The organism is Bartonella sp. DGB1 (assembly GCF_041345015.1).
Classification (GTDB): domain Bacteria; phylum Pseudomonadota; class Alphaproteobacteria; order Rhizobiales; family Rhizobiaceae; genus DGB1.
In genome coordinates this window covers 288358-749730 of record NZ_CP166769.1, presented here as the reverse complement: position 1 = coordinate 749730, position 461373 = coordinate 288358, and the positions used below count along the sequence as shown (strand labels likewise).

Annotated in this window: 461 protein-coding genes, 7 tRNA genes, 3 other RNA genes and 15 pseudogenes (2 of these 486 cut by a window edge); 188 read left to right on the top strand and 298 right to left on the bottom strand. The window is 31.0% G+C overall.

Features of this window, described 5'->3' with window-relative positions:
- The 10 genes and pseudogenes from sufD to AB6T46_RS03740 form a co-directional block, all read left to right on the top strand.
- Positions 1 to 104, top strand: the end of a protein-coding gene (sufD, locus tag AB6T46_RS03785; RefSeq protein WP_370930833.1) for a Fe-S cluster assembly protein SufD. The gene continues 1162 nt to the left of window position 1, outside the view; the window shows 104 of its 1266 coding nt (coding positions 1163-1266); its start codon lies off the left edge, out of view; it ends in the stop codon at positions 102 to 104.
- Positions 105 to 120: 16 nt separating this feature from the next.
- Positions 121 to 1335: an aminotransferase class V-fold PLP-dependent enzyme gene (locus tag AB6T46_RS03780; RefSeq protein ID WP_370930832.1), complete on the top strand. Its 1215-nt coding sequence runs from the start codon at positions 121 to 123 to the stop codon at positions 1333 to 1335.
- Between the two features lie 26 nt (positions 1336 to 1361).
- Positions 1362 to 1688: pseudogene (locus AB6T46_RS03775) on the top strand (SUF system Fe-S cluster assembly protein); the annotation flags it as partial.
- 90 nt (positions 1689 to 1778) lie between these two features.
- Positions 1779 to 2624 (top strand): septal ring lytic transglycosylase RlpA family protein, encoded by an 846-nt coding sequence (locus AB6T46_RS03770; RefSeq protein WP_370930831.1) that lies wholly within the window; start codon positions 1779 to 1781, stop codon positions 2622 to 2624.
- A gap of 9 nt (positions 2625 to 2633) precedes the next feature.
- The gene (gene tmk / locus AB6T46_RS03765; RefSeq protein WP_370930830.1) at positions 2634 to 3281 is read left to right on the top strand and encodes a dTMP kinase; all 648 of its coding nucleotides are present in this window, start codon (positions 2634 to 2636) and stop codon (positions 3279 to 3281) included.
- The gene (locus tag AB6T46_RS03760; RefSeq protein ID WP_370930829.1) at positions 3260 to 4318 is read left to right on the top strand and encodes a hypothetical protein; all 1059 of its coding nucleotides are present in this window, start codon (positions 3260 to 3262) and stop codon (positions 4316 to 4318) included. Before tmk ends, AB6T46_RS03760 begins: the two co-directional genes overlap by 22 nt.
- Positions 4319 to 4335: 17 nt before the next feature.
- Positions 4336 to 5886: a methionine--tRNA ligase gene (gene metG / locus AB6T46_RS03755; protein ID WP_370930828.1), complete on the top strand. Its 1551-nt coding sequence runs from the start codon at positions 4336 to 4338 to the stop codon at positions 5884 to 5886.
- Positions 5876 to 6649: a TatD family hydrolase gene (locus AB6T46_RS03750; RefSeq protein ID WP_370930827.1), complete on the top strand. Its 774-nt coding sequence runs from the start codon at positions 5876 to 5878 to the stop codon at positions 6647 to 6649. Before metG ends, AB6T46_RS03750 begins: the two co-directional genes overlap by 11 nt.
- A 12-nt stretch (positions 6650 to 6661) precedes the next feature.
- Positions 6662 to 7486: an MBL fold metallo-hydrolase gene (locus AB6T46_RS03745; RefSeq protein ID WP_370930826.1), complete on the top strand. Its 825-nt coding sequence runs from the start codon at positions 6662 to 6664 to the stop codon at positions 7484 to 7486.
- 1619 nt (positions 7487 to 9105) lie between these two features.
- Positions 9106 to 9306, top strand: coding sequence for a hypothetical protein (locus tag AB6T46_RS03740; protein WP_370930825.1), 201 nt, complete (start codon positions 9106 to 9108; stop codon positions 9304 to 9306).
- An 827-nt stretch (positions 9307 to 10133) separates the two neighbouring features.
- On the opposite strand, the gene AB6T46_RS03735 is transcribed toward AB6T46_RS03740, so the two are convergent.
- Both AB6T46_RS03735 and AB6T46_RS03730 read right to left on the bottom strand, forming a co-directional pair.
- Complete coding sequence (locus AB6T46_RS03735; protein WP_370930824.1) at positions 10134 to 11009, bottom strand: hypothetical protein; 876 nt, start codon at positions 11007 to 11009, stop codon at positions 10134 to 10136.
- A 126-nt stretch (positions 11010 to 11135) separates the two neighbouring features.
- Complete coding sequence (locus AB6T46_RS03730; protein ID WP_370930823.1) at positions 11136 to 11474, bottom strand: zinc ribbon domain-containing protein YjdM; 339 nt, start codon at positions 11472 to 11474, stop codon at positions 11136 to 11138.
- Between the two features lie 473 nt (positions 11475 to 11947).
- On the opposite strand from AB6T46_RS03730, the gene AB6T46_RS03725 reads away from it, so the two are divergent.
- Positions 11948 to 12121, top strand: a complete 174-nt coding sequence (locus AB6T46_RS03725; protein ID WP_370930822.1) for a hypothetical protein — start codon at positions 11948 to 11950, stop codon at positions 12119 to 12121.
- 609 nt (positions 12122 to 12730) lie between these two features.
- Here AB6T46_RS03725 and hflX read toward each other — a convergent pair.
- From hflX to AB6T46_RS03685, 8 genes are all read right to left on the bottom strand, one after another.
- On the bottom strand, positions 12731 to 14065 hold the full coding sequence (gene hflX, locus AB6T46_RS03720) for a GTPase HflX (protein ID WP_370932045.1): 1335 nt from the start codon (positions 14063 to 14065) through the stop codon (positions 12731 to 12733).
- A 40-nt stretch (positions 14066 to 14105) separates the two neighbouring features.
- Positions 14106 to 14345, bottom strand: a complete 240-nt coding sequence (gene hfq, locus AB6T46_RS03715; RefSeq protein ID WP_370930821.1) for an RNA chaperone Hfq — start codon at positions 14343 to 14345, stop codon at positions 14106 to 14108.
- Positions 14346 to 14452: 107 nt separating this feature from the next.
- A complete protein-coding gene (locus tag AB6T46_RS03710) occupies positions 14453 to 15052 on the bottom strand; it encodes a disulfide bond formation protein B (RefSeq protein ID WP_370930820.1) in 600 nt (199 codons plus the stop codon).
- 9 nt (positions 15053 to 15061) lie between these two features.
- Positions 15062 to 15214, bottom strand: a complete 153-nt coding sequence (locus AB6T46_RS03705; RefSeq protein WP_370930819.1) for a DUF5993 family protein — start codon at positions 15212 to 15214, stop codon at positions 15062 to 15064.
- Between the two features lie 36 nt (positions 15215 to 15250).
- Entirely contained in the window at positions 15251 to 16312 is a 1062-nt protein-coding gene (locus AB6T46_RS03700; protein WP_370930818.1) for a TIGR04086 family membrane protein, read from the bottom strand.
- 141 nt (positions 16313 to 16453) lie between these two features.
- Positions 16454 to 16969 carry a 2-amino-4-hydroxy-6-hydroxymethyldihydropteridine diphosphokinase gene (gene folK, locus AB6T46_RS03695; RefSeq protein ID WP_370930817.1) on the bottom strand — a complete coding sequence of 172 codons (516 nt, stop codon included), beginning with the start codon at positions 16967 to 16969 and terminating at the stop codon, positions 16454 to 16456.
- The gene (gene folP / locus AB6T46_RS03690; protein WP_370930816.1) at positions 16953 to 17807 is read right to left on the bottom strand and encodes a dihydropteroate synthase; all 855 of its coding nucleotides are present in this window, start codon (positions 17805 to 17807) and stop codon (positions 16953 to 16955) included. The genes folK and folP overlap by 17 nt, the downstream gene beginning before the upstream one ends.
- A gap of 6 nt (positions 17808 to 17813) precedes the next feature.
- The gene (locus AB6T46_RS03685; protein ID WP_370930815.1) at positions 17814 to 18125 is read right to left on the bottom strand and encodes a 2Fe-2S iron-sulfur cluster-binding protein; all 312 of its coding nucleotides are present in this window, start codon (positions 18123 to 18125) and stop codon (positions 17814 to 17816) included.
- A gap of 204 nt (positions 18126 to 18329) precedes the next feature.
- Between AB6T46_RS03685 and AB6T46_RS03680 the strand changes: the two genes are divergently transcribed.
- The 3 genes from AB6T46_RS03680 to mazG all read left to right on the top strand — a co-directional run bounded on the left by AB6T46_RS03680 (position 18330) and on the right by mazG (position 25798).
- The gene (locus AB6T46_RS03680) at positions 18330 to 22346 is read left to right on the top strand and encodes a hypothetical protein (RefSeq protein WP_370930814.1); all 4017 of its coding nucleotides are present in this window, start codon (positions 18330 to 18332) and stop codon (positions 22344 to 22346) included.
- A gap of 346 nt (positions 22347 to 22692) precedes the next feature.
- A complete protein-coding gene (locus tag AB6T46_RS03675) occupies positions 22693 to 24978 on the top strand; it encodes an NADP-dependent malic enzyme (protein ID WP_370930813.1) in 2286 nt (761 codons plus the stop codon).
- Between the two features lie 4 nt (positions 24979 to 24982).
- Positions 24983 to 25798, top strand: coding sequence for a nucleoside triphosphate pyrophosphohydrolase (gene mazG / locus AB6T46_RS03670; protein WP_370930812.1), 816 nt, complete (start codon positions 24983 to 24985; stop codon positions 25796 to 25798).
- 6 nt (positions 25799 to 25804) lie between these two features.
- Here the strand turns inward: mazG and AB6T46_RS03665 are convergent, their stop codons facing one another.
- From AB6T46_RS03665 to AB6T46_RS03560, 22 genes are all read right to left on the bottom strand, one after another.
- A complete protein-coding gene (locus tag AB6T46_RS03665) occupies positions 25805 to 26176 on the bottom strand; it encodes a HesB/IscA family protein (protein ID WP_370930811.1) in 372 nt (123 codons plus the stop codon).
- A gap of 1 nt (position 26177) precedes the next feature.
- Positions 26178 to 26549 carry a response regulator gene (locus AB6T46_RS03660; RefSeq protein WP_370930810.1) on the bottom strand — a complete coding sequence of 124 codons (372 nt, stop codon included), beginning with the start codon at positions 26547 to 26549 and terminating at the stop codon, positions 26178 to 26180.
- Between the two features lie 138 nt (positions 26550 to 26687).
- A complete protein-coding gene (dnaE, locus tag AB6T46_RS03655) occupies positions 26688 to 30119 on the bottom strand; it encodes a DNA polymerase III subunit alpha (protein ID WP_370930809.1) in 3432 nt (1143 codons plus the stop codon).
- Between the two features lie 20 nt (positions 30120 to 30139).
- Complete coding sequence (locus AB6T46_RS03650; protein ID WP_370930808.1) at positions 30140 to 30835, bottom strand: ABC transporter ATP-binding protein; 696 nt, start codon at positions 30833 to 30835, stop codon at positions 30140 to 30142.
- On the bottom strand, positions 30835 to 32106 hold the full coding sequence (locus AB6T46_RS03645; RefSeq protein ID WP_370930807.1) for a lipoprotein-releasing ABC transporter permease subunit: 1272 nt from the start codon (positions 32104 to 32106) through the stop codon (positions 30835 to 30837). Before AB6T46_RS03645 ends, AB6T46_RS03650 begins: the two co-directional genes overlap by 1 nt.
- A gap of 6 nt (positions 32107 to 32112) precedes the next feature.
- The gene (proS, locus tag AB6T46_RS03640; protein ID WP_370930806.1) at positions 32113 to 33438 is read right to left on the bottom strand and encodes a proline--tRNA ligase; all 1326 of its coding nucleotides are present in this window, start codon (positions 33436 to 33438) and stop codon (positions 32113 to 32115) included.
- Positions 33439 to 33527: 89 nt separating this feature from the next.
- A complete protein-coding gene (locus AB6T46_RS03635) occupies positions 33528 to 35207 on the bottom strand; it encodes a ribonuclease J (RefSeq protein WP_370930805.1) in 1680 nt (559 codons plus the stop codon).
- A 21-nt stretch (positions 35208 to 35228) separates the two neighbouring features.
- Positions 35229 to 36017 (bottom strand): biotin--[acetyl-CoA-carboxylase] ligase, encoded by a 789-nt coding sequence (locus AB6T46_RS03630; RefSeq protein WP_370930804.1) that lies wholly within the window; start codon positions 36015 to 36017, stop codon positions 35229 to 35231.
- A 2-nt stretch (positions 36018 to 36019) separates the two neighbouring features.
- Positions 36020 to 37480, bottom strand: coding sequence for an NADH-quinone oxidoreductase subunit NuoN (gene nuoN / locus AB6T46_RS03625; RefSeq protein ID WP_370930803.1), 1461 nt, complete (start codon positions 37478 to 37480; stop codon positions 36020 to 36022).
- Positions 37481 to 37485: 5 nt separating this feature from the next.
- Positions 37486 to 39042 (bottom strand): NuoM family protein, encoded by a 1557-nt coding sequence (locus AB6T46_RS03620; protein ID WP_370930802.1) that lies wholly within the window; start codon positions 39040 to 39042, stop codon positions 37486 to 37488.
- Positions 39042 to 41003, bottom strand: a complete 1962-nt coding sequence (gene nuoL, locus AB6T46_RS03615; RefSeq protein ID WP_370930801.1) for an NADH-quinone oxidoreductase subunit L — start codon at positions 41001 to 41003, stop codon at positions 39042 to 39044. The genes AB6T46_RS03620 and nuoL overlap by 1 nt, the downstream gene beginning before the upstream one ends.
- 6 nt (positions 41004 to 41009) lie before the next feature.
- Positions 41010 to 41318, bottom strand: a complete 309-nt coding sequence (gene nuoK / locus AB6T46_RS03610) for an NADH-quinone oxidoreductase subunit NuoK (RefSeq protein WP_370930800.1) — start codon at positions 41316 to 41318, stop codon at positions 41010 to 41012.
- Positions 41315 to 41938, bottom strand: coding sequence for an NADH-quinone oxidoreductase subunit J (locus tag AB6T46_RS03605; RefSeq protein WP_370930799.1), 624 nt, complete (start codon positions 41936 to 41938; stop codon positions 41315 to 41317). Before AB6T46_RS03605 ends, nuoK begins: the two co-directional genes overlap by 4 nt.
- 47 nt (positions 41939 to 41985) lie before the next feature.
- A complete protein-coding gene (gene nuoI, locus AB6T46_RS03600; protein WP_370930798.1) occupies positions 41986 to 42477 on the bottom strand; it encodes an NADH-quinone oxidoreductase subunit NuoI in 492 nt (163 codons plus the stop codon).
- Positions 42477 to 43526 carry an NADH-quinone oxidoreductase subunit NuoH gene (nuoH, locus tag AB6T46_RS03595; protein WP_370930797.1) on the bottom strand — a complete coding sequence of 350 codons (1050 nt, stop codon included), beginning with the start codon at positions 43524 to 43526 and terminating at the stop codon, positions 42477 to 42479. The genes nuoI and nuoH overlap by 1 nt, the downstream gene beginning before the upstream one ends.
- 11 nt (positions 43527 to 43537) lie before the next feature.
- On the bottom strand, positions 43538 to 45619 hold the full coding sequence (gene nuoG, locus AB6T46_RS03590) for an NADH-quinone oxidoreductase subunit NuoG (protein WP_370930796.1): 2082 nt from the start codon (positions 45617 to 45619) through the stop codon (positions 43538 to 43540).
- Between the two features lie 37 nt (positions 45620 to 45656).
- Positions 45657 to 46931 carry an NADH-quinone oxidoreductase subunit NuoF gene (nuoF, locus tag AB6T46_RS03585; protein WP_370930795.1) on the bottom strand — a complete coding sequence of 425 codons (1275 nt, stop codon included), beginning with the start codon at positions 46929 to 46931 and terminating at the stop codon, positions 45657 to 45659.
- Positions 46931 to 47584 (bottom strand): NADH-quinone oxidoreductase subunit NuoE, encoded by a 654-nt coding sequence (nuoE, locus tag AB6T46_RS03580; RefSeq protein WP_370930794.1) that lies wholly within the window; start codon positions 47582 to 47584, stop codon positions 46931 to 46933. The genes nuoF and nuoE overlap by 1 nt, the downstream gene beginning before the upstream one ends.
- The gene (locus AB6T46_RS03575; protein ID WP_370930793.1) at positions 47584 to 48774 is read right to left on the bottom strand and encodes an NADH-quinone oxidoreductase subunit D; all 1191 of its coding nucleotides are present in this window, start codon (positions 48772 to 48774) and stop codon (positions 47584 to 47586) included. The genes nuoE and AB6T46_RS03575 overlap by 1 nt, the downstream gene beginning before the upstream one ends.
- 506 nt (positions 48775 to 49280) lie before the next feature.
- The gene (locus tag AB6T46_RS03570) at positions 49281 to 49919 is read right to left on the bottom strand and encodes an NADH-quinone oxidoreductase subunit C (protein ID WP_370930792.1); all 639 of its coding nucleotides are present in this window, start codon (positions 49917 to 49919) and stop codon (positions 49281 to 49283) included.
- 4 nt (positions 49920 to 49923) lie between these two features.
- Positions 49924 to 50451 (bottom strand): NADH-quinone oxidoreductase subunit B family protein, encoded by a 528-nt coding sequence (locus AB6T46_RS03565; protein ID WP_370932044.1) that lies wholly within the window; start codon positions 50449 to 50451, stop codon positions 49924 to 49926.
- Positions 50452 to 50510: 59 nt separating this feature from the next.
- Positions 50511 to 50876, bottom strand: coding sequence for an NADH-quinone oxidoreductase subunit A (locus tag AB6T46_RS03560; RefSeq protein ID WP_370932028.1), 366 nt, complete (start codon positions 50874 to 50876; stop codon positions 50511 to 50513).
- Between the two features lie 234 nt (positions 50877 to 51110).
- On the opposite strand from AB6T46_RS03560, the gene gpt reads away from it, so the two are divergent.
- Both gpt and AB6T46_RS03550 read left to right on the top strand, forming a co-directional pair.
- Entirely contained in the window at positions 51111 to 51602 is a 492-nt protein-coding gene (gpt, locus tag AB6T46_RS03555; RefSeq protein WP_370932027.1) for a xanthine phosphoribosyltransferase, read from the top strand.
- A 57-nt stretch (positions 51603 to 51659) separates the two neighbouring features.
- Positions 51660 to 52139, top strand: a complete 480-nt coding sequence (locus tag AB6T46_RS03550) for an NUDIX hydrolase (RefSeq protein ID WP_370932026.1) — start codon at positions 51660 to 51662, stop codon at positions 52137 to 52139.
- A 228-nt stretch (positions 52140 to 52367) separates the two neighbouring features.
- Here the strand turns inward: AB6T46_RS03550 and guaA are convergent, their stop codons facing one another.
- On the bottom strand, positions 52368 to 53927 hold the full coding sequence (guaA, locus tag AB6T46_RS03545; RefSeq protein ID WP_370932025.1) for a glutamine-hydrolyzing GMP synthase: 1560 nt from the start codon (positions 53925 to 53927) through the stop codon (positions 52368 to 52370).
- Positions 53928 to 54034: 107 nt separating this feature from the next.
- Between guaA and AB6T46_RS03540 the strand changes: the two genes are divergently transcribed.
- Positions 54035 to 54742: a phosphatase PAP2 family protein gene (locus AB6T46_RS03540; RefSeq protein WP_370932024.1), complete on the top strand. Its 708-nt coding sequence runs from the start codon at positions 54035 to 54037 to the stop codon at positions 54740 to 54742.
- Here the strand turns inward: AB6T46_RS03540 and AB6T46_RS03535 are convergent.
- From AB6T46_RS03535 to AB6T46_RS03525, 3 genes are all read right to left on the bottom strand, one after another.
- Entirely contained in the window at positions 54728 to 56011 is a 1284-nt protein-coding gene (locus AB6T46_RS03535; RefSeq protein WP_370932023.1) for an RsmB/NOP family class I SAM-dependent RNA methyltransferase, read from the bottom strand. The genes AB6T46_RS03540 and AB6T46_RS03535 overlap by 15 nt on opposite strands.
- Positions 56012 to 56273: 262 nt before the next feature.
- Complete coding sequence (guaB, locus tag AB6T46_RS03530; RefSeq protein WP_370932022.1) at positions 56274 to 57758, bottom strand: IMP dehydrogenase; 1485 nt, start codon at positions 57756 to 57758, stop codon at positions 56274 to 56276.
- Positions 57759 to 57818: 60 nt separating this feature from the next.
- Complete coding sequence (locus AB6T46_RS03525) at positions 57819 to 59213, bottom strand: helix-turn-helix domain-containing protein (protein ID WP_370932021.1); 1395 nt, start codon at positions 59211 to 59213, stop codon at positions 57819 to 57821.
- A 116-nt stretch (positions 59214 to 59329) separates the two neighbouring features.
- Here AB6T46_RS03525 and AB6T46_RS03520 point away from each other — a divergent pair, with 116 nt between their 5' ends.
- The 5 genes from AB6T46_RS03520 (at position 59330) to AB6T46_RS03500 (ending at position 65321) form a co-directional block, all read left to right on the top strand.
- Complete coding sequence (locus AB6T46_RS03520; protein ID WP_370932020.1) at positions 59330 to 61150, top strand: M3 family oligoendopeptidase; 1821 nt, start codon at positions 59330 to 59332, stop codon at positions 61148 to 61150.
- A gap of 77 nt (positions 61151 to 61227) precedes the next feature.
- Positions 61228 to 61605: a hypothetical protein gene (locus AB6T46_RS03515; protein ID WP_370932019.1), complete on the top strand. Its 378-nt coding sequence runs from the start codon at positions 61228 to 61230 to the stop codon at positions 61603 to 61605.
- 75 nt (positions 61606 to 61680) lie between these two features.
- A complete protein-coding gene (gene hemH / locus AB6T46_RS03510) occupies positions 61681 to 62721 on the top strand; it encodes a ferrochelatase (RefSeq protein ID WP_370932018.1) in 1041 nt (346 codons plus the stop codon).
- Positions 62722 to 62826: 105 nt separating this feature from the next.
- Positions 62827 to 63879, top strand: coding sequence for a lytic murein transglycosylase (locus tag AB6T46_RS03505; RefSeq protein ID WP_370932017.1), 1053 nt, complete (start codon positions 62827 to 62829; stop codon positions 63877 to 63879).
- Positions 63880 to 63902: 23 nt separating this feature from the next.
- Positions 63903 to 65321: a hypothetical protein gene (locus tag AB6T46_RS03500; protein ID WP_370932016.1), complete on the top strand. Its 1419-nt coding sequence runs from the start codon at positions 63903 to 63905 to the stop codon at positions 65319 to 65321.
- A gap of 9 nt (positions 65322 to 65330) precedes the next feature.
- Here AB6T46_RS03500 and AB6T46_RS03495 read toward each other — a convergent pair whose 3' ends face one another.
- Complete coding sequence (locus tag AB6T46_RS03495) at positions 65331 to 66164, bottom strand: tetratricopeptide repeat protein (RefSeq protein ID WP_370932015.1); 834 nt, start codon at positions 66162 to 66164, stop codon at positions 65331 to 65333.
- Positions 66165 to 66295: 131 nt separating this feature from the next.
- Positions 66296 to 66508, bottom strand: coding sequence for a 30S ribosomal protein S21 (gene rpsU / locus AB6T46_RS03490; RefSeq protein ID WP_370932014.1), 213 nt, complete (start codon positions 66506 to 66508; stop codon positions 66296 to 66298).
- A 184-nt stretch (positions 66509 to 66692) separates the two neighbouring features.
- On the opposite strand from rpsU, the pseudogene murJ reads away from it, so the two are divergent.
- The 3 genes and pseudogenes from murJ to AB6T46_RS03475 all read left to right on the top strand — a co-directional run bounded on the left by murJ (position 66693) and on the right by AB6T46_RS03475 (position 69930).
- Positions 66693 to 68252: pseudogene (murJ, locus tag AB6T46_RS03485) on the top strand (murein biosynthesis integral membrane protein MurJ).
- Positions 68253 to 68295: 43 nt separating this feature from the next.
- On the top strand, positions 68296 to 69345 hold the full coding sequence (gene trpS, locus AB6T46_RS03480) for a tryptophan--tRNA ligase (protein ID WP_370932013.1): 1050 nt from the start codon (positions 68296 to 68298) through the stop codon (positions 69343 to 69345).
- 11 nt (positions 69346 to 69356) lie between these two features.
- Positions 69357 to 69930, top strand: a pseudogene (locus AB6T46_RS03475) (NifU family protein).
- 573 nt (positions 69931 to 70503) lie between these two features.
- Here the strand turns inward: AB6T46_RS03475 and AB6T46_RS03470 are convergent.
- A complete protein-coding gene (locus tag AB6T46_RS03470; RefSeq protein WP_370932043.1) occupies positions 70504 to 71844 on the bottom strand; it encodes a dihydroorotase in 1341 nt (446 codons plus the stop codon).
- Between the two features lie 45 nt (positions 71845 to 71889).
- On the opposite strand from AB6T46_RS03470, the gene AB6T46_RS03465 reads away from it, so the two are divergent.
- Together AB6T46_RS03465 and AB6T46_RS03460 are read left to right on the top strand one after the other, a co-directional pair.
- Entirely contained in the window at positions 71890 to 72756 is an 867-nt protein-coding gene (locus tag AB6T46_RS03465; RefSeq protein ID WP_370932012.1) for a folate-binding protein YgfZ, read from the top strand.
- Positions 72753 to 73325, top strand: a complete 573-nt coding sequence (locus AB6T46_RS03460) for a YfbR-like 5'-deoxynucleotidase (RefSeq protein WP_370932011.1) — start codon at positions 72753 to 72755, stop codon at positions 73323 to 73325. Before AB6T46_RS03465 ends, AB6T46_RS03460 begins: the two co-directional genes overlap by 4 nt.
- A gap of 32 nt (positions 73326 to 73357) precedes the next feature.
- Here AB6T46_RS03460 and panB read toward each other — a convergent pair.
- Positions 73358 to 74174: pseudogene (gene panB, locus AB6T46_RS03455) on the bottom strand (3-methyl-2-oxobutanoate hydroxymethyltransferase).
- A gap of 126 nt (positions 74175 to 74300) precedes the next feature.
- Positions 74301 to 75034, bottom strand: a pseudogene (gene panC / locus AB6T46_RS03450) (pantoate--beta-alanine ligase).
- A gap of 295 nt (positions 75035 to 75329) precedes the next feature.
- On the opposite strand from panC, the gene AB6T46_RS03445 reads away from it, so the two are divergent.
- From AB6T46_RS03445 to AB6T46_RS03425, 5 genes are all read left to right on the top strand, one after another.
- Positions 75330 to 76835, top strand: a complete 1506-nt coding sequence (locus AB6T46_RS03445) for a transglycosylase domain-containing protein (RefSeq protein WP_370932010.1) — start codon at positions 75330 to 75332, stop codon at positions 76833 to 76835.
- 20 nt (positions 76836 to 76855) lie between these two features.
- A complete protein-coding gene (locus tag AB6T46_RS03440) occupies positions 76856 to 77332 on the top strand; it encodes a penicillin-binding transpeptidase domain-containing protein (RefSeq protein ID WP_370932009.1) in 477 nt (158 codons plus the stop codon).
- 3 nt (positions 77333 to 77335) lie between these two features.
- Positions 77336 to 77935 carry a DUF1214 domain-containing protein gene (locus tag AB6T46_RS03435; RefSeq protein WP_370932008.1) on the top strand — a complete coding sequence of 200 codons (600 nt, stop codon included), beginning with the start codon at positions 77336 to 77338 and terminating at the stop codon, positions 77933 to 77935.
- Complete coding sequence (locus AB6T46_RS03430) at positions 77932 to 78330, top strand: hypothetical protein (RefSeq protein WP_370932007.1); 399 nt, start codon at positions 77932 to 77934, stop codon at positions 78328 to 78330. Before AB6T46_RS03435 ends, AB6T46_RS03430 begins: the two co-directional genes overlap by 4 nt.
- Positions 78331 to 78788: 458 nt before the next feature.
- Positions 78789 to 79202, top strand: a complete 414-nt coding sequence (locus AB6T46_RS03425; RefSeq protein WP_370932006.1) for a SufE family protein — start codon at positions 78789 to 78791, stop codon at positions 79200 to 79202.
- Between the two features lie 8 nt (positions 79203 to 79210).
- Here the strand turns inward: AB6T46_RS03425 and AB6T46_RS03420 are convergent, their stop codons facing one another.
- Both AB6T46_RS03420 and AB6T46_RS03415 read right to left on the bottom strand, forming a co-directional pair.
- Positions 79211 to 79279: a hypothetical protein gene (locus tag AB6T46_RS03420; RefSeq protein ID WP_370932042.1), complete on the bottom strand. Its 69-nt coding sequence runs from the start codon at positions 79277 to 79279 to the stop codon at positions 79211 to 79213.
- Positions 79273 to 79611: a MucR family transcriptional regulator gene (locus AB6T46_RS03415; RefSeq protein WP_370932005.1), complete on the bottom strand. Its 339-nt coding sequence runs from the start codon at positions 79609 to 79611 to the stop codon at positions 79273 to 79275. Before AB6T46_RS03415 ends, AB6T46_RS03420 begins: the two co-directional genes overlap by 7 nt.
- Before the next feature lie 169 nt (positions 79612 to 79780).
- Here AB6T46_RS03415 and AB6T46_RS03410 point away from each other — a divergent pair.
- The 3 genes and pseudogenes from AB6T46_RS03410 (at position 79781) to AB6T46_RS03400 (ending at position 84120) form a co-directional block, all read left to right on the top strand.
- Positions 79781 to 81312 (top strand): annotated as a pseudogene (locus tag AB6T46_RS03410) (S9 family peptidase).
- A gap of 57 nt (positions 81313 to 81369) precedes the next feature.
- Positions 81370 to 81921: a prolyl oligopeptidase family serine peptidase gene (locus AB6T46_RS03405; protein WP_370932041.1), complete on the top strand. Its 552-nt coding sequence runs from the start codon at positions 81370 to 81372 to the stop codon at positions 81919 to 81921.
- A gap of 54 nt (positions 81922 to 81975) precedes the next feature.
- Positions 81976 to 84120 carry a S9 family peptidase gene (locus tag AB6T46_RS03400; RefSeq protein ID WP_370932004.1) on the top strand — a complete coding sequence of 715 codons (2145 nt, stop codon included), beginning with the start codon at positions 81976 to 81978 and terminating at the stop codon, positions 84118 to 84120.
- A gap of 135 nt (positions 84121 to 84255) precedes the next feature.
- On the opposite strand, the pseudogene AB6T46_RS03395 reads toward AB6T46_RS03400, so the two are convergent.
- A pseudogene (locus AB6T46_RS03395) lies at positions 84256 to 84856 on the bottom strand (superoxide dismutase).
- Between the two features lie 175 nt (positions 84857 to 85031).
- On the opposite strand from AB6T46_RS03395, the gene AB6T46_RS03390 reads away from it, so the two are divergent.
- Together AB6T46_RS03390 and AB6T46_RS03385 are read left to right on the top strand one after the other, a co-directional pair.
- Complete coding sequence (locus AB6T46_RS03390; RefSeq protein ID WP_370932003.1) at positions 85032 to 85676, top strand: L,D-transpeptidase; 645 nt, start codon at positions 85032 to 85034, stop codon at positions 85674 to 85676.
- 349 nt (positions 85677 to 86025) lie between these two features.
- Positions 86026 to 87012 carry a CorA family divalent cation transporter gene (locus tag AB6T46_RS03385; RefSeq protein ID WP_370932002.1) on the top strand — a complete coding sequence of 329 codons (987 nt, stop codon included), beginning with the start codon at positions 86026 to 86028 and terminating at the stop codon, positions 87010 to 87012.
- A gap of 106 nt (positions 87013 to 87118) precedes the next feature.
- Here the strand turns inward: AB6T46_RS03385 and AB6T46_RS03380 are convergent.
- A tRNA-Gln gene (locus AB6T46_RS03380) sits at positions 87119 to 87193 on the bottom strand.
- 239 nt (positions 87194 to 87432) lie between these two features.
- Between AB6T46_RS03380 and AB6T46_RS03375 the strand changes: the two genes are divergently transcribed.
- A complete protein-coding gene (locus AB6T46_RS03375) occupies positions 87433 to 90258 on the top strand; it encodes a ribonucleoside-diphosphate reductase subunit alpha (RefSeq protein WP_370932001.1) in 2826 nt (941 codons plus the stop codon).
- Positions 90259 to 90793: 535 nt separating this feature from the next.
- Positions 90794 to 91864, top strand: a complete 1071-nt coding sequence (locus AB6T46_RS03370) for a ribonucleotide-diphosphate reductase subunit beta (protein WP_370932000.1) — start codon at positions 90794 to 90796, stop codon at positions 91862 to 91864.
- Positions 91865 to 91959: 95 nt separating this feature from the next.
- On the opposite strand, the gene AB6T46_RS03365 is transcribed toward AB6T46_RS03370, so the two are convergent.
- The 5 genes from AB6T46_RS03365 to AB6T46_RS03345 form a co-directional block, all read right to left on the bottom strand.
- Positions 91960 to 92763, bottom strand: a complete 804-nt coding sequence (locus AB6T46_RS03365) for a hypothetical protein (RefSeq protein WP_370931999.1) — start codon at positions 92761 to 92763, stop codon at positions 91960 to 91962.
- 422 nt (positions 92764 to 93185) lie between these two features.
- Positions 93186 to 95852: a pyruvate, phosphate dikinase gene (gene ppdK, locus AB6T46_RS03360; RefSeq protein ID WP_370931998.1), complete on the bottom strand. Its 2667-nt coding sequence runs from the start codon at positions 95850 to 95852 to the stop codon at positions 93186 to 93188.
- Between the two features lie 114 nt (positions 95853 to 95966).
- Entirely contained in the window at positions 95967 to 96641 is a 675-nt protein-coding gene (locus AB6T46_RS03355; protein ID WP_370931997.1) for a DsbA family protein, read from the bottom strand.
- Between the two features lie 62 nt (positions 96642 to 96703).
- Positions 96704 to 97075 (bottom strand): DciA family protein, encoded by a 372-nt coding sequence (locus AB6T46_RS03350; protein ID WP_370931996.1) that lies wholly within the window; start codon positions 97073 to 97075, stop codon positions 96704 to 96706.
- A gap of 27 nt (positions 97076 to 97102) precedes the next feature.
- On the bottom strand, positions 97103 to 98236 hold the full coding sequence (locus tag AB6T46_RS03345; RefSeq protein ID WP_370931995.1) for a site-specific DNA-methyltransferase: 1134 nt from the start codon (positions 98234 to 98236) through the stop codon (positions 97103 to 97105).
- Positions 98237 to 98327: 91 nt separating this feature from the next.
- Here AB6T46_RS03345 and AB6T46_RS03340 point away from each other — a divergent pair, with 91 nt between their 5' ends.
- The 3 genes from AB6T46_RS03340 to AB6T46_RS03330 are packed head-to-tail and all read left to right on the top strand — an operon-like array spanning position 98328 to position 103207.
- Positions 98328 to 99017, top strand: coding sequence for an HAD family hydrolase (locus AB6T46_RS03340; RefSeq protein ID WP_370931994.1), 690 nt, complete (start codon positions 98328 to 98330; stop codon positions 99015 to 99017).
- A gap of 25 nt (positions 99018 to 99042) precedes the next feature.
- Entirely contained in the window at positions 99043 to 100308 is a 1266-nt protein-coding gene (locus AB6T46_RS03335) for a M16 family metallopeptidase (RefSeq protein WP_370931993.1), read from the top strand.
- A 52-nt stretch (positions 100309 to 100360) separates the two neighbouring features.
- Positions 100361 to 103207, top strand: a complete 2847-nt coding sequence (locus AB6T46_RS03330) for an EAL domain-containing protein (protein ID WP_370931992.1) — start codon at positions 100361 to 100363, stop codon at positions 103205 to 103207.
- A gap of 66 nt (positions 103208 to 103273) precedes the next feature.
- Here the strand turns inward: AB6T46_RS03330 and AB6T46_RS03325 are convergent, their stop codons facing one another.
- The 3 genes from AB6T46_RS03325 to ispH are packed head-to-tail and all read right to left on the bottom strand — an operon-like array spanning position 103274 to position 105361.
- The gene (locus AB6T46_RS03325; protein WP_370931991.1) at positions 103274 to 103894 is read right to left on the bottom strand and encodes a YqgE/AlgH family protein; all 621 of its coding nucleotides are present in this window, start codon (positions 103892 to 103894) and stop codon (positions 103274 to 103276) included.
- 13 nt (positions 103895 to 103907) lie between these two features.
- A complete protein-coding gene (gene rnhA / locus AB6T46_RS03320; protein ID WP_370931990.1) occupies positions 103908 to 104354 on the bottom strand; it encodes a ribonuclease HI in 447 nt (148 codons plus the stop codon).
- Between the two features lie 14 nt (positions 104355 to 104368).
- Positions 104369 to 105361: a 4-hydroxy-3-methylbut-2-enyl diphosphate reductase gene (gene ispH / locus AB6T46_RS03315; RefSeq protein WP_370931989.1), complete on the bottom strand. Its 993-nt coding sequence runs from the start codon at positions 105359 to 105361 to the stop codon at positions 104369 to 104371.
- Positions 105362 to 105510: 149 nt separating this feature from the next.
- Between ispH and aroC the strand changes: the two genes are divergently transcribed.
- The 8 genes from aroC to AB6T46_RS03275 all read left to right on the top strand — a co-directional run bounded on the left by aroC (position 105511) and on the right by AB6T46_RS03275 (position 112670).
- Positions 105511 to 106593, top strand: a complete 1083-nt coding sequence (aroC, locus tag AB6T46_RS03310; protein ID WP_370931988.1) for a chorismate synthase — start codon at positions 105511 to 105513, stop codon at positions 106591 to 106593.
- 14 nt (positions 106594 to 106607) lie between these two features.
- Positions 106608 to 107228, top strand: a complete 621-nt coding sequence (gene ribB / locus AB6T46_RS03305) for a 3,4-dihydroxy-2-butanone-4-phosphate synthase (protein WP_370931987.1) — start codon at positions 106608 to 106610, stop codon at positions 107226 to 107228.
- A gap of 12 nt (positions 107229 to 107240) precedes the next feature.
- Positions 107241 to 107510 (top strand): exodeoxyribonuclease VII small subunit, encoded by a 270-nt coding sequence (locus tag AB6T46_RS03300; RefSeq protein ID WP_370931986.1) that lies wholly within the window; start codon positions 107241 to 107243, stop codon positions 107508 to 107510.
- A gap of 24 nt (positions 107511 to 107534) precedes the next feature.
- Positions 107535 to 109454 (top strand): 1-deoxy-D-xylulose-5-phosphate synthase, encoded by a 1920-nt coding sequence (gene dxs, locus AB6T46_RS03295; protein WP_370931985.1) that lies wholly within the window; start codon positions 107535 to 107537, stop codon positions 109452 to 109454.
- 4 nt (positions 109455 to 109458) lie between these two features.
- On the top strand, positions 109459 to 110205 hold the full coding sequence (locus tag AB6T46_RS03290) for a TlyA family RNA methyltransferase (protein WP_370931984.1): 747 nt from the start codon (positions 109459 to 109461) through the stop codon (positions 110203 to 110205).
- On the top strand, positions 110192 to 111319 hold the full coding sequence (locus tag AB6T46_RS03285) for an RNA methyltransferase (protein ID WP_370931983.1): 1128 nt from the start codon (positions 110192 to 110194) through the stop codon (positions 111317 to 111319). The genes AB6T46_RS03290 and AB6T46_RS03285 overlap by 14 nt, the downstream gene beginning before the upstream one ends.
- A gap of 53 nt (positions 111320 to 111372) precedes the next feature.
- The gene (locus tag AB6T46_RS03280) at positions 111373 to 112287 is read left to right on the top strand and encodes a heme o synthase (RefSeq protein WP_370931982.1); all 915 of its coding nucleotides are present in this window, start codon (positions 111373 to 111375) and stop codon (positions 112285 to 112287) included.
- A gap of 155 nt (positions 112288 to 112442) precedes the next feature.
- The gene (locus tag AB6T46_RS03275) at positions 112443 to 112670 is read left to right on the top strand and encodes a hypothetical protein (protein ID WP_370931981.1); all 228 of its coding nucleotides are present in this window, start codon (positions 112443 to 112445) and stop codon (positions 112668 to 112670) included.
- A 523-nt stretch (positions 112671 to 113193) separates the two neighbouring features.
- Here the strand turns inward: AB6T46_RS03275 and AB6T46_RS03270 are convergent.
- The 5 genes and pseudogenes from AB6T46_RS03270 to AB6T46_RS03250 all read right to left on the bottom strand — a co-directional run.
- A pseudogene (locus AB6T46_RS03270) lies at positions 113194 to 113434 on the bottom strand (MerR family transcriptional regulator); the annotation flags it as partial.
- Positions 113435 to 113458: 24 nt separating this feature from the next.
- Positions 113459 to 113761: an integration host factor subunit alpha gene (locus tag AB6T46_RS03265; RefSeq protein WP_370931980.1), complete on the bottom strand. Its 303-nt coding sequence runs from the start codon at positions 113759 to 113761 to the stop codon at positions 113459 to 113461.
- 12 nt (positions 113762 to 113773) lie between these two features.
- Positions 113774 to 114745, bottom strand: coding sequence for a beta-ketoacyl-ACP synthase III (locus tag AB6T46_RS03260; RefSeq protein ID WP_370931979.1), 972 nt, complete (start codon positions 114743 to 114745; stop codon positions 113774 to 113776).
- A 2-nt stretch (positions 114746 to 114747) separates the two neighbouring features.
- The gene (plsX, locus tag AB6T46_RS03255; protein WP_370931978.1) at positions 114748 to 115812 is read right to left on the bottom strand and encodes a phosphate acyltransferase PlsX; all 1065 of its coding nucleotides are present in this window, start codon (positions 115810 to 115812) and stop codon (positions 114748 to 114750) included.
- Between the two features lie 9 nt (positions 115813 to 115821).
- Entirely contained in the window at positions 115822 to 116385 is a 564-nt protein-coding gene (locus AB6T46_RS03250; RefSeq protein ID WP_370931977.1) for a DUF177 domain-containing protein, read from the bottom strand.
- Positions 116386 to 116516: 131 nt separating this feature from the next.
- Between AB6T46_RS03250 and AB6T46_RS03245 the strand changes: the two genes are divergently transcribed.
- A complete protein-coding gene (locus AB6T46_RS03245; protein WP_370931976.1) occupies positions 116517 to 116990 on the top strand; it encodes an outer membrane protein assembly factor BamE in 474 nt (157 codons plus the stop codon).
- Positions 116991 to 117138: 148 nt separating this feature from the next.
- Here the strand turns inward: AB6T46_RS03245 and nusB are convergent, their stop codons facing one another.
- The 6 genes from nusB to AB6T46_RS03215 all read right to left on the bottom strand — a co-directional run bounded on the left by nusB (position 117139) and on the right by AB6T46_RS03215 (position 122767).
- Entirely contained in the window at positions 117139 to 117624 is a 486-nt protein-coding gene (gene nusB, locus AB6T46_RS03240) for a transcription antitermination factor NusB (protein ID WP_370931975.1), read from the bottom strand.
- A 2-nt stretch (positions 117625 to 117626) separates the two neighbouring features.
- A complete protein-coding gene (gene ribH / locus AB6T46_RS03235) occupies positions 117627 to 118091 on the bottom strand; it encodes a 6,7-dimethyl-8-ribityllumazine synthase (RefSeq protein ID WP_370931974.1) in 465 nt (154 codons plus the stop codon).
- A complete protein-coding gene (locus tag AB6T46_RS03230; RefSeq protein ID WP_370931973.1) occupies positions 118091 to 118702 on the bottom strand; it encodes a riboflavin synthase in 612 nt (203 codons plus the stop codon). The genes ribH and AB6T46_RS03230 overlap by 1 nt, the downstream gene beginning before the upstream one ends.
- 2 nt (positions 118703 to 118704) lie before the next feature.
- Positions 118705 to 119808: a bifunctional diaminohydroxyphosphoribosylaminopyrimidine deaminase/5-amino-6-(5-phosphoribosylamino)uracil reductase RibD gene (gene ribD / locus AB6T46_RS03225; protein WP_370931972.1), complete on the bottom strand. Its 1104-nt coding sequence runs from the start codon at positions 119806 to 119808 to the stop codon at positions 118705 to 118707.
- Positions 119809 to 120247: 439 nt separating this feature from the next.
- Entirely contained in the window at positions 120248 to 121540 is a 1293-nt protein-coding gene (glyA, locus tag AB6T46_RS03220) for a serine hydroxymethyltransferase (RefSeq protein ID WP_370931971.1), read from the bottom strand.
- A 3-nt stretch (positions 121541 to 121543) separates the two neighbouring features.
- Positions 121544 to 122767 carry a L,D-transpeptidase family protein gene (locus AB6T46_RS03215; RefSeq protein WP_370931970.1) on the bottom strand — a complete coding sequence of 408 codons (1224 nt, stop codon included), beginning with the start codon at positions 122765 to 122767 and terminating at the stop codon, positions 121544 to 121546.
- A 112-nt stretch (positions 122768 to 122879) separates the two neighbouring features.
- Between AB6T46_RS03215 and hemB the strand changes: the two genes are divergently transcribed.
- The 6 genes from hemB to AB6T46_RS03185 all read left to right on the top strand — a co-directional run bounded on the left by hemB (position 122880) and on the right by AB6T46_RS03185 (position 127837).
- Positions 122880 to 123881 carry a porphobilinogen synthase gene (hemB, locus tag AB6T46_RS03210; protein ID WP_370931969.1) on the top strand — a complete coding sequence of 334 codons (1002 nt, stop codon included), beginning with the start codon at positions 122880 to 122882 and terminating at the stop codon, positions 123879 to 123881.
- A gap of 55 nt (positions 123882 to 123936) precedes the next feature.
- Complete coding sequence (gene queC / locus AB6T46_RS03205) at positions 123937 to 124665, top strand: 7-cyano-7-deazaguanine synthase QueC (protein ID WP_370931968.1); 729 nt, start codon at positions 123937 to 123939, stop codon at positions 124663 to 124665.
- The gene (locus AB6T46_RS03200) at positions 124658 to 125014 is read left to right on the top strand and encodes a 6-pyruvoyl tetrahydropterin synthase family protein (RefSeq protein WP_370931967.1); all 357 of its coding nucleotides are present in this window, start codon (positions 124658 to 124660) and stop codon (positions 125012 to 125014) included. The genes queC and AB6T46_RS03200 overlap by 8 nt, the downstream gene beginning before the upstream one ends.
- 272 nt (positions 125015 to 125286) lie before the next feature.
- Entirely contained in the window at positions 125287 to 126015 is a 729-nt protein-coding gene (gene queE, locus AB6T46_RS03195) for a 7-carboxy-7-deazaguanine synthase QueE (RefSeq protein WP_370931966.1), read from the top strand.
- Positions 126016 to 126022: 7 nt separating this feature from the next.
- Entirely contained in the window at positions 126023 to 126484 is a 462-nt protein-coding gene (gene queF / locus AB6T46_RS03190) for a preQ(1) synthase (RefSeq protein ID WP_370931965.1), read from the top strand.
- A 285-nt stretch (positions 126485 to 126769) separates the two neighbouring features.
- Positions 126770 to 127837 carry a hypothetical protein gene (locus tag AB6T46_RS03185; RefSeq protein WP_370931964.1) on the top strand — a complete coding sequence of 356 codons (1068 nt, stop codon included), beginning with the start codon at positions 126770 to 126772 and terminating at the stop codon, positions 127835 to 127837.
- A gap of 193 nt (positions 127838 to 128030) precedes the next feature.
- On the opposite strand, the gene parC is transcribed toward AB6T46_RS03185, so the two are convergent.
- A complete protein-coding gene (gene parC, locus AB6T46_RS03180) occupies positions 128031 to 130247 on the bottom strand; it encodes a DNA topoisomerase IV subunit A (protein ID WP_370931963.1) in 2217 nt (738 codons plus the stop codon).
- Positions 130248 to 130413: 166 nt separating this feature from the next.
- On the opposite strand from parC, the gene AB6T46_RS03175 reads away from it, so the two are divergent.
- The gene (locus AB6T46_RS03175; protein ID WP_370931962.1) at positions 130414 to 131193 is read left to right on the top strand and encodes an NAD kinase; all 780 of its coding nucleotides are present in this window, start codon (positions 130414 to 130416) and stop codon (positions 131191 to 131193) included.
- Between the two features lie 231 nt (positions 131194 to 131424).
- On the opposite strand, the gene AB6T46_RS03170 is transcribed toward AB6T46_RS03175, so the two are convergent.
- From AB6T46_RS03170 to AB6T46_RS03155, 4 genes are all read right to left on the bottom strand, one after another.
- Positions 131425 to 131499, bottom strand: a tRNA-Val gene (locus tag AB6T46_RS03170).
- A 72-nt stretch (positions 131500 to 131571) separates the two neighbouring features.
- The gene (gene cpdR / locus AB6T46_RS03165; RefSeq protein WP_370931961.1) at positions 131572 to 131934 is read right to left on the bottom strand and encodes a cell cycle two-component system response regulator CpdR; all 363 of its coding nucleotides are present in this window, start codon (positions 131932 to 131934) and stop codon (positions 131572 to 131574) included.
- 99 nt (positions 131935 to 132033) lie between these two features.
- The gene (locus AB6T46_RS03160; RefSeq protein WP_370931960.1) at positions 132034 to 132978 is read right to left on the bottom strand and encodes an alpha/beta hydrolase; all 945 of its coding nucleotides are present in this window, start codon (positions 132976 to 132978) and stop codon (positions 132034 to 132036) included.
- A gap of 295 nt (positions 132979 to 133273) precedes the next feature.
- A tRNA-Val gene (locus tag AB6T46_RS03155) sits at positions 133274 to 133349 on the bottom strand.
- A gap of 177 nt (positions 133350 to 133526) precedes the next feature.
- On the opposite strand from AB6T46_RS03155, the gene AB6T46_RS03150 reads away from it, so the two are divergent.
- The 3 genes from AB6T46_RS03150 to AB6T46_RS03140 all read left to right on the top strand — a co-directional run bounded on the left by AB6T46_RS03150 (position 133527) and on the right by AB6T46_RS03140 (position 134778).
- Positions 133527 to 133603 (top strand) — tRNA-Asp (locus tag AB6T46_RS03150).
- A gap of 205 nt (positions 133604 to 133808) precedes the next feature.
- Entirely contained in the window at positions 133809 to 134261 is a 453-nt protein-coding gene (locus AB6T46_RS03145) for a hypothetical protein (protein ID WP_370931959.1), read from the top strand.
- A 121-nt stretch (positions 134262 to 134382) separates the two neighbouring features.
- A complete protein-coding gene (locus tag AB6T46_RS03140) occupies positions 134383 to 134778 on the top strand; it encodes a hypothetical protein (RefSeq protein WP_370931958.1) in 396 nt (131 codons plus the stop codon).
- A 228-nt stretch (positions 134779 to 135006) separates the two neighbouring features.
- On the opposite strand, the gene AB6T46_RS03135 is transcribed toward AB6T46_RS03140, so the two are convergent.
- Positions 135007 to 136179, bottom strand: a complete 1173-nt coding sequence (locus tag AB6T46_RS03135) for an aspartate aminotransferase family protein (protein WP_370931957.1) — start codon at positions 136177 to 136179, stop codon at positions 135007 to 135009.
- A 60-nt stretch (positions 136180 to 136239) separates the two neighbouring features.
- Complete coding sequence (aspS, locus tag AB6T46_RS03130; RefSeq protein ID WP_370931956.1) at positions 136240 to 138030, bottom strand: aspartate--tRNA ligase; 1791 nt, start codon at positions 138028 to 138030, stop codon at positions 136240 to 136242.
- A gap of 119 nt (positions 138031 to 138149) precedes the next feature.
- Between aspS and rnd the strand changes: the two genes are divergently transcribed.
- Positions 138150 to 139307: a ribonuclease D gene (rnd, locus tag AB6T46_RS03125; protein ID WP_370931955.1), complete on the top strand. Its 1158-nt coding sequence runs from the start codon at positions 138150 to 138152 to the stop codon at positions 139305 to 139307.
- On the opposite strand, the gene AB6T46_RS03120 is transcribed toward rnd, so the two are convergent.
- Entirely contained in the window at positions 139294 to 140814 is a 1521-nt protein-coding gene (locus AB6T46_RS03120) for an exopolyphosphatase (protein WP_370931954.1), read from the bottom strand. The two genes, rnd and AB6T46_RS03120, sit on opposite strands and share 14 nt — an antisense overlap.
- A 38-nt stretch (positions 140815 to 140852) precedes the next feature.
- Entirely contained in the window at positions 140853 to 142862 is a 2010-nt protein-coding gene (gene ppk1, locus AB6T46_RS03115) for a polyphosphate kinase 1 (RefSeq protein WP_370931953.1), read from the bottom strand.
- 121 nt (positions 142863 to 142983) lie between these two features.
- Between ppk1 and AB6T46_RS03110 the strand changes: the two genes are divergently transcribed.
- Together AB6T46_RS03110 and AB6T46_RS03105 are read left to right on the top strand one after the other, a co-directional pair.
- On the top strand, positions 142984 to 143226 hold the full coding sequence (locus AB6T46_RS03110; protein ID WP_370931952.1) for a zinc-finger domain-containing protein: 243 nt from the start codon (positions 142984 to 142986) through the stop codon (positions 143224 to 143226).
- 5 nt (positions 143227 to 143231) lie between these two features.
- Positions 143232 to 144434, top strand: a complete 1203-nt coding sequence (locus AB6T46_RS03105) for an FAD-dependent monooxygenase (RefSeq protein WP_370931951.1) — start codon at positions 143232 to 143234, stop codon at positions 144432 to 144434.
- A 335-nt stretch (positions 144435 to 144769) separates the two neighbouring features.
- Here the strand turns inward: AB6T46_RS03105 and AB6T46_RS03100 are convergent, their stop codons facing one another.
- From AB6T46_RS03100 to AB6T46_RS03085, 4 genes are read right to left on the bottom strand one after another with little or no spacing between them, the layout of a single operon-like run.
- Positions 144770 to 145522 carry an amino acid ABC transporter ATP-binding protein gene (locus AB6T46_RS03100; RefSeq protein WP_370931950.1) on the bottom strand — a complete coding sequence of 251 codons (753 nt, stop codon included), beginning with the start codon at positions 145520 to 145522 and terminating at the stop codon, positions 144770 to 144772.
- Positions 145523 to 145543: 21 nt separating this feature from the next.
- Positions 145544 to 146677, bottom strand: a complete 1134-nt coding sequence (locus tag AB6T46_RS03095) for an amino acid ABC transporter permease (protein WP_370931949.1) — start codon at positions 146675 to 146677, stop codon at positions 145544 to 145546.
- Between the two features lie 2 nt (positions 146678 to 146679).
- The gene (locus tag AB6T46_RS03090) at positions 146680 to 147771 is read right to left on the bottom strand and encodes an ABC transporter permease subunit (protein ID WP_370931948.1); all 1092 of its coding nucleotides are present in this window, start codon (positions 147769 to 147771) and stop codon (positions 146680 to 146682) included.
- Between the two features lie 45 nt (positions 147772 to 147816).
- Positions 147817 to 148854, bottom strand: coding sequence for an amino acid ABC transporter substrate-binding protein (locus AB6T46_RS03085; protein ID WP_370931947.1), 1038 nt, complete (start codon positions 148852 to 148854; stop codon positions 147817 to 147819).
- A 246-nt stretch (positions 148855 to 149100) separates the two neighbouring features.
- On the opposite strand from AB6T46_RS03085, the gene accB reads away from it, so the two are divergent.
- The 3 genes from accB (at position 149101) to AB6T46_RS03070 (ending at position 151104) form a co-directional block, all read left to right on the top strand.
- Complete coding sequence (gene accB, locus AB6T46_RS03080; RefSeq protein ID WP_370931946.1) at positions 149101 to 149574, top strand: acetyl-CoA carboxylase biotin carboxyl carrier protein; 474 nt, start codon at positions 149101 to 149103, stop codon at positions 149572 to 149574.
- 9 nt (positions 149575 to 149583) lie between these two features.
- Complete coding sequence (accC, locus tag AB6T46_RS03075) at positions 149584 to 150933, top strand: acetyl-CoA carboxylase biotin carboxylase subunit (protein WP_370931945.1); 1350 nt, start codon at positions 149584 to 149586, stop codon at positions 150931 to 150933.
- 95 nt (positions 150934 to 151028) lie between these two features.
- Positions 151029 to 151104: transfer RNA gene (locus AB6T46_RS03070), tRNA-Thr, on the top strand.
- 122 nt (positions 151105 to 151226) lie between these two features.
- On the opposite strand, the gene AB6T46_RS03065 is transcribed toward AB6T46_RS03070, so the two are convergent.
- The 25 genes from AB6T46_RS03065 to AB6T46_RS02945 all read right to left on the bottom strand — a co-directional run bounded on the left by AB6T46_RS03065 (position 151227) and on the right by AB6T46_RS02945 (position 171674).
- Positions 151227 to 151439 (bottom strand): hypothetical protein, encoded by a 213-nt coding sequence (locus tag AB6T46_RS03065; RefSeq protein ID WP_370931944.1) that lies wholly within the window; start codon positions 151437 to 151439, stop codon positions 151227 to 151229.
- Positions 151440 to 151451: 12 nt separating this feature from the next.
- Complete coding sequence (locus AB6T46_RS03060) at positions 151452 to 151586, bottom strand: hypothetical protein (RefSeq protein WP_370931708.1); 135 nt, start codon at positions 151584 to 151586, stop codon at positions 151452 to 151454.
- Complete coding sequence (locus AB6T46_RS03055; protein ID WP_370931943.1) at positions 151570 to 151797, bottom strand: hypothetical protein; 228 nt, start codon at positions 151795 to 151797, stop codon at positions 151570 to 151572. The genes AB6T46_RS03060 and AB6T46_RS03055 overlap by 17 nt, the downstream gene beginning before the upstream one ends.
- 108 nt (positions 151798 to 151905) lie before the next feature.
- Positions 151906 to 152181 (bottom strand): hypothetical protein, encoded by a 276-nt coding sequence (locus AB6T46_RS03050; RefSeq protein ID WP_370931942.1) that lies wholly within the window; start codon positions 152179 to 152181, stop codon positions 151906 to 151908.
- A gap of 1 nt (position 152182) precedes the next feature.
- Positions 152183 to 152962, bottom strand: a complete 780-nt coding sequence (locus tag AB6T46_RS03045) for a phage antirepressor KilAC domain-containing protein (protein ID WP_370931941.1) — start codon at positions 152960 to 152962, stop codon at positions 152183 to 152185.
- Positions 152963 to 153514: 552 nt separating this feature from the next.
- The gene (locus AB6T46_RS03040; protein WP_370931940.1) at positions 153515 to 154213 is read right to left on the bottom strand and encodes a hypothetical protein; all 699 of its coding nucleotides are present in this window, start codon (positions 154211 to 154213) and stop codon (positions 153515 to 153517) included.
- 89 nt (positions 154214 to 154302) lie between these two features.
- Positions 154303 to 154980: a lysozyme gene (locus AB6T46_RS03035; protein WP_370931042.1), complete on the bottom strand. Its 678-nt coding sequence runs from the start codon at positions 154978 to 154980 to the stop codon at positions 154303 to 154305.
- Positions 154981 to 155045: 65 nt separating this feature from the next.
- Positions 155046 to 155528, bottom strand: coding sequence for a hypothetical protein (locus AB6T46_RS03030; RefSeq protein ID WP_370931939.1), 483 nt, complete (start codon positions 155526 to 155528; stop codon positions 155046 to 155048).
- Positions 155529 to 155603: 75 nt separating this feature from the next.
- Complete coding sequence (locus AB6T46_RS03025) at positions 155604 to 156449, bottom strand: phage tail protein (RefSeq protein WP_370931938.1); 846 nt, start codon at positions 156447 to 156449, stop codon at positions 155604 to 155606.
- A 227-nt stretch (positions 156450 to 156676) separates the two neighbouring features.
- A complete protein-coding gene (locus tag AB6T46_RS03020; RefSeq protein WP_370931937.1) occupies positions 156677 to 158962 on the bottom strand; it encodes a phage tail protein in 2286 nt (761 codons plus the stop codon).
- 12 nt (positions 158963 to 158974) lie between these two features.
- A complete protein-coding gene (locus AB6T46_RS03015; protein ID WP_370931936.1) occupies positions 158975 to 159604 on the bottom strand; it encodes a hypothetical protein in 630 nt (209 codons plus the stop codon).
- The gene (locus tag AB6T46_RS03010; protein ID WP_370931935.1) at positions 159601 to 160206 is read right to left on the bottom strand and encodes a hypothetical protein; all 606 of its coding nucleotides are present in this window, start codon (positions 160204 to 160206) and stop codon (positions 159601 to 159603) included. Before AB6T46_RS03010 ends, AB6T46_RS03015 begins: the two co-directional genes overlap by 4 nt.
- Before the next feature lie 10 nt (positions 160207 to 160216).
- Positions 160217 to 163111: a tape measure protein gene (locus AB6T46_RS03005; protein WP_370931934.1), complete on the bottom strand. Its 2895-nt coding sequence runs from the start codon at positions 163109 to 163111 to the stop codon at positions 160217 to 160219.
- A 37-nt stretch (positions 163112 to 163148) separates the two neighbouring features.
- On the bottom strand, positions 163149 to 163643 hold the full coding sequence (locus tag AB6T46_RS03000) for a gene transfer agent family protein (RefSeq protein ID WP_370931933.1): 495 nt from the start codon (positions 163641 to 163643) through the stop codon (positions 163149 to 163151).
- A 4-nt stretch (positions 163644 to 163647) separates the two neighbouring features.
- Positions 163648 to 164313: a phage tail tube protein gene (locus AB6T46_RS02995; RefSeq protein ID WP_370931932.1), complete on the bottom strand. Its 666-nt coding sequence runs from the start codon at positions 164311 to 164313 to the stop codon at positions 163648 to 163650.
- Positions 164298 to 164699, bottom strand: a complete 402-nt coding sequence (locus AB6T46_RS02990) for a hypothetical protein (protein ID WP_370931931.1) — start codon at positions 164697 to 164699, stop codon at positions 164298 to 164300. Before AB6T46_RS02990 ends, AB6T46_RS02995 begins: the two co-directional genes overlap by 16 nt.
- Positions 164699 to 165163 (bottom strand): HK97-gp10 family putative phage morphogenesis protein, encoded by a 465-nt coding sequence (locus tag AB6T46_RS02985; protein ID WP_370930986.1) that lies wholly within the window; start codon positions 165161 to 165163, stop codon positions 164699 to 164701. Before AB6T46_RS02985 ends, AB6T46_RS02990 begins: the two co-directional genes overlap by 1 nt.
- On the bottom strand, positions 165150 to 165515 hold the full coding sequence (locus AB6T46_RS02980) for a hypothetical protein (RefSeq protein ID WP_370931930.1): 366 nt from the start codon (positions 165513 to 165515) through the stop codon (positions 165150 to 165152). The genes AB6T46_RS02985 and AB6T46_RS02980 overlap by 14 nt, the downstream gene beginning before the upstream one ends.
- A 153-nt stretch (positions 165516 to 165668) precedes the next feature.
- Complete coding sequence (locus AB6T46_RS02975) at positions 165669 to 166103, bottom strand: hypothetical protein (protein WP_370931929.1); 435 nt, start codon at positions 166101 to 166103, stop codon at positions 165669 to 165671.
- Positions 166104 to 166189: 86 nt separating this feature from the next.
- Complete coding sequence (locus AB6T46_RS02970) at positions 166190 to 167929, bottom strand: phage major capsid protein (RefSeq protein ID WP_370931928.1); 1740 nt, start codon at positions 167927 to 167929, stop codon at positions 166190 to 166192.
- Positions 167910 to 169097: a phage portal protein gene (locus AB6T46_RS02965; RefSeq protein WP_370931059.1), complete on the bottom strand. Its 1188-nt coding sequence runs from the start codon at positions 169095 to 169097 to the stop codon at positions 167910 to 167912. Before AB6T46_RS02965 ends, AB6T46_RS02970 begins: the two co-directional genes overlap by 20 nt.
- Position 169098: 1 nt before the next feature.
- Complete coding sequence (locus AB6T46_RS02960) at positions 169099 to 169869, bottom strand: terminase TerL endonuclease subunit (RefSeq protein WP_370931927.1); 771 nt, start codon at positions 169867 to 169869, stop codon at positions 169099 to 169101.
- Positions 169870 to 170166: 297 nt separating this feature from the next.
- On the bottom strand, positions 170167 to 170832 hold the full coding sequence (locus AB6T46_RS02955) for a terminase large subunit domain-containing protein (RefSeq protein ID WP_370931926.1): 666 nt from the start codon (positions 170830 to 170832) through the stop codon (positions 170167 to 170169).
- On the bottom strand, positions 170822 to 171277 hold the full coding sequence (locus AB6T46_RS02950) for a hypothetical protein (protein WP_370931062.1): 456 nt from the start codon (positions 171275 to 171277) through the stop codon (positions 170822 to 170824). Before AB6T46_RS02950 ends, AB6T46_RS02955 begins: the two co-directional genes overlap by 11 nt.
- Positions 171278 to 171374: 97 nt before the next feature.
- On the bottom strand, positions 171375 to 171674 hold the full coding sequence (locus AB6T46_RS02945) for an HNH endonuclease (RefSeq protein WP_370930993.1): 300 nt from the start codon (positions 171672 to 171674) through the stop codon (positions 171375 to 171377).
- A gap of 211 nt (positions 171675 to 171885) precedes the next feature.
- On the opposite strand from AB6T46_RS02945, the gene AB6T46_RS02940 reads away from it, so the two are divergent.
- A complete protein-coding gene (locus AB6T46_RS02940; protein WP_370931925.1) occupies positions 171886 to 172770 on the top strand; it encodes an outer membrane protein in 885 nt (294 codons plus the stop codon).
- A 255-nt stretch (positions 172771 to 173025) separates the two neighbouring features.
- Here the strand turns inward: AB6T46_RS02940 and AB6T46_RS02935 are convergent, their stop codons facing one another.
- The 11 genes from AB6T46_RS02935 to AB6T46_RS02885 form a co-directional block, all read right to left on the bottom strand.
- Positions 173026 to 173403 carry a hypothetical protein gene (locus AB6T46_RS02935; protein WP_370931924.1) on the bottom strand — a complete coding sequence of 126 codons (378 nt, stop codon included), beginning with the start codon at positions 173401 to 173403 and terminating at the stop codon, positions 173026 to 173028.
- 3 nt (positions 173404 to 173406) lie between these two features.
- Complete coding sequence (locus tag AB6T46_RS02930; RefSeq protein WP_370931923.1) at positions 173407 to 173889, bottom strand: Panacea domain-containing protein; 483 nt, start codon at positions 173887 to 173889, stop codon at positions 173407 to 173409.
- Positions 173890 to 173925: 36 nt separating this feature from the next.
- A complete protein-coding gene (locus AB6T46_RS02925; protein WP_370931922.1) occupies positions 173926 to 174810 on the bottom strand; it encodes a bifunctional DNA primase/polymerase in 885 nt (294 codons plus the stop codon).
- A complete protein-coding gene (locus AB6T46_RS02920; protein WP_370931921.1) occupies positions 174797 to 175402 on the bottom strand; it encodes a hypothetical protein in 606 nt (201 codons plus the stop codon). The genes AB6T46_RS02925 and AB6T46_RS02920 overlap by 14 nt, the downstream gene beginning before the upstream one ends.
- The gene (locus tag AB6T46_RS02915) at positions 175389 to 176207 is read right to left on the bottom strand and encodes a DUF1376 domain-containing protein (RefSeq protein ID WP_370931920.1); all 819 of its coding nucleotides are present in this window, start codon (positions 176205 to 176207) and stop codon (positions 175389 to 175391) included. The genes AB6T46_RS02920 and AB6T46_RS02915 overlap by 14 nt, the downstream gene beginning before the upstream one ends.
- Positions 176200 to 176526 carry a DUF1376 domain-containing protein gene (locus tag AB6T46_RS02910; protein ID WP_370931919.1) on the bottom strand — a complete coding sequence of 109 codons (327 nt, stop codon included), beginning with the start codon at positions 176524 to 176526 and terminating at the stop codon, positions 176200 to 176202. The genes AB6T46_RS02915 and AB6T46_RS02910 overlap by 8 nt, the downstream gene beginning before the upstream one ends.
- Before the next feature lie 48 nt (positions 176527 to 176574).
- Positions 176575 to 176805 carry a helix-turn-helix domain-containing protein gene (locus tag AB6T46_RS02905; RefSeq protein ID WP_370931067.1) on the bottom strand — a complete coding sequence of 77 codons (231 nt, stop codon included), beginning with the start codon at positions 176803 to 176805 and terminating at the stop codon, positions 176575 to 176577.
- A 165-nt stretch (positions 176806 to 176970) separates the two neighbouring features.
- A complete protein-coding gene (locus AB6T46_RS02900; RefSeq protein WP_370931918.1) occupies positions 176971 to 177216 on the bottom strand; it encodes a hypothetical protein in 246 nt (81 codons plus the stop codon).
- Positions 177217 to 177244: 28 nt separating this feature from the next.
- Complete coding sequence (locus AB6T46_RS02895) at positions 177245 to 177739, bottom strand: hypothetical protein (RefSeq protein WP_370931068.1); 495 nt, start codon at positions 177737 to 177739, stop codon at positions 177245 to 177247.
- Positions 177740 to 177753: 14 nt separating this feature from the next.
- Positions 177754 to 178089 carry a hypothetical protein gene (locus AB6T46_RS02890; protein ID WP_370931005.1) on the bottom strand — a complete coding sequence of 112 codons (336 nt, stop codon included), beginning with the start codon at positions 178087 to 178089 and terminating at the stop codon, positions 177754 to 177756.
- 18 nt (positions 178090 to 178107) lie between these two features.
- The gene (locus tag AB6T46_RS02885; protein ID WP_370931917.1) at positions 178108 to 178338 is read right to left on the bottom strand and encodes a helix-turn-helix domain-containing protein; all 231 of its coding nucleotides are present in this window, start codon (positions 178336 to 178338) and stop codon (positions 178108 to 178110) included.
- An 86-nt stretch (positions 178339 to 178424) separates the two neighbouring features.
- Between AB6T46_RS02885 and AB6T46_RS02880 the strand changes: the two genes are divergently transcribed.
- The 16 genes and pseudogenes from AB6T46_RS02880 (at position 178425) to AB6T46_RS02805 (ending at position 184763) form a co-directional block, all read left to right on the top strand.
- Positions 178425 to 178772, top strand: coding sequence for an XRE family transcriptional regulator (locus tag AB6T46_RS02880; RefSeq protein WP_370931916.1), 348 nt, complete (start codon positions 178425 to 178427; stop codon positions 178770 to 178772).
- 226 nt (positions 178773 to 178998) lie between these two features.
- Positions 178999 to 179124 (top strand): hypothetical protein, encoded by a 126-nt coding sequence (locus AB6T46_RS02875; protein ID WP_370931915.1) that lies wholly within the window; start codon positions 178999 to 179001, stop codon positions 179122 to 179124.
- Between the two features lie 380 nt (positions 179125 to 179504).
- Entirely contained in the window at positions 179505 to 179900 is a 396-nt protein-coding gene (locus AB6T46_RS02870) for a hypothetical protein (protein ID WP_370931914.1), read from the top strand.
- Positions 179901 to 179909: 9 nt separating this feature from the next.
- On the top strand, positions 179910 to 180650 hold the full coding sequence (locus tag AB6T46_RS02865; protein ID WP_370931913.1) for a recombinase RecT: 741 nt from the start codon (positions 179910 to 179912) through the stop codon (positions 180648 to 180650).
- Positions 180637 to 181255 (top strand): annotated as a pseudogene (locus AB6T46_RS02860) (lambda exonuclease family protein). The gene AB6T46_RS02865 and the pseudogene AB6T46_RS02860 overlap by 14 nt, the downstream one beginning before the upstream one ends.
- On the top strand, positions 181255 to 181449 hold the full coding sequence (locus AB6T46_RS02855) for a hypothetical protein (RefSeq protein ID WP_370931011.1): 195 nt from the start codon (positions 181255 to 181257) through the stop codon (positions 181447 to 181449). The pseudogene AB6T46_RS02860 and the gene AB6T46_RS02855 overlap by 1 nt, the downstream one beginning before the upstream one ends.
- Positions 181450 to 181460: 11 nt before the next feature.
- Positions 181461 to 181718 (top strand): DUF2312 domain-containing protein, encoded by a 258-nt coding sequence (locus tag AB6T46_RS02850; protein ID WP_370931912.1) that lies wholly within the window; start codon positions 181461 to 181463, stop codon positions 181716 to 181718.
- A 51-nt stretch (positions 181719 to 181769) separates the two neighbouring features.
- Complete coding sequence (locus AB6T46_RS02845; RefSeq protein WP_370931911.1) at positions 181770 to 182426, top strand: DUF2786 domain-containing protein; 657 nt, start codon at positions 181770 to 181772, stop codon at positions 182424 to 182426.
- 11 nt (positions 182427 to 182437) lie between these two features.
- Positions 182438 to 182800, top strand: a complete 363-nt coding sequence (locus AB6T46_RS02840) for a single-stranded DNA-binding protein (RefSeq protein ID WP_370931910.1) — start codon at positions 182438 to 182440, stop codon at positions 182798 to 182800.
- The gene (locus AB6T46_RS02835) at positions 182793 to 183008 is read left to right on the top strand and encodes a helix-turn-helix transcriptional regulator (RefSeq protein ID WP_370931013.1); all 216 of its coding nucleotides are present in this window, start codon (positions 182793 to 182795) and stop codon (positions 183006 to 183008) included. The genes AB6T46_RS02840 and AB6T46_RS02835 overlap by 8 nt, the downstream gene beginning before the upstream one ends.
- 31 nt (positions 183009 to 183039) lie before the next feature.
- On the top strand, positions 183040 to 183189 hold the full coding sequence (locus AB6T46_RS02830) for an antA/AntB antirepressor family protein (protein ID WP_370931909.1): 150 nt from the start codon (positions 183040 to 183042) through the stop codon (positions 183187 to 183189).
- A pseudogene (locus tag AB6T46_RS02825) lies at positions 183173 to 183256 on the top strand (hypothetical protein); the annotation flags it as partial. The gene AB6T46_RS02830 and the pseudogene AB6T46_RS02825, both read left to right, overlap by 17 nt.
- A 39-nt stretch (positions 183257 to 183295) precedes the next feature.
- On the top strand, positions 183296 to 183793 hold the full coding sequence (locus tag AB6T46_RS02820) for a phage antirepressor KilAC domain-containing protein (protein ID WP_370931908.1): 498 nt from the start codon (positions 183296 to 183298) through the stop codon (positions 183791 to 183793).
- Positions 183794 to 183822: 29 nt separating this feature from the next.
- Complete coding sequence (locus AB6T46_RS02815) at positions 183823 to 184200, top strand: hypothetical protein (protein WP_370931015.1); 378 nt, start codon at positions 183823 to 183825, stop codon at positions 184198 to 184200.
- Positions 184197 to 184532: a hypothetical protein gene (locus AB6T46_RS02810; protein WP_370931081.1), complete on the top strand. Its 336-nt coding sequence runs from the start codon at positions 184197 to 184199 to the stop codon at positions 184530 to 184532. Before AB6T46_RS02815 ends, AB6T46_RS02810 begins: the two co-directional genes overlap by 4 nt.
- A gap of 12 nt (positions 184533 to 184544) precedes the next feature.
- Positions 184545 to 184763, top strand: coding sequence for a hypothetical protein (locus AB6T46_RS02805; RefSeq protein ID WP_370931082.1), 219 nt, complete (start codon positions 184545 to 184547; stop codon positions 184761 to 184763).
- 185 nt (positions 184764 to 184948) lie between these two features.
- Here AB6T46_RS02805 and AB6T46_RS02800 read toward each other — a convergent pair whose 3' ends face one another.
- Entirely contained in the window at positions 184949 to 185131 is a 183-nt protein-coding gene (locus tag AB6T46_RS02800) for a hypothetical protein (RefSeq protein ID WP_370931907.1), read from the bottom strand.
- Positions 185132 to 185637: 506 nt separating this feature from the next.
- Here AB6T46_RS02800 and AB6T46_RS02795 point away from each other — a divergent pair.
- The 4 genes from AB6T46_RS02795 (at position 185638) to AB6T46_RS02780 (ending at position 186958) form a co-directional block, all read left to right on the top strand.
- Positions 185638 to 186276, top strand: coding sequence for a Rha family transcriptional regulator (locus AB6T46_RS02795; RefSeq protein ID WP_370932040.1), 639 nt, complete (start codon positions 185638 to 185640; stop codon positions 186274 to 186276).
- A 111-nt stretch (positions 186277 to 186387) separates the two neighbouring features.
- Complete coding sequence (locus AB6T46_RS02790; protein WP_370931906.1) at positions 186388 to 186615, top strand: hypothetical protein; 228 nt, start codon at positions 186388 to 186390, stop codon at positions 186613 to 186615.
- Complete coding sequence (locus AB6T46_RS02785) at positions 186599 to 186733, top strand: hypothetical protein (RefSeq protein WP_370931708.1); 135 nt, start codon at positions 186599 to 186601, stop codon at positions 186731 to 186733. Before AB6T46_RS02790 ends, AB6T46_RS02785 begins: the two co-directional genes overlap by 17 nt.
- A gap of 12 nt (positions 186734 to 186745) precedes the next feature.
- Positions 186746 to 186958, top strand: coding sequence for a hypothetical protein (locus AB6T46_RS02780; protein WP_370931087.1), 213 nt, complete (start codon positions 186746 to 186748; stop codon positions 186956 to 186958).
- 122 nt (positions 186959 to 187080) lie between these two features.
- Here AB6T46_RS02780 and AB6T46_RS02775 read toward each other — a convergent pair.
- Positions 187081 to 187166, bottom strand: a tRNA-Leu gene (locus AB6T46_RS02775).
- Positions 187167 to 187347: 181 nt separating this feature from the next.
- Between AB6T46_RS02775 and secD the strand changes: the two genes are divergently transcribed.
- Positions 187348 to 189843: a protein translocase subunit SecD gene (gene secD / locus AB6T46_RS02770; RefSeq protein WP_370931905.1), complete on the top strand. Its 2496-nt coding sequence runs from the start codon at positions 187348 to 187350 to the stop codon at positions 189841 to 189843.
- Positions 189844 to 190026: 183 nt separating this feature from the next.
- Positions 190027 to 190962 carry a YbhN family protein gene (locus AB6T46_RS02765; protein WP_370931904.1) on the top strand — a complete coding sequence of 312 codons (936 nt, stop codon included), beginning with the start codon at positions 190027 to 190029 and terminating at the stop codon, positions 190960 to 190962.
- 6 nt (positions 190963 to 190968) lie between these two features.
- Here AB6T46_RS02765 and AB6T46_RS02760 read toward each other — a convergent pair whose 3' ends face one another.
- From AB6T46_RS02760 to AB6T46_RS02690, 15 genes are all read right to left on the bottom strand, one after another.
- Positions 190969 to 191967: a dihydroneopterin aldolase gene (locus AB6T46_RS02760; RefSeq protein WP_370931903.1), complete on the bottom strand. Its 999-nt coding sequence runs from the start codon at positions 191965 to 191967 to the stop codon at positions 190969 to 190971.
- A gap of 2 nt (positions 191968 to 191969) precedes the next feature.
- Positions 191970 to 193517, bottom strand: a complete 1548-nt coding sequence (locus AB6T46_RS02755; RefSeq protein ID WP_370931902.1) for a TerC family protein — start codon at positions 193515 to 193517, stop codon at positions 191970 to 191972.
- A 437-nt stretch (positions 193518 to 193954) separates the two neighbouring features.
- Positions 193955 to 194182 (bottom strand): hypothetical protein, encoded by a 228-nt coding sequence (locus AB6T46_RS02750; RefSeq protein ID WP_370931901.1) that lies wholly within the window; start codon positions 194180 to 194182, stop codon positions 193955 to 193957.
- Positions 194179 to 194415 (bottom strand): hypothetical protein, encoded by a 237-nt coding sequence (locus AB6T46_RS02745; protein ID WP_370931900.1) that lies wholly within the window; start codon positions 194413 to 194415, stop codon positions 194179 to 194181. Before AB6T46_RS02745 ends, AB6T46_RS02750 begins: the two co-directional genes overlap by 4 nt.
- A gap of 28 nt (positions 194416 to 194443) precedes the next feature.
- Complete coding sequence (locus tag AB6T46_RS02740; RefSeq protein ID WP_370931899.1) at positions 194444 to 195205, bottom strand: hypothetical protein; 762 nt, start codon at positions 195203 to 195205, stop codon at positions 194444 to 194446.
- Between the two features lie 11 nt (positions 195206 to 195216).
- Complete coding sequence (locus AB6T46_RS02735; RefSeq protein ID WP_370931898.1) at positions 195217 to 196209, bottom strand: phage tail protein; 993 nt, start codon at positions 196207 to 196209, stop codon at positions 195217 to 195219.
- Positions 196193 to 196354: a hypothetical protein gene (locus AB6T46_RS02730; protein ID WP_370931897.1), complete on the bottom strand. Its 162-nt coding sequence runs from the start codon at positions 196352 to 196354 to the stop codon at positions 196193 to 196195. The genes AB6T46_RS02735 and AB6T46_RS02730 overlap by 17 nt, the downstream gene beginning before the upstream one ends.
- The gene (locus AB6T46_RS02725) at positions 196344 to 196775 is read right to left on the bottom strand and encodes a hypothetical protein (protein ID WP_370931896.1); all 432 of its coding nucleotides are present in this window, start codon (positions 196773 to 196775) and stop codon (positions 196344 to 196346) included. Before AB6T46_RS02725 ends, AB6T46_RS02730 begins: the two co-directional genes overlap by 11 nt.
- The gene (locus AB6T46_RS02720; RefSeq protein WP_370931895.1) at positions 196772 to 198238 is read right to left on the bottom strand and encodes a hypothetical protein; all 1467 of its coding nucleotides are present in this window, start codon (positions 198236 to 198238) and stop codon (positions 196772 to 196774) included. Before AB6T46_RS02720 ends, AB6T46_RS02725 begins: the two co-directional genes overlap by 4 nt.
- 7 nt (positions 198239 to 198245) lie before the next feature.
- Positions 198246 to 198953, bottom strand: a complete 708-nt coding sequence (locus AB6T46_RS02715) for a hypothetical protein (protein WP_370931894.1) — start codon at positions 198951 to 198953, stop codon at positions 198246 to 198248.
- 25 nt (positions 198954 to 198978) lie between these two features.
- Entirely contained in the window at positions 198979 to 200709 is a 1731-nt protein-coding gene (locus tag AB6T46_RS02710; RefSeq protein WP_370931893.1) for a phage portal protein, read from the bottom strand.
- A 117-nt stretch (positions 200710 to 200826) separates the two neighbouring features.
- Positions 200827 to 201915, bottom strand: a complete 1089-nt coding sequence (locus tag AB6T46_RS02705; RefSeq protein ID WP_370931892.1) for a N4-gp56 family major capsid protein — start codon at positions 201913 to 201915, stop codon at positions 200827 to 200829.
- Between the two features lie 17 nt (positions 201916 to 201932).
- Entirely contained in the window at positions 201933 to 202496 is a 564-nt protein-coding gene (locus AB6T46_RS02700; RefSeq protein ID WP_370931891.1) for a hypothetical protein, read from the bottom strand.
- Positions 202497 to 202508: 12 nt separating this feature from the next.
- The gene (locus AB6T46_RS02695) at positions 202509 to 203849 is read right to left on the bottom strand and encodes a PBSX family phage terminase large subunit (RefSeq protein ID WP_370931890.1); all 1341 of its coding nucleotides are present in this window, start codon (positions 203847 to 203849) and stop codon (positions 202509 to 202511) included.
- Positions 203850 to 203870: 21 nt separating this feature from the next.
- Positions 203871 to 204284, bottom strand: a complete 414-nt coding sequence (locus AB6T46_RS02690) for a helix-turn-helix domain-containing protein (protein ID WP_370931889.1) — start codon at positions 204282 to 204284, stop codon at positions 203871 to 203873.
- A gap of 221 nt (positions 204285 to 204505) precedes the next feature.
- Here AB6T46_RS02690 and AB6T46_RS02685 point away from each other — a divergent pair, with 221 nt between their 5' ends.
- Genes AB6T46_RS02685 through AB6T46_RS02675 form a run of 3 tightly spaced genes read left to right on the top strand, consistent with a single transcriptional unit; the run spans position 204506 to position 207812 of the window.
- Positions 204506 to 205519: a thiamine ABC transporter substrate binding subunit gene (locus AB6T46_RS02685; protein ID WP_370931888.1), complete on the top strand. Its 1014-nt coding sequence runs from the start codon at positions 204506 to 204508 to the stop codon at positions 205517 to 205519.
- Positions 205495 to 207096 (top strand): hypothetical protein, encoded by a 1602-nt coding sequence (locus AB6T46_RS02680; protein WP_370931887.1) that lies wholly within the window; start codon positions 205495 to 205497, stop codon positions 207094 to 207096. Before AB6T46_RS02685 ends, AB6T46_RS02680 begins: the two co-directional genes overlap by 25 nt.
- Positions 207096 to 207812, top strand: a complete 717-nt coding sequence (locus tag AB6T46_RS02675) for an ATP-binding cassette domain-containing protein (RefSeq protein ID WP_370931886.1) — start codon at positions 207096 to 207098, stop codon at positions 207810 to 207812. The genes AB6T46_RS02680 and AB6T46_RS02675 overlap by 1 nt, the downstream gene beginning before the upstream one ends.
- 1252 nt (positions 207813 to 209064) lie before the next feature.
- On the opposite strand, the gene AB6T46_RS02670 is transcribed toward AB6T46_RS02675, so the two are convergent.
- The 4 genes from AB6T46_RS02670 to AB6T46_RS02655 are packed head-to-tail and all read right to left on the bottom strand — an operon-like array spanning position 209065 to position 213959.
- Positions 209065 to 210279 (bottom strand): PLP-dependent aminotransferase family protein, encoded by a 1215-nt coding sequence (locus tag AB6T46_RS02670; RefSeq protein WP_370931885.1) that lies wholly within the window; start codon positions 210277 to 210279, stop codon positions 209065 to 209067.
- A gap of 17 nt (positions 210280 to 210296) precedes the next feature.
- Positions 210297 to 211277, bottom strand: coding sequence for a ketol-acid reductoisomerase (gene ilvC / locus AB6T46_RS02665; protein ID WP_370931884.1), 981 nt, complete (start codon positions 211275 to 211277; stop codon positions 210297 to 210299).
- Between the two features lie 9 nt (positions 211278 to 211286).
- Entirely contained in the window at positions 211287 to 213197 is a 1911-nt protein-coding gene (locus tag AB6T46_RS02660) for a potassium transporter Kup (protein WP_370931883.1), read from the bottom strand.
- Between the two features lie 15 nt (positions 213198 to 213212).
- Positions 213213 to 213959, bottom strand: coding sequence for a pyridoxine 5'-phosphate synthase (locus tag AB6T46_RS02655; protein WP_370931882.1), 747 nt, complete (start codon positions 213957 to 213959; stop codon positions 213213 to 213215).
- A gap of 116 nt (positions 213960 to 214075) precedes the next feature.
- Between AB6T46_RS02655 and dctA the strand changes: the two genes are divergently transcribed.
- Positions 214076 to 215380 (top strand): C4-dicarboxylate transporter DctA, encoded by a 1305-nt coding sequence (dctA, locus tag AB6T46_RS02650; RefSeq protein ID WP_370931881.1) that lies wholly within the window; start codon positions 214076 to 214078, stop codon positions 215378 to 215380.
- Between the two features lie 97 nt (positions 215381 to 215477).
- Positions 215478 to 215738, top strand: a complete 261-nt coding sequence (locus AB6T46_RS02645) for a DUF2312 domain-containing protein (RefSeq protein ID WP_370931880.1) — start codon at positions 215478 to 215480, stop codon at positions 215736 to 215738.
- Between the two features lie 165 nt (positions 215739 to 215903).
- Here AB6T46_RS02645 and AB6T46_RS02640 read toward each other — a convergent pair whose 3' ends face one another.
- The 7 genes from AB6T46_RS02640 to rpmF form a co-directional block, all read right to left on the bottom strand.
- The gene (locus AB6T46_RS02640) at positions 215904 to 216203 is read right to left on the bottom strand and encodes a glycine zipper 2TM domain-containing protein (protein WP_370931879.1); all 300 of its coding nucleotides are present in this window, start codon (positions 216201 to 216203) and stop codon (positions 215904 to 215906) included.
- A gap of 73 nt (positions 216204 to 216276) precedes the next feature.
- Complete coding sequence (locus tag AB6T46_RS02635) at positions 216277 to 216909, bottom strand: thiamine diphosphokinase (RefSeq protein ID WP_370931878.1); 633 nt, start codon at positions 216907 to 216909, stop codon at positions 216277 to 216279.
- Positions 216910 to 216965: 56 nt separating this feature from the next.
- The gene (locus tag AB6T46_RS02630; RefSeq protein WP_370931877.1) at positions 216966 to 217877 is read right to left on the bottom strand and encodes an RNA polymerase factor sigma-32; all 912 of its coding nucleotides are present in this window, start codon (positions 217875 to 217877) and stop codon (positions 216966 to 216968) included.
- 1047 nt (positions 217878 to 218924) lie between these two features.
- Positions 218925 to 219452 (bottom strand): CarD family transcriptional regulator, encoded by a 528-nt coding sequence (locus AB6T46_RS02625; RefSeq protein ID WP_370931876.1) that lies wholly within the window; start codon positions 219450 to 219452, stop codon positions 218925 to 218927.
- Between the two features lie 116 nt (positions 219453 to 219568).
- Positions 219569 to 219907 (bottom strand): ferredoxin FdxA, encoded by a 339-nt coding sequence (fdxA, locus tag AB6T46_RS02620; RefSeq protein WP_370931875.1) that lies wholly within the window; start codon positions 219905 to 219907, stop codon positions 219569 to 219571.
- A 40-nt stretch (positions 219908 to 219947) separates the two neighbouring features.
- Positions 219948 to 221285 (bottom strand): hypothetical protein, encoded by a 1338-nt coding sequence (locus tag AB6T46_RS02615; protein WP_370931874.1) that lies wholly within the window; start codon positions 221283 to 221285, stop codon positions 219948 to 219950.
- Between the two features lie 101 nt (positions 221286 to 221386).
- A complete protein-coding gene (gene rpmF / locus AB6T46_RS02610; protein ID WP_370931873.1) occupies positions 221387 to 221566 on the bottom strand; it encodes a 50S ribosomal protein L32 in 180 nt (59 codons plus the stop codon).
- Positions 221567 to 221750: 184 nt separating this feature from the next.
- On the opposite strand from rpmF, the gene AB6T46_RS02605 reads away from it, so the two are divergent.
- Positions 221751 to 222650, top strand: a complete 900-nt coding sequence (locus AB6T46_RS02605) for a polyprenyl synthetase family protein (RefSeq protein ID WP_370931872.1) — start codon at positions 221751 to 221753, stop codon at positions 222648 to 222650.
- A gap of 12 nt (positions 222651 to 222662) precedes the next feature.
- On the opposite strand, the gene ispG is transcribed toward AB6T46_RS02605, so the two are convergent.
- The 5 genes from ispG to AB6T46_RS02580 all read right to left on the bottom strand — a co-directional run bounded on the left by ispG (position 222663) and on the right by AB6T46_RS02580 (position 226561).
- The gene (gene ispG, locus AB6T46_RS02600; protein WP_370931871.1) at positions 222663 to 223934 is read right to left on the bottom strand and encodes a flavodoxin-dependent (E)-4-hydroxy-3-methylbut-2-enyl-diphosphate synthase; all 1272 of its coding nucleotides are present in this window, start codon (positions 223932 to 223934) and stop codon (positions 222663 to 222665) included.
- Between the two features lie 13 nt (positions 223935 to 223947).
- Positions 223948 to 224850: a tRNA (adenosine(37)-N6)-dimethylallyltransferase MiaA gene (miaA, locus tag AB6T46_RS02595; protein ID WP_370931870.1), complete on the bottom strand. Its 903-nt coding sequence runs from the start codon at positions 224848 to 224850 to the stop codon at positions 223948 to 223950.
- 7 nt (positions 224851 to 224857) lie between these two features.
- Entirely contained in the window at positions 224858 to 225358 is a 501-nt protein-coding gene (locus AB6T46_RS02590; RefSeq protein ID WP_370931869.1) for a dihydrofolate reductase, read from the bottom strand.
- Entirely contained in the window at positions 225358 to 226152 is a 795-nt protein-coding gene (locus AB6T46_RS02585; RefSeq protein ID WP_370931868.1) for a thymidylate synthase, read from the bottom strand. Before AB6T46_RS02585 ends, AB6T46_RS02590 begins: the two co-directional genes overlap by 1 nt.
- Before the next feature lie 61 nt (positions 226153 to 226213).
- Positions 226214 to 226561 (bottom strand): DUF2853 family protein, encoded by a 348-nt coding sequence (locus AB6T46_RS02580; protein WP_370931867.1) that lies wholly within the window; start codon positions 226559 to 226561, stop codon positions 226214 to 226216.
- A gap of 71 nt (positions 226562 to 226632) precedes the next feature.
- Between AB6T46_RS02580 and ssrA the strand changes: the two genes are divergently transcribed.
- From ssrA to putA, 7 genes are all read left to right on the top strand, one after another.
- Positions 226633 to 226986: a transfer-messenger RNA gene (ssrA, locus tag AB6T46_RS02575) on the top strand.
- Between the two features lie 103 nt (positions 226987 to 227089).
- The gene (locus AB6T46_RS02570) at positions 227090 to 227617 is read left to right on the top strand and encodes an SspB family protein (protein WP_370931866.1); all 528 of its coding nucleotides are present in this window, start codon (positions 227090 to 227092) and stop codon (positions 227615 to 227617) included.
- Between the two features lie 23 nt (positions 227618 to 227640).
- Positions 227641 to 229908, top strand: coding sequence for an ATP-dependent helicase (locus AB6T46_RS02565; protein ID WP_370931865.1), 2268 nt, complete (start codon positions 227641 to 227643; stop codon positions 229906 to 229908).
- An 85-nt stretch (positions 229909 to 229993) separates the two neighbouring features.
- Entirely contained in the window at positions 229994 to 230569 is a 576-nt protein-coding gene (locus AB6T46_RS02560; RefSeq protein WP_370931864.1) for an SCO family protein, read from the top strand.
- Positions 230556 to 231431, top strand: coding sequence for a 50S ribosomal protein L11 methyltransferase (locus AB6T46_RS02555; protein WP_370931863.1), 876 nt, complete (start codon positions 230556 to 230558; stop codon positions 231429 to 231431). The genes AB6T46_RS02560 and AB6T46_RS02555 overlap by 14 nt, the downstream gene beginning before the upstream one ends.
- An 8-nt stretch (positions 231432 to 231439) precedes the next feature.
- Positions 231440 to 233239 (top strand): aminopeptidase P family protein, encoded by a 1800-nt coding sequence (locus AB6T46_RS02550; RefSeq protein WP_370931862.1) that lies wholly within the window; start codon positions 231440 to 231442, stop codon positions 233237 to 233239.
- A 32-nt stretch (positions 233240 to 233271) separates the two neighbouring features.
- Positions 233272 to 237039, top strand: coding sequence for a trifunctional transcriptional regulator/proline dehydrogenase/L-glutamate gamma-semialdehyde dehydrogenase (putA, locus tag AB6T46_RS02545; RefSeq protein ID WP_370931861.1), 3768 nt, complete (start codon positions 233272 to 233274; stop codon positions 237037 to 237039).
- 857 nt (positions 237040 to 237896) lie between these two features.
- Here the strand turns inward: putA and ligA are convergent.
- The 20 genes and pseudogenes from ligA to AB6T46_RS02445 all read right to left on the bottom strand — a co-directional run bounded on the left by ligA (position 237897) and on the right by AB6T46_RS02445 (position 262139).
- On the bottom strand, positions 237897 to 240020 hold the full coding sequence (ligA, locus tag AB6T46_RS02540) for an NAD-dependent DNA ligase LigA (protein WP_370931860.1): 2124 nt from the start codon (positions 240018 to 240020) through the stop codon (positions 237897 to 237899).
- 407 nt (positions 240021 to 240427) lie between these two features.
- Complete coding sequence (gene recN / locus AB6T46_RS02535) at positions 240428 to 242119, bottom strand: DNA repair protein RecN (RefSeq protein ID WP_370931859.1); 1692 nt, start codon at positions 242117 to 242119, stop codon at positions 240428 to 240430.
- Positions 242120 to 242146: 27 nt separating this feature from the next.
- Positions 242147 to 242914: an outer membrane protein assembly factor BamD gene (locus tag AB6T46_RS02530; RefSeq protein ID WP_370931858.1), complete on the bottom strand. Its 768-nt coding sequence runs from the start codon at positions 242912 to 242914 to the stop codon at positions 242147 to 242149.
- An 879-nt stretch (positions 242915 to 243793) separates the two neighbouring features.
- Positions 243794 to 244763: pseudogene (gene ftsZ, locus AB6T46_RS02525) on the bottom strand (cell division protein FtsZ); the annotation flags it as partial.
- A gap of 30 nt (positions 244764 to 244793) precedes the next feature.
- A complete protein-coding gene (gene ftsA, locus AB6T46_RS02520; RefSeq protein WP_370931857.1) occupies positions 244794 to 246113 on the bottom strand; it encodes a cell division protein FtsA in 1320 nt (439 codons plus the stop codon).
- A gap of 9 nt (positions 246114 to 246122) precedes the next feature.
- On the bottom strand, positions 246123 to 247034 hold the full coding sequence (locus AB6T46_RS02515; protein ID WP_370931856.1) for a cell division protein FtsQ/DivIB: 912 nt from the start codon (positions 247032 to 247034) through the stop codon (positions 246123 to 246125).
- Positions 247022 to 247942 carry a D-alanine--D-alanine ligase gene (locus AB6T46_RS02510; RefSeq protein ID WP_370931855.1) on the bottom strand — a complete coding sequence of 307 codons (921 nt, stop codon included), beginning with the start codon at positions 247940 to 247942 and terminating at the stop codon, positions 247022 to 247024. Before AB6T46_RS02510 ends, AB6T46_RS02515 begins: the two co-directional genes overlap by 13 nt.
- Before the next feature lie 96 nt (positions 247943 to 248038).
- Complete coding sequence (gene murB / locus AB6T46_RS02505) at positions 248039 to 248977, bottom strand: UDP-N-acetylmuramate dehydrogenase (RefSeq protein ID WP_370931854.1); 939 nt, start codon at positions 248975 to 248977, stop codon at positions 248039 to 248041.
- On the bottom strand, positions 248974 to 250383 hold the full coding sequence (gene murC / locus AB6T46_RS02500; protein WP_370931853.1) for a UDP-N-acetylmuramate--L-alanine ligase: 1410 nt from the start codon (positions 250381 to 250383) through the stop codon (positions 248974 to 248976). The genes murB and murC overlap by 4 nt, the downstream gene beginning before the upstream one ends.
- On the bottom strand, positions 250380 to 251510 hold the full coding sequence (gene murG, locus AB6T46_RS02495; protein ID WP_370931852.1) for an undecaprenyldiphospho-muramoylpentapeptide beta-N-acetylglucosaminyltransferase: 1131 nt from the start codon (positions 251508 to 251510) through the stop codon (positions 250380 to 250382). The genes murC and murG overlap by 4 nt, the downstream gene beginning before the upstream one ends.
- Before the next feature lie 15 nt (positions 251511 to 251525).
- Positions 251526 to 252647 (bottom strand): FtsW/RodA/SpoVE family cell cycle protein, encoded by a 1122-nt coding sequence (locus AB6T46_RS02490; protein WP_370931851.1) that lies wholly within the window; start codon positions 252645 to 252647, stop codon positions 251526 to 251528.
- A gap of 25 nt (positions 252648 to 252672) precedes the next feature.
- Entirely contained in the window at positions 252673 to 254040 is a 1368-nt protein-coding gene (murD, locus tag AB6T46_RS02485) for a UDP-N-acetylmuramoyl-L-alanine--D-glutamate ligase (RefSeq protein WP_370931850.1), read from the bottom strand.
- Positions 254041 to 254042: 2 nt separating this feature from the next.
- Positions 254043 to 255110, bottom strand: coding sequence for a phospho-N-acetylmuramoyl-pentapeptide-transferase (gene mraY / locus AB6T46_RS02480; protein WP_370931849.1), 1068 nt, complete (start codon positions 255108 to 255110; stop codon positions 254043 to 254045).
- A 15-nt stretch (positions 255111 to 255125) separates the two neighbouring features.
- Complete coding sequence (gene murF / locus AB6T46_RS02475) at positions 255126 to 256547, bottom strand: UDP-N-acetylmuramoyl-tripeptide--D-alanyl-D-alanine ligase (protein WP_370931848.1); 1422 nt, start codon at positions 256545 to 256547, stop codon at positions 255126 to 255128.
- Between the two features lie 9 nt (positions 256548 to 256556).
- A complete protein-coding gene (locus tag AB6T46_RS02470) occupies positions 256557 to 258008 on the bottom strand; it encodes a UDP-N-acetylmuramoyl-L-alanyl-D-glutamate--2,6-diaminopimelate ligase (protein WP_370931847.1) in 1452 nt (483 codons plus the stop codon).
- Entirely contained in the window at positions 258005 to 259696 is a 1692-nt protein-coding gene (locus tag AB6T46_RS02465) for a peptidoglycan D,D-transpeptidase FtsI family protein (RefSeq protein ID WP_370931846.1), read from the bottom strand. Before AB6T46_RS02465 ends, AB6T46_RS02470 begins: the two co-directional genes overlap by 4 nt.
- Before the next feature lie 8 nt (positions 259697 to 259704).
- On the bottom strand, positions 259705 to 260004 hold the full coding sequence (locus AB6T46_RS02460; RefSeq protein ID WP_370931845.1) for a hypothetical protein: 300 nt from the start codon (positions 260002 to 260004) through the stop codon (positions 259705 to 259707).
- Positions 260005 to 260006: 2 nt separating this feature from the next.
- Positions 260007 to 261008 (bottom strand): 16S rRNA (cytosine(1402)-N(4))-methyltransferase RsmH, encoded by a 1002-nt coding sequence (gene rsmH / locus AB6T46_RS02455; protein WP_370931844.1) that lies wholly within the window; start codon positions 261006 to 261008, stop codon positions 260007 to 260009.
- An 85-nt stretch (positions 261009 to 261093) separates the two neighbouring features.
- Positions 261094 to 261469, bottom strand: an RNA gene (rnpB, locus tag AB6T46_RS02450) — RNase P RNA component class A.
- Positions 261470 to 261632: 163 nt separating this feature from the next.
- A complete protein-coding gene (locus tag AB6T46_RS02445) occupies positions 261633 to 262139 on the bottom strand; it encodes a lytic transglycosylase domain-containing protein (RefSeq protein ID WP_370931843.1) in 507 nt (168 codons plus the stop codon).
- Positions 262140 to 262459: 320 nt separating this feature from the next.
- Here AB6T46_RS02445 and AB6T46_RS02440 point away from each other — a divergent pair, with 320 nt between their 5' ends.
- Positions 262460 to 263953 carry an aldehyde dehydrogenase gene (locus AB6T46_RS02440; protein WP_370931842.1) on the top strand — a complete coding sequence of 498 codons (1494 nt, stop codon included), beginning with the start codon at positions 262460 to 262462 and terminating at the stop codon, positions 263951 to 263953.
- Between the two features lie 720 nt (positions 263954 to 264673).
- Here AB6T46_RS02440 and ettA read toward each other — a convergent pair.
- Entirely contained in the window at positions 264674 to 266323 is a 1650-nt protein-coding gene (gene ettA, locus AB6T46_RS02435; RefSeq protein WP_370931841.1) for an energy-dependent translational throttle protein EttA, read from the bottom strand.
- 88 nt (positions 266324 to 266411) lie between these two features.
- On the opposite strand from ettA, the gene AB6T46_RS02430 reads away from it, so the two are divergent.
- A complete protein-coding gene (locus AB6T46_RS02430) occupies positions 266412 to 266825 on the top strand; it encodes a hypothetical protein (protein WP_370931840.1) in 414 nt (137 codons plus the stop codon).
- Here AB6T46_RS02430 and AB6T46_RS02425 read toward each other — a convergent pair.
- The 5 genes from AB6T46_RS02425 to dnaG form a co-directional block, all read right to left on the bottom strand.
- The gene (locus tag AB6T46_RS02425) at positions 266818 to 267855 is read right to left on the bottom strand and encodes a DUF475 domain-containing protein (protein ID WP_370931839.1); all 1038 of its coding nucleotides are present in this window, start codon (positions 267853 to 267855) and stop codon (positions 266818 to 266820) included. The genes AB6T46_RS02430 and AB6T46_RS02425 overlap by 8 nt on opposite strands.
- A gap of 442 nt (positions 267856 to 268297) precedes the next feature.
- Positions 268298 to 268373, bottom strand: a tRNA-Ile gene (locus AB6T46_RS02420).
- A 106-nt stretch (positions 268374 to 268479) separates the two neighbouring features.
- Entirely contained in the window at positions 268480 to 269937 is a 1458-nt protein-coding gene (locus AB6T46_RS02415) for an alanine/glycine:cation symporter family protein (protein WP_370932039.1), read from the bottom strand.
- A 51-nt stretch (positions 269938 to 269988) separates the two neighbouring features.
- A complete protein-coding gene (rpoD, locus tag AB6T46_RS02410; RefSeq protein ID WP_370931838.1) occupies positions 269989 to 271929 on the bottom strand; it encodes an RNA polymerase sigma factor RpoD in 1941 nt (646 codons plus the stop codon).
- A gap of 193 nt (positions 271930 to 272122) precedes the next feature.
- Positions 272123 to 273958 (bottom strand): DNA primase, encoded by a 1836-nt coding sequence (gene dnaG, locus AB6T46_RS02405; protein WP_370931836.1) that lies wholly within the window; start codon positions 273956 to 273958, stop codon positions 272123 to 272125.
- A 106-nt stretch (positions 273959 to 274064) separates the two neighbouring features.
- Here dnaG and AB6T46_RS02400 point away from each other — a divergent pair, with 106 nt between their 5' ends.
- A complete protein-coding gene (locus tag AB6T46_RS02400; protein WP_370931834.1) occupies positions 274065 to 275282 on the top strand; it encodes a mechanosensitive ion channel family protein in 1218 nt (405 codons plus the stop codon).
- 91 nt (positions 275283 to 275373) lie between these two features.
- Positions 275374 to 276621, top strand: a complete 1248-nt coding sequence (gene carA / locus AB6T46_RS02395) for a glutamine-hydrolyzing carbamoyl-phosphate synthase small subunit (RefSeq protein WP_370931833.1) — start codon at positions 275374 to 275376, stop codon at positions 276619 to 276621.
- Here the strand turns inward: carA and AB6T46_RS02390 are convergent.
- Both AB6T46_RS02390 and AB6T46_RS02385 read right to left on the bottom strand, forming a co-directional pair.
- A complete protein-coding gene (locus AB6T46_RS02390; RefSeq protein ID WP_370931832.1) occupies positions 276614 to 277846 on the bottom strand; it encodes an MFS transporter in 1233 nt (410 codons plus the stop codon). The two genes, carA and AB6T46_RS02390, sit on opposite strands and share 8 nt — an antisense overlap.
- A 346-nt stretch (positions 277847 to 278192) precedes the next feature.
- A complete protein-coding gene (locus AB6T46_RS02385) occupies positions 278193 to 279380 on the bottom strand; it encodes an MFS transporter (protein ID WP_370931831.1) in 1188 nt (395 codons plus the stop codon).
- A 209-nt stretch (positions 279381 to 279589) separates the two neighbouring features.
- Here AB6T46_RS02385 and carB point away from each other — a divergent pair, with 209 nt between their 5' ends.
- Positions 279590 to 283078, top strand: a complete 3489-nt coding sequence (gene carB / locus AB6T46_RS02380) for a carbamoyl-phosphate synthase large subunit (protein ID WP_370931830.1) — start codon at positions 279590 to 279592, stop codon at positions 283076 to 283078.
- Positions 283079 to 283567: 489 nt separating this feature from the next.
- Here the strand turns inward: carB and AB6T46_RS02375 are convergent, their stop codons facing one another.
- The 11 genes from AB6T46_RS02375 to AB6T46_RS02325 form a co-directional block, all read right to left on the bottom strand.
- Entirely contained in the window at positions 283568 to 284086 is a 519-nt protein-coding gene (locus tag AB6T46_RS02375) for an RNA pyrophosphohydrolase (protein WP_370931829.1), read from the bottom strand.
- A 54-nt stretch (positions 284087 to 284140) separates the two neighbouring features.
- Positions 284141 to 285457, bottom strand: a complete 1317-nt coding sequence (locus AB6T46_RS02370) for a S41 family peptidase (protein ID WP_370931828.1) — start codon at positions 285455 to 285457, stop codon at positions 284141 to 284143.
- A 12-nt stretch (positions 285458 to 285469) separates the two neighbouring features.
- Positions 285470 to 286621, bottom strand: a complete 1152-nt coding sequence (locus tag AB6T46_RS02365) for a murein hydrolase activator EnvC (RefSeq protein WP_370931827.1) — start codon at positions 286619 to 286621, stop codon at positions 285470 to 285472.
- Positions 286622 to 286673: 52 nt separating this feature from the next.
- Complete coding sequence (rlmH, locus tag AB6T46_RS02360) at positions 286674 to 287156, bottom strand: 23S rRNA (pseudouridine(1915)-N(3))-methyltransferase RlmH (protein WP_370931825.1); 483 nt, start codon at positions 287154 to 287156, stop codon at positions 286674 to 286676.
- A gap of 27 nt (positions 287157 to 287183) precedes the next feature.
- Positions 287184 to 287570, bottom strand: coding sequence for a ribosome silencing factor (rsfS, locus tag AB6T46_RS02355; RefSeq protein ID WP_370931824.1), 387 nt, complete (start codon positions 287568 to 287570; stop codon positions 287184 to 287186).
- A complete protein-coding gene (locus AB6T46_RS02350; RefSeq protein ID WP_370931823.1) occupies positions 287560 to 288204 on the bottom strand; it encodes a nicotinate-nucleotide adenylyltransferase in 645 nt (214 codons plus the stop codon). The genes rsfS and AB6T46_RS02350 overlap by 11 nt, the downstream gene beginning before the upstream one ends.
- Before the next feature lie 14 nt (positions 288205 to 288218).
- Positions 288219 to 289232: a GTPase ObgE gene (gene obgE / locus AB6T46_RS02345; protein WP_370931821.1), complete on the bottom strand. Its 1014-nt coding sequence runs from the start codon at positions 289230 to 289232 to the stop codon at positions 288219 to 288221.
- 12 nt (positions 289233 to 289244) lie between these two features.
- Complete coding sequence (locus AB6T46_RS02340) at positions 289245 to 289988, bottom strand: RlmE family RNA methyltransferase (protein WP_370931820.1); 744 nt, start codon at positions 289986 to 289988, stop codon at positions 289245 to 289247.
- Between the two features lie 379 nt (positions 289989 to 290367).
- Positions 290368 to 290865: a lysozyme gene (locus AB6T46_RS02335; RefSeq protein WP_370931819.1), complete on the bottom strand. Its 498-nt coding sequence runs from the start codon at positions 290863 to 290865 to the stop codon at positions 290368 to 290370.
- A 26-nt stretch (positions 290866 to 290891) separates the two neighbouring features.
- Positions 290892 to 291302: a single-stranded DNA-binding protein gene (locus AB6T46_RS02330; RefSeq protein ID WP_370931818.1), complete on the bottom strand. Its 411-nt coding sequence runs from the start codon at positions 291300 to 291302 to the stop codon at positions 290892 to 290894.
- Positions 291286 to 291786 (bottom strand): hypothetical protein, encoded by a 501-nt coding sequence (locus tag AB6T46_RS02325; RefSeq protein ID WP_370931817.1) that lies wholly within the window; start codon positions 291784 to 291786, stop codon positions 291286 to 291288. The genes AB6T46_RS02330 and AB6T46_RS02325 overlap by 17 nt, the downstream gene beginning before the upstream one ends.
- Positions 291787 to 292154: 368 nt before the next feature.
- On the opposite strand from AB6T46_RS02325, the gene AB6T46_RS02320 reads away from it, so the two are divergent.
- Positions 292155 to 292526, top strand: a complete 372-nt coding sequence (locus AB6T46_RS02320; RefSeq protein ID WP_370931816.1) for an XRE family transcriptional regulator — start codon at positions 292155 to 292157, stop codon at positions 292524 to 292526.
- A 274-nt stretch (positions 292527 to 292800) separates the two neighbouring features.
- Entirely contained in the window at positions 292801 to 293151 is a 351-nt protein-coding gene (locus AB6T46_RS02315) for a beta-lactamase hydrolase domain-containing protein (protein ID WP_370931814.1), read from the top strand.
- 118 nt (positions 293152 to 293269) lie between these two features.
- Here the strand turns inward: AB6T46_RS02315 and AB6T46_RS02310 are convergent, their stop codons facing one another.
- Both AB6T46_RS02310 and AB6T46_RS02305 read right to left on the bottom strand, forming a co-directional pair.
- Entirely contained in the window at positions 293270 to 294277 is a 1008-nt protein-coding gene (locus AB6T46_RS02310; RefSeq protein ID WP_370931813.1) for a bifunctional riboflavin kinase/FAD synthetase, read from the bottom strand.
- 5 nt (positions 294278 to 294282) lie between these two features.
- Positions 294283 to 295107, bottom strand: a complete 825-nt coding sequence (locus AB6T46_RS02305) for a TIGR01459 family HAD-type hydrolase (protein WP_370931812.1) — start codon at positions 295105 to 295107, stop codon at positions 294283 to 294285.
- Between the two features lie 139 nt (positions 295108 to 295246).
- On the opposite strand from AB6T46_RS02305, the gene AB6T46_RS02300 reads away from it, so the two are divergent.
- The 8 genes from AB6T46_RS02300 (at position 295247) to ppa (ending at position 303258) form a co-directional block, all read left to right on the top strand.
- Positions 295247 to 296572, top strand: coding sequence for an NAD(P)H-dependent oxidoreductase (locus AB6T46_RS02300; RefSeq protein WP_370931811.1), 1326 nt, complete (start codon positions 295247 to 295249; stop codon positions 296570 to 296572).
- An 11-nt stretch (positions 296573 to 296583) separates the two neighbouring features.
- Positions 296584 to 297336 carry a gamma-glutamyl-gamma-aminobutyrate hydrolase family protein gene (locus AB6T46_RS02295; RefSeq protein WP_370931810.1) on the top strand — a complete coding sequence of 251 codons (753 nt, stop codon included), beginning with the start codon at positions 296584 to 296586 and terminating at the stop codon, positions 297334 to 297336.
- Positions 297311 to 298090 (top strand): creatininase family protein, encoded by a 780-nt coding sequence (locus AB6T46_RS02290; RefSeq protein WP_370931809.1) that lies wholly within the window; start codon positions 297311 to 297313, stop codon positions 298088 to 298090. Before AB6T46_RS02295 ends, AB6T46_RS02290 begins: the two co-directional genes overlap by 26 nt.
- 12 nt (positions 298091 to 298102) lie before the next feature.
- Positions 298103 to 298288, top strand: coding sequence for a Trm112 family protein (locus AB6T46_RS02285; protein ID WP_370931807.1), 186 nt, complete (start codon positions 298103 to 298105; stop codon positions 298286 to 298288).
- 85 nt (positions 298289 to 298373) lie between these two features.
- Positions 298374 to 299399: an aspartate-semialdehyde dehydrogenase gene (locus AB6T46_RS02280; protein WP_370931806.1), complete on the top strand. Its 1026-nt coding sequence runs from the start codon at positions 298374 to 298376 to the stop codon at positions 299397 to 299399.
- 26 nt (positions 299400 to 299425) lie between these two features.
- Positions 299426 to 300799 (top strand): magnesium transporter, encoded by a 1374-nt coding sequence (gene mgtE, locus AB6T46_RS02275; RefSeq protein WP_370931805.1) that lies wholly within the window; start codon positions 299426 to 299428, stop codon positions 300797 to 300799.
- Between the two features lie 86 nt (positions 300800 to 300885).
- The gene (gene typA / locus AB6T46_RS02270; protein WP_370931804.1) at positions 300886 to 302703 is read left to right on the top strand and encodes a translational GTPase TypA; all 1818 of its coding nucleotides are present in this window, start codon (positions 300886 to 300888) and stop codon (positions 302701 to 302703) included.
- Positions 302704 to 302730: 27 nt separating this feature from the next.
- Positions 302731 to 303258 (top strand): inorganic diphosphatase, encoded by a 528-nt coding sequence (ppa, locus tag AB6T46_RS02265; RefSeq protein ID WP_370931803.1) that lies wholly within the window; start codon positions 302731 to 302733, stop codon positions 303256 to 303258.
- Between the two features lie 26 nt (positions 303259 to 303284).
- Here ppa and AB6T46_RS02260 read toward each other — a convergent pair whose 3' ends face one another.
- The 6 genes from AB6T46_RS02260 to AB6T46_RS02235 are packed head-to-tail and all read right to left on the bottom strand — an operon-like array spanning position 303285 to position 307428.
- Positions 303285 to 303617 carry a DUF167 domain-containing protein gene (locus AB6T46_RS02260; protein ID WP_370931802.1) on the bottom strand — a complete coding sequence of 111 codons (333 nt, stop codon included), beginning with the start codon at positions 303615 to 303617 and terminating at the stop codon, positions 303285 to 303287.
- A gap of 9 nt (positions 303618 to 303626) precedes the next feature.
- Positions 303627 to 303908, bottom strand: coding sequence for a YggT family protein (locus AB6T46_RS02255; RefSeq protein ID WP_370931801.1), 282 nt, complete (start codon positions 303906 to 303908; stop codon positions 303627 to 303629).
- A 33-nt stretch (positions 303909 to 303941) separates the two neighbouring features.
- Positions 303942 to 304988 carry a sulfite exporter TauE/SafE family protein gene (locus AB6T46_RS02250; protein ID WP_370931800.1) on the bottom strand — a complete coding sequence of 349 codons (1047 nt, stop codon included), beginning with the start codon at positions 304986 to 304988 and terminating at the stop codon, positions 303942 to 303944.
- A 38-nt stretch (positions 304989 to 305026) separates the two neighbouring features.
- Positions 305027 to 305782 (bottom strand): outer membrane protein, encoded by a 756-nt coding sequence (locus tag AB6T46_RS02245; protein WP_370931799.1) that lies wholly within the window; start codon positions 305780 to 305782, stop codon positions 305027 to 305029.
- Between the two features lie 8 nt (positions 305783 to 305790).
- On the bottom strand, positions 305791 to 306288 hold the full coding sequence (locus AB6T46_RS02240) for a hypothetical protein (protein WP_370931798.1): 498 nt from the start codon (positions 306286 to 306288) through the stop codon (positions 305791 to 305793).
- A gap of 39 nt (positions 306289 to 306327) precedes the next feature.
- Entirely contained in the window at positions 306328 to 307428 is a 1101-nt protein-coding gene (locus AB6T46_RS02235; protein WP_370931797.1) for a 2'-deoxycytidine 5'-triphosphate deaminase, read from the bottom strand.
- Positions 307429 to 307565: 137 nt separating this feature from the next.
- Between AB6T46_RS02235 and mutL the strand changes: the two genes are divergently transcribed.
- The gene (gene mutL / locus AB6T46_RS02230) at positions 307566 to 309410 is read left to right on the top strand and encodes a DNA mismatch repair endonuclease MutL (protein WP_370931796.1); all 1845 of its coding nucleotides are present in this window, start codon (positions 307566 to 307568) and stop codon (positions 309408 to 309410) included.
- Here the strand turns inward: mutL and AB6T46_RS02225 are convergent.
- The 4 genes from AB6T46_RS02225 to AB6T46_RS02210 form a co-directional block, all read right to left on the bottom strand.
- A complete protein-coding gene (locus tag AB6T46_RS02225) occupies positions 309407 to 309628 on the bottom strand; it encodes a DUF4170 domain-containing protein (protein ID WP_370931795.1) in 222 nt (73 codons plus the stop codon). The two genes, mutL and AB6T46_RS02225, sit on opposite strands and share 4 nt — an antisense overlap.
- Positions 309629 to 309636: 8 nt before the next feature.
- A complete protein-coding gene (locus AB6T46_RS02220) occupies positions 309637 to 310443 on the bottom strand; it encodes an inositol monophosphatase (protein ID WP_370931794.1) in 807 nt (268 codons plus the stop codon).
- An 80-nt stretch (positions 310444 to 310523) separates the two neighbouring features.
- On the bottom strand, positions 310524 to 311081 hold the full coding sequence (gene rsmD / locus AB6T46_RS02215; protein ID WP_370931793.1) for a 16S rRNA (guanine(966)-N(2))-methyltransferase RsmD: 558 nt from the start codon (positions 311079 to 311081) through the stop codon (positions 310524 to 310526).
- A complete protein-coding gene (locus AB6T46_RS02210) occupies positions 311081 to 312760 on the bottom strand; it encodes a pseudouridine synthase (protein WP_370931792.1) in 1680 nt (559 codons plus the stop codon). The genes rsmD and AB6T46_RS02210 overlap by 1 nt, the downstream gene beginning before the upstream one ends.
- Before the next feature lie 45 nt (positions 312761 to 312805).
- Between AB6T46_RS02210 and AB6T46_RS02205 the strand changes: the two genes are divergently transcribed.
- A complete protein-coding gene (locus AB6T46_RS02205) occupies positions 312806 to 313264 on the top strand; it encodes a nucleoside deaminase (RefSeq protein ID WP_370931791.1) in 459 nt (152 codons plus the stop codon).
- On the opposite strand, the gene ileS is transcribed toward AB6T46_RS02205, so the two are convergent.
- The 23 genes from ileS to AB6T46_RS02090 form a co-directional block, all read right to left on the bottom strand.
- Positions 313261 to 316197 (bottom strand): isoleucine--tRNA ligase, encoded by a 2937-nt coding sequence (gene ileS / locus AB6T46_RS02200; protein WP_370931790.1) that lies wholly within the window; start codon positions 316195 to 316197, stop codon positions 313261 to 313263. The genes AB6T46_RS02205 and ileS overlap by 4 nt on opposite strands.
- 109 nt (positions 316198 to 316306) lie before the next feature.
- Entirely contained in the window at positions 316307 to 316891 is a 585-nt protein-coding gene (locus AB6T46_RS02195) for an outer membrane protein (protein WP_370931789.1), read from the bottom strand.
- A 143-nt stretch (positions 316892 to 317034) separates the two neighbouring features.
- Positions 317035 to 317973, bottom strand: a complete 939-nt coding sequence (locus AB6T46_RS02190) for an outer membrane protein (protein WP_370931788.1) — start codon at positions 317971 to 317973, stop codon at positions 317035 to 317037.
- Between the two features lie 468 nt (positions 317974 to 318441).
- Positions 318442 to 319158 (bottom strand): outer membrane protein, encoded by a 717-nt coding sequence (locus AB6T46_RS02185; protein WP_370931787.1) that lies wholly within the window; start codon positions 319156 to 319158, stop codon positions 318442 to 318444.
- A 170-nt stretch (positions 319159 to 319328) separates the two neighbouring features.
- Entirely contained in the window at positions 319329 to 319907 is a 579-nt protein-coding gene (locus AB6T46_RS02180; protein ID WP_370931786.1) for an outer membrane protein, read from the bottom strand.
- A 636-nt stretch (positions 319908 to 320543) separates the two neighbouring features.
- Positions 320544 to 321257 (bottom strand): GIY-YIG nuclease family protein, encoded by a 714-nt coding sequence (locus AB6T46_RS02175; RefSeq protein ID WP_370931785.1) that lies wholly within the window; start codon positions 321255 to 321257, stop codon positions 320544 to 320546.
- A gap of 191 nt (positions 321258 to 321448) precedes the next feature.
- A complete protein-coding gene (locus AB6T46_RS02170; protein WP_370931784.1) occupies positions 321449 to 322303 on the bottom strand; it encodes an outer membrane protein in 855 nt (284 codons plus the stop codon).
- Positions 322304 to 322430: 127 nt separating this feature from the next.
- A complete protein-coding gene (locus AB6T46_RS02165) occupies positions 322431 to 323192 on the bottom strand; it encodes an outer membrane protein (RefSeq protein ID WP_370931783.1) in 762 nt (253 codons plus the stop codon).
- Positions 323193 to 323366: 174 nt separating this feature from the next.
- A complete protein-coding gene (locus AB6T46_RS02160; RefSeq protein WP_370931782.1) occupies positions 323367 to 324137 on the bottom strand; it encodes an outer membrane protein in 771 nt (256 codons plus the stop codon).
- A 474-nt stretch (positions 324138 to 324611) separates the two neighbouring features.
- Positions 324612 to 325550, bottom strand: a complete 939-nt coding sequence (locus tag AB6T46_RS02155) for an outer membrane protein (RefSeq protein WP_370931781.1) — start codon at positions 325548 to 325550, stop codon at positions 324612 to 324614.
- A 103-nt stretch (positions 325551 to 325653) separates the two neighbouring features.
- Entirely contained in the window at positions 325654 to 326616 is a 963-nt protein-coding gene (locus AB6T46_RS02150; protein ID WP_370931780.1) for an outer membrane protein, read from the bottom strand.
- Between the two features lie 226 nt (positions 326617 to 326842).
- Entirely contained in the window at positions 326843 to 327640 is a 798-nt protein-coding gene (locus AB6T46_RS02145) for an outer membrane protein (RefSeq protein ID WP_370931778.1), read from the bottom strand.
- Between the two features lie 231 nt (positions 327641 to 327871).
- Complete coding sequence (locus tag AB6T46_RS02140) at positions 327872 to 328498, bottom strand: ribonuclease D (protein WP_370931777.1); 627 nt, start codon at positions 328496 to 328498, stop codon at positions 327872 to 327874.
- Positions 328499 to 328531: 33 nt separating this feature from the next.
- Positions 328532 to 329914, bottom strand: coding sequence for a M20/M25/M40 family metallo-hydrolase (locus AB6T46_RS02135; protein WP_370931776.1), 1383 nt, complete (start codon positions 329912 to 329914; stop codon positions 328532 to 328534).
- Positions 329915 to 329935: 21 nt separating this feature from the next.
- The gene (gene mutM / locus AB6T46_RS02130; RefSeq protein WP_370931775.1) at positions 329936 to 330784 is read right to left on the bottom strand and encodes a bifunctional DNA-formamidopyrimidine glycosylase/DNA-(apurinic or apyrimidinic site) lyase; all 849 of its coding nucleotides are present in this window, start codon (positions 330782 to 330784) and stop codon (positions 329936 to 329938) included.
- A 47-nt stretch (positions 330785 to 330831) separates the two neighbouring features.
- Complete coding sequence (locus tag AB6T46_RS02125; protein WP_370931774.1) at positions 330832 to 332079, bottom strand: aminopeptidase; 1248 nt, start codon at positions 332077 to 332079, stop codon at positions 330832 to 330834.
- A 67-nt stretch (positions 332080 to 332146) separates the two neighbouring features.
- Positions 332147 to 332866 (bottom strand): phosphate signaling complex protein PhoU, encoded by a 720-nt coding sequence (phoU, locus tag AB6T46_RS02120; RefSeq protein ID WP_370931773.1) that lies wholly within the window; start codon positions 332864 to 332866, stop codon positions 332147 to 332149.
- A 29-nt stretch (positions 332867 to 332895) separates the two neighbouring features.
- Complete coding sequence (gene pstB / locus AB6T46_RS02115) at positions 332896 to 333678, bottom strand: phosphate ABC transporter ATP-binding protein PstB (RefSeq protein WP_370931772.1); 783 nt, start codon at positions 333676 to 333678, stop codon at positions 332896 to 332898.
- A 24-nt stretch (positions 333679 to 333702) separates the two neighbouring features.
- Positions 333703 to 335001, bottom strand: a complete 1299-nt coding sequence (gene pstA / locus AB6T46_RS02110) for a phosphate ABC transporter permease PstA (protein ID WP_370931771.1) — start codon at positions 334999 to 335001, stop codon at positions 333703 to 333705.
- Positions 334998 to 336464 carry a phosphate ABC transporter permease subunit PstC gene (gene pstC, locus AB6T46_RS02105; protein ID WP_370931770.1) on the bottom strand — a complete coding sequence of 489 codons (1467 nt, stop codon included), beginning with the start codon at positions 336462 to 336464 and terminating at the stop codon, positions 334998 to 335000. Before pstC ends, pstA begins: the two co-directional genes overlap by 4 nt.
- Positions 336465 to 336508: 44 nt before the next feature.
- Positions 336509 to 337552: a substrate-binding domain-containing protein gene (locus AB6T46_RS02100; RefSeq protein WP_370932038.1), complete on the bottom strand. Its 1044-nt coding sequence runs from the start codon at positions 337550 to 337552 to the stop codon at positions 336509 to 336511.
- A 119-nt stretch (positions 337553 to 337671) separates the two neighbouring features.
- Positions 337672 to 338619 (bottom strand): glutathione synthase, encoded by a 948-nt coding sequence (gene gshB / locus AB6T46_RS02095; RefSeq protein ID WP_370931768.1) that lies wholly within the window; start codon positions 338617 to 338619, stop codon positions 337672 to 337674.
- A gap of 48 nt (positions 338620 to 338667) precedes the next feature.
- Entirely contained in the window at positions 338668 to 339087 is a 420-nt protein-coding gene (locus tag AB6T46_RS02090) for a cytochrome c family protein (protein ID WP_370931767.1), read from the bottom strand.
- A 152-nt stretch (positions 339088 to 339239) separates the two neighbouring features.
- Between AB6T46_RS02090 and ffs the strand changes: the two genes are divergently transcribed.
- From ffs to AB6T46_RS01970, 24 genes and pseudogenes are all read left to right on the top strand, one after another.
- Positions 339240 to 339336, top strand: an RNA gene (gene ffs, locus AB6T46_RS02085) — signal recognition particle sRNA small type.
- A 29-nt stretch (positions 339337 to 339365) separates the two neighbouring features.
- Positions 339366 to 341090, top strand: a complete 1725-nt coding sequence (locus AB6T46_RS02080) for a DNA polymerase III subunit gamma/tau (protein WP_370931766.1) — start codon at positions 339366 to 339368, stop codon at positions 341088 to 341090.
- 26 nt (positions 341091 to 341116) lie between these two features.
- The gene (locus AB6T46_RS02075) at positions 341117 to 341431 is read left to right on the top strand and encodes a YbaB/EbfC family nucleoid-associated protein (protein WP_370931765.1); all 315 of its coding nucleotides are present in this window, start codon (positions 341117 to 341119) and stop codon (positions 341429 to 341431) included.
- 141 nt (positions 341432 to 341572) lie between these two features.
- Positions 341573 to 342178, top strand: coding sequence for a recombination mediator RecR (gene recR / locus AB6T46_RS02070; RefSeq protein WP_370931764.1), 606 nt, complete (start codon positions 341573 to 341575; stop codon positions 342176 to 342178).
- A gap of 7 nt (positions 342179 to 342185) precedes the next feature.
- Entirely contained in the window at positions 342186 to 342848 is a 663-nt protein-coding gene (tsaB, locus tag AB6T46_RS02065) for a tRNA (adenosine(37)-N6)-threonylcarbamoyltransferase complex dimerization subunit type 1 TsaB (RefSeq protein WP_370931763.1), read from the top strand.
- A 22-nt stretch (positions 342849 to 342870) separates the two neighbouring features.
- Positions 342871 to 343359, top strand: coding sequence for a ribosomal protein S18-alanine N-acetyltransferase (gene rimI / locus AB6T46_RS02060; RefSeq protein WP_370931762.1), 489 nt, complete (start codon positions 342871 to 342873; stop codon positions 343357 to 343359).
- Between the two features lie 7 nt (positions 343360 to 343366).
- A complete protein-coding gene (miaB, locus tag AB6T46_RS02055) occupies positions 343367 to 344764 on the top strand; it encodes a tRNA (N6-isopentenyl adenosine(37)-C2)-methylthiotransferase MiaB (protein WP_370931761.1) in 1398 nt (465 codons plus the stop codon).
- A complete protein-coding gene (locus AB6T46_RS02050) occupies positions 344757 to 345773 on the top strand; it encodes a PhoH family protein (RefSeq protein ID WP_370931760.1) in 1017 nt (338 codons plus the stop codon). Before miaB ends, AB6T46_RS02050 begins: the two co-directional genes overlap by 8 nt.
- A gap of 3 nt (positions 345774 to 345776) precedes the next feature.
- A complete protein-coding gene (gene ybeY / locus AB6T46_RS02045; RefSeq protein WP_370931759.1) occupies positions 345777 to 346250 on the top strand; it encodes an rRNA maturation RNase YbeY in 474 nt (157 codons plus the stop codon).
- Positions 346251 to 346285: 35 nt separating this feature from the next.
- Positions 346286 to 347239, top strand: a complete 954-nt coding sequence (locus AB6T46_RS02040) for a hemolysin family protein (RefSeq protein ID WP_370931758.1) — start codon at positions 346286 to 346288, stop codon at positions 347237 to 347239.
- Between the two features lie 67 nt (positions 347240 to 347306).
- Entirely contained in the window at positions 347307 to 348857 is a 1551-nt protein-coding gene (gene lnt / locus AB6T46_RS02035) for an apolipoprotein N-acyltransferase (protein ID WP_370931757.1), read from the top strand.
- Positions 348858 to 348872: 15 nt separating this feature from the next.
- The gene (locus tag AB6T46_RS02030; protein ID WP_370931756.1) at positions 348873 to 349304 is read left to right on the top strand and encodes a helix-turn-helix domain-containing protein; all 432 of its coding nucleotides are present in this window, start codon (positions 348873 to 348875) and stop codon (positions 349302 to 349304) included.
- Between the two features lie 101 nt (positions 349305 to 349405).
- Positions 349406 to 350671, top strand: coding sequence for a methionine adenosyltransferase (metK, locus tag AB6T46_RS02025; protein ID WP_370931755.1), 1266 nt, complete (start codon positions 349406 to 349408; stop codon positions 350669 to 350671).
- A 21-nt stretch (positions 350672 to 350692) separates the two neighbouring features.
- On the top strand, positions 350693 to 351391 hold the full coding sequence (locus tag AB6T46_RS02020; protein WP_370931754.1) for a tRNA (guanosine(46)-N(7))-methyltransferase TrmB: 699 nt from the start codon (positions 350693 to 350695) through the stop codon (positions 351389 to 351391).
- 117 nt (positions 351392 to 351508) lie between these two features.
- Entirely contained in the window at positions 351509 to 352102 is a 594-nt protein-coding gene (rimP, locus tag AB6T46_RS02015) for a ribosome maturation factor RimP (RefSeq protein ID WP_370931753.1), read from the top strand.
- 29 nt (positions 352103 to 352131) lie between these two features.
- Positions 352132 to 353682, top strand: coding sequence for a transcription termination factor NusA (nusA, locus tag AB6T46_RS02010; protein WP_370931752.1), 1551 nt, complete (start codon positions 352132 to 352134; stop codon positions 353680 to 353682).
- Positions 353683 to 353692: 10 nt separating this feature from the next.
- Positions 353693 to 354322, top strand: coding sequence for an RNA-binding protein (locus AB6T46_RS02005; protein ID WP_370931751.1), 630 nt, complete (start codon positions 353693 to 353695; stop codon positions 354320 to 354322).
- Entirely contained in the window at positions 354322 to 356928 is a 2607-nt protein-coding gene (gene infB, locus AB6T46_RS02000) for a translation initiation factor IF-2 (protein ID WP_370931750.1), read from the top strand. Before AB6T46_RS02005 ends, infB begins: the two co-directional genes overlap by 1 nt.
- An 11-nt stretch (positions 356929 to 356939) precedes the next feature.
- Positions 356940 to 357335, top strand: a complete 396-nt coding sequence (gene rbfA / locus AB6T46_RS01995) for a 30S ribosome-binding factor RbfA (RefSeq protein WP_370931749.1) — start codon at positions 356940 to 356942, stop codon at positions 357333 to 357335.
- A gap of 70 nt (positions 357336 to 357405) precedes the next feature.
- Positions 357406 to 358338 (top strand): tRNA pseudouridine(55) synthase TruB, encoded by a 933-nt coding sequence (gene truB / locus AB6T46_RS01990; protein WP_370931748.1) that lies wholly within the window; start codon positions 357406 to 357408, stop codon positions 358336 to 358338.
- A 93-nt stretch (positions 358339 to 358431) separates the two neighbouring features.
- The gene (rpsO, locus tag AB6T46_RS01985; protein WP_370931747.1) at positions 358432 to 358701 is read left to right on the top strand and encodes a 30S ribosomal protein S15; all 270 of its coding nucleotides are present in this window, start codon (positions 358432 to 358434) and stop codon (positions 358699 to 358701) included.
- Between the two features lie 113 nt (positions 358702 to 358814).
- A complete protein-coding gene (pnp, locus tag AB6T46_RS01980) occupies positions 358815 to 360956 on the top strand; it encodes a polyribonucleotide nucleotidyltransferase (RefSeq protein WP_370931746.1) in 2142 nt (713 codons plus the stop codon).
- 237 nt (positions 360957 to 361193) lie between these two features.
- Positions 361194 to 361772: pseudogene (locus AB6T46_RS01975) on the top strand (replication initiator protein A).
- Positions 361747 to 361941: a hypothetical protein gene (locus AB6T46_RS01970; protein WP_370932069.1), complete on the top strand. Its 195-nt coding sequence runs from the start codon at positions 361747 to 361749 to the stop codon at positions 361939 to 361941. Before AB6T46_RS01975 ends, AB6T46_RS01970 begins: the two are co-directional and overlap by 26 nt.
- A gap of 161 nt (positions 361942 to 362102) precedes the next feature.
- On the opposite strand, the gene AB6T46_RS01965 is transcribed toward AB6T46_RS01970, so the two are convergent.
- Both AB6T46_RS01965 and AB6T46_RS01960 read right to left on the bottom strand, forming a co-directional pair.
- Positions 362103 to 362285, bottom strand: a complete 183-nt coding sequence (locus AB6T46_RS01965; protein ID WP_370931745.1) for a hypothetical protein — start codon at positions 362283 to 362285, stop codon at positions 362103 to 362105.
- On the bottom strand, positions 362285 to 362467 hold the full coding sequence (locus AB6T46_RS01960) for a hypothetical protein (protein WP_370931744.1): 183 nt from the start codon (positions 362465 to 362467) through the stop codon (positions 362285 to 362287). The genes AB6T46_RS01965 and AB6T46_RS01960 overlap by 1 nt, the downstream gene beginning before the upstream one ends.
- Positions 362468 to 363472: 1005 nt before the next feature.
- On the opposite strand from AB6T46_RS01960, the gene AB6T46_RS01955 reads away from it, so the two are divergent.
- The 3 genes from AB6T46_RS01955 to AB6T46_RS01945 all read left to right on the top strand — a co-directional run bounded on the left by AB6T46_RS01955 (position 363473) and on the right by AB6T46_RS01945 (position 366535).
- On the top strand, positions 363473 to 364612 hold the full coding sequence (locus tag AB6T46_RS01955; RefSeq protein ID WP_370931742.1) for a tyrosine-type recombinase/integrase: 1140 nt from the start codon (positions 363473 to 363475) through the stop codon (positions 364610 to 364612).
- A gap of 89 nt (positions 364613 to 364701) precedes the next feature.
- On the top strand, positions 364702 to 365358 hold the full coding sequence (locus AB6T46_RS01950) for a hypothetical protein (RefSeq protein WP_370931741.1): 657 nt from the start codon (positions 364702 to 364704) through the stop codon (positions 365356 to 365358).
- Positions 365348 to 366535 (top strand): ImmA/IrrE family metallo-endopeptidase, encoded by a 1188-nt coding sequence (locus AB6T46_RS01945; protein ID WP_370931740.1) that lies wholly within the window; start codon positions 365348 to 365350, stop codon positions 366533 to 366535. Before AB6T46_RS01950 ends, AB6T46_RS01945 begins: the two co-directional genes overlap by 11 nt.
- 62 nt (positions 366536 to 366597) lie before the next feature.
- Here AB6T46_RS01945 and AB6T46_RS01940 read toward each other — a convergent pair whose 3' ends face one another.
- The gene (locus tag AB6T46_RS01940; RefSeq protein ID WP_370932037.1) at positions 366598 to 367323 is read right to left on the bottom strand and encodes a Rha family transcriptional regulator; all 726 of its coding nucleotides are present in this window, start codon (positions 367321 to 367323) and stop codon (positions 366598 to 366600) included.
- 589 nt (positions 367324 to 367912) lie between these two features.
- Positions 367913 to 368590, bottom strand: coding sequence for a lysozyme (locus AB6T46_RS01935; protein WP_370931042.1), 678 nt, complete (start codon positions 368588 to 368590; stop codon positions 367913 to 367915).
- 144 nt (positions 368591 to 368734) lie between these two features.
- On the opposite strand from AB6T46_RS01935, the gene AB6T46_RS01930 reads away from it, so the two are divergent.
- Positions 368735 to 369013: a type II toxin-antitoxin system RelE/ParE family toxin gene (locus AB6T46_RS01930; RefSeq protein ID WP_370931739.1), complete on the top strand. Its 279-nt coding sequence runs from the start codon at positions 368735 to 368737 to the stop codon at positions 369011 to 369013.
- Positions 369014 to 369031: 18 nt separating this feature from the next.
- Complete coding sequence (locus AB6T46_RS01925; protein WP_370931738.1) at positions 369032 to 369346, top strand: HigA family addiction module antitoxin; 315 nt, start codon at positions 369032 to 369034, stop codon at positions 369344 to 369346.
- 9 nt (positions 369347 to 369355) lie between these two features.
- Here AB6T46_RS01925 and AB6T46_RS01920 read toward each other — a convergent pair whose 3' ends face one another.
- The 20 genes from AB6T46_RS01920 to AB6T46_RS01825 all read right to left on the bottom strand — a co-directional run bounded on the left by AB6T46_RS01920 (position 369356) and on the right by AB6T46_RS01825 (position 385356).
- On the bottom strand, positions 369356 to 372727 hold the full coding sequence (locus AB6T46_RS01920; RefSeq protein WP_370931737.1) for a tail fiber protein: 3372 nt from the start codon (positions 372725 to 372727) through the stop codon (positions 369356 to 369358).
- 12 nt (positions 372728 to 372739) lie between these two features.
- Complete coding sequence (locus AB6T46_RS01915; RefSeq protein WP_370931736.1) at positions 372740 to 373369, bottom strand: hypothetical protein; 630 nt, start codon at positions 373367 to 373369, stop codon at positions 372740 to 372742.
- Positions 373366 to 373971, bottom strand: a complete 606-nt coding sequence (locus AB6T46_RS01910; protein ID WP_370931048.1) for a hypothetical protein — start codon at positions 373969 to 373971, stop codon at positions 373366 to 373368. Before AB6T46_RS01910 ends, AB6T46_RS01915 begins: the two co-directional genes overlap by 4 nt.
- 12 nt (positions 373972 to 373983) lie before the next feature.
- Positions 373984 to 374856, bottom strand: coding sequence for a hypothetical protein (locus tag AB6T46_RS01905; RefSeq protein ID WP_370931735.1), 873 nt, complete (start codon positions 374854 to 374856; stop codon positions 373984 to 373986).
- Positions 374810 to 375226, bottom strand: a complete 417-nt coding sequence (locus AB6T46_RS01900) for a hypothetical protein (RefSeq protein WP_370931734.1) — start codon at positions 375224 to 375226, stop codon at positions 374810 to 374812. The genes AB6T46_RS01905 and AB6T46_RS01900 overlap by 47 nt, the downstream gene beginning before the upstream one ends.
- 95 nt (positions 375227 to 375321) lie before the next feature.
- Complete coding sequence (locus AB6T46_RS01895) at positions 375322 to 375732, bottom strand: hypothetical protein (protein ID WP_370931733.1); 411 nt, start codon at positions 375730 to 375732, stop codon at positions 375322 to 375324.
- 86 nt (positions 375733 to 375818) lie between these two features.
- Positions 375819 to 376865 (bottom strand): tape measure protein, encoded by a 1047-nt coding sequence (locus AB6T46_RS01890; RefSeq protein WP_370931732.1) that lies wholly within the window; start codon positions 376863 to 376865, stop codon positions 375819 to 375821.
- 192 nt (positions 376866 to 377057) lie between these two features.
- On the bottom strand, positions 377058 to 377396 hold the full coding sequence (locus AB6T46_RS01885; protein ID WP_370931731.1) for a gene transfer agent family protein: 339 nt from the start codon (positions 377394 to 377396) through the stop codon (positions 377058 to 377060).
- Positions 377396 to 378004, bottom strand: coding sequence for a phage tail tube protein (locus tag AB6T46_RS01880; RefSeq protein ID WP_370931053.1), 609 nt, complete (start codon positions 378002 to 378004; stop codon positions 377396 to 377398). Before AB6T46_RS01880 ends, AB6T46_RS01885 begins: the two co-directional genes overlap by 1 nt.
- Positions 377989 to 378390 carry a DUF3168 domain-containing protein gene (locus AB6T46_RS01875; protein ID WP_370931054.1) on the bottom strand — a complete coding sequence of 134 codons (402 nt, stop codon included), beginning with the start codon at positions 378388 to 378390 and terminating at the stop codon, positions 377989 to 377991. Before AB6T46_RS01875 ends, AB6T46_RS01880 begins: the two co-directional genes overlap by 16 nt.
- Complete coding sequence (locus AB6T46_RS01870; RefSeq protein WP_370931730.1) at positions 378390 to 378854, bottom strand: HK97-gp10 family putative phage morphogenesis protein; 465 nt, start codon at positions 378852 to 378854, stop codon at positions 378390 to 378392. Before AB6T46_RS01870 ends, AB6T46_RS01875 begins: the two co-directional genes overlap by 1 nt.
- A complete protein-coding gene (locus AB6T46_RS01865; RefSeq protein WP_370931729.1) occupies positions 378841 to 379206 on the bottom strand; it encodes a hypothetical protein in 366 nt (121 codons plus the stop codon). The genes AB6T46_RS01870 and AB6T46_RS01865 overlap by 14 nt, the downstream gene beginning before the upstream one ends.
- A 4-nt stretch (positions 379207 to 379210) precedes the next feature.
- Positions 379211 to 379795, bottom strand: coding sequence for a hypothetical protein (locus tag AB6T46_RS01860; protein ID WP_370931057.1), 585 nt, complete (start codon positions 379793 to 379795; stop codon positions 379211 to 379213).
- A gap of 71 nt (positions 379796 to 379866) precedes the next feature.
- On the bottom strand, positions 379867 to 380805 hold the full coding sequence (locus AB6T46_RS01855) for a phage major capsid protein (RefSeq protein WP_370932036.1): 939 nt from the start codon (positions 380803 to 380805) through the stop codon (positions 379867 to 379869).
- A gap of 98 nt (positions 380806 to 380903) precedes the next feature.
- Positions 380904 to 381617: an HK97 family phage prohead protease gene (locus AB6T46_RS01850; RefSeq protein WP_370931728.1), complete on the bottom strand. Its 714-nt coding sequence runs from the start codon at positions 381615 to 381617 to the stop codon at positions 380904 to 380906.
- Positions 381598 to 382287 carry a phage portal protein gene (locus tag AB6T46_RS01845; protein WP_370931727.1) on the bottom strand — a complete coding sequence of 230 codons (690 nt, stop codon included), beginning with the start codon at positions 382285 to 382287 and terminating at the stop codon, positions 381598 to 381600. The genes AB6T46_RS01850 and AB6T46_RS01845 overlap by 20 nt, the downstream gene beginning before the upstream one ends.
- A 174-nt stretch (positions 382288 to 382461) precedes the next feature.
- Positions 382462 to 382788, bottom strand: a complete 327-nt coding sequence (locus AB6T46_RS01840) for a phage portal protein (protein ID WP_370931726.1) — start codon at positions 382786 to 382788, stop codon at positions 382462 to 382464.
- Between the two features lie 11 nt (positions 382789 to 382799).
- Positions 382800 to 384515, bottom strand: a complete 1716-nt coding sequence (locus AB6T46_RS01835) for a terminase large subunit domain-containing protein (protein ID WP_370931725.1) — start codon at positions 384513 to 384515, stop codon at positions 382800 to 382802.
- Complete coding sequence (locus tag AB6T46_RS01830) at positions 384505 to 384960, bottom strand: hypothetical protein (RefSeq protein WP_370931062.1); 456 nt, start codon at positions 384958 to 384960, stop codon at positions 384505 to 384507. The genes AB6T46_RS01835 and AB6T46_RS01830 overlap by 11 nt, the downstream gene beginning before the upstream one ends.
- Before the next feature lie 96 nt (positions 384961 to 385056).
- A complete protein-coding gene (locus AB6T46_RS01825) occupies positions 385057 to 385356 on the bottom strand; it encodes an HNH endonuclease (protein ID WP_370930997.1) in 300 nt (99 codons plus the stop codon).
- Positions 385357 to 385543: 187 nt separating this feature from the next.
- Between AB6T46_RS01825 and AB6T46_RS01820 the strand changes: the two genes are divergently transcribed.
- Positions 385544 to 386398, top strand: a complete 855-nt coding sequence (locus AB6T46_RS01820; RefSeq protein ID WP_370931724.1) for an outer membrane protein — start codon at positions 385544 to 385546, stop codon at positions 386396 to 386398.
- Positions 386399 to 386616: 218 nt separating this feature from the next.
- Here AB6T46_RS01820 and AB6T46_RS01815 read toward each other — a convergent pair whose 3' ends face one another.
- The 8 genes from AB6T46_RS01815 to AB6T46_RS01780 form a co-directional block, all read right to left on the bottom strand.
- Positions 386617 to 387255 carry a Rha family transcriptional regulator gene (locus AB6T46_RS01815; RefSeq protein WP_370932035.1) on the bottom strand — a complete coding sequence of 213 codons (639 nt, stop codon included), beginning with the start codon at positions 387253 to 387255 and terminating at the stop codon, positions 386617 to 386619.
- Positions 387256 to 387627: 372 nt separating this feature from the next.
- A complete protein-coding gene (locus AB6T46_RS01810; protein ID WP_370931723.1) occupies positions 387628 to 388239 on the bottom strand; it encodes a hypothetical protein in 612 nt (203 codons plus the stop codon).
- Positions 388226 to 389062, bottom strand: coding sequence for a DUF1376 domain-containing protein (locus AB6T46_RS01805; protein ID WP_370931066.1), 837 nt, complete (start codon positions 389060 to 389062; stop codon positions 388226 to 388228). The genes AB6T46_RS01810 and AB6T46_RS01805 overlap by 14 nt, the downstream gene beginning before the upstream one ends.
- Positions 389063 to 389109: 47 nt before the next feature.
- Positions 389110 to 389343 (bottom strand): helix-turn-helix domain-containing protein, encoded by a 234-nt coding sequence (locus tag AB6T46_RS01800; RefSeq protein ID WP_370931722.1) that lies wholly within the window; start codon positions 389341 to 389343, stop codon positions 389110 to 389112.
- Between the two features lie 165 nt (positions 389344 to 389508).
- Positions 389509 to 389754: a hypothetical protein gene (locus AB6T46_RS01795; RefSeq protein ID WP_370931003.1), complete on the bottom strand. Its 246-nt coding sequence runs from the start codon at positions 389752 to 389754 to the stop codon at positions 389509 to 389511.
- Between the two features lie 28 nt (positions 389755 to 389782).
- On the bottom strand, positions 389783 to 390277 hold the full coding sequence (locus AB6T46_RS01790) for a hypothetical protein (RefSeq protein WP_370931068.1): 495 nt from the start codon (positions 390275 to 390277) through the stop codon (positions 389783 to 389785).
- A 14-nt stretch (positions 390278 to 390291) separates the two neighbouring features.
- The gene (locus AB6T46_RS01785) at positions 390292 to 390627 is read right to left on the bottom strand and encodes a hypothetical protein (RefSeq protein ID WP_370931721.1); all 336 of its coding nucleotides are present in this window, start codon (positions 390625 to 390627) and stop codon (positions 390292 to 390294) included.
- 39 nt (positions 390628 to 390666) lie between these two features.
- Positions 390667 to 390876 carry a helix-turn-helix domain-containing protein gene (locus AB6T46_RS01780; protein WP_370931720.1) on the bottom strand — a complete coding sequence of 70 codons (210 nt, stop codon included), beginning with the start codon at positions 390874 to 390876 and terminating at the stop codon, positions 390667 to 390669.
- A gap of 99 nt (positions 390877 to 390975) precedes the next feature.
- On the opposite strand from AB6T46_RS01780, the gene AB6T46_RS01775 reads away from it, so the two are divergent.
- The 20 genes and pseudogenes from AB6T46_RS01775 (at position 390976) to AB6T46_RS01680 (ending at position 401644) form a co-directional block, all read left to right on the top strand.
- On the top strand, positions 390976 to 391581 hold the full coding sequence (locus AB6T46_RS01775; RefSeq protein WP_370931719.1) for a S24 family peptidase: 606 nt from the start codon (positions 390976 to 390978) through the stop codon (positions 391579 to 391581).
- Between the two features lie 187 nt (positions 391582 to 391768).
- Complete coding sequence (locus AB6T46_RS01770; RefSeq protein WP_370931718.1) at positions 391769 to 391894, top strand: hypothetical protein; 126 nt, start codon at positions 391769 to 391771, stop codon at positions 391892 to 391894.
- 380 nt (positions 391895 to 392274) lie between these two features.
- On the top strand, positions 392275 to 392670 hold the full coding sequence (locus AB6T46_RS01765; RefSeq protein WP_370931717.1) for a hypothetical protein: 396 nt from the start codon (positions 392275 to 392277) through the stop codon (positions 392668 to 392670).
- Positions 392671 to 392679: 9 nt separating this feature from the next.
- Complete coding sequence (locus AB6T46_RS01760; protein WP_370931716.1) at positions 392680 to 393420, top strand: recombinase RecT; 741 nt, start codon at positions 392680 to 392682, stop codon at positions 393418 to 393420.
- On the top strand, positions 393407 to 394027 hold the full coding sequence (locus AB6T46_RS01755; protein ID WP_370931076.1) for a lambda exonuclease family protein: 621 nt from the start codon (positions 393407 to 393409) through the stop codon (positions 394025 to 394027). The genes AB6T46_RS01760 and AB6T46_RS01755 overlap by 14 nt, the downstream gene beginning before the upstream one ends.
- Positions 394027 to 394221 carry a hypothetical protein gene (locus AB6T46_RS01750; RefSeq protein WP_370931011.1) on the top strand — a complete coding sequence of 65 codons (195 nt, stop codon included), beginning with the start codon at positions 394027 to 394029 and terminating at the stop codon, positions 394219 to 394221. Before AB6T46_RS01755 ends, AB6T46_RS01750 begins: the two co-directional genes overlap by 1 nt.
- Positions 394222 to 394230: 9 nt before the next feature.
- Positions 394231 to 394593: a single-stranded DNA-binding protein gene (locus tag AB6T46_RS01745; RefSeq protein WP_370931012.1), complete on the top strand. Its 363-nt coding sequence runs from the start codon at positions 394231 to 394233 to the stop codon at positions 394591 to 394593.
- Positions 394586 to 394801 carry a helix-turn-helix transcriptional regulator gene (locus AB6T46_RS01740; RefSeq protein ID WP_370931013.1) on the top strand — a complete coding sequence of 72 codons (216 nt, stop codon included), beginning with the start codon at positions 394586 to 394588 and terminating at the stop codon, positions 394799 to 394801. Before AB6T46_RS01745 ends, AB6T46_RS01740 begins: the two co-directional genes overlap by 8 nt.
- Positions 394802 to 394832: 31 nt before the next feature.
- Positions 394833 to 395585, top strand: coding sequence for an antA/AntB antirepressor family protein (locus AB6T46_RS01735; protein ID WP_370931014.1), 753 nt, complete (start codon positions 394833 to 394835; stop codon positions 395583 to 395585).
- A gap of 28 nt (positions 395586 to 395613) precedes the next feature.
- Positions 395614 to 395994, top strand: coding sequence for a hypothetical protein (locus AB6T46_RS01730; RefSeq protein ID WP_370931715.1), 381 nt, complete (start codon positions 395614 to 395616; stop codon positions 395992 to 395994).
- Positions 395987 to 396322, top strand: a complete 336-nt coding sequence (locus AB6T46_RS01725; protein WP_370931714.1) for a hypothetical protein — start codon at positions 395987 to 395989, stop codon at positions 396320 to 396322. The genes AB6T46_RS01730 and AB6T46_RS01725 overlap by 8 nt, the downstream gene beginning before the upstream one ends.
- The gene (locus AB6T46_RS01720; protein ID WP_370931713.1) at positions 396323 to 396667 is read left to right on the top strand and encodes a hypothetical protein; all 345 of its coding nucleotides are present in this window, start codon (positions 396323 to 396325) and stop codon (positions 396665 to 396667) included.
- Position 396668: 1 nt separating this feature from the next.
- Entirely contained in the window at positions 396669 to 397010 is a 342-nt protein-coding gene (locus AB6T46_RS01715) for a hypothetical protein (RefSeq protein WP_370931712.1), read from the top strand.
- A complete protein-coding gene (locus AB6T46_RS01710) occupies positions 396991 to 397281 on the top strand; it encodes a hypothetical protein (RefSeq protein ID WP_370931711.1) in 291 nt (96 codons plus the stop codon). The genes AB6T46_RS01715 and AB6T46_RS01710 overlap by 20 nt, the downstream gene beginning before the upstream one ends.
- Positions 397282 to 397328: 47 nt before the next feature.
- Complete coding sequence (locus AB6T46_RS01705) at positions 397329 to 397592, top strand: hypothetical protein (protein ID WP_370931710.1); 264 nt, start codon at positions 397329 to 397331, stop codon at positions 397590 to 397592.
- Positions 397593 to 397746: 154 nt separating this feature from the next.
- Positions 397747 to 397974, top strand: coding sequence for a hypothetical protein (locus tag AB6T46_RS01700; RefSeq protein ID WP_370931709.1), 228 nt, complete (start codon positions 397747 to 397749; stop codon positions 397972 to 397974).
- Positions 397958 to 398092 carry a hypothetical protein gene (locus AB6T46_RS01695; protein ID WP_370931708.1) on the top strand — a complete coding sequence of 45 codons (135 nt, stop codon included), beginning with the start codon at positions 397958 to 397960 and terminating at the stop codon, positions 398090 to 398092. Before AB6T46_RS01700 ends, AB6T46_RS01695 begins: the two co-directional genes overlap by 17 nt.
- A gap of 12 nt (positions 398093 to 398104) precedes the next feature.
- On the top strand, positions 398105 to 398317 hold the full coding sequence (locus AB6T46_RS01690; RefSeq protein WP_370931087.1) for a hypothetical protein: 213 nt from the start codon (positions 398105 to 398107) through the stop codon (positions 398315 to 398317).
- Between the two features lie 233 nt (positions 398318 to 398550).
- A pseudogene (locus tag AB6T46_RS01685) lies at positions 398551 to 398808 on the top strand (replication initiator protein A); the annotation flags it as partial.
- 1546 nt (positions 398809 to 400354) lie between these two features.
- A complete protein-coding gene (locus AB6T46_RS01680) occupies positions 400355 to 401644 on the top strand; it encodes a DUF2087 domain-containing protein (RefSeq protein WP_370931707.1) in 1290 nt (429 codons plus the stop codon).
- Positions 401645 to 402446: 802 nt separating this feature from the next.
- On the opposite strand, the gene fabI is transcribed toward AB6T46_RS01680, so the two are convergent.
- The 6 genes from fabI to coaA all read right to left on the bottom strand — a co-directional run bounded on the left by fabI (position 402447) and on the right by coaA (position 408156).
- Positions 402447 to 403259, bottom strand: coding sequence for an enoyl-ACP reductase FabI (gene fabI, locus AB6T46_RS01675; RefSeq protein WP_370931706.1), 813 nt, complete (start codon positions 403257 to 403259; stop codon positions 402447 to 402449).
- Between the two features lie 19 nt (positions 403260 to 403278).
- Positions 403279 to 404505 carry a beta-ketoacyl-ACP synthase I gene (gene fabB, locus AB6T46_RS01670; protein ID WP_370931705.1) on the bottom strand — a complete coding sequence of 409 codons (1227 nt, stop codon included), beginning with the start codon at positions 404503 to 404505 and terminating at the stop codon, positions 403279 to 403281.
- 29 nt (positions 404506 to 404534) lie between these two features.
- Complete coding sequence (gene fabA, locus AB6T46_RS01665; RefSeq protein ID WP_370931704.1) at positions 404535 to 405041, bottom strand: 3-hydroxyacyl-[acyl-carrier-protein] dehydratase FabA; 507 nt, start codon at positions 405039 to 405041, stop codon at positions 404535 to 404537.
- 160 nt (positions 405042 to 405201) lie between these two features.
- Positions 405202 to 405750 carry an SH3 domain-containing protein gene (locus tag AB6T46_RS01660; protein WP_370931703.1) on the bottom strand — a complete coding sequence of 183 codons (549 nt, stop codon included), beginning with the start codon at positions 405748 to 405750 and terminating at the stop codon, positions 405202 to 405204.
- 71 nt (positions 405751 to 405821) lie between these two features.
- On the bottom strand, positions 405822 to 407207 hold the full coding sequence (locus AB6T46_RS01655; RefSeq protein ID WP_370931702.1) for a M17 family metallopeptidase: 1386 nt from the start codon (positions 407205 to 407207) through the stop codon (positions 405822 to 405824).
- 1 nt (position 407208) lies between these two features.
- A complete protein-coding gene (gene coaA, locus AB6T46_RS01650; protein ID WP_370931701.1) occupies positions 407209 to 408156 on the bottom strand; it encodes a type I pantothenate kinase in 948 nt (315 codons plus the stop codon).
- Positions 408157 to 408302: 146 nt separating this feature from the next.
- On the opposite strand from coaA, the gene hslV reads away from it, so the two are divergent.
- Both hslV and hslU read left to right on the top strand, forming a co-directional pair.
- Positions 408303 to 408857, top strand: coding sequence for an ATP-dependent protease subunit HslV (gene hslV, locus AB6T46_RS01645; protein ID WP_370931700.1), 555 nt, complete (start codon positions 408303 to 408305; stop codon positions 408855 to 408857).
- Between the two features lie 21 nt (positions 408858 to 408878).
- The gene (hslU, locus tag AB6T46_RS01640; protein WP_370931699.1) at positions 408879 to 410183 is read left to right on the top strand and encodes an ATP-dependent protease ATPase subunit HslU; all 1305 of its coding nucleotides are present in this window, start codon (positions 408879 to 408881) and stop codon (positions 410181 to 410183) included.
- 388 nt (positions 410184 to 410571) lie between these two features.
- Here hslU and cyoD read toward each other — a convergent pair whose 3' ends face one another.
- The 10 genes from cyoD to acnA form a co-directional block, all read right to left on the bottom strand.
- Positions 410572 to 410973 carry a cytochrome o ubiquinol oxidase subunit IV gene (gene cyoD, locus AB6T46_RS01635; RefSeq protein ID WP_370931698.1) on the bottom strand — a complete coding sequence of 134 codons (402 nt, stop codon included), beginning with the start codon at positions 410971 to 410973 and terminating at the stop codon, positions 410572 to 410574.
- The gene (gene cyoC / locus AB6T46_RS01630) at positions 410973 to 411599 is read right to left on the bottom strand and encodes a cytochrome o ubiquinol oxidase subunit III (RefSeq protein WP_370931697.1); all 627 of its coding nucleotides are present in this window, start codon (positions 411597 to 411599) and stop codon (positions 410973 to 410975) included. Before cyoC ends, cyoD begins: the two co-directional genes overlap by 1 nt.
- Complete coding sequence (locus AB6T46_RS01625; RefSeq protein WP_370931696.1) at positions 411596 to 413605, bottom strand: cbb3-type cytochrome c oxidase subunit I; 2010 nt, start codon at positions 413603 to 413605, stop codon at positions 411596 to 411598. The genes cyoC and AB6T46_RS01625 overlap by 4 nt, the downstream gene beginning before the upstream one ends.
- A 14-nt stretch (positions 413606 to 413619) precedes the next feature.
- The gene (gene cyoA, locus AB6T46_RS01620) at positions 413620 to 414627 is read right to left on the bottom strand and encodes a ubiquinol oxidase subunit II (RefSeq protein WP_370931695.1); all 1008 of its coding nucleotides are present in this window, start codon (positions 414625 to 414627) and stop codon (positions 413620 to 413622) included.
- 123 nt (positions 414628 to 414750) lie between these two features.
- Positions 414751 to 415191 (bottom strand): type II 3-dehydroquinate dehydratase, encoded by a 441-nt coding sequence (aroQ, locus tag AB6T46_RS01615; protein WP_370931694.1) that lies wholly within the window; start codon positions 415189 to 415191, stop codon positions 414751 to 414753.
- A 23-nt stretch (positions 415192 to 415214) separates the two neighbouring features.
- Complete coding sequence (gene recF, locus AB6T46_RS01610; RefSeq protein ID WP_370931693.1) at positions 415215 to 416315, bottom strand: DNA replication/repair protein RecF; 1101 nt, start codon at positions 416313 to 416315, stop codon at positions 415215 to 415217.
- Between the two features lie 16 nt (positions 416316 to 416331).
- Positions 416332 to 417450, bottom strand: a complete 1119-nt coding sequence (dnaN, locus tag AB6T46_RS01605) for a DNA polymerase III subunit beta (RefSeq protein ID WP_370931692.1) — start codon at positions 417448 to 417450, stop codon at positions 416332 to 416334.
- 96 nt (positions 417451 to 417546) lie between these two features.
- Positions 417547 to 419058, bottom strand: coding sequence for a chromosomal replication initiator protein DnaA (dnaA, locus tag AB6T46_RS01600; RefSeq protein WP_370931691.1), 1512 nt, complete (start codon positions 419056 to 419058; stop codon positions 417547 to 417549).
- 466 nt (positions 419059 to 419524) lie between these two features.
- Complete coding sequence (rpsT, locus tag AB6T46_RS01595) at positions 419525 to 419791, bottom strand: 30S ribosomal protein S20 (RefSeq protein WP_370931690.1); 267 nt, start codon at positions 419789 to 419791, stop codon at positions 419525 to 419527.
- Between the two features lie 273 nt (positions 419792 to 420064).
- Complete coding sequence (gene acnA / locus AB6T46_RS01590; RefSeq protein ID WP_370931689.1) at positions 420065 to 422758, bottom strand: aconitate hydratase AcnA; 2694 nt, start codon at positions 422756 to 422758, stop codon at positions 420065 to 420067.
- Positions 422759 to 422959: 201 nt separating this feature from the next.
- Between acnA and ccmA the strand changes: the two genes are divergently transcribed.
- The 4 genes from ccmA (at position 422960) to AB6T46_RS01570 (ending at position 425684) form a co-directional block, all read left to right on the top strand.
- Positions 422960 to 423586, top strand: coding sequence for a heme ABC exporter ATP-binding protein CcmA (gene ccmA, locus AB6T46_RS01585; protein WP_370931688.1), 627 nt, complete (start codon positions 422960 to 422962; stop codon positions 423584 to 423586).
- Positions 423558 to 424223: a heme exporter protein CcmB gene (locus AB6T46_RS01580; protein ID WP_370931687.1), complete on the top strand. Its 666-nt coding sequence runs from the start codon at positions 423558 to 423560 to the stop codon at positions 424221 to 424223. The genes ccmA and AB6T46_RS01580 overlap by 29 nt, the downstream gene beginning before the upstream one ends.
- Complete coding sequence (gene ccmC / locus AB6T46_RS01575) at positions 424224 to 424979, top strand: heme ABC transporter permease CcmC (RefSeq protein ID WP_370931686.1); 756 nt, start codon at positions 424224 to 424226, stop codon at positions 424977 to 424979.
- A gap of 123 nt (positions 424980 to 425102) precedes the next feature.
- The gene (locus AB6T46_RS01570) at positions 425103 to 425684 is read left to right on the top strand and encodes a redoxin family protein (RefSeq protein WP_370931685.1); all 582 of its coding nucleotides are present in this window, start codon (positions 425103 to 425105) and stop codon (positions 425682 to 425684) included.
- Here AB6T46_RS01570 and AB6T46_RS01565 read toward each other — a convergent pair.
- Positions 425620 to 426126: a GcrA family cell cycle regulator gene (locus AB6T46_RS01565; protein ID WP_370931684.1), complete on the bottom strand. Its 507-nt coding sequence runs from the start codon at positions 426124 to 426126 to the stop codon at positions 425620 to 425622. The genes AB6T46_RS01570 and AB6T46_RS01565 overlap by 65 nt on opposite strands.
- Positions 426127 to 426298: 172 nt before the next feature.
- Here AB6T46_RS01565 and AB6T46_RS01560 point away from each other — a divergent pair, with 172 nt between their 5' ends.
- The gene (locus AB6T46_RS01560) at positions 426299 to 427222 is read left to right on the top strand and encodes an Hsp33 family molecular chaperone HslO (RefSeq protein WP_370931683.1); all 924 of its coding nucleotides are present in this window, start codon (positions 426299 to 426301) and stop codon (positions 427220 to 427222) included.
- 11 nt (positions 427223 to 427233) lie between these two features.
- Here the strand turns inward: AB6T46_RS01560 and AB6T46_RS01555 are convergent, their stop codons facing one another.
- Together AB6T46_RS01555 and AB6T46_RS01550 are read right to left on the bottom strand one after the other, a co-directional pair.
- Positions 427234 to 427827 carry a Smr/MutS family protein gene (locus AB6T46_RS01555; protein WP_370931682.1) on the bottom strand — a complete coding sequence of 198 codons (594 nt, stop codon included), beginning with the start codon at positions 427825 to 427827 and terminating at the stop codon, positions 427234 to 427236.
- Positions 427827 to 428522 carry a Tim44/TimA family putative adaptor protein gene (locus AB6T46_RS01550; protein WP_370931681.1) on the bottom strand — a complete coding sequence of 232 codons (696 nt, stop codon included), beginning with the start codon at positions 428520 to 428522 and terminating at the stop codon, positions 427827 to 427829. Before AB6T46_RS01550 ends, AB6T46_RS01555 begins: the two co-directional genes overlap by 1 nt.
- Positions 428523 to 428623: 101 nt before the next feature.
- Between AB6T46_RS01550 and AB6T46_RS01545 the strand changes: the two genes are divergently transcribed.
- The 3 genes from AB6T46_RS01545 (at position 428624) to mutS (ending at position 432401) form a co-directional block, all read left to right on the top strand.
- Positions 428624 to 429040 (top strand): FxsA family protein, encoded by a 417-nt coding sequence (locus tag AB6T46_RS01545; protein ID WP_370931680.1) that lies wholly within the window; start codon positions 428624 to 428626, stop codon positions 429038 to 429040.
- Between the two features lie 61 nt (positions 429041 to 429101).
- Entirely contained in the window at positions 429102 to 429593 is a 492-nt protein-coding gene (secB, locus tag AB6T46_RS01540; RefSeq protein WP_370931679.1) for a protein-export chaperone SecB, read from the top strand.
- A 63-nt stretch (positions 429594 to 429656) separates the two neighbouring features.
- A complete protein-coding gene (gene mutS / locus AB6T46_RS01535) occupies positions 429657 to 432401 on the top strand; it encodes a DNA mismatch repair protein MutS (RefSeq protein ID WP_370931678.1) in 2745 nt (914 codons plus the stop codon).
- Between the two features lie 903 nt (positions 432402 to 433304).
- Here the strand turns inward: mutS and AB6T46_RS01530 are convergent.
- From AB6T46_RS01530 to bioB, 3 genes are all read right to left on the bottom strand, one after another.
- The gene (locus AB6T46_RS01530) at positions 433305 to 433658 is read right to left on the bottom strand and encodes a hypothetical protein (protein WP_370931677.1); all 354 of its coding nucleotides are present in this window, start codon (positions 433656 to 433658) and stop codon (positions 433305 to 433307) included.
- 335 nt (positions 433659 to 433993) lie between these two features.
- Positions 433994 to 434326 (bottom strand): hypothetical protein, encoded by a 333-nt coding sequence (locus AB6T46_RS01525; RefSeq protein ID WP_370931676.1) that lies wholly within the window; start codon positions 434324 to 434326, stop codon positions 433994 to 433996.
- 382 nt (positions 434327 to 434708) lie between these two features.
- Positions 434709 to 435659 carry a biotin synthase BioB gene (bioB, locus tag AB6T46_RS01520; RefSeq protein ID WP_370931675.1) on the bottom strand — a complete coding sequence of 317 codons (951 nt, stop codon included), beginning with the start codon at positions 435657 to 435659 and terminating at the stop codon, positions 434709 to 434711.
- A gap of 29 nt (positions 435660 to 435688) precedes the next feature.
- Here bioB and AB6T46_RS01515 point away from each other — a divergent pair, with 29 nt between their 5' ends.
- From AB6T46_RS01515 to mctP, 7 genes are read left to right on the top strand one after another with little or no spacing between them, the layout of a single operon-like run.
- Positions 435689 to 436837, top strand: coding sequence for an aminotransferase class I/II-fold pyridoxal phosphate-dependent enzyme (locus AB6T46_RS01515; RefSeq protein ID WP_370931674.1), 1149 nt, complete (start codon positions 435689 to 435691; stop codon positions 436835 to 436837).
- Positions 436837 to 437469, top strand: coding sequence for a hypothetical protein (locus AB6T46_RS01510; protein ID WP_370931673.1), 633 nt, complete (start codon positions 436837 to 436839; stop codon positions 437467 to 437469). Before AB6T46_RS01515 ends, AB6T46_RS01510 begins: the two co-directional genes overlap by 1 nt.
- Positions 437462 to 438193 (top strand): methyltransferase domain-containing protein, encoded by a 732-nt coding sequence (locus AB6T46_RS01505; protein ID WP_370931672.1) that lies wholly within the window; start codon positions 437462 to 437464, stop codon positions 438191 to 438193. The genes AB6T46_RS01510 and AB6T46_RS01505 overlap by 8 nt, the downstream gene beginning before the upstream one ends.
- A 1-nt stretch (position 438194) precedes the next feature.
- A complete protein-coding gene (gene bioD / locus AB6T46_RS01500) occupies positions 438195 to 438806 on the top strand; it encodes a dethiobiotin synthase (protein WP_370931671.1) in 612 nt (203 codons plus the stop codon).
- 2 nt (positions 438807 to 438808) lie between these two features.
- Positions 438809 to 440098: an adenosylmethionine--8-amino-7-oxononanoate transaminase gene (gene bioA / locus AB6T46_RS01495; RefSeq protein WP_370931670.1), complete on the top strand. Its 1290-nt coding sequence runs from the start codon at positions 438809 to 438811 to the stop codon at positions 440096 to 440098.
- A 19-nt stretch (positions 440099 to 440117) separates the two neighbouring features.
- Entirely contained in the window at positions 440118 to 440297 is a 180-nt protein-coding gene (locus AB6T46_RS01490) for a DUF3311 domain-containing protein (protein WP_370931669.1), read from the top strand.
- Positions 440298 to 441749 (top strand): monocarboxylate uptake permease MctP, encoded by a 1452-nt coding sequence (gene mctP / locus AB6T46_RS01485; RefSeq protein ID WP_370931668.1) that lies wholly within the window; start codon positions 440298 to 440300, stop codon positions 441747 to 441749.
- A gap of 275 nt (positions 441750 to 442024) precedes the next feature.
- Here the strand turns inward: mctP and oppF are convergent.
- The 20 genes and pseudogenes from oppF to AB6T46_RS01385 all read right to left on the bottom strand — a co-directional run bounded on the left by oppF (position 442025) and on the right by AB6T46_RS01385 (position 456837).
- Positions 442025 to 443054: pseudogene (oppF, locus tag AB6T46_RS01480) on the bottom strand (murein tripeptide/oligopeptide ABC transporter ATP binding protein OppF).
- Between the two features lie 84 nt (positions 443055 to 443138).
- Positions 443139 to 443858: an oligopeptide/dipeptide ABC transporter ATP-binding protein gene (locus AB6T46_RS01475; protein WP_370931667.1), complete on the bottom strand. Its 720-nt coding sequence runs from the start codon at positions 443856 to 443858 to the stop codon at positions 443139 to 443141.
- A gap of 27 nt (positions 443859 to 443885) precedes the next feature.
- The gene (locus AB6T46_RS01470) at positions 443886 to 444074 is read right to left on the bottom strand and encodes a hypothetical protein (protein WP_370931666.1); all 189 of its coding nucleotides are present in this window, start codon (positions 444072 to 444074) and stop codon (positions 443886 to 443888) included.
- Between the two features lie 8 nt (positions 444075 to 444082).
- Positions 444083 to 444991: an ABC transporter permease subunit gene (locus tag AB6T46_RS01465; RefSeq protein WP_370931665.1), complete on the bottom strand. Its 909-nt coding sequence runs from the start codon at positions 444989 to 444991 to the stop codon at positions 444083 to 444085.
- Between the two features lie 9 nt (positions 444992 to 445000).
- Entirely contained in the window at positions 445001 to 445654 is a 654-nt protein-coding gene (locus AB6T46_RS01460; protein ID WP_370931664.1) for an ABC transporter permease subunit, read from the bottom strand.
- Positions 445627 to 445923 (bottom strand): hypothetical protein, encoded by a 297-nt coding sequence (locus AB6T46_RS01455; protein ID WP_370931663.1) that lies wholly within the window; start codon positions 445921 to 445923, stop codon positions 445627 to 445629. The genes AB6T46_RS01460 and AB6T46_RS01455 overlap by 28 nt, the downstream gene beginning before the upstream one ends.
- A 221-nt stretch (positions 445924 to 446144) precedes the next feature.
- A complete protein-coding gene (locus tag AB6T46_RS01450; protein ID WP_370931662.1) occupies positions 446145 to 447128 on the bottom strand; it encodes an ABC transporter substrate-binding protein in 984 nt (327 codons plus the stop codon).
- 14 nt (positions 447129 to 447142) lie between these two features.
- A complete protein-coding gene (locus tag AB6T46_RS01445) occupies positions 447143 to 447631 on the bottom strand; it encodes an ABC transporter substrate-binding protein (protein ID WP_370931661.1) in 489 nt (162 codons plus the stop codon).
- Positions 447632 to 448227: 596 nt separating this feature from the next.
- Positions 448228 to 448662, bottom strand: coding sequence for a hypothetical protein (locus tag AB6T46_RS01440; protein ID WP_370931660.1), 435 nt, complete (start codon positions 448660 to 448662; stop codon positions 448228 to 448230).
- A complete protein-coding gene (locus tag AB6T46_RS01435) occupies positions 448655 to 449695 on the bottom strand; it encodes a peptide ABC transporter substrate-binding protein (RefSeq protein ID WP_370931659.1) in 1041 nt (346 codons plus the stop codon). Before AB6T46_RS01435 ends, AB6T46_RS01440 begins: the two co-directional genes overlap by 8 nt.
- Positions 449667 to 449837: a hypothetical protein gene (locus tag AB6T46_RS01430; RefSeq protein WP_370931658.1), complete on the bottom strand. Its 171-nt coding sequence runs from the start codon at positions 449835 to 449837 to the stop codon at positions 449667 to 449669. The genes AB6T46_RS01435 and AB6T46_RS01430 overlap by 29 nt, the downstream gene beginning before the upstream one ends.
- A 41-nt stretch (positions 449838 to 449878) precedes the next feature.
- Positions 449879 to 450055: a hypothetical protein gene (locus AB6T46_RS01425; RefSeq protein WP_370931657.1), complete on the bottom strand. Its 177-nt coding sequence runs from the start codon at positions 450053 to 450055 to the stop codon at positions 449879 to 449881.
- Positions 450056 to 450063: 8 nt separating this feature from the next.
- On the bottom strand, positions 450064 to 450630 hold the full coding sequence (locus tag AB6T46_RS01420; protein WP_370931656.1) for an ABC transporter substrate-binding protein: 567 nt from the start codon (positions 450628 to 450630) through the stop codon (positions 450064 to 450066).
- Between the two features lie 11 nt (positions 450631 to 450641).
- A complete protein-coding gene (locus tag AB6T46_RS01415; RefSeq protein ID WP_370931655.1) occupies positions 450642 to 451499 on the bottom strand; it encodes a peptide ABC transporter substrate-binding protein in 858 nt (285 codons plus the stop codon).
- Between the two features lie 203 nt (positions 451500 to 451702).
- Positions 451703 to 452611, bottom strand: a complete 909-nt coding sequence (locus tag AB6T46_RS01410; protein ID WP_370932034.1) for an ABC transporter substrate-binding protein — start codon at positions 452609 to 452611, stop codon at positions 451703 to 451705.
- A 34-nt stretch (positions 452612 to 452645) separates the two neighbouring features.
- Positions 452646 to 453086 carry an ABC transporter substrate-binding protein gene (locus AB6T46_RS01405; protein ID WP_370931654.1) on the bottom strand — a complete coding sequence of 147 codons (441 nt, stop codon included), beginning with the start codon at positions 453084 to 453086 and terminating at the stop codon, positions 452646 to 452648.
- 441 nt (positions 453087 to 453527) lie between these two features.
- Complete coding sequence (locus tag AB6T46_RS01400; RefSeq protein WP_370931653.1) at positions 453528 to 453662, bottom strand: hypothetical protein; 135 nt, start codon at positions 453660 to 453662, stop codon at positions 453528 to 453530.
- Positions 453663 to 453673: 11 nt separating this feature from the next.
- The gene (locus tag AB6T46_RS01395) at positions 453674 to 455149 is read right to left on the bottom strand and encodes a peptide ABC transporter substrate-binding protein (protein ID WP_370931652.1); all 1476 of its coding nucleotides are present in this window, start codon (positions 455147 to 455149) and stop codon (positions 453674 to 453676) included.
- A gap of 84 nt (positions 455150 to 455233) precedes the next feature.
- The gene (locus tag AB6T46_RS01390; RefSeq protein WP_370931651.1) at positions 455234 to 455638 is read right to left on the bottom strand and encodes a hypothetical protein; all 405 of its coding nucleotides are present in this window, start codon (positions 455636 to 455638) and stop codon (positions 455234 to 455236) included.
- 20 nt (positions 455639 to 455658) lie between these two features.
- Positions 455659 to 456837 carry a peptide ABC transporter substrate-binding protein gene (locus tag AB6T46_RS01385; protein ID WP_370931650.1) on the bottom strand — a complete coding sequence of 393 codons (1179 nt, stop codon included), beginning with the start codon at positions 456835 to 456837 and terminating at the stop codon, positions 455659 to 455661.
- Between the two features lie 151 nt (positions 456838 to 456988).
- On the opposite strand from AB6T46_RS01385, the pseudogene AB6T46_RS01380 reads away from it, so the two are divergent.
- Positions 456989 to 457763: pseudogene (locus AB6T46_RS01380) on the top strand (ABC transporter ATP-binding protein).
- Between the two features lie 33 nt (positions 457764 to 457796).
- Here AB6T46_RS01380 and AB6T46_RS01375 read toward each other — a convergent pair.
- From AB6T46_RS01375 to AB6T46_RS01360, 4 genes are all read right to left on the bottom strand, one after another.
- Positions 457797 to 459080: an L-fuconate dehydratase gene (locus AB6T46_RS01375; RefSeq protein ID WP_370931642.1), complete on the bottom strand. Its 1284-nt coding sequence runs from the start codon at positions 459078 to 459080 to the stop codon at positions 457797 to 457799.
- A 27-nt stretch (positions 459081 to 459107) separates the two neighbouring features.
- The gene (locus AB6T46_RS01370) at positions 459108 to 459956 is read right to left on the bottom strand and encodes a fumarylacetoacetate hydrolase family protein (RefSeq protein ID WP_370931649.1); all 849 of its coding nucleotides are present in this window, start codon (positions 459954 to 459956) and stop codon (positions 459108 to 459110) included.
- 38 nt (positions 459957 to 459994) lie between these two features.
- Complete coding sequence (locus AB6T46_RS01365; protein WP_370931641.1) at positions 459995 to 460735, bottom strand: SDR family oxidoreductase; 741 nt, start codon at positions 460733 to 460735, stop codon at positions 459995 to 459997.
- 78 nt (positions 460736 to 460813) lie between these two features.
- On the bottom strand, positions 460814 to 461373 hold the end of the coding sequence (locus AB6T46_RS01360; protein ID WP_370931640.1) for a Na+/H+ antiporter. The gene runs 1093 nt beyond the window's last position; only the last 560 of its 1653 coding nucleotides appear in the window; its start codon lies beyond the right edge, outside the window; it ends in the stop codon at positions 460814 to 460816.

Here is a 461373-nt window from a genome sequence, read left to right as displayed (position 1 = left end):
TTGTAAAAGCTTTTATAGCAGAATTATTAGAAGACCTTAAACAAGAAGAGCAAATAGAAATTTTGCTTAATTATACTGATAAATGGTTATTAAATAACCTTTAAGGAATATATGTGATCTATGTATGATATCAATAAAATTCGTCAAGACTTTCCTATTTTATCTCGTAGAGTGAATGATGTTCCCTTAGTATATTTGGATTCTGGAGCATCTGCACAAAAGCCTAAAATAGTTTTACAAAAGATAGAAGATATTTATAAAAATCATTATGCTAATATCCATCGTGGATTACATTTTTTATCTAATGAAGCTACCCTTTTATATGAGGAAGCACGTACTAAAGTGCAAAAATTTCTAAATGCTCAACGGGATCATGAAATAATTTTTACTAAAAATGCTACTGAGGCTATTAATTTAGTATCTTATAGCTGGGGTTTTGATAATTTAACTAGAGATGATGAAATTATTCTTACCGTTATGGAGCATCATGCTAACATTATTCCATGGCATTTTTTAAGAGAAAAATTAGGGGTTAAATTAATTTTTGCAAATGTTGACGAAAATGGTAATTTACTCTTAGATGATATTAAAAAATTAGTTACTAATAAAACCAAATTAATAGCTTTCACACATATGTCTAATGTTTTAGGTACTATCACTCCTGTGAAAGATATTTGTGCTTATGCTAAATCTAAAAATATTGCTACTTTAGTTGATGGCAGCCAAGCAGTAGTACATATGTCAGTTGATGTAACTGAAATTAATTGTGATTGGTATGTTTTTACAGGGCATAAATTATATGGTCCTACGGGGATTGGAGTATTATATGCCAAAGAAGATAAACTAAAACAAATGCGCCCCTTTTTGGGCGGTGGTGATATGGTAGATATCGTATCACAAACGCATGTAACTTATAATAAACTTCCACATAAGTTTGAAGCTGGAACTCCTCCTTTTGTAGAGGCTATAGCTTTAGCTACAGCAATTGATTATCTGTCAGAACTTAGCTATGACGCTATTATGAAACATGAAACAGAAATTACTAATTATGCTTATAATAAATTATCACAATTAGAAAATATTAATTTTTTAGGTAGAGCAACCAATAAAGGCTCTATTATTGCTTTTAATATCAATAATATCCACGCACAAGATCTTGCCATGTTTTTAGATAAATATGGCGTTGCTATTCGAGCGGGTAATCATTGTGCACAACCATTATTGTCATTTTTTAATATATCCTCAGTCTGTAGAGCTTCTTTTGGATTATATACTAATCATAATGACATAGATCATTTTGTTAACTCTTTAAATAAAATAAAAGGTTTTTTTTAATGTCAGATACACCTATATCTAATAATAGTTTAATTCCTGCGACTGAATTAGAACGTTTAACTACGGAAATAATAGCAGCCATAAAAACCGTATATGATCCTGAAATTCCTGCTGACATATATGAGTTAGGTCTCATATATAAAATAGATATTGAAGATGATCGTAGTGTTAAAATTGAAATGACTCTTACTGCGCCTGGTTGCCCTGTTGCAGGAGAAATGCCAATTTGGGTAGAAAATGCTGTTAGCGCAGTAGAAGGTGTATCATTTGTAGAAGTTATACTTACTTTTGATCCACCTTGGACCCCTGATAGATTGTCCGAGGAAGCACAATTAGCAGTTGGAATCTATTAATTTATTAAATTACTCTAGAAAAATAATAAAAAATTCATATTTTATTGTTATATTAAAATAATTTTATTATTATAAATAACAGGTTTTTTTATGCGAGATAAATTATTCTATATTACATCAATAATAACTTTATCAGTTAGTTTAAGCTCATGCGGTATTACAGACTTCAACTCTAAGGTTAGTGATGCTAAGGAGTATTTTCCTGAATCCAAATATGGTGTAGCAGCTTCTCCACGTGTGATATCTGATAAAATATCCATACCCCGTGGAGGTGGACGTGAACATGTAGGAAAATCTTACAAAATAAAAGATAGATGGTATCATCCACAAGCAAAACCAGCAAAACAACAAGTTGGTTTAGCTTCTTGGTATGGTGACGCATTTCACGGAAGATTAACAGCGAATGGCGAAATTTATGACAAAAAACATTTAACTGCAGCTCATCCTACTATGCCCTTGCCTAGTTATGTAAAAGTTACAAATTTAGAAAATGGTTCACATATCACTGTAAGAGTTAATGATAGAGGACCATATACTTCTGGTAGAATTATTGATCTATCTAAAGAAGCTGCAAAAATGTTAGGATTTATTGATAAAGGTATAGCAAAAGTAAAAATAGAATATTTAGGAAAGGCTCCTCTAGAAGGAGATGATAAACCTGCGTTAGTTGCGTCTTATAACTCTAAAGCTAAATTACCTTATAGTCACACTATGTTAGCATCTAATAAATCTGTAAACAATAATCAAAAGGATATTGTTATACCGAGACAAAGTCCGCGTTCTTATAATACTGAAAGCCATCAACTTGCTTATTCAGTTCCTAAACCAACTATTAGTCCTATGCTAGCAAAAAATCTTACAGAAAATACTAAAATTAGCCCTAATAACATTAGAAAAATAACTTTTGTAGCTAAATTAAAAGATAATAAGTCTTAAGGAGATATTATGGCTGGTTTTTTTATTAGTCTAGAAGGTGGTGATGGCGTTGGAAAAAGCACTATAGCTAAATTATTATTTGAATATTTCAATGAAAATAATTACCCTTGTACATTAACCAGAGAACCAGGTGGAACTATTGGTGCAGAAGCAATAAGAGATTTTATATTACAAGAAAAAACTCACAATTATGGAAAAATGGCAGAAATATTATTATTTTCAGCCGCAAGAATAGATCACATAGAGGAACTTATCAAGCCAAGATTATCAGATGGAGAGATAGTAATCTGTGATAGATTTACAGATTCTACTTTAGTATATCAGTCAGATGATAATATAAGCGAAACTTTTATAGAAAATATTAACGACATTACTACTGATGGCATTGTACCAGATATTACATTTTTATTAGATATACCAGCTGAATTAGCCTATGAACGGCGAAAAAATCGTTATGGTTCTAAAGATCAATTTGAAAATCAATCTTTAGAAATCCATGAAAATAGAAGAGAGAAATATCTCAATTTAGCAGAAAAATATAATAAAAGGATTTATGTTATTGACGCTACAGAAGAAACTGATAAAATACTTGAAACAATTAAAGCAATTTGTAATCTTTGGTTAAAAAAACATAAATGGTCACTGCCACAAACATAAAATTATTTGATAATATTTGTAATATTCCGAGTCCTTTCGAAGGGCCACATGTTATTGGACATGAAAAAATAAAAAATTGCTTATTAAAATATCTCAATAAAGAACAATTTAGTGCAGCATTTTTATTTGAAGGTATCAAAGGTATCGGTAAAATGAAACTTGCTCTTGAATTCTCTTGGAATCTATTAAACAATAACTTGCAAGAAAATTGGCAAAATATAGATTTTAATAGTAATTTATATAAACAAATATATGCAAATATTTACCCAAACTTGTTATATGTGACTAGGCAATATAATATTAAACAAGAAAATTTTCAGCAAGCTATTTTAATTCAAGATATTCGCAATATAAAAAAATTTTTATATAAAACATCTTCAAATAATAACTGGCGTATAATAATAATTGATAGTATCAATGATCTTAATTATGCAGCTGAAAATGCATTATTAAAAATTTTAGAAGAACCTCCTGAAAAAACTTTATTTATTCTAATATGTCATGAAAGGGCAGGAGCTTTAGACACTACTCGCTCACGATGCCATACTTTTAGATTTTTACCTCTAACTAACAACGACATTTATCTAATATTACAACAATTACAATTACAAACTTTTTTTGATTATCCTACCAATATACAGCAAAAACTTTTATCTATAGCGAATGGTAGTGTTAGAGATATAATAATATTTTCTAATGATGACAATCTTAAAATTTTGGAAACTATTGACGATATATTTTCCTCATCTAAATTAAATTTTAATAAAATAATGCTATTAATTAATAAATTATTTGAAGAAAATAATTTATTAAAATACAATTTAGCCATAAATTATCTAAAATATATTTTAAACATTAGAGCAAAAAAATATATACAAATTAATAACCTTACTCAAGCAGATTTAATTAGTAAACTTTGGTTTAAATTGCAACAAAATATTCTTAATACTAATATTTATAATTTAGATAAAAAACAAACAATTTTATTAACTATTGAAGAAATACATAACTGCTTTTATAATATAAAAAATTACTAACCTATGTAGGATCTATTATGTCAGAACATTATTATATTACTACCCCTATTTTTTATCCAAATGGTAGACCTCATATAGGTCATGCTTATAATGTTATTGTATCTGATGTATTAGCACGTTTCCATCGTTTGTTAGGCTATAAAGTTTTATTTACAACCGGAACAGATGATCACGGTTTAAAAATGCAACGAACAGCAGAAAAAGAGGGGATATCACCCCAAGAATTAGCCGACAAAAATTCTAAAGTATTCTCAGATATGATGAATATATTGAATGTTAGTTATGATATTTTTGTTAGGACAACTAACCATAATCATAAAAAATCTTGCCAACATTTATGGCAAACAATGCTGGATAATGATGATATTTATCTTTCTGGTTATAAAGGGTGGTATTCTGTTACTCAGGAAGCCTATTTTGATGAAAAAGAAACAACTATAGATGAGCATGGAATAAGAAGAGAGCCGCTCGGCTCTATAGTTGAATGGAATGAAGAAGAAAGCTATTTTTTTAGACTATCTAAATATCAGCAACCATTGCTAGACTTTTATGAAGCTAATCCTTCGTTTGTTTCACCTCCAGAGAGGATGAATGAAGTTATAACATTTGTAAAAAGCGGTCTAAAAGATTTTTCAATTTCACGCACATCGTTTGAGTGGGGCATACCAGTTCCAAATGATAATAAACATGTTATGTACGTGTGGGTAGATGCATTAACTAACTATATAAGTAATCTGGATTACCCAAATAAACAAAGCGAATTATGGAAATTTTGGCCTGCCACAACTCATATGATTGGAAAAGATATTTTACGTTTCCACGCTATATATTGGCCAGCGTTTTTATTATCGGCCGGTTTAGCTGCTCCTAAAAATATCTTTGCTCATGGTTTCTTATTAAATAAAGATAAAAAAATGTCAAAATCTTTAGGTAATATAATAGATCCATTTGAATTAGTTAAACTTTACGGCTTGGATCAATTTCGTTATTTTTTACTACGAGAAATTTCGTTAGGTCAAGATGGAAATTACAATCATGAAGCTATGGTTAATCGCATTAATTCTGATTTAGCCAATGATTTAGGAAATTTAGCTCAACGATCATTATCTATGATTGCTAAAAATTGTAATTCACGCATACCCTCAAATAAAAATTTAGATGAAGAGGAAAAACAGCTGTTATCTCATGCGCAAAATAGTTACAAACTGATAGTTAAAGCTATGCAAGATAACCAACCTAATAATGCCTTATCAGAGATATTTAATATTATTTCCACCACAAATAAATATTTTGCTAATCAAAAACCTTGGGAATTAAAGAAAACTAATTATCAGAAATTTGAAAATATTTTATATATTACATTAGAATTATTAAGAAGAATAGCAATATTACTTATTGCTTTCATACCTGAATCAGCCAACAAATTATTAGATCTTTTAGCTATAGAGCCAGAAGAACGGAATTTTAAATATATAGATATACCCTTAAAACCAGGTACAATATTACCTGAACCAAAAGCTATATTTCCACGTTTCATAAATGAGAAGGTAGATAATAATGCTGATTGATAGTCATTGTCATCTAGATTTTGCACAATTTAATGAAGATATCGAAGAGGTGATAAAACGTGCAAAGGATAAGAAAATAAGTAAAATGATTAATATTTGCTGTAAAGTTAAAAAAATTAAGCAAATATTTAACCTCATTGATAAATATCCGCAATTATATTGCTCTGTAGGAACGCATCCTTGTTCAGCGCAGGAAGAAATAGACATAGAAGAGGAAGAAATAATAAAATTAGCTCAGCATCCTAAAGTTGTGGCGTTAGGCGAAGTGGGATTGGATTATTATCATGATCTTTCTTATATTGAGGAACAAAAGATTGTTTTTAACAGATATATTAATTTATCGCGTAAATTAAATCTTCCCTTAATAATTCATTCACGCAATTGTGATGAAGATATGATTGATATTTTACAAGATTCTTATAAAAAAGAAGCTTTTAATTTTGTATTACATTCTTTTTCTTCAGGTGAGAAACTAGCGGAAGCCGCTTTATCTTTAGGTGGATATTTTTCTTTTTCTGGAATAATAACCTTTAAAAATGCTCAAGCTGTCAGAGATATAGCTAAAGAAATACCGATTAATAGAATATTAGTTGAAACGGATGCGCCTTACTTAGCTCCTGTACCATACAGAGGTAAAAGAAATGAACCGGCTTTTGTAACTGAAACAGCGATGACACTTGCTAATATTTTTGGGTTAACCTATTTAGAGTTCTGCAATATTACTACTAATAATAATTATACAATTTTTCCCAAATTACGCTAATTTAGGTGATTAATGATAAAAGATAAATTAAAAATTACAATTTTAGGTTGTGGATCTTCGATGGGGGTACCACGTCCTAATGGTGTTTGGGGCGAATGTGATCCAAACAACAAGTTTAATCGCCGCACACGTTGTAGTTTATTAGTCCAACGGATAAATAAATCTGGTGAACAAACTAATGTAGTTATTGATACTGGACCTGATTTACGTTCACAATTAATTACAGCACAAGTAAAATCATTGGATGCCGTATTATATACTCACATGCATGCAGATCATATTCATGGAATTGATGACCTACGTGTTTTTGCGTTAAATAAAAGAAAAGTAAACGAAAAATTATATGTATATGGTCATAAAGCAACGATAGCTTCTCTAAAAAGATCTTTTCGTTATTGCTTTCATTCACAAGATGAACATTTTTATCCATCATTATTAACTGCAATAGAAATTACAGCAAAAGATCAAATTATTATTAGTGGTGCAGGGGGGGATCTAATATTTGATCCTGTATTACAACTACATGGCTCAATATATTCCTTTGGCTTTAAATTTAACAATATTGGCTATTCTATTGATTTAAACGACTTTGCATCTATAACTAAAGATAAATTCAAAAATTTAAACTTATTAATTATTGAAGCATTACAAATAGAACCACACATTAGTCATTTATCATTAGATGATGCTTTAAATTGGATAAAATATTTTAATCCGCATAACGCTATTCTTACCGCTATGTCAAATAATCTAGATTATAATAAAATTAACAATAAGTTACCAGGAAACGTAAAATTAGCGCATGACGGTCTTACCTTAGAATTATGCATAGATTAATTTAGTGGTAGGCTAATGAATTACTACCACAAAATATATAGTCTTGCTAACTTATTACATAGCTAACTACTATCTTTACAAAATCTTTAAAAATATTAAATCCAATTTATTGAATGTTAAAAATATGAACAAAAATAGAGATAATAAAGAAAAAGATAAATACAAAAACGCCTAGTAAAAAATTTTGTAATTTTCTAACAAGCCTAACATATAAAACCTGTTTAAAATTTCTCTAAATTTCATCGCTATATGACCTCGACAAGTTAAATAACAATTAATTTTAAAAATCCTCTTATAAACTATATAGCTACCAGGTAATAAAAGCATTACTAAGAGCCTGTTATGAGAGCTAAATAAATATCTTTTATAAGTGCAAGAGTAGCAACCAGAGCATAACCAATCTGACACTATAACCAAAACATTTGATCCATAATTTTAATTCTATTTGCAAAGCAATAGTTACTCATTGGTGCATACTTATATCTTACAGACTTACTCCATAAATATATTAGAATAACTATTTTTCTCTAGGTGGAGTTAAAGTTATATAATCATTTAAAATTATTTTATATTTAACACTATAAAAATAAGTATAAAAATCAACTTTATATAATTCTGTATATACAATTAAACAAAGGAAAAATACAATAATTTCCTAAATAAAACCTTTTTTCATAATAAACCTTTAATGCGCTAAAATAAGAATTAATATAGCTATAATTAAAAAATCCCAAAATGATAACCTCATTAATACCGCCTCAATGGATTTTTAGCATTTCACACAAAAGATTCACGAATATATAATATAGTATATAATATATAAAAAATTTTCTAGGATTAATTTATGAATAGGATATTTTTAATAGAAAAACCACACCTTTCTATTAAAATTGTTGCATAATATATATTATGGAACTTTTTTAATAAAAAGAGAATTTATAGCTAGATGGTGCGCCTTACTTAAGCTAAGCTGATTATTTGACTCTTAGGATTATTAAATAAGAATTCTATCTCTAAACTTAATTCTAATTTTAAACTTAATTTCTATAAAAAATTTTTTGGAAAACTTAACTGATCTTACAAGCAATGAGTTAAATTTTCTAAGCTTTAATTATAAAATTATCCTTTTTAGATTTTTTGCTTATAGTTAAATTATTGTTTTCTCTAATGAATTTTTATTGATTAATAAATTAACAATTTAAATAAAATAATTGCTATATACAGCCAATCCATGAAAATTACCGCTTTCTTTAAAAATATTATATTTATTTTAAATATGGTAAATTTCTTGGAATAATTTAATAAAAAGATCAAAATATTGACATTTTTATTAAATTTAATATAATTTGGTAATTAATCGATATATTATTATATATGTTATAAGATAATTCCTCACATCATTCGTTTGAAATAATCTAATATTTTACTTTCTAATCTGTTTTTAATAATTTAAATAACTTGATATAGATTAATTAATCTCTTTATTATTATAATGATGTAATGCCTATACATATTATATAATTAAACTAAATATTTGACGTTTAATTTAAAACTTGCTTATCTTAAATTTCCTGGACAGCGATCCCCATAATTAACGTTTTTTATAATGAAATATTATCATGCATAAACTTTTATCTATTATTTGTTTATTTCTAATTTTTACTTTACCTTCTTGTATGTCAGTAGCCGACAATGATTATTGTATCGGTTGGCAACCTATATATATTACTGAGCAAGATATTAATTATATTAGTGATCATCTAGCGAAACAATTGTTAACACATAATGAGTACGGAAAAATAATATGTAATTGGAATTAATTTTATATCTGCTTAATCTTTAAAAGACAATTCAATTGAAACTAAGCTCTGCACCCCTTTAATTATATCCACGGTTAAAAAAATCTAGATTTTATATTGCAGCGTTCGAGATTCTGGATAATTTTGTGTGCTAATGAAAAATAGCTGTTATTTTATATATTTGTTTACCCCTAATTTTATGAAATATTTTGACTTAACTCATATAATTAATAGGAGTTAAGTCAAGCCTTTAAAAAATTTACTAACGAAAGGCTATAAAAATATCTATTCCTAGTAGTTTAATATCTACTGACAGATCTTTGCTTTAACAATTTACTTTAACTAATTAGAGCATTAACCATCATTTAGCTAATAAAAAATATCAAGACAATATGCTATATTGGCGTGACATAAACAAAATGCTTACAACTTTTTATCTAGAGAACAAAAGCAGTGTTTAAAAGCTGCAGGAATTAATGCTAATGCTTTTATTAGTCCTCGCAGTTCTATTTATTGAATTTCGCGGGTGCTTCTCCAGTGACACAGAGATACCCTGCTCCATTTACCCTAATATGGTGATAGTATTTATAATGTTTTAACTCTTATATTAATTTTCAAAATAGATCAGAAAAAATTCTAATTTAATAAAACAAGATAAATAAATCACTGCGCAAAATACTTTAATTAAGACTCAGCAAAACTAACTTTACAAGAATTACGTATTAAAAAGTATTACTCATACATCATATTAACTCTAAAGGTACTAGGGTCTATAGATTCAACGCGTTATAGATTTGTTAGTGAGGGATATAGGTTATTTATCTGATATTTGGAATTATTCAACAAAGTTAAACAAAATATTTAAAAAAGACAGAGTTTATTACTACCATATATATAAAAATAAACATTAGGCTGTTTATGGTTCCACAAGCTATTGAAGTAGCAGACTTTCCTGTTTTTAAATAATATGTTTCTAAGACAACAATATTAGCTGCAGGAGGAAGTAAAGCTAAGAAATATAGTGCATAAATATAATTACTAATCTGCGGATATGCGATATTATATATAACATAAACCATTATTGAAATTATAACGAATAAACAAAATATGTGTAATAACGCATAGAAAAACTCATCTTTTAATTGATTTAAAGTAATTTTAGACTGTGATAACCACATTCCTAATATACCCATACCCATAAGGCTCATTAAAAATGCTGATAAATTATAAAAAGATAATAAATAATGCTCTATAATGCTATTGATAGGTATAAAAATGATGCCTATTGCAATAGCTATAATTGAGGGCATAAATAAAATTTTCTTCCAATTCAAAGAGTTAGTAGAAAAAATAAGCGAAGTTAAACTAATTCCAATAATAGAATTACCAATATAAGCGGCCAAAGCGATTAACGCAGCTGTTTCACCAAAAAATGCATGACTTAGAGGCACCCCCAACCAACCTAAATTATAATAACAAAAAGTTATGTTCTTTATTGGATCATTAGTAAAAATTCTAGAAATAGCAAACATAACCAATGTTATAATAACAGCAATTATAATTATAACACTCATATTATAAAAATTAGTAGAAATGTTATATATAATCACAAAAGGTATTATTACATTCGTTAATAAAACTGATGCTTGATTTTTTATATCTAACTTTAATTTACCTAGAATAAAACCAAATAATAAATATAAGAAAGGTAATACAATCAACATATTCACCATATTAAATAAGCATCTTAACTATTCTCGTAACAATAAGAACCAAGATAAGATCTATACCTAAATTTAAATAATTTAACAAAGGTCAGTTTAGTTAAATAACAGAAGGTGATAAATATATTATTCTATTATTTTTTTTACAAATTCTGATTTTAGGCCCATTTGTCCAATACCAGGAATTTTACAATCTATATCATGATCAGAATCTACCAAACGTATATTTTTAACTTTAGTCCCAACTTTAACTACAGATGAAGACCCTTTAATTTTAAGATCTTTTATTACTATAACATTATCACCGTCATTTAAGATGTTACCATTCGCATCTTTTATAAAATTAACTTCCTTTTCTTCAACTTTTTCTACCCATTCGTATGCACATTCTGGGCAAATTAATAATAAATTATTTTCATATACATATGCAGAATTACATTCTGGGCATGGCGGTAATTGTTTCATAATAAACTTTCTAAAATTAATAAACTTCCACTATATAACATAAAATATCAAATATTATCAATTAATAAAGCAGAGCGATATCCAATAAATAATAAATTAAGTAATTTAATTATTACGATTAAGATTAATAAATATTGTTAGCTTATACGCTTTCTCACATCTAAGTTTATAACATATATTAAATATAAAATTATGCAAAAAATAAATTTGATATTCTTAAACATGACGTAATTAGTTAATTCTACTAAAATTTATTGAAATAATGCTTCATAAATACCAAACAAAATTTATAGATGCTTGCTGAATTTACAATATTTAAGTTTTCACGAACCCGCAGACACAAGATGCTTAATGATATAAATGTGATAATATCCAAAGATAAATCATGCTGACAATATGTAACAAAATATTACATATTGTCAGCACTAATTATTTGATATATCATTAACATAAGAAAAATTATGGAGCTTATTATGAAAAAATTAAAATGTTTAATTCTAGCCTTCTCCTTATTCACACTAATAACACCTGGGGTTCAGGCTATCCAATTATACACTGATGTAGGTGATGCTTGGGATAAAAGACCAAGATGCGAGATATATCTTATATTAGGACAACTAGAAGCTTATTACGCATGTATGAGCTAATAATTTAGCTGCTTAACTTTTAATATGACAGCAAAGTGCTGCAAGATGATATTCTATTTTTTGCAACACTTTGTGGATTATTTGACAAGCCATGATTGCTATATCTAATTTTCAATATAGCAATCTTTAGTATTTCCAGATACATAAACGCCCCTTGATATTATAAATTGTTTCCTTACCAAAAGTTTTGGAAAAGAAAAAAATAAATAACCAAAAGCTATAAACGAATATCATAGCTACCTAATCTGACAATACTGACAAATAGTAAATACAACATGTAAAATACTATTTATAGAGGAGTTAAAACCTTAGATACTCTTTAGAATTACCAAAATATTATCTTTTGTATAGGTTTTACCATTAATTTCATCAGCTCTTAATTAAGAGGCCACTATAAAATAGACACTAATTGAAAAGGAAAGATTTAGAAGCTTTTTAAATACGTTTATATATTAAAATTGCGGTAATATGACAAATTTTTTATTGTTGCGATATTGTTGGCTTTATTATCTATATTTTAATTAAAAATTTGTTTTTTTTAAAACTATCTTTATAGACGTTAATTTTAGTAAATATATTATATCAGTCATCTAGCAAATTTTTATATAGTCAGCCACTGTTTAAATACAGATTTTTGTTATCCTTATTCTTTTCTTTATCATTTAACATTTTAGACAATAGCTCGTATTTTTCTTTATGCATTGTAAAAATTACAGTGATATTATTTTTTGACTTATCGCTAATTTCTTCTTTTATTTTACTAGCATAGGTGTGAATAAAAGCAAAAATCTTTCCATTATTAACATCTAAAGTAATTTTATATGTTTCTAATTCCCCTGATATTTCATTTTCAAGATAATTTAATAACTTATCTATTCCATTACCAGTTTCTGCTGAAATTAAAAAAGTTGGATATTCTAAATTAGAACTATTAGATAAATTTTTACATGACTCCTCTTCAGAGGAAGATAATAAATCACTCTTATTCCATACCTCGATAAGATTATGATTTTTTAGTGACTTAGGTTTTAATTCTTCTAAGATGGAATATACATCTTTTGCCTGCAGTGCATTATCAGGGTCTGAAATATCACGTACATGCAAAATAATGTCCGCCTCTACTACCTCCTCTAATGTTGCTCTAAAAGCAATTATTAATTGTGGAGGTAAGTTAGAGATAAAACCAACGGTATCTGATAATATAGCTTTAGTTCCGTGAGGCAACTGAATTTCTCGTAAAGCAGGAGACAAAGTTGCAAATAACATATCTTTAGCTATTACCTTAGAATTAGACAATAAATTGAATAAAGTAGATTTACCAGCATTAGTATAACCAACTAAAGAGATAATTGGATAATTCGATTTTTTTCTATATTTTCTATGTAGTTCTCGATGTTTAACAACTTGCTGTAATTCTTTTTTTAATTTTATTATACGCTTTTGTATTAGTCTTCTATCTGTCTCTATCTGTGTTTCGCCAGGACCACCTAAAAAGCCAGCCCCACCTCTTTGACGCTCTAAATGTGTCCAGCTACGTACTAATCGACTTTTTTGATAATTAAGATGCGCCAATTCTACCTGTAGAGTAGACTCTTTAGTATTAGCCCTACGACCAAATATTTCAAGAATAAGCCCAGTCCTATCAATAACTTTACATTTCCAAGCTTTTTCTAAATTACGCTGCTGTATCGGCGTAAGAGAAAAATCTACTATAACAAGATCAACATCTAACTCTAATATTTTTTGTTCAATTTCGTCAATTTTACCTATTCCAAATAAAGTAGCTGATTTTATTTGCGAAACAGAAAAAACTTGACTAAAAACTACATTTAAATCAATTGCCCTAGCCAAGCCTAAAGCTTCTTCTAATAAAGCCTCACTAGATCTTATTATTCTGGATGAGGAAGCAATCTGATTATCTTTTGGTACTGGAACCAATACCATAGCTACGGTAGGCAATTCATTAGACAAATTATATTACCCTTTAAGTTACTTTAGCTTCAAGGTCCAGATTAAAATTAGAATCTGGCATAATAGTAGATATAGCATGCTTATAAACTAATTGTTTATGTTTATCACGAGTTAACATAACACAATGAGTATCAAAGGCAGAGATAAGCCCTGTCAATTTTACTCCATTAACTAAAAAAATAGTTAAAGAGATTTTATTTTGTTGCAATGATGTTAGAAATTCCTCTTGTAAAACATTTGAACGTACTATCATTTTTATTAATCCTTATTGCGTTCATTAATATTATGGAACTATAATAACTTTGAAAAATCTTTTTTTCAAGCCTTATTAATTTTATATTAAATAAGGCTTGAAATTAATTAAGCTAGAATTTTTACTAAAAAATTCTTACCAACTGAACTAAATAATTCATAATGTTTACTGTCAGGAGGACAAAGACCTAATTTACACTGAAATATAGTGAAAACAAAATTTAATAATACTACTAGAAAGAATATAGATGCAACTACGGCCCCTACTCTTAACATTCTTTTAGAAATATGTCTTCTATCCTCAAAACAAGGTAACATCATAACTAAACATATAGCTATCATTGCAATAACTGCTAGAACAAAACTCCAAGTATAATAATGCCAATTGTTAATAAAGACCTGACCAAAGCCATCATCATTAACATGCAGTGCTATTTGTCGTAAAGCAGTACCAGCGGCCGCTAAGGCACCTAAAATGCTCATTGCATAATGAGATAAACTTATGCCATAACGTATATTCATTAACAGCCCGACGCCTATTAAAGCGAAACCAGCTCTTTGCAATAAACACAATGGACAAGGAAGCTCTCCTCGTACGAACTGCAAATAAAAAGCAACAATTAATATAAATACTACGCTTGCCAAACCTAATATATTAAATAAAAATTGTATATCAATTTTATGGGAATCTTTTTTTTCTCTTACCATAATATTATCCTAAAAATTCAAATTCAAAGACGAGGTTGCATGAAAACAATAAACCACTACAACGGTTAATAATGAGAGCCACCATAACACATAACTTACTTTAGGTGGCCAAAACATAGTAGAAACCACTGTAAAGAAAATCGACATAAAAACTAAATACATCTTAAATATCCTTTTAAATATCCTTTTAAATATCCTTTATTTATTCTTATCTTTATTTATAGATCTCATTCTTTTCGTATCATTGAGATAACAACAATACCGACAATTAAACTGAGCTCCTAAAAAGCCAAATAAAATAGACAATAAACCACCAATTATTAAACCGATAATAAATCGCCATAATGAAGAAGCGTCATTCATATCATAAGAATCAGAATTATCTTCTCCTATACCCCAACTATTAAGTGAATAATTATATTTTGGAGAAAAAGTTGCTTTTTCCCCATTATTTTTAATAGTTTTGGTAGTATCTTCTATTTTTTCTTCTAAAAATTGTAACACTGTTTTATAAGCGTCCGCCGCTTTTGTAACTGCATCTTTTGCTTTATCAGAATTAAAACCATTTTTAACTAAAATATCAATAACTTTTTCCTGATCAAAAGATTGAAGATTATTTAAAGTGAGTTTAGATTGCTGCAAGTTATTAATCAGATAATCAATGATTTTTTTCTTTTGTGCAGGATAAATATAAATATCACTCCAAGCTTGGTTAATAGTTTGTTGAGTCTGATTAACCAAACTCTCTAATTTATCTGGTTGTAAAAAATGTAAATTAATATTACCTAAAAGTTTATTAATATCTTTATATAACTCATTGATAATATCATTAAATTTACCATCAATAAGTTGAGGTATATCTGATTTTTCTTTATTCTCAGTTAAACTACTTTGCATCATAAAATAAGGTGAATTATTTCCATTATTTGACACTCTATTAAAAAAATAATAAATCGACAATATAGCAATTATTGACAAAATAGCCCAAGTTAAAAATCCATGTAACGCTCCACTATAATTAGCGAAATGACCTGAAATCCAACCTCCTACGGCCATAGCAATAATAATTACTAAAATCATAGTCCAAGTTATAAAAAAAGCAGGTCTATTATTTGAATTAGATTCCATAATACCCCCTATTTCCCAACCAAGCAAATAAAGAAACATAGATATAATCAAAGTTAAAATAATAGCAGATATTACACCAACAAAAATAGAGGACCAACAAATTTTATGTTTTTGCTCAAAATAATTAATCATTATAAAATACCTTTACCAAAATATATCTATATATATATTGCTTAGCAACGCATGATATTCAAGAGAAAAAACAAAAAAAACAATCACTTAGCTGTGTATGCTAAATTAAAATATTATAAATAGTTAAAGTAAAATATTAACTTATAACTTAGTAAATTTTTGCCCTAGACAAAAATTATACCAAAATTTTATATTTTTACCTTTAACTACTAATTCAGGAGATATTTCCATTAATGGAGCTAAAACGAATATTCTCTCAGTTATGTGAGGATGTGGCAATGTTAAATTAGGGCTATTCCAACTCAGATCATTTTCCCAACATACTATATCAATATCTATACAACGCTCACCCCATTTTTCTACTCGAATTCTTCCTATTTGCTGTTCTATATCCAATAAAATATTTAATAAATTTTCAGGCAATAAATTAGTGCTGATTTTTACACAAATATTTAAAAAATCAGGCTGATTAATTTTTCCCCATGCTTTTGTTTTATATAAAGAAGATATTTTTAGTAATTTAATATTTTTATTATCTTTAATTAACGCTAAAGCTTTGTCAAAATTTTGTTTAACATTCCCTATATTCCCCCCTAGACTTAACCACACGAAATTAAATTTATTATTTAATTTTTCCATATTAATAAATATTACCATCTTTAAAAGCTTTCGCTAATAATAAAGATTCCATTGTAATTAAAACATTATGCACTCTAACTATATTAGCTCCTTGCAAATACAATAAGCCTGATGCCATTGCGGTAAGATTATCTCGAGAAGCAAAATCCTGACTTTTACATAAAGCACCTAAAAATCTTTTTCTAGATACTCCTATCAATAAAGGATAGCCCCACTGTTTAAATTCAGTAAAATTTTTCATTAAACTAAAATTCTCTGCTTCATTCTTACCAAAACCAAATCCTGGATCTAATATTATCTTATCTTTAGCAATATGATATTTTTGAGCGATCTCTAAAGATTTATTAAAAAATCTATTAACTCTCTGCATTACATCTATATCATCATCTTGCTCATGCCAACTGTTGTGCATCACAATAATAGCTGCATTTTTTTCTTTCACTACTTCTGCTAATTCTAATGTTAACCCTTTTACACTATTAATAATATGAGCCCCGGCATCAATTGCAAATCTTGCAGTTTGGGCATTGTAAGTATCTACAGAGATAATTACGTTAGTTTTTTTACTTAAAATTTTAATCACAGGTAAAATACGACGTATTTCTTCATTATAATCTATTGGAATAGCGCCCGGACGTGTCGACTCACCACCAATATCAACTATCCCTGCCCCTTGTTGCTCAAATAACAACGCCTGATGTAATGCCTCTTCATTTGTTTGGTATTTTCCTCCATCAGAAAAAGAATCAGGCGTTAAATTTAAAATAGCCATTATTATCGGATCTTCAGTTATCACCAATTCACGAGAATGAGCTAATTTACAAATAAATTTTTTTTTATCAATTGAATAAGACATACATCTTTAAGGTATAATAACCTCTATCCCATTTAAATTTTCATTAACAATTATTTGACATGCTAACCTAGAATAAGGAATATTAGCATCTACAAATGCTAACATTAATTCTTCTTCTGGCTCTGGTTTAGGTAATAAATGTTGCCATTTTTCTTTTATATGCACATGACAAGTAGCACAAGCTGCAGCTCCGCCACAAATAGCATCAATGCCTTTAATATCATTCGCAACAGCAATTTCCATTAAAGACAACCCTTTAGGAGAATTTATTATTGTTTTTTCTTGCGTATTAGCATTAATAAAAGCTATTCTTATCATAATATCCTACATTATTTCCTAATTACTAATTTTTAATTAAAAAATTCTGTTTATTTATACAATAAAAGGGCTTTTTTTCCTAAGAAAATAATTGTAAAATAGAATATTATGGGGAGTAATGGTTTATACATAGCCAATCACGTTCGTTATGTTAACATTTTTTTACTAATAAAAAGTTAACACAAATTTATAAAGGCAATATTTATGACCAAAGTTAGTCAAGCAAAAAAAATGGATTTTATTGGTAAAGAAGATTTAGAAAAAATGCTCTCAGCACAATTACACGAAAATTTATCTTCTTCTAAAAAAACTGATAATTCTGTTAATGAGCTAAGAACACTTGATTTTACTTGTGATAACAACATTACTGAAAAATCCACTAATTTCGTAGAAGATGAACTTCCATCTGATCATAAATCATTTTTGCCTGAATTTGTACCAGCGAATGATACTAAAATGTTAGTTGATGTTGATAATAATTATGCAAAAGATAGGTCATATAACTGGCGTACAAATATAGCATCTGGGTTCTGGATCCTTGGAGGAACTATATTAAGCTATCGTGCTTTTCCTGAGGCTTTTTCCTCAATGAATAACTTTTTTACTTTTTTATCCAGTTCTACAGGCTTAATCACTACACTAAGTATCTTTATTCCTGCATTTTTATTCCAAGGTATTGCTAGAATCTCCAGACAAGCTAAACAAATGGAAAAAATTGCTCAAGTGATGGATACAACCGCGCAAAGGTTAAATCAACCGGAGTTAGTTGCTAGTGAATGTATTTCTAATCTTAATAAAAATATTCGTCGTGAAATCTTAGGTAATGAAGCTCGTATGCGTTCATTATTAAATGATCTGGTACAAGAAAGACGATTAGTAATCAATCAAGCGCAAAGAGTTCATTCATCTATTGAACGAGTCCAAAAAAATCTGCAAAATGATTTAGATCAAAATGGAGAATATTTATCAAAAGATTTGAAAAAAATTTACTACAATATACAAGAAGCAATAACAGAATCCAGAAACAATATGGCGCAAGACCTACGCCTAGCTATGGATACCATGCTTCAACAAGTAAATCAAAAGTTATTTGATTTTTCAAGTAAACTATCTGAGTCAGGAAATCAAGTCTCAGAACAAATAGAACATCATATAACAAAAGTAACCTTTGATAATTTACAAAAATTTACCGATAAAACAAGTGAGTTTGTTCAGCAATTTTCTGAATTGGGTGAAGAAAATATTAATAAACTCAGCACTAAAGCTGATGCAATATATTCTGGTATAGAACAACAAACAGATCAACTTATTTCTAAATTAGAATCTAAAACCAGCAATATGCAAGAACATATCGGCGATATCTATTCACAAATAAATTCTTATGACACTCAATTAATAGATAATTTTGAAAATATAAATGAACGTTTCAATACGGCTCTCAATGCTGGTCAAGAGAAATTCTCTAATTTAATAGAACATAGCGTTGGTGATTTATTTGGAAGAAATTACCAAAAATTACAAGATCAACTACAAGTTGAAAGTAATAATTTACAAGATCGCATGTCTGATATAAAAGAAATCATAAGTCTTGGTGAAGAAACTTTTAATAACATGCTCTCTCGTCAGACCGCAGTACTAGAGCAAGCTCTCCAAGGTAGTGATGATGAGATAAAAAATAAACTATCTGAATATATTGTTTCACTTGAAGATAAAACCCATCATTTACGTGATAATTGGCTAAAAGAAAGTGACAAATTAGCTAATGTTATTGAAGATCGTTTAGAGAAACTATCATCATCATTGGAAACTACTAGCGATAAATTACATAATGTATTTAGCTCACAAATAGAGTTAGTAGAAAAAAATTCTGATATCTTACAATCTACTTATGAATTACAAGAAGCTTTAATAGATCAAGGACAAGCAGCAATTGCAAGTACTTTTGATCGCAATAAAGAAACTTTCAATAATTCCGTTCAAGAACAAGTAAAAAATCTTAATGATCAACTAGAACTGGCCCATTCTACTTTAGAAGATAAATTCTCTACTATAAAAAATGATCTGCATGATATTTCTAGTATAATGTCAGAAACAATAGAAAAAAATATGTCTGACACAGTACAGAATTTAATTAGTGGAGCAGAAAAAACTGCAGATATTTTAGAAAATATAGATAATAAAGTTACAAGAAATTTAGATGAAAATTTAAATAAGTTAAATTCTAACGTAAATGCAATATCATACCAGTTAACTAACGATATGAAGCAACAAACAAATAACATATTAGATAATTTTCAAGAAATTGGTCACAAGTTACGCGGTGAATTAGTTGATATTGAAAATAATTTCACTGGTATATCTGAAAGAATGGTTAATAATATAACTGAAAGCTCATCAAAAGTAGAACGCTTGAATCAAAATCTAGTTTCCAATCTAAATTTTGCTCAAGAAAACTTTTCTCAAGCAGGAGATAATTTAGAGCAACATATTAATACTATATTTAGTAAAGGACACAATAGCCTAACTCAACAACTTTCCCAAGTTCAAACAGCTTATGGTGAATTAGAACAAAATATTGAAGCCTTATCAAATAAAACAAGCGTTAGATTAGAACAGGATTTATCTTCTATCAATGAATTATTGTTACATCGCTCACAAGAGATAACCCAAACAATAAAAGACACAGGTCGCCCTTTAGCTAATTTAGTTAATAACTTAAATAATGATATAGCTAGCTCTATAAATGAGCATATGATTAAACACATCAATAATGAGAATGATGCCCTTATGGCAGCTTTCAAACGTAGAGCACAAGAAACTATCAATGTTGTAAATGAGATGAATCAAAATATAACAAATGATAGTTCTGCTGTTATAGATTCTCTATCCACTTCTACACAAGAGTTAAATCAAAAACTTGATAATGTGTTAAATAATATTACTATAGTAGAAAGCTCAATTAAAGATACTACACAATCTCTGGTAGATCATACTCAGGAGGCCTGCAGTATATTCAATAAGGGCGTTAATTATCTTAACGAAGAATTTTCAAAACTAGGTATATCTGCAGAAGCTGCTTTAGAAAGAATGGCTTTATTCACTCAAGGATTTAATAAGCAATCTCGCTTCTTTGAACAATCATTAAATAATTTTGAATTAAAACATAATAATTTAAATACCAACTTAGAAGAAAGAGAAAAATCTTTAGCTATGCTATCTAATAATTTAGTTTCTCAAACTGAGATGATAGAAAAAGCGCTATCTTCATTTGATTTACTATCAAGAACATTATTACAAAAAGAAAATTCTATTTTACATTTATCCGATCGTATGCGTGGCATGATAGCGACAGAAATAAAAAAAGCGCTGTCTGAATTTTACGAGGCTGGAGCACAAATACGTCAATATCAATCACAAAAATTCTCTAACAACATATCCCCTGATGTGAAACATGAGAATGATAAAATGTTGCATAAAGCCATCCAGCAACAGAAACAATCTTTAGATCATTTAGCTAATTTATCTAGCAATTTTTATAATAAAAACTCAATTGAAGATACTAAAATTGATAACCAAAATGAACAATTATTTATTGCTCCTTCTACCAGCACACGCACCACTTTAAGTGGCAGTCAAACGAACAAAGATAATAAAGTAGTTTTTAGTGCTCCTATGGTAGACAGAAAACCAACTACGGAATTTAAAACTCCTATGTTTTTAAATGATCTAAAAGAAAATTTCACTAGCAATAAAAATAATTTTATGAAAGATCAACCATCTAACAAAAGCAGTGGCTGGGTTTCTAATTTATTAGCTCGTGCATCACAAGTAGAAGAAAGTAACCTAAATAAACATAACTCCCCTACTAATGAGTCCCTCTCCGAGAATATCTCTTTAGTTGATCTATCTAGTAAAATTATTAGCCTATCTGATTCTAAATCTCTTTCAAGATTATGGCGTTATTATTATAGCGGTAATAAAGATGTTTTCAGCGATAAAATTTATTCTTTAGACGCACAGGATTTATTGAAAAAAATCAGACATTCTTATAATAATAATCATAAATTTGCGAAAACTGTTAAACAATATTTACAAGAATTTGAAAGTTTACTAGACAATATAAAAAGTAAAGGTAGTTCTTTCGAAAGATTAGAAAAATATTTAATCTCTGATAGCGGAAAAGTATATAGTATGTTAGCCATTGCTTGTAACCATTTATAAGTTTTTAAAAGCTAATTAACTATTATAAAAATATGATATCTTGCAATGAATTAGCTAAATTTGCGAGATATCTATGGATAAAAGTAACCAGCTCTCCCTTGCTGATAAACCTAAAATACCAACAAATATTCTCTTTATGTTAGAATAAGGTAAATTTATGTTAAAATAATGTAAATAATTCTTTTAAAAACTTAGAAAATATTTGATAGTGTCCAGTAAAAAAATATATAGCATGTTAGCTATTGCCGATAATCCTTTATAAGTTTTTGAAAAGCTAATTAACTACTATAAAAATATGAAAAAATATGATATCTTGCAATGAATTAGCTAAATTTGTGAGATATCTATGAATAAAAAAAACGACCAAAAAAATCTTTCTCCTTTAGAAGAAGCAGCATTATTTTTTCACCAACATCCTACTCCTGGAAAGTTAGAAATTACCCCTACTAAACCGTTAGGTAATCAACGTGATATGGCTTTAGCGTATTCTCCAGGCGTTGCAACTCCATGTTTAGCTATCTATAATAACCCAAAAGACGCTTATAAATATACTACGCGTGGTAATCTCATTGCGGTAGTATCTAATGGTAGTGCTGTATTAGGTCTAGGTAATATTGGTCCGCTTGCCTCTAAACCAGTTATGGAAGGTAAAGCGGTTTTATTTAAGAAATTTGCTAATATTGATGTTTTTGATATAGAAATAGATGCACCAGATGTTCAAAGCATGGTTAGTACTATCTCTGCTTTAGAACCTACTTTTGGCGGTATAAATCTAGAAGATATTAAAGCACCTGAATGTTTTGAAGTTGAATCACTATTAAGAAAAAAATTAAAAATTCCTGTGTTTCACGATGATCAACACGGAACAGCAATAATTGTAGCCGCAGCGGTATTAAATTCTCTAAAATTATCTGGTAAAAAATTAGAAGATATTAAAATCGTTGGTTCTGGAGCCGGAGCCGCAGCTTTAGCATGTTTAAATCTTTTAGTATCTCTAGGCGCTAAAAAATCTAATATCTGGATTACCGATATTGGAGGTGTAGTTACAACTAATCGTGTTGATTTAGATCCTTGGAAAGCTGCATATGCACAAGATAGCACAGCTCGTACTTTAGCAGATATCATTGATAATGCTGATGTTTTTTTAGGTTTATCAGCAGGTGGAGTATTAAAAGCAGAATTATTGCCTAAAATGGCAAATATGCCGCTTATTTTAGCTTTAGCTAACCCTACCCCAGAAATTATGCCAGAAGAAGCTCGCGCAGTACGGCCTGATGCAATTATTTGTACTGGTAGATCAGATTATCCTAACCAAGTTAATAACGTTTTATGTTTTCCTTTCATTTTTAGAGGTGCTCTTGATGTTGAAGCAACCGAAATAAATGAAGCAATGAAAATAGCAGCTGTAGAAGCTATAGCTAAAATTGCTAGTGAAGAATCTAGTGATATTTTTGCTCAAAGTTACGGTTTTGAAGATAAAGTATTTGGATCAGAATATTTAATTCCTGTACCATTTGATCCACGTCTTATTTTACGTATTGCTCCAGCAGTTGCTAAAGCAGCTATGGATACGGGCGTTGCTATGCGACCTATAGAAAATTTTGATATCTATATTGAAAAATTACAACGTTTTCTATCAAAATCAGGTTTAGTTTTAAAACCTTTGCTAACCTCAGCAAAATTATCTGATTCTAAAAGAGTTATTTATGCTGATGGAGAAGATCAACGTATTTTAAGAGCAACACAAGCTGTTATTGATGAAAATATTGCTATTCCTACATTAATAGGTCGACCACAAGTAATTGAAAATCGCATAAATCGTTTAGGCTTAAGAATTCGTCCATATATTGATTTTGATATTATTAATCCTGAAGACGATCCTCGTTATAAAGACTATGTAACATTATTATTAAAATTAGTTGGCCGTAAAGGGGTTACACCAGAAGCAGCACGAGTTCTAACTAGAACATCGACCACAGTTATAGCGGCTCTAGCAGTTATGCGTGGTGAAGCGGATTCTATGGTTTGTGGTTTAAGTGGACGCTTTGAACGACATCTAGAATATATTAAAGATATTGTGGGGCTTAAAGATGGTGTAGACACTCTTGCAGCATTAAGTTTACTTATCACACCTCATAATACTTTATTTTTAACCGATACCCAAGTTAATCTTGATCCGCAAAAGAAAACCTTAGTAGAAATAACATCTTTAGCTATTGAAGAAGTCAAAAAATTTGGTATAACTCCTCGTATAGCTTTGTTATCACATTCTGATTTTGGATCTAAGAACTCTGACAGTGCGTTAAAAATGAGATATGCCAGAGATGAATTAAATGACTTATTTCCTGATTTAGAAATTGATGGAGAAATGCAAGGTCATACAGCTTTATCATCTCAGTTGCGTGCGAGAATTTTACCAGAATCAAAATTAATAGGCGATGCTAATTTACTAATATTCCCTAATTTGGATGCAGCTAATATAACTTTCTCTGTGCTAAAAAGTGTTACTAATGCTGTTCATGTTGGTCCTATTATCTTAGGTACAGCAAAACCGGTTCACATTTTAACACCTTCCGTAACAGTACATGATATAGTTAATATTTCTGCTCTATTAAGCGTAAAAACTATGTAGTAAAATGAAAAAGATTAAATATTCACCTGCTCTATTAGAAAAATTACAAAATCAAATAGAGCGGTTGCTTGATCCTAAAACAGGATCTACTTGGTGTCTAAAACAAGACTTTAAATCTTTATCTAGCTATACTATTGAAGAAGCTTATGAATTATTCCAAGCTATTGCAACTAATGATATAGAAAATATAAAAGAAGAGCTTGGTGATTTATTATTTCATATTTTATATTATAGCTATTTATCAGAACAGCAAAATCTGTTTAACTTTGATGATATTGTTAAAGACATATCAGAAAAATTAACTAGGCGAAACCCGCATATTTTTAACAAAAATAGTTTAGCCTTAGAAAATGATTTAAATAAATATTCTTGGCAAGAAATAAAAAATCAAGAAAAGTTAGAAAAAAACCTTGATAAGACAGATATTTTTATAGACATATCTAATAAATTATCTCCTATTCAACAAGCTAAAAAATTACAAAATAAAGCTAAAGAATTTAATATCGACTGGAATTCAGTAGATCCTATTATAAATAAAGTAAAAGAAGAATTAATAGAATTAACTCAAGCAATTGAAACTGATAACATTCAAGACATAGAAAATGAATTAGGCGATATATTTTTTATACTGATAAAATTATCTCAATATTTATCAATAGATCCCGAGCACGCTTTAAATAAAGCTAACAATAAATTTAGATATAGACTAAATTATATTAATTCAGCACTTAAAAACTCTAATAAAAATTTTGATACGGCAACTTTAGCTGAATTAGAGGAATTATGGTGCAAAGCAAAAACATCACTATCCAGCTCCTAATAATTATTAATTATTATCTTGAGTTAATTTAGTTGGATCTGCTGGTACTAACTCTACAGATTCACCACAACCACAAGCTGATATTTGATTAGGATTTTTAAAGGTAAATCCTGATCTTAAATCTGTTTCTTCATATCCTATTTCTGTGCCTAATAAAAATAAAGTTGCTTGTGAGTCTATATATAATATTCCATCCTCAAATATAATTTTATCATCTGTGTTTATTTCTTGTTCAATCAAACTAAATACATATTCTTTGCCTGCACAGCCGCCTTTTTTAATAGATAATCTCAAACCTAACACCGGCGGATTATCTTTTATTAATTCTCTTATTCTATTTTTAGCTGCTTCGGTTATAGTTACAATATTTTTCATCATTTTATAAATCACCTAGATAAGATTTTATTTTAGTTAAAAAAGGCTCTATAGAGATTGGCTTAGAAATATAATCCTCACAACCACCTTGTAACATTTTTTCTTCATCTCCCCTCATTGCAAAAGCTGTAACTGCAATTATAGGAATATGCTTTATTTGTTCTTCTTGCTTCACTAACTTCATTGCTTCTAAACCAGATATTTCTGGTAATTGTATATCCATTAGAATTAAATTTGGCATATGTTTATTAACAATTTCTACAATATTTACCCCATCTTTTACTTTTATTGTTTCATAACCACAAGATTCCAATAGATCACAGAATAATTTCATATTAAGTTCATTATCTTCTACTACCATAACTTTTTTTTTCATCTATGTTCTCCAGGATCATTTTATTATACTCAATTTCTAAATATAATTTAATTGGTATAGCTTATTATAATTATAAAATAGTAAAATGCATAATTATTGATTCTTTTCATATAATTATAATAACGGATATATACAAGCTTAATCTATAGTAACTGTTTCCACACCTGCTAAAGTGGATATATTGTCGAGCTCATCTAGATTAACCTCTACTTTTTTCTGAGTATCAATGATTACCTCTTTCCATTCTCTATTTTTTTTAATGACAAAAATAAGATTCGTTTTAGCATTATTAGTGACTGGAATTTTTTTCGTAATCTCAGTTATAGATTCTGTATTATTCAAAGTAATTATTAAGTTTTTAGCAAAAATATTATTTAATGGTACAATGCTTTCTATTCTTAAATCTACTGTATCTGTTTCATTATTTCGACTAATTTTCACGTCAAAAATAAGACTATTTCCTACATATAGATACTGTCTGTTATTTTCCAACAATTCAGAAAATAAAGTAGCTTCATATTGTCCTGAACAATCAGAAAAAACAACTATAGCCATTTTATTTCCGTTTTTAGTTTTTCGTTCAGTTTTTGAAATTATTGTACCAGCTATTTTGGCTCTACTTAAATTATTTTCTAATAATTTTTCTGTAACTATAACATTATTATCTTGTAATAATTTTTGATAACTTTGTAATGGATGAGAAGATAGATAAAAACCTAAGATTTGAAATTCTTTTTGTAATTTTTCCGATAAATTCCATTTAGTAAATTTTGGAAAAATTATTTCATCTTTACTATTTTCATCTAAAGTAAATAAAGATCCCTGCCCATTAGTTTTTGCCTGTAATAATCTTAGCGCATACATTTGCATAGATTCTAGCCCTGCAAATAACTGCTCTCTTTCTATATTAAAGCAATCTAACGCACCGCTAAAGATCAAACTTTCATAAACGCGCTTATTAATAAATTGTGGATCTATTCTAGCACAAAAATCATTAATATCAGCAAATTCAGTATTTCCTCTAACTTCAACAATATGTTTAGCGGCTTCTTCACCTACTCCTTTTAAAGCAGATAAAGCATAAATAATTTTATTATCCTTTACAGAAAAATAAGCTGAAGATGTCTGAACTGAAGGAAAAATTACTTCTATTTTAAGACGCTTAGCTTCTTTCAAATAGTCATTAACTTTATCAGCATTGGACATATCATAAGTTAAAGAAGTTGCTAGAAACTCTGCAGGAAAATGAGCTTTTAAATAAGCCGTCTGATAAGAAATATAAGCATATGCAGCGGCATGAGATTTATTAAATCCATAATCAGCAAATTTTGCTAATAAATCAAAAATATCATTAGCTTGTTGTTCATTTAAATTATTTTTTTTAGCACCCTCTACAAATCTGGCTCTCTGCTGTTCCATTTCAGTATGAATTTTTTTACCCATAGCTCTACGTAATAGATCAGCCTCACCTAAAGAATAGCCTGCTAATATCTGCGCTATTTGCATAACTTGTTCTTGATAAACAATAACGCCTTGTGTCTCAGCCAATAAATGATCAATAAGAGGATGAATAGAAGTAATTTTTTTAATCTTATTCTTGCGGTCATTATATATAGGAATATTTTCCATAGGACCAGGACGATATAAAGCAACTAAAGCAATTATATCCTCGATACAATCAGGCTTCATTCCAATGAGAGCCTTACGCATTCCTGCACTTTCAATTTGAAATATTCCTGTTGTTTCTCCTCTTGATAATAATTCATAAGTTAATTTATCATCTAATGGTAAACTATCTAAATTTATATTTATTCCTCTTTGAGCGACTAAAGAAACCGTATTTTGTAAAACAGTCAGTGTTTTTAAACCTAAAAAGTCAAATTTTACTAATCCAGCCTGTTCTACAAACTTCATATTAAATTGTGTCACATTCATCTCAGAGCGTGGATCACTATATAAAGGAACTAATTTAGCTAAAGGTCTATCACCTATGACAATACCTGCTGCATGTACAGATGCATGCCTAGGTAGCCCTTCTAATTTTGTAGCTATTTCTAATAATTTATTTACTTGTTCATCTTCATCGCGTTCCTTACGCAACGCTGGTTCATCCATGATTGCCTGTGCCAATGAAATAGGATTAGCTGGATTTTGAGGAATTAACTTACTTAATCTATCTACTTGTCCATAAGGTACACCTAATACCCTTCCAACATCGCGTATAGCAGCCCTAGCTTGTAAGCTTCCAAAAGTAATAATCTGGGCTACATGATCATCTCCATATTTATTTTGTACATATCTGATTACTTCTCCTCTACGATCTTGACAAAAATCTATATCAAAATCAGGCATAGAAATACGATCAGGATTCAAAAATCTTTCAAACAGTAAAGAAAAACGTAATGGATCAATATTAGTTATAGTCAAAGCATATGCTACTAAAGACCCCGCTCCAGAACCACGTCCTGGTCCAACGGGGATAGAATTTTGTTTAGCCCATTTAATAAAATCAGCAACTATTAAAAAATAACCAGGAAATTGCATTTTTATTATAATAGATAATTCATAATCTAATCTATCTTCATAATCCTGTTTACTATAACCTTTAGCAGGTCCTATATCTATTAATCTTTTTGCTAATCCTTCTTTAGCTTGTTTAGTTAATTCATCAGCCTCTGCAACTAATATATCTCTTTTATCATCTTGAGAACTAATAAATCGCGGTAATAATGGTGGTCTGGATTCTACATAAATATGACATCTATAAGCTATCTCTATTGTATTCTCTAAAGCTTCTGGTATATCTTTAAATAATTCACACATTTCCTCACTGGATTTAAAGTAATTATCTAAAGTGGCTCTTCTTCTATCATCACTATCTATTGTAGTTCCATCCGCAATAGCTAAAAGCGCATCATGAGCTACATAATCTGCAGGTGATAGAAAATATATATTATTAGTTGCTACTAAGGGCAAATGATATTTATCAGCTAAAGTAATAAGTTGATTTTCTATATCTTGATTGTAACCTTGATATCTTTGTAACTCGATATATAAAGACTTAGGAAAATTTTCTATTAATATATTTAATAATTTGTCTGCTATTTCAAATTTCTTATTTCTACAACAATTATTTATTATTCCTTCATCACCACCAGTTAATAAAATAAGACCTTGATTATATTTATCTAACCACTCAAGATTAAGAGCTACTTTACCTTGTTCTATCGTAGGATCTTTATGAATATATATCAAACTAGCTAATTGTAGTAAATTTTCATAACCTTGTTTATTTTGTGCTAATAATATAATATCTCCTTCATATAAAGAATTATTATCATAATAGAAGCTGCTAAATTGACAAGCTATAATCGGCTGCACGCCTGCTTTTATAGCTTTCTGAGAAAATTCAAAACTACCAAATAAATTATTAATATCCGTTACAGCAACTGCTGGAATATTATCCGCACGACATTTATTAATAATTTGATCAATTTTTAAGGTACTAGCTAATAACGAATATGATGAATGGACTCTAAGAGGTATAAAAGATACATCATGTTTTTTCATTATATTGTCCATTAAATATTTTAACTATTTAGAGATATTTCTAATATTTTACCATTTTTTAAAGTTATAAGTCTATCCATTTTAGCGGCTAACTCATAATTATGAGTAGCAACAATTGCAGACATACCAGATTGTTTTACAAAATTATATAATACCTTAAACACGTGATTAGATGTCTCTGGATCTAAATTTCCAGTTGGTTCATCAGCAAGTAACAACAATGGCATATTAGCTACAGCTCTTCCTATTGCTACCCGCTGTTGTTCTCCTCCAGATAATTGTGAGGGATAATGATCCATTCGTTGAGCTAAACCCATATAGTCCAATATTTTAATCGCTCTTTCTTTGGCTACAATATTTGCTTTACCTGCTATTAATTGTGGTAATATAATATTTTCTAATGCTGTAAATTCCGGTAACAAATAATGAAACTGATATACAAATCCTATTAGATCACGGCGAATTATGGTTAATTCATCATCGGTTAAAGATGCAGCAGATCTACCAAAAATCAACATATCACCACTGTTAGGTTTTTCCAGTAAACCTAACAAATGTAATAAAGTAGATTTACCTGTGCCTGATGGAGCAATTAAACCAACCATTTCACCCCTAAACAAACTAAAATCAACATTATCCAACACCGTTAAAGAACGGTAACTATCTTGGTAGGATCGACTTAGTTGTTTAATTTCAATTATTTTTTCAGCAACCATCATTCATACCTTAAAGCTTTAACTGGATCTAATTTAGATGCTTTCCTTGCAGGAAAAATAGTAGCTAAGAAAGATAAAGATATTGACATAATAATTACAAATAGCACTTCTTTCCAGTTTAACACAGCTGGTAATTTATCTAGAAAATATAAATTTGAGTTAAATATATCTACATTGAATAACCAAGAAATAAATTGCTGCAGATATTCAATATTTAAACAAGTTACTATAGCCAAAATAACACCGCAAAATGTTCCTACTACTCCTATAGTTAAACCAACTAATAAAAAAATCCTTAAAATAGATGTTCTAGTAGCGCCCATAGTGCGTAAAATAGCAATATCGGCACCTTTATCTTTAACTAACATCACTAAACTAGAAATAATATTTAAAGCAGCAACCAAAATAATAAGCGACAATATAATAAACATCACATTCCTCTCTATTTCTAAAGCCGAAAAAAATGTTTGATTACGGTCTCTCCAGTCGAATAATAACTCTTTACGTTTCGTTATATCTTGTATAGATTTCAAATAAGCATTTACATTATCTGGTGAATCTACAAATACCTCTATTGAAGAAATATTATTTTTGTAATTAAAAAATAACTGCGCTTCTTTTAAAGGCATAAATATGAATAAACTATCAAATTCTGACATTCCTACCTGATAAATAGCAGCAATACGATAAGATTTCTGTCTAGGAGTCATACCAAAAGGGGTAAAATCACCTTTTGGTGAAATAAGGCTAATTTGATCTCCTATCCCTACCCCTAATTGCTTAGCTAAACCTAATCCTATAGCTATATTATTAGGTTTCGATAAATCAGCTAAATTTCCATATAAAATATTAGAAGAAACTGCAGTTAATTTTTTTAGGTCATTAATCTCCATACCTTTAACTAGAGCGCCACCCGTATAACCACTACGACTATTTACTAATATTTGACCTTCAACGACTGCATTACTACTAATTACACCCGGTAATTTATTAATTTCTTTAATATAATTTTTATAAGAATTATTATCAAAATTATCTAGTGATTGAACAATAATATGACCATTTACACCTAAGATACGATTTAATAATTCAGTACGAAAACCATTCATAACTGACATAACAACAATTAATGCCCATACACCTATAACAATACCTAGAAAAGAGATAATAGATATAATTGATGCAAAAGCATTTTTACGTTTTGGAAGTAGATAACGTAAAGCTACTTTAAATTCGAATGGTAAAAAAAATATATTTTTTAAATTTGCCATAAGATCCTACAAATTTTCTAAATAATTTAATAAATTTTCAAAAGTTAAAATTTCTTTTTTACCAGTTTTACGTTCTTTAATTTCTATTTCTGCGTTTTGCGCTCTCTTAGGACCTATGATAATTTGTAAAGGCAAACCTATTAGATCCATCGTAGCAAATTTTGCTCCAGCTGTTTCCAACTTATCATCTAATAATACATCATACTTATGTTTTTTCAATAAGTTATATATTTTTTCTGATAATTCAGTACAAGTTTCATCACTAGGCTTTACATTGATGATACCAATATCAAAAGGAGCTATACTTTTAGGCCAAATAATTCCATATTCATCGTGAGAAGCTTCAATAATAGCTGCCACTAACCTTGATACGCCAATTCCATATGAGCCCATAACAACAGGGCTTTCTTTACCATCTGCTGTCATAATATTGGCTTTCATAGGCGCAGAATATTTATCGCCAAAATGGAAGATATGTCCAACTTCTATACCTCTTGCAGATAATCGACTATTTTCTGGTACTTTTTCCCATTCTTCGTCAACAAACATTTCTTCAGTAGCAGCATAAGGCTTTGTCCAACGATCTACGAGATTATTTAATTCTTCTACATTATTAAAATCAAAATCTTCACTAGGGCTTTGCATAGATAAAAATATTTTATCGCAATAAACTTTACTTTCACCAGTATCAGCTAGAATAATAAATTCATGACTTAAATCTCCTCCAACAGGTCCAGTATCTGCTTTCATTGGAATAGCTTTTACACCAAGACGCTCGAAAATACGTAAATAAGATGCAAATATACGAGCATATGACAAGCGAGAAGATTCATAATCAATATCGAAAGAATAACCATCTTTCATTAAAAATTCACGTCCCCGCATTACTCCAAATCTAGGACGTATTTCATCTCTAAATTTCCACTGTATTTGATATAAATTCAAAGGTAAATCTTTATATGACTTAACATGACTACGAAAAATATCGGTTACAATTTCTTCATTAGTAGGACCATATAGCATATCTCTGCCATGACGATCGCTAATTCTTAGCATTTCTTTGCCATAATCTTCATATCTACCACTTTCTTGCCACAGGGCTGCAGGTTGAATCGTGGGCATAAGTATTTCTAAACTACCGGCTCTTATTTGTTCTTCATTAATAATTGTGCTAATTTTATCCAATATTTTTTTACCTAGAGGTAACCAAGAATATATTCCTGATACTTCTTGCATTATCATTCCAGCACGCAACATTAAACGATGCGAGGTAATTTCAGCTTCCTTAGGGATTTCTTTTAATATAGGTAAAAAATAATTAGATAAACGCATAACGACCCCTTTTAATTATATAAACAATCACCCTAAACCAATTTAGATTTTCTTTCAACAAGCTAACTATGTTTCCCTCAAAAAAGCTATCAATCTTCATGATATACAAATACACTTGTTATTGGTTTTTTACCCCATTCCCTAAAAGCAACGGCTCTTACAGCACGTCTTATTGCTTCTTTTACTAACTCAGTATTTTTTCTGCGCGAATGAGGAATACTAGTCACCACACCTTTTATTTCTACTTGAAATAAATTACCAAAGTTTTTACCCGTAGAATTTTTAATTGGCACACCAACCTCAACTATTTGCGGCTCAATTTTAAAATCACCTTGATTATTAAGAATTACAGTCACAGAAATATGCCCATTATAGCTTAAACGCTTACGTTCTGTAATACCTAATTCAGCCTCTGTTCCTATCAATTTACCATCTTTATATAAACGACCTACTTCAACTTCCTCTATTACCTCTACATTATTAGGGGCTAATTTTAATATTTGTCCATTACGAATTTCGACAACATTTTTTATACCTTTAGATTTAGCGAATTTAGCATGTGCTCTAAGATGTAAAGGTTCACCATGAACAGGAACTAAAATATTCGGCTTAACCCAACCATAAATTGTTGCTAAATCATCTTGAGCAGGATGTCCTGATACATGAATTAAATTATCTTCAGCATCGATAATATTCACTCCTAAATCAACTAAATTATTTTGAACTGCTATAATAGCTTTCTCGTTACCAGGGATAGCGCGTGAAGAAAAAATAACCGTATCTCCTTTTGTCATACTAATAAAACGCATCTCTTCTTTAGCAATACGAGCTAACGCCGCTCTAGTTTCTCCCTGAGAACCAGTAATAATTACAACTATCTTATCTCTATCGATCGTACTATATTCCTCTTCAGATAGAAATATATTATCTATATCAGATAAATAACCTAGCTCTTTCGCTATAGAGACTGAAGTTTTTATAGAAGAACCAACTAATAATACTCGGCGGCCTACTGCCTCTGCCGCTTTAGTAATAGAATATATTCTGCCAATGTTAGAAGAAAAAACAGCTATGAAAACACGACCCTTTATTTTATTCAATAATTTAACAATATTTTCATTAACAGTCTTTTCTGAAGGAGTAGAACCTTTAACCATAGCATTCGTGGAATCACAAATTAATGCTAATATTCCTTCATCACCTAATTGCTTTAAACGTGTTTCATCGGTTAATTTACCAATAGCTGGACTGATATCTATCTTCCAATCCCCTGTATGTATAACTCTTCCTAATGGAGTAGTTATACATAATGTCATCGGCTCAGGTATAGAGTGAGTAACAGAAACGCCTTCAATCTCAAAATTTCCTAATTTTAACATATCACCAGCCTGAAAAATATTAACTGGTATTTTAACATCATTACCGTCTCTTTTACATTTCACTTCTAACAAACCAATAGTAAAAGGAGAAGCATAAACAGGTATTTCCAACATCGACCATAGATAAGCAACCGCGCCATAATGATCCTCGTGCGCATGAGTCAAAATAATAGCTTTTATATTTGCTTTTTCCTGTAATAAAAAATCAATATTAGGAAAAATTAAATCTGCACCAGGAGTATTAAAATCTGCAAAACCAACCCCAAAATCAATTATTATCCATTCCTTATTTTTTTTATTACCATAACCATATAAAGCTAAATTCATACCTATTTCACCCACGCCACCTAAAGGTAGAAATACTAATTCGGCTTTATTATCTTTAATCATCTAACATCCTCAATATTATGGTCACTTACGAACAGGTGACCAATCTAAATTACCTGATTTATATATTATAACGTTTTTATTTTTATCTATTAATATAGGTAAAAAATCTTGATTAATTCCCTTAAATAATAAACTATCTCCATTTAATAAAATTTTTTCACCTACAGCAAATGCATATTCTTGCCATTTAACTCTTAACCACTCTAAATCATGTTCTAAGTTAAATTTATCAAAATAATACGCCCATTGTTCAGCTAAAACGATAAAAAATTCATTCATATGAATATTAATATTATATAGATCATTTAAACAACTAACAAGATAAGGCATTTTTTCTGGAAAACTACCAATATTAACACCTATACCTAAAGCTACCTTATAACCAATATCATCTGTACGAGTTTCTAATAAGATACCTGAAATTTTTTTACCATCAATAAGTACATCATTAGGATATTTTAACTTAATATCGCCAAAATTAGCGATGTTATTTTTACTCAAGATTAGTTTAATGGTATCCACTAAAGCAATACCAGCCACAAAACCCAACAAGGATATTTTATCAATTGCAACATTCGTTGATAAAGCTAAAGTAACAGATAAATTATTACCACTATCATGCCACTGATTACCAAAACGCCCTCTACCAGAGGTTTGTTTATCTGCTACAACCCATAAAGGAAGTTTACTTTTTAGATCATATTGCTCAAACGCTAAATCCATAGTTGAACTAGTTTGATCAACATATAATAAAGAATAGCCTAATTGTAATATTTTATCAGTGTTACTTAGCATGCTGCTATTACTCATTATCAGAAGCTGAGTCCAGTAGCTGCATATTCAGCTATTAGATAAAAATATCCTCCATAAATTATATAACTAGTTAGTAATAACGCAGAACTATATAAGATAAGCTTACTAGATAAACACATAGGAGCTATAACATTAACCTCTGGATCAGCCCAAATAATTTTAATAAAACGCAAATAATAAAATGCTGCAATTACTGAAGCAAAAATACCAATTAACGCTAAAAGCCAATAACCTTTATCTATCGCAGCAACAAAACTATAAAATTTAGCAAAAAACCCAGCAAAAGGTGGAAGACCTGCTAAAGAAAACATTAAAATAGTAATAGCTAAAGCAGGCACTGGATTTTTTCTACCGTAACCACTTAAATCAGATAATTTTAAATTTATTCCATTGTTGGGTCGGATAGAAGAAATAAAAGCAAAACAACCGATAATACTAACTAAATATATAGATAAATAAACTAATACTGCTGTTGTACCCATAAGATTAGCTACAACTACGGCGACTAAAATATAACCTACATGCCCGATAGACGAATAAGCTATAATTCTTTTAATATCTGTCTGTTTTATTGCTCCTAAAGCTCCTATAAACATAGAAACTATAGCCATAAAAATTATTAATTGTGACCAAATATGAGTTAAACTACCGAAAGAAACTATAGAAATTTTTAATAATATAGCTAAAGCAGCAACCTTAGACGAACTAGCAATAAAAGCAGTTATAGCGACAGGAGCTCCTTGATATACATCCGGAGTCCACATGTGGAAAGGCACAGCAGATATTTTAAAAGCTAAACCAGCAAAAATAAACACTAAAGCAACACTTAGTAATAAATTAGGATGAATCGCTGAAATATGAGAAATTGTAACAAAATCTATTGAGCCAATATAACCATATAACAAAGAAATACCATAAAGCAAAAAGCCAGAGGAAAGCGAGCCCAAAGTGAAATACTTAAGACCAGCTTCACTAGAATTAATAGAGGAACGATTAAAAGAAACCAAAACATATAAAGCCAACGATTGAAGCTCTAACCCTAAATAAAAGGCCAGAAAATTACCAGAGGAAACCATTAGCAACATTCCTAATGTTGCTAACAATAATAATATTAAATATTCAAATTTGTAGAATTTATCACCTTGTTTATAATCAATAAAAGAAAATAAAATAGCAAAAAAACTACCGATTAAAATTAATATTGAAATAAAATTAGTAAAATTATTCTTAATTAAACCATAAGAAGCTATATTACCATTAATATTAAAAGCTTCACCTATGTTAGGTAAGAAAATTAATAAATAAAAGATAACAGCTAATAAAATAAGAGATAAAACTCCAATAATTTTAAAATTATTTTTACCTAAAAAAACTCCAACTAGCAGTAATAATAAAGAACCAACGGCTAATATTAATTCAGGTGATATTAAAATAAGATTAGATAACATATTGTGAGACATAAATTTTACCTTACCCGTGATATATTTACATTGGATAAATATTTAGGATTAATATAATCAGAATAATTAGAGATAGCTATTTTATCAGAAGCTATAAAAGATTGTTCCTGTAACGAATAAACTTTATTACCAATTTCAAACGACATAAGTTTAAAAATCGGACTAGGGTAAATCCCGAAAAATAAAATAACAGCAACAAAACTATAGGAGATAAATTTTTCTTTTACTGTGAGATCTACATATTCTAAACTATCAATATTTGAACTTCTAAATATTAACCCTCTATAAAACCATAATGCATAACTAGCAGATAAAAACACGCCCATAGTTGCCAAAATAGATAAGATAAATGAATATTTATATATAGATACAAATATTAAAAACTCTCCTACAAAGCCAGCTGTTACCGGCAAACCAATATTTGCCATAATTAAAATTAATAACACACTAGAATATTTAGGCATTTTTTTTGCTAAATTCGAAAACGAAAGTATATCACTCGATTGAAATCTTTCATATAATATACCAATAAGATAAAAAATAGCTAATGCAATCAAACCATGCGCTAACATTTGAAAGATAGCACCTTCTATACCGTAAATATTTCCAGAAAAGAGACCTAACACAATATATGACATATGCGCTATCAGAGAATAACACATAAGTTTTTTAGCATCTGTTTGACATAGAGCGATTATAAAACCGTAAAAAACGCCTATTATTGAAATAATATAAATAAAAAATTTATATTGACTAACCGCTAAAGGAAATAAAGGTAAAATAATGAATAATATTCCATAGCCACCTAATAAAAATAATATACCCGCTATAGCCATAGTCATTTCTTTAGGTGCTTCGATAATAGCATTTCTTAACCAACTATGCAGCGGGAAAATAGGTAATTTTATAGCGAAAGCAATAAAGAACAACCAAAATAACGACAATTGCAGCAAAGGCGGTATATCATATATCAATAATTCATTAATATTTAAACTAGAACTATAACTATATAATATCATCATACCTACCAGCATTAACAATGAACCGCATAAAGTATAAAGAAAAAACTTAAAACTAGCATAAAAACGATTATTACCACCCCACAAAAACATAATAAAAAATACGGGGATCAAACTAGCCTCAAAAAAGATATAAAATAATAATAGATTCCTTGATAAAAACACTCCTAATAAAGCAAATTCTAACAATAACAGACAAATAAAATATGCATAACATGAGTGATTATTGCTAGTAGATAATATTAAAAAAGGAAAAATAAAACTAATATATAAAATAAATATCAATGAGATATTATCTATTGCTAAATAGTAAGAAATACCTTCAGCAAACCAAAATAACTTGGTTGATGAACTATCAGCTAATTGTTCAGGAGTAAAACAATAATAAAATAACAATGCGAAAATAAAAATTATTATACTAGCTCCTAAAGCCACATAATAAGCAAGCTTTCGAGAATTTAAAATTTTACCACAAAATAAGACTAACAAGCTAGCGATAAAAGGTGAAAAAAGAAATAAAGAAATTAGATAATTATTAAACATTATTTTATATTCCCTAAAATCAACCAACCAATAAATAGTGTTATAGAAATTACCATAACAAATGCATAATGATAAATATAGCCTCTTTGCCACTCACTTACTTTATTAGTAAATTTAATCACTAATAAAGAGATATTTTTAGGTCCCCAAAAATTTATTTTTTTATCAATATTTTGTAGAAAAAAACTTAATTTAACTATCGAATTTACAAATAAACATCTATATAAACAATCAAAATACCAACCATTTAATAGAATTTTATAAATAACATTAAACTTATCAGTAATTATATTCACCAATTGAGGATATATTATATAGATTATAAATGAGCTTATAAACCCTAACCAAACTGATAAAGCTACTAATATTTCTACCCAGAATAAATTACTCACTTCAGGAACCGAAGCCGTTACATTAGTTAAACTATCGCCCCAAAAGATTGTCGATAAGTGACCGATAAAATAAGGTTGAAAAATCATACCAACAAATAAAGTAGCTAGTGTTAAGATAAATAAAACTATTTTCATTAAAAAATCACAATCATGTAATTTTTTCTCTTTTCCAGATACCAATTTCTTACGACCATGAAAAGTTAAAAACATTAATCTCCATGAGTAAAAACTAGTAAAAAATGTTGCTAAGATCAATAACAATCCTGCGATAAAAGCTATACTATTATCAACTAAAAATACGGACATAATAATAGAATCTTTTGATAAAAATCCAGATAATCCATAATGCGTACCAGGTATACCAACTCCAACAGAAGATAAAGTAGCAATTAACATACAAATATAAGTAAAAGGTAAAATCTTATATAAAGCTCCCATTTTACGAATATCTTGCTGCCCTGATAATGCATGGATAACAGATCCAGCCCCTAAAAATAATAAGGCTTTAAAAAATGCATGAGTAAATAAATGGAACATACCCGCGCTAAAAGCCCCTACTCCTAATGCTGCAAACATATAACCTAACTGTGAGCAAGTAGAATAGGCAATAATACGTTTAATATCATTTTGCACAATAGCAATAGTAGCAGCAAAAATAGCAGTAACGGATCCGATAAATAAAATAAATATTAATATATTAGGAGATAGCGAAAATACCGGAGCTAACCTTGCTACCATAAAAACACCAGCTACCACCATTGTAGCGGCATGTAAAAGTGCAGAAACAGGCGTAGGACCTTCCATAGCATCTGGTAACCACACATGTAAAAATAACTGCGCAGATTTACCCATAGCTCCTAAAAATAAACAGAAACAAACAATATCTATCATCAATTGTTTTGAAATAGCTAAATTGAAAATACTATAACTAGATAAATGACTATCGAAATAACTACTGGATTTGATAAAAATATCATCAAAATTCACAGTAGAAAATATAACAAATATACCTATAATACCTAATAAAAAACCAAAATCCCCTATTCTATTAACAACGAAAGCTTTAAAAGCAGCTAAAGTTGCTGCCTCTTTTTCATACCAATAACCAATCAATAAATAAGAAACTAAACCTACTGCCTCCCAACCAAAAAATAACTGCAATAGATTATTAGCAGTAACTAACATAAGCATAGAAAAAGTAAATAAGGAAAGATAAGCGAAAAATCTTTCAACACTAGCATCTTTATTCATATAGCTAATAGAATAAATATGTACTAAAGCAGAAATAACATTAACGACAACAAGCATTAATACACTTAAATTATCAAAACGCAAGCTCCAGTCAAATGATAAACTACCAGACGTAACCCAAGGCAACAAAGTAAATATAGTACCCGAATTACCTCTAATATTCGTCATAAAAAACAGCCATATAGATAAAAAAGCTGCTAATACTACTAACCCAGAGGAAACAATTCCAGCAAGGCTACCCCCTAACCTTTTACCAAGAATACCAGAGAATAAAAATCCTAAAAAAGGTAAAAAAACTATAGAATTATATAGGAGCATTTTGTCTTAACCTTTCATAGAATTTATATCATCTATATCAATGGATCCTTTATTACGATAATATAACACTGTAATAGAAAGACCTATAGCTATTTCAGCAGCAGCAACCGCTAAAATAAATAAAGTAAAAATTTGCCCTAATAAATCTTGTAAATTAGCTGAGAAAGCCACAAAATTTAAATTTACTGATAATAATATTATTTCGATAGACATTAAAATAGTCAGAATATTTTTACGATTCATAAAAATACCTAAAATACCTATGATAAATAATATCGAAGAAACTATAAGATAATGAGTAATGGTAATTATCATTGTTCACCCAATCCTTTTCCTGTTTCAACCTTTTTAATTTCTATAGAGTCACTTATAGTACGATTCACTTGCGCTGATACAGATTGTCTTTTTACTAACTTATGTTGTATGGTTAAGGAAATAGCAGATATCATAGCAACTAATAAAATTAGACCAACTAATTCAAAGTAAAAAATATAATCTGTATATAAGATATTTCCTAATGCTTCCGTGTTAGTTAATTCACTATCTAGTAAAGGAGAAAAAGAATTAACTACATTTGTAGGAAATGAAGTCTGAAAAAACAAAAATGATAATTCTAAAAAAGTTATAATAGCAACCATAAAACCTAACAACAGAGAATTTTTAGAATATTTTTTAACTTTTATATAATCAATGTCTATCATCATAACTATAAATAAAAATAATATAGCTATAGCCCCTACATAAATGATTAATAATATCATTGCTAAAAATTCTGCTCCTGTTAATAGAAATAAAATAGACGCATTAACAAAGCAAAGAATCAAAAATAATACTGCATGAACAGGATTTTTCACCGTTACTACTAATGCTGCACTTAACAACAAAATAAATGCAGCACAATAAAAAAATAAACCAGCTAATCCTGTAATTAACATTTTTACCCTTTCTACTAAAATAGTAAATATAGTTAGTTTAAAATAAATTAACGATAAGGTGAATCTAATTTAATATTTCTAGCAATTTCTCTTTCCCACCTATCACCATTATCGAGCAATTTTTCTTTATTATAATATAATTCTTCTCTAGTTTCAGTTGCAAATTCAAAATTAGGCCCTTCAACAATTGCATCCACAGGACAAGCTTCTTGACAAAAACCGCAATAAATACATTTCACCATATCTATATCATAACGTGTTGTACGACGAGTTTCATCATTCTTTCTTGGCGCTGCCTCAATAGTAATAGCTTGTGCAGGACAAATGGCTTCACATAATTTACAAGCAATGCATCTTTCTTCACCATTAGGATATCTACGTAAAGCATGTTCCCCTCTAAACCTTGGACTAACTTCACCTTTTTCATATGGATAATTAATAGTAGCTTTAGGAGCAAAAAATTGGCGTAACGCTAAACATATTGCTGAAATAAATTCTAATAGTAATAGTGATTTTGCTACATTAAATAATTTTTTCATTATAACCCACTCAAACTGATTAATTTTAATATTAATGCTAATATCATTAACATAGCCATAGATAAAGGTAAAAATATTTTCCAACCTAATCTCATAAGTTGATCACTGCGATAACGTGGAACAAAAGCTTTTACTAAAGCAAACATAAAAAATAAAAATAACGTCTTTAAAATAAACCAAATAATTCCAGGAACCCAATTAAGCCAAAATACATCAATTGGTGGCAACCAGCCACCTAAGAATAAAATTGTTGTTAAAGAACACATTAAAACAATGGCTACATATTCCCCTAAAAAAAACAACATATATGGAATAGAAGAATATTCAACCATATGCCCTGCAACTAACTCAGACTCAGCCTCTACCAAATCAAACGGCGGTCTATTCGTCTCAGCTAAACTAGAAATAAAAAACATAATAAATAAAGGGAATAGAACAAACCAATGCCAATCTAAAAATGAGTTAGGTAAACCAAAATATGTTCCTATACCATTAGTTTGCGCTAAAACTATATCAGTTAAATTCAAAGAACCAACTAATAATAAAACTGAAACTATTATAAAGCCTATAGAGACTTCATATGATATCATTTGTGCAACAGAACGTAAAGATGCTAAAAATGGATATTTTGAATTAGAAGCCCAACCGCCCATTAAAACTCCATAAATTTCTAAGGAAATTATTGCAAATACATATAAAATACCAACATTTATATCAGCAATCATCCAACCAGCACTAACAGGAATAACCGCCCAAGCTGATAAAGCTAAACCCGCCGTTACTATAGGTGCTAATAAAAAAACCCATTTATTAGCTGCTGAAGGAATTATAGGTTCTTTTAACGCAAATTTCAATAAATCCGCAAAAGACTGTAACAAACCAAAAGGACCAACAACATTAGGACCACGACGCAATTGAACTGCAGCCCAAACTTTTCTATCTAAATAAAGCAAATAAGCTATTATTAACAATAGTAATATAATTAATAATAAAGACTGAAAAATAATATATAATATAGGTAAAATATTATTAGTAAAAAATGCTATCATTAGACCACCTATTAACTTTTAACCAATTTATTTGTAACAGAGTTAGCCAAAGCAGAAGATTCTGCCATGATAACAGAAGCACGAGATATAAAATTACTAGTATAAAAATTCTTTATAACAGTAGTAAAATTATCTTTTTTTAACTTAACTGGCATCGAAGATAATTCTAATAATTTATCTATATCGCTAAATATTATTTCATCAATTTGCGCTAAATGCGGATATTTTATATATAAAGCATCACGTAAAGAATTAATATTATCAAAAGGTAGTTCTACGCCAATAAATTTAGCTAAAGAACAAATTATTGACCAATCTTCACGAGCATCACCAGGAGGAAAATTAGCTCTATTAGTCATTTGCACTCTACCTTCTGTATTAACATAGGTAGCAGATTTTTCAGTATAACTTGCAGCTGGTAAAATAACATCTGCTGCATGTGCACCTTTATCTCCATGCGTACCAATGTAGACAATAAAACCGCTTTTATTAGTTAAATCAACTTCATCTGCTCCAAGTAAAAATAACAAATCCATATTTCTAACTAAAGTCAATGCAGATACAATTGGATTTTTAGGAACAAATCCTATATCTAATGCTCCAACTCTAGCTGCAGCAGTATGTAAGATATTATATCCATTCCAATCTTCTCGCAAAGCATTAACCTTACTTGCTAATAATGCTACTTTTGCTAATATTTCAACACCATTTTTACCAACTAAGGCGCCTGCTCCTACAATTATGAGAGGATTTTTCGCTTTATCTAAAATATCAAAAAAATCTATTTTACCATCTATTAAACTTAATAAACTATCTGTACCTGCACCTAAATATTGATAAGGATAACGTAAATCCACCTGTTTGCCTATGAGTCCAATAGGAATATGATTACGACGTTGATTTACCAATATACGAGCATTTAAAATAGCTGCTTCCTCTCTAGGATTACAGCCAACAAGTAATATAGCATCTGCTTTATCTATACCAGATATTTTACTATTAAATATATAACTTTCTCTTCCATAAGCAGGATTAAATTGAGCACCATCTTGCCTACACTCCATATTTTCTGAGCCTAATTTTTCAAGCAATGACTTAAGCGCAAAAATTTCTTCTACAGCAGCTAGATCACCCGCTATAGCTCCTATATTATTAGCATTGGTTTTTTTTACCACATCAGCGATAGTAGAAAAAGCTTCATCCCAGCTGACTGGAGTTAAAACGCCATCTTTTCTTACATAAGGACGATCTAAACGCTGCAACTTTAAACCATCATAAGAGAAACGACTTTTATCAGAAATCCATTCTTCGTTAATATTTTCATTAACTCTTGGTAAAATTCGTAATACTTCTTTACCTCTAGTATCAATTCTTATATTGCAACCTAAAGCATCCATCACATCTATAGATTCAGTTTTAGTCAATTCCCAAGGACGCGCAACAAAGGAATAAGGTCTAGAAGTAAGTGCTCCAACTGGACATAAATCAATGACATTTCCTTGTAATTCAGATGTTAATGCCGCCTCTAAATAAGTTGTTATTTCTGCATCTTCTCCACGCCCAGTTAAACCTAGTTCAGATATACCAGCAACCTCAGTAGTAAAACGTACACACCTAGTACAATGAATACAACGATTCATAACTGTCTTTATCAAAGGACTAATATATTTATCAGTAACAGCTCGCTTATCTTCACAATAGCGTGAATTATCACGACCATATATCATAGCTTGATCTTGTAAATCACATTCACCGGCTTGATCACAGATAGGACAATCTAACGGATGATTGATAAGTAAAAATTCCATCACACCGGCACGAGCTTTTTTAACCATAGGGCTAGAGGTAAAAACCTCTGGAGGCTCGCCGTTAGGACCAGGACGTAAGTCTGTTACCGCCAAAGCACAAGAAGCCTGCGGTTTTGGAGGTCCGCCTTTAACTTCAACTAAACACATACGACAATTACCAGCTATAGATAAACGTTCATGAAAACAAAAACGTGGTATTTCTACTCCGGCAGCTTCAGCAGCTTGTAATAAAGTATAATGAGATGGGACTTCTATTTCTTTATTATCAATTTTAATTTTTATCATCATTTTTCCTAGCAATTATCTGCTATATAGCCATAACTTATATTGCATTATAGGTATATTGTTCAATTCTTGCCTCAATTTCAGGGCGAAAATTCCTTATTAAAGCTTGCACAGGCCAAGCTGCCGCATCTCCTAAGGCACAAATTGTATGACCTTCTATTTGCTTACTAAGATCAAACAATAAATCAATATCTTTTACCTTTGCTTCGCCTTTAACCATTTTAGCTAAAAGACGCATCATCCAACCGGTGCCTTCGCGACAAGGTGTACATTGACCACAACTTTCATGTTTAAAAAAGGCTGATATTCTCCATATAGCTTTAATAATATCAGTTGTTTTATCCATAACTATAACTCCTCCTGTTCCAAAAGAAGAATTTTTCTCTCGCATACCGTCAAAATCCATTATCGCATCGTAAATATTTTCACCCTTTATTAGAGGACACGAAGCACCACCAGGTATTACGGCTAATAAATTATCCCAACCACCACGAATACCACCCGCATGTTTTTCAATTAACTCCTTAAAAGTTATTCCTAAAGATTCCTCAACAGTACAAGGTGTATTCACATGACCAGATATCATAAATAATTTTGTACCAACGTTATTAGGGCGACCAATAGAAGCAAACCAATCCGCCCCCCTACGTAAAATTGTAGGTGTTACTGCTATTGATTCTACATTATTAACCGTAGTAGGACAACCATATAAACCAACATTAGCAGGAAATGGAGGCTTCATGCGCGGTTGACCTTTTTTACCTTCTAAACTTTCTAACAAAGCCGTTTCTTCACCACATATGTAAGCACCAGCGCCATGATGGACAATTATATCACAAGGATGACCATGAATAGTATCTTTACCTAATAATTTTGCATCATAACATTCGTCTACAGCACGTTGTAAAGCTTCTCGTTCACGGATATATTCGCCTCTAACATAAATAAAAACTTTATGAGCACCCATAGCAAAACTAGCGATAACACAACCCTCTATAAGACTATGAGGCTCGTGCCGTAATATTTCGCGATCTTTACAAGTACCGGGCTCTGATTCATCTGCATTAACCACTAAATAATGCGGACGCCCATCGTTAACTTTAGGCATGAATGACCATTTTAAACCGGTAGAAAATCCAGCACCACCTCTACCCCGCAAACCAGATTTTTTAACCTCTTCAATAATCCAATCACGACCTTTTTCTAAGATTGCTTTAGTATTATCCCAACGCCCACGTGACATTGCGCCTTTTAAAGAAAGATCATGAAAACCATATAAATTTGTAAAAATACGATCTTTATCCAACAACATTACTTTTTATCCTTATTGGATTTAACTACTGCAAGATTAGAAGGGTCACCAACAAGCGATGTCAAACCGCTAATAGGTTCTGAACTTCTACGAGATATTTGTGAACCTGGAGTTATTTTATCTCCTTCTCCAGCTTCAAACATATCAATAATTTTTTCAAAAGTCTCCGGTGTCAAATCTTCATAAGTATCTTTGAATATCATTACCATAGGAGCATTTACACAAGCGCCTTGACATTCCACCTCTTCCCATGAAAGCTTGCCATCTGAAGTTGTTTCAAGTGGATTATTATTTATCCGACGTTTGCAGATTTTTATAAGCTCTTCAGCTCCACGTAACATACATGGTGTTGTACCACATACTTGTATATGAGCTAATTTACCTACTGGATGCAAATGAAATTGAGTATAAAAAGTCGCTATTTCTAGAACTCTTATGTAAGCCATAGATAATAAATTAGCAACATATTCTATCGCGGCTCTGGTAACCCACCCCTCCTGCTCCTGAGCTCTCATTAATAAAGGAATAACAGCTGATTGTTGTCTGCCCATAGGATAGCGTTTTATTAATAATTTTGCCCAATTTTCATTATCTTTAGTAAAAGAAAAATGATCTGGTTGAATATTTTCATCAGCAAGACGACGAACTGTCATTATCTATCTATCTCCCCAAAAACAACATCTATTGAACCTAAGATAGCAGAAACATCTGGTAACATATGACCTCTACACAAATGATCCATAGCCTGTAAATGCGCATAACTAGGAGCTCTTAATTTAACCCGATAAGGTCGATTACTACCATCTGAGACCAAGAATACACCAAACTCACCTTTAGGCGCTTCTACAGCAACATAAACTTCACCCGCCGGAACATGAAAACCTTCACTGAATAATTTAAAATGCTGAATTAACGCATCCATAGAATTTTTCATATCTTGACGCTTAGGTGGTACAATTTTACGATCATCACTAATATGTTTGCCATATCTTTCTCGTCCTAACAACAATTCAACACATTGCAAAATTAAACTTGCTGATTGTCGCATTTCTTCCATACGAATTAAATAACGATCATAACAATCGCCATTCTTTCCTACTGGAATATCAAAATCCAACTCAGCATAACATTCATACGGCTGTGATTTACGTAAATCCCACGCCGCTCCAGCACTTCTTATCATAACACCAGAAAAGCCACGACCCCAAGCTTCATCTAAACTAACAGAACCTATATCGACATTTCTTTGTTTAAAGATACGGTTATTAGTTAACAAACTATCTAAGTCTTTTACTCGCTTTAAAAAAGGATCAACAAATTTTGCTATATCTTCAATTAATTTTTCTGGTAAATCCTGATGTACGCCTCCCGGACGAAAATAATTAGCATGCAACCTTGCGCCAGAAGCCATTTCATAAAAAACCATTAATTTTTCACGCTGCTCAAAACCCCATAACGGAGGAGTTAATGCTCCAACATCTAAAGCCTGAGTGGTAATATTTAATAAATGATTTAAAATACGACCTATCTCAGAAAATAAAACCCTTATAACTTGAGCTCTTTTAGGTACTTCCAAATTTAGTAATTTTTCAATTGCCAATACAAAAGCATGCTCTTGATTCATTGGAGCTACATAATCTAAACGATCAAGATAAGGAGCAGACTGAAAATAAGTTTTTGTCTCCATCAACTTTTCAGTACCACGGTGCAATAAACCAATATGCGGATCTACTTTCTCAACTAATTCACCATCTAATTCTAATACCATACGCAACACACCATGCGCAGCAGGATGCTGTGGACCAAAATTTATATTAAAATTTCTTACATTAACCTCAGCCACGGACACACTCCAATATTTTATTATTTTCAACTAATATCATATCACCACTAGCAAAATATGTTGTCTTTTCGCGAGAATCTGGAACAAAATTTATATTAAAATTCCTTACATTAAACTTAGTCACGAACATACCCCAGTATTTTATTACTTTCAACTAATATCATATCACTATCAATAAAATATGTTGACTCTTCATGCGAATGTGGAACAAAATTTATATTAAAATTCCTCACATTAACCCTAGTCACGAACATACCCCAGTATTTTACCACTTTCAACTAATATCATATCACTATCAATAAAATATGTTGACTCTTCACGTAGATGTAGAACAAAATTTATATTAAAATTCCTCACATTCACCCTAGTCACGAACACACTCCAACATTTTATTATCTCTAACTAATATCATATCATCACTAATAAAATGGGTTACCTCTATAGCGAAAAAAGGATAAATACTTAATACGGTGTTTACACTAGCTAAAATAATTTATATAGGCTCATTATTTTACCTCAATCTTAGCTGAAGAAGCTTCATCAGTTTCTCGTAACGGCAAATCCATAGATTCCCAAGGAGACATATTATCAAACTGACGCATTTCCTGACGCAGAACTACAGGCTCATAAACAATCTTACCCTCTTCATAATCATAGCGACATTCAACAAAACCCGTTACAGGGAAATCTTTTCTAAGCGGATGACCTTGAAAACCATAATCACTTAAAATACGACGTAAATCAGGATGACCAGAGAATAAAATTCCATACATATCATATGCCTCGCGTTCATACCATTCTGCACCTGGATAAATAGCACAAGCTGAAGCTACCGGAACAGTCTCATCAGTGGTTAACTTTATTCTAATGCGAGTATTTTTATAGGGAGACAAAAGATGATAACAAAGATCAAACCTTTCTTTACGGTCAGGATAATCTACTCCACATATATCTAATAAAGATACAAATTTTAAATTTTTATTATCACGTAAAAAAGATAAAACCTTTAAGATGTGATCTTTATTAACAGTGACTGTAAGCTCACCAAAAACCAAACTATAATCACAACATATATTATTAGAAAATTGAGTTTGTAATATGTTAATAATTTCTTTTAATTTTAATATATTGTCTTCATGTAACATATTATTACCGTTCTATTGATCCTGTTCTACGTATTTTTCTTTGTAGAAGCAAAACTCCATATAAAAGAGCCTCAGCTGAAGGAGGACAACCTGGAACATATATATCAACTGGAACAATACGATCACAGCCCCTTACTACAGAGTAAGAATAATGGTAATATCCTCCTCCATTAGCACAAGAACCCATGGAGATAACATAACGTGGTTCTGGCATTTGATCATATACTTTCCGTAAAGCAGGCGCCATTTTATTAGTTAATGTACCAGCAACCACCATAACATCAGACTGCCTAGGTGAGGCTCTAGGAGCATAACCAAAGCGCTCATTATCATAATGAGGCATAGAACAATGAATCATCTCTACCGCGCAGCAAGCCAAGCCAAAACTCATCCACATAAGTGAACCACTTCTTGCCCAAGTAATTAAAGCCTCGGCCGAGGTTACTATAAATCCTTTATCAGATATTTCTGCATTAATAGCTTTAAAAAAATCATCATCAACACTTACAGGACAACCTGTACGCGGATGCAATAAACCACCACTGCAAGAAGATGATAAATCCGTATAATTATCATTTGATGAGTTATTTTTTAATCCCACTCCAATGCTCCTTTTTTCCACTCATAAATAAAGCCAACTAGCAAGATAACAAAAAAAACTAACATTGACCAAAAACCAAGCCAACCTATATTGGAAAAAGAAACAGCCCAAGGAAATAAAAAGGCAATTTCAAGGTCAAAGATTATGAATAAAATAGCTATTAAATAAAATCGTATATTAAATTTGATCCTTGCGTTATTAAACGGCGGAAATCCACATTCATATGGAGAATTTTTTTCCTGATCAGGTTTACGATAAGCTACTAAATAAGGTACTATCATTAACGCTAATATAATAATGAATGATAAGATCATAAAAATAATAACCGGCAAATATGAAGTTAAAATATTAACCATTATAAAGACCTTTAATAAACAGCAATTTTTATTATATCAGCAAATATAAATTATTTTTAACTCTAGCATATTGCAATCTTAAACGCAAAGATTTAACCTATTTTTTTCTATATTATCTGTTTAAATCTTCTCCAAATTACGTTATTATTAACATTTTAAAATTATTAAAGTAAAATTCAATTGAAATAAGTCGTATTAATAAATAATATTAAATTTTAATAAATGGATAATAAAATGATTGATAAAAGTTATCATGTGTCTTGGGATCAGTTTCACCGAGATTCTCGCGCCTTAGCATGGAGAATCTCCAGCTTGAAAAAAAATTGGGCCGCCGTTGTCTCAATTGCTAGAGGTGGATTAGTACCTGCGGCTATAGTTTGCCGCGAATTAGGCATAAGAGTTATTGAAAATATTAGTATTGCCTCTTATCATGATGAGACGATACAAGGAGATCTAGAAATATTAAAAGATGTAAATGATGACATCAAAAAAACTAAAGGAGAGAATGTCCTAGTTATTGATGATTTATCAGACACAGGTAACACCTTAAAGTTAATCAAAGAAATATTACCACTAGCACATTTTGCTACAGTTTACGCAAAACCAGCAGGAAAAAATACAGTAGATACTTTTATAACCGAAGTTAGCCAAGATACTTGGATTTATTTTCCATGGGATCTAGGATTCAGCTATCAAGAACCAATCGAAAAAACCTACAAAGAATAATATATTATTCAATATTTTTATAACGATTAATCCCATTGACCTACTAAGGATAGCTATATGGATAAACTATATAAAAATATAATTAGCTCAAAATATATTTCAGTAGAAAATGAATATTTTCTACAAGTAGGGGCTATTGCTTATAAATACATCAACAATAAATATGAAATTTTATTAGTTACAAGTAAAACTAGTAAAAGGTGGATAATACCTAAAGGCTGGCCTCAAAAAAATAAAAATCTCTCAGAGTCAGCCTTACAAGAGACAATAGAAGAAGCTGGAGCGACAGGAAACATAACACAAATACCAGTCGGACATTATTATTATGAAAAATTATCCCGCAGCAAACAAAAATCTAAAAAAATACGATTAGATGTCTTTGGCTTAGAAGTTACAGAAATCTACCAAGACTGGCAAGAACGATATCAACGTTGTCGACAATGGTTCACTGCAGACGAAGCAGTCTTAATAATTGAACAACCAGAATTAGCTCAACTTGTCTCAGACTTTTTTAATGATTTAGAAAAAACAAAATAATAATATAAATATATTACCCCTATTTAATAATACTAATTGATTTAACAATAATAACATATAGTTACGATTAGATATCTTAACTCTTAAAAATTATAATACACAAAAACTAAAAAAGCCCCATCAACGTTACCGATCATGGTTAACTATAGATGGAGCGATTATTAATAATTGAACAAACAAAATTAATTCAACTTATTTTAGACCTTCATAGATTTTGAAAATAATATATTATTCCCATTCAATAGTACTAGGTGGTTTAGAAGTAATGTCATATACAATACGATTAATACCACGCACTTCGTTGATAATCCTGGTAGATATTTCTGCTAAAATATTCATATCGAAATTATAAAAATCTGCTGTCATACCATCAATAGAAGTCACAGCTCGCAAAGCACATACATATTCGTAGGTACGCCCGTCCCCCATAACACCAACTGTCTGTACAGGTAATAACACTGCAAAAGCTTGCCATATTTTATTATACAGACCCCTCTTTTTAATTTCATCTATATAAACAGCATCAGCTTCTCTTAATATATGTAACTTTTCTTCAGTTATTTCTCCAGGGCAACGTATAGCTAAACCAGGACCAGGAAACGGATGTCGCTCAATAAACCATTCAGGAAGTCCTAATTCTTTTCCTAACAACCTAACCTCATCTTTAAATAATTCGCGCAAGGGTTCCACTAACTTCATATTCATACGTTCAGGTAGACCGCCTACATTATGGTGACTTTTAATAGTTAAATTATTTCCACCTAAATTAGAAACACTCTCAATTACATCTGGATATAAAGTACCTTGAGCTAAAAATTTAACGTCACCTATTTTTTTAGCTTCTTCCTCAAATACTTCAATAAATATTTTACCTATTATTTTTCGTTTTTTTTCAGGATCAGTTACTCCTGCTAAAGCTGCTAAAAATTTATCTTTTGCATCAATCATGATAACTTTTAGAGAAGAAAATTTATCAAACATTTCAACCACTTCTTGCGCTTCATTTTTACGCATAAGACCGTGATCTACTAAAATACAAGTTAAATTTTCTCCTATTGCCTCATGTATTAAAGCTGCAGTAACAGAAGAATCTACTCCTCCAGATAAGCCACAAATCACCTTTTCATTACCAACATCCTGTTTAATTTTTTGTATTACATGTTGTCGATAAGCTGTCATTGTCCACTGCGGAGAAAAATTTGCTATTTTATAAAGAAAATTTTTAATTAACGCTCCACCATCAGGAGTATGAACGACCTCAGGATGGAATTGAACTCCATACCAAGGTTTGAATTTATGTGCAATTACAGCAAAAGGAGCACCGTCAGATTTTGCTAAAACCTCAAAATCTACCGGAAGACTAGATACATAGTCGCCGTGACTCATCCAAACAGGATAAGATTCATTTTCATACCACACATCATCAAATAAAGGATTTGTTTTACAGATATTTATTAATGATCGCCCAAATTCACGATGATCTCCTTTTCGTATCTGTCCACCTAATTGATAGCATAACACTTGCTCACCGTAGCATATTCCTAAAATAGGTATATTGGCATCTAAAATAATTTGTGGTATCCTAGGAGAATTAATATCTAAAGTTGAATGAGGACTACCGGACAAAATAACTGCCTTAGGATTTATACACTTAAAAGCTTCTTCTGCTTTTTGATAAGGTATAATTTCACAATATACCTGTAGTTCTCTAACTCTACGTGCAATCAACTGGGTTACCTGACTACCAAAATCAATAATAAGTAGAGTTGCCTTTTCTTCTTTTCGCATATCTATATAACCTTTAGCAATTAAAATATTATTTTTATATTAAAGCTTTTTTGTAAAAAAAGTAACAAAATTTTATATTATTCGTAATTATTTTATAGGAACAATTAATGAAATTATTAAACGACAAATTTTCACCACAATTAATTATTATTTTAACCATTTTATTTGGTTATAGCATTATTGCACATTTTTACCCTTATTTAGATATATGGTTATCTCAACAATTTTTTCATGAAGATTTACAAAATTTTTATTTAAAAGATAATATAATATTAATCATTTTAAGGCTTATCAATTATTTTTCTCCAATATTAATTGTAGGCTATTGTGTTATAGTAATTTTCCTACATTATAATACAAAAATACCTATTAACACAATCAAATCATACTTGATAAATTATAAATTAGCTTATTTCATCTTAAGCTTTTATCTAATTATCACTATATCCTTAATAAAAGTCTTAAAATTATATTTTGCAAGATCAAGACCAAGAGATATTACTTTATTTGGTGGTGATTACCCTTTCCAAGCCGCTTGGGAGAAAGCTAATTATGCTATTATTGAGAGCCATTCTTTTCCTTCTGCTGAAAGCGCAATAGCTATGTCTATGATCTTAATACCATGGTGCATGCCCAAATCACAATTACGAACTATATTATTGTTTGTTTTTTCTCTATGGATAGCCTTTGTCTCTTTTAACCGTGTCTTATTTGGAGCTCATTTCTTATCTGACATTGTAACATCTTGGGCAATAATTTTATTTTTTATTGTAGTATGGAGCAAAATTTTCAATAAAATATTAGCCCTGCGATAAAATAGAAATAAAAAAACCATCACTTAATGTACGGTTAGGGGTAAATAATGCCCCTTCCGGCGTAAATAAAGGACAGATATTTTCTGGTGCTAATAATTTATCCCATAATATTCTTAAATCTAAAGGTTTAAAATTAGGATGATGTTTTAAAAAATTTTGTATTTGTAAATTATTTTCTTCTTCTAAAATGGAACAAGTAATATATACTAAAAATGATTGTTCCTTTTTTAAATAAATAGGAGCTTCCCACAGGATCTGCTGTTGTTTTTCTCTTATTTCATTCAAATATCTTTCAGACAATTTCCATTTTAACTCAGGATGTCTGCGCCACACACCAGAACCACTACATGGAACATCAAGTAAAATAATATCCATTTTATTTTGTAATTTTACTAAATTATCTTTATTTTGTAAAATTTGGATATTTCTACTGCCAGCTCGCTTAACTCTTTCATAAATGGGTGCTAAACGATTCTTATCTACATCATAAGCATAAATTTGACCTTGATTTTTCATCAAAGCAGACAAAGCTAATGATTTACCTCCTGCACCAGCACAATAATCTAAAAGCTGGATATTATTCCTAAGCGGTAATAATTTTGTAACTAATTGAGAACCTAAATCTTGTATTTCGAACCAACCCTTTATATAACCTTGTTCCTTAGTAACATTAGGATGTCTGTTGGAACCAATTACCGAAGGAAAACGAATTAACTCTTCACAGAACTCTAATTCTGTCGCATTTTTTAACATCGCCATAACCTTCTTTTTATCTGCCTTTAGTGTATTAACTCGCAGATCTAAAGGAGGACGCTGTGATAATGCAAAAGCTTCTATTACCCATTCATCATTAAAGACTCTTTTAAACGGCTCCATAAGCCAATCAGGAATATTAGCAAATTCCTCTAATGGAGCATTTTCTGCAAATCTTCTATCCCACGTATCAATATTATCATCATCTAACTGATAGAGTAAAAATTTATCATTTTTAATCTCTTCTATCAAAGCTTTAGCTGTTTTATCAGATGCCAATAAATAAGCACCAAATGCTAAAGTTGTAGGAGTCTCTATCTCGCCCATAAAATAAGTTATAAGTCTTTTATACCGGAAAGCATCATAGACTATGTTACCAATTGCGCTTCTATCATTTACTCCAGCAAAACGATTAGCTAAACCCCAATTAGATAATGCTTTCGATATAGGTAATTTCTGCTGCTCAATAAGTTTTAATACATCTACAGCTGCACTAATTCGTCCTGCTAATTTCATAATTCTACCTTTTAATTTATTAAAGGAACTTATAACATAAGTAAACGTTGTTTTTAAAACTAACTAATAAGGAGAAAATAGATGACCTTTAAAAAACATAAAAAAAAATCCAAATCTAAACATAAGTTTAAAAAACCTGATGTAAATTATAACTACCGTAGCACTACATTTATTAGTGATTTATGGTAAGTATCTCCTTATATATTCCTCAATATTTTCTTCTTAATAAGCTAGGTTAAACTAATCATTTAACCTAGTTTTGTTATACTGAATAATTAGGACTTTCTCTAGTTATAGATATGTCATGTATATGGCTTTCTTTTAATCCAGCATTGGTTATACGTATAAATTTAGCTCTATCATAAAAATCTAGTAAATTCTTAGACCCAGTATAACCCATAGACGCCTTTAACCCGCCAGCTAATTGATGTAATACTCCTGATACAGGACCTTTATAAGCAACTTGCCCCTCTACACCTTCGGGTACTAATTTTAATTCATCTCGTACTTCACCTTGAAAATACCTATCTGCAGAACCACGTGCCATAGCCCCAACAGAGCCCATGCCTCTATAAGCCTTATAAGCGCGCCCCTGATACATATATACCTCACCAGGACTTTCATCAGTACCAGCTAACACAGAACCAATCATAATAGCTTGTGCGCCAGCAGCCATTGCTTTAGCAAAATCACCAGAAGATTTAATACCACCATCAGCTATGACAGCTATATTTTTAGATCTAGCAACAGAAACTACATCCATTATAGCGCTTAACTGCGGCACTCCTACACCTGCAACGATACGTGTAGTACAAATAGATCCGGGACCAATACCTACTTTAATCGCATCTGCCCCTGCTTCAATTAAAGCGTGAGCTGCTTCAGCTGTCGCTATATTACCAGCCATTATACATATATTCTCATTAGCCATTTGTTTAATAGTTTTAACCGCTTCTAAGACCCTTTGTGAATGTCCATGAGCGGTATCTACTACCAATAAATCCACACCTTCCTGCATCAGCGCTTCAGCTCTTGCTATACCGTCAGATCCAACATTAATAGCAGCCCCTACTCTTAATCTGCCTTGTGCATCTTTAGTAGCTAAAGGATTTAATTGAGCTTGCTCAATATCTTTCACAGTTATTAATCCAGCAAAATTACCGTTATTATCAGTTATTAATAATTTTTCAATTCGATGCTGTTGCAATAGTTCTTTAGCTTTTTCTGGTGATACATCTGAACGAGCAGTAACTAAATTTTTACAGGTCATCAATTGTGATATAGGCAAAGTTTCATCCACTATAAACCGCACATCACGATTAGTTAAAATTCCTACTAAACGACCTATTTCTGAGCCTTGTTGCGGCTGTTCTACCACTGGTATACCAGTAATACCGTGTTTTTTCATTAATTGTCGTGCCTGACCTAATGTCATATCTGGTGTAGCAGTTATCGGATTTAAAACCATACCGGATTCAAATCTTTTTACTCTACGCACTTCATGTGCTTGTTGTTTTATTGATAGATTACGATGAATAACGCCTATACCACCCATTTGAGCCACAGCAATAGCTAAAGACGACTCAGTCACAGTATCCATAGCAGCAGATAAGATAGGTAATTTTAATTCAATATTTTTGCCAATAAAAGTAGTAATATCAACCTGTGTGGGTAATATTTCAGAATGAGCTGGCTCCAAGAGCACATCATCAAAAGTAAGAGCAAGATGTTCGCTAATTTTCGCCATGAGCAAAACTCCAAGTTTAGCTTAAAATTTTAGTATTGGCTATTACTCTTAACATATTATTTAGGAATTTGCAAAGCCTTTACCTAAAGGTAACATATTATAAAAAGATAATTTACGGTAAATTGTAGAACGGCTTATATTCAAACTTTTTGCAGTAGCGGAAATACTATTATTCTTTTCTTTCAATACTGCTGCTAAAATAGATTGTTCTATCTCTGCTAAAGTTCTAATTTTTCGACTTTTTGGATAAAAAATAGATATATTAGATGTGTTGTTTTCTGGATTAACATAATTCATAATATAACTATGATCTACGAATAAATCAGGAAAATCATCTATACCTAAAATACTATCTTTTGTTATCAACACTGCACGTAAAATAGCTTGATATAGTTGTTTAACATTTTTTTCCCATTCTTCATATTGCAGTAACTGCAATATATTATCATTGATATGAGTTATATGTAAAAATTCTGTCTGCTGAGTAATTTTATTTAAAATAAAGTTACTCAAACCTATTATTTCTTTTCTTTTCTGTCTTAAAGGTAAAAAATAAATATAATCAGATGCTAAATAAGCAATAATAATAGATATATAAGGAGAATTTTTAAACTTATTTTTTAACTTCTTTTTACTTGAAGTTATAAGTCTAAAATCAAAAATTTTATGTAGTCTCTCTATTACAAAGATAAAATAACGTAAATGTAACAAAGTTAATTCATCTAAATCACTTACATATAAGCTACCACCTTTAGTTTTTTCTAGCGCTTCAGATAATACATTGGTAAATTCATTATTTTCCCAATTTTTTTTCGCTTCTTCAAGGATAATCTCTATATTATTAAATGATTTAGCTGATAATATAGTAAATTTCTTATCTGCTCTAGAGCTTTCACAATGAATTATATTAGCACAAAATCTTTTACCGGTACCAGATTCTCCTTCTAATAGTAAATTAGAGTTATGATCGCTAACTTTTTTCAACTGTGGTAAAATAGGATCTACAACTTCTTCTCCTTCATAAAAATCTGAAAAATACACACATTTATCTAAAGAAAATGCTTTTTCCTTATTTATTAAAGATTTATTGTACATTAATAATCTATTTATAGAGATTTTTAATCTCAATAAATTATCATCATATAAAATAATTTCATCTATTTTTAATTTTAAGCTAATATCATCAGGAACTTTAGTTAATGATAATATTAAAAAATACAATTCAGGCAAGGAGTTAGATAATATTTTTAAAGCTTCCTCTAAGGAATTTTCTATAGCCGTTTCTCCCAAAATAACTATTATATTTTGGTTGGTGATACCACTAGTTAAAAATTCTAAACTGTCATTAATAGTGTTAAAAGTAATGACTTGATAACCAATTCGCTTCAGGTAACTACTAAACCTATAATTATACTGTGGATTTTTTTCAATAATAATAACAATAGTTCCTGCCATAGCCCAGTCTCATTATATTAACGCAACGTCAATATAATGAGTTGTCATGAAAAATAGTTGCAATATATGTAAAAAATGTTCAGAATACTAGCATAAAATGAAAAAAGAGTAAGCAAATGAATCAAACATTAACAAAAACTGCGAAGAATGACATTTTCCCTAAATGGGATTTAACAGATTTTTATGCATCTCCTACTGATCCTAAATTTTTACAAGATTTTACCAAACTTGAAGAAGAAGTAAAGAAATTCGTAGCCAAATGGGAAGGCAATCTACAAACCTCGACCGAATATACAGATGACAAGTCTTTAGGACATGCAGTACAAGAATATGAAACTATAGTGGAGCTTGCATATAAAATAAGCTCCTATGTATATTTAAATTATGCTCTAAATGTTTCTGACCCCGAAAGATCAAGACTATTAAGTGATACACAAAGTAAAATCACTAAAATATTCACATCGTTAATATTTTTTGAGCTTGAATTAAATAAATTAAATGAGGAAAATTTAAAAACAGCAGAAAAAGATAAATTATTTAAAAAATATTTACCGTGGATTAATAAAATACGCAAAAATAAACCTCATCAATTAAATGATGATCTAGAAAGGTTATTTTCTGAAACATCCCTAACTGGATATGCCGCTTGGAACCGTTTATATAACGACACCTTAAGTAAATCACGTTATTTAGTTGATAATGAAGAGTTAACTTTAGAACAAACTCTTGACCTGCTACAAAATAAAGAAGAAAATAAACGAAAAGCAGCCTTTTATGCTCTAAAAGAATCTTTTGAAAAAGATTTACCTATCTATAGTTTAATTACTAATGTTTTAGCTCAAGAGAAAGAAATATCTGATAGATGGCATAAATTCGAGGATGTAGCTAGCAGCCGTCATTTAGAAAATAGCATTGATCCTGAAATGGTCGAGGCGTTAGTTAATACCGTAAAAGCAAATTATCCAGCTATTTCTCATCGATATTATGCTATAAAAGCTAAATTACTAGGCAAAGAAAAACTAAATGCATGGGATAGAAATGCTCCACTAGGAGATGCTAAAAATGAATATATTAGCTGGAAGGAAGCTGAGAAAATCGTATTAGAAGCCTATGAGCAATTTTCTCCTAAATTAGCTGAGTTAGGTAAAAAATTCTTTGGTAATGGCTGGATAGATGCAGAATCTACTCCAGGTAAAAAATCAGGTGCTTTTGCTCATAGTACAGTACCTTCGGTTCATCCTTATTTACTATTAAATTATTTAGGTTCTAGTAGGGATGTTATGACTTTAGCACATGAGTTAGGTCATGGTGTGCATCAATTACTTGCTGCTCCGCAAGGTGTGTTAATGGCTTCCACTCCTTTAACATTAGCTGAAACAGCATCTGTATTTGGTGAAATGCTTACTTTCCAATCTTTACTGAATAAACAGACAGATCTAAAACAACGGCAAATTTTCTTAGCTAAAAAGGTGGAAGATATGATTAATACCGTTGTTAGACAAATTAGCTTTTATTTATTCGAAAGAGAAGTTCATGAAACAAGAAGATCAGAAGGTGAGCTTAGTAACGAAAAAATAGGACAAATTTGGCTAAAAACACAAAAAGAATCTTTAGGAGAGGCAATTGAAATAACAGAAGATTATGCAAATTTCTGGACATATATTGGTCATTTCATACATTCACCATTTTATGTCTATGCATATGCATTTGGCGACGGTTTAGTAAATTCTTTATATTCTGCATATCAGCAAGGTCAAGAAAATTTCAAAGAAAATTACTTTAAATTACTTGAAGCTGGTGGCAGTAAAAGTCACGAAGAATTATTAGACATGTTTGGTTTTGATGCTAGTAAAGCTAGTTTTTGGGAAAAAGGACTATCTACAATTATAAATATGATTGATGAGATAGAAGAAATTGAAAATAAAATAAATAGATAATTTATTTTATTACTCTATATAGCATATAAATAAAATTAAATTTTAATTTATATGCTATATTTAATATGAGGTCACTAATGAAGATTTTTCGTTTTATCACTATTGGACTATATGCTTTATTACTAACTGGCTGTAATAATGGCTTGAGTATTTTTTCTCCTGAACAACAATTCTACAGTTCTAAAACTAATGAGATTGAAGGCACCTGGAAAGATGCCAGCGGGATATTATCGAAATTTAAAAATGGTACTTTTGAAACAAAAACAACTGATACTAACGAAAAATTAGCTGAAGGTACATACTATATAGATAGCAACCAAGTAGTACAGCTTAATTTACGTTCTCTAGTAAGAGGTACTGTTTCTAAAGTTCAATGTAATTTAGTATCTTTCAATAAAACCCTAACTTGCACACCCGAGAATGGTAAATCTTTCTCATTACGTAAAATAAATTAGCCTATTAATTTATATTCCTTTACAGAATTTATTAATTTTGTTAGGATCCCGTTACATAATATTATTAGGTCTTTTATGAATAAAATCTCTTTTAATACCCCAATTAAAAAAATTGGGGTTCTTCTTGTTAATTTAGGAACTCCTGATCAATTAGATATTAAATCTATACGCAGTTATCTTACTGAATTTCTATCTGATAAAAGAGTGATAGATTTGCCAAGGTTAATCTGGTATCCAATTTTATACGGAATAATTTTACGTAAAAGACCAACAAAAACTCTTAAATCTTATCAAGCTATTTGGGATAAGACATATAATGAATCCCCTCTTCGCCTTATTACTAAGCAACAGACTTTACTAATAGAACAAAATATAAAACAACAATTAAAACTTGCCAAACTAAATACAGAACAACTTATTATTGAATGGGCAATGCGGTATGGTACGCCTAAAATAGAAGAAAAATTAGATATTTTAGTGAACGCAGGCTGTGAAAAAATATTATGTTTTCCTGTTTATCCGCAATATTGTGCTGCGACCACCGCAACCGTATGTGATAAAGTTTTTGACTTTTTAAAACAACAACGACATATTCCTGCAATAAGAACCGTACCAGCTTATTATGACCACCCTTTATATATAAAAGCTTTAGCAGATTCTATCTTAGAGCATTTAACAAACTACCCTCATAGAATAGATAAATTATTGGTATCTTTTCATGGAATACCTAAAAGATACAGCAAATTAGGTGATCCGTATGAAAAACAATGTCTAGAAACTACAAAAAAATTAGCAAAATATCTTAATTGGAAAGAAGATAAAATTGATATTTGCTTTCAATCTCAATTTGGTAAAGAAGAATGGTTACAACCATACACTGAAAAACATATAAAAAAATTAGCTCAATCAAAAATAGAATCTATTGCTATAATCAGTCCTGGTTTTGTAGCGGATTGTTTAGAAACATTACACGAAATAAACATAGAATATAAAAAATTATTTCAAGATAATGGTGGTAAAAATTTCACTTACATTAAATGTTTAAATGATAGTGAACAAAATATTCAACTGTTAACTGATATAATTTTAAATGAATTACAAGGATGGCTAAAATAATTACCTATAAGTTGAACTAATTAAATTATTTTTCATTATCAAACTTGTTATTAAAACATTATAGCCAAAATATATTAATAATTACAAAATTCTACTAGGTTAGTCATGGTGAAAATTTTCAATTTCTTGAGTTATAGTATAATAAAACATAGCTTTTTGTTTGTTTTTATATTAATAGGATCACATTCTTTAGCCTCGGCTAAAAAACCACTTAACGCAGATGCTGTTAAAGAATGGATTATAAATTTTAAACCGGTAGCGCTATCTAAAGGAATTACAGAAAAAACTTTTTCTGAAGCTTTTGATAATATATCATCCCCGGATTTTTCAGTTTTACCTAAAGCACGTTATCAACCTGAATTCATTATGACATTAGTCCATTACCTTAGCCGTCGTATTTCAGCTAATATTATTAAGGAAGGACAAGAAAAAAGTAACCAATATGCTGATATATTAGAAAAAATTAATAAAAATACTGGTGTAGATAAAAATATATTATTAGCAATATGGGCGGCTGAAAGTTCCTATGGAAGAGCTTTAAAAAATCCTATGGCCGTTAGAGATATTTTTAATTCTTTATCAGTATTAGCTTACGCGGATGATCGTAGAAGTCAATATGCTCAAAAACAATTGATTGCGGCACTGAAAATTTTACAAAGCGGTAAAGTAAAAAGAAAAGACTTAGTTGGCTCCTGGGCTGGCGCTATGGGGCATACTCAATTTATTCCTACTAGTTATCTAGCTTTTGCTAAAGATATTAATGGTAACTCCTGGCCTAATATATGGCATTCTATCCCTGATGCCTTAGCCTCTTCAGCAAATCTTTTAAAAACTAATGGTTGGATTAAAAATCAAAAATGGGGTTATGAAGTTCTTTATCCTTACCAAGATATAAAAAAATTTGATAATAAAAATATGTCTTTTGCAGAATGGCAAAAGCTTGGAATAATACGTGCTGATAAAAAAAATTACCCAAATTTAACAAATACTGCTCGTTTGCTATTCCCAGATGGGGTAGACGGTCCTATCTTTCTTGTTACTAAGAATTTTTCTGTTTTAAAAACCTATAACAATGCTAATCGATATGCTTTGCTTATAGGTATTTTAGCAGATAGAATTTCTGGAGAGCTAGGACTCAGCAAAAAATGGGTACCATAGTTTATCTTTTGTAAGAGGATACTATGAAATATAACAAAATAAAATCGCCTTTACTATTACTTTCATCTATTTGCTTTTTAACTATGCCTATATCTGTCAATGCAACGGGCTTAATGGATTTAATCTATAACACCCCTAAAAAAGATAAGGTCAACACAGCTATAGAGCAAGAAAAACAATTACAAAAATTTAACTCTTTTCCTGAAAATGAAGCCATAATAACAGAAGAAAACAATGGATTATTAAAAGAAAATACAATAAAAGCAACTAATAAAAACCAATTATCTATTCTATTACTAGGAGATATGCTAACGACTCCTATAAAAAATGGACTTAGCCGCACTATTGATTTTAAAGAAAATCCTATTGAGTTAATTGAGGCCTCCAATTATAACGCGCAGCTGCTAAATTTTTCAGCTAAAAATATCATTAATGACGTAAATAATATATTAGATTATAATAACCCTAATTTTGTTATTATAGCTATAGGTTATGCAGATGTAATAAAATTAGATAGAGAATTAGCAACTATATCCTTATTTAATAACAGCTGGCAAAAAGATTACGAACAACAACTGATAACTTTAATAACACCTTTATTAAAACGTAATATAGATTTTGCTCTAGTAGGAACTTTGCCACACCCCTCAAAAAATGCTAATAGGATTGCTAAAATAATTAATGAGATAACACAAAAAATAGCCAAAAAATATAATATTACTTTTATAAATATGTGGAATAATTTTGCTAACGACTATGGACAATTTAGCGAAGTTGGTTTTACTAAAGAAGGCAAGTTAACAAAACTACGTTATAAAAATAATGCAGATTTTACCACAGAAGGAGAAGATAAACTAGCCTATTATATTTCTGAAGAAATAACAAATAAGTTTTTTAATAAAAATAAACAAAAAGATAACTCTTTGACTAATACTCACAACAATCAAATAATTACCGCTAAAACTACTAATGCAGGTCTATGGGAAACTAATAAAAGCAACTTAACAAGTCCAATAAAGACCAAACAAAAAGATAACTTAACCCAAATAGCTCCTTTTGGACGAGTAGACAACAGTTATATCACAAGGAATGCAACCAAACTTGCAGAATCCGATACGTCAATTCCAAAAATCACTCCCTCTGTGCTAGATGAAAATAAACAGCATATTCAAAAAATTGACTTTTTAAACGGCTCCGAAAATAATCTGAGCACATCTGAACAAAATAAGCTTAAATTACGAGAAGTTAAACCAGAAAGCGATGATTATAACAAATACGATAATGAAAGCGACCAGCAAATAGAAGATCAAAGAATAAAAACAAATAATAGAAACCAAACAACCGATAAAGAAACAAAGATAGAAAAAACTTCAATCAAAGAAACACAAAAAAGATTTAAAAAAGATCTATCAACTTTACCAATGAACGGTTTATATTATTAATTTCAAAGATTAAAAATATATTTTATGTTTAAAATATTTATCTGCAACTTTGTTACATTTAAAATTAAAGTTTGAGCATAATGCGTTTAATCTTTCAATATGTTTATCAATATCTTCTATCTTATCATCTAATTGTTTTGCGGCTTTATAAGCTTCCAAAGCATCTACATAACATCCATCACGCTCATAAATATCCCCTAATCTATACCAAGCTATAGCAAAATTATTGTCGATATTTAACGCAATACTAAAGTCTTTTTTAGCTTTTTCTAAATCGTTAATAGCTAAGTAACTTAGTCCTCTATCAACATACATTTGTGGTAATTTAGGATTGTTTGATAAAGCTGCAAAAAAAGCATCTATAGATTCTTTATGCCTATTCAACTTTTGTAAAACAATAGCTTTACCATAAAAAGCTCTATAATTTTTTGTTAGCCCTGTAGCTTTATTAAAAAAATATAAAGCCTCTTTGAAGTTTTCCTCTGCTAAAGCTATATTTCCTAAACCGATATAAGCAATAGCATTATTAGGCTGTAAAGTTAAAACATGATTATAATCAGCAGCGGCTTTATCTAGATATCCTTTATTTAAAAATAAAGTACCACGATTAATATAAGCATCTATAAAATTACTATCAAGTTGAATAGCCTGGCTAAAATCTTTTAAAGCACTATTATAATCACTATCTTGCGCAAAAGCTATTCCACGAATATTATAAGCTTCCACTGACTTAGGATTATCCAATATAGTCTGTGTCATCGAGGAAATATTTTCAAAATTGTTATTTTTACATGAAATAAATAAAAGACAAACAAGTGGTAAAACTACACTTTTTTTAAACATAATACCTCGACACCGCATTGCACAAATCAAATATTAACTTTAAGTGATTAATATCCTAATTATAAGCAATTAATATCCTAAAATATGAATAACAAAAAGCGCCTATAAAAAGCGCTTTCTGTTATAACAAATTAATATCCTAAACCATCATCATGTTGAGCTTTTTTCCGTGCTAGTTTACGAGCTCTACGAATAGACTCAGCTTTTTCTCTTGCACGACGCTCTGATGGCTTTTCATAATGAGAACGCATTTTCATTTCACGGAATATTCCTTCCCGTTGCATTTTCTTTTTCAAAGCTCTCAGCGCTTGATCAACATTATTATTACGGACTAATACTTGCACTTGTATCACATACTTTCTAATTAAGTTAACATAGACTTACCATGTGTAATCTGGTAAATACATACATTATTAACTTAAAAAACACAATTTGTCTAGTGAATAATCTAATTTTTGTTTTAAATTGATATAGGATATATATATTTATACACAATATTAAAAATATATTTATATAATTGGATCTATTATGAATTTATTTCGCAAATTTTTCACTGTTTCTTCTGGCACTTTTTTAAGCCGTTTGTTAGGATTTATAAGAGAAATACTAATAGCCACCGCTTTAGGTACTGGAGTGGTTGCCGATGCTTTCAATGCAGCATTTAGATTTCCTAATACTTTCAGAAGATTATTTGCAGAAGGAGCTTTTAGTTCTGCTTTCATTCCATTATTTTCGAAAGAGCTAGAAAGTAATGGTTTAACAGGAGCTAAGAAATTTTCTAGTGAGATATTTAGCATATTATTCACTATCTTATTATTGTTAACTATTTTAATAGAATTATCAATGCCTCTTTTAGTTACTTATATTATCGCCCCTGGTTTTAGTAATGAGCCGTTAAAATATTCTTTAACTTATCGCCTATCATTAATAATGTTTCCTTATTTAGCTTGTATGTCGTTAGCTGCAATGATGGCCGGCATGCTGAATGCATTACATAAATATTTTGCTGCTGCTATAGCTCCTGTTTTTTTGAATATTATTTTAATAGTTATTTTAATAATTGTACGAATTAATGATTACGATAATTTAACTCTTGGTATATGGCTAGCTTGGGGAGTTTTCTTATCAGGAATTTGTCAATTAAGCATAGTTATTTCGCTGTAAAAAAAGCCGGCGTCACTTTTCAAATCAAGAAACCTCAACTTACCTCAAATGTTAAAAAATTATTATGGTTAGCCTTACCAGCAGCCATTACTGGAGGAATTACCCAAATAAATTTACTTATCAGTACTAATATCGCCTCATCTCAAGCCGGAGCAGTTTCCTCACTAGTTTATGCAGATCGTCTTTACCAATTACCCTTAGGTATAGTAGGTATAGCTGTAGCAACAGTATTATTACCTGAATTATCTCGTGCCTTAAAAAATAAATTAAATAATACCAGCCTACATATTCAAAATAGGTCTTTAGAATTTACTTTATTACTTACCTTACCTGCAGCTTTTGGATTTTTGTTATTATCCTATCCTATTGTACAATTAGTCTATCAAAGAGGAGAATTTACTCCTGAAGCAACTTATATTGTAAGTAATATTTTAACTATCTATGGCTTTGGTCTACCTGCTTTTGTTTTGATAAAAACTTTTATTCCAAGTTTTTTTTTCTCGAGAAGATACTAAGACTCCAATGATATTTGCGATTATGTCAATGTTAACCAATTTAACATTATGTTTATTGTTATTTCCTAAATATTCTGTTGAAGGAATTGCTGTAGCAGAAATAACCGCGGGCTGGTTAAATGCAAGCTTATTATTTATCACCTTAGTCATTAGGAAACAATGGAAGCCTGATTTCAACTTACTAAAAAATATTATCTGTATAATTATAAGCTGTTTATTAATGAGTACATTCATCATACTAGCCTTAAATTATTGGGGTTATATTTTTTACGAAGATTTCTCATTTTGGCAGAAATTCTTGATAATTGTTAGTATTATATCAGCCGCTATAATAATTTATTTTAGTTTTATAATAGCTTTTAGTGGAATAGGTCTGAGAATATTAAAAGGCTATTTACAAAAAAAATAAAATACCAATAATAATAACAACGAATCATAATTTAGGTGCATTAATGACAAACTCAAATTCTATTGTCTTTTCAGGGGTACAACCTACTGGTAATTTACATTTAGGCAATTATCTCGGAGCAATAAAAAATTGGATTAACCTTCAACATCAATATAATTGTCTTTTTTGTATAGTAGATATGCATGCACTAACTGTATTACCAGATCCAACCTCTTTATTAAAATCCACACGAGAAGTTACAGCCAGTTTTATTGCTTCCGGAATAGATCATAAAAAACATATTATTTTTAATCAGAGTCAAGTTCCACAACATGCAGAATTAGCTTGGGTCTTCAATTGTATTGCTCGTATAGGTTGGATGTCTAGAATGACACAATTCAAAGATAAGGCCGGTAAAGATAAAGAAAAATCTTCAATAGGGCTATTTTCATATCCTATTTTAATGGCAGCTGATATTCTACTTTATAAAGCAACCCATGTTCCTGTAGGTAGTGATCAAAAACAACACATTGAACTTACTAGAGATATAGCGCAAAAATTCAATGGCGACTATAGACAACGCATCATAGATTTACAGTTAGCTATCAATGACTTAGGTGATTTCTTTCCAAATGTACATCCAATTATTAGTCAAGATACTATGCGGATTATGTCCTTAAAAGATGGAAATAAAAAAATGTCCAAATCAGATAATTCTGATCTATCTCGAATTAATTTAACGGACTCACCTGATCAAATAGCCCAAAAAATTCGCAAAGCAAAAACAGATTCTGATTTATTGCCTGAGGATGAAGAACATTTAAATAACAGACCCGAAGCTAATAATTTGTTGAATATTTATGCGGCATTAGCTAATATAACTAAACAACAAGCCATTCAACAATTTGCTAATCTAGAATTTTCTTATTTAAAAAAAGAATTAATTGAAGTAACAATAAATAAAATTGCCCCTATAACTAATGAATTAAAGAAGCTTAATGACGAACCAGATTACATTGATGGTATTTTAAAGGCAGGAGCTGAAAAAGCTAAACAAAGAGCCGAGGTTACAATGTCAAAAATTCGTGATATAGTTGGATTTTTGAAAAGTTAATAGGAATTATTATGTTTATTCAAATAGAAACTACCCCCAACCCACAAACCTTAAAATTTTTACCAGGCCGTATAGTTTTATTAGAAGGTAATGCTGAATTTAACGATATAGAAATAGCGTCAAAAAGCTCTCCTTTAGCTACCCGCTTATTAAGCATAGATGGTGTAAAATATGTCTTTTTTGGTCATGACTTTATTTCAGTAAGTCGTGAGGATGATTATGAATGGGATCATTTAAAACCCATTATACTCGGCACTATCATGGAACATTTTTCTAATAATGAACCAGTTTTAAAAAATAATCATGACGATGCAAAAAAAAAATGCAACGCAAGAATTTTTTGATGAAAAAGATACAGAAACCGTAGAAACTATAAAAGAATTATTAGATTTACGTATTCGCCCAGCGGTTGCCCATGATGGAGGTGATATAATATTTAAAGGTTTCAAAGATGGAGTAGTTTATCTACATATGCGTGGAGCTTGTGCAGGTTGCCCATCATCTACCGCTACATTAAAATATGGAATAGAAAATTTATTAAAACATTTTCTACCTGACGTAAAATCAGTAGAATCAATAGAGTAATGAATAATTTAATAATTAATCTGTTCTGCTAAGTTACTAACTAGTAAAGAAGCCGCTCAAACTATACGATTATCTTATAAGAAGTAACCGCCCTACCCTTTAACAGGTTTACTAAAATACGAAAACTTCACCACTAACATTAATAATTACAACTTATTAAATTTCACCATTCACCTAGGTTAGTAGCTTACAAAGAACCTTACAAACTACACAGTTACCCCGTAAAAAAACGCTCTCTTTTTACGAAAATTACTAAGGTAAGTAAGCTACTCCTCTAAATATATAGTAATTATACCTTATTAAATTTCACCATTTACCTAGGTTAATAGCTTACAAAGAACCTTACAAACTACACAGTTACCCCGTAAAAAAGCACCCCCTTTTACAAAAATTATTAAGGTAAGTAAGCTACTCCACTAAATATATAGTAATTACACTTATTAAATTTCACCATTTACCTAGGTTAATAGCTTACAAAGAACCTTACAAACTGCACAATTACCCCGTAAAAAAGCGCTTTCTTTTTACGAAAATTACTAAGGTAAGTAAGCTACTCCACTAAATATATAGTAATTATACCTTATTAAATTGCACCATTTCTCCTAAATTAGTCGCTTGTAAAGAACCTTCCCAAACTACACAGTGCCCCCTTAAAAAGGTACCAACAACCCACCCTTTAACGATTTTTCCATCATAAGGAGTCCAACCTGCTTTAGAGCCTATTTGTTGATTTGTTATTTTTTCTGTTCTATTCATATCTATAATAGCAAGATCAGCATCATATCCTACTGCTATACGTCCTTTAGATTTAATAGAAAAAACTTTACTAGGATTATAAGAAGTAAGATCAACTAAATGTGGCAAAGTTAATCTACCTGCATTTACATGATCCAACATGATAGGTAAAATTGTTTGAACTCCAGTCATTCCTGATGGTGAATCCGGATATATTTTCTGTTTTTCTTCTATAGTATGCGGCGCATGATCAGAGCCAATAACATCAATAATACTTTGTTCTACCCCATACCATAAAGAATCCTGATGACTTTTATCTCTTATTGGTGGATTCATTTGTATCAATGTACCTAATTTTTTATAATCTTCTGAACATAGGCTTAAATGATGAGGAGTTACTTCACAAGTTACTAAATCTTTATAATATTTTAAAAATTCTATTTCAGCAGATGTAGAAACATGTAAAATGTGAATGTTAGCATTATTTTTCTTAGCCAAGTCTACTAAATTTTTAGTAGACTGAAGGGCTACTAATTCATCTCTCCAAATTGGATGAGTGGAAGGATCGCCGATTTTCCTTAAATATTCTCTTTCTCTTAACCTTGATTCTAATTCTGAATGAAAAGCTACCCTTCTTTTAGTTTTCGATAAAATTTTATCTAAAACTTCTTGATCTTCTAATAATAAAGAACCTGTAGAAGAACCAACAAAAATTTTTATACCTGCAACTGCGGGAAGATTTTCTAATTTTTCAATCTCTTCTACATTTTCCTTACACCCCCCAACCCAGAAAGCAAAGTCACAATGCATCCTATGATGAGCTCTTCTCACTTTATCAGCTACAGCTTCAGCAGTTATAGTCAAAGGATTAGTATTTGGCATTTCAAAAACAGTAGTTACCCCACCTAAGACAGCAGATAGAGAGCCTGTCTCTAAATCTTCTTTATGTTCTAAACCTGGCTCTCTAAAATGAACTTGACTATCAATAACCCCTGGTAAAATATGTAAATTACTACAATCTATATCTTTTACAGCTTTTGCCTGAGATAAATCTCCTATATACCATATTTTACCATTTAAAATACCAAGGTCGTTTTTATTCACTCCACTATGGTTAACTATAGTACCATTACGCAAAATAACGTCAAAAACGCTGTCATTTAGAGTTTCTCCTTGAATTTTTAATAAGAGTTGTTTACCAATATAAGTACTAAGGAAGAAGACATGTTAGAAAAATATCAACTCACCAATTTAAACCAACGTACTTTAATAAAAATAACCGGTATAGATAGTGAATCATTCCTTCAGAGCTTAATAACTATTGATACCACAAAAATAAAGATTAACCAACTTTATCCTGCGGCCTTATTATCACCACAAGGAAAAATTGCTTATAGTTTTTTAATAACACGTTCTAGTGAAGGTTATATAATTGATATCAATGATATATTAGCAGAAAATTTCGCTAAAAAATTATTAATCTACAAATTACACTCTAAAATAAATATAGAAATTAAAAAAATTGAACAAATTTATTGTTTAATATGCCCTAACACACACCATATACCAACCGATGAAAATATATTATTAGATAAACGCTTTACAAAGAATAACGTTTATCGATGCTATAAAAAATTAACTATAGATACACAATTATTATTAACTTATAATGACTGGCAAAAATTTCGTATTTTATCTGGAATACCGGTAATTTTGCAAGATTATCAACCGTTAGAATTATTTTCGCATGATATTAACTTAGATCAATTAGATGCTATAGACTTTAACAAAGGGTGCTACGTAGGACAAGAAGTTGTAGCACGCATGCAATATAAAAGTGAACTTAAAAAACGATTATTGATTTTACATACTAACAACGATTTTTCACCAGGAAATTATGATATCCTAGTCGATAACAAAATTATAGGAAAAACAACAATATATCTAAAAAATTTATCCTTAGCAATTATAAGAATAGATAAATTATCACAAGCCTATTTAGAACAAAAAAAAATAACTATAAATGATAAAGAAGTTAAATTAACTTTACCTCCTTATGCAACTTTTAATATAAATGAGCCTAACAAATGAAAAAGACTATAAGAGTATGGCAACGTATGTTATCTGGAAGAAGGTTAGACCTAATCTTACCATCTGCTTTAGATATAGAAATAAATGATATTGCTAGAGGACTATCGAGACTCGCAAGATGGAATGGACAAACTAAAGGAAAATATCCATTTTCAGTAGCACAACATTCATTATTAGTTTTATATATATTTAAACAAATCTACCTAAAATCTACTAAACAAGATCAATTATATGCCCTCCTACATGATGCATCTGAATATGTTATTGGTGACATGATCTCACCTTTTAAGCAAGTAATTGGTGATAATTACAAAAAAACCGAAAAAAATTTAGAGCAAGCAATTTATCAATCATTTGGTTTAAATATTATCATCGACCGTAAAATTAAAAAATATATAAAAATGGCTGATATAACTGCTGCTTTTTATGAAGCTATTTTTTTAGCAGGATTTGAAAAAAGCGATGCTTTTAAATATTTTGGCACGCCTTTATTAGACCATATCCCTATGCAATATTTTGATAACAAAGATAATACAACTATAGAGCAAGAATTTTTAGCCCGCTTTTGAAGAATTATACCCTTAAATACTATACTTAAATACTATAGGGGGTAAATTTCCTTTTCTGAAGGAAATTTACGATTTTTCACATCATTAGCAAAATCATTAAGAGCTTGTTCAATTATTTTAGTTAAATTTGTATATTCTCTTACAAAAAACGTGGAGGTTTATTATTAAGTCCTAACATATCTTCTAAAACCAATATTTGACCATCACAAGCTAACGATGCACCTATTCCAATCGATGGAATATTGATTGATTGTGTGATTTTTCTCGCAATAGGCTCTATCATTGCTTCTAAAACCACAGCAAAAGCTCCAGCCTTCTCCACCGCTTTTGCATCTTCTAATAATAACGCTTGAGATTCCTCTGTTTTTCCTTGAACTCTATAGCCACCTAAACTATTCACTGATTGCGGTAACAGACCGATATGAGCCATAACCGGTATACCTCTTTTAGTTAAAAAATCTATCGTATCTGCTATATATATGTTCCACCTTCTATTTTTACAGCCGCGGCGCCAGTTTCTTTTATTATTTTTACAGCATTTACATAAGCCTGTTGTGGGCTTTCTTCATATGAACCAAATGGCATATCTACTACTATAAGTGCTTTTCGCGTACTATTAACCACTGATTTAGCATGTAAAATCATCATATCTAACGTAATAGCTAGTGTATTATTATAACCATGTTCTACCATAGCTACGCTATCACCAACTAATATTATATCGCAGAATTTATCAGCTAATCTAGCCATAACAGCATTATATGCAGTAAGACATACTAAAGGCTCTTGTTCTTTACGTTCTAATATTTGAACAATATTATTACGTTTTACCATAGGTATGGTGCTCATTAATTTAATACTCCAATATTAACTGATCTAACAAGCGGGTCTGCCCTATCTTTACCGCTAGTAAAATTACAGCTGTTCGCTCTATAATTTCATTTACTTTTTGTAAATTATCAGCATATCTTATATCTAAAAATCATCTATTATAATTTGTTTTTCTGTATTTAGAATAGATTTTATTTTTTCTAATAATATCCTCTTATTATTTTCCCCTGCTTTAAATAAATTATTAGCTTGCTGTAAAGAATTAGGAATAATTTTAGCTGTGTTCCTTTCTTGCTCTGAAAGAAACACATTTCTTGATGATGCAGCAACTCCATCAGCTTCGCGGTGAATTTCTACCCCTACAATTTCTACATCAATATTTAAATCTTTTACCATTTTACGAATGATGACTAATTGCTGAAAATCCTTTTCACCAAAAAAGGCTTTTGTAGGTTTGCAAATATTAAATAATTTATTAACTATAGTTGTTACACCCACAAAATGATTTGGCCTGCTAGCACCTATTAATATATGTGATAATGACGGTACCTCTACTATTGTATCATTATCATCCAACCATATTTCTTTTACTTCTGGAGCAAAAACAAAATTTACTCCTCCAGCCTGTTGTAACAATTGCATATCTTGTTTCTAATCCTTGGATAGCTTTCATAATCTTCTCCTATGGAGAATTGTTTAGGGTTAACAAAGATTGATACCACTACTATATCACAATGTTTCTTTGCTTGTTCAACTAGCTTTAAGTGCCCTTGATGCAATGCGCCCATGGTCGGCACCAGCCCGATGGTTTTCTTTTCAAACCTCAAAACGTCTAATTTATTTTTAATATCTGCAATTGTTTTTATAAGTTCCAACATTTTATCCTTATTAATAATATTGAAAATCAGTTATATAACTGATTTTCAATAAATTAACAATTATTATATATTACTATAGCTATTTTTTATTTTTTTACCATATATCTTTATTCATAACAGATAAGACATCATTAGATATAGTTTAGGTATGCTATATGTTTCGTTTGAATAAACACCCGAAGAAAAAAAAGTCAAAAGAAAAATTTTCTTTTCTTAAACTTAATACTAAGATACGCAACTTTTTTGCTCATATAAAAGAAAATTTAGTATTTTTCAAACTTTTATAAAAAAAATTATGTTATTTTTTGAAAAAATAACTCCTAGAGGTATAACTAAATCCATCTTAACCTTATTAAGTAATCTATTAAATTTATTAATTGTTGGCTTATTTATCTTTTTAGCTTTTGCCTTCTCAGCTTTTAATATATTAAAAAATCCTTTAAATAGTGATAAAGAGATTTCTGCAAGATTTTTAGACATTCATGGTAATTATATCGGACAAAGAGGAAAAAATTGGGGTAAAGATATTACCATCGATGAATTACCTGATTATTTTATTAAAGCCATTTTAGCTACTGAAGACAGAAGATTTTTTTATCATTGGGGCATAGATATAATAGGTATTCTACGTGCTATGGTACAAAATAGTAAAGCTGAAAATGTTGTACAAGGAGGATCTACTCTTACGCAGCAATTAGCAAAAAATCTTTATCTTAGCAATAAGAGAACCATTTCCAGAAAAATAAACGAAGCCTTTATAGCGTTATGGTTAGAAGCTAATTTAAGCAAAAAGGAAATAATAACAAAATATCTAAATAATGTATATATGGGAGCTGGAGCTTACGGAGTGCAAAATGCTGCCCACGTTTACTTTAACAAAGATGTTAGATATATATCATTAAGTGAAGCAGCAATGTTAGCTGGTTTATTTAAAGCTCCAAGTAATTATGCCCCTAATAGACATTTGCAAACGGCGCGACAAAGAGCTAATACCGTATTAAATAATCTAGTAGATAAAGGTTTTATGAGCGAAAGTGAAGTAATGTTTGCGAAACAAAATCCTGCGGATTTTAAACCAAATATTAAACAAAAAACCCCGGGGTACTTTTTAGATTGGGCATATAATGAATTAAAGAAAATTTATAACGAAAATCCATTTAATGAAAAACACGTTATAGTATATACTACCTTTAACCCGATGATCCAATCTGTAGCAGAAGATTCTGTAGAAAAAATCTTAAAAGAATATGGTAAAGGCTATAAAATAGGTCAAGCTGCTGCTACTGTTATAATTAACCGTGAAGGAGCTGTGAATGCTATAGTTGGTGGTAAAGATTATGAAATAAGCCAATTTAATCGAGCAACTGTAGCACAACGTCAAGCGGGCTCATCTTTTAAAGTATATAGTTATACCACTTTATTTGAACGTACTAATTTAACCCTACAAAGCTATGTCACAGATGAACCATTCTCCTGGGGAGGCTGGTCACCAAGAAATATTAGCCGTAGATATTACGGTAGAATTTCAATAGCAGATGCTATTGCTTATTCTTACAATACTATTCCACCCAAATTAATTTATCAATATTTCCGTTCTACTGCACCTGTAATTGAAACAGCTAAAGCACTCGGAGTTACTTCAAAATTAGATACAAATAGAGCAATGATACTTGGTACCTCAGGAATGACTGTGTTTGAGCAAACAGTAGCTTATCACACATTAGCAAATGGTGGCAAAGCAGGAACAATTCACGGTATTAAAATGATAAAAACTGAGGAGAATGAAAAATATTATGGATAAAACCACAAAATAACCCTAATGTGAAACAAGTTATAAAACCTTCTACGGCTATATTAATGAATAAAGCATTAGCACAAGTAGTTGAAAGAGGCTCAGGACGAAGAGCACAATTACCAATGACCCAAGCAGCCGGTAAAACAGGCACTTCACAAGCCTATAGAGATGCTTGGTTTATTGGTTATACTGGTAATTATACAGCTGGAGTATGGGTAGGTAATGACAATTTCAAACCTATGAACCGTGTAACAGGAGGCCGTATCCCTGCTATGATATGGCAGCATATGATGAATGTTATCCATGAAAAAATAGATTTAATGCCAATATTTGGTCTAGAAGATATACCTTTTAAGCCTAATATTAGTATAGATCAAAAAAAATCAGAAGAAACTAAACTAATAACTATAAATTCATTAAATGATGCAATGATACCTATTTTAAACCAACTTATTATTTTCGTGAAAAACGAACCAATTAAATTAACCGAGAGTAAAAATTAAGTCATGTTACGCAATATTTTCTCTATTGTTATTATTATCTTATTATCTGTTCTTTTAGCTATTATAAGCGCTAATTATACAGTAAAGAACTTTAGCGGGTTTAATAAAAGAATAGAAGATATTTGGATAAATTCGCCTTATGCTTCTAGTAAACAAGCAGATCCCTATGAAAAAGCTTATTCTATTCATAATGCAATTATAACTTTAGGTAAAGCTGAGGGGCTATCTTTTTGGACAAAAACTGATAGTAACCGAAAATTATTGCAAGCAAATTGTGACTATAAGTTAACAATATTTAACCTTCCAGCAGATTTTTTTACTATATACGCTACAAATAACCAATTAGCACCATTAAAAAATACAAATAATTTCCCTTACTTTTTATTATCTAAGCAACTAGTAAAAAACCAAGATAATAATGCAATTATTTATGTATCTAAGCAACCATACAGTGGAAATTGGTTATCAATAAATAGCAATTCTAATTATATGCTAGTTATAAACTTATATAACACTCCTTTAGTAACACCATCAGGAGTAAGAAAAGTCAAAATGCCTAAAATAGAAAAATTATCTTGCAATATTAATAAAGGTAAACAATGAAAAAAATTCTATATTTATCAATAATAGGATTATTGTCTTTTATAATAGCCTATATTGTAGAGATTTTACTTATTCCATATTTTGCTCAAAATAATCTTTGGAACTCAGTTAAACAAACCGCACCTGAAGCCATATTTTTTAAGCTTCCAGAAAATAATCCTATTATGAGGACTAATGATCCTGCATTTGAGGTATTAACATGCAGATTCAATCTTAATAATGCTCCTATTAAAATCCAAACTAAAAATAGTGATGCTTTCTGGACTATAGCGATTTTTAATAAAAATGGAGAAAGATTTTTTAGTAGTAATAAATCATTGAATACTAAAGAAAATTTAAATTATATTTTAGCTAATCCAGTACAAATTGCAGAACTAAATCAACAAAAAAACTAATAAAAATAATCTTATAATATCTACTGATGTTAATGAAGGATTTATATTATTGCGTATATTAAAATTAAATGACAATTGGCAAGAAGAAATTAATTCTTTTATAACTTCTGCTATATGCGAACAATATTTACCCACACTAATTAAGTAAGTTAATTATTACTTATCATAGACTGCAAAAAAAACAAATTTATTAAAAAGTAACTTATCATTATTATTGAAAATAAAAATATCCCACTAACTAATGGTTTCCTTATGACAGCTTTTAGTATCCGTAAAAAAAAGCTTAATAATCTTTTCGGTTTATCAGTTTTATTATTTTTTTTTACTTTACTTTTTTTTTTACTACAATTTATTTTTTTTTTGCACACATAATTAAAATGCTCCATCATAATAAATATTGCATAGCTTGAGAAAATTTAATAAACCATAATGAAGCTAATAACAAACGAGATATAACAATGCAGCAAGATATTAACACTATTCTCGAAGATTTTTCTTTTTTAACGGATTGGCAAGAAAAATATCAATATATCATTGACCTCGGTACAAGATTACCACCCTATCCTGAAAATTGTAAAAATGATGCTCATAAAATATCCGGCTGTATTAGTCAAGTATGGTTAACTTATACTAAAACAACAGTAAATAATGAAAATATCTTTAGCTTTTTAATAGATTCAGATTCACATATGGTGAAAGGTTTATTAGCTATAGTTGTCTCTATCTACAACGGCAAAACTATATCTGAAATCAAAAATATTGATATAAAAGATATATTTAAACAATTGCAATTATCAGAAAATATAACTCCGCAAAGATCAAACGGAGTTATATCAGTTATAAAAAATATTCACAATATAGTAGGTTTATAATAATTATCTCATTTTTTACCTAACTTATTTTCTTTAGCTAGCTCAGATCTTACACTAGAGTAGCTTGGGGCTACCATAGGATAATCTGGATGTAAATTCCACTTACTACGATATATTGTTCCGGTGTCATATTATAATGACTCATTAAATGTCTACGCAATGATTTAAACTTTTTACCATCTTCTAAACAAATAAGATATTCATCTGTTATTGAATCTTTAGGGTCTATACAAGGAACATTACAATTCACTGTAAGTATAGAATTTGTCGTATCATCAGATAACTGTAGTAATTTTTTATATATTTCTTCTACAAGTACAGTTAATTGTTCCGGAGCCACAGAAGCACGTGAAACATAAGCCGCTATAATTTGTGATGTGCTAATAAGGATGTTATTTTTGGATACCATGTCATACTCTCTATAGTTCTTCGTTGTGTTACTAATACTCTAAATTATTTATTTTTGTAAAAAATTATCAAGTTTTCAACTAAAATCCTAAAAAAATAGAAATAGTACTTGCTAATTTGTATAAATATATTACCGTATATTATTATAAATAATATAATCAGGAAAAACAATGATAAAATCTTTAACTATGTTGGCGATAACAATGAATCCTATATTTCCTAATTTAACACCTCCAGTAGCAGAAAAAAAACCTATTATTTTAACTAACCATAATATTAATAGAACTGATAATTATCACTGGCTTAGAGCTGATAATTGGCAAGAGGTTCTAAGAAAACCTGAAGAATTACCCGCGCACATTCGTACATATCTGGAAGCAGAAAATAAATATGCCGAAGATATGACAAAATCCACTGAAGAACTACAAAAACAATTATTTGAAGAATTAAAAGGTAGAATAAAAGAACAAGATACCTCAGTACCGGTTAAATATAAAAATTATCTGTATGGAAAGGGTTTTGAATTAGGAAAACAATATCCTTATTATTTCCGCACCGACCTAGATGGAAAAAATCAAATTATTTATTTAGATGGTAATATCGAAGGCGAAGGACAAAAATTCTTTAATTTAGGTCAATCATCTGTATCTCCTAATCATAACTATTTAGCTTGGACATATGATAATAACGGAAGTGAAAATTATACCTTAAATTTAGAAAATTTGATAACTTAAAAGATCTTAACTATCAAATAGAGCGAACTGCTGGTTATGCTATTTGGGATACCAATTCTAAAGGTATATTTTATGCAAAAAAAGATGATAACCAAAGATCATCACATTTGTATTACCATAAATTAAATAGTGATTCTAAAGATGATCAACTAATTTTTCATCAACAAATTCCAGGCTATTTTATGTCTGCTTCAGGATCAAAAAATAAAGACTTTATCTTTATAACAACTGGCAATTATCAATCTTCTGAAACTTGGATAGTACCGGCAGATGCGCCATTAACAAAACCAAAATTAGTAAGACCAAAAGAAGATAACATAAAATATTCTCTTATCTCTGGGGGCGATAGATTCTTTATCTATACTAACATAAATAATTCCCCTGATTTTAAAGTAATGGTTACACCTATAGATAAATTAGAAGAAAAATATTGGAAAGATTATATTCCATATGAAGAAGGTCGTTATATAGAAGATATAGATGTAACTGCTAATTATTTTGTCTGGCAAGAAAAACGCAATGGATTATCGCAAATAATTGTCAAAGATCGTAAGACAGACGAAGAACATAAAATATCTTTTGATGAAGAAGCTTATAGTCTGAATTTAATTGGCAGCTCTGAATATGATAGTGAAGTGATTCGCTTTACTTATTCTTCTATGACCACACCTATGCAATTGTTTGAATATAATTTAAGAACCCGTGAACGTAAATTATTAAAACAAGTTGAAATACCATCAGGACATGATCCTAAACAATATGTTACCCGCCGTTTGCAAGCACCTGCACAAGACGGAGAAATGATACCTATTTCGATAGTTTATCATAAAGATACCCCTCTAGACGGCAGTGCTCCAATGTTATTATATGGATATGGAGCTTATGGACATCCTCAAGTAGCTGGCTTTAATAGTAACGTATTTTCTTTAGTTGATCGTGGGTTTATATATGCATTAGCACATATATAGAGAGGAGGAAAAGATAAAGGTACTAGCTGGTATGAAAATGGTAAATTAGATAAAAAAATAAATAGTTTTACGGATTTTATAACAGTAGGTCGTTATTTAGTAGAACAAAATTTTACTAATCATAATTTATTAGTAGCTTATGGTGGTTCTGCTGGCGGTTTATTAATGGGCGCGGTTGCTAATATGGCACCGCAAGATTATGCTGCTATTGTTGCCTCTGTTCCTTTTGTTGATACATTAAATACCATCCTGGATGATACATTACCTCTGACACCACCTGAATGGACAGAATGGGGTAATCCTATTACCGACATAAAAGCATATAATTATATTGCTTCTTATTCACCTTATGATCAAATAAAGAAACAAGATTACCCTGCAATTTTAGCTTTAGCTGGATTAACAGATCCTAGAGTAACATATTGGGAACCTGCAAAATGGGTAGCTAAATTACGTGAATATAAAACAGATAACAACCCTCTATTGCTTAAAACTAATATGGGAGCTGGACATGGCGGAGGATCTGGTAGATTTACATATCTTGAAGAAACTGCCTATATATATTCTTTCATGTTAGCAGTAATACAAAATAAATTACAAAATAAATAACAAAATAAAAAGGTGGTTATACCACCTTTTTATTTAATCGAAAGAGAGGCGCTTATGAAAATATCTCTACTTACTTTAATATTAGCCGTTCCATATATTTTTCCTCATTCTTTACAACCACCGATCGCTGAAAAACATCGTACCACTTCTACTTATCATAACATAACGTTAACCGATGATTATGCTTGGCTGAAAGCTAAAAATTGGAATGAAATCTTAATAGATCCAAATAAACTACCTGCTAATATTCAAACTCATCTAGAAGCAGAAAATTTATATACACAAAATATGCTCGCGAACACCGAAAAATTACAAACAATTATAACAGAGGAAATTCGAAACCGTATTAAAGGAGATGATACCTCTGTACCACAGCCTTATAAAAATTATCGTTATGGAGTTGGATCAGTTGGTGGTAAAAATTATAACTATTATTTCCGCACCGACCTAGATGGAAAAAATCAAATTACTTATTTAGATGGTAATAAAGAAAGTGAAAATAAAAAGTTTTTTCAAATCTCTGGCTTGTCAGTAGCGCCTAACCAAGATTATACCCTTTGGGCATATGATGATGTTGGTAGCGAAAGTTATCGCCTAAAAATTAGAAAATTCTCTGATTTACAAGATTTACCTGATACAATAGAACATACCTCTGGCTATGCAGTATGGGACGCAAAGTCTGAAGGATTTTTTTATAGTAAAAGAGAGCAAAGTAAATTGCCAAATGATGTTTTTTATCACAAATTAGGAGAAAATCCTAGTTCTGACAAAAGTATTTTTATAAATCAGGATAAAAAACTTTCCTTAAGTACTTATACCTCTAAACTTAATGATTTTATCTTTATCATAACTAGAAATTTTAACAGCAATGACCTTTATCTTATACCCGCAGACAAACCACTAACTCCACCTAGACTTATCCGCCCACGAGAAAAAAATATCAAATATTTTTTTATATCTGGTAAAGATGTCTTTTATATTTACACAAATATTGATAATGCACGTGATTATAAAATAATGGTCACCCCTATCGATAAACCTGAACCAGAAAATTGGAAAGATTATATTCCACATGTTGAAGGTAGAATGTTAGAAGATATGGATGTAACAAAAGATTTTGTAATTCTACAAGAGCGTAGAAATGGCTTACAAAACCTTGTTGTGAAAGATAGAAAAACCAACAAAGAACATATTATAAAATTTGATGAAGAAGCCTATAGTCTTTCTTTAATAGAAGGTCGTGATTATGATTCTGATGTTATAAGATTTACCTATTCTTCTTTAACCACCCCAACACAATTATTTGAATATAATCTAAAAACAAAAGAAAGAAAATTATTAAAACAAGTTGAAATACCCTCAGGACATAATCCTGAAAACTATGTAACAAAAAGAATTTACGCTGATACAAAGGACGGTCAAAAGCTACCTATTTCTATAGTATATCACAAAGATACTCCTATAGACGGTAGTGCTCCTTTATTATTATATGGCTATGGAACTTATGGTATCATAAGTGAGGTTAACTTTGGAAGTTCTATTCTTTCTTTATTAGATCGCGGCTTTATCTATGCTATCGCTCATATACGTGGTGGTAAAGAAATGGGAACAGCTTGGCACGATAATGCAAAATTAGATAAAAAGAAAAATAGCTTTGATGATTTTATTACCGCTGGTCGTTTCCTCGTTAAAGAAAAATATACTAATCATAAACTACTAATGGCCTATGGCGGCTCTGCAGGAGGTCTTCTCATGGGAGTGGTTGCTAATATGGCACCACAAGATTATGCTGCTATTGTTGCCTCTGTACCTTTAGTAGATAGTCTTAACTCTATGCTAGATGTAAATTTACCACTTACCCAAATAGGATGGACAGAATGGGGTAATCCATTACACGACCCAAAAGCTTTTGATTATATAAGATCTTATTCACCCTATGATCAAATTAAATCACAAAATTATCCTGCGATTTTAGCTATGGGTAGTTTAAGAGACCCAAGAGTACCATATTGGGAGCCTGCAAAATGGGTAGCTAAACTAAGAGAATATAATACTGGCAAACAACCGATATTACTTTTGACTAATATGTCCGGTGGTCATCAAGGTTCTTCTGCTAAAATACAAGCTCATAAGGACCGAGCTCTTATATATAGCTTTTTGATAGCCATAGCTATCAAAAATAAAGAATTGAAGCAATAATAAATTACAATAAAATCAACCGCAATTATTACAATTGCGGTTGATTTATTTCTAATATAAGTTTTTATAACCATAGCAATTTAAAAATTATCTCTTACTAACAAAACCTATATATAAGCAAATCATTAAATAAACTTACGTAGCTTGCTCATAAAGTTCTAAAACATAATCCCAATTGATTAAATTATCTACAAATGTTTCTAAATATTGCGCTCTATTATTACGACAATCAATATAGTAAGAATGTTCCCATACATCTACACCTAATATTGGTTTAGCACCCCAGATCAAAGGATTTTCAGCATTAAGGGTTTTGCTTATTTCTAATTTTCCTTCCTTAACTGCGACCCACGCCCAACCTGAACCAAATTGCCCTGTCGCCGCGGCTAAAAAATCTTTTTTGAATTTATCATATCCACCAAGATCTTCATCAAAAGCTTTAGCTAATTTTCCAGGAAGTTTATTACCTCCTCCATTTTTTTTAAGCCATTTCCAAAATTCAGCATGATTATAATGTTGCGCTACATTATTAAATAAAGGAATATTTGTTTTGTATGATTCTTGAATTACCTCTTCCACGGGTTTATTTTCCAAGCCTGATCCTACTAATAATTTATTCGCATTATTAACGTAAGCTAGATGATGTTTTATCATGGTGGTATTCAAGAGTTTCGGCTGACATATATGGTTCCAACGCATCGTAACTATATGGTAAATCAGGTAATTTAAAACTCATTTTAATCTCCTATCATAATTATATATTTATCTTAATCTTTTCCATATCAAAAATCTAGTTCATTTCTAAAATAAAATATCCTTTTTGCATCAAGATGGAACAATTGTAATAACTAACCATTTTAAGGATAGTTTGTTCCTCAATAGTTTAGCAGATTTTAATTTTATGGTGTCTTATGAAAAAATTACAATTAAAATATTTTTTACAACTCTCTATATTAGGTCTAAGTATTTTTATCACAGCTTGCTCTCCTAATTTACCTAATAACCTTTTCTCTAATAACCAATTTGATCTTATTTATTCAGAAAAAAAAGAAAAGGATTGGGTAATACCTCCTACTCCCTATAAAAAAATTCCGTCTGAATTTTTACGTAAAAAAGTAATAAATCACACTAAAGAAAAACCCGGAACTATTGTAATAGATACAAATAATCACTTTTTATATTATATCGAAAATGAACAAACCGCTATACGCTATGGTATTGGGGTTGGAAAAGCAGGTTTTACTTGGTCAGGAAAAGGTTATGTAGGAATGAAAAAACAATGGCCTACCTGGACCCCTACCGCAGCCATGGTAAAAAGAGATCCTTATCTTAATGGAATAATGAAAACTTACCCACCAGGCCTTAACAATCCATTAGGTCCAAGAGCTATCTACATATATAATGAAAAAGGAGATACATTATATAGAATACATGGTTCTCCAGAATGGTGGTCTATCGGTAAAAATGTCTCTTCAGGATGTATAAGATTACTAAATCAAGATATTATCGACTTATACGACAGAGTAAAAAAAGGAGCGAAAATAATTGTATATTAGTTAGCTCTTATTATCTTTTATTATGCTGATATTTAAGCTATTTTAGCTAATAATATCCACCACAAGGACGTTAAAGAATATATATATATATTCTTGTAGGGTAAGCATGGAATATGATCGATATTCAAGGGCTTCTAACCTACTAAAATTATCATAGCGATTATATTAATAGCTATTCAAATCTTAACTAATAATTCTCTTTAACTATCTATAGAGTGAACACTCTATAGATAGTTATTCCTCCTATAAATATCATTTTTATGAATAATAATAAATTTTTCTAAAGCTTATAACAATTGTGCAACATATAAACAAAAATAACGTTTAAATAAAAAGTAGAGCATATAAAATGATTTATTGTTATAAAAAATTAACATCATCTTTACAGAAAATAAATCTTTGTGACCATGGCGAAGATACTCTATGGGTTGACCTATTATATCCGACTCCAGAAGAGCGTAAACAAATAGAAGAATTATATAATATTTCTATTCCTAACTTAACCCATATTTTATCAATAGAAGAATCCAGCAGATTATACGTAGAAAAAGATATAATATATCTCACTTTAATGCATCTATATTGTGACGAAAAAAGAAATTTTAAAATTACTCCTGTTACCTTCATTCATAAAGAAAATAAATTAATAACAATAAGATATTTAGATTCCCTAACCTTAGATTCTTTTATTAATAAATTAATAAAAGGTGAGAACGGATTAATAAAAGAAGATACTGATAATAGCCTATTAATGATTATTTTTATTAATCAATTTGTCGAACAATTAGCGGATTTAATTGAAACCAATTCCTTACATATAGATAATATTAATTCATTCTTATTCTATGAAAATAGACACGAAGCAACTCCAATGACCCCTAAAGAATTCCGGGCGATTTTACAACAAATTGGTCGTGAAGGTTCATTAATATCACGTGCTAGAGAAAATTTATCACGAATAAAAAGATTTCTTATTTATGCAGCGAACCATTTAGACAATAATAAAAATCATGAAAGCTTTCAAAGTAATACCAAAAAAATAACACGGGACATAGAATCACTTGAAAGTTACGCTAATTATCTAAGTAATAAAGTAAATTTTCTATTAGATACAGTAGTGGGCTTAATTTCCACTGATCAAAATGCTATTATAAAAATATTCTCTGTTGTCGCTGTTGCATTCATGCCCCCTACCCTTATAGCATCTATATATGGTATGAATTTTGCATATATGCCAGAATTAAATTCCATTTGGGGCTATCCTATAACTATAATAGCTATGTTATTATCGGCTTTAGGTCCATTATGGTATTTCAAAAAAAAGGGCTGGTTATAAATTTCCTAGATAAAGCTATCTAAACAAATAATTTATAATTCTAAATACTAATTACAAGAAAAGCTCAAAAGCTTATCGTAAAATACAAACAAAATTAATGGAAAAATGGCTGGGGTACCTGGGTTCGAACCAGGGAATGTCGGTATCAAAAACCGATGCCTTACCACTTGGCTATACCCCAACAACATATGGACTTTATAACTAAATAATAAAATAATTTCAAGCCAAATTTATCTTACTAACAATATTATTAAAAAATATTTTTTAAAATTTATTGTTTAAATTATTTTTTAAAACTTGAAAAAAAATGGTATATAAATACTATATAGAAATAAATCATTGGATATAATTTTGATATTTAGATTTAATATATCCATAAATTAATTACCCATAAACGTTAATATTGAAAAGGTGACAATAATGGCTGAGGTTAAACTAAATAACCTATCAAATTCGGTAACTACTGATAAACTTGATCAGTTAAATAATCAAATATCAGCCTTCAAAGTTATCAGAAGAAATAAATCTTTAACTGATTTTGATTCTAAAAAAATAACCCTAGCTCTCACCAAAGCCTTTTTAGCTGTTGAAGGAGAAAATCTATCTGGATCTCAAAAACTTTTCGATATTACTCAAGATTTAACAGATCAAATTATGAATTCCCTTATGCGTCGTCCACATGCAAATGGAATTTTACATATAGAAGAAATACAAGATCTAGTTGAATTAATATTGATGCGCAATGAGTATCATCAGGTAGCTCGTGCTTATGTATTATACCGCGAACAACGTGCAAAAGACCGTAAAGATAAACACGATACAAAATCATATAAAATCAATGTAAAAAATGCTGATGGAACTCTAACCCCATGGGATGAACTTCGTTTTTTAACTTTAATTAATGAAGCATGTTGGGGATTAGACTTTGTGTCTTCTCAAGATATTCTCACTGAATCAAGAAAAAATTTATACGATGGTATTACAGCTGATGAATTATCTCTTGCACCCATTTTAGCAGCAAGAACTTTAATTGAAGTAGAACCTAATTATAGTTTTGTATGTGCTAGATTATTATTAGATAAACTACGTCAGGAAGCTTTATCTTTAGTAACGGGTAAAAATGAACAATCAACCCATTCGCAAATGCAACAAAGATATATCACTTATTTTCCAGAATTTATAGCAATGGGAATCAAAGAAGGTATACTTTCACCAGAACTAGCAACATTCAATCTTGATATTATCTCAAATGCACTTAAAGCTGATCGTGACCTCCAATTCCAATATCTAGGCTTACAAACATTATACGATAGATATTTTTTACATAGTGATGGAAAAAGATATGAACTACCTCAAGCTTTCTTTATGCGAATCGCTATGGGATTAAGTATAAAAGAAAAAAATAGAGAAGAAAAAGCTATAGAATTTTATAATCTATTATCTTCATTTGATTTTATGTCATCTACCCCAACCTTATTTAATGCAGGAACTCTTAGACCACAGCTATCTTCATGCTTTTTAACTACTATATCTGATGACTTAGATGATATTTTCAAATGTATAAAAGATAATGCACTTTTATCTAAATATGCAGGTGGATTAGGAAATGACTGGACTCCTGTACGCGGTTTAGGAGCACATATCAAAGGAACTAATGGTAAAAGTCAAGGTGTAGTACCTTTTCTAAAAGTAGCTAATGACACTGCTGTAGCGGTAAACCAAGGTGGAAAACGTAAAGGCGCAGTATGTGCTTATCTTGAAACTTGGCATATTGATATTGAGTCTTTCTTAGATCTTCGAAAAAATACCGGAGATGATCGTCGTAGAACTCACGATATGAATACGGCTAACTGGATTCCTGATTTATTTATGGAAAGAATGATCAATAATGAAGAATGGACCTTATTTTCTCCTGATGAGGTTCCTGATTTACATGATTTATATGGTTTAAAATTCAAGAAAGCCTATATAGAATATGAACAAAAAGCTGATAGAGGCGAAATAAAATTATATAAAAAAATTAAAGCTATTGATCTTTGGCGTAAAATGTTAACTATGCTTTTTGAAACTGGACACCCATGGATGACTTTTAAAGATCCATGTAATCTCCGTTCGCCACAGCAGCATGTTGGAGTAGTTCATTCGTCTAATCTTTGTACAGAAATTACTCTTAATTCTAATAAAGATGAAGTAGCCGTCTGTAATTTGGGCTCTATTAATTTAGTTAATCATATTACTGAAAAAGGTCTAGATCATGACCATCTAAAAAATACCGTTAAAACTGCAATGCGGATGCTAGATAATGTTATAGACATTAACTTTTATACTATTCCAGAAACTCGCAAATCGAATGAAGCTCATAGACCAGTAGGATTAGGTTTAATGGGCTTCCAAGATGCCTTACATATTTTACGTATACCTTACGCAGATGAAAAAGCAGTAGAATTTGCAGATGAAAGTATGGAAGCTATCAGTTATTATGCTATCTCAGCTTCTTGTGATTTAGCCGATGAAAGAGGTGCATATAAGAGCTTTCCAGGATCGTTATGGTCGCAAGGAATTTTACCAATTGATTCTATAGATTTATTAGCTGAAAATCGTGAAACTCTAGTAATAGATCGTTCAGCTAGGTTCGATTGGAATATTTTACGTGAAAGAGCAAAAAAAGCTATTAGAAATTCTAATCTGATGGCGATTGCGCCAACCGCTACTATATCAAATATTTGTGGTGTATCTCAGTCTATTGAACCATCTTACCAAAATTTATTTGTTAAATCTAATATGTCCGGTGATTTTACTATTGTTAATTCCTATTTAGTTAGAGATCTAAAAAAATTAAATTTATGGGATAAAGCCATGGTTTCAGATCTTAAATATTACGATGGCTCACTAGGACAAATTGAAAGAATTCCTGACGAACTCAAAAAACTATATGCTACTGCTTTTGAAGTAGATTATAGCTGGTTACTTGAATGTGCTGTTAGACGACAAAAATGGATAGATCAAGGGCAATCTTTAAATCTTTACATCAAAAATCCATCAGGAAAATTGTTAGATGCTTTATATAGAAGTGCTTGGCAAAAAGGTTTAAAAACAACATATTACTTACGTTCTATGTCTGCAACTCATGTAGAAAAATCTACCCTTAAAGGTACAGATGGTAGATTAAACGCAGTGTCTATAAATAATAGTACAACTTATACTAGCTGTTCTATTGATGATCAGGATTGCGAAGCCTGTCAATAATATTATAAAGATTCTGATTCGATTAATCATTATCTATTAAATTTTTTAAATACCTTAATTATATATGCATCTCCTCAGGGTAACTATATAATTAAGGTTATTTTTTTATCATTAAGATTATTTGCATTGATAAATATTATATAGTCATAAGCTTTTGACGATATCATAGTTATTAACTTCATGGTTCAGTCGTATCTTAAAAATATATAAATTCACCCTCACCTAATTATTTAAATAAATATCTGTAGAAAACTGACATTTTATAGATAAAAATATTTATAAAAGATTCTCTTTAAAAACCCTTACATTACTTGTCTTCCGACTATAAATACCTCACAAAAAAATTTATTGCGAAATAGACTGCTAGAACCTAAATTATACATATATATCAACAAGATAGCGACTTATTATCTAGCAAATGTGTCACCTATGATAATATCAAGCAGCCTTTCATGAACAATATTATACGCTTGCCTTTTGTTGAATTATTGATGTATATTTTATAAAATAACTTCATTTATATAAGGTATATAAAATGTTAAACGAATCTGTAAATACCACTGGTTTGGGTCAAATTGACTCTTCTGGTGGCCGGGTTACCGTTGATGAAAAACGGATGATAAATGCTAGGGCAGACGTTAATCAGTTACTGCCTTTAAAATATCATTGGGCTTGGGAAAAATATCTAGCTGGTTGTAATAATCACTGGATGCCCACTGAAGTATCTATGCAAGCAGATCTAGCTTTATGGAAATCAAAAGACGGATTAACCGAGTCTGAAAGACATATGATAAAAAGAAACTTAGGTTTTTTTGCAGCTTCAGAATCATTAGTAGCTAATAATATCGTACTGGCTATATATCGCCATTTAAGCAACCCTGAATGCCGACAATATTTATTAAGACAAGCATTTGAAGAAGCTGTTCACACCCATACCTTTCAATATATCGTTGAAAGTTTAGGGCTAGATGAAGGTGAATTATTCAATATGTATCGAGAAGTATCATCAATTACCCGTAAAGCCAATTGGGCATTAAAATATACTCAAAGTCTTAATGACCCAGACTTTAAAACTGGTACATTTGAAACTGATCAAGCCTTCTTACGTGATCTTGTAGCATTTTATGTCATATTTGAAGGCATTTGGTTTTATACTGGATTCGTTCAAATCTTATCATTAGGACGACGTTCTAAAATGGTTGGTATAGCAGAGCAATATCAATATATTTTACGAGATGAATCCATCCATTTGAACTTTGGTATTGATGTTATCAATCAAATTAAAATAGAAAACCCTCATCTATGGACTGCAGAATTTCAACAAGAAGTACAAAAAATGTTGCGCGAAGCAACAGAGCTAGAAATAGAATATGGTAAAGATACTATGGCGAAAGGCTTATTAGGTCTAAACATAGAATTATGTGAAAAATATTTACAATTTATTGCCAATCGTCGTTGTGGACAATTAGGATTAGATCCTGTATTCGATGAAGTTGAGAATCCTTTCCCTTGGATGTCTGAAACTATGGATCTTAAAAAAGAAAAGAATTTCTTTGAAACAAGAGTAATAGAATACCAAAATGGTGGTGCTCTTAGTTGGGATTAAATATACATAACAGAGAAATCTGAATTACCTAATCCATTATACTAATGATACCTCTAGTGAAATATATAAAACTATAATTCACTAGAGATATTAATTTAGAATTGATTAACGATAAAGTTGCTATCTTTTTTATGTAACGGTAAAAAAATAATTTGATTATCTAATTCTTGTAAAAGTTTTTTCACTATGTAAAGATTTAAACCAAAATCTGGTTCACCTCTACTATATTTTGACCGCATATCTAAAAAACTTGTATCACCTTCATCTATAATCCTTATAATTATATCGCTAATATTAGAAAAAATTGGATAGTTAATATTAGCTTGTATAAAAACAAGCTTTTGCCCCTTAATATTTATTGATTTAGTGAAGCTTTTTATTTTTTTATCATCTAAATAATCTACAATTAACCTAGTTAAATCTTTAGAAGATAACATGTAACGACGCCCTGTTACATTATAGGAAGAATAATCTTTATCTTTACCATCTATGAAATTATTCAATATGATTAATTTATTTCCTGGATCTTTATATATTTCCTCAATAAATTCTGGTGAATCCATTAAATTAGTAGATATATCAGCGCCAGATTTACGAGACTTATCAACCATATATATGACTAAAATTAACATTAATAAAGAAAATATAAAGCCAAACAAGGCTCTTTTTCCTGCTATATCTCCTCTCTTCCAGAAAGCAGCAAATGATAATATGGATAAAAAAATAGCAAGAACTGATAAAATAACGGTAATTGATAAAAAAAGATATATAATTTTTCCATTCAATATATTTGCTATATACAATAGCAGAATAGTTAATAAGAACAAAAAAGCAAAAGAGGCTAAACGCCAAGACCATACCGCAAAAGGTGATATTTTACGAATATATTTATATCGCATAATTTTACTTTCATAACTATTAAACTCAATACATCTATATATAAGTTAACTTTGTTAAATGTCTGTAATCATAGCTATAAATATTATTATGATAATTCTAACAATTACATAAAATAAACCAGCAAAATACAATAAATACTAACTATCTATATAATTAAATAAATTACTTAGCAGCGATATTAATTATAATCTATATTTACAATTACAACCGTTAAACTCAATCTAGCATTAAGTTAGATTCAGTAAATGTATGGAATCATAGCTATAAATATTGTTATGATTCCGACAATTACATAGAATAGACCAACAAGATTCAACTAAATATTAACTACCAATATAACTAAATAAATTAATTATAAATCTCACATTACCACTTAAGCAATAGTTGAAAAGATAGTTAAGTACCTAATATCATCAATTAATCAGCTATCTTTTAATATGTATGCTTGTGCTGCTGCTAAACGAGCTATTGGTACCCTATATGGAGAACAAGATACATAATCTAATCCTATTTTTTCAAATAAAGATATTGAATCACTATCCCCACCATGTTCACCACAAACACCAACTTTTAAATCTTTCTTTGTTTCTCTACCTCTATCAGTACCTATTTTAACTAATTCACCAACACCTTCTATATCAATAGAACTAAACGGATCTTGCTTTAATATTTTCTGATCAATGTAAGTGGATAAAAATGGTGTTGAATCGTCCCTAGAAATACCCAAAGTCGTTTGCGTTAAATCATTCGTTCCAAATGAAAAGAAATCAGCTTCTTCAGCAATTGATCTTGCACATAAAGCTGCGCGTGGCAATTCAATCATCGTACCTATTATATAGTCAAATTTTATATTTTTTTCTTTCATGACTTGCAAAGCAGTTTGTTCAATGATTGATCTAACAAAAGCTAATTCTTCTTTTAAGGCGACTAAAGGAACCATAATTTCTGGTACCACAGGTAACTTATTACTAAGAGCTATTTCTGCTACAGCTTCAAAAATAGCTCTTGCTTGCATCTCAGCTATTTCTGGATAAGTAATCGATAATCTGCAACCCCTTAAGCCTAACATAGGATTAAATTCATGTAAATTTTCTGCTAATATTTTAAGCTTTTCTTTTGAAACACCCATAGCAGTAGATACTTGCTGCATTTCTTCATCAGTTTTCGGTAAAAATTCATGTAAAGGTGGATCTAATAATCTAATAGTAACCGGTAATCCTTCCATTATAGAAAATAATTCTATAAAATCCTGACGCTGCATAGGTAACAATTTTGCTAAAGCTATTTTACGCTCTTTCTCCGTTTCTGCCAATATCATTTCTCTAACAGCGATAATTCTTTCACCATTAAAAAACATATGTTCAGTACGACATAATCCTATGCCTTCCGCTCCAAAACTACGAGCGGTCCGCGCATCTTCTGGTGTTTCTGCGTTGGCTCTTACATTCATACGACGAATTTCATCTGCCCAAGACATAAGCTTAGCAAAATCTCCAGAAAGTTCTGGTTGCAACATACGTACTTTACCTTTTAAAACTTCACCTGTAGAGCCATCAATAGTTATAATATCGCCTTTACTTAATGACACATCGCCTACTACAAGACTTTGAGTTTTATAATTAATCTTAATACTACCTGCTCCAGATATACACGGCTTGCCCATACCTCTAGCTACCACAGCAGCATGACTAGTCATCCCTCCACGAGTAGTTAAAATTCCTTCAGATACATTCATACCGTTAATATCTTCTGGACTAGTCTCTATTCTTGCTAAAATAACTTTACGTCCTTCTGCTACAACTTTTTCTGCTTCCTCAGAAGAAAAAACAAGTTCACCTACAGCTGAACCAGGCGAAGCAGGCAAACCTTTTGCTATAATTTCTTTATCAGCTTTTGGATCAATTGTTGGATGTAATAATTGATCCAAAGATCTAGGGTCAATTCTTAAAATTGCCTCACGTGGTGTTAATATACCTTCTTCTACTAGATTTACCGCTATTTTTAATGCAGCTTTGGCTGTTCGTTTGCCATTTCGGGCTTGTAACATCCATAATTTACCATTTTCGACAGTAAATTCTAAATCTTGCATATCACGATAATGTTTTTCTAAAGTACTACAAATATTAGTGAAATATTTAAAAACATCTGGAAATAATTTTTCCAATGATGGCTTAGCACATCCAGCTTCTATACGAGCTTCTTCAGAAATATTTTGCGGGGTACGAATACCTGCTACGACATCTTCTCCTTGAGCATTTAATAGAAACTCTCCGTATAACTTATTTTCTCCAGTTGATGGATTTCGAGTAAATGCAACTCCTGTAGCACAATTATTACCCATATTTCCAAATACCATAGCTTGAACATTAACCGCTGTTCCCCAAGTTTCCGGTATGTTATTTAATCTTCTATAAGTTATAGCTCTTGGTCTCATCCAGCTAGAAAAAACAGCCCCAATAGCGCCCCAAAGTTGTTGTTGTGGATCTTGAGGAAATTCTCTGCCTAATTGTTCCTTAACTATTTCTTTATAATTATTTACCAAGGTTTTTAAATCATCTGCATCTAAGTCAGTATCTTGTTCTATAGCTTTACTTAACTTAAGATCGTCCAATGCTTCTTCAAACATATGATGCTCAATGTCCAACACTACATTGGAATACATTTGAATAAAACGACGATAGCTATCATAAGCAAAACGCTCATTTTGTGTTTCTTTAGCAAGTGCTTGAACAGTTTTATCATTCAATCCTAAATTTAATACTGTATCCATCATACCTGGCATTGAAGCTCTAGCACCAGAACGCACAGAAAGTAATAATGGCTTATCTTCAGATCCAAATTTTCTATGCATCTGTTTTGCTAATCGATCAAGCGCTATTTCTACTTGCTCAAATAATTCTTTTGGGTATTGATTTTGATTAGCGTAATAATGACTACATACTTCTGTAGTGATTGTAAATCCAGGCGGAACGGGCAGACCTAAATTACTCATTTCGGCTAAATTAGCCCCCTTACCGCCTAATAAATTTTTATCCTTAGCAGATCCTTCAGCAGAACCATCACCAAAATTATATACCCATTTTACCATAAGTATATTCTCCTATTTACAAGTTTATATTGCTACAAAGAATCTCTGCAATTGCGTTCATATTAAATAATTTTTTTATAAAAATCAATCTATCTAATATGTTAACTCAACGAATTAATGTCTAACTTTAGCCAGATGAGCATCTATTATTTCAGAGATTTCTGCAAAATTTAAAGCCCCTTTATATAAATCACCATTAATAACAAAAGTCGGAGCTGCATCAATTTTAAATTGTTCATAGGCAACTGTTAAACCATTTTTTAATTTATCTAAAATGTCTTTATTATCAAAACAAGAGAGAGTTTTCTGTTTATCTAAACCATATTTTGCGGCCACTCTAAAAATATAGTCTCTTGCTTGCTCAGGTCCTGCAGTCAACCATTGTTGTTGATTAGTGAAAAAAGTATCAATAACAGAAAAATAATCTTTAGGAGCTGCACAACGTGCTACCATAGATGCGGCAGTAGAAAAAGGATCAAGAGGAAATTCCCTAAAAATTAACTTTACCTTGCCTGTATCTATATATTTTTTTTGTATTTGAGGATAAACAGACAAGAAAAAAACTCCACAATAGGAGCAAGTTAAAGAGCCATATTCTATTATAGTAACAGGAGCATTAACCTGCCCTTTAACCATATCTGGTAAAATATTTGGTTGATTAATTAATTTATCCATATTCACTGTAGAATGAGGTTTAGTATAAGCTAAAACATTTATAGGAGAGTAAATACCCAATAAACCTAATGCTACTATTAAGCAACCAACTATTTTACCTATTTTAATTTTCACAATATATCCTTTCTTCTTTCACCACATGCTCGGTTAAACAACATAATTCATAACACTGGTTTTCATATTAACGTCAATCCAGTGCGATTACTTTTACGCAACTTATCCTCTGATATTTTTTTAAATTTTATTTTGCCTATAGCTGCATAGCCAAGAAACATATTAACCCTATCACAAATCTCTACCGTCATATGCTGTAAATGTAGTTCTGCTAAAGAGGTACAATTAATTAATAAGGTTGCGCCACCTATTTCTTTTTTCTTTGACCATCTTATTTTAGAAGGATAGCTCCATTTAGCATAATCACCTACCACAGAATGCCAACTAGAAACAAAGTCGAAACCAAATCCTACTTTATCAATCAAAATGCCGTCAATGATAGGTCTAGCGATATCAGTTATATTAGATACGTACTTTTGTTTTTTTAACGCCATCTGCCTGATATCTCTAGATAAATTAAGTTAATCTAAGCCCTGCATTTTATTTTTAACCATTTGCCGTAAATTGTCAATAGGAAGTAATTTATTTTCATCATAATAATGCCAATATAACCAACCGTTACAACTTTCAGTATTTTGTGCTTTTCTACCTGAAATGTGAATAGAAAGAGCTTCTTGATTATAAAATAAAGTTCCATCAGCTCTTACTATTGCTGTAATTTTAGCTTTTTTATCATATAATACTGTTCCTGCATGAATCAGACCTGCCTCTAGCAAACTTAAAAATGATATTCTTGGTTGTTGTTTTTTACTAGGTACTATAGATAAAGAAATATTTTCTAGTTTTTTTACATTATCTATTCTTTTTTGTGCAACTTTTATATATTTTTCTTCGCGCTCTACTCCAATAAAATGTCTGCCTAATTTTTTTGCTACAGCACCAGTAGTTCCTGAACCAAAAAAAGGATCCAAAATTACATCGCCCGTCTTACTAGAAGAGAGTAGGATCCTAGATAATAATGCCTCTGGTTTTTGGGTTGGATGAGCTTTAATGCCATTATCATCTTTTAATCTTTCATTACCAGTACATAACGGAAATAACCAATCAGAACGCATTTGCTTATCTTCATTAGCGGCTTTTAATGTTTCATAGTTAAAAGTATATTTTTTAGCATTTTTATTTACAGAAGCCCAAATTAAAGTTTCATGTGCATTTTGAAAACGTTTACCTCTAAAGTTAGGCATCGGGTTAGACTTACGCCATATAATATCATTTAATATCCAAAAACCTAAATCTTGCATTATAGCGCCTAATCTGAAGATATTATGATAAGAACCAATAACCCATATAGTTCCATCATTTTTCAACAAGCGCCTACATGACATTAACCACGCTCTAGTGAAAGCATCATAAGCTTCAAAACTTTCAAATTGATCCCATTGATCATTCACTGCATCAACTACAGTTTGATCAGGTCGACATAAATTACCTTGTAATTGTAGATTATACGGAGGATCCGCAAAAATTACATCAACTGACTTAGCAGGTAACATATTTAAAATAGAGATACAATCGCCTTGTAATATTTTATCTTTATAAGTATCTACCGCGGGAGATAAATAACTATTATCGATAGTTTTTGTAACCTTTAACATTTCATCTCCATATCAATTAAAACTATAATTGCTTATTTTATCTAAATAGAGTAAATAACAAGTTAAAGTTTTTTATATAAGGTGAATATTCATGCAAAATCTGCAACTTATCATTTTTGACCTGGATGGAGTAGTAATAGATTCAGAATATTTAATTGCTAGCCAGCAAAATATGATTTTAAATAAGGCAGGTCACAAAATGAATATTGATGAATTCATTAAAAAATATGTCAATATAACTTGGAAAGAAATTCTTAAGGATATCGAACAACAATCACCCTTACCTATTTCAGCTAAATTAATTGATATTTGGGAAAATATAGAACAAACTTTAATTAAAGATATAGCTTTAATGGATGGTTTTTTAAAAGCTGCAAATGATATTTGCTTACCTAAAGCTTTAACTACTAACCGTTCAAATAAGTGGATAAAACAAATATGCAATAAATTTAAACTAGAACATATTTTTAATCAAAATATTTTCTCAGCTCCTGAAGTAGAAACGCAAAACATTAAAATTACTCCTGATAGATTTTTATCTATTGCTGAAAAAACTAAGGCAAAACCTCAAAACACAATAATAATTGAAGATAGTGTAATAGGTGTAAAAGCAGCCGTGGCTGCTGGAATGAGAGTTATTGGTTTTACAGGAGGTAAACATAGTTATTTAGGACATTCTAGCCTATTAATGGAAGCAGGCGCCGAAACCAGCATATCACATTTTAAAGATTTACCAGCGGTTGTTAAAGCTATGGATTATTGGACCAATAACTTAGCTTGAAATAAATATAATTTTTGAGGAAAAAATGCCAGTAAATACCAGCATACTTGATAATGGAATAACTATAACAACACAAAATATGAAACATATGTCTAGTACAACGCTAGGAATCTGGGTTAAAAATGGTTCTAGAAATGAGCAACTACGCCAGCATGGTTTATCACATTTGCTTGAACATATGGCCTTTAAAGGTACTAATAATTTTTCAGCAAAAGAAATAGCCGAAACAATAGAAAATGTAGGTGGAGAAATTAATGCTTCTACCGGCGTAGAAATGACATCATATTATACCAAATTATTAAAAGATGACACTTATCTTGGTTTAGATATACTTACGGATATTTTAACTAATCCTATATTTAAAGAAGAAGATTTAATAAAAGAAAAAAATATAATAATGCAAGAAATAGGTGCAGCTTTTGACACACCTGATGATATCTTATTCGATTATTTTATGGCAACAGCTTATCCTAATCAATCATTAGGAAGATCCATCTTAGGTACAAAAGAAACTATATCACATTTTACCCCTCTTGACATTCATGATTATATGAATCAGAATTATCATTCTCAATGTTTAACATTATGCGCGGTTGGCAATATTGATCACACTGAATTTACTGATAAAGCGGCTCAAAAATTATCTAATTACCGCTCTCCAAATGCTAAACCATATTGGGAAACAGCTAATTATGTAGGTGGTAGCTTTATTGAAAGAAGATCATTAATTGATACCCAATTTATTTTAGGTTTTAAAGGATTTTCCTCATACAGTGACGAATTTTATCTTAGCCAAATATTATCAATAATTTTAGGTGGAGGTATGTCTTCTAGATTATTCCAAGAAGTAAGAGAAAATCTAGGGCTATGTTATTCTATCTATAGTTTTAACTTTGGTTATTCAGATAGTGGTTTATTTGGAATATATAGTGCTACCTCTGGTAGTGATATAGAATTACTAACTGAAACTATTATAAAAGAACTTAAAAAAATCTCTGAGCAAATAACTGAAGAAGAACTCCATAGAGCAAAAACACAATATAAAGCACAATTAATAATGTCTCAGGAACATACGGAATCACGCTGTGGACAAATTGCAAGACAGATATTATTAAATGGACATAGTTTACCGAATGCTATTCTATTAGAAAAAATTAACAATATTACAACTGAAGATTTAAAAAATATAGCTATAAAATTATTTACCTCCGCACAACCAACCTTAACTATAATTGGAGAGCCAACTAAATTAATTTTAGCAGAAGAAATATTTAATAAAATTAAAACATAAACGATACATTATAATATATATTACCTATACTCTACTTTAATAAGGCATTAAAATGAAAAAATTACTCTTATCACTAGTTAAAAATTTGACTATTTTTTTTGTCTTTCTATTAATAAATAGTAACGTTAGTTTAGCTAATACACAGCCAATAATTGTAAATAAGCAAAATTTATTCATGGATCTAAGCAAACAAATAAAAATACATAATAATGCTGGAGCAACATTAAAAATTTTAACGAAAGCTGATCGTAATGGAATTATTAAAAGACTAGAGATAGAAAGTTTATCAACTAATCCTTCTGGTAATTGGGTAGAATTTTCATTAGAAAATAACAGCAATGAAACAATAGAACGACTTTTAATCGCTCCCTATTATAATTTAAATTCAAGAGGAATATTTAATTCATCATTAGATACAAAACATATAAGAGTTATTACACCTAGTGAAGGAAATATATTACCAAATATAAATAATAATAATGCTGATATTTTTCAAATAACAATACCCGCCAATAGTATTATTACCTTTGTAGGAGAATTAAATAATAATCAGTTACCAATTTTATCTTTATGGGAAGAAAATAGCTATAATAACCAAGAAAAAAAACTAATAAGCTATAATAGTATTTTATTAGGCATTAGTATTTTATTAATCTTATTTACAAGTATGCTAGCCATAGTAAAAAAACGCTATATATTTGTTGCTACAGCTATAACTGCTTGGTCAATGTTATTTTATTTATGTGTTGACCGATATATTTTCATTAACTCATTACCTGCCGCTTTAGCTTATTTACCTAGTTTAAGAAGCTTAGCAGAATTTGCTTTAATTATTAGTGTTGCTAATTTTCTAATAGCCAATTTAAATATTTATTCTCCTGAAATAAAATTAAACCAATTTAAGAAAAAAATAACTGTTTCATTCTTAATAGCTAGTATTTTAATCTTTATCACTCCTAATTTAATGGCAACAATAACCAGCTTATTATTTGTTATAGTACCTGTTATAGGATTAATTACTCTTATCAAATATAATAAATGCGGACATGAATATATTAAATTAATTCTACCTGCTTGGATAATTTTAACAACTTCAGGATTATTTTATATTTTAACTGCTAGTGGAATCTTAAATTTAACTGACTCTCAATTATTACTAAATTTATTATTAGTAGTATCAATAAATTTAATGTGTTTTGTTACCATTTATCAAGCATTATATAACGAGCAATTTTCTGAAAAAATTCTTTCTAAAAACGAACAATTAGCTCTAGCTTTGCAAGGTTCTGGCGATATTTTGTGGGATTTTGATATTCAAGCTAACAATATACGCTATTCTTCACAACTAAAAAATATTATGGGAAATATAGATTACCCTTTAATTAAACAAAAATGGTTAGATTCATTACATCCACAAGATAGATTAAATTTTTTAAGCCAACTAGATACAATAACTGAAAATAATGGTGGAGCAATAGAATTAGCCTTAAGATTACAAAATCTAGAACAAAATTATCATTGGTTTTGGTTAAAAGCACGCCCGTTAACCGATAATACCGGCAAAATAATTCGCTGTTTAGGAACCTTAATAGATATAAATATCTTTAAACATAGAGAAATAGAATTATTAGATGCACCTCTATATGATAGTGGCAGTAAACTACCAAAGATAGCATTGATTACCGAAAGGCTGCAAAGTTTTTTAACTTTTTCACCATTATTGAATGATGAAAAATTAGCGTTTTTTATAGTAGAATTCACATCAATATCTGCTTATCAAAGATTATCCCCCATGGATTTATCTTTAATAGATGATTATCTAAAAAAACTATCCTATCAATTACAGGATAAATTTTCTTCTTTATTCTTAGGACGTTTATCCAGCTCGCAATTTTCCTTCGCTTTATGGGGCAAAGATCAAGATAATATTTTATTAATTGAAAAAATTATCAATACAATTGAAAATGAACATAATATTGCTCTTCACTCCAGCACAAAGTTATTTGCCGGGGCTTATTATGGTAAAAATTTAAATAATGCAGAAAAAATCATTCAGCAAGCAACAGCAAACTTATATGAGCAAAAACAAAAAAATATCAAATTATCAGATGCAATTAATTATATAAAATCGGATAAACATGTAATTAATAATATTTCTATGGAAAAGCAGGAGCAAAACATAGAAATATTGTCTAATGATATACAAATATTAGCTACTCCAATTAAATATTGTAAAACTGGTAAATTGGCTGCAATAAAATTGTTACCAACACAAAATAACACCGGAATGATTTATGCTCATAATCTGAGTATAGATCAACAGCCTCATATCCCTATTATCATGGATAAAATATATGAAGAAGTTAAAAAAATTATTCAATTAACAAATAATAATCCTATTCAAGAATCTTTGATGATATCTTTACCTATCTTACACATAGATATGTTATCGACTGATTATATAAATAAAATAATTGCTAAATTAAATAATAAGATTGATAAAAAAATATCTTTATTATTAGAAATGGATGAAACTTTATTCTTACAACATGAGATAGCCTGTACTACTATTATGCCACAGTTAAAACAATTAGGCGTTATCTTCTCATGGGATAATTTTGGCTCTGAACTTACACCATTACGTTATTTTATTTCTTTACCAATTGATATAATTCAATTATCACACAATCTTAAATATTCTACTAATGTTCGTTTACGCAGTTTTCATCATTCGTTAGTGGAATTAGCATATGATTTTGGTATAAAAATCATCTATAAAGATGTTGATTATATAGAAATGTTAAATGAATTAGAACATCCAGACGATAATTATGTAATGGGTAAAATATTTGGCAAGTTCAGTAAGGCTGAAAATTATCTGTTAGCAGAAAAAATATAATTTATGATTATAAATTTATAGGTCAGAAAATATAACTTAATAAAATAAACATATTTTATTGATATTTTATGCATAACCTGAATTTACAATAAAATGCAATGGATCAATTCCCATATTTTTCATAGCATTATTATATTTGTTATCATAATCCTTCGAAAATAATAATTCTAATTCAGGTTCTTGTATAAGCCAACAATTGGCTTTAATTTCTTGCTCTAATTGCCCTGCATACCAAGCAGTATATCCAATTATATTTATATATTCTTTTGGTCCATTTCCGCTAGCTATAGCTTGATAAACATCTATATGTGAAGTCAAACAAACATTATTTGTAACAGAAATTGTATTGCTAAATTTACTATCTACAGAATGTAAAGTAAAAAATGCTTTCTCTTCCACAGGGCCACCCTGCAGGAAAGGTGTATCAAAAGCCTCTTTTGAATAATTTTTACCATAACCTAAATTATAAAAACTATGGTTAGCAAATTTATTGCTACACATTACATCAGATAAATTTAACAAAGACGGTTTATTAACTATTAATCCTAAAGCTCCAGTATCATTGTGAGAACAAATATAAATTATCGTTCGAGAAAAATATCCTTTATCTAACACTGAAGTGGCTATCAATATTTTTCCTATATAAGATTGATCAATTAATTTATTTTTTTTCCCCGATTGACTCATTTTATATCCATAACTACTTATTTTTAAAATTTACAATAGCTTTTCTGGCTAACTCGTCAGCTTTTTCATTATATAAATTTCCATTATGACCTTTTACCCAATACCAAGATATTTTATGTTTACTTGATATATCATCTAACTGCTGCCATAAATCTTTGTTTTTTACTTCTTTCTTTGAAGCCGTTTTCCAGCCGTTAGTTTTCCAATTATTTATCCATTCCATAACTCCTTTACGCAAGTAAGTAGAGTCTGTATATAATTCCACCGTACAAGGTTTTTTTAAGTTATTTAATGCTTCTATGGCTGCCATTAGCTCCATTCGATTATTAGTTGTATTATCCTCCGCGCCACTAATATATTTTTGATGTTCTCCCCACAATAACACTGCGCCCCACCCTCCAATACCAGGGTTACCAGAACATGCTCCATCACTATAAATGGTCACTATTTGTTTTGTCATAAATTTTATCCTTATTATGCGCCTTTAACAAATTGCATGTCTTGTGGAGTTAGCTGGATATCTCTGAGAGATTTATTAACTAAAAAACTTTCTGTTTCAATTACATTTTGTACTAAATCGATATTTATTTTATATCTTTTTGCAAAACAGTCAATAATTTCTTTTACTATAATTTCCGGTGCAGAAGCCCCCGCTGACAATCCTAAAATATTTAACTTTGATAAATTATTCCAGTCTATTTCATCAGCTGTTTGTACCAACATTGCTTGTTTAGCCCCTCCTTTTATAGCTACCTCTACTAATCTTTGAGAATTAGATGAATTAGGAGCACCTACAATCAAAAATAAATCGCACCCCGCAGCATTTTGATATACTATTTGTTGTCTGTTAGTGGTTGCATAACATATAGATTCAACTGCCGGAGGAAAAATATTACTAAATTTCTTCTTCAAGGCTTTTAAAATTTCTGCCGTATCCTCAACTGATAAAGTAGTCTGGCTAACAAACCCTAAATCTTTATTAGCGGGTGGAATAAAATTATTTACATCTTCAATAGTTTCTATTAAAGACACACTTCCTTCTGGTATCTGTCCCATAGTACCAATTACTTCTGGATGTCCTGCATGTCCAATAAGCAACACATGTCTGCCTAACCTATAATGTTTCAATGCTTGTTTATGTACTTTAGATACTAAAGGACAAGTAGCATCCAAATATAATAATTCCAATTCTTCTGCATTTTTGTAAGTTTCTTTTGGAACTCCATGAGCAGAAAAAATTACCGGTCGATCTCTATGATAAGGAGGAATTTCGTTCAATTCTTCAATAAAAATAGCCCCTTTATCTCTTAAACCTTGAACAACATATTGATTATGCACTATCTCATGTTTTACATATACGGGTTTTCCATATTTTTTAATTGCTAATACCACAATTTCTATTGCTCGTTCTACACCAGCACAAAAGCCCCTAGGAGCGCATAAACGAATAGTTAGTTGTTTTGTCATTCAATTGTCCTTTAACTAATAATTTATTATATAACATATTCTATTCTATTAGGATAAAGATTATATCTCTTAATTATAAATTTTTTTTAGTGTTTATAAAGCATAATTGTGATAAAAGAAAATTTTAAATAGAACTAAAGGCAAAAGTAATGTCACACAATAGCTTTGGACATTTATTTCGCGTCACTACATGGGGTGAAAGCCATTCACAAGCTATAGGTTGTGTTATCGATGGTTGCCCCCCTAATATAAATTTTACTATTGCTGATATCCAAAAATATCTTGATGAACGTCGTCCAGGTCAATCTATTTATACCACTCAACGAGCAGAACCAGATGAAATAAATATATTATCTGGTGTCATAAGTAAAAATAATATTTTTACTACTTTAGGTAGTCCAATATCTTTAATGATAAAAAATTACGATCAAAGACCAAAAGATTATGAAAATATAGCTGATAATTATCGACCTGGTCATGCCGATTATAGTTATTATAAAAAATATAATATCCATGATACTAATGGTGGTGGCCGATCCTCTGCCCGTGAAACAGCTATGCGAGTAGCGGCAGGTGCAATAGCGAGAAAAATACTGCCACAAGTAAAAATTAAAGCTGCAGTAACACAAATAGGTGAAATAAAAATTAATCGCAATAACTGGAATTGGAATTTTATTAAAAAAAATCCCTTATTTTTACCTGATCCTGAAGCTGTAGAACCAGCTATTAATTACTTAAATGAAATAATTGCTGCAGGAACATCCGTAGGTGGTATAATCGAAATAGTAGCTGAAAATGTTCCTATAGGTTTAGGTGCACCTGTTTACGGAAAATTAGATCAAGATCTTTCTGCTATGATTATGTCTATTAATGCAGTAAAAGCTGTCGAGATAGGAGATGGTTTTTTATCTGCACAACTACAAGGTCATGAACATAATGACTTAATGACAGTAAAAGATAATAAAGAAGCATTTTTGTCTAATCACTCAGGTGGAATAATTGGAGGTATCTCAACGGGTGAAGATATAAGAATTAGGTTTGCAGTTAAACCAACCTCTTCTATATCTATAGCTCAATCTACTATCGATAAAATTTTAACAAACACTACTATTAATATCAAAGGTAGACATGATCCTTGTATAGCTATCAGAGCTGTAGCAGTTGGTAAAGCTATGGTAGCATGTGTTCTAGCCGATCATTTTTTACGTCATCGTGGACAAATAGGATTATAAATTAAAGGTCAGCAATGCAAAATCTAAATAATAAAATCGAACAAGCATTAAAATTGTTTAAAACAGGCGGAATGTTAGTTGTAACAGACGACATGGATCGAGAAAATGAAGGGGATCTTATAGTTGCCGCAGAATTTTGTACCATAGAACAAATGGCGTTAATGATACGTTATACTTCAGGTATAATATGCACGCCCCTTTTACAGTCTATAGCCAATAGATTAAATTTACCACCTATGATACAAAATAATAATTCTTTACATAACACTGCTTTTACTATTTCAGTCGATAGCGCTAAAAATGTAACTACTGGTATCTCTGCTAGTGATCGTGTGAATACTGTTAAATTATTAGCTGACCCAAATTCTAAGATAGATGACTTTGTTCGTCCTGGTCATATATTTCCTTTAGTTGCAAAAGATGGTGGTGTATTAGAACGTAGAGGTCATACAGAAGCGGCTGTAGATTTATGTAGATTAACCAATTTATCGCCAGTAGCGGTGATAGGAGAATTGATGAATGACGATGGAAGTGTTATGATAGGCGACCAATTAATTAATTTTACTAAACAATATAATTTCTTGACTATTACGATTGACGAACTAGTACAATATAGAAAATCTTGCTTGAAATAAAAAGGTGACCTAATGGAACAAAATACCAATCAACTAGATATAGATCTAGCTACACCAATCAATGAACTTACATTTGAAAAAGCCTTATCATTATTAGAAATCATTGTTACAACTTTAGAAAAAGGCGATGTACCTCTTAATAGAGCTTTAGAAATCTATGAAAAAGGAGAAGCTTTAAAAAACCATTGTAGTAATTTATTAAAATCAGTAGAAGCCAAAGTAGAAAAAATTACCATTAACAATAATAAAACTATAATTGAGGATTTTGATCCACTTGCCTAAAATAATAGTTCTTGGAGATATAATGTGGTTGCCAGTTTGACCCCCTTACTAGATAAAATTAAAAATCCTCAGCAATTAAGAGAATTGCCTGAAGATAAACTACAACAATTGGCAGATGAATTACGTCAAGAAACCATTTCTATAGTTTCTCAAACTGGCGGGCACTTAGGTCCAGGATTAGGTGTAGTAGAACTAACCGTTGCATTACATTATATCTTTAACACACCTGAAGATCGTATTATTTGGGATGTAGGACATCAAGCATATCCTCATAAAATACTCACTGAGAGACGTGAAAAAATGCTTACCATAAGGCAAGAAGGCGGTATATCAGGATTTACTAAACGTAAAGAAAGTATTTATGACCCATTTGGAGCCGGTCATAGTTCCACATCTATCTCCGCTGGTTTAGGTATGGCTACTGCTTTTCAATTAGCTGAAAATAAAAATAAAGTTATAGCAGTTATAGGAGATGGAGCTTTATCAGCTGGTATGGCCTATGAAGCTATGAATAATGCTGGTTCTATGGATGCTAATTTAATAGTTATTTTAAACGATAACGATATGTCCATAGCACCCCCTACAGGAGCAATGAGTGCTTATCTAGCTAAATTAGTTTCTGCCCCTAAATATAGAAATTTTCGAAACTTTTTAAAATCTTTAGTCGAAAAATTACCTAAATCTATTAAAGATAAAGCTAGAAAGACTGAAGAATATGCTAGAGGATTTTTTACCGGGGGTACCTTATTTGAAGAATTAGGTTTTTATTATATAGGTCCAATTGATGGGCATAATCTTAAACATTTATTACCGATATTAAAGAATGTAAGTAATTATAATCATTCACCCGTTCTCATCCATGTAGTAACAGAAAAAGGTAAAGGCTACAAGCCTGCTGAAGCAGCAAACGATAAATATCATGGTGTTAGTAAATTTAATATCAATACTGGTAAACAAGAAACCGGTACTAGTCAGAATTTAAGCTATACTAATATATTTTCTAACGCTTTAATCAGAGAAGCAGAAAAAGATAATAAAGTTGTAGCTATAACTGCAGCTATGCCCGATGGAACTGGTTTAACAAAATTTGCAAAAAAATTTCCAAAACATTTTTTTGATGTTGGTATAGCCGAACAACATGCAGTAACTTTTGCTGGAGGTCTCGCCTGCGAAGGCTATAAACCAGTGGTAGCAATTTATTCTACTTTTTTGCAGCGTGCTTATGATCAGATAATACATGATATTGCTATACAAAATTTACCTGTCCGCTTTGCTATAGATAGAGCTGGAATAGTAGGAGCTGACGGAGCAACACATGCAGGAAGTTTTGATAATGTTTTTTTAGCTACGCTTCCTAATTTCACTATCATGGCTGCATCAAGTGGAGAAGAGCTAAATGATATGGTTCACACAGCTATAGCTTTTGATGAAGGTCCAATATCATTTAGGTATCCAAGGAAATCTTCAACCTTACTATCTGTACCAGAACCGAAATTATTAGAAATAGGTAAAGGAAATTTAATAAAATCAGGTGAAGAAATAGCCTTATTATCTCTAGGTACTTGCCTTGATGATTGTTTAATAGCAGCCTCTATACTAGATAAGTTAGGTTATTCGACAACTGTAGTTGATGCACGATTTGCTAAACCATTAGATAAATTACTTATATGTGATTTAGCCCGCAATCATAAACTACTAATAACAGTAGAAGAAGGAAGTATAGGTGGTTTTGGATCTCATGTATTACAATTATTAGCAGATGAAAATTTATTAGACAAAATAAAAATTCGTAGTATACATTATATCGATAATTATCCAGAACAAGGTGATATAAATATCATTCACGCAAAAATGGGGTTAGGTGTTAATAATATAGTTAATAAAGCTATTCTTGCCTTAGAACAAAAACTACCCTCTCCTGAAAAATTGAATGAATTACGTTAAAATTATGAATAAAATACGTTTAGATCAATGGCTAGTAAATAAAAATTATTTCTCTAGTCGAGCCAAAGCACAAGAAGCTATTGCAAATGGTCATGTCAAATCTGATAAAATGGTTGATCTCAAATCTTCATTAAAAGTAGATGATACTTTTACTGTAACTGTAAATAATGAAATGCAACGTTACGTTTCCCGTGCAGCATATAAATTATTAGCAGCGATAAAATTATTTAATCCTAAAATTCAAGATGGCAGCTTTCTAGATATTGGAGCTTCCACAGGTGGATTTACGCAAATTTTATTAGAATATGGAGCTAAACAGGTAACGGCTATAGATGTTGGTCATGATCAATTTTCTCCTTTACTAATAAATGATCCGCGAGTTACTTTACATGAAGGTGTTAATGCTCGTTTTTTAAATACAACTCATTTGAACGACAATGTCGATGGAGTTGTAGCTGATGTAAGCTTTATATCTTTAAAATTGGCATTACCACCAGCCTTAAATTTTGTCAAAAATGGTGGTTTTGCAATTTTACTAGTTAAACCACAATTTGAATCAGAGAAAAAATTCCTTAATAAACAAGGAGTAATAACTTGTGAAAAAACTGCACAAGCTATTGCTGAAGAATTAAAAAATTGGTTATCAAATTTACCATATTGGCAAAATGTAAAATTAGAAAAATGTCCATTAAAAGGTAAGAACGGCAATCAAGAATTTATCTTATTTGGAATCAAAAATGCAACAAAATAACATGCAAGCTAAAGAATTACTCCAACCGTCACAAACGACTCCTATTTGTCAGCATTTTGGTATCTGTGGAGGATGTCGTTTCCAAGATTGGGCTAAAGATAAATATGAAGAATATAAATTATCTTTATTGAAACAAAAATTTACAGAAAAAAATATTAATATAAAAATTGATAAATTAATAGAAGGGCAGCTACATGCCAGAAGAAGAGTAACCTTCCACGCTCATAATCAGAATAATAATTTTATCTTTGGTTTTTTTAAAAAAAAATCACATGAACTGTTCGAAATAAAAGAATGTCCTATAAGCGTTCCTGCAATTGAAAATAATATAAAAATCTTACGGCAAATAGCTGCTTTATTCTCTGCTAATAAACCAATAGATATAACAGTAATACAAGCTGAAAATGGTTTAGATGTTACTATCTCTAAGGTGCAAAATCTAACTGATCAAAAACGATTTCAATTAGTAAAATTTGCTGAGATGAGTGATATATTACGTATTACAGTCAATCAAGAACTAATTATAAAAAAGGAAAATATTTATATCAAAGTCAATAATGATCTAATAACTTTCCCTCCAGGTGTATTTTTGCAAGCTACTTATGTTAGTCAGCAACAAATGATAGAAATTACTATTGATTGGTTAAGAAAACAAAAAAATATTGTTGATCTTTTTAGTGGTATAGGTACTTTCAGTTTACCTATGTCTTATTTTTCTTCTATTGATGCATTTGATAGTGATGAAAATGCTTTAAAAAGTCTACAAATTGCAGCGAATAATATTAAGGGTATAAAAAAAATATCAACCTCAGTAAGAGATTTATTTAAACGTCCTTTAGTAATAAAAGAATTGCAACCATATGATGGCCTAATAATAGACCCACCTAGAGCTGGTTCTATAGAACAAATAGTTGAAATTGCTAAAAGTAATATACCTAAATTAGTAGTAATATCATGTAACTACCTCACTTTAGTAAGAGATATAGAAATTTTACTTAAAGGTGGTTATAAAATAGAAAAAACAATAGCCATAGATCAATTTTTATATAGTGAACATTTAGAAGTAATGATATTATTATCAAAAGAAAAGAAAAAGAAAAAATGGACACTGTAGCTATATCATATAAAAATAGATAATACTTAGCTCTTACCGCAGGAATTAATAATATGTCGAGAAAAAAATCCTCTCATCAATTGTTTCTCAGCCAAAAACGCCAAATTTTTTCTGATTACATTTGCTTACTTAAACCAAGAGTAATGTCTTTAGTAGTTTTTACCGCTATTAGTGGCTTATTGGTTGCACCTCATAATCTATCAATATTGCAAGCAATAATTTCAATTTTATCTATCACTATCGGCGCAGGAGCTTCTGGTGCATTAAACATGTGGTATGAGGCAGATAGAGATAAACTAATGAAACGCACTTGTAAACGTCCTTTACCTATGGGTAGAATTAGCAGAACCGGTGCACTGTTATTTGGAAGTATTTTAGCAATCTTATCGGTTTTCTCATTAGGATATTTTTTAAACTATTTAGCAGCACTATTATTAGCTTTCACTATCTTCTTTTACGTAGTAATTTACACCATTTGGCTTAAACCTAGAACACCACAAAATATAGTTATCGGAGGTGCAGCAGGAGCTTTTCCACCATTAGTTGCTTGGGTATCGGCTACTGGTGATATTAGTATAATGCCTATCTTATTATTTTTAATTATATTTCTATGGACGCCTCCACATTTTTGGGCTTTATCTTTATATACGGTACAAGATTATGATAAAGCTAATATACCAATGCTACCTAATGTAAAAGGAATAAATTATACGAAAAAATATATATTAATTTATTCTATTTTAATGTCTATAACTGCTATTATGCCTGCTATCATAGCAGATGCTAAAATATATTATGCTATAGCGAGCTTTATATTAGGAATAATTTTTATTATAAAAGCAATCTATCTTTATCAAGAAAAAAATCCTAACAAAATAACTTTACAGGCAAAATCTTTATTTAAATATTCTCTTATATATTTATTTTTAATATTTTTGATATTATTATTCGACCATTATTTAAAATAAACATTTTACTTTACCAACTCACTCTACAATATTTTTATATTCTGTTGATTGCTTAAATATATAAGGCTGGTGATATTAATATATCACCAGCCTTATTATTTTAATCATATTTTTATAAAATTACGCCACATTTTTTTGCTTTAGCTTTACGTATAATGCGAGATTATGATAAAGCTAATATACCAATGTTACCTAATGTAAAAGGAATAAATTATATAAAAGAATATATATTAATTTATTCTATTTTAATGTCTATAACTGCTATTATGCCTGCTATCATAGCAGATGCTAAAATATATTATGCTATAGCGAGCTTTATATTAGGAATAATTTTTATTATAAAAGCAATCCATCTTTATCCAAAAGAAATACCAACAAAGTAACCTTACAGGTAAAATCTTTATTTTAATATTCTCTTAGGTATTTATTTTTTGAACATTGCTTGAACTAATTATTTAACTTTACTTACTTGCTCTAGAATATTTTTACATTCTATTAATTCTTGCAAGATTTCATTTAACTTGTCTTTAGATTCATTATTTATAACGTTATAAAAGGATAATTGATTAGGATCAGCAAAAAAGTCTTTTGATTTATCTTCTTGTCGTTCTAATTCTGCTATAGCTAGCATAGTATCTTTTTTTAAAAACTGGAAAAAACTACTAGCACCAAATTTATTTTTTTTAACTTGCTTATTCTCACTAAGACCCAAATCTAGTTGTGGTTCAGACATTTCATGATCTGCGAATAAAGAATTTTCTAATTCTGATAAATTATCATTTTCATCATTCAATTGAGCCGAAAATTTTACCGCTAAATTATCAAAATCTTTCATTATAGGCTCTATAATAGGCTCTAACATTTCAGGTTCTGATATTGGTGTTTCAAATATCGCATAATCCCCTTTATCATTTAATAATTTTTGTACACCTTTAATAGTATAACCCTCATTATATAAAAAACGTTTTATTGTCTTTAATAATAAGACATCATTCTCTCGGTAATATCGCCTTCCACCCGCTCTTTTCATTGGTTTAACTTGTGGAAATTTACTTTCCCAAAAACGCAATACATGCTGTGGAATACAAAGCTCCTCTGCCACTTCACTAATTGTTTTAAAAACTTGAGACCCTTTTTCACGTATCATGAATATTTCTCATTTCAATATAGTTTATCTTTTTAATAATTGTTTATCTATTGAATCTATCAACATACACGATGCTTTAAACATTAATACACGTCGTGGAAAAATTAAAGCACTTTCTCCTGTTTTAGGATTTCTTCCTTCTCTTACCTTTTTATCTCTTACATAGAATGTAGCAAATGATGGTAATTTAACTTTTTCCCCTTTTGCAGCTGCTTCTGCAATTTCATCAAATATATCTCCTACGATATTATTTGTTTCTGTTATAGATAAGCCAATTGCTTTATGAATTGCATTTACTAAATCAGCTTTTTTTATAGTTTTCTTCATTTTCCCTCTTTATTACATTTTTAATAATACTGCTCCCCAAGTAAAACCCCCACCCATTGCTTCTAACAATATTAAATCACCTTTTTTAACTTTTCCACTTTTAACTCCTTCATACCAAGCCATAGGAATAGAAGCAGCAGAAGTATTGCCATATTTTTGCACAGTCATTACTACCTTATCCATTTCAATATTTAATTTTTTGGCAGAAGCTTCTATAATGCGTTTATTAGCTTGATGAGGTATAAACCAATCCAAATCAGATAATTCATATTCTGTAGCAGCAAAACAATCATAAATTACATCAGTTATCATTCCTACAGCATGCTTAAATACTTCTCGTCCTTGCATGCGAACATGTCCAACCGTTTGAGTAGTTGACACGCCGCCATCTACATATAATTTATCTACATGTGCTCCATCAGACCGTAATCTTGAAATAATTATACCTGAATCATTATCAGAATTTTTATTATCTTCTGCTTCCAATACTACAGCACCAGCTCCATCACCAAATAAAACGCATGTATTGCGATCATTCCAATTTAACAAACGTGAAAAAGTCTCACTACCAATAACTAAAGCTTTTCTAGCCATACCATTTCTTAAATACATATCTGCAGTAGTAATAGCATAAATAAAACCAGAGCAAACAGCTTGTATATCAAAAGCAAAACCTTTAGTAATCCCTAAAGCTTGCTGCACCTCGACGGCTACCGCAGGAAAAATATGATCAGCAGTAGTAGTAGCTACTATAATTAGATCAATATCACTAGGTTGTAACTGTGCCATCTCTAATGCTTCTTTAGCAGCAGCAGCAGCTAAAGATAAGGTTGTTTCTCCTTCAGATGCGATATAACGTTGTGTAATACCTGTACGTTGCTGTATCCATTCATCAGTTGTATCTACCATATGCTCTAAATCAATATTTGTGAGGATATTTTTAGGTAACGATATTCCTAGTCCTTTAACTACAGACTTTAACATTTTTAATCCTGTTCACTTTCCTTATTGATATTATTATCTATATTAATATTGTCAACTTGTAATAATTCTTGTTCAATTTTTAGTAATAAATTATGCTCTACTATTTTATAAGTCTTCACTATTGCAGAACAAAAACCCATAGCTGAAGTTCCGCCATGGCTTTTAACTACTATACCATTTAAACCTAGTAAAAGCCCCCCGTTAAGCCTATCAGGATCTAAAACCATTTTTAAATTTCTAAAAATATTATAACTGAATAAATAACCAATTTTATTCCAGAAAGAAGATTTTATCTGATTTTTTAAAATTTTAGATATTTGTTTAGCTGTGCCCTCAGCTGTTTTCAATGCTATATTACCGCTATAACCTTCAGTGACTACTACTTGTGCTTTTCCTGTACCTATGTCACTCCCCTCAATAAAGCCTATATACTCAAAGTTATTCCATTTTTTATTTTGTAAAATCATTCCTGCATTTTTTATTTCATCTATACCTTTTACTTCCTCTACACCTATATTCAACAGCCCTACTTTAGGAGTTTCACCTACATAAAGGCTATTATACATACATGCACCCATGATAGCTAAATTTACTAAATGTTTATCAGTTGCCCCTATAGATGCACCAATATCTAATACTATTGCCTGCCCAGTTAAAGTTGGCCAAATTCCTGCTATACCAGGTCTATCTACATTAGCTAGCATACGGAGAATAATTTTAGACATAGCCATTAAAACACCAGTATTACCTGCAGATACACAAGCATCAGCCTTTTTTTCTTTAACAGCCATAATAGCTTGCCACATCGATGATATATTTCTTCCTCTCCTAATGGCTTGAGCAGGTTTTTCATTCATAGAAATATATGTTTCACTAGCAAAAAATTTATATTTACCCTTAAGTTCAGGGTAACTGTCTAAAATATCTTTAACTTTATCTTCTATTCCATAAAATAAATAAAATATATCAGGATATATTTTTATAGCGGCAGCAGCTCCAGCTATTGTAATCTTTTCTCCATGGTCTCCACCCATTAAATCAATTGCTAATGTAATTTTTCTAGTCATTCAAATAACCTATTTTTTTAATTTTAATTTAGACAAAGCAATAAAATTTTTTTCGCCAATAGAGGGCTCATGATACTCTGTTTTTTGCATTGGATAACTATAATCTCCATTAGTTTCACAACTTTTAGGAAAGGCTGGTATATTTAATTGAAAAAATTCTTCCGCTAAATTACCAAGATTTATTTCTGATCCTATGAAAGTTTCTATATCATATTCATCTTCCATATCAACGATAATTTCCTCAATTTTATTATTCGTAACAATTTTTTTAGCAGAAAGCTTCTCTGGTGTAAAAAATACTTTTATTTCCTCTTGGTAATTTTGAATAATTGTGGATAAACTAACAACGCATAATTGCTCAAAAGTAACTTTTATCATTCCTTGAACTTTATAACCCATGGTATTATGCGGTATTACTTTAAAATCAAACTCAAAATTTTGAATATAGTTTACACCATGTTTGTTAGCTAACATAGCCTTTTGTGGTTCATCTGCTACAAAAGTTATCCTTCTACCTTGAGGAGGTAAATTTATTATTGAAACAAAAACATTTAAATTATCTGTTACTGACATAAATTATCCTATAATTAAATATATTATTTAATAACCCCTTATTAAATGATAGGCAACCTAATTTAATAAATTACTAGCAAAAATTACAGTTATCTGCTACAAATTAATAAATCATAAGCTAAGAGGCTAAAATGTTAAAAAGAAAAAACACTTACAAAATATTTCTTTCATTAGGTATATTTCTTGCATTAAGCGCTTGTGCAGATACAACTATATCTCCAGACAAAATAAAAGATGAAGGATATATTTTTAACGAAAATTCTTTAAAATCTGTTCCAATTGGAGCAAGTAAACAACAAGTAATAGCTGCTTTTGGTACACCTTCTGCTATAACCGAAATCGCCGGCGAAGTATTTTATTATATCTCACAACAACGTTATCAAGCAGCATTATTTCTAAGCCCTAAAATTATCAATAGAAAAATTTTAGTTGTTTATTTTGATAAAAATCAAAAAGTAAAACAAGTAGCGCAATATGGACTTAAAGATCAAAAATTATTTGACTTTGTAACACAAACAACCCCCACACTTACAACTAATAAGAATTTTATTTTAAACTTGCTAGGAGACTCAACTTTTACTCCAGATTTAGTGCCGGGTAATTAGTCGATAATATGTTGCGCAGACAATAAAATTTATTACCTATAAATAGGTAAAATATTAATAGAATCCATTGCGTATACTCACTAACATACGCAATAGATTTAATTATCTATTTTATGATATTTTTAACTTAAACTGTAGAGTTAATTATTTATTTCCTGATACTCTTACCTAATGTATCTAACACAGAATTAGTAACTTTAGGTTCCTCATCATCAAAAAAAGCTCTTGCTATATCCACATATTGAGAAATAATTATTGCTAAACTTAAGTCACGCTCATATATTATTTCCCATGCTGCAACTCTAAAAATAGCACGCAAAGTCATATCTAACCTAGATAAAGACCATTTCTCATCTAATATATTATTCAAGATAGGATCAATAGTTTTTTGGTGTTCAACTACGCCCAATACTAACTTACGAAACCAGGCTACATCAGCTTGTTCATAAGAAATATTATCAACTATTTTTCCCAAATGAAAATTTTCATATTCTTTAATTATCGCGTAAATGCCAGTTCCAGACAAATCCATTTGATATAAAGCTTGCACTGCTGCTAATCTAGCTTGAAAACGTCGCTGAGCGAAATTGCGGAATGATTTACCTTTAGAAGATTTTGGAGTTTTAGCTAACATAATTAATCATTAACCTTTACATCGAATAATTTATTACGTAGTAACATCATTTCTACAGCTACGCGCGCAGCCCAATAACCTTTGTTATTTTCCTTAGCAGGATCAGCACGATCAATAGCCTGCTGATGATTTTCAACTGTTAAAATACCATTACCAATAGCTAAGCCCAAGTTAACAGTTAGATCCATAATCGCACGAGCAGATTCATTAGCTACGATATCAAAATGGTAAGTTTCTCCTCTAATAACGCAACCTAAAGCTATATAAGCGCCATAACCTTTATCTGCCATTTCCGCAAAACTTATTGCAGCGGGTATTTCTAAAGCTCCAGCCACACTTATAACATCATAAGCTATGTTTTTTGAATTCAAATATTCACAAGCTGCTTGTTTTAATAAATTTGAAATATCGGTATAATAAGGTGCGTCAATAATTAATATTTTTGCTCCTACTAGCTCATCATACATTAATTTAACCTTTTAAAATGATTTAATAATAAGTTGTTAGTAATTTTAGTTAATTGATCAATTTCTATGTTAACTATATCGCCTAATTTACATTCACCCAAATTCGTAATCTGCTGTGTATGCTGAATCAATAAGACGTCAATTATATTACCTGATACACTATTAATAGTCAAAGATACCCCATTAATAGTTATTGATCCTTTAGATATTATCATGGACATCCAAGCTTCAGGAAGTTCTATATGTAACCTTAATGCATCACCTTCATTATGTAATTGTACAATTTTTGCACAAGTATCAATATGTCCACTAACTATATGGCCGCCTAATTCATCACCTATCTTTAAAGCTCTTTCTAAATTAATAGAATAACCTATCTGCCAATCAATAACATTTGTACAAACTAAAGTTTCCTGCCAGACTTCAACCTCAAACCAATTCTCTAATTCTGATTTATTAACTACTGTCAAACAAATACCATTGCAAGCTATAGAAGCACCTATTTTTATTTCCGCCACTTTATAATTAGTAAGAATTCGCAAAAGCAAACCGCTATTTAATTTAATTTTCTGTAATAATTTTCCTTTATCTGTCACTATTCCCGTAAACATATTTAAACCTTTCTTAACCATTCATACCAATTATCATCTCCATAATAAGCGCTATTATCTAATGTAAAACTTTTTGGTAGATTATTTAATATATCATTTATTCTAATGCAATTAATACTATTAATATAAGTTTCACGCTGTGATTCTATATGAATAAATTTATCTACTAAATTCGCAGATAAAAAACTATTAGCTAGTTTCTTACCTCCTTCGACTAACAAAGAAGATATTTTTTCATTAGCTAAAAAATCTAACATATAATCTAAATCTAGCTGTCCATTTACAAATTTTCCCCGAATTATTCTGCAACCCATATTTTCTAATGCGACTAATTTATCTTTAGGAGCCGTTATATCACAAAAAATCCAAGTAGGAATTTGGCGCAAATTTTGAAGTATATTACTAGATAAGGATAATCTTAAATTTCTATCAATAACTAACCTTATAGGAGAAAATTGCTCCAACCCCTCTAGCCTACAAGTTAAGCTTGGGTTATCTAACAAAAGCGTATTCGTAGATACTAAAATTGCTTGTTGACGAGAACGTAACATCTGACTTTGACGCCAAGCAATTTTTCCTGTTATTAATAATCTTTCATCATTACAGCCAATAACTGCATCTTTATAACTTGCTAATTTTAAAATAACATAAGGACGTTTCTTTATCTTTAATGTCAAATAATCAGCTATCTGTTTGTTAATCTCCTCAGCTAATATATTAATATCTACTGATATACCTGCATTTTGTAATAATTTAACACTACGTCCACATACACGGGTATCTGGATCTTGTAAACCAATCACAACTCTAGCTATTTGCGCTTTAATAATTGCATTAACACATGGAGGAGTTTGCCCATAATGAGAACAAGGCTCCAAGGTTACATATAGAGTAGCTCCCGCAGCTTTCGTTCCAGCTTCTATTAGTAACTGAGTTTCAGCATGCGGTCTTCCGCTTATTGCGGTCACCGCACTCGCAATAATTTCTTTATTTTTTACAAGTAAAGCACCCACAGCAGGATTGTCACAAGTTTTTCCTAGGTTTCGCCTAGCAAAACGTATGGCAGACGCCATATATCTTTGGTCTAAAATAAATTGATTATCCATAACCATATTATAATAATACAAAGATAAAAATTAATAATAGTTCCATTCACCACCTGTAAAATTTTCTTTATTTTTCACGAACAAAGCACTACAGCGAGGTTATCATAAATTGCACCCAGGTTTTACGCTTAAAAAAGCGTACCTAGAACCATATATAACTTTATTCTAAAATAAATGGGTTATCTATAACACTATATTATATTACTGCAAAGATAAAAATTAATAATAATTATATTCTCCACTTTGCAATAATTTGTTATTTTTTGCGAATATGTACCCACGATAAGATTGCAACAAATTTTGACTAAGTCACACCCAGAAAGACACATCACGGATACATATATCTTTACTCTACAATATATTGATTATCTATAACGCTATTATCCTACTGCAAAGATAAAAGTTAACGATAATTCAATAAAGTGTTAGTTATGCAATATTAATACTCAGGATAAAGTGGAAAATCCTTTAATAGTTGTAAAACTTTTTCTTTAACTTTATGTTCTACTAAACTATTATCGCCACCCTCACCAACTTTTTGCAAGCCGTCTAAAATTTCACTAACAAAATTAGCTATTTCAATAAATTCTTTTTCTTTAAAACCACGAGTAGTTCCAGCTGGTGTTCCTAAGCGTATTCCAGATGTAATAAAAGGTGAAGCCTGATCAAAAGGCACGCCATTCTTATTACAAATTAAATTCGCTCTTCCTAATGAACGTTCACTAGTGAGACCTTTTAAATTTTTAGAACGTAAATCTACCACAAGCAAATGATTATCAGTTCCATTTGAAACGATATCATATCCATTATTCTGTAAAGTTGTAGCTACAGCCTTTGCATTTTTTACTATTTGATGAGCATAAATTTTAAAATCTTCTTGCAAAGCTTCCTTAAAAGCTACTGCTTTTGCAGCAATCACATGCATCAATGGTCCACCTTGTAGACCTGGAAAGACTGCCATATCAATTTTTTTAGCAATATCAGCATCATTGCTTAAGATCATTCCACCGCGTGGACCCCGTAAAGATTTATGCGTCGTAGTTGTAACCACATGAGCACATTCAATAGGCGAAGGATGAGCTCCACCAGCAACCAAGCCGGCTATATGCGACATATCTACCATTAAATAAGCGCCTACCTCATCCGCTATTTCTCTAAAAGCCTTCCAATCCCAAATTTTAGAATAAGAAGTACCTCCTGCAATAATAACTTTAGGTTTATGTTCATGTGCAAGACGAGATACCTCCTCCATATCAATGATCTGAGTATCTTTTCTTACTCCATAAGAAACAGCATTGAACCATTTACCAGATAGATTTACCGGTGAACCATGAGTCAAATGCCCCCCTGAATTTAACTCTAGCCCCATGAAAGTATCATTAGGTTGTAACAGAGCTAAAAAAACGGCTTGATTCATTTGGCTACCTGAATTAGGCTGAACATTAGCAAAATTACAACCAAATAGCTTCTTTGCTCTCTCAATCGCTAAAGATTCTATCTTATCTACATATTCGCATCCACCATAATAACGTTTACCAGGATAACCCTCAGCATATTTATTAGTTAAAATAGAACCTTGAGCTTGCAATACAGCTTTAGAAACAATATTTTCTGAAGCTATTAATTCTATATCATTTCGCTGCCGAGACAATTCTTGTCCAACAAAAGTGAAAATTTCAGGATCGGCACTATGTAAGTCCTGATTAAAAAAATTGTCACGATAGTTACTCATTTATCACCTCTCATCTGATTCTAAAATTTCTTTTTTATCTCTATTATAAATATCATCTCTAAAATTCACTTGACCATTCGAATTAACCCAAGCCGTAATATAAGTAAAATACAATCTTACTTCATCTTGTAACTTGATTATAGTGGTTTTTTTACTCTCTATAGTTTTTTCAATTTTCTCACTATTCCAACCAGAAGTATTTTTTAATAACCATTTATTCAATAATTGTATATTTAAAATTCTAATACAGCCAGAAGTATCAAACAAAGAATCTTGAACAAAAGTAGCTTGATCTGGTGTATCATGCATATAGACTTCATATTGATTAGCAAAATTAATTTTAGTAGTTGCCATCGCGTTATTATCGCCTGGATCTTGTTTGTAAATATAACCATTAGGCTCATCACTATTCCAATTTAATAACTCTTGTGCAACTTTTCGACCATGGATATTATAAATGGTGATATTATTATCAATTAAATAACTAGGATATTTTCTTACTAAAGGTACTAAGTCTTTTCTCACAATATTCTGCGGTACTGTCCAAGTAGGATTTAAGATTATCTCTGCTATTTTTGCTTCTAGAATAGGAGTTTTACGATCTATCTTACCAACAACGCCAATAAATTCATCTATTTTTACATTATTTTCTACAGATTGTAATTTAGCATCAGGTATATTTACCAAAACATATCTTTTGTTCTTAGAAGTTCTATTGTTTAACTCTTTTATTCTTTTATAATTTAACTTTAATTGCTGCAAACGATAACTAGCAGGAATAATTAATGAATTCCAAGTTTGTTGATCCACAATTTTAGTAGGCTTTAAACCATGCCGTCTTTGATAATTTAGTAAAGCTAATTCTAAATGTGTATCGAAAGTCTCACCTGCAGAAAATCTATCTTCTAGATCCCCTAATAAAAAGAGCTGATATTTTAATTTAGCAACTTCAGATCCTTTTGCATTCAACCCCATATTTATAGCACTTTTATTTAAACGCGTCCAACCGCCTTTAAGCACTATTTCTTCATAACGATTTATAACTTTGCGTATATCTTGTAAAGATTGCTTAGATACTAAAGGGCTATTATCAATAACAAAATAATCAATTTTTGAGTTTACCCACTCAACCCCTACCATTGAAGTATTTGGTATATTCTGCTTACAAGCAATCCCTATAGAAGCTAAGGACAAAACTAAAATAACTGAAAAAAATTTATTAATCATATTGTAAAACTGTTAAATAGTTTGTAATCAAATAATATCATTGCCATAGTAAAACAGTTATCCTATAATTACAAGTAAATATACAGTTTTAAACATTACATATACAGAAAATATGATTGATAATATTACCCAAGGTCGCAGACTACGCAGATTACGACAAAATTCATGGATAAGAGAAATAATACAAGAAACAAGACTTCATGTATCAGATCTTATTGCGCCTATATTTTTATGTACAGGAACTAATATCAGAGAGCCTATAGATAGTATGCCAAATATCTACCGTCTTTCTATTGATATGGCCTTAGAAGAGTTACAATGTCTATATGCTCTAGGTATAAAAGCTGTCGCTGTTTTTGCACAAGAACCGATCTCAGCTAAATGTGAGCAAGGTCTATATGTTTTAAACCCTGATAATTTGACTAATAATTTTTGCAGACAAGCTAAGAAACTTAATCTTGATATTGGTATAATAGTTGATGTTGCTTTAGATCCCTATACTATACATGGTCACGATGGAATAGTTAAAAATGGGGTTATTTTGAATGACGAAACAATAGAAATATTATGTAAAGGTGCTATTGTTGCAGCTCAAGCTGGTGCTGACATTATTGCTCCATCTGATATGATGGATGGCCGTATAGCAGCTATTAGAAAAAGCCTAAATAATAATAATTTTTCTGATATCCCGATCTTATCTTATGCTGCTAAATTTGCATCTAACTTCTATGGACCGTATAGAGATGCTATCGGCACTAAAAATTTACTTAATGGAGATAAAAAAACATATTATCTCAATCCTGCAAATGCTAATGAAGCTATTCGAGAAGCCATGCAAGACCAACATGAAGGAGCCGACATGCTAATGGTTAAACCAGGGTTACCTTATCTAGATATTATAAAATCATTAGCAGAAAATATCAATCTACCCATCTTAGCTTATCAAGTATCCGGGGAATATACTATGATTAAATTAGCCATAGATAATGGCTATCTAAACAAAGATACAACAATTTTAGAAAGTCTGTTAGCCTTCAAACGAGCAGGTTGCAGTGCTATTTTTACTTATTTTGCAAAAGAAGCAGCTATATTATTGCAAAAAAATAAATATTAATATAAAATAAATCAAGCGGTCGCAGCCTACCCGTAAAAAACAAGGATATAAAATTATGAAAACTTTTGTCATCTGCTCTGGCGGGCTAGATTCAGTTTCTCTTGCATATAAAATAGCTCATGAACAAAATCTAGTTGGGCTAATTTCTTTTGATTATGGACAAAAACACTCAAAAGAGCTCCATTATGCTAAAATATGCGCTGATAATTTAAAAGTACCACATATACTCTTAGATATTAGCCACGCCGGCAAACAATTATCAGGGTCAGCTTTAACTGATAATATAGCCGTGCCAGATGGTTATTACACCCAAGAAAATATGAAAGTTACCGTAGTACCAAATAGAAATGCAATAATGCTAGCCTTTGCATTTGGTATTGCTAGCGCTAATAAAGCAGATGCTGTTGCTCTAGCAGTACATGGAGGAGATCATTTTATATATCCAGATTGCCGTCCAGAATTTATAGAGTCTTTTGCCAAAATGCAGCAATTAGCTCTTGCAGGCTATAGCGACATAAAATTATTAGCTCCTTATGTACATCTTACTAAATATGATATAGTAGCTGATGGAAACAAATATAATACTCCTTTTATAAATACTTGGTCATGCTACAAAGGCGGAGACAATCATTGTGGCAGATGTGGTACATGCGTAGAAAGACAAGAGGCTTTTTATTTAGCTAATGTAATTGACCCTACATTTTACGAAGATAAAAATTACTGGAGAGAAAATTACAAAAATTTTATTAATAACAAACTATTAAATGAGGATATAAATGTATAAAATAACTAAAGAATTTCATTTTTCAGCCTCGCACCAGTTATTAAACTTACCAAGCGACCATTCTTGCGCAAGGTTACATGGACATAATTATATCGTAATGATAGAATTAACTAGTGAAACACTAAATCAATTTGGATTTGTAAGAGATTATCAAGAATTGTCATTACTAAAAAATTATATTGATAATTTTTTAGATCATCGTCATCTAAATGAGGTATTTAATAATGATTCTGTTACTGCAGAATTTTTAGCAAAATATCTGTATGATTGGTGTAAGCCACATTTCCCAGAAGTTAGCGCTATTAAGGTGAGTGAAACACCAAAAACATGGGCAGAATATAGACCTTAACACGATAGAATCTAAATATTAAATAAGTTACCCATACTGACAAGTCAGATAAATATGAATAAATCTTAATAAATTTTTTATAGCAACACTCTTAATAAAAGCTTAAAGTTTCTTACAGCAAATATCTATATGATAAGTATAAACCATATTTTTATAAATTATAAAATTAATTGAGCAAAACAGCGGCAATAGATATATTATAAATTTTGATAAAATAATCTCAACATCATAGTAAAGAAATTAACGAGCTTAACAAAATAAAGTATAGCGGAATGAAAAAAGAAATAATACGCGTTAGTGAAATTTTTGGACCAACTATACAAGGTGAAGGTGCCTTGATAGGCATGCCTACAGTATTTGTGCGTACAGGGGGATGTGATTATAGATGCAGTTGGTGTGATAGCTTACATGCGGTAGATTCTATATACCGCAATGAATGGTTAGCTATGGAAGCTGCAGATATTCTAGATGAAATAATAAAATTATCTAATAATAAAGCTTTATTAGTTTCACTTTCAGGAGGCAATCCAGCTATACAGCCCTTTGAAAAACTTATTTCTATGGGGAAAAAACTAGGTTATAGTTTTGCAATGGAAACACAAGGTAGTATAGCACAAAATTGGTTTTCTTTATTAGATTACCTAATATTAAGCCCAAAGCCGCCTTCTAGTAACATGGCATTTAATCTTAATTATTTAACTAAATCAATAAAATCAGTAAATAATAACACTAAAGTTATCTTAAAGTTTGTAGTTTTTAATGAGACTGATTATAAATTTGCTAAAGAAATAGCTAATATTTTTCCTTTTCTACCTATTTATCTTCAACCTGGTAATCATACACCTCCACAAAATAACCAGGAAGATGCTGATATAGATCTTGATGGTATTTTAGACAGAACAAGATGGCTAATAGAACATACTATCTTAGACAAATGGTATAACGTTAAAATATTACCACAATTACATACCTTAATTTGGGGTAATAAAAGAGGAGTATAATTTAAAAATGGATCATAATATTTATAAAAATTTAACACAATTAGGAAGTAAAGCAGATATCCCTAATAACCCCGAAACGGCTATCTTGGAAAAAGTAAGTAATCCACAAAATGATATTCAATATTGTGTACGTTTTACCGCTCCAGAATTTACTTCTCTCTGCCCAATAACCGGTCAACCCGACTTTGCACATTTAGTAATAGATTATGTTCCTAATCAATGGCTAGTTGAAAGTAAATCTTTAAAATTATATCTTACCTCTTTTCGTAATCATGGAGCATTTCATGAAGATTGTACTATAACTATAGCACGCAAATTAGTAACATTACTAAGCCCCCATTGGCTTAGAATAGGTGGCTATTGGTATCCAAGAGGTGGAATACCTATTGATGTGTTTTGGCAAACAGATAAAGCACCTGAACATATCTGGATTCCTGAACAACAAGTACCAGCTTATAGAGGTAGATAATCAACGTATTAATTAGAAAGAGGTTAGCTGAAAGTAAACCTATAAAATTACCACTTACCTCTTTTAATAATCATGAAGGTTATATTATAACTATAGCACGAAAATTAGTAATATTATTAAATACCGTTAATTTATAATAAATAGATATTAGTATGCAAGGAAACAGACTCAGCATCTTTTTTAGGTAATTCGTACATATTTTAATATTAGAACATCTAACTATCCTAGCTTATAGAAAGTTTAGGTACATATCATAAATTTTAATAAAAATTTTAAGAGGTTACAATGAGTTTTAAAAGTATTTTAGGAGTATTAAGTGTTTTTTTAATATTGGGCTTTAGCAATATACAAGCTCAAGTTAAAGATACAGAAAAAAAATATGTAATCACTAACGAATGTATAACACGAGATGAGGTACGACTTTGCCGAATTAAAGCTTTAAAAGATATAGGTGATTACATTGATGAAGGTGACCTTGGAGGTTTTATTCAATCTGAAAAAAATTTATCGCATACAGGTAATAGTTGGGTACATGATAATGCTAAAATTTATGGCAACGCTAAGGTTTATGAGAATGCCCAAGTCTATAAGTATGCCAAAATTTTTAACGATGCTAAAATTTATGGTGATGCTAAAATTTATGATTATGTTGAAATTGCTAACGATGCTGAAATTTCAGGAAATGCTAAAGTTTCTGGGATGGCTACAATTTCTGGCAAAGCTAAAATTTATGATTATGCTAAGGTTTCTGGGATGGCTACAATTTCTGACACGGCTAAAATTTATGATTATGCTGAAATTTATGGAAGAGCTAAAGTTTCAGGCAATGCCAGAGTTCATGAAGTAGCAAGTGTATTTGGTGAGGCTGAAATCTCGGAGGGGGCTAATATCTCGGGACGGTCTATAGTAAAAGATAATGCTAAGGTTTATGGTAATGCTAAGCTTTTTTTGGCTATGGTTTTTGATAATGCTATGGTTTATGGTAATGCTGAAGTTTATGGGGAGGCTATTATTTATGGTAGAGCCAAAGTTTATGGGGAAGCTAAAGTTCATAACCAATCTAAGATTTATGGCGATGCCAGGATTTATGGAAAAGCTATTGTTTCTGATAAAGCTAAGGTTTTTGGAAACGCTAAAGTTTATGATAATGCCAGGATAAAATGGGCGAATGTCTATGATGACGCTCAAGTATATGATAACGCTAATGTTTCTAATAGAGCTAAAATTTTTGGAAATGCCAAGGTTTTTGATAGAACTAAGGTTTCAGGAAATGCCAAGGTGAGCGGAGATGCTGAAATTTCTGACGGTACAGAGGTAAAAGATAATACTGAAATATATAGCAAAGCTAAATAATAATTAGTAATAGATATCTAAATAGAAATTAACGTAATGAAATCGAATAAAGATCGTATAGTCGCATATTATCTTAAATCGTCTAGTTACCTTAATTATTCAAATATATAACCATTAGTAAAAATCCAACATCATAGCTATCGCATATTATGTGTGATAGCTATTTCTTTCTATATAAAAATCAGTTATATAATTAAGAAAATTTACCGCTTTTAGGAAAGCCTCTTGGTAATTCTTTTCCTACAGCTGCTCTATTAGAAATCCATTGCGTTAATTCAGATAATTGCCTTACATGTAATCGTTGAGCCGAATCACGCCAAGTTAAGCCATCATTAGCATAAAATATAGTAATATCATTTAATATTGCGTCTTTATATTTTTGCAAACGTACGCCTTTCCCTTTTTGTAACTCTGGTAATTGATCCATAGAAAAAATAAGCATACGCCTATTACTACCTATTACTGCGATAGTATCACCCTTAATTATTTTACAACAAGCTAATTTATCTTGATCTGCTAATAACATTACTTGTTTTCCCTTACGGGTTGTTGCTAATAAATCTGATAAATTAATGACAAAACCATATCCTTTCTCAGAAGCTAATATATATTTACTATTTTCTTCTGCAATAAAAGCTGCGATAACTTGCTGCTCTGATTCTAAGTCAATCAATAATCTTAATGGTTCACCGTGTCCACGTCCTGTTGGCAATTCATGAACATTTAAGGTATAAAATTTACCACTATCAGCTGCTATCACTAATTTATCTGTTGTTTTAGCATGTATGTGAATATGTAAATTATCACTATCTTTAAAAGATAAATTCTCAAGATCAGTTAAATGAGTTTTTAAACTTCTTATCCAGCCTTTTTTGGATATTATTACAGTAACATCTTCTTTTTCTATCATAGATTGCTGAATATCAGCTATATTATGATTAGGAGCTTTTTCAAGTTGAGTTCTTCTTTTTCCTATTTCAGTTTTATATGAAAATAATTCTTTTACTTGCTGTATCTCTTTAGCTATATTTAACCATTGTATTTTATCAGAATTTATTAAATCATCTAACGTGGATTTTTCACAATTTAATTGATCAAATTCTTTTTTTATTTGATCTTCTTCTAATTTTCTTAATGATCTTAATCGCATATTTAAGATAGACTCTGTCTGTAAATCAGTCAAAGAAAATTTATTTTGCAACATATATTTAGGATCATCTTCTTCACGAATAATGCGAATAATTTCATCTATATTAAGATAAGCTATTAAATATCCTGCTAATATTTCTAATCTTTGTCTAATTTCTTGCAATCTAAAATTAGATCTTCTAATTAATACTTCTTTTCTATGCTCTAACCATTGTAACAATATTTTATTAAGGGGTAGAACATTAGGTATTTTTCCGTAAGATAAAACATTCATGTTTAGCAATATTTTAGCTTCCAAATCTGTTAATTTGAATAAAGATTCCATTAATATATCTGGATTAACATGTCTATTTTTTGGTTCTAATATTAATCTAATATCTTCTGCTGATTCATCGCGTACATCATTCAGCAATGGTATTTTTTTAGCTAATAATAATTCTGCTATTTTTTCAACTAACTTAGATTTTTGTACTTGCCAAGGAATTTCAGTTACTACAATTTGATAAGTACCCCTGCCCGTATCTTCTGTATGCCATTTACTTCTTAATCTAAACGATCCCCTACCAGTTTTATAAGCTTCTAAAATAGAAGATGATGGTTCTATTAAAATACCACCTGTAGGAAAATCTGGACCTTTTACAAACTCAAGTAATTGTTCTATTTCTGCTGTTGGATTTTCAATCAAATATAAAGCAGCACCACATAGTTCATCAACATTATGAGGAGGAATTGAAGTCGCCATACCAACTGCGATACCAGAAGCGCCGTTAGCTAAGATATTAGGAAAAGCTGCTGGTAATACTTTTGGTTCTTTATCTTCCTCATTATAAGTTAAACGAAAATCAACAGCATCCTCAGTAATATGCTGCAAAATAAGCGTTGCTGTATTTGTCATACGAGCTTCAGTATAACGCATGGCCGCAGCATTATCACCGTCAATATTGCCGAAATTTCCTTGTCCATCAATTAATGGATATCGCATTGAAAAATCTTGCGCTAATCTCACTAAAGCATCATAAATTGATGCGTCCCCATGTGGATGGAATTTACCCATCACATCACCGACAATACGTGAAGATTTAGCATAATTATGGTCAGGAAATAACTTAAGTAATCTCATAGCATATAAGATACGTCTATGAACAGGCTTCATTCCATCTCTGACATCTGGTAAAGCTCTATCCATAATAGTAGAAAGAGAATAAGCTAAATATCTTTCAGATAACGCATTTTTAAGGTCTATTTTTTTTATATTGTTCATTTTAATGCCATTAATTACTTTCTAACTCTATATTTTTAAAGCAACTTATCCAAAAACGCAAGACTTACAATTTTATTATAAAATATGTGTAAGCAACAAATATGTAAGTTATACATTTCTATTTTTATGCTATATATAAAATATAATATAAAATAAGAGTAAACCTATGTCATTCAACCCTGAATCTATATGTTTTATCGCCTCTAAAGCTCCTAATGCACAAGAAGCTCTACAAATTTTGTCACGAAGATATGGACAAAGAAAAGCTGACAATGCAGAAGTTATAGTCGTAATCGGCGGTGATGGAACCATGCTAAGAGCACTGCATAAATTTATGAATAGTGATAAAAAACTATATGGTATGAATCGTGGTTCTGTAGGTTTCTTAATGAATGAATATCACCTAGACAAGCTACCACAAAGGATAGAATGCGCAACGCTTGAAGTTATACATCCTTTACATATGTTAGCTAAAAGCACAAAAGAAGGAATAGTTGAATCTTTAGGTATAAATGAAGTATCTCTCTTTAGACAATCATACCAAGCAGCAAAAATACAAATTAGCGTTGATAATAAAATTCGTATTCCGGAACTTGTCTGCGATGGTATTTTAGTTGCTACCCCTTTAGGTTCAACTGCATATAATTTATCTGCTCAAGGTCCTATTTTACCTCTTATTTCTCCTTTAATTGCCTTAACACCTGTTAGCCCTTTTCGACCAAGAAGATGGCACGGCGCATTATTATCTAATGAAAAATTAATAGAGTTTAAAATTCTAGAGCCAAACCGAAGACCTGTTAATGCAGCTGCTGATAATAGAGGGGTAAAAACCGTAGAAAAAGTAACTATTAGAAAATCACAAAATGATTTTGTAAATTTACTTTTTGATAGTGATCACTCTTGGGATGAAAGAATATTAACAGAACAATTTGACATATCAAGATAGATTATTGATATATTTTATATCCAGCTAACATTTATTATCTAACAATATTTAAACTAAAAGTAACTATATTTACCAATAAACTTAGTCAATTAAAGTTATATAATGATAATTTCAGACCTAATGCTTATTGTGTGATTTATTATAGCTTTGTTATTGTGAAAAAGATTTATTAAAAAACTAAGCAATAGTATAACCATTATAATAAGACTGATTATTATAATCCATTAACGGTGGTGGGCGTGACAGGGATTGAACCTGTGACCCCTACGATGTCAACGTAGTGCTCTCCCACTGAGCTACACGCCCGCTAAACCTTTGTATTATGTTTCAATTATATCGTCAATCAATTTTTTACGAAAATTCTGATTCTTAACAATATCATGCTACTAAAAGCAATTTATCTACTTCTTTAACTAAACTTTTTAAATGAAAAGGTTTTGATAAAACTTGCGCGTTAGACAAAGGAACATTATCTGGATTAAGAGCTACCGCCGCAAAACCAGTTATAAACATTACTTTAAGATCAGGATCCATATCTGTTGCTCTTCGAGCTAGTTCTATACCGTCCATTTCAGGCATCATTATATCAGTTAATAATAATGAGAACGGCTCACTCTGCAAACATTCATAAGCACTGACTCCATTATCAAACCCCACCACTTCATATCCAGCATTTTCTAATGCCTTTATTAAAAATCGGCGTAAATCACTGTCATCTTCAGCTAATAGAATCTTCTTCATATTATGACTCTTTGATTATTTAAGCTTAACTATTTTTATATTAATTAAAATACCAATATTTTTACGATAAATTATATTTTCTGTCTATAAAAAAGATACTTATACTAGCTTTTTTATAGATGGATTAAAAAAATCCTTAGTAAGTTTTATATCTTCTAAACTCGAACCGGGCACAAAATTTTCAAATATGGTCAAAAATTCTCCTATAATATCTTTATTTTCCTGAAATAAATCATGTTTAGCATCTTTTATAGAAATATGACTACTGGCTCTAATTTTACGAGATAATTGCTCTATGGCCTGGTTCTCAACTGCTTTATCTTCTCCACAAGTTATAAATAACACGGGGATTTTTACTTGATTTAATATAAATCTAATATTTTTAATCGATAAAAACATTTTAACGAAGGACATAAAAGATAAAATATTATATTTTTTAAGACTAATATCCTTATTTATTGCCATATTTTTTTGATATATCTTTTCACAATTAGTGAATATATTATTATTGAACTCTAATTTATTAGTATATTTATCTCTAAATGTCTTATATAAATTTAATAAATTACTAATACCCTTATATGGTTTTATCCAAGGCGCTATTAAAATAATCCGCTCAATATGATTATTAAGCTCAGGAAAATATTCCAACACCAGCTTTGCCCCTACACCATGAGCAATTATATAGGTAGCACCCAAACCTTTATCAAAAACAATGCGCTTTAAAAAAGACTTAAATATATATATGTAATCTTTGTATTTGAATGGTAAAATCTTTAACTTTTTAATTTCTATATCATTAATAGCAATAGGACAATAATCTAAAATTACTACATAATATCCACGCTGAGCTAAATTTTTCATTATGTTAAAATAATATTCTATTTTATCATTATAATCTGGTACTAAAAAAATAGTCCCACGGGTTGTAGTAAAATTTTTAGGTTCTGCAATCGCGTAACGTAAGGATAAATCATCAGTTAATGCGAATAAATATATAGATATATTTTTATGCCTTGTTTTTTGCCAATTATAATATTGCATAATTACCCTAATCATTAGATATTTATTAATCATATAGTTAGGTTACTGTTAAAAAAAACATTACAAGGTAAAATAAATTAATGTAAATTAAAAATATAATCTTATACCATATAACTATATTAATTATGTTATTCTAAGACAATCTTAATGCTGGTATTAGAATAACATATTTATAATTAATCTAAGGGTAATGAATCAATAACAATTAAAATATTTCTATTAAACATGGCTATTAAACAAAGAGATGAAAAATATACCTAAGAGTAGGATAAAAACATTAAATTTACAAATTTAATGGTGGGCGATAAGAGACTCGAACTCCTGACATCCTCGGTGTAAACGAGGCGCTCTACCAGCTGAGCTAATCGCCCATCAACTGATGATGTAACTTATCTTATTATAAAAAAAAATACAATATCTATTTTACTTTATTAACAAAAAGACACCTAAATTATTTTATTTTCCCCAACCTTATGATAACAGTTAAAATTAATATTGACAAAATAATAATAAAATATTAGAAGAGCAATATCAACTAGTTTGATTATGCGAGTGTAGCTCAGATGGTTAGAGTGCCGGCCTGTCACGCCGGAGGTCGCGGGTTCGATCCCCGTCACTCGCGCCACTTTATAAGTGGCCGAAATAAGAAACCTTTTCCTATTTTTTTCATTTACTATGAACTAAGAAAGTTTATATTAATTATCATTATTATACTCTTGCTTATTTCAGATATAGCTATATTTATTGCTTATATTGCAACTTTTTTACAGTTAATTAGTTATTAATAAATTAATCATTACAAATAGATTAACTTTATAAGGTATAGGAAAATGAATAAACTTTTTAAATTAAATAATTTCAAGAAGACAGCTGTTCTTTTAGGATCTTTAGGAATTTTAATGACTGTTACAGCTTGTCACGATGACAAAAACGCAGAAAACAACAAATTACAAAATACAGAACAAACAGAACTCAAAAATTCTGACAATAAAGAAACTTTAGGACAAAAAATAGATAACGCCACTGATACTATAAAAGATAAAGCGCAAGAATTAAAGCAAAAAACCAAAGAAGCTTGGCATGACACCTTTAACGACGCTAAAGAAAAGACTCAAGATGTAAAAGATAAAGCTAAGGATGCCACTCAAGACGTAAAAGATAAGACTAAGGACGCCACTCAAGATACTAAAGATTATTTACAAAATAAAGCCGACGATGTACATCAACATCTAAACGATGAGGATCGTAAAAAAAATGACGAAGTAAATAATTATAACAATTAATCTGTATAAAACTTATTTATAAATAATAATTATGTGATAAATTAATATAATATTATTACATAATTATTATATTTAAGTTATTATTAGATAATGTAATAAAATTTAATGTTATAGGAAAAAAATGCGCAAATTTAAATTTTTAGCTACATTCTTGGTTGTTACCCTCTTTTTTAAATTTGCTACTATGGCGCAAGCGCAAACAGCGTATAAAATTGAAACTGGTTTTTCTAATGAAAAATGTTCAACCTTAATTAATAACCTACATAAAAATTATAATACTCTATCATTAGCATTTTACATGTATATAGCAGCTTTCTTTACCGGAATGAACATCATGCAACTAACTCTTAAGGATAGTTTTCGCAATTTAGATGACCTTGAAAAAGACCCACAAAAATATATAACCGTCATAATAAAAGAATGCAATAAACAACCTAATACACAATTGCGAAGTATTTTATTAAAAGCTTACAACAGCCTTCCTGTAATAAATCTCTCAAAAGAACCTACATCGTAACAGTGACAAACTGCTAACAAATTATATGTTAATTTAACGGCTTTGATATACTTCTATAAATAGATAAAATACATTAATTCTGTCTATGAGTAATAATTGACTGCTGGCTCTAATATACCAGAGCTTAATTAGCAAAATAAATCACTAACAAACATATACCAATGAATAATTAACTAACAAGCACCATCTATAAGATAACTCCTAATAAACAGTTAGAAATTATATTAATTAATAACTTTGAAATATCTCATCTAAAGAAGATAAAATAAGCTGAATCTGTTCCTGAGTAATAATTAATGGCGGCAATAATCTAACTATATTATCTCCAGCAGTAATAGCAAGGATAAATTTATCTTGTAATTTTTGCACTAATTCCAAATTAGAAAAAACCGGTTTCAAACCTAGCATTAACCCTTTTCCACGAATATCACTAATTAGATGAGGGTATTTATTTTGCAAATCCTTTAATCCAGTCATTAACTCAGATGCGCGCTGCTGAACAGACTCTAAAAAACCATTTTGCTGCATAAGATCTAAAGTCTTTAGGGCAACCGCCATAGCTAAAGCATTTCCACCGAAAGTGCTACCATGACTACCAGCTACCATAGAGTTAGCTACAATATTAGTTGCCAAACAAGCCCCTACAGGGAACCCACTACCCATAGCTTTAGCTATAGTCATAATATCAGGAGCAACATTAGACCATTCATAGGCAAACATTTTACCAGTTCTGCCAAAGCCACATTGTATTTCATCGTAAATTAACAATAAACCATATTTATCACAAGTTTCTCTTAAAAATCTTAAAAACTCTTCCTCTACAGGGAAAACACCTCCTTCTCCCTGAATAGGTTCAATTAATATAGCTGCTGTTTTTTCACTTATAGAAGCTAATACATCCTCTTTATTACCTAAATCCACATGTTTAAAGCCCTTAAGGATAGGCTCAAAACCATCGGTATATTTTGGATTACCACCAGCGGATATAGTAGCTAAAGTCCTACCATGAAACGAATTAACAAAAGTTATAATTTCATATCTATTCACATTACCTAATTGAGCATGATATTTTCTCGCTGTTTTTATTGCACATTCAACAGCCTCTGCTCCAGAATTAGCAAAAAACACTTTATCAGCGAAACTAATATCACACAATTTTTGCGCTAATTCTTCTTGTAAAGGATTTACAAAAATATTCGATATATGCCACACCTTATGCGCTTGTTCAATTAAAGCTTCTATTAAAACAGGGTTTGCATGACCAAAAGCATTAACTCCTACACCAGCAAAACAATCTAGATATTTATCACCATCTTGTGTTTCTAACCAAACACCCTCACCTTTAACGAAAGACAATCCACGACGCTGATAAACATTATAAAGAGCAGAATTATTAGACATTTACAAACCCATATTTTTAGAAAATTAATTAAAAACCATTACATCTAATTAATAAACTTATTAATTTTCTGTGACGGGTGACAAAGGCCTTATATTCAACTCCCTTAATTGAGTAGGTGTAGCTACTGAAGGAGCCCCCATTAATAAATCAACGGCTTGCTGACTCATAGGGAATAGAGCTATTTCGCGTAAATTTTTCACACCAGCTAATAACATCACAATCCTATCAATTCCTGCCGCTATACCACCATGAGGAGGAGCTCCGTAATGGAATGCCCTATATAAAGCACCAAAACTTTTTTCTACTTCCGCTTTATTAATACCCATCTTCTCAAAAACTGCAACCATTACCTCTGGTATATGATTACGAATACTTCCTGAAGCAATTTCATAACCATTACAGACAAGATCATACTGTAGTGATTTAATTGATAAAGGATCTTGATCTTGAAGAGCTTGTACCCCACCCTGTGGCATAGAAAAAGGGTTATGACCAAAATCTAATTTATCTTCATCTTCATTCCATTCATAAAATGGAAAATCTGTAATCCAAGCTAATTCAAATAAATTTTCATCTATTAGATTTAATTCTTCGCCAATCTTTGTTCTAGCTTTTCCAGCAAAATTATAGAATTTTTTTGGATCTCCAGCCACAAAGAAACAAGCATCTCCATCACCTAAATTTAACTGTTTAGCAATAGCGGCAGTTCTTTCTTCTCCAATATTTTTAGCAATTGGACCAGCGGCATCTAATTTCCCATTTTCAAGACGCCAGAAGATATAACCAAGCCCTGGTTCGCCCTCTTTTTGCGCCCATGAATTCATCCTATCACAAAAAGCACGGCTACCGCCCTTTTTAGCAGGAATAGCCCATACAGCCGCTTTTTCATTAGTCGCCAATATATTTGCAAATATTTTAAATCCAGAATCTTTAAAATGTTCGCTAACTGATTCCATAATAATAGGGTTACGTAAATCAGGCTTATCTGAACCATATTTAGAAATAGCTTCATCATAAGTAAGGCGTTTAAATGGCTGAGAAACCTTTTTACCATTTGCAAATTCTTCAAACAAACTAGCCATAACTGGCTCTATTTTTTGAAGAACATCTTCCTGCTCTACAAAACTCATTTCTACATCTAATTGGTAAAATTCACCCGGGAATCTATCCGCTCTTGGATCCTCATCGCGAAAACACGGAGCTATTTGAAAATATTTATCAAATCCAGCCATCATTATTAATTGTTTATATTGTTGAGGTGCTTGAGGTAATGCATAAAATTTACCTGGATGAATACGGCTAGGAACTAAGAAGTCTCTTGCTCCTTCAGGTGATGAAGAAGTAAGTATAGGTGTAGCAAATTCATTAAAGCCTAATTCTTGCATACGCTTACGGATAGATGCAATAACAGCCAAACGTAGCATAATATTTTTATGCAATGTTTCTCTTCTAAGATCTAAGAATCTATAAGCCAAGCGGATATTTTCTGGATATTCAGGCTCACCGAAAACGGGTAATGGTAGCTCATCAGCTTTAGACAAGACTTCTATGTTATCCACAAAAATCTCAATATCACCGGTTACCAGCTGTGGATTTTTTGTTTCATCTGATCGTTCTGTAACAGTACCATCAATACAGATCACCCATTCATTACGTAGGCTTTCAGCAACGTTAAACGCATTAGAGTCAGGGTTAATAACTAATTGAATGAGCCCATAATGATCTCTAAGATCAACAAATAATAGCCCTCCATGGTCACGAACTCGATGTACCCACCCGGAAAGTCTTACTTGAACTGAAGTATCTGTTATTCTAAGATCTCCACATGTATGACTACGATAACGATGCATAAATAAATCCTTTTTTTAAAATGTGCTGACGAATATCTATATCCATGTTAAACTTAGTTTTGAATATTTTTACAAATTACACTTATATTAACATTTTTTAAACTATAACAGAGAATAATATGCCTTTAATAAACACTAACCCACAACTTATTGAAAGTCTTAAAAGTATAGAACACACGGATTTTGTAACAATTGACACTGAATTTATTAGAGAAAAAACTTTTTGGGCAAAATTATGTCTTATACAAATTGCAACTAGAGATAAAGTTATACTTATTGATCCATTAGCTGAAAATATAAATTTACAGCCCTTTTTTGACTTAATGCAAAATAAGAAAATTTTAAAAATATTTCATTCTGCTCGACAAGATATAGAAATAATTTATCATCTATCAAAAATTATACCGGAGCCTATATATGACACTCAAATTGCTGCAATGATTTGTGGTTATAATGACTCTATTTCTTATGAAAAATTAGTGTCAGATATCTGTAAGAAAAATCTTAGTAAAGCTTCACGTTTTAGTAATTGGGAAAATAGACCCTTATCTGCGCAACAACTTGAATATGCTGAATATGATGTAACATATTTAGTGGATATATATTTATATCTGAAAAATAAAATAGAACAACAAAATCGGCAAACATGGGGAGATGATGAATTAGCTATTTTAACAGATAAAAATACTTACGATTCATCGCCAGAATTAGCATGGCATAAAATTAAATATAACTTTAAAAAAAGCAAAGAAAAATCAATATTACAAAATTTAGCTTTTTGGAGAGAATGTCTAGCACAAACTAATAATGTACCACGTTCACATATTTTAAAAGATGAGATACTTATAGATATAGCTCAACAACAACCAAAAACAATTAATAGTCTATTTAAACTGCGACGTTTTCCTCTTAATAGCCTACAGAAAAAACTTTATGCAGAAGATATTATAAATTGCGTAAAAAATTCTACTGATCAGATTATAGATGATCTACCAAAAATTAAAAAATATAAAAATTTTCCCTCTGAACTACAAGGCAAGTTAGAAATATTAAAATTGTTACTCAAAATAATAGGAGAGCAAGAAAAAGTCGCACCTAGATTAATCGCTTCTGTAGCAGACCTAGAAAAATTTATTTTAGCAAAAGATAAAAGTGAATCAAAATTATTCCAAGGGTGGAGAAAAAAAATCTTCGGCGCAAAAGCTACTAAATTACTCAATGGACAATTGGCCCTAAAAATTAATAATAATAAAATAGAATTTTTTACGAATAACTAATTTTACATTCTATATTTTTGCTTATTAATTGTTTTAAAGAAGCTAATCTTTTATCTAAATTTTCACCCATTAAATCTAAGTATTTTTGCGGAATAACCAAAGTTACTTGCTTATCATCATTTTCCCAAACAAGCTCTGAGATAATACCAGTATTAAAAGCTGATAGCAAAGTTGCAGTACTTAGTAAAATACCTAAAATTTTAGCTTTTTTATGATTCTCTTGAGATAATAAACTATTCACTAACTCATTATTTTTAAATTCTTTCATTGATAATTGATTACCATAATATACAGCACAAGCAATGAATAATCTTGCAGTATGAGTTGCACCTGCAATACCACCATATACTATCATATCAAACGCTTGAACTCCTTTATAATCAACCTCGGCTCTCCAACCAATATCTAATAAATAACAAGCTGCTTCGCGGTATCTTTTTTCTATATGATTTTCCTTAATATCTAAAGCTATGAAAGATTGTTCTGTCCATTTTATTAATTCACTAATATGTGATAAAGAGCGAGAGTAAGACTTTGACATTTCAGAAGCAAAAGACAATAATGGATCCTGCTCTTGAATTTTAGTAGGCAATAGCTGATATAAACACCCCTCTCTTATACCATAAGAAGAAATTAAGATTTTTTGTGGACGTAATATGCTTAATAATTCGCCCAACACAATTGCTCCATAAGCCAATAAATAACGACGATTTTTAGCAATATTTTCTATACCTTTAAGATGATCTACATCACCTTTAGCTATTCTTTGTAAAAATCTTCTTATTTCTTCTAAATTTATAATATAACCGTGTAAAATTTTTAAAGGATAATTTTTAGCACTCATATGTAACTTAGCAATAGAACGCCAAATGCCTCCTATAGCATAAAAATTTTTAAAATCTTTAGATAGAAATTTTTGTAAAAAATTACTATTAGATAAACAATCTTTTACTAAATCTCGAGCATTCGATAATCTTCCATTAGCTTTATCATGCAATCTTAATCCACCTAAAGGAAAACTAGTAGCTAATTCTATATCTCCTTTTTCGATATAAGACAATTCTAAACTACCACCACCTAGATCCGCAACTAAACCTTGCGGCTGAAAAAATCCAGATTTTATTCCTAATGCAGCATAATGTGCCTCTTGTTCTCCAGATAAGATAGTTATAGATATTTTTAGGATTGTTTCAGCCTTATTAATAAATTCTTTTCCATTCAAAGCATCTCTAACAGCTGCAGTAGCAAAAGCATAAATTTTATTTACACCTATTTTATCCATTAAAAAACGAAAACGTTTAAATGCTTTATATGATAATTCTACCCCTTGTTGATTTAATAGCCCAGTTAATTCTATTCCACTACCTAAAGCACAAGAAATTTTTTCATTAAATAATACTTGCGGTAAACGTACAATATTATCATAAACAACCCACCTTACTGAATTTGAACCAATATCAATCACAGCCACTGAATTTAGTCCTAATTGTTTTTTTAAAAGTGACATAATTTACCTTTAGTATTTAAGTTATTCATTATTTGCTTTTAAATATCATTATTTGTTATGATTTTATACGGATTTAAAAAATAATTTTGTGTATTAAAACATTCGTCTTGGTTCTTTTTTTCCAAAAGTCTACTAGTTCCATCTGATAGAATTTCATAACTCTGTTGATTATCTAATAAGTTAGCTAACATTATTTGTTCTAAGATTTTTTTATGAACTTTTTTATCTTCTATCGGCACTAACAGTTCTACTCTTCTATTTAAGTTACGTGGCATTAAATCAGCAGAACCAATATAAATAATAGCTTTAGAAGAAGGTAATTCCTCGCCATTAGCAAAACAATAAATTCTACTATGCTCTAAAAATCTTCCTACTATAGATTTAACTTTGATATTTTCTGACAATCCTTTTACATTTGGTCTTAAACAACAAATTCCTCTTATTATTAGCTTTATCTTTACGCCAGCACTGCTTGCTTTATATAAATTCTCAATAATTTCCTCATCAATTAAAGCATTCATTTTCATCCAGATAGCCGCCTTTTTACCAGCTTTAGCGGCTTTTATTTCTTTTTGAATGAAATATAAAATTTTTTCTCTTAAATTTATTGGTGCTAAAGCTATATGTTGTAAATTTTGTGGAGCTATATGACTAGTTATATAATTAAAAGCTAAAGATACTTCATATGTGATAGTAGGATTGCAGGTAAATAATGATAAATCTGTATAAGTTCTTGCAGTGACTGGATGATAATTCCCTGTACCAACATGAACATAAGAACGTAAAGTTTCCCCTTCCTTTCTGACTATTAAAGATAATTTAGCATGTATTTTTAATTCTAAAAAACCAAAAATAACTTGTACACCAGCTTCCTCTAAATCTTTTGCCCACTTTAAATTTGCTTCCTCATCAAATCTAGCTTTTAATTCTACTAAGGCTGTAACCGCTTTTCCTGCGCGGGCTGCTTCAATTAAAGCTTTTATAATTGGACTATCAGCAGAAGTACGGTAAAGAGTTTGTTTAATGGTTACTACATCTGGATCGCTAGCTGCATGAGATAAAAAATCCACCACTAAATCAAACGTCTCATAAGGGTGGTGTATTAATCTATCCCTTTTTTGAATAGCTTTAAAACAATCGTTATTATATTTTTTTAAATAAGCAGGAAAAATAGAATTTAATGGAGGAAATTTCAAATCTTCTCTAGGAAGATCTACTAACTGAATAACATCCTCTAATTTTAACATAGATGATATTAATGATAATTTTTCACTATCAATATCTAAAGCTTTTATAATAGTTTGTTTAAATAAGTCATCAACATGCTGTAAAACTTCAACTCTGACAATTTTACCGTACCGCCTTTTTTTTACAGCATTTTTTACTTTATCAATAAAATTAATTGATTCTTCATCTATTTCTAAATAACTATCGCGCAATATTCTTATATGACAAGAACTCAATACACTATAATGCGGCAACAATTTTGGTAAAAAATAAGTTATTATATCATCAACTAAAATAAAATTATAACCTTCATGCTCATCGCCTAACAAAATCAACCGAGATAATTTACGAGGAAAGCGTAATAAGATAAGTTTTTTTTGATCAGATTCATTGTGTTTAACTAAAGCTACAAGAGATAAAACAGAATTAGGAATAAAAGGAAGTTTTTCATTTATACTTATAGCTATAGGGGTCAGTGTAGGAAAAATATTAAGATTAAAAAAATTATCTAACCAATTTAAATTTTTTTTAGTTAATTGCTTTATAGATAAAATATTTATACCATTTTTAGAAAGCTCATCTTTTAATTTATCCCATGACTTAGTTTGTCTACATTGAATATCAACAATATCTTTAGTTATTATTTCCTTATCTGGCATACCGGCTAAACGAACCATAAAGAATTCATCTAAATTGCTAGCTGACAAAGATAAGAATTTAACTCTCTCTAGCAGTGGATGATTTTTTCGACTAGATTCATTTAAAACCCTACGATTAAATTCTAATAATGAAAATTCTCTATTAATCAAATGCTGTTGCATATTTTATCCGTTAGTTATCTAAATGAATTTAGCATAAAGTGTTAGTTAATATGTATTATTCTTTTAATATTAAACAAAAAATGGTAAATTATGCTAGTTATATATTGTCAAGGTACAAGAAATGAAGCTAAAGCAAGTTCCATATTATCATAATAATATTGGCTATAAATCTATTCATATAGCAAATAAAAAATTCATGTGCATAGGAGCTTTACCTCCTTTTGATCACCCTCATGTTTACCTCATTATGGATGAGACTAATCAAAAAATCTGCCCATATTGCTCCACCAAATATCATTACAACTCAGCTTTAACTGATAATAATACTTTGCCAGCAGGTATGACTTGGTCAAAGAATAATTAGATATTATGGACGTAATACCATCACTAACTACTAATAAACATATTGTAATATCAGGAGCTGGAATAGCTGGTTTAACCACAGCAATCCTATTAAGTGAATTAGACACGACTATAGATATATATGAACAAGCTAAAAATTTATCACCTATAGGAGCAGGCATTCAATTACCTCCTAATAGTATGAAAATTTTAAGTTATATAGGACTAGAAAATCAAATTAAACAAAATGCTATCAGAGCTAACCAGCTTAAAATATATGATGCTATTAACGGAAAAAATTATATAAATTTACCGTTATCTAACAAAAATGATTATTATCTTATTGATAGAGCAACTTTACAAACAATATTATTAAATAAGGTACGTAGCTTACCTAATGTTAATTTATTCTTTGGTCAAAAGATAAATAACTTTAAGATAGATAATTCAAAAATACACATTAATATAAATAATAAAATAATAAAACCAGATTTATTATTAGCATGTGATGGTGTATGGTCTAACGCACGAAAATTTTTTTTACCAAACGAAGAGGCTTATTTCACCGGTGATAATGTATGGCGAGCTTATTCAAAAAATCAACAATTTATTCATAAAGATTTAACAGATAATATCTCATGCAATGATATTGTAATTGCTTTAGCGAAAAAACAACATCTAATTTTATATCCTACTAACAAAAATAAAGATATTAACTTAGTGCTTGTAGTGAAAGATAAAATATCCTCTGCAAAACAATGGAATATCACCAGCAAAGCTAAAGATTTTCTATCACATATCAATGATTGGCATAAAGATTTTAAAAAAATATTTACCGATAACTTAGAATGGAAAAAATACCCCTTATATATTATGAAAAATGCTAATTATTATGGCAGATATAATTGTCTTCTATTAGGTGATGCAGCCCACACTATTTATCCTTTTGCAGCACAAGGTGCCGCAATGGCGTTAGAAGATGCATGTTACCTTTTTACAAGCTTTAAAAAATTTGGTATCAATCAAATAGCTATCGACCATTTTATAAAAGCCCGCTTACCACGCATTAATAAAATCCAAAATAGAAGCTTATTTAATAAAAAAATATATAATGCTAATTTCTTATTAAAATTAGGACGCAATATAGCTTTTAAATATAGAAAGCCTCAATCATTCATTAATGATCTCAATTGGATCTATGATTATGATGCAACTAAGTTAAGTGACTAATCATAAATTAATAATAAAATATATCTAATAAGAATTTCTACCTAAAATTAAAATTTAATATAATTTTTAATAAGATGAGCTATTACTTATTAATAACCTCAACTAGCTCTATAATTATGACATCACCAAATTAAATAACTAATTTTTTGGATCTATGATTATGATGCAACTAAGTTAAGTGACTAATCATAAATTAATAATAAAATATATCTAATAAGAATTTATACCTAAAATTAGAATTTAATATAATTTTTAGTAAGTTCAGCTATTACTTATTAATAACCTCAACTAGCTCTATAATTATGACATCACTAAATTAAATAACTAGTTATAGATTATAATAATTGCCCTAAAAAACTTTTTGTTCTTTCATGTTGCGGATCATCAAAAAAGCTTTTAGCGTCTGCTACTTCAATTATCTGACCCTGATCCATAAAAATTACCTTATCAGCCAGCTGCCGCGCAAATTCCATTTCATGTGTTACACAAATCATAGTCATACCATCTTTTGCTAACTCTAATATAGTATCCAAAACCTCTTTAACCATTTCTGGATCTAGAGCTGAGGTAGGTTCATCAAATAACATCATTTTAGGATTCATACATAATGCTCTAGCTATAGCAACCCTTTGTTGTTGTCCACCAGATAATTCAGCAGGATATTTATCCGCTTGATCCAGAATATGAACCCTATCTAAATATTCATAAGCTATTTTTTTAGCTTGTTTTTTAGTTAATTTTTTTACCCAAATAGGTGCTAAAGTACAATTTTGCAAGATAGTTAAATGAGGAAATAAATTAAAACTTTGGAATACCATACCGATATCTTTACGTACCAACTCTACATTTTTTAACTTATCATCTAATTTAATTCCATTAACTATAATTTCACCTTCTTGAAAATTTTCTAATCGATTAATACATCTAATCAAAGTAGATTTACCTGATCCTGAGGGTCCAATTATTACAATTTTTTCTCCTTCTTGCACATTAAGATTAATATCTCTTAAGACATGGTAATCACCATACCATTTATTAACTTTACACATCTGCACAGAAAAATTATTTTTAGTCGTAGAGTTATACATAAATTACTCCAATTTTAACAGTTATTTAAATTTACGTTCTAAATATTTAGAGTATCTAGACATAGAAAAGCAAATAACCCAAAATATTATTCCAAGAAATATTAATCCAGTTGTTGGCGTTACAGGCGTTAACCACTCTGGTAATAATGCTAATCTTCTTACTATACCAATAAAATCAAACATAGAAATAACATATACTAAGCTTGTATCTTTAAAAATTCCAATAATAGTATTAACTATAGCTGGCAAACTACGTCTTATAGCCTGCGGTAAAATTATTAATAAATAGATTAACAATTTTGTCATACCTAAAGCTTTGCCAACCTCATATTGTCCTTTTTCAATAGATGCTATACCCCCTCTTATAACCTCTGCTATATATACAGAAGAAAATAAAATAATAGCTATTAAAGCACGTAAAAATTTATTAGAATCAAAATAACCCGGCAGTAATAACGGTAATAAAAATATAACAGCAAATAAAATAGCTATTAAAGGAAATGATCGAATAACTTCAATAAAAAAGGTTGCTAAGACAGAAAAAAACTTATTAGTCGATAATCTCATAAGTGCTAAAATTGAACCTAAAGGTAGTGAAAAACTAATAGCCATATAAGCAATAACAAAAGTTAAAAACAGACCTCCTAATTTATCCATATCTACAATAGTTAAACCAAAGTAACCTCCGTGAACCAAAAAATAACCCACTATTGGTAAAAATATAAAAGCAAAAATAGCATTGAGAATTTTAAAAGGTGCTTTTAAAATAAGTAATGGTAGAATAACTACAACAAACATAACAGCTAATAAATTAAGTCGCCATATTTCTGAAATTGGATAATCGCCATAAATAAAACTAGTAATATTATTAATTACGAAAGGCCAACAAGCACCGCTCCAACCATTTTCTTGAATTCCACCTTGATTTATAGTAGCACAAGCAAGTCTATTATCTCCATTCCACACAGCATCAAAAATCAACCATTGAGATAAATTTTTAATTAATACAAAAATAATAATAAAGCAAAATATCGTAACTATAGTATCAAAAGTTGAAGCAAATAAAGAATTGCCTATTTTTTTTATTATATTTTTATCTTTTGCTAAAGCGCGAGAATCTATTAATTTATCTCTTACAAAATGGTCTTTGCTCATCACTATCTCCTTTTTTGTAAGTATAAATTTTTATTAAAATAATTCATAATAAAAGAGACGAATAAACTCAAACTACCATATACAATAAACCATAATAAAACAATTTCAACAGCTTTACTAGTTTGATTTAATATCGTGCTAGTTACGGCTACAAAATCAGGAAATCCAATTGCTACAGCTAAAGAAGTATTTTTTATTAAACTAATATAGCTATTAGTTAATGGAGGTATAATTATTCTCAATGCTATCGGCATAGTAATTTTTTGTTTAATCTGCCAAAAACTCATTCCTAGAGACTTACTTGCTTCAATAATTCCTTTATCTACAGATAATATACCTGCCCTTATAATTTCTGCACAAAAAGAAGCACTATATAAAGAAATACCAAGCACAAGTGCTAAAAATTCAGGTGTCCATTTTCCTCCTCCTAAAATATTAAACGCAGACGGTCTAGGATATTCTACGGGCATTATTAGATAAAAAGCGGCGATTAACAAAATGACACCAAAAAAACTTAATATATAAAAAATCTTTATATATTTCACGGTTATTCTAGGAACAATAAAATAATATACTGCAATTAATGCTGCTAATAATAACGGCAAAAACAAACTAAAGTAAGCTATTTGAGGAAAATGTAAACCACGTTTATTTAAAAATAATATACCACCTAAATTATAACTTTGCCGCACGTCCGGCAATAAAAATAAAATTAAAAAATAAAAAATTAAAATAATCAGTAATAATGGAATATTTCTAAAAATTTCCACATATAATCCGCATAATCTAGCTAGCAACCAATTTTTAGATATTCTTCCCAATCCAATAAAAAATCCTACAAAACTAGAAATAACGATACAAATAATAGATACATATAAACTATTAACTAAACCAACTAATATAGCCCACCAATAAGTATTATCAGGAGTGTAAGCTAGGACGGACTGACCTATATCAAAGCCAGCCCGCATATCTAAGAAAGAAAAATACGGTAATATTTTTAAGATTGATACAAATATAAAACAAATAATTGCTATTAGAATTATCCACGTTATAAAACCAAAACTCTTAAAATATTTTAAAATCTTATCCAAAGATCCGCTCCTATTATACGTTAGTTAGTATTAAATATTTAAATACTAACGTACAGGAATACCGTACATTAATCCACCCTTGGTCCATAATTCATTAAGACCGCGCGGTACATTTAAAACGCTATCTTTTCCTAAATTACGCTCAAATATTTCTCCATAATTACCAACGCCACTGATGACATAAATTATCCAATCTTTTGATAAATTTAAATCTTTACCTAAATCACTAGATTTTTCTACCCCTAAGAAACGACGAATACTAGGATTAGACGAATTTTTCATTTCTACAACATTATCCTTAGTTATACCAAATTCTTCAGCATTAACTATTACATTATGTACCCATTTTACTATATTGGTCCATTTAGGATCATCATCACGTACCATTACAGCTAACGGCTCTTTTGATATTATATCAGGTAAAACTTTATGATCATCTGGAGCAGATAATTGCAATCTAATACCGTATAAAGAAGAGTTATCCGTAGTATACACATCACAACGCCCTGCATCGTAAGCAGCATTTATCTCACTAAATTTATCAAATACTAATGGTTCATAAGATATTTTATTAGCCGTAAAATAATCAGATAAGTTTAATTCTGAGGTGGTTCCTGCTTGTACACAAACAGTTGCCCCATCTAGATCCGTTGCTTTAGTTACTCCTGGATTTTTTTTAACATTTACCATAAACCCTTGCCCATCATAATAATTTATGGCTGGAAATTCAAAAGACATGCCCACATCTCTTGAAAAGGTCCAAGTAGAGTTACGCGCTAACATATCTATTTGTTTAGAAGACAACGCTGGATATTTCTCCTTAGGTGTTAAAGCTACAAAACGAACTTTATCAGGATCATTAAAGATAGCAGATGCCACTGCACGACAATAATCCACATCTATCCCTTGCCATCTGGATTGTTGATCAGGAATACTAAACCCCGCTACACCCGAACTTACGCCACACAACAAATAACCTCTAGCTTTAACATTTTCTAAGGTACCTGCATTAACATTAGCAGAATACAAAGTTAGTAACAAAAAGATAGCACTAACGATAATATTATTTCGCTTTTTATACATCATTATTCTCCCTTATATCTTACTTTAATATTTAAATAACTTTAAACAAATTGCAAGTAAGATTTTTTTCAGTAAAAAAAATAAATATTTCATACACAATATATTTCTAAATAACTTATTATGATATTTGACAATTAACTATAGTCAATATATAGACCATTCTAGATATATATTTTTAATGGTAAAAAAAATAATATCTTGTTATAATGCCACAAATGGTGAGTTTATAGTAGGAGTCTCAGCCCAATGAGTAGAAAAACCTCAGAAATTGATAAAAATTTAATTCGTGAATTAGCAGAAATTTTAAATGATACTAATCTTTCAGATATAGAAGTAGAAAATAATAATACTCGTATAAGAGTTTCTCGTACTCCTGCCCCCATAGCAGCTACAGCTTATCATATGCCTCAAAATCCTGTGCTCCCTGCTCAGCCAGCTCCAGCAGTTGCTACATCAAATAACCAAGATATTGACAATAGTAAAAATAATAATGCGGTAAAATCACCTATGGTAGGTACCGCCTATTTAGCACCTGCTCCAGGAAAACCGCCATTCATTTCTGTAGGACAAAAAGTTAAAAAAGGCGATCCTTTACTAATCATTGAAGCAATGAAAACGATGAATCAAATTTCTGCCCCTAATGATGGTACTGTAAAAGCAGTATTAGTTGAAGATGCCCAACCAGTAGAATTTGGCGAAGCTTTAGTAATAATAGAATAGGTTTTTCTCATGATAAAAAAGCTACTTATTGCAAATAGAGGCGAAATAGCCTTACGCATTTTACGAGCTTGTAAAGAATTAAACATAAAAACTGTTGCTGTACATTCTACTGCAGATTCTCAAGCAATGCATGTACGTTTAGCAGATGAAAGTGTATGTATAGGCCCTCCTGCTGCACGTGATAGTTACTTAAATATTTCTCAAATTATTGCAGCATGCGAAATTACTCACGCTGATGCTGTGCACCCTGGTTATGGATTTTTATCAGAAAACGCTCATTTTGCTGACATTTTAGAAGCACATAAAATTACTTTCGTAGGTCCTACAGCCGATCATATAAGGATCATGGGTGATAAAATTGAGGCTAAAAAAACAGTTAAAAAATTAGGGATACCAACTGTACCTGGTTCTGACGGCGCAGTAACAGATCCAGATGAAGCATTGAAAATAGCTGAAACTATTGGATATCCTGTAATTATTAAAGCTGCTGCAGGCGGTGGTGGACGGGGTATGAAAGTTGCCCACTGTAAAGAAGAGTTAAATATTGCACTATCTACCGCACAAACTGAAGCAAGTGCCGCTTTCGGAGATGGTTCAGTATATATAGAAAAATATCTTAATAAGCCTCGCCATATTGAAATTCAAGTCATAGGTGACGGAAAAGGAAATGCCGTACATTTAGGTGAAAGAGACTGCTCTTTACAAAGACGTCATCAAAAAGTATGGGAAGAAGCAACATCACCTGCTTTAACTGAAGAAGAAAGAAAAAAAATAGGTAAAATAGTAGCCGAATCTTGCGCAAAGTTAAAATATAAAGGCGCAGGAACAATAGAATTCTTATATGAAAATGGTGAATTTTATTTCATTGAAATGAATACTAGGCTTCAAGTTGAACATCCTATTACGGAAGCAATTACCGGTATAGATTTAGTTCACGAACAACTACGTATAGCAAATGGTGATGGATTATCAGTAACCCAAGAAAATATTAATTTTTGTGGACACGCAATAGAATGCAGAATTAATGCAGAAGATCCACGCAACTTTTTACCCTCTCCAGGTACAATAACACATTTTCATCCGCCAGGAGGTTTAGGAGTTAGAGTAGATTCAGCCGCATATTCAGGTTATAATATACCTCCTTATTACGATAGTATGATCGGTAAGTTAATAATATATGGTAGAAATCGTAAAGAATGTTTAATGCGTTTAAATAGAGCCTTAAATGAGTTTGTAATTGACGGTGTAAAAACAACTTTACCGTTATTTCGCGAACTAATAAAAGAAGATGATATTCAAACCGGTAACTATAACATTCACTGGTTAGAAAATTATCTTAAAAACTCTGAAACAGAATAACCTCTAAATTACCACTTTAACTAGTTAAAATTGTGGAAAAAATAAAATTAAAATTCATATTGTTACAATGATATGATAAATAAAGTAACAATGTTGCCCTTGTAGCTCAGTTGGTAGAGCACCTGACTTGTAATCAGGGGGTCGGGAGTTCGAGTCTCTCCGGGGGCACCATTAATTTTATAAAAACCTAGGAATATCAACGATTTACAGAGGATTTAAGCTTGTGATATTACCTTTTTACCCACCCTTTTAAACTCAATGTACTTGAAAGCATACGAACGAATCTGTAAAACTTATCCCCTAGTAAATAATTTTTTTACCCATTCAAAGATGTTATCTATAGCTGTTAAAAATCTTTGACCTTCTATAACAATGACAAATATTGTAATGATAATCCATTTTAACCAACGTGATAAAGTTTTAAATGTAGAGTAAGCAGTAGCTAATTCTCTTAGCATCTGCTTTTCTTGTGTCGTTAATGGTGTTCTTTTCTTTTTATCTATCATTTTATAACCTTATCACCACTTGCAAACTTTAGCACCAGTTTCGTTATGTCTTAATAATTGTCTAGCTAACTGTGGGCTAATAACATCTAAATCTTTATATTCTAAATAAATAGGAGCAAATAAAATACAATTATCTGGTCTCGTCATTACCGCGCACCCACTTACGCAAAGAGTCACGGATATTAGCATCAGATTTCTTATTAATGTCATTTTCTACCTTTTGACGTATACCAATAGATTTTAATGTTTCTTTATCTTGCTTATTTTGTTGGTCTTGCTGTCCTAATTTAAATGCTTTAGCTAAGGCAACAAAAAAAGCGGTTATAACCGCTCCAGCAATATATAAATATTTTTTCATGCTTTGCTCCAATGCGGTTTTATCACAATGAATCATAACCTAAGGATTTTAAAATTAACAGAGTCTGTAGACGCTAAAAAGCCCCACCATAAAGCGGGGCTCTAATGTTTAAGCTACCCTAGGTAAAAAAGGCTGTAGTTCTTTAGATAAAGGTGTACCATCGTCTAGACAAGCAAATCTAACCGCTTCACAATAAAGTTTTCTAAAAGCATCCTCAATATTAGTTATAGGAGCTTTGGAAAGATTTTCTCGTACAAATTTAAAAGAGCTTAAAGCCTCGTTCCACTCATCAACATCTTGGTCACAATCACGATAGAATAATTGATTTAATGCTAAATAAGCTTCAAATAATACTTCTATTTGAGTTTTATTACATTTATACATATTATGCTACCTCCGCTGATTGGAAAGATTCAGATAACTTAACCATACCTTTACTAGTAATCTTTGCTTGTGATGTAGTAAATTCAGAGCCATCTGCTCTAGTTACAGTCGTAGTTGAACAATCCATCAAACCAGATTTTAAAACATTTTGATAAGGGATAAAGTTTTTACTGCCACCCCTCCTATAAATCCAACCAGAACTCTGTAAGTATCTAAATAAATCTTTAGGACGCATCTCTAAAACTTTAGCAGCATCAGTTATACACCATAAACCATCAGAACGTGTTAAATGCTCTAAAGCCTTAACTTTGGGTTCTTGTTCTTTAACTATCTCTTGTAATTTTATAACCTTATTAACATTATCTAATAATAATGTTTTTAAATTGTCTGGATTATTTAATACTTCATCAATATTAGTAGTCTTAGGTTGTTGTTCTAATTCTAACCAGCGGTCAACAATCTTTGCTCTTAGTGTTGTGCTATAACCAGATACTAGAATTAAACACTCGCGTTTAGGTAGGTGATAGCATTTTTGTTGCTTTTTGTACTTATCAAAATAGATGCCCTCAAATTTGAGGAGATCTTTTTCAGCATACAAATCCTCTAACATTTTCTTGATATCACGCATAACATTATCATGTCTTTTATTACACAACTTAGCAATCTCACGACTAGACATAGTTAACACTGATGTTGCTACATCTTTGTCTTGAGCCTGTTTTAATTGAGAGTTCTTTTTAGCTTTTTGGGCATTGTTTATATAATTGATTAAACCGTCCATGGCTTTTCTCCTAACTGTATTAAAGTTTTTGATTAAACACCATATAATGGTGTCGGGTGCTCAAAAACACGGCAGTTAGTCCGTCGTTATGCCTTCCCCTTACAGGTATTGTATAGCATAACCACACCCGACATAAAACGTATGCTTAAACAGCATAGTAATAAATCGAATTATTTGGAAACGGTAAATAAATTTCGGTTATTTATCCGCTAACTGTTTAGTGTTTTTGAGGCACTGTAGGATTAGGCTATAATATTTTTTAGCCTTTGTCAAATGGTTTTTTGTATTTTACTGTTGATGATTCGTTAGCTGTTCTACCTTTGCTTACCAGAATTGGGAAGCAAACATTTACTAAAATTTTGAAAAAGATATAAAAAACTTTTCCCCGAAATTGGGGAAAACTAAACTTTAATGCTCGCCAAAACGTGCGACCGTTAATACAATCCTGTTTTTAATTATTTTTCTTAGAGAAGGAAATAGCTATCACAATAACATGTGATAGCTATAACTTTGGTTTGACTATGTAAATTAACTTATCCAGACCATACAATATTATCTACGACCACTTATATTAGTTGCTCTCTTAATGTTAGAAGCATCTATATAACCAAAAATCTTATTATCACCAGCAACTTGAAGATTACCATTAATCAAAACATTACCGCTAATTTCAGCATTCCCACAAACCATTGCCATCTGCATAAGTATAGGACCATCATGAATCTTAGCATTGTTAAAAACTTCAACATCATCCAAAATTATAGCGTAATCAGAAATATGAGCGTTGTCATAAACTAGAGCATTCCCATAAACTTCCGCCGAATCTACTTTAGCATTACCGAAAACTTTAGCATTACCAGAAATTATAGCACCACCATAAATTTCAGCATTGTCAAAAATTGCAGCATAGTCAAGAATTGTAGCTTCACCATAAATTTTAGCATTACCGAAAACTTTAGCATCGTCAAAAATTGCACCACTACCGTAAACTATAGCCGCATCAGCTACCCAACTATCACCTTTATGGGATAAATTATTTTCAGATTGAATAAAACCTCCAAGGTCCCCTTTCTTAATGTAATCACCTATGTCTCTTAAAGCCTTAATACGACAAACTTTTACTTCATTCTCTGTTATGCACTCACTAGTAATTTCGTATTTTTTCTCTGTATCTTTAGCCTGAACTTGTATATTGCTAAAGACAAATACTACAAAAACACTCAATGCTCTTAAAATACTTTTAAACTTCATCTGCTTCTCCTTACAAATATTAATTTAGAAAATTATAACATATATCTAAATTTTTCTATAGGCAACAATATCCTTACCTACATCCACTCTTACCCCCTCATCCGCTTAATTACCGCGAACAAAGTTAATCCAATACCAAGCAAGGTTAGGATGGCAAAGAGATAACGTAAGATGGTAAAATTTTCTGATTGTGGCTGTATTTCTCTAGCTATCTCGGTAAAAGTTGCACCTAAAGCACCTATAGAGGTAACTGCAACGGCTTTACCTTCTTTTGTTTTGCTTATCTGCTCTTGTTCGTCTCTATCACAATCTACACATTGAGAGGATACTCTTGAACCTTTAGCCCATAAACCGACCTCCGCTGACCTACGATTAACTAATCCTTGTGATATTTTACCACCGCTATAAGTCCAACGCATTAGCTCTTGCGGGACAGCATCATAGTTACCCTTATTAAGCTTCTTTAATAACTTAGAACCTTTAAAAGCAGTAACACCAATATTAAAAGCAAAAGAAACTAAGCAAGCAAATTGATTATCTGTTAAATCAACTTTTACATATTTTGAAACAGCCTCTTCAAATCTAGCTAAATCCTTTAATAAAAGATTTTCTGCTTGATTACGGCTAATCTGTTGTCCTATCTTTACATCTTTTCCTGTATGACCGTAACCTATAGTTAACACACCAGCAACATCACGATAAGCCTCTAAACGTAGACCTTCCCATTGTTTAATACAAGAAAGACCATATTTACTTATTTTTCGCATGTTTACTCCATAAAATAAAAAAATAGCATGGAGTAAATAAGCTTAACAGAGTCTGTAGACTATATTTATAGAGAATGTTCTTTAAAACTAGATAAGTTATAATCCGTTAAATTATCTGGCTGTAGTAGGTGCATAACTAATATTTTAGGCTTAGTATCAAACTCAGCAGATTGATGGGTAGCAAACATAGTAACAATATCTTCATCAGATATAAACGTTATCCCTGACCATTCATTTGTTAACTCGTACCCTTTAGCAAATATCTTATTCTTTAAAAAGATTTTATCTGTTAAATCTATTCCTAAAAATTCTTTCTTGTCAGATAATTTAAAGATAGTCTTAATTGACTCATTCGGTAAGTCGTTAGCTAAACCTAAGATTATTTTAAATAAATTACCGTCATGAACCTTATATTTACGTATTAAATAATCACCACTAAAAACATCTACAAATTTATCTTCTTTTTCTGTAGGTTTAAAATGCATAATTTTGCTCTGAAAATTAAGATTAATTTCATCACTTAATCTGCCTTGTTTTATTAAACTCATAATTTATCCTTTCATAAAAAATAATAAAGATTATTACCAACTAAAGAATAAATTAACAGGGTCTATAGACCCTAATTACCTAACTTTTATATGATAAGCTACAGCATAGTTTTTAGGTCTGGTTTCACTACCGCCAGTATATTCTGAACGAGTTGCTCTTTCATTACCGTCACCATATAAAGGGGAACCATAGGCAAGAGACCAAGGCTTAGCATAATTACCTGTCTCATATATATTATAATGCCTATGGCTTTTTAATTCATCTGTTTGATAACTTCCTATCTTTCTATCCTTACCATCAACGTCTAAGCCTCTACCACCATCTAGACCTCGTAAAAAGCTACCGCGTAAATCAGGTAATTTAAAATAATCTACATCTCTTATCCAAGGAATAGCCCTAATTTGGAATTTACTAAAAACTTCTCTTATCTGCGAAAGTTTCGGCTCTTTACCATCATTATTTTTCCAATATCTTACAGAACCTCTTACCTTTCTATATTCCTCTTCCCAATAGATATAATTAGATACTAATCTAGTAAATACTTCTAGCAAATCTGTCTCAACAACATTTTTATCTTTATTATTATTTATTAATTTTTGTGATAAGCCACTCATTGAGCTGACATTATTATTTATTGTACTATCACTATTTCTTTCATCTTTTTGTTTAAATAACTCTATGTTTGCTAATAATAACGATAAATATTTTTTTATCTCTTCATCTAACTCCTCATTAGCTGGATTGGTTAAAAACTCTTGGCATATATTTTCATTTAACCTATTTAACTCAGATTGTTTATTATCCCACCAATCATCACCTATAAGTTTATATAATTCTGGATAATCTTTTTTCGGTAATGATCTACCGTTACAATACATCCAACCGCTAATGTCGTTTGTATGAACAAAGGCACTGATCATACCTATAGGAGTGGATACAACTTCATCATTAAAAGTTAATTCTTTAGTTTCAGTAAAAGTTAAATTATTTTCTGTCTTGCCTACAATAGTCTTTAATTCAAAAGCATTTGCTTTATTATCTGTTTTAGGAGATAAATTAAAGTAAGCTGTCCCAACACCATTTGCAAATACTACTTTATCACTATTTAAAATAGCATAATTACCACGTTGTTCAGAGACAACTAACTCTATTGAAGGTGTAAATTGATATCTTTATTACATTTATCACTATTTAAGGTAGCACCTAAACCAACACGCACTTCTGCTTTATCTTTAATGTAAGTTGCTTCAGCACGAAAGTAACCTTTAGCATCAACATTACCAAGACTTAAATCAATAGAATTAATCTTTCTAGCTAAGACAGTTAAACCATCGTTAGTCTGTTCTAACTTATTAATTAAACTATCTTGCACTTGGCTGATTGTGCCATCTAACTCAGCTTTATTATTATCAACCTTAGCACTTAAAGATTTAGTAGCATTAGTAACTACTACTATCTTTTGCTCATATTTTGCACCTTGGTCTGCTAACTTTTGGGTAAAATGCTTTGCACCTTGTTCAATTAAATTATTAACTTCTTGTATATCTTCTTTTTGCTTTTTAGCAAGGTCGGCCGTAATAAAATCTTTAATATCTTTTTGTAATAAATCTTTTGATATTGGTCTAATTTGTTGGGTAGTAATTTCTTCCCAATGTGACCAAATAAATTCTTTAGTTTTTTTATATTTACCATATTTAGCTCTAACCGCATATTTAGTTAAAGGCTGTAAAGCGTTAGGACTAATAAATATTTCTCCCTGACGTGGTCTGTCTGACCTACCAGAATGAATAGTTTTTTTACTGGCAGATTCTCTTATTTCAAATTCAACAAAATCAACATCTAAAACATCTTTATCCCATTTAATACGAATACCATTGCGAACATCAACACCTCGGGTATCTTTTAAAACCTCCGCAAATACCATAAAATCACTGATAGATTGTTTTATTATTACATGTTCAATATCTGGTGTATAATCTAACGGCTTTAAATCATCTGCATGCGGAAGATAATGATTAGGGTCAACCTCAATCATACGAAGTTCAACCGTTAAATCAGCTTTATGTAAAACATAAATAATACGAAATAATTTCTTTTGATAGTTAAAATATTCAGAAGTCCAGCTTATCACATCATTAGGCTCTAAATGCCAATATCTACTTGGTAACGAAATTTCATGAGCTGAGGATTTTTTACTTTCATCGATAAAAGAACGTAACAATCTTTTAATTTGGTAACCACTATGAACAGCTTTATAAGTGATATTAGCACCACCTTTACGTTTATAAGATAGTTCGCTTTCACCCTCTTCTTTATCTATTGTGATAGTTAATTCTTTCTTAGACCAATTTTCTTTAGGCTCTGAATAACTCGCGACAACTTCTCGTATATTTTGCGTAGTATCATTAAAAGGACTAAATATTAATTTACCATCAGCTAATAAGTCACCATCAGTAATATGTAAAATAGGCTCATCTGGAGCACCGACAAATATTTTAAATTTACCAAAACTTTCTGAAAAACTACCAGCACAAGCAAGTAATAATTCTGTTATCGCATCTCCTACTGGTTCACAAGTGTTAATTTCTAAACCAGAACTATATTGTGGTTCTATAGTACCATCTTCTAATACAATCGGCTGTCGACATTTTTCAATATATTTAATCCAATCTTCCGTTATTAACTCTGTTGCTTGTGGGTCATTCACACCAAATAATATCTCATCGCCAACCTTAAACCCTCGTAAAATATTATATATTTGTACTGCTGGTAAATTATCACCGTCACCACCCCAACTCTTAGGGTCAGCCCAACGTTGCGAACCATTACCGCCGACACTACTATCTTTAGAAGGGTCATAAAGTTTAGCGCCTTCAATTTCAAATCTGAAGATAGGAAAATTATTGCTCTTTGATGATATTTGCGAAGTCATAATAACATAAGCAACATCTTTAACTATATTTGTATCTTTCCAGTCCTTACCTGCAACTGATTGTAAATATTTATCGCTTGCTGTTTGCGTACCATTAAAAAATTTTACCCAATGACGCTGACTATTAGTTCCACTGCTCTCGCTAGTATCATCTGTACCTTCAATATAAAATACTCTTCCTTTATGACTATCATAAGGGTCAGAATTAGTAGAACTATCAAGAATAAATTTAACATCATCTGCCCAAAATGCCTTTATTCCCTTTATCGGGTGGTCAGCTAAAGCTATTACTTGAACTAAATATTCATTATATTTACCTGTAGTAGTGGCATAAATAACTGAACCTGTTACCATGGTGCGACCAACTACAAGCGTACGTGGAACTTCACCAGTACCGCCAAGAGTAGAACTAACTGATGGAGTGCTACGACGCGAAACTCCCCACCTTATTGCCTCTGCTGTAAGGTTAATAGCCAGACTAGTTAGAAATGAAATTAACATATTAGAATTCTCCTATATCCAATGTTCACCATTCCACCAAATGTCCCATCTGTAACGAAGAGCTTTGTCTCCCACCCCACCCCAAGAGAGTTTTTTCTCGCCAATGGTTTTTGTATGAGAAAAACTATAATCATTCTGTTGTCTTTTAAGTTGGTCTGCTTTGCTTCTTTTCTTAATTCCAGCGAACGCAAGCTGATAAGCTTGACTATTTAAACTAATAGAAATTGAACTTTTATTATCTGAGCTTACCTCTTCTTGGCTAGCAATAATTATACCTGTTAAAGATAAGGTAAAATCTTTATACAATAAGCCGGTAGCAGGATTTAAAAAACCAATATAAGCGGTTAGCTTTTCGTTCTTAATTGCTTGGGAGGTAAACAAACGCCGTAAATTAATATCTTGGGTTTTAATATTTAAATTATAATTTTTAAAACCTAATAAATTATCGCTAGGCACATCTTCATTAAAAAAAATATCACCCACCCCTTGACACTTATAACTTTTGCCATATATCTTAATTTCAATGTTGTCTGTACCAGACCAAAAACATCTCTCTTCCTTACCTTCAATAACTATAAAATTAGCCATTATTATTATGTTTGCTGATAATAATGCTTTTAATTCCTCAATATCTGGCATCATATTTCCACCCCTGAAAAAGTTAGCTTACCTATCTTGTGACTCGTCTTATTAATTTTTACGCTTTTAGGGTCAATTTTCATTAAAACATAAGGATTATGTAAAAAAATCTTAGATACATCACTTTTACCAACACCAAAAGATAAAGCTGGCTCAAAGAAAATTTTATTATCTTCTATCTCTAAAATTTGATGTAACGTTACTTTATCTTGCCAAATTACATTAAAATAAAAAGGTAATAGTAAATCTTTAGCATCTAAAATAATATTTTTTAGATTAACCACCTGTTTAATAGGCAAACTTTCAGGTAAGTTATTAGATAAATCAGGGGCATAAGCTTTAAAATAAAAGCCTTGGCTAATAAGTAAATTTATTAAAGATTTTGCATGTTCAAATTCTGCTAAAGTTAATATTCTGGAGTTAATAGAAATATTCCATTTAGGAGTAATATTATTATATTGAACTGTCTTACCAGATTTATCACTTATAACATCTTTCACTAAGTTAAGCGTTAAAGAGGAGACATAAAAATAACTTTGTATATAATCATCTATACCCGCTATCGGTTTAGCTTCTGGAATATTCAGAATATCTATTATTTTCATAATATCCACCCTAAACTTTATAATATTTGTTGCGTTGTTGTAGGTTCATAAAGTTATTTACACCCTCCTTAAATCGCCGATTATCTACGATATCTTCAACACTCTCCATAACAACATTTTTTATTTGCTCAACTAAACCAGTATCATCATTTTCTACATTAATGCTAAAATTAAAGATATTAGAAGATTTTTGCGATTGATTAAAATGCTGTACCTTAGGTAATTGCGGTAAACCACCTTTAGCTAAAGCTTCTAAATTTGATAAACCAATAGCTTTAACGGCATGTTGTGGAAATACATATTCACCAGCATGAACTAAACCTTTAACTTGATATTTATGCCCATCACCTGTATAACCGCCCTCACTAAATCCAGCGGCGCTTTTTAAAGCACCAATTATTGCTCCACCCCAACCACTACCTGCACTACTATTACCTAAAGCATTAAAAAATAAATCTAAACTCTTATCCATTAATCTAGAAGCTAAATTACCTAAAACATTAGCCGCAGCATGACCGAAAGCCTCAAAAGCCTTCTTACCCTCAAAAATATTTCTGATTAATTCTTTAGTTTGACTATTAACATCACTTAAAATATTTTTAAGCTCTTTAAATCTATCATTCTTTCCTCCCTTAAGCTGTGCATTTTCTGCTTTACCCGCATATATTTTATCTATATTTTCTTTAGCTTCTTGTTTCTTTTCTTCTTTGTCTTTCTTATCTAAACCTAATGCTTCTATCGAAGCGTATTCTTGGCGCAGTCTTTTTTGTTTTTCTAATTCTAAAGTTATTTGTTCTTGAGTTAATTTACCTTGCTTTAGTAAATCATTTTCTTGTTCAACTAACGCAATTTCTTCTTTAAGTTTTTGCTGTATTTTATCAAAACCCTCAAGAGCTTCATTTCTAACAATTTTTTTTGCTAGCTCATCTAATTTCTCTTTTCTATCCTTATCCAAAGTTATAAGTTGTTTAGTTGCATCTGACACTAATTTATTATAAATAGTCTGTTGTTTGGTTTCTTCTTTCTTCAAACTTAAAGATTTTTCTTGTGCTTTTATAAACTCATCAAATGCTTCTTTAGAAGGGTTCATTTTATTGGAATTTATTAGATTATTTAAATCCTCTATTTGAGCTGTTTGTTTCATCTTTTTTAGTTTTTGTATATTTTCAAATGTTTCATTGAAATCAGCTAGAACTTTTTCCTTTGCCTCCTTCGAATACGAGTTAATACCTTTAGTAACTGTTATAAATTCTTGCCTAAGGGCTTCATCAATAGGTCTTATTCCATCTATAGCTTCTTGTATTAATTTTGTACCGCCTAGTAACTGATACCTGTTTTTTGCAAGAAATTCATCTAAAAAAACTGTTTCTATCTTACCACCGGCTTTCCTAAATTCCTCACGCTGTTTAATCAATTTTAAACATAAAGCTAAATAGTCTTGTAATGACGTTCTTACACTATCTGGAACCCCCTGAAGCTTGGAAAAAGCATCAGCTTCTTTTTTTAATTCACTATATAATCCGATACCATTTTCAACCGTCTTACCATATTCTAAAAGTTTTTTCCCGGCTTTTTCTATATCTCCCCCTAAACCTTTAAAAGCATCTGAAAGCTCTTTTATTTTAGTAGGTAACGGTCTATTCCAAGGCAAATTTTTAATACCGGTTATCTCATCAATTTGTTTTTTAGCTTCCTGCATCGCCTTACCATCAAATTTAACCTTAGACGTATTTTCAGCAACTTCCAAAGCTACCACACCTAAAGCTTTCATCTCTTCGGTAATTTCTTTTGTAGTATTAGCAGCCTGATTAGCATATTGATTATATGTGTACCAAGCTAAACCAACTGCACCTAATGCTAAACCCGCACCATTTAACATTGGTGCTAAAAATTTTAACCCCTCTAACGCTGAACTAGCGCGTCGTATATCTTTTAATGATTTAACGTATTTTACCGCTGAATTTGTTGCTTCAATAGTTTTTATCGTTATCCCACCTAAAGCACGGACTAACACACCAGAACCAAAAATAAAACCAACTGAAATAGCTATATTTGCTAACGTATTAAAATTATTAGCTAAAAAATTTACACTGTCAGCTAAGGCTCTATTCGCTATATTTACGTTATTACTTTTACCAACAAAAATAGCCAAAGCTGAACCTAAATTAGTGAATGACTGAGCTAAAGTAATTGGTAGAGCTTCCATTTCTTTTTGCATCTCAGGAATAGCATCTATTAAACCTTTTATCATTACTTCAGCTGTTATTTTACCTTCTCTTGCCATAATGCCTAACTGATGAGTAGTTTTACCTAAACTCTTAGCCCAAGCACCGGTAACCCTACTTGCCTGATTAGCTAAGGTTCTAAATTGACCCATACTTAAGTTACCTTTAATAATAGCCCCTTTCAGAGCCTGCATAACTGGTATTGCCGCTTGACCACTGGTACCAGAAAGCAATAATGCCATATTAGAAGCTTCTAAAAATTTAACTTGTTCTTGACTAGATTTGCCTAATTCACCCATGACATCGGCTAATTGAATAAAATCTTCTGCTGTTTGTTTAAAAGAAAAACGAGTTCTTAAAGCTGTTTCTCCTAATTGCGATAAAATACCATTGGCCGCACCTAAGTCACCCGTTACTAATTTAATACGACCTGCTAAAATCTCCCATTCTTCAGCTAATTTTAAAATTTCTTTACCACCAAAACCTGCACCTAAAGCTAACAAAGGTGCTTTCATCGCATTAACTAAACCTTGACTAGTGGCTTGCATCTTTTTGGAAAAAGCCTTAGCTTGACGTTCAATATTATTAAAGCTTTTATTACTGATACCTTCAACCCTAGCCATACCACGCTGGAATTCTTTATCATTAACACCAAGCTTTACTATTACTGCATCACTCATTGAACTTTCCTTGTTTTAACTGCTGTTAAAAATGACTCTATATCGTCATCATCAAAAGAGGGCTTTTCAACTGAGGATATTTAATTTTGATATATCCTTTAATCATATGAAAAAATTGTTCTAACGATAAACAATCAATCTGGGTAGGAGAAAGTCCTACAACCGCTCCCCACCCATAAAAATCTACCTCACTTAACGCTTGGCTTTTTTTTTTGCTGGTATCTTCTTTAACTTCATCTTCTACAGCCCCAGTTAAAGCTGTGGCTATAATGCTACCACAAGCATTAACCGCAGTTAAAATTGGTTCTTTATCAAAAAAACTATCTGATATTTCTTGTGCTTTAACCTCATTTAAACCACCGCCACAAAGGGCTAAGTAAATTATCGCTTGCACATCTGCAACACTCCAGTTACCCAAAGCTAAACGCTGAGAAATATTACCTAAATTATCAGATAACATTTTCTCTAACTGCAATAATTGTCCTATCTTTAACTTAAGCGGATATTTTTCTTTATCTAAAATCAATTGCATTATTTTATCTCCTGCTTTTTATCAACCTTAGATAATAAACTGCTTTTGGCTTTTCATCATCAGCTACAGCATCTGCAGTTCTACTAACCTGTGACAGTTCCACCGCTTTAAGCTTTTCATCATCAGATAAAGCATCTGCACTTACCTCTGGGAATAGATTCACATCTTGTAAATCTTCATTTGGCTTAGGGTCTAATTTATCTAAAGTTTCTATAGTTAATTTTCCGGTACCTTTAAAATTAATAGTTGCTTTAACCCAGCTAGTTTTTTCAGCACCAATCTCAAAATTTTCTATATGAGCCCAACCTTTATAAATTATTGCTTGCTTTGGAAATTGTACTACCATCTTTATTATCTTAGGCGTGGAGGATAAAAATGCCTCTTGCCATGTAAGTAAAAAATCCTTATCAATTGCAAATTCACTATTCATCGACCAAGCTAAAGTTGTTGGCATTACCGAAGTCCATGGTAAATTACCATTATCATTACAAGTAATTTGCTCTTCTTCAGCAAAACTTTTATTAATTTGTAAAGCTCTAGAATTACCAACACAAAAACTTTTAAATCTTACTTTCTTCTCACCGTCCATCTGGATTATTTCACCTAAATAAACGATGATTTTCTCACCTCTAATGCGGGTGTTATCTTCTGTTATTACTTTTTCTGCCATTTTATTACCTCTATGGTTAATGTTAAAATCCCGTGGCTAATTTCGCCATCTCTATCCAATAACGACATGGATTTAATCTCTAATACTTCTGCTATTAGAACATCGGCTATTGATAATTTACCTAACAAATAATGCTCTAAATCTGAGGTAAGCTGCTTGATATTTTTACTCTCATCAGAAGCCTTACTCCAAATATCAATTTGAACACGCATATCAAAAATAATTCTGTCAAATTCGGTAGTTTTATCAGTCCAAAAACTACCAAAGGTTACATAAGGTAACTTTGGATTATTAACTGGAAAATCTGATATATTTATATCTTCCCAGCCCTTTAAGCTTTTTATCTTTGCTGTTAAAGCATTTTGTACATCTAAAGCTACTGACATTAATTCAGACCTGTTTGTTTCAATTGTTTAACTTTGCAATTTAACTCTTTTCTTATCTTTGCTTTTATTTGCTTCTTTCCTCCATTCCAAACTGGAAAAAAGAAAGGCTGTGCTGATTGATTTATTGTGCCAAATTCAACAAAATGAAAATAATAAGCATCTCTATCTCCTAAATATTTATCTCTAGTACCAGCACTAATATAAACTCGATATTCGCAATTATTTTTATTGAAAGAACCAGCTAAAATATCATTAGGGCGAGCGCCTGAAGCCCAAGTCCAACCGATAGAATTTTTTAAAGCTTCACTATCTACTGGTACTCTTTCACGCATTTGGCGTACAGTTTTATTAGCTTCTTGCTCCATAACCTCAAACGTAGCTTCTAACATTTCTATTTTACGCTCGCGCAATAATTTAAGCCGCCTAGTAAAATTACTTACCTTATCTAAACTAGCTGTTATCACCTTTAATATCCTCTAACTCTAAGATTAAATATTTTGCGTCTCTATTATCTGGAAAAATTGATAAAATATTATATTTACCCATAGACTCTAAACAGCCTGCATCATCAGCATTTATACGCTTACATATATCTCCAGCTTTTAAGCTTTTAGCCTTACAAATATCTCTTATCCTTAATGATAATTTCTTGCTTTCTTGCAAGGCTCCTGCTTGGTAAATTTGAACCGCTGATTTAACAAAAAAACTGCCCTTAGTTTGATAAAATTCTTTAAATTCTTCACCAATTATAAGACCATGCGCATTTTCTACTAATTGCTGACAGTAAAATATAACTGATGCATGTAAAGCTCTCATTGTCTTAAATCCTTATCTTTTTATAAGGAAAGATTAAACGCTCATATTCTTCTAATTCGTAAGCTTTTATCGTGCCTTTTTCGCCTCTAAACTCCCACATACTAGCAACATGTAATCTTAACGCTTGGCGTAAAGCATGCGGTAATGGATAAGCTAAAAAAACCCCCTAAAAGAAAAAGAAAGCCGAGTAATGTCACTATAATTATATTGCTTAAGTTCAGGAGGATTAATAGTTACAAAAATTTTATCATCAATATATTCTATCTTAGCAGATGCACTAATAACTTCATCACCCATATAAAATAATATCTTATCTATCTCACTAGATAATTTAGCAACTGGCAACTCAATAGGCTCTCTAGTGAATTCTCCGTCATAAGTTACATTCACTTCTCTTATAGGATAATTAATTACCTGCTCTAAATGCTCTTTTGCTGATAAAATATAATTTTTTAGCTGGTAACCTTCTTGCGCAGTAATCCCATCAAGACAACAATGTTTGACAAAATCATCATATTCTGCAGTATCAACTTCTTCAGAAAAGCTAAAAGTAAAATTACCTTGCCTTTGCATATAAAGATTATTCATTCCAGCCTCACAAAAATTAGTAGCTGTTGTCTACCTTAAACATAAAGATAGGCAACAATTGTCAGTTGCTATGCTATTAAGCACTCTTACCTGATTTTACTACCTTCAATAATATTAACATTAGTATATATCCCTTCTGGAACACCTTCGTTAATAGCACCATGAATAAATGCAGATGGTCTAAATACAGTTAACGCGATACGACGCTCACCTCTTAAGCTAATAAGGTTTCTATCAAAATCGTCTCCTGTACGAGCTAAAGAAACTCTAGTAAACCAGCGGTCATAAATAGCTGCGCCCATCTTAAAAGCACCAACTAAAAATTTACCTTGCTCAATCGCCTCTGTAGTAACTACAGGAATACCCCAAATAGTTTTTTCTCTTTGTTTAAAAGGGTCACCATGCAAATAACGACCTGTCGTATCCTTAAGACCCATGATATTTTCCCAGTCAATAGGATTAACGACAATACCATCAGCAAAAAAACCAGAAAGTGCTACTTGTGCTCTAGCTAATCTTAAATTTTCTAATGGAGTGCGTAAATTATCTTGTGTTTGAAATTTAGTAACATCTTTAAATTTACTAGCAACCTTCAACAGACCTGTTAACTGATTGTTAGTTCCTGTCCCATTTAAAAGTTGGTCTTCTTCAAACAAATCTAAACCATAAACAAGCCTATCATTAATATATCCTTGTAAGGTAGGAATATCATCCAGAGCCTGCTCGGTAACTTTAAATAAATGAGCAATGGTCTCTACAGGAGCCGTCTTAGTTTCAATAGTAAAATTAGAATAAGGTTTTAATTCGCCTTGCTTAACTATAGAAGCTTTATTAGAAAAATCCTTTTCTACACTATATTGTATAGAGTCACTAGAAGTTTTTCTAATTGGTAATAAATCCCTAATCTTTAACTCTCTACGAGGTAAAGCTATAAAACCACTTTCAATATGTGGCTTTACAAGCCCACCTACACTAGAAGATAACGTACTAATAACATTTTTAACCTCTAGAGAAATTGTACTCTCTTTTGAACTAGGGCGACACTTAAACTGCTCACTCTCAATAAACTGCTGTCCTATACTTTTAGTACTTTCATCCGATAAATCTAATCTATTTAATTGTTTCTGAGCTAACTCTAAAAAATTATCCTTAAGTTCATCAACGGATTTTTTTAATTGCTGACCTTCTTCTTTTAACTGCCTATTTTCTGCTTCAGATTTTTCTAACTTACTATTTAAAGTCTTAGTTTCTTGTTCTAAAGACTTTTTAAAAGTCTCTTCTAACTTCTGAGTTTTTTCTTCTAAATTCTTAGTAGATTGTTCTACCAATTGTTTTACTTCTAATGTTTCCATGGCTATGATTTCCTTTTGTGATTTAACATGTTCTACTCGTGCCAGCTCATTACAAGGTAATGTAACCGGCGATATTTCTTGTAATTCTATTTCTTTTAAATGTTTGGCTCCGCCGATATATTCATAATCTCTAACGAAGTAACCAATCGACAAACCAGATAAAGCACCTGCTTTTAATAACTCGTAAGTCTCCCTTCCTTGAGTGGTACCAGTAACAAGCTTACCCTTTACAAATAAGCCCTTATCATCCTCTTTTACTTCTTGCCAAACACCTATAGGACTATCTCGTTTATGTTGCCAAAGCATCGCAACATTTGTGCCTTTACTTTTATGTTTATCTAAGCTTTTCTTAAAAGCTCCCTTAACAACAACATCATTAGAATGGTCAACAACACCAAAAACAGAGGCATAACCACTAAATTCACCTGTTTCTGCTAATTCTTTAACCTCTAATTTAATTGCCTTTGTTTCCATCAGTTGCCTCCATTGGATTTTGAGTAATTGGAACATATTGCATTTGCATTCTAGGAATATCGCCTCCTGTAACTGGAGATAAACCTTCTAAAGCTCTAGCTTCATTAATAGTCATAACTCCACTAGCTAACATCTTCTGATAATTTTCTGCGCGGGTTTTACTATCGGCTCTTAATAAACCTTCAAAGTTAAACTTAATCCGATAACCTTGCTTACGTTCAGATAAATTAAATAAGGATTTTTCAAAAGCTGACTCAATTCGCTTAATACGTCCACGTAAACAATATTGTAAAAACATAGCGTTAGTGGCTTCAATTCCGCCACCTAATGAACTACCCTTAAAAGGAGCACCTACCATATGTGGAGGAATACCAAAAAATCGACAAATTTCTTCAACCGCAAAAATACGGCTCTCTAACATTTGGCTTTCTGAAAAATTAGCTTGCAAAGAAGTAAGCTTTGTATAAGGTGGTAAAACAGGCGGTTTACCACCGTTTTCACCTAAAGGAGCTAATTCAGCTAAATATTGTTTTACTTCTTGGTATTGCTCTTTAGTTAAATCTTGAGTAAACTCCAAAGCATATTGAGACATTAAGCCATTGATAAAAAACTTCCTTGCTACTTCTTCGCTTGCACTGGCATGTTCAAAAATACCCTTGCCAAAAAACAATGGTTGCCAAGCTTTAACGATACCGCCACCACGACCTTTAATCTCGATAATATCAGCAGAGGTTAATTTTTCGGTTTTATGATAATAATAAATTTGCTCATTCTCAGTAACACGGCTAACATCATCAAACTTTAACGGTATTAAAGAGATTAATTTATTTCCAGCTATAGTCTTTTTAATATAAGCAGTACCAAATAATTCTAACGAAACAACTATACAAGCAAAAAAATCTTCTTTAGTTTGATGTTCATTAGGCGAAAATTTTAACAAGTCATATAAAACACTATCTTTATTATCAATCTCAATGCCTTGCTTATCCCTTGTTAAAATCTCAATTGGTAAAGTAGCTATAGTATCTGCAATAAGGTTAATACATGCCCAGCCCGCAGATATTTTCAATGGACTATTATTACAAATATTATGTGCATTGAATAAATCTATTACAGGTATAAATTTATCTTCTGTTTTTTTCTTTCTAAAAAAATCCAATATAGCCATCTTAACCCCCACTAAAGACATCTAAAAAGTGGTTCATAGAATTAGACCGCACATCCATTAATTGACTCATCAATATATGATGTGCATTAAATAAACCTATTAACGGGTCAATCTTTGCTCTACCGCTGATTTTCTTAGTGATATAAACAGCACTGCCACGTTGTTCTAATTTGGCATTACCAATAACCCATTCCATCAGTAAGCTACCGCTATGAAACAGATTTTTATCTTTAATAAGTTTTTCAATCTCTTGAATAGTACCGCTTAATTTATAACCTTGAGGAACTGCAGTAACAGCTCCAGCTACACCATTTTGAGTAATAGTAAAACCTGCATTTTGTAATTCTAATAAAACACTAGAAATACCGGCACTATCTACACCAATACCAGCAATAGCAGGTAATTTACCACTAGCATTAACTTGCTTTACTAAATTAACAATAAAGCTAGTTTCTTCACCGCTTTTATTATAAAAGCTTAAGCTACCTTCCCGCTCAAAATCAGTTAATTGTACTGCTATATCTTTACGACGTTCTAAAATTATCCTATCGGCTAAAGCATGGAAATAACTATAATATTTCCTGTAGAGGAATTTAAAACCAAGCACACATAAACCTAGTAAGTCATCTAAACCACCACCATCAATACCAATAGTTACCTTATCGCTTTTGGCTAAAAGATTCTCAACTGAGGCTAACGAATAATCTATACAATCCTTCCAATAAGGAGCAACTCCCCAAACTTCACCGGTTAAATCAGTAGCAATTTGCACGTTTAAATGTTGTGATAAAAAAACGATTTAAACTAGCCTCACCTGCTCTATCGGCTTCATTAAAAGCCTCTTTTAAAAAATCTAAATTAACGGATAAACCTAAATTAGGTGTTACATATTTCCAAAGATTAACATCGCGCCATTGCTCATCATCACCTGATTGAACCTCTTGCGGAAATTCATATAATATTGGCAGGGTTCTAGTGTCTCTTATTTCACCATCACGTATTTTCCTAGCAACTTGTAACTGTTCTTTAAATACTCCTTTAGGAGCTTGGTCACTTTGCGTAGTAATAGTTAAAATAAAACCTTCTGCAACACAACACTAGCCATACCACCACGTAACTGAGTAATAACTCGTTCAGCCTGTGGCAAAGAAGCAATAACATGCAATTCATCAATTAATACAGCAACTGGTTTTACTCCGGTAAGGGTTTTAACATCAAAGCTTTTAACTCTTAAAACTGCTCCGGTTTGTAAATTTTTAATTTCTCTCTTATGGTAAGTAATATGAAATAAATTACTTAAATACGTATCTATTTCAATCATTCCGCATAATTGTTCAAATGATATCTTGGCTATATCCAATGTAGGAGCTACTATTAGCATTTCTGCATTAGGGCGCTCATTTAAAATCAGATTAACTAACATTATCGCCGCACCGCCAGTAGTCTTACTATTCTTCTTAGGTACAAGGCAAAAAATATGATTAATCATTCTTACCTTATTTTTACTATCCCATGAACCAAATATCGCACGAACGATATCCCTAAACCATTCACCCGCTGAATCTTTCATTAAAGGAGTGCCAGCAACATCTGGTAAACAAAGACGATTAAAACAAGCAACTGCAAAATCTGCTCTTTCCTTATTAAGTGGTAAATCAGGAACTAAGCTTTTACCAGCCTGTAAAGATTCCCACCAATTAGGAAATGATAAATCCCAATATTTATTATTTTGCATTTACCCAACCTCGAGGATTAAAATTATCTGCCAATTCGCTAGCTTGTTCCTTTTTACTAACATAGCTAGACCTTTCGTCGCCTTTAATCATTTTTAAAAGACTTCTTACTGCGGTTTCTTTTCCTTGTTTGGCATTTTCTAATAAGAAATCTGTTAGCTGTTCTTCTTTTTGCAAAATAAAATATTCACGCATCGATAATAAACCAGCAAATGACACCTGAAATACAGATAGCTCTAGCTTTAGCAAAATTGCTATTTTTTCATCTGACCAATTTAAACCCAATAATTTTTTAACCTTCTCTAATTCTTCTGTAGAAGGCGTATAAACACCGTTACGCATTATTCCTTGGGTCATTACCGTGGAAATATTAGTAACTTTCTGTGGAAAACTTACGTTTTTGTTATTTTTTCCTTGCTTAGCATGTTTCATAATTGCAAAAATCATCCCAAAATCAAAGTTTTTTTAAAAAAAAAATCTCCAGAGTTGAGCCCCCTCCCGAACAAAAGAGAGCCTCCTAAAAAGCTAACTATTACCCCCCCTTTTAATTATTTTGTCGCATTTTCTTAGCCAGGGAGGTTTTCTTATTATGGCAAGAAGCACATAAAACCTGCAGATTACCTAAATCTGTACGGCTTCCACCATCTTTTATCTCTTTAATATGGTCAACATATAAACGTTTGGTGGAGTTACACCAGCTACACTTATAACATGCACGCTTTAAAGCCTGCTTACGTAATGATAACCACTCCATAGAACTATAAAAACTATCCTTAACCCTTGGCATAAAACCAATGGAACTAACACTACTGCCTATAGATGATTTATTAAATGATATCTTCATACAACCAATTTACTACCGCTATAAACAAAGTAACAGAGTCTGTAGAACGTAATTTTAAATAAAATTGATAAATAATAATATTTATAACTATATATTTATAGTTTATTATTATATAAATAAGTATTTATTGTAGAGGATTCTACTGTACTTATATTAACTGTTTACTATTTATTTAAGTATTTATTTTATTTAATTATTTTATGAGGTTATTATGAAATTAAAATATTTGTATTATATTTTACTTGGTTCAGTCTTCTCAATGAGTCAAGTATCTGCTACTACCGTAAGTAAAAAAACCGACTTACCAAAACCATCTAATAGTAAAGTTTTAGACAATAATTGGTCTGGGGTTTATGTAGGCTTGCAATACTCTCTCGCGATAAATCACATTAAGAATCCTTCCATGAAAATGACTTTAACTGGAAGAGAGCCTGGTTACAGTTCAGGGTATGAAACCAAGACACTTGGAACAGAAACAATGGGAGCGGTTACTAACTTATCTCATTTAGGAGGATTATTCTTAGGTTATAATCACGCAATTATCGAGCAAGTAGTTGTAGGTGCGGAATTAGATGTATCTTATAAATTAAAGGCTCATGAGATTCGTTATAAAGAAGCAGATAAACACACAAAATACTCTCCAAAGTATACACACATGGAATTGCCTTTAAATAGCTATTTAGATAGTTCTTTACGTGCTAGAATTGGTGTAAATTTAGGTGATTTTTTACCTTATATTGCTGGTGGTATTAATGTAATTTACGATTTACAAAACAAATATAAGGAAGAACACGCTAAAGGGATGGTGGAAAATGATGGAATGACAGAGAACGATATTAACGATATGACAATAAAAATTGAAGGTAATAATAGCAGCTTACGTTTTAGCTGGAATCTAGGAGCAGGTTTAGAATATAAACTGCATAAAAATATAAGCGTTCGAGCAGAATATCGTTATAATAATATTAGCTCTAAACAAGATAAAAAAATAATTTTTACCCAAAAAGAAGATGAAAAAATAAATCAGACTTTAACTTATGGCTTAGACGGTCTCAGTAGCCATGATGTACGTATTAGCTTCAGCTATTATTTCTAATATAATTTATATAAACTCTGTGAAAACCCTATAATTTTTTATAGGGTTTTTTATTGTCTCTATTTGGGGGAACAAATACTAGTGTTAAAACTCAGTAGATGCACATCGTAGATATGAGATAACACAATAATTAAATTAATTAACTTGTGGTGCAGAAAACAGTCAAACCTACAGCACAAATAAAAATAAGACTTATAGATGCACCACAAAATGAACTGCTCGAAAAATTAGAATAGTTGTAGTTTATACGGACTACTAACACTTTTCATGCTCTCTTTTTATACGCTCCCATGTGTCCCGCCAATTTTCTTGCATCTCTATGCTGTTAATCTTACGTTTATACCCAACTTTAGATAAGTCCTTTATGACTGCGCTAATAAGACCTAAACATATAAGAATGATAAACATAATTACTAAATTGTTATCAAATTGACCTAAGTTATAATAATGCACACTTAATTGCACTACAGTTACAAAGATAGATATTAATAAACCATCGGTAAAACGATTTAACAAAATCGTTAAAGGTCTTAAACCAGGACACGCTTGTTTCTTGGTTTTCCTATGCTTATTAACGTCTTCTATGACACATTTTACTATGAGCTCTATATCACTTTCTGTTACGTTCGTCATTAATCACGCTCTCTTTATATAGGTATGCTCAGAATTTCTTATAGCTAAGGCTTCTGCATTAATTAGTTCTGGTGGTATAATTTGCCGGTTATTATATTGGTATACTTGAGCCCAAGCTCCAGATTTAGAATGAGTTATTTCCACTAACTTGGCGGACGTAGCTTTACCAAATACTTTATTTATGTTAGATAAGAAACATTCTTGGTTTTGAGTTAATTCACAGCCTTTTTGTTCTATCTGTTCTGATATACAACCTGCACCATATGGTATTAATTGCCGATACAATTTAGGAACTACAGCTCCATACATCCAAGCCTCAAAATCTTCTCGTACTAAAGGTAAACATGTTTCAGATAAATATAATAAATGTGCTAAATAAACTAATTTTTGTATCTTAAGATTTGTGTATTTATAATTACCTGCTCTAATAAAAAAATTAGCAACCTCAGATGCAGAGACCAAGTTTAATTTAGTTAAATCTGTCATATCTCCTCCAGATTAGATACCTTTACCTAACTCAAATCACATCACATTTAAATCACGTGGTTTTCTTATACCAGCTTGTAAACCTAAGTTAATAGTCGCTAATACATCCTTAGCCTTTAATCCTAAATAGAAACTATTATGTTCTAATTTTGATATAGCTTCTATCTTACTTAACACATGAGCACCAACCAAGGTACCAAGATTAAAAGCCGAGGTAGATAACTTATTAATAGCTGTACCAGTAGCGGAATAACGAAGCTGTTGCATTTCCTCAGCCACTAATTTATCTACATACATAGCGACGAAAAAATTATCGTCAAGCAAAGAACTTACAGATGGCTTTTTAACTCTAGTAACATGCTTAACAGCGGGCTTAGGCTTTGTGATTATGTCTTTTATCCAGTTAGGCAAAGTAACAATATTAGTAAAACTACCCTTAGCTATATATTTCTTACCATCTTCCAGAATAGCACCGCTAGCAATAACATAACCACCGGCACCACGCACATCTACCCCTTGAGGCAAATCTCCTGTAGCATTACCTAGCATTACATCTTTTGGTTGTTTAAAATAAAAATGAATGCCGTTATTAGCTGTAATAACTGTAAAAATATTGCTAATATCATATTCATAGTGTTTAAATAGCTCTAATAGATTAGCCACACCATCAACATTAGCTTTTTTATCAGCATCTAACACTATTAAGTTAGATTTTCCTAAATCTATAGCTGGTATTGCATCTGGGTAATTGTCCCACCAAAGTTTTATCTGCTCTAAATCTAAGGTTGAAATAGCGCGCCAGCTTTGTTTTAATAAAGGTGCTTTAGCTCGCTTACCTTTTCCCCTACATGGAAAGATATAATAACCTGCTTTTGCTAATGTTACAGCGGATAAATAATTTTGCTCTTTAAGCTTTTCCATAACTATTTACCCTAAACAAGCTCTTACAATTACGGTTAACTTGTCGCAGTTTTGATATTACTTCATCAGGAGTTAACTTCCTTCCCTCAAGCTGACGCCAAGAAAAATTATCCAATACATAATCGTTAATTGCATCAAGGTCTGCAGAATGTGAATGAATAGTTTTTAAACCATAGTGATAATAATCTTCCCTAGTTAATAAACCATCTGCAACTAGCTTGTTATATTCAAAAGGACAAACATCCTCTAACACAATTTTACCATATTGCTTTATCGCTAGCTCAAGCTGTTCTTCTCGCGATTTAGTTAAATTATTTGCAGATTCACGACGAGACAAGATAGCTCTAACTAACCGGTAAAAATGGTCAATTGAAGGAACATAACCTTTTAATTCACCATGATGACCCATAAACAAATCATCAACTAACTTTTTAGTTTCATCAGCTGTTAGAGGTGCAACCGCCTTAGCATATTCAGTCATAAACATGCTGATATTTTCAATTAGGGTTAGCTTTGGTGAACGTAAAACCGTGAACAACCGTTTTATTTGTTCAGATTTCCTTTCAATTTCGTTAAGTTTAGCCTGTTGCATTCACTTGCTCCTTTTGTCCAAAATCAGTAAAAACCTTACTAAAATCCATATCTTTCACTGTTTCAGCCTGTCGCTTATGGTCATTGTTCCAGCTAGTAACGGGTAAGTTAATAACCTTTGCTGGTTCATCTTCCCAACGCTTTTGGTTTAAAAATGTTGAAGGGTTAAGCCATTGATAACTCTCAGGTTTGGATTGCTTGTATCGTCGCAAACCATCCAAAATAACATCACAGCTTGCCGTCTCCCTAGCCAAGCTATAAGCTTTGATAGCTACCGACTTACCAACCTTATGCGGATATTCTTCCCAAAAAATATTAAAATCATCTGGAGGGATTTTTGCTTTTTTGACAAATACTTTAGTATTTGGTTTTTTATTATTGTTATTGTTATTGTTATTAGCTTCAGCGGTGCTTGTAGGGTCGCTATAGCCACCCTTAACCATTCGTTGCTTTTTGGCTTCAGCACCTTTAATGCCGTTTTCCTTCTGTTTATTAAGATAATTTTTAGAATCTTCTAACTCTTTAGCTACCTTATTATTCCAAAGCATATTATCAGCAGTAATAAAAATTTTACCAGCTGATATTAAACCATCTAGCAATCTAGTGAATTTTTTCTTGCTTATTCCGCCAAATAATAAAATTAATTTATTATAATCTGCAGTAATAGCCTTACCTGCTTTATACATTTCAGAAATAAGAGAAATATATAAACCTCTTTCCTCAAGTGTTAAAAATTTATTTCCATCCAACCAATCATCAGGATTAAATTTTATCCAATTAACTTTAGGTGTTGCTTCTTTATTCATAATCATCCCCTCCGCTAGGGTTAGCATTAGAGATATTTAATTCTTTTGATACTTTATTATTCCATAAAGAACCATCTTCTAATTGGATTATTTTATTATCATTTATTAGTTCCTCTAAAGCTTCACTAAATTCTTCTATGCTTGCACCGCAGATTCTACTTAATTTTTTTACATTTAGTGCTATAGGTTCTTTTTTATTATACATAAGCATTATTAGAGTTATGTAAATACCCCTTTCAAAAGGGGTCATTCCACTAGTTCCTGCAAGCCACTGTTCAGGATAAAAACTAACCCACGGTATATTATTATCTGCACTCATTGTTAATCTCCTTTGAGTTCTCTTTAACAATTTAAAAAATAGCAACACTTACTTCTGTTCAGTATTCCCTACTTCAAAAATTACTTTTACCTTTAAGGCTGTTGTCATTTTTAAAATTGTTTTTAGCTTAGGTTCCTTATTACCTACACGCCATTGATATAATGAAGAATAAGAACAGCCAGACAAGCCTTCTAAATCTTCTAAGGATAACCCTTGTTGCTTACGTACTTTATCAAGAGTAAAGCCGATGTCTTCAGGGCTGGTTATAAGATGTTTCATTATTTACTTTCCTTATTGCTTAGTCTTAGTAGTATTCTATTAAAAGTTGCAGGTTCATTTAGAAAATTGTAAAGTTAGAGAGACAAAAAACAAACTACAATTTAGAGAGGAATAAACTCATGACTAAACAACCTGCAACTATTACCAGCCATCAGACTGATAACTCTAATCCTCATCACATATTTTAAAATATCTTGTAGTTGGACTCTTATCATCAACAACATAGTTCTCTACGCTAGCACGCATTGGTAAACGTTCATCTAACCAAATATACCCAGCTTCTATACTATTATGATTTGCTATTCTAATGCTCGCTGTCACAGTGTTATCTCCACCCGCATGTATTTTAATGTCGTGTAGATATAACCCCTTACTAGCTAGAAATTGCTTTATCTCTTCTATATTAATCATTGCACGCTCCTATAATTGACATATTCACCTAATTAACTGCTTCTGGTATTTGGCTCGCATCTGTTATTTCAGTAGGCGCGTCCTTTTTCTGGCTATTGTTATAATCTACTTGCTTATTATGCTCTCTAATTTCAGACTCTAGACAACAAAGAAAGCCACCAGAAACTGCTCCTGCATATAAGATAATTTCTTCTTCACCATGGAAAATTTTTAATATATCCCTGCCGTAACGGTCTCTGGATGCCTCAAACTTAAAATTATTATTCTTTGAAAATTGTAATTCTAAGTTTTTGTTTAAAATTAACCTTGAGATAATATTATTAGGATAGGTTCTTACATGTCCATCTGTACCATAACGTTCTTTAAGTTCAGTCTCTAGCCGTTTCTTCTCTTCTTCTAATTTGTTATGTAACACTAACCCATCCAGTCGTCTGGCTTCTTTAGTTTGCTTTTGTAATTTTCTAAAAGCGTAATAAAAAACCAAAGATGGTAAAGTAGCTATTAATATTAAGATTGCTGTCATGTTAGTTTCCTTTGTTAAGTGGTTTTTTTACTTCTAAATTTTATATATTTTATCCTATTCCGCGGGAAATAGATTGCCTCATCTCCCCAGTCTTCGTTCTTAACTCCTTTCACTTCCATCCAGGCAAAATTAGCATCTGACACATGTGTAACGTACATCATTATGTCCCCGTTATCTAAGAAATAAACCCCTGAATTAGGGCTATCTTTAAACAGATAGGTATTTGCACAATGAAACGTACGGTTATCCTCTGTTACAACTGTAATTTGAGTAATTGCGTTATTACTGAACATCTCCCGCCATTCTGGAGCTAGATTAATTGTATTTCTCTGTAATTGTATGTTTTCCATCTTAGTTTCCTTTTCCTACTATGGGCTGTTTGTGTTACTTGATTCAACCTTAGGTTGTATTTCGCCAACGCAACTATTACCTTGCGGGGGAGTTAGGGATTGTAATAAATATGCTACACCTCCGCGATTTGGGATACCATATTTTTCCCAACGCCATACGGTGGACTTATTAACTCCTAACTTTTTAGCCATTTCATCTAAAGTTAAATTAAGATTTTTACGAATATGTTTTGCATCTATTTTTGTCATACTAATATGTATGCATTATGATTATAAAAATGTCAAGGCGAAATGCACATAGATTATTGTGCATTATGTTAATAAGAGGTAATACTATGTCTGAGAAAAAACCTGAACAAGCAGAAAGACTTACTAAAGCACGAATTGCAAGAGGATTTAAAAATGCAAGAGCTGCGGCTCTTTTTTTTGGGTGGGCGTACCATACATACATCCAACATGAACAAGGTCTAAGAGGGTTATCCCGTAGTGCTAAACGCTATGCAAAAGCTTTTAGAGTAAGTGAGGGCTGGCTATTAACAGGAGAAGGCACAGAGCCTAAAATGAGCAACGCGCCTATCCCTGAATCAGTAGCTATTGAAAACGAACTTAATCAACTTTTGGCAAATGCAGATGAGGCAAAATTAGCTCTATATCTACGTGTTCTGAAGTCTCTAGATTCCTAACACACTCTATAAATACTTTTTTTTTCAAAATCCAGACTTTTAAATAATCTTAAAATCTCATTTTTTGTATTCATAAATCTACTTTCTATTATTTTTGTAATTAAAATATGTGCATAAAGACAACATTTTTAATTGACTTGTAATCATTATGCATATACATTATACCCATAGACCACGAAGAAGCAACGGCTGAACTGGTCTAGGTAAGAAGATAAGAAGTCGTGAAATGAACGAATTAGAAGAGATAAAGAAATTAGCTAAACAGATAATAAGCACAGGGGATAATAGGCTTAAATTACAATTATACGGCTTACTATGCGCCCTAGCTGATAAGGCTAAAGATAAATTATGAGGTCGAGATGATTAAAAAAATACCAGTAGGTTTTAATAAAGTAATGATTATTAAACAATTACCTAACGGCGCAATAAGCAGAAAGATTGTTCCCGCTCTAGAACAGGCAGTAAGTTAAAGTTTTCAGGCACTGTAGTGGTTAATTGATTTCGGCGATTAGCCACAAAATAAGACGTTACTTAGGAGTATAAAATGAATATTGGCTTAATTTTATTATGTGTATTAATAGCACTGTTATTTATTTTGGCTATTTCGCCTAATTCAAATCAGTAAATCAACCCTGCCCTTTACGGGGGTAATAACTAAAGATTATCAAACAATTTAAAGCTTAATGCGATTTCTCGCCACGGATGTGCTTTACCTAAAATAGGGATAATAAAATGAGTGTTATAAAAGTTAAACTTATCTTAGGTGGTCATTGTAAGGATTTATTTAAAGATAATCCAATGCAATTTGAACTAACTACTAACACAGATATAGATGTCTTTATAAATGATTTAGAGCAGTTATTAGACGATATCTTTTATGACATAGCTTACTTTAAAAATGATGCAGAGCGAATAGATTGGGTAAATCATAAAAATAATACTATGGGCAATACTAACGAAGCCATGTCTAGAAGCTGGTGTAATCTACATGCCAGCAGATTAAACTTTGAGAATGATTGTTTACCAATTTTCGTAAAAGAATCTGACTATTATCAAATGTTAGTAGATGAAGCAGAACAAAATGCAGAACTTGAATTTAGTGAGATGTTAAACACAAGATACTTATAGGATATTAATATGACACATTCACCTTTAGCCCTTATGGCACAAAAATATAATTTTTCACCTGAGAAATTCAAAGAAACAGTAGTAAAAACATGTATGTCAGGAGACCCTAAACCAGAAGAATTTCACGCTTTTATTTCAGTAGCAAATGAATATGGTTTAAATCCCCTAACTAAAGAAATTTATGCCTTCCCTAAAAGGGGCGGTGGTATTATGCCAATCGTATCTGTTGATGGCTGGGTAAAGATAATTCATTCTAATAACAAGTTTGACGGATTACAATTTAGAGATAATCTAGACGAAAATGGTAAGTTAATCTCTATAACCTGCTGTATAAAATTAGCAAATGTAACCATGCCAATAGAGGTAACTGAATATCTAAGTGAATGTATGCAAAATAGTGACACTTGGAAAAAGTACCCTTCTCGCATGTTACGTCATAAAGCCTTAATTCAATGTGCAAGATATGCTTTTGGTTATAGCGGTATCTTTGACGAAGATGAAGCCCACCGTATAAATCAGCCAGTGTTAGAAGTTACAACAATTGATATAGAAAAAATACAACAAATTAAAAACTTACTAAAAACTACAGCTATAGATGAAAATACTATCTTAGAACATTTTAACATAGCTAGCTTAGAAGAATTAACAGAAACCCAAGCGGAAATAGCTTTAAAGAAATTACAAAAAAGCCAAAAGAAGTTAACCAAGGATAACAATAGTTACTTAGAGTATAAAGATGCAACAGAATAGCGCAGAATGGTTTCAAGCAAGGCTTGGTAAAGTAACCATCACGTATTTACGATATTATTGCTAGCCAGAAAAATGGAGAGCCTCTGAAGAAATATTCTGATTATAAAATGCAATTGTTAAGTGAAAGGCTAACAGGGCAAATATTCTCACAACCAACTAATAAATATATGGACTGGGGTGTAGAATATGAAGCACAAGCTAAAGAAGAATATAAATTTTTAAATGATGTTGTAATAACTGAATGCGGTTTTATAAACCACCCTACTATAGCTATGAGTGGCGCAAGTCCTGATGGATTAATTAATGCAGATGGACTTATTGAAGTTAAATGCCCTCAATCTACCACACATTTAGATTTTTTACTTAATGATAAAATCAAACCCGAATATATAGCACAAATGCAGTGGCAAATGGCTTGCACAGGTAGAGCTTGGTGTGACTTTGTTAGTTTTGACCCGCGCTTTGAAGGTAAATCAGCAGGTTTAAGAATTAAAGAAAAGCGCATATTACGTGATGATAATTTCATCGCCGAAATAACAGTAAAAGTTAGTAAATTTTTACAAGAAATAAAAGATATGGAAACACAATTAAAGGAGACGCAATAATGGATATAGAAGAAAAATCAGTAAAGATAATCGCTCAAGCAGTTAAAGAAACATTGCTTGAATTAAGAAAAGATATTGTAGCAGGTCAAGACTCAATAAAGCTTATTGATAATATTATTCTTTCTTTAGACAAATCTACAACTGACACTAACAAAGCTAATTATATCAATAACCCATCTAAAACTATTAATTAGGAGATAAAAAAATGAGTGAAATTCTCGAAGAAAATCAAGAGACAGTCACAGCTAAACAATTACTTTCATTCATCGAAAGAATCGAAAGATTAGAAGAAGAAAAAAACACAATCAACACAGATATAAAACAAGTTTATCTTGAGCTTAAAGGCAATGGTTTTGATGCGAAAGCAGTTAAAACAATTATAGCTTTACGTAAAAAAGAGGCTGATGTCTTACAACAAGAAGAAGAGACATTAAAGTTATATAGAGAAAGATTAGGAATTTAATAATTCTAGGTGGTAGGGGCTACTCACCACATTAATTTAAGGTTAAATACGATGGATGATAAATTACGTAAAAGAATAGAAGCATTACTTGCTATGACGCAAGAAAATGGATGCACCCCAGCCGAAGCAGAGAGCGCCAAAAGAAAAGCGGAAGAGCTACTCACGCGTTTAGGAGTTAATGAATCCAATTATCAAATGCATCATGAGATATACAGATTTAAATCTGATTTAATTGGTTATTTATATTGGAAATGTGTTGTCATCTTGGTGCGCAGAGTTACTAATGTTTTTACATTAACAGGTAAAGAAACAGAATATCATATATATGGTAAAAAGCCTTATGTAGATATAGCAACTTATATTTTGGAAGTAGCACAAACAGGTGTAGAGCGTCAAATTATAGATTATAAAAAACGCAAATTAATACCGCCATCTACTACTAATTTAAATGTTAGATTGTTTATGCAAGGGTGTATAAAAAGAATATCTCAAAGAATTTTAGAAATATTTTCAGACAATATTGACAAAGAAGAACTCTTATCAGCAAAAAATTATTGTTCCACGATAACCAAGTGGAAAAACGGCAATAACTTATCTATGGCCGATATAAACGCCCCTGCCTTTGCGGAAGGTCAACAGGCTGGCGACAAGATTAATTTAAGCAAAGCAGTAAATCGTAACCAGCTTAATGGCGGATACCTTAAATAAAAGGATTAATAATGTATGGATTAAATAGAGTTACCTTAATAGGACATGTTGCAACAGATTTAACCTTTTTTGAACTTAAGTCTGGAATAAAACTGCTAAAATTCCGTTTAGTTACTTCTGAGAGATGGAAAGATAGAGACGGAGAAGTTAACGAACAGTTAGAATGGCACACTATCGCTGTTTTTAATGATGCTCTTATAAATTTAGCAAATAACCTTTTAGAAAAAGGCGATGGTGTGATGATTGAAGGTCGACTTCATACCAGAAACTGGAAAGATAAAGAAGGTCACAAGCACACTACTGCAGAAATCATCTTAGATAAATACTCAGGTAGATTAGTGTTATTGCGTAAAAAGGATATTCAGAATGACTGAGAAATTAACCAACGTAAAAGAAACTGATAAATTACTCAATGCAAGAGAAGTCGCCTCAATGCTTAATGTATGTGTGACTACACTTTATGCTCATATGAAAAAAGGCAATTTTCCTCAACCAGTACAAATATTAAATTCAACGCGGTGGAAGCTATCAGATATAGAGGAATATATAGATAGCCAACCTCGCGGAGTAAGAAATCAGTAATTGTAATTATACCAAAAAGAGGAGTCTTATTATGGACAATCAATTAATGGAAATCAAACAAACACAAATAGCTAACGATACAATACAAACTGTTAACGCTCGTGAATTACATGAATTTTTACAAGTAGGTAAAGATTTTAGTAACTGGATAAAAGACAGAATAAATAAATATATTTTTTAAGGAAAATCAAGATTATATAGTTTTCGCCAATTCTGGCGAAAACCTCCATGGAGGTAGACCAAGCAAAGAATACCACCTTACCTTAGACATGGCTAAAGAGCTATCAATGGTAGAACGCAATGAAAAAGGTAAAGAAGCCCGTCAATATTTTATTAAATGTGAAAAGAAGTTAAAACAACCTAATACCGCTAATATCACGGAGGTATTAAGCAATCCAGACCATTTAAAAGCATTATTATTAGATAACGTTAATAAGGTTATAAAATTACAAGAACTGGTTAAAGAACAAGAACCAAAAGTTAAGGCTTTAGAACATTTAACACGTGCTGATGGATTACTTTGTATTACTGATGCTGCTAAAGTTTTAAACATGCGCCCTAAGGATTTATTCCAATATTTACAAAAACACAATTGGATTTATAAACGCGTAGGCACAAGTAATTTTATCCCTTATCAAGATAAGTTAAAATCTGGCTTAATGGATTGTCCTACCACAACAATACATCGTCCTGATGGTAGTGAAAAAATCATAGCTCAAGCAAAAATCACCACTAAAGGTTTAGCAATATTATCTGAAAAATTACAAGCAACGCAAGTGGCATAGTAAGTAAGCCAAGTAAAAAGGATTTAACAATGATTGATAAAGGAGAAACAGAAATGAAAAAAATTAACAAAGATTTGATAAAACAATGTGTGGAAGAATTCGATACTAAAGCGGACGGCTTTCACGAGATGTACTTAAAAATTGAGCGTAATTTTATGAAAGAGGCTGGAAGTGGTCTTGTTTTAGAGCATTTAGCTAGTTTAGGTGGTTCTGACTCTTTGCTTAATACTTTAAAATTTATAAAAAGCTCTGAGTATAAAATGGTTAAGTTAACCTATTTCTCTGATACGGATATAGAGGCTTTAGCAGAGGCTGGATATATAATTATAGACAGTAAAGATAAATCTAACCCAAATATAACTCTAAATAATATGTTTTATCAAGATTTTCAGGAGAGCAAAAAATGATTGATAAGCATATCCAAATACCTATATTAATGGATTCTATTATAAGCAAGATAGATAAGCTATTGGATAAGGACGATAAGCGTATTGTTTCTGCTAGTTTAAACAAGGTTAAAAGACAAAAAATATTAGAATTATTAAAGCAAGAAAAGTATAAGGATGGTTTAGCTGTTACAGAAATTACCAACCTTGTAGGAATGGGCAGAAGAGATGTTAATAGTTATATGAACTTTCTTTTAGATAGGGGCGATGTTATCCGCTTTAAAGGAGTGAATAGAAACCCTAACGGCGGTAAGCATAAAGAAGTGTATTATTACGCTCTTAATAAATGTTAAGGAGGTTTTATAATGTCAAATGATATTTTAGAAATTACTTGCGAAATAATGAAAAATAATAAATCTGCTAATCCTTTAGGATTCACTCAAAGAGAGTTAAAGGATTTAGTAAATAAAGAATTTGAGTATCTTATAGATGCTGTAATTGATGAATGTTTTTTTATAGAGCACAATCCTAGGACAGATATAACATTCACTGATACGGGTATATATGCAAAGCTTAAGGATTAGAAATAAACTAAACGAAACCATTAGTAAATTAGCATCAATATTCAGTTATCCGGAAAAACCAGAATACTGGCCAAAAGATATAAATACTATAAGCTGGTTTAATAATACACAAAGTGATGCACAAACATAATATTGCCTCACATCACTTTGCTGTCGTGTTATAATATTAATTTAATTAGATGACGTTAAGTAGAAAAATGATCCATACATTCTTCAAAAGTTTGAAATTTTTCAGCTGGAATTGCATCATACAAACACCAATGCCAAAGAGGTATCTGGTCTTTTAAAAGTGGTGGAAGTTCAGCAAACGCAGGGGTTACTACTGTTAAGAAAGATAACCCGATAATTAAATATTTTAATTTTTTCATAATAGGCTCCTCTAATATTTTATTATGGTTAATGAATTAATATTTCAGGAACATAACAATGAGTCAAACAATTAATAACAAGGCTTTGTATAACCCTAAACATTTAGCTATTTTCTTTCCTCATAAAAACCATTTGACAAAGGCTAAAAAATATTATAGCCTGAATGTACAGTGCCTCAAAACACTTAAATCGTTAGCGGATAAATAACCGAAATTTATTTACCGTTTCCAAATAATTCGACCTATTACTATGCTGTTCAAGCATGCGTTTTATGTCGGGTGTAGTTATGTCATAAAATACCCGCAAGGGAAAAGCATAACGACGGACTAACGACCGTGTTTTGAGCACCCGACACCATTATATGGTGTTTAATCAAAACTTTAATTTCGTTAGGAGAAAAACCATGGAAGGTTTAATTAATTATATCAATAACGCCCAAAAAGCTAAAAAGAACTCTCAATTAAAACAAGCTCAAGAAAACGATGTAGCAACATCAGTGTTAACTATGTCTAGTCGTGAGATTGCTAAGTTGTGTGGAAAAGAACATAAGAATGTTACCCGTGATATTAGGCAAATGTTTACTGAGCTCAAAATTGAGCCCAGTAAATTTTTAGGAAAATATCAGGATAGTACAGGTCGTAAATTAGTTTGCTATCACCTACCCAAACGCGAGTGTTTAATTCTGGTCTCTGGTTATAGCACAACACTAAGAGCAAAGATTGTTGACCGCTGGTTAGAATTAGAGCAACAACACGTTCCTCCAGCTAAACTAGCAATAGAGAATCAAGAAGAAATTATATATCAATTACCAGCTGATGAAAGAGAGCTACCAATAAGAATAAAAGACTGTATCAGAAAACATGCAGAACAATTATCTAATGTTTATCGTTTGGAAGCTGAAAAATATTTAACCAAACGTACATATGGTAATGCTGTTGGTAGTAAAAGAGAAGTAACACATAGTAAAATTGATAAATGTTTAAAAAAGGTTTTATATCTTGATGTTGTAGATACAGCTTTAGCACAAAATCGTTGGAGTCATCATAGTTTATTCTGTGCGTTAAGGTCTATGCTGGATAAAGATATTAAAGCTATAGAGGAAATCCACCTTAGTGCAGACAAGCAACGAGGAAAAGCTATGTAGCAAATAATTAGCCCCGCTTTTATGGTGGGGCTTTTTAGCGTCTACAGACTCTGTTAATTTTAAAATCCTTAGGTTATGATTCATTGTGATAAAACCGCATTGGAGCAAAGCATGAAAAAATATTTATATATTGCTGGAGCGGTTATAACCGCTTTTTTTGTTGCCTTAGCTAAAGCCTTTAAATTAGGACAGCAAGACCAACAAAATAAGCAAGATAAAGAAACATTAAAATCTATTGGTATACGTCAAAAGGTAGAAAATGACATTAATAAGAAATCTGATGATAATATCCGTGACTCTTTGCGTAAATGGGTGCGCGGTAATGACGAGACCAGATAATTGTATTTTATTTGCTCCTATTTATTTAGAATATAAAGATTTAGATGTTATTAGCCCACAGTTAGCTAGACAATTATTAAGACATAACGAAACTGGTGCTAAAGTTTGTAAGTGGTGATAAGGTTATAAAATGATAGATAAAAAGAAAAGAACACCATTAACGACACAAGAAAAACAGATGCTAAGAGAATTAGCTACTGCTTACTCTACATTTAAAACTTTATCACGTTGGTTAAAATGGATTATCATTACAATATTTGTCATTGTTATAGAAGGTCAAAGATTTTTAATAGCTATAGATAACATCTTTGAATGGGTAAAAAAATTATTTACTAGGGGATAAGTTTTACAGATTCTTTCGTATGCTTTCAAGTACATTGAGCTTAAAAGGGTGTGTAAAAAGGTAATATCATAATCCTAAATAAGCTGTAAATCGTTGATATTCCTAGGTTTTTATGGAAAATATGGTGCGGATGGCGGGACTTGAACCCACACGCCCGAAGGGCGAGGCATTTTAAGTGCCTTGCGTATACCTATTTCGCCACATCCGCATATAACATTTTATAATTTATAATTAATTTTTTTGAATATTACAATTATTATTTTAACTTTTTAAAAGTTTTCTACAATTAGCTTGTTAATAATAAATAATTTCTTTAATAATATATCGACTTATATATAATTCTGTAATAAACAGATTATGCCTTAAAAATATTTAAATTAGGATCTTATATGCGTACTCCTCGTTGGTTAATAATATTTTACAGTATCATAATAGCTATAGGTGTTTTTTTAACGATTCCAAATTTTTTCTCTAAGGATGAATTAAAAAATATATCTTGGTTGCCTAACTCTCAAATCACCTTAGGGCTTGATCTCCAAGGCGGATCGTACCTTATGTTATCAATTGATAAAGAAACAATGATAAGGGATCAACTACGTCCTATACTGACAGAAATACGTCAACATTTGAATTCTGAAAATATTATTACTCCTTCAATTAGAATAATAAATGGAGAAATAATAGTCACGCCAAGAAAAATAAGTCAATTAAATGATATAATAAAATCATTGAATAATTTTGATCAAGCACAAAGTAACGTTGACACAAAGCGTATCAATGTTATTAATGACAAAGAAAAAATCATTATAGAATTATCAGATACATATATAAAAAATCTTTTAGCAAATGCCATTACGCAAAGTATGGAAATTATTCGTCAAAGGGTAGACCAAGTTGGCGTAGCTGAACCAGCTATACAAAAAATTGGTAATGATCAAATTATGGTACAACTACCTGGACTAAAAGATCCTACTCAATTACGTGAATTACTAGGCAGTACAGCTAAAATGACTTTTCATCTATTAGCTAATGAAAATGATGAAAAAAATGGTAATATATTAATAATTGAAGATGCCAAAAATCCAGAGATCAAATATAAGTTAGTGGCTCAAGCGGCATTAGATGGTTCTCATCTATTAGATGCTAAATCAACTTTCGATTCACAAACTAATAAACCTATAATATCTTTTCGCCTTGATAGTGAAGGCACAAAAACTTTTGCACGAATAACTCAACATAATATTGGAAGACCTTTTGCTATTGTCTTAGATAATAAAGTATTAACAGCTCCAACTATACAAACTGCTATTTTAGGTGGTAGTGGACAAATATCTGGTAATTTTACTATTGAAGAAACAGTAACTTTATCCGCCCTCCTACGTGCAGGTGCATTACCAGTTCCATTAATTGTAGTAGAAGAAAGAAGTGTTGGCCCTGATTTAGGAGCAGATTCTATTAAAAGAGGTTTTTATACAGGAGTAATTGGTTTTCTTTTAGTCGCAGCATTCATCATTATACTTTATGGCTTTTGGGGATTAGTTGCTAATTTTGCTTTATTATTACATACTATCTTAACTTTATCAGCCTTAACCATTCTAGGAGCAACATTGACCCTCCCAGGGATTGCCGGCATTATATTAGGGATAGGTATAGCAGTAGATGCAAATATACTTATAAATGAAAGAATTAAAGAAGAAACTCGTAAAGGTATGAGCGCATTTGCTGCTTTAGATCGTGGTTTCAATAGCGCTTTTTCAACTATCGTAGATGCTAATGTTACAGCATTAATTGCCACTGCATTATTATTTTGGTTTGGTACAGGACCAGTAAGAGGTTTTGCTGTAACTATGTTCTTAAGTATTATTATATCTATGTTTACAGCCGTTACTATCGTAAGAATTATAATGCAATGGCTAGTAAAACGTAAAAAATATAAAACATTAGAAATTAAACCACTAATAAATATGAATATCATCAAAAGCAATATAAAATTTATGAATATTCGCTATTGGGGGATTAGCATATCTTTAATTTTATCTATAATAGCAAGCATATTATTTATTAAACCGGGGCTCAACTACGGAATAGATTTTATTGGTGGTATTCAAATAGAAGCTAAATCTACACACACGTTACCTCTCGCAGATATCCGTAATAAATTAACTCAGCTACAATTAGGAGAAATAACATTACAGAATATTGATGGTGATAAAAATATTTTAATAAAAGTTCAAAAACAAGATGGATCTGAGATAGCTCAAACTAATGCGCTAGAGTTGGTTAAAAAAACTTTACTTGATAATTATCCTGCTTTAACTTTTGAAAAGACAGAAGTCGTAGGACCAAAAATTTCTGAAAGTTTAACAACTTCAGGACTTATTGCTGTATCCTTAGCTATGTTATTTATGTGCTTATATATATGGTGGAGGTTTGAATGGTTCTTTGCTTTTGGTGCTATCATTACCTTAATTTTAGATATAACCAAAATGATAGGCTTTTTCGTTATCTTTAAAATAGACTTTAATCTTACTGCTATTGCAGCATTACTAACCATAATTGGCTACTCAATTAATGATAAAGTAGTAGTATATGATCGAATGCGCGAAAATTTACGCCTATATAAGAAAATGCCTCTAAGAGAAATAATAGATTTAAGTATTAATCAAGTATTCGTACGTTGTATATTCACTTCTGTGACTACTTGTTTAGCTATGTTACCTATGGCAATATATGGAGGTAATGCAGTTTATAATTTTGCGGTACCTATGCTAGCAGGTATTATTATAGCTACTATATCATCAATATTAATAGCAGCACCTATAATGATGCTACTCGGCAATTGGTGGAAAAAATATAATTCTCAAACTGCCGGTGAACAAAAATAAATACTAACAAAATCTCTTATAATAAATTTCTTTGGTATAATCGATGGAACTATTTAAAAAAAAATTTCTTATTATTTATCCATTATCTCGATAAATATATTACATTTATAATTAACTAAACAATAAATAATATTATATGAATGATTTAATTAAACGTCTAATCAACAATAATGAGTATGGTATATGAATATTAAAAAATATTTAGGATCAATAATTGGAATAGCCATATTTTTATTATGTGCGGTGATTCTATATCACAAATTTCAAAAAATTGATATTAACTTGATATTACAATATTTTACTAATATTCCTATCCAAGCTTGGTTATTAGCATGCTGTGGGGCCTTAATAGCCTATTTTACTCTAGCGTTATATGATTATATTGGATTACAAAATTTAGGCAAAAAGATCAATTTGAGTTTTATCTTATTCGCCTCTTTTTCTACTTATGCTATATCTCACAATATCGGAGCTTCAGTTTTATCTGGAGCCGCTATAAGATATCGTTTATATAAAAGTAAAAATCTATCTTTAGTTGAGATAGCTGCATTAGTAGCTTTTTGTTCTTTTACTTTTATTATAGGAGTTTTATCTTTAACAGCATTTATTTTAATTTTTTATCCTTCTGTTTTCCAAATATTTTATGAAGATCTCTCAGCTTTTTATTTTGTTATGATCGGTTTAATAATATTTTTATTAATAGTTCTTTATATAATAGGTAGCTTAACTAACTTTAGATCATTAAAATTAACTAAAAAATTATCTATCCCTTATCCAAAATTTTCTATTGTTTTAAAACAATTAATTATAGCCCCTATTGAAATATTAGGAGCAGCATTGATTATTTATGCAGTTATTCCTGCTGAATATAATGTTAGCTTTGTTCTATTATTAGGAGTATTTTTAGCTTCATTCTCGGCTACATTATTATCAAACGCACCTGCAGGTGGTTTAGGAGTATTAGAATTAATTTTTATATTAGGCCTCCCACATATACCTACAGAAGTAATAATAGCTTCTCTACTAGTGTTCAGATTACTTTATCTTATTATTCCTCTTTTTCTTTCATTAATTTTTATAGGTATATTTGAAATAAAACAAATTAAAAAATCTATTTAATGAACATTAGGTTAAATATTCCTTTATATAATCTCTTCTAATATTTACTCCAACACGTCCATCTATTACTCTATCTTTAGAAATTGTAATTTCTACTGACCAAATATAATTAGTTTTCAATAAGTAATCAGCTATATCTTGAGCTAAATTTTCTACAAATAAAATATTTTCTTGAGCAGCAAAGATATGAATAGCGTCAATAATAATATCGTAAGAAAAAATTTGATCTTTTCTGATCTGTCTATAATGTTGCTTAGTAATTTCTACAGTTATATCAAAGAAAACATTTTGCTTATTTTTTTGTTCATAAGCATATGCTCCTATAACCATAGGAAAACAATAATCTTTTACAAAAATTCTATCTCTTGCCTCTTCTAGCTGTTGATTTTTTATTAGATAAGCAGGCGTAAGAACTTGTAATAACTCAGATATTTTTATATTTTCATTAAAATATAAAAATATATTTTCAATACCTACGGCAACACATCTAGGTATATCTGCTAACTCAAAATATCCTGCAATAGATAAAGTTAAATTACATTTGTTAAAAGCTTTATTTTTGTTAAATAAAAATGGTAAAAAAGAACGTTCAAAGGCTGTATTATTATTTTCATTAACTAGAATAGTTACACCCGTAAAAATAGAATTAATAAATTCTATTGGCTCCGGCATTATTGTTATAGGACATAATAAAATAAATTTTTTATCTATTAACTCAGTATTTTTATAAACTAATAATTGCTTAACTTTTTCGCTGTTATCACAATATACGTATATATCCTTTAAACTTTGTAATAATTTTAACTTAGCATCATATTTTTTCTCTAATAATTCATCTGCCTCTAGTAAAATATTAAAAAGAATATTTTCTTTTACTATATTATCAATATCATTATTGTCAATATCATTAAATTTTAAATAAAATTCTAAGATATCATTAGATCTATTCACCAAGCTAATATTTTCATCATTCAAATAATCGTTTGATAATAAAATTTTTGTCATGATTATTGTTCTTTTAATTTAGAAATATGCACCTTAGCAATATTTCTTTTTTCCATAGATAAAATCTTGAATCTATACCCCTTATCTTCGAATGTTTCACCAGCTACTGGTAAATGTGCTAACTTCCACAAAATATATCCTGCTAAAGTTGCATATCTATCGCTTTCATCAACTAAATTAACATTTAAGATGCTCGAAATCCATCTGATATCAGCAAATCCATCCACTATTTGACTTCCGTCAGCTTCTTCTATCAATGCTGGCAGTTCTTCATCTTCAGGAAAATTTCCTGCTATAGCTTCTAATAGATCTGTTGGTGTTACTATCCCTTCAAAGGATCCATGTTCATCTACAATTACAGCTAATTGTAATGGCGAGCCCTTCAATAGTTCCATCACCCTTAAAACACTAGTGTTTTCATGCAATACGAGTGGCTTCTTAGTTATATTTACCCAATTTATATTACCTTCTTGGCTTAATTGCTTTAACAAATCTTTAACTAAAGCTATACCTATAAATTCATCAATTTTATCCTTAGCTAAAATTATACGACTATGTTTTAATTCATAAATGGTTTGCTTAATTTCATCTAAACTTTCATTTAAATCTAACCATTCCACTTCATTTCTAGGGGACATTATAGATCTTATTGGTCTTTCGGCTAACTCTAATACGCTTTGTATCATATGTTTTTCTTCCGGCTGAAATACCTCTTGTTCAGTTGTTTGCTGCACAATAAGATCAACATTATCTTTTACTGCAACCGTATTAGATGCTCCTAACATCCGTAACACTGTCGATGCTGTTCTTGCTCTTAAATTACTAGCAGTTAAATATTTTTTCTGTTTACGCCTGCTAATTTGATTAAATAATTCTACCATTATAGAGAATCCAATAGCAAAATATAAATATCCTTTAGGTACATGGAATCCTATTCCTTCAATAATTAAACTAAAGCCAATTAACATTAGGAAACCAAGACATAAAATAACGACAGTAGGATGTTTCGAAATAAACTCTACTAAAAATTTAGAAGACCACATCATAACTGCTACTGCGATTAACATAGCAATAACCATTATAGAGACATATTGTACCATTCCTACAGCGGTAATAACACTATCTAAAGAGAAAATAATATCTAATATTACTATCTGTACAATCACCTGCCAAAATACTGCCTGTGTAGCAGAAGATTCTTTATCATCTTCGCTATCAGGCTCCAATCTTTCATGTAGTTCTATAGTACTTTTAGCTAATAAAAATATTCCCCCGGCTATCATTATCAACCCTCGGATAGTTACATCAATACCCTGGATAGAAAATATAACTTGTTGAAGCGATGCCACCCAAAAAATAGTTAATAGAAGAATAAGTCGCATAATCAATGCGCAAGATAGACCTAAAATGCGAGCTTTATTTCTCTGTTTAACAGGCAATTTATTAGCTAATATAGCAATAAAAATTAAATTATCTATTCCTAATACTATTTCTAAAATAATTAAAGTGACAAGTCCTATCCAAGCATTTGGATCTAATAACCATTCCATTAGTTTGTCCCAAAAAAGTTCATAAATAAAATCTTATATTAAACATTGCTCTCTTTACTTACTTATAAAGTATTTTTAACTAAAAAATAATTTATAAGTTTTTATTCCACTAGTTTTTAAAAAAGCAATATATTATGAGTTAATATAAAAAAATTTACAATTAAAACATTAAATTCCATATAAAATAAAATTTGACTAGATAACATATAGTTACTATACCAATAGTAACTAGTTATCTAGTCCAGGTTAAAATTTACTCTCAAAAAACGCATAATTATAAATATGGTTATTTTTTATTTAATTTCCAGAATATTTTCCAGCCAATAGTTAACCTATAAATTAATCGCATTAATTTATTTTGTTTCTTCATACTTTGATATATATATAATATATCCTTAACTTTTTCATAATCACCTTTACTGATGTTATAAAGATGTTCATTTCTTGTCGAACTTTTCATAGTTAATTTTCCATTTCTTTAACTTATTACGTATATTATCCATATTTTCTTTATTAATTTCTAATTCTACGCTAGATCTTGCTTTAACATTTTTTAAAATTTTATTATTATTTTTAATTTTTTCATTTTTTTTTCCTAAGTTAAAAATTTTAACAAAAACAGCAAAAATAGAAATTAATATAGTAATAATTTTATAATTATTCATATTTCACCTATTAACTTAATTAAGATATCCATTATAGAATCTAAATTATTAAACATCATGAAAATGATGACCATTAGCCCGATAAATAAAAAACGGATTATTTTAATAGCGAATAATAAGTTGTTGTAAATCAACAATAATGATTTTAAATCTTTTAATTCTCTTGTTGTTAATTCTTCCCATTTTTTTATTTTTTTATTAGGCAATAATGGAATGAATTTCTTTTTACCCATATTTATGCCTGATATTTTATATTATTGTTTAAATACTTTTAACTGCGGCAACAGCAAGATCAGCTAAAATTTTTTCCCAAATTGATTTTTCAATAATTTCGTCTTTACTAATCTTTCCGTATTTACTATTCAAAATATTCATAATATCAGCATAACTTTTTAAATCTTCAAATTCTCTATTTCTTTGTCTAAGTTCATTTTTATAATTTATATCGTTTTTTTCTTGGTTATGTTTATCAACCAACTGCCCTGATAATAATTTATCTTTTAAACTAGCTATCAATGTCTGATCTTTTACTCTTTTATTTTGATCTATCTGATTATTAGCATTTACCATATTATCTAATGCTCTATTATAATCTTTTTCTAAGCCAGCTAACAACATATCTTGACTATTACGACTTAAAGCATCAACATGTGCCGTTGAACCATATCGCCCAGCACCAGAAAATTGACTTTGAACAATATTATTAATTTTATCAATATCATTATGTAATCTTTCTCTATAATATGGATTACCCTCTTTCAAATATTTTCCTTTTGCCATATCAGATAAATGCTGTTCTGCCGCTGATTCCTGATGATATATTCTATTAATATTATTATTTATATCATCTATAGTATTTTGTGTTTGATGACTTAAATTTGCTTGTCGCTGAACTGGTACGGGTTGATATTTTTTTCTTTTCAATACTTCATTTAATTGAGCTGTTGCATTTTTAATTCCTTCATTCGCCCAATTTGCAGGTGTATTATCTATTTGTGTCCTATGAGTAGATTGACTCGACATTTCTCTTCTCCTTAAGTTTTTATATAATATGCTACGGCATGGTTACTTGGTCGAGTTTCAAACCCTGTAGATTTATCTGTAGTTCCTAAATGTGTATGAACACCCATTTCTTGACCTGGTACCACCTTTTCGCCGGTTAATTGATTTATTGTCTTGCTAGCTATGGTCTTTACAATTCCTGACCCTGTCAATGGTATTCTAAGAGATTCTGTAATAGATTCATATTGTACTGCTAGATTTTCTTTAGTTTTAAAATCATGTGTATGCCCTTTTATATCTTCTTCTTGAAAGGATCCAATATTTCTTAATGATTGTTTATCTAACCGATTAGCAAAATCTACGCCTCTTAAAAAACTCCCTTGTAAGTCAGGTAATTTAAAATGATTTACATTAGTAGTAACACCCCAACTATTATTCAAAATATCAGCTAATTCAGGGTAATCTTTACGAGCTAATTCTCGACCATCACAAAACAACCATTCTCCCTCTTTTATTTTTCCTCCAAATGCAATAATAGCTCCTGTAGGTACAAAAGCCTTAATGTAGCTACTAGCCGTACCCCCTAAAGACATTATACAAAAAGCATCTTGCTCATCTTTAACTTTCTTAAAATATCTTATATTATAGATTTTTCCTATCTCAAGTTCATCTGCTGATATTGGCTCAAAACTATTTTTATCATTTCTTTTTAAAATAGGTAAGCTAACTAGATTATTTATAGATAATTTAGCTTCTGCTTTACTATTTTGATTAAATCTTATATTTAAATTTAAAAATTCTTCATATTTAACTATTTGAGTTTTAATCAGTAATTTATAATTTTTTCCATCACCAGTAGTATCTAAAATATATTGTGTATCGTGAATAAATTCAGCAATACGTGCCATCATTTTTCTAGCACTGTTATTTACCGTTGAGGGCGCTTGCCCCTCTCTCCAATCTATTTCTTTATCAGATGTTTGATTGCTATCACTATTTACTGACCAATTATAAATTGAGCTCATTTTCCGCCTCTTTTACTTTTTTAAATAATTTTTTCAAAGGAAGACGACAAAAATTACCATTCATAACTACCATAACCTCTACATTATCATCTTCTTGTAATTCATCTATTACTGGAATATTATAGATATAAGAGTTAAAATTCATGATTAATTTCCTTTAAATAAGTTATTTCTTTGATTTTAAATCCTGCAGGTTTTAAGAATTTTTTCCATCCTTCTCTCCCTGTAGTTTCTACATATTTTATGTTATGTTTTTTCGCCCAATCTAACATTTGTTGCAAAATTTCTGATATTATTCCTAAATCACTCCCTGCATAATCAAATATCATTAATATATTATCACTATATTTGTTTTGCATTACTTTGGTTAAGGCAATAGATTTGAATTTATTATCTTCTTTTATGATCCATAAATCTTTTTCCCCCTTTAATATTTCATTCCAAATGATAGATCCGGATAACATTGGTATTTTATGTTCTAATTGCATAATTGCTGTAAAAATATCTAATAAATAAGGTCTTATTTGTTTTTGACTCCAACCATTAGTATTATATAATTTTATCATCTTGTACCTGCTGTTAACCATTTATAATAAATTTTACTTATTTTACTCCAAGCAGATTTTTGCGACGATATTCTAATTTTAATACTTAGATATCTCCCCCTTTTTAATTTATTTATTTTATTTATTTTAGGTTCTACAGCATATTCTTTTGACCATTCTATTGGCGATAACAGATTTTTTCTTGTACCAAACGAAACAAAATATTCTCCTCCATCAATATCTAAAGCTATATCTTTCAAAATTCCTATAGCGCCATTATTATTTTTAAAATCAGATGAGACAATTAATGCTTCCATTGGCTGTTGCCTATCACTGAAAGATCCTATCTGCCCTTGTAAATTTATTCCTGCAAAACTAGGGTAATCATGTTGCCATACATAAGAATCTAATGAATATGGTAAATTTTCTAAATTACCATATTCATCTAAACTCTCTAAGGTTTTCCCTGTGCTATATAGTGGTAATATATATTCTAATTCTACTTTCATATAACTCCATCGATCTAAGATCCAATCGTAAATTAATATTTTATTAATAAAAGTAGAATTACCGCTTTTAATTCCCCAATATACTCTGCTGGCTACCGGATCTATTGCCCCGATAACATTAAATAAATTACCCCCTAATACTTCTTTTAAAATAAAATCATTAATCTTTCCTCTTCCAATAGATTTTAAATTTCCTTGAATATCTATCTGGTAAAATCCACTAGTATCAATAAAAAAAGATAGATTTTCTCTTGCTACAATTGCTCGAGCAGATTGATTATCAGCAAGATCATATAATTTGGAAAAGGTAAAAACCATTTTAGAACCAGGCGCAAAAATTCCTCTATATATAGCACGTTGCATAAAAATAATTGGATTGGTGGAATTACTTGCTCCTATTACCATACCGCCGGTTGGAAAAGACTGATAATCACAATTTTTCTTTCCTACCTCCCACCATTCGATATTATTTAATCCTGACCACATAATTTTATTTGGCTCATCAATTAAAGAAATTAAAACTAAAAAATCGCCCCATACGGTTACGCTTCTAGCTTTTGGAGGATTACCACCTAAATCTCTAAAATGACTATCTGTTTTTAAATTAAATACTTGTGGTTTATCATTTGCATTAACTGCTATTACATAATCACCAAATACCGTAAAAGACCAATAAGATAATTCATTAGCTGAATATTTTTTTGTTTTATTAGTAACTTTTCTCCATTTTTTTGTAGTATTATCTAACATCAAAATATCTTTTGCAGTACCAATAAAACAATAAGATAATCTATCCATTGACTGAACAGAAATACCTCCATATATTTTAGCTTTTATTGGATCTCCAAATGTTTTAAACGAAGGAATAGAAATATATCCATCTAACGCTGGAAATAGATTTTCTACTACTTTTGAATATTTACTATTAGTACTAGCAGAATCTGGTGCATAATAAGGTATATTAATAACGGACATTTTCACCTCAAAATTCTGTTAGAGTTATAGAATGAACCTCTTGTTGTTTAGAAGTAGCAGTTAATATATTTTGTACAGCTTCTTTCTCCCCTGCCGCGGCTATAACAGCTTGTTCATAATCACGTAAAATATATTGAAATAAATATTTTTTTGCCGCTTCCTTTAATAACTTAGGAGCTTCCTTCAACCATATATTAGCGAAATAACTATTTAATTTTCCTGGTGTTCTTAATTTAAAATAAACTATCCTATCTTTATCTGGTACAGGATAAAAATTTATTTTATTAGGGTTATCTTTAGTAAAACTATATATTAATGGTATCCCAAACTCAGCTGTATTTTTTTCTGATGAACAATTATCCATTTTATATAAGTAATGATTTATATTATTACCCAATTTAATATAACTAGTAAAAATTTCATTGGTAAATAATGAAAATTTTTGCCTTTGTGCTAAATCAATTTTATTCTGGATTAATTTATTTTTATAATCTTGGCTCTCCTCATGTAACCAGATTGGATAATTAGCGCGCCCTTTTTCTAATAATAATTTAAATGGTTTTTTTTCTAAAAAATAAAAATCTGCATTTTCATAAGTTTGAAAAACATTCCAAATAGCTTGTTCTATTTCCTCCTTATAAGTATCTTGCGTGTCATCTATTTCTAAAGCTAATAACTGTTTTAAATGCAAAAAATTTGTAAAACATGCAGACATAATTGTCTCCTATTAAATGTTAAATTTAATATTCACCCATCATATATTTTTCTATATCTTTAGGTTGCAAGGCATTATCCTCTCCGCCTACTTCTTGTTTTTTATCTAATTCTGATTTTAATTTTTCGATTAATGAGGAAGGTAGAGGTGAATATTTTAAAATATCTAATGTTAATTCTGGACTCATATAGCTTCTTAAAAAAGGCAATAAACTTTTAATCACTTCAAAAGTTTTTTCTTTTTCATTAGTGCTAGTAGGTGCATCATCAACTATTATATCATATTCAATATTAGCAATATTCTCTCTGGTTAATTTTACATATTCCTGTTTTTCTGTTCCTAGAATTCTAATCAATCGTCCATCTGATAAATAATTTTGAATTAAATACAACATAATTTCAGCTTGGTTTTTACGGTATTTTTTCAAATTATCAAATAAAGGTGCTAATAAATTTAAAGATGATTCCTTACGTTGCATCTCTAATACACCAGGCTGATTAATAGCTCTTGTTCCTAGAAATTCCTGACTGATACCAGTAACATTATATATGCTATTTTTACTTTCATTAAATAAAGCAAAAAAACCATCAGGGAAAGATGCTGCCGGTTTAGGTTGAATTCTAGGAGAGCTATTACTTAATGATCCACTTTTCATCCAAGTTATCTGATCACTCTTTGCGAGACTCTCAGCAGCTTGTCTATCATTTTCAAAAGCTCCTCTTTCTGCTAAAATTCCTCCTTTAGTCTGACTATTCAAAATATGCATAACCTGACTAAAAAATTTATTAGCCCATCTTTGTGGATCTTTCATAGCTCTAGTTAATCCATAATATATATTATCGGTTAGATCATAAAATCCAGTAATAGCAGACCAACCAAAATTAGCTGGTGAAGTTAATGGTTCATCAATAGGTTGAAGAATTTTATTTCCTAAAAATGCTCTTTTAATAATAGTTTTACGAAATTTCACTTTTGAATAATCTTGATTAGTATTTTTTCTAAACTCTAAATAATCTTTTTCAGATAATTCAAATGTTTGCCCATCTAATAAAATAATTTGATAATAGGTTTCTTTTACCTTCCATCTACATTCTACTATAATAGCTTTACCCTGTTGATGTCTGATATTATCGTAATCATCTTTATTTAAATTTTCGCTACCATATAAAGCCCAATCTGCGTGCAAATCTGCTTCATTATTACCTGGAAATAAAATTTTTAATTCCTCAATATTTTTTTCATCTACATAAAATAATCTTTCAGCATTTTTTAAATTAGGTCTATTCGCCCTTGAATCCCATACCATTTTAAATGGATCTAATCTTTCTACTACTGGAGCTCCTCTTGGATTATCATCAAAACATAATCTAGTATCTGTCCATCCAATTCCTGAAATAATAGCATCTCTAAAAGCTTCAGATTCTTCTGAATTTGCCTCTGATTGTTCTCTAAACCATTCAGCAGTAGCAGTTAATAATTCATTTGGAATAATATCGCCTTGTTCCCTAGGTATAAATCTTATCTGGCGTCGATTATTTATTTCTGATCCTAGCACAGATTGAATAATAGGTGCTATTCGATTAAAACTTATTACTGGTCTTCGTTGAGCTCTTAAAATAGCTAATTCTCTGTCATTCCAATGATGACCGTTATAAAAATTATAATCTTCTTGCGCTATTTTTCTCCATTTTATACAATTTTCTAAATCAGTCTGATACCATGACTTCAGCCGATTAAATAATATCTCTTCTGTCATTTTAAATATCCTTATTTAATAAGGAGACTTAAAAGCAATTAAATTCCAAGGTAATAATTAATAAAGCCAGATATAGATATATTTGCTTTATCATCTCCCTATTCTAACTTATTTCAGTTATAAATCGCTATATGTAGAAACAACTATGGTTCCATAATCTTCATTGTTAAATTTAGTCTTTTTAATTCCAAATAATGTTGAGCAGGCAAAACCCAACTCATTTTCATAGTCTTTTGTCTCTTTAATAATTTTAAAATAGCTGTGATCCATATTTCTACCAAAAGCTACCGCTAAAGATTGAGCGCCTAATAATACTGCTCTACGCGTATTTAATTTCATTTTTCTTTCATTATTTAATCCTGGCATTACATGTACAGCCTCTCTTAAAATAACACCATTGTACATCCCCAAAGAACCATCAAAAATAGGATTTTTACTCCTTGAACCAGCATAAGCAGATTTTTGAATATCTAACCATTGTCCACCATCACAATTACTACGTAAATCTTTTACTTGTGCAGGATGTAGATACATTACAAAAACTTTATCACCATTAATAGTTACAGGTTGCATTGTTGGATTACTCGTTTTAGCCAACATTATTGCTTCATCAATATGTTTTAAAGAAAATCTATCTTGTTCAGATAATTCATTTTCTGAAGATTTATTATTAGCAATTAAATGTCTTTTTTTAGTTGGAGCAGTTGGTTTATTAAATCCATAATGAACGCCTGACAATTTATATTTTTTTCCTTCAATAGTTACTTCATCTCCGGTATATCCTGCCCAATGTAAATGTGCCGCAATAGACAGCCTACGAGAGAACCAATTACGCAACATTTTATTAGCTTTTTCTTGCATATTAAAAGAGGCGCGCTGTTCATCAATAGTACCATCTGCGGGTACTGCTACTGCAGTTCTTAATTGATTAATAACCAAAGAATCTGTATAAATTTGCGCTATTTCCTCTTGTCCTTCTAATTTTTCCCCTTCGGTTACACCATCCTTATCTAATAACCCAAGTAAATCAAAAGTTATTCTATCACCTTTGCCTTTTTGAGTTGCCGTTTTTAAATGTATTATTGCATCTTCATTTTCACCAATTAAAGGTGCAATCGGGGTAAAATCTCTAACTTCTAAGGTTAGTTTTTTTGCCCATAATTTAACGGCAGATAGATTATCAGAAGTTATTTCCATTCTTGTCATATTTTTTCCTTATTTTATTATAATAATTTTTTTAAATCGCCACCTACTCTGGTTAAAGCTTTTTTAAAATCTTCTAATGGCATATTTACCAAACTATCAATATTTTCAACTTCAAACTTTGAACCATTACTAGCTGTTAAAGTTTTAGCTCTTTCAAAAGCTAATTCTTTATTAGAAGCTAATTGACTATCTAAATTTTTATAACCACGTAGTTTAGCTAATTGATAAATTATTTTTACTGGATTTTTATCTTGTAAAGCAGAAATTTGAATAATTTGCTCTAGTTCATTTTGTATCAATTTTTCTCGATATTTTTGATCTTGTAAACTTTCATTTATAAAAGCCATATCTTTTAATTGATTATCTTGAAATTTTTGTAAAAATTTTACCGCCTCTTCAATATCTGGAAGAGCTTCTCGACTAACATTTACTGCCTCTTCCCAAAATTCAGATGTTAATTTTTGTAAATCTTTTGATTCTACTTCCTTTATTTTTTTATCTTGCTCGTCAATATTATTTTCTTGGTTACTTTCAATATCTTCATTAGTATATTCCACCAATTGGCTATCATTTTCTTCCATTTTTGTTTCTCCTTAATAAGTTAGCCATGAATCTTCTTCTTCAAATTGACTAAAATCATAATTTCTTTTATAATTTATCCTCGGTTCTTCATATTTCACGCACATTAATCCAAAAGCATCTGCAGCATGTGAACTCCAATCATGATCTGGTCCTAATCCTATTCCTCTTACATCGTCTCTTTTTTCATGATACCAAGCTAAAGCCGCCAAACCAGCTTTAGTAGTTTCTTCATTGAACCACATTCGTGAAAAGAGTCTTCTTGCTGCTTCTATTCTCATCCTAGCGGCACCAGCCCCTTGATTAGGTATTACTTTAACCTCAAATCCAGCCTGCTCTAAAACAGATTGAAAACTTACATCATACACTCTATCTTTAGTAGCTCCATCATGTGGTAAAACCATTAAAGCATTTTGATATTTATTAATTTTCAACCAATCTATATGAGTTTCTAACGGTTGCCCCTGTGCTTCGTAATAATCTAGGATTCTTATTTCTTTTCCTACAAATTGAGCTATCCAAATAGCGGTATGATCTGCTTTTGCACCACTGCCCCCTATATCCCAAAATGCTTGCAAAGTTAATAATGGATCTTGCACGATGTGAGCTACTCTTCCTTCTTCTTTTAATTTAATTATATTCTGCGCAAAATAAGCTCCGTCTACTACAGTTATAAAATCTCCTTCCCAAATATGCGCATAATATTGAGGTCTATTATTAAAATCATTTAATCTCTCATTATTTAAAACTTCAGGAAACCAAGGATTATCTCGCCAATTTAACTCAGTAATTTTTGCATTTTTTGGTGGCGCCTCTCTAAATCTTTTATGAGTGGCCGAAGTTGCACTTTCAGGATTCCAAGTTAGCCAAATTTCAGAATTTTTTTCTCTCACTGTTGGTAAAATTTTCCTCCAAGCATTTTCAGTTACATTTTCTGCCTCATCCACCCAAAATAAATGTATCTGTGCTTTTGACTTTATAGAATCCAAATTATACCTTAACCCTATAAATACAAATTCTATATTTTTGTCTTTAGTTCTAATATAATTTTCTCCAATATCATAATTACTTTTTAGCCAATCCTCTGCATTAATAGCTGCTTTAATTTCTGCCATTGAACTATCGTTTAACGTATTCATAAATTCTCGTGCAGCAACTATTATGCCCTTTTTTTGTTCGTGCGCTAGCTGTAATCCCTTTATTGCGGCCATTTTAGCAAAAGCTTTTGTTTTTCCACTTCCTCTACCACCATATGCCCCTCTATAACGTGCCTCGCCCATAAAAATTGGTATCAATTTAGGTGGTAATTCTACTTTTACAAATTTTTTTTTATTCTTTTTATAATAATCAAACATTTTTTTACCTTATTTAATGTGTCATTTTTTCTCCTTATTTATGTAATAATTTCTTGCTAAATCTGGTGCTACAAGCTCAATTTTATTAACAGTCATACTATTTAAAAGATTATCCTGTTCTTTATCTTTCCATTCTAATGGTGCTATATTTTGCAAAGTGAATAAAATAGCTCTTAAAAAAACAGGTTTTAATTCTGGATCTAATAACTTCTGCTCCCAGAAAAACAAACGTTTAGCTTGCCCTAATTTTATAGCTTCATTAAATGCAGGATATTCTTTTTGCCAACTATATAAAGATTCACAAGTAACATTAAGCTGAGCTGCGCATGCAGATAAACTATATCCTTCTGACATTAATTTAATAATGTCATTAGCATAAGTATCTTGATAGGTCTTTTTTAAAGACCTATTTTTGTTAACTGATTGTTTATCCATGATATTAACTGGTTAACATTTGATTATAATATTTATTATTCTAAAACCAAGTTATAAAAATATTATCAAAGATAAGCATATGATGCACAGATTGTTAAATATGTAAATATCATAAAAATATATTCCACAATAAATTAATCTGTTAATATTTTTATTGTCTTATATTTTTACAAAAAAAATAAGTTATAATGTCGCCATTATGTACACTTAAGGGGACTAAAATGCGACATATTTATCATTTTTTCACCATCTTGATTCTTTCTTTAATAACTCTTACTACCCCATCAGCCAAAGATGGTTCTCTACCAAAATTAACCATCTATACCTATAGTGGTTTTGCTGGACCTTATGGCGTAGGACCTAAAGCAAAAGCAGAATTTGAAAAAACATGCAACTGTGAGGTAGTCTTTACTTCTCCAGGGCATTCCTTAGATATTTTAAACAAAATAAAATTAGAAGGTAAAAACACCCGAGCTGATATCGCTATGGGTTTAGACAATAATGTAATACATGAAGCTACTAAAACAGGGCTATTTGTAAAACATAACCTAAAAACACCTAAATATTCTATCGCTGTTGATTTTAATGATGATATTTTCATTCCATTTGATTATAGTTATTTTGCTTTTTTATATGATAAAGACAAAATTAAAAAAGTCCCAACTAGTATGGATGACTTTATCAATAATTTCCCCGATGCTAATTTCATCATGAGTGATCCTCGTGTTTCTACTCCTGGTTTAGGTTTAGTATTATGGATGAAGGATCTGTACGGTGATAAAGCTCCGGAAATGTGGAAGAAATTAAAACCTCGTCTAGTTACAGTAGCACCTTCATGGGGTACTAGCTATAATCTTTTCTTAAAAGGTCAATCAGATTATGTTCTAGCTTACACCACTTCCCCTCCTGCTAATTTATTTTACAATAAAAAAGATAATCACGATGTGTTAATCTTTAATGATGGTAACTACGTACAATTAGAAGTTGCCGCTCTTACTGTAAAAGGCGATAAAAATCCATTAGCACGTCAATTTTTGGAATTTATGTTAAGTCCTAGATTTCAAAATATAATTCCTGAAGTTAATTGGATGTGGCCTTCAGTTACACCAAAAGATAAATTACCTATATTTAAGGATGTTAAAGAGCCTAAAAAAGTTCTTATGATACCTAGTGAAGAAGTGTCAAAAAATAGACAAAAATGGGTAAATGAATGGATAAACGCACTTTACAACTAAGATTATTAGGATTAATTCCGGTAATCTTTTTATTCACATTAATTGGTGGCTCCCTATTTGCTATAGGGAGTTACAGCACCAATTTTGATTGGTCTTCTGTTTATATTCCCCCGTTTTTTAGTAAAATAGTTTATTTTTCTTTAAAACAAGCTTTTCTGTCAACACTACTTTCTATAGCTTTAGCTATTCCTGTAGTATGGGCTTTTTATAAGAAACGTAGTTCTTGGACTTATAAGATATTTGCTCGTCTATTCACTTTTCCGATTATATTATCATCTTTAGTAGTTTCTAATGCTATAGTTCTTTTTTACGGTAGAAATGGTTGGTTTAGCTATTTTTTACAACAAGTAGGCATTACTAATGATTTTTCTATTTATGGTTTAAGCGGTATTTTAATAGGGCATTTATTTTTCAACCTTCCTTTAGCAGTAAGACTATTTTTGATTTCGCTGGAATCTTTGCCAGATAGTTATGAAAAAACTGCTATCCAGCTTAACTTAAAAGGTTTTAATCATTTTAAAACTTTGTTATTACCTTATATTTTAAGACAAATACCTAGCGTTAGCTTCTTTATATTTTTACTTTGTTTTACTTCTTTTACTATGGTATTAATTTTAGGTGGTGGACCACAGTCAACTACCATTGAAGTTGAAATATTCCGTAATATGAATTTAGGTTTAGATGGCTTTCCTTTTGCTATCATATTATCGCTATTACAAATGGTAATAACTCTAATAATCTTAGCTGTTATGTATTTATTATATAAACCAATAGAAGAAACTACCAATAACATTAATCAACCTATTACTAAAATTTATATAGGGAAAATTGAAAATTATTTTTCTTTATTAATATTACTCTTATGTAGCCTTTTTATTATTTTTCCCTTAATCAATTTAATAGTAAGCTCTTTAAATAAAGAATTTATCAATTTATTATTAAGATCAGTAGTACAAGATGCGATATTAACGAGTATTAAAATAGCATTTTTTTCTAGTATATTTACTTGTCTTTTATCACTATTAGGTGTTATGGGTAAAATTCCTTCTATTCCTTTACCAAAAGGGAATTTTCTTAGTCCAATATTTGATAATATTTCTTATTTAATTTTTATCTTTTCACCTATAATCTTATCTACTGGCTGGTTTTTATTATTATATAAATATGTTAATCCTATATCTATTGCGATTTATATGATTATTATTTTAAACATAGCTATATCTCTTCCAATATGTGGCCATATTTTAAGCCCAACCTGGTATAGCCATATAAATAGGCATGATAAATTAATAAAAAGTCTAGATATTGGACAATTTAAAAGATTTTTCTTATTTGACCTGCCTTATTTAAAAATTGCTCTTTCTAGATGTTTTGCTTTTGCTTTTATTTTTTCTTTAGGAGATCTATCAGTTATAGCTATATGGGGCAATGACGAATTAAATAGCCTTCCCACTCTTATACAACAAAATATGGGCAATTATCGTAACAATACAAGTGCTATGTTATCAGTTATATTAATGCTGATCTCTTTCACCGTATTATTAATTTTTGATAAAATATATAGAAAGATAAATTAATGTCTAATATTTCTTCTCAAATTAGATTAGATCACGTCACATATATATGTGATGGTAATCATTTTTATTTTAATGGTATCATAGAGTCTGAATCTATATCAGCCTTAGTTGGCCCTAGTGGATCTGGTAAATCAACTCTTATTTTATTAATTGGTGGTTATATATTTCCTAACAGCGGTAATATATATATAGGTGACACAAATGTTACTCATTTACCTCCAAATAAACGTCCATTAACTATATTATTTCAAGAAAATAATTTATTTTCACACCTTAACGTTTTTAATAACGTAGCCTTAGGTCGTTCACCTAGTCTAAAATTATCTACTAAAGATAAAGAAGATGTAAATGATATTCTATCAAAATTAGATATTGCAGATAAAGCTAAAAATATGCCTAATCAATTATCAGGAGGTGAAAAGCAACGAGTTGCTATAGCCAGAACTTTATTACGCAATAAACCTATATTAATTTTAGATGAACCTTTTTCTGCCTTAGGACCAGGCATGAGAAAAGAATTACTAGAATTGTTATTAGACTTTAAAAAAAATAGTCCTTTTACCTTATTACTAGTTACCCATGAACCCAATGATATCTTATTTTTAGATGGAAAAGTATTCTTTATAAATAATCATCAGATTGTTGAACAAGGGTTAGCTAAAGATATTTTATCATCTTCATGCTCGACAGAAGTAAAGAAATATTTAGGATTATAATAAAAATTATAACTAATAAATAATACTTATATTAACTATGCTCATCTTACTTAGGCGCCGTATATTTTAGGGCGCCTACCTTTTTAGCAACATCCATTAAAACGCGAATAACTATATTATTAGCTAGCTTGACTATTATAATTTATTTCAACTAACTTATTAATTTAACTACCGATATCCTCAGCAGCATATAATTTTAACCTGAATAACATTCTTAACAACTAACTTTACCATTATTCTCTTTTGTTACTACATTTCTCAGATATTATACACCTTTAACAACATCAACATCGAAATACAAAGAGATCTATTATTAACTAACTATACTATTATAATTTATTTCAACTAACTTATTAATTTAACTACCAATATCCGCAGCAGCATACAATTTTAACCTGAGTAACATGCTTAACAACTAACTTTACCATTATTCTCTTTTGTTACTACATTTCTCAGATATTATACACCTTTAACAACATCACCATCGAAATGCAGAGAGAGCCATTATTAGCTAGCTATACTGTTATACTTTATTTCAATTAACTTATTAATTTAACTATCGATATCCTCAGCAGCATACAATTTTAACTTAAATAACATTCTTAACAACTAACTTTACCATTATTCTCTTTTGTTACTACATTTCTCAGATATTATACACCTTTAACAACATCAACATCGAAATACAAAGAGATCTATTATTAGCTAGCTATACTATTATACTTTATTTCAATTAACTTATTAATTTAACTACCGATATCCGCAGCTGGATACAATTTTAACCTGAGTAACATTCTTAATAACTAACTTTACCATTACTCTCTTTTGTTACTATATTTCTCAGATACTATACAATTTTAACAACATCACCATCGAATTACAGAGAGATCTATCATTATCTAGCTATACTGTTATACTTTATTTTACTAACATTATTTCCTTAGGCGCCACCGTTACAGCGCCAAACAAGAAGACAGTTAACGCTACCGTTATCTAACTTTAATATCAATATACTAACTTAAATAAAATTATAACCAAACCACTATTATACTTCCCGAAGATAATCAGCTTCTCTTTATTACTAGTCACTAATATAAGGAATGCCATTAATTCAGATAATGATATCCTATTTTTAATGGAAATATATTTCTATCAATGTGCATGAAATTGTTGAGCAAGAGAGCAGCTAAAAATAGCATAGCTCTTCATACTCAACAAAAGCAAAAAATATTTAAGATTATAATAAATATAGCTACTCCAAAGATGCTTTAATCAACTTAGCTATCCTCTTTATACCCTCTTCTATGAGCTTTTCATCTCCATATGAAAAACTTAATCTGCACATATTATTAGTTAAATTATCAGGAAAAAAACCACTACCAGGTACAAAAGCTACTCTATAATCTCTAACTGCTTTTTCAAATAACTTTTTAGTATCAAGCTCTACTGGTAATTTACACCAAATAAATAACCCTCCTTCAGGTTTATCCCACGTTACATATTCTGGCATATATTTTTCTAATGCTCTCAACATTATATCGCGATTTTTTAAATAATATCTTTTTGTGTATTCAATATGTTGATCGAATATATTATTAACCACTTTATGTAATATTATCTGATTTATTGTAGATGTATTTAAATCCATCGCCTGTTTTAATATGGTTAACTTTTTAATTATTTTTTTATTAGCAACTACCCATCCTAATCTTAATCCTGGTGATATTGTTTTAGAAAAAGATCCACAATAAATAGTTCTTGTATTTTCTATATCTTTCTTTTTTTGTAATTCCAAAGATAATATAGATGGTATATCTTCACCTTCATAACGCAATGCTTGATAAGCACCGTCTTCAATAATAGCTATATTTAAATCTTCTGCTAATTTTAATATGTCTAATCTTTGTTGTTTAGTTAATGTTATACCAGTTGGATTTGCAAAATCAGGTGATAGATAAATAAATTTAATTTTACTATTATTATTTTTAGCTATCTGTTTATATTCTTCTGCAGACTTATCTTCCACACCTTCTAACTTTTGAAACTTTGCTTCATAAGTAGAAAATGCTTGAATAGCACCTAAATAAGTAGGCCAATTCACTAAAGCTGTATCACCGGGTGATAAAAATATTTTACCCAAACTATCTAATGCTTGCTGTGACCCTGAAGTTATTAATATATTATCTATTTCAACGTTGATACCAAGTTGCTGCATATGCTCTTTTAGCCATTGCCGTAAAGGTACATAGCCCTCAGTATTAGAATATTGTAATGCTAATTGAGCATCTGCTTGTGTAGCAAATAACTCATTATATGCTTTAGAAAATTCCTCCGTAGGAAAAATACTAGCATTTGGAACTCCTCCAGCAAATGCAATTATATCTGGTTGCTCTAAGAGTTTAAATATTTCTCTTAGTTCTGAAGGTTTTAACTCATTCATGCGTGATGATAATATTTGATCCCACATATTTTACCCCTTATCTTTTAATTAACTAATTTACGTAATTTCTCCCCAACGATTTCACTAGAATGTTTTGCTTTTATATTTCTAATAGTCTTAAATCTAGCTCCTCCTGCTTTATGCTCTTGAATCCATTGAGTGATAAATTTTCCTGTTTGTATATCTGTTAAAATATCCTTCATTTCATTTTTAATATTTTGATTAATAATTCTTTCTCCAGTCAAATAGGCGCCCCATTCAGCAGTATTAGAAATAGATTTATACATTCCTGCAATACCTCTTTCGATCATTAAGTCTATAATTAATTTTGTCTCATGTAAACACTCAAAATATGCCATTTCTGGTGCATATCCATTTTCAACTAACGTATCAAAAGCTGCCTTAATTAATTCTATCATACCGCCACATAATACGGTCTGTTCGCCAAATAAATCTGTTTCACACTCTTCTTTAAAAGTAGTTTCCAAAATAGCGGCTCTTCCACTACCTATCGCTGCAGCATAAGCCAAAGCTATATCATGGGCTTTTTCGGAATAATCTTGATGCACAGCAATCAAACATGCTAACCCTTTTCCTTCTAGATATTTTTTTCTCAAAGCATGACCGGGGCCTTTTGGAGCTACTAGAATTACATCAATATTTTTTTGTGGTTCAATCAAACCAAAATGTACATTTAATCCATGCGCAAAGAGAATTGCGGTATTTTCTTTGATATTTGGTTTTATTTTATAATTATAAATATCTGCTTGCAATTCATCTGGAGTAGCCATCATAATTATATCTGCCCAAGCTGATGCTTGTTCAATGTTAACTACTTCAAATCCATCTTCTTGTGCTATTTTTATGGTATTTGATTCTGCTGGTAAAGCTATTTTGATATTATTTAAACCTGAATCTCTCAAATTCAAAGCATGAGCTTTACCTTGATTTCCATAACCTACCAATAAAATATTTTTATTTTTTATCAATGCTATATCGGCATCTGTATCATAATATATTCGCATATTCTTTTCCTAAATAGTTATTTGTGTTCCTATCTCTACTACACGTCCAGTAGGTATCTGAAAATATTCAGTTGCATCTGCAGCTGTACGAGACAATAACAGAAATCCTGTATTTTGCCACCCAGTCATATCAGAGTTAGCAGATTTTTTAAGCGATCGTCGTGATAAAAAGAAAGAGGTTTTTAAAATATCAAAATTTAAACCTAATTTTCTACCAAGCGCCAATGCTCTAGGTAGATTAGGTTGTTCCATATAACCAAAAGTTACTGTAACTAACATAAATCTTTCATTAAATTGTGATACAGATATTCTTTCACCTCTCGATACTCTAGGCGTGGTAGCTGTTACTACAGTTAAAATTACATTATTTTCAAAAATAACTTTATAATGTTTTAAACTATGCATCAATGCATGTGGTGCAGTACGTGGATCTCCAGTTAAAAATACTGCTGTACCTGCAGCAATAAAAGGAGGAGTTTTTTTCATTTTCTCTACTACATATTCCAATGGCACCTCAGCAGCATGTACACGATTAGCTAAAGCTCTACTTCCTTTTGTCCAGATCCACATAATTATTACCAAGATAGCCGATATACATACCGATGCCCAACCTCCATCAATAATCTTAAATAAGTTAGCGCTAAAAAATAATAAATCAACAAATATAAAAGAACCCGCTAACAATAATATTATGCTTAACTTCCATTTCCAAAGTCTACTCATTGCTAAAGATAGTAAAATAGTGGTTACTATCATATTCCCTGTTACAGTGATACCATAAGCTGCTGCCAATTTACTTGACTCACCAAAAAAGGTTACTAACAATAAGACTATAGCCGCCATTAAAAAATTAATACGCGGTATATATATATGCCCGGAATTTTTTTCTGATGTATGTAAAACTTCTAACCTAGGCAATAAATTTAATTGCACCGCTTGATGTGCCATAGAAAAAGCGCCTGTTAACATTGCTTGACTAGCAATAACCGTAGCAATAGTAGCAAAAATAATCATAGGAAGCAGGCCCCATTCTGGAACCATTTCAAAAAAAGGATTTTTAATCTCGCCGCCATGCGCTAATACAAAAGCGCCCTGTCCCATATAATTTAATAATAAGCAAGGAAAAACCACTAAAAACCATGCTAATACAATTGGTTTACGTCCAAAATGTCCTAAATCTACATATAATGCCTCTGCACCTGTCACGGCTAAAAAAATAGCACCTAAAGTCGCGAAGGCAATTAACGGATGAGTTAATATATAATTATAGCCATACCATGGCATCAGTCCCCATAAAATCTCGGGGGAATCAATAATATTTATCAAGCCTAACAAGCCTAGCACTAAAAACCATAGGAATGTTACCGGTCCAAAAATAATAGCTACTTTTTCAGTACCTAATCTTTGAAAAGAGAACAACATTACCAATATAACAATAGTAATAGGCACAACAAAATTTTGTAATGAAGGCGCTAATACTTCTAACCCCTCTACGGCAGATAATACAGATACAGCTGGCGTAATAACTGCATCACCAAAAAATAATGCAGCACCCAATATACCTAACAGAGTTAACCACGTCACTCGACCAGAAAAACTTGATCTAACTAATGCTACTAAAGATAAAATTCCACCTTCGCCACGGTTATCTGCTCTTAATACGAACATAATATATTTAAAGCTTACTACAAACAATAGTGCCCAAAAAATAAGAGATATAATTCCAAATACTTCGATGGGCTGAGCAATATTTTCTGTAGCCCCTAAGCTAATTGCTGTCTTAAAAGCATATATAGGACTAGTCCCAATATCACCATAGACTACGCCCATTGCCCCTAATAATAATAATATTAAGCCATCTTTATGCCCAGTTGGACGTGTGTCAAAACTATGAGATTCAGTTTCTTCTTTTTCAATCATTCGGGATCTCTATGGTTAATTAATATTATTCATAACATTTAAAAATCTTTTTATCGAATTTTTTATACCAAAAGTCAATGCATCAGCTATTAAAGCATGACCTATAGACATTTCAGTAAAATCAGGAAAAGCAGATATAAGTTGCGGTATATTTTCAATGGTTAAATCATGTCCTGCATGAACATGTAACCCCAACTTTTTAATTTCAGTCGCCGTTTCCGTGATAATTTTTAAATATTTTTTTCTATATGTTAAATCATTAAAGTTAGCCGCATAAGGACCGGTATAAATTTCTAATGCATGCGCACCTAATTCTTTAGCGATAATTAAATTTTTAGAATCATATTCACAAAATAACGATATCCTCACAGAAGTCTGTTTTAAACGATTAATTGCAGGCTGTAAGATATTAAACTGCTGTTTAAAGTCCCAGCCATGATCAGACGTATTTTGCTCTGGATGATCAGGTACTAAAGTAACTTGATGTGGTTTTACTAGTTCAATTAACTCCAAAAATTTTGAATCAGGAAATCCTTCAACATTTAATTCATGTTGTGGAAAAAATTTATTAAGAAACTCACGCAAATCTTTAACGTCTTGATATTTTATGTGTCTTTCATCAGGTCGTGGGTGTACTGTGATACCCTTTGCCCCTGCTACACATGACTGTTTAGCTATATCCAATAAATCAGGCCAAGCTAATCCTCGTCTATTTCTTAATAAAGCTACTGCATTTAAATTAGCTGATAATGATACAGACATAGAAAAACCTTAAAATAATTTCGCTCTTGTTTAATTTATTACTATATTGTACAAAAGGCAATAATTTATAACTATAATATTTATGATAATCATATATAATACTTTGGGGATATATTATGTCACATCATTTACCTACAAATGTACCAACGGCTACTAAACTACCTATTTATCGTCAACTGTTTTTTCAAGTATTAGTGGCTATTATTTTAGGTGTAATATTAGGTCACTATTTTCCTAACTTCGCTACTCAGATGAAACCACTTGGGGACGGTTTTATTAAATTAGTAAAAATGATAATAGCTCCTGTTATTTTTCTAACTCTTACTATTGGCATAGCTCAAATGTCTGACCTAAAGAAAGTAAGAACTTTAGCAGTAAAATCTTTATTATATTTTTTCTTTTTTTCTACTTTAGCTCTTATCTTAGGTTTAATCGCCGTACATTTATTTAAACCAGGTGTTGGTCTTAATATATCCATTGAAACTTTAGATAATAACTCAATATCGCATTATGTTGCTAAAGCAAAAAGTCAATCTATAGTTGATTTTTTAATGAATATTATTCCGACTACTTTATTATCTCCATTAGTTACAGGTAATATCTTACAAATTATCTGCTTATCTATATTCTTTGGGATAGCTTTGAGTAGTAGCGGTGAATATGGCGCTAGCATCTTGAATTTTTTACAAAAATTAAGCATGCCTATCTTTAAATTAGTGTCTATCCTAATGAGTTTTGCTCCAATAGGTGCTTTCGGAGCAATAGCATTTACCATAGGTCAATATGGTATAGCTTCTATGGCTAATTTAGCCTATCTTATTTTTGTATTTTACTTTATTTCTGCCTTTTTTATTATAGTAATTCTAGGTTTAATGTGTAGATATATTGGTTTTTCTATATTTTCTTTATTAAAATATCTAAAAGATGAAATAGTCTTAATTTTAGGCGCAGGTTCATCTGAAGCAGCTTTACCTATGCTTATGCAAAAAATGGAAAAAGCAGGTGTAAAAAAATCTATAGTAGGTTTAGTAGTTCCGTTAGGTTATTCTTTTAATCTAGACGGTACAAATATTTATATGACCCTTGCTGCTATTTTTATCGCACAAGCACTAGGAATAGATTTAACCTGGCAACAACAAGTATTGTTACTGTTAGTAGCTATAGTTTCCTCTAAAGGCGCTGCTGGAATAGCAGGAGCCGGCTTTATTACTCTCGCAACAACCTTATCTATAATTCCTGATATCCCTGTTGCAGGTATGGCAATAATTTTAGGTATAGATAAATTTATGAATGAATGTAGAACACTAACTAACTTTGTCGGTAATGCTGTGGCTACAGTAGTGATAGCTTCTTGGGAAAAAGGTTTAGATCTCACTAAATTCAAAAAAACAATGAAAAGTAAATCACATTCTATTAATTAAGTTAACTCAAGGAAAAATAATTAAATTTGACATTTAAATGCCATAAATCTATCTTAAATAATAACTAATTAATGAATTTTTTAAGGAGAATTACTAAGTGAACGACGTACTAGAAGACAAACAAGATACAATTGCAGCGAGCCAACTACGCGCTTTTATCGAAAGAATAGAAAGACTAGAAGAAGAAAAAAAAACCATAGCTGAAGATATAAAAGAAGTATATCTTGAACTAAAATCGACTGGCTTTGATACAAAAGCTGTACGCACTATAATTCGACTTCGAAAACAAGAAGAGCACGAAAGACGTGAGGCTGAAGCATTATTGCAATTATATAAAGAAGCTTTAGGAATGTACTAAACGTAATAAAGATAATAAATAATATAAGCTACTTATATAATATTCACCTATTATATAAGTAGCTTAAAAATATCTTAAACCTAATAAAATCTTAACGGTAATACTACAAACAGCTTTGAATATTATCACTTCTAGTAACTTGTTATTAAAATTTAATCACTTTAATTATTCTTTACAAGGAGCAATGAATATATTTCCTGCTTGATCTTTATAACGACACTGTACTACATCATTACCATTTTTATCTTTTATTACTTGTTTCCCTAAATAAGCTCCTGCCCAACCACCGACAGCAGTACCAGCTATTGTTCCTATAGGACCCCCAGTTAGCGCACCACCTGCTAAAGCACCTACCGTTGCCCCCGTTAAACCAAAGCCAGATACTACTTGATCATTCGTAGTACAAGCAGCTAAATTTACTAATAAGCCAATCGCTAAAATTGATGATAGATGTTTTAACTTCATAATTTAACCTTTAATAATAAATGAACCTTTAATATTAATTATCTGTATCAATATTAATTTTTAACAATAGGCTTTAAACTAAATATATTATTAAAAGTTGCAAACCACCTTTAAAATTAATAACTAAGTCGCTAATAATTTTATTAGATAAAGTTATACTATCACCAAATTTTACATCTCGGTCAGTTAAGTCCCAATATGCTCCTTTTATAGATAAAGCTTTTACATCACTAAAAGTTATTAAGCTAAATAAACTATCTTTAGGAAAATGAAACTTATATTCATTAGGAACCAAAGGATAAAATTCGACTTCTCCATCAGTTCCCATAATATCTATATTATAAGATTTTTTTAATGATAACAGGTAAGTTATATGGAACAAACTATGATCAAATCTGTTACCTCCTGTTACCCCAACTAAAATTATTTTTTTAGCACCTAACTGAATAGCTTTTTGAACTGCTATTTGTCCATCGGTTTTATCTTTTTCCTTAGGAAATATTTCTCTTTTTACATCTATATGTTCTAATAATAATTCTTCCTCCGTAGAATCAAAATCCCCTACCCATAGATCAACTTTTATTCCTAAGCTCTTAGCATGTTTTATACCACCATCAGCAGCAATAACCATTTTGTTGGCTACTTGCTGCTTTAACCTCTCAGTTAACTTAATATCTCCTCCTAATAATATAATTATCTCTTTCATTAACCATCCTTATAATAATAACTAATGTAATGATAATATATTAAAAAAAATATTATTCAAAGGTGATAATTAATATTCTCCGCATATGATAATAATGCTTCTCTCAATTTTTGTAATGCTCTACTTTCAATTTGCCTTACTCTTTCTTTAGATATTCCTAAAGTAACTCCTAAAGATTCTAAAGTTACACCATCATCATCAAGCCGCCGCTCTTTTATGATCTGCAGCTCTCTGTCGTTTAACACCTCTAATGCTTTATATAACCATTTATCCCTTTTCTCACCATCTAATGTATCTTCAATAATTAGATCCGGTAACGGTCTTGTATCTACTAAAAAATCCATCCGTGTTGTTGAACTGTCTTCGTCACTATTAATTAAAGCGCTTAAGGAATTATCAGAGCCTGACAACCTAAAATCCATAGTTTCAACATCAGAAACAGAAACACCTATTTTATTAGATATTTTTTCATATACAACATCTTTAGTGATATTTTCATCTTCCTGCATTAATTGATTACGCAACCTACGTAAATTAAAAAATAATGCTTTTTGTGCTGAACTGGTTCCACCTCTAACAATTGACCAATTTCTTAATATATAATCCTGAATTGAAGCTCTTATCCACCAAGTAGCATAAGTAGAAAATCTTACTTCTCTTTCTGGATCAAAACGTGCTGCAGCTTCTAATAAACCAATATAACCTTCTTGTATTAAATCCCCCATAGGTAAATTAAATCTTTTAAATTTTGCTGCAATAGCAATTACTAATCTCATATGAGATGCGGTAATTTTATGTAGCGCATCTTCATCTTTATCTCTCTGCCAACGAATAGCTAAGTTATACTCCTCTTCCTTTTCAAGGTAAGGAGCAGCCATAGCACTCTTAATCATAGACCTATCTATAGTTGTGTCTGAGATGTTATTCTTTTTATAAACCGACAATTTAACTGATGCATTTTTTTGCATGTATTCCTCTTTTTTAAATAAATCCATGTACACTAATAATATATCTAAAGTATATCCTCTTACTTTATTTCTACTTTAACGGGAATATTTTTTCAATATTTGATTTCAATTTTACAACCTGTAGTAGGTATATTTTTTAAATAAAAATATTTATTCAAATTATCTAAAATAAATAAATAGCACAAAAAAAGCATGTTTATATTAAGCAAAACCTAGCAATTGTCTAGATTTTGCTTAATATAAAATTGAAAAAACCGCTAAAATAATTTTAATTTCTTTTCCACATTAGAAATCAATAAAATGCTAAATAAGATAGATAAAAAATTGCTGTTATCTATTTGATTTAAAAAAGAATATATCTATATTAGTATATATAATTATTTACTAATAAAGCAAAGGTTAATGTTTGTTTAATATCCCCAATAAAGAATTTTTTATAAAAATAATAGAATCAAAAACTAATTTATAGATAAATTTTATAATAACATTAATGTAAATTATCACACTTTTAATATATGATTCGTACTAACTATAAAATAATATAGATTGGTGATAAAACCACCTTAGTTAAAAAATAATTATTTAACTTCATATATTATGAATTATCTTGATATCAAAAATTAATATCTAATTATAAAAACCACAGAACTAATTAAATATTATGAATTAGATAATTATAACCGTATAACAAAATTAACTCTGATTAAAATCATATCAGCAAAACAAAGCTAGCTAGACTAAGAATTAAATAACATAATCCTATGATAAGATAACAAAATTAATCAACAAAAATTAAATAACTTTACTAAGGTAAGTCAGCAAACTAATTAAATATAGAAATGAAAATAACGTAACCTGACCACCAAGAAACAATGCTAATTAATATTAGAGTTAAATAACAAGACCAAGTAACAAAGAAATAAAGTCAATTAGCTATTAAAGATTAAATAACTTAGCTATACGATAAACTACAAAGTAATTAAATATAAGATTTAAATAATGTAACGCTGTAAAAAACAACTAAACAGTTAAAAACAAAATGATATACTATAATGTTTCATCTTCGACAGTTAAATTATCCTCAATGAGTTTCTTAGCTTCATCCATTGTGATATCATATACAGCAGATATCTCTTGCATCATACGCGAGAAAGCTACTTCATAGATTTGCTTTTCTGAATAAGATTGTTCATTTTGAGTTTCTGTTCTATATAAGTCACGCACCACTTCAGCAACTGTAGTCAAAGAACCAGAGTTTATTTTACTATCATATTCTTGAGCTCTACGTGACCACATGGTTTTTTTAATTCTTGATCTACCTGTAAGAACCTTTAAAGCACGTTTAATTTCTTTATCATCAGCTAACTTTCGCATTCCACTAGATAAAGCTTTTAGTACTGGAACCTTAACATCCATTTTATCTTTTTCAAAATGTATGACGAAAAGTTCTAATTCATGACCTACTACAGATTGCTTTTCTATAGCCGTAATTTGACCTACCCCATGCGCAGGATAAACAATATATTCATTAGCTTCAAAACTACTTGAATGAGTAACTTTAGTGACAGCAGACATATAAACACACTCCTATCGGCAAAAAACTTGTGTTATGCCCCTCATTTATTAAAATAAAATAACACAATTAGCTATAAAAATCAAGGAATAGCTTAACTTGCTAATATATAGATACATTAATCATCGGTAGCTGGTTTAGATGAAAAATATTTTTCTAATTTACCTTCCACACCATCAAACTCGCTAGCATTTTCTAATGGCTCTTTTTTTACAGTTATATTTGGCCATTTAGCCGCATATTCAGCATTTAGTACCAACCATTTTTCTAATCCTAACTCTGTATCAGGTAAGATAGCCTCAGCAGGACATTCTGGCTCACATACACCACAATCTATACATTCATCAGGATTAATAACTAACATATTTTCGCCTTCATAAAAGCAATCTACCGGACAAACCTCTACACAATCGGTATATTTACAGCGAATACAATTATCCGTTACTACATATGTCATAATGACCTCTGAATACTAAAAAATATATTTTTACTTATTATCAGTTACTAGAACGTTTATCCTTTAAAATTGCTAATTTAGCAAAAGGAGAATTTAAATCAATCGGTTTTGTCGGTTTAACAATTTTTTTATTATTAAAATTTTTGTCTTTTTTCTTTATAAACGATGATTTATTCTTACTAGTAAATTTGTTGGGCAGTGTATCATTAGTTTTACCACTATTTTGTAAAATATTACTAAATTTAACAGTGGATCTTTTCCATAATAAAATATTAATACTAGCTTCGGCCTTTTTATTATCTAACTCATCTTGCTCTAGTTGACATTTCTCAAGCTTCCATAAATCACCTACTGGCTCAGGATTACATTTATTAAAACTTCTATAATTAACTAAAGTTTCATCAACTACTCTTTTATCAATTATTGTACTTACATAACCTAATTCTGATAATATTACTTGCATATCAACACTGGTTGCTCCTAATACAGCCATCATAGGTAATGTTACAAAAAAGCTATTATCAAAATAAGCTCCTTCGATATAATTTTTAGGCGTACCATCCCATGCTAATAAAGGACGAATCATATCAGCTAACCGTTCAAGAATATCCACTCTAACAGCACGTTCTCCTAGCACTCTATATCCGGATAATTTATAACTCATCATAGGTATATTTTTATCCACTACTTGAGAAGTACGCCCAGATAATAATGCTGTTACTAATTGTTCTAACCCTATTACTTCCGTTTTATTATAAAATATTTTCCATAATAAAGCTAATTCTTGCACCATTAATGGTTTTAATAAAATTGGTATAAATAAATTATAAGCTCCAAATTTGACCCCTAATTGCCTCAATTTAATTCTGTCGGCTTTTTCCAAGCTACGCATATCTAGTAAAACATGCTTACGTTCAAGAATTCCGTAATTTTTTACTATAGATTGAGCAATTTTTTTAACAGTACCCTCTAAATTGCTTGCATCCTTTAAAGCATATAATGGCTTTAAAGTTTCTTCAAAGTAATAATTAACAAATCTTTTAGCTCTATCAGTAAATTTTGTTTTGATATCTTGACTTATTTTGTCATCAAAAAATAACATCAGTTTAGGATTAAGATAATCTTCTCCGGCTACTAAGCGCCCTATTACAACGCCTAACCAGCGGAAAGCACCATCACGGGCAACTGAAAAATCAGAATTAGAAGAAGATAAAAATTTTTCTAATAATTTATCATAAATTATATTTAAACAATCATGTTCTAACGCTGTGTCATTAGAAAAAATTTTTATTTTTAATCCATCAAATGTAGCTATTACATTTCCATCTTGATCAACGACATTATTTTCAGCCACAATTTTTACTTGATTTAAACTCATATTACTCTCTTTTACGATAGATCCAATATTCATGTAACACGAATTTAAAATATAAAAGGCTGGTTTCCCAGCCTTTTATATCTTAAAAAACTACAACGCCTTTACCCACGAGGTGAAAGAATCTGACGACCACGATACATCCCTGTTTTTAAATCAATATGATGGGGGCGACGTAATTCACCAGATGTTTTATCTTCTACATAGGTAGGTGCCTTTAAAGCATCTGCGGAACGACGCATTCCTCTTTTAGAGGGGGACGTTTTTCTTTTAGGTACAGCCATAGGTATGCTCCAAGAATATAAGAATAATTTAACTCTTCAAATCAAAAATAATATTTGTTATACACGTATTTTTTAGATTTTGCTAGTATTATCTTTTACAATTATAAAATAAATATAAAGATATAGGTAAATATATGTTAAAATCAGGTCATTTGAAATAATTATTATATGCAGGAACAAAATAATGCCGTTTATCAACATATTAGATCATCATACTAAGAATTTTAATGATTTTCTAACAAAAATTTTGACTTGTGAACCTGATAATTATGAAAAATTTCGTCCGATTACCTTATTAGAAGCTATAAGATATATTAGTTTAAATGGTGGCAAACGAATCAGACCATTTATAATAATTGAATCCTCTGCCTTATTTGATAATTGTTCTTTATCTTCTTTATATGTTGCTGCTTCATTAGAATTATTACATTGTTATTCATTAGCACACGATGATTTACCGGCTATGGATGATGATGATATACGTAGAGGTAAACCAACTTTACATAAAGCATATGATGAAGCTACCGCTATATTGGTAGGTGATGCTCTATTAACAATGTCCTTTTCTTTATTATCATCATCAAAAAATAATTTGAAACCACATATTGCGCTTGAACTAATTTCTTTCTTATCTCAAGCTGCTGGGGTTGGCGGCATGGTAGCAGGACAATATCTAGATCTTAATATACATAAACAAGCTAATGAATTAGCAGATATAGAAAATATGCAATCACTAAAAACGGCTATGTTATTTGAATATGCTGCTGCAACCGGCGCTATAATGGCTGAACAACCAAATGAAATAACTTCTAAATTACGATATTTTGGTCAAATTATCGGGCAAGCCTTTCAAATTTCAGATGATTTATTAGATTTAAACTCTAATTGCCAAATAGCAGGAAAAAAAACACAAAAAGATCTTAGTAAAAATAAAGTAACCTTAATTGATTATTACGGTGAAACTAAAACAAAAGCTATCTTAAAAAAGAAAGCAGAAATAGCAACTGAAATTCTAGCCCCCTTTGGTAAGAGAGCTAAAAATTTACAAACTATGATTAATTTTATTATTAACCGCACTTATTAATTATAAAATTAATCATTTAATATTTAATTCAGGCAACGGAATCTGTGGTAGATATTTATTTTTAATATAATCTATCACGATATTATGAAATTCTTCAGCAATATTTTCGCCTCTTAAAGTAGCAATTTTTACCCCCTCTACAAATACTGGAGCTGCTAAATTTTCTCCTATTCCTGGTAAAGAAATACCTATATCTGCGTGCTTAGATTCACCCGGGCCATTTACTATACATCCCATAACAGCAACTTTTAGATTTTCTACTCCAGGATATTTTTCACGCCATATAGGCATATTAGACCGCAATTTTTCTTGTATATTTTGTGCTAATTCTTGGAATACAGTAGAAGTAGTCCTCCCGCACCCAGGACATGCTGTAACTACTGGTGTAAAATTTCTCAACGATAATGATTGTAATAATTCTTGTGCTATTTGCACTTCTTGTCGTCTATCTCCATTAGGTTTAGGTGTTAATGATATACGAATAGTATCACCTATACCTTGTTGTAATAAAATTGCTAAGGCAGCACTAGATGCTACAATAGCCTTACTATCCATGCCGGCCTCCGTTAAGCCTAAATGCAAGGCATAAGAACAACGCTGTGCTAACATTACATTTACAGCTACTAGATCTTGTAACTGACTTACTTTTGCTGATAAAATAATTTTATTTGCAGGCATCCCCAGTTCCTCTGCAAACTTAGCTGAGCAATAAGCAGATTGAACTACCGCTTCTCGCATTACTTCTCTGGTAGATTTACTTTGTTGCAACTTTTGATTTTCATCCATTAATCTAGTAAGCAACGTTTGATCTAATGACCCCCAGTTAACACCAATTCTTACAGCCTTATTATATTTCATAGCAATTTCTATTATTTGAGCAAATTGCTTGTCTTTTTTATCTTTGAAACCCACATTTCCAGGATTAATACGATATTTTGCTAAAGCCTGAGCACATTCTGGATAATCCGTTAATAATTTATGACCTATATAATGAAAATCACCAATAAGTGGTACATTATGACCAAGTCTAACTAATCTTTCCTTAATATAAGGAACCGCAGCAGCGGATTCATTTCGATCGACAGTTATTCTAACTAATTCTGATCCAGCCAAAGCTAAAGCAGAAACTTGCGCCACTGTTGCATCAATATCTGCAGTATCAGTATTTGTCATAGATTGTATTACCACAGGCGCACTACTTCCTATAAGCACCTTATCTACTTGTACTGTTGGTGTTTGTCGACGCGGTAATAAACCACCATTATAATGATATATATTATTCATCCGTTATTATACTTTATATTATAGTCACTAAATTAGAACTATTCTCAATTCTTTGCCATTGATCATCTAATTGATTATTAAACCAAGTTTGTTGTCTTTTAGCATAGTTACGTGTCTTTTTTATTATAAGTTCTATCATAGATAATTTGTCAATTTTTTTCTGCAAAAATAATTTTATTTCTTCTACACCAATCACTTTAGTTAAAGGTGAATCAGATGGTACATTTAATGTTAAAAAATCTTCCACCTCTTGGATAACACCATGTTGTAACATAATATTAAGTCTTTTTTCAATTAAACTAGTTAGATAATCTCTTTCAGGCATAAATAGATACCGCTTTATTGAAAAATCTTTTATTAAGTTATCACCCTTTTTAGATTGCCAATATAATAATGACTTCTCAGTGGATTCTTTTACTTCTAACGCTCTAACAATTCTTTGACCGTCAGTATTTTTGATAATTTTACTTATTGGATTATCTAATGTTTGTAATATTTTATGTAATTCTATACTTCCTATTTCACTTAACATCTTACGCCATTTTTGTCTAAGCTTAGCATCGATATCTGGAATAGCTGACAAGCCCCCTTCTAAAGCTCGGAAATATAGACCTGTACCACCGACAAAAACAATATTTTTATTTTTTAATTTATCATGTAACAAAAATCGTACATCATTATACCATCTACCTACAGAGGATATCTCATCATAGTTTAAATATCCATATAAATAATGCTCTATCTCTTGCTGTATTTCTATAGTTGGGCGAGCTGTTAAAATAGCTAACGGTGAATATTGTTGCATTGAATCACAATTAACTATGACCATATTATGCTTTTTAGCAATTTTATTAGCAAAATCAGACTTACCACTAGCGGTTGGTCCAGCAATTAAAACGATTTTACGATTTATCATAATCTAATTAACTTCTAATTTTTTTATAAATCTGAAAAATTGTATCATGACTATCACCTTCATTAGCAATTATATTTTCCTGATAAGTTAATTTCCATTTTGCACTATCTAGCTTAGGAAAATAAGTATCACCTTCTATATTAGCTAATACCCTAGTAAAATAAATCACCTCAGCATATGTCATTAATTGTTCAAATATTTTACCACCACCAATAACAAATATTTCAGCATCTTTACCAACTAACTGATATGCTTTTTCAATCGCCGCATCAGGACTATTAACTACGATAGCATTATCTATATGTAATTTTTCATTACGGGAAATAATTATATTTTGCCTATTAGGTAATATTTTTCCAATTGACACAAAGGTTGCATGTCCCATTATTACCACATGATTTAAAGTAATCTGTTTAAATCTTTTTAGATCACTTTTTAATTTCCATGGCATATCACCTTTATTACCAATTACTTGATTTTCTGTAGCGGCAACAATAAAAGAAATCATTACACCGCAACCTTAGCTTTTATATGTGGATGAGCTTTATAATCAATTAACTCAAAATCCTCATAATTAAAATTAAATATATCTTTTACCTCAGGATTTATAATCATTCTAGGTAAAGGATAAGGCTGCCGTGATAATTGCTCTTTAGCTTGTTCAAGATGATTTTTATACAAATGCGCATCACCAAAACTATGAACGAAGTCTCCTAATTTTAAATTAGTTACTTGTGCTACCATCATAGTTAACAGCGAATAAGACGCAATATTAAAAGGCACTCCTAGAAATATATCAGCAGATCTTTGATATAGTTGACATGACAATTTACCATCAGCAACGTAAAATTGAAACATACAATGACAAGGAGGCAACGCCATTTTATCAATAAATTCAGGATTCCAAGCAGATATTATCAAACGTCTTGATTCAGGGTTTTCATTTATTTGTTTGATCAAATTACTAATTTGATCAATACTAGCACCATCAGTAGTTAACCAAGAACGCCATTGTTTACCATATATTGGACCTAACTCACCGTTTTCATCAGCCCATTCATTCCAAATAGAAACATTATGTTCATTCAGATACTTAATATTAGTATCTCCTTTTAAGAACCACAATAATTCATAAATTATAGAACGCAAATGTAACTTTTTGGTTGTTAATAAAGGAAACCCTTGCTGTAAGTCAAACCGCATCTGATAACCAAAGATAGACTTAACCCCTGTATTAGTACGGTCTTGCTTGTCAGTCCCGTTATTCAGAACATATTCTAACAAATCTAAATAATTTTTCATAAGATTATGATTAACAGATTTGCTTAATTAAAAAAAGTCATTATCCACATAAAAAGATATTTTAAGATAATTTCCTAATTTCCTCTAATTTATCAAGTTTTTCAGCTACCAAATAATAAAAAGTTACTCTATTTTTATGGCTATCTTGCCTCATGCGAGAAGCTGTTTCATCTACAGCTTGCTTTGCTGGTTCTGGATCTACATGTAAAATCTTTTGCACCCAATTTTTAACAACATATGCTAATTCAGCTGGATCACCCGCCGCTACATAACGAGCATCTTTACCTTTCAATGCTATTGATAAATAACCTACTAATTTTCTTACAATATCTTCATCTACGCTATTACCTAGATAACGAGCAATATCATTAATATATCGTTGTAAATCGTTATTTTCATAAACTGACATTTGTAACTCCATTAATTATCATTACATATACAAATATAAATCTTGTTAGTAATATTAGTTCCATTAAAAAAGTCCTTTATCTAAACAATAAGTTTTGATATAATGAAATAGTTCGCGTAGCGAACTATGGTAATAAATGGGCAATATAATAACCTTATTGGACCCGGGGGCGGTACCCGGCGCCTCCACCATATTCCAACCTATAAGTTGGAATATGGTGGGGGCGAAACAGGATCGACAAAAGCGTAAAAATTGTTTTTTACTCGGTATTGTACCACCGTTATCGGGCTAATTAGTAGTTGCAAATGACAACTATGCGGGAGCACGTCTCGCTGCTTAATGTAGTGCGATAGTTCCAACTGAGTCTTAAGCTGTCGCAAGCTTAAGCGGGGTTCGAGGGCACCTGTCAACAGAAGCTCTCATCTTCTCATGATAATTATGTAAAATTTTTGATTATCTTATTATATACTCTTCCCTATTTTAAAAAATATGTATATATTAATAATATAAGATGGATGAGGAAATATAATGAGTAAAGACCATATTCGCTATGATATACTAATGCAAGATTCTTTAAGAATGTTAGTAAAGTCAGTATTAAGCGAAATATCCAAAACTGGAACACCAGGAGATCACTATTTTTTTATTACATTTTGCACTAACACAAAAGGTGTTATTATATCACCTAAACTCAAGGCTGATTACCCTGAACAAATGACTATCGTGTTACAACATCAATTTTGGGATTTGAAGGTAAATGACGAGCTGTTTGAAATATGTTTGTCCTTTAATTCACAACCTGAAAAATTAATTATTCCATTCAAATCTATTATTAAATTTATTGATCCTTCTGTGCCTTTTAAAATTGAATTTGATCAGACCTTAAAAAAAACCAACGAAAATATACAAATAAGTAAAAGTCACTCTACTGAAAATCCAAAGGTATCAACATCAAGACAAGAAACAACCGCACAAGATAAAGATACAGCATCACAAGATAATAAGATAATTTCTCTTGCTGAATTTCGTAAAAAACATAACCCTGACGCTGATTAATATTAACCATATTGAATTTTTACATGCATGATGACAATATCTCCTACGACTTTTCTTATTTATCTTCACTGAATGAAGAGCAAAAACTAGCCGTAACTACTACCGAAGGTCCTTTATTAGTTTTATCTGGTGCCGGCACTGGTAAAACTCGTGTGTTAACTAGTCGTATTGCTTATATTTTACAAAATAACTTAGCACAACCACATGAGATTTTTGCAGTCACCTTTACTAATAAAGCAGCTAATGAAATGAAATCCCGTGTGCAACATATGTTATCACATGCAAACTCTGATCTATATTGGATGGGGACATTTCATTCCTTAGGAGTTAAAATATTACGTAAAAATGCAGAGTTACTTGGTCTACATTCTAGCTTTACTATTTTAGATAAAAGCGATTCTCTTAAGTTACTGAAACAAATATTCACTGATAAAAATATCGATAGTAAATATTGGAAAGTTAAATCTTTTGCAGAATTACTAGATGATTGGAAGAATAGAGCCCTGCTCCCCGAAGACGTCCCCCCGTCAGAAGCAAATTTATTTGCTAATGGTAAAGCTATAGAACTTTATGCAGAATATCAAGATAGGTTGAAAATATTTAATAGCTGCGATTTTGGTGACTTATTATTATATCCAATAGAAATTTTCAAAAAATTCCCCCTTATTTTAGAAAAATATCAACAAAGATTTAAATATTTTTTAGTTGATGAATATCAAGATACAAATATTTCACAATATCAATTGCTAAAATTACTCTCCAAAAAAGAAAATAATGCCCTTATAAATTTATGTTGTGTTGGCGATGAAGATCAATCCATCTATGGTTGGCGTGGTGCGAGCATCAGCAATATTTTACGTTTTGATCAAGATTTTCCTGGAGCAAAAATAATAAGATTAGAAAAAAATTACCGCTCTACAAAACATATTTTAGGTGCAGCGTCTCATTTAATCGCACATAATAAAAATAGGTTAGGCAAAAATTTATATGCCGCTATTGATGCAAATAACATTAATGTACCATTAGTAAATGTATATTTCACACAAGATTCACAAGATGAAGCCCGAACTATAGCCAAAGAGATTGAAAAACTACATAAAGAAGGTCATCCGCTTAAAGAAATAGCAATATTAGTTCGTGCAACATTTCAAATGCGGGAAATAGAAGAATATTTTATTACTAGATCAATAGCTTATCGTATAATTGGCGGCACTAAATTCTACGAAAGACTGGAAATTAAAGATGCGTTAGCTTATTTACGTCTCACTATAAATAGCAATGATGATTTAGCTTTTGAACGTATAATCAACACACCAAAACGTGGTTTAGGCGCAAAAAGTTTAAGTAAAATATATGATTACGCGCGGCTAAAAAATATCTCTTTATTTGCGGCGGCTGAAAAATTAACTTATAGTGATGAGCTTAGTAAACAAGCAAAATCCGCTTTAACAATTTTTATAGAAAATTTTTTACGTTGGCAAAAAGAATTAAACCACTTTTCTCCAGCCGATTTAGCTAAAATTATCTTAGATGAATCAGGTTATTCAGCGATATATAAAATGGATAGCTCTGATGAAGCTAAGGAAAGAACTGAAAATTTAAAAGAATTGGTTAATTCATTAAGTTCTTATGATAATTTATATGAATATTTAGAACATATCAGCCTTACCTTAGACCGTGACAATAATATAGACACACAAGATACGGTCAATCTAATGACCTTACATGCCTCTAAAGGATTAGAATTTTCTACTGTTTTTCTAACCGGTTGGGAGGAAGGAATTTTCCCGCATGAACGTATTTTATCAAGTAGCCAAAGCTCCGCTTTATTAGAAGAAGAAAGGCGCCTAGCTTACGTAGGTATTACTAGAGCAAAAATTAATTTACACATTTTTTCAGTTAAATATCGTCGAATTCACGGACGTCATCAACCAAGTCAGCCCTCCCGCTTTTTACAAGAATTACCGATAGAACATATAAATAAAATTACTTCCTTATCACAATATAATGGTTATAATTCATTTTCTTTTAACCATAATAAATTACCTAATGGATATCCAACTCCTGGTTGGCAAAGAGCCGCCTTAGCTAAATCTGCTAAATTGCTAAATTCTTCACCACAATTTGAAAATAAAACTATACCAGCTAAACAATTTATTATAGGTGAAAGAGTATTTCATTTAAAATTTGGTTCTGGAACTATTCTAAAAATCTATGATGACAATTTAATTATTAATTTCGATAAAGCTGGTGAAAAAAACGTTTTAACTAATTATGTTACTCCGTTATAGAATGGTGATAAGCTAATAAATTACTAGCTTAATAACGAATTTTTTTGTAAAATAAACATACCCTCTATATCAGAAAGATTTCCATATGAAAAAGCTGCTCCTAATATTAATCACCTTCCTCTTATTACTCATCGGTGTTTATTATTATCATTCTTCTCCTGTAGGTAAGGATTTTAGATTGCATGCTACTGATAATAGAATAGTAACCTTACAAGATTTACATGAAAAGCCCTCAATAGTATTTTTTGGTTATACTCATTGTCCAGACTTCTGTCCTGCTACCTTCCTAGAGTTAAGCTTTTGGTTAGAGGAGCTAGGTGAGCAGACTAAAGATCTAAACATCTGGTTCTTTACAGTAGATCCTGAGCGTGATAGCCTCCCTATATTGAAAGATTATATTGAAAATTTTTCTAGTCAAATCGTAGGTATTACTGATGAACCAAAAAAACAATTTAAAGCATTAAAAAACTTAGGTGCTAATTGGAAAAAAGTCTTTTATGACACAAAAAATCCTAATGATTACACTTTAAACCATACAGCCGGTTTTATGCTACTTAAAAAAGGCGGTGCCTTACATAGTTGGATAGCTTTCGGCGAAGATCCAATTCTTTCAATGAATAAAATAAAAGATTTATTAAGTTATAAAGATGCAACAAATTAAATTTTCTCTAGAATTATCTACTTCACAAGCAGAAGAATTATATCATATTTTTTCTGATATTTTTGAAGATGAAGAATATCCGATCTGTATTACTGAATTAGATGAAAAAAATAATATTTTTGAATTTTCTATTTATGCTCCTCTTACAGCAAAAGATCATATAACCAAAGCAATCTCACAAATTTCTCCGGTTTATCTTTCTCAGTTGAAGCTAGAAGAATTACCTGAAATTGATTGGGTAGCACATAGTTTATCAACATTAAAACCTATCGAGGCTGGTTGTTTCTTTGTTCACGGTAGCCATGATCAATCTTCAATAGATAACGATAAAATCTCAATACAAATAAATGCTAATCAAGCATTTGGTACAGGTCATCATCAAACCACTCACCTATGTTTACAATTAATTACAAGCCATTATTCTAAATCAGCACCTAATTATTGTTTAGATTTAGGCACAGGTAGCGGTATTTTATCTATAGCCTTAGCTAAACTAGGAGCCCCTCATATAATTGCTACAGATATTGATCCTTTAGCTATTGAGATAGCTAAAGAAAATTTTACAATCAATAATGTTACTACACAAATTAAAGCATATGTTGCAGATGGTTTTTCAGATTCAAGATTAATTCATAATGTAAAATATGATTTAATAATAGCTAATATTTTAGCTGGTCCCTTAATCGAACTTGCTTCTGATATGTATAACCATTTAGCTGATGGTGGACGAGTAATATTATCTGGTATTTTAACTGATCAAAGCTTAAAAGTTATTGACGTTTATCATAAGGTTGGGCTATTCTGCAAAAATAAATTATCTTTAGGTGACTGGGTAGCTTTAGAATTTTCATCAAACAAATAGGAATTTAAATGTCTCATTTTAAAATACGTTTAGATCTACTACGTCAAGAAATGACAAAACACAATTTAGATTGTTTATTAGTGCCGCACGCGGATGAATTCCAAGGAGAATATATAGCCGAATATGCACAGCGTTTAGCTTGGTTAACTGGTTTTACTGGATCCGCTGGAGCTGCATTAATATTAGCAGATAGGGCAATTATTTTTGTAGATGGTCGTTATACTTTACAAGTAAAACAACAAACTGATTCTTCTTTGTATGAATATGAGGATCTAATTAGTTGTCCTCCTCATATTTGGCTAAGCAAATATGGTAATAATTTAACTATAGGATATGATCCTATGTTACATGTCATCAATGAAGTTGAGAATCTTAAAAAAGCTATCTCCTCACATAAAAATTCTCGTCTGGTATCTTTAGAACAAAATTTAGTTGATACCATTTGGGTAGATCAACCCGCCCGTCCATTAAATCCAATATATCTACATCCAATGTCATATAGTGGTCAAAGCTGCGAGGATAAATTAAAATTAGTTCAAGAAAGCTTAACTAAAACAGGAGCTGATTTCACTATATTAACCGATCCTTCTTCTACAGCTTGGTTGTTAAATATTCGTGGCAAGGATATTGATCATACTCCATTAGCGTTAGGATTTACCATCGTAGAACGATTTGGAAGTATCGTCTGTTTTATGGAAGAAGAAAAAATTACGACTGATATAACAAATATCCTTGGTCCAGTTTGTAAGTTCAAAAAACCTCAAGAATTATTACCTCACGTCGAAAATCTAGTAAAAAATAATAAAATAGCTTTATTAGACCCTGTTTTATGTTCTGAGAAATTTGCTCAAATTATTGACAATTTATCCGGTAAATATATTTTTGCTATGGATCCTTGTCGGTTACCTCGTGCCTGCAAAAATAAAGTTGAATTAGAAGGTGCGCGTAAAGCACATCTCTGGGATGGTTTAGCTGTAACAAAATTTTTATTTTGGGTGGAGCAACAACCTGAAAATAAAGTAACTGAATTATCTGCAGCAGAACAATTAGCTAATTTCCGTATAGAAGCAGCAAAAATTTTTGGTAGTAAATTAGAAGATCAGTCCTTTTCTACTATAGCTGGTTCTGGTGAACATGGCGCTATTATCCATTATAGAGTTACTAATGAAACTAATAAAATGTTGCGTCCTGGAGAATTGTTTTTAATTGATTCAGGCGGTCAATATAAAGAAGGAACTACGGATATTACCCGGACAATTCCGATAGGCAATGTAGATGATCAAGAAATAAAAAAACTTTATACCCTTGTTTTAAAAGGTTTAATATCTTTATCTTTAGCAAAATTTATACCACATAGCCGGGGCGCAGATCTTGATATATTAGCAAGGATAGCTTTATGGAAACATGGTTTTAATTATGCTCATGGTACTGGTCATGGAGTAGGTTCATTTTTAGCTGTACATGAAGGTCCTCAAAATATATCCTCTCGTGGAATGGCAGAACTACAAACTGGTATGATATTATCTAATGAACCTGGTTATTACCGGGCTGGCGCATTTGGTATCAGATTAGAAAATCTTATGGCCGTAAGTGCTCCTACCATTCCTGCGGATGGTGAATTAGAAATGCATTCATTTGAAACTCTTACCTATGTTCCTTTCTGTCGACAATTAATTGACACATCGCTATTAGATGCTGAAGAATTAGACTGGCTCAATAATTATCATGCTTCTGTATTATCTAAACTATCTTCCTATTTAACTGAGGCTGAAACTGCTTGGTTAACAGAATTAACAAAACCCCTATAAATTAACGTTCTTATTATTTAAACGGAAAAGATATGACAATTACTAATAAAGTAAAAAATACTCCTAACTCTAGCTTCGATTTTTTATTATCCTCTACTCCACCATCTGATTTACGTCAAAAAATTACAGATGCTTATCGAATGTCAGAGAAAGATGCAATAAAAAATTTACTAAATGATGCAAAACTAGATGAAACTATAAAAGCTGATGTCAAAAGAACAGCTCATTCACTAGCAAAATCATTACGCGATAAAAATAATAATAAAGGTCGTTCTAGATTAGTACAAAATCTTTTACAAGAATTTTCTCTTTCCTCTGAGGAAGGAATATCTTTAATGTGCTTAGCTGAAGCTTTATTACGTATTCCTGATAAGCAAACGCGTGATTTATTAATTAAAGATAAAATAGCGCAACGTGATTGGTATAATCACATAGGTAAAAGTAAATCTATTTTCGTAAATGCAGCTACTTGGGGGTTAGTAATTACTGGTAAATTAGTTGAGACACCTAAAGAATCTCACTTAAGTAGCTCTTTATTAAAATTGTTAAACAAAAGTGGTACCCCTATCATACGTAAAGCAGTGGATTATGCTATGCGCTTAATGGGTGAACAATTTGTAATGGGTGAAACTATTCAAGATGCTTTATCTAAGGCTATACCTTATGAAAAAAAGGGTTACCGCTATTCCTATGATATGTTAGGTGAAGCTGCACTAACAGAAGCTGATGCAAAACAATATTTACTATCATATGAAAATGCCATTAACGCCATCGGTAAAAATTCTAATGTAGATGCAGATATTTATAGTAAAGCTGGTATCTCAATAAAATTATCTGCTTTATATCCTCGATATGAAAGATCGCACCTCGATCAAGTAATGGATATATTATATGGTCGTTTAAAATCTTTAACTTTACTAGCAAAAAAATATAATATTGGTATTAATATCGATGCAGAAGAAAGTAACCGTTTAGAATTATCGTTAGATTTATTAGAAAAATTATGCTTTGAAAAAGAGCTTGAAAATTGGAACGGTATAGGTTTTGTTATACAAGCTTATCAAAAACGTTGTCCTTTTGTAATTAAAGAACTGATTGATTTAGCAAAACGTAGCGGACATCGCTTGATGGTACGTTTAGTTAAAGGTGCTTATTGGGATAGTGAAATAAAGCTAGCACAAGTAGATGGTCAAACAGATTATCCAGTATATACTCGCAAAATGCATACAGATATTTCCTATTTAGCTTGTGCAAAATATTTGCTTGATGCCCAAGAATATATTTATCCACAATTTGCGACGCATAATGCTTACACTCTTAGTGCTGTATATCATATGGCAGGCAGTGATAAGTCATATGAATTTCAATGTTTACATGGAATGGGAGAAAGCTTATATGCAAATGTAACGAAACCAAAAGCTGAAAATGGCTTAGGTGTTCCATGTCGTATATATGCTCCTGTAGGTACACATGAAACCTTACTTGCTTATTTAGTTAGACGGTTGTTAGAAAATGGTGCTAATAGTTCTTTTGTAAATCGCATTTCTGATCCTAATATCTCTTTAGAGGAATTATTAGTTGATCCGGCTACTCAAGTAGAAGAAGATGCAGCAAATAATAATGTGGAAATAGGTTCACCTCATCCAGTTATTAGCTTACCTCGTAATTTATATGGTAGCCAAAGGGATAATTCTTTCGGGTTAGATTTTTCAGATGAAAAAACCTTATCACAATTACAAGCTGATTTAGCAACAATAGAAACTGATAAAATAATAGCTACTCCTTTAGTTAACCATGATTATATAGCTGAAGAACCAAAATCAGTAATAAATCCTGCTGATCCAACTGATATAATAGGAAGCTGTAGTAAAATTAATCTTGATTCTATTCCTAATATTGTCAATGTAGCTAAAGATGCTTTTGATCAGTATAAACGTGTTTCTCCTGAAGTAAGAGCTAATATTCTACTAAAAACAGCTGATCTAATGGAAAGTCGTATTCCTTCATTGATTAATATCTTAGTTAGAGAAGCTGGTAAAACTTGCAATAATGCCGTTGCAGAAATAAGAGAAGCGATAGATTTTTTACGCTATTATAGCGCTGAGATAAAGCAAAATTTCAATAATGATAAACATAAAGCTCTAGGTGTAGTTGCTTGTATCAGTCCTTGGAATTTTCCTCTTGCTATCTTCACTGGTCAAATAGCTGCTGCTTTAGCAGCTGGTAACAGCGTTATAGCTAAACCATCTGACCAAACTCCTTTAATAGCTTTTGAAGCAGTGAAATTATTTTATGAAGCTGGCTTGCCAAAATCTGCTTTACAATTAGTATTAGGTAGAGGTTCTACCGTTGGTAATGCATTAGTTTCTAATCCAGATATCGCTGCTGTTTGTTTTACTGGATCCACAGAAGTAGCAAAAAACTTACATTCTCAATTATCTCAAAATTGTAAGGCTGGTCAAGAAATACCTTTAATAGCAGAAACTGGAGGAATTAACGCTATGATAGTTGATTCTTCTGCTTTAACCGAACAAGTAGTAACCAATGTTATTGCTTCTGCTTTTGATAGCGCTGGTCAAAGATGTTCAGCATTAAGAATTTTGTGCTTACAAGAAGAAATAGCAGAAAAAACCTTAACTATGTTAAAAGGAGCAATGGACGAATTACGTTTAGGTGACCCTCGTATATTATCTAATGACATTGGTCCTGTTATTGATAAAAAATCTCAAGACAATATTTTACAACATGTAAAAGATTGTAAAGATGCCGGTTACGAGATTTATCAATCTCAACAACATATTGATTTTATTAATAATAAATCAGATAATAGTTATTTTGTCGCTCCAACCTTAGTTAAGTTACAAAATTTCAACCAACTAAAAAAAGAAATTTTTGGACCAGTATTACATGTAATAACTTTTAAACAGTCTGAATTAGCAGAATTAATACAACAAATAAATGCAAGTGGTTATGGACTAACTTTAGGATTACAAACACGTATCGATAGCACAATTGACTTAGTCTTAAATAATGCTGAAGTAGGTAATATGTATGTTAACCGTAATATGGTAGGCGCCGTTGTAGGAGTCCAACCGTTTGGAGGTGAAAAATTATCTGGAACTGGTCCAAAAGCAGGTGGTCCTCTTTATCTGTATCGTTTTTTATCTGATTATCCTGAATTAACTATAGATCAAATTGCGACTTCACCTTCTGTAGTTTTACGTTGTAAAAATCAACATAATTATAATAGTGTACAGAAAACCTTCCTTGCTTGGTTAGAGAAGAATCAAAAAAATCATATAATTTCTGTATGGAACCATTATTTTTCTTTTTCTTTACTTGATTATATTTATCAGCTTACTGGACCTACAGGAGAATTGAATAATTATTATTTATCTCCTCGTAAAAATATCCTAGGTATATCATCTAACATAGATGATGCTTTAATACAGATGTGTGCAATATTATCAATAAATGCTAAAGTTATTTTTGAGAAAAAAGAACATATATTATCTATATATAATGATTTACCTGAAGAACTAAAATCATCTATTACATTAACTGATAACTGGCTAGATGATAACGTCAATATTAACAGCGTTATTTATCACGGTAGTGCAGAATCATTACCAGAATTAGCTCAGAAAATCGCTAGTAAAAATGGTGAAATAATCTCCATTCAAAGAATAGACCATGGTAAAAGCAACATTAAACTAGAACGTTTATTCTTAGAACACTCTGAAAGTATAAATACTGCTGCTGCAGGTGGTAATGTTAGCTTAATGACCATAGACTTTTAACTATCTAAAAATTATCCTCTAATGATTAGTCATTAGAGGATAATTAATAATATAGATATTAAAATATATACTATTAACGCCTACCAGAACTCAAATTAGCTATTATAATAACTAACCATCAGTTAGATGATGACCTGAATATTATTAACGTTATTCAGCATGGTAACAATGAATGCTTATTATTTATCACCTCATAAAATATCCTAGGTACATCATTAGACGATGCTTTAATACAGATGTGTGCAATATTAGCAATAAATGCTAAAGTTATTTTTGAAAAAAAGAACATATATTATCTATATATAATGATTTACCTGAAGAACTCAAATTAGCTATTATAATAACTAACCATCAGTTAGATGATGACCTGAATATTATTAACGTTATTCAGCATGGTAACAATGAATGCTTATCATTTATCACCTCATAAAATATCCTAGGTATATCATTAGACGATGCTTTAATACAGATGTGTGTAATATTAGCAATAAATGCTAAAGTTATTTTGAGAAAAAAGAACATATATTATCTATGTATAATGATTTACCTGAAGAACTGAAGTCATCTATTACATCAACTGATAACTGGCTAGATGATAACGTCAATAACTTCGTTATTTATCACGGTAGTGCATAAGCATTACCAGAATTAGCTCAAAAAATCGCTAGTAAAAATGGTGAAATAATCTCCATTCAAGAATAGACCATAGTAAAAGCAATATTAAACTAGAACGTTCATTCTTAGAACATTTAGAAAGTCTAACAATACTAACTTCTGCAGCTAGATAATGTTAACCTATGATATAGACTTTAGCTATTAACTGTCTAAAAATTTAGCTTTTAATAATTAAAAGATATTTAATCTTGATATTCTTTTAAAATTTTAAACCATTCATCTTGTGGCATGATTTGTATATTTAATAATTCTGCTTTAGCCTTTTTACTACTAGATTTTTCTCCTATAATTAAAATATCAACTTTACTCGAAATAGCTGATACAACTTTTGCGCCTAATCTTTTGGCTTGTGTTTTAGCTTCACTTCTAGACATATTATTTAAAGATCCAGTAAAAACAATTGTTTTACCTGCTATAGGTGAATCCTTCTCTATTATTATTCTTTCTTGCGGTAAGATTGTTATTTCTTTTAATAAATTATCTAACAAATTGATATTATTAGTTTCCGCAAAAAACTGATAAATGGCCTCGGCCATTATTTCACCTAAAGAGTCAATATTAACTAAAAGACGTTGCTCAACCGCTTGTAAAAAATTTTCATAAGTAAGATATTGTTCCGCAATATTTTTCGAAGTTGTTAAACCAATATGAGGAATTCCTAACGCATAAATAAAACGATATAAAGGAATTAGACGACTATTATTTATAGCATTAAATAAATTTTTTACAGAATCTTCTCCAAATCTATATAATTTATCTAACTTCTGTAAGGAGTTTTTTTGTCTTTTTTCCAAGGTAAAAATATCTACGGGATTTTTAATTTTTAAATCCTCATTTTCTATCTCAAATAAAAATTTGAGCTTTTTTTCTGCTAATCCTTCAATATTAAATGCATCACGTGATACAAAATGTTTTAATCGCTCAATGGCTTGAGCAGAACAATTAAAAAATCCTGTGCATCGTTTAATATTTTCGCCCTCTTCTTTAACAATAGGACTACCACAAACAGGACAATTATTTGGAAATCTAAAAGGCTCAGAGTTTAACTGACGTTTTTCAATAATAACATCCACTACTTGTGGTATTACATCGCCAGCCCTTTGTATTATAACAGTATCGCCAACCCTTATATCTCTGCCCTCTCTTATTATTTTTCCATTAGTCGATCTACCCGCAATATAATCTTCATTATGTAAGGTAGCTCTAGTAATAGTAACACCGCCTATCGTTACTGGTTCTAAAATAGCAACAGGAGTTAACACTCCAGTACGCCCTACTTGAACATCAATTTTATTAATTTTAGTAATTTTCTTTTCAGCAGGAAATTTATGTGCGATAGCCCAACGTGGTGCTCTAGAGACAGCCCCTAATCTTTTTTGCTGCTGTAAATCATTTATTTTATAAACAACACCATCAATATCGTAATTTAATTCATCTCTTTGGCTTTTTATATATTCATAATGATCTAATAAATCTTGTAACGAATAGCATAACTTAAGCATAGGATTAACTATAAAGCCATATTCAGCAAATTTCTCAATCATTCCAAACTGACTATTAGCTGGTAAATATGAAATCTCACCCCAAGCATATACAAAAAATCTTAATTTTCGTTCTGCAATAATATCAGTATCTAATTGCCTTAATGAACCAGCGGCGGCATTTCTTGGTGTAGCAAATTTTGATTTCTGTTTGCTATCTGCAGATATAATTAAACTACTATCATTATTTAATGCAAAAAAATCAGATTTTTGCATGTAACATTCTCCTCTAACTTCTAAGATATCAGGAATGTTTTTACCGTGTAATTTTAAAGGGATATCTGCAATCATCTTAGCATTTTGTGTAACATTTTCTCCATTTGTACCATCACCCCTTGTCGAAGCCTGAACTAATATACCTTTTTCATAACGTAATGATAAAGATAATCCGTCAATTTTAGGTTCTGCTGTGAGTGAAATATTGTCATCTATACCTAAAGATAAATAATTTCTAACTCTAGTTAAAAATTCTTCTACATCTTCTGCAGAAAAAGCATTATCTAAAGATAACATAGGAACTTTATAAGTTATTTTAGCTAATTTTTCTGATGGTTTAGCTCCAACTTTATTTAATGTCTGACTAGCAATATGTTCTAAATCAGGATATTTTTTAACTAATATATGTAATTTACGACGCAACATATCATATTCATCGTCATCTATCTCTGGATTATCCAGACTATAATAAAGATAGTCATGTCTATTTATTTGTTCAATTAACTTATATATTTCTTGTTTTTCATTAAACTCTGAATCAAAATTCATAATTACTCCAAATAATATTAATTAATGCTCTCATCAATATATTAACTAGTTTTTTGCTTATAAAGTCATTGCATTACCTGACAAAATTAACTACTTGGCTATTATTGTTCAGCATTAATCTTATAAATAATTCTAGCTAACCACTAATATCAACTAATTATCTTTAATAATAAACTATTCGCTGCGTATCTATCGCGGAAATTATTTTATTATCTGACAAAATTAACTACTACTATTATGGTTCAGCATTGAGCTTATAAAGAATTTAAACTAACTTATTAATATCACCTAATAATTATATATTAACTCAGGATTTATTAGTGAAATGATTTATTACCTAACACCAATAAAGCAAATCTATTACTATTTGTTCAGTATTAATTTTATAAATAATTTTAACTAAACCACTAATATGAACTTATAGTTTCCAATAATAAACTATTAGCTGCAGCTCTTGCTTCTGAAGTTATTTTATCACCTGACAATAAACGAGCTAATTCTTCCTGTCGTTGTTCAGCGCTAATCTTATAAATATTAGTAGCTGAAGAGCTTTCATCCAGTGTTGATTTCTGAATTAAAAAATGATTAGTCGCATAAGCTGCTACTTGAGCAGCATGAGTCACACATAAAGTTTGTACTTTTTTTGATAATTTTGCTAAATGTTGACCAATAGCAGCAGAAACGGCTCCTGACACACCTGTATCTATCTCATCAAATACCAAAGTTGCCACACTATCATTTTCTGCTATGCAAACTTTTAAAGCTAATAGTAAACGAGCTAATTCTCCACCTGACGCAACTTTCATCATTGGACCCGCTACAGTATTTGGATTAGTTTGCACCCAAAATTCTATTTTATCAAACCCAGTTGTTTTAGTAATATTATTATCGCTAAATATTTTTACAATGAATGTAGCTTGTCCTAACTTTAAATTATTTAATTCTTGTTGCATTGCCTCCATTAATTTGTGTGCAGCATCCTCTCGCAATTTAGATAATTGCTCAGCTTCACAGCAATAATTTTTATAAGCCAAATCCAATTGTTGTACTAATTTAGTTTCTAAAATTGTGTCATTCTCTAATGTTAATAAAGAATTTTCATAGTCTGATAATAACTTAGGCAACATATCTACTGAAACATTATATTTACGTGAAGCCGCCCGCAAAGCAAATAATCTCTGTTCTGTGTCTTCTAATTCGTTTTCATTAAAATCTAATCCATTTAATAAAGCAGAAATATTATAATCTAATTCATTTAATTCAGTAACAATTTTATCTAAAGAAATGATTAAAGGTTCTAATATTTTTTGTTCCTCTGGCTCTTTTCTTTCAAAACGTCGTAAAAAATTTGCTAAGGGCGCAATAGGCGAATGCTGACCAGAAATAAATTTTTCAAAATCACTAATATCAGTAGCAATTTTTTCTATTTTCATTAAATTAGCTCTTTTTTGTGCTAAATCTTCTTCCTCTCCTTGAATAACATTTAACTTAGCCAATTCAGCGACACTTGCTTTTAAATATTCTTCCTCTCTAGCGGAATTTAAAATTTTCTCTTTATGTTCATCTAACTTTTTATTTAATTGATGCCAAACCTGGTAAGTTTCTTCTACTTTATTACGTTGTTCGAATAAATTACCAAAATTATCTAATATATCCATATGAGCATCAATATCAATGAACGCTCTATCAGCATGTTGACCATGCAATTCTACTAATTTTTTACCTAAAGTTTTTAAAAAAGCTATACTAGTAATTTTGTCATTAATATAAGCTTTAGATTTTCCATCTCTATATTGTATTCTTCTTAAAATAAGCCTATCTTCAACTTCAAAATCATTAGCCCTTAAAAAATCATTAGCCGGGTGATTATTATCTAGATCAAAAACTACTGATACACTACCGTATGGCATCTCTGCCCTTACCAAGGCTGCATCCCCACGACCACCTAATGCAAGTGCAAGAGCATCTAATAAAATAGACTTTCCTGCACCTGTTTCTCCAGTAAAGACAGAAAAACCTTGAGTTAAATCAATTTCTAACTTATCAATTAAAACAATATCTCTAACAGATATATGTGATAACATATTAACAAGCTCCATAAAATTTATGCTTGTACTGTAACATAATTACTGTGTTAATAGTGAATTAACATATCCATACCATTCACTATTAGGATAATTTTTTTCTAACACTAAAGCATATTTCTGTGCTGAAGAACTTATTCCAATAGCTATATATGATTCCACTAATCTAGCTAAAGCTTCTGGTACTTGTTTAGTATCACCAAAGTCATTTATGACTGTTTCAAATCTATTAATAGCAGCCACATAAGAGTGTTGTTGTTGATAATATCTACCTACTTCCATTTCTTGTCCAGCTATTTGATTACGTGCAATTTCTATTTTCTCTTTTGCATCTTTAGCATAAGAGGAATTAGGATTTATTTTAATTACTCTTCTAAACCAATCAATTGCTTCATGACTTATAGATTGATCTCTATCGATGTCAGAAATTTTAGCAAATACTGAGTTAGCAATTAAATAATATATATATTCCAATCTATTTGAACTAGGGTATAATTGCAGATATCTTTTACCAGCATCTTCTGCCTCATCAAACTGACCTAAATGATAACTTAGCTCCGCTTCAGCTAATAAAGATGCCTCTGCCCAAGGTGAAAAAAGATCTTTTTTATTAATGATAGAATATTTAACTAAAGCAGCATCAAACTTACCCTCGTCCATATCTTGTTGCGCTAGTTCAAATAGCTCTTCTGGGGGTGCTGCTTCTAATATTTTTAATCTCTTGTTATTATTAACTGAAGAACACGCCGGTAGCAAAACAATAAAACTCAAGGTCATCAATAGGCTAAGCAATTTTCTATTTTGCCACATTTAAAAATTCTCCAACTATAATTCTTCACTTATTACTAAAACAATATCATTAATTAATATTTATCTTTGATATATAAGTATTTTTAACAATATGCTATTTATTTCCCTGCTGCCGCAAAAAAGCAGGTATTTCCAATTGTTCTTGTTGCTCTGGATCAAACTCATTTTTTTTACGAGTTTGTTGATTAAAATTTCTATTATAATCTATATTATAATCGCTCTTATTATTATTCTGATATATTTCATCTGCTGGCTCAAGTTTAGCTAATCCATCAGTTGCTTTACGTCCACCTCTCAAACTATGAGTAATTTTTTGCCATAAGCCTCTAGGAGTAGCCTCTTCTCTTTCGGTGAAATTATAGTCATCTATATCCTGTTTGTAACTATCTATAATATCTGGATATTCATGACGATTTAATCTTTCTTGCACTAATGTCTTTACTTGTATTTGTGTATTCATAGATGTATTATCTTGCGGGGTATCATCTTTATTATATTGAAAAGCTTGAGCTTTCGCCGTAGTTTCTGCCCTCATAATACCTACTGTTGTATCTTGATTTACACTTTGTTCAACTAAATTATCATATAGTTTTTCTGAATTTTTATCTATTATATCTTGATTAATTTTTTGAGAAAATCTTGAATAATTCTCTAGTTTATTATCTAAAATATTGCTTTCTTCGGTTTTTTTATCAAATTCATCAACTAAATTATTACTAACAATATTTTTCTCTAACTGAATTTCTAAATTAGCATCTTTATTAGTTATTTCCTTATCAGCAGTTACATGTTTTATTGGTTCATTAATAATTTTAGTATTTACCGTAGAAAAATTAGATACTTTTTCTCTATCATTATAATTTTGTTCATCATCTATTAAATCAGAATTATCAATTCCAGTAGCAACTACAGAAACTTTAATTGTTCCATCCAAACTATCTTCATGTGTTGCTCCAACGATAATATTAGCATCTGGGTCTACTTCTTCTCTTATTCTTGTAGCAGCTTGATCTACTTCAAATAAGGTAATATCATTTCCTCCAGTTATAGATACTAATAATCCTTTAGCGCCTTTCATAGAAGTTTCATCTAACAAAGGATTAGAAATAGCAGCTTCGGCAGCTTTAACAGCTCTATCTTCACCAGATGCTTCTCCTGTTCCCATCATAGCTTTACCCATCTGATGCATTACAGATTTAACATCAGCAAAATCTAAATTAATTAAACCCTCTTTTACCATAAGATCGGTAATACAAGCTACCCCTGAATATAAAACTTGATCAGCCATAGAAAAAGCATGCGCAAAAGTAGTTTTTTCATTAGCTACTCTAAATAAATTTTGATTAGGTATTACAATTAACGTATCAACATATTTTTGTAACTCTTCGATACCAGCCTCAGCGGCTTTCATTCTTCTAGGACCTTCAAAATGAAATGGTTTTGTGACAACGCCTACAGTTAAGATACCTTGTTCTCTAGCAACTTTTGCAACAACTGGTGAAGATCCTGTTCCAGTTCCTCCACCCATGCCTGCAGTTACAAAACACATATGTGTATTTGATAAATGATCTCTAATTTCATCTAAACATTCTTCAGCAGCTGCTTTACCTACCTCTGGATGAGAACCAGCTCCTAAACCTTCAGTAACAGAGGCCCCTAATTGAATAATTCTTTCAGATTTAGAAGACATAAGAGCTTGAGCGTCGGTGTTAGCTACAACGAAATCTACGCCTTTTAATCCAGCCGCGATCATATTATTGACTGCATTTCCACCACCGCCTCCAACTCCGAAAACTGTGATACGAGGCTTAAGCTCGGCAATGTCAGGTTTTTTAAGAGTTATTGGCATATCGTCATCCTTTTCACAATGTGTGCAGCTTTATTTTAACCATTTTGTAATAAAAGATAAAGGCTTTTCATATTCTATCATTGTTAATTGATCAATGGGCGTAATTATATTTTGTAGCGATATTTGCTGCCGTTGTAACATTTGCGGATAAACAGCGAGCCCAACTAATGTTGAATAACTACCATTACTTGCTGCTTTATCCAAACCAGCAACACCAAATGGTCGACCTTGTCTTACTTGTGCTTTTGTTAATTCTGCAATCGCTTCTTTCAGCCAAGGTAACAAACTTGCTCCACCCGTAATTACAATATTACGACTTAAAATATTTCCTACCCCTGCATTATATAGCCGCTTTCGCAGTAATTCAATAGTTTCTTTCACTCTTGCCCTAATTATGGAAGACAAAAAAGAATAACTATATTCTTCACGGCAATGTCCTTCTCCTGGTACAAAAGAATTTACTGTAAAATTCTTCATATCATTTTTTTGATCTACTCGATAAGCTCCATAAGCTAATTTTATTTTTTCAGCTTCTATGATATTAATATTTAATACAGTAGCAATATCTGAAGTTACCATATCGCCACCCATATTAATTGAATCCACATGAATTATTTTTTCATCTTTTACAACACATGCACTTGTAGAGCCAGCACCAAAATCTATACATACCACCCCGTTTTTTGCATCATCAGCGGTAATAGATGATATTGCACTAGCTACTGGAGCAGGTACAAAAGACTCTACTGCTAACTGAGCTCTATTTAAACAAACTTCTAAGTTACATAAATTTTGCCTGTCCGCTAAGATAGCATAAACATCGACATCTAATTGATCAGCATACATATGCATAGGATCAACTACTCTTGTTTTACCACCTATATAATAGTTAATAGGTGCTGCATATAATAACTTTTGCGGTATATCTTCTATATTTTTTAAACTATATTTTATTACATTTTGAATTAGTCTTTTATTGATATTTTGTTCTATAAATTTTTTAGAACCACGACAATTATAATTATAAATATGATTACCGGACAAACTAACTATTAACGAATTTACTATAACTCCAGCTTGCGTCTCAGCTCGATCAACTGCAATACGAATAGCACTTTCTGCAGCAGCCATATCTACTACGGATCCTCTACTTATTCCATGTGATCTTTGACAATAAAATCCTAACTTTTCAATTTTATGAGTACGCTGATATAAACTTGTTGTTTCTGGTTGCGGCACTAATCTTACTATCATACAAGCGACTTTATTTGAACCAACATCTAACAAGCTTAATATTCTAGATTTACTTCTAAAATTAGTAAGCGTAGTTGAACGATTGAATAACCCCATACAACTTTCCTAACGTACTAACAAAGACGACATATTAGGTGCATTTTTCAATGCACTTCTAATTCGCGCGTCATTCAAACTTTTAATTTTATTCGTAACTTGCAAAGTAATTCTATCCTCTAACCGCAAGTCAATTACATTTATATCTTTTAAAAAAGAACTATATTTTTCTTGTAAAAAAACAAGCTGTTTAATTTTATCTTTCCAATTAAATTCTGGTAATTTAACCTGTACATTATCACGTAATAAAATATCCCATCTTCTTCCTGATACCCAAATAAATCCAGAAATTCTATTTAACAATACTGGATATTTTTTCAAAGAATTCCATAATTCTACAAATTTAGTTACATCTGCCTTTCCTGCTATTAGAGGTAAAGCTGGCAGTTGATCTCTCTCTAGGTTAGTCAATATAGTTCCAAATTTATCTACTAATTTAAAATTATCTTCTATCTGTAAGATAGCAAATGGTTTTCTTTCAACAACATCTATATTAATATTATTAGGATAATATTTAGTTAACGAAACTTTCTCTACCCACGGAAGTTGTTCTATCCTTTTTTTAGCTTCCCAAATATCAAAATCTAAAATTGATTGATCTTTTTGATAGGCTAAAATTTCTAAAATATTCTTTTCTTTTAAATAATGTAAACCGGTAATATTTACTTTTGTAACTGTAATACCTAAATATTTAGAAACATTATTAACGATCATAGTTAAATGTCCACCAATAATAGCTCCATAAACGAAAGTTAATAGAAACAACCATATACTTAAATAAATTCCAAATCTTTTAGGTAACACCGGAAAAGCGCGGCAAAATTTTACCATGGCAAAAGAAAAGCTTTTCCACCAACGATGAATTATATTAATAGATATTTTATTTTTGTACATTTTTGTATCAGTTATTAACGCCTGCAAGAAGCATCCTCCACCATCCACTCTAATAATTCACTAAAAGATATGCCCGCCGCTTTTGCGATATCTGGCACAAGAGATGTTTTTGTCATTCCAGGCTGGCTATTTAATTCCAACCATATTAATTCACCAGTATCCTCATTAAAACGGAAATCTGATCTGCTAATTCCACGACACCCTAAAGCTATATGAGCATTTACAGACATTATCTCTATTTGTTCGTAAATATTTGGTAAAATTTTTGCAGGACAAATATGTTTTGAACCATTTGTTGTATATTTTGCACTATAATCATAAATTTTTGAATTAACATCGACAATTTCACAGACCCCCAAACTTTTATTACCCATAACCGCGCATGTTAACTCTCTACCTGGAATATATTTTTCTACTAATAATTGCTCATCAGATTTCCAATTAGCTTTATTAATTATGTCAGAAATATTTTCATTATCATTAGCAACCAAAAATACACCTACACTTGAACCACCGCCTAACACAGGTTTAATAATATAGGGTCTTTTAAGTGGGTCGCCCTTTAATAAATCATTTTTATTAACAACTACAGAAGGAGCTACGGTAACATCAGCAGATGACACAATTTTTTTAGAAAGATCTTTATTCATAGCTAATGCAGAAGATAACACACCAGAATGACTATAAGCTATTTGTAAATATTCTAAGATACCTTGAATGATACCATCTTCGCCATATTCGCCATGCAGCATATTTAACACTATATCAGGGTTCAAATTTTGTAAACTTTGTATCAAACTATGATCAACATCTAATCTAGTTACCTTATACCCTAAGTTTTCTAAAGCTTCTGCGCTGGCTTCTCCTGACGCTAAACTAACTTCTCGCTCTGCTGATAGACCTCCCATTAATATTACTATGTGTTTTTTAGCCATAACATCATCTCCTATGAGAGTCTTTTTATAGATAAAATTTTTCTAAATAGTTAATAAATCTCCCTTTACCCGTAATTAACATATCATTCAAAGCTGTTAATTATTTATCTTTTTTAGTTGACCAATGATATCTATTTCCCACTCTAGTTCTATCTGCTTTTGCTCTAACACTTTATTCCGCATTAATTCTCCTAGTGTTTCTAGGTCATAAGCTGAGGCTTCATTAAAATTCACCATAAAGTTACAATGTAAAGGTGACATTTGTGCACCTCCATATTTAAATCCTCTTCCACCTACCTCTTCAATCAATTTCCAAGCAGAATAGCCTGCTGGATTTTTAAATGTTGACCCGCCAGTTTTTTCTTTAACGGGCTGCATTTTATTACGGTGAGATTGTACATTTTCAATATCTTGTTGTATTTTTTGTGGGTCTTCTTTTTCTGCTATAAAAGTAGCATCAATAAAAATAATATCTTTAGGCAAACTACAATGTCTATAACTATATCCCATCTCAGATACATTTATTTTATGTAATTTTCCTTGTAAATCTAATATTGTTACTTCCTGTAATAATTGACTTGTTTCTAAACCATTAGCTCCTGCATTCATGCGCAGAGCTCCTCCTATTAACCCTGGAATACCCTGATAAAAATGGAAATTACCTAAAGCATTTTTTAAAGCAAAATTAGAAAGCCACTTATCTGGAGCACCAGCTCCAACAGAGACCAAGTTAGGTGATAATAATTTAATGTCTCCAAATATCCTTGGCGATAATCTTATAACAAATCCTTGTAATCCTCCATCTCTTACCAAAACATTAGAACCCATACCTATTAATTTTATAGGTATATCTTTTGGTAATAATTTAATAAATTTAATCAAATCCTCTAAACTTGCAGGCTCAAATAAAATTTCTACCTGACCTCCAGTTCTAAACCAACTAGCTTTACCTAGTTCAAAATTAGGAGTAAAATTTCCTTCAATATCTATAAATTTATCTTTCAAATCATTAAATAACTTTACACCATCTATCATTTATTATACCTTTTATTTAGCTCAATAGGCAACTCATAAGACCAACTAGTAATATTACCAGCTCCAACGCATAATACTAAATCATCTGCTTTACTATTACATTGTAAAAAATCTATTATTTCTTCTAGATTTTTTAAGTGATAAGTTTCTTTCTTACCTTGATCATGAATTCTATTTACCAAATTAATAGAATTCATACCTTCAATAACTTCTTCTCCCGCTTCATAGACTGGAGTAACAATAATAATATCCGCTAAATTCATACAATTAACAAATTCCTCAAATAAATTAGCCAATCTACTATATCTATGCGGCTGCATAATTAAAATTACTCTACCTGAACAACTATCCCTTGCTGCTTCTAACACAGCTGCTATTTCTACCGGGTGATGCGCATAATCATCATAAAAATTCACACCTCGCCATGATCCAGTTAAGGTAAATCTACGTTTTACCCCAGAAAAATTCTTCAACCCTCTTCTAATAGCCGCTTCACTAACTCCAATAGTATAAGCTACAACTATAGCAGCCAAGGCATTAGAGATGTTATATTTTCCTGGTAATGGTAATTCTAAAGACTTTAACTCAATATTTCCTTTACGCTTCCGTGGTTTTATCAAAACATCGAAAATAGTTCTACCAGATTGTACCATGTAATTAGTGCATACTACATCCGCACTATCATCAAATCCATAAGTTACAATACGTCTATCTACAATTTTACTTGCTAAATCTCTCACTATTGGATGATCATTACATAATACTGCTAGCCCATAAAAAGGAATATTTTCAATAAATCTTTTAAAAGCTGCTATTACATTGTCATAATTATGATAAAAATCTAAATGCTCTGGATCAATATTAGTTACTACAGCAATATCCGTAGGTAAATTTAAAAAGGTGCCATCACTTTCATCAGCTTCAACAACCATCCAATTACCTTTACCTATATAAGCATTAGTACCATATGCATTTATTATACCTCCATTTATTACTGTAGGATCATATTTTCCTTCATTCAGTAAAGTGGCTATAATAGAAGTAGTAGTAGTTTTACCATGCGTACCACCTATAGCAATAGATTGCCTAAACCGCATTAACTCGGCTAGCATTTCAGCTCTTTTAACAATTGGTATACGTCTTTCTCTAGCTCTTTTTAATTCTATATTAGTCGCTTGAACGGCGGTTGAGACTACTACAACATCTGCCTCCTCTACATGTTTAACATGATGACCTATAAAGATTTTAATACCTTTCTGCCTTAAACGAATAACATTAGAATTTTCAACTTGATCAGACCCTTGGATTTTATAACCTAAAATATGTAATGCCTCAGCAATACCACTCATTCCAATCCCCCCAATTCCGATAAAATGAATACAACCAATATTTAGGGACATTTTCATAGTTTTAGATCCTTTTTTATAATATCAATAGATTTTTTATTCATCATGCCTTGTGTTAATTTAAATAAATTTTTATTAATATCAGCAGGAGATTTTTCATAAAGATTTTTCGCTTGAATTTTAAATTTTTCACTATTAGTGAGTAAATTAGTTAAAATATATATTAATTTTTCTACATTTAAGTCATTTTCTTTTATTACTGTTATCGCACCGCTTTCCACTAAATATTCAGCATTGAGTGCCTGATCATGATCTAAAGCATGGGGAAAAGGTATCAATAAAGCCGGGCGTCCCATAGCTGATATTTCAGTTACAGTAGATGCACCTGCTCTTGATATAATAAAATGAGCTTTTTTCATCAATAAAGGCATATTAGTAAAAAATTCTGAAAGCTCAAATTGCAAACCTAAATCACTGTAAATTTTATTAAGTTTTTGATAATCGTGATTGTTTCGCACTTGTTGAGTTATAGAAAATTTTTTTAATATTTCTTTATCTAATTTAGGTAAAGTCTCGGCAAAAATCTCAGTAAAAAAACTTGCACCCTGACTTCCACCAAAAATTAATAAATTAAATTTTTCTTCTTCATTCGGTATATTATAATCCGCGGGTAATTGCTTTAATACTTCTTCTCTTAGAGGAATTCCAGTAACCAAAGTCTTATAAGAATATTTATTATCAGACAAAGGAAAACCTAAAGCTATTGCCTTTACCCAACGCGATAACAGCTTATTTGCTCGTCCCATTACTTTATTTTGTTCATGTATTAAAGTAGGTATAGAATTTAACCGAGCAGCAAATACAGGAGCCAAAGTAGGATATCCTCCAAATCCTACTAATAATTTTGGTTTATATTTTTTAATCAATTGATTAGCCTTATAAAGACCTTTCATTAAAGTAAAAATAGTTTTAATTATTTTAACAGGATTTTTACTATTTATTGTCGCTGCTGGTAGCGCATATATTTTATCAAAAACATTACTATTAACAAACTTTTTTGCTCTATTATCAGTAAATAAAATTATCTGCACTTTTTCTTTTCTTAATTCTTCAGCTAAGGACTGTGCTGGAAATAAATGTCCTCCGGTTCCTCCTGCAACTAGAATTATTACGTTATTATTTTTCACTTTTGCCTCATATAATTATCTGTTATAAAAAAATATTTTAGGATATTTACGGGTAAGTCCTAATAATAATCCTATTGCTATAGCACTAGCTATTAACGATGATCCTCCATAAGATATTAAGGTTAATGTCATTCCCTTAGAAGGTATCAAGTTAACATTCACAGATATATTAACCAGCGCTTGCAGGATTAGCAATAATGCGAGTCCTGCGATAGCTAATCTTTTAAATAAATCTGATTGCTGCATAGACAAATAAATTAACCTGACAAATAAAACAAGGTATAACAGTAAAATAATAATACAAAATATAATTCCAAATTCTTCTGCCGCCACTACAAAAATAAAATCAGTATAACTATCTGGTAAAATATTTTTAATTTTTCCTTCACCAGGACCAACCCCAAACCATCCACCTTTTTTAATAGCATCAATTGCTAATTCGGTCTGAAAATTATTCCCCTCACCAGTAATAAAACTAATAATTCTATTTCTAAAATGTGAAACATAAAAATAAGCTATCATCGTTATAGTGGCCAATATTCCAACCAAGGGCATTATTAAAATCAACGAAGCTCCAGATAAAAAATACATAATTGACCATATTAAAAAAATCAAAATCATTTGGCCATAATCTGGTTGTAAAATTAATAAAGTAGCAACCACAAGTAAACTTACAAACATAAGTATTTTTAAAGTCAGGTTATTATATTTAACAGCATATATCATCAAGAAAGCAGAACATATTATATAAAATGGTTTCATAAATTCAGATGGCTGTAACGATACTCCAGCAAATGCTAACCATCGCTTAGCCCCTTTAATTTCTATTCCATTAAAAAGAGTTAACAAAAGTAACAATATAGAGAAAAAAAACAGCAAAAAAGATAACTTACAAATATTTTCTACCGACAAAAATGATATAGCTATCATTATTGATAATGCTATTAACAAATAAATAACATGTCGTATAACAAAATAATAATAAGGTAAAGAATATTTCTTTGCAATTGCAGGTGTAGAAGCAAAAGACAAAATAAGCCCTACCATAATTAATAGTAAAGCTATCACTAGCAAGCTCCTATCCACAGTACGCCACCACTTAAATAAAAACCCACCCTGCTTAACTTTTAGCACCATTTTATTACCTTATAGCAAATATATATTATATAATTTGTTGAACCAATTGTTTAAATTTATCTCCTCTTTGAAGATAATTATCAAATTGGTCAAAACTAGCACAAGCTGGTGATAATAAAATAATATTTTGCTTATTACTAGTTTGACTTATAGCATTTTGAAAAGATTTTACTACTGCAGTTTCCATATTATGACAAATATCATATTTAACCTGTCCAACCAAATCTTGCGCAAACTCTTGTGCTGCTTCTCCAATAAGATAAGCATGTGTTACATTTTGCAAAATTGGTAACAGCTCCTTTATTCCACCCTCTTTAGCAACTCCACCAACAATCCAATGGATATTATTAAAAGCTAGTAAAGCTTGTTTAGTAGCTTGTGCATTAGTAGCTTTAGAATCATTAACAAATATAATATTTTTATATTTTCTAACTTGTTCTAATCTATGTGGTAAGGCGTTAAAATTATTAATAATATCTTTAATATCTTTTATTTTATTGTTAGTTATATAGGCTATTGCTGCTAAGGCCATGGCTAAATTTTGTAAATTATGTTCGCCTGGCAGATTATCTAATTTTCCTAAATTAGTTAAAATCTCATCTCCTGCTATAAAATTATTATTTTCTATTCTATAATAAGTTTTTTTATCCTTAATAGATACTTTATAAGCATTCGTTAATTTAATTTTTCTAATATTTTCATCATCAACATTCAATAAAGCAATATTACTATTTTCTACTAACCTTCTTTTTATCCTACTATAATTGTAAAAATTTTTATGTCTGTCGATATGATCAGGCGTAATATTTAATAATAAAGCTATAGTTGAATATAACGATGGCGATAAATCTATTTGATAAGATGATAATTCAATTATATAATATTTGTCTTTTTCGAAGGGCTCTAAAGATAAAATAGCAATACCAATATTACCACCTATCTGAGTCTTATAATTAATATTCTTTAATAAATATTCTAACAAAGCTGTTGTAGTAGATTTACCATTAGTACCACTTATAGTGATTAATGGACAATCATGATAAGATAGATTATTTTCTATTAAAAAATTTTTCCACTCTCTAATAAATATTTCCACATCGCCAATTACCGGTACATTAGCTTGCTTAGCCTTAATTACACTCCAATGTGGCTCTGGATAATTAAGAGCTATAGCTGGTGATAAAACCAGATAATCAAATTCTGCCCAATTAGCAGTTTTTAAATTACAAATTTTCAAACCAGCTAACTCAGCTTTTTTACGTATATTTTCATCATCATCCCAACAAAAGACTTGCGCATTACCTGCTATTAAAGCGTGAGCTGTAACAAGACCTGATTGACCTAAGCCTACTATAGCTACTTTTTTATCAATAAAAGTTTTTGCAACTATCATACCTATCTCAACTTCAAACTAGCTAAACCAATTAAGGCTAAAACAATAGCAATAATCCAAAATCTTATTACTACTTGGCTTTCTGTCCACCCCTTTTGTTCAAAGTGGTGATGAATAGGAGCCATTCTAAAAACTCTTTTTCCAGTTAATTTAAATGATACCACTTGTATTATAACAGATAATGTTTCGAAAACGAATAAACCTCCAATTATTGCTAAAATAATTTCATGATGAGTGATAACAGCAACCGCCCCTAACATTCCACCTAATGCTAATGACCCAGTGTCGCCCATAAAGATAGCAGCCGGTGGTGCATTAAACCATAAAAATCCAAGGCCTGCACCAATCACAGCACCCAAGATAACAGCCAAATCTCCAACTCCAGATACATAAGCTATTTGTAAATATTTTGCAAAGACCCAATTTCCACATAAATAGGCAATTAATGCGAAAGAAGCTGAAGCTATCATAACAGGCGCGATAGCTAATCCATCTAAACCATCAGTAAAATTGACTGCATTTCCTGCTCCTACAATTACACAGATAGCAAACGGTATAAATAACAAACCAATATCAAAATAAACATCTTTCAAATAAGGAATATTAATTAATGACCCCGCTCTATAGAAAACATAAATTGCGACCACAGCAGCGATACCAATTTCTAACATTAATCTTAGTTTAGAAGAAAAGCCTTTATGACATTGTTTAGTTACTTTAAGATAATCATCATAAAAACCTATCAGACCAAACGCCAAAGTAACGCCCAACACCAACCAAACATAGATATTATGCAAATTAACCCATAATAAAGAAGATAAAAAAACCGCTAGTAAAATTATTACTCCACCCATAGTTGGAGTACCAGATTTCTTAAAATGTGTTTGTGGTCCATCATCTCTTATTGGTTGATATCCTTGCTTAACTTTTAATAATCTTATCAACATAGGCCCATAGATAAATACTATCAGCATAGATGTTAATAATGCAGCTCCAGTACGAAAAGTTAAATAACTAATAAGTCTAACTGCAGGAAAAGATTCAGACAGTGCTAACAGATATAATAGCATTATTTATTCCTAATTTTAAATCTCAGATATTTTTGATAATAGTTTTTTCAAATCCATAGCATTGGATCCTTTTAACATTAAATAATCATCTTTATTTATATTTTTTAATAAATTCTCATATAATTCCTCAATAGTTGAATTATGGATAGATATATTATAAGGTAATAATATATCATGTAGAAATTTCATATTGTTACCTAATAATAATATTTTATCTAACTTTAAAGATAAAATTACCTCGGCTAAATTTTCATGATAATATTGTGTCTGCTCACCTAATTCTAGCATATCTGCTAAGATAGCAATTTTTTTACCCTTACTATTAGTTAAACTTGCAAAAAATTTCAATGTTTCTATCATAGAAACCGGATTAGCATTATAGCTTTCATCTATAATTACAATTTCTCCCTTATCCGCTATATTAATTTTATAAGTAAGCCCACGACCGGCTCCTAAACTAAAATTTTCTATTCCTTTAATAGCTTTAGATAAATCTTCCTTAAGATAAGCAACTACACCTAACACAGCGATACTATTTTTTACTATATGTAATGGCATTAATTTCAAATTTACGGGAAAAGAAATATTATTATCAACATCCTTAAAAAAGAATTTAATTTTATCACTATAATTTACTATGTTACTAGCTTTATAATTGATGTCCTCACTACTAACACCAAAATATTTAATCTGTACATTAGCTGGAACTTTAGTGATTAATACATCAGTAAAAATATCATCTTTATTCAAAAAAATAGTAGCAGATAAATTCATATTATCAAATAATTCTGCTTTAGCTAATGCAATCTCATGTAAGGAAGAAAAAGCTCCTAAATGAGCGGGAGCAATTAAAGTGACTACACCAATATCTGGTTTTACCATTTTTGATAATTTATCTATTTCTCCTTTATGATTCATTCCTATCTCAAAGATTGCATAATCATAATCTTTCGGCAAACGCGCTAAAGATAAAGGTACGCCCCAATGATTATTAAATGAAGCAGGAGAAACATGAGTTTTCCCTATTTGTTGTAAGGCTACTAAAAATAATTCTTTAGTAGTCGTTTTACCGACAGATCCTGTTACTGCAATAACTTTTGCTTTAGTTCTAGCTCTAGCAAAGATAGCTAATTTTTCTAGTGCTAATAAAACATCATCAACTAAGAAAACTGTTATGTTTTTACTATAAATTTCTATTAAATTAGTTATTTTGTCTAAATATTTTTTATCTGCTACAATAGCTGCTGCACCAGCTTTAATAGCATGCTCTAAAAAATCATGACCATCGTAATTATTACCATTTATAGCAAAAAATATATCTCCCTTTTGTAAAGAGCGACTATCAATAGAAACCCCGGTAACCCCCATAACCAAGTTACCGATGATTTTATTACCTAAAATATTAACTAATTCATTTCGATCCCACAAATATTGCATATCTATTTCCTATTGAGAACGTAAAACTTTTAATACCTCTTCATGATCAGAAAAAGGAAAAACTTTATCGCCAATGATTTGTCCTTTTTCATGTCCTTTACCGGCTATAATCAATGTATCACCTTCTTGTAACATTCCTATCGCTGTAAAAATTGCTAATTTTCTATCAGCTATTTCTAATGCATTTGGACAGTTACTCAATATTTGCTGTCTAATTTCTTTTGCTACTTCTGTACGAGGATTATCATCTGTTACAATCACCACATCAGCATTATCTTGTGCGATTTTACCCATTATTGCTCTTTTACCTTTATCTCTATCGCCTCCACAACCAAATACTAAAATTATTTTACCAATAGTAAAAGGCTTTACTGCATGTAACACATGCTCTAACGCCTCCGGCTTATGTGCATAATCTATATAAATAGGCGCCTTTGCTTTAGTAAATCCGGCTAACTCTAATCGTCCTGAGGCCCCTTTTAGATATTCTAAAGCATTAACTGCTTTATTAATTGGTACACCTGATACAATTGCTAATCCTAAAGCAACTAAAGCATTACTTACTTGAAAACCACCAGCTAATGGAAATTTAACCTGATATAATTTACCCTCTATCATTATATCTAAAATTTGTCTAAATCTTTCATGCTCCACCCGTTTAAGTTGAATAAATTCTCCTTTTCTTCCAACTGTTAAAGCTATTCTATCATTTAGTTTTAAATGTTTTATAACTTGTTCAGAAGAAGGATCATCAGCAAAGATAACTGCTTTTTTCCCTTGCGGTAATAATCTATCAAATAATCTCAATTTAGCTCTTAAATAATCATTAGAATCTTTATGATAATCTAGATGATCTCTTCCCAGATTTGTATATCCTGCGGCTTCTATTTTAATTCCATCTAATCTATATTGATCTAATCCATGCGAGGAAGCCTCTATAGCAATATGATTGATATTTTTTACAGCTAATTTTTGTAATATTTTATGTAGTTCAATAGGATCAGGTGTTGTCAAATTAGTAGCTTCTATTTTATCAGCTGTTATTACTCCAGTTGTGCCAATATTTGCCGCCTGGATATTATTTTGCTGCCAAATTTGTCGTAAGAATGAAGCAACCGAAGTTTTACCACTAGTACCCGTAACAGGAATAACAACATCTGGTTGAGGTTGATAAAATTTAGCTGCGCTCATAGCCAAATTATAACGTATATTTTCTATTTCAATCACTGGACAATTTAATTTCTCTAACCGATTATATTCACCTTTTTCTACTATTATAGCTTTAGCTTTTTTTTCACACGCCTGCTGAATAAAATTCAACCCGTTAGTTTTATTTCCTTGCAATGCAAAAAATATTTCATTTTCTTTAAGTAAACGGCTATCAACAGACAATCCGTCTATTTGTAACTCAGCAAATTGTTTATATTCATCAGTTAAATTAATAATTTGTTTTAATTTCATTTTGGTCTATCCTCCTCGCGCAAATATGGGGGTCTTCCCTCCAAATAAAAATTTGGTTCTATATTTAAATCAAAAGCTACTCTTTTAATAATTGCAGCGGCCATTCTACCAGCATTATATGCAGCTACAGCTGATGGATCAGAAGCTAATTTCTGTGGTTCATCAATAATTGTTAATACAATATAAGATGGATCATCAATAGGAAATGTTGCTAAATAGCTATTAAATCTCTTGCCTGACTGATATCGACCATTAACAACTTTTTCAGCTGTTCCGGTTTTTCCACCAACCCGATATCCTTCTACCCTCGCTAATCTACCTGACCCTAACACTCCATTTAACCAATTAAGATATCTTATCTGTTTACTAGTGGTTTCTTTAATCAATTGCTGTTCTAATTGTTCGGCTGTTTTACGGTCTCTTTTTAAGAAAGTAGGAGGTATATATCGTCCATTATTCATCAATGTGGCCTCACTAGTTGCAATTTGTAATGGTGTTATAGCTAATCCATGTCCAAAAGCAATTGTAGCAGAATTTATTGCCTGCCATTTTCTTGGATAAATTGGCGCAGCATTTTCAGATAATTCAGTACGTAAACGATCTAACAATCCTAAGCGTTTCAAAAAATTTTTATGAAAATCTATACCAACTGCTTGTGCTTCTAACGCTGAACCAATATTAGAAGAAAAAATAAAAATTTCCCAAACTTTTAAAGGTCTTTTTTTTCCATGAAAATCATTAATAGTCTGTTTACCAAATACTAAAGGGCGACTAACATCAAAAATTGAATTTAAATTATATTCACCTTTTTCTAACAATACTGCTGTAGTGAAGCTTTTTAAAATAGACCCCATTTCATATACTCCAGCAACAATTCTATTAAGCCTATCATCCAATAAAGCCTCTTTCATATTCAACGGGTCAAAATCAGGTAAAGAAACAGATGACATCACTTCGCCTGTTTTTATATTTAAAATAACTGCGCCCGCTGCTTTTGCTTTATGTTTATACATAAACTCTTTGACAATTTGATGTACTTTTGTCTGAATTTTTAAATCTAACGAAAGATAAATTGGTGAAATCTTATCATCAGTTAAAGCATTAGAAGTTTCTTTTATTTTATATAATTCATTATCATCAATATATTTCTCTATGCCTGAAATTGCCTTATTGTCTACATCAACTAATCCTACTACATGGCTGGTTATATTATTTGCTGGATAAACCCTCTTTACTTCTTTCCTAAATCCTAAAGCTGGTATACCAAGCTCCATAATTGCATCACGTTGTTTTGGTGTTAAACCTCGCGCTAACCAAACAAAATTATTATTATTTTTTAATTTTTTTTCTAAGGTGACTAAATTAGTTTCTGGTAAAATATTATGTATTAATTCTACTGTCTCTTCAATATTTTCAATTTGTTTTGGATTAGCATATAAAGAAAATATATCAATATCTCCAGCTAATAAATAACCATTTCTATCCAAGATCTTTGGTCTAGCAATTATCGTGCCAGTCAAAAATGTTTTTAAATAATGATTATTATGATTAAATTGAATATTAATCAAACGCCCTATTAATATAAAAAAATAAACAACAAAACAAAATAACACTAGATATAAGCGCGCTAAAGAATAATAAGGTCTACGATAAAAAATTCGCTGCATTAATTTTTTTTTTATAATCATTTTATTCTTTACTTACTATCTAATTTTAATAAATCAGACAATTCATTAATGGTAATAATTTGCTTTGGATCAATAGGCACCAAATTTAATTGTTGTTTATATAATTTTGCTAATTTATCTAACCTTTCTGGTTGGGTTAAAAAATGCCAATCTATTTTTAATAAATCTATTTTATGACTAGTATCTTTTACCTCTTTTTGTAATTTTTCTAAATAAATTATTTTTGCTTGTACTCTATTTTTTACTTGATAAGTTACCGCTACCAGAATTAATAAAATTATAATTAAAACAATATTAATAAAACGCATAATTATCTCTCAATAAAAAAATTTTTTAATCGTGGCATTTTAGCAGATAAAAAATCTTCCTCTACTGGACTATAAGCTTCACCGCTAGTACGTTTAGCTGCTCTTAATTTTGCAGATCTGGATCTTGGATTATTTTTTATTTCATCATCTGATGGTGTTTTTATGCCTTTTATTATCATTTCAAAACTAAAATCTGGAACCTCAACCGCTGGTAAATATCTAGAATTTTGTAATAATCTACTACGTGAATTAAAAAATCTTTTAACAATTCTATCTTCCAAAGAATGAAAAGTAACTACTACTAAAATACCATTATTCTTCAAAATTTTTTCACTAGCAAATAACACCTTTACCAACTCGCCTAATTCATCATTAACATAAATTCGCAATGCCTGAAACACTTTCGTTGCCGGGTGTATATTACGTTTATATTGTTTTATTTTATTAGTTTTTTCAATTAATGTTGCTAACTGTAGCGTAGTGTTAATAGGTTGGATTTTACGATATTCCGTAATAGCTTTAGCAAATATTTTTGCCTGTTTTTCTTCACCTAAAATATAGAATATCCTTGCTAACTCATTTTCTGGTAATTGATTTATAACTTCAGCAGCGGAGATACCTGTTTGACTCATTCTCATGTCTAAAGGCCCCTCTTTTTGAAAAGAAAAGCCACGAATAGCATTATCAATCTGCATAGAGGAAACTCCAATATCCAGGATAATTGCATCGATGTTTTGATTTGATATTTTTTCTATCTCTGCTAAATTTGCAAAATTTGTTAACTCTAAAGTAAATTTTTCAGCATATTGACTAGCTAAAATTTTTGCTCTCTCTATAGCATTAGGATCACGATCTATAGCAATAACATTTGCGCCTTTTTCTAAAAAAGCTTTAGTATATCCCCCATCTCCAAAAGTAGCATCAATTATTAATTTTCCTTGCTGTGGTTTAACAACATCGACCACCTCTTTTAACATTACCGGTATATGTTTATATTGAGACATTCTATATTCCAAAATTGATTCGCAGAATATAATTTATCATAGCTTATTTAATTAAAAATAAATATTTTAAATTATCAAGATTATATATGTCAGTTGATCTATAAGCCGGGTTCTGTATAAATATGATGGTCATTCATCTGGGGTAAATGTCACCATTTACCTCATGCAACCTACCCAAACAATAATCCTGTGAAACTCAGGCAGTTATAAAATATAACTATTGTTTCTATGCGGTCTTGCTCCCAGTGGGGTTTACCATGCCAGCTCCATTACTGTTACTGCGGTAAGCTCTTACCTCACCCTTTCACCCTTACCTATATAATATAGGCGGTTTACTTTCTGTGGCACTTTCCCTAGGGTCGCCCCTGCCAGACGTTATCTGGCACTGTGTTTCAAGGAGCCCGGACTTTCCTCACCTTCACCCTTTCGAGTCTAGAAAGCGCGACCATCCAATCAACTGACGGTGCATTATAAATTATTTTTATCAAAAGAGCAAAAAAAATGTCGCAGTTATTAGCGACATTTTTAAAGACTTCAAATTTTCTATAATAGCTATTTTAATAATGTAATTTCACGGATGTAATTATTTATTTTTACTAGTTAAATTATAAATATTTATAATTTTTAAGCAATATAACCTTTAACGACTTGACAATATTTAGCAGAAATAGGATTCATTCTTTTAGCTCCATGCCCTGCGTTATATTTTAATATAGTACCACAGATATCACCACCACTTAAACGATGAGCACCAGCTAGATATTTAACACCATAACGGATATTTGTTTCTGGATCATATAATCCAGCAGTAGTACCTTTATATCCCATAAATTTAGCTGTTTCTGGTCTAATTTGCATTAATCCAATCTCACCTACACCTCCAACAGCTTTTGGATTGTAAGAACTTTCATAGCGAATAACAGCATGTACCAACTTAGATGGAACATTATACATTTGTGCATATTTAGTAATTATGTCATCATAAGTAGATGCCTTCGCATGAATTTTTTTTGTAACCCGTTCTTGAGCTGTAGGTATCCCGATAGGCTCCTGTGTTAGTGGAGCCGCAATAACCGCAACACTAGTTGATGCCATAATAGCAACTAATGATGTAAAGAATATTTTTTTCATATATTCTCCTCCTTATATAATGATTTATCCCTCAAAACAGATAAAAGTTTATCTATGAACAAATATATATTTAAGTTGAGGGAGTTTAATGTTAATTTGATAGCGTAAACTATACTGAAATATTCTTCTTATTATTTCTGTTATTCTTATTCTTATTTGTATTGTACGAAATTTTATGTTAAAATAAAGTGTATTTACATACTTTTTAATGACTCTTTACTAGCTTTGTTACAAATTAAGACAATATATAAATAAGTTCCAAATTCTATATTAAAACATATTTACAAGATCTATTTAACAAGTAAAAATGGAGAGAGAAAATGACAGATTGGCACAAAAAAGCAACAGAAATTAAAAACAATCTACAACCAGTACAATTATTTATTAATGGCGTCTTTCAAAATGCAACTAATAATGAATTTTTTAATCTAACCAGTCCAATCGATGGGACTATTCTTACCCAAGCAGCCCTAGCGCAAGAAGAAGATGTAAATTTAGCAGTAACAGCAGCACGCAATAATTTTAATGCTGGAACTTGGGCAAATTTAGCCCCTAGCGCCCGTAAAAATATATTATTAAAATGGGCAGATGTATTAGAACAACATGCTGAAGAACTAGCTTTGCTAGAAACATTAGAAGTAGGTAAACCGATATATTATAGTTATAACGGCGATATAAAAGCTAGTATCAATTGTTTGAGATGGAATGCAGAAGCAATAGATAAGATATATGGCGAAGTAGCTCCAACTGGCAAAAATGACCTTGTTACTATCACTAGAGATCCATTAGGAGTTGTAGCAGTAGTAGTACCGTGGAATTTTCCACTTTTAATGGCTATGTGGAAAATAGCTCCTGCTTTAGCTATGGGCAATAGTGTAATATTAAAACCTTCTGAAAATTCTAGTCTTTCTGCTCGCAAATTAGCAGAATTATCTCTACAAGTTGGTCTTCCAGCTGGTACCTTTAATTTAGTTACGGGAACAGGAGAAACCGTAGGAAAAACCTTAGGTTTACATAATAATATTGATGGTGTATTTTTCACAGGCTCAACCAGAGTGGGCAAATATTTCATGCAATATGCCGGGCAAAGCAACTTAAAAAAAATCAGTTTAGAATGTGGAGGAAAATCCGGCAATATTATTTTAAATAGCTGTAAAGACCTCAAAAAAGCTGCTTATACTTCAGCCGATGCGATATTTTTTAACCAAGGCGAAATGTGTTCAGCGGGCTCTAAATTAATAGTACAAAAAGAAAGCTTACCAGAAGTGTTAAAACATTTAACTGAGAAAGCAAAAGAATATACTCCTAAAGATCCACTAGATATAAATTCAAGGATGGGCGCAATCATTAACGAAACACAACATAATAAAATTTTACATTATATTGAATTAGGTAAACAAGAAGGAGCTGATTTAATATTAGGAGGTCAAAAATTAAACCAAGATGGATATTGGATAGAACCAACAATTTTCACCAATGTTAAGTCTAATATGAAAATCGCTCAAGATGAAATATTTGGACCAGTATTAAGTATAATTACTGTAAATGATAAGGATGAAGCGATAGAAGTAGCAAATGACTCTATCTATGGTTTAGCCGCTGCTGTATGGAGTGATGATGTTAATGAATTATTTTACGTAGCAGATAGATTAAGAGCAGGTTCTATTTATATGAATTGTTACGATTCTGATTTTGATATGAGTGTACCTTTTGGAGGATATAAACAATCTGGTATTGGTAGAGATAAATCTTTACATGCATTAGAGAAATATAGTGAAATCACAGCTAGATGGTTGAAATTAGATAGAGCTTAATAAATCTTACTCAATATAAAAATACTATTAAACTTAGCGGTAAAGGGGAGTATGATAATATATACTCCCCTTTTACTAATGACGCTCCTTTACTAATAAGGTCAACGCAAATAAATAGAGCCTAACACTACAAAATAAGTTAATCATTAAACTTAATAAATAACACCTCACTAAACACTATCCTAATGTTAAGCATGATCTATAGATGGCTAGCACTCTCAAATAGAATATAAAATCACCAAATTAAGTGCTAAATATCATTAAGCTTAAAGAATAAAATTATATAACTATCCTCATGTTAATCATGATCTATAAATGGCTAGCACTATCAAATCGCATATAAAATCACCAAATTAGGAGCTAAATATTATTAAGCTTAGTGAATAAAATTATATAACTATCCTCATGTTAATCATGATCTATAAATAGTTAGCACAATCAAATCTTATATAAAATTACCAATTAAGCGCTAAATATTATGGAGCTTAGTGAATAAACTTATATAGCTATCCTCATAGTCATAACCTATAAATAACTAGCACAAGTAAATATAACCAACACTAGCAAATAGGTTAAATACTATTGATCTTAATAAAACAATAAAACCATAGCATATGCTATGGTTTTATTCAGAAATAGCTAAAGTCTCATTTGCTAGTAGACACTAGATAAAAATCACATTGAAGATTTTATCTAGCTTCTACCAGAATTAACTTTTAGCTATCTATTAAGTGGTTTATAAGTTACGCGTTTAGGATTCACGCTTTCAGCACCTAAACGCCTGATTTTATCCGCTTCATATTCAGCAAAATTACCTTCAAACCATTCCACATGGCTATCTCCTTCAAAGGCTAATATATGAGTAGCTAATCTATCTAAAAACATACGATCGTGACTGATAATCACAGCACACCCTGCATAATTTTCTAGAGCATCCTCTAAAGAAGCTAAAGTTTCTGTGTCTAAATCATTTGTAGGTTCATCTAAACACAATACATTACCGCCAGATTTCACTAATTTAGCTAAATGCACTCTATTTCTTTGACCACCAGATAAATTACCTACTTTCTGCTGTTGATCTGCACCCTTAAAATTAAAAGCAGAACAATAGGCACGGCTATTCATCTCATGTTTACCTAATTTTACAACATCTACCCCGCCAGATATTTCTTCCCAAACAGTTTTATTAGGATCTAAATCATCACGACTTTGATCTACCATAGATAGTTTTACAGTTTCACCTATACGGATAGATCCTGAATCTGGTTGCTCTAAACCTGCTATCATTCTAAATAAAGTTGTCTTACCAGCACCATTAGCTCCAATAACACCTACAATACCACCAGGAGGCAATTTAAAGTTTAAATTATCAATAAGCAATTTATCTCCAAAAGATTTAGATAAATTTTGAGCTTCAATAACCGTCTGACCTAATCTTTCTGCAATAGGAATAATAATTTGTCCATCTGCAGGACTTCTCGCGGCAGCTGCTTGTACAAGCTCTTCATAGGCTTTCACCCTTGCTTTTGATTTTGCTTGACGGGCTTTAGGGCTTGAAGATATCCACTGCTGCTCTCTCAGTAAAGCTTTTTGTCTAGAAGCTTCTTCCCTATTTTCTTGGTTCATCCTTTTTGCCTTAGCTAATAGATAAGCAGAATAATTTCCTTCATAAGGAATACCACGTCCACGGTCTAATTCTAGAATCCATCCGGTTACATTATCTAAAAAATATCTATCGTGAGTAATAAGTAATACCGCTCCTGAATATTCTCTTAAATGTTTTTCTAACCAAGCGGTAGTTTCTGCATCTAAATGGTTTGTTGGTTCATCCAGTAACAATAAATCAGGTTTAGATAATAATAATTGACATAAAGCCACCCTACGTTTTTCGCCCCCTGACAATTTAGTAACATCAGCATCTTTATCAGGACATCTTAATGCTTCCATTGCCATTTCTACTTGACTATCTAGATCCCACAAATTTTGACTATCTATTAAATCTTGTAGTTTAGCAGCTTCGTCAGCAGTTTCATCACTATAATTCATCATTAAATCATTGTAGCGATCTAAAATCTCTTTTTTAGCTGAAACACCTAGCAGAATATTACCCCAAACATCTTTAGTCTCATCTAATTTAGGTTCTTGAGGTAAATAACCACAAGTAAAACCATCTGCTAACCATGCTTCTCCGGTAAATTCTTTATCTTCCCCTGCCATTATACGTAAAATAGTAGATTTACCTGCACCATTAGGACCTAGGATACCAATTTTTGCATCTGGATAAAAAGATAAGTGTATATTATCTAAAACTTTTTTGCCATTGTAGGCTTTACTAAGACCTGCCATATGATAAATAAATTGCTTTGCCACCTTATTATTCCTCAAATATTTTTCTTTATAAAAATTAAAATCCCTGATATTAATATATCATTAAAGTCCTAAACTATAAGATAATAAGATGCCCCTACCACCTATAGTTAAAAAACCTATTAACAATAAAGAATTTCATTCTATAAAACAAATGGTTGTTATAAAATATAATGCTAACGAAATATTATATTTTCCTAATATAAAATTATTTTTAAATCATAATAAAATATCTATATATAACCAATTAATTTTAAAGTCATCTCATTTTACAATATTTTTATTTAAAATAATATTACTTTTTGAGCAATTTCGTCTAGGTAGTGATGTTAAAAGTCTATTTTTTAGAAAAAATTTACCAATAGATCATATTTTCAATCACCCTGAAATGACAATTAAAAAGCTTAGGTTGTTTATTAATGAAAAAAAAATATACTTCAAGAATGGTAAATGGATATTACTAACCAATAAAAAGCAAGCAAAAAAGCTACTCACAATTAATTAATATTTTTTTTATTATATTTGAAAGAATCAAATAACGAATAAGATATTATTAATATGCCAATTATACCCATAAATATTTCTGGTAATTTTATAAATAATTGGATGTATAGCATTACAGCTAAAGCCAAAACAGCATAAAAAGCTCCATGTTCTAAATAACGATATTTAGTTAAACTACCCGTTTCTACTAACATAAGAGTGAAAGATCTGATAAAAAAAGCTCCAATCCCTAATCCAACAGCAATAATAAACAAATTATTAGTTAAACTAAAGGCCCCTATTACACCGTCAAATGAAAAGCTCGCATCTAATAATTCTAAATATAAAAAACCTATCAAACCAGATTTTGCAACAGAAGTTGTATTTACAAAATAATTATTTAATAAATATGATATACTTTCAATAATAAAAAAAATTACAATAGCTACCACCGAAGACATAAAAAAAGCATATTTATAAATTGGATTTATCAGTAAAGTTAAAAAGCTTATAATTACAAAAACTAGTAACAACGAAGTTAGTAAAGGATAAGAATTTTTAGTTAAAAAACACTCTATTTTGTTAAACCAATGTATTTTTTTATTATTATCAATAAAAAAATTAACAGCTACCAGCATTAAAAAACTACCCGCAAAAGCTAATATTAATATATGTGATTCATGTAAAATAGCTGCATATTGTTCAGGATAGAAAATTGCTAATTCGACTACATTTGATAAACTTATACCAGCAAAAAAACTCACTAAAATTATAGGAAATAATACACGCATTCCAAATACTGCAATTAAAATACCCCATGTCAAAAAATATTTTTGCCATTTTTCAGACATATTCTTTAAAATACGAGCATTAATAACAGCATTATCAAAAGACAAAGATACCTCCAAACAAACTAATGCTATAGCAATCAATAAATTATTAAATATTGAAAATAAATTTTCGCCTTGTAGATATCCTAATAAGGCAACTAAACTAAAACTTAAAAAAGTAATCCACAAACTATATTTACAATAAAATAAAAAACTTTTCATACTAACTCACATATTAATATAAGGGAGGCTTACTTAAGTATATTTATTAAAAATTATTAAACTTGTTTAATAATCTAACTAGATAATAAACCTAAAATAAATAATTTAAATACTTTAAACATATTAAATTAAGCGCGATTTATTATATATCACGGAATTTAATAACATATCAAGTTAGTATAAGGAGAAATAAAAAAGCTATAAATTTGTAGCCAATGATAGACAAAACGATAATTAGAATTACTATCTGATAACCGAACGTCTAAAGACAATTACTATAATTACCAACCAATAGCAGAGCCGCTAAAGATAATAACTATAATTACTAACTTATAACAAAATAACTAAGGCTAAATATCCATAACATATAGTACATAATGACCTATAACTAAATCAAATTAAGTTATATTAAATTATGTATCTATATTTGGATATCATAAAATGGTGGGCCCGGAGGGACTCGAACCCCCAACCAAGCGGTTATGAGCCGCTGGCTCTGACCATTGAGCTACAGGCCCACATTTATATAGTATAAATACTCTAAAATCACAACATAAGCAATAGTTAAAAATAAAAATAAACGCCATTTTTTGAAAGAATGGCGTTTATCCAAAATATTTTATTTTATTTTTTATCTTCTTCTCGTTGACGATCCATCTGTTCTTTACCCCAAATATCTTCTTCTATTTGTCCTTTTAATTCAGGATATTCACTAAGATTAAATTCTGGTATTTTCCCCATATTTTTTTGATTAAAATAATCTTTAGTCATTTTTACTACTACATTAGATAAAACTAGGATAGCAATAATATTTATTGTTGCCATAATTCCCATAGAAGCATCCGCTGCATTAAATACCATCTGCACAGTTTGAACGGATCCCCACATGACCATAATTAATAATACGGCACATAAAATATATAAATATTTGCGAGACCCAACCTTTAAATAAACCATAGCATTTTCTGCATATGAATAATTACCTAATATAGAGGTGAAAGCAAAAAAGAATATAATTAAAGCCACAAAATATACTCCTAAATCACCGAAGTATGTATGCATAGCCCTTTGAGTTAATTCCATTCCGGTAACAGTTGATCCAAAATCTAATTGTCCTGATAATAAAATTAACAAAGCAGTAGCAGTACAAACCACAAGAGTATCCAATGCCGCACCTAAAGCTTGAATAAAGCCTTGAGTAGCTGGATGAGGTGGAGTAGGATCAGCAACAGCAGCTATATTAGGAGAAGAACCAGCACCGGCCTCGTTAGAGAATAGACCTCTTTTTACACCATTTAACATAGCAGCCATTAATCCACCAGTAAATCCACCTGCAGCTTGTTCAAAGCCAAAAGCACTATAAAATATCATTTTAAAAGCCGCCGGGACTTCAGTAATATTGGTAAGCACAATATAAAGAACTACTAAAAAATAAAATAAAGCCATACTTGGCACCAAATATTGAGCCACTTTAGCAACTTTATTAATACCTCCTAATATGACTATACCAACTAAAATAGCTAAAATAACACCCATTACTGATTTAGGAACACCAAAAGCAAAATTTATAGAATCAGCAATAGAATTAGCTTGCACCGCATTAAATACCAACCCGTAAGATAATATTAAACAACAAGCAAATATTTTAGCTAAAAGAGGTGCTTTTAATCCACGAGCAATATAAAATGAAGGACCACCTCTAAATTGCCCCTCTTCATTACGCACTTTATATAATTGCCCCAACGCATTTTCAGCATAAGCTGTAGCAATACCTAAGAAAGCTACTACCCACATCCAAAATATAGCACCAGCTCCACCCAAATAAAGTGCAACAGCAACACCAGTAATATTACCTACACCTACTCTTGATGCCAAACTAACCATTAACGCCTGGAAAGGTGTAATACCTTGTCGTTTACCACCTTTGCGTGCTGGTTTAAATGCTAATCGTAAAAATTCACCAAAATGAACTATTTGAATGAAACGTAACCTTAAAGTAAAATACGCACCAGTCAAAATAAGACCAAATATTAATACATATCCCCAAAGATAATAATTTACAAAATCAATGATACCAGTAATTACCGCCATGTAATCTTTCCTTTATAATATATTCCCAATAATATATTCCTATTAATTATCTAAAAAGCTACGTAACTTTCTAGAACGACTAGGATGTTTCAATTTGCGCAAGGCTTTTGCTTCAATTTGTCTGATCCTTTCTCTTGTAACTGAAAATTGTTGCCCCACTTCTTCGAGAGTATGATCTGTATTCATACCTATACCGAATCTCATACGTAAAACTCTTTCTTCTCTTGCAGTAAGAGAAGCTAAAACCTTAGTAGTAGTATCGCGTAAGTTTGCTTGAATAGCCGCATCAATAGGTAATAAAGCATTTTTATCTTCGATAAAATCCCCCAAATGCGAATCATCCTCATCCCCAACAGGAATTTCTAATGAAACAGGCTCCTTAGATATTTTAAGCACCTTACAAACTTTATCTAACGACATTGACAATTTTTCTGCTAATTCTTCTGGTGTAGGATCCCTACCAATTTCGTTATTCATTTGTCTTGAAGTACGAACTATTTTATTAATAGTTTCTATCATATGTACAGGAATACGTATTGTACGCGCCTGATCAGCAATAGATCTTGTAATAGCTTGTCTTATCCACCAAGTTGCATAAGTAGAAAATTTATATCCTCTACGATATTCAAATTTATCTACTGCTTTCATTAAACCAATATTGCCCTCTTGTATTAAATCTAAGAATTGTAATCCTCTATTAGTGTATTTTTTAGCAATAGAAATAACCAATCTTAGATTAGCCTCAACCATTTCTTTTTTAGCCAGAGCCATTTCTCGCTCACCTTTTTGTACACTAGTTACAATACGTTTAAACTCTCCTATAGATATTCCAGTCTCTTGCACTAACTCTCTGATATCTTGTTGTATTCGTAAAATATCATCTTGTTTCTCTGCAGCAAATTTTTTCCAAACCTTGCTCTTTAAGGTACTTATATGATTTATCCAATTAGGAGATATTTCTTTTCCGCAATATTGTTTAAGAAAATCTTCATGTGTCACACCGTAAGAATCCGCTAAACGTTTTAAGCTACCCTCACTTTGTATCAAACCTTTATTAATACTATATAACTGTTCAACTAAGGCATCTACTCTGTTAGGATGCAAAGACAAAGAATTAACTTCATTCACTAATGATGCTTGTAAAAGCTTATAGGATTTTTTTTGTTTTGCAGAAAGATTTACCTCATTTTTATCATCAAATTGCTGTTCTTGCAATTTACGCAATTTAACATATGTTTCAGCAATAATATTTAATGATTCCATAACTCTTGGATAAAGCTCTTCTTCCATAGCGGTCAAAGAAGGATTAATCTCATCATCTTCCTCCATATCTTTATCTAAGGATTCATTTTCTAGTTTATTAGATGATAAAGATGGCGACTTTTTAAAGTTTTTAGGAGATTTTTCTGTCAATAGATCTAATTCATCGGTTGCTATAGGTTCAACATAACTACCTTCTAAATCTATTACCTCTCTTAAAGGTACAGATTTATCTTCTAACTGATCTCTCCAAATAATTAAAGCCTGGAAAGTTAATGGACTTTCACACAACCCTGAAATCATGGTTGCTCGACCTGCTTCAATTCTTTTTGCTATGGCTATCTCACCGCTACGTGACAATAGTTCTACATTTCCCATTTCGCGCAGATACATTCGAACAGGGTCATCAGTGCTGTCTATATTAGATTTTTTCGGTGCAGCAGTAGTTAATGCTCTTCCAGATACTTCTACTAAATCAGTAACACCACTTTCTTCTAGATCTGCCTCTTCTTCTATAATATTAACTCCCATTTCTGACAACATAGTCATAGTATCTTCAATTTGATCAGAAGTTAACTCTTCAGACGGCAATATACTATTGAGCTCATCCATGGTTACATAACCTTTTTTCCGAGCATCACGAATCATTTTCTTGATAAATTCATCAGATAAATCTAACAATGGTTTGTCATCTTTTTTACTCTGATTCTGTTTACTTGTCATTCTAAATCTCCAATTCTGGCATTTACCAGAAAATTGCACTAGACAAATTTACTCTATACATTATTTATAAAATAAGGATATATTCTATATATAGTATTAAGTACATGTTGATATAAGGATTTCTTGCTAAAAAACGAATTATTTATGTATTTTACACTATTTTGTTACAATAATTAATAATTAAATACCATTATTAAAGTGTACTATCATTTTTTAAGGCTAAAATCCTAGCAACAATATCTAGTTCAGGGTTCTCCTTTGCATCTTTTCTAAATTCTTCTTTTTCTTTCTCTATATTTCTCTTATTTAACAATGAAAATATTACTTTTATATTTTCCTCAGCCTGTTGCTTATCATAATATCGATATTTTTTCCAAATATTTTTATAAGGTTCGGCTACTTGTGCTAAATGCGCTAAATGTCTTTCTTGTTGCTTAATATTTAACTCTCTAATAAATTCTTCCCTATTTTCAGGTATTTTCTTTATAACTATTTCTATCATTTTATCCCTTAATGCGGTAGCATAGTTATATTTCAACTCACAAGATATAATTTGTACATTATATACATCAATTAAAAAAGGCTGTGCTAACAATAAGGATATAAATAAGGCCTCTATCTTTTCTCCATTCGTTTTACTAGTAGGCAAGTGACTAATTAAGTTATTGCTTGATGAATAATTAACTAAATTATCATTTTTCTTAAATTTAGAAACGATTCGACTTTTCTTAAATCTAATTTTCCACAATCTATCTTTTAATTCTTGCCGATATACTTCCTTAACATATGGATCCTTAACTTTAAACAATAAATTTTGTATTTTAGCTTGTAATTTAGAAATATTTTCAGGACTAGAAAAAGTTTGCCCTTTAGTTTCTAAGTACCAAAGCATATCAAATAAGCCCATAGCCTTTGACAATTGTTGTAGAAAAGCTGCCTTACCGTAATTTTTAATATAATCATCAGGGTCATTGCCATGTGGTAAAATTAGAAATCTCAAGGACTTTTGCGCAGTAATCAAAGGTAATGATCTTTCTATAGATCTACTTATAGCTGCTATACCAGCTTTATCCCCATCCAAACATAATAATGGTACATCAGATAAACTCCATAATAAATTCATTTGCTGTTCAGTTAAAGCCGTTCCTAAAGAGGCTACAACCCTATTAAAACCTGCTTGCGCTAAAGCAATAGTATCCATATATCCTTCTACTAAAATTAATGTATTAGTGAGATTATCTGTTACATTATAACTAGTATTTTCTTTAGCCTTTTCAAAATTATATAAAACCTCACTTTTATTAAATAAAACGGTTTCAGGAGAATTCAAATATTTTGCGTTAGTCGCTGTCTCTAGAGCCCGTCCACCAAAAGCAATAATACGTTTTTGCTTATCTTTAATAGGAAAAATCAATCTATTTCTAAATCTAGGAAAAATCTGCTGCTTATCTTCAGACCAAATAGCTAACCCTACATCGACTATTTGCTGTAGTGTAACATCTTTTTGACTTAAAAAATTTATTAGATCCTTGCTACCAATTGGAGCATATCCTAGTAAAAAATTTATTTGCGTATCTGGTGAAATTTGTCGATGTTGTAAATAAGATAAAGCTTTATAACCTCTATCAGTATGTAATTGTTGAATGAAATATTGACTTGCCCACTGCATAATTTGATAAAGATCATTTTTTTTCTTATCTTGTTCTAATAATTTATTATCAAATTTAGGTAATTTTACTCCAGCTAAATTAGCTATTTTTTTGACAGCTTCAACAAAAGGAATTTTTTCTATATTCATCACAAATGTGAATATGTCTCCTTTTTCATGACAGCCAAAGCAATAATATATTTTTTTATTATCATTACACGAAAAACTAGGAGTTTTTTCATTATGAAACGGACAACAAGCCCAATAATTTCCTCTCAAAGGTTGAGATTTTTTTTGATCTAACACAATATATTTAGATACTATCTGAGAGATAGTTATTCTATCACGAATTATATTTAAAAAATCTGGTGAAAAATACATAAGGCAAAATATATTGATATTAAAATTGGCAATAAAATTTTATATCACATATAATATAATAAAAGAATAGCTTTTTACAAATAATAATGTCTCATAGGAATATATAATGACTTTTTCTAGTATCTTAATCCCTAGCCTTTATTTAATTTTACTCACATTATTATCTTTTGCTATATCTTATATAGCACGTAATTTCATCGGGGCTTATATTGGTAAAAAATTAAATATTGTATCAAAAAATACCGAAGGTAACTGTATTTTCAAAAAGTTAAATCAAAAAATTTCTTACCTAATAATTCCATTTATTTTACTTACTATAGCTCCTATTATTCCACAAATTAGCGCCGATTATACAGCTATTGTTCAAAAAATATCATTATGTTGCATAATTTTATTAATAGCTACAATAATGTCCTCTATATTAGATCTCACCAGCAATTATTATCAAAATATCCTAAAAGATAAACCAGTAAAAATTTATATACAAATAGGTAAATTATCAACTTTTATCGTTGCTGGTTTATTAATTTTAGCTACTCTACTTAACCAACCACCGTTGCTGATCATATCCGGTCTAGGTGCTATGTTAGCTATAGTGATTTTAGTGTTCCAGGATACAATATTATCATTAATCGCAGGCATTCAAATTTCCTCAACAAATATAGTAAAAGTTGGTGACTGGATAGAAATGCCAAATCTAGGAGCTGACGGTGAAGTTCAAGAAATTTTATTACATACAATAGCTGTAAAAAATTGGGATAATACCATCACCATAATTCCGATTAGGAAATTAGTGACTGATTCTTTTAAAAATTGGCGTAATATGAACCAATCAGGTGCACGTCGCATTAAACGATCTTTGTTTATTGATCAAAATACTATTCGCTTTTTAACAAGTGAAGAATTAAAAGAATTATCAAAAATTAACTATCTAAAAGATTATCTGAATCAAAAAATCAAAGAAATAGAGATATGGAACAAAAATTTAGGTGAACAAAGCAAAATTGCTGCCAATACTCGCCGTCTTACTAATTTAGGTACTTTTAGAGCTTATATAAATAATTATTTAGCTAAGCAAAATAATTTACGTGAAGATATGATAATGTTAGCTAAATTACAAGCACCTACTGCGGCCGGATTACCTGTGGAAATATATTGTTTCTGTGATCAAACTTCATCAGTAAAATATGAAGCTGTACAAGCAGATATATTTGAACATCTATATTCAATAATAGAAATATTTGGTTTAAAGATATTCCAAATGCCAACCGGCAGCGATTTACGCAACAATTTACAGATAATTACTAAAAAGAAAAATAATTAATGATATCGTTAAATCATTAAAAAATAATTGCTTTCTGGCTATCTATTACAGTAGAATAGCCTAAATCTTATAAATTATATCAGGAACAACAATGTCTCACAATTTATCACATCTTCCTCCTAGTCATAATAATGCCTGCACCAGCTCTAACAATTCTAATGTTTGGTCTATAAAACAACCTACTGCTGTGATTGTTTTTGAAGATGGTAATATCATCTATGGTAACGGCTTTGGAGCAACAGGAACTATAGAAGGTGAGATATGCTTTAATACCGCTATGACCGGTTATCAGGAAATATTAACTGATCCATCGTATAGTGGACAAATAATCAACTTTACTTTTCCTCACATTGGCATAGTTGGTACTAATAATGAAGATATTGAAGATTTAACTCCTGAAACTAAATTTGGCGCAGTCGGCGCGATCTTCAAAGCTGATATTACTTCTCCTTCTAACTATCGCTCAAACAATAATTTTAATGAATGGTTGAAAAAACGCAATATTATTGCTTTAAGTGATGTAGACACACGCTCTATTACCTCTTACATTCGTGATAAAGGTGCAAAAAATGTGGTAATATCACATAATCCTGATGGTATATTTAATATAGAGAAATTGTTAAATAAAGCCAAACAATGGTCTGGTTTAAATGGAGTTGATCTAGCTAAAGCAGTAAGTAACTGTAATTCGCCATCCTGGCTAGAAACGTCATGGCAATGGCCATATGGCTATGGAACTCAAAAAGAACATAATTATAATGTTGTAGTTATAGATTATGGTATCAAACGTAATATTTTACGTTTATTATGTGATATAGGCGCTAAAGTTACTATAGTTTCAGCTCAAACTAGTGCTGCAGATATTTTAGCTTTAAATCCTGATGGTATATTTTTATCTAACGGTCCTGGCGATCCATCTGCAACAGGTATTTATAGTATTGCTATATTACAAGAATTATTAACTACGAAAATTCCTATTTTTGGTATTTGTTTAGGGCATCAATTACTAGCTTTAGCTACCGGAGCAAAAACTATCAAGATGCACCAAGGTCACCATGGATCAAATCACCCTGTTAAAGATTACACTACCGGCAAGGTAGAAATTGTTTCGATGAATCACGGGTTTGCTGTAGATAGCAAAAGCTTACCTAATAATGTGAAAGAAACACATATATCTTTATTTGATGGTACCAATTGTGGTATAGCTTTATTAGATAGCCCCGCATTTTCAGTACAACATCACCCGGAAGCGTCTCCTGGTCCTCAAGATAGTCATTATTTATTTCGTCGTTTTTCTCAGTTAATGAATGAATATAAAAATAAAAAAGCTATTAAGTAGTTTTTTTAATAACCCCTTTATAAAAAATCATTAGCGATATAACGGAAAATACAAAGGCTATAATAAAAGGCATACCTAAAAAGTTAACCAAAACATTATTATTAGAGAAATAACTAAAAATAATAGCATAAATAACTGGTGCAATAATAGCTGTTAGACTTCTTAAACTCGCTATAGTACCTTGCACCTCTCCTTGATGTGATTTACTTACCTGTGCTGCCGCAATAGATCTGAGTGGTGCAGGTGCTACAAATTCTAGTAATGTTATAAAAAATACTACATATACCATCCATTCTGTTATAGCAAAAGCATAGCCAACATAAGATATAGTTACTATGGATAATCCTAATAGAGCTAATTTTTTATCTGTCATTCTATTTGCTAGATAAGGCAAAATTAATAAAGTAACAAAAATTTGCCCTATTGAAAATATCATTAACGATAACCCTATATGATTTGGCGTCCACTGATATCTTGCTACACTGATATATGACCATATAAGCCAAACATTAACAGACATGGCATAAAAAAAATCGGTTGCGGCTATATATTTGACAGTTGGATATTGCTTTAACTTTAATAATGCATTAATTGGATTGGATTTAATCCAATTAATGTTCCTACGCTGATCTAAAGGTAATGTTTCAGGTAAAAACCACCATGATAAAATAAAATTAACTAAAGCTAAAGCAGCAGCGGCATAAAATGGACATCTAACATTTATAGTACCCAAAAAGCTCCCAATGACAGGACCAATCACAAATCCTATACCGAAAGCAATTTCTATCATAGAAAAATTTTTAGTTAGATTTTTTTTATGAGATACATCAGCTATATATGCCATACATGTAGTATAACTTGCACCACTTATTCCAGCCAAAATACGTCCAACTAACAAAAATAAATAAGATCCTGCTAAAGCACATATTAAATTATCAATAGCGAAAGTTAACACAGAAATAAGCAATATCGGTCTTCTACCCCACTTATCTGAAGCGGCTCCTACTAAAGGAGCAAATAAAAATTGCATAGCAGCATATGAAGTTATCAATAAACTACCATGCAACACTGCTTCTTTAATTGTATGACCTGTCAATTCTTGTAACAATTGCGGTAATATTGGAACAAGCATAGCAATTCCAATACTATCCAGTAGTAGAATCATAAAAACTAAAGCCATACCGCTCTTTACATGTTTTTGTGGTAGTTCATTAACCATTATCATATTTTCTTTTAATAAAACAATATTTTGCGCAGTCTAACAAAAAAAATAATTTAAATAAAGAAAATTACCTTTGAGACGGATCAAATCACTCCGTTAAAGATTATACTACCAACAAGATAGAAATTGTTTCTAGGAATTCTAACTTTGCGGTAAATAACAAAAACTTACCTAGTAATGGGAAAAACACATATATCTTTATTTGATGGTACTACTTATAGTATAGCGCTGCTATTAAATAAAACTGCATTTTCAGTACAGCACTATAATCCGCAAGCTCATTAAGGCAGTCATTATTTATTTCGTCATTTTTTTCAGTTATTGAATGAATATAAAAATAAAAAATCTATTAAGTAGTATTTTTTATAACTCCTTTATAAAAAATCATCAACGCTATAATTGAAAATAAAAACGCCACAATGAAAGGCATACCTAAAAAATTAACCGGGGCATTATCATTAGAAAAACAACTAAAGATAGTAGCATAAATAACTGGCGCAATAATAGCTGTTAAACCTCTTAAACTAGCTATAGTACCTTGCACCTCTCCTTGATGTGATGGACTTACTTGTAACGCCGCAATAGCTCTAAGAGGTGCTGGTGTTATAAATGCTAATAAGGTTATAAAAAATACAACACATAACATCCATTCTGTTATAGCAAAAGCATAACCAATATAAGACAGCATTACTATGGATAATCCTAATAAAGCTAAGTTTTTATTAGTCATTCTATTTGCTAGATAAGGCAAAATTAACAAAGTAACAAAAATTTGACCTATTGAAAATAGGGTTAGCGATAATCCGACATAATTCAATGTCCACTGATATCTTGCTAGACTAATATAGGACCAAATCATCCAAACATTAAAAGACAGAGCATAAAAAAAGTCAACTGCTGCTATATATTTAACGGTTGGATAATTTTTTAACTTTAATAACGAATTAATAGGATTAGCTTTAATCCAATTAATTTTTCTTCGTTTATTTAAAGGTAATGTTTCAGGCAGAAACCACCATGCTAATATAAAATTAACTAAAGCTAAAATCGCGGCAGCATAAAAAGGCCATCTCACATCCATAGACCCTAAAAAGCTCCCAATGATAGGACCAATCACAAAACCGGCGCCAAAAGCAACTTCTATCCTAGAAAAATTTTTAGTTATATTTTTTTCATTAGATACATCAGCTACATATGCCATACACGCAGTATAACTTGCGCCACTGATTCCAGATAATATACGCCCTATTAATAATAGTAAATAAGATCCTGCTAAAGCACATATTAAATTATCAATAGCAAAAGTTATCGCAGACAAGAGTAAAATTGGTCGTCTACCCCACTTATCTGAAACAGCTCCTACTAAAGGAGCAAATAAAAATTGCATAATAGCATATGAAGTTATCAAAAAACCACCATAGACTACAGCTTCACTAATTGTATTGCCAGTCAATTCTTGCAACAACATTGGTAATATCGGTACAATTATAGCAATTCCAATACTATCAATTAGCACTGTCATGAAAATTAGAGCCATCCCGCTTTTTAAATGTTTTGGTGATATCTCATTACACATTTTGTTGTCTTTCAATAAAATACTAATTTGAGCAGTCTAGCAAAAAAAATTATTAAAACAAAAAAAAATACATATAATTGTCTATTTTCCCAAGATAAATACAAAATTATACTTAACATAATTGATAATTTCTCTTATAAGAAATAGAATAAAATTTTTAAGGATCTGTCATGCCGAAACGTACTGATATAAATTCTATCTTAATTATAGGAGCTGGCCCCATAATCATAGGTCAAGCTTGTGAGTTTGATTATTCTGGCACACAAGCCTGTAAAGCTCTAAAAGAAGAAGGTTACAGGGTTATACTCGTTAATTCTAACCCAGCAACGATAATGACTGATCCTGATCTAGCTGATGTTACCTATATTGAACCTATCACTCCTGATATCGTCGCACGTATCATAGCTAAAGAACGTCCTGATGCCTTATTACCAACTATGGGTGGTCAAACAGCTTTAAACACGGCTCTTTCTCTAAAACGTATGGGTGTATTAGATAAATATAACGTTGAAATGATTGGCGCAAATGCTTTAGCTATTGATAAAGCAGAAGATAGAGCCTTATTCAGAAAAGCCATGAAAAAAATCGGCTTAGATACTCCTAAATCTATGTTAGCGAATGCTACTGAAATCAAAGAAACTGATCGTAAAGAATATGAAGATAAACGTAACCAATTATTAAATAGCTTAAGCGGTACTCAATTAGAACAATCATTAACGAAATTACAAGAAAATTGGACAAAAACTGAAGGCGAAAGAAAAAATAGATATATGTCTTACGCTATGGGTTTAGCTAGTAAGGCGTTAGATGAAATTGGTTTACCAGCTATTATCAGACCTTCATTTACCTTAGGCGGCACTGGAGGCGGTATAGCCTATAATCGTTCTCAATTCTATGAGATAGTAGAACAAGGTCTAGATGCCTCTCCAACCACAGAAGTACTTATAGAAGAGAGTATTGTTGGTTGGAAAGAATTTGAAATGGAAGTAGTACGTGATAAATCTGATAATTCTATTATCATTTGCTCCATTGAAAATCTTGATCCTATGGGCGTTCACACAGGTGATTCAATAACTGTAGCCCCTGCTTTAACTTTAACAGACAAAGAATATCAACAAATGCGGAATGCTTCTATAGCCGTATTAAGAGAGATAGGCGTAGAAACTGGTGGCGCTAACGTACAATTTGCTGTTAATCCTGTTAACGGTCGTATGATAGTTATAGAAATGAATCCACGTGTATCACGTTCATCAGCTCTTGCGTCTAAAGCTACGGGCTTCCCTATTGCTAAGATAGCAGCTAAACTAGCAGTTGGTTACAGGCTAGATGAATTAAAAAATGATATTACCGGTGGTAGTACACCGGCTTCTTTTGAACCATCTATTGACTATATAGTCACCAAAATACCAAGATTTGCTTTTGAAAAATTTCCTAACAGCGATCCCTTATTAGGCACATCAATGAAAGCTGTTGGTGAGACTATGGCTATAGGTCGAAACTTTAAAGAATCTTTACAAAAGGCATTACGTAGTTTAGAAACTGGATTAACTGGTTTTGATGAAATTAACATACCAGATGTAGAGGAAGAAAATTACAAAGATGCTCTACGTGCAGCAGTTGCACATCCGACTCCAAATAGGTTACGTTTTATAGCTCAAGCTATACGTGAAAAAATGCCATTAGAAGAAATTCATAAATTAAGTCATATTGACCCTTGGTTTTTAAACCAAATAGCTGAAATTATAGAAATTGAAGAAAAAATTAAACAACATGGTTTACCTCAAGATCATCAAAATTTAAATATGTTAAAATCGTTAGGTTTTTCTGATAGCCGTTTAGCTACTTTAGCTAATTGTCAGGAAAAACAAGTTAAAGCATTAAGAAAAAAATTAAATGTTACCCCTATATTTAAACGTATTGATACTTGTGCAGCTGAATTTTATTCTCCTACAGCTTATATTTATTCTACCTACGAAAAATCTGGTATAGAAGAATATTCTTGTGAAGCCTTAGTATCTGATCGTAAAAAAGTAGTTATTTTAGGGGGCGGTCCTAACAGGATAGGACAAGGAATAGAATTTGACTATTGCTGTTGTCATGCCTCTTTTGCCTTACAAGAGATGGATATAGAAGCTATAATGATTAATTGTAATCCTGAAACAGTCTCAACAGATTATGATACTTCTGACCGTTTATATTTTGAACCTTTAACAGCTGAAGATGTCTTAGCAATCCTGGAAAAAGAACAAGAAAAAGGACAATTATTAGGCGTTATAGTACAATTTGGAGGTCAAACTCCGTTAAAATTAGCTCAATCTTTACAAGAGTCTGGCATTTCTATTTTAGGAACTTCACCAGAAGCAATAAATTTAGCTGAAGACAGAGATCAATTTAAAAGGTTATTACAAGAGCTAAATTTAACTCAACCTAGTAATGGTATTGCATATTCTATAGAGGATTCTTTTAAATTAGCCCAAAACATCAAATTTCCTGTAGTTGTACGCCCTTCTTATGTATTAGGTGGTCGTGCAATGAGAATTATTAGAGATCCTAAAGAGCTAGAGTCTTATATGAATAATCTGGTAATAGAATTAGTATCTGAAGATATTAAAGCCCTATTCCCTTATGACAGCACTAAACAAATTGATTATTTTCTATCTAAAAATCCTTTATTATTTGATCGTTATTTATCTAAAGCAATTGAAGTTGATGTTGATTGTTTGTGTGATGGTGAAAATACTTATATAGCTGGTATTATGGAACATATTGAAGAAGCTGGAATCCACTCTGGTGATTCTGCAGCTTCTCTTCCTACACATAGTTTAACAAATGATATTATTCTGAAATTAGAAGAACAAACTAAGAAATTGTCCAAAGCGTTGAATGTGGGCGGTTTAATGAATATACAATTCGCTATCAGTGATAATAAAATATATATTTTAGAAGTAAATCCTAGAGCTTCGCGCACAGTACCTTTTGTTGCTAAGACCATAGGTAAACCAATAGCAAAAATTGCTGCTCGTATCATGACCGGGCAAACTTTAGAACAAGCATTTACTGCTTATGGTGGTTCAGAGATAAAATATAGAAAAAAACCTATAGCTATTAAAGAAGCTGTATTTCCATTTTCTCGCTTTCCTAATGAAGATATCTTATTAGGACCAGAAATGCGCTCGACTGGTGAAGTTATGGGACTAGATGAAGATTTTGGTTTAGCATTTGCGAAAGCACAACTTGCCGCTGGCTTTGAGCTTCCTTTAGAGGGAAATATCTTTATTTCTGTACGAGATGAAGATAAAGAAGAAATAATAGATTCCGTGCAAATATTACAAAACCTCGGTTATAATATTTTAGCGACTGGTGGCACACATGTTTTTCTAGCACAGCATAATATTAATAGTAAAAAAATTAATAAAGTGTTAGAAGGTCATCCGCATATAGAAGATGCTATACGTAACAGAAAAATACAAATGGTAATAAATACTAGTAATAGTCATAATAGACCATCAGACTCTAAATCATTAAGAAGAGCAACCATTGCTAATAGAATTCCTTATTTCACTACAGCTGCAGGTACAAAAGCAGCTATTCAAGCTATGAAATCATTAAAGACTAAAGAACTTAAAGTATCTTCTTTACAATCTTATTTTATTAATTAGCAAATAGCCGTATAAATATAAAACTGCCTTATATAATGGAATTTTATTGATTAATAACTATGTAGTAAATGGAAATTTATGACCATTAACCAACTTATTTAAATTTATAGTAAGTTAGTAGAAAAAACCTTATTTATAGCTATAAAATACAAATAATAATAACATGGTAGTAGTTATAATAAACCATCAGATTCTAAATTATTAAGGCAGGTAATTATTGCGACTAGAACAACTTATTTCACTACAGCTGCAGGTACAAAAACAGCTATTCAAGCTATGAAATCATTAAAGACTAAAGAACTTAAAGTATCTTCTTTACAATCTTACTTTATTAATTAACAAATAGCTGTATAAATATAAAACTGCACTTATATAATGGAATTTTATTGATTAATAACTATGTAGTAAATGGAAATTTATGACCATTAACCAACTTATTTAAATTTATAATAACTGTTAATAAATGAACCGCGATAGTCTAAGTAGACCTTATTTATTTATATTTGTAGCAAATTTAGCAAAATTATCTCGGATTGTTTGATAAAGCTGTTTTTTAAAATCAACCGCCAAAAATACAATTTCATCTATGTCGCGCCATTGCCATAAATCAAATTCAGCTTTTTCTCCTGCAAGTCCACTTATGGATATTTCAGTTTCTTCACCGGTAAAACGGAAAGCATACCATTTTTGTTTTTGTCCGCAATATTTACCGCCCATAATTTGCTTACAAATATTTTCCGGGAATCTATAATCTACCCACTCATCAATTTCTCCTAATAATTTACATGAAACTACTCCAGTTTCTTCAAATAATTCTCTCTTTGCAGCTTGTAAAGGAGTCTCATTATGGTCAATTCCTCCTTGCGGTAATTGCCATAACTGCGAGTTATAAATATTTTTATATTTATCAACCATTAATCTACGGCCTGTCCAAATTTTACCCGCGCTATTAAATAAAGCTATACCAACCCCATAACGGTAGGGTAAATTTAGCTTTACATTATCCATAGTCGCTCCTCTAATTAATTTTTGTTAATTTCTCTTATTTATATTTTTATTATATCATTTCAAGGCTTCGTGCTTTATCTTTCCATGCAATAATTCAATTGCAACTTTTAGCTGCACATCCTCAGCACGATCTTTAGGTACATATGCATTTGAGCCAGACTCCTCCTCGTCTACCTCATTTTCTCCTTTTATATGTCCTGCTAAAGAAGATTCTCCTATATTAAATGTACCATCTTTAATGTCTTGAGGTAAAGGTTGTTCTACAATAATATCTGGTTTTATACCAGCACCTTGAATAGACTTTCCTGCTGGAGTATAATATAGGGCTGTAGTTATACGCAATGAACCATCTTCTTTTGCTAACGGCACTAGGGTCTGCACCGAACCTTTACCAAAAGTTTTTGTTCCTAGTAATATAGCTCTTTTGTGATCTTTTAATGCCCCGGCAACAATTTCTGAAGCGCTCGCACTACCTCCATTAATTAAAACAATCAATGGAATATTTTTAAACATGTCTTGTGTTTTAGCAAAAAAATGAAAATTGGATCTTTCAATTCTACCTTTTGTAGAAACAATTTCTCCATTAGATAGAAAAAGATCACTAACTTGCACAGCCTGATCCAATAAACCTCCTGAATTCAAACGTAAATCAATGATTATACCTTTTAATTTCGCGGGAGTAATTTGTTTAATGATTTTATCTAAATTACTTTTAAGATCTACGGCTGTTTTAGTGGAAAAAGTAGATATTTTTGCATAAGCAACTTGGTCTATAGCTTCAGCAGTCACAGATTTTACATTAACCAATGATCTAATTAGATCAAATTTTAATAAATCCTTATGATTTTTTCTTAAAACCTCAATAGTTATAGGATCGCCTATTTTACCTCGCATTTTACTAACAGATTTATTAAGAGACTGACCTTTAGTTGAGGCTCCATCAATTTTAACTATTAAATCTCCAGCCATTACTCCAGCTTTTTCAGCCGCACCGCCTTCAATAGGCGCAATAACTTTAACATATCCATTTTCTAAGGTAACTTCAATTCCTAGCCCTCCAAAAGAACCAAAAGTATTTGCATTAAACTCTTGTGTATCTTTTTCATTCATATAGGACGAATGCGGATCTAAAGAGGTTAACATTCCCTGCAGAGCATTTTCAATTAAATTTCTATCATTTGGTTTCGTAACATATAAATTACGAATTTTCTCAAAAACTTCACCAAATAACATTAAATCTTTATACTTAACTTTATTATCTACATTCTCTTGCTTTGGCTGACTCAAAACTTGCTTTACATTAAATGAACAAGCAAATAAAAATAAACTTAATGATAAACATATTATTCTATATAAGCGATTTACCGACATACTTTACTTCCTTTAAGTTTTGTGTCTTTGCCAAAAATTTCTTAAATTTATTGATTTATTATCCTTACGTAACTCAAGATATAACAATAGCTGGTTATCTGTCAAACTTTTCTCTAATTCACCAATGATTACATCTTTTTTAATGAAATCACCTTTTTTAACATTAATCTTACTTAATCCAGCTACAATTAACTGATAATTGTCTCCTACATCTAAAATTAGCAATTTTCCATATGTTCTAAATTCTCCAGCAAATAAAACTATTGCATCAGTAAAATTCTTAATCTTGCTATCTTTATTAAATTCTAATATATCACCTAATTCATAAATTAACCCTAATGATTTATCGCCAAATCTCTTTTTTAATTTAGCGTCAATAGGAAATGGTAACTTTTTACTTTTAAAAAGTAATTTTTTATGCGCCGTAACTGCTTTACTATTATTCAATTTAGATTGTTGCTGTTTGATCTTATTCAGCAACTCCAAATATTTTTGTTGCTCTTGTGATAAAATATCAATTTGTTGTTGTTCATTTATGATTAAGTTTGATGATTGCTCGATAATTTTTTGTTGTTCATCTTTTAGTAATGCAAGATAGGTTATTTTTTCTTCTCGTTCTATTTGAGTTTTTTTTACAATTAAATAATCTTTATCTAATTGATTTACCAATATAGCTATTTCAGCTAAAATTACTTTAATACTCTCAGTTTTTTGTTGTATCTCGCTAGTTATAGATCCTAGCAATAAACTACCTCTAAAGATATTTAAAATATCTTTAGTACTAATTAACATCACAGGTGGTGGTGATAAGGTTAATTTTTGCAACATAGCTAACATATAGGCTAATTGCTCATCTTTTTTATCTAACTCATTTAAATATTTTTTATATTTATCATTTTCTTTATCAAATTTTTTTTTTGCTTGTTCTAATTTCTGTGTTAGTAATTGTTGCTGCTCTTCAGTTTTTTTAATTTCTAATTTTATCTTATTTATATCTTTTTTTAAATTATTTACTTGTTGCTTTAACTGGCTAATTTTTTGCTCTGATATATTAATTTCCATATTAATATCATAAATTTTTTGATTAGCTTCTACCCATTTTGCTCGCAATCCATTCTGCTCTAATGCTAAAGGATAAGATATTACAAATAATGGTATCGCCATTATTTGTAATATCAATAATTTTGTTATTTTTTTATATAAATATATCACTAAATTATTCTCTATGATAAGGATGATTTAATAAAATAGTCGCATTTCTATAAATTTGTTCTGCTAATAATATCCTTACTATTTGATGCGGAAAAGTCATTAGCCCTAACGATAATATTTTATCAGCTCGCTTTTTAATTTCCTCACTATGTCCATCAGCGCCCCCAATAGCAAAAGTTACGTTATTAATACCAGTTTGCTTTAATTTTGGTAATAAATCAGCAAATTTTTTGGTTGGCAACATCTGACCAAGTTCATCTAATAAAATAAGATAGGCTTTATTATTAAGACTAGATAAGATATTTTCGCCCTCGCGTTTTTTTCGCTCTTCTACATTTGAAGATTTACTTTCTGGTAATTCTATTACTGGCATCAAATATATGCCTAAGGTCTGAAAATTTCTTTTTGCTCGCTGATAATATCGTTCAAATAATTCTTGCTCTGCTCCTTTTTTCATTTTTCCAATACAAATAAATTTTATTTTCATCTTAACTATTTACCTTAGCTATTAGTATCACTGAGTTATACGCCATATCTTTTCTAAATTATAAAATTCTCTAGTTTCAGGATGAAAAATATGAGCAATCACTACGCCCGCATCTATCACTATCCAGTTGCTACTCTCTAAACCGTCAACACTAGCTAGAATCTTTTTTTCTTTTAACTTTTCGATTACAAACATCGCTAAAGCATTGATATGACGAGATGAATTACCAGAAGCGATGATAATATAATCAGCTAAAGAAAATCTCTCCGCGATATCAAAAACAACAATATTTTCTGCTTTAAGCTCTTCTAAAACGTCTATAATATATTGTTTCAATTCATCTGATTTATAAAAAAAGTTATTCTTATTTAATAATTTTTCATTATTATTTTCTGTTGAATTATTATATGTCATGATTTAACCTTGTTGTAACTATGTTATTAATTTTTTTCTTATCTCGCACTTGAGTTGAAGATAAATAAGAAAAATTGGTAAAAATAAAACACCATCTCGGTGGTGACAAAAATGGTAATAACCTATATTTATTTTCTGATAATCTAAATCTATTAAATTTCTGCGCTATAGGTGAATTTAAAGCGATGAAATTACTTCTAGGTCTATTAATTACCGCTACAGGTATATTATACATTATTTTTTCGCCTAGATACCATTTATGTAACTCTGCGAAACTATCCGCTCCCATAATCCAAACAAAATTCACTGAAGGATATTTTTTTTTTAAAAATCTAATAGTATTATAACTATAATTAGTATTTAAATGTTTTTCTAAATCAGTAACAATTATTTTCTTATTATGTTTTACTAACTTTTTACTAGCTACTACTCTATCATATAAATCAGCTAGATTATTACTAGATTTTAAAGGGTTTTGTGGCGAAACCATCCATAAAATATAATCTAATGATAAGCTTTTTAAAGCTTGCATAGCAACTAATAAATGTCCTTGATGAGGAGGATTAAATGATCCGCCAAATAATCCTATTTTCATCCCCGCAGTTAACTTAGGTAAATTTTTATTAATAATCACATTTAACTCTTAACTTATAGATTATTATCTTCTGCGGATTTTACATTTTGCAATTCCAAAGAACAAGCTCTTAATAATGTTAATAATCCTTTTTGACTAATAGATGATAAAATAAATATCTTTTTCTTAGTATTTTTTTGTAATAGCTCTATTTTTTGATTTATTTCTTCCTCTGTTAAAATATCAATTTGTGATAGAGCAATAATTTCTATTTTTTCATCTAATAAACTTCCATAAGCTTTTAATTCTTCTCTGACAATATTATATGCTGCTACTACATCTGTTTCCTGTGCAGAGATTAAATGTAATAATAATTTAGTACGTTCTATATGTCCTAAAAATCTATGCCCTAATCCAGAACCCTGATGTGCTCCTTCAATCAACCCAGGTATATCAGCAAATATAATTGTTTTCTCATCTACACTAGCGACACCTAAATTAGGATGTATAGTAGTAAAAGGATAAGCAGCAATTTTAGGTTTAGCAGCAGATATACAAGATAAAAAAGTAGATTTTCCAGCATTTGGTAAACCAATAATACCTATATCTGCAATTAATTTTAACCGTAACCAGATTGTTAATTCTTCTCCAGGTAAACCAGGGTTAGCCCTACGAGGCGCTCTATTAGTAGAAGTAGTAAAATGTAGGTTACCAAATCCTCCATTCCCTCCTTTTGCTAATCTAAATTTTTGACCTTTCTGCGTCAAATCACAAATTAAATTTTGATTATCAGCATCAAAAACTTGTGTGCCAACAGGTACTTTCAAAATTATATCATCGCCTTTAGCCCCAGTGCGATTACGCCCCATTCCATGCATACCAATTTTAGCTTTAAAATGCTGTTGATATCTATAATCAATTAAGGTGTTAAGTCCATCTACTGCTTCTATCCATATATCGCCGCCTCTACCTCCAGTACCGCCATCTGGTCCACCAAACTCAAGAAATTTTTCTCTTCTAAAAGAAACAGCTCCAGCGCCTCCATCGCCTGCTTTGACATAAATTTTTGCTTGATCTAAAAATTTCATTGTTTATTCCTATTATTCATTGTTAAGGCTATCGACACCTTTTATATTGTTAAAGTTTGCCCTACCTTTAAAATTTTTTGCTAATAAATATAATTCTACTGATTCTGTTCTAGAAGCAGGAGGCTTAACGTGATGCACAGATTGAAAATTCTGCTTTAAGATATTTAGCAATTGATCTTCTGCGCCCCCTTGGAAGGTTTTGGCTAAAAAATGTCCACCTTTCTTTAAAAAATTGACGGCAAAATCTACTGCTACTTCACATAAATAAGCTGTTCTTAAATGATCTGTTCTTCTATGTCCAGTAGTAGGTGCGGCCATATCAGATAATATTACATCTGGATATCCTCCTAAATTACTTAATAATAAATCAGGAGCATTTTCATCTAAAAAATCCATTTGTAATAAAGTTACCGCTGGTAAAGGGCTGATCTCAAGATAATCTATCCCTACCACCAAAGGATTTTCAACTGTAGATTTCACTATTTCGGCGGCTACTTGACTCCATCCACCAGGAGCCGCACCTAAGTCAATAATTCTTTGCCCTGGCTTTAAAAACTTATATTTTTCGTTAATTTCTATTAACTTAAAAGCAGCTCTAGATCTATATCCCTCTTCTTTTGATTTATGTACATAAGGATCATTTATATGCCTTTCTAACCAGCGCCGAGAAGAAGCTTTTATTTTTCCTGCTTTTTTACGTACTCTTTCGTGTAATTTTTTTGTTCCACGTCCTCCACGTCCGCCTGTTTTTGTCATATTTATCTCTAATTAATTATTTTGTTAACACATGCCGTCAATTATGATCCTTAATCGAATTTTACACTGACTATTTTCACTTTATTCATCTGATATAATTTCATTATTATATTAATCAAACATACAGATATTATTTATCATTATATCCGCTTAGTAACTTTTGTTCCCAGTTACAAGCTGAATTTTAAGTATAATTATTCCTAATCTCATAATTTCATTTAATGTTATTAATAACATTTCTAGCAGAATGAGGCAAATTTAATATATCTGACCGTTAATAATTTATTTAAGTTACATTATTTAATTTAAAATATTGACATAATATAAAAGCCCCATCTCCTATTGAGATAGGGCTTTTATATTATTTATTCTATCACCGTTACGCTATTTCTTTAGTTGAGTAATTTTTTATTGTACCAATTAATTTTATATTATCTGTTTCCCATAAATCTGCCTCGGCTTTTCTACGTTTAACTAGTCCTGTTAATTTTTTTCTACTCGCATAAATCCATCTTGATAATTGAAAAGGTATCTGAGCATATTCTCCTGCATTTAATTTGCTTAATAAAGTTGATGTTTTAAACGCATTAATTCCTATATTATAAACAAAAGACACTAGTGCGGCAAATTGATTATCATTTAAAGGCACCTTAACATATTTTTCAACCGATGCAGCAATTTTCGCTACATCTTTATTTAATAACTCAAGAGCTTGTTGTTCGGTAATTTTTAATCCCTCTTTAACCTCTAACCCTCCAATAATAGATGTATGTCCATAACCTATAGTCCATACACCGGCAATATCTTTATAAGCCTCCAAACGTAACCCTTCAAAATTTTTAATTAACTCAAAAGCGGTGTTATTCACTTTTCTCATTTTTATATCTTTATAGCTATGAAAAATTAAGCGATTGACTGTAAATAATCATTACCGATAATGTCATTTTCTAATTTTTTTTCTAAACTATCATTTCTCCGCATAAGTAATAATTTTCCTCTAGATTTATGTAAAATAACTTCTGTTTTAAAGTGAATTTGCTCTTCTCTATCTTGCCATTTTCTTGTATGCAATTGCCCTTCAACCATTATTCTATCACCTTTAGTTAAGGACTTTTCTACTAATTTAACCAATTTTTCATTAAAAATAACTATATTATGCCATTCAGGCTTTTCTTGAATTTCTCCATTATTATCTTTCCATCTCTCAGAAGTAACTAAACGAAATCTTACAATTGAATCTCCTGAATTTAATATTTTACAATCAATATCAGTGGCTACATTACCAATTAAAGTTACTCTATTTAACGCGTACATTATTTTCTCCTTCTGTTAATAGTCTAGAAATGAAGGCTAACGATTTTTTACAGTCATTAATAAGCCCTACTGACCATAGATCATTAGCAACAATGTTTAATAAAGATGTGATAGTGTTTGGATATAATTTATTACGATTTATCAGATGATTATTTAATCTCTTAAATTTTATTATATTTTCTCGATCCAGCACAGAATAACGCATATCTCTTTTTCGTTTTTTGGCTACCTGATATTTATAAAGCAATCGTAAAAAATATATCCCTGCTCTATATTCATTAATTGTTAAATAATTTAATTTAAATAATTTTTCTAATAATATCCCTCCTAAATAATCTTTTTTAATTTTACCTGCTAATACTATTGCTGATTTTGAATTAACAATATCTAATAAAACAAATTTTCCTTCACGCGAGCTGTATTTTTTATTATCATATGGTAAAAAATAATTTTCTCTATATTTTTCAGAAAATATACTTCCCATTATTCCTCTCGGTTATATTATAATAAAACAAAAAGACCTCCATCCTTATAAATATAAAAATATCTAATCAGTTGTATATCAATAAACAAAAGCAATATTTTCAAATAAAAAATCTAAATATTGTAATCATTAATCTTGCGTAAATAGTAATTTACCCTTAAATTTAAGTTATTATAAAATTTTCCCTTTTAAGCAAATTTACCTATATATTATCAAACACGGAAAGAATAACTTATGATTTATCCTTCACTAAAGCAGACCAACATTAATAAAGACCCGTAAATATTAGAGATCAATTTGTAGTTTTTAACATCGTTAATAATTGCATTAAGCAATTAAAATGTCAAGAGAAATTTTAAGATAAGAAAATGATAGATAAATCAATTAAAAAAAATAAATTTTATGATCAATCAGAACGCTTAAAACAAATTCGCAAATCAAGAGGTTTTTCTAGCGCCTTAAAGGCTTGTGAAGAAAATGGATGGAACTATAACTCTTATATACAACATGAGTTAGGTTTACGCAGTTTAGCTCGTTCTGCTAAAAAATATGCGGATGGATACAAAGTCAGTCAAGCCTGGTTACTTACTGGAGAGGGGGAGTCCCCCTCCCTGGCTAAAAATGATGAAGAATTAATGCTAGAACAAGAATTTAGACGTTTTCTTCTGGATTCTGACCAGGATGATCAGAAGATTTTGTTACGTTTTTTAAAATCTTTCTCTGTTCCAAAAAAGAAATAACACGTCTTTTTTCTTCAAGTGTTAAAGCATTAAATAAAACAAATAATTTTTTATTCATGTAAGTCCCCTATGTCCAAGCAAATAAATTGCTTAAAGCAATTATATTGCTTTAGCAATAAAAATTAAAGAAACATTTTCTCATTAAGCAATTTAAATGTTAAATAATTATGCCAAATCATGAATTACCATTTAAATTCTGTACACTTTACAAATTTAAAATAGTAAAAGAGTTTAAATGCTATTCAACCTGTAGATAACTTTAAAGGAAACAAATATGCAAAAAATTACAGAAAATATTTATATAGGTGCTCAACTAACCGCTGATGACATGGAGCGCCTAAAGCAATTAAATATTAATACTATAATTTGTAACCGACCAGATAATGAGATACCCGCAGAGATTAATTTTGAAAAAATAAAAATTGCTGCTGAAAAAGAAAATATTGCAATATATTATATACCAATTTCAACTAGAGAAAATATAAAAGAGAATATAGAAACATGTGTTAAAATATTGATTGATTCCAAACCAAATATATTTGCCTATTGCAGATCAGGAACAAGATCAAAATTATTACTCGAAGCAGCTTTGGCAAAAATGACAACGACACAGAATAATTATTAACCACCTCCACAACATCAAAATTATGTGACAATAATATAATAATTCACAGACTAATAAACATGAGTAGCAGAAGAAATCTATTGCTTCTGCTATCTATTAATATTATTAACTAAGGAATTTAGCTAATCTGAATTATATATTCATGCAATTTTGGTAAAAAATCTATTTCATCTTTAGCGGTTGTTGTTTTGATGATTTTTTTAGCTACGTCAATATCATGTTTAATCTGATTTACTAATTGATCCAAATTAGCAAATTTTTCTTCTTTCCGGATCCAATCAATGAATATTATATTAGCAATTTTGCTATAAATATCTTCATTAAAATCAAATAAATGACTTTCTAAAATTGCTCGTCCGTTATTTACAACTGTAGGTCGCAAACCATAACTAGCCACACCATCATAAAATCGACCATCATTCAAATAACATTTAATAGCATATATTCCATAAGGTAATTTTAAATTATCACCTAAATCCATATTAGCCGTAGGAAATCCTAATTTTCTTCCTAAGGCATCACCATGAATTATCTTACTAGTAACAAAATAATGATACCCTAAATATTCTGCTGCTTTTTTTACATTTCCGCTAGCAATATTTTTACGTATATTACTAGAAGAAACTATACAACCATCCTCATGAATAATTTCTTGATGTAGTAAAATATTCATCCCCAAAGATTCAGCGTATTTTTTTAAAAATTCTGGTGTACCTTCTCGTTTTTTTCCAAAATAAAAATTATCTCCAACTATTATATATTTAGCTTTTAAACTTTTAAATAAAACTTCCTCTATAAATTTTTTAGCCGAAATATTAGCAAATTCCAAATTAAAATTTTGTGCTAATATTGCATCAGCTCCATAATATGATAATAATTTATATTTTGTTTCAACCGGTAAAATTAAATTACAATTTTCAGCCGCATTAAAAAATTTTCTAGGGTGCGGCGCAAAAGTGAATATTAATAAAGGTATATTATTTAACGTTGATATTTCTTTAGCTTTAGCTAATAACTTTTGGTGTCCGATATGTATTCCATCAAAATTTCCAATAACTACTATTGAATTTTTGAAATCATCTGACAAATTTTCATAATTATTAAAAATATTTATTTTTTCATTCATAATATTCACGCGAGATAAGCCATAAATTTATTAAAAGATACATTATATTGTTCTAAAGCTTTTCTCAATTCAAAATTGCTTAAATTACGATGTATTCCGCTATCTATATATAATATATCAATATTTTGTTGATTCGCACCTTTTACATCAGTTAATAATCCATCACCTATAGCTAAAATTTCATTATTATTAATTTCAGCTTGTAATATTTCTTGAGCATATTCTCGCGCTAGGTCATATATAGGTGCAAAAGGCTTACCGGCAAAAAAAGTTGCACCGCCCATTTCTTCATAGAGTTTTGCTAAAGTACCAGCACATAATCTTAATTGCCCTTTATAATCCACTATCAGATCAGGATTAGCACAAATGAATGGTAAATTAACTGAACTAAAATATTTTAATAAATTTATATAATCTTCGGCATAAGGTTTATCATCAAATAGTCCAGTACAAACTATTGATTCGGCTTGTTCCGCTGCAACTAATTCTATATCTAACCCATCAAAAATTACTTTATCTTTATGGTGACCTATATGAAAAATTTTTCTAGAATATTGTGTAATTAAACTTCTAGTAACATCTCCAGAGGTTACTATCTTATTATAACAATTTTTATCAAGCCCCATAACAGATAATTGTTGCTGCACATATTTACTAAGTCTTGGTGAATTAGTCACACAAATTACAATTTTTCCTTTTCTACGAGCGAGTAATAGTGCCTCTACAGCTGGATCAAATATTTTTTCACCATTATGTAGCACTCCCCAGACATCACAAAAAATTACCTTATAATTATCTATGATATCATTTAAAGCTTTAATTCGTTGCATGAATAATCCTAGTATTTTTCATCTAAAATTATATCATAGAGCATATATGAACATAAAAATAGCATTTATTGTGTAGTTCTATTTGCTTTTTAACAGGATTAAACTATTATAAAATTTATTTTTATATTATATAGATATTATGAGTAATAATTCTTCGCAATTCGGGCTGTTAGCAGAGCTCAATAAACAATTTTCAGACCAGAGACAACTCCACATTGGTATAATTGGTTGTGGTGAAATGGGATGTGACTTAATCACTCAATTTTCAATGATGTCTGGTATGAAATTATGCGCTGTAGCAGACCACAAACCTATAAGAATTATTAACGCTGTAAAAATCGCCTATGACGATATAGAATCAGTTACAGAGGTTTGTAATAATCAACAATTAACAACTGCTATTGAAGCAGGTAAAATAGCAGCTACTGATGATTCTGACTTATTATTAAAAAATGAGCTAATAGATATCATAATAGATGCAACTGGATCACCAAATGCAGGTGCAACTATTGCGCTAAAAGCGTTTTCACACAATAAGCATTTAGTTTCAATGAGCGTGGAGACAGATGTTACTATTGGCTGTTATTTAAATCATTTAGCAAAAAAAGCTAATCTTATCTATTCTATAGGTGCTGGTGATGAACCATCTGCTTGTATGGAGCTTATTAACTTCGTAAGTGACATGCAATTAACCATAGTTTGCGCTGGAAAAGGTAAAAATAACCCCTTAAATATAGATGCTACACCAGATCTATATATGCAAGAAGCTTTAGAGCGACAAATGAACCCTAGAATGCTAGTAGAATTCGTAGATGGTTCAAAAACTATGGTAGAAATGGCATGTTTAGCTAATGCTACTGGTCTGATAACAGATTGTGCTGGTATGCATGGTCCTGCTGCTGGTTTAAAGGATCTAAGCAAGATTTTTATTCCAAAATCAGATGGTGGTATTTTATCTAATGTCGGGAGGGTTGATTATTCTATTGGAAAAGATATAGCACCTGGAGTTTTTGTAGTAGCTAAAACTGACCATCCTCGTATATTAGAAAGATTAAAAGATCTTAAAATGGGTCAAGGTCCTTATTTTACCTTTTTCCGTCCTTATCACTTAACTTCTTTAGAAGTTCCTCTTACTTGTGCTCGAATAGCTTTATACAATAAACCAGATCTAGCACCATTACCAACACCCACGGTTGAAGTCTGTGCGGTAGCAAAAAAAGACATGCATGCTAATGTTAAATTAGATTCTATTGGAGAATATTGTTATCGTGCTTGGAGCATGTCATATATAGAAGCCCAAAAACAAGGAGCTATCCCCTGTGGCTTACTGAAAGATGCAACTACATTAAAATATATAAAAAAAGGAGAATTATTAACTAATGAAAATGTATCTATTAATGTCAATAGCCCAATAGCGCAACTACATGATTTACAAAAAATATATCTAAACAATATTAGCCGTTAGGACAAATTATTATGTCACACCGACCTTTAGTAGCAGTACCAGCAGATAATATTCTATACCAGCATTGTGAAAAATATGCTATCAGCAAACAATATCTAAATTCTTTATTCGAACTAGCTAATGTTTCTCCTATTATTATACCACCCTTGCTTCATAAAAATGTTGCTGATATTCTAAAATATGTAAATGGTATTCTACTAACTGGAGCTGTTTCCAATGTGCATCCTTCTCGTTATAATAGTCCTGTTACTGAACAGCATCAACCCTTTGACGAAGAAAGAGACGCTATATCTTTTTCTATGATAGATTATGCTTTAAAATATAATTTACCTATTTTAGGTGTTTGCCGTGGTCTACAAGAATTAAATACCTATTTAGGTGGTACTTTATCTAACGACATCCAGGAATTAGATGGTAAAATCGACCATCGTTCATGTGACTCTACTAATATTAGTGAACGTTTTAAAATCAAACATACTGTAAATATTGTTCCTAATAGATTATTGGATAATATTATTAATCAAAAAAGTATTTCTGTAAATTCTCTTCATCGTCAAGCTATTGATGTTCTAGCAGATAAATTACAAATTGAAGCAATAGCAACAGATAATACAATTGAAGCAGTTAGCATGAAAGATACTGAGCAATTCATTTTAGCTTTCCAATGGCATCCAGAATATTGGTACAATAATGAAGCAATATCTAAAAAAATATTTGCTGCATTCAGTAAAGCGATATATGAAGATTACACTAGAAAAAACTGATATGACTATTAATCAAAAAAACACCATAGCTTTCCTTCCCTTAGGTGCTTATGAACAGCATGGTGAACATTTGCCTTTTGAAACTGATACATTAATCGCTACTGCATTTAGTAAATATATTAAAAAGCAATTACCTGATTATATAGATATGCATTTTTTATCTACCGAACCTATAGGATATTCTATTGAACATACTTTTAGCTCAGAGAGTAAATCTTTAGATTATAATACTGCTATTGATCTATGGTTAGCAAAAGCATTAGAATGTAAAAAAAATAATATTAATAAAATAATCTTTTTTAATGCTCACGGCGGTAATTCTCCTATACTTTCTATTGTAGCTACAGAATTAAGAATTAAACATAATATGCTAGCGGTAGTAACTAGTTGGAACAGATTTTTAAAAGATTGCCCTTTCCTTAACGATATGCAAAAATCTTTTGACATCCATGCAGGAGAATTAGAAACAGCGCTTATGTTAGCTATTGCTCCTAATATGGTTGATATGTCAAAAGCTAAAGACTTTTATAACCAACAACAGGATTTCTGTAAAAATTTTAATTATTTAAAAGCTTATGGTCCTCATTATTTTGGCTGGTCTATGAGTGACCTTAATAAATATGGTGCTTGTGGTAATGCTTCTATTGCTAAAGCTGAATTAGGCTATAAAATAATTGATTATGTAATAAAAGAATTTTTAAAATTATTAGATGACGTATATAAATTTGATATAAAATATCATTTTAATAAGTAACTGAGGTGTAAAATGACTAACAGTTTCTCTATTAATAAGAAAATATTACCTTATCTCGTCTGTCCTTTAACTAATCAGGATCTTATTTATGATGAAACCAACCAAGAATTAATTTCCTCATCTGCTAATTTAGCTTATCCTATTAAAAATGGTATACCAATAATGTTACCTGAACAAGCTCGAATACTAAAAAAATAAGATATCTAGTTAAATAGATTTACCCAAGCAACAAATTAATATATAAGAATCTAAGTTAATAATTTTTACCGATAAGGAATTTGATATGTCATTTAAAATAGCTGTTGTCGGCGCTACAGGTAATGTAGGACGTGAAATGTTAAATATATTAGCTGAACAATCTTTCCCCGCCACGGAAGTTTTTGCTGTAGCTTCAGCCCGTAGCCAAGGTATTGAAGTTTCCTACGGTGACAAAATTCTAAAAGTACAAAATCTAGAAAATTTTGATTTTACTAAAATTGATATTTGCCTTATGTCAGCTGGAGGTAATATTTCTAAAAATTGGGCGCCTAAAATTGCAGCACATAAATGCGTCGTTATAGATAATTCATCTGCTTGGCGTTATGATTCTAACGTTCCATTGATAGTACCTGAAGTTAATGGCGATCAAATAAGCAATTTCCATAAAAAATATATTATAGCTAATCCTAATTGCTCCACTGCACAAATGGTAGTAGCACTTAAACCTCTACATGACTTTGCTAAAATCAAACGTGTAGTTGTTTCTACTTATCAATCTGTTTCTGGTGCTGGTAAAGATGGTATGGATGAATTATTCACCCAATCAAGAGCTGTGTTTGTTGCAGATCCAATCAGCAGTCATAAATTTACCAAAAGAATAGCTTTTAATGTTATTCCACACATTGATGAATTTTTAGACAGTGGATATACTAAAGAAGAATGGAAATTAACTGCTGAAACCAAAAAAATATTAGATCCAGCTATTAAAGTAACTGCTACCGCTGTTAGGGTACCGGTATTTATTTCTCACTCTGAAGCAGTTAATATTGAATTTCATAATCCTATCACAGCTGATGAAGCTAGAAATATATTGCGTAATGCTCCTGGTTGCCAAGTTATAGACAAAAGAGAAGACGGTGGTTATATTACTCCTTATGAAGCCGCTGGAGAGGATGCGACATATATTAGCCGTATCCGTGAAGATATTACCGTAGAACATGGTTTAGATCTATGGGTTGTTTCTGATAATTTACGTAAAGGAGCTGCTTTAAATGCAGTACAAATAGCGCAATTATTAATTGATAAAAAATTAATAACGCCCAAAAAATAATTTACTAACTTAATAATGGAACTTTAATGTCAAAATTATTAGAAAATTTAGTTAATCTAACTCCTAAAGAAGTAGCCAATATTTTATTGACTACTCGCTTTGCTGATTCTATTGACATTATAAATAATCTTGATTTTGAGGTTGCATTACAAGTAATTGAAGAATTACCAATAGATTATTCTATTGAACTATTTGATCGTCCTGAATTACATAATCCTGAAGAACTACTTGAGTCATTACCTACAGATAAAGCCATTAAGATTTTAGATCAAATGTCTGCTGACCAGGTTGCCGATGTTTTTCAAGATATGAGTATAAATACTCGTAATAAGCTTATTCCATTTTTACAACCTGAGACAAGGCAAAATCTTCATAAATTAATAAATTATCCTGAAGAAAGTGCTGGTAGTCTTATGACCACAGAATATATATCTGTACCAGGACATTGGCAAGTTGAGAGAGTTTTACAATATATCAAAGAAGTTGAACGAACACGAGAAACCGTCTATGCAATCTATATTGTAGATATAGCAAATAATAATAAATTACTACGGGCTGTTTCTTTAAGACAATTAATTACAGTTAACCCAAGTGAAAAAATCATAGATATAACTACTCCACAAGATCCTATTGTTATTCATCCCTTAACAAAAAGAGAAGAACTTGCTACATTATTCCGTCGTTATGATCTTTTAGCTGTTCCAGTTGTTGATAATAAAAAACATCTTTTAGGAATTGTAACTGTTGATGACGTATTAGATTCAATGACCGCAGACATGACTAAAGAAAGTCAACAATTTGGTGGTAGTGGTGCGCTAGAAAAACCTTATATGAGCATGGGCTTTTGGGAACTTTTTCAAAAAAGATATATTTGGCTAGCTATTTTATTTTTAGGAGAACTACTCACTACCAGTGCTATGCAACATTATGAATTAGAACTTGAACGAGCAGTAATTTTATCCTTATTCATACCTTTAATTATGAGCTCTGGAGGTAACTCTGGTTCTCAAGCTACCTCTTTAATTATTAGATCTTTAGCTTTGCAAGAAATTAGTTTAAAAGATTGGTGGAAAATAGCTATGCGTGAGCTACCAATGGGTTTGTCATTAGGTATAATATTAGGTATAATAGGATTTGTTAGAATTGCTATTTGGCAAGAATTAGGTTTTTATGACTATGGAGAACATTGGCAGTTAATTGGTTGGACTATAGCCGTCACTCTAGTAGGGATAGTAACTTGGGGATGTCTAATAGGTAGTATGTTCCCCTTTCTGATGAAATTATGTCGTTTGGATCCTGCAGTTGCCTCTGCGCCCTTTATTGCCACTTTAGTAGATGTTACTGGTATTGTTATCTATTTTTCAGTTGCAACTATAATTTTAAAAGGAACTTTTTTATAAAATTATGTTATTCAAACAAATATTTTATTACTTCACATTATAAAGCATCATATACAGCTTAATTAAAAACAAGAAAAGGATTAATTATGCAATTAAGAAATATTGCAATCATTGCTCACGTTGACCATGGTAAAACTACCTTAGTAGACGAATTACTTAAACAATCGGGGGTTTTTAGAGATAACCAAAAAACCCACGAACGTATGATGGATTCGAATGATATAGAAAAAGAACGTGGTATAACTATTTTAGCTAAAGCTACTTCTGTAATTTGGAAAAACACTCGCATAAATATAGTAGACACCCCTGGACATGCTGACTTTGGTGGTGAAGTTGAACGTATACTTAGCATGGTAGATGGTGCAATCGTATTAGTTGATTCTGCTGAAGGTCCTATGCCACAAACAAAATTTGTTGTTGGTAAAGCATTACAAGTTGGTTTAAAACCTATTGTAGCGATTAACAAAATTGATCGCACAGATGCTAGACCTGAAGAGGTGATTAACGAAGTATTTGATCTTTTTGCAGCATTAGATGCTACCGATGAACAACTAGATTTTCCTATTTTATATGGTTCTGGTCGTGATGGATGGATGGCCTTATCAAAAGATGGACCAAAAGATCAAGCTTTGGCCCCGTTATTTGATTTAGTATTAGAACATGTGCCTGCTCCTACCATTGCAGAAGGACCTTTCAGTATGATAGGTACATTATTAGAAGCTGATCCATTTTTAGGTCGTATCATAACTGGTAGAATTCATTCTGGTAGTATTAAAACTAACCAAAATATTAAAGTTTTATCACCAGATGGTACCGTGGTAGAAACTGGTCGTATTTCAAGAATATTAGCTTTTCGTGGTTTAGAACGTCAACCTATTGAAGAAGGACATGCTGGTGATATAATAGCTATAGCAGGTCTATCTAAAGGTACTGTTGCCGATACTTTTGCTGATCCTGCAGTAACCATACCGTTAAAAGCACAACCTATTGATCCTCCTACTGTAACCATGAGTTTTTTCGTGAATGATAGCCCCTTAGCAGGTACTGAGGGAGATAAAGTAACTAGTAGAATTATTAGAGATCGTCTTTTCAAAGAAGCAGAAGGAAATGTAGCCTTAAAAATTGAAGAATCTAATGATAAAGATTCATTCTATGTCTCTGGTAGAGGAGAATTACAATTAGCTGTATTAATTGAAAATATGCGGAGAGAAGGCTTTGAACTAGGAGTATCACGTCCTAGAGTTGTGATGAAAAAAGATGACAATGGTCAAACTTTAGAACCAATAGAAGAAGTTATGATCGACGTTGATGAAGAGTTTTCCGGTACAGTAGTACAAAAAATGTCAGAACGTAAAGGCGAAATGGTAGAGTTACGTCCTTCTGGTGGCAATCGTGTACGTTTAGTATTCTACGCACCAACACGAGGTCTAATTGGATACCAATCTGAATTACTCACTGACACTAAAGGTACAGCTATTATGAATCGTCTGTTCCATGATTATCAACCGTATAAAGGTGATATAGCTGGTCGTAATAATGGCGTGTTAATTTCTAATGAATCCGGTGAATCTGTGGCTTATGCTTTATTTAATCTAGAAGATAGAGGTCCAATGATCATAGATGCAGGTGTTAAAGTATACCAAGGTATGATTGTAGGAATACATTCACGTGACAATGATCTAGAAGTTAATGTAATTAGAGGTAAAAAATTATCTAATGTTAGGGCATCAGGTAAAGATGAAGCTGTAAAGCTTACTCCTCCTATCCGTATGACACTTGAACGGGCATTATCTTGGGTACAAGATGATGAATTACTAGAAGTTACACCTAAATCTATTCGTTTACGCAAATTATATCTTGATCCAAATGAAAGAAAACGTCATCAAAAAAGCAAAAATTTATAATTAAATTAATAACTAAGGAGAAGACATATGAATATAAATGCAGTAGCTACAGGAAAAAATCCACCTGAAGATTTAAATGTAATAGTTGAGACTCCTATTGATGGTCATCCAATTAAATATGAAATGGATAAAGAGTCCGGCTTATTATTTGTAGATCGTTTTTTACATACACCAATGCGTTATCCTGGTAATTATGGTTTTGTACCACATACATTATCTGACGATGGTGATCCTATTGATGTTTTAATTTGCAATACACGTCCATTAATGCCTGGGTCTGTAATAAATGTCAGACCAATAGGAGTGTTAATAATGGAAGATGAAAGTGGTCAAGATGAAAAAATCTTAGCTGTACCAGTAAGCAAATTGACTAAAAAATACGATAAAGTCGAGTCATACAAAGATCTTCCTGAAATTACTATTAAGCAAATAATTCACTTTTTTGAAAGATATAAAGATCTAGAACCTAACAAATGGGTAAAAATCAAAGAAGTACAAGGTATCGAAGCCGCTAAAAAAGTGATTATTGAAGCAATAGAAAGAGCTAAAAAATAAAATATCAATGTTGCAGGAGGATTATGTTAGCTATTATCTGAGCCTAATTGAGCTATTATATGTTCAATGATTGCTGTTAATTCTTCATAGTCCCCCTGCAAATAAAGTTGCTTCATGCGACTTTTATTCCCTTTTAATAAGGTTATTTTACTTTTCGCTATCTTAAATTTTTTAGCTAGCAACTTTATTAAGGCTATATTCGCTTTATTATCTTCAGCTATTTCTCTTACCTGCACGACTAATGCTAACGAATTATTTTCATCTACATATAATTTGCATATTTTCTCATTAGCCGCGTTAGGAGTAAGCTTTATATTTAGTAATACCCCCTCTAAATATTTTTTATATAAATTACTCATTAACATTAACTAGAAAAATAAAGCCGGTAAAATATATCTTCTAACAATATGTAATAATACAATTAGAACTATCGGTGATATATCGATAAATCCTAGATCGGGCAAAATCCTTCTAATAGGCTGCAATACCGGTTCTGTTACAGTATTAAAAAAATTTGCTAAAAATTTTGCGATAGAATTATATGGATTAATTACACCAAAAACATATAACCATGAGAAAATTGCATTAAGAACGATTATTAAAATATATAGACTTAGCAACCAATCTAAAAATTCATACACTTGTAACATATATACTCCTTAAACTTATAATCTGTAATATAATTACTTTTTATGTAAAAAATTCAATATATTACTTATTATATAACTCACAATGATAGCCATTAGTAGTACTATTAAACTGTAAGATAATGGATATTCACTATAAAACCACATGATTTTACTTTGCCAAAAAGATAATTCTGAATTTAAAATATTAGTTCTGATAATTTCATTTTTGACTATATTTACAATAAAATTATTATAAATAAAAAATATAGTTAACATCAATATTACTAAAAAGAAAATTACACGTAAATAATAGTCTTTTATCTTTTTTGCAAGCCAATTACCATAATAAGCTCCTATTGTTCCACCTAATATTAAAATTAAAGCTAAAGTTACATCTATATTTCCATTGATCAGACTATGTAATAGCAAGCAAGTAGTAGAAGTAAAAAACAACTGTAAACTAGCAGTAGCTAAAGCTATTCTAATATTAATTTTTAATAATATAGTAAGTATAGGTATAAGGATAATATTACCCCCTATTCCCATAATAGCAGATAAGCAACCAACTAAAATTCCTAAAAAAATTAAATATAAAATATTAATTTTAAGACCAGAAACAGGGAAATTCAAAATTAATTTTGAATTAGAAGCGCTTCTATATATTTGATTATATTGTGTACCATTTTTAGAAAATTTATAATTAATTAAATCATAGGCAATATATAAAGTCAGACTAATTAATAAAATTACATATAGATAAACAATAATATTATCTACACTTCCTAACTTAAGTAATTTATTAAAAATAAAGATACCAATTAATACACCGATATTACTAGATGTAGCTAAAATTATTGCTAATTTTACATCTATCAACTTTGCTTTAAGATAAGAGATAACTGATGTGGTAGAAGAAGCAACCACCAAAACCATCACGGTAGCCACCGCCACAAGCGGTTGTATATTATAGCTAATTAATAATGGTACTACTAATAATCCGCCGCCTATGGATAATAGTCCAGCAAAAAAGCCCGCGATAGAACTAATTAATAATAAAAAATATATATTTACATATGTTTCCGCAATAATAAGATAAGTCACAAATTATATAATCCAATTTAATAATCCAAATAATGGCGTTAAAATCTATAGGACATACCTAAATTAATAGCATGTGAATAAATTGAGCCTGTTGTATTATCTTTATTTAATTCTTGTTGCGAAGACATAAGATTAGAATATACATATTCTAATCTTAATGTCCAATTAGTAGCATAAGAAATATCTATTCCCGCTCCTACAAGCAACTCTGTATAAATATTTCTTAGAGACATATTATCATTCCTAACTTTTCTAGGAAAGATTTCTTCAGAATATGTAGCTTTAATTCCTAATCTAGTGAAGGCTAAAAGATTATTATGTAAGAGATAACCAAATTTAAAATTTAACTCAGAATTCGCATTTAGTTCCTGATACAATGATTTCTCGTTTAATATTATTTCCCACTTTTTTTTATTATTGACTATAATATCAACCTGTTTTACTGCCTTAATAATGACCGCATTCATCATAAAAGCAATCTCAGTAGCAACTAAAAATCTATCTGCTAATATATGCTGATATCCTGTAAAAAGTCCTACATAAGGGAAATCCTGAGTTACAATTATATGCCCCTTAGGCACTTCTCTTAAATCTATTTTATTTTTCTTAGGAAGATTTCCATCAATTACAAAAAGCTTTTGCGCACTAAAACCTACATAAAAACCTGAACTATTCTTCTTAACCTTCTTAGATGAGTTAACATTTTCAGCATGCGGTATTGAAATAGTAACTAAATACAAGAACAATAATAAGATACAATTATTTATTCTGCCTATAACATCAATTTTTTTCACTCAGTATATCACTTACATCTTGAATATAAATTATTATATAATTTTTTAAAATATTTGCTAAAACTATTATTATTACTAGAAAATATTTCTTGTTCTAATTTTATCCGTTTTTGCCTAATTTGTTCTAAATTATATTGTTGTATTTTATTATCCTTATTCTCATTTATTTGCTCAATTAATTTATTTACTTTTGCATTAAACTTTTCTAGCTTCTGTAGTAATAACATCTGCTGTTGATTAATAGACTGAGTAATATCTGCTAAATTATTTTTAATATTTTTTTGTTGTTGATTTATTTTAGTTATATCATCAGCTAAATCGTTATTTCTTAGCCATAGTTGATTATCATATTTAGGAATAACGATACAAGTTGCTTGTTTAACTATATTCTGTTTAACCACGCCCCTAGCTTTAGCATATCCGGCAACTTTATTTAATGCTATTGGTGATACCTTCGGTAAAAGATTAAAATAATTTTCATTAGATACGTCTTTTTCTATTAACACGGCAAACTCCTACACCCAATATCTGTAATATTGCCATATTTAAGTAAATAAACTTTTAACATTTTTGAAATGTTTTGATAATTTTAATCCTTGTCCTTGATAATTAGAAGTTTTTAAACTTCCATATAAATTCTTCGGTTTTTGCACCATATTTTCATATATTAATCTTCCTATTATTTGCCCATCCTCCAAAATAAATGGTACATCATGACTTCTAACCTCTAATACAGCTTTGCTATTGCTATTATCACTATATCCAAATCCTGGATCAAAAAAACCAGCATAATGTACTCTAAATTCTCCTACTAATGGATCAAATGGAACCATTTCAGCAGCATATTCTGAAGGAACTTTTAAAAATTCTTTTGATGCCAAAATATAAAATTCATTAGGATCTAAAATCAAACTTTTATCACCTCTTTGATAGATTGGCTCCCAAAAATCCAATATGTCATAATTATTAATTTTTTCTATATCAATAACTTCAGTATGTCTTTTACCTCTATAGCCTACCAAACCATTTTCATCTCCAGTTAGATCAACTGATAAAGCTACACCGCCGGCCATAATTTTGATATTATTATTAGCAATCAAAGGATCAATTTTATGTAATTGCATTAAATCATTCTTATCAAGAATATTCTGACCAAATCTAAATCTTATCTGTGATAATCTACTACCTTGATGTACTATTACAGGAAAAGTTCTAGGGCTTATTTCAAGATACAAGTCACCTTTATAACCCGCAGATATTTTATCAAATTCTTGTGTCTTGTCTGTAATAATACGCGTAAATATATCTAATCTTCCAGTAGAGCTTTTTGGATTAGTAATAGCAGAAATATTTTCTGGTAACTCTAAACTTTCCATTAATGGAACTATATATACACAATTTGTTTCTAGAACAGCTCCTTTAGTAAGATCTATTTCATGCAATTTAAATTTCTTTAATTTATCAATAACATTGTTATTACCTGGCATGAATGATGCTCTAACTCGATAAGCTACCTTACCCAATCTTAAATCTAAGCTAGCTGGCTGAATTTGATCATCAACAAGAGGCTGCTGAATTTTAATGATATTCTTTTGCAGTAATTCAGTTATATCATAATCAGCAAGAATGCCTATATTTGTAAACATTTGATAACCATTTCTATATTATATCGAAAGATTGCAGAAAAACTTTTTATATTTTATAATATAATTACTTCTGTACAAGATTTTTTTATAACCTTCTATAAAATTAATAACTATCCACACGTAAGGTTAACTTTATTATGAACATTAGACAATTACCTGACAATATAATTAATCAAATAGCGGCCGGAGAAGTTATAGAACGTCCTGCTAATGTTTTAAAAGAACTATTAGAAAATTCTATTGATTCGGGAGCAACCAACATTGATATACTAATAGAACATGGTGGTAAAAGTCTAATAAAAGTAATAGATAATGGCTGTGGTATTAGTTGCAATGAATTACCTTTAGCTATCTCCAGACATTGTACTTCTAAAATGTCTTCAAATTTATCAGAAATAAACACATTAGGATTTAGAGGAGAAGCTTTACCATCTATTGGTTCGGTTGCTAACTTAACTGTTATTTCTCGTACTATTGAATCAGAAACGGCTTTTAAAATTACCGTTAATGGTGGTAAAGTTTCTACTCCAGTTCCTATTGCTGGACTTGTTGGTACTACAGTAGAAGTAAGCAACTTATTTTATACTACACCAGCCCGACTTAAATTTATGAAAAGTGACACAGCAGAAGCTAATGCTATTGTAGATTTAGTTAAACGTACGGCTATTGCTTTCCCTGATATTAAAATCACTCTTAGCGGAATACAAAAAAAGCCGTTTATTTTTCCTGCAATAAATTCAAACAGTGCAAATCCTTATCTAGAACGTATTGGACAAATTTTAGGAGATGAATTTACACAAAATAGCTTAGAGTTACAAAGCGAAAGAGACAATTTTCACTTATCAGCTTTCATCTCTATTCCTACTTATAACCGCAGTAATAATTTATGGCAATATATCTATGTGAATGGCAGACCAGTTAGAGATAAAGTTATTTTAACTGCAATTAGAGTAGCTTATATGGATCATATAGCTTATGACCGTCATGCAGTAGTGGTATTATTTTTACAAGCACCTACTAGTCATGTAGATATTAATGTTCATCCTACTAAAAGTGATGTGCGTTTTGCTGATAGCAATTTTATTAGATCTTTCATAATTAGTGCAATACGCGACAGATTAGCAAATATGCCAATTATTAGTGCTACCAGTAATAAAAAGAATTTAATGAATTTTTTTCAAGAACCTAAAGAAAATCTTAAAAATTTCATTGTTGATAAATATTATCAAGCTAATCATGAAAAGAATTTCAATAACTATTCCTCATCTAGTTCCTCACCTCCCCTTGTAACTAAAAATCAGTCTGAATTACCTTTATCAACTTCTAATATCTACCCTACTACAATAAATCCTAGCGCTGATACTAGAACTAATGAATATGATTGGAATGCAGAAATATATGATTATCCTTTAGGAGCGGCAAAAGCACAGATACACAAAAATTATATAATAAGCCAAACCAAAGATGGTATTATATTAATTGATCAACATGCAGCCCATGAACGACTTATTTACGAAAAACTCAAACAAGCACTATATGCTAAACCTATAGCGCAACAACTATTATTAATTCCTGAAATTATAACATTAGATGAAATAAAAGTTAAATTTTTATTAGAATATGCAACTAACTTAGAAAAAATGGGGCTAGTGATTGAAGCCTTTGGCGAAGATACCATCATAGTTAGAGCGACCCCGGCTATATTACCTAAATTAGATGTAAGAAAGCTAATAATGGAGATATTAGATGATTGTTTGTCAAAAGACACTAGTAATAATTTAGAACGTAAGATAGATTATGTAGTTGCAACTATAGCCTGTCATGGCTCCATCCGTTCTGGTAGAATATTGAAACCAGAAGAGATGAACCAATTATTAAGAGACATAGAATCCACACCAGCAGCAGCTACCTGCAATCATGGTAGACCTACCTATGTAGAATTAAAATTAACTGACATAGAAAAATTATTTAAACGCCGCTAATCAGTATTAACAAAAGCTTTATGTAATGCAACTACGCAGTATTTTTGATGCGCATTATCTACTGTTGCTTGTGATTTAGCCTTCCACTCAGACAATGCAGCTTCTCTAGTAGGATAAATACCAACTAATTCTAATTGCTCTACATTTCTAAAATTACCTTTATTAAGACTCTCCAACTCACCACCAAAAACTAAGTATAATTCTTGCATTTTCGACATAATAACCTCTATTTTATTTCATGTTTAATAAGTTTTATAAGATCATGGATCAATGAATTACGAGATACTACAAGCAAATCATGTTTTTTGTTCGCTTGCATATAGTTAACTTTTTCCCCGTTTAAATCCGCTATTTTTCCCCCTACTTCCTGTAAAATTAAATCTATTGCCATTATATCCCAATCATTACAATTAGGCCTAACAATTACGCAATCTATTTTTGCCTCTACAAGTAAAGCAATACGATAAGCTAATGAGGCGATATCCTCTCCTAACTCTATATTATTCAAGGATAAATCAATTTTTTTTAGCATAGCAGGTGAAACAGAAAATATTAATTTATCTTGTAATTTTTTATCAGTTAATTTAGCTATAGGTTCTGAGTTAAGAAATGCTCCATGATTAATTATCGCTTCATAACATTTATCTAACATTGGACAATATAAAACACCTACTAAAGGAATTCCATCATCATTTGCTAAAGCTATAGAAATAGTCCAATTATTTGCTCCGGCAATGAAACCTCTTGTACCATCAATAGGATCTACTACAAAATAATATTCTGGTTGCTTTTGCAGTTTTCTATCATCGTTTGATTCTTCTGATATCCACCCGTAGTTAGGTCTATTAGTTAATAACGTTTTTTTTAAATAATTATCTACTTCTATATCTACATTAGTTACTGGAGAATTTTCTTCTTTAAAAGAAACGGTAAGATCTGTTCCAAAACAAGATTTTGCAATATTACCAGCCTCAATAACGACCTCTTTGAGTAGAGCTAATTCTTTTTGTAAGAATAATAAATTTTCACGCATGGATAACAATATAATCTCCCAAATATTAATTGCTACTTTAAACTAACTAAAAAAAAATTCAATATTTTTATTTTATCTAATCAATTAGTTACTTTTAAAAAATATAAGCAACTTTTTCCATAAATTCTTTTATCTTCTATAGTAAAAAATTCACTTAAACTTATATTAACATTTTTATCTTCTTCTAATATACACACACTATCTTTAGCCAACCAACCATTTTTAAAAGCATTTTCTAATGCTCTTTCTCCTAAATTCATCCTATAAGGAGGGTCAGCAAAAATTAAATTAAAAGGTAAAATTTTACCAATATCGCCTAAATCAGTAGCATCACGTTTTAATAATCTACTACAACCTTGCGCTAATAAATTTTCAATATTTTGCCTAATTAAACCTCTACCTTGCACTGAATTTTCAACAAACACAGCATATTTAGCCCCTCTAGATAAAGACTCTAAACCTAAAGCTCCAGTACCAGCAAATAAATCTAATATCCTACTATTATATAATAAATCAGGATAGTGATTATTTATTATATTAAATAAACTTTCTCTTACTCTATCAGTTGTAGGACGAATAGTTAAATCTGTTGGTTTAACTAAATTACGCCCTTTCCATTTTCCCGCTACAATACGCATTATTCCAATTCATTATTAGAGTTATCTTTTTTACTATGAGACTGATTTCTACTATTGAAATCTTTATCTTTAAATTTCCTATTACTCGCAGAAAATTTACCTTGCGAAGATCTTCCGTCAGAAGAAAAATTATCCCGCGGTGGACGACTATCAGAGGAATATTTAGCTCTAGGTGGTCTACCATCAGAGGAGAATCTACCTTGCGAGGATCTGCCCTCAGAAGAAAAATTATCCCGCGGTGGACGATTATCAGAGGAATATTTAGCTCTAGGTGGTCTACCATCAGAAGAGAATTTACCTTGCGAGGATCTACCGTCAGAAGAAAAATTATCCCGTGGTGGGCGACTATCAGAGGCATATTTAGCTCTAGGAGGTCTACCATCAGAAGAGAATTTATCTCTAGAGCGATTATTTTTTAAGTTATCTTCATTGTCCCAACGCACATCTGGCTTTTTATCTTTATATTTTGTTCTAGTAAACACATCCGATGCCATCCAAACATTAGAGGTTCTAACTTTACGTTCAATTACATAAGGTTTCTTATTCGTAACTTTCTTATTATAACTAGCGTTAGTATTTTTCTCTTTTTTATCTAAGTCGTGTTTATCTTTATTATTTGTTATAAAATCAGAGTGCAGTTTATTTTTAATAAATTTTTCTTTATTAGGAGTGATCTCTCTACTACTTCTTATCCATTCATATTTTTTTTCATCTCTATCCTCAGGAAAGCCAGTATTAATAACTTTTATTGGAGCATTAGTTATTTTAGCAGCTCTAGTTGGTACAGTCATAACTTGATTAAATAAAGGAGCATCAAAATTTGCTCCTGATTTTTTTATCAGACGAGTTCCTAATTGATCCTGTAAGGTACGACTTCTTACCTCTATTACTTTTCCTGTTTCAAGATCTGCTAACTGAAATGGACCAAAGGAAATACGTATTAAACGTGTTACCGACAAACCCAAAGCAGCTAATATATTTTTAATTTCTCTATTTTTTCCCTCTCTTAACGATATTGTTAACCAAGCATTACTCCCTTGTTCACGATCTAATAAAGCTTCCACCGGTGCATAAAAAACACCATCAACTGAAATACCATTTTTTAATTTATCTAAATCTGCTTGTGTAACTTTACCATGTACCCTAACTCTATATCTACGTAACCAACCTGTTTCAGGGAGTTCCAATATTCTAGCGACACCACCATCATTAGTTAATAATAATAAACCTTCAGTATTTATATCTAATCTACCTACTGATATTACTCGAGGTAACTGCTCTGGTAGATTTTCAAATATAGTAGGTCGTCCCTCCTCATCTTTATGTGTAGTAATTAATCCTGCCGGCTTATGATACAACCATAATCTAGTCCTTTCAATTGGCGGCAATAATTCTTTATCTATCATAATTTCATCAGCATTTGTTACATTAAAAGCTGGAGTATCAATCACTTTACCATTAACTTTAACGCGACCAGCTATTATAAGAGTTTCGGCCTCTCTACGAGAGGATATCCCCGATCTCGCTAACCGCTTAGCTAATCTTTCTGATTTTTCTTCTAACGTATCTTCAATAAAAGATCTTTTTTGATATTCAGGTCTATTATTTTTGTCTGTATTCTTATTTGAAAAAGATTTTTTTTTATTAATATCTCTTTTAAAATTCTTATTTATATGCATAATATGCCCTTCTTCTAAATGAAACTTCTTTTAAAGTAATTAAATATGATACCAATAACAGCAAATTTCACCTTTATGGAAATAGCTCTACAAGAAGCAGAAAAAGCTCAAAAAAATGGCGAAGTTCCTGTAGGAGCAATAATAGTAAAAAATAATAAGATTATTGCAACTGCTAATAATCAAACACGAAGCTCACTGGATCCTTCAGCTCATGCTGAAATAGTTGTTATAAGAAAAGCCTGTAAAATTTTAAAAACAGACCGTTTAATTAATTGTGACTTATATGTAACTCTGGAACCTTGTAATATGTGCAGCGGTGCAATTTCATTTGCTCGCATCAGAAGACTTTATTACGCAACTCCAGATCCTAAAGGAGGAGCTGTCGAAAATGGTACAAATTTTTTTAGCCAAAAAAGTTGTTTCCACTCTCCAGAAATTTATTCTTGTTTAAGCCAAAATAAATCACAATTATTATTAAAAAATTTTTTTAAACAAAAACGTTAGTTAATTTTCACCTCAGCTAATTTAACTTTACCCAAAGCGATTAATTCTCTTAATGCTTGCGCATCTCTCATAGATACATCCTTGAATTCCGGATCTAAACCAACATCCTCAGTATATCTCCAAGATCTAGAACATTTTTTACCTTTAGCTTTTTCTACCACTACAGCTATATCATGATTATCATCAAGAATAAAAGCGCTATCTGGTTTTTTATCCATAGTTAACTCTATATCGCTAGTAATAACAACCTCCGCAAAATCAATATTTTTTAACAAATTAAATAAATTTTCATCAGTTAAATATACGATCGGTTTTGCCTCTAATGAAGAGCCAATATTTTTTTGCATCCTCTCTAGCTCCAATGCTCCTGTTACTACCCTACGAACATTTTTAATTTTTTGCCATTTTTTTACTAATTCGTCATTATAAACATCATCTTCAAAATTAACAAATAACTCTAAGTGTATCGATTCCGCATTTGGATATCTAGAACGCCATGCTTCTTCCATAGTAAAAGGTAAAATAGGGGCTAACCATAAGGCCATAGCTCTAAATATCCTATCAATAGTCTGTAAAGCCGCTTGTCGCTTTGAACTAGACGGAGCATCACAATATAAAGAATCTTTTCTAATATCAAAGTAAAAAGCAGAAAGCTCAACAATAGCAAAATCCATTAATATTCTGGCGACTCTTTTAAAATCAAAAACATTATAATAATTAGTTATAGCTTTATTTAGTTCCAACAAGCGATAATGCATCAATTGCTCTAACTCAGGCATTTCATTTATAGCAATATCACTTTTACCATCATAATGAACTAAGGTTCCTAACATCCATCTAAATACATTACGTAATTTACGATAAGAATCTACATTTGTCTGTATTATATTCCGTCCTAAACGCTGATCGTCCCAATAATCTACGGTTGCTACCCAAAGCCTTAAAACATCTGCTCCAACATTTTTTATTACATCTTGTGGCGCAACACTATTACCTAAAGATTTAGACATTTTTCTACCTTTTTCATCTAAGGTAAATCCATGTGTTAACACAGCTTTATAAGGTGCTATACCATTAGTGCCGCAACTTTCTAACAAAGAAGAATGAAACCAGCCTCTATGTTGATCAGACCCTTCTAAATATAAATCAGCAGGGAAAGTAAGATCTTTTCGATCATTTAACACAAATTTATGTGTGGTACCAGACTCAAACCATACATCAAGAATGTCTTTTACTTGTTGCCAATCTTCATTAGAACGCTCTTGTAAAAAACGCTCGCGCGCTCCTTCAGTAAACCAAACATCTGCCCCCTCATTTTCAAAAGCCTCTAAGATACGTTGGTTCACTTTTTCATCTTTTAGAATATCACCATTTTCATTTACAAAAATAGCAATAGGAACCCCCCAAGATCTTTGCCTTGATAAAACCCAATCTGGGCGATCGGCTATCATCGCGCGCAATCTTGCCCTACCAGTTTCAGGTATGAACATAGTTTTATCTATTGCCTCTAAAGCTCTAGAACGCAAAGTTGTACCATCCTCAAATTCACGATCCATAGGCACAAACCATTGTGGAGTATTTCTAAATATAATTGGTTTTTTAGAACGCCAACTATGTGGATAAGAATGTTTCAAACGCCCACGCGCAAAAAGATTATCATGCTCAATTAAAGCAGTTATCACTACCTGATTAGCGTTACCCTTTTTACCTTTATCATCGATTACTCTAGCCGCACCTTCTGCACGATCAGAACTAAAACCAGGTGCATCACTAGTAAAAAAACCATCATCATTTACGGTAAAAGGTAAATTAATATCTATCTCCTGCTCTTGTAAATAGGCTGCAGAAGCAAACCATAAATCAAAATCTTCACGACCATGACCAGGAGCAGTATGTACAAAACCAGTACCCGCATCATCTGAAACATATGAACCTACTAATAAAGGAACTTTAAAATTATAAGATTTAGCAAAACCTTTTAAAGGATGAGCTAACATCATATTTTCTAATTCTTCATTAGTTATATCTCTTAAATAAGTTAAAGTTAATTTAGCTTTATCTGCTGATTGTTTATATAATGCCTTAGCAAAGATTAATTTTTCACCTACTTTAGGACCGAAATCATTCTCAACTTCAGTTACTTGATATAAGGCATATTCTATATTAGGTGAATAAGCAACGGCTCTGTTCGCTGGTATTGTCCAAGGCGTTGTAGTCCAAATTACAATAGAAGCATCTTCAATGTCTGCTTTATTTGTCTTAACTATAGGGAATTTAACCCAAATAGTATCAGATTCATATTCATGATATTCTATTTCGGCCTCAGCAAGAGCTGTTTTTTCTACTACAGACCACATAATTGGTTTAGAGCCACGATATAATTGACCCATTCCAGCAAATTTTATTAACTCTCCAGCTATTAAAGATTCAGCTCGATAATTCATAGTCGTATAAGGATTTTTAAAATCTCCTATTACGCCTAATCTAATAAATTCCTCTGACTGTATTTTTATCCATTTTGCAGCGAAATCACGACATTCTTGCCTAAATTCAGTTATAGGTACTTCGTCTTTATTTTTCCCGCTTGCGCGATATTTTTCTTCTATTTTCCATTCAATAGGCAATCCATGACAATCCCAGCCCGGTACATAATTAGCATTAAACCCTTGCATTTGTTTGCTGCGAATTACAATATCTTTTAAAATTTTATTGAGAGCATGTCCTATGTGAATATTACCATTAGCATAAGGAGGTCCATCATGTAACAAATATACTGGACGAGCCACGGAAAGCTTACGCAATTTACCGTATAAATCAATATCCTGCCAATATTGTAATAACTCTGGCTCCTTCTCTGCTAAAGAAGCTCGCATAGAAAAATCTGTTTGTGGTAGATATAGACTTTTAGAATAGTCTATTTTAGGCATATCCATCTATCATACTCTCTAATTATATTAACATACTCGTTAGTTTAAACTATATCAAAAGTTATAACAATAATCTATGTCAAAAAATACTTATAACTAATTATTAGTGAGTAATTTAAAAGTAATAAGTCATACCAAAACGCAATTCTTTAGCAGATACGTCAACTTGATAAGACTTATTTTCGGTTTTTACTTCTCTACTAAAAGTTTCTAAATATCTAAATTCTAAAAAATAACTACTATTTCTATCCCTTAAATAACTTACCCCTACCCCATATTGGTAACCGAACAAATTAGCAGATAGTTTTATCGCATTATTTTCCTCATCAATAGTATGATTAAAAGAACTATAATTAAGCCCTAATAATACATAAGGATAAAAATATGCTAATCTATAATGAGCCTTTAATCTTGGAGATATATTCCAATTTATATTACCAGATTTATTGAAAGAAAATAAATACTGCGCCTCAACTTCTCCAGCAAGTAGAATATTAGCTTGTGAATAAAAATTATAACCTATTAAACCAGCTATAGATAACGAGACACTTTTAGTTGTTACATTAGTTTTATCAGTTACTAGCAATCCCCCTGCGGCACCACTAATATAAAGACCTTCAAAAGCAAATGCAGAACGATTAAAAATCATTAATAATAAGATAAGATAATAACACTTTCTCTTCTTTAAGATCCAATCCATCTAATCCTCTTAACTGTCCTGAATAAGATTACAATTCCCTTAAATAGGTATAAGATAAATACCCTATACCTATTTAAGAAATAAGATTTCATAATATAGCTAAAATATTATTAATGATTTATATATAAATAGTTCTATTATTCTTAAAATCTATAGCCAATACTTACATTAATAGAATGAGATTGATTAATTGATCTTTCTTTATATTTAAAATTCTCCTCATGCAAAAGACTATTAGCATCGTCCAAAGATACAGAGTAAGTAAATTTATAACGTGTTTCTAAAAATAATTTATCCGTTAAAGCATAATCGAACCCGACTCCAAGAGAAGCGCCTACAAAATAAACATTATGCGAGTAACTACTAGTTACTTCTTTTTCCAAATTATTTTTAATTCCACAATTTTCTATACATTCGTATTTATTAGTATCAGTAAAAGAAAAAGTACCATATTTAAATTCTGGACCAGCAAAACCATATACTATATATCTATTAGATACATACCCTAACTTAGCATATAAACCAGTAGATAAAATATTTTTACCTCTGATATTTTGAGAAATATTTTGCTTAATCTTCTTCTCTTTTGCGTCCTTTGGTTCTCCTTCTCCAGCTACATTGTCTTCACTATATAACCCAGATACAACTCCAGGTTGTTCAGACTCTTCATCTTCTGCATCTATCTCTGGTTGTACAGACACCTCTTTTTCTTCTGTAAATTGCAACTTATATACATCGTATACCTTAGCAGCTACTTCTGCTTCTATTCCAATAAGAAATTTATTATATAAAACTTTATTATATCCTGAAGCTAATCTTAAGCCTACTGAAGAGGAAGTTTCATCATACTTTTTTTCTTTATCATCATACTCTTCTTTAATTATTTCTTTAGCATCATGTCTCTTTACCTTAGCCTTAAAAGAACGCTTATTCCCAGTTAAAGAGAATGGCTCTTGACCAACAGTAACATACCCCCCATTCCAAATATTTATTAAATTTATCTCAGTAGCATTAACGGGAGCAGCTCCGACCGCAAAAATTGCTAATATTATTCCCCTAATATATTTGAAACAAACACCCATTAAAATTACCTCTATATTTAATTACGCTACTAAACACACTTTAGTTATATTAATTACATTTAATTGGTTTATAATATAATACAATTAAATATAATAAAGCTATTATTTTCTATAATAATAAACTAAATTTTACTATTTATCCTTAGCTTCATTATTATTTGTATTGATAATAGACCATTTATAACTACAACCACCCCAAGCACAACAAAAAATAAAATAAAACTACACTGGATAAAGCTAGCTATATTTACCATTAAAATATTTTATTATACTAAAAATAATAAAATACAGAAAATAAATATCATTACCTTAATATGGCAATGATATTTATAAAAAATTTCTTTAACTTAATAATATTCAGGAGTTTGGTTGAAGAGATAAATTACTTAATGTGCTAGCATATAACTACCTTCCATAGTAACCATAGATTTGCATAATTATATATTATTACCAATTGTAGCGAGAAAATTAATAATTAATACCTATCCCTAATCTTAATTCTTGACGATCCAACAAAGAAGCAGCTAAAGCAGCCTTATTAGCTTTATTTTGAGCGTTAGCTATATTATCCACTCCTGCCCAACTACTATTAAAACTATATTCTGCTCTTACAAAAACATTTTGCCATAATTTATAATCTAAACCAAAACTAGCAGACCAGCCAAATAAATGTCGCGTTCTATAAAAATCCTCTTTAATTTTAATATCTAAAGCATTATATGCTATACCTAAAGCTACATAAGGCAAAAATTTATCCATTGCATATCCTACACGCAATTTTGCACCACCACCTCTACGCAATGTTAACATATTATTCCTAATAGTTATTTGCTCTCTTTTAGCTAGGTCAAAATATCCCTCTAGACCCACTACAAAAATATTATCATTACCTATGATATTATAACCTATAAACGCCCCCGCTAAAGTTATATTTGCTACAGCAGTATTAGGTGAATCCGCTGGTTGTTTAAAGGCATTTGCTTGTAAATCATATCTTACTCGCATAGCGGCGGCTGATAAGCCTAAATAATGCCCCTTCCAAGAATTCCTTTTTTCTTCTTTATCAGACAATACAACAGTTCGTACTTTTTTAGAATTGCTAACTAAAGTATCTGCAAACACGTTATTACTAAAAACTAATAAAGATAGACTAATACCCCCTACTAATATATTTTTTATTTTCATCTTACTCTCCTAAGCTGTTAATAATAGTATTAGAAGACATAAAGAGCCTATTCAAAAGATAACAGCTCGTTACTATATTCTAATACTTTAACTTAAGAAATAGAGTATTTACTAAATCCATCAATAGATTAGATGCTAAAAAAATAAAAAATATAATTCTTAATAAGCAATTAAAAGATTAGACCTAACATTACAGCATGTGTATTTTCAGTTTTATCACCATCATTTAGAAAACGATAATTATAAGCAACCCGCAAAGCAGAACCAAACACTAAACCTAAATCTAGTCCGGCGCCTACATTATAACCACGTGCAGATATAGTATCGTCAAAAGTGCTAGGTATATCTACACCCCCATCTGTGGCTAATCTAAATATTGTAAAATTATGAGAATAACCAGCAGTTATAAAAGGTGACAAACGATCAAAAGCATAAGCCAATTTTAAATTAAAATTACTACGAAGAAAGACTCCCATATCGTTAACAAACTCTACAGTTGCCTCAGGACCTATTACAAGATCACCTACTGTGAAATTATAGCCTAAAAGACCACCATGCTTCATTGGTAACTTTTTTTTGAAGGTATCCCAATTTTTAAAATTATCCCAACTTAAGGATTCTTTAGGAAGCGAAGATGTTGCGATATATCCTATTCTCGAACCGGCCCAATTGAAGTTACTAGCATAAACATTAGTAGAGCTAGTTAATACAGCTAAAAAAGTAATATAAAAAAACAACCGTGATTTCATGATAATATTCCCATAATTAATGCTATTACGATACAATAATATTAATTACTGATAATTATCTAAAATAATTAAATAATCCACAATAAATTAGCAATTGCTAATAATTATAAAAATCAACCATTAGAGCAGATCACAAAACTTTTTAAGGTATACATAAATTTTACAAATCGTCGTAAAAACTTTACTTTGCATAAAGGTGCAATAATATGTTTAATTTTTGCTGATATGAAAGATTTATCTAACTTTATTTATTAATGAAAAAGATATATAAAAAGTTACGGTTATAATTCTACAATAAATGGCACACCGTTAAATAGAAATACTGATATAAAATCTTCCAATCTAATTTTTAAAAAAATCAATTCAACAAATTGTCATCATACATAAAACAAAAAATATCTGTTAGCTTGTTTTAACCAATATTTAGAGATAAAGAATTTTATAAATAGCCTTCATATCTGCGCGAAAGACCACATTTGTTATTGGCAACTTGATTCAAGGAAGCACACTCGTATCTTTAATAACCAAATTTTACAGCAAAGATAGTTTGCAGAGTAACTATAACATTCAAGCAATCGAATCGTTAAATATACAGCAATAAAGTCTGCTTATTTTACTTAATTTGACCTTATCAACTTAGTTACGATTAAGCCCTTGCTCACCTCGGCTAAGCAAAATGCGTTTCCAATAACTTTCCCGTTCTAGTATTTTTGCATCCGTTGCGTTACTCAATCTTTGCTCAAGCAAGGAAAATCGAAAATAAGCGCGGCAATAGTCAAGCCCCGCATGATTAATCAAGTCATACATACCCTTGTTTCCGCCATGACCTGTAGAAATATAGCAACTCCAGCGTGACCATATACCTTGATCACCATATGCCGAACCAACGTAACGCTTACCAGTATTGATATCAGTAATCAGATAAACGCCTTTAACGTTTCCAAGTGCAGTTTTCCAATCTGGTCTGTCATTCTTAATTAGAACCTCAAGTTCCTCAAATGACAAATCTATCTCATCGTAACCACAAAAAGATCTACCAGAATAAGGCTCGCGTAAAATTTCCTGTACTATAAATCCAGGATAATAATTTTCCATCTTAACTCTCGCCCCGAGACCCTTATAAGGTAAACGAAGTTTCAAACGACCAATAAACTTTTTTCCTAAATCAGTTAACTCAACCTCATAACGACCAGTAGGACGAGCCAACACTTTAAACACACCACCAAATAACCAAATATCAGTTTCATGGTGAAATCGCATAAGTGAAAAAATCAACGGTCTATTGAACTCATTGCGGACCGGACGATATTCCTGCCAACGTTGCCAATCTTCTCTGCTTCGCGCCCACACATCCAACGGCTTCGAATAACCATTAGACCTAGCAAAATGAATTTTATAGCTTCTCAAATTATCAATAGGCCAAATGTCCTTAAGCAAAATTGACATATTAAAACCTATAATATAATTTTACTAAGAACATAATATAGATAACCTTTTAGAGCTTCTTTAAATATTTATAAATTTTAACTTTCAATTTACATTTAAAATTTATAACTAACTCCAACTCTTAACTCATTGCTATAATGATAAAGATCTTTTAAAATAACATATTCTTTGTTTGGGTTATCTGTATAGGTTGCCTCTTTTCCTTCTTCTTTTTCTTCTATAACAGCTTTACCCTTGGCCTCTAACTCAAAGCGTCTTAGATTATTATGTCTAAATTCAAATCTAAATATAAGATTTTTAGATACAGCAACATCTATACCACCACCAATAGTCCAACCAAATAAAGACTGTGTTTTTTTATCCTTAAGATCTACTGATTCACCTTTTGCATCTTTCAAATCACGTTCAACCCGTCTAAATGAAGCACCGACCGCTACATAAGGCATAAGATTATCTAAAGCTGCACCAACTCTAAACCTAACATCACCACCATATTGTGAAGTTATTAATGAAGGATCACCAAAGTTCTTATTTTTCTCAGGATTTTTGTCATCTGAGTTTTCTGTACTAGAACCTTCCTTACCAGTTGGCGCTACATCTATTTCTGGAATATAATTATAATTTCCATCAATCTCCAGTCCTGCTAAAAAATTTTCATAGATAGGAATGTTAAAACCTATATATAATCCACCTAATAAAGATTCACGATCTTTAGTTATTGGCTCTAAATTTGTTATTAGAGATTTTTCTTCTTTATTTTCATCCTCTTTAGGTAATATAGAAGTTTTTGATCTTTGCCCGGTAAATATATTTTGACTATAGCCACCTTGTAACCCTATGTAAGCACCCTTCCAATCATAATAATGTTGTGGCAAATTTGCTACAGCTTGCCCAGCAGAAAAAAGAAAAAACCCAGCTACAGAAGTCAAACTCACTAATTTAAAATTCATTATTATGTCCTTAATAGATACTCCAAACTTGGCTATTATGCCTGATAGCTTTAATAATTTCAACTAAAAAAACACAAGCTTTACTAATTTAGTAAAAACTAGTGTTTTAAAAAATTACCATATTTAATTAATATATATAACCAAGCCCTAAACGCAATTCACTAGAAGTAGCGGATGGATCTTTTAAGACAACATATTTATCGCCACTTGCTCCATTAACGAAATCATCTAATTCATTATCACTTTTTCCTAAATCATTATAACGATATTCTAAACGAACTAACATATTATCAGCTAAAGCTACATCTACACCAGCACCGACAGTCCAACCAAAGGTAAAATCATCTATTTTTATTGCATTCTTAGGACCAGGATTATTCTGAGGAGTAGCAGCTATATCACGATTAGTATAAGCACCAGTAATACCCGCAGCTAGATAAGGCAACACCTGTCCGACACCTACTCCTAAACGAGCTCTGAAGGCAACATTAAATTGATTTTTAACGTCAGCAATATCTGGAAAACCATTAGTAGCGGTAGAACTTACGTCACGTAACAGATAATATTGGGCATCAGCTTCAGCACCAAACACCAAACCTCTCACTGAAGTAGAGTTAAAACCGATAAAAGCACCTAAACCAATTGCACCTCTATTGTGAGATAACTCATGAATAGAACTATTTAAAATCCTCGCCTCTGAAGCCAATCCTTTGTAAGTTATTTTAGCATATGCGGCTTGGATACCACCATAGCTACCATTCCATGTAAAGGTAGGTTTTACTAAAACTACACTTGCAGGACGTAAGTCACGACGTAAATCTGCAGCATTGACATTTGATACTGTCAATAAAGTAGCAACTAAAGCCGCTATAACATATTTTAATTTCATCTCTTCACCATAAGTCTAAAATATTAAAAATAATCACGCCCCGCTCTGAAAAATTAAATAACCTATATTAATATAATTAATAGAAAAAGTGATAGATTTAAATTATAATAGCCCTCAAAGAGGGCTATTATAATTTAATATTTTATAATTAAGCCCTTTGCAGGCTATTATAAATTAATATTTATAACCAAGCCCTAGGCGCAATTCACCAGAAGTAGCTGATGGATCTTTTAAGGCAACATATTGAGTATTGGTATCAGGCTTCCCATCGGTAGTATTCATTACTGTTTTTTCAGTTTTACCTAAATCATTATAACGATACTCTAAACGAACTAGCATATTATCAGCTAAAGCTACATCTACACCAGCACCTAAAGTCCACCCAAAGGTAAAGCCATCCACTTTGATTGCATTATTAGGACCTGCCTTAGTATCTGCAGTAGCAGCAATATCGCGATTAGTATAAGTACCAGTAATACCAGCAGCTAGATAAGGTAACACATGTCCTACGCTAACCCCTAAACGAGCTCTTAATGCCAAATTTACCTGATTTTTAACATCAGCCACATCAGGAAAACCATCTGTAGCGTTAGAGCTTATATCACGTAAAAAATAATATTGAGCATCAGCTTCAGCACCTACAACAAAACCTTGTGTTGAGGCAGAGTTAAAACCAATAAAAGCACCTAAACCAATTGCATCTCTATTATGAGATAACTCACGAGTTGCAGGACTATCATCAGCCTTCGCTTCTGAAGCTAAACCTTTATAAGTCATTTTAGCATATGCGGCTTGGATACCACCATAGCTACCATTCCATGTAAAGGTAGGTTTTACTAAAACTACACTTGCAGGACGTAAGTCACGACGTAAATCTGCAGCATTAACACTTGATACTGTGAATAAAGTAGCAACTGAAGCCGCTATAACATATTTTAATTTCATTTCTTCACCATAATCCTAGAATATTAAAAAAATTAAATCACGCCCCGCTTCTGTGATATTAAATAATATGTAGCACTAAAAATAAAAAACAAGCATAACCAATTAAAAAAACTAATAAGGTTGAAATTTTAATTGCTGAGGAAGTTTAATTACATAATGAAGTAAATTAACCTAAATTATAGTCATTCACATCTATAAAAATTCGAGCAATAACGACTGTAATTAAAAGAACATAGATAACCAGCTTAACTAAAGTATAAATAAATTATTAGGTATCAGAAAATTATAAAATTACTTTAGCTAAATATTAAAATAAATTAAATCAAACTAAAATCAAATAGATAAATAGCCACTATTATAACTTTAACTGCAGAATATTATTAAACTTACTTTATATATAATAATAAAGCCCCTTAAAAGGGGCTTTATTTCATAACTTAAATTAAACTTTATAGAAGCATAATTTTAAAATTACTAGAATTTATAAGATATACCTAAATTGACAGCATGTGTACCAAGTAAAGCTGAAGATTGATCTTCATAAACAACTGTCATATCAACTCTTTTTATAGGGTTATCTTCATCTTTAACTAATTTATATACACGCGGTTCACCTCTTGTAGAAAAAGTATGCGCATATCTATATTCAGCACGTAAAATAAGATTATTAGTTATAGCTACTTCAGCACCGGCACCAGCTGTCATACCAAAAAAGACTTTATTACTAGATCTGGACTCTACGCCTTTAAAAGAGAAATCTTTATTATAATTATTAAATTTATTTTCTAAATGTTCAGCATAAATCATATTGGCACCAACTGTTACAAATGGTAAAAATCTACCGACCACTAAACCAGCACGAACACGTAAATTACTATCTAATGAACTAGTTTTCAGATAATCATCATATTTTTTTACTTGACCATTATTTATAACAAAATCCCTTGTTTTAAAGTCACCTTTTTTTATATGCAATTTATCTTCTACTTTTACTTGAGCACCATCTACATAGAACCCAAAATCTTTATATCTATATGCCGCATCTACCTCTAAACCTAATACTAATGAATTACCTAACAGAAAGTTATAACCAGCGTAAATACCTGCTTGCGCAAAATTCTGAGATAAATCACCATTAACGATTGGCTCGACATAATTAAAAAATTCTGGAGTTTCATCTTCTATCTTTTTAAACGCATAAATATAAATCTTATTACCAGATTGCTTAGTCATAGCAAAAGATTTTTGAAATCCAATATAAAAACCCTCCCAAGTAAAATCCTGCTTACTGGAATAAGGTGTAGTTGGATTTACTGAATTTCCCATGCGAGTTTGCACAAGATCTGCCGCCTGTACGGAACTAAGGGTTAACAACCCAACCACAGAAGCTAATATTAGATTTTTATTTTTCATAATCATACCCTGTAATAAATGAATCTCTAAGGCACACTAACATAGTAGTTTTTATATTACTAATAAAAAATGTCATTATTTAATAATTTATTTAACGAAATTATTAAAATTTATAAGCTAAACCAATTCTCATATCGTGCGACAATAAGCCTTTAACATCGTAAGATACATTGACATCTATTGCTGGATGTTTTTTCTCACCATCGGTAACCGCTTCTTTTCTATATTTATAATTTGTATTATTGTTATTAAAATCAGTAGCAGTAAAACGATATTCACCTCTTAAGAATAAATGTTTAGTTATTGCAACCTCAATGCCAGCACCTAATGTCCAGCCCCATAAGAATTTTTCTTCAGAATTTTTTTCTTGTGATGTAATCTCTTTAAAGCCCTTACCATAATTTCCATTTAATACACGTTCTTCTCTAGCGTAAATTACATTAACACCAGCTGTTAGATAAGGTAAAATTTTACCTACGCTATAACCAACCCGCGCACGCAAACTAGAATCAAAATATATTGACGATAAATATCTATCCCTTTCACTAACCTCACCTTTAGCATGCTCTTCAAATATCTTGTCTTTATCTTTATCTGATGACCATTTAACAGACTTAGTACTAGATCGACTAGATCTAATAGATTGTAAACCACTATTAACAAAGTTATAAGTAGCGTCTAATTCCGCTCCTAAAATGAGATTATTACCGAATAATTTATTAAAGCCTACAAATATACCACTCTTATATAAAGTATCTGATAATGCATCATTATAAATTGTTTTACTAGGATTAGCATCAGAAACAACTTTATGGTTATCAAATAAGACTTTCTTCAGCACTTCACTACTGGCTTTATTTTCTTCAGCCGTAACAATCACCTTACTAGCAGCCTGGTCTAGAGGAGATCTTGAAAATTGCACGCCCATATAGACACTTTCCCAAGAAAAAGTACGATACTCTTGTACTGCAACTACAGGAATAATAGGTGGCTCTATTTTAGCGCTCACATTAACAGCAGAGGCTAACATAACACAGCCAGCTAAAGAAATCATTTTTAACTTCATAATTAACCCCTTGTAATTAATTAATATGATAATTGTTATATCATATAATTAAACAAATTTTAATAATTTATAATAACTTAATTAATGAATAACTTAAACTATTATTTTTACAAATTAAGTAGAATTATTTTATTTAATTAATTGGATAATAAACTTTATTAATTGTTATTTACTGCACATAAAAAAAGCCCTGCAAAAGCAGGGCTTTTTCATCTATTAAGATAAATTAGAATCTATATGTTACAGCTAAACGACCAGCATGGCTAGCTTGTCCAGAATAACCAACTAGATCAGATTCAGTCTTTGCTGTTTCTGCCACAGTATTAGAAGCAAAATGCTTTGAATATACAAGATGATTATAACCATATTCAGCACGAACTGAGATATTTTTACTTATTGCATATTCAACACCAGCACCAACTGACAAAGATACACCTAAATTAGTACCTTTAACTTCCGCTGTTTTAATTTCAACATCGTCAACTTTAGCATCTTTTTCTAAATTATAATATGTAACGTTAGTTGATACACCAGTGGCTACATAAGGCATAAATCCAGCTACAGCATAACCTACACGTGCACGCAAACTAGCATCACCCATATAATTATAGCGTCTCAAATCTGCAAACTTGTCAGTGACAGCATCATCAATCTTATCCGCTTTAGATATACCAAAATGGTAAGAAGCTGCAAAATCAATACCTGCTACAAAGTCATCTTTTTGCAAGTTATAACCAGCTACAATCCCTAATGGCACAGAGTTAGAAGAAGTAGAGAAAAAATCCGTTTTTTCTGCTTCATCAGCTTTTTTCTCAGCTTTACGAAGAGTATACTGATTAAAAGAAAAACCAGCTTGCAAACCTACATATGCACCACTAAAGTCATTAACAACATTGTTAGAAGACTTCATAGCAACTACCGTAGGAGCAGCAATAGCTTTCTTGCTTGTAACATCAGCTGCATTAACGCCTGACACTGATAAAAGAGCAACTACAGAAGTAGCGATCATATATTTTAATTTCATATTCATATCCTTAGCTAATTAATCAATTACTAAGTTTAGAATTATCTAATAACCCTAAACTACCGAATAACAAGCTTAAGCTAGCTATCCATCCATTAGTTTTACGCTGAAATAATAATAAAGTCCAGGGTTATATTTGTATATTCTAAATAAATAAGATAATTTCAACAAAAAATTATCTTATTGTGAATATAAATTAAAATTAAAATAATATTAACTATTTAAAATAATTTAACTATTATGAGAAAAAATATCTTGCTCTCCCCAACCCATTAAATCTAAGCTAGCACGCATTGGTAAAAATTCAAAACAAGCCTGCGCTACTTCATAACGATTATCTCTTTTCAAACGTGCATCTAAAATTTCTTTTAGCGCATGTAAATATAATACATCTGAAGCGGCATAAGATACTTGTGCTTCACTCAGTTTTTCTGCAGCCCAATCAGAACTTTGATTTTGCTTACATATATTAACTGATAATAATTCTTGACAAATTTCTTTTAAGCCGTGACGATCAGTATAAGTACGCACTAACCTTGACGCTATTTTTGTACAATAAACATTAGATAATCTGTTTTTGAATGTTTTTTCTAACATCGCTAAATCAAAACGTCCATAATGGAAAATTTTTGTTATATTTTCATTATTCAATAATTTTTGTAAATTTGGTGCCTCAGTTTGCTCTTTAGCAATTTGAATAATATCAGCTGTACCATTACCTGAAGATAATTGAACTACACATAAACGATCCCTATGTAAGTTCAATCCTAAAGTCTCAGTGTCTATTGCGATAGCTGACACATTATAATTATTAAGATCCGGTAGATCCCCTCTATGGACACGCACTTTTGATGACATTAATAATAATTCCTTCTATTAAATAATTTTAAATTAAACTGATAAAACTGATAAAATTCTCGCCCAAGCACGCTGCCCTTTATGGAAAGAGGCTAAGTCATATTTTTCGTTAGGTGAATGTATAGCATCATCACTAAGCGCATATCCTACCAATAAAGAATCTAAACCTAAATATTTTTGAAAATCACCAACAATAGGTATAGAAGCACCACAACCTGATAATAAAGCCTGACGCCCATTCCATTCATCTCCTAAAGCATTTTGCACTTTCTTTAAAATAGGAGAATCTGTAGGTAAAAATACGGCCGGTGAACCACCATGATTAATATAACTAATGCTACAATCTTTAGGTAAACGTTCTTCAAAAAACTTACGTAAGGATGCTCTTATTTTGTCTGGATCTTGCTTACCTACTAAACGGCATGATATTTTAACTTTAGCCTCAGAAGCAATAACAGTTTTAAAACCTTCACCTGTATAACCACCTGTTATACCAGTAATATCTAATGAAGGACGTGACCATAATAATTCAGTTAAACTATAGCCCTTTTCTCCGGCTACCTCTGATAGACCTATTTGGGTTAATGGATTAGGGCTTTCTTTTTCTAGCTTTAACCAACTATCTACAATTTCTTGCGGCATATCTGGTACGGCATCATAAAATCCATCTAATAAAATTCTACCATTCTCATCTTTTAACTCACCGCATATCTTTGTTAAGATATTAATAGGGTTAGCTGCTATACCACCATATTCTCCAGAATGTAGATCTCTATTAGCAGCATGAATAATAATTTCCTCTGCTACACCACCTCTAAGAGAAGTAGTAATAGATGGTGTTTCTCTATCACGCATAGAAGTATCACAAACTAAAACAACATCTGCTTTTAATTGATCTTTATATTGTTCAAAAAAAGCGTCTAAGGAAGGAGAACCCATTTCTTCTTCTCCCTCTATCATAATAGTAACTTTAACCGGCAAACGACCATATTCATTATGGTAAGCACGACAAGCTTCTATAAAAGTCATAACCTGCCCTTTATCGTCAGAAGCACCACGAGCTACTATAGCTTTATGACCATTTATCAATTTAATTTGCGGATCAAATGGATCATGATGCCATAATTCTAAAGGATCAACTGGTTGCACATCATAATGACCATAAAATAATACATGAAAATCTGAATCTGTTTCACCCATATAATGAGCTAAAACTATCGGGTGTAATTTAGTTTTACAGGCTTGAGCTTTAAAACCAATAGTAGAAAGATCCTCAACTAACCAATTGGCTGCTTTTTCACATTCTGAACTATAATTAGAATCTGTTGAAATAGAAGCTATTCGTAAAAAATCAAACAGATGTTCAATATTTGCATCTAAAGAAGAATCTATTTTTGATAAAATTTTCTCTAACATTTTTTTATCCTTTATATATACTTATTGTTGACAATGGTGGCAATAAAAACTAGAGCGACCAGATTGGATAACACGTTGAATAATATTATTACATTTATAACAATTTTTTCCTTCACGATCATAGACTAATAATTCATTCTGGAAATAACCTAATGAACCATCACTATGAACATAATCACGAAGACTAGAACCACCTGACTGTAATGACTTTTCTAAAATAAATTTTATAGATTCAGTTAACTTATCACAAATAGAAATATCTTGACTAATAGTAAAGGCTGATCTTAATGGTGATAAACCAGTCATAAATAAAGCCTCACATACATAGATATTACCTAAACCAGCTATTATAGTCTGATCTAATAATGCTGCCTTTAAATTTTGTTTTTTATTAGCAAATGTTTCTATTAAAAATCTACCGTTTAGATCATTGCTAAGAGGCTCTACACCTAAATACTGTAAAAATTTATTATAGTGTAATTCATCCTTAGCAAATAAATCTATAAAACCAAATCTTCTAGGATCATTATAAATTAATTTAATTGTTTTACCAAAAGTATCACGTAAAAAAATAACTAAATGATCATGTTTAGGATTTTTATTAGAGATAAAATCATTATCACTAACTAATCGCCAAGAGCCAGACATACCTAAATGACTTAGCATAATTAAATCAGAAAAATAAAATAATAAATATTTACCACGACGATCTATATTAGTAATAGTTAAATTTTGTAACTTTTCAGAAAAACGAACCGGAAAATTAAACCGTAGATTAGAACGGTTTAATTGTACATCTAAAACCTCAGCATTAATCACATAAGGTAATAATCCACGTCTTACAGTTTCAACTTCAGGTAATTCAGGCATATTCCCCTACCTTAAGTAGGACTGATAGCCCTACTTAATTAACATAATTAATAAGCCCATTCACCTTGACGCATTACTGGAATAATATCACCATCTGACTTAATACCATCTACGTCTATCTTATCTGATCCTATCATCCAATCTACATGGATTAAACTTTGGTTACCACCACGTTTTAATAGTTCTTCTTTAGAAATATCAATACCTTTATCTTTAAAACATTCAGCATAGCACTGACCTAAAGCAATATGTGAACTAGCATTCTCATCATATAGAGTATTATAATATAATATACCGCTTTGGGAGATAGGTGACGAATGTGGAACTAATGCAACTTCTCCTAGGCGAGATGCACCTTCATCTGTATCCAAAAGCCTCTTTAATAAAGATTCACCTTTCGAAGACTTAGCTTCTACTATACGCCCAGCTTCAAAACGAACACAAATATCATCTATTAAAGTACCATTATGAGATAAAGGTTTAGTACTACTTACTATTCCATCAACTCTAAAAGCATCAGGAGTAGTGAACACCTCTTCTGTAGGTATATTTGGGTTGCAAATTACACCATTTCTAGCCTGACTTGCACCGCCTCGCCAAGCATGACCTTGAGCTAAGCCTAATTTTAAATTAGTACCAGGACCTTTAAATTGCAAACTAGAAAAATTCTTGTCATTCAACCAATCACAACGGCGATGTAATTCAGCATTATGTGAACGCCAAGACTCTACAGCATTATCGTTATTCACTCTTGAAGCAGCAAATAATGCCTCTGACAATTTTACAATTGCCTCATCAACTGGTAAATCCGGAAAAACCCTTTTTGCCCAACCCTTAGTTGGATAAGATAAAATAGTCCAGTTAATATCAAAATTAGAGATATATTGTAAAGCAGGCTTATAGGCTTCTGCTTGTGCTTTTCCAACACGAGCTACTTTATTAGGATCTTGATCAGCTAATAAAAATGGATCATTACCTGTAATAGCTAAACGAGCTGTATTCTCAGAAAAAGCCTTAGCTATACCATCAAAAAACCAATTAGGGGATTTATCAAAAATTTCATCATGACCATATTTAAAGCGCATTAAATTAGATTCATCATCAGTAAAAAAGCTAGTAACTATACCGGCGCCTTCTTGATATGCTATCTTAGTTAAAAAACGAACCAAAGGAAAAGCCTCTAACGGCGCAGTGATAAGCAAATCTTGCCCTTTAGCTAAACCTAAACCTATTTTTATACCAACTTCAGCTAAACGTTCTAGTTTTTGCTGGTCAATTAAGTGATTACAGCCCATTAATTATCTCCTTAAATTATTTATTATTTTTATATGTCACCTATTTATGTAATATTTAAAAATAATTTTATATATTGTTAGGTAAATTACCTACTCCATGTGATAAATCGTCTTTTGGTCTATCACTATCCATATAATCACCAGTTACTATAAAATATAATGCCTCTGCTATATTAGTCACATGATCACCAATACGCTCAATATTTTTAGCACAAAATAATAAATGTGTACAAAGAGTTATATTTTTTTGATCTTCAATCATATAAGTTAATAATTCTCTAAATAATGAAGTATACATACTATCTAATTGGTCATCTCTATCTCTAATTTCATCTAAACGAGATACATCTTGTGCCGTGTAACAATTAAAAATATCTTCTACTTGTTTTGAAGCCAAATTAGAAAAATTTTCTAGACTATGATTAATACCTGACAATTTTGGTAGAATAGACAAAATTTCCACTCTTTTAGCAATAGATTTTGCCATATCACCAATACGCTCAATATCAGAAGAGATACGTATCGCTCCAATAATTTCACGTAAATCTATTGCCATAGGTTGACGTTTTGCTATTAAAGATATAGCTTTTTCGTTTATTTCTCTTTCTAATTTATCTAATAATTTATCATCTTCTATAACTTTAATTGCCAAACTTTTATCATCGTCGATGATTGCTCTCGTAGATTCTTTTATCATATTTTGAGCATATTCACCCATAGAAATTATTTTTTTACTTAAAAATTTTAACTCTTTATCATATGATCTTACAATATGTTGCGCTGCCATAGATCCTCCTTTTTATATATTAAATATTATCAGCCAAAACGACCAGTAATATAGTCTTGTGTACGTTGTTCCTGCGGAGAAGTAAATAAAGAATCTGTTTTGGACATCTCTATAAGCTCACCTAAATGAAACATAGCTGTATATTGCGAAACACGAGCAGCTTGCTGCATAGAATGAGTAACTATAACTATAGTATAATTTTTCTTTAAGTCATCAATTAATTCTTCAATTTTAGCTGTCGCAATAGGATCTAAAGCTGAACAAGGTTCATCCATTAAAATAACTTCAGGGCTAACTGCTATAGCACGCGCAATACATAAACGTTGTTGTTGACCTCCAGATAATCCAGTACCAGAATCATATAATCTATCTTTCACTTCCTCAAATAAACCTGCCTTTATTAAACTTTCTTCTACGACGTCATTTAATTCTGATTTATTTTTTACTAAACCATGAATTCTAGGACCATAAGCAACATTTTCATATATAGATTTAGGAAATGGGTTAGGACGTTGGAAAACCATACCTACACGCGAACGTAACTCCACAACATCAATTGATGGATCATAAATATTCTCACCATCTAAAGTTATTTTACCTGTTAATCTACTACCTTCAATAATATCATTCATACGATTTAAAGCACGTAAAAAGGTAGATTTACCACTGCCAGAAGGCCCTATTAAAGCAGTAACTTTTTTTTCACATATCGATAAAGTTACATTAGAAATAACTTGTTTTTCACCATAATAAATAGATACATCATTACTTTGAAATTTTATTAACTTATTTTCTTGATTTTCTTGGTTCATCGTTACAAATACCTTTAATTTAACCTACCAACGACGTTCAAAACGACGTCTTAAAAAAATTGCTAAGAGATTCATTATAATCAATAAAAATAACAAAACCATTATAGCGGCTGAAGTACGTTCAATAAACGCACGTTCTGCATTACCAGCCCACATATATATCTGAACCGAGAGAGAAGTAGTAGGATCCATAGGACTCAAAGGATAGTCTTTTACAAAGGCTACCATACCTATCAATAGTAAAGGAGCCGTTTCACCAAGAGCTCTAGCTAAACCAATGATAGTACCAGTTAAAATACCGGGCAAAGCTAAAGGCAAAACATGGTGGAATACCATCTGATTTTTAGAAGCACCTATACCCAAAGCTGCAGATCTAATAGAATTAGGAACCATACGCAATGCGGATCTTGTAGCTATAATAATAGTTGGTAAAGTCATTAAACTTAACACCAATCCACCTACTAATGAAGAAGAACGCGGCAGACCAAAAAAATTAATAAATACAGCCAAACCTAATAAACCGAACACTATCGAAGGTACTGCAGATAAATTATTAATATTAACTTCTATTAAATCGATAAATTTATTTTTTCTAGCATATTCCTCTAAATAAATAGACGTAGCAACTCCAATAGGCAAAGAAATCAATAAAACTATCATTATCATATAAAATGAGCCCAATAAAGCTACCCCTAGTCCAGCTAATTCTGGACGACTAGACGCACCATTAATAAATAAATTAAAATTAAACCTTTTAAATATTATTTTTTTATCTGCTAACAAGTTAAGCCAGGCTAACTGACGATCTGTCACCACTCTGTTTTTCTCATCAATAGTAGTATCAATATGACCTTTGTAAGCAGCATCAATATTAGAGGAAGCCAAAAATTTAACATTTACCTGTTTACCAATAAGATCAGGATTATCCATTAACATCGATTGTAACTTGGATCTAGCATCAGTAGAAATCATACGACCAATTTCTAACATAGCACGACGATCTTTTAGATCAACATCAAGTTGCTTAGCTAAAGCTATTCTAGCCAATAAATTATAATCAGCTAATTGTAATACTTGCGGGTTATTAGCTAATTCATTTTTAGGATCAATAATATTTTTATCAAAATACACAGGTACATTGATTGTAGTTTGTGTGAATGCGCTATATCCTTTAGAAACTATAGAACATAGCAAAATAAATAAAAATAATATTCCAATAAAAATAGAAAAAAGACCATATAAACGAAAACGCCTTTCAGCAGCGTAGCGTTTTTTTAAGCCTATATCTCTTTTCACAGACACTTGTGTAGAAGATTGGTTCATTCATACTTTTCCTGATATCTACGACTTATATATAAAGCTATAATATTCATTATTAATGTTAAAATAAATAAAGTTAAACCCAAAGCAAAAGCAACCAAGGTTTGAGGAGACATAAATTCTGTATCACCAGTTAACTGACTAACAATTTTTATAGTAATAGTTGTCATAGCCTCAAAAGGATTCCAACTTAAGTTTGGCGCTACACCAGCGGCTAAAGTCACTATCATTGTTTCCCCTATTGCTCTAGAAGCCGTCAATAACAATGCACTTATTATTCCAGGAAGCGCAGCAGGAAATAACACTTTCCTGATGGTCTCCGACAATGTTGCACCTAACCCTAGCGACCCCTCCCTTAAAGAACGAGGAACGGCATTTAAGACATCATCAGATAAAGAAGAAACATAAGGTATAAGCATAATACCCATGACTAAACCTGCTGTTAGCACACTTTGAGCCATGATAAAACCTTGTCCACCAGCTAGAAAAATAGATATATCTCTTAAAAAAGGACCAACTATAGAAAGGGCAAAAAAACCATAAACAATAGTTGGAATACCTGCTAATATTTCTAACAGAGGCTTAATAACAGCTCTAACACGCTTTGGAGCATATTCCGCCATATAGATAGCTGCAAATAACCCCAAAGGAACAGCTATTAACATAGCAACCAAAGCTATATATAAAGTACCAGCTAACAACGGCAACAAACCAAATTGCCCTACTTCACCACTACCACTAGCAGCAAAACGAGGATCCCAAGTTGTACCAAATAGAAAATCTGAAATAGAAACAAATTTAAAAAAATTAATAGATTGAAATAACATTGATAAAATAATACCAATAGTTACTAAAACAGAGGTTAAAGATGCCAACATCAGCGATCTAACAACAATAGATTCTACTGCATTACGGCTTCTTTGCTGTGCTTTTAAAGTTAATATCCCCCAGGTAGACATAACCAGAGCAAAACAACAGCTTAAATAAAAACCTAATTTATATAAACTAACTTTTGTTAAAAAATTATCTTTCACAATTGAAAAGATAAGAGCAAACTCTGTATCAGTTAAATTTATAGCATGTTGCGCCATATAATTTACTAAATTACTAGAATTTTTTACTATTACATCAAGTTCCCCTGAAGGTATTTTAGTAAAAACTCTATTAAGATCATCTAAAAAATTTAATTCTTTTACTGATAAAGATCGATTAAGAACATTATGTAAATCTTCAATGTTTTTATGTGTAATAAAATAATTAACTACTCCATAATAAACAAACAAAAAGGCAAAACAAGATAAAATAACTAACAAAAATACCCAAACACCATAATAATGGGGTCTAGAGTGTAATTTTTCACCTTTAAGTTGTACTGCTGACATTTTATAGTAAGCTAGAAAAAAGCTTAAAATAGCAATTAATACAACCACTATAATAGAACCAAAAAAATAGGTTGAACTAGTCATAATAAAATAAATACTCTCTAGACTGAATTAAGTGATGTATGATTTTACTCTTTAATTCTAAAAAAACTATCAGAATTAAAATCTTTTCGTTGTTTTTCTCTTTCACTACGAGGAGCTGGAACTAGACCATAGTCCAATACAAGCGAACCTTCATCACCGATTGACTGGTCAAGTAAAAAAAGATTAACATACTCTTTTAATCCTACCACAGAATCTAAGTGATTAGCTTTAACATAAAAATATAATGGGCGAGAAACTGGATAAATTCCTTTAGCTATATTTTCAACTGTAGGAATTATACCATTCACAGATGCTACCCGCAAACGATCGGCATTATTTTCATAATAAAATAAACCAAATACACCAACCCCGTGTTTATTAGCATTCAAACGCGCTAAGGTCTCAGAATAATCACCATCAATATCTATAGATCTTCCATCTTTACGAACTGCTGTACAAGTAGATTTAATTAAGTTATCTTGTCTGTTTTTCTTTAAATATTCAGCGACACCTAATTCCTTACACCCAACCTCTAATAATTTCTGTTCAAACACTTCTCTAGTTCCGTGTTTTTCACCAGGAATATACACAGTTATTTGCCAATTAGGGAATTTTGGATTAACTTCATTCCATGTCTTATATGGATTCGCCACTAATTTACCATTTATCAAAACTTTTGCAGCTAATGCTTTATAGATATCACTAGGAGTAAAGTGCCAAGCTACATCTTTTCTATTGGTTGCAAGAACTATACCATCATAACCAAACATAACTTCTTTTATTTTTGTTACGCCATTTTTCTGACAATCTTTAAATTCTTTTTCTGTCATAGGTCGAGAAGCATTAACGACATCTAAAGTATTAGCCCCTTCAGCCTTACAAAATTCTTTCATACCTCCACCAGTACCAATAGATTCAATTATTGGTGTACGATAATTAGAATATATCTCACTAAAAAATTCAGCTATTACCTGACTATACGGAGCCACCGTAGATGATCCAGATATTCTAATAGGATCAGAAGCAAAACTATTAGAAGCAAAACCGCTAATGGTAAAAAAATTAACAACACAAGCTACAACTACCATATTAAACTTATATTTTTTTAACATGTGAAATCCTTATCTTTAAATGGCGATTCTATTAATACTTATAAGTTATTTTATTGATAAAAACAATTAATTCTATTTCAATCCGGCTACCTATTTTACATAACTATATTAGTTAATTTTTCTTCCAATTTATCCCAAAGTATTTTAGCGATATCTTGTCCTCCTAATGTTTTAAAACTTCTTATCCCGGTCGGGGATGTCACATTAATCTCTGTTATATATTTACCTATTACATCTATTCCCACAAAAAAGAATCCTTTTTCTTTTAAAAATGGCTTTATTCGCTCACAAATTTCTCTATCTCTTTCAGTTAATTGGTATGATAATGCTTTTCCTCCAACATGCAAATTAGATCTTACTTCCTCTTCAGAGGCCACTCTATTAATAGCCCCAACAACTTCTCCATCTACAAGCAAGATTCTCTTGTCACCTTCTATGACTTCAGGAATATATTTCTGCACTATCACTGGTTCATTATATAAAAGCGCAAAAATCTCTGTTAAAGACATTAAATTTTTATCATCTGCCTTTAAATAAAAGACCCCTGCTCCACCATTACCATATAAAGGCTTTAATATTATCTCACCATATTCATTTCTGAATTTCTTTATTTCTTCTATATCTTCAGAAATCAACGTTGGAGGTATTAAATCAGGAAATTCAGTTACAAATATTTTCTCAGGGCAATTACGCACCCAGAAAGGATTATTTATTACTAAAGTAGTTGCAGGTAGTTTTTCTAATAAATGAGTAGTAGTTATATAACGCATATTAAAAGGCGGATCTTGTCTAAGCAATATTACCTGCATATCACTTAATGGAACAATTTGTTTATCACCTAATTTATAATAGATTTTGCTATCATCATCTAACTCCAAAGATTGCACCCTGGCAAAAACTTGCGTATTTTTCATAAATAAATCAGCCGGAGTATAATGAAATAGATTATAACCCCTATTATACGCCTCCAAACCCAGCGCAAAAGTAGTATCAGTTGTTTTATCAATTGTGGAAATATGATCCATCTGTAAAGCAATTTTCATTATCATTCCTTAATACTAAATAAAATTAATCAATAACCACACAACTTACTAATTAAGACTTTTTAAATAAAATATTAAATTTGCAATATCTTGATCACTAGACATACCTCTATACGCCATACGCGTACCCGGCATAAACTTCCTTGGTGATTTAATAAATTCAAATAAATCTTGCTCTGTCCACAATCGCCCTGCTAAATTAGCTTTTTTCATAGCCTCAGAATATCGATAACTAGGATGAGCTCCTATAGGAGCATTAACTATCTGCCATAAAGTAGGACCTAGTCTATTAGCTCCGTTTTTGATTATAGAATGACAATTAGAACACTGTTGAAATAATTGGCGACCTCTATCGAAATTAGCCTTATCCATTAATTTTTGCAAATCATTATTAGCCATTACTGCTATAGGGAAATTTAAACAAACTATAGTAAAAACACAAGTCTTTAAAAAGGTTAATATAGACAAATGTGACACCCGAAAAATATTCTATATGTTCAGTTGAGAGTAACTTATTTTATCCTAACTTGCAACAATTTAATTTCCACATGAAAATAAATAAATGGTTATATTTAAAAGTTTTCCTTGCAATTTTTAATAAAATTTGACACTAATAAAGCGGGTGGTTAGTTTGGACGAATTATTCGCAAACTGGGTCAGGTTCGGAAGAAAGCAGCCCTAGCGTATCTAATACGGGTCAATATCTAACCACCTACAATCAATATATTAGTTTAAAGGCTTATTCATTGGATAACCAGCCCCTAGAAACTTTGAGACCCACCATTACTAAAAACTATCGTGTATTAGCGCGTAAGTATAGACCTCAAAAATTCAACGATCTTATTGGTCAAGAAGCTATGGTGCAAACTCTCAACAATTCTTTCAAAATTCAGAAGATTGCACAAGCATGGATGCTTACGGGGGTGCGTGGTGTTGGTAAAACAACCACAGCTCGTATTCTAGCCAGAGCTCTTAATTATCAGACAGAACATATTAACATAGCTACAATACATATGGATGAAGCTGGTTATCACTGTCAATCTATTATGGACGGCAATCATATTGATGTAATTGAGATGGATGCAGCCTCTCATACAGGCATTGATAGTATTAGAGAAATAATAGATCAAATTCGTTATAAACCAGTTAGTACTAGGTATAAAATTTATATAATAGACGAAATTCATATGCTATCTACACAAGCTTTTAATGGATTATTAAAGACATTAGAAGAGCCTCCTGATCATGTAAAATTTATTTTTGCCACAACAGAAATTCACAAAGTACCTGTTACTATCTTATCTCGCTGTCAAAGATTTGACCTTCGTCGAGTTGAACCTAATATATTAACCGCACACTTAGCTAAAATTTGTGAGTTAGAAAATGTTACCATAGATAAAAATTCATTAGCTATCATAGCCAAAGCTAGTGATGGATCTGTAAGAGATGCCTTATCTATTTTAGATCAAGCCATTTCATATAGTAACAATAATATTTCAGAAAATACTATTTATAAAATGCTAGGTTTAGCAGATCAATCTCAAATAATATGCTTATTTGAATATTTAATTAACGGTCAAATACCCCAATTATTAGACAAATTTAATGAATTTTATTGTCTCGGGGCAGACCCTTTTTCTATTATAAGCGATATGTCGATTTTTACGCACGAATTAACCAAGCTAAAATTCGTTCCTGACTCTCAATCTATGTTTCTGGATACTTCAGATATTTATAATCAAAAAGTTTCATTATCAAAAAAATTATCTATTCGCAGCTTATCTAGAATCTGGCAAATGCTACTAAAAGGTCTGGAGGAAGTAAAAAGCGCCCCTAAACCTCAACAGGCAGCTGAGATGCTTCTGATAAGGATTGCTCACGCAGCAGATTTACCGCATTTAGATCAAATTTTATCAAAATTACACGGTAATGAAACTATAATAAAGATTGAACCAAATATTGAAAATCAACAAAATTTAACTTACGTTCAACCTAATATAGATACCGTATCAGATAATATTGAAAATAAGACTACAACAATAAATAACGACATAAAATCATCTAACAATTCTATTGCTGCATCAACAGAAGAGCTAGAAACCAATAAAACGATAAAAATTGAAACTCTTACTGATATTATCCATTTATTAGAACAGGGTAATGAAAGAATATTATTAAGTGATGTAAAAGATAATTTAAAATTTATTGCTCTAAAAGAGAATAAATTAACTATCGCATTAAAAAATAATACTAATAAAGATTTTATAAAAAAATTAGAAAAACAATTAAAAGCATGGACTGGAAAGCACTGGTCTATTATAATAGCAAATGAAGATCCAACAGCTCAACCAACCTTAGATGACCAAGAAGCTGAAAACAAGAAACTACTAGAGAAGAATGTCCTAGAAGATAATGATGTAAATAAAATTTTTCAACTATTCCCAAATAGTAAAATTACATCAATCGCATAACTAACTAAATATACAAGGAATAACTTATGTTCGGCATATTAAAACAAGCTAAAGAAGTTCAAAAGAAACTAAAAATACTTCAGGAAGAACTGGAATCAATCGAAGCTACAGCTCAATCAGGTGGTGGTTTAGTAACTATTACCCTAATAGGTAAAGGCACATTAAAAGAAATTAATATAGATCCTTCCTTATTAAAAGAAAATGAAAAAGATGTACTAGAAGATCTAATTGTAGCCGCCCATACTGAAGCTAAGAAAAAACTAGAAGAAATTATAGCAGAAAAAAGTCAGTCTATTACTGAAGGATTGCCAATACCTCCTGGACTTGGATCTTTACTTTAATTAAACTATAATGAAACTTAATATTACCTGTAACTATATAGAACAGATAATAGAATATTTATCTAAATTTCCTTTATTAAGTTCAAGCTTAGCTATATTAATGACAGTTAATATATTAGGTCTTACTTTAATGGAGCTACAATGAAGCCTGATACTACTAATAACGACGTAGAGCAGCTAATAAAACATTTAGCTAAATTACCTGGCTTAGGTCCAAGATCAGCAAGAAGAGCAGCTTTATATTTACTTAAGCAGAAAGATCTTTTACTTTTTCCTTTATTAAAAACGTTAGAATTTACTTATAATAATGTTAAAGATTGCGAAAAATGTGGTAACATAGATACTAGTAATATCTGTAGTATCTGCCAAGACCCTAAAAGAAATAAAAAACTATTAATAGTAGTAGAAAATGTTGCAGATTTATGGGCAATAGAACGTAGTTCTAATATCTCTGCTTTATATCATGTCTTAGGAGGCGCCTTATCACCATTAGATGGAATAAGACCTCAGGATTTGCGTATTGAGCAACTTTTCACGCGTCTTGAACAAGAAAATATGGAAGAAGTAATATTAGCCCTTAATGCGACTATTGAAGGACAAACCACAATTCATTATTTAACAGAAAAATTAGAAAAACTTCCTGTCAAGCTTAGTAAATTAGCTCACGGCGTTCCCGTTGGTGGAGAACTAGATTATTTGGATTCAAATACATTAACTATGGCGCTACAAGCACGCACATTATTATAGGTTTTAAATGATAATATTATCTATTGATACTATCGATTCTCATTGTAAAGTATGCCTAAGTAAAAATAGTCATATTTTAAGCTACAAAATAATACCTTTAAACAAAGGTCACGCAGAATTCCTACTACCTTTAATTGAACAATTGATCAATGCTAGTAAAATCTCTTTAACAGATATTAATTTAATTTCTGTCAATATAGGCCCCGGCTCATTCACGGGTATCAGAGTGGGTGTCTCAGTTGCTAGAGCCTTAAGTTTAGGGTTAAAATGTTCAGTCATGGGTATTAGTTTATTTGACTTATTAGCTTATGATATGACCTTACAAGATGCTAGCGTAACAGATTTATTAGTGGTGTTACCCTCCAATAAAGCAGATTTTTATGTAGCTAATTATATTTTTGATCAAAAATATAAAATTTTACAATTAAAAAATAAACCTCTATTATTAGCAGATATAGAAGAAATTAAATTATTAATAACAAATTCTAATAATATAATGGTTCTTAATAAAGACGATAATATTTTTACTCAAATAAAAGCTAATTATTTTACTCCAACTACAAATAATTTTATTTTACATCAAGCAAATTTAGCATATATTACTCCTATTGAGTATAGGCAATCAGCCTTACCATTATATATGCGTGAACCTGATGCTAAATATAAATAATATTCTAACCTAGGATAAATTCGTGCGATTTTTACAAAAATTTTTCAAAAAAAGCCCTTTTATCATCTGCCACTCATCTGTACATGAAGCTAAGCAAATGTCACAGATACACACACAATTATTTCAAGAAGCTTGGGATGAGATAGCTTTTTCAAACTTTTTACAAAATCCTAATTTAATTGCTTTTTCATCTTATCATTTAACAGAACCTAGCAAAATAATAGGCTTTGTTTTAACACAATTTATTACCGATGAAGCAGAAATCCTCTCATTTGGTATAGACCATAACTACCACAAGCAAGGACTAGGATATAAATTATTACAACATAATATAGATTATTTAGGTAAAAAAAAATGTCGCAAAATCTTTTTAGAGGTTGATGTAAATAATACAGCTGCTATAAATCTATATACTAAATGTGGTTTTCTAGAAAAAGGATGCCGTAAAGATTATTATCAACATTCTAATAGTCGCAGTGATGCATTAATATTAGAATATCTATATAAGTGATAGAAATATGAATATAAAAAATCCATCAAGCAAAATGAATCAGAAAGTATTTATCAAAACTTATGGTTGCCAAATGAATGTTTACGACAGCCAAAGAATGGAAGATAGTCTGACTAGTGAAGGTTATAACCGTACAGAAGACATTAATGAAGCTGATTTAATCTTATTAAACACCTGTCATATACGGGAAAAAGCTGCAGAGAAATTATATTCTGATCTAGGTCGCTTAAAATTATTGAAAAAGAAACAACTAGCTACTGGTAAAAATATCACAATAGGTGTCACTGGTTGCGTTGCTCAAGCTGAGGGAAAAGAAATAAGAAGGCGTGCACCTATAGTTGACCTAGTATTAGGTCCACAGAGTTATCACCGCTTACCTGAATTTTTAACTGAAGTTAAAAATGGTAAAAATATAATTGATACTGAATTTGCAGTAGAAGATAAATTTGCTCAAGACATCAAAGTATCTAACACAACTATTAAAAAAAGAGGTGTCAGTGCCTTTGTTACTATCCAAGAAGGTTGTGATAAATTCTGTACTTTTTGTGTAGTACCTTATACCAGAGGTATGGAAGTATCGCGTCCAGTTCATCAAATTGTAACAGAAGTTAATAAATTACTCGATGCTGGTGTAAGAGAAATAACCTTGTTAGGTCAAAATGTTAATGCTTGGCAAGGTAAAGATGATAATGGAAATTTATGGAGCCTAGGTGATTTACTTTATCATCTAGCTGAATTCAAAGATCTTTATAGACTACGATATACAACCAGCCACCCCTTAGATATGGATCTAAAATTAATAGAAGCACATAGAGATATCCCTAAATTAATGCCCTATTTACATTTACCGATTCAATCAGGTTCAGATAAAATCTTAAAGGCCATGAATCGCCGTCACACTGCTGATCAATACCGCGAATTAATATATACTATTAGAGAATATTGTCCTGAAATAGCTTTATCAGGTGATTTTATTGTTGGTTTCCCTGGAGAAACTGATAAAGACTTTGAAGATACTCTAACCCTAGTAAAAGATATATTTTATGCTTCTTCCTATTCGTTTAAATATTCTCCTCGTACAGGTACAACGGGCGCTTTAATGGAACAACAGATAGAAGAATCTGTTAAAAATGAAAGGCTACAAATTTTACAAAATTTATTATTAGAGCAGCAACATAGTTTTCAAAAATCAAAGATTAATATGAAAACACAGATTTTAATAGAAAAATTAGGAAAACACCCAGAACAAATGGTAGGTAGATCTCCTTGGTTATTACCAATGGTCATAGAAGGTAATTATGAAATAGGTTCCTTAATAGATGTTCATGTTGATGAAATACGCTCTAACAGTTTATTAGTATCAGCTCTTTCAAACATAAATAAGGAAAATTTAATTTATGGATAATGAAATAAGTTGCTATAATTCTACAGATTTTTTAGTTAACATCATTAATTCTAACAAACTAATGATAACTATTGCTAGCAATAATTATGCTCAATTAATGATAGGTCAATATAGTGAAAATTTTAAATATTTAGAAGAAACATTTAATATAGAAATAGAACATACCGGAAACCATATTTATATTTTCGGTGATACAAAAAATATTTATAAAGCGCTATCAGTTTTAAAACAGCTTTATTTTTTAATTAGTAGCGGTTCATTACCATCTTTAAATGATATAAAAGGCTTAATCGCTGTGGAAAACACCCAAATTAAAAAAAATAAATCTAATTTAAATTTATCAATAATTGAAACACAAAAAAAACGTTTAATTGCACGTAGTGAAAGACAGTCACAATATATAAACGCCTTAAAAAATCATGATCTAGTATTCGGTGTAGGACCCGCTGGTACGGGTAAAACTTACTTAGCCGTTGCTCATGCCGCTATGTTATTAGAACAAGGTAAAATAGAAAGAATTATCTTATCCCGTCCAGCTGTAGAAGCAGGTGAAAAACTAGGTTTTTTACCTGGAGATATGAAAGAAAAGATAGACCCCTATTTACGTCCTTTGTATGATTCCTTATATGATATGCTTCCACATGAAAAAATAGAAAAATATTTAGAAGCAGGCATCATAGAAATAGCTCCTTTAGCCTTTATGCGAGGACGCACTTTGCGTCATGCTGCTATTATATTAGATGAAGCTCAAAATACCTCCTCCACTCAAATGAAAATGTTTTTAACCCGCTTAGGTGAAGGGTCTAGGATGATAGTTACCGGTGATCCGAGCCAAATTGATTTACCTAACACATTACAATCAGGTCTATTAGAAGCATTAAAAGTATTAGATAAAATTTCTAATATTAAGATAATCCATTTTACCGACGAAGATGTTATAAGACATTCTCTAGTTGGGCAAATAATCAAAGCTTACAATAATTTTTTTACAAATAATAACAAAGATTGATAAATGATATATGTTGAAATTAGTCGTATTGATAACAACTGGCAAAGCGAAGAAGATCTAAAATCTCAATGTGAGATAATAATAAATACTGCAGTGGAATATCTGCAATTATCTACTCAAAACAGTGAAATAAGCCTAGTTTTTAGTAATGAGGAGGAAATAAAAAAACTCAATAAAAAATGGCGCAATAAAGATAGTGCTACCAATGTATTATCTTTTCCAACAGTTATACTAACCCCAGATGATAACTTACCAGCTTTATTAGGTGATATTATTTTATCATATGAAACTATTGCAGCTCAAGCAAAAGACTTTAATAAGGATTTTTGGCATCATGCTAGTTATTTAATAATTCATGGATTACTACATCTATTAGGATACGACCATGATAATCCTAAAAATGCCCAAAACATGGAAAATCTAGAAATAAATATATTAAAAAGACTTGAAATTACTAACCCATATGAGATATGCTAAGCTTAGATCAACTTTTATTATTAATTGCAAGATAAATGAATCAAGAAAACCCTGGTCAGTCGACACCTGAAAAAAACAACTTAGAAACCGAAGCAGAAGAACGAAGTTCGTTTTTTTCCAGAATATTCTCAAAAAAATTACGCGATAATAAAATTTCTATTAGAGAAAATCTGCGGGAATCCCTTGCTAATGGATTTATAGATGATTCTGTTTTTTCTACGCAAGAACGCAACATATTAACTAATATTTTATCTCTTCGTGATCAACGTATTGATGATATTATGATACCGCGAGCTGATATAAAAGCTTTTGATATTCAAGAAAAATTAGGTGATATATTAGTTATATTTAGTAATTCTAGTCATTCTCGTATGCCCGTTTACGATGAAACTCTTGATGACCCTAAAGGTATGGTTCATATAAAAGATGTATTAAATTATATAACTAATAATAGTAAATCTAAAAATGAAAATTGCTTAAATTTATCTAACATAGATCTAAACAAACCTTTAAGTGAACTTGACCTTATTCGCCCAGTCTTATTTGTTCCAAACTCTATGCCCGCCGCCCAATTAATGAATCGCATGCAAACTGCCCGTATCCAAATGGCGCTAGTGATCGATGAACATGGTGGTACAGATGGTTTAGTATCGCTAGAGGATGTAGTAGAATTAATTGTTGGTGATATAGAAGATGAACATGATAATATAGAAAAATTAATTACACAAGAAACTAATAATTCTTGGATATCTGATGCGCGCATTGAATTAGCTGATCTCAAACTAGCTCTAGGTGATGACTTCATAGTAGATCCAGAATCAGCAGAAGAAGTCGATACTCTCGGCGGTCTGATTGTGTCTCTTATTGACCGTATTCCTACTACAGGAGAAACTATAGATTTTTCTCCACACTTTAAATTTCAAATTATAAAAGCAGATTCTAGAAGAATAATTCGTGTAAGAGTACGTAAAATTAATTCCCATGAATAACATTAACTTAATAATTCGACTAATAACACATTTACCGTCGAAAAAGTTATATTTACTATCTGTTATATTGGGAATTTTAGCTAATCTTGCTTTACCTCCTTATAAAATATTTTTTCTTCCTTTTTTTATATTTCCAATATTATTATATTTAATAATATCTACTACAGATGCTAGTATAGATAATAAAACAAAGATCAGAAAAAAATTTTTTTTAGGATATTTTTTTGGCTGTGGATATTTTTTTTCCAGCCTTTTTTGGTTAGGCTCCACCATAATTAACGAAGCGCAGATTCCCTTATTATTTTTCCCCCTCTGCTATTTAATTTTACCTAGCATCTTAAGTATTTATTATGGCTTAGCTTTTGCTTTAACGGCCGTTATGGGTAAAAGTAAATTTAGTTTTTTAATAGCCTTTGTAATTAATATAAGTTTTTTTGAATGGTTACGTAGTGTCTTATTTACTGGTTTTCCCTGGAATCTTATAGCATATATGGCTGCACCTTTCCCTGTTACTATGCAACTAATATCTTTAATAGGTATATCCGGCTTAATGTTTTTTAGTATCTTAATATTTAGCTTACCGTTATTATTTTTTTATAAAAAAACAAGAACCACATCTATATTATTCTTTATATTCTTATTACTTATATGGTTTGGATGGGGTGTCTATAGATTATCTAATGCTCCTAACATAGCGGATCAACCTAGCAATGTTACTATACGTATTGTACAGCCTTCTATTACAGCCTCATTGCGGTGGCAAGCCAACTACAGCGAATATATTTTAGATAAATTAATTAATTTATCCTTACAAAAAAGTAAATTATCCCCTAATAAAGCTCCTGATATTATTTTATGGTCAGAAACAGCTATTCCCTACATAGTTAAAAAAAATGATTTAATTATAAAACGTCTAGCTAAAATATTATTACCAGAGCAAATACTAATTAGCGGAGCCTTAAGAGGCGAAAAAGATAAAATATTTAATTCAATAATAGCAATTAATAACCAAGCTAATATAATTGCTTATAAAGATAAAAGTCATCTTGTTCCTTTTGGTGAATATATACCTTTTTCTAATTATTTAAAAAAATTACCAATTAGAGAATTTACTACTATTCCTGCTGGTTTTACCGCTGGAGAGAAAAATACTAACTTTACAATAAATTCTAAATTATCTTTTTTAGCTTTAATATGTTACGAAGTTATTTTTAGTCCTACTATTTCATTGATTGATCCCCCATTACAAGCTATATTAAACGTTAGTAATGACGGCTGGTATGGAAATACGGCAGGTCCACATCAACATTTCCATCAAGCTCAATTACGCGCTGTTTCTTTAGGTATACCTTTAATACGAGCAGCTAATAACGGGATATCAGCGGTAGTTGATAGCTATGGTCGGGTCATATCTTCGTTAGGATACAATGAAATAGGAGTAATAGATTCATATATTCCAGCAACTGCAGATTCGATAATTAAAAAATTTGATGATGAAAAACTATTCTTTTTTTGGTTGTTGTTGTACATAACAAGCTATTTGTTTACTATATACAGATTCAATCATATAATATTAAATAATTTTATGGATAAAATACATCATAAACGAAATAATTAGCATTTCTGAGGAATTATGAAATTTTTACAAAAAAAGAATAAGAAATATAATCATATTGATATCCAAGTTGGCAATCGTATTAATAAACAAAGACGCGCCTTAGGAATAACCCAAAAACAATTAGGGAAATTGCTGGGCGTTACTTTCCAACAAATACAAAAATATGAAAAAGGTATTAATAGAATTAGTGCTAGTAGCTTACTAGAAATTGCACGTTTACTAGAAGTTCCGCTTAGTTTTTTTTTTCAAAAAGAGGGTGAACAGGATAAAGCTGAATTTCCAGTAAAAGAAGCGCAAAAATTTATTTTAAGAGAATCAGAAGACGCGGATGCACGAAAAATGAAAGATACAATAAAATTAATAAAATTATTTGAAAAAATTGAATCAGAAAAATTTAGAAAAGAAATTATACGATTAACGGAAACATTATTAAAATCTGAAAAATAACTTTATTTTATTGAAAAAATCTTTATAATCAGCCAACTATGAAGAATTTTAAATAAACTATCTTTAACTTACCTTGTTGATAGTATATATGTGAGACCCTTATGTTATCTAATAGTTATTATTTTACCAGTGAATCAGTCTCTGAAGGACATCCTGATAAAATCTGTGATCGCATATCTGACGAAATAGTAGATATGATTTATAAAGAAGCAATAAAGACAGGTATGGATCCCTGGTGTGTAAGAGTAGCCGCTGAGACTTTAGCTACCACAAATAAACTAATAATTGCTGGCGAGGTAAGAGTTCCTGAAACTTTATTAAAAAAAGATTCATCAGGTCATTTAATGAAAGATTCTTACGGTAATCCTATTATTGATCCTCTCCCTTTCCAAACATTAGCACGGGAAATTATTCGTTCTATTGGTTATGAGCAGCCTGGTTTTCACTGGGAAAAAGTACAAATAGATGTATTACTACATAGCCAATCAATTGATATCGCGCGCGGAGTTGATCATGTCAATTCTTCTCATACTAATGAAGGTGCTGGCGATCAAGGGATTATGTTTGGTTATGCTTGCCGCGAAACGCCTGCGCTAATGCCCGCCCCTATTTATTATTCTCATCGTATTTTAGAACTACTTTCTAAAGCTCGTAGAAATAAAGAAGGAGAAGCTGCATTTTTAGGTCCTGATTCTAAAAGTCAAATTACTATTAAATATGAGAATGGTAAACCAAAATTAGTGACACAAATTGTGCTTTCGACACAACATTTAATAGAAGATTGGGACTCGAACAAAGTTAGATCTGTTGTAGAGCCTTATATAAGATTAGCTCTTGCTGACATAAAGATAGCAGAAGATTGTTGCTGGTATATTAATCCTACCGGTAAATTTGTTATTGGAGGTCCAGATGGAGACGCTGGTTTAACTGGTAGAAAAATTGTTGTTGATACTTATGGTGGAGCTGCTCCTCATGGTGGCGGCGCTTTTTCTGGTAAAGATACAACTAAAGTAGATCGTTCAGCAGCTTATGCAGCACGTTATTTAGCTAAAAATATTGTGGCGGCTAACTTAGCAGAACGTTGCACTATTCAATTAGCTTATGCAATTGGTGTGTCGCATCCTTTGTCTATTTATGTAAATTTTCATAATACGAGCTCTATAGATGAAAGAGATATGGCTAATGCTTTACGAGACTTAGTAGATTTATCACCTTCTGGCATAAGAAAACATTTATGTTTAAATCGCCCTATTTATGCTGTTACCTCAACTTATGGTCATTTTGGTAGGGATGCTGGAGAAGATGGTAGTTTTTCTTGGGAAAAATTAGATCTTATCGATAAATTACAAGCAAGATTCCCTTTATAATTTCAGTGGATTTAGAATATAATGACTGATGATAATCTTCTAACTCGTGGTTTTTTTGGACGCAGAAAAGGTCGACCTTTAGGTTTATCTCAAAAGAATTTATCTGAGTCATTATTACCTGATCTTTTAATTTCTATAAATGAAGATAAAATCAGTAATTTACAAGAATTATTTCCAATAACTTTAACGAATTTTCAATTAGAGATTGGCTTCGGTGGCGGTGAACATTTACTACATAGAATGCAACAAAATCCTACCACTGGCTTCATTGGCGTTGAACCTTTTATAAATGGTATAGGTAAATTATTATCTAAATTAGAATTAGACCCTAATTTATGTAAAAGATTACGGTTGTATAATGATGATGCTGTCAATTTGTTAAATTATTTACCTTCAGAACAATTATCAGTAATTGATTTACTTTATCCGGATCCTTGGCCTAAAAAAAGACATTGGAAAAGACGTTTTCTTAATAAAAGTAACCTAGATCATTTTGCAAGATTACTAAAAAAAGATGGTATTTTTAGATTCGCTAGCGATATTGAAAGCTATGTAACTTGGACATTAGCGCATATCAATCAGAATAAATTTCTTCATTGGCAACTGGAACATCCACTAGATTACTATACAGCTTACCCCGGGTGGATCAGTACAAGATACGAACAAAAAGCCTTACGAGAAGGTAGAACACCACATTACTTAACTTTTAGAAAAAGTTAAGGTTAAATCCTTGAAAATAAATAAATAAACTGTTATACTATAGTAAATCTTGTTTGCAAGAGTAGGCAGTGCCTGCTCTTTTTTATTACTATAAGATTTAAACCTATAGGAGCGTTAATGACTAACTCAGAAAATAATATATATAATGATGACCGCTTAATTAAAGAAAGTGGATTAGAAGCTAAAGTAGCAAATATAATTTTACCTACTCTGCATTCTTTAGGCTTTAGAGCTGTTCGTATTTATTTTTCTGGTCTTAATGGTAACACATTACAAGTTATGATTGAACGACCTGATGGAACGCTAACTATTAATGATTGTGAATTTATTAGCCGCACATTATCTCCTTTATTAGATGTAGCTGATATCATTCCACAAAAATATCACCTTGAAATTTCTTCTCCTGGTATTGATAGACCGTTGGTTAGAAAAACTGATTTTGAAAAATGGGAAGGTCATTTAGCTAAAGTAGAGACGATTAACCTAATTCATGAACGCAAACGCTTTCGAGGGATAATACAAAATCCAACCGATCTAGGTTTTAATATTTATTCTGATCAATTATCTTATGATAATATTGAGAGTATTTTCATTGCATATGACAATTATGAATCAGGACGCTTAATTTTAACCGATGAATTAATCAAAGAAACCTTAAAAAAAGAAAAACAACTAGCAAAAAATAATAATACTGATGAAAATTTATCATAACAGTCTGACCTAAGACTAAGGAGACACGCATGACTATAAGCGCAAGTAAATTAGAGCTATTACAAATTGCTGAAGCCGTTGCTCGTGAAAAATCTATTGATAGAGAAATAGTTTTATCTGCTATGGCAGATGCTATTCAAAAAGCCGCTAAAGCCCGTTATGGTCAAGAAACAGATATTAGAGTTGATATTAATTCTAAAACAGGCGATATTCGCATCCAAAGATTCTTACAAGTCGTTGAATTCCCTGAGTTTTTTTCCCGCGAGATTTCTTTAGAACAAGCTCAACAAAAAGATCCTACAGCCAAGATAGGTGATTTCATAGCTGAAGAACTACCCGCCTTGAATTTAGGTAGAATTGCTGCTCAATCTTCAAAACAAGTTATTAAACAAAAAGTTCGTGACGCTGAAAGAGATCGTCAAATAGAAGAATATACGCCGCGTGTTGGTGAAATAATAAATGGTATTGTGAAGCGTGTTGAATATGGCAACATTATTGTTGACCTAGGTAAAGGTGAAGCTCTTATACGCCGTGATGAACTAATTCCTCGGGAAAATTACCGCTATGGTGACCGTATTCGCGCTTATCTTTATGAAGTTAGAAGAGAACAAAAAGGTCCGCAAATATTTCTTTCACGAACACATCCGCAATTTATGGCCAAATTATTTGCAATGGAAGTTCCTGAAATTTATGATGGTATAGTTGAATTAAAATCTGTCTCTCGTGATCCTGGTTCTAGAGCAAAAATTGCCGTAGTTTCTAGAGATGCTTCTATAGATCCTGTAGGCGCTTGTGTTGGTTTACGTGGAGCTAGGGTTCAAGCAGTTGTTACAGAATTACAAGGTGAAAAAGTTGATATTATTCATTGGTCGCCTGATCCAGCAACTTTTATTGTTAATTCTTTACAACCAGCAGAAGTATCGAAGGTTGTATTAGATGAAGATCAGAATAGAATAGATGTTGTAGTTCCTAACGAACAATTAAGCTTAGCTATTGGTCGCCGCGGTCAGAATGTACGTTTAGCATCACAGTTAACTGGTTGGGATATTGATATTTTAACCGAACAAGAAGAGACTACTCGTCGACAAAAAGAATTTAACGATCGCACCCAATTATTTATGTCTGTATTAAATGTGGATGAAATGATTGCTAAAATTCTTGCTTCAGAAGGATTTACATCAATAGAAGAAATAGCATATGTTGATCCTAATGAATTAATTTCTATTAGTGAATTCGATGAAGATACTATAGATGAATTACAATCTCGTGCTAAAGCTCACTTAAATGAGGAAGAAAAAATTCAAAATAGTAAACGTATGGATCTAGGAGTTTCTGAAGAATTATATAAAATTCCAGGTCTTACCACTGCTATGTTGATTGCTCTAGGTGAAGAAGGCGTAAAAACTATTGAGGATTTTGCTGGTTACGCAGTCGATGATTTAGTTGGATGGCAAGAGAAAAATGGACATGAAACTAAAACTCATACCGGCGTTTTATCTTCTTTTGACATCTCTCGTAAGGAAGCAGAAACAATGATCCTCGAAGCACGCAAGCTTTGTGGTTGGTTAAACGATAAATAGAGAAATATTTATGAGCGACAGAAGATGCATAGTAACAAAAATATGTAAAGATAGCAGCGAATTAATTAGATTCGTTCTTTCTCCTACTGGAGTTTTAACTCCAGACATAAAATGCAATCTACCTGGTCGTGGTTGTTGGGTAACTGCTAATAAAAATTTTGTTTCCCAGGCAATCGAAAAAAACTTATTCAGTCGCGCCTTTAAAAATAAGGTAATTATACCAGACGCTTTATTGGACATGATTGATAAATTATTAACTATATCTTGCTTAAAAACACTTTCTCTGTTAAAAAAAGCTGGGTTAGTTATCTTAGGCTCTACTCAAATTATCTCTCTTGCTAAACAAGGGAGATTATCACTTATATTACATAGTCGTGAAGCAGCCGCAGATGGAAAACGCAAAATAAATCAGGCAGTTTATAGTTATAAACATGCTAATCAAAAATCACCTATTATTTTATCACTTTTTTCAAATGATGAGATGATTTTAATATTTGGACGTGCTATTATTATGCATCTTGCTGTTCTTAAAGATCTTCGTACAGCTGATATAATAAAACGTATTCAATATTTATCTAATTATCGAGATGATTCACAAAAAATTCTAAAAGATGATATAAGGGATACAAGGGAAACATAATGACTGACAAAAAAACTAACATATCCTCAGATAATACCCGTAAGACTCTTACGTTGAAAACTACTCCTGTTAGCCCTAATAATAAACTATCATCTAGCGGACGTTCTCTATCGGCTCCTAAAAAGCAAATTGTAGTTGAGAATAAACGTCGTAAATTTAAATTACATGATAATCAAGCTAATTCAGATAATACTAACAATTCTGTTACTCAGACTTTTGCTCAACCTCGTGTAGCTAATAATAGTAGAAGAAAAACCACAGCTATCAACTCCAATCTCAATAATAATTTTTCACAAAATTTATCTGTGGCTGAACAAGAAGCACGTAAACAAGCCTTACAAGCAGCACAACAACGAAAAATTATTTTAGAACAAGAAGAAGCGCAGCGTGAAAAAGAGCGTATCGCTGCTGAATTAGAAGCAGCAAAATTAAGAGCTAGTGAGCCAGAATCTGTTTCACCTACTGTTATTCCACCAATTGAATCACCAAATAAATTAACCAAAGATGTTACCCCTAAAAAACCCACAGATGTAACTAATGATAGTAAGAACATTAAAAGCCTTCCTAATACTATTGAGAAAAAAGAAGATAAATTTAATGTAAAAACTACTGCACCTAAACGACCTGAAACTGAGAGTAATACTCCTCGTCGTAGCAATGTAACCAAAGCTGATGCTAGTAAAGCTCCACGTACTAATCGTACAACAGATACTAAACGCCGTAATAAAATAACTATTTCTACGGTTTTTGATGATGAAGAACAAATCCGCGGTCGTTCTATTGCTTCAATGCGTCGTAGACAAGAAAAAATTAAAAAATCTATGCAAGTTGAAGTAAAAGAAAAAATTTCGCGAGAAGTTATTATACCTGAAACAATAACCTTGCAGGAATTAGCACAACGTATGGCCGAAAGATCTGTTGATGTTATAAAATATTTAATGAAACAAGGTCAAATGCTAAAACCAGGCGATGTTATAGAAGCGGATATGGCACAACTTATAGCCGAAGATTTTGGTCATATAGTTCGTAGAGTTGCAGAATCAGATGTAGAAGAAGCCTTCGTTAATGTAAGCGACAATCCCGATAATTTTGTTTCACGTCCTCCAGTTGTAACCGTTATGGGTCATGTTGATCATGGAAAAACTTCTTTATTAGACGCATTTCGTAAATCTAATACTGTCTCATCTGAAGCAGGCGGCATTACTCAACATATTGGTGCATATCAAGTTGAACATAATAACAAAAAAGTAACCTTTATTGATACTCCAGGACACGCAGCTTTTACAGCTATGCGTGCTAGAGGTGCGCAAATTACTGATATAGCTATTTTAGTTGTAGCTGCTGATGATGGAGTTATGCCACAAACTATAGAATCTATTAAACATGCTAAAGCAGCTAATGTACCAATAATTGTAGCTATAAATAAAATAGACAAACCTGATGCTGATCCGCAACGAGTAAAAAGTGAATTACTACAACATGAAGTATTTGTTGAAACTATGGGTGGAGATGTTCTAGAGGTTGAAGTTTCTGCGAAAGAAGGTACTAATCTAAATAAATTACTAGATACTATTTTACTACAAGCAGAAATGTTAGACTTAAAAGCAGATCCAAAAAGAAATGCTGAAGGTACCGTTATAGAAGCTAAATTAGATAAAGGTAGAGGTACTGTCACCACTGTATTGATACAAAAAGGTACATTATCGCTTGGTGATATTGTAATAGCAGGTAGTAAATGGGGTAGAGTAAGAGCTTTGATCAATGATCACGGGAAACATATCCCTAACGCATCACTTTCTATGCCCGTTGAAATCTTAGGCTTACAAGGCGCCCCACAAGCCGGAGATCGTTTAGCAGTTGTTAAACATGAATCGCAAGCTAGAGAAATAGCCGAATATCGTGCAAGACAACAACGCGAAAAAGCGATTGCTAAACAAACTAGTGCACGTGGTTCGTTAGAACAAATGATGAACCAATTACAGACATCAGATCTTAAAGAATTCCCATTAGTAATCAAAGCTGACGTACAAGGATCAGTGGAAGCTATTGTAAATTCATTGGAAAAACTTAACACTAACGAAGTACGTGCTCATATTATTTATGCTGGTGTTGGCGGTATAACTGAAACAGATATATCTTTAGCTGAAGCATCAAATGCTATGATAATAGGTTTTAATGTTAGAGCTACTAAACAAGCCAAAGATGCTGCTAATTCGCAAAATATTACCCTAAATTATTATAATATAATTTATGATCTAGTTGATGATATTAAATCTATTATGTCAGGATTATTAACTCCTGAAAGACGTGAAACTTTCCTTGGTAATGCTGAAGTGTTAGAAATATTTAATATCACTAAAGTTGGCAAAATTGCTGGATGTCGAATTACAGAAGGTAAGATTGAACGCGGTGCTGGCGTACGTCTAATTCGTGATAATGTTGTCATCCATGAAGGTAAACTAAAAGTTCTAAAAAGATTTAAAAATGAAGTTTCAGAAGCATTTTCTGGGCAAGAATGTGGTATGGCTTTCGAAAATTATGAAGATATGCATGTAGGGGACATTATAGAAGCATTCCGCGTAGAACATTTTTCTCGTAGCTTATAGGAATTTTTATCATGCGTTCACCAATAGAAGCATCTCAAAGACAATTAAAAGTATCAGAACATGTAAGACATGCACTATCAGAATTTTTTAATAGAAAAGAATTACAAGATTCTATCTTAGATAATGTTATAATTTCTATTACTGAAGTTAGAATGACACCTGATCTTAAGCTAGCTACTTGTTTTTTTTCTGCTATTGGTAGTAATAATTTAGAAGCATTAGAAACTTTTTTAAATAACAGAGCAAAATTCATCCGAGGCAGGGTTACCCCTGCCTTAAAACAAATGAAATATATGCCTAAATTTCGTTTTTTAATTGATAAATCGTTTGAGAATTTTGCTAAAATAAATTCTTTACTTCAAAATGATATCTCAAACAGAGATATCAATAATAATGATGAATCATAAAAGCTACATAAATAAAATTATTTATAATCTATCACATTTTACAAATCTATTACTATGAAGGTTAATTAAAGTGAAAAAAAACTTTAAAGCACGGGGTCGTGACATTTCTGGTTGGTTAATTTTTGATAAACCTCACGCTATGGGCTCTACAGAAGCAGTTAGCTATATAAAAAAGCTATTCAAGGCACAAAAAGTTGGTCATGCAGGAACTTTAGATCCTTTAGCTTCAGGTATGTTACCAATAGCATTAGGCAGTGCTACTAAAACCGTTAGCTATGTTATGGATGGTGAAAAAAGCTATATATTTAAAGTTACTTGGGGTCAAGAAAGATCTACTGACGACCTTGAAGGCGAAATCACAGAAAGCTCTACCAATCGTCCAACTCGTGAGTCTATAGAAGAATTATTACCTAAATATACTGGTAAATTATTACAACACCCTCCTCTTTATTCAGCTCTAAAAATTAACGGCGTCCGCGCCTATGATCTAATCAGAAATGGTAATACCCCTGCTCTTCAACCACGAACAGTAGAAATATCTTCATTTGAAATAATAGAACATACAGAAAATATGACTAGCTTCATGGTTAAATGTGGTAAAGGTACCTACATAAGATCATTAGCACGTGATTTAGGAAGAGAATTAAACTGTTTTGGTCATATAAGTTATTTACGACGTTTATCAGTTTTACCTTTTACTGAGTCTACAATGATTAGTAAAGAACAATTAGATGCCTTAAGCAGTGAAACTGCAACTGATGACTTAGAAACTCTTGATAACCTTTTAATCAGCCCTTTGATGGCGTTAACTAATTTACCTCAATCTAACATTTGTAAACAAGAGGTTATTGATATTAGTCATGGTAGACCTATATTATTAAGAAATAATATAACTGATTTTGATGCTTTTTGTGTAAAATATAATGATGATATTATTGCGTTAGGATGTGTAACGCATGGTGTTTTTTATCCAAAAAAAGTATTTAATGCATATATCGAATAAAAATATATAGTAATTTTGTTATTTTTATACTAAAATAACGCTGACCGTGGCTGAGCGACATCTCGGCTATAGGAATTTTTGAAAGGAATAACGATGTCGATAACCAATGAACGTAAACAAGAACTTATTAAAGAATATGCTACAAATGCAACTGATACTGGTTCAGCTGAAGTACAAGTAGCGATATTAACAGAACGTATTGCTAACTTAACAGAGCATTTTAAAAACCACAAAAAAGATAACCATTCTCGTCGTGGTTTGCTTAAAATGGTCTCTTTACGTCGTCGTCTGTTAGATTATCTAATTAAAACAGATAAGAATCGCTATCAATCATTAATAGCTCGTTTAGGCTTACGTCGCTAACTTTAAAGAGCAGATATCTGCTCTTTACTAATTTTAACAATTACACATGGCAGGATTATTAGCCTTTTATTCTATAAAATGCTTATTGTCTTGCATGTGTTTAGGAATTTATAATGTTTGACATAAAAAAAATAGAACTAGAATGGGCCGGACGCCCCTTAAAAATTGAAACAGGACATATAGCCAGGCAAGCTGATGCTGCTGTAATGGTAACATATGGTGAAACAATAGTATTAGCTACAGTTGTATCAGAAAAAGAATCAAAAGAAGATCAAGATTTTTTCCCCTTAACAGTAGTCTACCAAGAAAAAAACTATGCCGTTGGTAAAATCCCTGGCGGATATTTGAAACGTGAAGGTCGCCCTAGCGAAAATGAAACATTAGTTTCTCGTTTAATCGACCGTCCGATACGTCCTTTATTCGTTGATGGATATAAAAATGAAACGCAAATCATTATTACTGTTTTACAGCATGACCTAGAAAATAATCCTGATATTGTTTCTATCATCGCTGCATCTGCAGCTTTAACACTTTCAGGTGTTCCCTTCATGGGGCCTATTGCTGGAGCAAGAGTAGGATATATTAATGGCGAATTTATTCTAAACCCTAATATTGATGAAATGCCTGAATCAGCACTAGATTTAGTTGTAGCTGGTACTACTGATGCAGTATTAATGGTAGAATCTGAAGCACAAGAATTATCTGAAGAAATAATGTTAAATGCGGTAGCTTTTGGACATAAACAATTTAAGCCGGTTATTGATGCAATTATAGAATTAGCTGAAGTAGCAGCAAAACCTCCAAGAAATTTTTCTACTGAAGATACTTCAACTTTAGATGAAAAAATATTTAGCTTGTTTGAACAAGATCTACGTACTGCTTATCAGATAACCGATAAAACAGCTCGTTATGAAACCATTAATAATATAAAAGAAAAAGTTAAACAACATTTTCTTAACCAGGATACTGATGACAATCTCTATAATGAAAATAAAATATTAAATACCTTTAAAAAACTACAAAGTCGTATAGTACGCTGGAATATTTTAGATGGATTAAATCGTATTGATGGACGTGATCTAGAAACTGTGCGTCCTATTTGTAGTGAAGTAGGTTTACTACCTAGAACGCACGGCTCCGCCCTATTCACACGAGGAGAAACTCAAGCTTTAGTTGTTGCTACTCTAGGTACCGGAGATGATGAACAATATGTTGATAATTTAACCGGTCTGCATAAAGAAACTTTCTTATTACATTATAATTTTCCACCTTATTCTGTAGGTGAAACAGGTCGTTTCGGTTCACCAGGTAGACGTGAAATAGGTCACGGTAAGTTAGCTTGGCGTGCTATTCGTCCTATGTTACCAAGTAAAGAAAAATTTCCTTACACTTTACGTGTAGTATCTGAAATAACTGAATCTAACGGCTCATCTTCTATGGCTACTGTCTGCGGCACTTCTTTAGCATTAATGGATGCAGGTGTACCTTTAGTAAGACCCGTAGCAGGTATAGCTATGGGCTTAATCAAAGAAGATGAAAAATTTGCTGTATTATCAGATATATTAGGTGATGAAGATCATTTAGGCGATATGGATTTCAAAGTAGCCGGTACCCAAGAAGGTATTACTGCTTTACAAATGGATATCAAAATAAATGGTATCACTCATGAAATTATGGATATTGCACTTAATCAAGCAAAAAAAGGACGTATGCATATCCTAGAACAAATGTCCAAAGCACTATCTAATGCTCGTAGTGAATTAGGTGACTTTGCTCCTAGAGTAGAAGTTATGCAAATCCCTGTAGAGAAGATCCGTGAAGTTATTGGAACCGGTGGAAAAATTATCCGCGAAATTGTTGAAAAAACCGGCGCTAAAATTAATATTGAAGATAATGGTAATGTTACTATCTCTTCAGCTAGCGTTAAAACTATAGAAGCCGCAAGAAACTGGATTCATTCCATAGTTGCGGAACCTGAAATAGGGGTAATTTACGAAGGAACAGTAGTAAAAACAACTGACTTTGGTGCTTTTGTTAATTTTTTCGGTAGTAGAGATGGCTTAGTTCATATTTCTCAACTAAGTAATGATAGAGTTAATAAGACAACTGATATTGTATCAGAAGGTCAAAAAGTTTGGGTAAAATTTGTAAGTTTTGACGAACGCGGTAAAATACGTTTATCAATGAAAAATATTGACCAAACCAATGGACAAGAAATAGAAGCTGAAAAACAAACTAAAAAAGATGATGAATAATTTATTATCTATAATAGTTTAAAATAGCATAATGTAACAAGGAAAATTAATACTCTTCCTTGTTACAGTTAAATAAGATATTTTAAAACATATAATTAACTAACTAGATATTATGTTTTTAATTAAATAAATTTATATATATAGTTTTACTCTATCGCTTAATTAATCGCTAATTAACAAGATAGTCCATTGCTCCCTTATTAAAAATTACCTTATAAATTACCTTATATAAAATAAATTTTTGCTACTAGTCAATTAATGCAAGCAAAGAAAGCAGGTAAAGAAATATCGCCATTTGTAATATTTAAAGTTTATGATTTTTTACATGCAACTAATAGAGCAAAGACTAGTGTGAGTTATCAAAACCTAAAAGACGGTTTAATTAGGTTAAGAGTAACCACAATATCAACAACAGCTAAAAATAGAACAAAAACTAACTACAAATATATTTGGATTAATAGATCAAAGAAAAATTAATAGAGAACCTAACGGCTGTATGTTAGTAATATAATTAAAATTATCAGATTAGTTATTCTATGCTATACAAAATACTCCGGTGCTTACTTTGCACCGCGATTATTTTAGATTAAAAAACCACTAGAACGCCGTTTATATGAAATAGCACGCAATCACTACGGTAATAAATTAAACTTTAAAATATCCTTAAATCTTTTAAAAGATAAAGTTGGTTCAGTATCTTCTCAAAAAGAATTTAACCGTACAATTAAAAATATTGCAGAAACAAATAAAGAATATTTCTATATACCTGAATATGATTTAGCACTTAAAGATGACTATCTTATTTTTAAATCGTAATTATGAAAAAAATAGAAAGTTTAAATCATCACGAGCTGCACGAGTAAAATTAAACCCTGAAATATACCATAAAGCAAAAGCACATAAAAATCCAGATAAAGCTTTCCTTGGATTTTGTAAAAACAAAGTTGAAAAAAAGAAAAATAGAAACACGAAAACTCAACTATGACATTTCTGGAGTTGATTATTTCAAAATTTTTCTAATTATTGGCTGGAGAAGCTTTTTGTTTATCTAAAAACATACCTATGAACGCTAAAAATATAGCTACAACCTTTATAGGATTTTGTAAAAAAATAGAAAGAGTTTAACTTTAAAACTCAACTTTAAAGTTATTTCTTTTTTCTAGGTACAAATAATAATGCAGCTGCAGCTCCACAAATTGCACTTGATAATAATAAAGGTACATCTTTGTATTGTTCATTAAAATAATAAACAGAAAAATATACAGATATTGCACTTGCAACAATAACTATTAATATAAGTATAATAAATTTTAATAATTTAGATTCCATTAGCTATTACCTATATTTTTAAATTTACTCTTACAAACGTCCTTTCTAAACGACACTACAGCTGCAGATACACCAAACCCAGCTACTGCTCCAACTACTGCTCCTGTAACAGCTCCGGCTGCACCACCTGTAACAGCACCTGAAATACTTCCTTCATTGGTATCGTCAATAACTTTCTGCAATCCTAATAGTTAAATTACTAAAGCTGGAGTTGTAGCTTGAGCATTAATATTTAAACGAGAAAAGGATGTTGCTAATAATGTTATATATAAAAGAATTTTTTTCATAATTTAGTCTCCTTGTTAACTCTAAGGACCTATATTCATAGTCAACCTTTTTTTGTTGTTTGTAAAGGCTAAAATAAATTATTTTAAATTAACATTTCAAAACCTCATTTATTAACCCTTAACTTGAGCATTGCGAATGTTGTTTTTAGAAGTTTGTACGTACAAACTGCTATCCTGCCATCACCATAAATTAATTATAATTGCAAAAAATTAACAGCTACACCAAAAGAAAAAGTAAAAATTTAGGGTGTAATTTACTCCAGAAATGTCATAGCTAAATTTTAATATTTTAATTTCTTAAAAAAGGAATTTTTTACACCTCTAACGCTTCAATTTTCTTATTTTGTGGGTTATATAACTTTATTAAAAAAAATTTAAATTACACTCAGTGAACGTTTAAATCGCAAACAAATAAGGCTATTTTTAAACCTACTAAGAGTAATTTTTTTTCTTAAAAAAAATCTGTAAAATTCAAAAAAATCATAAATTTTAAGTAGTTATACACAAAATTTGCGAAAAAATACCCCTCCATAAAAAATACCCTCCCTAGTGTTAAATAAGTGTTACGTTAAAAATTTTCGCTGTAACTCCTTAATTTATACACGTTTTTTAGGTTCTGGTGGGTGATTTAACGTTAGCCTTTTTTAAAGGGTGGGTGATTTAAAGTTATAGAAATATTTAGAAATATAAAAAAATTGATACCTGAATTCATAAGAAATAAAGTTCTTTTACTTGGCAATTCCCATCCTTTTTTAAGGTGATTCATACCCTTTTAAATTCATAGTAAAAGCCTTGCTTTTCTAAGGATTCAATGATAGTTTTAAATTTCAAATTCATAAGATGTTTTATATATAATTTCATCTGCATTAACGGTTCAATGGTGAGTAGAAGGGTGAGAATTTGAAATACTGTCAGTTAAATAATGCTACTATTAAAAATGCACCTAGAGGTAGATATTGTGATGGGGGTGGATTATGGTTAGAAAAAAGCAACCTAAAAGCTGGTGTTTGGTTTTTACGTTATTCAGTAAATGGTAAACGTAAAACTATAAGCTTAGGCTCTATAAGATTTGTTAGCCTAAAAGAGGCAAGAGAAAAAGCTGTAATATTACGTAAAAATATTCATGATGGAATTTTACCTAAATCTAAATCAGCAGAAAAAGAAAATAGTTTAGAAAAAATTATTTATGCTTTATTCGAAAGTAAGAAAGCTAGTATAAAAAATAGCAACCATGAAAAATGGCTTAGCCCTCTAAGAGTACACATATTTCCTAAAATTGGTAATATCCCAATAGAAAAAATTAATCAGGATATTTTATATGATTGCTTAAAACCTCTTTGGATAGATAAAAATGAAACCGCTACTAAAATATTATCTAGGGTTAATCTAGCTATGAAATATGCTGTAGCAAAAGGCATTAAAGTAGATTTATTAGCTGTACCTAACGTTAAGATATTATTAGGTAAAAGTGTAGAATCAAATAATCATATACCTTCTATGCCTTGGCAAGAAATACCATTATTTTTTGAATGTTTAAATAATAAAAAAATAAGTAATTTAGCGCTAAAGTTACTTATTTTAACTGGTGCAAGAAGTGGCTCTATACGTAATATGCGTTGGTCACAAATTAAAGGAGATATCTGGACGATACCAGCAGAATATTTAAAAGGTCAATTAGGTAAGGTAACTGATTTTCGTGTACCTTTATCAAAGCAAGCTTTAGAGCTATTAGACATAGCAAAAACACATCAGGTTAACGATTTAGTATTTTCTAGTTCAGCAGGTAGACCAATAGGTGAAGTTACCATGTATAAAGTTATGACGGCTATGGGCTTAGATGCTCGTCCTCATGGTTTTAGGTCTAGTCTTAGAAATTGGTTAGCAGAAGAACTAAAAGCCCCTTATGAAATAGCAGAAACTATTTTATCACATGTAGTAGGTCAAAAGGTACAACGGGCTTATTTAAGAACTGATTTTTTAGAACAACGCCGAGAAATAATGCAAAAATGGTCAGATTTTGTTGTTGACAAAAAAAGGTAATTTTCGTATAGTGTTGCTATAGTATCAATGACACAGTTATCTCCATATTGATACTGTTATTCTTTTAAGTAAATAAGATAATAAGAACTATGATACATCCAGAAGATTTTATAAAGACCCGAATACCCATAAAAGATAAGATAATATTAATGCAGTGCGTTAATGAAGGTCATAAAGTTATAAGAAATATGAGAAAGGATGATCTTGCGCTAGGACTACCAATGGTAAATAACATGAAATGTTACTTCTTATCTATTGGGGTTCATTTTGTTATACAACGTAACATAGAAAGCGGAATTTTGCCATTTACGTGTGGATGGAAAAATTTTGCTAAACCAACAGGAAAATATTTAGAAATAATAGGGCATGGTTTTACATTTTCGATAAATTCAGTTGCTAATTGTAATAAACCGCCCAAGAAAGCCATATTCCGTGAACAGAAACTTGTAGGTAATAAAACTTTATTTAACTATCAAGAAAACTGTTTTGCTGATATCATTTACGAACCTTATCCTCATTTTATACTAACCTTTTCATCATCTGGATATTCTCTAAATGACTTAAGAATTGGTCTTCCCGCAAACTATAAGCGATCTCAATGGGAGTGGGTCTCTAATAACTGGCTTCATGAACCGCACCTAGTAACAGGAACATCAGCTGAAATTGAAAATACAAGTTATAACCCTGAGGATATGAACTTACTAAAAGAAACATTAAAGAGTTCTGTAATAAACCATGAGAAATAATACTAAAGTTATTGAAATTAACTCTAGAAAAAAACCGATAGCCTTGGTTCCTAATCGCTTAACTGAAGCTAGGATAATTGCACGTTTGACACAAACACAGTTAGCTGCTCGCATAAACGTCAGCCGACAGGCAATATCCAATTATGAAAAAGGAAATAGAGTTCCTGACCCAGAAACATTTCATAAAATATTACAAGAACTAAAACAACCAATAAAATTTTTCACTAATACTAGCTATCCTGTCTTTGGGCAACAAGGAGCTAACTTTTTTCGAAAAAAAGGTGTAGATAACAAATGGAAAAATAGAGCATGTGCAATTTATGCTTCTTGGTTTACTGCAAGTGTAAAATTATTAGAACCTTTTCTAAATTTGCCGGAAGTTAAATTACCGAGTTTTGAACCAATAAATAAAGTTGCCAATAATTACACAAAGGAAGAAATTGAGCAATATGCTGAAAAATTGAGAGAAGAACTTGGTCTAGGACTTGGACCAATTTCAAATGTTATGGGTTTATTGGAGCAAATGGGTATTTTTATCTGTCATTTAGCTCTTGAAAAAGAAAACATTGATGCTTTTTCTTATTGGAGTGGAGATCGTCCTTTTATTTTTTTGGCTTCGGATAAAAAAAGTGCCGTTCGCAGAAGATTTGACGCAACCCATGAATTAGCGCATCTTTGCTTACATACCTGGGTTACTGAAGAAGAACTAGATGACCCTAAACGACTTAAGCAAATTGAAAAAGAGGCTGATCATTTTGCTGGAGCTTTTTTATTACCTAGACGATCATTTCTAAATGAAATTTACTCAACTAAAGTAGAGTCTTTTATACACTTAAAATCTAGATGGAAAGTATCAATTCAATCTATGGTTCAGAGGTGTAAACAACTAGGTATTTTTGACGAGTATCAAATCTTAAATTTACAAAAACAAATCTCTTATAAAAAGTGGAGAACAAATGAACCTCTAGACTCAGGACCGGGAGCGTTAGCTTTTGAAGAGCCACTCTTGCTAAATTATGTTGTCAAAAAACTTATAAAAAGTGGAAAATTTACTTTTGATGAATTAATAAATGAGCTCCCATTATCAATAGAAATATTAAAACAATTTTTTAATTTATCTGAATCTTATTTTGCTGAATCAGTCCACAAGAAACTTTGCATATCTAAGTTTAACTAAAACTTATTAACTAGCTTGGCAACAGATGAAGCCCCACATGTTACTGCAGGGCTCATTGTTTGCTACATAGCTTTTCCTCGTTGCTTGTCTGCACTAAGGTGTATTTTCTCTATAGCTTTAATATCTTTATCCAGCATAGACCTTAACGCACAGAATAAACTATGATGACTCCAACGGTTTTGTGCTAAAGCTGTATCTACAACATCAAGATATAAAACCTTTTTTAAACATTTATCGATTTTACTATGTGTCACTTCTCTCTTACTACCTACAGCGTTACCATATGTACGTTTGGTTAAATATTTTTCAGCTTCCACACGATAAACATTAGATAATTGTTCTGCATGTTTTCTGATACAGTCTTTTATTCTTATTGGTAGCTCTCTTTCATCAGCTGGTAATTGATATATAATTTCTTCTTGATTTTCTATTGCTAGTTTAGCTGGAGGAACGTGTTGTTGCTCTAATTCTAACCAGCGGTCAACAATCTTTGCTCTTAGAGTTGTGCTATAACCAGATACTAGAATTAAACACTCGCGTTTGGGTAGGTGATAGCAAGGGCGGGATTCGCCTTTTTTATCAAGATATGTACCTTCAAATTTAACCGCCTCAGATTTGAGGTCGTCTTCTTTTTTAACCGCCCCAAATTTGGGGGCGTCGTCTTTTTTAACCAGCCCAATTTTGGGCTCGTTACTTATAGTATACAAACCCTCTAACATTTGCTTAATATCGCGCATAACATGCTTGTGTTGTTTCCCGCACAATTTAGCAATCTCACGACTAGACATAGTTAACACTGGTGTTGCTACATCTTTATTCTGCGCTTGTTTTAATTGAGAGTTCTTTTTAGCTTTTTGGGCGTTATTTATATAATTGATTAAACCGTCCATGGTTTTTCTCCTAGATATATTCAAGTTTTGATTAAACACCGTATAATGGTGTCGGGTGCTCAAAACACGGTATCTAGTCCGTCGTTATGCTTTCCCCTTGCGGGTATTTTATGACATAACTACACCCGACATAAAACGCATGCTTGAACAGCATAGTAATAGGTCGAATTATTTGGAAACGGTAAACAAATTTCGGTTATTTATCCGCTAGATATTTAGTGTTTTGAGGCACTGTAAAATCAGGCTATAATATTTTTTAGCCTTTGTCAAATGGTTTTTTGTAATTTACTGTTGATGATTCTTTAGCTGTTCTACCTTTGCTTCCCAGAATTGGGAAGCAAACATAATCAGTTACGGAGGTTCTCGCCAGAATTGGCGAAAACTATATAATCCTAAGTTTTAAGTTTTTTCCAATTTTGGAAATAACCTTAGATATCTATTATCTAATGATTATTTTTAGATTTGCTATATATTTCAGTATTACCTCTTACCCCCTCATCCGCTTAATTACCGCGAACAAAGTTAATCCAATACCAAGCAAGGTTAGGATGGCAAAGAGATAACGTAAGATGGTAAAATTTTCTGATTGTGGCTGTATTTCTCTAGCTATCTCGGTAAAAGTTGCACCTAAAGCACCTATAGAGGTAACTGCAACGGCTTTACCTTCTTTTGTTTTGCTTATCTGCTCTTGTTCGTCTCTATCACAATCTACACATTGAGAGGATACTCTTGAACCTTTAGCCCATAAACCGACCTCCGCTGACCTACGATTAACTAATCCTTGTGATATTTTACCACCGCTATAAGTCCAACGCATTAGCTCTTGCGGGACAGCATCATAGTTACCCTTATTAAGCTTCTTTAATAACTTAGAACCTTTAAAAGCAGTAACACCAATATTAAAAGCAAAAGAAACTAAGCAAGCAAATTGATTATCTGTTAAATCAACTTTTACATATTTTGAAACAGCCTCTTCAAATCTAGCTAAATCCTTTAATAAAAGATTTTCTGCTTGATTACGGCTAATCTGTTGTCCTATCTTTACATCTTTTCCTGTATGACCGTAACCTATAGTTAACACACCAGCAACATCACGATAAGCCTCTAAACGTAGACCTTCCCATTGTTTAATACAAGAAAGACCATATTTACTTATTTTTCGCATGTTTACTCCATAAAATAAAAAAATAGCATGGAGTAAATAAGCTTAACAGAGTCTGTAGACTATATTTATTACATATAAAAACTGCTTGACTATAATTGTTATATCGTGTATCGTTACAGTATATAAAGCAAAAGGAAAGCTAAAGTGATTATTAGTTTTAAACATAAGGGCTTGAAAATATTTTATGAAACAGGGTCAACTAGGGGTATACAAGCCTCACATGCTAAAAAATTAAGACAAATTTTATCTATATTAGACCTTGCAAGAGATACACAAGCTTTTAATTTACCTATGTATCACTTACACCCTTTAGAAGGAAATTTAAAAGGCTATTACTCTGTACGTGTAAACGCAAACTGGCGCATTACTTTTCGTTTTATTGGAACAGATGTTGAACTAGTTGATTATCAAGATTATCATTAAATATAAGGAAATTATACTATGATGTACAATCCTTGCCATCCAGGCGAATTATTAAAAGACTCTCTTACAGAACTAGGAATATCAGTAACTGATGCGGCTAAACAATTAGGAATATCAAGAGTAGCTTTATCACGTGTTTTAAACTGTAAGGCTGGAATAAGTTCTGATTTAGCAATTCGTTTAGAATTAGCAGGATTAAGTGCCGCTTATGTATGGGTTGGAATGCAAAGTAATTACGACTTATCCTTAGCACAAAAGAAAGAAAAGCCTTCTGTTTTGCCTTTTATTTATTCCAACATTCATTCAAACCATAATAAACACAACCACCAATAACTGCCCTAATTACCTAACTTTTATATGGTAAGCTACAGCATAGTTTTTAGGTCTGGTTTCACTACCGCCAGTATATTCTGAATGGGTTGTTCTTTCAGACCCATTACTATGTAAAGCATAACCACCAGCGCCAAAAATACTACCAATCGAAAATTTAGTATAAAAGCCTGTCGAATAATTGTTATCATGTCTATGACTTTTTAATTCATCTGTTTGATAACTTCCTATCTTTCTATCCTTACCATCAACGTCTAAACCTCTACCAGCATCTAAACCTCGTAAAAAGCTACCGCGTAAATCAGGTAATTTAAAATAATCTACATCTCTTATCCAAGGAATAGCCCGAATTTGGAATTTACTAAAAACTTCTCTTATCTGCGAGAGTTTCGGTTCTTTACCATCATTATCTTTCCAATATCTTACAGAGCCTCTTACCTTTCTATATTCTTCTTCCCAATAGATATAATTAGATACTAATCTAGTAAATACTTCTAGCAAATCTGTCTCAATGATATTTTTATCTTTATTATTATTTATTAATTTTTGTGATAAGCCACTCATTGAGCTGACATTATTATTTATTGTACTATCACTATTTCTTTCATCTTTTTGTTTAAATAACTCTATGTTTGCTAATAATAACGATAAATATTTTTTTAGCTCTTCATCTAACTCATCATTAGCTGGATTGGTTAAAAACTCTTGGCATATATTTTCATTTAACCTATTTAACTCAGATTGTTTATCCCACCAATCATCACCTATAAGTTTATATAATTCTGGATAATCTTTTTTCGGTAATGATTTACCATTACAATACATCCAACCGCCAATGTCTTTTGTATGAGCAAAGGCACTTATCATACCTATAGGAGTAGATATAACTTCATCATTAAAAGTTAATTCTTTTTTTTTAGTAAAAGTTAAATTATTTTCTGTATTGTCTACAATAGTCTTTAATTCAAAAGCATTTGCTTTATTATCTGTTTTAGGAGATAAATTAAAGCAAGCTGTACCAACACCATTTGTAAATACTGTTTTATCAGTATTGATTACAGCATAATTACCACGTTGTTCAGAGACAACTAACTCTATTGAATGGTGTAAATTGATATCTTTATTACATTTATTACTATTTAAGGTAGCACCTAAACCAACACGCACTTCTGCTTTATCTTTAATATAAGTTGCTTCAGCACGAAAGTAACCTTTAGCATCAACATTACCAAGACTTAAATCAATAGAATTAATCCTTCTAGCTAATGCAGTTAAACCATCGTTAGTCTGTTCTAACTTATTAATTAAACTATCTTGCACTTGGCTGATTGTGCCATCTAGCTCAGCTTTATTATTATCAACCTTAGCACTTAAAGATTTAGTAGCATTAGTAACTACTACTATCTTTTGCTCATATTTTGCACCTTGGTCTGTTAACTTTTGGGTAAAATGCTTTGCACCTTGTTCAATTAAATTATTAACTTCTTGAATATCTTCTTTTTGCTTTTTAGCCAGGTCAGCCGTGATAAAATCTTTAATGTCTTTTTGTAATAAATCTTTTGATATGGGTCTAATTTGTTGAGTAGTAATTTCTTCCCAGTGTGACCAAATAAATACTTTGGTTTTTTTATATTTACCATATTTAGCTCTAACCTCATATTTAGTTAAAGGCTGTAAAGCGTTAGGGCTAGTAAATATCTCTCCTTGGCTTGGTCTATCTGACCTACCAGAATGAATAGTTTTTTTACTGGCAGATTCTCTTATTTCAAATTCAACAAAATCAACATCTAAAACATCTTTATCCCATTTAATACGAATACCATTGCGAACATCAACACCTCGGGTATCTTTTAAAACCTCCGCAAATACCATAAAATCACTGATAGATTGTTTTATTATTACATGTTCAATATCTGGTGTATAATCTAACGGCTTTAAATCATCTGCATGCGGAAGATAATGATTAGGGTCAACCTCAATCATACGAAGTTCAACCGTTAAATCAGCTTTATGTAAAACATAAATAATACGAAATAATTTCTTTTGATAGTTAAAATATTCAGAAGTCCAGCTTATCACATCATTAGGCTCTAAATGCCAATATCTACTTGGTAACGAAATTTCATGAGCTGAGGATTTTTTACTTTCATCGATAAAAGAACGTAACAATCTTTTAATTTGGTAACCACTATGAACAGCTTTATAAGTGATATTAGCACCACCTTTACGTTTATAAGATAGTTCGCTTTCACCCTCTTCTTTATCTATTGTGATAGTTAATTCTTTCTTAGACCAATTTTCTTTAGGCTCTGAATAACTAGCGACAACTTCTCGTATATTTTGCGTAGTATCATTAAAAGGACTAAATATTAATTTACCATCAGCTAATAAGTCACCATCTGTAATATGTAAAATAGGCTCATCTGGAGCACCAACAAATATTTTAAATTTACCGAAACTTTCTGAAAAGCTACCAGCAGCACAAGCAAGTAATAATTCTGTTATTGCATCTCCTACTGGTTCACAAGTGTTAATTTCTAAACCAGAACTATATTGTGGTTCTATAGTACCATCTTCTAATACAATTGGCTGTCGACATTTTTCTATATATTTAATCCAATCTTTCGTAATTAACTCTGTTGCTTGTGGGTCATTCACACCAAATAATATCTCATCGCCAACCTTAAACCCTCGTAAAATATTATATATTTGCACTGCTGGTAAATTATCACCATCACCACCCCAACTCTTAGGGTCAGCCCAACGTTGCGAACCATTACCGCCGACACTACTATCTTTAGAAGGGTCATAAAGTTTAGCGCCTTCAATTTCAAATCTGAAGATAGGAAAATTATTGCTCTTTGATGATATTTGCGAAGTCATAATAACATAAGCAACATCTTTAACTATATTTGTATCTTTCCAGTCCTTACCTGCAACTGATTGTAAATATTTATCGCTTGCTGTTTGCGTACCATTAAAAAATTTTACCCAATGACGCTGACTATTAGTTCCACTGCTCTCGCTAGTATCATCTGTACCTTTAATATAAAATACTCTTCCTTTATGACTATTATAAGGGTCAGAATTAGTAAAACTATTAAGAGTAAATTTAACATCATCTGCCCAAAAAGCGTTTATTCCCTTGATAGGATGGTCAGCTAAAGCTATTACTTGAACTAAATATTCATCATGGTCACCTGTAGTAGTGGCATAAATAACTGAACCTGTTACCATAGTGCGACCAACTACAAGGGTACGTGGAACTTCACCAGTACCGCCAAGAGTAGAACTAACCGATGGAGTGCTACGACGCGAAACTCCCCACCTTATTGCCTCTGCTGTAACACTGATAGCCAGACTAGTTAGAAATGAAATTAACATATTAGAATGCTCCTATATCCAATGTTCACCATTCCAAAAAATGTCCCATCTGTAACGAAGAGCTTTGTCTCCTGCCCCACCCCAAGAAAGTTTTTTCTCGCCAATGGTTTTTGTATGAGAAAAACTATAATCATTCTGTTGTCTTTTAAGTTGGTCTGCTTTACTTCTTTTCTTAATGCCAGCTAACGAAAGCTGGTAAGCTTGACTATTTAAACTAATAGAAATTGAACTTTTATTATCTGAGCTTATCTCTTCTTGGCTAGCAATAATTATACCCGTCAAAGATAAGGTAAAATCTTTATACAATAAGCCGGTAGCAGGATTCAAAAAACCAATATAAGCTGTTAGCTTTTCATTCTTAATTGCTTGCGAGGTAAACAAACGCCGTAAATTAATATCTTGGGTTTTAATATTTAAATTATAATTTTTAAAACCTAATAAATTATCGCTAGGCACATCTTCATTAAAAAAAATATCACCCACCCCTTGACACTTATAACTTTTGCCATATATCTTAATTTCAATGTTGTCTGTACCAGACCAAAAACATCTCGCTTCCTTACCTTCAATAACTACAAAATTAGCCATCATTATTATATTTGCTGATAATAATGATTTTAATTCCTCCATATCTAGCATCATATTTCAACCCCTGAAAAAGTTAGCTTACCTATCTTATGGCTCGTCTTATTAATTTTTACGCTTTTAGGGTCAATTTTCATCAAAACATAAGGATTATGTAAAAAAATCTTAGATACATCACTTTTACCAACGCCAAAAGATAAAGCCGGCTCAAAGAAAATTTTATTATCTTCTATTTCTAAAGCTTGATGTAATGTTACTTTATCTTGCCAAATCACATTAAAATAAAAAGGTAATAGTAAATCTTTAGCATCTAAAGTAATATTTTTTAGATTAACAACCTGTTTAATAGGCAAACTCTCAGGTAAGTTATTAGATAAATCAGGAGCATAAGCTTTAAAATAAAAGCCTTGGCTAATAAGTAAATTTATTAAAGATTTTGCATGTTCAAATTCTGCTAAAGTTAATATTCTGGAGTTAATAGAAACATTCCATTTAGGAGTAATATTATTATATTGAACTGTCTTGCCAGATTTATCACTTATAACATCTTTCACTAAGTTAAGCGTTAAAGCAGAGACATAAAAATAACTTTGTATATAATCATCTATACCCGCTATCGGTTTAGCTTCTGGAATATTCAGAATATCTATTATTTTCATAACATCCACCCTCTAAACTTTATAATATTTATTGCGTTGTTGTAGGTTCATAAAGTTATTTACACCCTCCTTAAATCGCCGATTATCTACGATATCTTCAACACTCTCCATAACAACATTTTTTATTTGCTCAACTAAGCCAGTATCATCTTTTTCTACATTAATGCTAAAATTGAAGATATTAGAAGATTTTTGCGATTGATTAAAATGCTGTACCTTAGGTAATTGCGGTAAACCACCTTTAGCTAAAGCTTCTAAATTTGATAAACCAATAGCTTTAACGGCATGTTGTGGAAATACATATTCACCAGCATGAACTAAACCTTTAACTTGATATTTATGTCCATCACCTGTATAACCACCATCACTATAGCCAGCTAAGCTTTTTAAAGCACCAATTATTGCTCCACCCCAACCACTACCTGCACTACTATTACCTAGAGCATTAAAAAATAAATCTAAACTCTTATCCATTAATCTAGAAGCTAAATTACCTAAAACATTAGCCGTAGCATGACCAAAAGCCTCAAAAGCCTTCTTACCATCAAAAATATTTCTGATTAATTCTTTAGTTTGACTATTAACATCACTTAAAATATTTTTAAGTTCTTTAAATCTATCGTTCTTTCCTCCCTTAAGCTGTGCATTTTCTGCTTTACCCGCATATATTTCATCTATATTTTCTTTAGCTTCTTGTTTCTTTTTTTCTTTGTCTTTCTTATCTAAACCTAATGCTTCTATCAAATCATATTCTTGGCGCAGTCTTTTTTGTTTTTCTAATTCTAAAGTTATTTGTTCTTGAGTTAATTTACCTTGCTTTAGTAAATCATTTTCTTGTTCAACTAACGCAATTTTTTTCTTTAAGTTTTTGCTGTATTTTATCAAAACCCTCAAGAGCTTCATTTCTAACAATTTTTTTTGCTAACTCAGCTAATTTCTCTTTTCTCGTGTCGTCCAAAGTTATAAGTTGTTTAGTTGCATCTGACACTAATTTATTATAAATAGTCTGTTGTTTGGTTTCTTCTTTCTTCAAATCTAAAGATTTTTCTTGTGCTTCTATAAACTCATCAAATGCTTCTTTAGAAGGGTTCGTTTTATTGGAATTTATAATATCTGATATCTGCTCATTCAATTTTGTTAAATTTATCTTGTTTAAATCTTCCCCTAATTGTTTTGCTAGGTTTTCCGCTTGTCTCGCGTCTTGTTCAAGAATACCGCCTTTAATTTCCGCAAGTTTAGCTAAAAACTCTTTCAAAAACTGTTCATAAGTGATAGCTTCTTCCTGCAGTGATTTATATAACCCTACAATATGCTTTTTTGCGTCATATGGTAAATTCTTATAAAATTCCGCTATAACTGGTGACGAGGAATTAATTCCCCTCCAGATTTATTAAGCTTCTCATAATTCATAATCAATTTTGCTGTTACACTTAAACTATTATTTAAAAGATTTAATATTTTTTCTGGAGGCTTCTTATCTGCAATAGCTTGTGCTGTTTTGTTTACTTCGTCCCATACAGGTTGACCTTTTCTAACTTTTTCAATAAGAAATAAAAAACTTTCTCCTAAGTCTTTTATTTCTTTATTTGCTCCTTCAAAAGAAGTCTTAAGCTTCGCTATTGTGTGAGGTAAAGCCCCGCTGTGTTTATCTATTTTTTTAATTTCTTCCCTAGCCTCTTTTATATCTTTGGCACTGAAATTAATCTCAACGTTAGATACTTGGCTTTTAACCTTCAAGGCTACCACACCTAAAGCTTTCATCTCTTCGGTAATTTCTTTTGTAGTGTTAGAAGCCTGATTAGCATATTGATTATATGTGTACCAAGCTAAACCAACTGCACCTAAGGCTAAACCGCACCATTTAACATTGGTGCTAAAAATTTTAACCCCTCTAACGCTGAACTAGCGCGTCGTATATCTTTTAATGATTTAACATATTTTACTGCTGAATTTGTTGCTTCAATAGTTGTTATTGTTATCCCACCTAAAGCACGAACTAACACACCAGAACCAAAAATAAAACCAACTGAAATAGCTATATTGGCTAACGTATTAAAATTATTAGCTAAAAAATTTATACTGTCAGCTAAGGCTCTATTCGCTATATTTACATTATTACTTTTACCAACAAAAATAGCCAAAGCTGAACCTAAATTAGTGAATGACTGAGCTAAAGTAATTGGTAGAGCTTCCATTTCTTTTTGCATCTCAGGAATAGCATCTATTAAACCTTTTATCATTACTTCAGCTGTTAGTTTACCTTCGCTTGCCATTCTACCTAACTGATGAGTAGTCTTACCTAAACTCTTAGCCCAAGCACCGGTAACCCTACTTGCCTGATTAGCTAAGGTTCTAAATTGACCCATACTTAAGTTACCTTTAATAATAGCCCCTTTTAGAGCCTGCATAACTGGTATTGCAGCTTGACCACTAGTACCAGAAAGCAATAATGCCATGTTAGAAGCTTCTAAAAATTTAACTTGTTCTTGATTAGATTTGCCTAATTCATTCATGACATCGGCTAATTGAATAAAATCCTCTGCTGTTTGTTTAAAAGAAAAACGCGTTTTTAAAGCTGTTTCTCCTAATTGCGATAAAATACCATTGGCTGTACCCAAGTCACCCGTTACCAATTTAATACGACCAGCTAAAATCTCCCATTCTTCAGCCAATTTTAAAATTTCTTTACCACCAAAACCGGCACCTATTGCTAACAAGGGAGCTTTCATCGCATTAACTAAACCTTGACTAGTCGCTTGCATCTTTTTAGAAAATGCCTTAGCTTGACGGTCAATATTATTAAAGCTTTTATTACTGATACCTTCAACCCTAGCCATACCACGCTGGAATTCTTTATCATTAACACCAAGCTTTACTATTACTGCATCACTCATTGAACTTTCCTTGTTTAACTGCTGTTAAAAATGACTCTATATCGTCATCATCAAAAGAGGGCTTTTCAACCTGAGGATATTTAATTTTAATATATCCTTTAATCATATGAAAAAATTGTTCTAACGATAAACAATCAATCTGGGTAGGAGAAAGTCCTACAACCGCTCCCCACCCATAAAAATCTACCTCACTTAACGCTTGGCTTTTTTTTTGCTGGTATCTTCTTTAACTTCATCTGATACAGCCCCAGTTAAAGCTGTTGCTATAATGCTACCACAAGCATTAACCGCGGTTAAAATTGGTTCTTTATCAAAAAAACTATCTGATATTTCTTGTGCTTTAACCTCATTTAAACCACCGCCACAAAGGGCTAAGTAAATTATCGCTTGCACATCTGCAACACTCCAGTTACCCAAAGCTAAACGTTGAGAAATATTGCCTAAATTATCAGATAACATTTTCTCTAACTGTAACAATTGTCCTATCTTTAACTTAAGCGGATATTTTTCTTTATCTAAAATTAATTGCATTATTTTATCTCCTGCTTTTTATCAACCTTAGATAATAATACTGCTTTTGGCTTTTCATCATCAGCTACAGCATCTGCACTTACCTCTGGGAATATATTCACATCTTGTAAATCTTCATTTGGCTTAGGGTCTAATTTATCTAAAGTTTCTATAGTTAATTTCCCTGTACCTTTAAAATTAATAGTAGCCTTAACCCAGCTAGTTCTTTCAGCACCAATCTCAAAATTTTCTATATGTGCCCAACCTTTATAAATTATAGCTTGCTTTGGAAATTGTACTACCATCTTTATTATCTTAGGCGTGGAGGATAAAAATGCCTCTTGCCATGTAAGTAAAAAATCCTTATCAATTGCAAATTCACTATTCATCGACCAAGCTAAAGTTGTTGGCATTACCGAAGTCCATGGTAAATTACCATTATCATTACAAGTAATTTGCTCTTCTTCAGCAAAACTTTTATTAATTTGTAAAGCTCTAGAATTACCAACACAAAAACTTTTAAATCTTACTTTCTTCTCACCGTCCATCTGGATTATTTCACCTAAATAAACGATGATTTTCTCACCTCTAATGCGGGTGTTATCTTCTGTTGTTACTTTTTCTGCCATTTTATTACCTCTATGGTTAATGTTAAAATCCCATGGCTAGTTTCGCCATCTCTATCCAATAACGACATGGATTTAATCTCTAATACTTCTGCTATTAGAACATCGGCTATTGCTAATTTACCTAATAAATAATGCTCTAAATCTGAGGTAAGTAGCTTGATATTTTTACTCTCATCAGAAGCCTTACTCCAAATATCAATTTGAACACGCATATCAAAAATAATTCTGTCAAATTCGTTAGTTTTATCAGTCCAAAAACTACCAAAGGTTACATAAGGTAACTTTGGATTATTAACTGGAAAATCTGATATATTTATATCTTCCCAGCCCTTTAAGCTTTTTATCTTTGCTGTTAAAGCATTTTGTACATCTAAAGCTACTGACATTAATTCAGACCTGTTTGTTTCAATTGTTTAACTTTGCAATTTAACTCTTTTCTTATCTTCGCTTTTATTTGCTTCTTTCCTCCATTCCAAACTGGAAAAAAGAAAGGCTGTGCTGATTGATTTATCGTGCCAAATTCAACAAAATGAAAATAATAAGCATCTCTATCACCTAAATATTTATCTCTAGTACCAGCACTAATATAAACTCGATATTCGCAATTATTTTTATTGAAAGAACCAGCTAAAATATTATTAGGGCGCGCACCTGAAGCCCAAGTCCAACTAATAGAATTTTTTAAAGCTTCACTATCTACTGGTACTCTTTCACGCATTTGACGTACAGTTTTATTAGCTTCTTGCTCCATAACCTCAAACGTAGCTTCTAACATTTCTACTTTACGCTCGCGCAATAATTTAAGTCGCTTAGTAAAATTACTGACCTTGTCTAAACTAGCTGTTATCACCTTTAATCTCCTCTAACTCTAAGATTAAATATTTTGCGTCTCTATTATCTGGAAAAATCGATAAAATATTATATTTACAAATAAATGCTAAACAGCTTGCATCATCAGAATTTACACGCTTACATATATCTCCAGCTTTTAAGCTTTTAGCCTTACAAATATTTCTTATTCTTAATGATAATTTCTTGCTTTCTTGCAAGGCTCCTGCTTGGTAAATTTGAACCGCTGATTTAACAAAAAAACTGCCCTTAGTTTGATAAAATTCTTTAAATTCTTCACCAATTATAAGACCATGCGCATTTTCTACTAATTGCTGACAGTAAAATATAACTGATGCATGTAAAGCTCTCATTGTCTTAAATCCTTATCTTTTTATAAGGAAAGATTAAACGCTCATATTCTTCTAATTCGTAAGCTTTTATCGTGCCTTTTTCGCCTCTAAACTCCCACATACTAGCAACATGTAATCTTAACGCTTGGCGTAAAGCATGCGGTAATGGATAAGCTAAAAAACTACCCCTAAAAGAAAAAGAAAGCCGAGTAATGTCACTATAATTATATTGCTTAAGTTCAGGAGGATTAATAGTTACAAAAATTTTATCATCAATATATTCTATCTTAGCAGATGCACTAATAACTTCATCACCCATATAAAATAATATCTTATCTATCTCACTAGATAATTTAGCAACTGGCAACTCAATAGGCTCTCTAGTGAATTCTCCGTCATAAGTTACATTCACTTCTCTTATAGGATAATTAATTACCTGCTCTAAATGCTCTTTTGCTGATAAAATATAATTTTTTAGCTGGTAACCTTCTTGCGCAGTAATCCCATCAAGACAACAATGTTTGACAAAATCATCATATTCTGCAGTATCAACTTCTTCAGAAAAGCTAAAAGTAAAATTACCTTGCCTTTGCATATAAAGATTATTCATTCCAGCCTCACAAAAATTAGTAGCTGTTGTCTACCTTAAACATAAAGATAGGCAACAATTGTCAGTTGCTATTAAGCACTCTTACCTGATTTACTACCTTCAATAATATTAACATTAGTATATATCCCTTCTGGAACACCTTCGTTAATAGCACCATGAATAAATGCAGATGGTCTAAATACAGTTAACGCGATACGACGCTCACCTCTTAAGCTAATAAGGTTTCTATCAAAATCGTCTCCTGTACGAGCTAAAGAAACTCTAGTAAACCAGCGGTCATAAATAGCTGCGCCCATCTTAAAAGCACCAACTAAAAATTTACCTTGCTCAATCGCCTCTGTAGTAACTACAGGAATACCCCAAATAGTTTTTTCTCTTTGTTTAAAAGGGTCACCATGCAAATAACGACCTGTCGTATCCTTAAGACCCATGATATTTTCCCAGTCAATAGGATTAACGACAATACCATCAGCAAAAAAACCAGAAAGTGCTACTTGTGCTCTAGCTAATCTTAAATTTTCTAATGGAGTGCGTAAATTATCTTGTGTTTGAAATTTAGTAACATCTTTAAATTTACTAGCAACCTTCAACAGACCTGTTAACTGATTGTTAGTTCCTGTCCCATTTAAAAGTTGGTCTTCTTCAAACAAATCTAAACCATAAACAAGCCTATCATTAATATATCCTTGTAAGGTAGGAATATCATCCAGAGCCTGCTCGGTAACTTTAAATAAATGAGCAATGGTCTCTACAGGAGCCGTCTTAGTTTCAATAGTAAAATTAGAATAAGGTTTTAATTCGCCTTGCTTAACTATAGAAGCTTTATTAGAAAAATCCTTTTCTACACTATATTGTATAGAGTCACTAGAAGTTTTTCTAATTGGTAATAAATCCCTAATCTTTAACTCTCTACGAGGTAAAGCTATAAAACCACTTTCAATATGTGGCTTTACAAGCCCACCTACACTAGAAGATAACGTACTAATAACATTTTTAACCTCTAGAGAAATTGTACTCTCTTTTGAACTAGGGCGACACTTAAACTGCTCACTCTCAATAAACTGCTGTCCTATACTTTTAGTACTTTCATCCGATAAATCTAATCTATTTAATTGTTTCTGAGAGCTAACTCTAAAAAATTATCCTTAAGTTCATCAACGGATTTTTTTAATTGCTGACCTTCTTCTTTTAACTGCCTATTTTCTGCTTCAGATTTTTCTAACTTACTATTTAAAGTCTTAGTTTCTTGTTCTAAAGACTTTTTAAAAGTCTCTTCTAACTTCTGAGTTTTTTCTTCTAAATTCTTAGTAGATTGTTCTACCAATTGTTTTACTTCTAATGTTTCCATGGCTATGATTTCCTTTTGTGATTTAACATGTTCTACTCGTGCCAGCTCATTACAAGGTAATGTAACCGGCGATATTTCTTGTAATTCTATTTCTTTTAAATGTTTGGCTCCGCCGATATATTCATAATCTCTAACGAAGTAACCAATCGACAAACCAGATAAAGCACCTGCTTTTAATAACTCGTAAGTCTCCCTTCCTTGAGTGGTACCAGTAACAAGCTTACCCTTTACAAATAAGCCCTTATCATCCTCTTTTACTTCTTGCCAAACACCTATAGGACTATCTCGTTTATGTTGCCAAAGCATCGCAACATTTGTGCCTTTACTTTTATGTTTATCTAAGCTTTTCTTAAAAGCTCCCTTAACAACAACATCATTAGAATGGTCAACAACACCAAAAACAGAGGCATAACCACTAAATTCACCTGTTTCTGCTAATTCTTTAACCTCTAATTTAATTGCCTTTGTTTCCATCAGTTGCCTCCATTGGATTTTGAGTAATTGGAACATATTGCATTTGCATTCTAGGAATATCGCCTCCTGTAACTGGAGATAAACCTTCTAAAGCTCTAGCTTCATTAATAGTCATAACTCCACTAGCTAACATCTTCTGATAATTTTCTGCGCGGGTTTTACTATCGGCTCTTAATAAACCTTCAAAGTTAAACTTAATCCGATAACCTTGCTTACGTTCAGATAAATTAAATAAGGATTTTTCAAAAGCTGACTCAATTCGCTTAATACGTCCACGTAAACAATATTGTAAAAACATAGCGTTAGTGGCTTCAATTCCGCCACCTAATGAACTACCCTTAAAAGGAGCACCTACCATATGTGGAGGAATACCAAAAAATCGACAAATTTCTTCAACCGCAAAAATACGGCTCTCTAACATTTGGCTTTCTGAAAAATTAGCTTGCAAAGAAGTAAGCTTTGTATAAGGTGGTAAAACAGGCGGTTTACCACCGTTTTCACCTAAAGGAGCTAATTCAGCTAAATATTGTTTTACTTCTTGGTATTGCTCTTTAGTTAAATCTTGAGTAAACTCCAAAGCATATTGAGACATTAAGCCATTGATAAAAAACTTCCTTGCTACTTCTTCGCTTGCACTGGCATGTTCAAAAATACCCTTGCCAAAAAACAATGGTTGCCAAGCTTTAACGATACCGCCCCACGACCTTTAATCTCGATAATATCAGCAGAGGTTAATTTTTCGGTTTTATGATAATAATAAATTTGCTCATTCTCAGTAACACGGCTAACATCATCAAACTTTAACGGTATTAAAGAGATTAATTTATTTCCAGCTATAGTCTTTTTAATATAAGCAGTACCAAATAATTCTAACGAAACAACTATACAAGCAAAAAAAAAAATCTTCTTTAGTTTGATGTTCATTAGGCGAAAATTTTAACAAGTCATATAAAACACTATCTTTATTATCAATCTCAATGCCTTGCTTATCCCTTGTTAAAATCTCAATTGGTAAAGTAGCTATAGTATCTGCAATAAGGTTAATACATGCCCAGCCCGCAGATATTTTCAATGGACTATTATTACAAATATTATGTGCATTGAATAAATCTATTACAGGTATAAATTTATCTTCTGTTTTTTTCTTTCTAAAAAAATCCAATATAGCCATCTTAACCCCCACTAAAGACATCTAAAAAGGTTCATAGAATTAGACCGCACATCCATTAATTGACTCATCAATATATGATGTGCATTAAATAAACCTATTAACGGGTCAATCTTTGCTCTACCGCTGATTTTCTTAGTGATATAAACAGCACTGCCACGTTGTTCTAATTTGGCATTACCAATAACCCATTCCATCAGTAAGCTACCGCTATGAAACAGATTTTTATCTTTAATAAGTTTTTCAATCTCTTGAATAGTACCGCTTAATTTATAACCTTGAGGAACTGCAGTAACAGCTCCAGCTACACCATTTTGAGTAATAGTAAAACCTGCATTTTGTAATTCTAATAAAACACTAGAAATACCGGCACTATCTACACCAATACCAGCAATAGCAGGTAATTTACCACTAGCATTAACTTGCTTTACTAAATTAACAATAAAGCTAGTTTCTTCACCGCTTTTATTATAAAAGCTTAAGCTACCTTCCCGCTCAAAATCAGTTAATTGTACTGCTATATCTTTACGACGTTCTAAAATTATCCTATCGGCTAAAGCATGGAAATAACTATAATATTTACCTGTAGAGGAATTTAAACCAAGCACACATAAACCTAGTAAGTCATCTAAACCACCACCATCAATACCAATAGTTACCTTATCGCTTTTGGCTAAAAGATTCTCAACTGAGGCTAACGAATAATCTATACAATCCTTCCAATAAGGAGCAACTCCCCAAACTTCACCGGTTAAATCAGTAGCAATTTGCACGTTTAAATGTTGTGATAAAAAACGATTTAAACTAGCCTCACCTGCTCTATCGGCTTCATTAAAAGCCTCTTTTAAAAAATCTAAATTAACGGATAAACCTAAATTAGGTGTTACATATTTCCAAAGATTAACATCGCGCCATTGCTCATCATCACCTGATTGAACCTCTTGCGGAAATTCATATAATATTGGCAGGGTTCTAGTGTCTCTTATTTCACCATCACGTATTTTCCTAGCAACTTGTAACTGTTCTTTAAATACTCCTTTAGGAGCTTGGTCACTTTGCGTAGTAATAGTTAAAATAAAACCTTCTGCAACACTAGCCATACCACCACGTAACTGAGTAATAACTCGTTCAGCCTGTGGCAAAGAAGCAATAACATGCAATTCATCAATTAATACAGCAACTGGTTTTACTCCGGTAAGGGTTTTAACATCAAAGCTTTTAACTCTTAAAACTGCTCCGGTTTGTAAATTTTTAATTTCTCTCTTATGGTAAGTAATATGAAATAAATTACTTAAATACGTATCTATTTCAATCATTCCGCATAATTGTTCAAATGATATCTTGGCTATATCCAATGTAGGAGCTACTATTAGCATTTCTGCATTAGGGCGCTCATTTAAAATCAGATTAACTAACATTATCGCCGCACCGCCAGTAGTCTTACTATTCTTCTTAGGTACAAGGCAAAAAATATGATTAATCATTCTTACCTTATTTTTACTATCCCATGAAACCAAATATCGCACGAAGATATCCCTAAACCATTCACCCGCTGAATCTTTCATTAAAGGAGTGCCAGCAACATCTGGTAAACAAAGACGATTAAAACAAGCAACTGCAAAATCTGCTCTTTCCTTATTAAGTGGTAAATCAGGAACTAAGCTTTTACCAGCCTGTAAAGATTCCCACCAATTAGGAAATGATAAATCCCAATATTTATTATTTTGCATTTACCCAACCTCGAGGATTAAAATTATCTGCCAATTCGCTAGCTTGTTCCTTTTTACTAACATAGCTAGACCTTTCGTCGCCTTTAATCATTTTTAAAAGACTTCTTACTGCGGTTTCTTTTCCTTGTTTGGCATTTTCTAATAAGAAATCTGTTAGCTGTTCTTCTTTTTGCAAAATAAAATATTCACGCATCGATAATAAACCAGCAAATGACACCTGAAATACAGATAGCTCTAGCTTTAGCAAAATTGCTATTTTTTCATCTGACCAATTTAAACCCAATAATTTTTTAACCTTCTCTAATTCTTCTGTAGAAGGCGTATAAACACCGTTACGCATTATTCCTTGGGTCATTACCGTGGAAATATTAGTAACTTTCTGTGGAAAACTTACGTTTTTGTTATTTTTTCCTTGCTTAGCATGTTTCATAATTGCAAAAATCATCCCAAAATCAAAGTTTTTTTAAAAAAAAATCTCCAGAGTTGAGCCCCCTCCCGAACAAAAGAGAGCCTCCTAAAAAGCTAACTATTACCCCCCCCTTTAATTATTTTGTCGCATTTTCTTAGCTAGGGAGGTTTTCTTATTATGGCAAGAAGCACATAAAACCTGCAGATTACCTAAATCTGTACGGCTTCCACCGTCTTTTATCTCTTTAATATGGTCAACATATAAACGTTTGGTGGAGTTACACCAGCTACACTTATAGCATGCACGCTTTAAAGCCTGCTTACGTAATGATAACCACTCCATAGAACTATAAAAACTATCCTTAACCCTTGGTATAAAACCAATGGAACTAACACTACTGCCTATAGATGATTTATTAAATGATATCTTCATACAGTCAATTTACTATTGCTATAAACAAAGTAACAGAGTCTGTAGAACGTAATTTTAAATAAAATTGATAAATAATAATGTTTATAACTATATATTTAAGTTTATTCGTGCTATATAAATAGATAGCACGTTACTTTGATACAAATTTATTCTTGGTTAGTTGTTTATTCACTATATGAGGTTTATCATGAAACTTAAATACTTACCCTATCTTTTACTTTGTTTTATTTTCTCAATGAGTCAAGCTACGTCAGCTGATTTAACAAAGTTAAATCGTGCACCTACTAGTAAAGTTTTAGATAATAAAAAGCATGAGAATCATTGGTCTGGTGCTTATGCAGGCTTGCAATACTCTCTCGCGATAAATCATTATAAAAATCCTTGGAAACAAATGCTATCGATTACAAAAAACGGAGAAGAACAGTTTCCCAAGGATAAATTTGCTTCAATTAATAATGCTTCTCATTTAGCAGGGTTATTCTTAGGTTATAATCACACAGTTAACGACACTTTAATTTTTGGTGCCGAAATAGATTTCTCCTTTAAATTAAAATCTGATGAACTTCATTATCCAAAATACCCTAAAGGTAATCAGTTTAATTACTATAAACCTATAGAATTGCCTTTGAATGGTTATTTAGACGGTAATTTGCGCGCTCGTCTTGGCGTAAATTTAGGAAATTTCTTACCTTATATTGCTGGTGGGCTTAGTGTAATATATGATTTACCTAATAAAAACATGATGGAATATGCTCAGGATTCTATTAAAAATACTGTGGACAGAAAAGAGATACAAATAAAAATTAACGGCGATGATAAATTATATCTTGGATGGAACTTAGGTACAGGAATTGAGCACAAAACAGAACAGGGTCTGATTATACGAGCAGAATATCGTTATAATAATATTACTTCTAATCAAAACAAAAAAATAAGTTTCACTCAACAAACCGAAAAAACAAAAAAAGCTAATATAATAACTTATGGCTTAGAAAGTCTCAGTAGCCATGAAGTGCGTTTGGGCTTAGGGTACCATTTCTAATATAATTTATATAAACTCTGTGAAAACCCTATAATTTTTTATAGGGTTTTTTATTGTCTCTATTTGGGGGAACAAATACTAGTGTTAAAACTCAGTATCACTGCTTTAAATCCACAAAGTAAATAACTTAATAGATATAAACTTTTACCTTTGAAACAAAAGGAAACTTTAATAATCATGTTAAAAGCCCCGCATTTTACTGCAGGGCTTATTATTTGCTACATAGCTTTTCCTCGTTGCTTGTCTGCACTAAGGTGGATTTCCTCTATAGCTTTAATATCTTTAGTAAGTGATGACCGTAAAGCAGTAAATAAGATATGATAACTAATACGATTTTGTGCTAAAGCTGTATCTACAACATCAAGATATAAAACCTTTTTTAAACATTTATCGATTTTACTATGTGTCACTTCTCTCTTACTACCTACAGCGTTACCATATGTACGTTTGGTTAAATATTTTTCAGCTTCCATACGATAAACATTAGATAATTGTTCTGCATGTTTTCTAATGCAGTCTTTTATTCTTATTGGTAGCTCTCTTTCATCAGATGGTAATTGATATATAATTTCTTCTTGATTTTCTATGGCTAGTTTTGCTGTAGGAACGTGTTGTTGTTCTAGTTCCAACCAACGGTCAACAATCTTTGCTCTTAGAGTTGTGCTATAACCAGATACTAGAATTAAACACTCGCGTTTGGGCAACTGGTATTCAGTTTGTTCGCGGTTTTGCTTATCTTTATAGATGTGTCCAAATTTGGACGCATCTATTTTAAGCTCTAAAAGCATCGCATCAATATCACGTTTTACATGTTGATGTTGTTTCCCACACAACTTAGCAATCTCACGACTAGACATAGTTAATGCGGATGTTACTACATCTTGTTCTTGAGCTTGTTTTAATTGAGAGTTCTTTTTAGCTTTTTGGGCGTTATTTATATAATTGATTAAACCGTCCATGGTTTTTCTCCTGAGTATGTTAAAGTTTTCTATGAAACACCATATAATGGTGCCGGGTGCTAGAAAACACGGTACTCAGTCCGTCGTTATGCCTTCCCCTTGCAGGTATTGTATAGCATAAACCACACCCGACATAAAACGCATGCTTAAATAGCATAGTAATAAATCGAATTATTAGGAAACGGTAAATAAATTTCGGTTATTTGACCGCTGAGTATTTAGTGTTTTCTAGGCACTGTAAGATTAGGCTATAATATTTTTTAGCCTTTGTCAAATGGTTTTTTGTATTTTATGCCTTCCCCTAAACAAGCTCTTACAATTACGGTTAACTTCTCGCAACTTTGATATTACTTCATCAGGAGTTAACTTCCTTCCCTCAAGCTGACGCCAAGAGAAATTATCCAATACATAAGCGTTAATCGCATCAAGGTCTGCAGAATGTGAGTGAATAGTTTTTAAACCATAGTGATAATAATCTTCCCTAGTTAATAAACCATCTGCAACTAGCTTGTTATATTCAAAAGGACAAACATCCTCTAACACAATTTTACCATATTGCTTTATCGCTAGCTCAAGCTGTTCTTCTCGCGATTTGGTTAAGTTATTCTCAGATTCACGACGAGACAAGATAGCTCTAACTAGCCTATAAAAATGGTCAATTGAAGGAACATAACCTTTTAATTCGCCATGATGACCCATAAACAAATCATCAATTAATTTCTTAGTTTCATTAGCTGTTAGAGGTGCAACCGCCTTAGCATATTCAGTCATAAACATGCTGATATTTTCAATTAGGGTTAGCTTTGGTGAACGTAAAACCGTGAACAACCGCTTTATTTGTTCAGATTTCCTTTCAATTTCGTTAAGTTTAGCCTGTTGCATTTACTTGCTCCTTTTGTCCAAAATCAGTAAAAACCTTACTAAAATCCATATCTTTCACTGTTTCAGCCTGTCGCTTATGGTCATTGTTCCAGCTAGTAACGGGTAAGTTAATAACCTTTGCTGGTTCATCTTCCCAACGCTTTTGGTTTAAAAATGTTGAAGGGTTAAGCCATTGATAACTCTCAGGTTTGGATTGCTTGTATCGTCGCAAACCATCCAAAATAACATCACAAGTTACCGTCTCCCTAGCCAAGCTATAAGCTTTGATAGCTACTGACTTACCGACCTTATGCGGATATTCTTCCCAAAAAATATTAAAATCATCTGGAGGGATTTTTGCTTTTTTGACAAATACTTTAGTATTTGGTTTTTTATTATTCTGGTTCTGGTTCTGGTTAGCTTGATTTTGCTTGTCGTTTGCTTGTAGCAAATCGTTAGCAAAATTATTTTTTGCTTGGTTTTGCTTCTTAACCTCAGCTCCAAATTTACCAGCAAGTGAACGTTTCTCGCTGATTTCGGCTTTCTTTTCTATAGAGACACTAAGCTCTTCTCCAACTCTTGTGGACCACAATTTATCATCAGAAGTAACTATTATTTTGCCATCCTCTAATAAAAAGTCTAGAGCTTTAATAAATGTTTTAACTGTACAACCTGCATCATATGCTAATCTTTTAAAATCTTTAGTTATCGGTGATTGTTTATCATACATTAATGATATTAAACTAATATAAACCCCCTTCTCAACCGCGGTCATACTAGCCACACCAGCACGCCAATCAGAAGCAAACCATCTAACCCACGGTGTTTTATTATTTGCACTCATTGTTAATCTCCTTTGAATCTCTTTAACAATTTAAAAAATAGCAACACTTACTTCTGTTCAGTATTCCCTACTTCAAAAATTACTTTTACCTTTAAGGCTGTTGTCATTTTTAAAATTGTTTTTAGCTTAGGTTCCTTATTACCTACACGCCATTGATATAATGAAGAATAAGAACAGCCAGACAAGCCTTCTAAATCTTCTAAGGATAACCCTTGTTGCTTACGTACTTTATCAAGAGTAAAGCCGCCGATGTCTTCAGGGCTGGTTATAAGATGTTTCATTATTTACTTTCCTTATTGCTTAGTCTTAGTAGTATTCTATTAAAAGTTGCAGGTTCATTTAGAAAATTGTAAAGTTAGAGAGACAAAAAACAAACTACAATTTAGAGAGGAATAAACTCATAACTAAAGAACCTGCAACTATTACCAGCCATCAGACTGATAACTTTAATCATCATCACATATTTTAAAATATCTTGTAGTTGGACTCTTATCATCAACAATGTAGTTCTCTACGCTAGCACGCATTGGTAAACGTTCATCTAACCAAATATACCCAGCTTCTATACTATTATGATTTGCTATTCTAATGCTCGCTGTCACAGTGTTATCTCCACCCGCATGTATTTTAATGTCGTGTAGATATAACCCCTTACTAGCTAGAAATTGCTTTATCTCTTCTATATTAATCATTGCACGCTCCTATAATTGACATATTCACCTAATTAACTGCTTCTGGTATTTGGCTCGCATCTGTTATTTCAGTAGGCGCGTCCTTTTTCTGGCTATTGTTATAATCTACTTGCTTATTATGCTCTCTAATTTCAGACTCTAGACAACAAAGAAAGCCACCAGAAACTGCTCCTGCATATAAGATAATTTCTTCTTCACCATGGAAAATTTTTAATATATCCCTGCCGTAACGGTCTCTGGATGCCTCAAACTTAAAATTATTATTCTTTGAAAATTGTAATTCTAAGTTTTTGTTTAAAATTAACCTTGAGATAATATTATTAGGATAGGTTCTTACATGTCCATCTGTACCATAACGTTCTTTAAGTTCAGTCTCTAGCCGTTTCTTCTCTTCTTCTAATTTGTTATGTAACACTAACCCATCCAGTCGTCTGGCTTCTTTAGTTTGCTTTTGTAATTTTCTAAAAGCGTAATAAAAAACCAAAGATGGTAAAGTAGCTATTAATATTAAGATTGCAGTCATGTTAGTTTCCTTTGTTAAGTGGTTTTTTTACTTCTATTTTTTATATATTTTATCCTATTCCGCGGGAAATAGATTGCCTCATCTCCCCAGTCTTCGTTCTTAACTCCTGTCACTTCCATCCAGGCACCATCAATATCTGACACATGTGTAGCGTACATCATTATGTCCCCGTTATCTAAGAGACAGACACCAGAATTAGGACTATCTTTAAACAGATAGGTATTTGCACAATGAAACTTACAGTTATCCTCTGTTACAACTGTAATTTGAGTAATTGCGTTATTACTGAACATCTCCCGCCATTCTGGAGCTAGATTAATTGTATTTCTCTGTAATTGTATGTTTTCCATCTTAGTTTCCTTTTCCTACTATGGGCTGTTTGTGTTAATCTATTCAACCTTAGGTTGTATTTCGCCAACGCAACTATTATCTTGCGGGGACGTTAGGGATTGTAATTTAAGATAATTAGCTAAAGACATTGATTGCCCTTTTTCCCACCTAGAAACAGTGGCTTGAGTTATTTTTAGCATTCTAGCAAACTCCGCTTGAGTTACCCCTAACAACAACCTTAAGGATTTTACATTATCTTCTTTTTCCATATTTTGTTACTCTTATTCAATATACCTATACACATAGGTATATTATTTGAGTAAATAAATCAATAGATTTTTTTTGTTTTTATGTATTAAGGTGCTTATATGAATAGTAATGTTTTGAATCTACTCAATGCAATTCACTTTGATTGTGGACTTAGTCAAGGTGAAATAGCTGAAAAATTAAATGTATCTCAGGCTACAGTCTCTAGATGGATGACGAAAGGTGTTGACCCGCGTGGTTCTATGCACTTAGCAATTCAAAAGCTATACAATGAATTAAAGGGGATGGAAACAGGCAGTATTGTACCGCTAATGGGTTATATTGGAGCTGGAACAGAAATAGACCCGTCATTTGAGCAAGTTCCTGACAGCGGTTTATATCAAATTGACCTACCTTTTCTGCTAAAAGAAGACATGGTTGCTTTTGAAATTCAAGGGGAATCAATGTTCCCCGTATATAAAGAAGGCGATTTAATTATTGTAAAAAAGAGACAGACAAAGACTATTGAATTCTTTTACGGCAAGGAAGCTGTTGTGTTAACTTCAGATAATAAAAGATATATAAAAACAATATCAAAAGGATTAAAAGGTATAGATTTACTTTCATGGAACGCCCCCCCTATAGAGAATGTAAAAGTAGAATGGCTAGGTGAAATATTTGCCGTATTAAAACACGGTATGTATACTAAGAACTTTTATTTCGACTAAGTCTATAGAGCTTCGAATCCTATTAACCACATACAAATCCAACCAGAAATATTAACATTTTTGTTAAAAACATATACGTATGTGTATTTTTTTCTTGTCAAATATATTACATATGTGTATATGTATACATAGACCACGAAGAAGCAACGGCAGAACTGGTCACAGGAAGCAGATAAGAAGTCGTGAAATGAGCGAATTAGAAGAGATAAAGAAATTAGCTAAACAGATAATAAGCACAGGTGATAATAGGCTTAAATTACAATTATACGGCTTACTATGCACCCTAGCTGATAAGGCTAAAGATAAATTATGAGGTACGAGATGATTAAAAAAATACCAGTAGGTTTTAATAAAGTAATGATTATTAAACAATTACCTAACGGCACAATAAGCAGAAAGATTGTCCCCGCTTTAGAACAGGCAGTAAGTTAAAGTTTTCAGGCACTGTAGTGGTTAATTGATTTCGGCGATTAGCCACCAAAATAAGACGTTACTTAGGAGTATAAAATGAATATTGGCTTAATTTTATTATGTGTATTAATAGCACTGTTATTTATTTTGGCTATTTCACCTAATTCAAATCAGTAAACCAACCTGCCCTTTACAGGGGTAATAACTAAAGATTATCAAACAATTTAAAGATTAATGCGATTTCTCGCCACGGATGTGCTTTGTCTAAAATAGGATAATAAAATGAGTGTTATAAAAGTTAAACTTATCTTAGGTGGTCATTGTAAGGATTTATTTAAAGATAATCCAATGCAATTTGAACTAACTACTAACACAGATATAGATGTCTTTATAAATGATTTAGAGCAGTTATTAGACGATATCTTTTATGACATAGCTTACTTTAAAAATGATGCAGAGAGAATAGATTGGGTAAATCATAAAAATAATACTATGGGCAATACTAACGAAGCCATGTCTAGAAGCTGGTGTAAGCTACATGCTAGCAGATTAAACTTTGAGAATGATTGTTTGCCAATTTTCGTAAAAGAATCTGACTATTATCAAATGTTAGTAGATGAAGCAGAACAAAATGCAGAACTGGAATTTAGTGAGATGTTAAACACAAGATACTTATAGGATATTAATATGACACATTCACCTTTAGCCCTTATGGCACAAAAATATAATTTTTCACCTGAGAAATTCAAAGAAACAGTAGTAAAAACATGTATGTCAGGAGACCCTAAACCAGAAGAATTTCACGCTTTTATTTCAGTAGCAAATGAATATGGTTTAAATCCCCTAACTAAAGAAATTTATGCCTTCCCTAAACGGGGCGGTGGTATTATGCCAATCGTATCTGTTGATAGCTGGGTCAAAATAATTCATTCTAATAACAAGTTTGACGGGTTACAATTTAGAGATAATCTAGACGAAAATGGTAAGTTAATCTCTATAACCTGCTGTATAAAATTAGCAAATGTAACCATGCCAATAGAGGTAACTGAATATCTAAGTGAATGTATGCAAAATAGTGACACTTGGAAAAAGTACCCTTCTCGCATGTTACGTCATAAAGCCTTAATTCAATGTGCAAGATATGCTTTTGGTTATAGTGGTATTTTTGATGAAGATGAAGCCCACCGTATAAATCAGCCAGTGTTAGAAGTTACAACAATTGATATAGAAAAAATACAACAAATTAAAAACTTACTAAAAGCTACAGCTATAGATGAAAATACTATCTTAGAACATTTTAACATAGCTAGCTTAGAAGAATTAACAGAAACCCAAGCGGAAATAGCTTTAAAGAAATTACAAAAAAGCCAAAAGAAGTTAACCAAGGATAACAATAGTTACTTAGAGTATAAAGATGCAACAGAATAGCGCAGAATGGTTTCAAGCAAGGCTTGGTAAAGTAACAGCATCACGTATTTACGATATTATTGCTAGCCAGAAAAATGGAGAGCCTCTGAAGAAATATTCTGATTATAAAATGCAATTGTTAAGTGAAAGGCTAACAGGGCAAATATTCTCACAACCAACTAATAAATATATGGACTGGGGTGTAGAATATGAAGCACAAGCTAAAGAAGAATATAAATTTTTAAATGATGTTGTAATAACTGAATGCGGTTTTATAAACCACCCTACTATAGCTATGAGTGGCGCAAGTCCTGATGGATTAATTAATGCAGATGGACTTATTGAAGTTAAATGCCCTCAATCTACCACACATTTAGATTTTTTACTTAATGATAAAATCAAACCCGAATATATAGCACAAATGCAGTGGCAAATGGCTTGCACAGATAGAGCTTGGTGTGACTTTGTTAGTTTTGACCCACGCTTTGAAGGTAAATCAGCAGGTTTAAGAATTAAAGAAAAGCGCATATTACGTGATGATAATTTCATCGCCGAAATAACAGTAAAAGTTAGTAAATTTTTACAAGAAATAAAAGATATGGAAACACAATTAAAGGAGACGCAATAATGGATATAGAAGAAAAATCAGTAAAGATAATCGCTCAAGCAGTTAAAGAAACATTGCTTGAATTAAGAAAAGATATTGTAGCAGGTCAAGACTCAATAAAGCTTATTGATAATATTATTCTTTCTTTAGACAAATCTACAACTGACACTAACAAAGCTAATTATATCAATAACCCATCTAAAACTATTAATTAGGTCAATGACATGTATGGATTAAATAGAGTTACCTTGATAGGACATGTTGCAACAGATTTAACCTTTTTTGAACTTAAGTCTGGAATAAAACTGCTAAAATTTCGTTTAGTTACTTCTGAGAGATGGAAAGATAAAGACGGAGAAGTTAACGAACAGTTAGAATGGCACACTATCGCTGTTTTTAATGATGCTCTTATAAATTTAGCAAATAACCTTTTAGAAAAAGGCGATGGTGTGATGATTGAAGGTCGACTTCATACCAGAAACTGGAAAGATAAAGAAGGTCACAAGCACACTACTGCAGAAATCATCTTAGATAAATACTCAGGTAGATTAGTGTTATTGCGTAAAAAGGATATTCAGAATGACTGAGAAATTAACCAACGTAAAAGAAACTGATAAATTACTCAATGCAAGAGAAGTCGCCTCAATGCTTAATGTATGTGTGACTACACTTTATGCTCATATGAAAAAAGGCAATTTTCCTCAACCAGTACAAATATTAAATTCAACGCGGTGGAAGCTATCAGATATAGAGGAATATATAGATAGCCAACCTCGCGGAGTAAGAAATCAGTAATTGTAATTATACCAAAAAGAGGAGTCTTATTATGGACAATCAATTAATGGAAATCAAACAAACACAAATAGCTAACGATACAATACAAACTGTTAACGCTCGTGAATTACATGAATTTTTACAAGTAGGTAAAGATTTTAGTAACTGGATAAAAGACAGAATAAATAAATATGATTTTAAGGAAAATCAAGATTATATAGTTTTCGCCAATTCTGGCGAAAACCTCCATGGAGGTAGACCAAGCAAAGAATACCACCTTACCTTAGACATGGCTAAAGAGCTATCAATGGTAGAACGCAATGAAAAAGGTAAAGAAGCCCGTCAATATTTTATTAAATGTGAAAAGAAGTTAAAACAACCTAATACCGCTAATATCACGGAGGTATTAAGCAATCCAGACCATTTAAAAGCATTATTATTAGATAACGTTAATAAGGTTATAAAATTACAAGAACTGGTTAAAGAACAAGAACCAAAAGTTAAGGCTTTAGAACATTTAACACGTGCTGATGGATTACTTTGTATTACTGATGCTGCTAAAGTTTTAAACATGCGCCCTAAGGATTTATTCCAATATTTACAAAAACACAATTGGATTTATAAACGCGTAGGCACAAGTAATTTTATCCCTTATCAAGATAAGTTAAAATCTGGCTTAATGGATTGTCCTACCACAACAATACATCGTCCTGATGGTAGTGAAAAAATCATAGCTCAAGCAAAAATCACCACTAAAGGTTTAGCAATATTATCTGAAAAATTACAAGCAACACAGGTAGCATAATAAGTAAGCCAAGTAAAAGGATTTAACGATGATTTACAAAGGAGAAACAGAAATGAAAAAAATTAACAAAGGTTTAGTAAAACAATGTGTGGAAGAATTCGATACTAAAGCGGACGGCTTTCACGAGGTGTACTTAAAAATTGAGCGTGATTTTATGAAAGAGGCTGGAAGTGGGCTTGTTTTAGAACATTTAGCTAGTTTAGGCGGTTCTGACTCTTTGCTTAATACTTTAAAATTTGTAAAAAGCTCTGAGTATAAAATGGTTAAGTTAACCTATTTCTCTGATACGGATATAGAGGCTTTAGCAGAGGCTGGATATATAATTATAGACAATAAAGATAAATCTAACCCAAAGATAACTCTAAGTGATATGTTTTATCAAGATAGTAAGGACAACAAAAATGATTGATAAGCATATCCAAATACCCACATTAATGCATTCTATTATAAGAAAAATAGATAAATTGCTGGATAAGAAAGAAGCGCGCGATATGCCTGCTAGCTTAACTCAAGAAAACAGAAAAGAAATATTAGAGCTACTAAAACAAGAAAAATATAAGGATGGTTTAACTGTTACAGAAATTACTAGCCTTGTAGGAATGAACAGAAGAGGCATTAATAGTTTTATGAGTTTTCTTGTAAACAGAGGCAGTGTAACCCGCTTTAAAGGAGTGAATAGAAACCCTAACGGCGGTAGGCATAAAGAAGTGTATTATTATGTATTGAAGGGCGAATAAATGACTAAGGTAGAAAAAATAGATAAGTTAATAGATGACTTACAGCTCACAAGCGGTAAACTATACACTTTAGGCTCTGAGTCTTTTAATGAATTCAAAAAATTAAAAGATTTAAAAATAGAATTTAACAAAATATTAGAAGAAGAAAAAATAAAAGCAGAAAACGAACTCTTGGATGTTCATTATATGGTAATCGAAGCGCGAAGATTATACAGCAGATTAGATGCATTAACTGACGGGAGAAAACAAATGGAAAGCGCGGATTACAAGTTTGGAATGCTTGAGACAGCAGAAACTTTATTAGAGGATTTAGAGAATTTTTATTATAGAAAAAGGAATAAATAATATGCAAATACAACACATAAAAGAAATACGAAACCAAGAGGATAGTATACCTTTAACAATTTTATACGACCTACTAGGATTTAAAGGATGTGTTGATGAGTTAATGCTTTTTGTTATTCATTCTAAAGAGTGGGTGGAAATTGTACCAGATGATAAATATAACCTTACAAGAATAACAGAAAAAGGGATAAAGGCGGATATGCTTTGTTACCGTGATTATGTAATTTTTCAAGATGAAGAGTTAATAACATTTAGATTAATAGCGGTTAAGGCTGAGCGCGTTATAGACTTTTTAAGAGAGTTTAATAATAGGAGATTTATAAATGACAAACACAGCAACTAAAAATGAATCAATAATTCTTACTGTAAGAGAGGTAAACGGCGTATTTACAATAGACATAGCCTATTGTAATCATTGGAGTGAGGAACTTTTTTTTGAGGACAAATTAACAGGTTCTTATGATTTTCCAACTATCCTTTGGGATAACGGAAAAAGTAAATTGGATTTTCAGGTTAGAAAAGAAAATAACAAGACCTTTCTAGACGCAAGTTATAAGAATAGCAAGATTGAAAACATACCAATTTATAAAGGGCTAAAACTTGAGTTAAGCTAAAGATAGGAATAAATAACAGAATTAACAACCAAGAAAGGACTGTTTCAATGAGTTTAAATTGTATTAGGATAGCATTGGAACAATTAGCAGGGCTAGCAAACAGAACAGAAGATAAACAAATAGCTAAAGATTTAAAATTGCTACTAGACTTATTAATTAAAATTAAATTTTTAGAAGATAAAGAAGAAAATAAAAACTCTATTATTACTGCAAAGAGCACACCTAACGACTACCAAATAGCATTAATAGGTGGAAAAAAAGAAGTGGAACTCATGACTCTTTGTGATATTGATATTGATAAACCAAAATAAACCAGTTATCAAGAAATCCTTGATAACTGACCAAAAGATATAAATACTAGAGCCCCGCTTTTATGAGGTGGGGCTTTTTAGCGTCTACAGACTCTGTTAATTTTAAAATCCTTAGGTTATGATTCATTGTGATAAAACCGCATTGGAGCAAAGCATGAAAAAATATTTATATATTGCTGGAGCGGTGATAACCGCTTTTTTTGTTGCCTTAGCTAAAGCATTTAAATTAGGACAGCGAGACCAACAAAATAAGCAAGATAAAGAAACATTAAAATCTATTGGTATACGTCAAAAGGTAGAAAATGACATTAATAAGAAATCTGATGATAATATCCGTGACTCTTTGCGTAAGTGGGTGCGCGGTAATGACGAGACCAGATAATTGTATTTTATTTGCTCCTATTTATTTAGAATATAAAGATTTAGATGTTATTAGCCCACAGTTAGCTAGACAATTATTAAGACATAACGAAACCGGTGCTAAAGTTTGTAAGTGGTGATAAGGTTATAAAATGATAGATAAAAAGAAAAGAACACCATTAACGACACAAGAAAAACAAATGCTAAGAGAATTAGCTACTGCTTACTCTACATTTAAAACTTTATCACGTTGGTTAAAATGGATTATCATTACAATATTTGTCATTGTTATAGAAGGTCAAAGATTTTTAATAGCTATAGATAACATCTTTGAATGGGTAAAAAAATTATTTACTAGGGGATAAGTTTTACAGATTCTTTCGTATGCTTTCAAGTACATTGAGCTTAAAAGGGTGTGTAAAAAGGTAATATCATAATCCTAAATAAGCTGTAAATCGTTGATATTCCTAGGTTTTTATGGAAAATACAACTCCTTTACTTGGAGATATCCACAGCGCGATTTTTTTATATGTGACATCTTTGATGCTACACCAAAATCTGACATAGTAACAATGGAACATCCAATTTTTTTCTTAATTCTAAAATTCCTAAAGCAAAAAGAATTTTTTTAAACAAAGAGAAAACATTCAAAATAACTCCATCAAGTCTTGGTTTTGTAAACGTGTTTGACCGCGGTATTTTAATTTTTGCTACTGCTCAATTAATGCATGCAAAGAAAGCAGGTAAAGAAATATCTTCATTTGTAACATTTAAAGTTTACGATTTTTTACATGTAACTAATAGAGCAAAGACTGGTATGAGTTATCAAAATGTAAAAAATAGTTTAACAGGTTAAGAGTAACCACAATATCAACAACAGCTAAAAATAGAACAAAAACTAACTACAAATATATTTGGATTAATAGATCAAAGAAAAATTGATAGAGAACCTATCGGCCGTATATTAGTAATATAATTAAAATTATCAGATTAGTTATTCTATGCTATACAAAATACTCCGGTGCTTACTTTGCACCCCGCTATTATTTTAGATTAAAAAACCACTAGAACGTCCTTTATATAAACTATCACATACAAATTGCGACAATAATCAAATTGTAAAATATCCTTAAAATTTAAAAGGGAAAATAAGTTAAATTTGCCTTAAAATGAATTTAATCTCACAATTTAAAAAATTCTAGAACTTAATCAAAATACCCACCATATACATGAATATTCTGTTATATTTAAAGCTAACCTTCTTCAAATATAACAGTTAGCAAAAAATGCACCTGTAAAATTGCTACTCTAAGATACATAATAAAGAAATAAATATATATTTTAACAAAAATAGCAATTATTATATGACTAAAATAAAAAGAAAATGCTTTTATTAAGTCATTTTCTATTAAGTATAAACTTTGCGATATTTAGCTTAGTTAGATATTTACTCCATAATTCTTTACAAACTCTTTCTAAAATATTTCTATCATTAGATATCCGTTTAATATTTAATATGAGAGATCCAAGATAATAGGAACTCCAAAATTTTAATATTATCAAAATTACACAAATCAATGATTAATATATCCATGTTCAACAATGCACATGCCGCAAGGCAATATCATCACCTACAATTACTTTGAGCATATTTGACATTTACAGTAGCCGTGTTAACCGTAAGTTCTTTTACAGAGCCATCTAAGCACTCCTTCTCATCAAAATGAAGTATGGTATAACCTCTTGACGCTTAACAGAGGATTTTTTTAAATATATTTTTCATGAGAGTCTTCTCTTTACTAATTTTCTTACTTTAGGTTAACATGAACAAAATTAAAAATTAATAATACTTATCTATAACATTGATAAATATATTTCCTAAAAATTTTAAAGGGAGATACAATTTTAAATTTATCACTACATATTAAAACTATAAGAAATATGCCTAATCTAACGAGCAAAAGGATTATACGAAGAATCAAAATATTTTCTAATAAAAATAAGTCATTTGCAAATATAGCAAAAAGTATGTTTTTATCTCTAAAAGATAGTTGCATTATTAAAGATATTAATGAGAATAGTTATAAACTTACCTATGCAAGCGTATCACTGTTTAAACATATACTTTTAGAAATAAATAACATAAGTAACAAACTTCGTATATGCATCATTAAAGAACCTAAATGCCTTATAAAATGTTTAAATCTAAAAAAATTGTTTCTAATCCACTAATTGTCCGCGGATTTTTTATCAATGACCAAATTAAGCAAATTCTGAATAAACTTATTCTGCCAGTTATAATAGCTTGGACCTTGACAAATATATCAAAAAAAACAAAGCTCAAATAATATTAGATTTTTTAAATTCTGGAATATTACGTTTAATTAGAATGGAGGAATATAATGACACTTATTAGACCAGGAATGAGAACGGAGAATAGCGCTCATTTAATTAGCGCATTAATAAAAATGTCACGCCCTAAGCTAGTTGTTGAAATTGGGGCTGGAGATAGCACAATTTTCATTCTCAATGCACTTAAAGAAGCGGTAAAAGAATGGTTAGTGGATAAGGAATGTCTTTGTGCTGACCAATGGTCTGAGCGTGACGCCTTACTTGATCCTACCTATATAAATACTGACTATCAACCTCTTTTAATAACAATTGATGATTTTACAGCATGTAGTCAATCTGCTCAAAAAGCATGGGAAATCATAAAAAATGACTCCGATAATGAAAATTACGTTAATTTTATTAATGAGAATTTTTTTAATATAAATAAGAAAACTATTGCATCATGGGGAAAAATAGATTTCGCATGGATTGATGCAGGTTCTCCAGCTGATAACGTAAGTTTTGTAGCAAACTTATGGGAACATTTGGCAGATGGAGCTTATCTTGTTTTACCTGAACCAACTATGCTTACAACTGTCAATGAAAATGGTGAAAATAAGATACGTTGCAACCGTACACCGCTCTGGGAAGAACTTTTATGGAGGCTTGACGATAATTATGAAGCTATTACTTTTCCTGAGTCTCATAAATATAGACAGGGTGGATTAGGGATTATCCGCAAAAGACAGCCTAATGAAAAAGTTTTCCGTACAGAATCATTACAGACAGAACTACTTGCACTAGAAGCACCACCAATAAGAAATGACATTCTTCCTATAGGAAATGAGAAAATAGCTCTAGAACAAAAAATAAATTATTATCACAATATTATGAGTAATGATGACATGCGCTATATTTACGCTATTATTATTCTCGAATCTCCTACGGTAAAATACTTATTAGATAAAACCGGTATAAATATAAAAAAATTACATAAATATATAGAAAAAATGCAAAGGATGGATTTGATAAAAGTAAATAATTCTAAAAATATTATAGAGGCGTCCTCAGAGGCATGGAATGAATTGCACCTATATAAAAATAAAAACATGCAAAACTTATCCGACAAACAATTAGAGACAGATGAGATACTCAAAATTATAACTAATTGTTTTAAAATAAACCAAGAATATAATGAGGATACTGTTTCTAAAATTTGTTTTTTGTTCAGCGTTGATTATGCACGTTTACGCCGCTGTCTTGTTGACAAAGGTTATTTAAAACGTAATAAAGGTATTTATCGACGCATATTACAAAATAATAGACGTAATAAGACTAAAAAACATAAACACGTCTTCTAAATGTTCTCATTTGCAAAGAATAATGCCATCGAATTGTGCGCAAATAAAATCTATATTGTACAAGCACAACCCATAGCTTGCCCAATAAAGATACTAAAATCTACGAAATTTTTGTAAGGCTAAAATTATCCATCTAAACGAAACTATTAACTTTTATATTTTTACAATACTCTAGAGGAATAAAATATCATTTACCACATTAAACCATGTATTAATGCAGAAATTTTTGCTTTCTTTCGCAGACTATCTATCTAACTTTTCCATAAACATTCAATCACTAGTCTTGCTATCTCTATAGTTATAATTTCGCTTGCACCCGCTTAACTAAATTGCTACAGCTATCTAAATTTCCTGCAGATTATAAAAATTCTTCTTTAAGTCTAAATACTCTTGTATGGAATTTTGTGAAGCTTTTACGATAACATAGCCTCACCATTACCTTTACTGTTAAAAGGATGACAGCAAATATTTAAGTACAGATAAAGCCCTATTAAAATCAACTAATAAATATAAAAGTTCCTAAAAAATTCTAAGAAATAAAATTAACCAAATTTTTTTGGATAATTTTTAAGTTTTTTATTTATCTGCTCAACAAAAATCATAATTTATTATAATTATTAAAAAAACTTATCATCTAGATAAATTCAAAATTGAAGTTATATAAACGGCTAAAACTATAAAAAGATATCAACACTATATTACTTAATGCATAAATATCACTTATATAACAAAGAAAAACAATAATTAAATTATCTTACTAATAATTGAAACAAAAATATTAGTAAGATAATTTCAATGTCGTTTAAACCTCTTTATTAAGCGTTTTCAACTCAGATATCAATGGCATAGACACAATATGATAACCAGCATCTACAAAATGCACTTCTCCTGTTACCCCTTTTGAAATATCAGACAACAAATAAAGAGCTGAACCACCAATTTCTTCCAAAGTTACTGATTTACGCAACGGTGAATTTCTTTGTTGAAAGCTAAATATATCTCTAGCGTCTCCTATACCATTCCCCGCTAATGTACGCACAGGACCTGCGGATAATGCATTAACCCTAATATCTTTCTCGCCTAAATCAACTGCTAAATATCTAACCATTGATTCTAAAGCAGCTTTAGCAATACCCATAACATTATAATTAGGTACAACTCTAGTCGATCCACCATAGGTTAACGTTAAAATAGAACCACCGTCTTTCATTAAAGGGGCAGCAAGTTGCGCTACTTCTGTGAAAGAATAAGCAGAAATAACCATAGTTTTTACAAAATTATCTCTGGTTGTTACATCTACATATTTACCTTTTAACTCAGATTTATCAGAAAAACCTACTGCATGTACAAGAAAATCTAATTTTCCCCATTCCTTAGCAATAGTTTCAAAAACCTTCGCAACTGTATCTGGATGTTCCACATCACAATCAAGAATTAATTTTGCTCCTAATTCCTCTGCTAGTGGTTTGACTCTTTTACAGAAGATCTCCCCTTGATAAGTAAAAGCTAACTCTGCCCCTGCTTCAGACAATTGCTTAGCTATCCCCCAAGCAATTGAATGATGGTTAGCGACTCCCATGATCAAGCCCCTCTTACCTTGCATTAATTTTGTCATAAATGCACCTATCCTTAACTTATTTAGCGTTGTATTTTTCAAAAATAATTGTAGCATTTGTACCACCAAATCCAAAAGTATTCGATAGTATTCTGTTAAGTTTAACATTATCTTTTCTGCTACGAACTATAGGCATATCAGCAACTCGCTCATCTATTTGGTCAATGTTACTGCTTTCACAGATAAAATTATTTTGCATCATTAATAATGAATATATTGCTTCATGAACACCTGCCGCACCTAATGAATGTCCTGTTAAGGATTTTGTAGCTGCAATCAATGGACATGATTCTCCAGAACCAAAAATGCGACGAATAGCATCAATCTCCGGTATATCTCCTACTGGGGTAGAAGTTGCATGTGGACTAATATAGTCTATATCACCTTTAACATTTTTCAAAGCTAAACGCATACATCTTTCGGCTCCTTCACCTGAAGGTGCAACCATATCATGACCATCAGAAGTAGCACCATAACCAACTATTTCCGCATAGATTTTAGCACCGCGAGCTAGAGCAACTTCAAGTTCTTCCAGTACTACTACACCTGCTCCACCGGCAATAACAAACCCATCACGCATATTATCATACGCCCGCGAGGCTTTTTCTGGTGTATCATTATATTTACTGGACATAGCTCCCATTGCATCAAATAACACTGATAAAGTCCAATCTAGATCATCACAACCGCCAGCAAAAACACGATCCTGTTTTCCAAATTGAATTAATTCGTATGCATTACCTATACAATGATTAGAAGTAGCACAAGCTGAAGAAATACTATAATTAACTCCCTTAATCTTAAAGAAAGTAGATAAAGTAGCTGAAGCCGTAGAACTCATAGCTTTAGGTACTGCAAATGGCCCTACTCTTTTAGGAGATTTTTCTAAAGCGATATTAGCAGACTCCACAATAACTTTAGTAGATGGACCACCGGAGCCCATAACAATGCCAGTATTTATATTTGATATTTCGTTAGCTTCTAAACCTGCATCAGCTATAGCACGCTGCATAGCAATATGGTTCCACGCAGTACCTCTACCATGGAATCGTAAATCTCTTCTATCAACAAATTCCTCAATATCTATTTGAGGCATTCCATATACACATGATCTAAATCCTAGATCCTGATATTCTTGAGAAAAACTGATACCAGATTTAGCTTCATATAACGATTTAGTTACTTCTGTTAGATCATTACCAATAGAAGAAATAATACCCATCCCAGTTACTACAACACGACGCATGACCCAACTCCATTAATTAATATAATCATTTATGCGGTAAATAATCCAACTTTTAAATCTTTTGCCTGATAAATAACTTTACCATCAGCTTTGACACAACCATCGGCTACGCCTAGAACTAACCGCCCTCTTAAAACTCTTTTTAATTCTATCTGATATTCAACTTTTTTTATTTCAGGTGTTATCATACCAGTAAATTTTATTTCTCCTACTGATAAAGCACGACCTTTACCAGGTTCACCTAACCAACCTAAGTAAAAACCGGTCATTTGCCATAAAGCATCTAACCCTAAGCAACCTGGCATAACAGGATCGCCAATAAAGTGACATGAAAAAAACCATAAATCTGGGTGTACATCAAGCTCAGCTAAGACTACACCTTTACCATATTCTCCTCCATCTTTCGCTATATGAGTAATTCTATCAAACATTAACATAGGGGGAGCCGGTAATTGTGCATTACCTTTACCAAATAATTCACCCCTAGCACATTTAAGTAATTCATCAAACTTATAACTAGTTTTTTGTTCCGTCATTAACTTTTTGCTCCAACTTTTGCAAATTATGCAATTTTATTCAACTTATATCACAATTTTTTAAACTACGACATATTAACCCACATTATAAATCAATTGTTACATTTATACAATTTAATTTGCCAGACAAAGATAAGCTTTTATCTTTTTAAACAATTTACTAATAATCATTTACACCCCATAAATATTTTTTTTCTATCCATCCAGTGACCCTATCAAATACGACTTTACACCAATTATCCTCACAAATTTTTAAACTACCTATAGCTCCAGAAGAAATTTGTGCAATTATATTACTTTTCACATCTTTTTTATTATATAGTTTATAGTGTCTATTTTTTTTATTTGGGGCAACTAATATATATTTGCTTGAAGATAATAAACCCGCAGTAATCCATCCTTTACTACCCGTATAATCCTCTATATACCTCCAGTTATCATATTCATTTATAATTTTAACCGGTAAAGAACGTTGCGTAAAAGTCCAGGCAATCCTATATTGAACACCTGGTCCTACACGAACATTAGTAGTTTTAGCTTTTAAACTAACATAACGAGGTATTGGCAAACCAGTAGAAACGCCTACCTGCCCTTGATAATTTTTAGTCTTATTGTGTTTATGATTTAAATGGAAAAAACCTACTAATAATAATTTTATTATTATAGCTAGCAACAATAACGCTATTACTGCCTTTAGCCACGTTCGCATAATTACCTCATTTTTAAATTTATTAAGGAGACAATAACATTATCTCCTTAATAAATTATCAACAAAGCTAATTAAGAAAAATATTTTTTTAAAGTAGCAAAAATTGCTCTCACCGTTTGAACTTCATTACCAAAAGGCAAATCGCTATTTTGTGAAGAAGCACCTGCATAAATATCAAAATGCGCCCATATTTTAGCATTCTGGACAAAATTCTGTAAAAATAACGCAGCTGTAATAGATCCAGCAAAACCATCTGTAGTTACATTATTTAAATCCGCAATAGGTGATTTAAGATTTTTATTATATGGAGCCCATAAAGGGAAACGCCACATAGGATCTACTAAAGCTGTGGATTCTCCTTCTATATTTTTAGCAAAATCATCACTATTAGTAAAAAATGGAGGCAAATCAGGACCAGTAGCTACACGGGCTGCTCCAGTTAAAGTAGCCATATCTAATAAAATCTCTGGATTTTCTTCATCTGCATAAGTCAGAGCATCAGCTAATATTAATCTACCCTCAGCATCTGTATGTCCAATCTCCACAGTTTTACCCATCCGACTAGTGAATATATCACCTGGACGAAAAGCCTCATGAGATATTAAATTTTCAACGACTGGTAGCAAAACTCTTAAACGCACTGGCAAATTAAATGACATAATCAATCTTGCTAGAGCGATAACATTCGCAGCTCCACCCATATCTTTTTTCATACCAACCATAGCACCTGAAGGTTTTATTCCCAGACCGCCGGAATCAAAGCAAACACCTTTACCAACTAAAGTTACTTTAGGCGCATTTTCATCACCCCATATATAATCAATTAAGCGTGGCTCTTCATGCAGATTACCACTTTTACCTACCGCATATATAAGTGGAAAATTTTTGCTTAATAATTCCTCGCCTTTTATTACCTCTAATTTTCCGTTATATTCTGCTAATAGACTTCTTACAGATTTTTCTAAACCTGCTGGACCTAAATCATAAGACGGAATATTAACAAGATCTCGAGAATCACAAGTAATATTATGGTAAAGATTTAATTTTTCTAAAGATATATCTTCTGGAACTATAATTTCAATTGTCTTATTACAAGTTTCTAGATAACGATCAAATTTATAACCAGCCGCAGCTAAAGATAATAATTGTAAAAATGGCGCCGTCAATTTAGAATGAAAATACCATGAACCCTCTGGCAACAAATTAGCTAATTTCCTTAAAACAAATGGAGCATAAGGATTTTTTTCATCTATTTTTCCCATTCCAAATAAGGCACCTTTAACGCCGCACTTTTCATCAGGAACTAATAAAAATTGTTCGGCTTTACCAGTAAAATTTGCTGCTTTACACCAAGATTTAATCTCTTCACTAAAATTTTCATCATCTAATCTATCTTCATAAACTAACCATAAGCCTTTGCTATCAACCGGTTTATTATTATTAAAAATAACTTTCATATTACACTCCTTTAAAGTTACGTAAATTAATAGATTTTACTTTATGATTTTTTTCTTTATATAAAATAAGATCTGCTCTCTTTTGGGTCGGTTTAATATGTTCTAATAGATTCTTTAAATTAATTTTTTCCCATATTTCAGTTGCATATAACCTAGCTTTATCCTCGTCCCAATTCAGATATTTTGTAAAAAATGAATTAGGATTATCAGCGGCTATTTTTCGTAATTTCATAAATCTTTTCACATACCATTGTTTTACATTTTCTTCATCAGCATCTATATAGATAGAGAAATCAAATAAATCTGCTCTCCAGCCATTTTTTGTACTATATATTGGTGACTTAAGTTGTAACACATTAATCCCTTCTAAAATCATCATATCAGGACAATCAACGGTAATATACTCATTCGGTACAATATCATAAATTAAATGTGAATAAACTGGAGCTTTCACATATCGATGAGCAGATTTAATTGAATCTAGAAACAATAACAGACTATCAACATCATAACTTTCCGGAAATCCTTTTCTAGTCATAAGATTTAATGATTCTAATATTTTATTAGGATATAAAAAGCCATCACTAGTAATTAAGTCGATTTTAAAATCCGGCGAATAATAGCTCAATAATTTCTGCAACAACCGCGCCATTGTAGATTTTCCTACGGCTACTGATCCTGAAATAGCAATAATAAAAGGAACTTTTTTAATATTTGTGGTTTTAATGGAAGATTGTTGTTTTTTTCTTGCTTGTTGCGCATTTTCAAAATACGACAATATTAAACGAGCTAAAGGCAAATATGTGGTTTTTACTTCATTTATCTCTATATTATGTCCGATTGATAATAAGGAAGATAATTCCTTCTCAGATATTTTTAAAGTTACATCTTTTTTAAGATCAAGCCAATCTTGAGAATTAATTCTAGTAAAGGGAGAATTATCATTCATATTAATTACCTATCTTTTAGATAACTTATAGCAACTTTATCTTTAAAAAACCATTATTTTTTTAAAGATAAAGTTTAATTTAACTTGAGTTTACATATAATAGTAATTATCTATGATAGAGAGCAAAATAATTTAAAAGAGGAAACATGATCGAACATCGACCAAATATATTATATGGTACTACGATTGTTACCGTACGCAAAGATAACCAAGTTGTAATCGCTGGCGATGGTCAAGTATCTTTAGGACATGCTGTCATAAAAGGTAATGCACGCAAGGTTCGTTTATTAAATAACGGTAAAGTTATTGCAGGTTTTGCCGGCGCGACTGCTGATGCTTTCACCTTACTAGAACGATTAGAGGAAAAACTAGAACAATATCCAGATCAACTTATGCGAGCTTGTGTAGAATTAGCTAAAAGCTGGCGTACAGATAAATATTTGCGTAAATTGGAAGCAATGATGCTAGTTGCTGATAGCAGTATTACCCTGGCCTTAACCGGAACTGGTGATGTATTAGAACCAGAATTTGGTACTATGGCAATAGGTTCAGGTGGTAATTATGCTTTTGCGGCGGCTAAGGCATTAATGGATAGTGAATTATCAGCAAAAGAAATAGCTACCAGAGCTTTAAATATAGCGGGAGATATCTGTATATATACTAACCATAATATCACTATAGAATCTTTAAATTGTAACTAATCCTTAAATAAAGGTGTATGAATGAGTAAAAATTTTTCTCCACGTGAAATTGTATCTGAGTTAGATAGATTTATCATTGGTCAACATGAAGCTAAAAGAGCTGTTGCTGTAGCTCTTAGAAATCGCTGGCGACGTCAACAATTAGATGATAAAATGCGTGAAGAAATTATGCCTAAAAACATTCTAATGATCGGACCAACCGGCGTAGGTAAAACTGAAATATCCAGAAGACTAGCTAAATTAGCTAATGCACCTTTTATAAAAGTAGAAGCAACAAAATTTACTGAGGTAGGATATGTAGGCAGGGATGTAGAACAAATTATAAGAGATTTATTAGAAAATGCTATCTTATTAGTTAAAGAGAAAAAAAGAGAAACGATAAAAACAACAGCTCAACTTAATGCAGAAAATACCTTAATTGATATTTTAGTAGGTAAAACTGCTAGTGAAGTAACTAAAGATTCTTTCAAAAGAAAACTAAGAGATGGCGAATTAAATGAAAAAGAAGTAGAAATAAAAATTAGTAAAAATAATAATACAGGTATAGATGTTCCATTATCGCCTGGATCCAATATTGGCGTGATAAATATGTCAGAAATATTAGGAGAGGCTTTCGGAAAAAAATCTAAAAAAATAAAAACCACAGTTCAAAAAGCTCAAGAATTACTAATAAATGATGAAGCCGAAAAATTATTGAATCAAGATGAGATAGTTCAAGAAGCAATAAAAATCACTGAAAATAATGGCATTGTTTTCTTAGATGAAATAGATAAAATAGCGGTTAAAAATTCACAAAATAACTCCGGTATCTCACGAGAAGGTGTACAAAGAGACCTCTTACCCCTAGTAGAAGGTACTAATGTTGCGACAAAATACGGTCAAGTGAAAACAGATCATATTTTATTCATAGCTTCAGGCGCTTTTCATGTTGCAAAACCGTCAGATCTACTTCCAGAATTACAAGGAAGATTACCTATAAGAGTAGAATTAAATGCTCTTAAACAAGAAGATTTTAAAAAAATCTTAACTGAACCAGAAACAAGCTTAATTAAACAAGCTATAGCTTTGTTAAAAACTGAAAATGTAACTTTAAAAATTACAGATGAAGCAATTGATGAATTTGCGAGATTAGCTGTAAGCTTAAATAATAAGTTAGAAAATATCGGAGCAAGAAGATTACATACTGTATTAGAAAAAGTGTTAGATGAAATTTCTTTCACAGCTCCAGATAAATCAGGAACAGAATTTGTTATTGATGCAGATTATGTAACAAAAATAATGAAAGATATATCAGAAGATGTAGATCTATCACGTTTCATTTTATAATTTAAGCTTAAGATACAGATATTTCTAGAGATATATTTTATATTATTCATTAACCTAAGTTAATAATATATTAACTTAGGTTAAAATTATTATGTAACTACAAATACTGATAAAAACAGAATTTGTCATTAATGCAAGATTATATAATATAAATAATGAAAACTATAGCAGAGACTATAGATACATAGCGATGACTGTATAATTAAGATCAAGATACATTATAATTAAGATTAAGATTAAGATACATTCAGCTTTTACTTAAATCAAAAAAAGATGCTATAATTTATATTTCTATAAATTATAGCATCTTTTACATCTGACAGTTTAACAACATATTATATAGAATATATTATTAAACTTATATTTAAATTCTAGCAAAAGCCTGTAGTTAATTATTTTTATATAAATTTTCTACAAATTCTGGTAACGGGAGTGGTTGCTCATCCGGTATCCAAAACATAACATTATAATTTAAATTAAAAATAATCCAAATACTACCACCAATAACTATAAAAATTAGAACTGCTGCAAAGATTAACATTCCATAGTTCCACCTAGAATCTTCACTTTGACCAAGATGCAAGAAATATAATATTTGCACTACCATTTGTAATATAGCTAAGCCAAAAATGAAAAAGAAAGTAGGAACAGGAGTAAACCACTCATTCATCACAGCAAAAAAAGCAACTAAAGTTAAGATAACTGATAAAATAAACCCTATAATATATTCACTATATTTAGGAACATGTTCATGATGATGATGTTCACCTTGTTCATTAACTAAACTCATTATAATACTCCTGTAAGATATACTAAAGTGAATACCCCTATCCAAATAATATCCAAAAAGTGCCAAAACAAGCTTAAACAAGCCAGACGAACACGATTTACTTTATTTAAACCACTATTAAACAGATGAATAAACATAACTGCCATCCAGATTAAACCAGTAGTAACGTGGATACCATGAGTACCAACCAAAACATAATAAGCTGACCAAAAAGCAGAGCGAGAAGGTCCTGCACCTAATTCTACTAAGTGATGAAATTCATATATTTCCATTATAATAAAAGTTACACCCAATAAAAATGTCAGAGCCAACCATATAATAGTTAACTTTAATTTCTGTAGATAAGCAGATATTAATGCTAAGCCATAGGTAATACTAGAAAATAATAACACCATAGTTTCAGCTAGCACGAACCTTAAATCAAATAGATCCCTACCTGTAGGCCCACCATCATAAGCACCTGCAAACAAAGCATAGTTAGCAAATAATAACGCAAAAATAAAACAATCCGTTAGAATATACATCCAAAAGCCGAATATTTTTAATGAACCAGCATCATGATGTTCTTCAGCAGCTGTGTGATATCCATCTTCTGGTAGTTTAACCGGAATTATAGGCGATGTCATATTTTCAAGCCTTTCTCTTCTAATAATTCAGTATATTTTTTCTCATTAGCTTCTATTTCCTCTACAGGAATATAATAGCCTTCATCTTTACGGAAAGAATCATAGATAAAGGTTGCGATCATTGCAACTAAAGATAAAATAGCTAACCACCAAATATGCCAAACCAAGGCAAATCCTAATGGAATATTTATCATACCCACAATAAATCCTACCGGCGTATTATTTGGCATATGTATTTTATGAAATTTAGTCGGTCTTTCTACACCATATCTTTTCATATCCCAATATGGATCAGCAGAATTCACTATAGGAACACGCGCAAAATTATAATCAGGCGCTGGTGTAGGTATAAACCATTCTAAAGTACGCCCATAACCCCACACATCACCTTTTGACATTGCAATATTGTCTTTATTACGCCATACTTTATATACAGCTAGAGCTATTTGTGCCAAGAATGCTAAAATAGCTACAGCAATAATTAACACACCAATGAAAGCCACAACAAAATATGGCTGCCATTCCGGGTTAGCATAATGTTGCAATCTACGTGTTGCGGCCATTAAACCTAAAGCATAAACGGGCATAAATGCTACATAAAAACCTACGAACCAAGCCCAGAATGATATTTTACCTAAAAAGTCATTCAATTTAAAGCCAAAGGCCTTAGGAAACCAATAATATATACCGGCTAAATATGCATAAACCACACCACCAATAATAACGTGATGGAAATGCGCAACCAAAAATAAACTATTATGCAATTGCCAATCAGCAGGAACTACAGCTAATAAAACTCCTGTCAGTCCTCCGCCTACGAAAGTAAACATCATACCTAAGGCAAATAACATCGGCAGTTCAAATCGAATTCTTCCCTTATAGATAGTGAATAACCAGTTAAATATTTTAACACCTGTAGGAACGGCAATAATCATAGTAGCCACACCAAAAAAGGCATTCACACTTCCGCCTGCACCCATAGTGAAAAAATGATGTCCCCAAACTAAAAAAGATAGTATCAAGATAGAAACTAGAGCAAATACCATAGATAAATAGCCAAACAAACGTTTAGCAGAAAAATTTGGAATAACCTCAGATAAAATACCAAAAGCAGGAATTACTAAAATATATACCTCTGGATGTCCCCACATCCAAATATAATTAACCCATACCATAGCATTACCACCGCCATCGACAGTAAAGAAATGAGTATCTAGATAACGATCTGCGGTCAATAAGCCTAAAGTTGCAGTTAAAATAGGGAAAACTACCATTATCAATACGTTAGAAATCAATACACTCCAAGTAAAGACTGGTAACTGCATTAATTTCATACTAGGCGCACGCATTTTTAAAATAGTTACTGTAAAATTAATAGCACTCATCAAAGTAGCAGCACCAGAAATTTGTAACGCCCAAAGATAATAATTCATACCCGTATCTGGACTACCAGCTAATCCTGTAAAGGGTGGATATGCTAACCAGCCTCCTTTAGCAAAATTACCAATACCTAGAGAAATATTTATTAAAATAGCAGCTGCAAAAGTAAGCCAAAAAGCTAATGAATTTAAAAATGGATAGGCTACATCTCTAGCTCCTATTTGCAAAGGTACCACAAAATTCATTAAACCAAATAACAAAGGTGTGACCATAAAAAAGATCATTATAACACCATGAGCTGTAAAAATTTGATCATAATGATCTGGTGGCAAAAAGCCAACTGCAGTACTATCCCCTAAAGCAACCGATTGATGACTACGCATTAACAAAGCGTCTGCAAAACCCCGCAATAACATTACGAAGCCTAAAATAAAATACATAATACCTAAACGCTTATGGTCTACAGTTGTTAACCAATTACTCCATAAAGGTTTCCACCAACGCATAAGAGTAATAAAAAATAATATTCCTATTACACCTAAGATCATTACAACAACTGTATAAAAAACTATAGGCTCTTCCATAACATCATGAAAAGCAGTATTATAATTCAGTTTTCCTAACATAACATCATCCAATTCTAATTAGTTTCAATAGCGGCTAACTTTCTTCTAGCTTTTGCAGCTGCTTCATCACCCCACCTAGACGATGAATAAGGAGTAAAGCCCGCACCAGAACAAATAGAACCCCAAAGAGTTTGACTTGCTGCCTGCATCATTTTGGTTTCGATACAAACTTCTCCTTGTTTTACACATCTATTAGCTACACGATAAAATAATCCTGGTAGTGTCTCAGAAAAATATTTAACCGGCTCACTTTCTGACGGCTCAACTAATCCTAAATAAGTATTAACATCCAACTGTAATTGACTTTGCTTTACAGTTGCTACCCATTGTTCAAATTCTGGTTGAGTAACGGCATATGTTTTAAAACGCATACCAGAGAAACCCTTTCCGCTATAATTAGCTGAAGACCCTGCAAACACGCCTGTTTTATCAGTTATATAATGTACTTTTGTACGCATGCCGGGCATAGCATAAATCATTGAGCCTAATGCGGGCACCCAAAAAGCATTTACATTATCAGTAGAAGTTATATCAAAAGCAATTTCTCTATCTGTAGGAATATAAAGTTCGTTAATTGTAGCTATATTTTGTTCAGGATAGATAAACAGCCATTTCCAATTAAGCGCTACCACTTGCACCGTAAGTGGAGGTTTATCAGTCTCTATTGGTAAACGACGAAATGGATCATAAATTATCGAATAATAAGCTGTTATAGCGCCTAAAATAATAATAAGAATTGTAGGAATACCCCACATATATACTTCAGCTTTAACCGAATGCCCCCATTCAGGTAGATATTCAGCCTTTTTATTATTTGCTCTATATTTCCAGGCTAAAATTATTACGGCTATCATTACTGGAATAACTATTAATAACATTAAAATCGTAGAGATAACAATAAGGTTACTTTCCATTTTGGCTACAGCGCCTGTTGGATTTAAAATCACATATTGGCTAGCAGTTAAGATTAAATAACCTAAGACTATACCGAACAGCCCGAATATTTTCCTTAAGTAACTCATTTATTATCCTTTCACTACCTTAATTTCTAGATAGTCCTTCATATTATAACACAACTATAACATTTTTTTATCTATTCAATAATACGAACCGATAATTTTAGCAAGTATTATCATTCAAATTAACTATTTTGTTAATTTAGCTGTTAAATATTCCAATGCTAAAATATAGCCGTGAGTTCCTAACCCACTTATTACTCCATCAACCACAGAACTCACATAACTATTTTTCCTAAATTCCTCTCGTTTGTAAATATTAGATAAATGTACTTCCACAGAAAAACCTGGATAATTTTTCACCGCATCATAGATAGCAACAGAAGTATGACTATAACCTGCGGCATTAATAATTAGCCCTTGTGATTCTTCCGCAGCCTGTTGAATTAAATCTATTAATTTACCTTCATAGTTAGATTGAAAAAATTTTATATTAAAATTACTAGATTTTATATAATTTTCACACATTTCTTGCAATTCTTGTAAAGTGGAATCACCATATATGTTATTTTCTCTATTACCTAGTAAATTTAAATTTGGTCCATTAATTATAAAAATAGTTTGCTTCATTTATTTGAAAATCCAACCTGTTATCACTTACACTGATCGGTAGAAAAAAATTCCACTTCATTACCTAAACTAGAAAATATATTTTTATCAGTTCCTGTCACAAAAAATTGACCTCCTAAAGAAAGTAAAAAAGCAAATAAAGTTTCTCTATGTTTGTAATCTAAGTGTGAAACTATTTCATCTAACAATAAGATTGGACAATAACCTACTAAATTTTTAGTTAACTGAGAATGACATAATATAATGCCAATTAATAACATTTTTTGCTCACCAGTAGAACAAAATTTAGCGGTTATTTTTTTATCATAGTGAGATACGGTCAATTTACTTCTATGTATACCTATGTTAGTTCTTCCAGAGGCTGCATCTATAGCTCGTTGATTTTTTAATAGCAACCTGAAATTATCTTCAACTTCTTGCGCATTAGTTAATAATAAATTGTCTTCTACAAATCCATTCACTTCTAAAAAGGCTCTAGGAAAACTGTGAATATTACATTCTGAAAATAAAATATTTAATTGATCCACTAAATCTAACCTAGCAGCGGCTATAGCTACAGCTATTTCAGAAAGCTGTAATTCTATAGCGTCTAACCAAATATCATTACTACGCCAATTTTCTAATAATTTATTACGAGAACGCAATAATTTATCATAATCAGATAAACGTTTAGCATGAGAGCTATCAAGAGAAAAAATCAACCTATCTAAAAATTGCCTACCTTCCGAATCTCTACCTGAAAAAATTCCGTCCATAGCTGGAATCAACCAATTTAGACGAATATAATTAGTCAGATCATCTAATGGACAAAATTCACCGTCAATTTTTACCTTTCTACTAACATAGGTACAACTAAATTCTGTACCTATATTAAGAGGAGATAAATTATAATCAAATACCCCATGCAAGGAAAAAGTCTGTTTATTTGCTTGAATCATTTCCTGATAAGCAGACCGACGCAAACCCCGTCCTGGTAAAAACAAGGAAATAGCTTCTAAAAAATTAGTTTTACCACTACCATTACAACCAGTTAAAATTAAAGAACGACCAGCTAAATCTAACGAAAAGTTACTATAATTGCGAAAATTGGTTAAATCTAAACGATTTATACTAAGATATTGCAAAATATTACCATTCAACTTAGCAACGCATTGGCATTAAAATATAAATAGCTCTATCGTCTTCCGGAGACTTAACTACAGCAGGTGATTCAGAATTCAATAATCTAATATAAATATCTTCACTATTAATTTGTGAAATAATATCGATTAAATAACGAGCATTAAAGCCTATTTGCAAATCTTCATCTTTATAATCAACATCCAAACGCTCCTCGGCACTACCAGCTGGAGAGGCAGAAACAGATAAAATTAATTTATCTTGAGTAAGAGAAAATTTAACGGCTTTACCTCTTTCACTAACAACCGTCACACGATCAACTGCAGATTTTAAAGCAGAATTAGAAATTTTTAACTCTTTATCATTCTTGATTGGAATGACTCTATTATAATCAGGAAATTTACCATCAACTAAAGAAGATACAAAACAAATATCGTTAATTTGCAATTTAATATTACGATCAGATAAGCTAATATTTACTTGTTGCTCTTTATCTTCTGCTAATATTTTACATAATTCAGTTACTAATTTACGCCCAATAATAACATTCGGCATATTTTCCACGCCTTCCGGAGCATCTATCTGAATTCTCGCTAATCTATGTCCATCTGTTGCAACACTACGTAATAATTTTTTATTATCTTCCTCTACACAGTGGAAATAAGCGCCCGTTAAATAATATCTAGTATCTTCCATAGAAATAGCAAATTCACATCTACTCAGTAAAAAGAATAATTCTGACGCAGGCAAACAAAAATTATGCGTAAATATTTTTTCTTCTTCTACAGGAAAATCATTTGCATCCATCACCGCTAGCTTAAATTGTGAAACACCTGATTTAATAATTAAAAATTTTTTATCTTGATCTAAACATAATTCTACTTGTTCATAATCTGATAATTTTTTAACTATTTCTGAAAATAATTGAGCTGAAACAGTAGTTTTACCGTCTTCTTTACTTACTGCTGGTATTACCTCAGTCAACAAAAGATCCAGATCGGTTGCCTTAAGACGTAGCCCACCAGCGAAAGCATCTAAAAATACATTCGACACTATTTCACCAGCATTTCGTCTTTCAACGACCCTAGCACTATGCGATAGAGCTTTTAATAATTGTGATTGATCTACAATAACATGCATTTCACTTATCCTTAACTAGATTTAGTGATTTAAACTAGATTTAATAATTTGTAATTAATTTTTATTTAACATATTACAGCAACAATATACAAGAGATCAACTCTGGTCCTGCACAAGCTGTTTTAAAGTTTCAATATCCTGAAACAATGATTTATCTTCATCTAACAGCCCTTCTATCTTCCTTACTGCATGTAATACTGTAGTATGATCTCGACCACCAAATCTACGCCCTATTTCAGGCAATGAACGAGGTGTCAAAATTTTTGAAAGATACATTGCAACTTGTCGAGGTTTAACAATAGTTCTAGTCCTTCTATTAGACAATAAATCCTGTTTAGAAACATTATAATGTCGTGCTACTATCTTTTGAATATCCTCTATTTTTATTCTCTTAGAATCATTAGGACGCATTAAATGACTGATTAATTCTCCTACACGTTGAAAACTAAGTTCACCACCAAAGGATTTACAAACCAATAATTGGTTAAAGGCACCCTCAATATCTCTACCTGAACCAGAAATAACTGAAGCAACATAAACTAGCGTTTTTTCATCAATTTTAAGATCTGAATCTTCACGCATAGCCTGAGATAACTTATGCTGTAACATTTGTAAACGCATATTATAATCTGGATGACCTATTTCCAAAGCAACCCCGCCTTGCAAACGCGACTTAACCCGATCATCAAGCATTTCAAGTTCAGCAACAGGTCTATCCGCAGCCACTACAACTTGTTTTGCACTATCTAATAATAAATTCAATAAATGACAAAATTCATTTTGAATTGATTTACCTTGTAGAAATTGCATATCATCAATAATAAGAAGATCTATATTACGCAATTGCTCTTTCAACAATAGAGCATTATTATCTCGAATAGCCATAGCAAAGCGCCACATAAAATATTCAGCGGTAAAATAAACAACTTTCACCGGAGTTATACGGCTTAACATATTAATAGCAATAGCTTGCAACAAGTGAGTTTTACCCATACCTACAGAAGCATGAATAAATAAAGGATTAAAACGAACGGCACCAGATCCTGCCTCAGCAACCGTTTTTGCAGCGGCAAGAGCCATACGATTAGAAGCTCCTTCAACAAAATTATCAAAAGTATATTTAGGATCTAAAGGTGAACCTAATGTTAAAGGCTGCAACATACGTTGTTGAGTTGAAATATTTGGAGAAACAACTGGATTCTTATCTTTATGCGATAAATTAGAACCTAGAGACTTATTAACTTTATTATTATCAGCTACAGAAATATTAGCAGCAACTCTTGAAGTTCTAGTAGCACTTCTTATCACTATTTCTACTTTAACTAAATTCTTTAATTTTTTTTGCCATAATTCTTCAATTACAGTTAAATAATGCGTATTTATCCAAGAGCGTAAAAAAGCTGTAGGAACAGATAATCTAACTATTTCATCGGTGATATAATCTAGTTGCAATCTACCAAACCAACTAGAAAATACTTCATCTCCCAAATGCTCGTTTAAAGATTTCGTAAATGATTCAAAAAGAGAATCAGAACTAGATTTCACTGCTAACGCAGTTCCTGTAGCTGCAACAAAATTCTCCTCTACTGAATTTACGTCTGTTTTCATTTTATATTACCTTATCTCTTTAGAGTTTAAACATGACCCGCTTAATAAACGACAATATCCCTAAAAAATATAAATATACTATATAACAACAACTTATAATTAAAATAATCAAAATGATCGTTACAATTGGGTTGTGAATAGATTATAAGACCATGCCTAAATTGGCAAGCAAAAATCAAACTTAAAATAAATATATTTTACAGCAAGAAAATGCTTTTACTATAAAAATACAGATTCGCCTTTGATAATTCGGGGAACTATTTTTCCATATAGGATAAGATCTTTTTCTCTTAATTTTCTTTAACAGTTATCCACATAATTACGGGGATAACTATTAAAAAACCCAAACATAAACACACAGAATTACTTTTAAAAATTCTATGTATTACACTCTAAATAGTCTTTATAAGAAAAACAAAAGCAACGAAGGGCTTAATCTAATTAAGCCCTTCGTTGCAATATATAGTTACTCACCTATTTTTTTTAAACGTTTATGCAAACGTGAAATTTTACGAGCAGCCGTATTTTTATGAATAACGCCTTTACTAGAAGCACGCATAAGCTCTGGTTCAACCATTTTAAAAGCATTAACTGCTTGTTCACGATTGTTACTAGCTACCGCATCATCAAATTTACGGATGAATGTACGCACACGTGAACGACGTGCTTTATTGACCAATGTACGAGCCGCTATTTTACGAGCAGCCTTTTTGGCCGAAGATGTATTAGCCATAAATACCTCTTTCCAATCTAAAAAAATAATAAGAGCCTAGGCTCAACTAAAAGTTACTATGAATAACTTATTCACTAAAGACAAACATATTTGTTTAAAAACGTTTGTATAAATTTCTGTTTACTTATAATAAATTTTACCAAAAACGTCAATCAAATATTTCTCTTTAAATTATAATTACCAATAATTTTGCTCTAGTATAAGTTAAAGTAAATATTTTAACCAAACCATTTCAAAATATTTCCTAATTAATACCCTATTAAAGGGTATCAATTAGGCCTTTCCGGCTAATTCACGTAAAACATAATGTAAAATACCACCATGTTTTAAATATGTAAATTCTTCCAATGTATCGACTCGACAAATTAATTCAATTTTTTCCTCTCGACCATCAGAAAAATTAATAGTAGCCCAAACTCTATCTTTAGGTTTAAGATTAGATAAATCAGAGAATGTTACTATTTCATCACCCTTCAAACCTAACGTTTCCCAGCTATTTTCATTTGTAAATACAAAAGGCAATACCCCCATACCAACTAGGTTAGATCGATGAATTCGCTCAAAAGATTGAGCAATAACCGCCTTCACACCTAGTAAATTAGCCCCTTTTGCTGCCCAGTCTCTAGAAGAGCCATTACCATATTCTACACCGGCAAATATCACCAAAGGAACATTCTCTTTTTTATATTGCATAGCAACATCAAAAATAAAATCCTCTTTACCATCAGGGTAATGAAGACTAAAACCACCTTCACGCAAATTTTCTCCTAGCATATAATTTACCAACCGTATATTAGCAAAAGTACCACGCATCATAACTTCGTGATTACCTCTTCTAGTACCATATTGATTAAATTCAGCTAATTCCACGCCCTTAGAAAGTAAATATTCACCTGCTGGAGAATCAATCTTGATCGAACCGGCTGGAGAAATATGATCAGTTGTAATTTTATCACCTAATAAAGCCAAAATACGAGCTTGTTTAATATCAGCTATATCACCTTTGAATTTAGACATACCTTCAAAATAAGGAGGATTACGCACATAAGTAGAATCCTCGTCCCAGCTATATGTTTGACCTTCAGGCACTTGCACTTCACGCCAATGTTCATCACCTTTAAATACGTCTTTATATTTAGTTAAAAATACTTCACGTGTTACATTTGAATCTATTACAGATTGTATATCTTCACTTGTTGGCCAAATATCACGCAAATATACCGGCTGTCCTTCTTTGTCATAACCTAAAGGATCTTTTTCCATGTTTAAACACACAGTTCCTGCTAATGCATGAGCTACCACTAACGGTGGTGAAGCTAAATAATTTGCTTGAACATCAGGAGAAACGCGACCTTCAAAATTTCTATTACCTGAAAGAACGGCTGAAACTATTAACCCATTATCATCAATAGTTTGTGATATTTCCTCTAATAAAGGACCTGAATTACCAATACAAGTAGTACAACCAAAACCAACTAAATTAAAACCTAATTGATCTAGATAAGGCTGCAAACCAGAACTAGATAGATAAGAGGCAACTACTTGTGAACCTGGCGCTAAAGATGTTTTAACCCAAGGCTTTACACTTAAACCACGCTCTACAGCATTTTTAGCTAATAAACCCGCAGCTATTAATACATTAGGGTTAGAAGTGTTAGTACAAGAAGTAATAGCGGCTATCGCTACATCACCATGTCCAATTTTATAAGTTTGCCCTTCAACAGCGAATCTAGTTTCTATACCTTCAGGTTTCTTATAATCATCGCGTAACGCTTTTAAAAAACTTTCTTTTATATCGGGCAGATCAACCCTTCCTTCGGGACGCTTTGGACCAGCCATAGAAGGAACTACCTCACTAAGATCTAATTCTAATATGTCAGTAAAAATAGGATCTTCACTATTTTCTTCACGCCACATTCCTTGAGCTTTGGTATATTCTTCTACTAATTTAATACGGTCTAGCTCCCTACCACTTACCATTAAGTAACGAATTGATTCATCGTCAATAGGGAAAAAACCACAAGTAGCACCATATTCGGGCGCCATATTACCAATAGTAGCTCTATCCGCTAAGGTCATATGCCTCAGACCAGGACCAAAAAATTCTACAAATTTCCCTACCACACCTTTTTCTCTTAACATTTGTGTAACAGTTAATACTAAATCAGTAGCGGTAACGCCCTCACGCAATGAACCAGTTAACCTAAAGCCTATTACCTCTGGTAGCAACATTGAAATAGGCTGCCCTAACATAGCAGCTTCCGCCTCTATACCACCGACGCCCCACGCTAATATGCCTAAGCCATTTACCATAGTTGTATGAGAATCAGTACCAACACAAGTATCACAATAAGCGATCGTTTCGCCATCTTCATCTTTGGTCCAAACCGCTTGAGATAAATATTCTAGATTAACTTGGTGACAAATACCCGTACCTGGTGGAACAACTCTAAAATTGCTAAAAGCCTGCTGACCCCATTTCAAGAAACGATATCTTTCTCCATTTCTACGATATTCATTTTCAACATTAATCTCAAAAGATTTATGTCTACCAAAGCTATCTACAATTACAGAATGGTCAATAACCAAATCCACTGGTATTAAGGGATTAATTTTTTTAGGATCGCCACCTAAATTCACCATAGCATCTCTCATAGCAGCAAGATCTACCACAGCAGGTACACCAGTAAAATCTTGCATTAATACCCGAGCAGGACTATATGAAATTTCTACCTCTTGTTTGCCTCTATTTTCAACCCAATGTGCTATCTTTTCAATATCGGTTTTTTTAACGCTAAAACCATCTTCTTTACGCAATAAATTCTCTAGCAATATTTTCATTGAAACAGGAAGTTTCGAAACACCTTTAAGCCCATTCTTCTCTGCTTCTATCAAGCTATAATATATATAATTTTTTCCATTAATCTTTAAAAGCTTACGGCATTTAAAACTATCGATTTTAGACATATTACCTCACAACTCTCCCAATTAAGGGATCCAAACTAGAAAATTAATATATTCACTATTAGTAAAATTATAGAATTATACCTCTTTTTTTATCTTTTACATTAATGTTTAATGTGATACTTTTTAAAAAGTATTTTGTCAAATATAAATTACTCTACAACAATTTTAACATTTTTCCTATAAATTATTGAATTATTTTACATGCAATTAAAAATTAACAATTTGGACATTTTTTGTCACGAACAACAACTTATTAATAATTTTAATTTACATGTTAACAAAGGGCAAATTATCATTATCACGGGAGAAAATGGCTGTGGTAAAACTACATTACTACGAACAATAGCCCATTATCAAAATAAAAATATTAAATTTACAATTAATAACGAATCAGCACCATTAACTTATTATAGTCATTATATTGGACATAAATTTGCTATGAATGACTATCTTACAGTGGAAGAAAATTTATTATTTTGGCTAAAATTTTTTAATAAAGATCCTTCTATATGTGAAAATATTATCAAAAAATTTAATCTTGCAAAATTGTTAGATATAAATTTTTCTAACTTATCCATGGGGCAAAAAAAAATAGTATCATTAACTAGATTATTAATTGAACAACGCCCTATTTGGTTGCTGGATGAACCATTCAGCGGATTAGATAGTAAAAATTATAATATAATAAAAGACCTTATACTTAACCAAGCTAATAACTTAACTGGTATTATTATTTTAACAAACCCAACGCCTTTTGACTTACCTACCGCAAAGGTTATTAATTTACAGGATTTTAAAAATGTTAGCAATTTTTTTACGGGATATTAAGTTAAATTTCCTCCACAAATATACTTGGTTAAATAGCTTATTATTATTGAGTTGTTTTATTATTGCCTTACCAATAAGCTTAACTAATGATCCAAACTTAATTCATATTTTTACCCCTGCTATTTTATGGTTAGCTATGGTGTTCTCTACTTTACTAACTTTAAATCAATTTATTATTGATGATGCTCATAATGGCTCTCTAGAAATTTTTTTATTAGCCTCACCCAGATTGCCTATTTTATTTGTATTAATAAAATGTGCTACTTATTGGATTACTAATATTCTACCTATATTAATTAGTATTTTTTTATTTACCATAACCTTAAAGTTAAACCTAACTGAACTTATTACTTTAAGTGCAACCTTGATAATAGGAACTCCAGCAATAACAACAATGGGAGCAGCTATGACAATCTTAACTTTACAATTAGAAAAATCACAATTATTATCTATTATAATGGTTTTTCCTTTCTTAATACCATTATTAATTTTTGGTATATCAGCTACTATGGAAATTATTAATAATCCAGCAAATTTTAGTGGAGCTTTATATTTTTTAATAGCTACCAGCATATTTTTATCGGTTACCGGGGTATTTTTTACCGCGCTATCTCTAAAATATTTAAATAGGTTTTAAATGAATAGAAAATATTTATCTTGGCGCGATAAAATAATAAATATCTTATTTATAGCTAAGCTAACTAAAAAAATACAGCCTTGGCTAGGCGGTCTTTGTTTAATATTAATTATTATATCAGGATGGTTGATCTATAATAGCCCCGATGATTACAAACAAGGCATTACTGTTAAAATTATGTTTATACATGTTCCAGCAGCTTGGCTTTCCCTATTTTGTTACAGTTTTCTAACTATAAATGCTTTTATATATCTTGTTTGGAGACATACTATCGCCTATTTATTTTTTAAGTCAGCTTTACCTATAGGAACTATATTCACTATATTAACCATAATAACTGGATCTTATTGGGGTAAACCAACTTGGGGCACTTGGTGGGTATGGGATGCAAGGTTAACTTCTTTTTTTATTTTACTAATCATTTATTTATTGTTAGTCACCTTACAACATAGCGTAAAAGAAAATTCTAAATTAGCAATTATCTCAAGTATTTTTACTATTATTGGTTTTGTGAATATTCCAATAATTAAATATTCCGTTGATTGGTGGAATAGCTTACATCAAGGCGCTTCTGTTTCAATAATAACTGGTAATCAAATTGAAAATATTTTTTTAAAAATATTATTAGTCTCAACTATTACTATGCAATTTTTATTTTTTTACTTTTTAATTATTTTATTACAAAATACCATTTTAAAACAGCAAATTTATACAAAAAAACAACTATTATTAACTAAATATGATCGAGAGAACTAAATGTGTCAAATATCTTTTATGTATTAGCGGCTTATAGTATTTTTACTATAATTATGCTTATATTTTATATTACGATAAAATATAAACAACAAAAATTAAAAAAACAGCTTCAGAAGTTAATAAATGAGAAATTATAATTATTTATGGCTTATTTTACCTATATTAATAATCTTAATATTAATATATATTTTTAGCTATAGGTTAATCGATCACAATATTCCTAGCAAAAATTCTCTTGTAATTAAGATACCACCTAATGACGTTTATCAAGATATAATTAAAAATAAGTCTTTTAAAATCAATGACTTTAAAGGTAATTTTATTTTAGTTAATATTTGGTCATCTTGGTGTATTGCCTGTCATACAGAAATGAACATTCTTAAAAAATTAAAAACAGAAAAAAAAATTATCATAATAGGTCTCAATTATCATGATGATCCGAATAAATGCTTACAATTTATAAATAAATATAATAATATTTTTGATTATATAGGAGTGTTAACTAACAGCCGACAAACGGTCTCTTGGGGTATTTATGCGGTACCAGAAAGTTTCTTAATAAATAAAGAAGGCGAAATTATCTACAAAAAATTAGGCCCACTTACCGAAATAGACCTAATAGAAGATATATATAAATTAATTATATTTCACGCTCTTGCAAGCTCTGAAAAGCAAGAGCTGCATGATGTTCACAATAAGGTATAGTGTCTGTCTTGTCAGCACCACAGAAGAAAAACCCCTCATCCCTAGGATCTCCTACCGGCCATTTACAAGTAGTTTCAGTTAACTGCAATAAATTTAATCTCTTCATCTGAGGAGCATATTCTTTATTAACATCAATATTTAAATTTTCATCCAGCGGTGGAAATTCAGCATTTTCTTCAGCTAAATTCATCTCATCACAACTAGATTCCACGCTATCTACAGTCTGTTCTGGTGATAAATTTTCTTCTGCTTCTAAGCTCTGCTCAATATTTTCTTCTGTATCGTTCGCTTTAACTCGATTGCTTAATTTTAAACGATACACTTTACCAATCACTGCATTACGGCTAACTCCACCACCTAATTGTGCAGCTATTTGACTTGCGGTAAAACCTTCTTTCCATAATCTCTCTAACAATTTTACCCGCTCTGGTGTCCAGCTCATTATACCCTACCTTAATTTAATTTTTAATCTATCCATTAATAGATAGAATTTTATAATCTTATGTAGTAAAAAATATACTAACCTTATATTAACATATTTTTTTTATTTATTTTACAGCATTTAAATATTTATACAAATTTATTACAATTAAATAGCTTACATAGGATAAATTATGACCAACAATAATAACGTTAACAGCCAAATAAAATTATCTAATAGTGACTCTATATATAGTTTTTCTTTGCCTTCATTAAATGTTAGAGGCAAAATAGTACAATTAGATAAAATATTAGATGACATTCTAACCAGACACAATTATCCACAAGCTGTTAATAATTTAATAGCCGAAATAGCAACTTTAACAAGCTTACTAGGGGCTACGTTAAAATTCACTGGTAAATTAACTATACAGATAAGATCTGAGGGAGCAGTAAATTTAGTTATTTGCGATTTTTTAAGCCCTAATAAAATTCGAGCTTATGCCAGATTTAATCAGGAAATGCTAGACGAAGCTAATACAAAAAACAAATTAAAATCACACGAATTACTTGGCCAAGGAACATTAGCGATAACTTTAACCTCAAATACAAATAATAAATCTTATCAAGGATTAATAGCTTTAGATGGTAGTAGCCTAGAGGAAATAGCAAAGAATTACTTTATCCATTCAGAACAAATACCAACTTATATAAGATTAGCTATCAAACCTAAAAACGAACAACAGCAATTACGGGCTGGTGGTATTTTTTTACAATATATGCCTAATAACTCCAATCAAAGCGACTACGCTAGCAATAGTAAAGAATTATGGCAAGAGGCCGAGACTTTTGCAAAAACAGCTAGCGATGAAGAATTAACTGATCCAAACTTAAGTGCAGAACGTCTCTTATATCGCTTATTTAATGAATATGAGATAGAACTATTTAATCCTCCATTAAAATTAAAGTTTGAATGTTCATGCTCAAAAACTTATATTGAAAATTTATTAAAAACTTTTAATAAAGCCGAAATTGATCAATCAATAGAAAATAATAAAATAACTGTAACTTGTGATTTTTGTGCTGAAACTTATGAATTTGATCCTAAAGATTTTTAGCTCAAGCAGCTTTAATCTATCGGCTTCAAAGTAACAGAAAAACTACCTTGATGTGCCGGCATATTATAATCTATGTTAGCCACATACTTATCAAACTTCTTTGTTTTTAGCCAACGATGAACATTCTGCCTCAATACACCAGTTCCAAATTGATAATTTCCCTTACCAGTAATTATTAAAATACGATATTTTTTTAATTTTTGAGCTTGCTCAAAAAAAGTTAATAATAACTCATACACTTGTTCCTGAGTAAGATTATGAGCATCAAAAACTGCATCCCAACTTTTTATCTTTTTACCAGCTTTTAGTAAATATTTTTTATTGAACGAAATATTAGTACTAGACACATTTTTGTTACTAATCTTACTCTTAATATCGCTTAATTTTTTATGAGGAACAACCGGAAGACAATTATTTTTTTTAATTATTTTTACTTTACCTACGTAATCGGCAAAGTAATCCTTATCCGTTATTGAATCGACGATCTCATAATTAGGTTTTGTATGTATTTTTTTTGAAAATTCCTGCCATATTTTTAGGTCTTCTTCAGTTAAATAATTACTCCCCTTCTTCCCCCCCTTACTCTTATCTATTTTATTCATCATCAATCTTGTGCATAAGTATCGACAATTTTCCAAGTCGGATCTTCATTTTTTAAATTTTTTTGGAAAGTCCAAACATCCTTATTAAAAGCTATTTTATGCGGGTCTCCACTTATTAGATTATCATTTTTATCATAAGTAGCTGAGATTAATTGACTTACAAATACTACAGTTATATTAGCAATACTACCTTTTACCTTTGCATCTAAAATAGTAAATTTATCTATTCCTATAAAAGAATATTTAATATATTGCCCACTTTTTTCTCGCTCTTTAATTACTTTAACAAAATCATTATAAATATAATCATCTAGTAATATAGCTAAAACTTCTTTGTCCCCTTCTACAAAGGCTTGCATCACATTTTCATATACTCTTTGTGATATTTCAGTAAATTTTTTAGGAGAAAATTCAGAATCTTTCTCAGTTATAGTTATTAAATTTTTACGTAAAACTATATCTGTACCCGCAATATTATCTATCTCTTTTAATATCTTATCTTTATTTTGTTTATCTAGATTAACTTTTTCAGTTATTTTTTCAATAACTACATTTTTATCACTAGGTTGAGTTGGTAAATTTTTACGATAATTTTCCCCATCATATCCAATTTTAGTACCCAGAATCTTAGAAAAACGCCATAATGCAATAATTAATATGACTAAAGCTCCTAAGCTAACAATTGTTAAATAATCCATTGTATTTCCTATAAAACATGCATAATAATATAACAATATAACATAATTTTTCTAATTTGTTTAATTTATGTTATAATATATATTATATGAAGGAGTCCTTAATGTTTTACCGTTATTTACCGTGGATATTTTTTGTGCTAGCTGCTATTGAGATTAGCTTATTTATCTTTAGTTCTATGACAATTGGTTTTTTTACTACATTATTTCTGCTAATTGGCATAAGTTTATTAACAATATTAATAAAAAGATTCATCAGATCTAATCCACAATTTTTTTCTAAAAAATCAGCTAATACAACTTATGATATAAATTATCTAAGCAATGCTATGGCTATAAATCTAGCACAGACTTTTTTTATTATCCCGACCTTTACTAGTAAAATATTAGGTATATTACTCTTGATCCCCCCCGTTAGAAAATTAATTATAAAAACAATAATACCTATTAACTTTACTAAATCTAAATCTAAATCTGATAAAACTATTGAACTTAGCGATGAAGACTATAAAAACATTTAGTTGAAATACATGTAAAAAATTATTATATTCAATACGAATTATTAATAAAAAGGGACGAAACATGTCAGAAAAAAAAGTTACTACTGAAGAACAAAACAAAGTAGCCTCATTTACTGTATTAAAACAATATATAAAGGATCTTTCCTTTGAAAATCCTCATGCAACTGAAGCTATGTATACTGGCAATATCTCCCCTTCTGCAAGTATTAACGTTAATGTAGATGCTACTAAATTATCAGAAAATGAGCTAGATCATGAAGTGGTTCTTACTTTTAATGCTAAAGCACAACATGAAAATTTAGTGTTATTCAATATAGAATTATCTTATGCAGGTATTTTCCGTCTTGAAAATATTCCTGAAGAACAAGTAAAGCCTTTACTTCTAATTGAAGGTGCTCGTCTGTTATTTCCTTTTGCACGCCATCTTATTAGTGCTACAACAAGCGAAGGTGGATATATGCCTTTATTATTAGAGCCAGTTAATTTTGCTGCTTTATATCAAAGCACTTTAGAAGCACAACAAAATGCTACCCCAAATAAAGAGCAAAAATAACCTAACTAAATAACAAAACTAACGACTAAAATAGTAATAATATGGTCAAGGAAAGATTGAATGATGTCCGATAATTGCCAGATTATTACTAATTTTGATCTTAATAAAATTGTTGCATCACGTGATAAATTAACACCTATGATGCAGCAATTTATTGATATTAAGCTACAATATAGTGATGCTTTATTATTTTATCGTATGGGTGACTTCTACGAATTATTCTTTGATGATGCTGTTATAGCTGCTAAAATATTAGGTATCACCTTAACTAAACGAGGAAAAATAGCAGAAGAAGATATACCCATGTGCGGTGTTCCTATCCATTCTTCTGATGACTATTTACATAAATTAATCACCGCCGGGCAAAGAGTAGCTATCTGCGAACAATTAGAGGAGCCCTCTGAAGCAAAAAAAAACAGAGGGTATAAAGCTGTCGTTAAAAGGGGTGTAACTAGATTAGTAACCCCTGGCACATTAACCGAGGAAAAGCTTTTAGAACCAACTAGTAGTAATTTTTTAATGACTTTAGGTTATGTTAAGGAAAAAGAGCATATAGAATTTTCGTTAGCTTGGATTGATATTTCTACTGGTAGCTTTAACGTAAAAACCACTGACAAAATTTCTATATTAAGTGATATTTTAAGGATTCAACCCAAGGAACTATTAGTAGCTGATGTCTTATTTCACACTGAAGATCCAATAATAACAGAAATAAAACATCTGCAACATATTATAACTCAACATCCGCATCATTTTTTTAGTCATAAACGTAGTGAAGAAACCATAAAAAACTATTATAAACTTCATAGCTTAGATGGAATAGATGATTTCAGTGATAGTGCCAAATCTGCTATTGCTAGCGCTATTTTATATGTAGAAAAAACTCAACTTCAAAATCTTCCTTCACTAAATTTTCCTAAATTGGAAAAAGCGCAAGAGATTTTATTTATAGATGCAGCTGCACGACAAAGTTTAGAATTAACTCAAACGATGTCCGGCAAAAAAACTGGCAGCCTATTAAAAGCAATTGATAGAACTATTACCAGCGCGGGAGCCAGATTATTATCCGATCGTTTGGTTGCTCCACTAAGAAATACACATATAATTAACCAACGTTTAGAATCTGTTAATTTTTTTTTCCAGTCCGCTGATATTCTACAAGCGGTTAGAAAGATTATTAAAAATACCCCTGATATTTTACGTGCGTTAAACAGATTATTCATTGATAGAGGCTCTCCTAGAGACATGCATGCATTGCTACAAATAGAAGAAATCTGTATTAATTTACAACAACTACTAAATAAATATTTACTACCGCAAGAATTATCACTAATGGCAGATTCTTTCTGTCAAATACCTAATAATTTATTCTATAAATTAAAAAATTCTTTAGCAGATGAATTACCAGCTTTAAAAAAAGATGGTAATTTTATCCGTACTGGTTATAATAATTCCTTAGATAATACCCGTATATTACGTGATGAATCTCGTAATATAATAGCTAAATTACAGCAAGAATATATTCAGATTAGTAATGTAAAAAATTTAAAAATAAAATTTAATAACATATTAGGTTATTTTATCGAAACAACCACCGCTAACGCGAGCAATTTAATAGCAAATAATGATATATTCATTCACCGGCAAACCACCTCAAATTTGATGCGTTTTACTACGGTAGAACTTTCTGAATTAGAAAGTAAGATTGCTAATGCTAGCAATGAAGCGTTGAAAATTGAATTAGAAATATTCGAAGAATTACGTAAAGAAATTGTTGCTAATACTAATTTTTTCAAACAGATTTGTGAAGCTATTTCCGTTTTCGATGTTTCTGCAAGTTTAGCATTGTTAGCTCTAGAACAAAATTATTGTTATCCTATAGTGAATAATTCTTTAAATTTTAATATTGAACAAGGAAGACATCCGGTTGTTGAGATAGCTTTAGCCAATAAAAAATCTTCGCCTTTTATTGCTAATGATTGCTGTTTATCCCCTTCTACCAGTACAGAATCTGGAAAAATATGGCTATTAACTGGTCCTAACATGGGTGGAAAATCTACATTTTTACGTCAAAATGCTCTAATAGCTTTAATGGCACAAATAGGATCATTTGTCCCTGCTAAAGCAGCAGAAATTGGAGTGATTGACCGATTATTTAGTAGAGTTGGAGCATCTGATGATTTAGCTAATAATAGATCTACTTTTATGGTGGAAATGATAGAAACAGCTACTATTTTAAATCAGGCTACGGAACATTCATTAGTAATTTTTGATGAAATAGGTAGAGGTACTGCTACTTTTGATGGTTTATCTATTGCCTGGTCAGTATTAGAATATTTACATGATAAAAATGCTTGTAGAACAATTTTTGCTACCCACTTTCATGAAATGACTTTTTTATCTTGCAAATTATCTAGATTAGAAAATGTTACCATCAAAGTTAAAGACTGGCAAGGAGAGTTAATATTTTTATATGAAATAATAAAAGGCATAGCAGATAAATCATATGGTATACAAGTAGCTAAACTTGCAGGACTTCCTTTAAGTGTCATCAAGAGAGCTAAGATTATTTTAGAAAAATTAGATAAAAAAAGTAAGAAAAATAATCTGCAGGATCTTCCGCTCTTCACTATCTCTGAACCAGAAACAAATAATAATATTATAGCTCCTTTAGCAAAGATAGATTATGATAAAGATCCTCTTTATAATAAAATTTCATCTATCGATATAGATGATCTAACACCTAGATCTGCATTAGAAATTTTATACGAATTAAAAAAATCTTTACCTACCAAAGAATATAATTAATTTTCTTTAGATAAAAAATTATCATACTCCTATTTATAATAAATTATCATATAGAACTATATAAGCTCCTACTAGATATAAATTGAAATTTAGAGCAGTCAAAAAAGATAGTAAGAAATGTCAGAATTTATAAGATTTACAATTTTTTATGTATAACTAACAAAACACTATATTTGGTTATAAAAGTATAAAAGATAGCGTGGACATATTAAGAAGAACCACAATTATCACAACTACAAAAACTGAAAATCAAACATCAACACATATAATAGGATTAATAGACAGAGGTATAATTGTATAAGACAACAATAGTCGTATGTTAGTAGTAATATAAAACTAGCAGATTGATTAATTGATGCTATACAGAACACTCAAATGCTTACTTTGCACGGTGATTATTTTAGATAAAAAACAATTAAAACACCATTTATATAAAATAGCATGTGGTATTGCGGAAATCAATTAAGTTAAAAAATATCTTTAAAGGATAAAGTCGGGTAAATATCTTCTAAAAAAGAATTTAATCGTGCTATTAAAGAAATTATACAAATTAATATAGTTCACTCTCATATTCCTGAATATGATTTATCACTTAAAGATGATTATCTTATTTTTAAAAATCGCAACTATAATAAAATAGAAAATTTAAATTATCAAAATCTGCACAAGTAAAATTAAATTCTGAAATATATCATAAAGCAGAAAATATATTAAAAAGTTTAGATGTGCAGTTGAACAAACATGACGTTATTGGATGACTAAAAATAAGTCAGAATTGCCTAAAATCCTAGAAAAAACTTTTCTAGGATTTTATAAAGAAAGCTTGAAAAAAGGAAAATATAATAAGTGTTAAGTAAATTTTTATAAGTGAAGTATAAGAATTTACCATTTTAAATTCATTACTTACTTTTCTTTAAAAGAATATACTATTCCTCTTACTGTTCCTACAATCAATCCTATTAAAAATCCAAAAGCAGATACTATATCTGCACCAATGGTCACTCCATTTACTAATTCTGTTATTCTATAAGTAAATAACACAACTATTCCACTAGTAAATAATATAACCACGCCTCCAATAAGAGCACCTATAGTAACACCTAATACCAAACCTACAACTATTCCATTCATTACATCATATATAATTTTCTGCCAAACCTTACTTTTAATATATTCTCCTATGATATCTTGTACGTTTATTCTTTGTGATAAAAATAAGAGAACATATATAGTTAGGAAAAAGTATGGTATATTCATAGGAAATTCCTTTTCAAAAAGTAGATTAATTAACCTCCTCCCCCCTAAATGACAGGGTTTTTCCTCTTAATTAATCCTTAACTGCGCCAGCTACCCCGCCTACAACTGCTCCAACGCCACCTCCAATTGCATCACCAATTTTTTCCTTTTTTGACTCCTCAACAGTACTATCTACAGCTCCTTTCTAGCTATAGAGTTTGCTTATATAAGATCAAACATTTAGGCTTCCATAAAATCACACGATTTTACATGAACAGCTGATGAGGTAATTGGCCATAGCACCATTAATACAAATACACATAAAAATCTTTTCATTTATTCTATTCTTATTATCATTATCCAGCTATCAAGATTATCCCTACGATAAGGACGCCTGTAAAAGATCCAAGTCCAGTTCCTATAATTGCTCCAGTAGTTATTCCACTTACTAATGCTGTTATACCAACAGTAGTAAATACCCCGTTTACGAGTGCAATTGCAGCACCTGTAACTGTTCCAAGTATAGCTCCTTTTATTGCGCCTTCATGAGCATCATCTATTACTTTATACCAAGCATTATCTTGAACAATAATATACTTGATATTTTGTGCGTGGAAACTTAGGTATATAGATAAGGACACACATAAAATAATTAAAAATAGTACTATTTTTTTCAATTTATTTATCAAATACTACCCCCCCATGTTAATTTGATTACACTACATCTTCAGCGTCACTAATTCTTTTCGCTTTGTCAAGAGCAAAGTACTAAAAATTAACAGATTTTTTAAAATTAATAAATTAAGACTTAATTTGAGCCGGGCGAAGGTTGTTATTAGCATTTTGTCAAACAAAAACACATCCTGCTTTAAATAATAACAATTAAAAAATTAAGATATACACCAAAAGAAAAAACTTTTCTTAAGTTTAAATTAGTAATTTATAGATTTTTATAACTTTGTTTTTTAACTAAAGCTATCGCTATTAAAATAGGTTATAAAAAAAATTTATTTATAACAAAATATTATCTAGCGATACACCGAATCTACTACCCAATATAATTAATCACTCTTACACTGAAAAATGTTCTAATTTTTTTAAACCTAACCGTTTAAATAAATTATCATCTTTTTCTGGCACTGGATTATCTGCCGTTAACAAAGTTTCACCATAAAAGATAGAATTAGCTCCTGCCATAAAACACAATGCTTGCATTTCATCTGACATTTGCTCCCTTCCAGCAGAAAGTCTTATAAAAGACTTTGGCATTAAAATACGACTTAAAGCAATAATTTTAATAAAATCAAATGGATCTACCTCTTTTTGTCCAGCTAAAGGAGTTCCAGGTATACGAATAAGTTTATTAATAGGTACAGATTCTGGTGGTTGCTCCATATTAGCTAAAGTTACTAGCATTTTAATACGATCTTGATTATTTTCGCCCATACCCAAAATACCACCACAGCACACTTTAACGCCTGCTTTTCTAACTTGTTCAATAGTTTTAATGCGATCCTCAAAGGTTCTTGTAGTAACAATTTTACTATAATAATCTTCAGAAGAATCTATATTATGGTTGTAAAAATCTAATCCAGCTTGCTTAAGTTTTATCGCTTGTTGTTCTTTTAACATTCCTAATGTTACACAAGTCTCTAAACCTAGCTTTTTAACCTCGCTGACCATCTCACATACAACATCTAGATCTTCATCTCTAGGAGTTCTCCAAGCTGCCCCCATACAAAATCTAGTGGCTCCTGCTTTTTTAGCTTTACGAGCAGCTTCCATCACTTCATCTAATTTCATCAATGGCTGTTTTTGTAAACCTGTTTGATAATGAGCTGACTGTGGACAGTAAGAGCAATTTTCAGGACAACTACCTGTTTTTATACTTAAAAGAGTACTAACTTGTATTTGGTCAGGTAAAAAATTTTGTCTATGAATTGTTTGTGCCTTGAAAATAATCTCATTTAAAGGTAGATTAAAAATCGAATTAGCTTCTTGAATATCCCAATTCTTATGCATGATAACTCCAGACTATAAATGATAGCACAATGTATAAACCTTATGAGCAATATTTATCAATATTACGTACTAACGCTCGGTATCGCAGACTGACACCACAACGTCAAGCCAAATCAATTAGCTTATTAGACTTTTCAACAAACGATTATCTAAATCTTACTGCAGATCCTTATTTATTACATAAATTAAAACAGATAACAAAACAATATAAAATTGGCTCAACTGGATCACGTCTATTATCTGGTAATATAAATATCCATCAACAACTAGAGAAAAAAATAGCTAATGATAATAATACCGAAGCGGCTATTACTTTTAGTTCAGGTTTTATAGCTAATTTATCTAGTTTAGCAGCTTTAACAGACCCACAAATTTTAGGTAGCAAAGCATTACTATTTTTTGATAAACTCAATCATGCAAGTCTATATCAAGCAGCTTTTTTAAGCGGCGCTAGGTTATGTCGTTACCAACATAATAATTTAGATCATTTAGAAAAACTACTTAAACAATATGAAACTGATAAATCAGCTAAATTTATAGTTACTGAAAGTATTTTTAGTATGGATGGTGATATAGTAGATTTATCTAATATTGTTACCCTTGCTGAAAAATATAACTGTATGATATATATAGATGAAGCTCATGCAACTGGTTTATTTGGTAAAAATGGTTACGGCTTATCTACCTTAATAGATTTTAAAAAAGTCCCCCATATCATTATGGGCACCTTTAGTAAAGCTTTAGGGATAAGTGGTGGATATATTGCTTGTGATCAAATAATTGCCGATTATCTCATAAATAAAGCTCAAGGTTTTATTTATTCTACTGCCCCCTCACCTATTATCACGGCCTTAGCTTTAGAATCATGGAATTACGTAACTAATTTACAAGAACGACGAGATAATCTACAGGCTAATGGAAAAATTTTAAGAAACATGCTTAAAAATGCTGGTTTTAATACAGGATTATCTCAAACTCATATTATTCCTATTATTTTATATGATGAGAAATCTGCTATTCTTATGCAAGAAAAATTAGCAAAAAAAAATATTTTAGTATCTTGTATAAGACCTCCTACGGTACCACCTAATGCTGCAAGATTAAGAATATCATTAACTAGTAATCATACTATAGATGATTTAAACTATCTAATCGAACAACTTAAGGCGTTAAGTTAATGACTGTAATAATTTTTTGCCATGGCTTTGCTTACAATAAAAATTATTGGAGCAATCTCACTCCTTCATTTACAGATAGTGAAATTATCTTATTAGATTTAGGCTATTTTAATAATGAAGTAAATTATCCAAACTTACCGAAGCAAGCTAATATTATTGGTATTGGTCATTCTCTTGGTTTATTAAAATTATTATCGTTACCAATAAAATTTAATAAATTAATTGCCCTTAACGGTTTTATCAATTTTTTAGGATATTCATCCACCTTAAGGCAACGCAGAACTAGAGAAATTAATTTATTAAAAAATGCTTTTATAAGAAATCCGCAAAAACAACTTAGACATTTCTATGACAATTGTGGTACTAATGATCTAAAGATAAATGAAAGATTAAATTTAGAAAAATTATTAAATGATTTAAACTTTTTAGCAACAAATATAATAATTCCCCAAACCCCAATATTAATGCTAAATAGTGATGATGATATAATTGTACCAACTGAATTATTAAAAGATAATTTAATCTATTTTAAACCGACCAAACAAATAATTACTGAAGGAGGTAAACATGCACTTGGCTGGCTAAAATCAGATTTAATTACCCAAGAAATTAAAAGTTTTATTTATGATTAAAGCCAAAGAATATTTTAACAAAGCTAGTCAAACTTACGATCAAGTTGCTTTTGCTCAACGTGAATCAGCTATATTTTTAATAAAAAAACTCTTAGAACAAAATATAGCAGCAAAAAATATCTTAGATGTTGGAACCGGAACCGGAAATTTAATAGAAATTTTATTAAAATATTATCCACATAGCAATTTTTACTTAAATGATATCTCTCCTAACATGTTAAATAAATGCAAAGAAAAATTTAACTGTAACAATAATATAAAATATATTGAAGGCGATATGTTAACAACAGATTTACCAGAAGCAGAAATTATTGTAAGCAATTTTGCATTACAATGGTCCAATAATCTACAAACTACTTTAAATTATTTATTAAATAAAAATCCTAAAGTTTTTGCTTTTTCGACTCTTTTATCTGGTACTTTTTTTGAATGGAATAAATTACTTAAGCTACCCAATACACAATCTATTTTACCTTATCCTAACCAGGACGATTGCATAAGAATGTGTAACAATATAAAAAATAATTATAAATTTAACTACTGGCAACAAAATATAAAATTAGATTTCTCTACTCCATTAGAATTTTTATATTATTTAAAAAAGTTAGGAGCTTTAGCTAATAATATCTCTGTTACTATCTCTGATCTTAAGAAAATAGCTAAAATCGCTCAACCTTTTCATACTCATTATAGGGTATTTTTTGGCTTATTCATTGAGGAATAATATGCATATCTTTATCACTGGAACCGGCACTAATGTGGGTAAAACCACTATCTCTAGTTGGCTTACTTTACATAGCAATTATAGTTATTTCAAACCTATCCAAACAGGAGCTTGTGAACAAATAGATTCAGATATTGTTTTCAAAATTAGCAATTGTAAAATTTATCCTGAAATTTACAATTATCCTGAACCTTTGTCACCACATATAGCCGCAGAAAAAAATAATGAGATAATAGATCTTAATAAAATAATATTACCAACTGATAAAAATCTCCTTATAGAAGGAGCTGGTGGCATATTAGTACCTATAAATAAAAATGAATTAATGATTGACCTAATAAAAAAACTTAACGTTCCTACAATTATAGTAGCTTCTAATATCTTAGGAACTATTAACCACAGTTTATTAACGATAAAAGTTTTACAAGAATATAAAATACCTATATTAGGAGTAATATTAACTGGACATGAAAATCCAGAAAATAAACAAGCTATAGAATATTTCGGTAAAACAAAAATATTGGCTCAATTGCCTTTTATTGATAAAGTATCATCTAATAACTTAGCAAAGTTACCTTTATCTACTGAACTATATCAATTATTAAAGGACTAATTATGTCATTAGTACAACGAGATAAAAATTTAATCTGGCACCCATTCACACAGGAGAAAACCGCTAGAGAAATATTAGCAATAACAAGTGGTAAAGGTGCTTATCTTTATGATGAAAATGGCAAAGGTTATCTTGATCTAATTTCTAGCTGGTGGGTAAATTTACATGGACATGCACAACCTGATATAGCTCAGGCTATTTACCAACAATCTCAAAAATTAGAACATGTAATTTTCGCAGGTTTTACTCATGAACCGGCGATAAATCTATGTGATGCTTTAAAAGCTATGCTACCTGATCAATTAACTAAATTTTTCTTTTCAGATAATGGTTCAACCGCAGTTGAAGTAGCTTTAAAAATGTCTTATCAATATTGGAAAAATTTAGGACATACTAATAAAAATATTTTTGTTAGTTTTGAAGGTGGCTATCATGGAGATACTTTCGGTGCTATGTCAGTAGGATCACAGTCAGGATTTCATGATGTTTTTTCTGATCTATTTTTCAAGACTACTTCTATTTATTTTCCAGCTACGTGGGAAAATGATCCTTTAGTAGAAGAAAAAGAACAAAAGTCATTAACACAATTAGAAATTTATCTAGCAGAAAATCATAATAATATAGCTGCCTTCATATTAGAACCTTTAATACAAGGTGCTAGCGGTATGAGATTTTGTCGTCCTGTATTTTTAAATAAATTTATTAATATTTTAAAAAACTACGATATTTTAATTATTTTTGATGAAATAATGACAGGATTTGGACGGACAGGTAGCTATTTTGCTTTTCAACAATTAGACAATATAACTCCTGATTTTTTATGTCTATCTAAAGGTTTAACGGGTGGTTTTTTACCTCTAGCCTTAACTATAACCAACAAAAAAATTTATAATGCCTTTTTAAGTGATAATATTAATAAAGCTTTTCTACATGGACATTCTTATACAGCTAATCCATTAGCCTGTGCTGCAGCAAATTGTTCATTAGAATTACTACAACAAGATAGTTGTCAAAAAAAATTATTAACGTTACCAGAACTACATAAAAAAGGGTTAGATATTCTCTGCAAAAATCCTAAAATAAGCCAGCTAAGATATAAAGGAACTATCTCAGCTTTCAATGTTGAAATATCAGTTGATAAAATAAACCAACTAAAACAACAATTCATACAAGCATCCTTATTAATAAGACCGCTTGGAAAAACTATTTACTTACTACCACCTTATTGTATAACTGAAAAAGAATTAATAAATGCTTATGAACGCATTGATGAAATTTTATCTTTAATATAAATCTAATTAGGAGGAAATAATGAAGCGTATATTTTTATATTTATTATTGTTATTACCATTCATAGGTCTGCTATGGGTACCATTTTATAATAAAATAGACCCTAAACTTTGGGGCATACCTTTTTTTTACTGGTATCAATTTTTATGGGTGCCGCTTACTTCATTATTAATTTGGTTTGTTTATAAAATGGAGAGATAAATGAATTTTTTAATAAATCAAACTTTTTTAGTATTTATTTTTTGTTTTGCTAGCACTCTTGCTTTTGGTTTTTTTATTACACGATCTAAAAATAAAAATAAAAGTATAAATGAATGGGGGTTAGGAGGTAGATCATTTGGCGCATGGCTAACTTGGTTTTTACTAGGAGGAGATTTTTACACAGCTTATACAATTATAGCGGTACCAGCTTTAGTATATGCTGTAGGGGCTTATGGCTTCTTTGCCTTACCATATACTATTTTGGTTTACCCTTTTATTTTTGTAGTGATGCCATTATTATGGCGCTATGCTGCTAAACATAACCATATTACCTCTGCAGATATTGTATTACATAAATATAATTCTCGCGGTCTAGAATTTGTAGTAGCAATTATTACAGGCATTATAGCAATAATGCCTTATATAGCATTGCAGGTTATTGGTATGTCTGTAATTTTTAAACAGTTAGGACTAAGTGGATATTCTCCTATTATTTTATCTTTCCTTATTTTAGGTTTATATACTTATTCATCAGGTTTAAAAGCTCCAGCCTTTATTGCGTTTATTAAAGATATAATGATATATATAGTAGTTATTGTTGCTATCGCTATCATACCTATAAAATTAGGAGGATACGAAAATATCTTTAATCTTGCTAGTGAAGCTTTTGCATCGAAAAACTCAGCTGGTCTTATCTTAGATAAATCTCAATATTTTGCTTATGCTACCTTAGCATTAGGATCCGCTTTAGCAGGATTTATGTATCCACATACATTAACTAGTACATTAGCCTCTAAATCAGAAAATACGATAAAAATAAATGCTATATTTTTACCTGCTTACACTATTTTATTAGGTTTATTAGCTTTATTAGGTTATATGGCTTATGCTACCCATGTTTCAGTTCATGATTCTAATGACATAGTTCCTACATTATTTCAAAATATATTTCCACAATGGTTTGTCGGATTTGCTTTTGCCGCTATTGTTATCGGAGCATTAATACCTGCTTCAGTAATGAGTATAGGTGCATCCAATCTATTCACTCGTAATCTCTGGAAAATTTATATTAATCCTAATATATCAGAACAAACAGAAACAAGAGTAGCTAAAATTGGTTCTTTAATAGTTATGCTAGGAGCATTATTAGTTATAATGCTATTACCACTTAAATTTGCTTTAAACTTACAATTACTCGGTGGTATTTGCATTTTACAAACCCTTCCAGCATTGGTATTTGGATTATTTTTTAAATTTTATCGCGGAAGAGCTCTATTAATTGGATGGTTAGCTGGAGTAGCAATTAGTTTATATTTAATATATACCCATGATTTTGCCCCATTACATCAATTAACAATTATGGGAGAAAATTATACTTTTTACATAGGGCTAACAGCATTATTAATTAATAGTATAACAGCAACTATTTTAAGCCTAGTATTACGCAAATAATAATAAGTAATACTATATTAATCTCCTGATTTAACATTATTTACGCTAAAATCAGGAGATTAATAAAATTTTCTTAGCAAAAATAATCTGTAACGATAAAAATATAAGAACGATAAAACTTTATAAACCGGTTAACTGCAGTAACTATTACCTCATATATATATAACCATAATTTTATCCGTGACACCCAATAACAAGACTAAACAAAAATTATACTTGCTACATAGGTGTCTACCAATATTATTAATAATAAAACTATTTTAATAATCTAATTATTAAATCTTAACCTTTCCACATGATACTTTATGTTCTTCATTACCCAATAAAACGGGTTTAGTACTAGCACATTCTGCATCAGCTTGAGAACATCTAGTTCTAAATACACATCCAGACGGAGGATTAATAGGAGAAGGTAAATCATCAATTAATAATTGTATTACTACTTCTTTCTTTATCAGGATCAGGAATAGGAACTGCGCTCAATAAAGCCTGAGTATATGGATGTTTAGGATTATCATAAATTTCCTTACACGCACCAAATTCTACTGCATTACCTAAATACATAACTAGCACACGGTCTGATATATGTTTTACTACAGATAAATCATGAGCTATAAAAATTAATGCAAGTCCCATCTCTTTTTGTACTGATTGTAATAAATTAATTACTTGTGCTTGAATAGAAACATCCAATGCCGAAACCGGCTCATCACACACTATTAATTTAGGTTTTAAAATAAGAGCTCTTGCAATACCAATACGCTGACATTGTCCACCAGAAAATTCATGAGGATATCGGTTAATTAAATTAGGTAATAACCCTACTTTATCCATCATATTTTTAACTTTTTCTTTGATTTCTGCTCGTTTCATAGAAGGAAAATTTATCCTTAAAGGCTCAGCAATAATATCACCGACTGTCATTCTAGGATCTAAAGACCCTAATGGATCTTGAAATATCACCTGTATATCTTTACGAACCTCTTTCCAACTAGTTTTACTAAGCGCAGATATGTCTTGACCTAGCCAAACAATAGAACCAGAAGTAACTTTAACTAACCCCATAATAGCTCTGGCTAAAGTAGATTTACCACAACCAGATTCACCAACGACACCTAAAGTCTCTCCTTCATATAATGAAAGAGACACTCCATCCACCGCCTTTAATTTTATTGAAGGCTGCCAAAACCATCTCTTTTTACTAGTAACAGAATAATGTACTTTTAAATCTTTTATTTCTAAAACCTTTTTAGGGGTCGTTGTTTCTATATTATCTACCAAATTTTTTTCTACTATATCTTGCATTAATTTAACTCCTCTTTGTTCTTATGACAAGCACGCAGACGTTCTGTATCAAATTCCACTAACTCAGGTGGAATATTTTTACAATTATCCGTCACACACGAACAACGCGGAGAAAAAGGACAACCTAGGTAAATTAAGTAAATTAGGTGGATTACCTGGAATACTATATAATTCCTGATCATAGCCATCTAAACGGGGAACAGATCTTAACAATCCTTTAGTATATGGATGAGTTGGATCATAAAAAATCTCTCTTACAGTTCCATATTCCATTGTCCTACCACCATATATTACCAATACTTTGTCGCAAACAGCAGCTACGACACCTAAATCATGAGTTATTAAAATTATTGAAGTATCAAAATCTTTTTTAAGCTCATTCAATAACGCCATAATTTGCGCTTGTACAGTAACATCTAGTGCTGTAGTAGGCTCATCAGCAATGAGTAATTTAGGCTTACATAACAATGCCATAGCTATCATTACTCTTTGACTCATACCACCAGAAAATTCATGAGGATACATATTCATTCTGCTTCTAGCGAGAGGAATTTTAACAGCATCTAACATACGGACAGATTCTTCAAAAGCTGCTCTTTTACTCATGCCGCTATGGTGCATTACCTCTGTCAGTTGAGTACCCACTTTTAAATATGGATTAAGTGAGGTCATAGGATCTTGAAATATCATTGATATTTCTTTTGATCTTATTTTATTAAATTGCCTCTCATTAAATTCTAAAATATTTTCATTATTAAAATAAGCTGCACCTTCTACTAATCCATTTTTTGCTAACAACCCCATTAAAGCAAAAGCTGTTTGAGACTTTCCTTAGCCAGACTCACCAACTATAGCTAAAATTTCACCTTTATTTAATTCAAAATTTAAATTATTAACTGCAGTTACCACCCCATCAGGCGTTTTAAATTTCACATTCAAATCTTGAACTTTTAATAATATATCTTTTTTAAAATTCTCAGGATTAACTATAAGTTTTTCACGTTCTTTAACTTCTACCATGTATCACCTTATCTATCTTTTGGATCAAAAGCATCACGTAAACCATCGCCTATAAACAATAGGCAAAATAATGTGATAACTAAAAATATTGAAGGAAACACTAATAGCCATAACGCCCCTATAAAAGCTGAACTACCATCACTTATTAAAGCTCCCCAGCTACTGAATGGTTCTTGTGTACCTAATCCTAAAAAACTTAACATTGACTCTGCCAATATCATAGAAGGAACCATACTAGAAGCCATAATTATAACTATACCTAATAAGTTAGGTATAATATGTCTAATAATAATGCTAAATTTCCCTGCTCCACAAGTTATAGCAGCATCAACAAATTCCTGTTTTTGTAAGGACATAGTACTACCTCTAACCACCCTAGCGACACCACTCCAAGATGTTACAGCAATAGCTATAAACAATAAGGTCAGATTTCTACCAAATATAGCAACCATTAAAATAACTAGAAACATAAAAGGAACTGCATCTAAAATTTCGATAAAACGCATTAAGAAAAAATCAGTACGCCCACCAAAATAGCCCATAACACAGCCAACAAATAAGCCTATTCCTACAGATAATAATGCAGTTAAAATTCCGATACTTAAAGATACCCTGCCCCCAACGGCAACACGAACAAGTAAATCTCTTCCTGTCATATCAGTGCCAAAATAATGACCAGAAGCAAAATCTGGAGGCATTGAAATCATACTCCAGTCAGTATCATCATACTCAAAAGGAGAAATCATAGGAACAATAATAACAAATAATAACAGCAGCAATAACATGAACATACTAAATACTGCTAACCTATTTTTCATAAATCTACTTAAAGCGTCACCCCATAAACTTCTAGATTTAATTGATAAATTTTCTACAGGTGCTTCTTGTGGATAAGATATTTTATTATTAATAGACATTTTTTTCTCCTATTTACGTAATCTAGGATCAACTACTGTATATAGAATATCTATTATTATAGCCCCTACAATAATAGATATAGCTGTTAACATAGTTAATGATAAACTCAAGGAATAATCTCTATTTAAAGCACTATTAACAAATAAATGTCCTACTCCTGGTAACCCAAATACTTTTTCTATAATTAAAGTGCCTGACCATATGTAGATTAAAGAAAATACTAAAGTAGGAATTAAAGGCACAAGGGCCGGACGCAAAGCATGGCGTAAAATTATTTTATATTTAGGTAAACCTTTAGCACGTGCGGTACGGATATAATTAGAATTTAAAGTTTCTAACATATTACCTCTTGTCATACGAGCTTTAGTAGCTAACGAACTTAGTGCTAAAGTTGCAACAGGCAATATCATATGTTGCCATTTACCACCTTCCCAGCCGCCACCAGGTAATATAGGAAAATAAACCGCAAATATATAAATCAACATAGGACCTAACACTATGTTAGGTATTATATAACCAATCAAAGAAATCCCTATAACGCTATAATCCCATTTATTATTATGATTTAAAGCCGCAATAATACCTGCAGTAATACTTAATATCAAAGAAACAACAAAAATATATAAACCTAATTTTACTGATACGGGAATAGCATCAGCCAACAGTTCATTAACCGTTTTTTTTCTTTATATACAAAAGAAGGACCAAGGTCACCTCTAAGTAAGCTAGACAAATAATTAAAATATTGTTCTGATAAAGGTTTGTCAAAACCATATTTTGCTTCTATATTGGCTATAACTTCTGGTGGTAAAGCACGCTCTTGACTAAAAGGACTACCTGGCGCAAAGCGCATAAGTAAAAAAGATAAAGTAATTATAATAAATATAGTTGGTATTCCTATCAATAACCGACGCACCATAAGTTGTAACATTTTATACTCCCATATATAACTTACTACAAAAGTTCCACAAAGTTATGTAAAATAACCATAAAGCAAATATCTAGTTAAACATATAGAGTAAAAAACTAGATATTCTTGCTTATTTACATAAACTCCATACAAAAATTTAATATATTATTTTACAATATACATATCTTTAGTATATTGAGTTCCTAGAGGATTGTTATTTGCAAATCCTTTTACATATGGCTTCACCATACGAGCTTGCACATAATAGTAATAGGAATTATAACAGATTCTTTATCTAGTATCTCTTCAGCTTTTTGATACGTAGATGCTCTGGCTTCTGGAGTTTTAGCAGATAATGCACTTTTGAGAGTTTCGTCATACAAAAGACTAGCAAAACCAGCATTATTGTTACTACTTTTTGATAAGAATATATTCAAAAATGCACTTGGTTCATTATAATCTGCACACCAACCAGAACGAACCATCTGATGGTTTTTATTTCGCTTAGTTTCTAAGAAAGTTTTCCATTCTTGATTTTCTAAGTTTACATTAACACCAAGCTTAGTCTTTAACATAGAAGCTACTGCAATAGCTAGCAGTTTATGAGCTTCATCCTTATTATATAATAAGGAAAATTCTAAAGGATTTTTTTTACTATAACCTGCTTCTTGTAATAATTTTTTTGCTTTAGCTATTCTTTGAGCATAAGATAAATTAGATAACCATTCTGGTTTAGTTAGTTGTGCACCCTGTGTAAATGGTGGAGGAGTAAAACTAAAAGCTGTTATATCAAATTGACGTTTAACTCTTTTAGTTAAAATATCTCTATCAACAGCCAACTTAATAGCTTCACGGACTCTAACATCATTAAAAGGAGGTTTTGTTTGATTTAATTCATAATAATATGTACATAATTTATTTTCTTTAATTAATTCATTTGGATAACGTTGCTTCAACATATTAAATTGCTCAATCGGAACACTAAGAGTAATATCATTCGCACCACTTAAATAACGAGATACATCTATAGACGCCTGTTCAATAGTTAAAAATGTAACTTCATCAATTATAGTATTTTTATTATTCCAATAAGTTGGGCTACGTTCTAATACAATCTTTTCATTTACAACCCACAGCTTAGGTTTATAGGCTCCATTGCCTACAAAATTTTCTACCGCGGTCCATGAATCACCATATTTCTCTACAGTAGCTTTATGAGTTGGCAAAACACTAGAATGAGTTAATAAGCCCGGTAAATATGGTATTTCTTCACTTCACTCAACGTTAATTCCAAAGTATAATCATCTAACGCCTTAACCCCTAAAGATTCCGGTGATTTTTTACCAGAAGCTATCTCAGCACTATTTACCAAATTAGCATAATTAAGATAACTCGCATAAGGAGCTAATGTTTTAGGATTTACTAACCTACGGAAAGAATAAACAAAGTCATGCGCTGTAACAGGATCACCATTTGACCATTTTGCATCTTTTCTTAACTTAAACACCCAAATTTTATTATCATCTGTATGCCAACTTTCTGCAACCCCAGGTAGTATTTCACCATTAGCACCTGTAATAGTCAATCCTTCGAACAACTCCGCCCCCAAAGCTGACTCCGGCACACCATTCATAAGTTGCGGGTCTAAAGTACTAGGCTCTGTACCATTGTTACGGATTAAAGTTTGTTTATCGGCTAATTTGGTTCCTTCTGGAACTTTAGCAGCCAATGTAAAAGACGGTACGCATAAAATAAATACACATAATAATAAGGCGTTTTATAAAGATCTAAACATAACAGCTCCTTTACAAATTAATCGGTAAACTATTCACCATGTAACACAACTAAACTGATAATTATTCCTTCTGCTAAGCTATTATTACTTATACTAATAAGTAATAATTATTGGTTGTCTTAGAGAAAGCATAGCATTATTAAAAAACACATGCAAGTAATTAGGATAATCATCAATCATTACCCTAACCAAATTTGATCATTATAAACTAAACTACGCCCAATAATTAGTGGGTTACCCAAGCTTAATCATTATTAACTTTACTAAACTCTAGTTATTATCAATTTCAATGGGAATATATTAAAAATCTAGCTACCCCTGTTATGAAGGGCTTATAAATAGTTAGATTCAACAGCGCAATATGCTAAAATTACCCAGTATCAATAATTATTAACTTTACTAATTTTTATTTATTGTCAATTTCAATAGACTTATAATATAAAATTCCTAGCATCAATAATTATTTCACTAAGATTTAGTTAGTTTATTACAATCATTAGTCATTACTTATCGCTACGCTACCTATATCATTATCGATTACGAGCTTTAGCACGCTCACTCATTGTAACAGACATCAGACTAACACGCGGTCTACCAAAAGGATTTTTACCATATCCCTTTACCCAAGGCTTAACTAATACATTAGCTACCGGAAAATAAATAGGAATATACACAACATCTTCAATGAGCAACTTATCAGCATATTCTAGTAAGTCTCTTCTTTCAGCTACATTAGTTACATAGTAACTTGTTTCAACGAGCCTATCATAAACAAGGTTTTTATAGCGAACATCGTTATAAGTGGAATAACTAATAGCATCTAATAAGAAACTCAACGGATCATTATATTGTGGATACTTTCCTGTAAAAAAGCTTTCTAATTCACTATCTGCTTTTCTTTGCAATAATGTCTTCCACTCTAAATTATTTATACTAACTTCTACTCCAATATTCTTTTTATACATAGATTGCACAGCGACAGCTAAATTTTCCAGTTTCTGAAGTATCATAATATAAAGTAAATTTATAAGGATTTTGCTCATTATATCCTGCTGCAGCTAATAATCTTTTTGCTTCCGCATATCTTTGTTGATCACTCCATTCACTCCAATCAGGTTTACTAAAATTAGCATGTTTAATGCTAGGAGGAACAAAATTATATGCAGGGCGATATCCTGCCCCTAAAACATGTTTAGCGATAATTTCTCTATCAATGCCTAACTGCAAAGCTTTTCTAACCCTTTTATCTGAAATTTTATCATGGTTTATACCAATATAAGAAACAGATGCACGCGGAACTTGATATAATTCATTAGGATAGGTCTTTTTAGCTTTTTCATATAATGATCTTGGAGTATTTACAAAGACTATATCCAATTCATTTGCCATATAACGACTATAAGCAACAGCCGTATCTGTTATAACTAAAAAATTAACTTTTTCTATTTGTACATTCTTTTGATCCCAATAATAATATGGATTTTTTTTCAAAATTATTTTTTCTTGTAAAATAAATTCTTCTAATTTATAAGCACCATTACCAATAAACTTTCCTACATTTGTCCATTTGTCTCCATATTTTTCAACTACATCCTTGCGCAGCGGTGCAATACCAGCTATTTCAATAAAATATGGCACTGGTTTCTCTAAAGTAATCTCTAGAGTATAATCATCAATAGCTTTAACACCTAATTCCTTTACAGAAATATTACCATTAACAATTTCTACTGCATTTTTATAACCTATAGTCATATATCTACCGGCTAACGGGGATGCAACTTTAGGATCAACAGTTCTTCTTATAGCATATACAAAATCATGCGCTGTGACAGGTTTTCCATCTGACCATTTCGCATTTTTTCTTAATTTAAATGTCCAAATTTTATTATCTTTATTTTTCCAAGATACAGCAACACCAGCTGTTATCTTACCTTCAAGATCCCGCTCTATTAATTTCTCGAATAAATTATCAATAACCATTTTGTGACGTTGGATCATCAGAGAAAGTCGGGTCTAACGTAGGAGGTGAACTAATATCATATAAAGTTAATGTAGGAACCTCTGGTTTATGTGCTGCACTAACCATATTAATGGAGATAAAAAACAAAACCACAGACAAAAAATATCTTAAAATATACATTTACTACCTATCTTCTTTCTTATCTCCATTTAATTAACAATTTATTTTTTCCCTTTAGGGAAACCTTCTAGCTCTAGCCATTTTGGATAAGTTTTTCCAAAAGGATCTGCTACATAATTTTTAACCCAAGGCTTAATTAATACATTAGAAGCAGTAGTAAATAAAGGTATTACCACAGATTCCTCAATTATAAGTTTATGCGCAGCTTCTAATAACATATTTCTTTTTACCGGTCAAGCACCAGATAACTGTGATTCATATATGCATCAAAAATAGGATTATCATATCTAGATACGTTATAAGTTACATCACTTACAAATGAAACTAAAAAAGTTAATGCATCATTAAAACCAGCAACACTGCCCAGAAGGAAAAAATCTAAATTACCAGATTTACGCTCTTGTAAAAAAGTTTTCCATTCCATATTCTCTAAAGATACATCTACTCCTATATTGCGTTTATACATAGATTGTATTGCTACCGCTATAGTAGTCTCAATTTCTCCTGTTGAATAAGTGAGCTTAAATTTATAAGGATTTTTTTCATTATATCCAGCCTCAGCTAATAATCTTTTAGCTTCTTTATAACGTTGTTGTTTAGTCCAATTTGCCCATTCAGGTTGGGGATAATTACCATTTTTTATATTAGAAGGAACATAATTAAAAGCAGGAACCTGCCCCGATCCTAGAATCTTATCTGTAATAATATCGCGATCTATTCCTAATTGCAAAGCTTTACGAACTCTAACATCTGGCATTCTTTTAACATTAATACCTAAATAAGAAACAAACAAATTAGGAAATGTCAGAATTTTATCACCATATTCTTTTTTAGCTCTCTCTCATATAAAGGTTTTGGGGCTCCTACACCAACTACATCTAATTCCCCTGCAAGAAAACGATTATAAGCTATATTATGATCTGCTATTACCAATGTAACGGCTTTATCAATTGCTATATTATCTTTATTCCAATAATGTGGATTTTTAACTAAAACTGTCTTCTCTTGTAATACTAATTCTTCTAATTTATAAGGACCATTCACCACTAAATTTTTTACCGCAGTCCATTTATCACCATATTTTTTAATCAAATCTTTACGCAACGGTGGAGTCCTAGCTATTTCTAAAAAATAAGGAATCGATTTCTCTAAAGTAATTTCTACAGTATAATCATCTAAAGCTTTTACGCCTAACTCTTCAACCGGAAGATCTCCTTTTATGACAGCTTCAGCATTTTTATAACCAACATTTATTAAACCAGAGGCTAAGGGAGATGCAGTTTTAGGATCAGCGACACGTTGAAAAGCATATACAAAATCATGTGCTGTGACAGATTTTCCATCTGACCATTTTGCATTTTTCCGCAATTTAAAGGTCCAAATCTTATTATCTTTATTTGTCCAAGATTCAGCTACTCCTGGCACCACATCTCCCTTCTGATCGAGATCGACTAACCCTTCAAATAAATTTTTTAAAATATCTAAAGAAGGTATGTCGTTCGCAAAGGCTGGATCTAAAGTCGTTGGCGAAGAGCTATTAGAAATGGTCAATACATTACGTTTTGCCGCAGTTGCTGTTGCAAAAGCAGGTATCTGAAATATACTAAAACATAACATAAAGACACAAACAGATTTTATCAGATTATTAAATATTTTCATCATTTTACCTCCTGTTTAACAACCGCACACTTATCTAAATATAATAAGTGTGCTGCAAGACAGCTCAAAGGTATTTTTCTAATCCTTACCTAAAGGCTGTGATACAAAATGATTAATTGGATAATAAAAGAAAAAATTCCTCATCTAACAACATATATTCAGCTTTTTGAAAAATAATCCTCTTTCTTACCCAATTAATTAATAATTTATTTTTTCCCTTTGGGGAAACCTTCTAACTCCAACCATTTTGGATAAGCTTTGCCAAAAGGATCTGCTACATAATTTTTAACCCAAGGCTTAACTATTACATTAGAAACAGCGTTAAATAGAGGTATCACCACAGATTCCTCTATTATAATCTTATGTGCCGCCTCTAATAACTTATCTCTTTTTGCCGGATCAGTTGCGAGATAACTTTGCGCCATATATTCATCAAACATAGGATTATTATATTTAGCCACATTGTAACTTGCATCACTTACATATGGAACTAGGAAAGTTGATGCATCATTAAAGCCAGCAGAACCACCAATAAACCAAGTTTCTAAATTACCAGCCTCACGCTCTTGTAAAAAAGTTTTCCATTCCATATTCTCTAGAGATACATTTACTCCTATATTACGTTTATACATAGATTGCAACGCTACCGCTATAGTAGTAGCAACTTCTCCAGTTGAATAAGAAAGTTTAAATTTATAAGGATTTTTTTCATTATAACCAGCCTCAGCTAATAATCTTTTAGCTTCTTTATGACGTTGCTGCTTAGTCCAATTTGCCCATTCAGGTTGGGGATAATTACCATTTTTTATATTAGAAGGAACATAATTAAAAGCAGGAACCTGCCCCGATCCTAGAATCTTATCTGTAATAATATCGCGATCTATTCCTAATTGCAAAGCTTTACGAACTCTAACATCTGGCATTCTTTTAACATTAATACCTAAATAAGAAACAAACAAATTAGGAAATGTCAGAATTTTATCACCATATTCTTTTTTAGCTCTCTCATATAAAGGTTTTGGGGCTCCTACACCAACTACATCTAATTCCCCTGCAAGAAAACGATTATAAGCTATATTATGATCTGCTATTACCAATGTAACGGCTTTATCAATTGCTATATTATCTTTATTCCAATAATGTGGATTTTTAACTAAAACTGTCTTCTCTTGTAATACTAAATTCTTCTAATTTATAAGGACCATTCACCACTAAATTTTTTACCGCAGTCCATTTATCACCATATTTTTTAATCAAATCTTTACGCAACGGTGGAGTCCTAGCTATTTCTAAAAAATAAGGAATCGATTTCTCTAAAGTAATTTCTACAGTATAATCATCTAAAGCTTTTACGCCTAACTCTTCAACCGGAAGATCTCCTTTTATGACAGCTTCAGCATTTTTATAACCAACATTTATTAAACCAGAGGCTAAGGGAGATGCAGTTTTAGGATCAGCGACACGTTGAAAAGCATATACAAAATCATGTGCTGTGACAGATTTTCCATCTGACCATTTTGCATTTTTCCGCAATTTAAAGGTCCAAATCTTATTATCTTTATTTGTCCAAGATTCAGCTACTCCTGGCACCACATCTCCCTTCTGATCGAGATCGACTAACCCTTCAAATAAATTTTTTAAAATATCTAAAGAAGGTATGTCGTTCGCAAAGGCTGGATCTAAAAGTCGTTGGCGAAGAGCTATTAGAAATGGTCAATACATTACGTTTTGCCGCAGTTGCTGTTGCAAAAGCAGGTATCTGAAATATACTAAAACATAACATAAAGACACAAACAGATTTTATCAGATTATTAAATATTTTCATCATTTTACCTCCTGTTTAACAACCGCACACTTATCTAAATATAATAAGTGTGCTGCAAGACAGCTCAAAGGTATTTTTCTAATCCTTACCTAAAGGCTGTGATACAAAATGATTAATTGGATAATAAAAGAAAAAATTCCTCATCTAACAACATATATTCAGCTTTTTGAAAAATAATCCTCTTTCTTACCCAATTAATTAATAATTTATTTTTTCCCTTTGGGGAAACCTTCTAACTCCAACCATTTTGGATAAGCTTTGCCAAAAGGATCTGCTACATAATTTTTAACCCAAGGCTTAACTATTACATTAGAAACAGCGTTAAATAGAGGTATCACCACAGATTCCTCTATTATATAATCTTATGTGCCGCCTCTAATAACTTATCTCTTTTTGCCGGATCAGTTGCGAGATAACTTTGCGCCATATATTCATCAAACATAGGATTATTATATTTAGCCACATTGTAACTTGCATCACTTACATATGGAACTAGGAAAGTTGATGCATCATTAAAGCCAGCAGAACCACCAATAAACCAAGTTTCTAAATTACCAGCCTCACGCTCTTGTAAAAAAGTTTTCCATTCCATATTCTCTAGAGATACATTTACTCCTATATTACGTTTATACATAGATTGCAACGCTACCGCTATAGTAGTAGCAACTTCTCCAGTTGAATAAGAAAGTTTAAATTTATAAGGATTTTTTTCATTATAACCAGCCTCAGCTAATAATCTTTTAGCTTCTTTATGACGTTGCTGCTTAGTCCAATTTGCCCATTCAGGTTGTGGGTAATTGCCATTTTTTAGATTAGGAGGAACAAAATTATATGCAGGAACCTGCCCCGATCCTAAGACCTTATCTGTAATAATATCGCGATCTATGCCTAATTGTAAGGCTTTACGAACTCTAACATCTGGTATTTTATCAAAATCAATACCTAAATAAAAGATAGATAGTCTAGGAAAGCGCAAAACTTTATCACCATATTCTCTTTTAGCCCTCTCATATAAAGGTTTTGGTGCTCCTACCCCAACTACATCTAACTCACCAGCAAGAAAACGATTATAAGCTGTGTTAGGATCTGCTATTACCAATGTAACAGCTTTATCAATTGCTATATTATCTTTATTCCAATAATATGGATTTTTAACTAAAACTGTTTTCTCTTGTAACACTAATTCTTCTAATTTATAAGGACCATTCACCACTAAATTTTCTACCGCAGTCCATTTATCACCATATTTTTCAATTAAATCTTTACGTAGAGGTGGGTATTCAACCACTTCTAAAAAATAAGCGATAGGTTTATCTAAAGTAAATTCCACAGTATAATCATCTAAAGCTTTTACACCTAACTCTTCAACTGGAAGTTTTCCTTTAATAACATCATCAGCATTTTTACAACCCATCTCCAGCAACTCGCTAGCTAAAGGAGATGCCGTTTTAGGATCAGCTAAACGTCGAAAAGCATACACAAAATCATGCGCTGTGACAGATTTGCCATCTGACCATTTTGCATTTTTCCTCAATTTAAATGTCCAAATTTTATTATCTTTATTTGTCCAAGATTCAGCCACTCCTGGAACCATTTCGCCCTTTTGATCACGTTCAACTAACCCTTCAAATAAATTTCTTATAATATCTAAAGAAGGGATATCATTGGTAAAAATTCTATCTAAACTAGTTGGCGAAGAAGTATCATAGATAGTTAATACATTGCGTTTTGCCGCAATTCCGCCTGCAAAAGCAGCTACATGTAGTGTACTACAGCATAATATAAAGACACAAACAGACTTTATCAAATTATTAAATATTTTAATCATTTTACCTCCTATGATTAATTGCAGAATTATCTATATATAGTAATTTAGCTATAAGCAGCTATCAATTGCAGACTTATTGTAAATTTATTCTAAATATAATAAATTTACTCTAGGCATCCCAAAAGGATTTTTACCTAATCCTTTAACCCACGGTTTAACTACTAAATTATTTATAGGATAATATAATGGAATGACGATTGCCTCATCTAGCAACATATATTCAGCCTTTTGAAGAAGTGCTCTTCTTTCTGCTAGATCTTTTGCAGTATAACTACTCCTTATCAAATCATCATATACTATATTACTATAAGTACTTACATTAGCACTATGACCAGTCAAGTAAGGATTTAAAAAAGTTAAAGCATCATTAAAACCAGCAGCACCACCAATAAACCAAGTTGCTAAATTACCAGCTATACATTCTTGTAAAAAAGTTTTCCATTCCATATGTTCAAGCTTAACTTCCACGCCAATATTTTTTTTATACATAGACTGAATAGCAACAGCTATTAATGGTCCAAGCTCACCACACCACTTGCATAAGTCAAAGTCAAATTAAAAGGGCGATTTTTATTGAAACCTGCCTCAGCTAACAAGCGTTTAGCTTTAGCATAACGCTGTTTAGCTGTCCATTTCGCCCATTCAGGCTCAGCAAAATTTGCTCCCTTTATATTATATGGAACATAATTATAAGCTGGCTTTTGACCGGTAGCTAATATTTTATTTGTAATAACTTCCCGATCTACACCTAATTGTAATGCCTGCCTAACTTTTTTATTTGGTATTTTCTTAACATTCACACCTAAATAAAATATACCCAACCTAGGATAAACATCTAAATTCGCGGGATAATCTTTTTTGGCTCTTTCATATAAATTTTTAGGGGTATTTACATTAACTATATCTATCTCACCTATTTTAAATCTATTATAAGCTATATTATCATCAGAGATGACCAGATAAACAACCTTATCAATAGAGGTATTTTTATTATCCCAATAATACGGATTTTTCGATAAAACTACCTTTTCTTGCAAGATCAATTCATCTAATTTATAAGCTCCATTAGAAATAAAATTTTCTGGGCGCGTCCATCTATCACCATATTTTTCTATTATATCTTTACGTAAAGGTACTATGCCTGCTATTTCTATAAAATATGGAATAGATTTTTCTAAAGCAATTTCTACAGTGTAATCATCTAAAGCCTTAACCCCTAACGCACTAACTGGTAATTCTCCCTTAGCGATCGCTTCAGCATTTTTATAACCAATCTCAATTAAAGAACCAGCTAAGGGTGTAGCGGTTTTAGGATCTGCTATACGTTGAAAAGAATATACAAAATCATGTGCTGTAACAGATTTTCCATCTGACCATTTTGCATTTTTTCTTAATTTAAATGTCCAAATTTTATTATCTTTATTTGTCCAAGATTCAGCTACTCCTGGTACCATATTACCATTTATATCACGTACTACTAACCCTTCAAACAAATTTAGTAAAATCTCATTAGCGTGAGCATCCAAACTATAGGTAGGATCCAAAGTAGATGGAGAATCAGGTATAGATAACTTAAGAGTATTTTGATTATTTTTGCTATTTGCCAGAACAGAAGAGTTCCCGATAGCATATATAGACAATAAAATTACGCCACATAAAATTTTTATTAATTTAAAGATATATTGCATTTAACTCCCCTTTTAATATCCGCTCTCTTAATCAGGTTAACATAGATATCCCGATTGTCAAACCATTTTTAACCCTTGTGGAAAAGCAAATATTGTTATTATGATAAAAATATGATAAAAATAATCATAATTTTTAACTAAAGGCTAAAACATGATAAAAATTACAGGTGTTTCAAAAAAATTTGGTACAAATTTTGTAATAAAAGACACTTCTTTAGTTTTTCCGTCTAATAAATTAACTGCCATTATCGGCCCTAATGGAGCAGGAAAATCTACGTTATTAATGTTAATCAGTAGGTTATTACCCATGGATAAAGGTTGTATTTGTGTAAAAGACATGGATATATTAACCACTCCTTCCTCGACCTTAGCCAAACAATTGGCTATTTTAAGACAAGATAATCACCTGCTACCAAGAATTACTGTTTATGATTTAATTCTTTTTGGACGTTATCCGCATACTAAAGGAAAACCCAATAAAAACGACCAAGAGCATGTAGCTAGATCATTAAAATTTTTAGGATTAGAAAATTTAGCAACTAAATTTTTGGATGAATTATCCGGAGGACAACGACAACGTGCTTTTATAGCTATGGTATTATGTCAAGATACAGAATATATATTATTAGATGAGCCTTTAAATAATCTAGATATGAAACATGCTATTTCTATTATGAGATTATTAAAAAAAGCAGCTGAAGAATTAGGAAAAACCATTATTACTGTACTACATGATATTAATTTTGCCTCTTTATATACTCATCATATAGTTGCAATGCGAGATGGAGAAGTAAAATACACCGGTTCTCCTCATGAAATTATTTGTGCTGAAAAAACTACATTCTCTTTATGATCTTAAAATGGATATCACCCAAATTGGTGGATGTCCATTTGCTATTTATTGTAGCTGTGAAGAAGAATGTTAATAAAAAAGCTAATTAGCTGCATTAATTAATGTATCATTTAGACATATTTTTATATAAATATTTTTCTCTAGATTGTTTTTTCATGGTAATTGAAAATCCCGCCTTAGAAGGAGGCATATAAGCAGCTCTTTTTATCACGCATGGATCTTCAAAATGCTCATGTAAATGATCTACATATTCTATTACTCGACCTTCTTTTGTACCAGAAATACAAATATAATCAATCATAGCTAAATGTTGTACATACTCGCACAAACCTACACCACCTGCATGGGGGCAAACAGGTAAATTATATTTAGCCGCCATTAATAACACTATTAATACCTCATTTAAACCACCTAGACGACAAGCATCTATTTGTACAACATCAATAGCACCCGCCATAATAAACTGCTTAAACATTATACGATTTTGACACATTTCTCCAGTAGCAACTTTTACTGGAGTTACGGCAACACGAACAGCCTTATGACCTAGAATATCATCCGGACTTGTTGGCTCTTCAATAAACCAAGGCTTAGCAAAGCTCAATTGCTTTACCCACTCAATAGCTTGCGATACTTCCCAAACCTGATTAGCATCTATCATCAATTGTCTATCATTGCCAATTAATTCTCTAGCAAGAGATACACGACGTATATCATCTTGTAAATTATGCCCTATTTTTAACTTAATATGTTTAAAACCCTCGTCTAGCGCTTCCTTAATAAGCCCTCTTAATTTATCATCATCATAACCTAACCAACCCGCTGAAGTAGTGTAACAAGGATAACCTTCTTTTTCTAATGTTATTATACGCTCTTTCTTACCAGATGCTTGTTGTTTTAACATTTGCAGCGCTTCATCTTTAGTTATACAATCAGTTACATAACTAAAATCTAAACATTTAACTAATTGCTCTGGTGACATATCGGCTACTAAACGCCAAACAGCTTTATTCTCTTTTTTTGCCCAAAGATCCCACACTGCATTAACTATAGCTCCTGTAGCCAAATGTATTGCACCTTTATCTGGACCTATCCAACGTAATTGACTATCTCCGGTAATATAAGACCAAAAACGTCCTATATCTTCTGTTATCCACTCAAGATCTAAACCCACTAATAAATGTTGCATGGAATTAATTGCTATACAACATAACTCATTACCTCTACCAATGGTAAAAGTAAGACCATGACCTTCTAAACCAAGATCCGTTTCCAATATCACATAAGCAGCTGAATAATCAGGGTCAGGATTCATTGCATCAGAACCAGCAAAACTCTGAGAGGTAGGAAACCGAATATCTTCAACGCGCATACCAATAATTTTGGTCATTTTATCTCCGCAGGTAATATTATTAAATTACTTTTTCGCATTAACCACTAATTGATTTTGCTCACCTAATCCATCAATAGCTAACTTAATTTTCTGTCCGGCTTTTAAAAATACTGGCGGGTTTAATCCTAACCCTACTCCAGGAGGCGTACCCGTAGCGATAACATCACCTGGTTGTAAACTCATAAATTGACTAAGATAAGATATTAAATAGTCTACTGTAAAAACCATAGCTTTAGTATTACTATCTTGATATCTTTTTCCGTCTACTTCTAACCATAAATTTAAATCATGAACATCAGCTATTTCATCTTTCGTGACTAACCAAGGACCTATAGGACCAAAAGTATCACAGCCTTTACCTTTATCCCAACTACCACAACGATTTAACTGATAATCGCGTTCAGATACATCGTTAATAACACAATAACCAGCTACATGCGTCAATGCATCTTTCTGCTCAATATATTTACCTCCTTTACCTATCACCACACCTAATTCCACTTCCCAATCAGTTTTAGTAGAATTAATAGGAATTTCTATATTGTCATTAGGGCCTATTATTGCGCTAGTCCATTTATTAAAAACAACTGGCTCTTCTGGTACTTTACAACTAGTTTCAGATGCATGAGCAACATAATTCAAACCGATACAAATAAATTTACCTACATTACCAACACATGCTCCTATTCTGACATCATTTGGAACTAATGGTAACCTAGTTATATCGATTTTTTTTAACTTTTCTAAATTTTCTGGTAACAATATATCACCAGCAATATCTTTAATATACGCCGATAAATCACGTATATTACCATTATTATCTAATATTGCAGGAAGCTCTTGCCCCTTAGCACCATAACGTAAAAGTTTCATTATTAATCCTTATTTTACTTACCTAAAATCAATAATATTTAATTACTCCAACCACCATCAATAATTTGTATAGTTCCGGTAGTATAGCTAGCAGCATCTGAAGCTAAATAAAGAACTAATTCAGCAATTTCTTCTGCTTTACCTATACGACCCATTGGTTGCCTTGAAACAAATTCATTATAAACATCTTGCTCAGTTTTATTCTGTAATTTAGCTTGCTCAGCTATACGTAACTTTAACGATGGAGATTCTACTGTCCCCGGGCAAATAACATTACAGCGAATATTTTTTGCCACATAATCAACAGCAATAGATTTTGTCAAACCAATCACAGCTGCTTTACTAGCAGAATAAGCAAAACGATTAGATACACCTTTAACACTAGAAGCAACAGAGGACATATTAATTATAGAGCCTGAGCCATTTTTTAACATACAAGGTAAAAAGGCTTGTATCATATGAAACATTGATTTAACATTTAAATTAAAAGATAAGTCCCAATCTTCTTCATTACATTCTAAAATTGTTCCATTGTGTACATAACCAGCACAATTAAATAGTACATCTATAGTTTTAACTTTTTCTGCTAATTCTTTTATTTTATCTACGCACATTAAATCTAAACAAAATTTTTCAGACGCATCTAATGTATTAAGAGTCGTTTGATTAATATCTACTGCAATTACATAAGCACCATGTTTAACGAATAATTCCACACAAGCACGACCAATACCTTGCGCTGCTGCTGTAATTAACACTCTTTTTCCTTTGAGATCCATATTTCTCTCCAATTACCTGTTATCACATAACATAATCTCGCAACAGCTAAATACAATAATTTATTAATAAATACATAATTAAATATTAGACATTTTAGTAACTTTTGCCTCTTGCAGATCTACTTCACGTAAAAAGTTATCCATACTTTCTTCCGATATTTTTTTATTTTTATATAACTGAAAATACATTTTTCTCTCAGCTTTTAAACCTATTACTCTTATTTTTTTTTCATATTGCAAAATTAAATTAACGTCCTGTTTTTGATCAGAAGCTGCTAACAGATCATCATGTTTTTGTTTATAACTTTCAATCACTCTCAAACTAGCTATATTGTATAAATCACCTCGACCATGTTTTAAATTCGCCCAATTTTGCACTGATTTTTCTACTGCTAAAATCGCGGCTTCTGTAGCTGCTATTCTAGCTGCTTGTTCTAATTGTGCTTCATTAGAACCTTCAATTGTAAAGTTACTATTAGCTAATAAAATAGGTAACGCAAAGGTTGCAACTATAAGTGACAAAATAATCACACCTGCCGCTAAAAAAATAATTAAATCCCTATCTGCTAATGGTAAACCATCATTCAGGACAAACGGTAAAGTTAACACACCAGCTAAAGTAATAGTACCTCTCACAC

Coding starts and splice junctions, on each gene's coding strand:
- AB6T46_RS02315 (WP_370931814.1), top strand. CDS start 292,801: ATGCAAAAAATTACAGAAAATATTTATATAGGTGCTCAACTAACCGCT.
- AB6T46_RS02305 (WP_370931812.1), bottom strand. CDS start 295,107: ATGCAACGAATTAAAGCTTTAAATGATATCATAGATAATTATAAGGTA.
- ribB (WP_370931987.1), top strand. CDS start 106,608: ATGCAAAATCTAAATAATAAAATCGAACAAGCATTAAAATTGTTTAAA.
- AB6T46_RS03010 (WP_370931935.1), bottom strand. CDS start 160,206: ATGAAAATAATAGATATTCTGAATATTCCAGAAGCTAAACCGATAGCG.
- AB6T46_RS03635 (WP_370930805.1), bottom strand. CDS start 35,207: ATGATTAAAGATAATAAAGCCGAATTAGTATTTCTACCTTTAGGTGGC.
- folP (WP_370930816.1), bottom strand. CDS start 17,807: ATGTCTTATTCAATTGATAAAAAAAAATTTATTTGTAAATTAGCTCAT.
- AB6T46_RS01925 (WP_370931738.1), top strand. CDS start 369,032: ATGATGTACAATCCTTGCCATCCAGGCGAATTATTAAAAGACTCTCTT.
- rnhA (WP_370931990.1), bottom strand. CDS start 104,354: ATGACAAAACAAATAGTGACCATTTATAGTGATGGAGCATGTTCTGGT.
- AB6T46_RS01475 (WP_370931667.1), bottom strand. CDS start 443,858: ATGGGGTTGTTAGCAAAAAATGGATTAGTAGAAGGTGCAGCTTATTTT.
- AB6T46_RS01950 (WP_370931741.1), top strand. CDS start 364,702: ATGATACATCCAGAAGATTTTATAAAGACCCGAATACCCATAAAAGAT.
- AB6T46_RS03230 (WP_370931973.1), bottom strand. CDS start 118,702: ATGTTTACGGGAATAGTGACAGATAAAGGAAAATTATTACAGAAAATT.
- AB6T46_RS02005 (WP_370931751.1), top strand. CDS start 353,693: ATGAGCGACAGAAGATGCATAGTAACAAAAATATGTAAAGATAGCAGC.
- AB6T46_RS01895 (WP_370931733.1), bottom strand. CDS start 375,732: ATGAAAGCTTTAGGTGTGGTAGCCTTGAAGGTTAAAAGCCAAGTATCT.
- AB6T46_RS02710 (WP_370931893.1), bottom strand. CDS start 200,709: ATGACAGAAGAGATATTATTTAATCGGCTGAAGTCATGGTATCAGACT.
- AB6T46_RS01580 (WP_370931687.1), top strand. CDS start 423,558: ATGTTAGCAATTTTTTTACGGGATATTAAGTTAAATTTCCTCCACAAA.
- AB6T46_RS01840 (WP_370931726.1), bottom strand. CDS start 382,788: ATGGCTATATTGGATTTTTTTAGAAAGAAAAAAACAGAAGATAAATTT.
- AB6T46_RS03760 (WP_370930829.1), top strand. CDS start 3,260: ATGGTCACTGCCACAAACATAAAATTATTTGATAATATTTGTAATATT.
- AB6T46_RS01440 (WP_370931660.1), bottom strand. CDS start 448,662: ATGTATAAAAAGAATATTGGAGTAGAAGTTAGTATAAATAATTTAGAG.
- AB6T46_RS01395 (WP_370931652.1), bottom strand. CDS start 455,149: ATGATTAAAATATTTAATAATTTGATAAAGTCTGTTTGTGTCTTTATA.
- AB6T46_RS03045 (WP_370931941.1), bottom strand. CDS start 152,962: ATGGACGGTTTAATCAATTATATAAACAATGCCCAAAAAGCTAAAAAG.
- AB6T46_RS01770 (WP_370931718.1), top strand. CDS start 391,769: ATGAGCGAATTAGAAGAGATAAAGAAATTAGCTAAACAGATAATAAGC.
- AB6T46_RS02715 (WP_370931894.1), bottom strand. CDS start 198,953: ATGTCTGCATGTTTTACAAATTTTTTGCATTTAAAACAGTTATTAGCT.
- AB6T46_RS02135 (WP_370931776.1), bottom strand. CDS start 329,914: ATGTTAGAGAAAATTTTATCAAAAATAGATTCTTCTTTAGATGCAAAT.
- AB6T46_RS03460 (WP_370932011.1), top strand. CDS start 72,753: ATGAAAAAGACTATAAGAGTATGGCAACGTATGTTATCTGGAAGAAGG.
- pnp (WP_370931746.1), top strand. CDS start 358,815: ATGTTTGACATAAAAAAAATAGAACTAGAATGGGCCGGACGCCCCTTA.
- AB6T46_RS02760 (WP_370931903.1), bottom strand. CDS start 191,967: ATGACAAAAATTTTATTATCAAACGATTATTTGAATGATGAAAATATT.
- AB6T46_RS02965 (WP_370931059.1), bottom strand. CDS start 169,097: ATGGCTATATTGGATTTTTTTAGAAAGAAAAAAACAGAAGATAAATTT.
- AB6T46_RS02945 (WP_370930993.1), bottom strand. CDS start 171,674: ATGAAGATATCATTTAATAAATCATCTATAGGCAGTAGTGTTAGTTCC.
- AB6T46_RS03725 (WP_370930822.1), top strand. CDS start 11,948: ATGAAAAAATTAAAATGTTTAATTCTAGCCTTCTCCTTATTCACACTA.
- fabB (WP_370931705.1), bottom strand. CDS start 404,505: ATGCGTCGTGTTGTAGTAACTGGGATGGGTATTATTTCTTCTATTGGT.
- AB6T46_RS03110 (WP_370931952.1), top strand. CDS start 142,984: ATGAAGCTAAAGCAAGTTCCATATTATCATAATAATATTGGCTATAAA.
- murD (WP_370931850.1), bottom strand. CDS start 254,040: ATGATAGTTGCAAAAACTTTTATTGATAAAAAAGTAGCTATAGTAGGC.
- AB6T46_RS01545 (WP_370931680.1), top strand. CDS start 428,624: ATGTTTTACCGTTATTTACCGTGGATATTTTTTGTGCTAGCTGCTATT.
- AB6T46_RS02210 (WP_370931792.1), bottom strand. CDS start 312,760: ATGCATATAAATAAGAATTTTAAAAGAGATATTAATAAAAAAAAATCT.
- AB6T46_RS01750 (WP_370931011.1), top strand. CDS start 394,027: ATGGATATAGAAGAAAAATCAGTAAAGATAATCGCTCAAGCAGTTAAA.
- AB6T46_RS02510 (WP_370931855.1), bottom strand. CDS start 247,942: ATGGCTAAAAAACACATAGTAATATTAATGGGAGGTCTATCAGCAGAG.
- AB6T46_RS01435 (WP_370931659.1), bottom strand. CDS start 449,695: ATGATCCAACGTCACAAAATGGTTATTGATAATTTATTCGAGAAATTA.
- AB6T46_RS01755 (WP_370931076.1), top strand. CDS start 393,407: ATGCAACAGAATAGCGCAGAATGGTTTCAAGCAAGGCTTGGTAAAGTA.
- AB6T46_RS02890 (WP_370931005.1), bottom strand. CDS start 178,089: ATGGAAAACATACAATTACAGAGAAATACAATTAATCTAGCTCCAGAA.
- AB6T46_RS02030 (WP_370931756.1), top strand. CDS start 348,873: ATGAAATTTTTACAAAAAAAGAATAAGAAATATAATCATATTGATATC.
- murF (WP_370931848.1), bottom strand. CDS start 256,547: ATGCAATATTTGTGGGATCGAAATGAATTAGTTAATATTTTAGGTAAT.
- hflX (WP_370932045.1), bottom strand. CDS start 14,065: ATGGTATTGGTTCCAGTACCAAAAGATAATCAGATTGCTTCCTCATCC.
- ppdK (WP_370931998.1), bottom strand. CDS start 95,852: ATGGTAAAATGGGTATATAATTTTGGTGATGGTTCTGCTGAAGGATCT.
- mgtE (WP_370931805.1), top strand. CDS start 299,426: ATGTCAAAATTATTAGAAAATTTAGTTAATCTAACTCCTAAAGAAGTA.
- AB6T46_RS03465 (WP_370932012.1), top strand. CDS start 71,890: ATGTTAGAAAAATATCAACTCACCAATTTAAACCAACGTACTTTAATA.
- infB (WP_370931750.1), top strand. CDS start 354,322: ATGACTGACAAAAAAACTAACATATCCTCAGATAATACCCGTAAGACT.
- bioA (WP_370931670.1), top strand. CDS start 438,809: ATGTCATTAGTACAACGAGATAAAAATTTAATCTGGCACCCATTCACA.
- AB6T46_RS02430 (WP_370931840.1), top strand. CDS start 266,412: ATGCCCCTACCACCTATAGTTAAAAAACCTATTAACAATAAAGAATTT.
- AB6T46_RS02100 (WP_370932038.1), bottom strand. CDS start 337,552: ATGGTAGTTGTAGCTTGTGTTGTTAATTTTTTTACCATTAGCGGTTTT.
- pstB (WP_370931772.1), bottom strand. CDS start 333,678: ATGAACCAAGAAAATCAAGAAAATAAGTTAATAAAATTTCAAAGTAAT.
- AB6T46_RS02150 (WP_370931780.1), bottom strand. CDS start 326,616: ATGAAGTTAAAAATGATTTCTTTAGCTGGCTGTGTTATGTTAGCCTCT.
- AB6T46_RS03500 (WP_370932016.1), top strand. CDS start 63,903: ATGAAATATAACAAAATAAAATCGCCTTTACTATTACTTTCATCTATT.
- AB6T46_RS03020 (WP_370931937.1), bottom strand. CDS start 158,962: ATGTTAATTTCATTTCTAACTAGTCTGGCTATTAACCTTACAGCAGAG.
- AB6T46_RS02040 (WP_370931758.1), top strand. CDS start 346,286: ATGAATCAAGAAAACCCTGGTCAGTCGACACCTGAAAAAAACAACTTA.
- AB6T46_RS03250 (WP_370931977.1), bottom strand. CDS start 116,385: ATGTCAGTAACAGATAATTTAAATGTTTTTGTTTCAATAATAAATTTA.
- AB6T46_RS03375 (WP_370932001.1), top strand. CDS start 87,433: ATGGCTGAGGTTAAACTAAATAACCTATCAAATTCGGTAACTACTGAT.
- AB6T46_RS03435 (WP_370932008.1), top strand. CDS start 77,336: ATGTTACGCAATATTTTCTCTATTGTTATTATTATCTTATTATCTGTT.
- AB6T46_RS02335 (WP_370931819.1), bottom strand. CDS start 290,865: ATGAGAAAAGTGAATAACACCGCTTTTGAGTTAATTAAAAATTTTGAA.
- AB6T46_RS01415 (WP_370931655.1), bottom strand. CDS start 451,499: ATGATGAAAATATTTAATAATCTGATAAAATCTGTTTGTGTCTTTATG.
- AB6T46_RS03035 (WP_370931042.1), bottom strand. CDS start 154,980: ATGCGAAAAATAAGTAAATATGGTCTTTCTTGTATTAAACAATGGGAA.
- AB6T46_RS03400 (WP_370932004.1), top strand. CDS start 81,976: ATGAAAATATCTCTACTTACTTTAATATTAGCCGTTCCATATATTTTT.
- AB6T46_RS03340 (WP_370931994.1), top strand. CDS start 98,328: ATGCAAAATCTGCAACTTATCATTTTTGACCTGGATGGAGTAGTAATA.
- AB6T46_RS01550 (WP_370931681.1), bottom strand. CDS start 428,522: ATGGATTATTTAACAATTGTTAGCTTAGGAGCTTTAGTCATATTAATT.
- AB6T46_RS03040 (WP_370931940.1), bottom strand. CDS start 154,213: ATGAAGTTTAAAAGTATTTTAAGAGCATTGAGTGTTTTTGTAGTATTT.
- AB6T46_RS02195 (WP_370931789.1), bottom strand. CDS start 316,891: ATGGATTGGATCTTAAAGAAGAGAAAGTGTTATTATCTTATCTTATTA.
- hemH (WP_370932018.1), top strand. CDS start 61,681: ATGAATAAAATCTCTTTTAATACCCCAATTAAAAAAATTGGGGTTCTT.
- dctA (WP_370931881.1), top strand. CDS start 214,076: ATGTCACATCATTTACCTACAAATGTACCAACGGCTACTAAACTACCT.
- AB6T46_RS03025 (WP_370931938.1), bottom strand. CDS start 156,449: ATGATCAGTGCCTTTGTTCATACAAACGACATTAGCGGTTGGATGTAT.
- AB6T46_RS03145 (WP_370931959.1), top strand. CDS start 133,809: ATGAATAAACTTTTTAAATTAAATAATTTCAAGAAGACAGCTGTTCTT.
- AB6T46_RS02805 (WP_370931082.1), top strand. CDS start 184,545: ATGTCAAATGATATTTTAGAAATTACTTGCGAAATAATGAAAAATAAT.
- AB6T46_RS02885 (WP_370931917.1), bottom strand. CDS start 178,338: ATGACAAAAATAGATGCAAAACATATTCGTAAAAATCTTAATTTAACT.
- AB6T46_RS03680 (WP_370930814.1), top strand. CDS start 18,330: ATGACCAAAGTTAGTCAAGCAAAAAAAATGGATTTTATTGGTAAAGAA.
- AB6T46_RS03745 (WP_370930826.1), top strand. CDS start 6,662: ATGATAAAAGATAAATTAAAAATTACAATTTTAGGTTGTGGATCTTCG.
- AB6T46_RS02180 (WP_370931786.1), bottom strand. CDS start 319,907: ATGAAATCACGGTTGTTTTTTTATATTACTTTTTTAGCTGTATTAACT.
- AB6T46_RS01385 (WP_370931650.1), bottom strand. CDS start 456,837: ATGCAATATATCTTTAAATTAATAAAAATTTTATGTGGCGTAATTTTA.
- AB6T46_RS01835 (WP_370931725.1), bottom strand. CDS start 384,515: ATGCAAAATAATAAATATTGGGATTTATCATTTCCTAATTGGTGGGAA.
- AB6T46_RS01625 (WP_370931696.1), bottom strand. CDS start 413,605: ATGTTAGGAAAACTGAATTATAATACTGCTTTTCATGATGTTATGGAA.
- guaB (WP_370932022.1), bottom strand. CDS start 57,758: ATGGCGAAAATTAGCGAACATCTTGCTCTTACTTTTGATGATGTGCTC.
- AB6T46_RS02900 (WP_370931918.1), bottom strand. CDS start 177,216: ATGATTAATATAGAAGAGATAAAGCAATTTCTAGCTAGTAAGGGGTTA.
- glyA (WP_370931971.1), bottom strand. CDS start 121,540: ATGAGTAACTATCGTGACAATTTTTTTAATCAGGACTTACATAGTGCC.
- AB6T46_RS02555 (WP_370931863.1), top strand. CDS start 230,556: ATGCAACAAATTAAATTTTCTCTAGAATTATCTACTTCACAAGCAGAA.
- ppk1 (WP_370931953.1), bottom strand. CDS start 142,862: ATGCAACAGCATTTGATTAATAGAGAATTTTCATTATTAGAATTTAAT.
- rsmD (WP_370931793.1), bottom strand. CDS start 311,081: ATGCGTATTGTAGCGGGAAAATGGAAAGGGCGTAATTTAGTTAAACCA.
- cyoD (WP_370931698.1), bottom strand. CDS start 410,973: ATGAGTTTAGTTAATGAACAAGGTGAACATCATCATCATGAACATGTT.
- queE (WP_370931966.1), top strand. CDS start 125,287: ATGAAAAAAGAAATAATACGCGTTAGTGAAATTTTTGGACCAACTATA.
- nusA (WP_370931752.1), top strand. CDS start 352,132: ATGACTATAAGCGCAAGTAAATTAGAGCTATTACAAATTGCTGAAGCC.
- AB6T46_RS01370 (WP_370931649.1), bottom strand. CDS start 459,956: ATGAAACTTTTACGTTATGGTGCTAAGGGGCAAGAGCTTCCTGCAATA.
- AB6T46_RS01915 (WP_370931736.1), bottom strand. CDS start 373,369: ATGATGCTAGATATGGAGGAATTAAAATCATTATTATCAGCAAATATA.
- rnd (WP_370931955.1), top strand. CDS start 138,150: ATGCCTTTAATAAACACTAACCCACAACTTATTGAAAGTCTTAAAAGT.
- AB6T46_RS03425 (WP_370932006.1), top strand. CDS start 78,789: ATGCAGCAAGATATTAACACTATTCTCGAAGATTTTTCTTTTTTAACG.
- AB6T46_RS01555 (WP_370931682.1), bottom strand. CDS start 427,827: ATGATGAATAAAATAGATAAGAGTAAGGGGGGGAAGAAGGGGAGTAAT.
- coaA (WP_370931701.1), bottom strand. CDS start 408,156: ATGAATGATAATTCTCCCTTTACTAGAATTAATTCTCAAGATTGGCTT.
- AB6T46_RS03415 (WP_370932005.1), bottom strand. CDS start 79,611: ATGGTATCCAAAAATAACATCCTTATTAGCACATCACAAATTATAGCG.
- ispG (WP_370931871.1), bottom strand. CDS start 223,934: ATGAATAATATATATCATTATAATGGTGGTTTATTACCGCGTCGACAA.
- AB6T46_RS02325 (WP_370931817.1), bottom strand. CDS start 291,786: ATGGGAAGTATATTTTCTGAAAAATATAGAGAAAATTATTTTTTACCA.
- AB6T46_RS02565 (WP_370931865.1), top strand. CDS start 227,641: ATGCATGATGACAATATCTCCTACGACTTTTCTTATTTATCTTCACTG.
- AB6T46_RS02220 (WP_370931794.1), bottom strand. CDS start 310,443: ATGCGTGAAAATTTATTATTCTTACAAAAAGAATTAGCTCTACTCAAA.
- AB6T46_RS03200 (WP_370931967.1), top strand. CDS start 124,658: ATGTATAAAATAACTAAAGAATTTCATTTTTCAGCCTCGCACCAGTTA.
- putA (WP_370931861.1), top strand. CDS start 233,272: ATGACAATTACTAATAAAGTAAAAAATACTCCTAACTCTAGCTTCGAT.
- AB6T46_RS02285 (WP_370931807.1), top strand. CDS start 298,103: ATGACTAACAGTTTCTCTATTAATAAGAAAATATTACCTTATCTCGTC.
- mctP (WP_370931668.1), top strand. CDS start 440,298: ATGAATTTTTTAATAAATCAAACTTTTTTAGTATTTATTTTTTGTTTT.
- AB6T46_RS02465 (WP_370931846.1), bottom strand. CDS start 259,696: ATGATTATAAAAAAAAAATTAATGCAGCGAATTTTTTATCGTAGACCT.
- AB6T46_RS01850 (WP_370931728.1), bottom strand. CDS start 381,617: ATGGAAACAAAGGCAATTAAATTAGAGGTTAAAGAATTAGCAGAAACA.
- AB6T46_RS03630 (WP_370930804.1), bottom strand. CDS start 36,017: ATGAGTAATAGCAGCATGCTAAGTAACACTGATAAAATATTACAATTA.
- obgE (WP_370931821.1), bottom strand. CDS start 289,232: ATGAAATTTTTAGATCAAGCAAAAATTTATGTCAAAGCAGGCGATGGA.
- AB6T46_RS01940 (WP_370932037.1), bottom strand. CDS start 367,323: ATGTCTAGTCGTGAGATTGCTAAATTGTGCGGGAAACAACACAAGCAT.
- AB6T46_RS02300 (WP_370931811.1), top strand. CDS start 295,247: ATGAGTAATAATTCTTCGCAATTCGGGCTGTTAGCAGAGCTCAATAAA.
- AB6T46_RS02605 (WP_370931872.1), top strand. CDS start 221,751: ATGCCGTTTATCAACATATTAGATCATCATACTAAGAATTTTAATGAT.
- AB6T46_RS02625 (WP_370931876.1), bottom strand. CDS start 219,452: ATGTCTGCTGTCACTAAAGTTACTCATTCAAGTAGTTTTGAAGCTAAT.
- hfq (WP_370930821.1), bottom strand. CDS start 14,345: ATGATAGTACGTTCAAATGTTTTACAAGAGGAATTTCTAACATCATTG.
- nuoF (WP_370930795.1), bottom strand. CDS start 46,931: ATGTTGTTGGATAAAGATCGTATTTTTACAAATTTATATGGTTTTCAT.
- AB6T46_RS03560 (WP_370932028.1), bottom strand. CDS start 50,876: ATGGTTAATATTTTAACTTCATATTTGCCGGTTATTATTTTTATGATC.
- AB6T46_RS02255 (WP_370931801.1), bottom strand. CDS start 303,908: ATGTTACAAGTGTATGAATTTTTAGATTGGTTGCTAAGTCTATATATT.
- AB6T46_RS01760 (WP_370931716.1), top strand. CDS start 392,680: ATGACACATTCACCTTTAGCCCTTATGGCACAAAAATATAATTTTTCA.
- aroC (WP_370931988.1), top strand. CDS start 105,511: ATGTCACACAATAGCTTTGGACATTTATTTCGCGTCACTACATGGGGT.
- AB6T46_RS02550 (WP_370931862.1), top strand. CDS start 231,440: ATGTCTCATTTTAAAATACGTTTAGATCTACTACGTCAAGAAATGACA.
- AB6T46_RS02145 (WP_370931778.1), bottom strand. CDS start 327,640: ATGAAATTAAAATATATGATCGCTACTTCTGTAGTTGCTCTTTTATCA.
- AB6T46_RS03135 (WP_370931957.1), bottom strand. CDS start 136,179: ATGTCTAATAATTCTGCTCTTTATAATGTTTATCAGCGTCGTGGATTG.
- AB6T46_RS02935 (WP_370931924.1), bottom strand. CDS start 173,403: ATGACGAACGTAACAGAAAGTGATATAGAGCTCATAGTAAAATGTGTC.
- AB6T46_RS01530 (WP_370931677.1), bottom strand. CDS start 433,658: ATGAATATACCATACTTTTTCCTAACTATATATGTTCTCTTATTTTTA.
- AB6T46_RS02190 (WP_370931788.1), bottom strand. CDS start 317,973: ATGGGTGTTTGTTTCAAATATATTAGGGGAATAATATTAGCAATTTTT.
- AB6T46_RS01510 (WP_370931673.1), top strand. CDS start 436,837: ATGACTGTAATAATTTTTTGCCATGGCTTTGCTTACAATAAAAATTAT.
- AB6T46_RS02835 (WP_370931013.1), top strand. CDS start 182,793: ATGACTGAGAAATTAACCAACGTAAAAGAAACTGATAAATTACTCAAT.
- ybeY (WP_370931759.1), top strand. CDS start 345,777: ATGATATATGTTGAAATTAGTCGTATTGATAACAACTGGCAAAGCGAA.
- ccmC (WP_370931686.1), top strand. CDS start 424,224: ATGAATAGAAAATATTTATCTTGGCGCGATAAAATAATAAATATCTTA.
- AB6T46_RS02735 (WP_370931898.1), bottom strand. CDS start 196,209: ATGAGCTCAATTTATAATTGGTCAGTAAATAGTGATAGCAATCAAACA.
- AB6T46_RS01470 (WP_370931666.1), bottom strand. CDS start 444,074: ATGGTAGAAGTTAAAGAACGTGAAAAACTTATAGTTAATCCTGAGAAT.
- AB6T46_RS02185 (WP_370931787.1), bottom strand. CDS start 319,158: ATGAAAATAAAAAATATATTAGTAGGGGGTATTAGTCTATCTTTATTA.
- ftsA (WP_370931857.1), bottom strand. CDS start 246,113: ATGGGGTTATTCAATCGTTCAACTACGCTTACTAATTTTAGAAGTAAA.
- AB6T46_RS02830 (WP_370931909.1), top strand. CDS start 183,040: ATGGACAATCAATTAATGGAAATCAAACAAACACAAATAGCTAACGAT.
- tmk (WP_370930830.1), top strand. CDS start 2,634: ATGGCTGGTTTTTTTATTAGTCTAGAAGGTGGTGATGGCGTTGGAAAA.
- AB6T46_RS01710 (WP_370931711.1), top strand. CDS start 396,991: ATGACAAACACAGCAACTAAAAATGAATCAATAATTCTTACTGTAAGA.
- AB6T46_RS02765 (WP_370931904.1), top strand. CDS start 190,027: ATGAATATTAAAAAATATTTAGGATCAATAATTGGAATAGCCATATTT.
- mazG (WP_370930812.1), top strand. CDS start 24,983: ATGAAAAAGATTAAATATTCACCTGCTCTATTAGAAAAATTACAAAAT.
- AB6T46_RS03540 (WP_370932024.1), top strand. CDS start 54,035: ATGAAATTATTAAACGACAAATTTTCACCACAATTAATTATTATTTTA.
- AB6T46_RS02490 (WP_370931851.1), bottom strand. CDS start 252,647: ATGGTGCTAAAAGTTAAGCAGGGTGGGTTTTTATTTAAGTGGTGGCGT.
- mutM (WP_370931775.1), bottom strand. CDS start 330,784: ATGCCTGAATTACCTGAAGTTGAAACTGTAAGACGTGGATTATTACCT.
- murB (WP_370931854.1), bottom strand. CDS start 248,977: ATGATAGATGGTGTAAAGTTATTTAATGATTTGAAAGATAAATTTATA.
- AB6T46_RS02955 (WP_370931926.1), bottom strand. CDS start 170,832: ATGCAAAATAATAAATATTGGGATTTATCATTTCCTAATTGGTGGGAA.
- phoU (WP_370931773.1), bottom strand. CDS start 332,866: ATGGCAGCGCAACATATTGTAAGATCATATGATAAAGAGTTAAAATTT.
- AB6T46_RS01695 (WP_370931708.1), top strand. CDS start 397,958: ATGACGAGACCAGATAATTGTATTTTATTTGCTCCTATTTATTTAGAA.
- guaA (WP_370932025.1), bottom strand. CDS start 53,927: ATGCGAAAAGAAGAAAAGGCAACTCTACTTATTATTGATTTTGGTAGT.
- fabA (WP_370931704.1), bottom strand. CDS start 405,041: ATGACGGAACAAAAAACTAGTTATAAGTTTGATGAATTACTTAAATGT.
- AB6T46_RS03570 (WP_370930792.1), bottom strand. CDS start 49,919: ATGTTACATGAAGACAATATATTAAAATTAAAAGAAATTATTAACATA.
- fdxA (WP_370931875.1), bottom strand. CDS start 219,907: ATGACATATGTAGTAACGGATAATTGTATTCGCTGTAAATATACCGAT.
- AB6T46_RS03495 (WP_370932015.1), bottom strand. CDS start 66,164: ATGTTTAAAAAAAGTGTAGTTTTACCACTTGTTTGTCTTTTATTTATT.
- AB6T46_RS02695 (WP_370931890.1), bottom strand. CDS start 203,849: ATGTTTGATTATTATAAAAAGAATAAAAAAAAATTTGTAAAAGTAGAA.
- AB6T46_RS03770 (WP_370930831.1), top strand. CDS start 1,779: ATGCGAGATAAATTATTCTATATTACATCAATAATAACTTTATCAGTT.
- AB6T46_RS01565 (WP_370931684.1), bottom strand. CDS start 426,126: ATGAGCTGGACACCAGAGCGGGTAAAATTGTTAGAGAGATTATGGAAA.
- AB6T46_RS03535 (WP_370932023.1), bottom strand. CDS start 56,011: ATGAAATTAGCAGGACGAATTAGTGCAGCTGTAGATGTATTAAAACTT.
- AB6T46_RS01790 (WP_370931068.1), bottom strand. CDS start 390,277: ATGACTGCAATCTTAATATTAATAGCTACTTTACCATCTTTGGTTTTT.
- AB6T46_RS01830 (WP_370931062.1), bottom strand. CDS start 384,960: ATGATTTTTGCAATTATGAAACATGCTAAGCAAGGAAAAAATAACAAA.
- AB6T46_RS01820 (WP_370931724.1), top strand. CDS start 385,544: ATGAAACTTAAATACTTACCCTATCTTTTACTTTGTTTTATTTTCTCA.
- AB6T46_RS01730 (WP_370931715.1), top strand. CDS start 395,614: ATGATTTACAAAGGAGAAACAGAAATGAAAAAAATTAACAAAGGTTTA.
- AB6T46_RS03710 (WP_370930820.1), bottom strand. CDS start 15,052: ATGGTAAGAGAAAAAAAAGATTCCCATAAAATTGATATACAATTTTTA.
- AB6T46_RS03275 (WP_370931981.1), top strand. CDS start 112,443: ATGCGAGATTATGATAAAGCTAATATACCAATGTTACCTAATGTAAAA.
- AB6T46_RS02895 (WP_370931068.1), bottom strand. CDS start 177,739: ATGACAGCAATCTTAATATTAATAGCTACTTTACCATCTTTGGTTTTT.
- AB6T46_RS02740 (WP_370931899.1), bottom strand. CDS start 195,205: ATGTCGAGTCAATCTACTCATAGGACACAAATAGATAATACACCTGCA.
- AB6T46_RS01920 (WP_370931737.1), bottom strand. CDS start 372,727: ATGTTAATTTCATTTCTAACTAGTCTGGCTATCAGTGTTACAGCAGAG.
- AB6T46_RS02570 (WP_370931866.1), top strand. CDS start 227,090: ATGAGTAAAGACCATATTCGCTATGATATACTAATGCAAGATTCTTTA.
- recN (WP_370931859.1), bottom strand. CDS start 242,119: ATGGAGCTTGTTAATATGTTATCACATATATCTGTTAGAGATATTGTT.
- AB6T46_RS03620 (WP_370930802.1), bottom strand. CDS start 39,042: ATGTTTAATAATTATCTAATTTCTTTATTTCTTTTTTCACCTTTTATC.
- rbfA (WP_370931749.1), top strand. CDS start 356,940: ATGCGTTCACCAATAGAAGCATCTCAAAGACAATTAAAAGTATCAGAA.
- AB6T46_RS03780 (WP_370930832.1), top strand. CDS start 121: ATGTATGATATCAATAAAATTCGTCAAGACTTTCCTATTTTATCTCGT.
- rlmH (WP_370931825.1), bottom strand. CDS start 287,156: ATGAAAATAAAATTTATTTGTATTGGAAAAATGAAAAAAGGAGCAGAG.
- AB6T46_RS01860 (WP_370931057.1), bottom strand. CDS start 379,795: ATGAATAATCTTTATATGCAAAGGCAAGGTAATTTTACTTTTAGCTTT.
- acnA (WP_370931689.1), bottom strand. CDS start 422,758: ATGTCTAAAATCGATAGTTTTAAATGCCGTAAGCTTTTAAAGATTAAT.
- AB6T46_RS03665 (WP_370930811.1), bottom strand. CDS start 26,176: ATGATGAAAAATATTGTAACTATAACCGAAGCAGCTAAAAATAGAATA.
- AB6T46_RS01910 (WP_370931048.1), bottom strand. CDS start 373,971: ATGAAAATAATAGATATTCTGAATATTCCAGAAGCTAAACCGATAGCG.
- AB6T46_RS02660 (WP_370931883.1), bottom strand. CDS start 213,197: ATGATTGAAAAAGAAGAAACTGAATCTCATAGTTTTGACACACGTCCA.
- AB6T46_RS02750 (WP_370931901.1), bottom strand. CDS start 194,182: ATGAATAATTATAAAATTATTACTATATTAATTTCTATTTTTGCTGTT.
- proS (WP_370930806.1), bottom strand. CDS start 33,438: ATGCGTTTATCTAATTATTTTTTACCTATATTAAAAGAAATCCCTAAG.
- AB6T46_RS01810 (WP_370931723.1), bottom strand. CDS start 388,239: ATGCAACAGGCTAAACTTAACGAAATTGAAAGGAAATCTGAACAAATA.
- AB6T46_RS03740 (WP_370930825.1), top strand. CDS start 9,106: ATGCATAAACTTTTATCTATTATTTGTTTATTTCTAATTTTTACTTTA.
- nuoN (WP_370930803.1), bottom strand. CDS start 37,480: ATGTCTCACAATATGTTATCTAATCTTATTTTAATATCACCTGAATTA.
- ppa (WP_370931803.1), top strand. CDS start 302,731: ATGAATATAAATGCAGTAGCTACAGGAAAAAATCCACCTGAAGATTTA.
- AB6T46_RS02170 (WP_370931784.1), bottom strand. CDS start 322,303: ATGAATTTTAAATTAGTGAGTTTGACTTCTGTAGCTGGGTTTTTTCTT.
- AB6T46_RS02800 (WP_370931907.1), bottom strand. CDS start 185,131: ATGAAAAAATTAAAATATTTAATTATCGGGTTATCTTTCTTAACAGTA.
- AB6T46_RS02340 (WP_370931820.1), bottom strand. CDS start 289,988: ATGACAAAAACAGGCGGACGTGGAGGACGTGGAACAAAAAAATTACAC.
- rpsO (WP_370931747.1), top strand. CDS start 358,432: ATGTCGATAACCAATGAACGTAAACAAGAACTTATTAAAGAATATGCT.
- AB6T46_RS02870 (WP_370931914.1), top strand. CDS start 179,505: ATGAGTGTTATAAAAGTTAAACTTATCTTAGGTGGTCATTGTAAGGAT.
- AB6T46_RS02295 (WP_370931810.1), top strand. CDS start 296,584: ATGTCACACCGACCTTTAGTAGCAGTACCAGCAGATAATATTCTATAC.
- AB6T46_RS03120 (WP_370931954.1), bottom strand. CDS start 140,814: ATGTCACTTTTAAAAAAACAATTAGGACTAAATTCAGTGGCTGTGATT.
- nuoE (WP_370930794.1), bottom strand. CDS start 47,584: ATGACAGTTCGTCGTCTTGCTGATGAAAATATTCAACCAGATCATTTT.
- AB6T46_RS02865 (WP_370931913.1), top strand. CDS start 179,910: ATGACACATTCACCTTTAGCCCTTATGGCACAAAAATATAATTTTTCA.
- aroQ (WP_370931694.1), bottom strand. CDS start 415,191: ATGAAGCAAACTATTTTTATAATTAATGGACCAAATTTAAATTTACTA.
- AB6T46_RS03185 (WP_370931964.1), top strand. CDS start 126,770: ATGAGTTTTAAAAGTATTTTAGGAGTATTAAGTGTTTTTTTAATATTG.
- rsfS (WP_370931824.1), bottom strand. CDS start 287,570: ATGACATATAATAATTCAACAGAAAATAATAATGAAAAATTATTAAAT.
- AB6T46_RS02690 (WP_370931889.1), bottom strand. CDS start 204,284: ATGGATAAACAATCAGTTAACAAAAATAGGTCTTTAAAAAAGACCTAT.
- AB6T46_RS01805 (WP_370931066.1), bottom strand. CDS start 389,062: ATGAGTGCAAATAATAAAACACCGTGGGTTAGATGGTTTGCTTCTGAT.
- AB6T46_RS03005 (WP_370931934.1), bottom strand. CDS start 163,111: ATGAGTGATGCAGTAATAGTAAAGCTTGGTGTTAATGATAAAGAATTC.
- bioB (WP_370931675.1), bottom strand. CDS start 435,659: ATGCATAAGAATTGGGATATTCAAGAAGCTAATTCGATTTTTAATCTA.
- AB6T46_RS02375 (WP_370931829.1), bottom strand. CDS start 284,086: ATGGATAATGTAAAGCTAAATTTACCCTACCGTTATGGGGTTGGTATA.
- AB6T46_RS01775 (WP_370931719.1), top strand. CDS start 390,976: ATGAATAGTAATGTTTTGAATCTACTCAATGCAATTCACTTTGATTGT.
- AB6T46_RS03300 (WP_370931986.1), top strand. CDS start 107,241: ATGGAACAAAATACCAATCAACTAGATATAGATCTAGCTACACCAATC.
- AB6T46_RS02585 (WP_370931868.1), bottom strand. CDS start 226,152: ATGAAAAATTATTTAGATTTGTTAGAATATGTTCTGAATAACGGGACT.
- parC (WP_370931963.1), bottom strand. CDS start 130,247: ATGAACAATATAAAAAAAATAGACCTTAAAAATGCGTTATCTGAAAGA.
- nuoI (WP_370930798.1), bottom strand. CDS start 42,477: ATGAAAAAATTATTTAATGTAGCAAAATCACTATTACTATTAGAATTT.
- AB6T46_RS03645 (WP_370930807.1), bottom strand. CDS start 32,106: ATGGCAAATTTAAAAAATATATTTTTTTTACCATTCGAATTTAAAGTA.
- accB (WP_370931946.1), top strand. CDS start 149,101: ATGAGTAGAAAAACCTCAGAAATTGATAAAAATTTAATTCGTGAATTA.
- AB6T46_RS02700 (WP_370931891.1), bottom strand. CDS start 202,496: ATGGAAGAAAATGATAGCCAATTGGTGGAATATACTAATGAAGATATT.
- nuoK (WP_370930800.1), bottom strand. CDS start 41,318: ATGATAATTACCATTACTCATTATCTTATAGTTTCTTCGATATTATTT.
- AB6T46_RS02850 (WP_370931912.1), top strand. CDS start 181,461: ATGAGTGAAATTCTCGAAGAAAATCAAGAGACAGTCACAGCTAAACAA.
- AB6T46_RS02280 (WP_370931806.1), top strand. CDS start 298,374: ATGTCATTTAAAATAGCTGTTGTCGGCGCTACAGGTAATGTAGGACGT.
- AB6T46_RS01375 (WP_370931642.1), bottom strand. CDS start 459,080: ATGACCAAAATTATTGGTATGCGCGTTGAAGATATTCGGTTTCCTACC.
- AB6T46_RS01660 (WP_370931703.1), bottom strand. CDS start 405,750: ATGCGAACGTGGCTAAAGGCAGTAATAGCGTTATTGTTGCTAGCTATA.
- AB6T46_RS01505 (WP_370931672.1), top strand. CDS start 437,462: ATGATTAAAGCCAAAGAATATTTTAACAAAGCTAGTCAAACTTACGAT.
- AB6T46_RS01365 (WP_370931641.1), bottom strand. CDS start 460,735: ATGGATCTCAAAGGAAAAAGAGTGTTAATTACAGCAGCAGCGCAAGGT.
- hslV (WP_370931700.1), top strand. CDS start 408,303: ATGATCGAACATCGACCAAATATATTATATGGTACTACGATTGTTACC.
- ileS (WP_370931790.1), bottom strand. CDS start 316,197: ATGGATATGCCTAAAATAGACTATTCTAAAAGTCTATATCTACCACAA.
- AB6T46_RS01800 (WP_370931722.1), bottom strand. CDS start 389,343: ATGAAACATCTTATAACCAGCCCTGAAGACATCGGCGGCTTTACTCTT.
- AB6T46_RS03705 (WP_370930819.1), bottom strand. CDS start 15,214: ATGTATTTAGTTTTTATGTCGATTTTCTTTACAGTGGTTTCTACTATG.
- AB6T46_RS03260 (WP_370931979.1), bottom strand. CDS start 114,745: ATGTTAAAGTCTGTAGTTAAAGGACTAGGAATATCGTTACCTAAAAAT.
- AB6T46_RS03505 (WP_370932017.1), top strand. CDS start 62,827: ATGGTGAAAATTTTCAATTTCTTGAGTTATAGTATAATAAAACATAGC.
- AB6T46_RS03350 (WP_370931996.1), bottom strand. CDS start 97,075: ATGGCGTTAAAAAAACAAAAGTACGTATCTAATATAACTGATATCGCT.
- AB6T46_RS03550 (WP_370932026.1), top strand. CDS start 51,660: ATGGATAAACTATATAAAAATATAATTAGCTCAAAATATATTTCAGTA.
- AB6T46_RS03290 (WP_370931984.1), top strand. CDS start 109,459: ATGAATAAAATACGTTTAGATCAATGGCTAGTAAATAAAAATTATTTC.
- carB (WP_370931830.1), top strand. CDS start 279,590: ATGCCGAAACGTACTGATATAAATTCTATCTTAATTATAGGAGCTGGC.
- AB6T46_RS03060 (WP_370931708.1), bottom strand. CDS start 151,586: ATGACGAGACCAGATAATTGTATTTTATTTGCTCCTATTTATTTAGAA.
- cyoC (WP_370931697.1), bottom strand. CDS start 411,599: ATGACATCGCCTATAATTCCGGTTAAACTACCAGAAGATGGATATCAC.
- AB6T46_RS01725 (WP_370931714.1), top strand. CDS start 395,987: ATGATTGATAAGCATATCCAAATACCCACATTAATGCATTCTATTATA.
- AB6T46_RS02915 (WP_370931920.1), bottom strand. CDS start 176,207: ATGAATAAAGAAGCAACACCTAAAGTTAATTGGATAAAATTTAATCCT.
- AB6T46_RS02810 (WP_370931081.1), top strand. CDS start 184,197: ATGATTGATAAGCATATCCAAATACCTATATTAATGGATTCTATTATA.
- AB6T46_RS01875 (WP_370931054.1), bottom strand. CDS start 378,390: ATGTCAGTAGCTTTAGATGTACAAAATGCTTTAACAGCAAAGATAAAA.
- mraY (WP_370931849.1), bottom strand. CDS start 255,110: ATGCTATTATATCTGTTAGCACTGTCTGAATCTTTTCCTGCAGTTAGA.
- AB6T46_RS03365 (WP_370931999.1), bottom strand. CDS start 92,763: ATGCGATATAAATATATTCGTAAAATATCACCTTTTGCGGTATGGTCT.
- AB6T46_RS02680 (WP_370931887.1), top strand. CDS start 205,495: ATGGATAAACGCACTTTACAACTAAGATTATTAGGATTAATTCCGGTA.
- secD (WP_370931905.1), top strand. CDS start 187,348: ATGCGTACTCCTCGTTGGTTAATAATATTTTACAGTATCATAATAGCT.
- AB6T46_RS02910 (WP_370931919.1), bottom strand. CDS start 176,526: ATGAGTGCAGATAATAATATACCGTGGGTTAGTTTTTATCCTGAACAG.
- AB6T46_RS01785 (WP_370931721.1), bottom strand. CDS start 390,627: ATGGAAAACATACAATTACAGAGAAATACAATTAATCTAGCTCCAGAA.
- murC (WP_370931853.1), bottom strand. CDS start 250,383: ATGAAAATGTCCCTAAATATTGGTTGTATTCATTTTATCGGAATTGGG.
- AB6T46_RS03660 (WP_370930810.1), bottom strand. CDS start 26,549: ATGAAAAAAAAAGTTATGGTAGTAGAAGATAATGAACTTAATATGAAA.
- ligA (WP_370931860.1), bottom strand. CDS start 240,020: ATGAATTTTGATTCAGAGTTTAATGAAAAACAAGAAATATATAAGTTA.
- AB6T46_RS01700 (WP_370931709.1), top strand. CDS start 397,747: ATGAAAAAATATTTATATATTGCTGGAGCGGTGATAACCGCTTTTTTT.
- AB6T46_RS02855 (WP_370931011.1), top strand. CDS start 181,255: ATGGATATAGAAGAAAAATCAGTAAAGATAATCGCTCAAGCAGTTAAA.
- AB6T46_RS02655 (WP_370931882.1), bottom strand. CDS start 213,959: ATGTCTGTATCATTATCAGCTAATTTAAATGCAGTAGCTTTATTAAGA.
- AB6T46_RS02745 (WP_370931900.1), bottom strand. CDS start 194,415: ATGGGTAAAAAGAAATTCATTCCATTATTGCCTAATAAAAAAATAAAA.
- AB6T46_RS01945 (WP_370931740.1), top strand. CDS start 365,348: ATGAGAAATAATACTAAAGTTATTGAAATTAACTCTAGAAAAAAACCG.
- AB6T46_RS01890 (WP_370931732.1), bottom strand. CDS start 376,865: ATGAGTGATGCAGTAATAGTAAAGCTTGGTGTTAATGATAAAGAATTC.
- AB6T46_RS03245 (WP_370931976.1), top strand. CDS start 116,517: ATGTTAAAAAGAAAAAACACTTACAAAATATTTCTTTCATTAGGTATA.
- folK (WP_370930817.1), bottom strand. CDS start 16,969: ATGGTAATATTTATTAATATGGAAAAATTAAATAATAAATTTAATTTC.
- AB6T46_RS02530 (WP_370931858.1), bottom strand. CDS start 242,914: ATGTGGCAAAATAGAAAATTGCTTAGCCTATTGATGACCTTGAGTTTT.
- AB6T46_RS02790 (WP_370931906.1), top strand. CDS start 186,388: ATGAAAAAATATTTATATATTGCTGGAGCGGTTATAACCGCTTTTTTT.
- typA (WP_370931804.1), top strand. CDS start 300,886: ATGCAATTAAGAAATATTGCAATCATTGCTCACGTTGACCATGGTAAA.
- AB6T46_RS03215 (WP_370931970.1), bottom strand. CDS start 122,767: ATGATTAATAAATTTTTTTCAGTTATTTTAGTTTTGTCCTTAGCTTCT.
- AB6T46_RS02050 (WP_370931760.1), top strand. CDS start 344,757: ATGGATAATGAAATAAGTTGCTATAATTCTACAGATTTTTTAGTTAAC.
- AB6T46_RS02225 (WP_370931795.1), bottom strand. CDS start 309,628: ATGTCGAAAATGCAAGAATTATACTTAGTTTTTGGTGGTGAGTTGGAG.
- AB6T46_RS03445 (WP_370932010.1), top strand. CDS start 75,330: ATGTTATTTTTTGAAAAAATAACTCCTAGAGGTATAACTAAATCCATC.
- metG (WP_370930828.1), top strand. CDS start 4,336: ATGTCAGAACATTATTATATTACTACCCCTATTTTTTATCCAAATGGT.
- AB6T46_RS02875 (WP_370931915.1), top strand. CDS start 178,999: ATGAACGAATTAGAAGAGATAAAGAAATTAGCTAAACAGATAATAAGC.
- AB6T46_RS03750 (WP_370930827.1), top strand. CDS start 5,876: ATGCTGATTGATAGTCATTGTCATCTAGATTTTGCACAATTTAATGAA.
- AB6T46_RS03735 (WP_370930824.1), bottom strand. CDS start 11,009: ATGTTGATTGTATTACCTTTCTTATATTTATTATTTGGTTTTATTCTA.
- AB6T46_RS01880 (WP_370931053.1), bottom strand. CDS start 378,004: ATGGCAGAAAAAGTAACAACAGAAGATAACACCCGCATTAGAGGTGAG.
- AB6T46_RS02365 (WP_370931827.1), bottom strand. CDS start 286,621: ATGGCGATACCATTATTTGTAATATCTTATCCTTTAGCATTAGAGCAG.
- AB6T46_RS01560 (WP_370931683.1), top strand. CDS start 426,299: ATGACCAACAATAATAACGTTAACAGCCAAATAAAATTATCTAATAGT.
- AB6T46_RS01720 (WP_370931713.1), top strand. CDS start 396,323: ATGACTAAGGTAGAAAAAATAGATAAGTTAATAGATGACTTACAGCTC.
- AB6T46_RS01765 (WP_370931717.1), top strand. CDS start 392,275: ATGAGTGTTATAAAAGTTAAACTTATCTTAGGTGGTCATTGTAAGGAT.
- AB6T46_RS02155 (WP_370931781.1), bottom strand. CDS start 325,550: ATGAAAAATAAAAATCTAATATTAGCTTCTGTGGTTGGGTTGTTAACC.
- AB6T46_RS03370 (WP_370932000.1), top strand. CDS start 90,794: ATGTTAAACGAATCTGTAAATACCACTGGTTTGGGTCAAATTGACTCT.
- AB6T46_RS02140 (WP_370931777.1), bottom strand. CDS start 328,498: ATGTCATCAAAAGTGCGTGTCCATAGAGGGGATCTACCGGATCTTAAT.
- AB6T46_RS01655 (WP_370931702.1), bottom strand. CDS start 407,207: ATGAAAGTTATTTTTAATAATAATAAACCGGTTGATAGCAAAGGCTTA.
- AB6T46_RS01490 (WP_370931669.1), top strand. CDS start 440,118: ATGAAGCGTATATTTTTATATTTATTATTGTTATTACCATTCATAGGT.
- AB6T46_RS02880 (WP_370931916.1), top strand. CDS start 178,425: ATGTCTGAGAAAAAACCTGAACAAGCAGAAAGACTTACTAAAGCACGA.
- hemB (WP_370931969.1), top strand. CDS start 122,880: ATGATTGATAATATTACCCAAGGTCGCAGACTACGCAGATTACGACAA.
- AB6T46_RS02785 (WP_370931708.1), top strand. CDS start 186,599: ATGACGAGACCAGATAATTGTATTTTATTTGCTCCTATTTATTTAGAA.
- AB6T46_RS02020 (WP_370931754.1), top strand. CDS start 350,693: ATGACTGATGATAATCTTCTAACTCGTGGTTTTTTTGGACGCAGAAAA.
- metK (WP_370931755.1), top strand. CDS start 349,406: ATGTTATCTAATAGTTATTATTTTACCAGTGAATCAGTCTCTGAAGGA.
- AB6T46_RS02330 (WP_370931818.1), bottom strand. CDS start 291,302: ATGTACGCGTTAAATAGAGTAACTTTAATTGGTAATGTAGCCACTGAT.
- AB6T46_RS02205 (WP_370931791.1), top strand. CDS start 312,806: ATGATACCAATAACAGCAAATTTCACCTTTATGGAAATAGCTCTACAA.
- AB6T46_RS02925 (WP_370931922.1), bottom strand. CDS start 174,810: ATGGAAAAGCTTAAAGAGCAAAATTATTTATCCGCTGTAACATTAGCA.
- AB6T46_RS03100 (WP_370931950.1), bottom strand. CDS start 145,522: ATGTATAACTCTACGACTAAAAATAATTTTTCTGTGCAGATGTGTAAA.
- AB6T46_RS03730 (WP_370930823.1), bottom strand. CDS start 11,474: ATGAAACAATTACCGCCATGCCCAGAATGTAATTCTGCATATGTATAT.
- AB6T46_RS01935 (WP_370931042.1), bottom strand. CDS start 368,590: ATGCGAAAAATAAGTAAATATGGTCTTTCTTGTATTAAACAATGGGAA.
- AB6T46_RS01740 (WP_370931013.1), top strand. CDS start 394,586: ATGACTGAGAAATTAACCAACGTAAAAGAAACTGATAAATTACTCAAT.
- AB6T46_RS01745 (WP_370931012.1), top strand. CDS start 394,231: ATGTATGGATTAAATAGAGTTACCTTGATAGGACATGTTGCAACAGAT.
- plsX (WP_370931978.1), bottom strand. CDS start 115,812: ATGACTAGAAAAATTACATTAGCAATTGATTTAATGGGTGGAGACCAT.
- rpoD (WP_370931838.1), bottom strand. CDS start 271,929: ATGACAAGTAAACAGAATCAGAGTAAAAAAGATGACAAACCATTGTTA.
- AB6T46_RS02460 (WP_370931845.1), bottom strand. CDS start 260,004: ATGCGTTTTATTAATATTGTTTTAATTATAATTTTATTAATTCTGGTA.
- rpsT (WP_370931690.1), bottom strand. CDS start 419,791: ATGGCTAATACATCTTCGGCCAAAAAGGCTGCTCGTAAAATAGCGGCT.
- AB6T46_RS02725 (WP_370931896.1), bottom strand. CDS start 196,775: ATGATAAAATTATATAATACTAATGGTTGGAGTCAAAAACAAATAAGA.
- miaA (WP_370931870.1), bottom strand. CDS start 224,850: ATGATAAATCGTAAAATCGTTTTAATTGCTGGACCAACCGCTAGTGGT.
- AB6T46_RS03700 (WP_370930818.1), bottom strand. CDS start 16,312: ATGATTAATTATTTTGAGCAAAAACATAAAATTTGTTGGTCCTCTATT.
- AB6T46_RS03280 (WP_370931982.1), top strand. CDS start 111,373: ATGTCGAGAAAAAAATCCTCTCATCAATTGTTTCTCAGCCAAAAACGC.
- recR (WP_370931764.1), top strand. CDS start 341,573: ATGAAGCCTGATACTACTAATAACGACGTAGAGCAGCTAATAAAACAT.
- AB6T46_RS03085 (WP_370931947.1), bottom strand. CDS start 148,854: ATGTATAAAAAGCGAAATAATATTATCGTTAGTGCTATCTTTTTGTTA.
- AB6T46_RS03685 (WP_370930815.1), bottom strand. CDS start 18,125: ATGATAAGAATAGCTTTTATTAATGCTAATACGCAAGAAAAAACAATA.
- tsaB (WP_370931763.1), top strand. CDS start 342,186: ATGATAATATTATCTATTGATACTATCGATTCTCATTGTAAAGTATGC.
- AB6T46_RS03105 (WP_370931951.1), top strand. CDS start 143,232: ATGGACGTAATACCATCACTAACTACTAATAAACATATTGTAATATCA.
- AB6T46_RS02990 (WP_370931931.1), bottom strand. CDS start 164,699: ATGTCAGTAGCTTTAGATGTACAAAATGCTTTAACAGCAAAGATAAAA.
- AB6T46_RS02165 (WP_370931783.1), bottom strand. CDS start 323,192: ATGAAATTAAAATATGTTATAGCGGCTTTAGTTGCTACTTTATTGACA.
- AB6T46_RS02370 (WP_370931828.1), bottom strand. CDS start 285,457: ATGTCGGTAAATCGCTTATATAGAATAATATGTTTATCATTAAGTTTA.
- rpmF (WP_370931873.1), bottom strand. CDS start 221,566: ATGGCTGTACCTAAAAGAAAAACGTCCCCCTCTAAAAGAGGAATGCGT.
- AB6T46_RS02590 (WP_370931869.1), bottom strand. CDS start 225,358: ATGATTTCTTTTATTGTTGCCGCTACAGAAAATCAAGTAATTGGTAAT.
- mutS (WP_370931678.1), top strand. CDS start 429,657: ATGTCCGATAATTGCCAGATTATTACTAATTTTGATCTTAATAAAATT.
- AB6T46_RS02560 (WP_370931864.1), top strand. CDS start 229,994: ATGAAAAAGCTGCTCCTAATATTAATCACCTTCCTCTTATTACTCATC.
- ccmA (WP_370931688.1), top strand. CDS start 422,960: ATGCAATTAAAAATTAACAATTTGGACATTTTTTGTCACGAACAACAA.
- nuoG (WP_370930796.1), bottom strand. CDS start 45,619: ATGATAAAAATTAAAATTGATAATAAAGAAATAGAAGTCCCATCTCAT.
- cyoA (WP_370931695.1), bottom strand. CDS start 414,627: ATGAGTTACTTAAGGAAAATATTCGGGCTGTTCGGTATAGTCTTAGGT.
- pstC (WP_370931770.1), bottom strand. CDS start 336,464: ATGACTAGTTCAACCTATTTTTTTGGTTCTATTATAGTGGTTGTATTA.
- AB6T46_RS01825 (WP_370930997.1), bottom strand. CDS start 385,356: ATGAAGATATCATTTAATAAATCATCTATAGGCAGTAGTGTTAGTTCC.
- AB6T46_RS01425 (WP_370931657.1), bottom strand. CDS start 450,055: ATGTTATTAGAAGCTGCGCATAAACTTATAATTGAGGAATCTGTGGTA.
- AB6T46_RS03330 (WP_370931992.1), top strand. CDS start 100,361: ATGAAAAAATTACTCTTATCACTAGTTAAAAATTTGACTATTTTTTTT.
- AB6T46_RS02970 (WP_370931928.1), bottom strand. CDS start 167,929: ATGGAAACAAAGGCAATTAAATTAGAGGTTAAAGAATTAGCAGAAACA.
- AB6T46_RS01715 (WP_370931712.1), top strand. CDS start 396,669: ATGCAAATACAACACATAAAAGAAATACGAAACCAAGAGGATAGTATA.
- AB6T46_RS02950 (WP_370931062.1), bottom strand. CDS start 171,277: ATGATTTTTGCAATTATGAAACATGCTAAGCAAGGAAAAAATAACAAA.
- AB6T46_RS03175 (WP_370931962.1), top strand. CDS start 130,414: ATGTCATTCAACCCTGAATCTATATGTTTTATCGCCTCTAAAGCTCCT.
- AB6T46_RS03015 (WP_370931936.1), bottom strand. CDS start 159,604: ATGATGCCAGATATTGAGGAATTAAAAGCATTATTATCAGCAAACATA.
- AB6T46_RS01690 (WP_370931087.1), top strand. CDS start 398,105: ATGATAGATAAAAAGAAAAGAACACCATTAACGACACAAGAAAAACAA.
- AB6T46_RS03065 (WP_370931944.1), bottom strand. CDS start 151,439: ATGATAGATAAAAAGAAAAGAACACCATTAACGACACAAGAAAAGCAG.
- AB6T46_RS01705 (WP_370931710.1), top strand. CDS start 397,329: ATGAGTTTAAATTGTATTAGGATAGCATTGGAACAATTAGCAGGGCTA.
- secB (WP_370931679.1), top strand. CDS start 429,102: ATGTCAGAAAAAAAAGTTACTACTGAAGAACAAAACAAAGTAGCCTCA.
- carA (WP_370931833.1), top strand. CDS start 275,374: ATGTCTCACAATTTATCACATCTTCCTCCTAGTCATAATAATGCCTGC.
- AB6T46_RS03030 (WP_370931939.1), bottom strand. CDS start 155,528: ATGAGTTTAATAAAACAAGGCAGATTAAGTGATGAAATTAATCTTAAT.
- AB6T46_RS01570 (WP_370931685.1), top strand. CDS start 425,103: ATGAGAAATTATAATTATTTATGGCTTATTTTACCTATATTAATAATC.
- dnaN (WP_370931692.1), bottom strand. CDS start 417,450: ATGCATGTTATTGTAGATCAATCACAATTATTAAAAGCTCTATCGCAT.
- aspS (WP_370931956.1), bottom strand. CDS start 138,030: ATGCATCGTTATCGTAGTCATACATGTGGAGATCTTAGAATAACAGAT.
- AB6T46_RS03265 (WP_370931980.1), bottom strand. CDS start 113,761: ATGAAGAAAACTATAAAAAAAGCTGATTTAGTAAATGCAATTCATAAA.
- AB6T46_RS01680 (WP_370931707.1), top strand. CDS start 400,355: ATGACACTTATTAGACCAGGAATGAGAACGGAGAATAGCGCTCATTTA.
- AB6T46_RS03430 (WP_370932007.1), top strand. CDS start 77,932: ATGAAAAAAATTCTATATTTATCAATAATAGGATTATTGTCTTTTATA.
- AB6T46_RS03050 (WP_370931942.1), bottom strand. CDS start 152,181: ATGTATAAATGTAATAAAACTCAAATAGAAGTATTATTTGAAGCTTAT.
- AB6T46_RS02685 (WP_370931888.1), top strand. CDS start 204,506: ATGCGACATATTTATCATTTTTTCACCATCTTGATTCTTTCTTTAATA.
- AB6T46_RS02975 (WP_370931929.1), bottom strand. CDS start 166,103: ATGAATAATCTTTATATGCAAAGGCAAGGTAATTTTACTTTTAGCTTT.
- AB6T46_RS01795 (WP_370931003.1), bottom strand. CDS start 389,754: ATGATTAATATAGAAGAGATAAAGCAATTTCTAGCTAGTAAGGGGTTA.
- AB6T46_RS03000 (WP_370931933.1), bottom strand. CDS start 163,643: ATGCAATTGATTTTAGATAAAGAAAAATATCCGCTTAAGTTAAAGATA.
- AB6T46_RS02820 (WP_370931908.1), top strand. CDS start 183,296: ATGGTAGAACGCAATGAAAAAGGTAAAGAAGCCCGTCAATATTTTATT.
- AB6T46_RS02630 (WP_370931877.1), bottom strand. CDS start 217,877: ATGCAAAAAAATGCATCAGTTAAATTGTCGGTTTATAAAAAGAATAAC.
- AB6T46_RS02780 (WP_370931087.1), top strand. CDS start 186,746: ATGATAGATAAAAAGAAAAGAACACCATTAACGACACAAGAAAAACAG.
- AB6T46_RS03515 (WP_370932019.1), top strand. CDS start 61,228: ATGAAGATTTTTCGTTTTATCACTATTGGACTATATGCTTTATTACTA.
- trpS (WP_370932013.1), top strand. CDS start 68,296: ATGACAAACTCAAATTCTATTGTCTTTTCAGGGGTACAACCTACTGGT.
- AB6T46_RS02290 (WP_370931809.1), top strand. CDS start 297,311: ATGAAGATTACACTAGAAAAAACTGATATGACTATTAATCAAAAAAAC.
- AB6T46_RS02795 (WP_370932040.1), top strand. CDS start 185,638: ATGTCTAGTCGTGAGATTGCTAAGTTGTGTGGAAAAGAACATAAGAAT.
- AB6T46_RS02705 (WP_370931892.1), bottom strand. CDS start 201,915: ATGACAAGAATGGAAATAACTTCTGATAATCTATCTGCCGTTAAATTA.
- ilvC (WP_370931884.1), bottom strand. CDS start 211,277: ATGCGAATATATTATGATACAGATGCCGATATAGCATTGATAAAAAAT.
- AB6T46_RS02320 (WP_370931816.1), top strand. CDS start 292,155: ATGATAGATAAATCAATTAAAAAAAATAAATTTTATGATCAATCAGAA.
- AB6T46_RS03335 (WP_370931993.1), top strand. CDS start 99,043: ATGCCAGTAAATACCAGCATACTTGATAATGGAATAACTATAACAACA.
- dnaA (WP_370931691.1), bottom strand. CDS start 419,058: ATGAAAACAGACGTAAATTCAGTAGAGGAGAATTTTGTTGCAGCTACA.
- AB6T46_RS02425 (WP_370931839.1), bottom strand. CDS start 267,855: ATGAAAAGTTTTTTATTTTATTGTAAATATAGTTTGTGGATTACTTTT.
- AB6T46_RS02720 (WP_370931895.1), bottom strand. CDS start 198,238: ATGTCCGTTATTAATATACCTTATTATGCACCAGATTCTGCTAGTACT.
- AB6T46_RS02920 (WP_370931921.1), bottom strand. CDS start 175,402: ATGCAACAGGCTAAACTTAACGAAATTGAAAGGAAATCTGAACAAATA.
- AB6T46_RS02755 (WP_370931902.1), bottom strand. CDS start 193,517: ATGGAATGGTTATTAGATCCAAATGCTTGGATAGGACTTGTCACTTTA.
- ribD (WP_370931972.1), bottom strand. CDS start 119,808: ATGGATAATCAATTTATTTTAGACCAAAGATATATGGCGTCTGCCATA.
- pstA (WP_370931771.1), bottom strand. CDS start 335,001: ATGAACCAATCTTCTACACAAGTGTCTGTGAAAAGAGATATAGGCTTA.
- AB6T46_RS03325 (WP_370931991.1), bottom strand. CDS start 103,894: ATGAGTCAATCGGGGAAAAAAAATAAATTAATTGATCAATCTTATATA.
- AB6T46_RS02615 (WP_370931874.1), bottom strand. CDS start 221,285: ATGAGTTTAAATCAAGTAAAAATTGTGGCTGAAAATAATGTCGTTGAT.
- AB6T46_RS02730 (WP_370931897.1), bottom strand. CDS start 196,354: ATGAATTTTAACTCTTATATCTATAATATTCCAGTAATAGATGAATTA.
- queC (WP_370931968.1), top strand. CDS start 123,937: ATGAAAACTTTTGTCATCTGCTCTGGCGGGCTAGATTCAGTTTCTCTT.
- AB6T46_RS02635 (WP_370931878.1), bottom strand. CDS start 216,909: ATGAAAGAGATAATTATATTATTAGGAGGAGATATTAAGTTAACTGAG.
- AB6T46_RS02385 (WP_370931831.1), bottom strand. CDS start 279,380: ATGGCTCTAATTTTCATGACAGTGCTAATTGATAGTATTGGAATTGCT.
- AB6T46_RS02470 (WP_370931847.1), bottom strand. CDS start 258,008: ATGAAATTAAAACAAATTATTAATTTAACTGATGAATATAAACAATTT.
- AB6T46_RS03140 (WP_370931958.1), top strand. CDS start 134,383: ATGCGCAAATTTAAATTTTTAGCTACATTCTTGGTTGTTACCCTCTTT.
- AB6T46_RS02580 (WP_370931867.1), bottom strand. CDS start 226,561: ATGTCAGTTTATGAAAATAACGATTTACAACGATATATTAATGATATT.
- AB6T46_RS03605 (WP_370930799.1), bottom strand. CDS start 41,938: ATGTTAATTACAGGATTAGCTGGTTTATTTTTTTATTGTGCTGCATTT.
- ribH (WP_370931974.1), bottom strand. CDS start 118,091: ATGTATGATGAGCTAGTAGGAGCAAAAATATTAATTATTGACGCACCT.
- AB6T46_RS02940 (WP_370931925.1), top strand. CDS start 171,886: ATGAAATTAAAATATTTGTATTATATTTTACTTGGTTCAGTCTTCTCA.
- AB6T46_RS02640 (WP_370931879.1), bottom strand. CDS start 216,203: ATGAAGTTAAAACATCTATCATCAATTTTAGCGATTGGCTTATTAGTA.
- AB6T46_RS02125 (WP_370931774.1), bottom strand. CDS start 332,079: ATGGGCTGTAATCACTTAATTGACCAGCAAAAACTAGAACGTTTAGCT.
- AB6T46_RS02440 (WP_370931842.1), top strand. CDS start 262,460: ATGACAGATTGGCACAAAAAAGCAACAGAAATTAAAAACAATCTACAA.
- AB6T46_RS03385 (WP_370932002.1), top strand. CDS start 86,026: ATGATTTATTGTTATAAAAAATTAACATCATCTTTACAGAAAATAAAT.
- AB6T46_RS01885 (WP_370931731.1), bottom strand. CDS start 377,396: ATGCAATTAATTTTAGATAAAGAAAAATATCCGCTTAAGTTAAAGATA.
- AB6T46_RS01780 (WP_370931720.1), bottom strand. CDS start 390,876: ATGGAAAAAGAAGATAATGTAAAATCCTTAAGGTTGTTGTTAGGGGTA.
- AB6T46_RS01390 (WP_370931651.1), bottom strand. CDS start 455,638: ATGTATAAAAAAAATATTGGCGTGGAAGTTAAGCTTGAACATATGGAA.
- AB6T46_RS01970 (WP_370932069.1), top strand. CDS start 361,747: ATGACTATCTTATTTTTAAATCGTAATTATGAAAAAAATAGAAAGTTT.
- gshB (WP_370931768.1), bottom strand. CDS start 338,619: ATGAAAATTGCTTTACAGATGGATCATATTTCCACAATTGATAAAACA.
- AB6T46_RS01815 (WP_370932035.1), bottom strand. CDS start 387,255: ATGTCTAGTCGTGAGATTGCTAAGTTGTGTGGGAAACAACATCAACAT.
- queF (WP_370931965.1), top strand. CDS start 126,023: ATGGATCATAATATTTATAAAAATTTAACACAATTAGGAAGTAAAGCA.
- AB6T46_RS03345 (WP_370931995.1), bottom strand. CDS start 98,236: ATGTTAAAGGTTACAAAAACTATCGATAATAGTTATTTATCTCCCGCG.
- AB6T46_RS02815 (WP_370931015.1), top strand. CDS start 183,823: ATGATTGATAAAGGAGAAACAGAAATGAAAAAAATTAACAAAGATTTG.
- AB6T46_RS02930 (WP_370931923.1), bottom strand. CDS start 173,889: ATGACAGATTTAACTAAATTAAACTTGGTCTCTGCATCTGAGGTTGCT.
- dnaG (WP_370931836.1), bottom strand. CDS start 273,958: ATGTATTTTTCACCAGATTTTTTAAATATAATTCGTGATAGAATAACT.
- AB6T46_RS02235 (WP_370931797.1), bottom strand. CDS start 307,428: ATGTTTACAAATATAGGCATTCTTGCTGATTATGATATAACTGAATTA.
- AB6T46_RS03055 (WP_370931943.1), bottom strand. CDS start 151,797: ATGAAAAAATATTTATATATTGCTGGAGCGGTTATAACCGCTTTTTTT.
- rsmH (WP_370931844.1), bottom strand. CDS start 261,008: ATGTCTCAATATAAACATATACCGGTAATGTTAAAAGAGGTGGTCGAT.
- AB6T46_RS03095 (WP_370931949.1), bottom strand. CDS start 146,677: ATGAGCAAAGACCATTTTGTAAGAGATAAATTAATAGATTCTCGCGCT.
- AB6T46_RS02260 (WP_370931802.1), bottom strand. CDS start 303,617: ATGAGTAATTTATATAAAAAATATTTAGAGGGGGTATTACTAAATATA.
- AB6T46_RS01465 (WP_370931665.1), bottom strand. CDS start 444,991: ATGTCTATTAATAATAAAATATCTTATCCACAAGAAGCACCTGTAGAA.
- nuoL (WP_370930801.1), bottom strand. CDS start 41,003: ATGCTCCTATATAATTCTATAGTTTTTTTACCTTTTTTAGGATTTTTA.
- nuoH (WP_370930797.1), bottom strand. CDS start 43,526: ATGATAGCATTTTTTACTAATAATATTTTACCTATATTATATATTATT.
- AB6T46_RS02980 (WP_370931930.1), bottom strand. CDS start 165,515: ATGAGAGCTTTACATGCATCAGTTATATTTTACTGTCAGCAATTAGTA.
- AB6T46_RS01430 (WP_370931658.1), bottom strand. CDS start 449,837: ATGTATATTTTAAGATATTTTTTGTCTGTGGTTTTGTTTTTTATCTCC.
- nusB (WP_370931975.1), bottom strand. CDS start 117,624: ATGTTAGCTAAAACTCCAAAATCTTCTAAAGGTAAATCATTCCGCAAT.
- hslU (WP_370931699.1), top strand. CDS start 408,879: ATGAGTAAAAATTTTTCTCCACGTGAAATTGTATCTGAGTTAGATAGA.
- cpdR (WP_370931961.1), bottom strand. CDS start 131,934: ATGAAGAAGATTCTATTAGCTGAAGATGACAGTGATTTACGCCGATTT.
- dnaE (WP_370930809.1), bottom strand. CDS start 30,119: ATGAAAAAACATGATGTATCTTTTATACCTCTTAGAGTCCATTCATCA.
- AB6T46_RS02390 (WP_370931832.1), bottom strand. CDS start 277,846: ATGATAATGGTTAATGAACTACCACAAAAACATGTAAAGAGCGGTATG.
- AB6T46_RS02670 (WP_370931885.1), bottom strand. CDS start 210,279: ATGTGGGATCAAATATTATCATCACGCATGAATGAGTTAAAACCTTCA.
- fabI (WP_370931706.1), bottom strand. CDS start 403,259: ATGACAAAATTAATGCAAGGTAAGAGGGGCTTGATCATGGGAGTCGCT.
- AB6T46_RS03160 (WP_370931960.1), bottom strand. CDS start 132,978: ATGCAATATTATAATTGGCAAAAAACAAGGCATAAAAATATATCTATA.
- miaB (WP_370931761.1), top strand. CDS start 343,367: ATGAATATAAAAAATCCATCAAGCAAAATGAATCAGAAAGTATTTATC.
- accC (WP_370931945.1), top strand. CDS start 149,584: ATGATAAAAAAGCTACTTATTGCAAATAGAGGCGAAATAGCCTTACGC.
- AB6T46_RS02160 (WP_370931782.1), bottom strand. CDS start 324,137: ATGAAATTAAAATATGTTATAGCGGCTTCAGTTGCTACTTTATTCACA.
- AB6T46_RS03390 (WP_370932003.1), top strand. CDS start 85,032: ATGAAAAAATTACAATTAAAATATTTTTTACAACTCTCTATATTAGGT.
- AB6T46_RS03525 (WP_370932021.1), bottom strand. CDS start 59,213: ATGGCAGGAACTATTGTTATTATTATTGAAAAAAATCCACAGTATAAT.
- AB6T46_RS02845 (WP_370931911.1), top strand. CDS start 181,770: ATGGATGATAAATTACGTAAAAGAATAGAAGCATTACTTGCTATGACG.
- AB6T46_RS02075 (WP_370931765.1), top strand. CDS start 341,117: ATGTTCGGCATATTAAAACAAGCTAAAGAAGTTCAAAAGAAACTAAAA.
- AB6T46_RS02905 (WP_370931067.1), bottom strand. CDS start 176,805: ATGAAACATCTTATAACCAGCCCTGAAGACATCGGCTTTACTCTTGAT.
- AB6T46_RS03650 (WP_370930808.1), bottom strand. CDS start 30,835: ATGGTTGCTGAAAAAATAATTGAAATTAAACAACTAAGTCGATCCTAC.
- AB6T46_RS02840 (WP_370931910.1), top strand. CDS start 182,438: ATGTATGGATTAAATAGAGTTACCTTAATAGGACATGTTGCAACAGAT.
- AB6T46_RS01965 (WP_370931745.1), bottom strand. CDS start 362,285: ATGGAATCTAAATTATTAAAATTTATTATACTTATATTAATAGTTATT.
- AB6T46_RS02995 (WP_370931932.1), bottom strand. CDS start 164,313: ATGGCAGAAAAAGTAATAACAGAAGATAACACCCGCATTAGAGGTGAG.
- mutL (WP_370931796.1), top strand. CDS start 307,566: ATGAACATTAGACAATTACCTGACAATATAATTAATCAAATAGCGGCC.
- AB6T46_RS02400 (WP_370931834.1), top strand. CDS start 274,065: ATGACTTTTTCTAGTATCTTAATCCCTAGCCTTTATTTAATTTTACTC.
- AB6T46_RS02445 (WP_370931843.1), bottom strand. CDS start 262,139: ATGAAAAAAATATTCTTTACATCATTAGTTGCTATTATGGCATCAACT.
- AB6T46_RS02310 (WP_370931813.1), bottom strand. CDS start 294,277: ATGAATGAAAAAATAAATATTTTTAATAATTATGAAAATTTGTCAGAT.
- rimP (WP_370931753.1), top strand. CDS start 351,509: ATGACTAACTCAGAAAATAATATATATAATGATGACCGCTTAATTAAA.
- AB6T46_RS01515 (WP_370931674.1), top strand. CDS start 435,689: ATGTATAAACCTTATGAGCAATATTTATCAATATTACGTACTAACGCT.
- ispH (WP_370931989.1), bottom strand. CDS start 105,361: ATGACAAAACAACTAACTATTCGTTTATGCGCTCCTAGGGGCTTTTGT.
- AB6T46_RS02675 (WP_370931886.1), top strand. CDS start 207,096: ATGTCTAATATTTCTTCTCAAATTAGATTAGATCACGTCACATATATA.
- AB6T46_RS03675 (WP_370930813.1), top strand. CDS start 22,693: ATGAATAAAAAAAACGACCAAAAAAATCTTTCTCCTTTAGAAGAAGCA.
- AB6T46_RS01455 (WP_370931663.1), bottom strand. CDS start 445,923: ATGTTACAACTTATGGTGCGTCGGTTATTGATAGGAATACCAACTATA.
- AB6T46_RS03520 (WP_370932020.1), top strand. CDS start 59,330: ATGAATCAAACATTAACAAAAACTGCGAAGAATGACATTTTCCCTAAA.
- bioD (WP_370931671.1), top strand. CDS start 438,195: ATGCATATCTTTATCACTGGAACCGGCACTAATGTGGGTAAAACCACT.
- AB6T46_RS03285 (WP_370931983.1), top strand. CDS start 110,192: ATGCAACAAAATAACATGCAAGCTAAAGAATTACTCCAACCGTCACAA.
- AB6T46_RS01735 (WP_370931014.1), top strand. CDS start 394,833: ATGGACAATCAATTAATGGAAATCAAACAAACACAAATAGCTAACGAT.
- AB6T46_RS01865 (WP_370931729.1), bottom strand. CDS start 379,206: ATGAGAGCTTTACATGCATCAGTTATATTTTACTGTCAGCAATTAGTA.
- gpt (WP_370932027.1), top strand. CDS start 51,111: ATGATTGATAAAAGTTATCATGTGTCTTGGGATCAGTTTCACCGAGAT.